Here is a 455,209-nt window from a genome sequence, read left to right on the forward strand (position 1 = left end):
GCTGAGCGACAAGCTCGGCCGCCGGGTTCCGCTCCTGTGCGTGACGGCGCTGCACGTGCTCTCGAGCACAGCCGCCGCGATCGCCCCCACGCTCGAGCTCCTGAGCGCCGCCCGGGTCTTCATGGGCATCGGCGCCGCCGCGGGCGGTGTCGTCGCGATGGCCATCGTCCGCGACCTGTTCGGCGGTCGCCGGCTCGTCGTCATGCTCAGCCGTCTCGCCCTCGTCTCAGGAGTCGCCCCCGTCGCCGCCCCGCTCGTCGGTTCGGGCCTGCTCACGGTCATGCCCTGGCGCGGGATCTTCGTCGTGCTCGCCGCCTACGGCGCGGTCATGCTCATCGCCTCGCTGTTCCTCGTGCCCGAGACGCTCCCCAAAGCGCGGCGTCGCGACAGCGGATCGGCGACCGTGTGGCAGCGCTACCGCAGCGTGCTGAGCGATCGCATCTTCATCGGCGTGCTGATCATCGGCGGGATGACCTTCAGCGGACTGTTCTCGTACCTGTCGTCGTCATCGTTCCTCTTCCAGCAGACCTACGGCTTCGATCCCCAGCAGTACGGCGTGCTCTTCGCCGTCAACTCGCTCGGTGTCGTGCTGGGTGTGCAGACGGCGTCGCGGCTCGCGGCCCGATACGGTCCGCAGTGGGTCATGGCCGTCTCGACCGCCGTGCTCGTCGTCGCCGGTGCCGCCATCATCGTCACCGACCAGCTGGGCCTCGGACTGTGGGGAACGGTCGTGCCGCTGTTCTTCTTCATCACCGCGTGCGGATTCACCTTCCCCTGCGTCCAGGTGCTCGCGCTCGATCGCCACGGACGGGCGGCCGGCACGGCGGCATCCCTCATCGGTGCCGTGAACTTCGGCGTCGCCGGGTTCATCTCGCCGCTCGCCGCGTGGATCTCGGGCGACTCGGGCATCACGGCCACGACCATGGCCTCGGTCATGGCGGGGTGCGCCGTGATCGCGGTGCTGTCGCTGTGGCTCGTGGTGCGGCCGCGGAGCGTTCCGCAGCTCTCTCCCTGATCCGGGCGCCCGGCGCAAGGGCTGGGGCGGGATCGGTCGGTATCGACAGAATGGACCGATGGATGCCGCCCCGCCGACCGATCCCCGCAGACTCTGGCCCCGCCGCGCCGTCATCGGCGTCGTCCTGATCGTCGTGGGGGCGCTGCTCGGCTGGTGGCTGTTCTCGCAGCTCGGCCAGCCCTTCGCGATCGACCGGTGGTGGAACGAGACCCTGGCGGCCGACCCCGGCCCGGTCGGGCTCGTGTTCGGGCTGGTGATGAACCGGATCGGCGGTACCTGGGTGGGCGTGTTCGCGATACCCGTCGCGATGGCGCTCGCGCTGGTCCTGCTGCGACGACCCTGGGCTGCCGGGTACTTCCTCGTCGCGTCCGCCCTCAGCGCCCTGATCGTCCAGCTGATCAAGAACCTCGTCGATCGGTCGAGACCCGAAGACATCCTCGTCACCACCGACGCCGGCTCCTACCCCTCCGGGCATACCGCCAATGCCGCCACGATCGCCGTGGTCGCCGTCATCCTCTTTCCGCGGCTGTGGGTCGTCCTCGTGGGTATCGCCTGGACTCTGCTCATGGCACTGAGCCGGACGGTCGTGCATGCGCACTGGCTGTCCGACACCGTGGGGGGCATGCTGCTCGGCGCGGGCGTCGCCCTCGTCGTGGCGGCCATGTTCACCGAGCAGCTCGAGCGCGAGCGGAAAGCCGTGCGGCAGCGACGCTAGGCTCGCCGGCATGAGCGCCTCGCCCGAGAATCAGGCCGTTCCTTCCGACGCAGCGGTGGCCGCAGCGGAGCTCGCGCGGCTGCGGGCCGAGGCGGATGCCGCGGAGGCGGCGCTCGTGGCCGCTCGAGCTCGCGCCGCGTTGGCCGCCGCGGAAGCGGCTGCTGCGCGCGCGTCATCCGGAGGGTCCGAGGACACCGCGCCCGTCTCGGCGTCGGGCCCTGCTGCGACCGCGCTGGCTGCGCCCACCCCCGATCCGGGCCTGCCTGCGGCGGGTCCCTTGGATGCCGCGGGGGTGGACGCCGTCGAACGGGGCTACGCGTTCGACGGACCGGTCCTCGAGCTCGGTGCGCTTCTGAACGGCGAGCCGGTGCCGTCCGTGCCGGTGCGGATCCCGCTGGCGATGACCAACCGTCACGGCCTGGTGGCGGGAGCGACCGGCACGGGCAAGACGCGCACCCTCCAGGTGCTCGTCGAGCAGCTCGCCGCCCACGGCGTGCCGGTGTTCGCCGCCGACATCAAGGGCGACCTGTCGGGCCTGGCGACGCCGGGGGAGGCGAGCGACAAGCTCCTCGAACGAACGAACGCCATCGGCCAGGACTGGAGGCCGCGGTCCTTCGCGACCGAGTTCCTCGCCCTCGGCGGACGCGGGGTCGGCACGCCGGTGCGGGCGACCGTCTCCGGCTTCGGGCCGCTGCTGCTCAGCCGGGTGCTCGGACTCAACGCGACGCAGGAATCGAGCCTCGGCCTCGTCTTCCACTATGCCGACAGCAACGGGCTCGCCCTCGTCGACCTCACCGACCTGCGGGCTGTGCTGACCTACCTCACGAGCGAGGACGGCAAAGCGGAGCTCGCGGAGCTCGGCGGGCTGTCGAAGGCGACGGTCGGCGTCATCCTCCGCGAGCTCATCACCTTCGCCGATGCCGGGGCCGACGTCTTCTTCGGCGAACCCGAGTTCGATGTCCGCGATCTGATGCGCACCTCCGCGTCGGGCGAAGGAGTCGTGAGCCTGCTCGAGGTGCCCGGCGTCGCAGACCGCCCGGTGCTCTACTCGACCTTCCTCATGTACCTGCTGGCGGAGCTGTTCGAGGTGCTGCCCGAAGTAGGCGATGCCGACAAGCCCGAGTTGGTCTTCTTCTTCGACGAGGCCCACCTGCTGTTCCGCGACGCGTCGAAGGATTTCCTCACGGCGGTCGTCCAGACCGTCCGGCTCATCCGGTCGAAGGGCGTCGGGGTCTTCTTCATCACGCAGACGCCGAAGGACGTACCGGCGGATGTCCTGGCCCAGCTCGGGTCGCGCGTGCAGCACGCCCTGCGCGCCTTCACCCCGGACGACGCCAAGGCGCTCCGCGCGAGCGTCGGCACCTACCCCCGGTCGGGGTACGACCTCGAGCGGGTGCTGCAGGAGATGGGGACCGGAGAGGCCGTCGTCACCGTCATGAACGAGAAGGGGGCTCCGACCCCCGTGGCGTGGACGCGCCTCCGGGCTCCGCAGGCCTCGATGGCCCCCGCCGCGACGGCCGACATCGATGCACGGCTGTCGGCATCCGAGATCCGCTCGCGCTACGCCGAGCCGATCGACCGCGAATCCGCTCGCGAGATCCTCACCGCCCGGATGAACGCCGCGCAGGCGGCGTTGGATGCCGCGGAGGCCGAAGACGCACGTCGGAAGGCCGAACAGGACGCCGCGAAGCTGCGGGCGAAGGCCGATGCCGCCTACGCGAAGCAGCTCGCCGCCATCCGCAAGCAGGCGGCGGCCGACGAAACGAAGGAACGGCGCGAGTACGACCGGATGCTGCGGAGCATGACTCCCAATACGCGCAGGCGGCGCACGACGCCGGCGGAGCAGATCCTCGGGTCGCGCGCGGCCCAAGAGGTGCTCACCGGCGTCATCCGGGGCATCTTCGGCACCGGCCGACGCTGATTCGTCGCGCTCGGGCGGGCGCCGGATCGCGCCTGTCAAGTCGTGTCGGTCGGGTCGTATCGACGCTTACCGTCTGAGCATGACCGAGTTGACCGCACCCACCGGAAACGAGCCCGAGCTGCGCGCCCAGCCCCGAGCGGACGGGGCAGCGCCGCGCGCACTCGTCCTCGGTGCCACGGGATACATCGGCGGGCGCCTCGTGCCGCGTCTGGTCACCGCCGGGTACCGCGTCCGCGTGCTGGCCCGCACGCCCGAGCGCGTCGCGAGCTTCCCATGGGGCGATGCGGTCGAGGTGGTGGGCGGCTCCGCCGACGACGCGGATGCCGTCGCCGAGGCCGTGCGCGATGTCGACGTCGTCTACTACCTCATCCACTCGATGGGCGCCGGTGCCGGGTTCGAGGAGGCCGACGAGCGAGCGGCCCGCACGGTGGCGACCGCGGCAGCGGCGGCATCCGTGACGCGCATCGTCTACCTCGGGGGCCTCCACCCCTCGGATGCGGACCTGTCGCCGCACCTGCGCTCGCGCGTGCAGGTCGGCGAGATCCTGCTCGAGTCGGGGGTGCCGACGCTCGTGCTCCAGGCCGGCGTCGTCATCGGGTCGGGGTCGGCATCGTTCGAGATGGTGCGCCACCTCACCGACGTCCTGCCGTACATGCCCGCGCCGAAGTGGGTGCGCAACCGCATCCAGCCGATCGCCGTCCGCGATGTGCTGCACTACCTGCTGGGCGCCGCGCGGGTCGACCCCGAGCTGAACCGGGCCGTCGACATCGGCGGACCGGACGTGCTGCGCTACGGGCAGATGATGAACGGGTACGCCCTCGAGGCGGGGCTGCGACAGCGGGCGATCGCCGCACTGCCGGTGCTGACGCCGGGGCTCGCCTCGCACTGGGTCAACCTCGTCACGCCGGTTCCGCGGGCGATCGCCCGCCCCCTCATCGCATCGCTCCAGAACGAATGCGTCATGGACGACCACGACATCGACGAGATCATCCCGCAGCCCGAGGGCGGACTGACGTCGTACCGCACGAGCGTGGGGCTCGCGCTCGGTCGGATGGATGCCGACGAGGTCGAGACCAGCTGGCAGGACGCCGACGTGCTCGGGGCTCCGAGCGACCCGCTGCCGAGCGATCCCGAGTGGGCCGGACGCACCGTGTTCACCGACGAACGATCGTCCGACACGAGCGCGTCGCCCGAGCGGCTGTGGGAGGTCATCGCCGGCATCGGCGGCACGAACGGCTGGTACTCGGCCCGTGCACTGTGGGAGATCCGCGGCTGGATGGACCGTCTCGTCGGCGGCATCGGTCTCGCGCGCGGGCGCCGCAGCCGAGGCAAGGTGCGCGTCGGCGACGCGATCGACTTCTGGCGCGTGGAGGCGGTCGAGGAGGGGCGTCTGCTCCGGCTCCGGGCGGAGATGCGGGTGCCCGGCGAGGCCTGGCTCGAGCTCAAGGTCGCGCCCCGCGAAGACGGCGCGCGCTACGAGCAGCGCGCGATCTTCTTCCCCCGCGGGCTGGCCGGGCGGCTGTACTGGCTCGGCGTGCTGCCGTTCCACGGTCTGATCTTCACGGCGATGGCGACGCGGATCACCGAGATGGCCGAGGGGAAGGTCGACGAGGGGCGGATCGCCGTCGAGAACACGCACGCCGACGACCCGGGCTCGACGGCGGCCGATGAGGCAGCCCCGACGGCGCCGGAGGATCCTAAGGTGGGGGCATGAGCAGCTCCGCCGCCGTCATCACCGTCTCCGACAGATCCGCGCGCGGCGAACGCCCGGACACGGCCGGTCCCCTCGCCGTCGAGGCCCTGCGCGCAGCGGACTGGGACTGCCCCGACGCCACGATCGTCGCCGACGGCGCATCCTCGGTGGCCGACGCCCTGCGCGCGGCGATCGCCGCCGGGGCACGGCTGATCGTCACGACGGGCGGCACCGGGGTGTCGCCCCGTGACGAGACTCCCGAGGGCACCGGCGAGGTCATCGAGCGCGAGCTGCCCGGGATCGCCGAAGAGCTGCGCCGTCGAGGAGTCGCCGAGACGCCGACGGCCGTCCTGTCACGGGGGCGCGCGGGTGTCGCGGGCCGGACCCTGATCGTGAACCTGCCGGGTTCGCCGCGCGCGGTGGCATCCGGCATCGAGGTCGTGACGGGAGTCGCCGGACACGTCGTCGCCCAGCTGGACGGGCACGACCACCGATGAGCGGCATCCGCATCGCGCGCATCACCGCCGAACCCCTCGACGTCGCGCACCACCTGGCGGCGGTCGAGTCGACGGCGGTGGGCGCGGTGACGAGCTTCGTCGGCACCGTCCGCGACCACGACCCGGATGCCGCCGCGGCCGTCACGGCACTGCACTACGAAGCCCACCCCGACGCCGAGGCGACGCTGCGGTCGATCGCCGAGGCGGCGCTGGCTGGACGGGATGGCCAGGTCGCGGTCAGTCACCGTATCGGCGACCTCGCCGTGGGTGACGCCGCCGTCGTCATCGCGGTCGGCACGGCGCATCGGGCGGACGCCTTCGAGGTCTGCCGCGAGCTGATCGAGGCGATCAAGCGCGAACTGCCCATCTGGAAGCAGCAGGTCGAGGTGGACGGTACGACCGCGTGGAAAGGCATCGGCGGCTGACCGGACCTGACCGGTCCGCCGATCGGGGCGGCGCGGGATCAGCCGCCGGCGAAGGGCGGGAGCACGTCGACGGTGATGTCGCCGTCGATCGCGGCGGTGTCGGGAGCCCGCGAGCCGTCGACGAGCACCGCGCATTGCGCGAGGATCGCCGCGAGCCCGGGACGCTCGCGCGCGAGCGCGTCGCGCAGCTCGCCGAGCGTGGTCTCGAACCGCTGCTCCTCGTCGGTGCCGGCGCGCTCGGCCGCGGCCGCGAAGTACCGGACGCGGGCCATCAGGCGTCCTCGGCGGGGCGTCGCCAGTCGCCGCTGCGACCGCCGGACTTCGCGGTGATGCGGACGTTCTCGATCGATGTCGACTTGTCGAGTCCCTTCACCATGTCGACGACGGCGAGGGCTGCGACGGCGACCGAGGTGAGCGCTTCCATCTCGACCCCGGTGCGATCGGCCGTGCGGGCGGTCGCCTCGATCTCGACACCGTCGTCGGTGATCTCGAGGTCGACGACGACCCCGTGCACGCCGATCACGTGGGCCAGGGGCAGAAGCTCCGGAGTGCGTTTGGCCGCTTGGATGCCGGCGATGCGGGCGACCGCGAGGACGTCGCCCTTCGGGACGGTGCCGTCGCGCAGGGCCGAGACGACCTCGGCCCCGCAGCGGACGAGTCCGCGTGCCGTCGCCGCGCGGACGGTGGGCTGCTTCGCGGTGACGTCGACCATGCGTGCGTGACCGGCATCGTCGAGATGGGTGAAGCTCATGCCTTCATCCTTCCAGCAGGAGGACCTCGACGAGGTCGCCGGGCCCGACGGTCGCGGTCTCGGCCGGCACGATGGCGTAGGCCTCCGCCCGGGCGAGGGTGCCCGCCAGGTGCGAGCCCGAGCCGCCGGCTGCGGCCGGACGCACCCGCCACTGCGCGGGGTCGCTGCGATCGATGGTCGCCGGCAGGTACTGTCGCCGGCCCGGCGGCGTCCGCCAGGCCTCGGCCGCCGGGAGCAGCAGAGCGGGGCGTCGCAGGTCGGCGCGGCCCTGCAGAGCGAGAAGGGCGGGGCGCACGAAGACCTCGAACGAGACGGCCGCGCTGACCGGATTCCCGGGCAGGCCGAACACGAGCGTCCCCGAGGGAAGCACGCCGAAGGCCTGTGGTTTGCCGGGCTGCATCTGCACGCGGGAGAACCGCAAGGCGTCGCCGAGTTCGGTCTTGACCACCTCGTACGCTCCGGCGCTGACGCCGCCCGAGGTGACGACGACATCCGCTCGCCCGTCTCCCGTCGTCGTCTCGTCGATGATCCGCCGGAAATCTGCGCCCCCGTCGTCCACTCGCACCCGGCGGACGACGACGGCTCCCGTCTCGCGGGCGAGCGACTCGAGCAGCAGGCCGTTGGACTCGGGGATCTGTCCGCGGGACCGGGGGAGTCCGGGCTCGACGAGCTCGCTCCCGGTCGAGATCACGACGACGCGGGGCTGCTCCGACACGGTGACCCGGGCGATGTCGGCCGCCGCGAGGGCCGCGAGCTGCCGCGGGCCCAGACGGACGCCGGCATCGAGCACGGTGTCGCCGGGGCGGATGTCGTCGTGCGCGCGCCGCACGTAGACGCCCGAGCGAGCCGGCGCGGCGACGACGCGCGCGGTCGTGAGAGAGTCGTCGAGGCCCCCGACGGTGTCCTCGAACGGCACGATGGTGTCGGCATCGGCCGGCACCGGCGCGCCCGTCATGATCCGTGCCGTCTCGCCAGGGCGGAGCCGGGGATCGTCGGGGCTGCCCGCCGGCAGATCCGCCACGACGGTGAGATCGATCGGATGCTGGGGTGAGGCGTCCGCGACGTCGCTGAACCTGACGGCGAAGCCGTCCATGGCCGAATTGTCGAAGTCGGGGATGCCGCCGCGCGCGACCGCCGCCTCGCGGAGCGTGAGGCCGGCGGCACCGGCCAGGTCGACCGTACGGGCCGGGAGCGGCCGCACGGCAGCGAGGACGTCGTCCAGCTGGTCCTCGACCGAGCGCAGCCCGCCGTCGGCGCTCACAGCTGCCACTCCGCCAGGCCGCCCGCCAGCACCGAGGCCTCGACGCCGCGTCCGCGGAGGACTTCGGCCGCACGACGGGCGCGGATGCCGTGGGCGCAGACGACCACGACCCGCTCGGCGTCGATGCGCCCGGGATCCGCGAGCACCTCTCCCAGCGGGAGCAGCACCGAGCCGGGCAGCGCGCCGGCCGCCGTCTCGTGGGGCTCGCGCACATCGAGAACGACGGCCCCCGCGCGCTGCGCCGCCCGCAGCGCGTCGATGTCGATCTCGGGCGCTGGTTCCCGGCGAGGGCCGGGGGAGGGGGACTGACCGCCTGCCGTGCCGGATGCACCGCGGAGCGGCACCTCGCGCTGCGTTCCGGTCAGGGCATCGATGACGATGACGCGGCCGAGCAGGGATTCGCCGACGCCCGTGATGAGCTTGATCGCCTCGGTCGCGAGCATCCCGCCCACCGTCATGCACAGCGAACCGAGCACGCCCACCTCGGCGCAGGTGGGCAGCTGACCGGCGCTTCCCGCGGGGTACAGGTCGTCCAGGCCGATCGCCGGCACGCCGTCCGGGGGCGAGGTCCAGAACACGGTGACCTGGGCGTGGAACTCCTGGACGACCCCCCAGACGAGCGGCACTCCGAGCTCGGCGCAGGCCGACGCGACGTCGGTACGGGTCTCGAAGGTGTCGGTGCCGTCGATGACGAGGTCGCACCCGGTCAGGACGCGCGACGCGTTGGCGGCATCCAGCCGCTCGCGGACCACGTGGACGCGCGTCTCGGGCGAGAGCGCGGCGGCCGCGCGAACGGCGGACGCGACCTTGGGCGCACCGATGTCGTCGACGCGGTGGATGATCTGACGCTGCAGGTTGGCGTGCTCCACGACGTCGTCGTCGATGACGGTGATCTCGCCGATGCCGGCCGCCGCGAGGGCGAGGACGACGGGTGAGCCGAGACCGCCCACGCCGACGACCGCGACGTGCGCTGCCGCCAGTCGCCGCTGGCCCTCGTCCCCGAGGCCGGCGAGGACGGCGTGTCTCGCGGTGCGCTCGCGCTCGCGATCCGACAGGGGGCCCGCGGGGGCCACGAGGGGTGGGAGCGTCATGGGATCAGGCTAGACGGACGGCGGGTGCCCGTGGGCGAGCCGGTCGATGATGCGGCCCGGATCCGTGGATGCGGCGCCTGCGGCCCATCGGCGCCGCAGATGCGGGTATCTTCGGCGCATGAGGACGTACCGCATCTCGGAGGCCGCCCGTCTGCTCGGCGTGAGCGACGACACGGTGCGCCGCTGGGTCGACCACGGAGTGCTCCCGGTCGCCGAGGGCAGCCCCGCCCGGGTTCCCGGCGACGCGCTCGCAGCCCACGCCGTCGAGCTGGCGAACGCCGCGGCGGACCCCTCGGACCAGCTGTCCAGCGCACGCAACCGGTTCGTCGGGCTCGTCACCCGCGTGCAGATCGACGGCGTGATGGCACAGGTCGACGTGCAGTCGGGTCCGCATCGCATCGTGTCGCTGATGTCGGCCGAGGCCGCCCGCGAGCTGGAGCTCGAGCCCGGGTCGCTCGCCGTCGCCGTCGTCAAGGCCACCACCGTCGTCGTCGAGACCCCGAAGGACTGAACCGTGCGCACACGACGAATCGGCATCGCCGCACTGGCCGGTGCCGCGCTCCTCCTGGCCGGATGCGCCGCGGGCGGCGGCCCGGGCATCGGGTCTGATGCGGCACCCCGCGTCGCGGAGTCCGGCCCCGGCACCGCAGCCCCCGACGTCTCGGGCGAGGTCACCGTGTTCGCCGCGGCGTCGTTGCAGGCGGGCTTCGACGAGCTCGCCTCGGAGTTCGAGCAGCGGCACCCGTCCGTGACGATCTCGCCCATCGGCTACGACGGGTCGTCGACGCTCGCGACGCAGCTCATCGAAGGAGCGCCCGCCGACGTCTTCGCCTCGGCCGACGAGACGAACATGCAGAAGGTCGTCGACGCGGGGCGCGCCGCGACGCCGGACCTCTTCGCGACCAACCGACTCACCCTCGTCGTGCCGGCGGGCAACCCCGGCTCGATCACCGGCCTCGACGACCTCGCCGACAAGGACCGCACCGTCGTGCTGTGCGCCGACGCCGTTCCCTGCGGCGCGGCCTCGGCGATGCTCCTCGGCGAGGCCGGCGTCACCCCGAGCGTCGACAGCTACGAGCAGAACGTCACGGCGGTGCTGACGAAGGTCGCGAGCGGGGAGGCCGACGCGGGGCTCGTCTACGTCACGGACGCCGCCCTCTCGGGCGCCGTCGAGACGGTGGACACCCCGGGCGCCGAGAGCGTCGTCAACCGCTACCCGATCGCGGTCCTCGCCGACGCGCGATCGCCCGAGGCCGCCGCGGCGTTCGTCGCCTACGTGCTCTCCGACGACGGTCAGGCGGTGCTGCGGCGCCTCGGCTTCGGGGCACCGTGAACGGCGGTGGAGACGGGCAGCGCCGCCACCGCCGCGTGAGCCGACGTGCCCATCACGGGTATCTGCCGGGGATCCTCGTCGTCCCGGCGATCCTGGGACTCGGGCTGCTCGTCATCCCGCTCGTCGCGCTCGTGGGCCGCGTCGATCCCGCGACGGTGTGGGCCGACGTCACCTCGCCCGAGGCCGGCGCGGCGCTCGCGCTGTCGCTGCAGACGGCGCTCGCGGCCACGGCAGCGTGCCTCGTGCTCGGTGTGCCCTTGGCCCTCACGATCGCCCGGGCGGGCAGCCGGAGCGCGGCGGTGCTGCGGGCCGTCGTGACGGTTCCGCTCGTGCTGCCGCCCATGGTGGGCGGTGTCGCCCTGCTGTTCCTGTTCGGCCGCAACGCGTGGCTGGGCGCGCTGCTCGGCGAGGCCGGCATCCGGATCCCGTTCACCACGACCGCCGTCGTGATCGCGCAGACCTTCGTCGCTCTGCCCTTCCTCGTGCTGGCGCTCGAGGGCGCGTTGCGGGCCACTGGCGTCGGCTACGAGCAGACCGCCGCGGCGCTGGGCGCGGGACGGTGGCGCATCCTGTGGCGGGTCACGCTGCCTCTCGCCGCTCCCGGGCTCATCGCGGGGACGGTGCTGTGCTTCGCTCGGGCTCTCGGGGAATTCGGGGCGACGGCGCTGTTCGCCGGCAACGCGCCCGGTGTCACGCAGACCATGCCGCTGGCGATCTACACGGCGTTCAACGGTGCCGGGGTGTCGCAGGGCACCGCCGTCGCGCTCTCGCTCCTCCTGCTGCTCACCGCGATCGCCGCCCTGCTCCTGGTGCGCGCCTGGCGACCGGGCGGTGCCCGATGAGCGCGCGGCTCACCGCACGGATCCGGGTGCGCCGACGCGACCTCGTCGTGGCGGCCGACCTCGTGGCCGAGCCGGGTGAGGTCGTCGCCGTCATGGGGCCGAGCGGGGCGGGCAAGTCCACGGTGCTGGAGGCGATCGCCGGGCTCGTGTCGCTGGATGAGGGGTCGATCCGCGTCGACGACGACGAGGTGGCGAACCCGATGCACCGGGTGGCGCCGCAGCGACGCGGCATCGTGCTGCTGCGGCAGGACCCGGGCCTCTTCCCGCACCTCTCGGCGCGTGAGAACGTGGCCTTCGGTCTGCGCTCGCGAGGTGAACCTGCTCGGCACGCCCGGGTCGTCGCCGACGAATGGCTCGAGCGGGTCGGCCTGGTCGGGGCCGGCGGCCGGCATCCTCGAGAGCTCTCGGGCGGTCAGCAGCAGCGGGTCGCCCTCGCCCGGGCCCTCGCGGCCGGCCCCCGCGTGGTGCTGCTCGACGAACCGTTCACCGCCCTCGACCCCGTGACGGCCGCGTCGCTGCGGACGATGCTCGGCGAGCAGCTGCGGGCTGCCGGAACGACTGCCGTGCTCGTCAGCCACGACGCGCTGGATGCCGCTGCGGTGGCCGATCGGCTGATCGTGCTCGAAGCGGGAACCGTGACGCAGAGCGGTTCGGTGCGAGACGTGCTGCGGGCTCCCGCGACGGCATTCGGGGCGACCATCGCGGGCGTGAACCGCGTCGTCGGGGAGGTGGAAGGTCATGGCGACGGCGTGGTGTGGCGCGCCGGCGCCCTGGCGGTCGCCCGTTTTCGAGACGAAGCCGGATCCGCGGCCCTGTTCCGCCCCGCAGACGTCGAGCTCGACGCGGTCGCCGCCGCCGACGGGCACGAGCCCTCCGATGCGGAGCCGCCCGGCGGCTCTCGTGTCGTCTGGCACGCGCGTGTGACGCGGCTCGAGCCGATCGTCGGAGCAGTCCGGGTGTTCGTCGCCGACCCGGCGCTCGCGGTCGACATCCCGGTGGGCCGGGCGGCGGACCTTCGACCCGGCGCCCGCGTCCGTCTGACGTTGCCGGCCGAGGCCATCACCTGGAGCTGAGCTCCGACCGCAGCGGCATCCGATCGGAACGGCGCGCGCGGGATGGCACGATGGGGGACATGCCCCACCTGCGTGCCGTCCGGCGCAGCGACGACGCTGCGCTGAGCGAGATCTGCTTGCGGACCGCCGACCACGGCGCCGATGCCACCGGCATCTTCGACGACGACGAGATCTGGGGTGCGGTGTTCGCGCTGCCCTACGCCGAGCGGCATCCGGACCTCGCGTTCGTCGTCGCGGACGAGGAAGACCGCGCGATCGGCTACGTCGTCGCGGCGCCCGACACCGACGCGTTCGAGGAGTGGTTCCGCAGCGAGTGGTGGCCGCGATTCGCCGCCCGCTGGCCCGAGCCGTCGCCCGGTGACGCGTCGCGGCAGGCGGAGACACTGCGCTACGCATACGGTCGAGGGCCCGGAAGAGAGCCGCTCGCCGAGCGGCATCCGGCGCACCTGCACATCGACCTGCTGCCCGCGGCCCAGGGGCAGGGGTGGGGGCGACGGCTGATCGACCGGGCGCTGGATCAGCTCCGTGCGTCGGGTGTCAGCGGTCTGCACCTGGTCGCGTCGGCGGCCAACGCCGGGGCGCTGGCCTTCTACGACCGACTGGGCTTCGAGCGCCTGCCCTCGTCGCCCGGCGCACAGGCGTTCGGCATCGATCTCGAGCGCTGAGCAGCGGCCGCCGGCGGACCGAGGTCGGTGCGAGGTCCCACTTGGGCCGGGTCTGCCGGCAGGTTTCCCGGCCGAACTGGGACCTCGCGGGGTGTGGGCGGGGTGTGGGCGGGGCTTCAGGCGGTGAGCAGGCGTCCGTCCGAGATGCGCACCGTGCGATCGACGAGCGAGCTCGGCACCCGGACGTGCGAGATCAGCACGACGGCCCGATCGCCGTCGACGGCCGACAGGAGGTCGCGCATCAGCGCGTCGGATGCCGCGGGGTCGACGCCCGCCGTCGGCTCGTCGAGGACGAGAACCGGGAAACCGTGGAGGAGCGCACGAGCGAGGGCGATGCGTTGCGCCTGCCCGCCCGAGACCAGGGCGCCGTGCTCGCCGACGCGGGCGTCGAGACCGCCGCGCTCGCGAAGCCACTCACCCAGGCCGACGCGCTCGAGCACCGCCTCCAGCTCCGGGTCGGTCGCGGTGTCGCGGGCGAACAGGAGGTTCTGACGGATGTCCTCGTCGAAGAGCATCGGATGCTGTTCGCACAGGCCCACCGTCAGGCGGACGTCGTCGGGCGAGAGGCTCCGGACATCGGCGTCGCCGATGCGGTAGCTGCCGTCGACCTCGAGGAACCTCACGAGGGCGTGTGCGAGCGTCGACTTGCCCGCGCCGCTCGACCCGACCACGAGCAGGCGCTCACCGGGACGGACATCGAGGTCGACGTCAATGAGCGCGGGGCGTTCGGCCCCGGGCCAGCGAACCGAGACGCCGCGCAGGTGCAGGCCGTCGCCGAGCGCGGGAGCCACCCCCGTCGGGGAAACAGCGCTCTCGACGAGACCGGCGGGGATGCCGCTCGGCACGGTCTCGGCGATGCGCTCGGCCGACGCGTGCACCTGCCGCCACGACGCCGCCGCGAGGGGAACCGTCTGGAACACCTCGAACACCGCCATCGGCACGAGGACGGCGACGGCCAGCCACGGACCGCCGAGGGCGGTGACATCCGGTGCGGTGACGATCACCGCGAGGATCGAAGCTGCGCCGGCGGCGAGCGAGACGATCGCGGTGCTGCCGGCCTGCGCACTCGCGCGCCGCACGACGGCGCGGCGGAGCGCCGCGTCGGCGGCCTCGATGCGTCGGCGGCTCTGCTCCTCGGCGCCGAAGGCGATCAGCACGTCGAGACTGCCGAGGTGATCGGCCACGGCGTCGGCGAGCCGGCCGCGCAGCGGCGCGATGGTCCGTTCGGCGCGGGCTCCCGCGACCCAGCCCCATCCGGTGGCCGCGAGGGCTGCGAGGGCGAGGCAGCCGAACAGCGTCAGGGCCGCCGGCCACGAGAAGGTCGCGACTAAGACGACCGATGCGAGCGCGACCGTCGCCGACGCGACGAGCGGCTCGACGACCCGCAGCGGCAGGTTCTGCAGATCGTCGACGTCGTCGACGAGGGCCGACAAGGCCGAGCCGCCACGGATGCGGCCGAGGCCGTCGGGAGCGAGGGGGATCAGACGCCGGACGAGGTCGGTGCGCGTCGACGCGAGCTGGCGCAGGGCCGCGTCGTGCGAGGTGAGGCGTTCGAGGTAGCGGAAGACGGCGCGCGCGATCGCGAACGCGCGCACCCCGACGACCGCTGCCATGACGTACATCACCGCGGGCTGCTCGCTGGCGCGCACGATGAGCCATGCACTGCACGCCAGGAGTGCCACTGCCGACGCCTCCGTGGCGAAACCGGTCACGAGCGCGCGCCAGAACCGCCGAGGCGGGGGCATCGCGCCGCGGAGGACCTCGGACGTCGTCGTCATGCCGTCACCTCCGATCGGGGCCTGACCTCGACGAGAGCGTCGGCGACCGCGCGGGCCGACTCGCGGTGCGAGATCAGCAGCACGGTCGCGCCGTCGTCGGCGAGGCGGCGGAGGCTCTGCCACAGCGCCGCCTCGGTCTCGGCATCCAGCGCGGCACTCGGCTCGTCGAGGGCGATGACCGGGGTCCCGCCGACGCGGTGACGGAAGAGGGCACGGGCCACGGCGACACGCTGCGCCTGACCGCCCGACAGCCCCGAGCCGCGCACGCCGAGCTCGAGAGCCGGGTCGATGCCCGGGGCTCCGGCGGCTGCGAGGGCCCGGATGACGGCGTGCTCGCCCTCGATGCTCCCGACCAGAGCGGCCGGTGCGCCGAGGGCGACGTTGTCCGCAACGGTGCCCGCGATCAGACCGGCATCCTGCCCCGCCCACGCGAGCCAGGATGCCGCCGGCGGCAGCGGCCCGTCGTCGAGGGTCAGCTCGCCGTCGAAGTCGGCGACGCCGCGCAGGGCGGCGAAGACGCTCGACTTGCCGGCGCCGCTCGGACCGGACAGGAGCGTGATCGTGCCGGGGGAGGCCGTGAACGAGACCGGTGCGAGCAGCCCGTCGCCCCGGCGCACCCGCAGCTCCCGGGCGCGCACGACGCCGCCGGTGCCCGGCCTGCCCGCCACGTCCGGCGCGCCCGCCACGTTCGGCGCGGACGAGCTCGTTGCGGCCGGCTCGGCGGCATTCTCCGGCGGAAGCGCACGCGCCGCGTCGAGCACCTCGAACACGTCGTCGGTGGCCGCGACGCCTTCGGCAGCGGCGTGGAACTGCACTCCCACCTGGCGCAGCGGCAGGTAGGCCTCGGGGGCGAGCAGCAGCACGAACAGTCCGACGGCCAGCCCGAGCGAGCCGTCGATGAGTCGGAAGCCGATCGACACAGCGACGATGGCGACCGAGATCGACGCGAGGAACTCGAGGGCGAAACCGGAGAGGAACGACACCCGCAGCACCCGCATCGTCTCGACGCGGTACGTCTCGGTCACCCGTTCGATCGACGTCGCCGCCCGGTGCTGCCGGCCGAAGACCGTGAGGGTCGACAGGCCGCGCACGGTGTCGGCGAACCGGGCGGCGAGCTGGCGGAGGGTCTGCCACTGCGCCCGCTGGACGGCGCGGGTCGCGAGACCGATGAGCACCATGAACACGGGGATCAGCGGCATCGTGAGAAGCACGGTGAGCCCCGAGATCCCGTCGTTCCACCAGATGACGGCGATGAGCACCGGGGTCGCGACGACCGTCAGGACGAGCTGGGGCAGGTACCGGCCGAAGTAGGCGTCGAGCGCGTCGAGGCCGCGTCCGGCGGTGACGGCGAGCTGAGCGGAGTTGCGGGCGGCCAGCCACCCCGGCCCGAGGCGTCCGATCGCGGTCGTCAGGCCCGTGCGCAGCTCGCTGCGGACGCGCGCGGCGGCGCGCGCCGAGATCGCCTCGCGCAGCCACAGCAGCCCGGCACGCGCCGCGACGACGGCGGCGAGGGCGGCCAGGACGCGCATGAGCTCCGCGCTCGGCATCCCGCCGATCGCGCCCACGATCGCCTGCGTGGTCAGCCACGCGAACGCCACGATGACGAGCGTCTGGGCGAGGCCGATCGCCCCGATCGCGACGAAGAAGACGCGCGAGGTGCGGGCGTACCGCAGCAGTCGCGGGTCGACGGGCCGGCCGCTCGAGCGCGCGGGCGCCGCGGGGTCGTCCATGCTCACCCTTCGATCCTGCCTTACCGCCGGGTGGGGATGCCGCGGCGCCGGGGCGATTGCGCGGCTCACAGGCATGCCGGCGTCGTGTTCAGTGCGCGACGAGCTCGGCCTCCTCGATGCGGGCGCGGGTGACGCGCTTGCGGAACACCCAGTACGTCCAGCCCTGGTACAGCAGCACGAGGGGCAGGAAGATGACGGCCGCCCAGGTCATGATCGTGAGCGTGTAGTCGGTCGACGAGGCGTTCTCGATCGTCAGGTTCCAGGCCGGATCGGTCGAGGACGGCATGACATTCGGGAACAGGGAGAGCCAGAGGGTCAGCACCGCGAACATGACGGTGCCCGCGCCGCCGGCGAAGGCCCACCCCTCACGGCCCACCGCGTTGGCGAGGATGGCGCCGATGAGCAGGAGCGCCGCCGCCGCCGCGGTGACGAAGACGAGCGGGAGCAGCGGCGCCTGCGCCTCCATCGCCGAGAGGACGGTCCAGGCCAGGAAGCACGCCGCGGCCACGAGCGCGAGCAGTCCCGATCTCGTGGCGAGCCGGCGGGCCTGCTCGCGGACCTGTCCGTCGGTCTTGAGCGCGATGAAGTAGACGCCGTGGGTGAAGAAGAGCAGCAGCGTGACGACGCCGCCCAGCAGTCCATAGGGGTTCAGCAGCGTGAGGAGGGTGCCCGTGAACTCCTTGTCGGCATCGATCGGCACGCCCTGGACGATGTTGGCCACAGCGACCCCCCAGAGGAAGGCGGGGAGCGCCGATCCCACCACGATCATGAGGTCGAAGCGCTTGCGCCAGGTGGCGTCGTCGCGCTGATGCCGGTACTCGAACGAGACGCCGCGCAGGATGAGGGCGATGAGGATGAGCAGCAGCGGCAAATAGAACCCGCTGAAGAGGGTCGCGTACCACTCGGGGAAGGCGGCGAACAGGCACGCGCCTGCAACGATCACCCACGTCTCGTTGAGGTCCCAGACCGGGCCGATCGTGTTGATGATCTGACGCCGCGAGACGTTGTCCTTGCCGAGGAAGGGCAGCGACATCCCGACGCCGAAGTCGAAACCGTCGAGGACGAAGTAGCCCACGAAGAGGACACCGACGATGAAGAACCAGACATATGCGAGATCCATGGCGTGCTCCTCAGTAGACGGTGGTGCGGCTGTGCGAAGCCGAGGGGTTTCCGGCTTCGGGTGAGCCCGGTTCGGGCAGCGGGTCGGGACCCTGCTGGGCCGCCTTGCGGATCAGGCCGAACTCGACGACCGCGAGCGAGGCGTAGATCGCGGTGAACGCGAGGAGCGAGATGAGCACCGTCCATCCGGGGACGTTGGGCGACACCCCGTCCTCGGTGAGCATGAGGCTGAAGACGATCCAGGGCTGGCGACCCATCTCGGTGAACACCCAGCCGACGAGGCTGCCGAGGAGGGGGAGGGGAGCCGACCAGATCGCGACCCTCCACATCCAACCGGCGACGGGGCGCCGCGCCTTCTTGCGAGTCAGCCAGAGGCCGCCGACCGAGACGAGGGTTGCGGCGCCGCCGAGACCGATCATCCACCGGAACGACCAGTAGGTGACCCAGACGATCGGCCGGTAGTCGACGCCGGCGCCGAACGTCTCGGTGTACTGGGCCTGCAGGTCGTTCAGGCCTTCGACACAGCCGTCGAACGTGTGCGTCGAGAGGAACGACAGCAGGTACGGAACGCGCAGCGACCAGATCTCCTCCGTTCCATCGGGGGTGCCGAGAGAGAAGATCGAGAAGGATGCGTCGGCGCCGCACGCGCTGTTCCACATCGCCTCTGCCGCGGCCATCTTCATCGGCTGGGTGGCCACCATGACCAGGCTCAGCTGGTCGCCCGAGATGGCGACGCCGACGAACGACGCGATCATGCCCCACATCCCGAAGCGCAGAGCGGGGCGCATCGTCTCGATGTGCTGGGCGCGCGAGAGGTGCCAGGCGGCGACGGCGATGACGACGGCGGCGGAGAACATCCACGCGGCGAAGATCGTGTGCGGGAAGGCGGCGAGCACCACGGGGTTCGTCAGGACCGCGCCGATGTCGATGAGCTCGGCACGACCGCCGTCGGCGGCCATCTGGTACCCGACGGGGTTCTGCATGAACGCGTTCGCCGCGAGGATGAAGTACGCCGACAGGGTCGAACCGAGCACGACCATCCAGATCGAGAGCAGGTGCAGCGCCTTCGGCAGCTTGTCCCAGCCGAAGATCCACAGGCCGATGAAGGTCGCCTCAAAGAAGAAGGCGAGGAGGCCTTCGAACGCCAGCGGTGCGCCGAAGACGTCGCCCACGAACCGGGAGTAGGCCGACCAGTTCATGCCGAACTGGAACTCCTGGACGATGCCGGTGACGACGCCCATGGCGAAGTTGATGAGGAAGATCTTCCCGAACAGGCGGGTCAGGTGCAGCCACTTCACGTCGCCGGTGCGGTGCCAGACCGTCTGGAAGATCGCCACCACCAGCGCCATCCCGAGGGTCAGTGGGACGAAGAGATAGTGGTACAGCGTGGTCAGCCCGAACTGCCAGCGGGCCAGCAGGAGCGGATCGAGGAAGTCCATCGGGGCGTGCCTTTCGGGCGGCGGGGTTTCGACAGGCTGAAGGTATCGAGGGTGGTTTTCCCCGGTCTCGGGGTCGGCCGGAAATAATGCTACGCGTGGTCTGACCACTCGGCAAGCTGATGTCAGACCACAGAAGGAAAAGTGTGGATCCGCCCCGCTCGACCCGCGTGCACCGCCGCGCCGCTTACGCTCGACCCATGGGGGAGCCACTCGTCGACAGATTCGCCCGGGTCCACCGCGACCTGCGCATCTCGCTGACCGACCGCTGCTCGTTGCGCTGTACCTACTGCATGCCCGAGCAGGGGAACGAATGGCTCGCGCGGCAGAGCATCCTCACCCTCGATGAGATCGTCGAGGTCGCCACGGTCGCTGCCGCCGCCGGGATCACGACGTTCCGCCTCACCGGCGGAGAGCCCTTGCTGCGCACCGACATCGTCGAGATCGTCCGTCGCCTGGCCGCGCTCGAGTCGCCGAGCGGCCCCATCGAGATCGCGATGACGACCAACGGCATCCGCCTGCCCGAGGTGCTGCCCGACCTCGTCGCGGCCGGACTTGCGCGCCTGAACATCTCGCTCGACACCCTCGACCGCGAACGCTTCCGCACCCTCACACGACGAGACCGCCTCGACGACGTGCTCGACGGCGTGCGTGCCGCCCAGGCCTCCGGGCTTCGGCCGCTGAAGATCAACGCCGTCGCGATGCGGGGCGTCAACGACGACGAGCTCGCCGACCTCGTGGCCTTCGCCATGGCCCACGACGCGCAGATGCGGTTCATCGAGCAGATGCCGCTGGATGCCGGGCACACCTGGGACCGGTCGACGATGGTCACCCGCGACGAGATCCTCGGCGCGCTCGCCGAGCGCTGGACGCTCGAGCCGGTGCCGGGGCGTGGCGGCGCTCCCGCCGAGCGGTGGCGTCTCGACGGCGGCCCGCACACGGTCGGGGTCATCGCGTCGGTGACCGCGCCCTTCTGTGGCGCGTGCGACCGGATGCGGCTGACGGCGGACGGCCAGCTGCGCAACTGCCTGTTCTCCATCGACGAGTACGATCTGCTGCCGGTGCTGCGCTCCGATGCGCCGCCCGTGGCCCGCGCCGCCCGGGTCGACCGCGTGCTGCGCAACTGCATCGCCGGCAAGAAGGCCGGCCACGCCATCGACGACCCCGGCTTCCTGCAGCCGGCGCGAGGCATGAACGCGATCGGCGGGTAGGTCGCACGCGCGGTCCGCTCCCGGGGCGCTACGACACGGGCTCGACCGCACCTCGAGCCCTCGACGGCGGCGTCAGGCTCGCGCCGGCGGCGAGGGAGACGACGGCCGCTGCGGCGAACCCGACCGCGGGGCCGCCGAGGGGGAGGAGGGCGCCGAGCGCTGCTGCGCCGGCCGCCTGGCCGACCATGAACGCGACGAACAGCAGGGCGGTTCCGGCCGCGGCGTACGACGGATCGATCTGCGTCGTCCAACCGATGAGGGCGCCCGAGGCTGCGACGTAGGCCCAGCCGAAGAGCGTGCAGGCGCCCGCCGCGATGACCGGGTGAGACGGGGCCGTGCCGAGTGCGAGCATCGAGACGGCGATGAGGCTCGCGCCGATCGCCCACAGCTGGCGGGGTTGGAGCCGTCGGAGAGGTCGCGATGTCGCGATCACGGCGGCGCCGCCGCATCCGAGCAGCACCCATGCCATCGCCGAGGCCGCGTCCGACGCTCCGGCGTCGACCATGGCGACCCGGCCGTAGTTCCAGATCGCGGCGGCCCCGACCCCCAGAAGAACGGATGCGACGACCCCGTGCCGGTGGGGCGCCCACCATTCTCGCGGAGGCAGGCGCGCCGCATCCGGCGTTGCTGCGCTGCGGTCGCCCGGCGCGGCGCGGCCGGCCCGGTCGGTGGCGAGAACGGCGATCCCGGCCGCGAGAGTCGCCCCGGCGGCGATCGCCCAGCACCACCTCCAGTCAGCCGCGAACGCGAGAGCGATGAGGCCGGCGATCGCGAGGCCCGGGCCCGTGCCCGCGTTGACGATGGCCTGCGGCGTGCTCGCGTCGCGCTCCGCGAATGTGCGCGCGATGATGCGCACGAGTGCCGGTGATGCCAGCCCGGCGCCGGCGGATGCGACCGCGGCGGCGAGTGCGAGGCTTGCGGCACCGGTCGCACAGGCGATCCCGATCGCCCCGCCGCCGGCCGTGACGGTCGCGACGACGACCAGCAGACGCGGGTGACGCTCCGCGGTGAGGAAGCCCGCGAGCGCCGACACGGCGTAGACGATCGACCCGGCCGCCGAGACGAGTCCGGCGGCGGCGGTGTCGACCCCGAGGTCCGCGCTCATCGCGGGCAGATGCAGGCCGAAGGCGAGCCGCACGAGCCCGTAGGTCGCCGCGATGAGCGCGACGCCCGAGGCCACCAGCGACCCGCGCCAAAACAAAAACGATCGTTTCACTTTCCTGAGCATAGAGTGCTCGCATGGGATTGCGAGCGACGACCGAGGAACGGATCCTCGACGCCGCCGAAGACCTCTTCTTCACTCGTGGCATCACAGCCACTCCGATCGACGCCGTGATCGCCCGCGCGGGCGTGTCGGCCGCCACGCTCTACCGCGGCTATGCCAGCAAAGAGGCGTTGCTGGCCGCCGCGCTCGATCGACGCCAGCGCACGTGGCGGGAGGTGTGGGATGCCGCCGTCGCGCGCGCGACCGGCGACGAGGCTCGGCTGCTCGCGATCTTCGACGCGCTCGAAGCCTTCCGCGACGAGCCGCGGGGGTCGCGCTGGTGCGCGTTCCTCGGCGCCGCCGCGGAGTACGCCGACCCGCCGCCCGAGGTCGCATCCGCCGTGCGCGCCGACACCGACGGAATGCGGTTCCGGTTGACGGAGCTCGCGCGCCCGGTCGCCGGGGCCGGGGCCGGCGAGCTCGCGGAACGGCTGCTGCTCGTCGTCACCGGCGATCTGGCGATGCGACTGCGTGAGCCGGGTCATCGCAGCGCCGATCTCGCGCGGACGACCGCGGCGCTGCTCGTCGCCGCCGCTCGGAGCTGAACCCGCGGGTCAGAGCCGCACGGTCAGTCGTGCGTCGTCGCTGCGTGCAGCAGCTGGATGATGCACACCGACGGGTCGCAGGAGGAGCGCATGCCGTCGACGGCGAGCGGCCCGCCCGCCTCGGTCAGCACGCCCTGGAGCAGGCCCAGGTGCACGCTGCACAGCACCTCGCGGTGGTCGGCCTGGGCGGTGGCGTGGGCGCACGGGGTGAGATCGACGGTGAGAGTACTCTCGTCGATCACCGGGTCGAAGCCCTCGTCCTCGAGCTCCTCGACCAGTGCGTCGATCTGATGCAGGGCACGGGTCTCGAGCACGTCGGGGACCTCGAGGGTGAGGACGCGACGCATGAGGTCGCCGCGCTGCGCGGCATCCCGCACCTTCCGGTGCTGGATGGCGCTGCGGGTCGCGTCGCCGTCGGCGGCGCTGTAGAGCACGCGCGGGCGGCCGCGGGTGGTGCGGTGCTCCCTCTCTCCCACGACGAAGCCGTCGGAGATCAGGCGTGCCAGGTGCTCGCGGATCGTGTTGGGGTGCAGGTCCGTCGCCTCCTGCAGCTCTGAGATCGTCCGGCGCGGCTGCTCCTGGATGAGGTGCAGGATCTCCACGCGGGAGTAGCTCGAGATGGCGCTGTATCCGACGGTCGCGGTGCTCATGACACCCATTAAACACGGAAAATCGTCTGTGGTCATACCACACAGAGAAGTTTGTGGGTTTGCTCGCATTCAGGGGCCGGCGGGCGTGCGAACCCCGGAGAAAACGACGAACCCCGGAGCCTGCTCGGGCAAGGCTCCGGAGTTCGTGCGATTCTCCGGCGGGGCGTCAGCGCACCGTCACCACGAGCGGTTTGCTCACCGTCACCCCGGCCGCATTGGCGAACTCGACGACGTACCGATACCGGCCGGGAGTCTTGCCGGTCACAGCCAGTGTCGCCGACTGGGATCGGGGGCTCGCGACCGCCAGATCTCCCGCGCCCACCTCGACGCCGTCCTCGAGGAAGCGGTACGACGACGCGTTCGTCCCCCACCACATGTCGGCGCGGACGGTGTACGTGCCGTCGCCGTCCCCGTTGTCGTGCGCGATGACCGGGGTACCGGGGGAGGCATCGGTCACGGTCACCGTCAGAGGCGCCGTCGCCGTCGTGCCGCGGGAGTTCACGAGCTCGCCGGTGAAGCGGTACGTCCCGTTCGGGAGCCCGGTGACATCGACGACCGCCTGCTGTGCGCTCGGGCCGCTCGCCAGCTGCAGCGGAACGGTTCCGACCAGTTCGCCGTCGCGGAACAGCTTGAACAGCGAGCCGTTCTGCCCCCACCAGAGGTTCATCGTCACCCGGAACGTGCCGTCCTTCAGGCCCGTGTCCCACCCCTCGTCCGAGCTCAGAACGGCGGTGCCCGGCGCTGTGCGGGCGTCGTCGGCGGGCACCTCGGGAAGGACGAGACGCACCGCGGCGCGCTCACTCTCGGCGTCGGCGTCGTACGCGACGACGGCGATGTCGTACGTGCCGCCCGCGGTCAGGCCGGTCACGTCGCATGTCGTGACCTCGGATGCCACGTCGCACGCCGGCTCGGTGGCGTCGCCGACGAACACACGGAAGCCGTCGTATCGGAGGCCGGCGCCCGCCGGAGCCTGCCACGACACCGTCGCTGTCGTCGTCGATGTCGCCTCTGCCGTAACGCCGGTCGGCGTGCTCGGCGCGGTGACGTCGGCGATGGCGATCCAGCTGAGCACAGGGTCGGCCGTCCCGTTGCCGCGCGCGGCCCGGAAGTCCACCACCGCCTCCTCATCGAGCGTGAACGCGATCGTCGAGGTGCCCTGGGGTGCAGACCCCGACAGGTTCACCGGGTCACCGGCGATCCGCTCGCCGGCGATGTCGACGCTCGGCGCGATCTGGCGCGTCGTGCTCCACCACTCCTGGTACCCGCTCGTCAGCTCGTACGAGCCGGCGGGCAGCGTGAACCCGTAGTCGATGGACCCGCCCGAGCTCGCCCACCAGCCGGTGGTGCGGCTCTTGTCGTAGACGCCGGTGCTGCGAGCGCGGAGGCCGACATAGTTCTCGCCGGAGCCGACCGGGTTGCGCAAGCCCCACCCTGTCGCGTCGCTGAAGACTGCGTCGGGCATCTCGCCGATCAGCGCATCTCCGCGGAGCTCGGCGACGGCGTCGAACACGGGAGACAGTCCCGCCGCCTCCGGATCCGCGGCGCCTTGCGTGGCCGCCGCATCGACGAAGGCGACGACGCCGTCGGGCACGACCTCGAGCTGAAGCGTCACCGGTGTCTGACCGGCGCGACCTGTGACCGGGACGACCGCGTAGGGCGTCTCGGTGGCCGGCGTCTCCTGCCACTGCACGGCTACCTCCTGCGTCGCACCGCTGCGGGTGGCGAGCTCGACGGTCTCGGGCAGCTCGAGGTCCTCGCCCGCCTCGACGGCGATGCGGTAGTCGGGCAGCGCCAGGTAGGCGACCTCGACGAGAGCGTCGATGGCCGCGCGCAGCGCCGCGGCGGCGGCATCCACCTGCTCCTGCGTCGCCCTCGGGTCGTCATGGACGGTCTTCGCCGCGAGGCCCTGGTCGCGGAGGGCCTGCCAGGTCTCGGGCGTATATGCCTGTCGCGGGGCGGTCGTCGCCTCGACGAGGGCGTCCGCGAGGTCGGTGCGGTCGGCGGTCTCAGCGTGATCAGCGATGCCGATCCAGCTGAGGGCCGGCGCCTCGGTGCCGCCGGTGCCCGAGATGCGGACCGTCACCTCGGCCGATGCATCGAGAGTGAACCCGCCCCGCAGCACCGCGCTCTGGCCGATGCTGCCGTTGACGAAGGTGTGCGTGCCGAAGGGCACCCGCACCGTCTCGCCGCCGGCAGCGTACTCCACGGTCCCCGCCACGACGCGGCTGCGCCCCGAGCCCGGGTTCCACCATTCGGTGTGACCGGTCGCGATGTCGTACTCGCCGGCATCCAGTGCGAAGCGGTAGACGAGGGGAGTCCCGGCGTTCGCGCTGTACCACCCGGTCTCACGGGTCTTGTCGTAGGGCGTCTGATTCAGACGGCCCTTCGCCGACGCCGATCCGACACGGCCCCACCCGGCGCTCGCCGAGTAGGCGGCGTCGGGTGCGGCGTTTCGGAGCGTATCGGTCGCGGCAGCCCGCACCGCAGGGTACGACGGGGCGTCGGTCGGGGCGTTGGCGTCGACGAAGTAGCGGATGCCCGCGGGCACCACTTCGATGTAGGCGCTGACAGCCAGCGACGGGTTGTCGGGGAACACGCCGTCGACCTTGACGAGGTCGTACGCGGTGCCGAACTGGCCGGGGGTCGTGCTCCATGTCACGGGGGCGTCGATCTCGCCGCCGGCCTCGCTCCGGGCGCGGACCGTCTCGGGGAGCGCCGGTATCACGGCGGGAGCCGTCGTCAGGCGCGGGAGCGCCGTGAGGACCTCGACCGGTCGCAGCTCGGGATCGGCCGTGCCGCCGCCCGACCCGCCGACGAGCAGGTCGATGCTGTCGAGGCTGAAGGTGCCCGAGACGACCTGGACCGTCACGCGGTGCGGACCGTCATCGAGGCCGCGTACCCACGCCGAGGTCTGGCGGTTGCCGACGCCCGAGACGGAGACCGTGCGCGCCGGGTCGGCGTCGACCGTGATCGAGAGCACCGCGGTTCCGGTGGCGCCGTTGAGGTTGAAGCCGGTGCCGTCGAGGTCGAAGGCGAACGAGCGCCCCGCCGCGACCACGTGCTGCGTGCGGTTGAAGTGCGCATAACCGGCCTGCGTGAACGAGAAGCCCTGCGGGTACGAGATGCGCGCCTGGGCGTCGGCGTCGTCGACCTTCACCGCGTGCCAGGACAGGTCTTCGATCGGGGTGACCGCGAGGTCGTCGAACTGCGTGTTGTAGTACCCGCTGACGATCGAGACACGTCCGGCCATCATCGGGTTCGGTGTCGTGTCGGCGTAGGTGCCGAGCTGCTCTCCATCCAGTCGCACGGAGATGACGTTCTCTCGCGCCTCGACCTCGAGCTCGTGCCACGCGTCGGCGTCGAACATGAACACCGTGCCGGTGGCGACGTTCTGGCCGAGTTTGCGCAGTTCCCACGTGCCGTCGGCGTGCACTCGGGCGGTGTAGGTCGCGAGGTCCGCCCCGGTGCCCTCGGTCGTCGTCTGGCGGACGCCGAGACCAGCGAAGTTCGCCAGCGAGGAGTCGCGCACGACACCGTCGAGACGGAAGTCGATCTTCGCGGTGTAGTTCGTCCACGTGTGATCGCCGAGCACCGTCGCGGGCGTCGTGGTCGACGGGTTCCGCTGCGAGCCGTCGCCCCAGACGTTCCAGGTGTACCCGCGGTTGTCGGCGTGGATTGCCTGGTGCACGACGTTGCCGTCGTCCGTTCCGATCACCTCGAAGGCGCCGTTCTGGTCGGCGGTGTAGCGCGGTGAGCCGCCGCGTCGCGTGACGTAGTCCATCGGGGTGCCGTGGACGTCCTCGACGGCGTAGCCGGCGTATTCGAAGTCGTCGGTGTACGGCAGCGGCAGGACGTCGTCGCTCGCGGTGGCGGCGTATTGACCGCTGGCATAGTCGGCCGCGGCGCCGTGGATGCCGTGCTGCTGCGTCGCGAGCGTCAGGATCGAGTACGGCTGAACCTGCACCCGGTAGACATCGTACTCGACGCCGTCCTTCGTCTCGGTGCGGACGGGCACGACCTTGCCGGTGTTCTGGAACCAGTCGGCGTCGAACGCGTCACCGGCATCCGGTCCGGTCGTCTCCCAGACGTACAGCGGGGTGTCGTCGTCGGTGTCGAGGTTGGCGACCTTGACTTCGAAGTTGCGCACCGTCTTGGTGTTGTTGGCGTGCACCTGGCTGAACTCGAGCTCGTCGCCGGCGGCGACATCCGCCTCGGGGGTGCGCAACGTCAGCGCGGTGCGCGTCGAGGTGTCGACGACGGTTCCGCCGTCGCCCTTCTGCCCGTCGCCGCCCGAGGCGCCCTCGATGTACTCCCAGCCTTCGTCGATGAACTGCGTGAAGTGGCGGACGAGCGTGATGCCCACCCCGCCCTCGTAGTAGCCCGACCACGGGTCGGAGGCCCGGATCAGGTGCTTCGGAGAGTACTGCGAGCCCTCGTACAGCGCGCTGACGGCGGGTTGGAAGAGGAAGGTCGTCATGTGACCCGGGTCGGCGTTCGATCCGCTCCACCGGTAGGCGTTGATGAAGCGATCGGCGATGTCGACCGCGCCCACCGTGCCGCCGATGCCGCCGCGCGCCGGGTCGGCCTGCACGCGGTACTCGGGATCGATCATCGGCGCGACGCCTTCGGAGTACAGCACCTCCATCCCGAACTCCTTGTTCAGGCGAGTCAGCGCCGGGTCGCCTGCGATGTCGTAGTGGTAGCCGACGGCATCGACCTGCTCGAGCGCCTCGGGGCTGGCGAGGATGGCTCGCGAGACCTGGCCGACGTTTCGGTAGGAGTCGAGTGCGACGATCTTGACCTTCGAGTAGTCGTAGCGTGCGCCCTCGGCCTGCGCATCGGCTTCGAGACGCTTCGCGAAGTCGACCGTCCAGGCGAGCTCGGCACCGATGTAGTTCGCGTGGACCTCGTTCTGCGACGGGCTCAGGTAGTCGAACTCGACGCCGTAGGTGTCGTAGGCGGCGTCGATCGTCTCCTTGTACCACTGGTAGCGCAGGTCCGGCTGCGCCTTCGTCCACGACGGCTCGCCCCAGCGCAGCGCCTCGACCTCGATGTCCGGGTTGATCGACTTGGCGTCGGCGATGAAGTGGAAGCCGGCGCCGCGCAGCACGTTGGCGGGCTCGTCGGCGGCTCGCTTGGTGGCGGGCTCGGTGCCGGACGAGGTGTTGTTGTCGGCGCCGAGCTCGACCTTGATGTGCTTCAGCCCCGCGCCCTCGACCGGGTCGAACAGCATCCGCAGGATGCGCCAGTAGACGTCGGGATGCTCTTCCTTGTAGTCCAGCAGCAGGTTGGAGGTGTTGTTGCACGAGACCGACCCGAAGCCGCCGAAGGTGTTGAAGGGTGAGCCGGCGGCGTCGCGCTCGACGTCCTCGCCGTTGACCAGCAGCTCGGCCCATTCGGCGACGTCGTCGTAGGTGAGGGTGGGCAGCTCGTCGGATGGGGATGCCGCGGCGGCGGGGAGTGGGGGTGCGGCGCTCGCCGCGGTTGCGGGAACGACCAAGCCGGTCGTCGCAATGAGAGCGGCGGCGACGGGCGCGAGCGCCCGAGCCCATGACATCTTTGCCATCGGTGGATTCCTCGTCGGTGAAGGTCCAGTGGGGGTGATCCGAGGGAACCACCGGCAATCCGATCACGCGAGCAAAGCGAACATGATCGAACACACTCGAATCTGAACGATCGATACAGTGGATGCCGTGGACGAGCCGGCGGCGGCAGGTTTCGCGGTCTCCCGCCGCGAGCGCATCCTCGACGAGCTCCGCTCCGCCGGCTCGGTCCGGGTGGCGGATCTCGCCGTTCGACTCGGTGTCGCCGAGCTCACCATCCGCCGAGACATCGGATACCTCGCCGACCGCGGGCTTCTCACCCGCGTGCACGGCGGCGCGACGTTGCGCAGTCGTCTCGACACCACCGTGCCGCTCGGCGTCGGCGGCATCCGCCCGCCCCTGTTCCGCGTCGGGATGGTGGTGCCCTCGCTGACCTACTACTGGCCGCAGGTCGTCATCGGCGCGCGGGCAGCCGCGACCGACGGCGGCGTGCAGCTCGTGCTGCGCGGCGCCAGCTACTCGGTCGACGACCAGCGCCGGCAGATCTCGTCGTTGCTGGAGTCGGGAACGCTGCACGGCCTGATCGTCGCCCCCGAGGTCGTGGGCGCCGACGGCGCGGCGCTCCTCCACTGGCTCGACGCGCTGCCGATCCCCGTCGTCCTCGCCGAACGTTCGGCGCCGTCGGATCTGACCCTCACGCGGCTGGAGTCGGTCACGACCGACCACGTCTTCGGGGGCTCGCTCGCGGCGGCGCACCTCTTGGCGCGCGGGCACGTCCGGGTCGGCTTCGTCGCCTCCGCGGGGTCACCCACCTCGCCGCGACTGCGACGCGGCTGGCGACAGGCGGTCGAGGACGACGGCCTCGTGCCGACGATCGACCGCGACATCTCGCTCGACGATCTGGATGCCACGGCCCGTGAGCGCGCGGTGTCGGACCTGCTCGTCGAATGCCGCGCCACCGGCACGACGGCGCTGCTGGTGCACTCCGACCCGCAGGCCGTGCTGCTGCAGCAGCAGGCGCGCGACGTCGGCTGGGTGATGCCCGACGACCTCGCGATCGTCGCGTACGACGACGAGGTCGCCGCCAGCGCGGAGCCGGCCATCACCGCGCTGCGTCCGCCCAAGCAGCACATCGGCCGCTTGGCGGTCGAGACGCTCATCGCCCGGCTGGTCGACGGACCGAAGCGCCCGGTTCAGCGCACGCACGTGCTGCCGACGCTGCACGCGCGGGAGTCCACCGCCCTCGACCGGCGGCGCTGAGGGACGGTGACCGACAAGCTTGGGGAGATCGCCGAGGACGAGGAGTGCCGATGGGTTCCGAGCCGATGACGCCCGACGAACTGCGCGCGCGCATGGCGCGGCTGGAGGAGGAGCGGCGAGAGCTCTACACGGGTGACACGGCCGGTCCGTCCTACGCGCACAACTGGTCGCACCGGCGGCGCCAGGAGATCGATGATGAGCTGGCACGCATCCGTGCCGAGCTGGGTCTCCCCGCCGCGGAGGGGCCATCGCGCGGGACGGCGGGCGGGTGGATCACGCTGATCGCCGCGATCGTCCTCATCATGGTCACCGTCGGCCTCTGGCGGCCCTGATCCGCGGCGAGCGACTAGGCCGCTGACGGGTGCGCGGGATCCGGCATCCGGAATCGGAGAATCGCGACCGTCACCGGTCCGGGCGGATGCCGCGGCTCAGGCCGTGGGCGTCCACTCCGACACACGCGTGAGCTCGGCTACCTCGTCGGCCGTCAGCTCGACGCGGCCGCCGTCGAGCAGCCCCTGCACCTGCTCGAGTCGCGAGGCGCTCGCGATCGGGGCGACGACGGTCGGCTGCAGGCGCAGCCAGGCGAGCGCCGCCGAGGCGATCGACACGTCGTGCGCGGCGCCGATGCGCTCGAGTGTGTCGATGATCTGCAACCCCTGGGGGGTGGCGTATACCGCGGCGCCCTCGGCGCGCGGAGAGTCGTGGCCCGCGACATCCGTCGAGCGGTACTTCCCGGTCAGGAACCCCTTCGCAAGGGCGAAGTACGGCACGAGGCCGAGGTTCTCGCGCTGGGCGATCGGGACGATCGTCTCTTCGACCTCGTTGCGGTGAACGAGGTTGTAATGCGGCTGGATGGCCACGGGGCGGGCGACGCCGGTCTCATCGGCGATGCGCAGCCACTCCTGGATCCGCTCGGCGGTGTAGTTCGACACGGCGATGTGACGCACGAGACCGTCCGCAACGAGCTGTCCGAATGCGCCGACCGTCTCCTCGAGCGGAGTCTCCTCGTCGTCGAAGTGCGCGTAGTAGAGGTCGATGGCCTCGACGCCGAGGCGCTTCAGTGAGGCCTCGGCCGCTGCGCGGACGTTCGATGCCGAAAGGCCGCGGAAGTCGGGATGCTGGCTGACCTTGGTCGCCACGACGACCTCGGGGCGGCTGCGGGCGGCGAGCCACTCTCCGATGATCGTCTCGCTCTCACCGCCGCTGTGGCCCGGAACCCACGCACTGTACGAGTCGGCGGTGTCGACGAAGTTGCCGCCGCCTTCGACGAAGGCGTCGAGGATCGCGAACGACGCGTCGCGGTCGGCTGTCCAGCCGAAGACGTTGCCGCCGAGGGCGAGGGGGAAGACGGATAGGTCGCTGTTTCCGATCGTGCTCATGATCGGTTCAAGGTGCGCCGTCGCCCGGGTATTCCGGTCCGGGGGCTGGGCGGGCTGACCGCACACGTCGGGCTGACCGCACGCGTCGGGCTGACTCCTCGTATCCGAAGCTGATCCGGGCCGTTCCGGCTTGCAGTACCCGGATGCGGCCCGAATCTGAGGGGTTGCGGCGACCGGCCGGTGACAAACCAGCGGCCCGCCATCGCCGAAAACACCGACGGCGGGGCCGGCAGCTGCCAGCCCCGCCGTCGCGGTGGGTGAGCGGTCGCTCAGCGCTTGCGAGCGGAACCCCGACGCGAGACGGCCACGTAGATGCCGAGCACGATGATCGCGCCGATGATCGAACCGATGATGCCGGAGGGCTGCAGGAAGCCGCCTTCCGGGCTGTGGTTGAAGATCAGGAACCCGAGGAAACCACCGACGAACGAGCCGATGATGCCGAGCACGATGGTCATCAGGATGCCGATGCTCTGCTTGCCGGGGATGACGGCACGAGCGATGAAGCCGGCGATCAGTCCGACGAGGATGAGACCGAGGATCGTCCACAGCATGGTGCTTCTCTTTTCTTTGCTGGAACAGGCGCCGTAGTGGCGCCCGGGGGCCCCGAAAGACTACGGGGAGACGAGCGAAAGCCCTGTCGGCCTTGAGCTCATGCCCGCACTGGCTGTACCCTCTGGCGTCGCCGCGCGCGGCGCGAGCACGCACCACACCCGCAAGACCGCACGCTGCACGGAGCCCGCCGCGACGATCGTGCGTGCTCGCGAGAGATACGTCAGGCGAGGGCCTCGCGCAGCGCGCAGACCCAGGCCGCGAACGCGTCGAGGTGGGCGTCGTGGCTGCCGTCGGGGAGGGGCAGGATGCGGGTGCCCGGGCGCCGGGCGGCGAGTTCGGCCTGCTGCTCGGCGGAGAACATGCCGCGGTCGGCGAAGACGGCGGTCGTCGGCACCGCCAGGCTTTCCCACTCCGCCCATCGCGATTCGTGAACCGCCGCGACCACGGCCTGCATGACGTCGGCGTCGAAGCGGGGCCGCAATCCCGACGGCGTCTCCTCGAGGTCGGCGACCCAAGCCTCGGTGAGCGGCGAGTCGCCCAGGAAGGCCCGCGCGGCTGCGGCGTCGGCGAACGGGGTCGGCCACGAGGCGAAGAAGGCGCCGAGATCGGCGGCTTCCTGTGGATCGGCGCTCCCCGCCGGGTGCCCCTCCAGCATCACGAGCCGACTGACCAGATCGGGGCGGCGGCTCGCGGCGAGGAACGCCGTGTGCGCGCCCATCGACTGACCCACCAGCGCCACTCGCTCGCCGGGTGCGAGCCGCTCGATCACGGCGACGGCATCCGCCACGAACGCGTCGCGCGAGAGGTCGTCGGGCCGCCGCGTGCTGAGACCATGGCCGCGCTGGTCGAGCAGCAGCACCCGGTGACGGTCGGTGAGCGCCGCAGCGGTCGGCATGAGCTCGCGCGCGCTGCCCGCCAGCCCGTGCAGCAACAGAACCGCCGGGCCCGACCCGCCCGCCTCGGTCACCGCGAGCGACACGCCGTCACGGTCGATCATCGTGCGCCGGTGCTGCATCATCCGTCCATTCTCGGATGCCGCGCCGGCCGGTCGACCGGCGAGTACGCACCGTCCCCGCGAGAACGCACCCCGGTTGGAGCGTTCTCGGCGCGAGGGTGCGTGCTCGAGCCGCAGCTACGACCAGCGCAACGGTGTGACCTCGCCAGTCTCCCAGTCGCGGCGGAGGATGCTGTACGCCACCGACCCCAGGGGCTCCGCCCCCTCGACGGGCCATCCCTCGCGGTAATAAGCCTCCTGCACCCAGCCGCAGGCCTCGAAGGTGCGTCGCATCGCACGGTTGTCTTCGCGGGTCTGCCCCTCGAAGCGGTCGACGTCGGGCATCGTCGTAAACACGTGCTCTGCCGCCGTCTTCAGGACATCCTTCGCGAGGCCGCGTCCCCGCCACACCGACGCGAGGCGCAGGTCGAACAACGGAGCGCCGTCGCTGATCTCCTCGAGGCGGAAGAATCCGATGCGGCGGTGCTCGACGTGGTCGATCCAGAACGAGTCGTTGTCCTCGTCGCGGTACCGCCCGGCGGCGATGCCGTCCTCGACCTGCTCGCGCGTGAGCCGCGTGCCGACGTGGAACGGGAACACCTCACCCGTCATGAACGCGATCAGTTCCTCGCGGTCGGCTCCCGCCGGATCGATGCGGACCAGCTCGATCGGCGATGCGGGCGCAGTGGCTGCCATGGGATCAGACGGCGGCGGGCGCCGACTTCCAACCGAGGGCGGGCGCGACGTACTTCGCGAACGACTCGACGATGCGCAGGTTGAACTCGACGCCGAGCTGCGAGGGGATCGTCAGCATGAGCGTGTCGGCGCTCATGACCGCGGCATCCTGCAGCAGCTGTTCGACGAGCACGTCGGGCGCGGCGGCGTAGGTCTTGCCGAAGGTCGACCGCATGCCGTCGATGTACCCGATGCCGTCCTGCTCGTTGCTGCCGCCGAAGTACAGCTCGTCTTCGGCGGTCGTGATCGGGAAGATCGACCGGCTGACCGACGTGCGGGGCTCACCGGGATGCCCGGCTTCGCGCCATGCGGCGCGGAACGCGTCGAGCTGCTGCGCCTGCAGGATGTCGAAAGGGGTGCCGTCGGCCTGGGTGAGGAGCGTCGACGACATGAGGTTGACGCCCCGGCGGCCGGCCCACTCGGCGGAATCGGTGTTGCCGGCGCCCCACCAGATGCGCGAGCGCAGTCCGGGGGAGTGCGGCTCGATGCGCTGCATCCCGCTGCCGCCGCCGAACGGGCTGTTCGGGTCGCGTTCGGCGAGGCCCTCGCCCTCGATGGCGCGGAGGAACGTGTCGAAGTGCTCGCGGGCGATGTCGGCGCCGCGGGGATCCTGCGATCCGGTGTAGCCGAACGCCTCGTAGCCGCGGACGACCGTCTCGGGTGAACCACGGCTCACGCCCAGTGCGAGTCGTCCCTCGGAGATGAGGTCGACGGCCGCTGCCTCCTCGGCGAGGTACAGCGGGTTCTCGTATCGCATGTCGATGACGCCCGTGCCGATCTCGATGTTCTTCGTCGTCGCGGCGATCGCGGCGAGCAGCGGCATCGGGGAGGCCTGCTGCCGTGCGAAGTGGTGCACGCGGAAGTAGGCGCCGACGGCGCCGAGGTCGTCCATGCCCTGTGCGAGGTCGATCGCCTGCCGCAGCGAGTCACCCGCGGTGAGCTCGCGCCCGCCGCCTAGCGGGCCGTAGTGACCGAACGAGAGAGTGCCGAAACGCTGCATGTCAAGCGGCAACGACGATGGCCCCTCTCGCATTCCCCCGTGCATAGGCTGGGCGAAACCGACCCCGGGAGGTGTCATGGTCCAGGTCCGCGTTCTCGGGGTGGCGCTCGATCCCGCCCAGCAGCACGTCATTCTGCTCAAGCCGGTCGACGCCCTGTCCGACCGGGTGCTGCCCGTGTGGATCGGCGCGCAGGAGGCCACGTCCATCCTGGTGGCCATCGAAGGCGTGTCGCCGCCGCGTCCGCTCGCACACGACCTCATGATCCGGCTGCTCGACGCGACCGACGCCAGTGTCGACCGTGTCGAGGTCACCCGGATCGATGACGGCACGTTCTACGCCGAGGTCACCGTGACCGCCCTCACGGGGTCGCGCGTGGTCGACGCCCGTCCCTCCGACGCGATCGCCCTCGCCTCCCGAGCCGGTGCGCCGATCTTCGTCGCCGACGACGTGCTCGCCGAGGCCGGCATCCCCGACACCGTGAGCGAAGCGCCCGAGGGCGCGGAGACCCCCGAGGCCGCCGAGCAGCGGGTCGCGGAGTTCCGCGAGTTCCTCGACGACATCGACCCCGACGACTTCCGCGGCTGACCGGCCGATCGCGCCGGCGCAGCCGCCTCCCGATCCACCACCCCCCGACGAAAGGAACACCCATGTCCCGCATCCTCATCATCGGAGGCCACGGCAAGGTCGCGCTGCGCCTGGAGCCTCAGCTCGCCGAGCGCGGCGACACCGTCACCGCCGTCATCCGCAATCGCGACCACGAGTCGGACATCGTCGCCACCGGCGCGACCCCGCTCGTCGCCGACGTCGAGTCGTTCGACGTCGACCAGCTGACCAACCTGCTCAGCGGCAACGACGCGGTCGTCTGGGCCGCGGGAGCCGGGGGAGGGGATGCCGCACGCACCTGGGCCGTCGATCGCGACGCGGCCATCCGTTCGATCGATGCCGCCGTCGCGGCAGGCGTCCGTCGCTACGTGATGGTGTCGTACTTCGGTGCCGGCCCCGACCACGGCGTGCCCGAGGACGACTCGTTCTACGCCTATGCGGAGGCCAAGGCCGAGGCCGACGCCCACCTGCGCGAGAGCGGGCTGGACTGGACGATCGTCGCGCCGAGCGCTCTGACGCTCGACGAACCGACCGGCAAGATCACCGTCGGCGGGTCGGGTGAGCAGTCCGTGTCGCGCGGCGATGTCGCGGCGGTCATCGCGGCCGTCCTCGCCGAGCCCGCGACCGCCGGTCGCACGATCGAGTTCACCGGCGGCGACACCCCGATCGCAGAGGCGATCACAGCCGGCTGAGGCTTTTGTTAGGGTTGCCTTGCCTCATCGCGGGAGTCCGCGAGATCGATCCGAGGGAAGGCCCCCTATGCTGTCTCGTCCTGTCCGGCGCGCCCTGAGCGCCCTCGCCGTCTCGGCCGCCGCGGCTATCGTCGTGGCAGGTTGCGCCGCGCAACCCTCGGCTGCGGATGCGGCTCCCGAGTCGAGCACCGCGCTCCGCTCCGTCGAGCACGCGCGCGGCGTCACCGAGGTTCCGGGACAGCCGCAGCGGGTCGTGACCCTCGAGCCCCTCGAGCTCGACACCGCGGTCTCCGTCGGCATCACGCCGGTGGGGGCCGCGGTCGCGAGCAACGTCGCCGGCATCCCGGCATACCTCGGCGTGGACGGCGTCGAACCGGTCGGAACCGTTCCCGAGCCCGATCTCGAGGCCATCGCCGCGCTCCAACCCGACCTCATCCTCGGAACCGAGGCGCGGCACTCGAAGCTCTACGACCAGCTGTCCGCGATCGCGCCGACCGTCTTCATCGCGACGCAGGCCGACCCCTGGCGCGACAACGCCGAGCTGATCGGCGAGGCGCTCGGACGCGAGGACGAGGTCGCCGCGCAGATCTCGGCCGTCGACGACCGGTGCGCCGAGATCGGCGAGGAGCACGACGTCGCCGGGCAGACCGCCCAGGTCATCCGTCCCCGCGACGAGACCACCCTCAGCCTCTACGGACCCGTGTCGTTCGCCGGCAGCCTGCTCGAGTGCGTCGGCTACACGACTCCGGAGCACGACTGGGCGGACGGTATCCAGGCCGACATCTCTCCCGAGAACGTCCTCGACGCGCGAGCCGATGCGGTGTTCGTCACGGCATCCGATGTGACCGACGCGTCGGCGGTGCCGGCCGCGATCACGCAGAACGCGGATGCCTTCCCCTCGGTGACGCTGGTCGACACGAGCACCTGGGTGGCCGGCGTCGGTCCGCGCGGAGCGCAGAGCGTGCTCGACGACATCGAGCGCCACCTCGACGGGCGGTGAGCTCGAAGGTCGCGCGTTCGAGAGCCGGCGCAACTGCCACCGGCAGCCTCGTCCTGGTCGGCGTCCTCGTCCTCGTGCTCGTGCTCGTCGCCGGGCTGTCCCTCGCGGTCGGGGCGAACTCGCTCTCACCCGGCACCGTCGTGGCCGTGCTCCAAGGGAAGGGCACGCCCGAAGCGACGTTCGTGGTCGCCGAGCTCCGCATCCCGCGAACCGTCGTGGGTCTGCTCGCCGGCGCCGCGTTGGGCGTCGCCGGGGCGCTCATGCAGGCGTTCACCCGGAACCCGCTCGCCGATCCCGGCATCCTCGGCGTCAATGCCGGCGCCGCCCTCGCGGTCGCGCTCGGCATGGCGGTCCTCGGCGTCCGCACGACCTCGGGAGCGGTGTGGTTCGCCTTCGCCGGCGCGCTCGCCGTCACGGTCGCCGTATACGTCATCGGCTCGGGCGGACGCGGGGCGGCGGGCCCGATCCGGCTCACGCTCGCGGGCGTCGCTCTCGGGGCTGTGCTTTCGGGCGTCACGACCGGCATCGCGCTGAGCAACCCGGATGCCTTCGAGGCCATGCGCAGCTGGAACGCCGGGTCGCTGCTGGGCCGCGGCTGGGACACGATCGGGCCGGTCGCACCGTTCATCGCCGCGGGGCTGGTGCTGGCGGCGGTGCTGGGCCCCGGGCTGAACGCGGTCGCGCTCGGCGACGACGTCGCCCAGGCTCAGGGCGCGAACGTGCGCGGCATCCGGATCGGCGTCATCGTCGCGGTCACGCTCCTGGCGGGAGCGGCGACCGCGCTGGCGGGACCGATCTCGTTCGTCGGACTGATGGTGCCGCACATCGCCCGGTGGGTCTTCGGGGCCGACCAGCGCGTCATCCTCGGCGTCAGCGCCCTGCTCGCCCCCGTGATCGTCCTCGCCGCGGATGTCGTCGGGCGCATCCTCATCGCACCCGCGGAGCTGCCGGTGGGCATCGTCACCGCGTTCGTCGGGGCTCCGATCCTCATCGCGCTCGCGCGGCGACGTCGGGCGAGCGCGCTGTGAGCGGGGCACCCCGGATGCTGCGCCTTCACGCCGGACCGCTGCACGTCTCGCTGCGCCGGCGCAGCCTCATCGTCGGGCTCGGTGCCCTCGTCGTCGCGGCGGTGCTGCTGGTGATCGCCCTCGGCGCCGGCACGTTCCCCGTCGCCCCGCGCGACGTCATCGCGGCGCTGGCGGGCGCGAGCGACGACGCGCTCGTGCAGACCGTCGTTCGCGAGTGGCGGCTGCCCCGCGCACTCGCGGCGCTCGGGGTGGGAGCGGTGCTCGGCATCGCCGGGGCGCTGTTCCAGACCGTCACCCGCAATCCGCTCGCGAGTCCCGACATCCTCGGGCTCTCGAGCGGCGCCTTCACGGGGATGCTCGCCGCGCTGGTCCTGGTGTCGTCGAGCTGGCCCGTCCTCGTCGGAGGCTCGCTCATCGGAGGGCTGGCGACGGCCGCCGCGATCTGGATGCTGGCCTGGCGCGGCGGACTGCAGGGGTTCCGCCTCATCATCGTGGGCATCGGCGTCTCGGCGATGCTCGCGTCGCTGAACACCTGGATGCTGCTGCAGATCGAGCTCGAGACCGCCATGTTCGCCTCGGCCTGGGGTGCCGGCACCCTCAACGGCGTCACCGCCCCGGCCGTCGCCGGCACGCTCGCCTGCGCGGCACCGTTCGTGGTGGGGGCTTTCGCGCTCGTACCGCGGCTGCGGCAGCTCGAGCTCGGCGACGACCTCGCCGCGGCGACCGGTGCGCGTCCGCACCTCGTCCGCAGCCTCGCGCTGCTCGTGGGCGTCGTGCTGGTGGCTGCGGCGACCACCGTCGGCGGGCCGATCGCGTTCATCGCACTGGCTGCCCCGCAGGTGGGTCGGCTGCTCGCGCGCGCACCTCACCTGTCGCTCGGCCTCTCCGCCCTCACCGGAGCGGTTCTGCTGATCTCCTCCGACCTCATCGCCCAGCACCTGCTGCCCGCTCCGCTTCCCGTCGGCGTCGTGACCGTCTCTCTCGGCGGCGCTTATCTCGTCCTCATGATCGTGCTGGAGGTTCGCCGCCGTGCCTGACCCGTCTTCATCCGCGACCCCGCTCGCCGCCGAATCGGTGACCCTCGCCTACGACGGCGCCGAGATCGTGCGCGATCTGTCGGTGCAGATCGAGCCGGGCTCGTTCACCGTCATCATCGGTCCGAATGCGTGCGGCAAATCGACGCTCCTGCGAGGCATGTCCCGCCTGCTCGCGCCGCGCGCGGGGCGCGTCGTCCTCGACGGTCGGGCCATCGCCGAGCTGCCCGCGAAGGAGGTCGCCCGCCGGCTCGGGCTGCTTCCGCAGACGGCGATCGCACCCGAGGGGATCACCGTCCGCGAGCTCGTGGGCCGAGGCCGCTACCCGCACCAGGGCCTGTTCCGCCAGTGGTCGAGCGCCGATGACGTCGCGGTCGACGAGGCGCTGGCGGCGACGGCGACGACGGAGCTCGCATCGCGCCCCGTCGATGCTCTCTCGGGAGGGCAGCGCCAGCGCGTCTGGGTGGCGATGGTCCTTGCTCAAGAGACCGGGCTGCTGCTGCTGGACGAACCGACGACCTTCCTGGACGTCGCCCACCAAGTGGAGCTCATGGAACTGTTCGCCGAGCTGAACGAGCGCGGCCGCACGATCGTCGCCGTGCTGCACGACCTCAATCACGCTGCGCGCTACGCCAGCCGGATCGTCGCTATGCGCGGCGGCCGTATCCTCGCCGAGGGGACCCCGGCCGAGGTCATCACGAGCGCTCGCGTGCACGAGGTCTTCGGGCTCGCGAACGTCGTCGTCGACGACCCGATCACCGGTGGTCCGCTCGTCGTCCCGCTGCGCGCGCGGCGGACCGTCACGAGCGCGGGGGAGGAGCCGAGATGACCCCGGATCGCCCGTGGGCCTACAGTGCCTTCGTCGTCGAGGTCGCCGCCGTCGCCCGCCTCAGCCCGGGCTTCGTCCGCGTCACCCTCCGCGGCGACGCGCTCGAGCACTTCGCGCCCTGGGGGCTCGATCAGCGCATCAAGGTCGTGCTGCCCCTGCCGGGTCGCCCCGGCCCGGGCCTCGCCGAGTTCGGCCTGCTCGATGAGCCGACCCCGCATCCCTCCGACTGGTATTCGCGGTGGCGGACACTCGATGAGCGGGAGCGGAACGTACTCCGGACGTACACGCCCTCGGCGATCCGGGTGGCCGAACGCGAGATCGATGTCGACTTCTTCCTGCACGAGCCCGCCGGGCCCGCCTCGGCGTGGGCGATCGCCGCACGCCCGGGCGACCCGCTCGTGATCACGGGTCCCGACGCGCGCATGGGCTGGACCGGGTACGGCATCCACTGGACGCCCGGCGACCCGAACCGGTTCCTCCTGGTCGGCGACGAGACGGCGTTCCCCGCGCTCCGCAACATCGTCGGGTCCCTGCCGGACGGTGCCCGCGCCCACGTGATCGTCGGTGCGGCGGATGCTGCAGACGACCTCGTCACGGCGGCGCTCGCCGAACGCGCCGACGTGACCCGCGTGCGCCACCGCGCGGGCGACGACGCGCTCGCGGGCGCCGTGCGAGCGTGGGCCGACGAGCACGGCGAGGCGGCGGCTGCGGACCCCGGGTTCGGGGCCTGGCTCGCGGGCGAGTCCGGCGTCGTCACCGGCATCCGCCGTCTACTCACGCGCGAGGTCGGCGTCGCTAAGGACCGCATCTCGTTTCTCGGCTACTGGCGGCACGGCGGCCCTCTCGTCGGCTGAGGCCGCGGGTCGCTCGCGCCGACTCCTCATGATCGCTCGGTGGGGCGGGTGCAGACGGCGTGGTTCCGGGGCACCCGCGGCGAGCCGCACCCGCCCTTGAGGAGTTGGTGCGGCACGGTCTCGATACGCTGACGGCATGACCCCGCGCGATCTTCCCGGCGGCGCCGTGCTCCGCGCCGCTCGTCCCGGAGACGAGACCGGCATCCTCGACTGCATCCGTGCCCTCGCCGTCTACGAGAAGGAGCCGGATGCCGTCGAGAACACCGCCGACGCGCTCCGCGACACCTTGTTCGGGGCCGAGCCCCGCGCGTTCTGCCACGTCGTCGAGCGAGAGGGCGTGATCGTCGGCATCGCGATCTGGTTCCTCACCTATTCGACCTGGACCGGGCGCCACGGCGTCTGGCTCGAAGACCTGTTCGTCGACGAGGCGCAGCGCGGTTCCGGGTACGGGAAAGCGCTCATCTCGTCGCTCGCCGAGGTCTGCTTCGACCGCGGCTACTCGCGACTCGAGTGGACCGTGCTCGACTGGAACGCCCCCTCGATCGCGTTCTACCGCTCGATCGGAGCCGCCCCGATGACGGAGTGGACGACGCAGCGCCTCACCGGCGACGCCCTGCTCGCGCTGGCGGGCTGAACGACCCCGTCGGTCCGCGTCTGCCCCGGGCGGCCGCCCGCGTCAAGCCCGCCGACGGTGGGGGAGGGCGCTCATAGGGTGGAGGCATGGCAGATCAGATCCACGTCCCCAACGTGACCCTCAACTCCGGCTTCGAGATCCCGCAGCTCGGCTACGGCGTCTTCAAGGTCGACCCGGCCGAGACCGAGCGTCTCGTCTCCGAGGCCTTCGAGGCGGGATACCGCCACATCGACACCGCCGCGATCTACGGCAACGAGGAGGGCGTCGGCCGCGCCATCGCCGCGAGCGGCATCCCGCGTGACGAGCTGTTCGTCACGACCAAGCTGTGGAACGACCGCCAGGGCGGCGACGAGCCCCGCGCGGCCCTCTCGGAGAGCCTCGACAAGCTCGGGCTCGACCACGTCGACCTGTACCTCGTGCACTGGCCCGCTCCCGCGAACGGCAACTACGTCAACGCCTGGCAGAAGCTCATCGAGCTCCGCGATGCAGGTCACACCCGCTCGATCGGCGTCTCGAACCACCTCGTCGAGCACCTCGAGAAGATCCACGCCGAGACCGGCGTGCTTCCCGCGGTGAACCAGATCGAGCTGCACCCCGCCTACCAGCAGAAGGATGTCGTCGACTGGGCGACCGACAAGGGTGTGCGCATCGAGTCGTGGGGTCCGCTCGGACAGGGCAAGTACGACCTCTTCGGCGCGGAGCCCGTGGCCGAGGCCGCGGCCGCCCATGGCAAGAGCCCCGCGCAGGTCGTACTCCGCTGGCACCTGCAGCGCGGTTTCATCGTCTTCCCCAAGACGGTCAACCGCGAGCGCATGGTCGAGAACGCGTCGCTGTTCGACTTCGAGCTCACCACCGCGCAGGTCGACGCCATCTCGGCCCTCGACCCGGGCGACGGCTCGGGCCGCGTGAGCGCCCACCCCTCCGAGGTGAACTGACTCCGGCCCGGGCTCGGTCCGGCTCGGGCACCGGCGGATCGGGCGCAGTTCGCGGCGTCGTGCGGAGGTGTTTCTGCGCCGGATGTCGCGAACCGCGCCCGATCCGCGTGCCGCCGCGGTTTCGTAGGCTGGAGGGGTGGCATCCGTCCTGAACGTCTCGGCGTACCTCTTCACGCACATCGCCGACCCGGCAGCGCTGCGCGCGGTGCTCGGCGAGCGGGCCGCGGCGGCGGATTTGAGGGGGACGATCCTCCTCGCGGAGGAGGGCATCAACCTCTTCCTCGCGGGAGCGGAGAGCAGCGTCCGCGGGTTCCTCGCCGAGCTCCGCACCGATGACCGCTTCGCCGCGCTGACGGCGAAGGAGAGCTGGTCCGACGAGCAGCCGTTCGGCCGGATGCTCGTGAAGGTCAAGCGCGAGATCATCCGCATGGATCGCCCCGCGATCCGTCCCGCTGCCGAACGGGCGCCGAGCGTGTCGCCCGGCGACCTGCGGCGCTGGCTCGACCAGGGCCACGACGACGCGGGGCGCGACATCGTGCTGCTCGACACCCGCAACGCGTTCGAGGTCGACTACGGCACGTTCGCGGGGGCCGTGGACTGGCGGATCGAGCGGTTCACGCAGTTCCCGGATGCCGCGAGCGCGCACCGCGACCAGCTCGCGGGCAAGACGGTGGTGAGCTTCTGCACCGGCGGCATCCGCTGCGAGAAGGCCGCGATCGTGCTGCGTGACGAGGGCGTCGACGCCTATCAGCTCGAGGGCGGCATCCTCGGCTATTTCGAGCACGAGGGCGGCGCGCATTGGAACGGCGAGTGCTTCGTCTTCGACGAACGCGAAGCGCTGTCGCCCGACCTGGCGGCGCGGCAACGACCGTGACCCGGATCGTCGTCCTCACCGGGGCGGGCATCTCGGCCGAGTCGGGCATCCGCACGTTCCGCGCCGCCGACGGGCTCTGGGAGGACCACCGCATCGAGGACGTCGCGACCCCCGAGGGGTATGCCGCCGACCCCGCCCTCGTGCACGCCTTCTACGACGAGCGCCGCCGCGTCGCGCGCGCCGCGCAGCCGAACGCCGCCCACCGGGCGCTCGCCGATCTCGAGGCCCGGCGCCCCGGCGACGTGCTCATCGTCACGCAGAACGTCGACGACCTGCACGAACGCGCCGGCTCGACGCGGGTGACCCACATCCACGGCGAGCTCGGGTCGGCCCTCTGCGAGGCGTGCGGGCAGCGCGTGCCGTGGAGCGGCGACCTCTCCGGGCGACCGCCCTGCCCGGCGTGCGGGGTCCGCGCGCTGCGCCCCGACGTGGTGGGTTCGGTGAGGCGGTGTACGGGCTCGACGACATCTTCGACGCGGTGGCGCTGTGCGAGGAGTTCTGGGTCATCGGGACGTCGGGTGCGGTCACCCCCGCCGCCTCGCTCGTCGCCGTGGCGGCCGAGGCCGGGGCTCGGACGGCCCTGCTGAACCTCGAGGCCCACGACGACGTGCGTGTGTTCGACGACGTCGTGCTGGGTCCCGCGACCGCGACGGTGCCCACCTGGGCCGCGCGTTTCTGACCCCGCCAACGCCGCGTCCCCCAGACCCGCGAGACCGCACTTCCGCGCCGAGACGGTGGGGCGGCCCCATCGTCTCGGCGCGAAAGTGACGTCTCGCGGATCCGGGAGGGGGCGCGTCGGGGGTCGGCGGTAGCGTCGTCGCATGGAACCGCACCGGCTCACCCGCGAGCAGGCCCGCCGCATCATCGTCCGGGCGCAGCTGCTCGAGGCCGACCGCCCCGGTGACGTCGTCGAGGTGGCCGAGCAGATCGGCGCGATCAAGATCGATCCGACGGCGGTCATCGCCCCCAGCGAGCAGGCGATCCCGTGGGCGCGGATCGGCTGGGGGTACGAGCCCGGTCAACTGACGAAAGCGGTCGAGGACGACCGGCAGCTGTTCGAGTACGCCGGGTCGTTCTACCCGACGAGCATGCTTCCCGCGATGCGCGCGCGGATGCGGGAGCGCCCGCTGCGCGAGAGCACTGCGGCCTGGCTCGAGGCCAACAGCGCCTTCCGCGCCGACGTGCTCGCACGCTTGCGCGCCGACGGGCCGCTGCTGGCGTCCGACATCCCCGACACCGCCGCCGTGCCGGCGGGCAACGAGGGCGGGTGGTACAGCGACAATCAGGTGCCGCGGATGCTCGATCTGCTCGAGCGCCTCGGCGAGGTGGCCGTCGTCGGCCGCACCGGTCGCCTGCGCCGGTGGGACGTCGCCGAGCGCGCGCGCGGTCCCGAGCCCGACGACCTGACGTTCGACGACGCCGGGGCCCTCCTCGACGAGCGACGCCTGCAGGGCGCGGGTCTGGCGCGGCAGAAGTCGTCGTGGTCGGGCGTCGGGATGGCGGGCGACCCGGCTGTGGTCGAGGGCAGCACGTGGAAGTGGCGGGTCGATCCGCGCGCGCTCGAGGCCATCGACGACGACCCGGGCGGGCGGGTCGCGATCCTGAACCCTTACGACGGGATGCTGTTCGACCGGCCGCGCCTCGTCGAGGCATTCGAGTTCGCGTACAAGCTCGAGCAGTTCCTGCCCAAGGCGCAGCGGGTGTACGGCTATTTCGCGCATCCGATCCTGTGCGGCGACCGCTTCATCGGCCTTCTGGATGCCGCCCTCGACAAGCCCAAGGAGAATCTCGTCGTCGCCGCGATGCACGAGCTCCTGCCGTGGGAGGCGGAGGAGCGCGAGATGGTCGAGGCGGAGATCAGGGATCTCGGCGACTGGCTCGGAGTGCCCGTTCGCGGACTCGACTGACGCAGCAGACTCCTACCAGCCGCCCGGCGCCGTCGCAAGGCGGTCGCTAGGTCGACGCTCCCGGCGAAGCATGGTCTCAGCCCCGAAAACCGAAACGAAAGGAGCCGCCCATGGCTCGCATCATCGAGACCATCGACGTCAACGTGCCCGTCTCCGTCGCGTACAACCAGTGGACGCAGTTCGAATCGTTCCCGCACTTCCTGAGCTTCGTCGAGTCGATCACCCAGCTCGACGACGGCACCACCCACTGGAAGGTGAAGATCGGCGGGGTGGAGCGCGAGTTCACCGCGAAGATCACCGAGCAGCACCCCGACGAGCGCGTCGCCTGGAACAGCGTCCAGGGCAAGGACGAGCACGCCGGTGTCGTGACGTTCCACAAGCTCGGCGACAACGAGACGCGGGTCACCGTGCAGCTCGACTGGAAGCCGGAAGGCTTCGTCGAGTCGGTCGGTGCGGCCATCGGCATCGACGACCACGCCGTCAAGAAGGACCTCACGCGCTTCAAGGAGTTCATCGAGTCGCGCGGCACCGAGACCGGTGCGTGGCGCGGCGACATCGAGAGCTGACCTCGACTCGCGTACGAACGCTGAGAGGCCCCTCCGTCCGCGGAGGGGCCTCTCGCCGTCGCTGCGGTTCAGCTGCTGAGCTTGCGGAGCGCGGACCGCTTGTGAGCGGCCTGGTCGCCGCTCTTCTCCGACTCGACGATGAAGGCGGGGTCGTCGGCGGATGCCGTGAACTTCTGACCCGCGAACTGGAAGTCCTTCTCCTTCTTCTCGACGATCTTCCCCTGCGTCCGCCCCTGGGAGGTGCCCCAGCTGACGCGGTCGCCCTTCGACAGTTCCTGAGCCATGCCGGCTCCTTCCGTTGTGCGTTCGTTGCGGCGATCCTGCCGCGCCGCACGGACGCCGGGGTAGTCGTTGACACAGTCCGCTCCGATGCGCCAGCGGTCGCCGCAGACGATGCGTCCTGCGAGACTGCGGGCATGCGCACGATCGTGATCACGGGAGCCAGCGACGGAATCGGAGCCGCCGCCGCGCGGCGTCTCACCCGCGAGGGGCACCGCGTGGTGCTCGTGGGTCGGTCGCCCGAGAAGACCCGCGCCCTCGCCGCGGAGCTGGGCGCTCCCTTCCACCTCGCCGACTACGCCGAGCTCGCCCAGGTACGCCGACTGGCGGGGGAGCTGCGCGAGGCGTATCCGCGCATCGACGTGCTCGCCAACAACGCCGGCGGCATCTTCGGCCCGCGCCACCTCACCGTCGACGGGTTCGAGCAGACGTTCCAGGTCAACCATCTCGCCGGCTTCCTGCTGACGAACCTGTTGCTCGACCGGCTCGCCGACAGCAGCGCTTCGGTCATCCAGACCGCCAGCGTCGCGGCTCGGATGTTCTCGCGCTTCGACGTCACCGACCTCAACGCCGCGGGGCGGTACTCGGGTCGCGTCGCATACGGCAACGCGAAGCTGGCGAATATCCTCTTCACGCGCGAGCTGCAGCACCGCGCCGGCGACCGCGGCATCTCGGCCGCCGCCTTTCACCCGGGCGTCGTCGCGACGCAGTTCGCCGCGAACGTGCCCGGACCGTTCCGCTGGATGTACCACAACCCCGTCGCCCGGCGCGTGATGACCACCACGGACGAAGGCGGAGCGCGGATGGTCTTCCTGGCGGACGGCGAGCCGGGGCGCGACTGGGTTCCGGGCGGGTACTACGAGAAGGACCGGCTCACGCGGTCGCACCGCGACGCGACGGATGCCGTCCTCGCCCGAGAGCTGTGGGAGCGCAGCGCCGAGATGGTGTCGCTCGCGCGCTGAGCCACGCAGCCGTAACCGGCAAAACCTGGACGACATCGTGTTCGACCAGGGCGTCGAGATGGATGGCGGCCATGTCCTGCACCGCGGTGCGGAGGCGATCGCTGACCGTCCGCGATCTCCGCGGGCGAACGTTGGGGGTCATCGCCGACGAGCGCGCTCAGCGCCCGCTCGCGCGGACTGCACGAGGTTGTCGCGATCGAGCGCGACGCCGTCCTCCACGGCACGCAGCCACTGGATCGTCGGTGCCACCGCGGCGAAATTCGAGTGGAGCAGGGTCATCAGCGTCGCATGGACGGTCTGAGCATCAGCGAAGCCGACAGCGTTGGCGAGGTGGATCGCGCCCGTGGCATCCGAAAGCACCTCAGCTGTGAGACCGTGCGTCTCCGCCTCAGCGGCGGACGCCAGGATGCAGTTGTTCGTCATGTAGCCGACGAGCGAGATCGTGTCGATCGCCTGGTCCCGGAGCCAGGCGAGGAGGTCGGTGCCGCCGAACACGGTGCCGTACTCCTTCGTGACCCGCTTCACATCGGCGTCCAGACGGCTCTCGACCTCGGGATGCAGATCGAAGCCGGCTGTCGCCGGGTCGAACACGGGCGAGCCGTCGCCACCACGGTGCTGGACGGCGACGATGGGGATTCCGCCCTTCCTGGCAGCGTCGATGACGGCCGTGATCCGCGGCAGTGACTGCGCGTGCGGCGGGAACTGCACCTCGAGCGGGCCGGCGAAGTAGTCCTGCTGCACGTCGACGACGATCAGTGCACGGCGGGGAGGGGTCATGTTCATCTGCTCTCTGGGAGGTCACGCAGCTCGATCGCTGCCTTCGTCAACGATCCTGCGGACGGCCTCCATCCGCCATTGGCACGAATGACGGAATACGATGGATTCGGGCCAGGAGGACACACGTGAAGATCGCCATCTACGCATTCGACGGCGCGACGATGTTCCATCTGTCGACGCCGCAGCTCGTCTTCGACGAGGTGCGTCGCCAGGGAGTGGACGACTGGACGTGCACGCTCTTCTCGGACCGCGCCGGCTCGATCCGCACCGCGGAGGGCTACACCATCGAGGGCGTCGAGGGGCTCTCGGCGATGGACGAGGCGGACATGGTGGTCCTGCCGTCCTGGGAGCGCCAGGGCAAGGAGGTCAGCCCCCAGCTCCGGCGGTCGCTGCAGGACGCTCATCTGCGGGGGGTGTTCATCGCCGGGCTCTGCCTCGGCGCGATCGCCCTGGCCGATGCGGGCATCCTGGCGGGGCGGACCGCGGTCACCCACTGGCAGGCCGCCGACGAACTCGCCGCCCGCCACCCAGACATCACCGTCGACGCGTCGGCGCTCTACGTCGATCTCGGAGATGTGCTGACCTCGGCGGGAACGGCATCCGGCCTCGACGCCTGCCTGCACATCGTGCGTACCCGCCTCGGAGCCGATACGGCGAACCACGTGGCGCGCTCGCTGGTCGTCGCTCCCCATCGCGACGGCGGCCAAGCCCAGTACATCGAACGGCCTGTGGCTCCGAACGTCGGCAGTCACCCCGTCGCGGACTCCCTCGAATGGGCGCTCACCCACCTCGCGATGGAGATCGACGTTGAGCAGTTGGCCTCGCGGGCTCAAATGAGCCGGCGATCCTACGTCCGGGCCTTTCGCGCCGCGACGGGCACGACGCCCGCCGCCTGGGTGCGATCACGTCGGCTCGACGAGACCCGGCGCCTGCTGGAGACCACGGACCTCAGCATCGATCAGATCGCTGATGCGAGCGGGTTCGGAAGCCCCGTCACCCTGAGGCAGAACTTCCTCGCGGCGTTCGGCTGCACTCCCTCGAGCTACCGCCGTCGATTCGACGCCCGTGCGCTCACCTCGCGCAGCACGTAGCCGCCGTGTTGTGGCATCCGGGGCCCGAGCGCAAGGGGCTCGGGCCCGATCGGGCGACGGCATACGGTGGGGATCCCACGAACGGAGGACCCCATGGTCGACAAGCGCACGGAGGCCCACGGACCCGGGCAGCTGCCCGACCGCCAGCCCCGCCCCGACCCCTCCGACCTGACGAACCAGGCGAGCTTCCGCCAGGGCTCGTCGTCGCGCTGGCTGGTCCCCGCCGGAGTCCTCGCGGTCGTCGCGATCGTCCTGTACGCGCTCGCGTTCCAGCTGCAGGTCGCGCTGCCCGCGATCGGCATCGTCTTCGTCGTCGTCGCGTGGGCGATGATGCTCGTCGCCGCCCGGTCGTCGGGCGACGCGCCCGTGCGCAACCGCCGCCTCGCGGTCGCGATGGGCATCCTCGCCGTGGGGGCGCTGGCCATCTTCGTCGGGATCTACCTCGTCGAGACCCTCGGAGCCGCAAGCTGATGGCGACCGCGGACGCCGGTCTCGCCGGTGCGGGTGCACGCCCCGCGGCTCACCACCGCGTCATCGTCGTCGGCGGCGGCAACGGCGGCGTCTCGGCTGCGGCGCGGCTGCTGCGCCGCGGGGTGGCGGATGTCGCGCTCATCGAGCCCCGCGACATCCACGAGTACAAGCCGCTGTTCTCCCATGTCGCCGGCGGCACCGCGCGCATCAGCGAGACCGTACGGCCACAGCGATCGGTCATGCCCGACGAGGTGACGTGGATCCGCGATGCCGTCGTGTTCGTCGACCCTGCCCGTTCGGTCGTCCGGCTGGCCGGGGGCGGCGAGATCGGGTATGACCAGCTGGTGCTCTCGCCCGGCATGCAGAAGGACTGGGCGAGCGTCCCGGGGCTCGCGGAGTCCATCGGCACCGGCGACGTCACGACGCATTACGAGGGCGATCTGGCCGCTCGCACGTCGCTGCGGCTGCGCGACCTGCGTCGCGGCACGGTGGTCTTCACCCAGCCGGCGGGGCCGGCGTCGTGCGCGGGAGCGGCCCAGAAACCCCTCTACCAGGCGTGCGACTACTGGCAGCGCACGGGCGTGCTCGGCGACATCCGTCCCGTCCTCGTCGTGCCGGAGAAGACGGTGTTCGGCATCGAGCCCTTCGACCGCGAGATCCAGCGCGCCATCGACCGCTACGGCATCGAACTGCGCACCGACAGCGCCCTCATCGAGGTGGATGCCGGCCGCTCCGAGGCCGTGATCGCCTCGCCCGCCGGAATCGAACGCGTGCGGTACGACCTGCTCAGCGTCACGCCGCCGCAGTCGGCTCCGGAATGGATCCGCGCATCTGGCCTGGCCGCCGCCGACGACCCCGACGGCTTCGTCGAGGTCGACCCCGAGACGTTGCAGCATCCGCGCTTCGCAAACATTTGGGGGCTGGGGGATGCCGCCGCCACGACGAACTCGAAGAGCGGGGGAGCGCTGCGCAAACAGACGATGGTGCTCGCGAAGAACCTCACCGCGGTGCTGGCGGGCAAGAAGCACTCGGCGCGCTACGACGGCTACGGGGTGTGCCCGATGACCGTGTCGCGTTCCAGCGTCGTGTGGGCCGAGTTCGGACCGTCGGGAGAACTGATGCCGACGATCCCGTTCCTGCGGCGGATGTACCGCGAGAGCCGGCTGTCGTGGTTCTTCGACCGTCGCGTTCTGCCGTGGGTCTACTGGAACCTGATCCTCACGGGGCGCGTCTGACCGGGTCGGCGTCGTGGCTGACGTGCGTCTCGGCCGTCAGGCGCATGCGGGCGACGAGGATGCCGGCGAGGATCGAGCCGGCACCTCCCACCGCCATGTCGCCGATCGTGTCGTCGTAGGCGACGAAGATCGTGTCGACGAAGGCGGCCCCGAGCCACTCGATCATCTCCCACACGGCGCTCAGCGCGAGTCCGAAAGCCGTCGTCACGACGACTCCCGTGCGTCGGCGGTAATCCGGCGCGCCGGGCAGCGGGACGACGCGCAGCCGGCCTGCGGCGAGATAGCCGAGAGCTGCGAGCACGCCGGTGCACACGAAGTGCATCGGGATGTCCCAGGCGGGGTAGGTGCGGTACAGGTCGGCGATGTTGCTCCAGGCGGCGACGAGCACGGTGACGCCGCAGAGGATATCGAAGGCGGGCCGGGCCCCCAGGAAGCGCGGGATGACGAGCGCCGGCAGCGTCAGGGCGAGCACGCCGGCGTCTGTCACCTCGAACCAGATCGCCGCGATCGCGACGCTGATCAGCCCGGCGAAGCGCACGGCGTCGGCGGTGACGGCGCTCGCCGAGCGCGGCGGGCGCAGGAAGTTCTCGATCATGACGGGGCGTTTCACGACGTCTCCTCGCCGAGTCCGAGGACGACGTGTACGCCGAAGTGGTCGGAAGGAGCCGCGCCGTCGACCGTCCGCGTGTCTATCGCCGCACGCCGCACGGTCGCCCCCCGGTTCACCGCGATCCAATCGATCGGCCCGCGCCGGACGCGCGGCTCGTGGTAGCCGCCGTAGGTGTCCCACAGCGGGGTCGTCCGCTGCGCCGCAGCCGCCCACGCATCGACGAGGTCGCCGCTGAGCAGCGCCGCGAGCGGAGCCGAGCCGGGACCGGCGTTCATGTCGCCCATCACGACGACCGTGCCCGTCACGTCCTCCGCAAGGTCGTGGAGCAACCAGGCCGAGCGCAGCCGCGACGTGGCGGAGAAGACGTCCAGGTGGGTGTTGAGCACCGTCAGCGTCGCGCCGGTGGCGCGATCGCGGAAGCTCGCGCGCACGACGACGCGAGGAACCGGGTTGCCCCACGAGACCGACCCGGCGATGCCGGGGGTCCGGGACAGCGCGAGCTGCGCGTGACCGGTCAGCTCGAGGCGTTCGGCGTCGAAGAAGATGGGGCATCCCTCGCCCCGGCCGTCGGCGTTGCGCCCATGACCGACGAAGCGATAGCCGGGCCCGAGCGACTCCTGGACGAGGTCGGCCTGATCGGGCATCGCCTCCTGCGTGCCGAGGATCGCCGGCGGGTCGGCCCGCAGGACAGCGGCCAGGCGGGGCGCTCGCACCTTCCATCGGTCGTTCGGCGGCCACGTGGGACCGTCGATGCGCCGGCGGATGTTCCAGCTCGCGATGTGCAGGTCACCCGGCGCCGTCGCGGCAGCCGCCGGGAACAGCGGGCGGATGGCGGCGTCGGCGACGACGGCGGCGGTCATGCGTGCCCTCTCGTTTCGGACGGACGGGATGTCGCGATGCGCAGCCATCGTCGCACGAGGCGGATCGGCGGCAGATCGACGGGCCAGTGGATGACGACGCTGCGGAAGCCGCGCACGACCCGCTCGCCGAAGGCGCGACGGTCGAAGAAGGGGCGCATCGACATCCCCATGGCCGCGTGCCGGGCGTAGCGGATGGGGAAGTACTCGCCGAGGTGGAAGGCGAGGTCGAAGTCGTCGTGGAGTCGGGGGTCTCGGTGCACCCGCGCGCTGACGCGGCGCCACGCCGTCCGCCGGAACGCGAGGTTCGAGCCGAACAGCGGAAGGTGGCCGAGGGCGGTGAAGCCGACGGCCGCGTACAGCCCGAGGTACACCGCCGCGAGCGGCGTCCGCAGGGGCCGTGGGCCGTCGATGAAGCGGGCGCCGCCGGTGACGACGGCAGTGGCCGGCCGCCGCTCGAACTCGCCCCGCAGGCGTTCGACCCACGAGGCGGCGGGCATGCAGTCGGCGTCGAGGCGGAGGATCACCTCGCCCGCGGCGTGGTCGTAGCCCGTCGCCGCGGCGGCGGGGATGCCGGGGTCGGCGCACGGCACGACGCGGGCGCCGCCGGCACGGGCGACATCGGCGGAGTCGTCGCTCGAGCCGTTGTCGACCACGACGATCTCGTCGGGTGGATCGGTCTGCAGCGCGAGGGCCCGCAGGCAGCGGCGGAGGGCGGGGGCGTCGTCCTTGACCGGGATGACCACCGACACCGTCGGTCTCTCGGATCGCGGGGCATCGTCGGGTGGCATCGGTCCTACGTTAAGCCGCCGGTGACCGGAAGGCCGATCGGGTTGACACCGCGGCATCCGGTCGGCAGTGACATGCTGGGGGTATGCCTCAGCAGAGCGACCTCCTCGCCGTCCTCGTCGATGCGGACAATGTCTCGCCGTCCCGGATCGGGGGCGTGCTCGCCGAGATCGCCACCTATGGCACCGCGTCGGTCAAGCGGATCTACGGCGACTGGACCAAGTCGCAGCTGCGCGGATGGAAGGACGCTGCCAGCGAGCACGTCATCCAGCCGATGCAGCAGTTCGACAACACCACCGGCAAGAACGCCACCGACAGTGCGCTCATCATCGACGCGATGGACCTGCTCTACACGCGGCGGTTCCAGGGGTTCTGCATCGTCTCGAGCGACAGCGACTTCACCCGCCTCGCCTCGCGCATCCGCGAAGAGGGCGTGACCGTCTACGGCTTCGGCGAGCGGAAGACCCCCGAGGCCTTCCGGAACGCCTGCGACCAGTTCACCTACCTCGAAGTGCTCGGTGTCGTCGACGAGCCGGATGCGGCGCGTTCGACCGCCTCTGGGCGATGGACGCCCGCCGCTCTGCGCGCCGACGCGCGGCTCGTGGCGCTCCTGCGCAGTGCGGTGGAGACGGCGTCGGCCGATGACGGCTGGTCGGATCTCGGCACCGTGGGCCAGCTCATGCGCAAGCAGCAGCCCGACTTCGACCCCCGCAACTGGGGGTACGCGAAGCTCTCGGATCTCCTCAAGGCAGTGGGGCTGTTCGCAATCGAGTCGAAGCCGGGCGGCATGTCGATCCGGCCGAAGGCGGCGAAGGGATCAAAGAGTCCCGACGAGGCGTCGAGGCTGCAGGTCGAGGGCGATTCCGCCGGTGGCAGCGGGCGGGCGCGGCGCAAGCCGGCGCGCACGCAGAGCGGATCGTCGGGGTCGTTCTCGGATGCCGAGCTCGCGGCTCCCGACCTCGCCGCGCCGCCGCAGGACGGGGCGTCGCAGGATGCGGCGTCGCAGGATGTGGCCGCGGGAGAGCCGACGTCGACCCCGCGAGCCGTGGACGCCGACGCCAGCGCCGGCCCGCGAGGCGTCGACACCCGATCGAGCGCCCCGGAGGGCCGTGGACGCCGACCGATGATCGAGCAGCTGACGCTGGGCGCCGCTCTCGACGCCGCCCTCGATGCGGTGTCGTCCGCGGCGCGCGGCGCGGCCGGGACGGCGGCATCCGTCGTGGCTCCCGCCGAGGACGAGACGCGGGGAGCGCCGGCCGCGGTCGAGCCCGCGGCCACCCGGGACGCGGATCCGCGTGAGGCTGCCGTCGAGGCGTCCGACTCGGGCCGCAGCACGAAGAAGCCCGCCGCTGCGAAGAAGACCAGCGGTGCGAAGAAGACCAGCGGTGCGAAGACGCGGGCGTCCCGCACCGCGAGCGCTGCCGATCGGGGCGCGCGCACGGAGGCGTCGGCTGACGCGGTCGAACCGGCCGCGGCTACTACTACATCCGAGGCTGCGGCATCCGAGGCTGCGGCATCCGAGGCTGCGGCAGCGCCGACAGATGCGCCGGAGCGCGCGGACGCGGGCCGCACTGCCGCGCGGACGCGGAAGAAGGCCGCTGCGGCGCCGACTGTCGAAGCCGGGGCCGAGACCGGGGCGGAGGTAGCGACGGAGTCCGGGGGCGAGACGGCGCCGAAGGCGGGCGAGCGGCCGAAGCGCGCTCCGCGCAGCCGGGCCGCGAAGTCCGCCGCGGTCGTCGAGCCCGAGCCCGCAGAAGCGTCCGAGGATGCGATGGGCGCAGCGGGGAAGGCCGAGCCCGCTCCTGCGTCTGCCGATCCCGGTGCTGCGACAGCCGAGGCGACGCCTCCCGAGCCCGCTCCGGCCGAGCGTCCCAAGCGTGCCCCGCGCCGGGCGTCCCGTCCCGCCTCCAACGCCGGCTGAGCGCGCCGCCTTTCCGGGTCAGCGGGCCGAGCTGCGCCGGAGCACGCGCCGCCGGCCCGAGGGGATGACGGGCACGGGCTGGGTGACGACGGCATCGACGACCATCGACCCGCTCGCGGGACCGACCACCGGCACGGGGGTCGTCGCCGTGGTGATGTGGTCGGTGCGGGCGACCGGCATACCGGCGAGCTCGCGGCGGGCGCGGAGGTAAGCGGGGATGAGGATGACCGTCGCGCCGAGCCAGGCGAGCGGGTTGCTCCACGCGACCCCGGCGAAGCCGATCACTGCGCCCAGGACGACCGCCGCCCCCATGCGCATGAACAGCTCGACGATTCCGGTCACCGTCGGCACGAGGGTGTGGCCGAGGCCCTGCAGGGCGCCGCGCAGCACGAAGAGCACGCCGAGCGCCGTGTAGGTGGCACCGTTGATCACGAGCATGAGCGCGGCCAGCGCGACGACGCCGTCCGAGCCGTCGCCGACGAACAACCGGACGAGCGGCGCACCGAAGGCGACGAGCACGACACCGAGACCGACCGCGCCGATGACGGCCATCCACGTCGCCTGAGCGACTCCCTGCCGGATGCGGTCGGGGCGTCCGCCGCCGTAGTTCTGCGCGACGAACATCGACACCGCGAGCCCGAGCGACTGCAGCAGGGCGACGGCAAGGCCGTCGACGCGCGAGGCGGTCGTGTACGCGGCGACCGCGTCGGCACCGAGCTCGTTCAGCCGCACCTGCACCGCGAGCGTCCCGATCGCGATGATGGATGCCTGGAAGCCCATGGGCAGGCCCAGCCGGAGATGCAGCGCGAGGTCGGCGCGTGTGACGTGCCAGTCGGCCCGGCGCATGCGCAGCACGGGGATGCGACGGCGGATGTAGTCGAGGCACAGCACCACCGAGAGCGCCTGCGAAACCACCGTCGCGAGGGCTGCGCCACCGACGCCCCAGCCGAGCGGTCCGACCATCAGCACGACGAGCGCGACGTTGAGCACGCACGCCACGGTGAGGAAGATCAGCGGGGTGCGGGAGTCGCCGATGGCGCGGATGATCGCGGCGAGGTAGTTGAAGAACATCGTCGCGCCGGCGCCGAGGAAGCTGACGACCGCGAAGGTCGTCGCCTCGTCGAGGAGCTCGGGAGGCGTCTGCAGCAGCTCCAGGAGCGGTCGCGAGAGGAAAGGCGCGACCACGGTGAGTACCACGCTCGTGATCGCCGTCAGCGTCGCGCCGGCCGCCACCGAACGGCGCACCGCGCCGTGATCGCCCGCCCCGAACGCCTGCGCCGTCGGGATGGCGAAACCCGAGGTGAGGCCCCAGGCGAAACCGATGAGGAGGAACAGCATCGAGCCCGTGGCGCCGACCGCCGCCAGCGACGCGACGCCGAGCCAGCGTCCGACCACGATCGCGTCGACGATGTGGTACATCTGCTGCACCACGTTGCCGATGAGCAGGGGCACCGAGAACGCCAGGATGACGCGCCACGGGCTGCCGGTAGTGAGGGTGCGGGACATCGATGACTTTCGGGGACCGGAGCGGACACGGCAACGGCGGCGCCGAAGCGCCGCCGTTGCCCAGTGTATCGAATCGATTCGAGATCTGCCACGTGCGGATGCCTGCGGCGCTCCACGCCTTCACGCCGGCGGGAGCGTGACCCGAACGAGCAGTCCGCCGCTGTCGCGCGGCGTGATCCGGAGCTCGCCGCGATGGCCGCGCACGATCGTCGAGACGATCGTCAGCCCGAGCCCGATCCCGCGATCGGAGGAGGCCCGGGTGCGGCCACCCGCGCGGACGAACGGCTCGGTGAGGGTTGCAGCGCCGGCTGCGTCGATGCGCGGCCCCGCATTGGCGATCTCGAACACCGCCGACCCGTCGGTCGCCCTCCGGGTGCGCACGGAGACCTCGCCGCCCTCGGGGAGATTGTGGGTCAGGGCATTGCCGACGAGGTTCGACACGAGCTGCCGGATGAGCGCCGGATTGCCGCGAGCCGTCGCAGCGTCGAGTTCGAGCCGGATCGCGGGCGGCGTCGCGGGTGCCGCGACGCCATCAGGGGTACGACGTTCCGGTGCGGCGTCGCGGAGGTCGGCGACGACTTGCCGTGTCACCGCTGCCAGGTCGACCGGTTCGAACGTCAGACCGGCCCGCCCGGCGCGGGCGAGGTCGAGCAACGCTTCGGTCGTCGCGATCGCACGCTCATTCGTCTCGGCGATGCGGCTGAGGACGACGTCCACGTCGCGGCCGGCGGTATCTGCTTGCGCGACCTCGACGATCGTGCGGATGACGGCGTGCGGGGTGCGCAGCTCGTGCGACGCGTTCGCGGCGAACCGCGACTCCTCCGCGACGGCGCGTTCGACGCGGTCGAGCATGTCGTCGAACGCGTCGGCGAGGTCGGTGAGCTCGGTGCGGCGGCCCCGCAGCGCGATGCGCCGGTGCAGCGTGCCGGCGTCGGCGTGGCCGACGACCTCGGTGATGCGCCCGAGGGGCGCGAGCATCCAGCCCGCGAGGAACCAGCCGCCGGCGAGTCCGATGACGGCGAGGGCGGCGAGCGCCCATCCGGCGTATTTGAGGAAGACGTCGACGAGGTCGCCGCGGCCCGGTGCCCAGCCGCCGGTGCTCTGGCTGAACAGGTCGCCGCTCGGCACGAAGCGCAGTGCCAGCAGCCCCGCGGCCAAGAGCACGGCGCCGGCGACGACGAGGAACCCCGCATAGCTGAGGGTGAGCGACACGCGCAGCGAGAGCCCCGGCCGGCGGGCAGTCACGGTGCCGGGTCCGACATGCGGTATCCGACGCCCGGCACCGTCTCGATGACCCACGGCTCTCCGAGGCGTTTTCGCAGCGACGAGATCGTGATGCGGACCGCGTTCGTGAACGGGTCGGCGTTCTCATCCCAGGCGCGCTCGAGCAGGGTCTCGGCGCTGATGACGCCCCCGGCGGCGCTCACGAGCACTTCGAGCACCGCGAACTGCTTGCGCGTCAGCGCGATGTAGCGTCCGCCCCGGTAGACCTCGCGCCGGAACGGGTCGAGTCGCACATCGCCGAACTCCCGAACCGGGGGAGCGGCCGCTGAGGAGCGTCGGGCGAGCGCGCGCAGGCGCAGCACGAGCTCGCGCATCGCGAAGGGTTTGGTGAGGTAGTCGTCGGCACCGGACTCGAAGCCCGACGCCTTGTCGTCCAGCCGATCGGCTGCTGTGAGCATGAGGATGCGCGGCGCCTCGGACTGCGACGAGAGGCGTCGGGCGATCTCATCCCCGCCGGGACCCGGGATGTCGCGGTCGAGCACGACGACGTCGTACGTGGTGATCGCGAGCTGCTCCAGGGCCGTGTCGCCGTCGCCGGCGATGTCGGCGGAGATGGCCTCGAGGCGCAGCCCGTCGCGAACCGCCTCGGCGAGGAACAGCTCGTCCTCGACGATCAGCACACGCATGGCCCCAGGATAGGCGGGCCCGCATATCGCGGGTGTATGCGGAATCCGTGACGCTGCAACAACATCCGCTCCCGTCCACTGGAGGCATGAGCATTCCTCCCACCTCGGTTCCGACCCGCCCGCTCGTGCTGCCGATGATCGAGTCCGGACGGCGGGCGACCTTCATGCCGCCGCGCCCGCGCGCGCGGACGACTCGCCGTGTCCGCCGTCGACGGCTCGCCCTCCTGGCCGTCGCCGCCGTCGGAGCAGTCGCGCTCGGCGCCACCGCGGCCGGCGCGCTGGCCGGTACGTCGGGTCTGCCGCTGCCGCCGGTTCCGCCGGCCTTCCCGGGCCTGGCCTTCTCGCCCTCGGTCGATGACGGGTTCATCGAGGAGGGCCGGCAGGTGAGCCTGCGTGACGACGACCTGCCGGCCATCTCGCGACTCGACCCGGCGCTGCTAGGTGCGATGCGTGCTGCTGAAGCGCGTGCGGCCGACGACGGCATCCGCTTCGAGGTCACGAGCGGCTGGCGCAGCGCCGCGTATCAGCAGTGGCTCCTCGACACCCGCATCGCTGCGGTGGGCGAGGAGACCGCCCGAGCATACGTCGCCACCCCCGAGCAGTCGCGCCACGTCAGCGGCGAGGCCATCGACATCGGGCCGGTCGATGCGCAGTACTGGCTGATCTCGGACGGCTCGGAGTTCGGCGTCTGCCAGACCTACGGCAACGAGCCGTGGCACTTCGAGCTGGCCACCGAACCGGGGACGGACTGCCCGGCGATGCGCACCGATGCCAACGGCTGAGCCGCGGTCGCAGCGGCGGGTGCGCCTACGATCGATGCAGGCCCCCAACGATCCAGGAGTCCCCGTGCCCGCCGTCACCGCCGCCGCCCGCTCCCACGCCGAAGACCTCGCAGACTTCGTCGCCTCGTCGCCGTCGAGCTACCACGCGGCCGCCGAGGTCGCCCGCCGTCTCGTCGCGGCGGGGTTCACGCCCCTATCCGAGGACGAGCGCTGGCCGGAGCAGCCGGGCGGCCGGTATCTCGTCGTCCGCGACGGCGCCGTGCTCGCCTGGGTCGTTCCGTCGTCGGCGACGGCGCTGACGCCGGTCCGCGTCTTCGGCGCGCACAGCGACTCGCCCGCGTTCAAGCTCAAGCCCCGCCCCACGACCGGGCGGCTCGGCTGGCTGCAGGCCGGTGTGGAGGTCTACGGCGGACCCCTTCTGAACTCCTGGCTCGACCGCGAGCTGCGGCTGGCGGGGCGTCTCGTGCTCGACGACGGGACGGCCGTGCTCACCGCGACCGGCCCGCTCCTTCGTCTGCCCCAACTCGCGATCCATCTCGACCGCGAGGCCAACGACCGCCTCGCCCTCGACAAGCAGACCCAGACCCAGCCGGTGTGGGGGCTCGGCCCGGCCGATTCCGCCGACCTGCTCGGCGAGCTCGCCCGTGAGGCGGGAGTGGATGCCGCGCGCATCCGCGGCTACGACGTCGTCACCGCCGACTCCGCACGAGGCGCGGTCTTCGGTGCGGGCGACGTCTTCTTCGCGTCGGGCCGTCTCGACGATCTCGCCTCGGTCCACGCCGGGGTCGTGGCGATCGAGCGCGCCGCCGATGGGTTCGACGCGGGACACATCGCGATGCTCGCCGTCTTCGACCACGAGGAGGTGGGGTCGGCGACGCGCTCCGGCGCCGCCGGTCCGTTCCTCGCCGACGTGATCGAGCGCATCCAGCTCGGGCTCGGGGCCGACCGCGAGGAACGGATGCGCGGACTCGCGGCGTCGTGGTGCGTCTCGAGCGACGTCGGGCACTCGGTGCACCCGAACTACGCGCACAAGCACGACCCCGTCGTGCAGCCCGTGCTGGGGTCGGGGCCGATCCTGAAGATCAACGCGAACCAGCGCTATGCGACCGACGGCGTGGGAGCGGCGGCATGGAACGGATGGTGCGACGCGGCCGGCGTGCACAGCCAGGAGTTCGTGTCGAACAACAGCGTGCCGTGCGGCTCGACGATCGGCCCCATCACCGCCACGGGGCTGGGCATCCGCACCGTCGACGTCGGCATCCCCATCCTCTCGATGCACTCCGCACGCGAGCTCGCCGGAGTCTCCGACCTGCATGATCTCGCCCTCGTGGCCGAGGAGTTGTTCCGCCGGTAGAATCGAGGGGTCCGCGGCGCCGGCCCGGACGAAGCGATGCAACTACCTGCTGACGGAGCAAGGCGGCACGTGATCACGAGCTGACTGCTCGGAGGCATGCATGACGTCGAATGAGCGTTCCCTGATCCATCACACCGGTTGGGGGTTCTTCCCGATCGCCTTCATCGCCCGCCTTCCCTTCGCGATGATGGTCGTCGGTGTCCTCACCCTCGTCGTCTCCGCGACCGGGTCGGTGGGGCTCGGCGGCCTCACCTCCGCCGCCGTCGGCGTCGGCGTCGTGATCGCCGGGCCCGTGATCGGCGACACCGTCGACCGGTTCGGACAGCGGCGCGTGCTCGTGCCGCTCGGCATCCTCAACGGCGTGCTGCTCGGCCTCTTTCCGCTGGTCGTGACGTCGGGTGCGGCCGATCCGCTCATCCTCGCCACGGCCGCAGCGATCGGCTTGAGCGCCCCGCAGGCTGCGGCGATGTCTCGCAGCCGGCTGATGGGCATCGTCCGCGCTCGCCTCCGTGCCGAGCATCGCCCGCGCACGCTGTCACGCGTGATGTCGTACGAGTCGGCGGCCGATGAGACGGCATTCGTCATCGGACCGTTCCTCGTCGGCATCCTCGCCGCCGTGATCGCGCCCTGGGCGCCGATCGCCATCGCCGCCGCGCTCAGTCTCGTGTTCGTCACCGCCTTCGCACTCCATCCGAGCGGTCTCGTGGCCGCGGCCGGCAGCGCGGCAGGCGCGGTCGAGGAGCGTGCTCCGATGGCGGAGATGCTCCGGCCGCGCATTCTCGTCCTGGTCGCGGGGACTTTCGGGGTGGGCCTGTTCTTCGGGGCCACGCTGACCTCGCTCACCGCTTTCGCTCAGACGGCGGGGGAGGGCGTCGAGGCGGGTCTGCTCTACGGCCTCATGGGCATCGGTTCCGCCGCTCTCGCCCTGGCGGTCGTGATGCTTCCGACGCGGTTCGCACTGCGACACCGCTGGCTGGTCTTCGCAGGCGTGCTCGCCGTGTCGGCGGGCGGCTACGCGGCCTCGGACTCGCTCGGCGCCGTCGTCGTGATGCTTCTGCTGATGGGGCTCGGCGTCGGTCCGACACTGGTCACGCTGTTCAGCATCGCGGGCCACCGCAGCCCGGTCGGCCGTTCGGCGACCACCATGACGCTCCTCGGATCGGCGCTGACCCTCGCCCAGGCACTGTCGTCGGCCGTCACCGGCGCCATCGCCGAGTCCGGAGACGTCCGCCTGGCGATGCTGCTGCCGACCGCCGCCGCCGTGGTCGTGCTGGTGCTCGGCATCGCCAACCTCGTTCTCGAGCGGCGCGAGCGACGCGAGGGGCAGGAGTGGGCCGACGCCCGCGCCTGGACCCCGGGGGATGCGTCATCCGAGCCGACGCTCGTCAGCCGCTGAACAGCGCTCCGGATGCCGCGCCCGCCAGGGCGCCCAGCACGACGATCACCCAGGCCGGGCAGCGCCAGAGAGTCAGCAGACCGAAGCAGACGAGGGCGAGCGCGAACTGATCGCCCCGGGTGATCGAGGTCGTGAACACCGGGTCGTAGAGAGCGGCGGCGAGGATGCCGACCACGGCGGCGCTCGCGCCGCCGACGACGCCCCGGGCCCGGGGGCGGCGACGTAGCGCGGCCCAGAGCGGGAGCGCACCCAGGAGCAGGAGGAAGCCGGGCAGGAAGATCGCGATCAACGCGACGGCCGCACCGGCGACGCCTCCCGGGCCGACGCTCGAGAGGGCTCCGAGGTAGGCGGCGAAGGCGAAGAGCGGGCCGGGGAGTGCCTGCGCTGCGCCGTACCCGGCGACGAAGGTCTCGGCATCCACCCACCCCGGGCCGACGACGGCGCTCTCGAGGAGCGGGAGCACGACGTGGCCACCGCCGAAGACGAGTGCCCCCGACCGGAAGAACGCGTCGAACAGGGCGATCGGGCCCGCGCCCGTGCCGCGCGCTGCGATCGGGGTCGCGAGCAGGAGCACCGCCAGCAGGACGAGCGCGGCGACCCCGACGCGGCGACCCGCGGAGGGGAGGGTCTCCTCGTCCGCGGCGGTGCGGGCATCGACCGGCTCGGACCCGCCGCTCCGCACGGCAGGATGAGCTTCGCCGAGCCACAGAGCGCCCGCGACGGCGCCCACCGCGATGGCGACCAGCGGTGCGAACGGACCGCCCACCAGCACGACGCCGACGGCGGCGGCGATCGCGATGGTGCCGCGTGGACGGTCGGGAGCGAGGGAGCGGGCCATTCCCCACACGGCGTGCGCGACGACCGCTACCGCGACCACTTCGAGCCCATCGATCACTCCCGCCCCGATCGGGCCCGAGACCGCCCCGACACCGCTCGCCGCCCACACCATCAGGGCCGCCGAGGGGAGGGTGAACGCCGCGAAGGCGGCCAGCGCCCCGCCGATGCCGGCATGGCGCAACCCGATCGCGAACCCCACCTGACTCGACGCGGGCCCGGGCAGGAACTGACACAGCGCAACGAGCTCGGCATAGGTTCGATCGCCGATCCACCGTCGCCGCGTGACGAACTCTTCGCGGAAGTAGCCGAGGTGTGCGATCGGGCCGCCGAAGGAGGTCAAGCCCAGGCGCAGGAACACCGCGAACACGGCGGCGAGGTTCGACACCGGCCCACAGCACCATCCGTGGGTGAACGCCGGGTGAACGCCGTGCGCGACCGTCACACGGAGATGACCGGTCGCGTCACCGGGTGGACACCCATCGGCGCCGCCTGCCACGCGGGCGGGATCCTCGCAACATGCGCGCCGCCCGTTGCATCCGCGGTTAACGTGAGCGGCATGACCACTCCCGCTGAGCGCGCCCAGACCCTGTCCGACCTTCACGCCGCCCCGGAGATCCTGCGGGTGGTGAACGTGTGGGACGTCGTCTCGGCCGAGGCGATCCTCGCGCTGCCCGAGACACGTGCGATCGCGACGGCCGGGCATTCCATCGCCGCGATGTTCGGCTACGAGGACGGCACCGACATCCCGCTCGAGCTCGTCCTCGACATGGTCGGGCGCATCGTCTCGGTCGCCGGCGACATCCCCGTGACGGCCGACCTCGACGCCGGCTTCGGCGACGCCGGTGAGACGACCCGCCGTGCCATCGGCGTCGGCATCGTCGGCGCCAACGTCGAGGACCGGCTGCAGCCGATCGCCGACTCCGTCCGCGCGGTCGAGGCGATCGTGCGAGCGGGCGAGGCTGAGGGCGTCCCCTTCGCCCTGAACGCCCGCACCGACGCGTTCGTCCGCGCCGGCGACCGCTCGACCGAGGAGTCGATCGCCGACGCGATCGAGCGCGGCCGCGCATACCTCGATGCCGGAGCCGATCTCGTCTTCGTGCCCGGCATCCTCGACGCCGACATCACCCGCCGCCTCGTCGACGGCCTGGGGGAGCGCAAGCTCAGTGTCATCGGACTGCCCGGCGCCCTTACCGCCGCCGAGTACGAAGACCTCGGAGTCGCCCGCATCTCGTACGGTCCGACGACGCAGCGCGTGGCGCTGACGGCCCTGCAGGATGTGGCGCAGCAGCTGTATGCGAACGGCGTCATCCCGCCGTCCACGCGTCCCCTGAACTGACGGCGGCGGAAGCCCGGACACGCGGATGCGCACCGCCCCCTCGGGGTGGTGCGCATCCGCGTGCGTCCGAGCTCAGGCGAGGGCGGCGCGGAGCCCCTCGACGAACGGGGTCGTCGGCCGTCCGATGAGGCGCGAGAGAGTGCGATCGTCGACGTCGAGGACACCCTCGCGGATGCCGGTGTCGATGCTCGCGACGAACTGGGCGGTGCCGGCGTCGAGTCCGACTCCCTGCAGCGCGGCCACGTGCTCGTCGGTCGAGAGCCGCACGTACGACACGTCGCGTCCCAGCACCTCGGATGCCGCCGCGGCCACGGCGTCGTAGTCGATGCGGGCGTCGCCGGCGAACTCGTAGACCTGGCCGATGTGCCCGTCCTCGACGAGGACGGCCGCAGCACCCTCCGCGAAGTCCACGCGGGACGCGGGAGCGATCAGCCCGTCGCCGGTCGAGGCCGCGATGACGCCGCTCTCTGCGGCACGCTGCACGTCGGTGACGTAGTTCTCGGTGTACCAGTTGTTGCGGACCACGACGGCCGGGACACCACTGGCCACGATGGCCTCTTCGGTCGCCTTGTGCTCCGCGCCGAGCGGCCACTCGAACGACGTCGCCTGGGACGCGCTGGTGTAGACGAGCTTCGCGACACCCGCGGCGGCGGCGGCATCAATGACGTTCTTGTGGCCGGCGAGTCGTTTGCCGGGTTCGGAAGCCGAGATCAGCAGCACGCTGTCGACCCCCGCCAGTGCGGTGGTGAGCGAGTCGGCGTCGTCGTAGTCGACGCGCGCGGTGCGGACGCCGCGGGCGGCGAGGTCGGCGACCTTCGTGAGGTCGCGCGCGCCGGCGACCACGGTCTCGGGTGCGACGCCGCGGGCGAGCAGGGCGTCGACGACGAGGTGGCCGAGCTGTCCGCTCGCGCCGGTGATGAGGATGGTCATCGGTGATCCTTTCGGTCGGGTGATGCTGAACCAAACCGGCCTGGCAACGTCCCGCATTCCACGCGGAGGGTACCCACTTTCCGGTAAGGTACCCACGTGTCCGTGAGTTTCGCGCAATTGCAGGCAGCGTCAGGTCAGGTGTTCACCGAGAACTGCCCGACCCGCGTGGTGCTCGACCACGTCATGAGCAAATGGGGGGTGCTGGTCCTGCTCGCCCTGACCGACGGAACCGCCCGGTGGGGCGAACTGCGACGGACGGTACAGGGCATCAGCGAGAAGATGCTCGCGTCGACGCTTCGGACCCTCGAGGCCGACGGCATCGTGAGCCGCACCGCCTACCCCGAGGTCCCGCCGCGCGTGGAGTACTCCTTGACCGAGCGCGGCGACGACCTCATGGAGCGCATGATGCCGCTCATGGAGTGGATCGCGAGCAACGCCGGCGATATCGTCGAGCGCCGAGTCCGAGGCTGAGTATGCGCCGGGAGGCCTGTCGCATCACGCCGTAACGATATATCGTCGAGTATCGCTAACGTATCGACGACCGGGAGGTCAGCATGAGCGGAACATTCCCCACCGGCGGTTTCGGCGGCCGTGACAGCATCTTCGGCGGGCGCGGCGGCTTCAACGTCTCCGACCTCGGAAACAACGTGTTCGAGGCCTTCGACCAGCTGAAGTCCACGTTCGAGCAGAAGGTCAACACGCGGGTCGGCCGCGGCGACGTGCGCGCCGCCGTTCTCGCCCTGCTCGCCGAGCAGCCGATGCACGGCTACCAGATCATCCACGAGATCGAGGAGCGCAGCGGCGGCTCCTGGAAGCCCAGTGCAGGGTCGGTCTACCCCACGCTCCAGCTGCTCGCCGACGAGGGTCTCGTCAGCGCGGCCGAGTCGAACGGCCGGAAGACCTACTCGTTGACGGAGGCCGGACGCGCCGCCGCCGGCGAGTCGGCCGAGAAGTCCGCGCCGTGGGAGAGCACGAGCCGTGACCACAGCCGCGTGACCGCGCTGCCCAAGGCGGGCGTCGAGCTCGCCCAGGCGGCCGCTCAGGTCGGCCGCAGCGGCTCGCCCGAGCAGGTTCAGCAGGCCGTCGAGATCCTCGACGAGGCACGCCGCAAGCTGTACGCCCTGCTCGCGCAGGCCTGATCCGGGTGGCTTCGGCCGACCCGCATCGTCTCGCATCACCCGGGAGCCGCGAGGCCCCGGGTGATGCGAGCACGCGTGCGCGCTATCGCCGCATCCTGCGTTTCGCCGCTCGGGCGCTCGTTCAGACCTGGTGGTTCGAGATCGTCCTGCCGCGCCTCGGCCTCGAGCGATGGGCCGAACGCGGCAGAACGGCGCGCCTGCGCCGCCTGGCGCGTCGTTTCCACGCGCTCGCCGTCGAGCTGGGCGGGCTGATGATCAAAGTCGGGCAGTTCATGTCGTCGCGGCTCGACGTCCTGCCGCCGGAGATCACGACCGAGCTCGCCGGGTTGCAGGACGAGGTGCCGCCCGTCCCGTTCGAGCAGATCCGGGCGGCCGCCGAGGAGGAGCTCGGCATGCCCCTCGCCCGCGCGTACGCGACCTTCGACCCGGTACCGGTGGCGGCGGCTTCGCTCGGGCAGGCTCATCGCGCGCGGCTCTCGGCCGAGCAGGCCGCGGATGCCGGCTTCGCCGACGTCATCGTCAAGGTCCAGCGCCCCGGCATCCAGACCATCGTCGACGTCGATCTGGCGGCCCTCCGTCGCATCGCGCGCTGGCTGCGGCGCATCCGCCTCGTCTCGCGCCGCGCCGACATGCCGGCCCTGGTCGAAGAGTTCGCGGTGACGAGCCTCGAGGAGATCGACTACCGGCACGAGGCGGCCAACGCCGAGCGTTTCCGTGCGAAGTTCGCCGATGATCCCCGCGTCGCCGTGCCCGAGATCGCCTGGGAGCGGTCGACGTCGCGCGTCCTGACACTGGCCGATGTGACCGCCATCAAGGTGACCGATGTCGAGGGTCTGCGCGCTGCCGGCATCGACCCGCACGAGGTCGCGGGCGCGTTCGCCTCGGTGATGTTCGACCAGTTCTTCGGGTTCGGATTCTTCCATGCCGATCCTCACCCCGGCAACGTCTTCGTCACCCCCGTTCCATCGGACCAGCGCGGCCAGGACGGGCAGCCGTGGGTGTTGACCTTCATCGACTTCGGGATGATGGGCGAGATCTCGCCGTCGACACGCGATGCGCTGCGCACCGTGCTCGTCGCCGCTGCCGCGCGCGACGGTCGCGGCCTGGTGGCGGGGATGTCGCAGGTGGGTGCTCTGCTTCCCTCGGCCGACCTCCGCGAGCTCGAGCGCGCCATGACGCAGCTCTTCGCCCGTTTCGGGGGGATGGGCTTCGCCGAGCTGAAGCAGGTCGACCCCCGGGAGTTCCGCGATTTCGCGGGCGATTTCGGCGAGCTCGCCCGTGCCCTGCCGTTCCAGCTGCCGGAGAACTTCCTCCTCGTCATCCGAGCGGCCTCGCTCACCTCGGGTGTCTGCACCTCGATCGATCCCGCGTTCAATCTGTGGGATGCCGTCGAGCCGTACGCGGCCCGGCTGCTGCGCGAGCAGCGCGGCGATCTCGTGCGCGACATGGCGCGACGTGCGATGGGGATGGCCGACGTGACCATGAGACTCCCGCAGCGTCTCGACGGTCTCATCACCCACCTGGAGAACGGCAACCTCGATTTCGACAGCGGCCGCCTGGAACGCCGGATGTCGCGCCTGGAGCGCCTGGCGCGACGGGCCGTCTCGGGCATCCTGTTCGCGGGATTGCTCGTCGCCGGCGTTCTCCTGCGACCCGATGACGAGGTCTTCGGCACGGTCCTCATGGGGCTGTCTGCGGTGCCGTTGCTGCACGTGCTGTTCGCGGGCGCGTTCGGCCGCCGCGACTGACGCCTGAGTAGCCTGAGGAGATGCCCCTCGACACCCCGGCCACGGCGGCGCGCGACCAGCTCGCCGCCCTCGCGGCGCGCTCCGGTGAGCCGGGCTTCCTGCCGGGCGTGCTCGGAGCCGATGCCGCGCCTCCCGCACCCGGAACCCGGGCGGCGGCGGTGCTCGTGCTGTTCGGGCTCCTCGACCGGCACGAGAGCGATCACGCGCCCGAGGCGGCGCTCTCGCGCGACCTCGACGTGCTGCTGCTCGCCCGCGCGGCGACGCTGCGCTCGCACCCGGGCCAGGTCGCCCTCCCGGGTGGACGGGTCGATCCCGGCGACGCCGACGTCGTGGCCGCCGCGCTCCGTGAGGCGCGTGAGGAGACCGGTCTCGACACCTCGGGAGTCGAGGTGCTCGGCGCGCTGCCGCCTCTCCCGCTCGAGTACTCGCGTCACCTCGTGACGCCCGTGCTGGCGTGGTGGCGCCGGCCGTCGCCGGTCCGCGTCGTCGACGTGGCGGAGTCGGCGGCCGTGTTCCGAGCGCCCGTCGCCGACCTTCTCGCGCCGGCCAATCGCGGGGTCACGGTGCTGCGGCGTGACGGTGCCGAGTGGCGCGGTCCAGGATTCGTCGTGCGTCAGGACGCGGGGGAGTTCCTCGTGTGGGGGTTCACGGCGATGCTCCTCGACGGTCTGTTCACCGAGCTCGGCTGGACCGAGGACTGGGACGCCGACCGGGAGCTGCCGCTGCCGTCACCGTAGCGGCGCGTCGCGACGATCAGAAGCGCCAGATGAGCGGGACGTACAGCACCGCCGCAGCCAGGAAGAGCGCGACCAGGGGCAGGCCGAGCCGCCAGTAGTCCCCGAATCGATAGCCTCCCGGCGCCATCACCATCAGGTTGACCGGCGTCGAGACCGGGGTCAGGAACGCCGATGCTCCGGCGACGGTGAGCGCCATCAGGAACGGCAGCGGGCTGACATCGAGCGTGGCGGCGATCGACGTCGCCACCGGCGCGACGATGAGGACGGTGGCGACGTTGGAGATGAACTGTCCGAGCACGATCACGACGACGCAGACCGCCAGGAGGGCGAGGTGTGGGTCGGCCTCCCCGACGACGGCGAGCAGGCCGTCCGCGACGACGTCGGCCGCGCCCGTGCCGAGAAACGCCACCGACAGCGGGATCATCCCGGCGATGAGCACGAGCGTCGTCCACGAGATCCCGTTGTAGAGGTCGGGAAGCTTCACGACGCGCATCAGGATGAGCGCGCCCGCGGCGAGGAGTCCGGCGACGGCCGGGGGAGCGGCGCCCGTGGCGAGCAGGACCACCATCACGGCGGTGACGACGAGCGTCCGGCGCGCTCCGCGGTGCAGGCCCGAGCGGCGGTGCGTGCGGATCGTTCCGGAGCGCACCGCTTCGGGAACGAGCGACAGCGTCTCCGTCTCGCGTTCGGTGCGAGCCTCGGGCACGGCGTCGGGGCCGCAGTGCGGCAGCAGCCGTGGACCGAGCACGACGACGATCGCGATCGTGGCCGCCGCAAGCGGCAGCCCGACGAGGGCGAACTCGAAGAAGCCGAACGGACGCCCGGCTTCGGTTTCCGCGAGCTCGGACACCACGACGTTCACCGGCGTGCCCGTCAGCGTGAGCAGCGACGCCGCCGATGCGACGAAGGCGAGGGGCATCATGAGCTGCGACGGCGGCAGACCCGATCGACGCGCGATGAGCGCCGCGACCGGGATGAGTGCCGCCACGGCGCCGTTGATGCTGATGAGGGCCGTCAAGACCGCGACGATGCCCCCGACCCAGATCAGGATGCGTCCGCGACGCGTCCCCGCGGGAGCGAGGATCAGTCCGCCGACCGAGCGCGTCACGCCGCTCGTCTCGAGGGCGGTGGCGACGACGAACAGGCTCGCGATGAACAGGACCGTCGGATCCCCGAACCCGGCCAGGGCTTCCGGCAGCGAGAGCACCCCGGTGGCCCAGAGGGCCAGGGGGACACCGACGGCGACGACCTCGAGCGGTACACGCGCCGACAGGAAGGCGAGGATGGCCGAGCCGAGGATGAAGAAGGTCGCGACGATCGGGTCCACTCGTCCCACGGTACCGTCCGGGTCTCGGCCGATCCGGGGCGCCGATTCATCCCTGCGGGGGAGGTGGCCGTCGTCGCGAACCGGCAGGGTGGAGGAGTGACCTCCCCGATCGATGTGCCCGCCCCCCGCTCCTCGACCGCGACCCGCGTCGCTCGGCTCGCTGCCGCCGCGGCCGTCGCCGCCCTCACCTCGGCGTCACTCGTCGCCTGCGCCGGCGAGCCGGATCCCGGGAGCAGCCCCGCGCCGACGACCTCCCCCGTCGAGATCCCGGCGACACCGGTGGGCGAGCAAACTCGCTGGGTGCTGGAGGAGATCAACGGCGATGAGCAGACGGCGACCGACGAGATCACGAGGCGCTTCGACGAGGCCGCGCTCGCGGAGCTGACGGCCGAAGGGCTGCAGCAGGTCTTCGACCAGATGCAGGCCGCAGCTCCCTGGTCGGCGGTGGCGTACGACGGTGCCGAGACCCAGGCGCGCGTGACGCTCGAGTCCGCGCAGGTCACGTACGACATGTCCATCTCGGTGACCGTCGACGATCGCATCGAGATGCTGTTCTTCGGCCAGCCGCAGCCCGAACGCACCCCCGCGGCATCCTGGGATGAGCTCACGCAGCAGGTCGAGGCAGCCGGGTTCACCGCCGGGGTGCAGGTGCGCGAGGTCGGCGGAGAGGTTCTGTACGAGGGCGGTGATCAGACCGCCGGACCGATCGGCTCGATCTTCAAGCTCTGGGTCCTCGGAGCGGTCGTCGACGCGGTGGCGGACGGGCGGATGACGTGGGACGACGAGCTCTTGGTCGACGCCGGCGTGCGCAGCCTGCCGAGCGGTGAGCTGCAGGACCTTCCCGACGGTACGACCGTCAGCGTGCGCGAGGCCGCCGACAAGATGATCGCCATCAGCGACAACACGGCGACCGACATGCTCATCCGCGCGGTCGGACGCGACGCCGTCGAGGCGGCGATGGTGACGATGGGGCACTCCGACCCGGAGCTCAACACGCCCTTCCCCGCAACGCGCGAGCTGTTCTGGCTGCTCTTCGGTGACGACGATCTGCGCGCGATGTGGAGTGGCGCGGCCGGTGATGCCGATGCCCGCCGCTCGGTCCTCGAGCGGCTGCCCGCGGGGGTGCCTGATCTCGCCGGGGCGGCCGCCGCGACGCCGGGGTGGCGCGACGGCGTCGACTGGTTCGCCACACCCGACGACCTCGTCGCGGCTCACGAGGCGTTGCAGCAGCGAGCGCAGACGGCGGCGGGCGCGCCGGTGCGCGACATCCTCTCGGCCAACCCTGGTGTCGAGTTCGGCGAGGAGTGGACGTACATCGGCTTCAAGGGCGGCAGCTCGATCGGCGTGCTCGCGGGGTCGTGGTACCTCGAGCGCGACGATGCTGCCCCGGTGGTCATCACGGTGCTCGCACGCGCCGACGACGCGGCGTCCGTCGCGAACCCGTCGGTGGCCTTCGGATGGGCGCAGGACGCTGCGGCGATCCTGACCGCCCCGTAGCCTGGGACGATGAAGCGCCCGAACGGTCACCGGATCCGGCCGCGCGCACCGCGGCCGGCAGTCGCGGCCGCCGCGCTGCTCGCCTCGGCGATGCTGCTGCCGGGCTGCGTCGCCACGGCGGAGCCTCGGCCCACCGGTCCCACGTCGTCACCGACCCCCACCTCCGCTCCGACGCCGTCGGGGGCTGCCGCCGCCCCGTGGTGGCGCGCGACCACCGAGCCGGTCGACGTCGCCACTCAGTTCGAGGTGCCGTGGTCGGTCGTCGTGCTCGCCGACGGGACGCAGCTCGTGAGCCAGCGCGACAACGGTGCCGTGCTCGAAGTCGACGAGAACGGCACGGCGCGGGTCGTGGGGGAGGTCGACCTCACGGCGGCGGCTGGCGAAGGAGGGCTTCTCGGCATCGCCGTTTGGGATGAGGGCGAGCAGACCTCGCTGTACGCGTACGTGACGACGGCCGACGACAACCGGGTCGTCCGCATGCCGCTCGAGGGCGAGCCGGGCGACCGCCGACTCGGAGAAGCGGATGTCGTGATCGACGGCATCCCGCGCGACCGTATCCACAACGGCGGGCGCATCGCGTTCGGACCCGACGGCCTGCTGTACGTGGCGACCGGCGATGCGGGCGAGCCCAGCAACGCCCAGGACCCGACCTCTCTGGCCGGCAAGATCCTGCGACTGACCCCCGACGGCGGCCCCGCGCCGGGGAACCCCTCCGGCTCGGAGGTGTACACGACCGGCCACCGCAACGTCCAAGGCCTCGCGTGGACCGAGGACGGAACGCTCTGGGCGAGCGAATTCGGGCAGGACCGCTTCGACGAGCTCAACCGCATCGAGCCGGGCGGCAATTACGGCTGGCCGGTCGTGGAGGGAGCATCCGATGACGAGCGCTTCGTCGCCCCCGTCATCACCTGGACCCCCGATGAGGCGAGCCCGAGCGGTGTCGCGGCCCGGGGGAGCACGCTGTTCGTCGCGGGCCTGCGGGGCGAGCGGGTGTGGCAGGTCGACGTCGACGGCGGGGCCCTCGTCGGCGAGCCGGTCGCGCTCTGGCAGGGTGAGCTCGGCCGCGTGCGCGACGCCGTGGTCGCCGGAGACGAGCTCTGGCTTCTGACGAACAACACCGATGGGCGCGGCAACGCCGCATCCGGCGACGATCGGCTGATGCGGGTCCCCCTGGCGCCGCGGAGCTGAGCCGGCTTGATAGCGTTCACGGAGGACATTCGCAGACAGGGGACCTCATGAGCGAACGCGTGACGTGGCTGCTCGTCGACGGCGAGAACATCGACGCGACCCTCGGCCAGTCGATCCTCGGTCGCCGCCCGCTGCCGGACGAACGGCCCCGGTGGGACCGACTGCTGCAGTTCGTCGGCGATCAGTGGCAGCAGCCCGCGCGCGGCCTGTTCTTCCTCAACGCCAGCAACCACCTGCCGATGTCGTTCGTGCAGGCCCTGCTGGCCCTCGGCTACAAGCCCGTGCCCTTGTCCGGCGACGCCGACGAGAAGGTCGTCGACATCGCGATCCAGCGCACGCTCGCGGCGCTGAAGGAACGCTCCGACGACGTCGTGCTCGTCAGTCACGACCGTGACTTCGTCGGCGAGGTCGCGGCACTCACCGGACCCGACCGTCGCGTCGGCGTGCTGGCGTTCGCGGAGTTCCGCAGCAGCGAGCTCACCGCGCTCCCGGGCGTGGAGTTCTTCGACCTCGAGTACGACGCGCACGCCTTCGACGCGCCGCTGCCGCGCGTGCGCGTCATCCCCATCGAGTCGTTCGACCCGTGGGAGTTCCTCGCCTGACCGGCGACGGCGGGCCGGGTCGGTTCGTCCAACGCTGCACCCACGCGCTTCCCGCTGCCGTCCGACCTCGTTTGGGCGATACACCCGTCGGACCAGAGGGGCCGGTGTCGCGTCGACCGGCCGCCGAGACGACACCGGCCCCACACGTCCGACGAATGTATCGCCGGGTGCGGGCCGGGCCCCGGCCCACCGCGGCTCAGAGGCTGCGGATGTGCTTGATGTTCGACTTCGCCGTCTCGAGCACCGCGCCGATGCCGCCCGAGTCCTTCGCGCCGAGCACCATCTTCGCCATCGACATCCCGAAGCCCGCGACCTGATCGGCCGTGATCGACGCCGGCATCGACAGGGCGTCGGGGTCGGTGACGATGTCGACGAGTGACGGCCCGCGGTGTGCGAGGGCCGCAGAAACGGCTACCTCGAGGTCGGCGGGATCGGTGACGCGCTGCGCGTGGTATCCCAGCGCCCGTGCGACGCCCGCGAAGTCGACCATCGGCACATCGACCCCGAAGTCGGGGAATCCGGCGACGAGCATCTCCGCCTTGACCATTCCGAGTGTGGAGTTGTTGAACACGAAGACGTTCAGCGGGAGGTCGTAGGCGGCGACCGTGATCAGTTCGCCGAGGAGCATTGAGAGTCCGCCGTCGCCCGCGATCGCGATCACCTGGCGTTCGGGATACGCCAGCTGCGCACCGAAGGCGTGGGGGAGGGCGTTGGCCATCGAGCCGTGTCGCCACGACGCCAACAGGCGCCGCTCGGGGCCGGGGGTGACGTACCGCGCTTGCCAGACGTTGCCCATGCCGGTGTCGGCGGTGAAGACGGCGTCGGATGCCGCGATGCGGTCGATCACCGACATGGCGCGCTCTGGGTGGATCGGCTGCGCATCCGAGTCGGTGTAGGCCGCGACCGAGTCCTCCATCGCCTTCCGGTAGCGCTTCAGCGTGTGCTCGAGGAAGGCGTCGTCGGTCTTCGCGGCGGTCTGGGCGCGCAACGCCGCGAGGGTGAGACCGACATCGCCGTGGATGGGATGCGTCACGCCCGCCCGACGCCCGAGGCGCCGCGCGTCGACGTCGATCTGCGCGATGACCGTCTTCGCGCCGTCGGGCAGGAATTGGTCGTAGGGGAAATCGGTGCCCACCATCAGCAGCAGGTCGACCTCGTGCATCGCATGGTCGATCGCGCCGTAGCCGAGGAGTCCCGACATGCCGACGTCGAACCGGTTGTCGTACTGGATCCACTGCTTGCCGCGCAGCGAGTGGCCCATGGGGGCCTGCAGGTGCTCGGCGAACGCGATGACCTCCTCCCGCGCATCGCGCACACCCTCGCCCGCGAAGATCGCGACCTTCTCCGCGCGATCTATGGCCTCCGCGAGCGCGGTGACGCTGCGCTCGTCGGGCGCGACGCGACCGGGGCGGGCGGCGACGAAGGGCGGGAACCGCCCCGTCGACCGGTGCTCGGCGAGATCGCCCGGGAGCACGATCACCGAAACCGATGACCCGGCCGTAGCGTGGCGGATGGCGGAATTCACCACGCGCGGCGACTGCTCGGACGTCAGGATCATCTCGCAGTAGTCGCTGCACTCCGTGAACAGCCGCTCGGGATGCGTCTCCTGGAAGTAGTCGGAGCCGATCTGCAGGCTCGGGATGTGGCTGGCGATCGCGAGCACCGGCACGCCCGAGCGCTGCGCGTCGAAGAGGCCGTTGATCAGGTGAAGGTTGCCCGGTCCACAGCTTCCCGCGCAGACGGCGAGCTCGCCGGTGAGCTCGGCGTCGGCGGCCGCTGCGAAGGCTGCCGCTTCCTCGTGGCGGACGTGGATCCAGTCGATTCCGCCCTCCGCGGCGCCTCCGGTTCGTCGCACCGCGTCGACGATGGGGTTGAGCGAGTCTCCGACGATGCCGTAGATCCGCTTCACCCCCGCATCGATCAACTGGGCGACGACCTGTTCGGCGACGTTCTGCGGCACGGCAGCTCCTTCGGCTGGGGAACGGGGATGGCCCCAGTCTTCTCCCGTGCCGGTGCGTGTGCCAGGGGTTGCGCGAGGTCGAGCGCGAGCCCGAGGGCTGACCGGTCAGCCCTTCAGGTCGGGGAAGTCCGACTCGCGCCATTCGGTCGTGATGCGCTCGGCGGCATCCGCGGCGGCCACTTCGCGTTCGCGCAACTCGACCCGGCGGATCTTCCCCGAGATCGTCTTCGGCAGCTCGGCGAACTCGATCCGCCGCACCCGCATGTAGGGCGGCATGTGCTCGCGGGCGTGGGCGAGGATGGCGCGAGCGGTCTCGGGCGTGGCCTCCCAGGCGGACGCCAACGACACGTACGCCTTCACGATGTTGAGGCGCACGGCATCCGGGGCTCCGACGACACCCGCCTCGACGACGGCGGGGTGGGTCAGCAGGATCGATTCCACCTCGAAGGGCGAGACTCTGTAGTCGCTGGCTTTGAAGACGTCGTCGGTGCGACCGACGAACGTCAGCTGGCCCTGGGCATCACGGACCGCCACATCGCTCGTGTGGTAGTAGCCGTCGTGGTCGACCTTCGCCGTGCGCTCGGGCTCGCCGAGGTATCCGGGCATGAGATTGAGCGGGCGCCGCGGCGAGGTGGGAAGGCAGATCTCGCCCTCGTCGCCGATCCGGCCGGTGAGCGGATCGATGAGCACGATGTCGTTGCCCGGAAGCGGGCGCCCCATGGCGCCGGGCTTCACCGCGACACCCGGGGTGTTGCCGACGACGGCTGTGAGCTCGGTCTGTCCGTAGCCGTCGCGGATCTGCAGTCCCCACCAGCGCTGGATCGTGTCGATCACCTCGGGGTTGAGGGGCTCGCCGGCCGAGAGCAGTTCGCGCAGCGCCCGCGGCCGCTTCTCGAGATCGGCCTGGATGAGCATGCGCCAGACGGTCGGAGGCGCGCAGAAGGAGTTCACCCCGTTGCGGTCGAGCTGCTCGACGAGCCGGGCAGCGTCGAAGCGTGCGTAGTTGTAGACGAAGATGGTGGCCTCGGCGATCCACGGCGCGAAGAAGAGGCTCCAGGCGTGCTTGCCCCAGCCGGGCGCGCTGATGGTCATGTGGACATCGCCCGGACGCACGCCGATCCAGTAGGTCGTCGAGAGGTGACCCACGGGGTAGCTCACGTGCGTGTGCACGACCATCTTCGGACGCGACGTCGTTCCGGAGGTGAAGTAGACGATCGCCGCGTCGTCCGAGGCCACGACCACGCCGGGGGCGGAGTCGTCGGCGTCGCCGGAGTGTGCGAACGAGTGCCAGCCGGACCGGTCGCCCCCGACGACGATGCGCTCGAAGGCGCCGCTGATCGCATCGAACTTGACGGCATCGGCGGGGTCGGCCAAGACGGCGCGGATGTCGGCGCGTTCGACTCGTTCGATGAGGTCGTCCGTACCCATCACGACCGACGTCGGCAGGATCACCGCTCCGATCTTGAGGATCGCCAGCATGGCCTCCCACAGCTCGACCCGGTTGCCGAGCATGAGCATGACGGCGTCGCCGCGCCCGATGCCGAGGCCCGTGAGCCAGTTGGCGACGCGGTTCGAACGACGGCGCATCTCGTCGTAGGTGACGCGGGTCTCGGTGCCGTCCTCGTCGACGACGTGCAGTGCGACGCGATCGTTGCCCTGGGCGATCGCGTCGAACCAGTCCACGGCCCAGTTGAAGGTCTCGCCGACGTCGGGCCAGGCGAAGCCGGCGTGCGCTCGCTCGGGGGCGTGGGCGTTCTCGAGCAGGAAGTCGCGTGCGGCGCGGAATGCAGCGGTCGGCGTGGTCGCATCGGGAGAAGACATGAGCCTCGGATCTGTTCTCTCATCCGGCGCGGGTGCGCGGGATGCCCTTCCGAGTCTAAGAACGAGCGGGCGCGGGCCGGCGCATGGTGACGACGCGGGGGAGGATGGATGCATGAACCGCTCGACGATCCTCGCGCTGCTGCTCGATGCCGTCCTCGTCGTGGCCTTCGCGGCGACGGGGCGCGCGAGTCACGATTCGCACGTGCTCACCGGTCTGTGGCAGACCTCGTGGCCGTTCCTCGCGGGCCTCGTCGTCGGCTGGGCGGTCGTGCGGGGATGGCGCGCTCCGACCGCCGCGCTGCCGACCGGATTGGTCGTGTGGGGAGCGACGGTCGTCGGGGGGATGCTGCTGCGCGCCGTGTCCGGTCAGGGCACGGCGCTGCCGTTCATCATCGTCGCGACCCTGACACTGCTCGCGCTGCTGGTCGGATGGCGCCTCGTGGCGCTCGGGGTCCGCGCGCTCCGGTCGCGCAGCGGCGAGCGTTCTCACAGCCGGGATGCCGCCCCGCGCGCGTAACCTGTCGGGCATGCGCCGCCCCACTCCCGACCCCGTCGGCCCTGGACAGGAATCCGTCTGGGACTATCCGCGCCCGCCGCGCATCGAACGCGTCGACGTGCGGGTGACGATCGACTTCGCGGCCGTCACCATCGTCGACACCGACGATGTCGTCCGCGTGCTCGAGACGAGCCATCCGCCCGTGTACTACCTGCCGGCGGCCGCGTTCGTGCCGGGCTCGCTGGTGCCCGCGTCGGGCACGTCGTTCTGCGAGTTCAAGGGCGCAGCCGAGTACTTCGACGTGGTCCGCGGCACCGCGGTCCGCGAGCGGGCGGCGTGGGGCTACCCGAACCCCTCAGCCGGGTCCGAGGAGCTCGTGGGCCGGGTCGCCGTATACGCGGGCGGGATGGACCGGTGCACCGTCGCGGGCGAGGTCGTCGTGCCGCAGCCGGGTGGCTTCTACGGCGGGTGGGTGACGTCGAACCTCGCGGGCCCGTTCAAAGGCATCCCCGGTTCGATGGGGTGGTGACCGTCGAGAACGGACCCGCGAGGGTGGTTCGGAACTCGCGTCAGCGCTCGGCGCGGGCGAGGTTGGCGCGCAGCTCGTCGGCGTTCTGCCGCACCCCGTAGGCGGGCCGGTCGCGCTCGACGCGCCAGCTCTCGGCGAGCGAGCCGATGTCGACCGTGTCGAAGCCGAACTCGTCGTAGAGCGCGGTGACGTGGGCGACGGCCTCGGGGTGGTCGCTCGCGGTCGCGAGCGCCCGGCGGTCGGGCGTGCCGGCAGGGGAGCCGTCGGTGTTGATGTCGGCGGCGGGGATGTGGTTGAACGCCTTGACGACCTTCGCGTCCGCGAGGTGGCGCTGCGCCATCTCGGCGGTCGTCGTGCGCTTCTCGTCGAGCTCGGCGATGCGACCGTCGCGCTCCCAGTAGTAGTTGTTCGTGTCGAGCACGATCTTCCCCGCGAGAGGTGCGGCGGGGACGTCTTCCAGCGCCTTGAGCGGCACCGTCACGATCGCCCAGTCCGCGGCCTCCGCCGCCTCCTGCGCGGTCGCCGCCCGCGCGCGCTCGCCGAGACGCGCGACGAGGTCGCCGAGCGTCTGCGGTCCGCGCGAGTTGGCGATCACGACGTCGTAGCCGCGCGCGACCAGCCCTTCCGCGAGGGCGCTTCCGATGTGTCCTGCTCCGATGATTCCCACTGTGGTCATGCGGGGATCAACCAACGGGGGCGTCCGCGGCATTCCCGACCGCGGCCACGCCGCGCCGGGGCGGGGCCGTCAGAGGATCTGACCGATGGGCTCGCGCTTCTCCGCCTGGAAGCGGTCTTCGTTGCGGCCGCGCGCCCAGTAGCCCGACAGCGAGACACGGCTGCGCTCGAGCTCGCGCTCGTCGAACAGCACGCGTCGCAGCGCCTTCATCGATTCGCGCTCGCCGTGGGCGAAGACCTGTACGTCGCCGGCGTGCCAGTCGAACTGGCGCACGACGGCGGCGAGGGCCTCGGCATCATGGGTCGGATCGACGATCCATTCGACCTCGACGCCGGCCGGGGCCTCGAGCGGCAGGATGGCGTCGTCGGATTCGACCTCGACGAAGACGTGACCGATCGCCTCGGCGGGAAGGGACTCGAGGCTCGCCGCGATCGCGGGAAAGGCGGCGAGGTCGCCCACGAGGAGGTGCCAGTCGGCTGCGGCATCCGGCAGGTAGCCACCGCCCGGACCCATCAGCTCGATGCGGTCGCCGACCTGAGCACGCGCCGCCCAGGGGCCGGCGAGGCCTTCGTCGCCGTGGACGACGAAGTCGATCGAGAGCGTGCCGGCGACGGCATCCACGCCGCGCACGGTGTACGTCCGCGTCACGGGAGCGGACTCGGGCGCAGGCGTCGTGAACTTCAGCTTGACGTACTTGTCGGTCTCGGGCCGGTTCTCGAACGCGGCGAACCCCTCACCCCCGAGCGTCACGCGAACGAGATGCGCCGACAGGCGTTCGGTCGCGACGACCTCGAGCTCGATGCTCGGACGGGGAGTTCGGGGAGCGGTGCGCGAGGAAAGGGCCACCTCACCACGGTACCTCGGCACGATCGGGCGGGCCCGACGCGCCTCCCGGGATCAGGCGAAACGCACCCAGTTCGCGGCGGCGCCGGTCTCGGTCTGCTCCAGCAGTGTCAGCTCGGCACCGTCGACGGCGTAGAGCGACACCGTGCGCGACTTCTCGCCCGCGGCGATCAGGCGGTCGCCGGCGGGCGAGATCGCGAAACCGCGCGGCTGCGGCTCCGTGGGGATGAACGAGGCGGGGTCCTGGACGGTGCCGTCCTCGGCCACGGGCGCCGCCGCGAGCGTACTGGTCGAGCGCTCCGACACCCAGACGAACCGCTCGTCGGCGCCGAGGTGGATGTCGGCGCCCCAGACGGCGTGATCGGCGACGGGGTCGCCTCCAATCCTGCCGGGCACGAGTCCGGCCGCCGGGTCGACGGCGGCGGCGCGCGAGCGCAGCTCGAGGGCCCCGGTGTCCCGATCCCGGGCGTAGTGGAGGATCTCGCCGGAGTACTCGGTCATCACGTACACGGCGTCCTCGGCGCGGTTGAGCACGAGGTGGCGGGGACCGCTGCCGGCGGGGGCAGCAGCCGTGCCCGACCCGATCGGAGTCAGCGACAGATCGTCGTCGAGCCTGTACTGGGCGACGAGGTCGTCGCCGAGCGAGACGAAGTAGACGAAGCGGCCGTCGGACGAGGGCAGCACCGAGTGGAGCTTGGCGAACTCCACGCGTCCCGTCGGCTCGCCTACGGTGCCGTCCGCGATCGGCGCGACGATCCCGTAGTCGCCGCCGTAGGAGGCGGCCAGCAGCGCCGTGCCGTCGCGGGTGAGGGCGATGTAGCTGACCGAACCGTCCGGCAGTTCGAAGCGCGATCGCGGGGTGAGCTCCCCGGAGGCGCGGTCGAGGGCGAGCGTGACGACCGCCGCGGGCTCGTCCTTCGCAGCGCCCTTGACGCCGGCGTACACGAGGTCGCGCTGCGCATCGATGGCGAACGTGCCGGTTCCGGTGAGGCCCTCCGCGACGAAGAGCCGTTCGAGCGCATCGCCCGCCAGACGGAAGACGCTGATGCTGCTGTCACCCGCGTTGGCGACCAGGACGAGAGAGGAATCAGTCACCCCCCGAGCCTAGCCGCGTCGCCCCGGACCCGGTCGGCGGGAGTGCGCGCCCGGGACTGATAAACTCGACGACGGAAGTGTGTCCGAGCGGCCTAAGGAGCATGGCTGGAATCCATGTAGGCGGGGTAACTCGCCTCGCAGGTTCAAATCCTGTCACTTCCGCCAGAACGAAGGGCGCCACTCCTGAGGGGTGGCGCCCTTCGTCATGCCAGGATGCCGCCCCACACGCGCCCGCCCTCGGCGATGCGCTGCGACGCGTCGAGCCGGGCTGCGGGACTCGTGGGCTTACGCCGCGCCTGGGCGTGGATGCATCCCGCGAACTCCGCCGTGAACTCCAGGCGAGGATGCCGCTCCGTCACGGCACGCAGCGTGCCGGTGTCCCACAGCTCGGGCGCGGCTCCCGACACATCAAGGCTGGTCGCGACCTCGAGCAGGTGCCCCTCGGCGTCGAGCAGCGGGTCGACGCTTCGCCACATGTGGCGCTCGATCACCTCCCGCACGCGCTCGCGCCGCTGCGGCGGCCAACCCGCGCCGGCAGCGAACAGCCAACCCGCAGCACCGCCCGCCGACTCGAACGCCATCTCGTGCGCGTCGAAGGCCGGCGTGACGCCGAGATCGTGCAGCATCGCCGAGACGAAGAGCAGCTCGGGATCGTGGTCGAGCCCGAGCGCGTCGGCACGCAACCGGGCCCAGGCCCACGACCGGATGCCGTGATTCACGAGTGCGGTCGACGACCACCGGCTCACCGCCTCGAGCGCGAGCGCGGCCACGGGAGTCGGCGGGGCGAGGAGGTCGTCGAGATCGAGCGTCATGGGGTCATTGTGCGGCGGCGATCGGGGCCCGGCCCGACGGGGCGAGGACTCCGGCAGGGATCAGCGCGCGGGTGTCGCGATTGCGACGGTGGACCGCGCCGATCGCCCGTCACGCAGGGTCATATGGCCCTCGCCCCCTCGAAACGGGTTTAGCGTCGGTGGGTGGCCATCGCGACGTCATCCCTCCCAGGAGCACCACCATGAGTTCTGCCACCTCGAAGAACGCCGCGCCGGCGAAGCGGAAGAAGCCCTTCTACCGGTCGTTCGGCTTCCAGATCACGATCGCGCTCGTCGCGGGCGTCCTCCTTGGCCTGCTGGCACGCCAGCTCGGCGACGACGCCGAAGGCAACCCCAACGGGCTCGCCGCGACGCTCTCGACGATCGGCAGCGGGTACGTCACGCTGCTGCGCACGGCCGTCGTGCCGCTGATCTTCCTCGCGATCGTCGCTTCCATCACGCAGCTGCGGAACGTCACGAACGCCGCCCGTCTCGCGGGCCAGACCCTGCTGTGGTTCGGCATCACGGCACTCCTCGCCGTGACCATCGGCATCGTGCTCGGTGTGACCATCCAGCCCGGTGCGCGCGTAGACGCGGGCGAGCTCGCCCCCGACGCCCCCTCGACCGTCGGATCGTGGTGGAGCTTCCTCACGGGGCTCATCCCGCAGAACTTCCTCGGGCTGTCGGTGTCGACCTCGATCGATCCCGACACGGGCGCCGCGAGCTCGAGCGTCGGCTACAACGTCCTGCAGATCATCGTGATCTCCGTCGCGATCGGCATCGCTGCCCTCAAGCTCGGCAAGCGTGCCGAGGCCTTCGTGTCGTTCACCGAGTCGGCGCTGAAGGTCGTGCAGCGCGTGCTCTGGTGGATCATCCGCATCGCCCCCGTCGGGACCCTCGGGCTCATCGGATCGGCGGTCGTGACCTACGGCTGGGAGAAGCTGACGACGCTGCTCTGGTTCGCCGTCGCGATCTACATCGGCCTCGCTCTCGTGCTGTTCGTCGTGTATCCCGTGCTGCTGAAGGTGCACGGCCTGTCGATCCGGCAGTACTTCTCGGGTGTGTGGCCCGCCGTGCAGCTCGCGTTCGTGTCGCGTTCGTCGATCGGGACCCTGCCGCTCACGCAGCGCGTCACCGAGCGCAATCTCGGCGTTCCGCGCGAGTACGCCTCGTTCGCCGTGCCCTTCGGAGCGACGACCAAGATGGATGGCTGCGCGGCGATCTACCCCGCGATCGCCGCGATCTTCGTCGCGCAGTTCTTCGGCCTCGAGCTGTCGTTCGTGCAGTACCTGCTCATCGTCGTGGTCTCGGTCGTGGGATCGGCCGCGACCGCGGGCACGACCGGCGCGACGGTCATGCTGACGCTGACCCTCTCGACGCTCGGGCTTCCCCTCGAGGGCGTCGGACTGCTGCTGGCGATCGACCCGATCCTCGACATGGGCCGCACCGCCGTGAACGTCGCCGGCCAGGCACTCGTGCCGACGATCGTCGCCAAGCGCGAAGGCATCCTCGACCGCGAGCTCTACGACGCCGAGCGCTCGGGCGACCCGTTCGCCGACGACAGCGCCGACGAGCTGGAGGCCCCCGCCCGGGCGTGACCCTGGCGCTCGCCTGAATGGGGCGCACTTCGCGGCATCCTGCGCAGCTTCTTCTGCGCTCGACGTCGGGAAGTGCGCCCCATTGCCGTGCGCGGCGTGCCCGGCGCGGGCGGGGCGGGTCAGGCGCGGACGAGGGCGCGGGGGAGCAGGACGGCCCCGATGCGGCGCGGCGTCGAGACCGACGCGAGCAGCCCGCGGCGGACGGCGAGGGCATCGGATGCCGCGTCGCCGCCCGCGGCCGTATCGCGCGCGCCGTCGGGCGCGGCGTAGCTCGTCCGCTCGACGGCGGCGACGAGAGCCTCGATCCGGCCGGTGGGGACGGTGGGCACGGCCGCGAGCCGGATGCCGAGGGCGCGGGGGCTATCGGCGTCGTCGACGCGGATGCCGATATCGCGCGCGCTCTCACGGACGATCCGCCAGGCCGAGAGGACATCGCCGCGTTCGGCCGCCGCCGTCTGCCAGCGGCGCCGCACCGCTCCGGCGAGAGCCGGCAGCAGCACGAGTGCCGCGAAGCCGAGAACGACACCGACGTAGGGCAGCGCGATCTCCGCGGGCGAGCCCCCGGCGGCCGCGCCGCCCGGGGCGGAGGTGCTCGGCGTCGGGGTCTGCCCGGCCTCGGGGGCAGCGGATGCGGTCTGCTCGGGCACCGGCGCGGGCGGGACGTCCTGGCCGCCGTCGTCGGGCAACGGCTGTGCCGAGCGCGCGAAGGTGGGGGGAGCCCCGAGGCTGTTCGTCGGCTCGAACGGAATCCAGCCGATGCCCGCGAAGTAGACCTCGGGCCACGCGTGCAACTGCGAGCTGAGCACGGTCGCGACGCTCTCGCCGTCGACGGCCCGGCCGGTCGGGGTGCCGGGCAGGTAGCCGACCACGATGCGGGAGGGCATGTCGAGGGTCCGCGCCATGACCGCGAACGCGGAGGCGAAGTGCACGCAGTAGCCGCTGCGGACCTCGAGGAAGTCGGCGATCGCGTCGACCCCCGACCCGTCGAACCCGTCGGACACCGGAGCGTCGAGCGAGTACGTGAATTCCGCGCTGCGGAACCACTGCTGCAACTCAGCGAGCCGGTCGTAGTCGGTGATGGCGCCCGCCGTCACCTCCCGCGCGGTCGCCTCGATCGAGGCGGGCATGTCCGCCGGCAGCTGGATGACCGTCTCGGGCAGGCCTTCAGCGGTGGTGCCGGCGGCCTGGATCTGCTCGAGGGTGGGGCGCACGACGTGGGTCGTCGTGACGTACTCCTGTCCTTGCGTGTCGGAGTCCGACGCGACGACCGTGCGGTTGCCGGGCATGGCGTCCCAGCCGCCGGAGAGATCGTCGACGCGGACCGCCGGGCCGGGGATCGGAAGCCACGCCGACGACAGCTGGGTGATGCTCACGGTGGTCTGATACTCGGTCACGCGCACGTCGGGGTCGGCGACGACCGGCCCGAGCGCCTCGGGGGTGAGCGGGATCGTCTCGTCGCGGTCGGGCTCCCACACCCGTCCGTCGAAGCTCGACAGGGTGGCCGCACGCAGATACGGCATGCTCGGCGCGTTCGTGCGTGTCGTCAGCACCTCGACCTCGGTGGGACGGCGCAGATCGTCGCCGAGCTCGAGGCTCGCGTTGATCGTCGTGGCCGGCCCCGTGCCGACCCCCACCCGCGGGGCGGGTCGCGGCAGCTCGGGCACCACGACGACGGTGATGACGATCGCCGCGACGGCCAGGCCCGCTGCCAGAGCCGCGCCCGATCGCGGCAGCCGCGCCGCGGTCGTGACGGGCGGGCGTCGTCCGGCCGCAGGCCCGGCGACGGCGCGTGCCAGCGCCCGCTCGCGGGATCGCGTCTCGGCCCGGATCAGGAGCAGCAGGACCGCGGCGAACACGACGAACGCGATGAGGTCGACGGCGGAGGGCACCGACAGGGCGGGAATGAGCCAGACCGCGACCAGTGCGATGCCGGCGAGCAGCGGCATCCGCGCGGTGATCACGGTGTGGTCGAGGAGCACCGTGAGGGCGGCGACCGCCGCGACCGCGATCACCGACAGCGGGCGCTCAGCGTCGAGCGGCGCGACCCCGGTGATGATCTGGTCGCTCGCGCCGGCGATGAGCGAGGGGATCTCGGCGAAGGTGCCGGGCGTGGGGATGACCAGAAGCAGCGCGGTGTCGCCGAAGTACACGGCCGTGATGATCGCGCAGCCGACGAGCGCTTCGGCGAGGGTGACCACGACGGCAGGAGCGCGCAGCCTGCGGAGCCCGGCGCCGACCGCCAGTACCACCACCGCCACGGCGACGGCGGTGACGAGCCAGGCTCCGGCGGCCACGACGCGCAGCAGCGGGAGGATCGCCGCCACGATCGAGAGGAGGAGCACGGCCGCGAGCCGCACGTCGCCGCTGCGGCTGAGCTCCGCGCGTGACGGCAAGCCCGTCGCGCGGGGACGCCACGGGCGCGGTGCATCACGACGCGGCACGAGCGGGCCCCCGTTCGGTCGCGGCCCGCCACGTCTCGGCGAGGTCGCCGTCGGCGGTGAGGGCGGCGGCGCGCCACCCGGCCGCCCCGGCACGGGCCAGGACGTCGTCGGCCGAGTCGGCCGCCAGCAGCACCGGCAGCGCGCTGTGGGCGACGAGGGGACCGAGCACGTCGGCATCCGCCGTGCTCAGCCGGGCGGTGATGACGACCAGCGGACCGGCGACGGTGCCGGCGAACAACCGGGGAAGGGCGGCCAGCCGGTCGTCCGCGCCGCTGACCACGGTTGCGAGATCGAGCGACAGCTGCTCGACCGCGGCGGTGTCGCCGGCCGCCACCGGCGAGCCGATGTCGTGTCCCTCGGCGTCGATGACCGTGACGTCGTAGCCCTCACGGGCGAGGCGTGCGGCGGCGGAGATCGCGGCGGTCACGGCTGCCTCGAACGTCGGGTCGTCGCCGGTGGCGGATGCAGCGGCCGACCAGCGCCGGGTCGCGCGGTCGAGCACGACGGTGGCTTCCGGGGTCGACTCCTGCTCCTCCTGGCGAACCATCAGCTCATCGTGGTGGGCGCTCGCCCGCCAGTTGATGCGGCGCATCGAGTCGCCCGGCGAGTACGCGCGCGGGATGAGGTTGTCGGCGCCTTCCCCGAGCTGGTGGGTCGCGGTGTGCAGGCTTCCGCCGGCTTCGCCCGGATACTCGGTCAACGGAGGAAGGGCCACCACCGCCGGTGTGACGGTCACCGCCTCGGTGGCGCCGACGCGCACACGCCGCCGGGTGAACCCGAACGGATCGGTGACGATGATCGAGAACGGGCCGACCTCGCGAACGCCCCGCCGGACCGCACGGATGCGGTACGTCAGCCGCACGCGATCGAGCGCCGCAACCCCGGGCATGACCCCGGCGGCATCTCCGTCGATGCCCTCCGGGAGGGCGTCCGACCATCGCGCGATCGATCCCGAGAGACCACCGCGGGCCGTCGCGTGAACAGTGACGACGCTCTCCTGTCCGACGGCGGCGACGTCGGGGGCGAACGAGCGCGAGACCTCCCCGTAGCGGTGCACGAACCACAGCGACACCCACGCGAGCGCGACGATCGCGAGCAGCAGCACCCCGATGTACATCAGCTCCACGACGCCGAACGCGTGAGCGCACACGATCCCGGCCATCCCGAGGATGACGGCGCCGGTGCCCCGCGCGGTGAACGGCCAGGCGGCGGCGAGCACGTCCCGCAGCTGCAGGCGCCGACGCGCGGCGGGGGCGGGGGAGGACGTCATGGGCCGGTCAGCGGACGGGGAGCGGAACCGGCACGGTCGCGGCGATGTCGGTCAGCGCCGCCTCGACCACCTCAGCACCGGTGCGGCCCCGGGCGGCTCCGCTCGTGCGAGCGGGGATCAGGCGGTGGGCCAGGACCGGCTGCAGGAGCGCGACGATGTCGTCGGGGATGACGAAGGGGCGTCCGTCGAGCGCGGCCCACACCTTCGCGGCGCGGACGAGCTGCAGCGTGGCGCGCGGGCTGGCGCCCAGGCGCAGATCGCGATGCTCGCGCGTGGCGCGGGCGATCGCCACCGCGTACTCCTCGACCGCCGGCGAGACGTGCAAACTCCGAGCCCACGTGATGAGGTGCTGCACGTCGCCGGCGGAGATGACCGGCGTGAGCGACGACAGGGGATTGACGCTGTCGCGCTCGCGGAGCATCCGCGCCTCCGAGGCGGCGTCGGGATAGCCCATCGAGATGCGCATCATGAAGCGATCGCGTTGGGCCTCGGGCAGGGCGTAGGTGCCCTCCATCTCGAGCGGGTTCTGCGTCGCTACCACCAGGAACGGAGCGGGCAGCGGGTGGGTGCGCCCGTCGACCGTGACCTGCCGCTCCTCCATCGCCTCCAGCAGCGCCGACTGCGTCTTGGGGGAGGAGCGGTTGATCTCGTCGGCGATGACGATGTGGGCGAAGATCGCCCCCTGCTTGAACTCGAACTCGCGGTCGGCCTGATTGAAGACGCTCACCCCGGTGACGTCTCCGGGCAGGAGGTCGGGAGTGAACTGGATGCGGCGGACGGTGGCGTGCACCGTCGCCGCGAGCGCCCGCGCGAGCATCGTCTTGCCCACACCCGGCACGTCTTCGATGAGCAGATGGCCCTCGGCGAGGAGACACACGAGGGCGGAGCGCACCGCCTCGGGTTTGCCGTCGATGACACGGGCGATGCTCGCGGAGATCGCATCGGTGGTGGCGGCGAACCGGTCCGGGTCGAGAGCCGCCTGGGTGCCGTCGTTGGTCATGCGATCCCCTCGTCGTCGGCGCCGCATACCTCACCGTGCGGCGCCCGTCTGGCGAGAGCCTAACCGCCCCCGATGACAGGGGGGCTCAGGTTCCGGGTTAGACTGATGGCAGCTCTCCGCGAGGCGGCATCCAGGCCAACTCCCCCAGGACGGAAACGTAGCAAGGGTAACCAGGCTCTGCCGGGTTCGCGGAGAGTCTTAATTTTCCCCACCGTCGTGGCCTGCGGCATCCGCCGCCGCGACGCCGTGGGATATTCACGGTTCGTGGTCAGGCCTCTCCCTCTTAGGCTGAACCCGTGGCTCAGAGCATCTACATCACGTCCGCAGAAGGCCATTCCGCGAAGTCGATCATCGCGCTGGGGGTGCTCGAGGCTTTCAGCCGTGTCGCACCCCGTGTGGGTGTCTTCCGGCCGATCGCCCGGTCGACCGACGAACGCGACTACGTCCTCGAGATGCTGCTCGACCACGACGGCGTGGACCTCGCGTACGACGAGTGCATCGGCGTCACCTACGACGACATGCGCCGCGACCCCGACGGAGCTCTCTCGCAGATCGTCGAGCGGTACAAAGCGGTCGAGGCCAAGTGCGACGCGGTCGTCATCATGGGCAGCGACTACACCGACGTCGGCTCTCCGGCCGAGCTCAGCTACAACGGCCGCATCGCGGTGAACCTCGGAGCGCCCGTCCTGCTCGTGCTCGGTGGACGCGCCGGCCAGGGCGGTGGCGAGAAGCTCGGGTCGTCCGCTCCCCGCACCCCCGACGAGATGGGGCAGATCGCGTCGCTCGCCGTGTCGGAGCTGCGCGACGACCGCGCCGAGCTGTTCGCGATCGTCGCGAACCGGGCCGACGGCGACCGCCTCGACGAGATCGTCGAGGCCGTCCGTCCCGCGGTGCCGCAGAACGTCCCCGTCTGGGCGGTGCCCGAAGACCGCTTCCTCGTCTCGCCGTCGGTGAGCACGGTGCTCGCGGCCGTCGAGGGCTCGCTCGTCAAGGGTGACGCCGATCTGCTCGGCCGTGAGGTGCTCGGGGTGGTCATCGGGGCGATGTCGATGGTCAACGTGCTGCCCCGCTTGAGCGAGCGCGCGGTCGTCGTCATCCCCTCCGACCGCGCGGAGGTGCTCCTCGCGACCCTTCTCGCACACGGCTCGGGGACGTTCCCCTCGCTGTCGGCCATCGTCATCAACGGCGGCTTCCCGCTGCCCGAGGCCGTCGACCGCCTGATCGACGGCGTCGGCGAGACGCTGCCGATCATCGCCACCGACCTCGACACGTACGAGACCGCGGCCCGCATCATGGGCACCCGGGGGCGCCTCGCGGCCGATTCGCGGCGTCACTACGAGGCCGCGGCGGCCCTCTTCGAGCGGCACATCGACACCAACGAGCTGACCGAGGCCCTCGGGCTCGCGCGGTCGACGGTCGTGACGCCGCTGATGTTCGCCTACGGGCTCGTCGAGCGGGCCCGCACGGACCGCCGGCGCATCGTGCTTCCCGAGGCCGACGACGACCGCGTGCTGCACGCCGCATCCATCGTCCTCGCGCGCGGCATCGCCGACATCACGCTCCTCGGTGAGGAGATCGAGGTGCGCTCGCGGGCGCTCGAGCTCGGCCTCGACCTCCGCGGCGCCGAGATCCTCTCGCCGTTCGACGCCGTGCACGTCGACAAGTTCGCCCGCGAGTACGAGCGTCTGCGCGCGCACAAGGGCATGACGTACGGGCAGGCCGCCGACGCCGTGACCGACGTGTCGTACTTCGGCACGCTCATGGTGCATCTGGGGCTCGCCGACGGCATGGTCTCGGGCGCTGCCCACACCACCGCTCACACCATCCGCCCGGCGTTCGAGATCATCAAGACCAAGCCGGGCGTCTCGGTCGTCTCGAGCGTCTTCCTGATGGCGCTCGCCGATCGCGTGCTCGTCTACGGCGACTGCGCCGTCATCCCCGACCCCACGAGCGAGCAGCTCGCCGACATCGCGGTCTCGTCCGCCGAGACGGCGCGCCAGTTCGGCATCGACCCGCGCGTGGCGATGCTGTCGTACTCGACCGGAGAGTCGGGCTCCGGTGCCGACGTCGACAAGGTCCGGGCCGCGACGGCACTCGTCCGCGAGCGTGCGCCGGAACTGCTCGTCGAGGGACCGATCCAGTACGACGCCGCCACCGACGCCGCCGTCGCGGCGAAGAAGATGCCCGGGTCCTCGGTGGCCGGCAAGGCGACGGTGTTCGTCTTCCCCGACCTGAACACCGGCAACAACACGTACAAGGCCGTTCAGCGTTCGGCCGGCGCCGTCGCGATCGGGCCTGTGCTGCAGGGACTGAACAAGCCCATCAACGACCTCTCCCGCGGGGCCCTCGTCGAAGACATCGTCAACACGATCGCCATCACGGCGATCCAGGCCCAGGGAAAGGCATCCGCATGAGCATCGTGCTCGTCATCAACAGCGGCTCGTCGTCGTTCAAGTACCAGCTGATCGACGCGGCCACCGGAGCCCCCCACGCCTCGGGTCTGGTCGAGCGCATCGGACAGGACCAGGGTCGGGTCAAGCACACCGTCTTCTTCCCGCGCGCAGCCGCCGGCGAGGCGGCCGTCACGGCGACGGATGCCACCTATGAACGCGAGCTCCCGATCGCCGACCACACGGCGGGGTTCCAGCTCATGCTCGACGCGTTCGCCGAGAACGGGCCCTCGCTCGATCAGCATCCGCCCGTGGCCGTCGGGCACCGCGTCGTCCACGGCGGCGCGCGCTTCTTCGAGCCCACGCCGATCACACCGCTCGTCGAGATCAACATCGACGAGCTGTCGGTGCTCGCGCCGCTGCACAACCCCGGTGCGCTCCAGGGGATCCGGGCGGCGAAGGCCGCTTTCGGCGACCTGCCGCACGTCGCCGTGTTCGACACGGCTTTCCACCAGACCATGCCGCCGGCCGCCTACACGTACGCGATCGACGCAGGGCTGGCGGAGGCTCACCGCGTCCGGCGCTACGGCTTTCACGGCACCTCGCACAAGTTCGTCTCCGAAGCCGCCGCCGCTCACCTCGGCCGTCCTCTCGCGGACCTGCGGCAGATCGTCTTCCACCTGGGCAACGGCGCGTCCGTCACGGCCATCGACGGCGGCCGGTCGGTCGACACCTCGATGGGGATGACGCCGCTCGAGGGCCTCGTCATGGGAACGCGCTCGGGCGACCTCGATCCGGCCGTGATCTTCCACCTGTCCCGCCGCGCCGAGCTGAGCATCCCCGAGCTCGACGACCTCCTCAACAAGCGCAGCGGCATGCTCGGCCTCGCCGGGGTGTCGGACATGCGCGACATCGAGGACGGCGTCGCCCGCGGCGACGCGGCGGCGACCCTGGCCTTCGAGGTCTACGCCCACCGCCTGCGCGCGTACGCGGGCGCCTACCTCGCGCAGCTCGGCGGCGTCGACGTGATCTCGTTCACCGCCGGCGTGGGGGAGAACTCCCCGCTCGTGCGTGCGGCCGCCCTCGAGACCCTCGGGTTCGCGGGGGTGGAGATCGATCCGGCGCGCAACGAGGAGCGGGGGCGCGGCATCCGCAGGATCTCGACGGATGCCTCCCGCGTCGAGGTCCTCGTCGTCCCCACGAACGAAGAACTCGAGATCGCGCGGCAGACGATCGCCGTGACCGCATGACGACCCGTGGCCCGCGGTGCACGTGCACGCCGCCCGACGTCATTACGCTGGGTCTGTGACCGCGGCTCAGCTTCCCGACCTGACCACCTACGACGGCGTTCTGTTCGACCTCGACGGCGTGCTGACGCCGACCGCGGACGTGCACATGCACGCGTGGCAGACGATGTTCACCGAGCTCTTCACGGCGTGGGACATCACGCCCGAGTACACGGCGGACGACTACTTCCGTCACCTCGACGGCAAGAAGCGGTACGACGGTGTCGCGAGCCTCCTGCGCTCGCGCGACATCGAGGTGCCGTGGGGTGATCCCGCCGACGACCCGTCCGCCGATACCGTCTGCGGGATCGGCAATCGCAAGAACGCGGTCTTCGAGCGGGTGCTCCGCGCCGAGGGGATCGCACCGTACCCGGGCTCCCTCGCCCTCGTCGACAAGCTGCAGGCGGCCGGCATCCCGATCGCGGTCGTGTCGAGCTCGAAGAACGCGCGCGAGGTGCTCACCGTCGCCGGTCTGCTCGATCGCTTCCCGGTCGTCATGGACGGCGTCATCGCGGAGGAGCGTCATCTGCCGTCCAAGCCGGCCCCCGACGTGTTCGCGGAGGGTGCCCGCATGCTCGGGGTGGACCCGGGCCGCGCGGTCGCCATCGAAGACGCGCACTCCGGTGTCGAGTCGGCCGTCGCGGCAGGCTACGCTCTCGTGGTCGGCGTCGATCGCGGTGCCGGTGCCGACGCGCTCCGCGCGCTCGGTGCCGATGTCGTCGTCGACGATCTCGACGCCTTCGTCTGACCTCTCGAACACCAACCCGTACCGCACCGCCCGCCCTCCAGCAGCGGGAGCCCGTCCTCCGGAAGGCCGTCATGATCGATCGCGATCGCTTCCCCGTCGACCCTTGGCGACTCGTCGAGAAGAAGTTCTCCCTCGATGACATCGGCGTGACCGAGACGCTCTTCGCGGTCGGCAACGGCTACCTCGGACTCCGCGGCAACCACCCCGAGGGCCGCAACGCGAACGAGCACGGCACCTTCATCAACGGGTTCCACGAGATCTTCCCGATCCGTCACGCCGAGCAGGCCTACGGCTTCGCCGAGGTCGGCCAGACCATCATCAACGCGCCCGACGCGAAGGTCATGCGGGTGTACGTCGACGACGAGCCGCTCGCCCTCGATGTGGCCGACATCCGCGACTACGAGCGCGTCCTCGACATGCGCACCGGGGTGCTCACGCGGAAGCTGCTCTGGGTCACCCCGAGCGGCAAAGAGGTGCAGGTCGACTTCGAGCGGCTGGTGTCGTTCGAGCAGAAGCACCTCGCGATCATGCGTCTGACCGTCACCGTGCTCAACTCCGACGCACCCGTCACGGTCAGCTGCCAGATCGTCAACCGGCAGGACGGCGAGGACGTCTACGGCGGCGCGGCGCCGGGTCGCACGGCTGCCGGCTTCGACCCCCGCAAGACGGAGAAGATCGAGGAGCGCGTCCTGCAGCCGCAGGAGTACTGGCAGAACGACGAGGGTCGCGCCGTCCTGTCGTACAAGGCATCGAACTCGGGCATGACGGTGTCCGTCGTCGCCGACCACCTCGTCGAGACCGAGAACGAGTACTCGGCCCGCCGCCTCGTCGAGCCCGACATCGCCAAGAACGTCTTCCGCGTGCACGCGAAGCGGGGCGTGCCCGTGACCGTCACCAAGCTCGTCAGCTACCACACGTCGCGGGGCGTCCCCGCGCGAGAGCTCGTGGATCGGGGTCGGCGGGTGCTCGACCGCGTCCGCGAGGAGGGCGTGGACGCGCAGTTCGAGCGGCAGGCGGCGTGGTGCGCCGACTTCTGGCGTCGCTCCGACGTGCGCATCGGCGGCCACGAGGACCTGCAGCAGGCGACTCGGTGGTGCCTGTTCCAGCTCGCTCAGGCGGCGGCGCGAGCCGACGGACAGGGCGTGCCCGCCAAGGGCGTCTCGGGGTCGGGCTACAGCGGTCACTACTTCTGGGACACCGAGGTCTACGTGCTGCCGTTCCTGGCGTACACGACGCCGCTGTGGGCGCGGAACGCCCTGCGGATGCGCTACCTCATGCTGCCCGCGGCGCGGCGCCGGGCCCGTCAGCTCAACGAGGCCGGCGCGCTGTTCCCGTGGCGGACGATCAACGGCGAGGAGGCCTCGGCCTATTACGCCGCCGGCACCGCGCAGTACCACATCAACGCCGACGTCAGCTTCGCGCTCGCGAAGTACGTGCGGGCCACCGGCGACGTCGACTTCCTCTATCGCGAAGCCGTCGACATCGCCGTCGAGACCGCCCGCCTGTGGTCGACACTCGGGTTCTGGCGGTTCGGCGAGAACGGCGACGCCGAGTCGTTCCACATCCACGGTGTCACCGGACCCGACGAATACACCACGGTCGTCAACGACAACCTCTTCACCAACGTCATGGCCCGCTTCAACCTGCGGTTCGCGGCGCGGACGGTGCGCGAGATGGCCGACGAGGCCCCCGATGCCTACCGCGCGCTGGTCGAACGCCTCGACCTCGACCCCGGCGAGGCCGACGCGTGGGAGCACGCGGCCGAGGCCATGCACATCCCGTTCAGCGACTCGCTGCGGATCCACCCGCAGGACGCGGTGTTCCTCGAGCGCGAGGTGTGGGACCTCGAGAACACCCCCGACAGCCAGCGCCCGCTGCTGCTGCACTTCCACCCGCTGGTCATCTACCGCTACCAGGTGCTCAAGCAGGCGGACGTCGTGCTCGCGCTGTTCCTGCAGGGGAACCATTTCACCGGCGAGGAGAAACTGGCCGACTTCGAGTACTACGACCCGCTCACGACGGGCGACTCGACCCTGTCGGGGGTCGTGCAGTCGATCCTCGCGGCCGAGGTCGGCTACCAGGACCTCGCCCTGGAGTACTTCCTCGAGTCGATCTACGTCGACCTCGGCGACCTCCACAGCAACGCCGCCGACGGCGTCCACGTCGCGTCGGCCGGTGGCGTATGGACCTCGCTGGTCTCCGGATTCGGCGGGATGCGCGACCACTACGGCGATCTCAGCTTCGACCCGCGCCTGCCGCGCGACTGGCCGTCGCTCGAGTACACCCTGCACTGGCAGGGCACTCGGCTCGACATCACGCTGACCGCCGACGCGATGACGGTGGTGGCTGGACCGGGGCAGGCGGTGGACTTCTCGGTGCGGGGCCGGGACGTGCGGGTCGCCGGTGGCGAGACCGTGCGGATCCCCCTCGCGGGGCAGGGGCCGCTGCTGTCCGGACGGCCGTCGCTGCGCCAGCTGGCCGAGTCGCGCCGCGAGGACGGGTCGCTGCTGTCGGCCTCCGTGCCGGACGCGACCGTGACGACCACGATTCCCACCGTGACCACCGAGATCCCGGTCATCACGGGCGAGATTCCCGTGGTCGAGGGTTACGACCGGACCTTCAGCGACCAGCAGGTGCGCACCGGCGCCGACTCCTGATCCGGCCGGGTCGGACCTTCGCGGGCTCCGCGAGGGGCGTCAGGCCGGGACCGCGTCGGCGGCGAGAGCCTCATCGGCCATGATCGCGCGCACCGCGTCGCGGCCGGCGCGGTTGGCCCCGACCGTCGACTGCGACGGGCCGTAGCCGATGAGGAAGAGCCGCGGCTCGTCGAGCGAGCGGCCCTTCGCGACCCGGATGCCGCCCGCCGCGGTCCGCAGGCCCAGTGGCGCGAGGTGCGGGATGTCGGCGCGGAAGCCGGTCGCCCAGAGGATCGCGTCGGCAGGCTCGAACCCGCCGTCGGGCATGCGGACGCCGGCCGGCTCGATCCGCTCGAACATCGGATGCCGCACGAGCACGCCCCGCGCCTGCGCCGACGCCGCCCAGCGGTTCCAGTGCAGGCCCGTCACCGAGATGACGCTGCCGGGTGGGAGACCGCGACGCACCCGTTCCTCGACACCCGCGATCGCCGCGATGCGGGCGGCGGTGTCGAAGCCGCCGGCATCCCACCGCAGCTCGTTGCGGGTGACCCAGTAGGTGTCGGCGACCTCCGAGATCTCGTCGAGGAGCTGTATCGCCGAGATCCCGGCGCCGACGATGATCACACGCTGGCCGGCGAACTCGTCGGCCGAGACGTAGTCGTGCACGTGCAGCTGGCGGCCGGCGAACGTCTCGGCTCCGGGGTAGCGCGGCCAGAACGGGCGCCGCCAGGTTCCGGTGGCGTTGATGACCGACCGGGCGGACCAGGATCCGGTCGCGGTGACGACCCGCAGCCTGCCGCGCGGATCGTCGTCCTCCCGCTCCACCCGGCGAACCTCGACGGGCCGGTGCACCCGCAGGTCGAACCGGCGCTCGTAGTCGCCGAAGTAGGCCGGCAGCACCGTGCGTGCGGCTGCGCGCGGATCGGCCGGCGGCACGGCGAAACCCGGCAGCTCATGGATGCCGTTGACGGTCTCCATCCGAAGCGATTCCCACCGGTGCTGCCACGCTCCGCCCGGAGCGCTCTCGGCGTCGAGGACGACGAACGAGCGTGCCGGACCGCTCGGCGGGAGGTCTCCGGGTGCGACGGGTACGAACCCGCGCCGGCGCAGGTGGTAGGCGGCCGAGAGGCCCGCCTGCCCCGCGCCGATCACGACGACGTCCACGCGCGCGCTTCCCATGCCCTCTGCAACCCCGTCGATGTGCGCGCTGTTCCCGCGGCGGGGATGAGGGCACGGCCCGTGTCGGCGGTACGCCGTAGTCTGTTCGGGTGACCACCGCCCTCTACCGCCGCTACCGTCCCGAAGCGTTCGGCGAGATGATCGGCCAGTCGCAGGTGACCGAACCCCTGATGACGGCGCTCCGCTCCGACCGCGTCGGTCACGCCTACCTGTTTTCCGGGCCGCGCGGATGCGGCAAGACCACGTCGGCCCGCATCCTCGCCCGCTGCCTCAACTGCGCGCAGGGGCCCACCGACACCCCGTGCGGCACATGCGACAGCTGTGTCGAGCTCAGCCGCGGTGGGGGCGGCTCGCTGGATGTCGTCGAGATCGACGCGGCATCCCACAACGGCGTCGACGACGCTCGCGACCTCCGTGAGCGCGCGGTCTTCGCACCCGCGCGCGACCGCTTCAAGATCTTCATCCTCGACGAGGCCCACATGGTCACGGCGCAGGGGTTCAACGCGCTGCTCAAGCTCGTCGAAGAGCCTCCCGCCCACGTGAAGTTCATCTTCGCCACGACCGAGCCCGAGAAGGTCATCGGCACGATCCGCTCGCGCACGCACCACTACCCGTTCCGACTCGTCGCGCCCGCGGCCATGCTTGAGTACGTCGAACAGCTCTGCGCGCAGGAGGGCGTCCAGGTCGAGGCCGGCGTGCTCCCGCTCGTCGTCCGCGCCGGGGGAGGGTCGCCCCGCGACACGCTCTCGCTGCTCGACCAGCTCATCGCCGGCTCCGACGACGGCGCCGTCGCCTACGAGCGCGCCGTCGCCCTGCTCGGCTACACCCACGCCGAGCTGCTCGACGAGGTCGTCGGCGCGTTCGGTGCCGTCGACGCCGGTGCGGCGTTCGCCGCCGTCGACCGTGTCATCCAGACCGGCCAGGACCCGCGTCGATTCGTCGACGACCTCCTCGAGCGGCTGCGCGACCTCATCATCGTCTCGGCGACCGGTCAGGGCGCTGCCGCGGTGCTGCGCGGGGTGTCCGCCGAAGAGCTCGAACGCATGGGCCGGCAGGCATCGCTGTTCGGAACCGACCGTCTCTCGCGCACCGCCGACCTCGTCGTCACCGCTCTCGACGAGATGTCGGGTGCGACCTCGCCGCGGCTGCAGCTCGAGCTGCTGGTCGCGCGCGTGCTCGCCGCCGCGCAGCACAGCGTCCCCGCCGCCGATCAGGCGCCGGTCGCCGCGGCCCCGGCATCGCATGCGTCCGCCGCGACGAGCGCGCCCGTGACGCCGCCGCGGATCGTGGCGCCCGCGTCAGCGCCGCCACCGGCGGCGGTACCCGCGCAAGCGCCGGCATCCGCTGCGACGTCCGCATCCGCCGAGCCGTCTGTACCCGCCGCGCCGTCTGCATCCGCCGCTTCGCCCGCGAGCACCGGTCCGAGCGATGGTGCTGCGCCTGCCGAGCCGCGCGATCCGTCGACGGTCACACTCGCCCAGATGCGCGACGCATGGCCCGAGGTGCTGCAGCGGCTCGAGAAGGTGAGCCGGACGTCGTGGATGATCGCGTCGGTCGCCACGCCCGTCGCCTTCTCCGAGACCGGCGTGCTGACCCTGTCGTTCCAGAGCCACTCCGACGTCCTGCAGTTCAAGAAGCTGAACGCCGGAAAAGGCCCGAGCGAAGACCTGCGCGGCGCGATCCTCGGCGTGCTCGGGGTTCGCGTGAAGTACGTCGCCCGCCACGACTCCGATCCCGGCGGCGGACCGGCGCCGGGTGATTCCGCACCCCCCTCCACCGGTGGCGAGCCGGGCGGTGCGGCCCGCGTGCCCCAGGGGGCAGGTCCGGCGGCAGCCCCTCCGGCCTCCAGCGGATCGAGCGCACCACGTTCGACGGGATCCGCGCCCGGCGCGTTCTCCGGCGGCGGGGCGTCACCCGGCGGATCCTCGTCGTCGGCATCGGCATCGGCATCGGCCACCGCCGGAGCCGCCCGCGGCGCCGGGGCATCGTCGTACGCGGCGCCCGTGACGGAATGGGCGGTCGCACCGATCCCGCAGGGCGATCCGGTTCCGCTGGCCGATGCCGTTCCGCAGTTCGCGGTCGACGACGAGCCCGAGGATGCCGTCGCGGCACCCGTGCGCACGCTGACGGCCCCGCACGACGGCGATGTCGATCCGTACCCGAAGCCCCTTCCGCCGATCGACGAGGAAGACCGCGACTATCCGCCGCCGCCCGTCGACGATGGCGGACCGCTCCCGCCGCGTGGCCCGGTCGCCGTCGAGCGGCCCGCGGCCGCCGCCGCACCTTCCGTGGATCGCCCGCGTCCCGACGGGTCGCCCGCGCCGGCGGCCGGGCCGGCGCGGTTCGCCGCCCCGGCGCCCACGAGCGAGCGAGCGAGCGCGCCCCCCCGAGGCGGCATCGAGCGCTATGGCGAGGCCGTCGTGCGGCAGATACTCGGCGCGACCTTCGTTCGCGAAGAGCCCTTCACCTCACCCACGAGATTCGGCTGAGTCATGTACGACGGCATCGTTCAGGACCTCATCGACGAGTTCGGTCGCCTGCCCGGCATCGGGCCGAAGTCGGCGCAGCGCATCGCGTTCCACATCCTGCAGACTCCGACGTTCGACGTCTCCAAGCTCTCGCACCTGCTGGGAGAGCTGCGCGAGCGTGTACGGTTCTGCGAGGTGTGCGGCAACGTCTCGGAGCAGGACCGTTGCGCCATCTGCCGTGATCCGCGACGGGACGCCACGTTCATCTGCGTCGTCGAAGACGCCAAGGATGTCGCCGCGATCGAGCGCACCCGCGAGTTCCGAGGTCTCTATCACGTGCTCGGCGGCGCGATCAGCCCGATCGGCGGCGTCGGTCCCGACGACCTGCGCATCACCCAGCTCATGCAGCGCCTCGCCGACGGCACGGTGCAGGAGGTCATCCTCGCGACCAACCCGAACCTCGAGGGCGAGGCGACCGCGACTTACCTCAGCCGGCTGCTCACGGCTCTCGAGATCCGCGTGACGAGGCTCGCCTCGGGGCTTCCCGTCGGCGGCGACCTCGAGTATGCCGACGAGGTCACCCTCGGCCGCGCCTTCGAGGGCCGCCGCCAGCTCTGACCCGCGGCCTCGCGCCGCCCCGCCGCGGCCTCGCGGCCCCCGCCGGCCTGCCCGGCCTCCGCTCGAGTGCACGGCATCCCTTCGAGTGCACGGCTTCTGCACGCTCCGATGCCGTGCACTCGGCACCATCCCGTGCGCCCGGCACGATCCCGCAGAGGGCCAGGGCATCCCGAGTGCCTCAGCCTCCAGCCTGGTTCCCGGCCTCCCGTCGGGGTGCACGGCCCACCCAATGGACGGCATCCGCCCGAGTGCACGGCTTTCGCGCGCTGGGATGCCGTGCGCTCGGCGTCATCCCGTGCACTCGGCACCACCCCGCCCCGCGCCATCCCGCAGAGGGCCGGGGCATCCCGAGTGCCTCAGCCTCCAGCCTGAGGCGCGGCCTCCCGTCGGAGTGCATGGCCCACCCAATGGACGGCATCCGCCCGAGTGCACGGCGTTCGCGCGTTGGGATGCCGTGCGCTCGGCGCCATCCCGTGCACTCGGCACCATCCCTCCCGGCGCCATCGCGCAGAGGGCCGGGACATCCCGATTGCCTCAGCCTCCAGCCTGGTTCCCGGCCTCCCGTCGGAGTGCACGGCCCACCCAATGGACGGCATCCGCCCGAGTGCACGGCTTTCGCGCGCTGGGATGCCGTGCGCTCGGCGCCATCCCGTGCGCTCGGCGCCATCCCGTACGCTCGACACCATCCCGTGCCGACCGGGCCGCGCGCCGACCGGGCCGCGCGCCGACCGGGCCGCGCGCCGACGGCGCCGGACGCGTCAGGCGGAGCGGTCGGCCAGGCCGACGACGTCGAGCAGCCAGGCGAGCTCGAACGCGCGCTCCCGCCACGAGTTGTATCGGCCGCTGACGCCGCCGTGCCCGGCCGACATCTCGCACTTCAGCAGGGCATCGGCGCCCACCTCGCGCAGCCGCGCGACCCACTTCGCGGGCTCGACGTACATCACGCGCGTGTCGTTGAGCGAGGTGACGGAGAGGATGCGGGGGTAGGGGACTCCCTCGCGCACGTTCTCGTAGGGCGAGTACGACTTCATGTACGCGTAGACCTCGGGGTCGTGCAGCGGGTCGCCCCACTCGTCCCATTCGATCACCGTCAGCGGAAGCGAGGGGTCGAGGATCGTCGTGAGCGCGTCGACGAACGGCACCGCGGCGAGCACGCCCGCGAACAGTTCGGGGGCGAGGTTCGTGACCGCCCCCATGAGCAGACCGCCGGCGGATCCGCCCTCGGCGGTCAGCCGGTCGGGTGCTGTGTAGCCGGTGTCGACGAGGTGGCGCGCGACGGCGACGAAGTCGGTGAAGGTGTTGCGCTTGTGCAGCAGCTTGCCCTCCTCGTACCACTGCCGGCCCATCTCACCGCCGCCGCGCACGTGGGCGACCGCGAAGACGACGCCGCGGTCGAGGAGAGACAGGCGAGCCACGGACATGGCCGGGTCGATGGAGTGCTCGTACGACCCGTAGCCGTAGAGGTGGAGAGCACGCGGCTGTCCGCCCGTCCCGGCGGCCTCGGGGTCGCCGAACGAGCGCTTCCACACCACCGAGACCGGGATGCGGGTGCCGTCGTCGGCGATCGCCCAGACCCGTCGCTGCTCGTAGTCCGCGGGGTCGTAGCCGCCGAGTACGGGCTGGCGCTTGCGCAGCAGCAGCTCGCCGGTGGCGACGACGTAGTCGTAGACGGTGCCGGGCGTGACGAACGAGCCGTAGCCCAGCCGGAGGACCGGGGGAGCCCACTCCGGGTTTCCCCCCGAACCCACCGTGTAGAGCGGCTCGTCGAACTCGAGCTCGGTGACCGATCCCGACGCGTAGTCGAAGATGCCGAGGCGCTGAAGCCCGTCACGCCGGTATCCCAGCAACGCCCAGTCGCGGAAGGTCGACAGTCCTTCCAGGCGGCGGCCCGGCTCGTGGGGCAGGACGACCTCGCGGGGTCCCGTCGGGTCGTCGGCCGAGACCCGCGCGAGTTCGAAATCCAACGCGCCGTCGTTGTGCAGGACGTACAGCACGTCCTCGCCGCCGATGACGGCGTGGGAGATCGAGTACTCGACGCCCTCGCGCCGCGGCCACACCGAGCGGGGCTCGGCGCGCAGGTCATCGGCCGGCACGAGGAACTCCTCGCTCGTGATGGAGGAGCCGACCTCGATCACGAGGTAGCGGTCGCTTCGGGTGAAGCCGGCGCCGACCCAGTACCGCTCGTCGGGCTCGTGGAACAGACGCTGGTCGGATGCCGTGTCGGTGCCGATCTCGTGCAGCCACACCGAATCGGGCCGCCATGCGTCATCGACGGTGGAGTACACCACGAACCGGCCGTCGGGCGACAGCGAGGCACCGGCGAAGGTCCCGGTGATCTCGTCGGCCAGGTTCTCGCCGCTGGCGATGTCGCGCAGGCGCAGCGTGTACCGCTCGTCGCCCTCGGTGTCGACGCCGAAAAGCAGCAGCGAGCCGTCGGTGGAGACCTCGAAGCTTCCGAGTGAGAAGAACTCCGAGCCCTCGGCCTCGGCGTTGCCGTCGAGCAGCACCTGCTCACCGGGCACCGCGACACCGGGCTCGAGCTGCGGGGGCGTCCAGTCGTCGGGGGAGGCGAGCGGGGCGCGGCAGTGGATGCCGTACTGGCTGCCCTCGACCGTGCGGCTGTAGTACCACCAGTCCCCGCGGCGGGTCGGCACCGACAGGTCGGTCTCGAGCGTGCGCCCCTTAATCTCCTCGAAGATGCGCTCGCGAAGCGCGCCCAGGTGCGCAGTCCGCGCGTCGGTGTAGGCGTTCTCGGCCTCGAGGTGCGCGATCACCTCGCCGTCCTCCTTGTCGCGCAGCCACTCGTAGCGGTCGACGACCTCGTCTCCGTGGTGCGTGCGGCGGTGCTCGCGCACGGCCGCCACGGGGGCCGCGGAAACCGCAGAAGCGTCGGGATCGGTCGGGGAGAGGCTGTCGCGGGTATCGGTCACCGTTCCACGCTAGCGCCGCGACCGGTGGTGCCGGCCGCTCGGATTCCCGGTGGCGGCGATGGTATGGCAGGATTCGATGGTCCGGTTGCCGGACCCTGAACAGACGGTGAACTCTTCGTTCGCGCCCGCCGCTGCCGCGGCATCCCGATCCGTACTCGCGGACCCGCGTTCGCGGGTGCGCACGTCACAGAGAGCGCACAGTGGAAACCGCTGTACTCATCCTTCTGCTGGTCATCGGACTGGCCCTCTTCTTCGACTTCACCAACGGCTTCCACGACACCGCGAACGCGATGGCGACGCCGATCGCGACGGGGGCACTCAAGCCCAAGGTCGCGGTCCTGCTGGCAGCCGGCCTCAACCTCGTCGGCGCGTTCCTGTCGACCGAGGTGGCCAAGACCGTCTCGCACGGCATCATCCATGAGGATCAGCTCGCGGCCAGCGCGCTGCTGCCCCTGATCTTCGCGGGTCTGATCGGCGCGATCACCTGGAACATGCTCACCTGGCTGCTCGGCCTCCCCTCGAGCTCGTCCCACGCGCTCTTCGGCGGGCTGATCGGAGCCACCCTCGTGGGCGTCGGGGCCATGGCGATCGACTTCGGCGTCGTGCTGAGCAAGATCATCCTCCCGGCGCTCATCGCGCCCGTGACCGCAGGCATCATCGCGTTCACCGTCACGAAGGTCGCGTACGCCGTCACGCGTCGCCACGACGGAAAGCCCGATGGGCGAGACGGATTCCGGTGGGGGCAGATCTTCACGTCGTCGCTCGTCGCACTCGCCCACGGAACCAACGACGCCCAGAAGACGATGGGTGTCATCACGCTGGCCCTCATCGCCGCGGGCTGGCAGAGCGCCGAGCACGCGGAGCCGCAGCTGTGGGTCATCGTCGCGTGCGCCGTGACGATCGCGCTCGGCACGTACATGGGCGGATGGCGCATCATCCGCACCCTCGGCAAGGGGCTCACCGACGTCAAGCCCGCGCAGGGCTTCTCCGCGGAGGCCTCGACAGCCTCGACGATCCTCGCCTCGAGTGCCCTCGGGTTCGCCCTGTCGACCACGCAGGTCGCGTCGGGCTCGGTGATCGGCTCCGGTCTCGGGCGTCGCGGTTCGACGGTGCGCTGGCGGACGGTCGGCCGCATCGCGGTCGGGTGGCTGCTCACGCTCCCGGCATCCGGAGCGGTCGGCGCGCTCGCGGCCCTCCTCGTGGTGTGGCTCGGACCGGTCGGCATCGTCATCGACGCCGTCTTCGCCGTCGCCATCGTGCTCGTGCTGTTCCTCCGGTCGCGTCGCGACGAGGTGCACGCGGGCAACGCCATGAGCGAGGTCGCGGACTCCGGCCTCGCGGTCGACGTCCCCGCCGATCCGCCGCCCACCCGTCGCCAGCGACGCGCCACGGCGGCGGCCGCCGCGAAGGCTCCGGCCTCGGAGCAGACGGAGGGCGAGCGATGAGCGTCTCGATCGATTGGTTCGCGTTCGTCCAGGTCTTCGCGGCGGCCATCTCGGCGGCCGTCCTCGTCGTGGGCTTCTACGCGCTGGGCGTGCGGATGCTGGTGCGCGCGGGCCGCGTGCCCGTGGTGACGCCCGCCGAGTTCACCGACGCGATCGCCGTCATCAGCGAGAAGCAGGCACGTCGGCACGCGAAGGCCGCGGCCAAGGCGGCGAAGAAGAACCCGCTGACGGCAGGACAGAAGCGCGTGGCCCTCGTCACCGCGTACGGCTCCTTCGGCCTGTGCGGCCTCGCGGTGCTCGGCGGCATCATCCTGATCGTGGTGGGACGGTAGGACCCCCCGCATAGGCTGAGGCCATGACCCCAGCGCAGTCGGACGGTTCCGCGAACTCCGTCGGCCCCGCAGCCACGGTGCAGTTCGGCCGGCATGCACCCGCCGGTCACGTCCTCGTCCACCTGAGCGATACGCACCTGCTCGCGGGAGGGGCGGCCCTCGGCGGGCGCTACGACGTCGAGGCGAACCTCGCTGTGACGCTCGCGGCCGTCGAGCGCACCGGCGTGCGTCCCGATGCGCTCGTGTTCACGGGAGATCTGACCGACCTCGGCGAGCCCGACGCCTACCTCCGGCTCCGCGAGGCGGTCGAGCCCGTCGCCGAGCGTCTCGGCGCGCCCGTGGTCTGGGTCGCCGGCAACCACGACGAGCGCGATGCGATGCGCGCCGGGCTCTTCGGCGGCGCACCGAGCCAGGAACCGGTGACCGGCGTCTGGGACCTGTCGGGACTGCGCCTCGTCGCGCTCGACTCGACCGTCCCGGGATGGCACCACGGCGAGGTCGACGCCGATCAGCGCGCGTGGCTGCGAGACGTCCTGGCCGAGCCGGCGCCGCACGGCACGATCCTCGCGCTGCACCACCCGCCGATCCCGAGCCACGTGCCGCTGTTCGACATCCTCGAGCTGCGCGAGCAGGACGCGCTGGCCGAGACGATCGCCGGCACCGACGTGCGCGCCATCCTCGCCGGCCACCTGCACTACTCGACCACCGGCACGTTCGCCGGCATCCCCGTCTCGGTCGCCTCGGCGACCTGTTACACGATGAACCTCCAGCGTCCCCCGCAAGCGGTCAACGGGATGGATGCCGGCCAGGCCTTCCAGCTCGTCCACGTCTACGACGACGTCGTCACCCACACCGTCGTCCCGGTCGTCGAGGCGCCCACCGGCGACTACTTCTCCGACGAATGGATCGCTTCGATGGCGCAGCTGTCGCCGCAGGAGCGTCTCGAGGCGTTTTCGCGCAAGCGCTGACTAGGCTGGGAGCGTCCCTCCCATCGCCGTGAGACCCACAAGGACCCGTGCATGACGTCGCCCACCCCCGCCACTCGAACCGAGACCGACTCGCTGGGATCCCTCGAGATCCCCGCCGACGCGTACTGGGGGGTGCATACCGCCCGTGCCCTGGAGAACTTCCCGATCTCGCAGCGTCCGATCTCGGTCTACCGCGACCTGGTGCGGGCGCTCGCGATGGTCAAGCAGGCGTCGGCACGAGCCAATCGCGACATCGGGGTGCTCGACGCCGAACGGGCCGACCTCATCGACCGCGCCGCACAGCTCGTCATCGACGGGGAGTACCACGACCAGTTCGTCGTGGGCGTCGTCCAGGGCGGGGCCGGCACCTCGACGAACATGAACGCGAACGAGGTCATCACCAACGTCGCTCTCGAGCTCGCGGGCCGCCCCAAGGGCGACTACGGCTTCCTGTCGCCGATCGACCACACGAACCGCAGCCAGTCGACCAACGACGTCTACCCGACGGCGATCAAGGTCGGCCTCGCGCTCGATCTCCAGGGCCTCCTCGACGAGCTGGCGCTGCTGCGCGAGTCGTTCCTGGCGAAGGCCGTCGAGTTCCACGATGTCCTCAAGGTCGGCCGCACGCAGTTGCAGGATGCCGTCCCGATGACCCTCGGTCAGGAGTTCCACGGCTTCGCCACGACGCTCGGCGAGGACCATTCCCGGCTCGGCGAGAACGCCTCCCTGCTGTACGAGATCAACATGGGCGCGACGGCCATCGGCACGGGCATCACAACCCACCCCGAGTACCGCCCCGCGGTCGTCAGGCACCTGCGCGAGATCACCGGCCTCGATCTGTCGAGCGCCGTCGACCTCGTCGAGTCCACGAGCGACACCGGCTCGTTCATGTCGTTCTCGTCGTCGCTCAAGCGGAACGCGATCAAGCTGTCGAAGATCAGCAACGACCTGCGACTGCTCTCGAGCGGGCCGCAGGCGGGTCTCGGCGAGATCAACCTTCCCGCACGCCAGGCCGGCTCGAGCATCATGCCGGGCAAGGTCAACCCCGTGATCCCCGAGGTCGTCAACCAGGTCGCGTTCGCCGTCGCTGGCGCCGACCTGACGGTGACGATGGCCGTCGAGGGCGGGCAGCTGCAGCTGAACGCGTTCGAGCCGATCATCGCCCACTCGATCTTCCAGTCGATCACGTGGATGCGGCGCGCGATGCGGACGCTGCGCATCAACTGCATCGACGGGATCACGGCGAACCGCGAGCGCCTCGGCGCGATGGTCGGGTCGTCGGTCGGGGTCGTCACGGCCCTCACCCCGTTCATCGGCTACGCCGCCGCCGCCGCCCTGGCCAAGACGGCTCTGCTGACCCACCGGAACGTCGGAGACCTCGTCGTCGAGGCCGGCCTGATGTCGCGTGCGGACGTCGACAAGCAGCTCTCCCCGGCACGGCTCTCGGGGTTGCAGGCCGTCACGGCCGCCATCCCGATCGTCCGCGCCGAGACGGAGGAGAGCGTCTCCGGCTGACAAGGCTTTGTGTCGTGGGGGGCGCTCTCGCTAACGTCGGAGCTGTTCATCACTACTCGACTCACCGGGGGACCCCATGACCGACCCGAACAACCCGTCCGTGCCGCAGCCTCCGGCCTACCAGCCGCCGGCGTACCCGACCTCTTCCTCCGACGCGTCGTACGGCAACCCGAACGCGCCCGTTCCCGGAAAGACCCTCGGCATCGTCGCGTTCGTCCTCGCGTTGGTCCCGGTCGGACTTCAGTTCGTCGGCCTGATCCTCGGCATCGTCGCGCTGGTGCAGAGCAAGAAGGCCGGGCACAAGAACGGCCTGGCCCTCGCCGCGATCATCATCAGCTCGATCCTGCTCGTGCTGACCATCGTCGGGATCATCGTGCTGTTCTCGATCTTCGGCAACGCCGCGAACGAGATCTACCAGGCCTGCGTGGTCGAGGGTGCGGACACCGTCACGGTGTGGGGCCAGACGCAGCCCTGTTCCTCTGTCTCGAGCTGAATCGGCAGCTCTCAGCGAAGCCCCCGCGGACCTGGTCCGCGGGGGCTTCGTCGTGCGCGACCCCGTTCCGCGCGGCTCACTTGCGGCGTTCCTGTCAAAGCGCTTAAACTCAGCGAGGCGCAGCGTCTAAGCGCTTTGATCGCTTCAGCGATCCCGCGATTCAAGGAGGAACACGTGAAGATCAAGACAGTGGCAGGCGGTATCGCCGCACTCGCTGCGGTGTCGCTCATCCTGACCGGTTGTGGTCGGGCGGACGAGACGGCGGCCGGCCCCACCGAGGTCACCTCGATCGACGACAGCCCGGCGACGGGAACCATCAGCGTCTGGGCGATGGGGGCCGAGGGCGAAGCTCTGCCCGGGTTCGTCGAGGAGTTCGAGAAGGCGAATCCCGACGTGAAGATCGACGTCACCGCCATCCCGTGGGATGCGGCGCACAACAAGTTCCAGACCGCCATCGCGGGTGGCAACACCCCCGACGTCGCGATGGTGGGCTCCACCTGGATGGCCGACTTCGGCGACGCCTTCGCCACCGTTCCCGACGAGATCGACACCACGGGCTTCTTCCCCGGCGCTCTCAGCACGACCGAGTTCGACGACCGTGCCGCCGGTGTGCCCTGGTACGTCGACACCCGCGTGCTCTACTACCGCACCGATCTTGCGCAGCAGGCGGGCTGGACCGAGGCGCCCACCGATTGGGACGAGCTGCAGCAGCTGGCCGCCGACATGAAGGACAAGGCCGGCGCCGATTTCGGCATCCGGATGCCGGGTGGCAACGACTCGTTCCAGGGCGCGATGTGGATGCCGTGGTCGGCCGGCGCCGAGCTCACCGAGGGCGACGCCTGGACGCTCGACACCCCCGAGATGACCACGGGACTGGAGTACTACAAGAGCTTCTTCGACAAGGGTCTCGCCGACGCGAATGCCGACGTCTCGGCGGGGGCGACCGAGTCGGAGTTCGTCGCCGGCACGACCCCGATGGTCGTCGAAGGTCCCTTCCTGCGCGGTCAGCTCGAGCTGCTGGGCGGCGCGGACTTCGCGTCGAAGTACGCGACGGCCGTCCTGCCCGCCGACACCGAGTCGGTCTCGTTCAGCGGTGGCGCGAACCTCGTCGTGTTCAACCAGAGCAAGAACGCCGAGTCGGCGTGGAAGCTCGTGCGGTGGCTCAGCGAGCCCGAGACTCAGGCCGCGTTCTACGAGCAGACCGGTGACCTGCCCGCCCTGCAGGCGGCATGGGACGCTCCGGCCCTCGCCGACGATGCGAGCCTCACGACCTTCGGCGAGCAGCTGCAGACCGCGAAGGCTCCGCCGGTGACGACCAGCTGGGTGCAGGTCGCCGCGAAGGGCGACCAGGCTCTCGAGCAGCTCCGCCGCGGCGGCGCCGACGTTCCCTCGGTGCTGCAGAAGCTGCAGGCCGACGCCGACGCGATCGGGCTCGAGTGACCGCGATGTCCGCCACCACTCACCCCGCGGCCGGACTCGACTCCGGCCGCGGGGCCTCCCGCCCCGGCGGGCTGCACGCGCGTCAGCGCAAGCGGCAGGCCCTCATCGCCTGGGCGTTCTGCCTGCCGTTCGTCGCGGTGTTCGCCGTGTTCATGCTGTTCCCGATCGTCGGCAGCTTCGCGATGTCGTTCACCGACTTCACCGCCCGCGACATCACGTCTCCGTTCGCGGTGAACTTCGTGTGGCTCGATCAGTTCGCGACGCTGTTCGCCGATCCCCGCTTCATCACCTCGCTCGGGGTGACCGCCGTCTTCGTCGTCGTCGGCATCCCCGTGACCATGGTTCTGGCCCTCGCCCTCGCGCTCGCCCTCAACAGCGGCGGCGGACGCATCGTGGCGTTCTTCCGCGTCGGGTTCTATGCGCCGGTGGTCACGAGCATCGTCGCGATCGCGGTCGTCTGGCGCTACATCCTCCAGCCCGACGGACTGCTCAACTCGGCCCTCGCGCTCATCGGCATCGACGGCCCGAACTGGCTCAACGATCCCGCCTTCGCCCTCCCGTCGCTCATCATGATGGCGGTGTGGCGCAACGTCGGCACCCTCATGGTCATCTTCCTGGCGGGACTGCAAGCCGTGCCGCAGGACGTCAACGAGGCCGCGACGATGGACGGTGCTTCTTCGTGGCGGCGGCTGATCTCGGTCACGCTGCCGCTCCTGCGCCCCACGATCCTCCTCGGTGCGGTGCTCATCTCCGTCGGTTACCTGCAGTTCTTCGAGGAGGCGTTCGTCATGACCAAGGGCGGGCCGCTCGACTCGACCCTGTCGGTCGCCTACTACACCTTCCAGCAGTTCGGCTTCGGCGAATACGGCCTGGCATCCGCCGCCAGCTACGTCCTCTTCCTCGCCATCGCGCTGCTGAGCCTGCTGCAGTTCCGGCTGCTCCGTTCGAAGGACTGACCCGATGACAACCATCCCCGCTCCCGTGGTGGACACCGTCACCCCGCCGGTCGCCCCACGCCGGCGCCGGCGCTGGTTCGGTCCGCGCGCCATCACCTACACGGTCCTGGCCGTCGGGCTCGCGCTCTGGCTCATCCCGTTCGTCTGGATGCTGCTGGGCTCGGTCAAGACGCAGGGAGAGATCCTCCAGCGGCCGCCGACCTGGTTCCCCGAGAACCCCACCGGCGAGAACTTCGCGCAATGGTTCGGGCCACTCGATTTCGGGCACTTCTTCTTCAACAGTCTCGTCGTGGCGGTCGTCACCGTCCTCGGCAACATCGTGTTCTGCTCGATGGTCGGCTACGCGCTGGCGAAGATGGAGTTCCCGGGCAAGAAGGTGCTGTTCCTGCTCGTCATGGTGACCCTGATGGTGCCGGGAGTCGTGACCTTCGTGCCGCTGTTCGTGATGGTGTCGTCTCTGGGCCTGGTCAACACGTATCCCGCGCTCATCCTGCCTTTCATCACGGCGCCCATCGGGGTGTTCCTCATGCGCCAGTTCATCCAGGGCATTCCCGATGCGCTGCTGGAGGCGGCGCGTCTGGACGGCGCAGGGGAGTGGCGCATCTTCTCGCGCATCGTGATGCCGCTGTGCGGGCCGCCGTTGGCGACCCTCGGCATCCTCACGTTCCTCGCGTCGTGGAACAACTTCCTCTGGCCGCTCGTCTCGGCCCAGACCGAGGAGATGTACACGCTCCCTGTGGCGCTCTCGCTCTACTCGACCGGGCAGAACGCGACGAACTACGGGCTGCTGCTGGCCGGGTCGGTGCTCGTCATCGCCCCCATCATCGTGCTGTTCGTGTTCCTGCAGCGCTGGTTCATCCGCGGTGTGGCCACCACCGGTCTGAAGTGATGTCCTCGTCACCGCATCCATCCCCCCACGATTGAAAGCGCCTCATGCGACCCGAATTCCGCACCGCCCCCGACGGCACCCCATTCCGCGACCTCAACGGCAACGGAGTCCTCGACCCCTATGAGGACGCCCGGCTGAGCCCGGAGGAGCGCACCGACGATCTGCTCAGCCGGATGTCGCCGGCCGAGAAGATCGGCCTCATGTTCCAGACGGTCATCGAGATCGGGCCGGACGGTGAGCTCCTCGAGACCCCCGGCGCGATCTCGAAGTCGCCGACGACCGACGTCGTGGTCGGCAAGAACATGACGCACTTCAACGTCCATGCGATCCGCACCGCCCGCGAGGGGGCGCGGTGGAACAACAACCTGCAGCGCCTCGCCGAGCGCACGCCGCACGGCGTGCCCGTCACGATCAGCACGGACCCCCGCCACGCCTTCGTCGAGAACACCGGCGTCGCCTTCTCGGCCGGGCCGTTCTCGCAGTGGCCCGAGCCGCTGGGCCTCGCCGCGCTCGACGACCTGGAGGTCATCGAGCAGTTCGCCGACGTGGCACGTCGCGAGTACTGCGCGGTCGGCATCCGGGCGGCGCTCCACCCGCAGATCGACCTGCCGACCGAGGCGCGCTGGGGCCGCCAGGCGCAGACGTTCGGTTTCGACGCCGAGCGCGTCTCGCAGATCACCGCCGCCTACCTGCGGGGGTTCCAGGGCGACGAGCTCGGCGCCCAGAGCGTCGCGTGCACGACGAAGCACTTCCCGGGCGGTGGGCCGCAGCTCGATGGCGAGGACGCGCACTTCCCCTACGGACGCGAACAGGTCTACCCGGGAGGCATGTTCGACTACCACCTCGAGCCCTTCCGCGAGGCGATCCGCCGCGGCACGGCCGGCATGATGCCGTACTACGGCATGCCCGTCGGGCTCGAGCGCGACGGAGTGCCGATCGCCGAGGTCGGGTTCGCCTACAACCGCCAGATCGTCACCGACCTGCTGCGCGACGAGCTCGGCTACGACGGCGTCGTCGTCACCGACTGGGAGCTCGTCAACGACAACCACGTGGGCGACCAGGTGCTCCCGGCCCGGGCGTGGGGCGTGGAAGAGCTCGACCCCACCGAGCGAATGCTGCGCCTGCTCGACGCCGGCGTCGACCAGTTCGGCGGTGAGGAATGCACCGAGCTGCTGGTCGACCTCGTGGAATCGGGCGCGGTACCGCTGGGCCGCATCGACGTGTCGGCGCGCCGCATCCTGCTGGTGAAGTTCCGTCTCGGCCTGTTCGACGACCCGTACGTCGACGAGGACGAGGCTGAGCGCATCGTCGGGAACGCCGACTTCCGGGCCCTCGGCACGCGCGCTCAGGCGGAATCCCTCACGGTGCTGCAGAACCGCGACGCCGTCTTGCCGCTGCCGACGGCATCGCGGCCGAAGGTGTACGCCGAGAACATCGCCGATGCGGCCCTCGCTCCCTACGCCGACCGCGTCGAGCGGCCCGAGGACGCCGACGTCGCGATCGTCCGCGTCGGGGCGCCGTTCGAACCCCGAGACGACCTCTTCCTCGAGAAGTGGTTCCACCAGGGCTCGCTCGAATTCGGCCCCGGCCTGGTCTCGCGTCTGGGCCGGGTCGCGGTGCACGCGCCCCTCGTCCTCGTCGTCGGCCTCGACCGCCCCGCCGTGCTCACTCCGTTCGTCCCGGTCGCGTCGGCCATCGTCGCCGATTACGGCAGCTCGGATGCCGCCGTGCTCGCTGCACTGACCGGCACCGTGCCGCCCCGCGGCAAGCTCCCCGTCGAGATCCCGCGGTCGATGGATGCCGTGCGTCGCTCGCGCACCGACGTGCCGGGCGACACCGACGAGCCGGTCTTCCCGCGGGGGAGCGGACTGTCGATCGTGTCGGCGTGAGCGCGCTGGATAGACTCCCCGGGGAATCGAGGTAGTCATGGTGGTCGCACGCCCGACGGTGTACGACGTCGCGGAGCGGGCCGGGGTGTCGATCGCGACGGTCTCGTTCGCGTTCCGCCGACCCGACAAGGTGCGTGCCGAGACCCGGGACGCCGTGCTGCGGGTCGCCCGCGAGCTCGGTTACGTGCCGAGCGGCTCGGCCCGGAACCTCGCACGCGGTCGCACCGGCGTGCTCGGTCTGCACCTGTTCGATCTGCTGGTCGAGTCGGCGACTCCCGTGGAGACCGGCCTCGCCGCGGCGCGGACGCCCGCGACAGGCGGCCCCGTGGACCTCGCGGAGCTCGACCTCGATGCCGACCTCATCGCGTGGGACGCCGACGAGGACGTCCGCCGCAGCGCGCCGCGCACCTTCCCGCTCTACGTCGACGAGATCCAGCGCGGCTTCGTGCTCGAGTGCAAACGTGCCGGCACGGCGGTGCTGCTCAGCACCGGGGGACTCGGGGCGTCCGAGATCGCCGATACGGCGGGACAGGTCGACGGCCTCGCCATCCTGCCCGGACAGACGGTCGATGCCTCGCTCGGGTCGGTCTCGTCGACGCATCCGGTCGTCGTCCTGAGCTCGCCGCTGGGCGATGCCCATCACGTGCTCGCCGACAACACCGGCGGTGAGCGCATGCTCGTGGAGCACTTCGTCGAGCGTCATGGCGTCTCGACCTTCGGGTGGATCGACGCTCCCGCCGGCTTCGACACGGATGAGCGCCGCACGGCCTTCTTCGATGCCGTGGCGAGACACCCCGGCGCCCGCGCCGAGCTCATCGACACCGTGGAGCTCGAGCGGGCCCCGGCGTTCCCGGGGCTCAGCGCGCGGGTGCGCGAGGGCACGTTGCCCGGGGCCGTGCTGTGCGCGACCGATCAGATCGCGCTCGCCGCGCTCGATGTTCTGCACGCCCGCGGCGTCGTCGTGCCCCGCGACGTGCGGCTGGCGGGCTTCGACGGCATCCAGGCGGCGCGGATGTCGTCGCCGACGCTGACGACGGTGCGCCAGCCGATGGAGCTCATGGGACGCATCGCCGCCCATCTGCTGCTCACCGACCCGGGGGATGGTGCGGCGCGGCGGAGTCTGCGCGTCGAGGTGGGTCTGCGGGTCGGCGGCAGCTGCGGCTGCGAGTCCGTCACTCCGTGATGCGGCAGTGGGTGCGCAGCTCGCCGATGCCGTCGATGCCGACCGTGACCACCGAGCGGTCGCGCAGGAAGATCTGCGGATCGCGCGAGTAGCCCGCTCCGCCGGGGCTTCCCGTTGAGATGAGCGTGCCGGGGAGCAGCGTCGCGGCCGTCGACAGGTGCGCGACGAGGGTCGCGACCGACCGGATCATCTGACCCGTGGACGCATCCTGAACCGTCTGACCGTCGACGACGGCCCAGATGTGCAGGTCCTGCGGGTCGGGGATCTCGTCGGCCGTCACGACGAACGGGCCGGTCGGGGTGAAGCCGTCGAACGACTTGCAGCGCGACCACTGCGCCTCGGAGAACTGGATGTCGCGTGCCGTGATGTCGTTGACGACGGTGTAGCCCCAGACGTGGTCGAGGGCGGTATCGGCGCCGACATCCTTCGCCGGCGCTCCGATGATGACCCCGAGCTCGGCCTCGTAGTCGACGGACTCGCTGAGGGTGCGCGGCCACGACGTGATCGCGTCGTGCGCCGTGAGCGAGTTCGGCCAGAGGGTGAAGACGGTGGGGGCGGTATCGGCCTTCAGTCCCAGCTCGCTCGAGTGCGCGGCGTAGTTCAGGCCGACAGCGAGGACGATGGGCGGGTCGATGACCGCCGAAGCGAACGACGACTCGGCGATCGCGTGCCAGGCGACCCCGTCGCCCGTCGATGACTCGGCCACGCGGGCCAGTCCTTCGTCGCCGAGCTCGATGAGCTGCTGCAATCGTCCGGGTGCGCCGGCGAACAGGTCGCCGACGAACGTGGCCCGGTCGTCGTCGACGAGCACGAGGCGGGGATCGTCGGCCCCCGCGGTCATCACGTGGGCAAAGCGCATGCATTCAGGCTACCCGGCCGACGCGCCCCTCGCCGCGCCCGCCCGCCCTCCCGGTGCTGCCCGCCCGCGCCCTAGGGTGAAGGCGTGTCGTTCCCGTCCCCGCTCTCGCAGCCGCAGCCCGGTCGCCCCGGCCCCGTCCCGGCGGCGCCGACATCGCCGCCCATCGTCCCCGTGCGCGCGCGACCCGGCGGGTGGGCGGCGCTGTGGGTGGGAGCCGTGCTGGTGCTCCTGCTGCTCGGGCTCGTCGCCTACCTCGTGTCGTTCCTCGGGTGGGTCGCCTCGATCGTGGGCGCGGTCCTCGCGCTCCTTCCGCTGCTGGGCGTGCTGTGGGTGGTCCGCCTCGTCGACCGATGGGAGCCCGAGCCGCCGCGGCTGCTCTGGCTCGCCCTCGGTTGGGGAGCGGTCGCGTCGGTGGTGATCGCCCTCGGCGTCGACCTGGTCGTGACGATCGCGACGGGTCCGGCGCGTGATCCGATCGCGTCGGCGATGGCGAGCGTCGTGCAGGCGCCCCTGGTCGAAGAGATCGCGAAGGGACTCGGCATCCTGCTCGTGCTGCGGCTGGGTCGCCGGTACTTCGACGGACCGGTCGACGGCGTGGTCTACGGCGCCATGATCGGGGCCGGCTTCGCGTTCACGGAGAACATCCTGTACTTCGCCGAGAGCCTGATCACGGGCGGCGTCGCCCAGGTGTCGGTGACCTTCGTGCTGCGCGGCATCCTCTCGCCCTTCGCGCACGTCATGTTCACCGCGGCGACCGGCTTCGCCGTCGGGCTCGCCGTGCGACGGGGAGCACAGGGCGGTGCTGTGTTCGGGCCCTGGGCGACGGGCCTGGCCGTGGCGATCCTGCTTCATGCACTGTGGAACGGATCGGCCGTCTTCGCCGACTTCTTCGCCCTCTACGTCACGCTGCAGGTGCCGCTGTTCGTCGGCTTCGTGCTGGGCGTCGTGCTGCTGCGCCGCGAGGAGGCGCGGCTCACCCGGGAGCGCCTGCACGAGTACGCGGCCGCCGGGTGGTTCACCCCCGTCGAGGTCGACCTGCTGGCCACCGGGGGAGGCCGGCGGCGGGCGCTGGCCTGGGCGCGCACGCTTCCCGGTGACCGCACCGAGACGATGCGCGCCTTCATCGCCGAGGCGACGCGTCTCGCTTCCGCGCGGCAACGGGCGCTCACCGGGCGCGATGATGCCGCACTCGCCGACGAGCACGATCACCTCACGCGGGCGACCCGGTTGCGTCAGACGCTGCTGCTTCCGTGACGCGAGATGACGCGGATGCCGCCACGCGGATGCTGCCGTGACGCGGCCTGGCCCGACGTGGCCCGGCGGGAAAGACTCAGCGCCCGGTGCTGCGGCGATGCCTGCATGTCTCCCGGGCGCTGAGTTGGCCTGAGGCCATGATCCTCCGACCCGTTCGCCGCGTCAAGGGTCGGGGCCGGGCGCTCCCCGCGTTGCACGCCGGTGCGCGCTCGGGTTGGATGGGGTCCATGACTGACGACCGCACCAAGCCCGAGATCGACGCCCCCGATGGGCCCGCGCCCGATGACCTCGTCGTTCGCGACCTGATCGTCGGCGACGGCGCCGAGGCGAAGCCCGGCGACACCGTCACCGTTCACTACGTCGGCGTCGAGTACACCTCCGGCGAGGAGTTCGACTCGTCGTGGAACCGCGGGGAGAGCATCCAGTTCCCGCTCCGCGGCCTCATCCAGGGCTGGCAGGACGGCATCCCCGGCATGAAGGTCGGCGGGCGCCGTGAGCTCGTGATCCCGCCGCACCTCGCCTACGGCCCTGCGGGCGGCCACTTCCTCGGCGGCAAGACCCTCATCTTCATCATCGATCTGCTCGCCGTCGGCTGACCTGACGAACGCTCGGACGGGCGGATGCTGCGCGATGCGGCATCCGCCCGTCGCCGTTCCGTCACCGGATATTTACATTCGCGGGAATAGGCTGTGCGAGGGGTGCGTTGCCGCCCTGTACGCCGGACCCCTCCCGGACACCTACGACGAAGGACGATCATGACCACGACCACCGACATCCCCGGTTACAAGGCTGGCACCTGGGCGCTCGACGCCTCGCACAGCGAGGTGGGCTTCAGCGTTCGCCACATGATGATCTCGAAGGTCCGCGGCACCTTCGCCGTCGCCGAGGCGACGATCATCGCCCCCGAGAACCCCTTCGAGCTGACCCTCGACGCCAAGGTCGACGTCGCGTCGATCAACACGAAGGACGAGGGCCGCGACAACCACCTGCGCAGCGCGGACTTCTTCGACGTCGAGAAGTACCCCACCATCACTTTCGTTTCGACCGGCGTGCGTCAGCAGGGCGGCGACTTCCTCGTCGACGGCGACCTCACCATCAAGGACGTCACCAAGCCCGTGACCTTCGAGGTCGAGTTCGGCGGCTTCGGCACCGACCCGTGGGGCAACTACAAGGCCGGCGCGACGGCCAAGACGGTCATCAACCGCGAAGAGTTCGGCCTCACCTGGAACGCTGCTCTGGAGACCGGCGGCGTCCTCGTCGGCAAGGACGTCACCATCGAGCTCGACCTGCAGGGCTCGATCCAGGCCTGATCGCCTGACACCCTCCGAGGGGCGGATGCTGCGGCATCCGCCCCTCGTCGTGTCCGGGCGGGGATCGATCTCAGCGGTGCATGCTGCGCGGGGATTCGGGCGCATCGTCCTGGATGCTCGCGGTGTCAGCGGTGCATGCTGCGTCTGCGGCGTCTGCGGCGTCTGCGGCGTCTGCGGTGTCTGCGGTGTCCGCGGTGTCCGCGGTGTCTGCGGTGATCCGCGCCCGCAGGTGCGCGGGCCCGGCGGCCGTCAACCACAGCAGCAGACCCCACGACGGCCGCTCCGCGGCAGGGATGCGCCGGGCCCACCGATACGCGCCGTGTCCGACGAAGCCGACGAGGCAGGACGCGGCATAGCTGAGCCCCGCGACCGCCGCGCCCGGTGCGGCTTGGTCTGCAGACCCGGTCACGGTCCACACCGCGCCGGCCGCGATCAGCCCCAGCGATGCGATGAGCGCCCCCGCTTCCGTTCGCGGCACGCGCGCCGTGGCCAGAGCCACGCCCGCAGCCAGCCCCACGATGACGACGAACAGCATGCGGGATTCCTCGGGTGGCGGTGGCGGTGGCGGTGGCGGTGGCGGTGGCGGTGGCGGTGGCGGTGCAGCTTCGGGCGTGCTGGCTACCTCGGCCGTCTTTCTCAGGCTTGCGGCGCGACGTCCCGTGGTCAATGACGGGGGTGGCACATCGTCCGCGAGTCGACGGCCGAGCCGGCGGGGGGCGGGCCCACCCGCCTGCGCGCGGGCGCTGGAGAGGCGGTCAGTGGCCGCGGGTCGACGACGTGCGCCCGCCGCGGGCGCGTCGGAGGAGCGGGATGGCTGGTAGAGTGGAGCGGTTGCCGTTCGATCGGCCGCGGATAAAGAGAGCTCGCACATCCTGTGTCGGGCGCCGCGCAATGAGAAGGAAGGGGATCCCATCTATGGCACTCGAAGCAGACGTCAAGAAGGCGATCATCGAAGAGTACGCGACGCACCCCGGTGACACCGGATCCCCCGAGGTGCAGGTCGCGCTCATGTCGCAGCGCATCAAGGACCTCACCGAGCACCTCAAGATCCACAAGCACGACCACCACTCGCGCCGTGGACTCTTCCTGCTCGTCGGTCAGCGCCGTCGACTGCTCGGCTACCTCCAGGAGCTCGACATCCAGCGTTACCGTACGCTGATCGAGCGCCTCGGTCTCCGCCGCTAAGGAGAGCGACCCAGCGCACTATCGCGCAAAACATTCTTGCGAAGGCCGTCCCAGGTGTGGGGCGGCCTTCGGCATTCCCCGCGGCTCGCGCGGACCCGCACTTGTCCACCGAGAACGTACCGCCGCGCCGAGAACGCACCCTCGACGGTGCGTGCTCGAGGCGAGGGTGCGTTCTCGGCGCGAGTCGGGCGTCAGGCGCGGGCTGCGAGCAGGTCGGCGTGCCAGCGCTCGGCGACGTCGGGGTGCGCGCGCAGGCGCGACTTGAGCGCGTTGTCACCGTGGACGCCGTGGATGGGGTTCGACGGATCCTTCGTGACGCCTCTCGCGTCTGCGGCGAGCTCGGCGGGCAGCTCGATGAGCGGGAACCGGGCATCGAGCGCCGGATTGAAGAAGAACGGCACCGAGATGCGGTCGTCGGGGTACCGCGGTGAGACGACCCGGTGGTTCGTCGCAATGAGATAGCCGTCGGTGGCGTACTCGAGCAGCTCGCCGATGTTGACGACGAAGGCTCCGGGCACCGGCGGGGCGTCGACCCATGCGCCGTCGCGCTCGACCTGCAGGCCGCCCTTGCCGGGCTCGACCCACAGCAGCGTCAGGGCACCGGAGTCCTTGTGCGCTCCGACGCCCTGCTGCGGTGTCGGATCGTCTTTGCCGGGATAGCGGACGATCTTCAGAAGCGTCTGCGGTTCGCCGAAGTGGTCCTCGAAGTACGTCGACGGTGCGCCGAGGGCCTCGGCCCAGGCCCGCAGCAGGCGCCGGGCCACGTCCGACAGGTGCGCGACCCACGCGTCGGTGACCTCTCGGAGCTCGGGCTGTGAAGCGGGCCAGAGGTTCGGTCCGATCAGGCGCGCATAGTCGGGAGCGTCCGGGTCGTCCACGGGTGGCCGCTCCGGGCCGATGTCGATCTGCTCCCGCCAATCCACCCGGCCCTGCGTGAGCTCGCCGCCCACGCGCGTATAGCCGCGGAAATGCGGGCTGTTGACGTTCTCGATCGCGAGCTTGTCGGCCTCGGGAAGCTCGAAGAACTCCCGCGCGACGCGGTGCAGACGCTCTTCGAGTCCGGTGGGGATGCCGGTGCCGGTGAGGTAGAAGAATCCGACGTCGTGCGTCGCCGTGCGCAGCTCGTCGCGGAACCGCGCCACCGCCGCCGCGTCGCCGTCGAGCTGTGAGAAGTCGAGGACGGGGAGGGAGAGGTCGCTCATGCAGCGAGGCTACGAGCCGTCTGCGGCATCCGCTCGTTTGTTGCGCGGGATGACCGCGCCCGCCTCCCGCGGACGGCGCGACCCGGTCGGGTCGTTGCGGCGCCCCTCGCGTCCGGCGAGCTGCGGATCGCGGAAGAGCCACGCCGGCCGCGGCTCGACGAGGGGGCGGAAGACGCGGCGCACCGGCCTCGTCGCGAGCCCCAGCGCGATCAGTACGGAGGCGACCACGACGAGCGGGAGCCAGAGCCACGTGGGCTCGGCGTCGCGCAGGACGCCGGACTCGCGGAAGGGGTAGAGCACGAAGGAGTGGAGCAGGTAGACGTACATCGTGTACTGCCCGAGCCGCGTCCAGCCGTGCGAAGCGCGGGGGATGAGTACGAGGAAGGATGCCGTGAGCAGCAGCGCCACCAGCAGCAGTGCGACGCGCACCGCGCCGGCCCACCACTCCGAGCTCCCCGCGTCGGAGTAGCTCGCGTCGTAGAACATCCACTTGCCGAGGTTGATCTCGCGCCAGGTCCCGATGAAGGCCCACGCCGCCCATCCGGCCAGTGCCAGCGTGGCGACGGCGGCCGTGATCGACGCGGCGTTCCGCCGCAGGAGGTCGAAGCGGTCGACCACATCGCGGTCGCGCAGCCACCATCCGAGCACGAAGAAGGGGAGGAAACCGAGCGTGCGCGAGAGCGAGAGCGTCGAGTCGATGTTCGGGAGGTATCCCGAGACGATCGATATGCCGAAGGCCCACAGGAGCGGCCAGCGCAAGAGGGCGAGGTAGGGCAGGACGAGCCGGAAGATCCCGAGCGCGAGCAGGAACCACAGCGTCCACGACGGTTGGGTGGGGTTGGGGTTGGCGTGCCCCTCGACCAGGAACTTCGTGAGGGTCCACAGGCCCTCGAAGACCACATAGGGCACGAGGATGTCGGTGATGACGCGAGCCATCTGCCGCCGCGAGGGCGGATCGGACTTCGAGAAGTACCCCGAGATGATCGCGAACGCCGGCATGTGGAAGGCGTAGATCACGAGGTACATCGCCATGGCGATGTCGGAGTCGTAGGTGAGGCGCTGCACCGCGTGGCCGAGGATCACCAGGACGATGCAGGCGAAGCGAGCGTTGTCCCAGAAGGGCACACGCCGCTTCGGGCGCGTTCCGGTCGTGCCGGTGGCGGGATGCGTCATCGTGGATGAAACACTATCCCGCGGGAATACTCCGGGCGTGCCGACGTTCCATGGTTTATATTCAAATGCATGAAACGGATGCCGAGGCGTCCGGGAAGGCGGATCGACGTGAACACGCACACGAGCGACGACATCAGCTGGCCGGGGATGCAGTTCGGCATCTTCACTGTGAGCGACATCACGGCCGACCCCACCACCGGGCACACTCCGAGCGAGGCCGAGAAGATCCGCGCCGCGGTCACCATCGCGAAGCACGCGGAGGAGGTCGGGCTCGACGTCTACGCGATCGGAGAGCACCACAACCCGCCGTTCTGGTCGTCGTCGCCCACGACGACGCTCGCCTACATCGCTGCGCAGACCGAGCGGCTCATCCTCTCGACGGCCACGACCCTCATCACCACGAACGACCCGGTGAAGATCGCCGAGGACTACGCGATGCTGCAGCACCTCTCGGGCGGCCGCGTCGACATCATCATGGGCCGAGGCAACACCGGCCCGGTGTACCCCTGGTTCGGCAAGGACATCCGCCAGGGGCTGCCGCTCGCCATCGAGAACTACGCCCTGCTGCACAAGCTGTGGCGTGAGGACGTCGTCGACTGGGAGGGAAAGTTCCGCACGCCGCTGCAGGGATTCACCTCGACGCCGCGCCCGCTCGACGGCGTCGCCCCCTTCGTCTGGCACGGCTCGATCCGCACTCCCGAGATCGCCGAGCAGGCCGCCTACTACGGCGACGGCTTCTTCGCGAACAACATCTTCTGGCCCAAGGAGCACTACCAGCGCCTCATCGACCTGTACCGCCAGCGTTTCGCGCACTACGGTCACGGCACCCCGGAGCAGGCGATCGTCGGGCTCGGCGGCCAGGTGTTCATGAGCGCGAACTCGCAGGATGCCGTCCGGCAGTTCCGCCCGTACTTCGACAACGCGCCCGTCTACGGTCACGGCCCCTCGCTCGAGGACTTCAGCGAGATGACGCCGCTGACGGTGGGCTCTCCGCAGCAGGTGATCGACCGCTACGCCGCCATGCGCGAGACGTTCGGCGACTACCAGCGTCAGCTGTTCCTCATCGACCACGCGGGGCTTCCGCTGAAGACGGTGCTCGAGCAGCTCGACATCCTCGGCGGCGAGGTCGTGCCCGTGCTGCGCAAGGAGCTCGCACAGGGCCGGGGCGCGGCGGTGCCCGACGCGCCGACGCACGCCGCGCGAGTGCGTGACGTGTACGGCGACGGACCGGCGCGCGAGGCCCGTCCCCGCGCGAACCGCGGCGACAACCTCAGCGGGCCCTCGCCCTACCAGGACGCCCCGGCGCCGGCCGGCGCTGCGTTCGGAGCGGCGGCGGCACGATGAGCGCGCGCCGTATCGCCGTCGTCTCGGCCGGACTCTCGAACCCGTCGTCGACGCGGATGCTGGCCGACCGGCTGGCCACCGCGACGATCGCCGAGCTCGCGGCATCCGACATCACCGCGACCGCCGACGTCATCGAGCTCCGTGATCTCGCGCACGACATCACGAACAACCTGCTGACCGGTTTCGCGCCCCCGGCGCTGGAGTCGGCGATTAATTCGGTCGTCTCGGCAGACGCCCTCATCGCCGTGACGCCCATCTTCTCGACGAGCTACTCGGGGCTGTTCAAGTCGTTCATCGACGTGCTCGACCCTGACTCGCTCACGGGGATGCCGGTGCTGATCGGGGCCAACGCGGGCACGGCGCGTCATTCGCTCGCGATCGACTACGCCATCCGTCCCCTCTTCGCCTACCTCCACGCGGCGCCGGTCTCCACCGGCGTGTTCGCCGCATCCAGCGACTGGGGGAGCAAGGCCGATGAGGTCGCTCCGCTGAGCGCGCGGGTCGAGCGCGGAGCACGGGAGCTCGCGGCTGCGGTCGCGGCACGCACTCCCGTCACCGATGCCGATCCCTTCGATCCCGCGTCGTACCTCGGCGAGGGGAAGTCGTTCGGTCACCTGCTCGGGGGTCTCGCGGGGGAGTGACCCGCAGCGGCCTCAGGCCAGGACGATCTGCGAGAGCGACGTGAGCGGCAGCCATTGCGGTGTCCGCAGCGTCGCTCTCGCCGCATCCGCAGCCACGAGCGGCCCGAGATCCACCTGGGCGAGATCCGCGATGTCGGCGATCGGCGTCTGGAACGTCCGAAAGCCCGGCAGCGGGGGGACTGCGGCGATGAGCAGGTCCGACTGGTCGAGCACGAAGCCGGCGGCGGCGAGACGAGGCGGCTCGGCCGGGTCCGCTGCGTTCCACGCGGCGACCTTCCAGAACCGTCGGGGGATGCGGATGCCGCGGTACTCGGGGTCGTCCGGCGCGAGCACCGGCGCGGTGAAGACGCTGACCCGCAGCGCCGTCGCCTCCGCGTAGGCGAGCACGTGGTCCTCCAGCCCGACCCACAGCTCGGGGGACTGGTTGAAGGCTGCAGCCTGGGGCGCGGCGTTCGGGTAGGCGAAGGTCGCCTCCGTCGCCGCGCGCGCCCGCTCCGGTGTACCCCAGCCCGGGTCACGACGACGGACGAGGTGGCCACGGTCGTAGTCGTTGTCGCGGTAGAGCTCGTTTCCGGCCTGTTCGTCCGCGGGGACGCGCGCGTCGAGATGCCAGTTGCCCGATCGGGGGACGTCGCGCAACGACGACCCGTCGATGTTGACCCCCGTCGAGACGGCCAGGCGCCGGACCGGATCGAGCACGACGCTGAAGTGCGGATAGGCGAGATCGCGCAGGTCCCGCTCGCGGGCCGGGCGGGGGAGCGGGACCGCGATCCCGAGGAAGTCCGGTCTGTAGCCCTCGTGAGGTGTCATCGATCCTCCGTTGCGGTCGGTCGGGCGCTGGGTGAGTCGGCACCACCCGAGGTACGAGCGGCGCGCCGCCTGGACAGCATCGCCGCCAGTGAGTCGATCATGACTCCGAGAGCGAGCGCCACCCCGACCGAGATCAGCACGGCCGCGATGGGCGCGTCCGGAAGCAGCGCGCCGACCGCCGCGCCCACGACCGCCTGGTAGGCCGCCCATGCCGTCGCCGCGACGGCCGCGATTGGCAGGAACCGCCGAGCCGGAACCCGCGTCGCACCGGCGGTGAGGTTCACCGCGAGGCGCGCGAAGGGGATGAACCGAGCGGTGAAGACCACGGTCGCGGTGCCCTCCGTCAGGCGCCGCCCGGCCCAGTCGAAGGCGCGCTGCATCCGCGCGCTCCGCATCCAGCGCCACCGCCGCAGGCCGACCCGCCGGCCGACGGCGAAGCACAGGGCGTCGCCGCAGAACGCCGCGAGAGCGGCGACCCCGATGACCGCCGCGAGGGGTGGGGCGCCTGTTGCGGCCGCGAGCGCACCCGCCGCTGCGACGGACAGCTCGCCGGGCACGATCACGACGACCGAGTCGGCGAGCACGAGCGCGAAGACCGCGACCAGGGTCCAGGACCCATCCGAGATCGCGGTCAGCAGGTCGGCGGGCACGGCGTATGCCTACCAGCCGGGGATGAACGGCACGGGAACGGCGACGGTCAGGCGTCCGCGAGGTGACGGGCCGCGGAGGATCGCGTGAACAGTGCGCGATCATGCCCTTTCCGGTGGGCGCGAGGGCGCCGGCGGCGACACCCTGGTCTCGTGAGAGTCGCGGTGGTCACCGAGTCCTTCCTGCCCCACATGAACGGGGTCACCGGGTCCGTCCTGCAGGTGCTGGCGCACCTGGAACGGCGCGGGCACGAGGCCTTCGTCGTCGCGCCGGGCGCCGGGCGGGGGCATCCGCTCGCGGTGCCCGGTCGATCGGTGCCCTCAGTACCCATGCCGCGGTATCCCGCCGTCCGTGTCGCGGCTCCGCCCGTCGCTTCCGTCACCCGCGCGCTGCGGGCGTTCCGGCCCGACGTCGTGCACCTCGCATCGCCGTTCGTCCTCGGCTGGCAGGGCCTGCTCGCTGCCGAGGGACTCGATCTGCCGTCGGTCGCGGTCTACCAGACCGACGTCATCGCGTACACCGAACGCTACGGTCTACCGCACGCGACGGCGCTCGCTGCAGGTCACGTGCGGCGCCTCCACCGCCGCGCCACCCTGACGCTCGCTCCGGCCGACGCGGCGCGACGGCAGCTCGAACACCTCGGCGTGGACCGCGTCGCGATCTGGGGTCGCGGCGTCGACGGCATCCGCTTCGCGCCGCACCGGCGCGACGAGGCGTGGCGGGCCCGAGTGGTGCCCGGCACCGCGCAGGGCGAGGTCGTCGTCGGCTATGTCGGGCGACTCGCGCCGGAGAAGCAGATCGAAGACCTCGCCGCGCTCAGCTCGCTGCCGGGCGTCCGCCTCGTGATCGTGGGCGAGGGCCCCTCCCGCGCCGGCCTCGAACTGCTGTTGCCGGATGCCGTCTTCCTCGGGCATCTGCACGGCGACGAACTCGCCACCGCGATGGCGAGTTTCGACGTGTTCGTGCATCCCGGTGAGAGCGAGACCTTCGGGCAGACGATCCAGGAGGCCCAGGCGAGCGGCGTCCCGGTCGTCGCGACCGGGCGCGGCGGCCCGCTCGACCTCGTCCGCAGCAGCGTCGACGGCTGGCTGTACCGGCCGGGCGACGCGGCGGACCTCCGCGGCCGCGTCGCCGACCTGGTGGGCGACGGGGCGAAACGCCGAGCGTTCGGCGATGCTGCCCGGGCGGCCGTCTCGGGGCGGACGTGGGAGAGTCTCGGCGACGCGCTGCTCGGCCACTACGAGCGGGCCGCGGAGCTGCACGCGATCGACCGCGGGCTGCGCGCGCGGGTATGGCCGCGCCCCTCCCTGCCCACGGCGAACGACGGGCCGCCGCTGTGGCGTCGGTACGTCGCGCTCGGCGACTCGATCACCGAGGGCCTGTGCGACGCGTCGCGCATGCCGGCGGGGATGTACCGGGGGTGGGCGGACCGCCTCGCGCAGCTCCTCGCCTCGGCGGCGCCGCGCACCGGCGGCGGGACGGCCGCATTCCAGTACGCGAACCTCGCGGTGCGCAGCCGGCGGGTGCGGCACCTGGTCGACGAGCAGGTGCCGGCATGCCTGGCGCTCCGGCCCGACCTCGTCTCGGTGCTGATCGGCGCGAACGATCTCGTGCAGGCACGTGTCGACGTCGCGGCCGTTGCCGACGAGGTCGAGATCGCCGTGCGGCGCCTGCGTGAATCGGGAGCCGACGTTTTGCTCGCGACGGTGTTCCTTCCGGCACGGGCCGCCGCCGGGATCTTCGCGCGACGCTTCGCCGCCTACAACGCGCGGCTGCGGACGATCGCCGCGGCCACGGGTGCGATCCTCGTCGACTTCGAGGGCGTGCCCGAGCTCACCCGCCTCGAACTGTGGGCTGATGACAAGGTGCATCTGCGCTCGCGTGGTCATCGTCTCGCGGCATATCGCGCCGCGGAGGCGCTCGGGGTGCCCCACGCCGAAGCGCTCGCCGGTCTCGACGAGGCCTTCCACCTCGACGACGAGCCGGTGGTGCCGGGCACCTGGCTGCGCCGGGACGCCCTGCCCTGGGTGTGGCGGCGGTTGCGCGGGCGCACGGCGGGCGACGGCGTCGCCCCGAAGCTCCCCGCCTACATCCGGATCGGGCCGGTCGACCGCCCTCGGTCGCCGCAGACCCAGTAGCCCGGTCCTGCGGTTCTGCGGTTCTGCGGTTCTGCGGTTCTGCGGTCCTGCGGCCAGCGGCCCTGCGTGCGTAGGGCGCGCAGGTCAGACCCGCCAGCGGTACTCCGCCTCGGGGCGACCCGGAGCGCCGTAGCGCTGCGCTCGCTCGGCTCGGCCGCCGTCGGCGAGGTGCTCGAGGTAGCGGCGTGCGGCGACCCGCGACATCCCGAGAGCCTCCGCGGCCTCGCGTGCCGACAGGGCCCCGGCCGAGCGGAGGTGCGCGGAGACGCGCTCGAGCGTGTCGGGGGCGAGTCCCTTCGGGACGGGCGCAGTCGCCGGGCGCAACGCGCCGAGCATGGCGTCGATCTCGGCCTGGGTCGCCGCTCCCGTGGTCTCGCTGGCGCGTTCCCGGTACCGCGCGTACTGCGTCATCCGTTCCTGGAAGTCGGCGAACGTGAAGGGCTTGACGAGGTACTGCACGGCGCCGAGCCCCACCGCCTGTCGCACCACGTCCGCGTCGCGCACGGACGTGATCGCGATGACATCGACATCCCGCGCCCGCGCGCGGAGGTGCCGCAGCACGTCGAGTCCCGAGCCGTCGGGCATCGTCATGTCGAGGAGGACGAGGTCGATCTCGCCGGCGGCCGGGCTCTCGAGCAGAGCGCGCAGCGCCGCGCGGGCACCGCTGCACTCGGCCGCGACCCGGAAACCTTCGAGGCGCTCGACGTACCGGCGGTGCAGGTCGAGGGTGAGCGCTTCGTCGTCGACGAGCAGCACACCGATCATGCGTCCCTCCTCGGCAGGATGACCCGGAAGGTCGTCGGATCGTCGTCGAGCCTGACGAGGCCGCCTGCGTCATCGACGATGGCCGCCACGAGCGCGAGGCCTACCCCGCGTCCCTCGGCGCCCGCCGGCTTGGTCGAGAATCCGTGCTCGAAGATGCGGCGTCGCAGCTCGCTCGGAACGCCAGCGCCGGAGTCGGCGACGGCGATCTCGAGCTCGTCCTCGTGGGTCCGCGTCATCCTGATCTCCACCCATCGGGGCTCCGGTCCGCCGGCCGCGGCGTCGAGGGCGTTGTCGATGAGATTACCCACGACCGACACGGCGTCGACCGGCGACAGCACCGACCGCGGCGCGTCGGGCTCGATCTTCGAGCGCCACCGGATGCCTCGCTCCTTCGCTTGCGACGCCTTGCCGAGCAGCAGGGCGCCCACGGTCGGGTCGCCGTCGCGGCGCGCGGCCACCTGATCGACCAATACCTGGCTCTGTCTCGAGGTCTCGGCGAGGATCTCGATCGCCTCGGGCGTTCGTCCCAGCTCGAGAAGCGCGATGGCGGTGTGCATGCGGTTGCCGTGCTCGTGCGTCTGAGCGCGCAGGGCCTCGCCGAGCGTCCGCAGCGACTCGAACGACGAGACGGCGTCGCGGACGGCGCCGGCGGGCAGGTCCCCGGTGACCTGACGGGTCGCGCGACGCGCGACCACGGCTCCGACGAGGCCCGCCGCGAGGAGGGCGATGGCGATACCGACCACCACGAGGATGCGAGGCGCCAGGGTCGCCGCGATGCTGCCGATCGTCACCCCCACCGAGACCCATCCGACGACATCGCCGCCCCGTTCGACGGGCACGATGGTCCGTACCGAAGGTCCGAGCGTGCCGGTGAACTCCTCGGTGAGGGCACGGGCCTCGGCGGGGATCGAGCCGAGGTAGCGCTCGCCGATCCGCTCGGGGTCACGGTGCGTGATCCGGATGCCGCTGGGGTCCATGATCGTCACGAAGTCGATCCGCGCGTCGACGATGACCTGCTCGATCTGGGGTTGCAGTTCGGCCGAGGCGCGGTCGAGGTCGCCCGTCGCCAAGACCTCGGCCACCTGAGCGGAGTCGGCCACGGTCTGCGCGACGGCCTGGGTGACGCGTTCCGCCTCGCCACGCGCGGAACGCTGCCCGTCGACGATCAGGATGCCGGCAATGGCCAGGGTGAGCACGGCCACGGCCACCGTCACGGCGACGAACACGAGCGAGGCGGCGCTGCGCGTGCGCTTTCTCATGCCGGATCCTCGCCCTCGTCGTCATCGTCGTGTGCGCTCGCGGTCGTGCGCCGCGACCAATACGACCACAAATCGGCACGCGAGCGGAACGGACCGACGCTGGGACCGCACCGACAGAGACGTCGGCATCGGACAACGACTGTTCAGCTGGAGGAGACCATGGCTCTCACATCATCTTTCCGCCTGCCGGGTTACAACGCCCGCAATGGCAAGCAGGCCTGGGACAAGCACACGTGGCTGTACGTGTCGGTCATTCTCGCGGTCGTGCTCGGCGCGATCGTGGGTCTGGTGTGGCCGACCTTCGCGGTCGGGCTCGAGCCCCTCGGTAAGGGATTCGTCAACCTCATCAAGATGATGATCGCGCCGATCATCTTCTGCACGATCGTGGTCGGCGTCGGGTCGATCGCGAAGGCTGCGACGGTCGGGCGTATCGGCGGTCTCGCGCTGCTGTACTTCATGGTCATGTCGACGTTCGCACTCGCGATCGGGCTCGTCGTGGGGAACATCATCCACCCCGGCGAGGGCCTGAACATGCAGAGCGCAACATACGACGCGGGTGCTGCGGCCGAGGCGAAATCGACGACGGACTTCCTGCTCGGCATCATCCCGACCACCTTCTTCTCGGCCTTCACCGGTGAGAGCGTGCTGCAGGTGCTGTTCATCGCGCTGCTGGTCGGGTTCGCGCTCCAGGGACTCGGCGAGAAGGGCGCGCCGATCATGAACGCGGTGAAGTACCTGCAGACGCTGGTCTTCCGCATCCTCGGCATGATCCTGTGGCTCGCCCCGGTGGGAGCGTTCGGCGCCATCGCCGCGGTGGTCGGCAAGACCGGAGTCTCCGCCATCGTGAGCCTCGGGGTGCTGATGATCGCGTTCTACATCACGTGCATCGTGTTCATCGTCGCGGTTCTGGGCACGCTGCTCTACGCCGTCGCGCGGATCAACATCTTCAGCCTCATGAAGTACCTCGCCCGCGAGTACCTGCTCATCGTGGGGACGTCGTCGAGCGAGTCGGCGCTGCCGCGCCTGATCGCGAAGATGGAGCATGTCGGCGTCTCGAAGCCGGTCGTCGGCATCACGGTTCCGACCGGGTACTCGTTCAACCTCGACGGCACGGCGATCTACCTGACGATGGCGTCGCTGTTCATCGCCGCGGGTATGGGCGCTCCGATGTCGATTCCCGAGCAGATCGGTCTGCTCGTCTTCATGATCATCGCTTCGAAGGGCGCCGCGGGTGTCACCGGTGCCGGTCTGGCGACGTTGGCCGGCGGTCTGCAGGCGTACCGTCCCGACCTCGTGAACGGCGTCGGCGTCATCGTGGGTATCGACCGATTCATGTCGGAGGGTCGCGCCCTCACGAACTTCACCGGCAACGCGGTGGCCACGATCCTTATCGGCACCTGGACGCGAGAGTTCGACCGCGAGCAGGCCCGCGCCGTGCTGAGCGGGGAGCGCCCCTTCGACGAGGCGATGCTCGCCGGTCACGGGCACGACGGGATGTCGGATGACACCGGCGCCGTCAACACCCAGGGCCTCGGTGACGCCGCCCTCGAGGAGGCCGCGGCGAAGGAGGAGCGCGCTCGCCTCCGCCGCGAGGCCGCGACGCGCTGACCGCCCGGATCGATGACGATCGTCGGCCGCGGCTCCGAGGCATCGGGAGCCGCGGCCAACGTCGTGCTGGCCTTCGCCGAAGGACGCCCGGTGTCGAGCATGTCGTGTGGGTCGACGGCGACAGTCTCGACCGCGCCTCCGGCTGCCGCTCGTGGTCATCGTCGCGCGGGTGCGCTGACGGTCGCTGCGTCTGCCTTCGATCAGAACGGGGGAGGATCCGGCGGTGCGTCCCTGTGGTCCGGCGCCGGCGACGATCCGGAGGCGAGCGGCGGCCCGGAGGCGAGCGGCGGCCCGGAGGCGAGCGGCGGCCCGGAGGCGAGCGGCGGCCCGGAGGCGAGTGGCGGCGATTCCGGTCTGCCTTCCTCTCCCGGCGGCGTGAAGGCGACGAGGGGTGGTGGTGCGTCTTCGCGGTAGACCCGCCCTGTCGGTGATGTCCAGACGAGGCGTCCGCCGGGGAGCTGTCGGACCTGCCACCGGGTGTGGTGTTTGACGTCGTGGTGGCGTTTGCACAGGTGCGCGAGGTTGCAGACGTGCGTCGCCCCACCGTCGGATGCTGCGATGGTGTGGTCGATCTCGCACCGGATCGCGGGCTGGCGGCATCCGGGGAACCGGCAGTGCCGGTCACGGGCCCGCAGCAGCCGGATCATCGCCGCGGTCGGCCGGTACGAGTCGCATTCCAGCACGGTGCCCGTGACGGGGTGGGTGAGCAGCCGGTCCCACGAGCTGGCGTCGCCGGCGAGCTCGCGTGCGGTGGCGGCGTCGATGGGGGAGCGCCCGGCCAGATCGGCCGGGCCGTCGTCTTGTCCGATGAGCGTGAGCGCGGACACGGCGACCTGCACATGCGCACGGATCGCGCCGAGGGTCCCGTCGCCGTCGCCGGTGGCGGTGGGGTCGAGGGCGGGTGTTCCGGCGAGGAGGAGGTCGGAGAACACGTCCGCACGGACCTGGTCGATGGTGCGTGTGTCGCCCACGAACGACGATGCGTCGCCGGCCGACGACGCATTGCCGAGCGATCCGTCCGCGTAGGCCGTCCCGAACAACCCCGCGTCGCCGAACGTCGATCCCTCGGCAGCCAGGCCCGCAGCATCCGCATCGACCGCGCCATCCGCCGCATCCGCAGCGCCCGCAGCGCCCGCAGCATCCGCAGCACCCGCAGCATCCGCGCCATCCTCCGCATCCGCACGCCCGGCCCCGTCCGTGTGGGGCCGCGCGTTGATGATCGCGCGCGCCTGCCGAGTCAACCGGTCGACGATCCCGTCCGCGATGACGGTGGGCAGTGTTGCGATCAGGTCCGACATCCCGTCCGGCCCCGCCTGAGCGCGAACGCAGCGCCCTGCGGCAGCTTCCTCATGGCGCTCCGTGAACGTTCGGGGGTGCAGCCGGTCGGCCAGGAACTGCAGCGCGTCCCGGACCCGGTTCGGCGTCTCGCCCTCGCACCTCTCGATCGCGACCCGCTCGAACTCCCCCCGGGCGTCGGCGGGGATGATGCATCCCACGTCCTGAATGACCCGCACGTGCCCGCGCACGATCCGGCCCGCCTCCCAGGCAGCGAGGGTCAGCGGGTAGTTCTCCACGAGATCCCTGGACTCGTCGATCCGCCGCTGCAGCGTCCGGTCGGTCGCTACGAACACTCCCGCGAGCTCCGCAGCGATCCCACGCATCGCCATCTCACGGGTCTTCACCTTCTCCGAAGCGCCCGCCGTCTGCTTCTCGGCAAGCCGACCGGCGGCGGCGAGCACCCGCACTTCACGGACCTGCCCTGCCCGGATGAAATCCGAGACCCCTTGGGCATCCGCGACGAGTCGGGCGAGGGCGTCCATGTCGCCGTCGCTCCCCATCCCGTTGTCCGGACGCCCGTTCGAATGCATGTTCGAATCTTGTCACGGACCTCCGACATCGCCCTGGACTTTCCACACCCGCCCGCCACGCGGCGGAGATGCCGAAAAAAAGGGGCCCGGACGCGTCAGCATCCGAGCCCCTTCTGCGCGAGTCGCGTCGTCCGAGGTCAGCCGCTCTTGCGGCGGAACTCCCGCTTCGTGACCGCCGCGTGCGACGCGTGCACGGCGGAATCGCCGTCGAGGTGCGCCTCGCCCTTCCGGTGCTGGGCGTTCTTCTTCTCGAGCGCCTCTCGGAACTTGCGCTTCACATCGTCGGATGCTGCGCCCGTGGGCTTATCTGCTTCGCTCATACCGTCACGATACGCAGGCGAGGGCGTCGCTGGTAGGCTGGGGCAGGTTGCCGTCCGGCACCCGCTCAATTCAACACTGAGCTCATGGAGCGGATCCGGCAGGAAGCTGGTCCCCTGTGGTGGGTTCCCATCCCGATCGAATCCCGGTCGTGGATATGGTGATCTTCGACTGGTGACCAGCGCAGGCGGTTCTCGCGGCTCTGACCGCGCGCCCATATCTGCCCCGCTCCTTTGCACGATCTCGTGCGCGAAACGCGCGTGCGAGTCTAAACAAAGAAGGAGAGACCTCTTGGAAGGTCCAGAAATCACCGCAGCCGAAGCCGTCCTCGACAACGGCCGCTTCGGCACCCGCACCGTCCGGTTCGAGACCGGACGTCTGGCACAGCAGGCGCAGGGCGCCGTTGCCGCCTACCTCGACGAGGAGACGATGCTCCTCTCGGCCACCAGCGCCGGCAAGCACCCGCGCGAAGGCTTCGACTTCTTCCCGCTGACCGTCGACGTCGAAGAGCGTTCGTACGCGGCAGGCAAGATCCCCGGCTCGTTCTTCCGTCGTGAGGGTCGTCCCTCGACCGAGGCGATCCTCGTGTGCCGTCTGATCGACCGGCCGCTGCGTCCGTCGTTCGTCGACGGCCTGCGCAACGAGGTCCAGATCGTCATCACGGTCCTCTCGATCGCCCCCGGCGAGTACTACGACGCTCTCGCGATCAACGCGGCTTCGGCCTCGACGCAGATCTCGGGACTGCCGTTCTCCGGCCCGATCGCCGGTGTGCGCCTCGCCCTCGTCCCGGGCCACGGCGAGCACGAGGACCAGTGGGTCGTGTTCCCGAACCAGAAGACCGTCGAGGAATCCGTCTTCGACCTCACCGTCGCCGGCCGTGTGCTGCTCGACGGTGAAGTGGCCATCATGATGGTCGAGGCCGAGGCCACCGAGGGCAGCTGGAACCTCATCAAGGGCGGTGCCGTCAAGCCGAGCGAGGAGATCGTCGCTCAGGGACTCGAGGCGTCGAAGCCCTTCATCAAGCAGCTCGTCGAGGCGCAGGCTTCGATGGCGGCGTCGGCATCGCGCGAGCCGGGCGTCTACCCCGTCTTCCCGCCCTACGCGCCCGAGGTCTACGACTTCGTCGCCGAGCGTGCCTACGGTGAACTGTCGGGCGTCTACCAGATCGCCGACAAGCAGGAGCGCCAGAACGCGGACGACGCGATCAAGGACCGCGTCAAGGGCGAGGTCGCCGCGGCCGTCGAGGCCGAGCAGCTGCCCGCATCCGCGCTCGCCGAGTTCTCCGCGGCCTACAAGTCGGTCACCAAGAAGATCGTGCGCGGCCGCATCCTCAGCGAGGGTGTCCGCATCGACGGTCGTGGGCTCGCCGACATCCGTCCGCTCGACGCCGAGGTGCAGGTCATCCCGCGCGTCCACGGCTCGGCGATCTTCCAGCGCGGCGAGACCCAGATCCTGGGTGTCACGACGCTGAACATGCTGAAGATGGAGCAGCAGATCGACTCGCTCTCGCCCACGACGAGCAAGCGCTACCTGCACCACTACAACTTCCCGCCCTACTCGACCGGTGAGACCGGCCGTGTCGGCAGCCCCAAGCGTCGCGAGATCGGGCACGGCTTCCTCGCCGAGCGCGCGCTCGTGCCGGTGCTGCCCAGCCGCGAGGAGTTCCCGTACGCGATCCGTCAGGTCTCCGAGGCCCTCGGGTCGAACGGCTCGACCTCGATGGGCTCCGTCTGCGCCTCGACCCTGTCGCTGCTGAACGCCGGTGTGCCGCTTCGGGCGCCCGTCGCCGGTATCGCCATGGGCCTGGTCACCGACCAGGTCGACGGCGAGACGCGTTACGCGGCTCTGACCGACATCCTCGGTGCCGAGGACGCGCTCGGCGACATGGACTTCAAGGTCGCCGGTACGAGCGAGTTCGTCACGGCGATCCAGCTCGACACGAAGCTCGACGGCATCCCGTCGTCGGTCCTCACGGCCGCGCTGACCCAGGCCAAGGAGGCGCGTCTGACGATCCTCGGTGTCCTGAACGCCGCGATCGACAGCCCCGACGAGATGGCCCCGACGGCCCCCCGCGTCATCAGCGTGCAGATCCCCGTCGACAAGATCGGCGAGCTGATCGGCCCCAAGGGCAAGACGATCAACTCGATCCAGGACGAGACCGGGGCGCAGATCTCGATCGAGGATGACGGCACCGTGTACATCGGTGCGGTCGACGGCCCCTCGGCCGAGGCTGCTCGCGCGCAGGTCAACGCGATCGCCAACCCGACCAACCCCGAGGTGGGCGAGCAGTTCCTGGGCACGGTCGTCAAGATCGCGACCTTCGGCGCGTTCGTCTCGCTGCTGCCCGGCAAGGACGGCCTGCTGCACGTCAGCGAGGTCCGCAAGCTCGCCGGCGGCAAGCGCGTCGAGAACGTCGAGGACGTCCTGGGCGTCGGTCAGAAGATCCTCGTGCGCATCACGAAGATCGACGACCGCGGCAAGCTGTCGCTCGAGCCGGTCGTCGAGGAGACGGCCGATCAGCAGGGTTCGGCTGCGGCCGGCGAGAGCCCGGAGGCTCCCGCCGAAAGCTGAGACGCCTGATCGTCCGGATGCCCGCCCCCGTCTTCGGGAGCGGGCATCCGTCGTCTCGGCCAGACCGTGATGAAACAGTTATGCGGAATTCACGGCCCGTTCGCGACAATGCGCGCTCACCCGCGTGCCGTGTCCTACTCTCGAAGTGCGCGCTGAGGAGCTGCGCCTCGTGAGTCCTCGGCGTCGACGCGGAGGTGTGTGATGTCGGGGGAACGGGTGGCCCAGGTCGCGACGGCTGCTGCGTCGGCCGTGCATCCTTCGAGCCCCATCCCCGTCCACGGCAAGCCGCTCGGTTCCGACATCCGGGTGGATCTCGGTGAGACCGGGATGCGCATCTTCCCGCTCATCCTCGGCGGGGCCGAATTCGGCTGGACGATCGACCTCGCGGCGAGCCACGCCGTGCTCGATGCCTACGTGCAGCGCGGAGGCAACGCTCTGCAGACGTCCGACGGCTACGCGTCGGGGCGCAGCGAGCACATCATCGGTCGATGGCTGGCGAGCCGCGGGAACCGCCACGACATGGTCGTCGCCGTCCGGGTCGGGGGTCACCCCGACCACCCCGGGCTCGGCTCGGTGAACCTGGTCCGCTCGGTCGAGGCGTCGCTCGGACGCCTCGGTATCGAGCGCATCGACGTGCTGTATCTGGATGCCGCGACCGACGGCGTCACCGCGATCGAAGACACTCTCGCCACCGCGGAATGGCTCGTCGACAGCGGCAAGGTCCGCGCACTCGGCGCCGCCGGGTACACGGCGATGCAGCTCGTCGAGGCCCGCATCCTCTCGTCCGCCGGGTACCCGCGTCTCGCGGCGCTCGATGTGCCCTACAACCTCCTGCATCGCACTGATTTCGACGGCGACCTTCGTCTGATCGCCGGCGCCCAGGGACTCGCCGTCACGCCGTCGCGAGCGCTCGAGCACGGCTACCTCACGGGGAGCCACCGAGACCGTGCCGGACTGTCGTCCTCGGTGCGCGGATCGCAGCTGGCGGCCTGGATGAACCGTCGAGGCACGCGGACGCTGAAGGCGTTGGACCGCATCTCGGAGGAGCTCTCCGTGCCGACCGCCGCGATCGCGGTCTCGTGGCTGCTGGCCCAGCGCGTCGTGGCCGCGCCGATCGTCAACGCTAGTCGGCCCGTGCACGTCGATCAGCTCGTGCAGGGCGTCGGGACCAGGCTCGGACGCTCGCACCTCGCCGACATCGCGCGCGCGGTCGAGTGAGCCGGATCGCGGACTGCTCGGAGCGGGTGTCCGAGGGGTGACGTAGGGTGGATCCCGCCCTGTTCATCGTTTCGAATCGAGCTTCTGTGACGCAGTATCTCTATCTCGTGCGCCACGGAGAGCACCAAGACGCCGAGCACGGCCTCGAAGATGGTCCGCTGTCTCCGCGCGGACGCCGTCAAGCCGAGCTGCTCGCGGATCGCATCTCCGGTGTGCCCCTCGACGCTGTCTGGCACTCGCCGCTCGAGCGTGCGCAAGAGACCGCCCGCGCCGTCGCCAAGCGCCTGCCCGCACTCGCGCCGCAGGCGTCGTCGCTGCTGTTCGACTGCGTCCCGACCGGCATGACGCCGGATACGCCCGCCGCCTACGAGCCGTTCTTCGGCTCGTACACCGAGGCCGAGACCGAGGCGGGCGCGGCGCAGATGGCGGATGCCGTGGGCGAGTTCCTCGCCCGCAAACCCGACACGCACGAGCTCCTCATCACCCACAACTTCGTCATCGCGTGGTTCGTCCGCGAGGTGCTGCAGGCGCCGGAATGGCGCTGGCTCACGATCAACCAGGCGCACTGCGGACTCACGGTGCTCGCGCAGCGCCCCGGCCGGCCGTGGACGATGGTGTCGCACAACGACCTCTCGCACCTGCCGGTTGAACTGCGTACCGGCCTCCCCGACATCCTGCCCGTCTGACGCATCGTCCGCCGCGCCGATTGGACGCGGCGCGAACCGAGCCGGAGAATCGATCGGTGCTCGATGGTCCTCTGCTCGCCGACTGGCTGCCGGTGTCGATATCCGCTCTGGTCTTCCTCATCGTCGCGGCGGGCGTGGCGGGATGGGTCGACGCGGTCGTCGGCGGGGGAGGCCTCATCCAGCTTCCCGCTCTGGTCATCGGTGTGCCGAAAGATGTCGCGACGCCGTTCATCCTCGGGACGAACAAGCTGTCGTCGTTCGCGGGGACGTTCTCGGCCAGCTGGGTCTACCTCCGCCGCATCCGGGTGCAGCTGGTCCTGCTGATCCCGCTCGTCGCCGGCGCGTTCGGCGGATCTGCAGTGGGTGCGGCTCTCTCCCGCTACGTTCCGCGCGAGCTCCTGACCCCGATCGTGCTCGTGGCCGTCGTAGCGGTCGCGGTCTACACCCTGCTCAAGCCGAAGATGGGACTGCATCACCAACCGCGACACGAGTCCCGACCGGCGATCATCTGGCGGTCGGCCATCATCGGATCGGGGGTCGGCTTCTACGACGGCATCCTCGGCCCCGGCACCGGCTCGTTCTTCGTCATCCTCCTCGTCGCCGTGCTGGGCTACGGCTTCCTGCAGGCGAGTGTGAACGCGAAGATCGCCAACCTCACCACCAACCTCGCGGCGCTCCTCGTCTACGGGGTGCACGGCGAGATCCTGCTGCTGCTCGCCCTGGTCATGGCCGTCGCGAACATGACCGGCGGATTCATCGGCGCGCGCATGGCGACCAAGAACGGCAGCGGGTTCGTGCGGATCGTGTTCCTCGTCGTCCTGTCGATCCTCGTCGTGAAGCTCGCCTGGGACACGTACGTGCAGTTCGCGCCCGCGTAGGCTGGGCGCATGACCACGCGCGTGGCCCTCGTGGGCGGCACCGGAAAGCTCGGCGGCATCATCCGAGAGGTGATCGAGGCATCCGACGGGTTCGAGGTGTCGGCCGTGCTGACCAGCCGCAGCAGCCTCGACGAGCTCGCCGGCGCCGACCTCGTCGTCGACGCGTCGACGCCGGCCGTTTCGACGGATGTCGTCCGCGCCGCGATCGCGCGCGGCCTCAACGTGCTCGTCGGGACGTCGGGTTGGTCGCAGGAGAGGATCGCTCAGATCCGTCCTGCCGTCGACGCCGCCGGTGTCGGTGTCGTGTTCATCCCCAATTTCTCACTCGGATCGGTCGTCGGCAGCGCTCTGGCTGCGGCAGCGGCCGCCCTGTTCCCGTCGATCGAGATCATCGAAGCCCATCGCGAGACCAAGGTGGATTCGCCGAGCGGCACCGCGGTGCGCACGGCCGAGCTCATCGCCGCCGCCCGCGCCGGGGTCGGGCCGGTCGAATCGCCGCACGCGGACCAGCGGGCGCGCGGTCAGAAGGTCGCGAGCGTGCCGATCCACTCGCTCCGCCGGCCGGGCGTCATCGCCCGCCAGGAGACGATCCTGTCGGGTCCGGGCGAGGCGCTGTCGATCGTTCACGACACGATCGACCCGGCGCGCGCATACGAGCCCGGCATCCGCATCGCCCTGGCTGCAGCGCGAGAAGCGCGCGGCATCACGGTCGGGCTCGACAGCTTCATCGACATCGGCATCCGGCCGCCTGCCGTGCGGAGTGCCGCTGCACCGGGCGACGAAGGTGACGTTCCGGGCCAGGTCGCTCGCGTCACCGGCGCATGAGCACCCGCATCCTGGCGCTGATCATGTCGGCGCTCCTCGCGCTCTACATCTTCTTCGTCGCGCAGCGTGCGGTCTTGCTGATGTCGTCCGGCGAGCCGGTGGGCGTCGCCATGGGAGTCGCGCTGGTCGTCCTCCCTGTGATCGCGGCCTGGGCGCTGTGGCGCGAGTTGAGCTTCGGCATGAGCGCTTCGCGGCTCGGCAAGCGGCTCGAGAGAGACGCCGGGCTTCCCGACGAGGCGATCGATCTCTCGCCCAGCGGCCGGCCGAACCGCGCCGAGGCCGACGCGCTGTTCCCGCGGTATCGCGAGGCCGTCGAGAAGTCGCCCGACGACTGGCACGCCTGGTTCCGTCTCGGCCTCGCCTACGACGGGGCCGGTGACCGTCGGCGTGCCCGCCAGGCGGTGCGCACCGCGATCGCACTCGAGCGCGCGGATCGACGCGCGTGAACAGCCCGGCCTGATCCGCCGGGAGCCATCCGCCGGGGAGCGGCCGGAGCCGCCCCCGGGCGGTTCGGCTCAGCGCGACGGGACGACGGCGCGGATGGCGTCCTCGACGCGCTCGTGCGTGAAGGTGAACCCCGACCGCTGCAGCACCGCCGGTGCGACATCCGTGTCGTTGGTCAGCAGCGCCTCGGTCGCGTCCCGCCCGAGCACGAGGCGCAGTCCCCACTCGGGAGCGCGTACCAGGTAAGGGCGGTTCATCCGCATCGCCAGCGCGAAGCCGACATCGTTCGCCGTGGCGCGGGTGGGTCCGGTGAGATTGACGGGCCCCGTCACGTCGGCATCGATGAGGTGGCGGATCGCCGCGACCTCGTCGACGAGCGAGATCCACGGCCACACCTGGGTGCCTCGGCCGATCGGCCCCGCGATGCCCGCCCGCGTCAGCAGGATGAGCGGCTTCAGCACCGCCTCGGGATGCACGACCGGCGCGGTGCGCAACAGCACGACGCGTGCCTTCTCGCGCGCCGTGAGCGCCGCGGCCTCCCACTCGCCGCACAGGTCGGCGAGGAAAGTGTCGCCGCGGGGTGCGGTCTCGGTCATGCGCACGCCGGGCCGCGTCGGGTAGTAGCCGACCGCCGACGACGACAGGAAGACGGGAGCATCCGATCCGAGGGCCCGCACGGCGGTCGCGAGCGTCTCCGTCGGGAGCAGTCGCGACCACACCAGCTCGTGCTTGTACGAACGCGTCCAGGGGAACCGTCCGATGCTCGCCCCGTTCAGACCGACGACGGCGCGGGCGCCGTCGAGGACGCCCGGGTCGAGGGGGCGTTCGCCGGGCCACCACTGCACTTCGTCGGCGGTGACCGGCGCACGACGGACGAGCCGGACCACTTCCACCCCGTCGCCGCGCAGAGCGTCGACGAGGGCGCGGCCGATCAGGCCGGACGCGCCCGCGACGACGACTCGGCCCGCCGAACCCTGATTAGCCAAGCGTCGCCTCGAGGGTGATCTCGATGCCGGCGAGGGCTGCCGAGACGGGGCATCCGCTCTTCGCCTCCTGGGCGAGCCGGTCGAAGTCCTCGGGCGACAGACCCGGGACGACCGCGTTGACGTTCAGGTGCGAGCCGGTGATGCCGGTGCCCGGGATGAAGGTGACGGAGGCGGTCGTCTCGACCGACTCGGGCGGGGTGCCGTTCTCGGCCAGCGCGTGCGAAAGAGCCATCGAGAAGCACGACGAGTGGGCCGCGGCGATCAGCTCCTCGGGAGTGGTGACGGCGCTCGACCCCTCGCTGCGGGCCTTCCAGTTGACCTCGAACGGGCCCTGGTTCGAGCTTTCGAGGGCGATCTGGCCCGTTCCCTCGGTCAGACTGCCCTTCCAGCTGGTGGTTGCTTCGCTCGTGACGCTCATGACTCTCCTTCTCGCAGCCGGCACTCGGAGTGCCGTGTCGAAACGGCGCGGTGTGCGCTCGCGACGAGCCTAGGTCGGGCGCCCTTCCGCCGGAACGTCTTGACACGTCCGACCAGCCGTCTCAGACCGAAGCGGAGGTCGCGCGCAGCCGCAGGATCTCGAGCTGCACGACATCGCGTCGAGGCGCCCCGCCGAAGCGCGTGCGGACCACGCCGCGCCCGTCGAGGACGAGGGTGGTGGGCGTCTGCGCGATCTGGAACCGGCGTGCGATGTCCGGCCGGTCGGTCACGTCGACATCGAGGTGCACCACGTCGTCGCTGCCGCGCGCGATCTCGGCGAGGGTGCGGTGCACAGCGGGACAACGCTGGCACGTCTCGCGGCTGAACTGCAGAAGCGTCGCGGTGCGGCCAAGGGCATCCGGTGCGGCGCCGAGACGGCACGGGTCGACGACGTCGAAGCGCGGGATCGGGTACGGGCGTGACGCGCGCCAGCGGATGATGACACCGACCGCACCTGTTACCGATAACAGCACGGCCAGGACGACGGCCCACGCCATGAGTTCCACAACAGCCCACAGTAGACCCCTCCGGCGTGGGGGAGCACCGGGGCGCCGGGGGTAATCTGAAGCGGTGAGCGACGCCGAGCAGACCCCGACCAGTCCCGAGATCGAGTTCCGCAGCGATGTGACGGTCGAGCTCGTGCGCTCGAGCGCCGCCGACTCCGATGTCCTCTTCGCCGCTCGCGTCTCGACGCAGGGGGAGCAGACCCTGGATGCCGCCGCGGCGGGCACCGAGGCCTCGGCCCGCGACCGTGGGCTGATCAACTACCTGATGCGCGACCGCCACGGGTCTCCCTTCGAGCACAACTCGATGACGTTCTACGTGCAGGCGCCGATCTTCGTCTTCCGCGAGTTCATGCGCCACCGCATGGCGTCCTACAACGAGGAGTCGGGCCGCTACCGCGAGCTGCGCCCGGTGTTCTACGTGCCCGGGCGCGAGCGCAATCTGAACCAGGTGGGCAAGCCGGGGGCGTACGAGTTCCTGCCCGGTACCGATGAGCAGTTCGCGATCGTCGACGAGAGCACGCGCCAGGCATCCGTGCAGGCGTACGAGGCCTACCGGCGGATGCTGGACGCGGGTGTGGCACGCGAGGTGGCGCGCATCGTGCTGCCGCTGAACATCTACTCGTCGATGTACGTGACGGTCAATGCGCGATCGCTGATGAACTTCCTGTCGCTTCGGACCAAGGTCGAGGGCACGCATTTCCCCTCGTTCCCGCAGCGCGAGATCGAGATGTGCGCCGAGAAGATGGAGACGTTCTGGCGCGAGCTCATGCCGATGACCCACGCCGCCTTCAACGCCAACGGACGCGTCGCCCCCTGACGCGTCGGCTGCGGGTCAGTCGAACCTGCCGAGCCTGATCCCCGCGTAGGCCAGAGCGGCGACGGTCTCCCCGTCGTCGATGCCGCCGTCGGCGACGAGCTGCAGCGCCTCGGCGAACGGGACCCACACGACGCGTTCGATCCCCTCCTCGAGCTGCGACGAGGCCGCGTCCTCCGCCGGGGCGAGCCCCCGCGCGAGGAAGACGTGCTCGGGGGCCACGGCGATGCCGTTGAGTGCGTTCATCCGGCCGATCGGCTCCCAGGACTCGGCGGTCAGCCCCGTCTCCTCGAGCAGTTCGCGCTTCGCGGCGACCAGGGCGTCCTCGCCGTCGCTGCCGCCGGCGGGCACCTCGATCGAACGCCCGGTCGTGTAGCGGTCGACCTCGACGAAGCAGACCCGGTCCGACTCGTCCACGGCCACGACGAACACCGCGGGATGCCGCATCTCGACGACTCCGTAGATCCCGTCGCCCGCCGGTCCGGTCACCTCGTCCTCGCGGACCGAGATCCAGCGGTTCTCGTACGTCGTGCGCGTGCTCCGGGTCGTCCAGGCCATTCCGCCACCCTAGAGCCCGCACCGGGGCAGGTGCGGTCCGTGCGGCGATACATCCGTCGGACCGGCGGGGCTGGTGTTGCATCGGCCTGTCGCCGAGGCGCATCGTGCACCGCGAATCCGACGGTTGCATCGGACCCGAGAAGGCTCGGCGCTCCTCCCCACGCCGCGAGGGGTCAGGTCCGTCCCCGGACGGCCGATGCCCTGCCCGATGAAACCGCATTCGCAGCGAAGGTCGGTGCATGTGCGGGAACGAACCGGCCACGAGGATTAGCGCGATGGGCGGGTGCGTGCGGTCGCGATGGTTGACCAAGCGAGGGTTCACGCGACTGCAGCTGGCGCGAGCGGTCGAGAAGGGCGCGCTCGTGAGAATCCGTCACGGCGTCTACGCGGTGCCGGATGCCGAGCCGGATGTCGTCGACGCCGCTGCCCACGGCGGCGAGGTGTGCTGCGCCTCCGCGTTGAGACGGCGCGGCGTGTGGGTGCTCGAACCGAGGGAACGCCTGCACGTGCGTGTCGGGCGTGCAGGTCGTGTGCACCCGCATAAGGATTGCCGCTGCGTCACGCATCATGACGGGGACGCCGCGGCGTTCGGCGCCGTCTCGCTCGTCCACGCGCTCGTGCAGACCGCGTCGTGCCTCGGGGCGGAGGCGTTCTTCGTCGCCTTCGAGTCGGCGTGGCGGCTCGGCCTGCTCACGGGGGCGGACCGTGCGGAGGTACGCATGACGCTTCCGGCCCGCTTCCGGTATCTCGTCGATCTCGCTCGTCCCGATGCCGACAGCGGGCTCGAGTCCCTCCTGCGACTGCGCCTCTCACGGCTGGGCATCACCGTCGAGAGTCAGGTGCTCATCCGGGGTGTGGGGCGGGTCGACTTCCTCGTCGCGGAGTGCCTCATCATCGAGGTGGACGGCCGTCTCAACCACGAGGGTGCATCACTGCGCCACAAGGATCTGGTGCGCGACGCGGAAGCGGCGGCGATCGGCTACGAGACCCTGCGCTTCGACTACTCCCTCGTCGTCTTCGACTGGCCCCGCGTCGAACGGGCCGTGCTGGCTCGTCTGGACGCGATCCGTCGGCACCGCTGAGCCCGTGGACCGGCGCCGGCGGCACGTGTCGCGATACATTCGTCGGACCGGCGGGGCTGGTGTCGTCTCACGGCGCCGCGGCAGCGTCATCAGTACCTCCGGTCCTGCGAACGTATCGGCGACCGCGAGTCAGCCCGTCGCTCATACGCGACGCAGAGGCGGAACCGATACCCTGAGACCATGACGCACTCGGGCAATCCCTTCGGACAGGTCCTCGTCGCGCTGGTCACCCCGATGACCGCCGACGGTGAGGTCGACTGGCCCGCCGTCGAGAAGCACATCGACGACGTCATCACCGCGGGCGCCGACGGCATCGTCGTCACGGGCACCACGGGCGAAACGAGCACCCTGACCGACCCCGAGAAGCTCCGCCTCGTCGAGGTGGGCAAGTCCGTCTCCGCCGGCCGGGCCAAGATCATCACCGGCGGCGGATCGAACGAGACCGCGCACGCGATCGAGCTGTACAAGGCCAGCGAGAAGGCCGGCGCCGACGGCATCATGATCGTCACGCCGTACTACAACAAGCCGACGCAGGCCGGCATCCTGACGCACTTCCGTCTCGTCGCGGACGCCACGGATCTGCCCGTCATCCTCTACGACATCCCGGGGCGCACCGGCGTCCCGATCAAGTACGAGACGATCCTCCGTCTCGCGAAGCACCCGAACATCCTCGCCGTGAAGGATGCGAAGGGCGACTTCAGCGAGGTCAGCCGCGTGCTGAACCAGACCGATCTCATGTACTTCTCGGGCGACGACGCGAACGTCCTGCCCCACCTGGCCATCGGAGCCAGCGGACTCATCGGGGTGACCGCCAACATCACCGCGACCCCGTACCGCACGATCGTCGACGCCGTGAACCGCGGTGACCTCGCCGCCGCCACCGCCGCCCACAAGAGCCTCGAGCCGCTCGTCCGGGCCGTCATGACGCACGTGCCCGGCACGGTGAGCGCGAAGTACATCCTGCACGGCCTGGGCCGCATCTCGAGCCCGCGCGTGCGTCTGCCCCTCGTCGGACCCGAAGAGTGGGAGGCCGCGATCATCGAGGACGAGCTCGCCCTCGTCTCGGGCGTGCCCGGGGCCGACTTCTCCAACTTCCGTCCCGACCGTAATGCCGCCGCCGGCGGTGCGCTGCCCAAGGTGCACGGGACGACCCGCTAGACGAAAACGAATGAGGATGCCGCCCATGCCGGCATCCCGAGGAAGCGTGCCAATGCCCACGAACGTCTTCAGCCCGCCCGCTCTCGAACCCGGAACGCTGCGGGTCTACCCGCTCGGCGGCCTCGGTGAAGTCGGGCGCAACATGACCGTGTTCGAGTACGAGGGCAAGCTGCTCGTCGTCGACTGCGGCGTCCTGTTCCCCGAGGAGCACCAGCCGGGCGTCGACCTGATCCTCCCCGACTTCGAGCCGATCCGGCACCGTCTGAACGACATCGTCGGGGTCGTCCTGACCCACGGTCACGAAGACCACATCGGCGCCGTCCCGTATCTGCTGAAGTTGAAGGGCGACATCCCCCTCATCGGCTCGGGACTCACGCTCGCGCTCATCGAGGCGAAGCTCAAGGAGCACCGCATCCGGCCCTACACGCTCACCGTCGCCGAGGGGCAGCAGGAGCAGGTCGGGCCGTTCGACCTCGAGTTCATCGCGGTCAACCACTCGATCCCCGACGCTCTCGCGGTCGCGGTCCGCACTCCCGCGGGGCTGGTCCTCGCCACCGGCGACTTCAAGATGGACCAGCTTCCTCTCGACGGGCGGATCACCGACCTCCGCGCCTTCGCGCGCTTGGGCGAAGAGGGAGTCGACCTCTTCCTCGTCGACTCGACGAACGCCGACGTGCCGGGCTTCACGCCCACCGAGCGCGGCATCGGACCGGTGCTCGACCAGGTCATCAGCAAGTCCCCGCGTCGCGTCATCGTCGCGAGCTTCTCCAGTCACGTCCACCGCGTGCAGCAGGTCGTGGATGCCGCCGCCGCGAACGGTCGCCGCGTCGCGTTCCTCGGGCGCAGCATGGTCCGCAACATGACGATCGCCGAGAACCTCGGCTACCTGAATGTGCCCGACGGGGTGCTGATCGACTACAAGAAGGCCAAGGACCTGCCCGACGACCGCATCGTCTACATGTCGACCGGTTCGCAGGGCGAGCCGATGGCGGTGCTCTCGCGCATGGCCAACCTCGAGCACGCGATCGAGCCCGGGCCGGGCGACACCGTCATCCTCGCCTCCAGTCAGATCCCCGGCAACGAGAACGCGATCTACCGCGTGATCGACGGCCTCACCAAGCTCGGCGCCAACGTCGTGCACAAGGGCAATGCCAAGGTGCACGTCTCGGGTCACGCGGCCGCCGGAGAGCTCCTCTACTGCTACAATATCCTCAAGCCGCGAAACGTGCTGCCCGTGCACGGCGAGTACCGTCACCTGATGGCCAACGCGAAGCTCGCGCAGGACACCGGGGTGCCGGCCGATCGCACCATCCTGGGCGAGAACGGCACGGTCGTCGACCTGAAGAACGGCGTGGCCGAGGTCGTCGGGCAGCTCGACATCGGGTTCGTCTACGTCGACGGCTCCACCGTCGGTGAGATCACCGACGCCGACCTCAAGGACCGGCGCATCCTCGGTGAGGAAGGCTTCATCTCGGTCATCGTCGTCGTCGACGGCAAGACGGGACGAGTCGTCAGCGGCCCCGACATCCACGCCCGCGGCGTCGCCGAGGACGACTCGGTCTTCGAGGGCGTCAAGCCCAAGATCGCCGCCGCCCTGGCGGAGGCCGTCCAGTCGGGCACGCGCGACAATCACGCCCTCTCGCAGGTCGTCCGCCGCACGATCGGGCGCTGGGTGAACCAGTCGCTGCGTCGCCGACCGATGATCGTCCCGGTCGTCATCGAGGCCTGACCCGCGTCGTTCCGCGGTAATGGGGGAACCCCCGCGTACCGTGGGGGAATGGCCAGGAGCACGAACGCGCCCTCCGGACGCCGCGCACCGGCGAAGACCTCGACCTCGCGCGCCCGCAAGAGCGAACCGACACCCAAGCGGTACGTCGACGAGGCCGAGCGGCCGCCGATCATCGCGCGCGCGTGGATGGGTCTCGCCCATGCCACCGGCGGGATGTTCCGCGCGTTCGGCCCCGAGACGCTCGAGAAGGATCAGCGCCGAGACGGCCTGCCGTTCCTCCTGGTGCTCCTCGCGATCGCCGGCGCCGCCGTCGAGTGGTTCCTCATCGGCACCGAGGCGGGCACTCTCGTCAGCGCGTACACGGTGGGCTTCCTCATCGGGCGCGAGGCGTTCATCATGCCGGTCCTGCTGCTCTTCCTCGCGGGGTGGCTCTTCCGGCATCCGGCATCGGTGAACGACAACGGGCGCATCGGCATCGGGTTCGGCCTCTTCATCCTCTCGGTCGCCGGGTTCTGCCACGTGCTCGGCGCCCGTCCCGAGCCCAAGGCCGGCGCGCTCGAGCTCAGCGCGTCCGGCGGCCTCTTCGGGTGGGCCGTCGGCGAGCCGCTGACGATCCTCACCCCTTACGGTGCCGCGGCGGTGCTGGGCCTGATCACGGTGCTGAGCATCCTGATCCTGACCAAGACGCCGCCGAACCGCATCGGCAGCCGCCTCGGCGACCTCTACGCGTGGATGTTCGGAGCCGAGCGCCCCAACGCCGACGCGGACGGCGAGGCGCCGACGGTCGCGTTCTCGCCGAAGAAGGGCAAGAAGCCGGCGCCCGCAGACGAGGACGACGCCGACGAGGACGAAGACGCGCTGCCGTGGTGGCGCCGGAACAAGAGCGGACGCGAAGAGGATCCCGACGGCACCAGCGCCTCGCAGGACCTCACGGAGCTGCTCGGTCCGTCCGCCGCCGGCGGATTCGAGCAGGCGGTCGCGCCTCCGCCGCCCCCGCTTCCCGAGGCACCCACCGAGGTCATCGACCCGTCCGTCATCGAGCGGGCCGCGACCGCGGCGCGGTCCGGACGCCCCGCCGACACCGCCGTGCGCGACGACCACGACACCGGCGAGATCGAGGAGCTGCCCGGCCTCACCGGCCTCGGCGGAGACTTCCACGGCCAGCCGCCGGCGACGCCCTATCGGCTTCCCGCCGTCGCCGCGCTCGGGGCTGGCACGCCTGCCAAGACGCGCTCCGAGGCGAACGACGCGATCGTGCGCGCCATCACCGGTGTCTTCGAGCAGTTCTCGATCGACGCCAGGGTGACCGGCTTCTCGCGCGGGCCGACGGTGACGCAGTACGAGATCGAGGTCGGACCCGGGACCAAGGTCGAGAAGATCACGGCGTTGACGAACAACATCGCCTACGCCGTGGCCTCGAACGAGGTCCGCATCCTCGCGCCCATTCCCGGCAAGAGCGCCATCGGCGTCGAGATCCCCAACACCGACCGCGAGATCGTCACCCTGGGCGACGTCCTGCGCTCCAACGCCGCGACGTCGTCGACCCACCCCATGACGATCGGTGTCGGCAAGGACGTCGGGGGCGGATTCGTCGTCGCCAATCTCGCGAAGATGCCCCACCTCCTGGTGGCGGGATCGACGGGTTCGGGTAAGTCGAGCTTCGTCAACTCGATGATCACGAGCCTGCTCATGCGAGCGAAGCCCACGGACGTGCGCATGGTGCTCATCGACCCCAAGCGCGTCGAGCTCACGAGCTACGCCGGGGTGCCGCACCTCATCACGCCCATCATCACGAACCCGAAGAAGGCGGCCGAAGCGCTGCAGTGGGTCGTGAAGGAGATGGACATGCGCTATGACGACCTCGCGTCGTTCGGCTTCCGTCACATCGACGACTTCAACAAGGCGGTCGTCGCCGGCGAGCTCCAGCTCCCCGCGGGCAGCGAGCGCGTGCTGAAGCCGTACCCCTACCTGCTGGTGGTCGTCGACGAGCTCGCCGACCTCATGATGGTCGCACCGCGTGACGTCGAAGACTCGATCGTCCGCATCACGCAGCTCGCCCGCGCGAGCGGCATCCACCTGGTCCTGGCGACGCAGCGACCCTCGGTCGACGTCGTCACGGGTCTGATCAAGGCCAACGTGCCCTCGCGCCTCGCCTTCGCCGTCACGAGCGTCACGGACTCGCGCGTCATCCTCGACCAGCCGGGCGCAGACCGGCTCATCGGGCAGGGCGACGCGCTCTTCCTGCCGATGGGTACGTCGAAGGCGATCCGCGTGCAGGGCGCCTGGGTCGCCGAGTCCGAGATCGAGAAGGTCGTCGCTCACGTCAAGGGACAGGCGCAGCCGGAGTACCGGTCGGATGTCGCGGCGGTCGCCGAGAAGAAGGAGATCGACGCCGACATCGGCGACGACCTCGAGCTGCTGCTCGCCGCCGCCGAGCAGATCGTCTCGACGCAGTTCGGATCGACCTCGATGCTGCAGCGCAAGCTCCGCGTCGGGTTCGCCAAGGCAGGACGCCTCATGGACCTGCTCGAGTCGCGCGAGATCGTCGGCCCGTCCGAGGGGTCGAAAGCCCGCGACGTCCTGGTCACGCCCGATCAGCTCCCCGCCGTCCTCGCACGGCTGCGGGGCGAGGATCCGCCCGCCGCGGCTGCCGCGGCGCCGGTAGGTGGCGGCGCCCTCGGCGATCCGGTCGAGGCGCAGTTCGAAGGGCTGGAGGTCGTGGACGGCGATGATTCCTCCGAGGACGCCTGGGGCCTCACCGGGCGCGACTGAGGGCTAGGCTCGCTCCGTGGCGATCCCCAGGCAACTGCCCAACGCGATCACGATCGTGCGCATCCTGTGCGCACCGGTCTTCCTGTGGCTGCTGCTGGTCGACGGTGGTGCCGACGGCCCGTTGCGCTGGTGGGCGGGTGCGCTCTTCATCGTCGCGATCGCGACGGACGGCATCGACGGCTACCTCGCCCGCAAGTACCGCATCGTCACCGACCTCGGCAAACTCCTCGACCCGATCGCCGACAAGGTCCTGACCGGTCTGGCCTTCGTGGGGCTCTCGCTGCTCGGCGAGCTCCCGTGGGCCGTCACCATCATCGTGCTGGTGCGCGAGCTGGGCATCACCGTGCACCGACTCGTCGTCGCCGGAGACCACGTCGTCGCAGCGGCGTGGATGGGCAAGCTCAAGACCGTCGCGCAGGCGGTGGCCCTGTCGCTCGCGCTGCTCCCGCTGTGGACGATCGTGGGCGAGTGGATCCACGTGGTCAACGCGGTCGCGATGTGGATCGCCGTCCTGCTGACGGTCGCCAGCGGGATCGACTACGTCCTCACGGCCGTCCGCGGCGCGCGTCGGGATCGAGCGGTCTCGTGACGGCGCGCGAGCACGTGCACGACCTGCCCGACGAGGTCGAGGCGACCCTCGTCTCGGCCGGACGCCGCACCGATGCGGAGCGCCTCATCGAGCGTCTCCGCGAGCTCGGGTGGACTGTCGCCGTCGCCGAGTCGCTCACCGGCGGACTCGTCGTCGCCGAGCTCGTCGCCGTATCCGGCGCGTCGTCGGTGCTGCGCGGGGGAGTCGTCGCATACGCGACGGAGCTCAAGCAGCGCCTGCTCCACGTCGACGGCGCGCTGCTCGAGGCCCACGGCGCCGTGCACCCCCGCGTAGCTCGTCAGATGGCGGAGGGCGCGCGCCTCGCCCTCGGTCCGGGTGCGGCGTCAGCGGATGTCGGTATCGCGACCACCGGAATCGCGGGCCCGGGATCGCCGGACGGGCAGCCCGTGGGGACGGTGCACATCGCAGTCGCGACGGCGCTCGGAGTGCGCACCGAGAGCCTGCAGCTCGAGGGTGACCGCACGCAGATCCGCGCCGAGGCCACGGCCCGCGCGATCCGCCTGGCGCTGGACGCACTGTGACGGAATACCGCCGGCGTGCTCGCGGTTATGGTCGTCGTGCGCGACGCATGTCAACTCCCATCCGACCCACAGCGGGAGCGGGCTAGGGTGGCGTGCTGATGAGATACCGTTGTCCACCCGGGACAAGCCAGCACCATGACGAAGGAGGGGGTCCGAGATGATCTTGGTTCGACAGGAGATCGGCGATGTCCTGCGTGACCTCCGCCTGCAGAAGGGGCGCACGCTCCGACAGGTCGCCAGCCGCGCCAGCGTCGCTCTGGGCTACTTGAGCGAGGTCGAGCGCGGTCAGAAGGAAGCTTCGAGCGAGATCCTGGCCGCCGTGGCCGAAGCGCTCGACGTCCCGATCTCGAGCATCATGCGCGAAGTGGGCGACCGGATCTCGGTTCTCGAGGGCCTGCCCGTCCTTTCGGATGTCGTCCCCGACGACATCGCCGGGCTCGACGGCGACCTCATCGCCCCCGAGCTCTCGCTGCGCTGAGGTCCACGCCCGTACATGCGTCGCAGTGAGTTCGATCGCGCCGTCGCCGCGGAGTTCGGCGGGCGCGGTCCCGCGCTGATTGACGATCTCGCGTTGCGCCCGTTGGGGGATCGCACGGCGCGGCAGGCGCTGGCCGACGGCGAGCCGCCGCGTTCGGTGTGGATCGCCCTCTGTCTCGAGGCCGACGTGCCCGAGACGCGCCGGTACGGCGTGGGTCGATTGGATCCGCGGGAGCGCTGACGCCTCCGCGCGATCTGTGCGTGTTCGACTCCGCAGGGGCGTTCTCGGCGTGTCGTCGAAGATCTGTTCGATGCCGGCGTAGTGTCCTGCACAGGTGATGTCTCCCTACGAGGATCCCCGGATGCTGCGGCTCGCCCGACCGATGTCGGAGGTCCGTCATACCGTGGACAGCGTCGAGAGACACACCATGCCTTGTCGCAGCATCCCGGCACCGAGTCGGGAGCGCGACAGCCTACAGGCGTCGGAAACGCGAGCATAAGGAGCACGCCATGCCATCACCCGCTGACCGCGAGAAGGCCCTCGAATCGGCCCTCGCCCAGATCGACCGGCAATTCGGAAAGGGCTCGGTCATGCGGCTCGGCTCCGACGAGCGCGCTCCCGTCGAGGTCATCCCCACCGGGTCCGTCGCCCTCGACGTCGCCCTCGGCATCGGTGGGCTCCCGCGCGGGCGCATCATCGAGATCTACGGCCCGGAGTCGTCCGGTAAGACGACGCTGACCCTCCACGCCATCGCCAACGCGCAGCGCGCCGGCGGCATCGCCGCGTTCATCGACGCCGAGCACGCTCTCGATCCCTCGTACGCCGAGAAGCTCGGTGTCGACATCGACGCCCTGCTGGTCTCGCAGCCCGACACCGGCGAGCAGGCGCTCGAGATCGCCGACATGCTCATCCGTTCGGGCGCCATCGATCTCGTCGTCATCGACTCGGTCGCCGCGCTCGTTCCCGAAGCGGAGATCAAGGGTGAGATGGGCGACTCGCACGTCGGCCTGCAGGCACGCCTCATGTCGCAGGCGCTCCGCAAGCTCACGGGTGGTCTGAACCAGACCAAGACGACGGCCATCTTCATCAACCAGCTGCGCGAGAAGATCGGCGTCTTCTTCGGGTCGCCCGAGACCACCGCCGGCGGTAAGGCGTTGAAGTTCTACGCCTCGGTGCGCCTCGATATCCGTCGCATCGAGACCCTCAAGGACGGCACTGATGCGGTCGGCAACCGCACGCGGGTCAAGGTCGTCAAGAACAAGATGGCACCGCCCTTCAAGCAGGCCGAGTTCGACATCCTCTACGGCGTCGGCATCTCCCGCGAGGGTAGTCTGATCGACTTCGGTGTCGAGCACGGCATCGTCAAGAAGTCGGGTGCCTGGTACACCTACGACGGTGAGCAGCTCGGCCAGGGCAAGGAGAACGCCCGCAACTTCCTGATCAAGAACGGCGACATCGCCGCCGACATCGAGAACAAGATCAAGCAGAAGCTCAGCATCGGTCAGCCCGCGGCTGCGGCGCCCGAGTCCGACGAACTCGCGGCCCGCCGCCCGGCGTGACCATGACGGATCGAAACGGGGGCGAGGACGAGCGCCTCGCCCCCGTCACCCCGCTCTTCGGTGGCGGAGGTGTCGCCGGTCGTACGGCTGAGCCGAGCCGCCGAGGAATGCCGGGTCGCGAGTCGCGATGGCACACGACGTGGACCGGCGAGCCGCGCGGCGCGGCCGACGCCGGCGAGCCGGCCGAGCCGGCGTCGGCGGCGCGTCGGGGTCCCGTCGCGGTCGACCGCTCCGATGACGTGAGCGACGCACGAGCGCGCGCCGAGCGCACGCTTCTCAAACGTCTGCGCGGCAGGTCGCTCTCGGTACGAGAGGCACGCGATGTGCTGCGGGATTTCGAACTCGACGAGTCCGAGGTCGAGAGCCTGATCTCCGCATTCACCGACAACGGCTACCTCGACGACAGTCGACTCGCCGAACAACTGCTCGACGGCGCACTCGGCCGCAAAGCGCAGGGCGCGACGGCGATCGCGCAGACCCTCGCCCGGCGCGGGCTCGACCGCGAGGTCATCGACATCGCGATGGCGTCACTACCCGACGACGAAGCCGAGCGCGCGCTCGAGTTCGCCCGGCAGCGAGCACGCGGCATGGACGATCTCGAGCCCGCGGTCGCGCTTCGGCGCCTGCACGGTCAGCTCGCGCGGCGAGGATTCGGCGGGTCCACGGCGATGACCGCGGCGCGTCAAGCGCTCGACGAGCTGCACTGACGCCCCGCTGAGCAGCGGGCACCGGAGCCGACAGACGCTCGGTCGCGATGCGCTCGACAGCGCGTGAGCGCGAGTCCCTCGTTGGAGTGCGCTTGCGGCGAACCCGGGGCGTCAGCCCCAGGCCAGCCTCGGTTCGGCGCGCTCCTCGTTCTCGGGGGCGACCAGGGTTCCCAGGTCCGTGCGGTTGCGGGCGCCGAGCTTCGCACGTGCCTGGTAGATGTGCGACTCCACGGTTCGCACCGACAGGAATAGGGTGTGCGCGATCTGCCGGTTCGAGAGCCCCTGCCGCACCAAGCCCGCGATCTCGAACTCCCGCGGCGTGAGCAGTGTCTGGAGGTCGTGGGAGGCACCCGCACGTTCGAGGTCCTCGGAGGCAGACAGCAGCTCCGGGGGGCACAGATCCAGACGCAGGTGAGCGAGCGCCGTGGTCACGCTCGGCTCGGGGGCGGTGGCCGCTTCCTCCGCGCTCGCGAGAATCACCCGTGCGGCGTCGGAGTGTGCGCCTTCGACGAGCTGTCGCAGACGTCCGAGGGCAGCGCCGGCCTCGGCATGGCCGAGGACGACCAGTCGGTGGAGGCTGCGGATCTGGAGCATCACCGCGTCGGTCTCGGCGCTGACGCACCACGCGTGCGCGGCGGCACGCCGGGCGTCCTCCCATCGCCCCTCCGCGGCTGCGATGGTTGCAGACGCGGCGTGCTGCATATGGACGAACATGGGAGTGGGCGTGTGAGGCGGCCCTACGGAATCCAGAAGTTCACGGGCTTCGGCCACGTGGCCGAAGATCGCCAGTCCCAGCACCGTCTCGAGGATGATGACGCCTTGGCCTTCGCCTCCCTTCAAAGGGCTGCGTCGCAGCGCGGCCGTCAGTTCGATCCTCGCTTCGAGGACTCGCCCCCGGCGCAGCAGGGCGAGCACGGACGCGAGACCGGCCAGCGCCACGCTGGTGCCCCCTGTGCGTACTGCGAGTCGGCGCTCGGCGCCCAGGTCGGCCAGCGTGCACGAATCGTCGAGGCCGGCTGCCGTTCGGGCGGCGAGGTCTCGGCACCGTGCGCTCAGCACCTCTGTCGCGGATACTCCGCCTCCTCTGCCACGGAGCAGCCATTCCACCGCACGCAGCTCGCGCCGCATGTCGGGCTCGCGTGCGAGGTAAGCAGACACCGTCGCTGCCAGCAGCTCCGTATCGATCCGGTCGGCATGCTCCAGGTCCGGCCGTGCGCGAAGACGCTGCACGGCGTCGCGCGCGCGTCCGATCTGCATCCGGTCGATGGCGAGCCGGGCCTCGGCGAGGTCGCTGCCAGGCGTGGCCACCCCGCTGTCACCGCGGTCGTCGGTGGCAGAGTGCGCGATGGCCAACGCGAGGGGGACGGCTACCCCGAGCGTTCGCCGCTGCGCGTCCGCGGGAAGCGCGTGCAGATCGAGGCCGGTCGCGCGTGGGGGCTCGAGCACGAACTGCGCGAGGCTCTTCTCGAGCGAAAGGACGGGCGTCGCGGCATCCGCTCCTGCCCACGCCGCATACGCCGCCGCCGACGAGGCATCGCCCTCGTCGTTCGCGAGCCGCGCCGCATCGGCCAGCGCCCGCTCGACGAGCTCGGCGGGGACGCCGGGCAGCTGAGACGGGCCGGGAGACTCGCGCAGCCATCGCTCGGCCAGGAGCCGCGCGAGCGACGCATTCCACCACAGGCCCCCGTCGTCGATCATCCGGTCGACCGCATCCCGTGCCAGGGCCTCGGCGCGCCCGGGCCCCCACGCACGCGCAGCGGCCCGCGCGATCGCTCGATTCGCGGTCAAGCGGTGGGCGGTCGTTCGGTCGTCATGGATGACACCCGCGCCGCGCAGTTCGGTCACGACCGCGGGAGGGACGAACCGGGCGGCGTCACCCAACGAGAGCCCCGGGGCGTGGCCGAGCAGCACCAGGGCCCGGAGCGAATCGTCGTCGAACTCACGGATATGCGCTTGCAGAGCAACCGCGAGCCGGCTGTGAGGGGGAACGTCGTCGATCGACCGGATCGGGTCCTGGCCGCGCGCGATCGCATCGACCGCATGGTCCGCCAGTGCCCGCAGCAGCATCCGCGAGCCGTCCGCCTGCCAGAGGATCGCCTCGCGCGTCATTCCGTCGAGGGGGACATCCGGCGTGAGTTCCGCGAGGAGGTGCGTTCCCTCGTCTGCGGTCAGACCCCCGACGTCCAGTCGGTCCGCGGCACCGCTCAGCCAGAGGTCATGGAGCGCGTGCGTCACCGCCGCTACCTCGTGCCCGCGGATGCGCGGCTCGGAGATCGCCATCACCACGGCGGCATGACCATGGTGGATCGCTCTGGTGACGGTTTCGGCCGACGCGGCGTCGAGATGGTGGGCGTCGTCGATCACGAGCACCACGCGTACCGGCAGCGTCCCCTCGCGCAGCTCGGCCGCTCGCGGGTCGGACGATGCACCTATGACGCCATGGTCGATATCGGTCAGTGCTGCGGCGCCCCGCAGAACCAGGGGCGCGATGGAACGGTCGGCGAGGAGTTCGATGACGCGCTGGAGGAAGAACGTCTTGCCCGACCCGCGCGGACCGGCGAGCACGGTGGACGTGCCGCGGATCAGTGCGTCGGTCAGCGCTCGAGCGTCCCTGTCCGCGCCGATCAGCGCCGGTCTCCGCGTCCTGGCAGACGCGGTTCTGCCGGTGCGCCCTGACGCGGGCCACCCGAATCGATCATCCATCATGGCCCTCTGCGCCCCCCGGTGACTCGGCCGTGCTGCCCAACCTAGCCAAGCGACGAGACGCGATGTCGGATTTCGTTCAACGAGGAAATACTGAGTCGCTGCTGAGTCGACTACCGAGACGGGCCGGCGCGGGGCGACGCGGGATGCCTCGCGCCGCAGAGGCCGAGCGAGCAGCGAAGCGGCCGAACGTAGAATGGGCGCATCATGTCGTCCCCTTCGAGCGCACCCACCCTGATCGCGCCGTCGCTCGCCGCGCGCACGGCCGACGGCCGCCAGCGAACGTACGAAGTGCGCACCTTCGGTTGTCAGATGAACGTCCACGACTCCGAGCGCCTGTCGGGTTCGCTCGAGAGTGCCGGCTACCTGCCTGCTGCCCCGGGCACCGAGGCCGACGTCGTCGTCATCAACACCTGCGCGGTCCGCGACAACGCCGCCGGGAAGCTCTACGGAACGCTCGGGCACTTGAAGTCGCGCAAGGACAAGCACGACGGCATGCAGATCGCCGTCGGGGGATGCCTCGCGCAGATGGACCAGACCGCGGTCCAGCAGAAGGCCCCGTGGGTCGACGTCGTCTTCGGGACGCACAACATGGGCGCGCTCCCCGGCCTCCTCGAGCGAGCACGCCACAACGGCGAGGCGGAGCTCGAGATCCTCGAGTCGCTCGAGACGTTCCCCTCGACCCTGCCCACCAAGCGCGACTCCGTCTACAGCGGCTGGGTGTCGATCTCAGTCGGCTGCAACAACACCTGCACCTTCTGCATCGTCCCGCACCTGCGCGGCAAGGAGAAGGATCGCCGTCCCGGCGACATCCTGAACGAGATCCGCCTGCTGGTCGACGACGGCGCGATCGAGGTCACTCTCCTCGGACAGAACGTCAACAGCTACGGCGTCGAGTTCGGCGACCGCCAGGCGTTCGGCAAGCTGTTGCGCGCCGCGGGCGAGATCCCCGGGCTCGAACGCATCCGCTTCACGAGCCCGCACCCGGCCGCGTTCACCGACGACGTCATCGACGCCATGGCCGAAACGCCGGCGGTCATGCCGCAGCTGCACATGCCGCTGCAGTCGGGGTCGGACAGCATCCTGAAGGCGATGCGACGGTCCTACCGCAGCTCGAAGTACCTCGGCATCCTCGATCGTGTGCGAGAGCGGATCCCGCACGCGGCGATCTCGACCGACATCATCGTGGGCTTTCCCGGTGAGACCGACGCGGACTTCGAGGACACCCTGCGCGTCGTCGAGCAGTCGCGCTTCGCGAGCGCCTTCACGTTCCAGTACTCGATCCGCGAGGGCACGCCGGCGGCGACGATGCCGGACCAGGTGCCGAAGGCCGTGGTGCAGGAGCGGTACGAGCGCCTCACCGCGCTGCAGGACCGCATCGCGCTCGAGGAGAACCAGAAGCAGGTCGGCCGCGAGGTGCACGTGCTCGTCTCGTCGGTCGAGGGCAAGAAGGCGGCCGAGACGCATCGTCTCACCGGCCGGGCGGAGGACAACCGTCTCGTGCACTTCGAGCTGCCTCGCGGGTCGGAGACCCCGCGCCCCGGCGACGTCGTCGCGGTCACGGTCACCCAGGCGGCGCCGTTCCATCTGCTCGCCGACAGCCGCGACGGTGCGCCGCTGCGCATCCGCCGCACGCGTGCCGGTGATGCTTGGGATCGCTCGCTGGCCGAGTCATGCGGCGTTCCGGCGCCGGTGTCGGCCGACGGCCCGCGGCCCGTCTCGCTCGGCCTCCCGTCCCTCCGCGTCGGGGTGTGACCGCGACCCCGCCGTCCCCAGCCGGGGCCGATCCCAGCGGGGCCGATCCGACCCTCTGGGCGGTCGTGGGCGCAACGGGCACCGGCAAGACCGGGCTCTCGCTCGACCTCGCGGCCGCCCTCCGGGCGCGGGGGCGAGCAGCAGAGATCGTGAACGTCGATGCGATGCAGCTGTATCGCGGCATGGATATCGGGACCGCCAAGCTTCCCGTCGGCGAACGGCGCGGCATCCCGCACCACCTGTTCGATGCGCTGGCGGTCACGGAGGAAGCGGCGGTGGCGTGGTACCAGGATGCCGCTCGGCGCACGATCGGCGACATCCACGGACGCGGCGCCGACGCGATCCTCGTCGGCGGATCCGGGCTGTACGCCTCGAGCGTCCTGTTCGACTTCCGTTTTCCGCCCCGCGACGAGCGGTTGCGCGCCGATCTCGAGAACGAGCTCGAGCGCCACGGCGCTGCTGTCCTGTACGCGCGGCTCCGCGCCGCCGACCCGGTGGCAGCCGAGCGCATCGACCCGCGCAACGGCCGCCGCGTCGTGCGGGCGCTCGAGGTGCTCGCTCAGGGCGGCGAGACGCACGGAGGAGCGCTGCCCGAATCGCCCGCGCTGTGGTGTCCGCAGACGCGGGTGATCGGCACTGCGATCCCGCGCGATGAGCTCGTGCCGCTCCTCGACTCCCGGGTCGAGCGGATGTGGGCCGACGGGCTGCTCGAGGAGGTCGCCGGCCTGCGACGGGACGGGCTCGAGCGCGGCGTCACAGCCAGCCGAGCCATCGGTTACGCGCAGGCGCTCGCTCAGCTGCGCGGCGCGGCGACCGAGGCGGAGGCGATCGCCGAGACCCAGGCGCTCACGCGGCGCTACGCGCGCCGGCAGGTGTCGTGGTTCAAACGCTACGAGGATGTGACGTGGGTCGACCCGCGCGAGGTGGACGCCGGTGTGCTCGTCGAATCCGCCGCCGCGTATGGCCCCGTCACCGGTGCCGGAGGAGGCAACCTATGAGTATCACCGTGCGCGCATTCGTCCCCGCCGATGAGGACGCGGTCGTCGAGCTCTGGCACGAGGTCGGTCTCACCCGGCCGTGGAACGACCCGCGTGCCGACATCAGACGGAAGCTGACGGTTCAGCCCGAACTGTTCCTCGTCGCCGTCGATCAGTCTGTCGAGGGGACCACGGGCCTCGTCGTCGGCACCGTCATGGCGGGGTACGACGGTCACCGCGGCTGGCTCTACTACCTCGCATCGGCCCCTTCGCACCGCGGGCAGGGCGTCGGCCGCGCGCTCGTGGCAGAAGCCGAACGTCTGCTCGAGGCGATGGGGTGCCCGAAGGTGCAGCTGATGGTGCGTCCCGAGAACGAGGAGGTGCGGGGCTTCTACGCCGAGCTCGGCTACGAGCCCTTCTCGGTATGGACGACGGGCAAGCGGCTCGTCGTCGATGGGCCGGGCGGCCCCGCCTAAGCTGGGCGCATGGCGACTCTCGCATTTACCAAGGGCCACGGCACCGGCAACGACTTCGTGATCCTGGCCGACCCGGAAGGCGAGCTCGACCTCAGCGACGCCCAGGTCGCCGCCCTGTGCGACCGCCATGTCGGCATCGGCGCCGACGGGCTGCTGCGGGTCGTGCGCTCCGCTGCGATCCCCGAGGGGGCGGATGCCGCCCGCACCGGCGCCGAGTGGTTCATGGACTACCGCAACGCCGACGGGTCGAAGGCCGAGATGTGCGGCAACGGCACGCGCGTGTTCGCCCGCTACCTCGCCGACGCCGGGCTCGCCTCGATCGACGCGGGACTGCGCATCGGCACGCGAGCGGGCGTGAAGACGATCACGCGCTCGGAGAACGGATTCGAGGTCGACCTCGGGCTGTGGCGAGCCGAGGACGGCGATGTGCTGGTTCGTGCGCGTGGACTGGGCGTCGCCCGCCCCGGTCAGGGCATCGACGTCGGCAACCCGCACGTGGTCGTCGCGCTCGCAGGCGAGGACGAGCTCGAAGCGCTGGATCTCTCGGCGCAGCCGTTGCTCGAGCCGCGGCCGGATGCCGGAGCGAACGTCGAGTTCGTCGTTCCCGCTGAGCCGCTCGTGCAGAACGGCGTGGGAGCGATCCGGATGCGGGTGTTCGAGCGCGGCGTGGGGGAGACCCTCTCGTGCGGCACCGGGGTCGCGGCATCCGCTCTGGCCGTGCGCTACTGGGCGGGCGCCGCAGCTCCCGACCGGTGGAGCGTCGAGGTTCCGGGTGGGACCCTCGGGGTGCGGGTCGTGGAGCAGGCCGACGGCGAGCACGTCCTGCTCTCGGGCCCGGCGACCCTCGTGTTCTCGGGGCAGGTCACGCTCGCCGACTGATCGGTTCGCGTCCGGGCGGGGCTCGTCAGGGCAGGTCGATCGCGCCGGTCGGCGACGACCCGTGGCGCCGGACCTTCAGCACGCGGAAGCCACGGCCGGTCGCGGCTCGCGAGACGCCGTACCCGTCGTCGAACGTGGCGGCGAGCCAGCGCTGCAGCGAGTCGGAACCGAGGTTGCGCTGCACGACGAGCCAGGCATCGCTCCGCTCGGCGAGCCGCGGGATCCACCGCTGCAGCATCCCGTGGAGCTCGTTCTTGCCGACGCGGATCGGCGGATTCGAACGGATCGTCCGGAATGTGACGTCGTCGGGAACATCGTCGGGCAGGACCGCGTTGATGTTGTCGAGTCCCAGATCAGCGGCGTTGCGTCGCACCAGGTCGAGAGCCCGTTCGTTCACATCGACGGCCCACACCGTGGCGCGGGGCGACTCCAGAGCCAGCGACAGCGAGATCGGCCCCCAGCCGCAGCCGAGGTCGAGGAAATCCCCACCGGGCGGTGCCGGAGGGGTGTTGGCCAGAAGCACCCCTGTACCCGAGTCGACGTGGTCAGGGCTGAACACCCCGCCCGCGGTGGTGACCTCGACGGCACGACCGGCCAGGGTCACGCGGATGCGGCGGAGGTTCTGCTCGCTGGACGGGGACGCGCTGAAGTAGTGATCGCTCCCCATGCATCCGAGCGTATCGGAGCCGGACGTACCGGCGGGAGACTAGAATTCACGGATGTCCGGGCACGGGCATCCCGGGAAGAGAGTTATGACGCAAATCACCACCCCCGACGGCGACGGCGACATCGCGGTGGATCCGGTCGATCGTGTTCTCGCGAGCGCGGAGTCGCGCTCCGGAATCCGTGTCTTCGGTGGCGCGCAGGCGCTGCAGGACGAGGCGACGGTCTCGTACGGAGACACCGACGGCGATCAGTGGGATCGCGAGGAACGTGCGGCCCTGCGGCGCGTCCCCGGTCTCTCGACCGAGCTCGAAGACGTCACCGAGGTCGAGTACCGCCAGCTGCGCCTCGAGAACGTGGTCCTCATCGGCGTGTACCCGCAGGGCTCGCAGGAGGATGCCGAGAACTCGCTGCGCGAGCTCGCAGCTCTGGCCGAGACCGCCGGCGCGGTCGTGCTCGACGGAGTGCTGCAGCGGCGACCGAATCCCGACCCCGCGACGTACATCGGTCGGGGCAAGGCCGCTGAGCTGCGTGATCTCGTGGCTGCGGTCGGCGCCGACACCGTCATCGCCGACACCGAGCTGGCGCCGAGCCAGCGCCGCGCGCTCGAGGATGTCGCGAAGGTGAAGGTCATCGACCGCACCACCGTGATCCTCGACATCTTCAGCCAGCACGCCAAGAGCCGCGAGGGCAAGGCCCAGGTCGAGCTCGCGCAGCTCGAATACCTGCTGCCGCGCCTGCGCGGCTGGGGCGAGTCGATGAGCCGTCAGGCCGGTGGCCAGGTGGGCGCCGGTGGTGCCGGTATGGGCTCGCGCGGACCCGGTGAGACGAAGATCGAGCTCGACCGCCGGCGCATCCGTACGCGCATGGCGCAGCTGCGCAAGCAGATCCGCGAGTTCGCACCCTCGCGTGAGGCCAAGCGCGCCGAGCGTCGGCGCAACACGATTCCCTCGGTGGCGATCGCCGGCTACACCAACGCCGGCAAGTCGAGCCTGCTCAACCGGCTGACGAGCGCGGGCGTCCTCGTCGAGAACGCGCTGTTCGCGACGCTTGATGCGACCGTGCGCCGCGCCGAGGCCGCCGACGGGCGTGTCTTCACCCTCACCGACACGGTCGGCTTCGTCCGCAACCTGCCGCACCAGCTGGTCGAGGCGTTCCGGTCGACGCTCGAAGAGGTGTCGGGGGCGGACGTCATCGTCCACGTCGTCGACGGTTCGCACCCCGACCCGGCGGCTCAGCTCGCGACTGTCCGTGACGTGATGGGCGACGTCGGGGCGCGTGCGACGCGCGAGTTGGTCGTCTTCAACAAGTCCGACCTCGTCGGCGACGATGACCGGCTGCTGCTGCGCGGCCTCGAGCCGTCGGCTCATTTCGTGTCGTCGCGAACGGGCGAGGGGATCGCGGAGCTCCGCGCCGCGATCGAGGACGCCCTCCCGCTTCCGGCAGTCGAAGTGCGCGCACTCGTGCCGTACGACCGCGGCGATCTCATCTCGGCGGTCCACGAGAGCGGCCTCATCGTCGCCACCTCGCACGAGGCGGACGGCACGGCCGTTCACGCGCACGTCTCGGAGCGGCTCGCCGCCGAACTGGCGCCCTACGCGGTCTGACGCCCCGCTGGCGAGACACGTGCAGGGCCGGCGGTGCTGGTGAGTGCGCCGCGGGCCCGCAGGGCCTCACCAGCACCGCCGACCCGACGGCTGTATCAGCGCGCGGCGGGCTCCGGCCTCAGTCGAGGTCGATGGGCGCGACGCCGGGGGTGTCGAAGCCGAAGACCTGGCCGAGGAACGCCAGCTCGCTCTCGAGCGCGTGCACGATCGTCTCCGTGCGCCGGAACCCGTGGCCCTCGCCCGCGTAGAGCACGTAGGCGTGCGGCACGCCCTGCGCGACCAGGGCGTCGCGGATCGCCTCGGCCTGAGCCGGCGGCACGACCGCGTCCTCGTCGCCCTGCAGGAGCAGCAGCGGCACCCGGAAACGCTCGGGTCGACTGAGCGGCGAGCGTTCGATGTAGATCTCCTCCGCCTCGGGCAGGGGGCCGATGAGGCCATCGAGATATCGCGCCTCGAAGTCGTGGGTCTCGGCCGCGAGGGCGCGCGCGTCACCCACCCCGTAGCGCGAGATGCCGGCGCCGAACACATCGGTGCCGACGAGCGCGGCCAGCACCGTCCACCCGCCGGCCGATCCGCCCTCGATCGCGAGTCGCGCTCGGTCGGCGAGACCGTCGGCCGCGAGTCCGCGTGCGGCAGCGGCGACGTCGTCGACGTCGACGACACCCCATTGACCCTTCAGACGCTCCCGATACGAACGGCCGTAGCCGGTCGATCCGCCGTAGTTGACGTCGAGGACGCCGATGCCGCGGCTGGTGAGGTACGCCACCTTGCTGTCGGCGGTGCCGCCGACGTGCGAGGTCGGGCCGCCGTGCACCCAGACGACGTAGGGCGGGAGCTCGTCGACCGGAGCAGTGACGTCCGGGTTCGTCGGCGGGTAGGCGAAGGCGTGAACGGGGCCGTGCGGACCGTCCGTGGTGATCTGCCGGGCGTGCGGGATCCACGCCGCCTCGACGTCGGGCGCCCCACCGCGCACCGCGGTCGACTCGCCGTCCCGAAGGTCGACGGACCACAGACCCGCCCCGCCGGGCATCGTGCCGCTCACCAGCGCGCGGTCTCCGCGCACGTCGTCGATCTGCAACCGTGCGGTGGCGGGGAGGGGAAGCGGGATGCCGTTGCCCTCCCTGTCGATGAGCACGAGCTGGTCCGACCCGTGGGTGCGTACCGCGAGCACGCGGCCGTCGTCGAGGGGGGCGTACCACCGGGTGCCGAGCACCCAGAGGCCGCCGCCGGTATCGGCATCGGCGGGTGACACCTCGGTGCGGTCGGCGTCCGTGCTCGGATCGACGCGGTAGAGGTTCCAGCGCCCGGTCGGCTCGTCGATGAACATGAGGTCGCCGTCGGGTGTCCACTCGGGCTGCAGGGCTGCCGTGTGCCCGTCGGTGACATCCCGCGTCAGGTGGGGTGCGGCGAGATCCGCCAGGCGCACGCGGGTGCGGTCCCACGGCATGTTGGGATGATCCCAGGCGACCCAGGCCAGGTGCGACCCATCGCGCGAGAGGGCGGGCTGAGCGACGAAATCGCTGCCGCCGGCCAGCTCGGTCACCGGCTCGGTCACCGGCCCGGTCACCCCGGCGCCGGACGCGTCCGCCGTTCCACCCCCGTTGATGCGCACGATGTGCCGTGCGGGAATGCCATCCGCCCGCTCGCGCTCCCGCACGGCCAGGAGCGAGCCGTGCTGCCAGCGCAGACCGCCGTAACGGGTTGCGTCGTCTTCGGGCGTCAGCGTCTCCGGTTCGCCGCCTGGGCGGAGCCGACGGACGCGCTGGTCGGATTTGTCGACGAAGAACAGCTCGCCCTCGTCGGAGACCGCCCATGCCCCGCCGCCGTACTCATGCACCCGTGACCGCGCGTTCCAGGGTGCGGGCAGCACGGATTCCACCGTCCCGTCAGACCGGCGCCGCATCACCGAGACGCGACCGGCCTCATCGGGAAGCGACTCGCCCCACCAGATCTCGTCGCCGACGAAGGCAGCGCCGTCCAGCCGCAGCGACGACGCGCTGGCCCACGATGCACTCAGCGGAGATGGCCAGGAACCGTACGGAAGCTGCGGAGACATACGGCCACGGTACGCGAGCGGGCCCCCGGGCGGCTCAGACGGCGCGGAGCACGGCGACGACCTTGCCGAGCACCGTGGCGTCATCGCCGAGGATGGGCTCGAACGCCGAGTTGCGGGGGAGGAGCCACGTGTGACCGTCGCGCTGACGGAGCGTCTTGACGGTCGCGTCGCCGTCGAGCATCGCCGCGACGATCTCGCCGTTGTCGGCGGTGGCCTGTGACCGCACGACGACCCAGTCGCCGTCGCAGATCGCGGCGTCGATCATCGAGTCGCCGACGACCTTCAGCATGAACAGCTCGCCCTTGCCCACGAGCTGACGCGGGAGGGGGAAGATCTCCTCGACCTGCTGGTCGGCGGTGATCGGGACGCCCGCCGCGATCCTGCCGACGAGGGGCACGAGCGCCGCGTCGCCGAGCGCGGGTGCGGCGTCGGCGGGATTCTCGGCGGCGGTGCCGGGCAGGTCGATCAGCACCTCCATCGCGCGAGTCTTGCCGGGATCGCGGCGGAGATAGCCGCTGAGCTCGAGCTGGTTGAGCTGGTGGGTGACGCTGGACAGCGACTTCAGGCCGACGGCGTCGCCGATCTCGCGCATGCTCGGCGGATACCCGTTGCGGGCGATCGCGTGCTGGATCACCTCGAGGATCGCGAGCTGCTTGTCGCTCAGATTCTTGCGTCGTCGCGTCTGCGGCTTCTCGCCCATACCGCCGGTCTCCTGTCGTCGCGCCCCGTCCCCGACCCGATGTCGGAGGTTCGTGATGGGCTCTCGCTGTCGAAAAGGTAGCCCGATACGGCCTCGACATCGCGGAACCCTCCGCGTGTCTCTTCGATCGGTATCCGATTTCGACGAGTGGTTGACACCACACAATATCGAAGATACGTTCGGAACCGAAGTTCGCACCCGCCTTTCCCGGCCGAAAGGCGGGGGCGAATCTTCCTACCGCTCCCGAGGAGAAGTCATGACCACGATCGATGCCCGACTCACGCCGGCCCCCCGTACCCGCCTGCGTCTGACGCTCCGCGGACGCCGCGTCGTCGCCACGATCGCCGCGATTCCTGCGGTGGTCGCCGTCACCGCGGCCGTGCTCTCCGGCGGCGGAGCCCTCGCCTCGAACGAGGCCGGCGCTCCTGAGGGGTCGTTCACGACCGTGACCGTCATGTCGGGCGAGTCGCTCTGGTCCATCGCCGAGGAGGTCGCGCCGAGCGCCGACCCCCGCGATGTCGTCGACGCGATCATCCGGCTCAACGCTCTGGGCTCGGGCCAGCTCGACGCCGGGCAGACCCTTGCCATCCCCGCCGAGTACGCCGCGAGCTGACTCCGGTCGCCGGCGGATCCCACGGCAAGCGACGAGCGACGACCGCGTCCCGGTCCGTCGAGCTCTAGCATGGGTGGGATGAGCCCGAGTCTGGATGATCTGCCCCTCAGAGACGATCTGCGAGGCCTCACCCCGTACGGTGCGCCGCAGGCGCCGCTGCCCGTAGCGCTGAACGTCAACGAGAACACGCATCCCGTCCCCGAAGAGGTCGCCGACGACATCCTCGATGCCATCGCGCGGGCCCTGCGCGACGTCAACCGCTACCCCGACCGCGAGTTCACCCAGCTGCGCGAGTCCTTCGCGGAGTACCTCGGGCACGGCCTCACCCCCGACCGCATCTGGGCTGCGAACGGATCGAACGAGGTGCTCCAGCACCTGCTCCAGGCCTTCGGCGGGCCCGGGCGCACCGCCATGGGATTCGGCCCGACCTACTCGATGTATCCGCTGCTCACGCGGGCGACCGGTGCGCAGTACGTCACCGGCACGCGCGGACCGGACTTCACGCTTGACCCCGCGTCAGCCGCGGCGCAGGTCGCCGAGCTGCGGCCGGACGTCGTCTTCCTCTGCGCTCCGAACAACCCCACGGGCACGCCGCTCGCGCTCGATGTCATCGAAGCGGTCTACGAGGCGACCGACGGCATCGTCATCGTCGACGAGGCCTATCAGGAGTTCGCCCCGCGCGAGAGTCCGTCCGCGCTGACGCTCCTGGGCGAGCGCGACCGGCTCGTGGTCTCGCGCACGATGAGCAAGGCGTTCGCCTTCGCCGGGGCGCGCGTGGGCTACCTCGCCGCCGACGCGACCCTGGTCGATGCGCTGCGGCTGGTCCGCCTGCCGTACCACCTGAGTGCCCTCACTCAGGCGGCGGCGACGGCGGCCCTGTCGCACTCCTCGACGATGCTCCGGATGGTTGACGAGATCGTCGCGCAGCGAGACCGGATGTCGGCGACGCTCGATGCCCTCGGGTACCGCCCCTTCGAGAGCTGGACCAACTTCGTCCTCTTCGACGGCGTCGACGATCCGCAGGCGACCTGGCAGGCCCTCTACGACCGCGGCATCCTGATCCGCGACGTCGGCATCCCGCACTCGCTGCGCGTCAGCGCCGGCACGGAGGACGAGACCACCGCGTTCCTCGAGGCACTGGCCTCGATAGACTCGGGGGCATGACCAGCCCCCGAACGGCCAGCATCCGTCGCGCCACGAGCGAGTCGAGCGTCGAGCTCGAGCTCGACCTCGACGGCACCGGGATCAGCACGATCGAGACGACCGTGCCGTTCTTCGATCACCTGCTGACGGCGTTCGCGAAGCACTCGCTCACCGACCTCACCGTGCGCGCCACGGGTGACACGCACATCGACGCCCACCACACGGTCGAAGACGTCGCGATCGTGCTCGGACAGGCGCTGCGCACAGCGCTCGGCGACAAGTCGGGCATCTCGCGATACGGCGATGCGCTCGTGCCGCTCGACGAGGCGCTCGCGCAGGCGGTGGTCGACATCTCGGGTCGCCCCTACCTCGTGCACACCGGCGAGCCGGAGGGATACGAGTACCACCTCATCGGCGGGCACTTCACGGGCTCGCTCGTCCGGCACACCTTCGAGGCGATCGCCTTCAACGCGGGGTTGACGATGCACGTCCGCGTGCTCGGCGGTCGCGATCCGCACCACATCGCCGAAGCGGAGTACAAGGCGTTCGCGCGCGCGTTCCGGCAGGCCAAGGCGCTCGATCCGCTCGTGGACGGCATCCCCAGCACGAAGGGCGCCCTGTGACCGACGCTGAGGAAACTGAGAAGTCGGCGCCGCTGGTCGCCGTTCTGGACTACGGGTCGGGCAACGTCCACTCCGCCGTCAAGGCGCTCTCCGCCGCCGGCGCTGACGCCCGGCTGACATCCGACCGGGGACTCATCCGCGACGCCGACGGCCTCCTGGTGCCGGGAGTGGGCGCGTTCAGCGCGGTCATGGCGGCGCTGCGCGAGAGCCGTGGTGACGAGGTCATCGAGCGGCGTCTCGCCGGCGGCCGGCCGGTACTCGGCATCTGCGTCGGGATGCAGATCATGTTCGGGAACGGCGTCGAGCGCGGCGCCGACACCGCGGGTCTCGCACAGTGGCCGGGCACGGTCAGCGAGCTGCAGGCGCCCGTGCTGCCGCACATGGGCTGGAACACCGTCCGTGCCGGCGCCGGCTCCACGCTGTTCGACGGGCTCGAGGACGAGCGGTTCTACTTCGTGCACTCCTACGGTGCGCAGGACTGGAGCCTCGAGGTCATGAAGCCCTTCGCCGAGCCCGTGCTGACGTGGTGCGACTACGGCGCGCCGTTCCTCGCCGCGGTCGAGAACGGCCCCCTCTCGGCCACGCAGTTCCACCCCGAGAAGTCGGGGCCCGCCGGCATCCGGCTGCTCGCCAATTGGATCGGCGCCCTGCCGCGCCACTAGTCTCCTCTGGTGCGCTCGCATGGACGGGCGCGCATCCCGACTCTCCCTGGAATGTCATGAACGACTTCGCGTCCACCCCCGAATTGATCCTTCTGCCCGCCGTCGACGTCGCCGGTGGCAAGGCCGTTCGCCTCACCCAGGGCGAGGCCGGCAGCGAGACGACCTACGGCGATCCCGTCGACGCCGCCCACGCCTGGGCGAAGCAGGGCGCGCAGTGGATCCACCTCGTCGACCTCGACGCGGCGTTCGGGCGGGGCAACAACACCGCCGTGCTGCGCAAGGTCATCAAGCAGATCAAGGGCGTGCAGATCGAGCTCTCGGGCGGCATCCGCGACGACGCGACCCTCGAGGCCGCCCTCGAGAGCGGCGCCTCGCGCATCAACCTCGGCACCGCGGCGCTCGAGAACCCCGAGTGGGCCGCCGATGTCATCGGCCGCTACGGCGACGCAATCGCCGTGGGGCTCGATGTCCGCGGCACGACGCTCGCCGCCCGCGGCTGGACGCGCGACGGCGGCGATCTGTGGGACGTCCTCGAGCGCCTCGAAGACGCCGGCTGCACCCGCTACGTCGTGACCGACGTGACGAAGGACGGCACCCTGCAGGGACCGAACCTCGAACTGCTCCGCGAGATCACCTCGCGCACGCCGAAGCCCGTGGTCGCATCCGGCGGCATCTCGAGCCTCGACGACATCGCCGCTCTCCGCGAGCTCGTGCCGCTCGGTGTCGAGGGCGCGATCGTCGGCAAGGCCCTCTACGCCGGCGCTTTCACGCTGGCCGAGGCGCTGGATGTCGCCGGAGACTGACGACGGCGGCGGTCACGCGGCCGACTCGGCGGGCGTCCCCTGGGAGGGGCGCCGCTTCGAGTCGAACCCGCACTCGGCCGACGACGGCTCGGCAGATCCGGCGCTGCTCGCCGCTCTCGAGGCGTTCCGCGCAGGCGGGGGAGACCCGGTCGCCGTCGTCGAGGCCTACCGTGCCGCCCGGCTGCTGATCCCGCTCGTGCCCGAGAAGGGCGACGAAGGCGTCGGCCCCACCGGGCTCCGCGTCGACAAGACGCAGGAGCTGTCGATCGTGACGGTGGCAGCGCCCGACGGCCGCCGTGTCCTGCCCGTGTTCACCTCGGTGGCGACCCTCGCGCGATGGGACGCCGTCGCCCGGCCGGTCCCTGCCGACGGCGTGCGGACCGCGATGGCCGCGGCATCCGACGACACCGACCTGATCGTGATCGACCCGGGCTCCGAGACAGAGTTCGTCCTGCGCCGGCCCGCGGTCTGGGCCATCGGGCAGGGCTTGCCGTGGGAGCCCGCGCCGACCTCGCCCGAGGTCTTCACCGCGTTGCAGGCGAGCATCGGGGGAGAGCTCGCGGTGCTCGATCTCTCGGTCGCGGCGGGGGATCCCGACGCGCGGATGCGCGGACCCGAGCTGATCGTGCGACTCCACCTCATCGACGGACTGGATGCCGCCGAGCTCGACGCCGTGCTCTCCCGGCTCGCTTCACGGTGGGCAGCGGACGACCGGATCGCCGTGCTCGTGGACTCGCTGACGGTCAAGCTCGTCCGCGGTTCCTGAGGAACGCGCCGGGCCCGGCTGCGGCCGGGCCCGGAACGACGTCAGTTGACAGGGCCGGTGAACTTCTCGCCGGGGCCCTTGCCGATCGGATCGGGAATGGTCGACGCCTCGCGGAAGGCGAGCTGCAACGAGCGCAGACCGTCGCGCAGCGACCGGGCGTGCATGTCGCTGATCTCGGGCGCACCCGCGGTGATGAGTCCGGCGAGGGCGTTGATGAGCTTGCGGGCCTCGTCGAGGTCGGTCTGGGTGGCAGGGTCGTCGGCGAGTCCGACCTTCACGGCGGCGGCGCTCATCAGGTGCACGGCGGCGGTGGTGATGACCTCGACCGCGGGCACGTCGGCGATGTCGCGCGTCGCGGCCGACGCGGCGCGCTCCTGCTCCTCCCACCGCTGGCGACGAGCCTCATCGTCGGTGAAAGTGCTGTTGTCGGCGGGGTTCGTGTCCACGTGTCGCTCTCTGCTAGACTGTGCGGGCACCGGAGTGTTCTACTCCGGATCGAAAGAGGATCACATCCCACCCGCGCTTGCCGTTCCAGGCTACCGGGTCATGCACTCCGCTCCGTCCGTCTCACCGCGGCCGGGGTAGCCAGGGTGCGGAACACGAATGCCGACGCGCGTGCGTCGTGCGGGGTGGATGCGATGCTCTTCCGCCCGGGTCGCGTCCTCGCGTCCCGGTGGCCACCACCGCACGAACAGGAGTTCCGCACATCAGCGATCCCCGCACCAACGACCGCATCCGCGTCCCCGAGGTTCGCCTCGTCGGCCCCGCTGGAGAGCAGGTCGGCGTCGTCCGTATCGAGGTCGCCCTGCGTCTGGCGCAGGAGGCCGAGCTCGACCTCGTCGAGGTCGCCCCGAACTCGAAGCCGCCCGTGGTCAAGATCATGGACTACGGCAAGTTCAAGTACGAAGCGGCTCAGAAGGCCAAGGAAGCGCGTCGCAATCAGGCGAACACGGTCCTCAAGGAGGTCCGTTTCCGTCTGAAGATCGAGGCGCACGACTACATCACCAAGCTCAAGCGCGCCGAGGGCTTCCTCCAGGCGGGCGACAAGGTCAAGGCGATGATCCTGTTCCGCGGTCGCGAGCAGTCGCGTCCCGAGCAGGGTGTGCGCCTGCTCCGCAAGTTCGCCGAGGATGTCGCCGAGCTCGGCACCGTCGAGTCCAACCCGACGATCGACGGTCGCAACATGGTGATGGTCATCGCCCCGCACAAGAACAAGTCCGAGGTCAAGACCGAGCAGAACGCTCAGCGCGCCGCCAACAAGGAAGCGGCCCGTCAGGCCCGCTCCGGTTCCGACGGCGACGTCGACGCGGACGCCGCAACCGAAGACGCCGCTCCCGCCTCGGCGGAGTAGCCCCCAGACTCCCGCCTCGCGGGATACACAACGAAGGAAGAGACATGCCGAAGCAGAAGACCCACTCGGGTGCCAAGAAGCGCTTCAAGGTCACCGGCAGCGGAAAGATCAAGAAGCAGCAGGCGAACCTCCGCCACAACTTCGAAGGCAAGCCCACCAAGCGCACGCGCCGCCTGTCGGCCGACAAGATCCTGGCTCCCGGCGACGCGAAGGTCGCCAAGAAGCTCCTCGGCATCTGAGCGCTGCTGCGCACGAATAGGAAACAAACGAAATGGCTAGAGTCAAGCGGGCAGTAAACGCCCACAAGAAGCGTCGCGTCATCCTCGAGCGCGCCTCCGGTTACCGCGGACAGCGTTCGCGCCTGTACCGCAAGGCGAAGGAGCAGGTCACCCACTCGCTCGTCTACGCGTACCGCGACCGTCGCAAGCGCAAGGGCGACTTCCGTCGTCTGTGGATCCAGCGCATCAACGCCGCTGCCCGTCAGAACGGCATCACGTACAACCGCTTCATCCAGGGCCTCGGCCTCGCGGGTGTGCAGGTCGACCGTCGCATGCTCGCCGAGCTCGCCGTCAACGAGCCCGCCGTGTTCGCGTCGCTCGTGGCGACGGCGAAGGGCGCACTGCCCGCCGACGTCAACGCTCCCAAGGCCTGATCGGGTCTTCGCGTTCCACGCACCGTACGAAGGGGCGTCCTCCCGAGGGAGGGCGCCCCTTCGCCGTATGCTGAAAACGTGCTCGAGAACCCCCGGTCGCCCCGCGTTCGCGCCGTCGCCAAGCTGACCAAGCGCAGCGCGCGTCAGGAGACCGGGCTCTTCCTGCTGGAGGGCCCGCAGGCGGCTCGCGAGGCACTGGCGTACCGCCCCGACACGCTGGTCGAGATCTTCGCGACGCCGAGCGCCCTCGAGCGGCATCCCGAGCTGCGTGCGAGTGCCGACGACGCCGGACTCGACATCCTCTTCGCGAGCGAGGCTGTGCTCGCGGCGATGGCCGACACGGTCACCCCGCAGGGGATCGTCGCCGTGGCGCGGCAGTCGCCGACATCCGTCCGCGACATCTTCGCTTCCGGTCCGCGGCTCGTGGCGATCTGCGAGGAAGTGCGCGACCCCGGCAATCTCGGCACGATCATCCGAGCAGCGGATGCCGCCGGTGCCGACGCGATCGTCCTCACCGGACGCACGGTCGACCCCTACAACCCGAAGGTCGTCCGGTCGACCACGGGCTCGCTCTTCCACCTGCCCGTCGCGGTCGGCGTCGAGCTCGAGACGGCGATCGAGCGCGCGCACGAGGCGGGGATGCGGGTCGTCGCCGCCGACGTGAAGGGTCAGGAGTTCCTGGACCACCGCGCGACCCTCGCGGAGCCGACCGCATGGCTGTTCGGCAACGAGGCGCGCGGACTCGACGACGAGGCGCTGGACCGCGCCGACCTCGCCCTGAGGCTGCCGATCTACGGCGCCGCCGAGTCGCTCAATCTCGCGACGGCGGCGAGCGTCTGCCTCTACGAGACCGCCTTCGCGCAGCGCGCCGGCTGAGCGGAGAGACGCACGGCGTCGGGCCGTGTATTCCGATTCTGTTACAGATCGGTGACTCGACGCGTTCCTGGCTGTGGGCGGTGGGGGAGCCGTCTTAGTGTGACTTCTTATGACGACTCCCGAAAACCCGGCGCCTCCGACGTCGAACATCTCGGTGCGCCGCGGCGACCCGCTCGTGGTGATCGAGGGCGTGCAGAAGCACTACGGCTCGTTCCAGGCCCTCAAGGACATCGACCTGACGGTCAACCGCGGCGAGGTGGTCGTGGTCATCGGGCCCTCCGGTTCGGGCAAGTCCACGCTGTGTCGCACCATCAACCGTCTCGAGACGATCACCGAGGGCTCGATCTCGATCGACGGCGAGAAGCTCCCGTCCGAGGGCAAGGCGCTCGCGGCGCTGCGCGCCGACGTCGGGATGGTCTTCCAGTCGTTCAACCTCTTCGCGCATCTCACGATCCTCGAGAACGTCACGCTCGGACCGATCAAGGTCAAGGGCATGAAGAAGGCCGAGGCCGAGAAGCTCGCCCGTGAGCTGCTCGACCGCGTCGGCGTGGGTCACCAGGCCGACAAGCTGCCCGCGCAGCTCTCGGGTGGCCAGCAGCAGCGCGTCGCGATCGCGCGAGCGCTCGCCATGAAGCCGAAGGTCATGCTCTTCGACGAGCCCACGAGCGCGCTCGACCCCGAGATGATCAACGAGGTGCTCGACGTCATGGTCGGCCTCGCCCAGGACGGCATGACGATGATCGTCGTCACCCACGAGATGGGATTCGCGCGCAAGGCCGCCGACCGCGTCGTCTTCATGGCCGACGGCCAGATCGTGGAAGAGGCCGTTCCCGAACAGTTCTTCACGGCGCCGCGAAGCGACCGTGCCAAGGACTTCCTCTCCAAGCTCATCACCCACTGAGAACCCCCTTCCGCGCCCTGCACCGGGCGCGGATGACCCCAACCAGGAGGACCACATGCGCAAGACACGAATCACCGGCGCCTTCGCCGGTGTCGCCATCGCTGCGATCGCTCTGACCGGCTGCAACAGCGGCTCGCCCACCTCGCCCGGCGCCAGCGCCGGCGGCGACGACGCCAGCGACGCAGCGCTGTGGGAGGTCGCTTCCGACGTCTCGCTCGAGGGCAGCCCGACGTTCGAGGCGATCGAAGGACGCGACAAGGTCATCGTCGGCGTGAAGGAGGACCAGCCCGGTCTCGGCTTCCTCGACGCCACGACGAACGAGCGCACCGGCTTCGACGTCGACATCGCCCGCTGGATCGCCGCATCGCTCGGCTACGACGAGGACAAGATCGAGTTCAAGGCGATCGCGTCGGCGAACCGCGAGCAGGCGATCGTCAACGGCGACGTCGACTACTACGTCGGCACCTACTCGATCAACGACGCGCGCAAGCAGCAGATCGACTTCGCCGGCCCGTACTTCATCACCGGTCAGGGCCTGCTCGTCGCCGCCGACAGCGAGATCGCCGGCGAGGAAGACCTCAACGCCGACACCCGCGTGTGCTCGGCGACGGGTTCGACCCCGATCCAGAACATCAAGGCGAACTACCCCGAGGTTCCGACCGAGGAGTTCGACCTCTACTCGGCTTGTGTCGACGCGCTCATCAATGGCACCGTCGACGCAGTCACCACCGACCAGGCGATCCTGATCGGCTACGCCGCGCAGTACCCGGACGACATCAAGGTCGTCGGCGAGCCCTTCAGCGAGGAGAAGTACGGCGTCGGCCTGCGGAAGGGCGACGACGCGCTCCGCGCTCACATCAACGAGCTGCTGACCGACGGCGGCGATGTCTGGCAGGGCATCTTCGACAAGAACCTCGGCGAGTCCGGGATCACGGTCGAGCAGCCCGCGGTCGACGCGTACTGAGTCGCACTGACACCATGACCACGGGGCGGGGGCGCACGCGCCCCCGCCCCGCACCAGCCAAGGAGACCATGTGGGCGTCATCACCGACAACCTCGACCTATGGGGCGAGGCGCTCGGCAACACCTTGTTGCTGTTCTTCGCCGGAGGGGCGATCGCCCTCGTCCTCGGCACCCTCGTCGGCGCGATGCGTGTGTCGCCGATCCCGGTGGCCCGGGCCTTCGGCACGCTCTACGTCAACACCATTCGCAACACCCCGCTGACGCTGGTCTTCTTCTTCTTCGCGTTCGGCTACCCCCAGCTCGACCTCCCGAACCCCGGCTTCACCGTCCTGGGGATCTGGGCGCTCGGCATCTACACCGCGACCTACGTCGCCGAGGTGATCCGCGCCGGCATCAACACCGTCCCGGTCGGCCAGGCCGAGGCTGCTCGTGCGATCGGGCTCACCTTCGGCCAGGTGATGACGCTGGTCATCATGCCGCAGGCCTTCCGTTCGGTCGTGCCGCCCATGATGAGCGTGTTCATCGCCCTGCTCAAGAACACGACGGTCGCCGCCGGCTTCTCCGTCGCCGAGCTCGGCGTCATCCGCTCCAACCTCAGCGAGCGCGGCGAGAACGCCCTCATCGTGCTTCTCTGGGTGGCCCTGGTCTTCGTCGTCCTGGTGCTGCTCCTCAGCGCGGTGCAGCGACGACTCGAGAACAAGTGGAGGATCGCTCGATGACTTCCGTCCTGTACGACGTCCCGGGTCCGCGCGCGATCACGCGCAACCGCATCCTCGGCGTCGTCACCGTTCTCCTCGTCGCCGCCGCGATCGGCTTCGTCGTCTACCGCTTCGCCGTCAGCGGCCAGTTCTCCGCCGAGAAGTGGTACGTCTTCAGCTTCGGCAACGTGTGGCTCGGCATCCTGAGGGCGCTCGGCAACACGCTCGCCGCCTTCGGTCTCGCCGCCGTCGGGTCGCTCGTCCTGGGCTTCGTCCTCGCGATCGGCCGCTTGTCGGACCACGCGTGGGTGCGCGTGCCGTTCGGCGTCGTGATCGAAGCGTTCCGCGCCGTGCCGGTGCTCGTCTTCATGATGCTCATGTACTACGGCCTGCCCACGCTCGGCATCCGCATGGAGCCGTACTGGGCGGTCGTCATCGCGCTCGTCGCCTACAACGGCTCCGTGCTCGCGGAGGCGCTGCGCGCCGGTATCGAGTCGCTGCCGCGGGGCCAGAAAGAGGCCGGCTACGCGATCGGTCTGCGCAAGAGCGGCGTCATGCGCCTCATCCTGCTGCCGCAGGCGGTGCGCGCCATGCTGCCCGTCATCGTCGCCCAGCTCGTCGTGACGCTCAAGGACACCGCGCTCGGCTTCATCATCACGTACCCCGAACTGCTCTACTACGCCAAGCAGCTCACCTCGCAGCCCGGGCGTCCGATCCTGCAGGCCGGCATCGTCATCGGTGCGATCTACATCGTGATGTGCCTGCTGCTGTCGTGGTTCGCGAACTTCCTCGAGAAGCGGCTGTCGCGGTCGCCGCGAACGACCGGCACCACCGGAGGCGGTGCGGCTGCGGTCGACCCGCTCCACCACCCGGTCCAGCCGACCACCGACACCGAGCTCATCGCCATGCAGAAGGGGATCGGGAAGTACGACTCCAACAGTTCAGGCGGCGCCTGACGCTCCGGCATCCACTCCGACGGGCCCCTCACGCGAAAGCGGAGGGGCCCGTCGCCGGTAGACTCGACTCCCGTGTCCGACGCACCCGAGATCACCCCTGACGCGGTCGCCGCGGCGGTGGATGCGGCCCTCGCCGCCATCGCCGACGCCGCCTCCACCGCCGAGCTCAAGTCCGCCCGCAACGCCCACACCGCCGAAGGGTCGCCGCTCGCGCGCTTGAACGCCCAGCTGCGGTCGGTCCCGAACGAGAAGAAGGCCGAGTTCGGCAAGCTCGTCGGGCAGGCCCGGGGTCGCGTCACGCAGGCTCTCGCCGCCCGCGAGGAGGAGCTCGCCGCCGCCGAGACCGCCGCGAAGCTCGAGGCGGAGGCGCTGGATGTCACCGCGATCGCGCCACGCGGACGCGTCGGTGCGCGGCATCCGATCTCGCTCCTGCAGGAAGAGGTCGCCGACCTCTTCGTCGGGATGGGCTGGGAGATCGCCGAAGGGCCCGAGCTCGAGCACGAGTGGTTCAACTTCGACGCGCTGAACTTCGACGTCGACCACCCCGCACGCCAGATGCAGGACACGTTCTTCGTCGATCCCGTCGCCCGCCACCTCGTCATGCGCACGCAGACGAGCCCGGTGCAGATGCGGTCGATGCTCGAGCGTGACATCCCGATCTACGTGCTGTCGCCCGGCCGGGTGTTCCGCACCGACGAGTACGACGCGACGCACCTGCCGGTGTTCACTCAGTTCGAAGGCCTCGTCGTCGACAAGGGCATCACGATGGCCCACCTCAAGGGCACGCTCGACCACGCGGCCCGCGAGCTGTTCGGACCCGAGGCGAAGACGCGGTTCCGCACCAACTACTTCCCGTTCACCGAGCCGAGCGCCGAGCTCGATCTGTGGCACCCGACGTTCGCCGGCGGCGCACGCTGGATCGAGTGGGGCGGCTGCGGCATGGTGAACCCCAACGTGCTCCGCGCCGCGGGCATCGACCCCGAGGTCTACTCCGGGTTCGCCTTCGGCATGGGGATCGAGCGGACGCTGATGTTCCGCTCCGACGTGAAAGACATGCGCGATATGGCCGAGGGCGATGTCCGTTTCAGCGAGCAGTTCGGGATGGTGGTCTGATGCGCGTTCCGCTCTCGTGGCTGCGTGAGTACGTCGATGTGCCGGCGGATGCCGCACCCGAAGACATCCTCGCGGCGCTGGTGACGGTCGGCTTCGAGGAAGAGGACGTCCACGGCTTTGACCTGACGGGTCCGATCGTCGTCGGCCGCGTGGTGTCGTTCGAGCCCGAGCCCCAGTCCAACGGCAAGACGATCCGCTGGTGCCAGGTTGACGTGGGCGAGGCCCACGGCGGCGTCCGCGGCATCGTGTGCGGAGCCGGCAACTTCTTCGAGGGCGACAAGGTCGTCGTGACGCTTCCGGGCGCCGTGCTGCCGGGGCCGTTCCCCATCGCGGCGCGAAAGACCTACGGTCACGTGTCCGACGGGATGATCGCCTCGGCGAAGGAGCTGGGCCTCGGCGACGAGCACTCGGGCATCCTGCGCCTGACCGAGCTGGGCCTCGACAGCGATGAGGACGCGCCGGTCGGCGCCGACGCCATCGCGCTGCTCGGGCTCGACGACGCAGCGATCGATGTCAACGTCACGCCCGACCGCGGTTACGCCCTGTCGGTGCGGGGGATCGCCCGCGAGTACTCGCACGCCACCGGTGCCGCCTTCCGTGACCCGGCACTGCGCGACTTCGACGAGCTCGAGCAGCCGGCGACCGGGTTCGACGTCGTCGTCGACGACCGGGCGCCCATTCGCGGACGCGTCGGCGCGACCGAGTTCGCCGTCCGCGTCGTGTCGGGGGTCGACCCCTCGCGTCCCACGCCGCCCTGGATGGTGGCGCGGCTGACGCTTGCCGGCATCCGTTCGCTCGGCATCCTGATCGACATCACCAACTACGTGATGCTCGAGCTCGGCAACCCGATCCACGGCTACGACCTCGACAAGCTCACCGGCGGCATCACGGTGCGTCGGGCGACCCCGGGCGAGAAGCTGACGACGCTCGACGGCAAGGAGCGCACGCTCGACGGCGAAGACCTGCTCATCACCGACGAGTCGGGTCCGATCGGGCTCGCCGGCGTCATGGGCGGCGGCACGACCGAGATGACCGACGCCACCCGCAACGTCCTCATCGAGGCGGCCGTCTTCGACACGGTGACCATCGCGCGCACCGCTCGCCGCCACAAGCTGCCCAGCGAGGCGTCGCGCCGGTTCGAGCGCGGCGTCGACCCGCTGCTGCCCTTCGTGGCCGCACGGCGGGTCGCTGACCTCATGGTCGAGCTCGCCGGAGGCGCACTCGAGCCGGTCGGCGGCGCGCTGTTCAGCGAGGTGTTCCTCGAGGCGATCGACCTGCCGCGCGGGTTCGTCGCGGGCCTGATCGGCATCGACTATTCGGCCGAGGAGGTCGTCGCGGCGCTCGAGACGATCGGTGCCGAGGTGTCGGAGACGGATGCCGGCTGGGAGGTCATCCCGCCGTCGTGGCGCCCCGACCTTACCGACAAGTGGACCCTCGCCGAGGAGGTCGCCCGCATCCACGGGCTCGACCGCGTGCCGTCGGTGCTGCCGACGGCCCCCTCCGGACGCGGCCTGACCGATGCGCAGAAGGGGCGACGCCGCGTGGCCAACGCCCTGGCGGCCGCCGGTTTCGTCGAGACGCCGTCGTTCCCCTTCACGACGCGTGAGCGCAATGAGCTGCACGGTTCGGCGTCGGGGGAGGAACTGCCCTCGGTGAAGATCGCGAACCCGCTCGACGGGCAGGCGCCGTACCTGCGCCGCTCGCTCGTGCCGGGACTGCTGCAGGTCGCGCACCGCAATGTCTCGCGCGGGCTGACCGACCTCGCGCTGTTCGAGGTGGGCGCTGTGTTCCTGCCCGAGCCGGGCGTGCAGTACGGCACCGCGACCGTGCCGCCTCTGGCCGCGCGTCCCGACGAGGCCGCCCTCGCCGGGCTCCACGCGTCGATCCCGCCCCAGCCGCGTCACGTCGCGGTGCTCGTCGCCGGGAACATCGCGCCGAAGACGCCGGGGCACGCTGCCGTCGCAGCCGATCTCAGCGACGTCTTCGCCGCCATCGCCGCGATCGGCTCGGCCGCGGGCGTCGAGATCGAGATCTCGCAGACGCGCCGCGCGGCGCTGCATCCCGGACGCGCCGCCGCTCTCACGGTCGGCGGCGTCGAAGTCGGTTACGCCGGGGAGCTGCATCCCGAGGTGTCGGCCGCGGCAGACCTGTCGGGGCGCGTGCTCGTCGCGGAACTCGATCTGGATGCGATCCTCTCGGATGCCGGGAACCGCGTCGTCGTCGCGTCGCTGTCGGGCTACCCCGCAGCCACGCAGGACGTCTCGTTGGTCGTGCCGGCGGAGGTCACGGCGGGCGTTCTCGCCTCGGCGCTGTCGGAGGGCGCGGGCGACCTGCTCGAGTCGCTCCGTCTCGTCGACGACTACCGTGGTGCCGGCGTGCCGGAGGGGGCGAAGAGCCTGACGTTCGCACTGCGCTTCCGCGCCGATGACCGCACCCTGACGGCGGCGGAGGCCAGCGAAGCGAAGCTCGCGGGCGTCGCCGTCGCCGCAGAGCGCTTCGGGGCCGTCATCCGCGACTGATCAGCGGGTCCCGCTTCTCGGGCGCAGTTCCGGATGTCGAGCGCAGAAACACCTGCGCTTCACGTCGGGAACTGCGCCCCACGCGCGCTCGGGGCACCTCGGCTCAGCGCGAGCCCCAGTTCCAGGCGGGCACGTCGAGGAACCCTTGCCCCCGGACCATCGTCTCGGCCTCCGACCGCTGCAGCTCGACGCGGGAGGGCTCGGGCAGCGCATCGACGAGAGCGTCGGCGTGCGACACGGTGATGACCTGGGTGCGCTCGGATGCTGCGCGCACGAGCGACGCCAACGGCGCGAGGAGCGAGGGATGCAGACTCGCCTCGGGCTCGTTGAGCACGAGCAGCGGCGCGGGGCGGGCGGGAAGCAGCGCCGCGCACAGCAGCAGGTAGCGCAGAGTGCCGTCGGACAGCTCGGCTGCGTCGAGGGGACGCAGGAGCCCCGGTTGCTCGATCGTCAGGCGGAAGAGCCCGTCGGTGGTGACGACCCGGACGCGGCTGCCCGGGAACGCCTCGTCGACCGCCCGGGCGAGGGCGGCGCCATGCCCCGCGTCGACGATCGTGGCCCACGTCGCGGCGAGGTTCGCTCCGTCGTGCGCCAGAGTGTGGCTGCGCGTGCCGACCTGCGGGAGCCGCGCCGGCGCGTCGAAGTCGACGCGGAAGTGATCGTAGAAGCGCCACGCGGTCATCGCTCGCCGCAGGGTGAGCAGTTCGGGGGCCGTGTCGCCGTCGGCGAGGTCGGTGACGATGCTCTCGTAGGGGGCGAGCTGCTGGTCGAGCATCGTCCACGAGTCATCGCGCACGCGGGTGAGCTGGCGCGTGCGGTCGATGATCAGCGTCGCGGGCTTGGCGACGTGCCCCGCGAAGACCTGCTCGCGTTTGATCTCGGGGTCGCGAGCGAACGGGCTCGTCTGGTCGCCCTGGGGGATGCCGAGGTCGATGAGGTAGCCCAGCTCGTCGGATGCGTATCCGAGCTGGACCGCGATCGGCCCGCGGCGGACGGTGCCCTGGCCGCCCCCGTTCTCCGGGCCCGCCCAGAGCACCGACGGCAGGCCGCCCTCGCGGGCCAGCGCTCCGACGATGTCGCCCTGCGCGGCCGCGGACAGCAGGCGCAGCGCGCGGTACAGATTCGACTTCCCCGAGCCATTTGGCCCGGTGACGACGGTGAGGTCGCCGAGCGGTACGACCAGGTCGCGCAGTGAGCGGTATCCCGAGACGGCCAGAGTGCGCAGCATCCCCCCACTCTGGCAGCCCCGTCCGACACCGCGGGGCACTTGCCGATAGGGTCGGGGCCGTGAGCGAGATCCCAGCCAGCGTGACCCCATCGTCCGCGGCGGCCACCACCGCCCCCGCCCTCGAGCTGACCGGACTGGTCAAGCGGTTCGGCCAGAAGACGGCCGTCGACGGCATCGACCTCGTCGTTCCCGCCGGCTCGTTCTACGGTCTCGTCGGTCCGAACGGCGCGGGCAAGACCACGACCCTGTCGATGGCCACGGGCCTGCTGCGCCCGGATGCGGGCACGGCCCGCGTGCACGGGATCGACGTGTGGCGCGACCCGGTCGCGGCCAAGCGCACCATCGGCAATCTCGCCGACGGTGTGCGCCTCTTCGACCGCCTGACGGGGGAGCAGCTCATCACCTACACGGCCATGATGTTCGGGCTGCCGCGCCCCGAGATCGCCCCGCGCGTCTCCGACCTGCTCGACCTCATGGACCTGCGCGGAGCGGCCGGCACGATCGTCGCCGACTACTCGGCCGGTATGACCAAGAAGGTCGCGCTCGCGTGCGCCCTCGTGCACGCGCCGCGCCTGCTCGTACTCGACGAGCCGTTCGAGTCGGTCGACCCGGTCTCGGCGGCCAACATCGAGGACGTCCTGCGCAGCTACACGACCTCGGGCGGCTCGGTCATCGTCTCGAGCCACTCGATGGACCTCGTCCAGCGCATGTGCGACCACGTCGCCGTCATCGCCGCGGGCCGCGTCCTCGCCGCCGGCACGATCGACGAGGTCCGGGCCGGCGAGAGCCTGCAGGATCGCTTCGTCTCGCTCGTCGGCGGACGCCACCAGTCGGAGGGGCCGCAGTGGTTGCGACAGTCCTGAAGCTGCGTTATCGCGTCCTCGGCAACACGCTGGCGCGGCGCCCCTGGCAGCTCGTCGGGTTCATCCTCGGGTCGCTGTGGGGTCTCGGCATCCTCGGCGGCCTCGTCGCCGGCTTCGTCGCCCTCTCGGTCTTCGCGAACATCGAGGCCGCCACCGTCGTGGCCGTCCTCGGCGGCTCGCTGCTGGTCCTCGGCTGGCTCGTCGGCCCGATCATCGTCGCGGGGCTCGACAGCACCGTCGACGCCGTGCGCCTCGCGCCGTTCCCCCTCACCCGCCGACAGGTCATGCTCGCGCTCGCCGGCGCCGGCATCACCGGCATCCCCGGGATCGTGACGACGGTCGCGGCACTGGCGACCCTCATCGTCTGGGTGCGGTGGCCGCTTGCTGCAGTCGTGGCCGTGCCGACCGTGCTGCTCGGAGTGCTCACCTGCGTGCTGGCCTCCCGGCTCATGGGTGAGCTCTCGGGAGGGATGGGCGGACGTCGTTCGCGCGAGATCATCGGCACCGTGGTGCTCGTCGTGCTGATCATGACCGGCCCGATCCTCACCGGTATCGCCGCGCTGCTCGACCAGGCGGGCGGCGACCTGTGGACGCGGCTGCAGCAGGCCGCCGGCATCCTCGCGTGGACTCCGCTGGGAGCGGCGTGGGCGGTGGCGCCGAGCGTCGCCGCGGGGGAGTGGATGCCGGCGCTCGCGAGCGCCGGAATCGCGGTCGCGACCCTCGTGGTGCTCTGGATCGTCTGGGACCGCGTCATCGAGACGGCGGTCTCGTCGCCGCGGCAGCGCGCCACCCGCACCGTCGCGGCCGGCAAGCTCGGGCTGTTCGGCGTCATGCCCACGGGCGGTGTCGGCGCGACCTGGGCGCGGTCGCTCTCGGGATGGCTGCGCGACCCGCGCTATCTGCGCCAGCTCATCGTCATCCCGCTGTTCCCCGTGCTCTTCGCTTTCACCGGTGGCACCGACGGGTTCATGTTCCTCGTCTCGCCCGTCCTCGCCGCACTCGTCATGGCGGCGGTGGGGTACGCCGACGTCTCGTTCGACGGCACGGCCTTCGGCACGACGCTCGCCACCGGGATCTCCGGACGCGCCGACCGACTCGGCCGGCTTCTCGGGGCCGCGTGCGTCGGCATCCCGCTCATCCTGCTGCTCACGATCGCGACGTCCGTGCTGTCGGGCGACACCGCCCACCTGCCCGCCGTCCTCGGCGCGGCGCTCGGCGTGCTGCTGGCCGGCTACGGCGTGTGCGCCGTGTCGTCGGCTCTCATCGTCACCCCGGTGCCCGCACCCGGCGACAGCCCGTTCAAGAGCACCCCGGGTCAGAACTCGATCGTCGGACTCCTGGTCTTCGTCGTCTGGGCGGCCGTCGTCGTGCTCTCGCTTCCGGCGATCGTGCCGGCGATCGTGAACGCGGTGACGGGTGAGCAGATGTGGGGCTGGGTCGCGCTCGCCGCCGGCATCCTCTTCGGCGGTGCCGTCATGGTCGCCGGCGTCTTCATCGGAGGCCGCACCCTCGAGCGCTCGGGGCCCGACCTGCTCGTGCGCATCAAGTCGTTCCCGACCTGATCGGGCGACGACCGGCCTGCCCACAGAGGGCAGCCGGACCGATCATCGGTAGCGGCGGCCCTCGTCGCGTCGGTACCGCCACACGACGAGGGCTCCCAGCACGACCGTCCACGCGATGACGCCGAGCACCGCCCACAGCGGCACCTCGGATCCCGTCGCGACGCCGACCACGATCTCTCGGGCCTGACGGATGGGCAGAGTCGACGATGCGGTGTCGAGCCACGCGGGGAACAGCTGCGGGGGCAGGAACAGACCGCCCCCGAAAGCCAGCAGGAACAGCGCGACCTGCGTGACGGCGATGGCGGCCTTCGGGCCCGTCGTGAGACCGATGATCGCGCCGATGAGCATCGGTGGCAGCGCCGTCGCGATCACGAGCACGATGGCCGCGAGCAGCCGGAGCGGTTCGGGGCGCGCGCTCGTGAAGATCCCGCCGACGACGAGCAGCGGCAGCATCGCGACGGTCGCGATCGCGAGGGTCGCGAGGATGAGGGCGCCGATGCGGGCGAGCGGGTTTCCGGGGAGCGTACGCAGGTACGGCGTCCACGGCTTCGAGCGTTGCTCGGCGAGCTCGAGGCCGACGGAGAACAGGCCCGACGACATGAAGGCGAACACCACCATCGAGCAGACGGCGGCCGTCGCGACGGTGCTGTCGGCCACGACCGCCCCCTGCGGCAGCACGAAGAGGCAGAACGCGAGAGTGGGGAAGACGACCGACCCGATGACGGCGATCGGAACCCGTGCGGTCTCGACGAGGTTGTACTTGGTCGTGGTGAGAGTGAGCGAGAGCGTGGACATCAGGCGGCCTTGTCGGTGTGTGCGGAGGTGGAGGTCAGGGCGAGGAACGCCTCTTCGAGGGTCGCCCCGCGCACCGTGAGGTCGGCGAAGGGGAGACCGGCGGCGACGAGCGAGCGGACGAGAGCGTCGGAGTCGCCGACGACGGCGGTGACGGTGGTGCCCGCGGCGGTGTCATCCGCGGCGGTGACGGATGCCTCGGGGTCGAGGCGCCGGATGTCGTCTGCCGAGACACCGCGCAGGGTGACGCGGCGACGCGAGACGTTCGATACGACGGCCGCGAGCGAGTCGTCGGTGCGCACGAGGCCGTCGTCGATGACGACGACGCGGTGGGCGAGCTGCTCGATCTCTTCGAGGTGGTGGCTCGTGACGACCACGGCGCATCCGGCGGCGTGCCGGGCGCGGACGGCATCCCAGAGGGCTCGTCGGGCGTCGACATCGAGACCGGTCGTCGGCTCGTCGAGCAGCACGAGGTCGGGATCGCCGACGAATGCCAGCGCAACGGCGACACGGCGTTGTTGGCCGCCCGACAGTGCGCCGCATTGCTGGCGCAGCAGTGGGCCGAGATCGAACTCGTCGACGATGCGGCTGCGGGGCGCGGGATGCGGGTAGTGCGCAGCGACGAGATCGAGGACCTCGCCCACGCGCAGGGCGTCGGGCAGCGCCGTCGCCTGGGGCATCGAGCCGAGCCGCACGCGGGAGGATGCGGCGCGCGGGTCGCCGCCGAACAGGCGCACCTCGCCGCTCGTCGGCGCTCGCAGGCCCTCGACGAGCGAGAGCAGGGTCGTCTTGCCGGCGCCGTTCGGGCCCAGCAGCCCGACGCATTCGCCGGCGTGGATGTCGAGGGTGACTCCGGCCAGCGCGGTCACGTCGCCGAAACGCTTCACGAGGTCGCGGGTGCTGATGAGGGCGGTCATGATCCTCCTCCGAGGAGATCGAGCAGGTGCGTGCGATAGGTGCGGAACGCGGCACGCCCGGCGGGCGTCAGCGCGACGTAGGTCACGGGCTTCCGGCCCGCGAAGGCCTTGGCGGTCTCGACGTATCCCGCCGCCTCGAGCTTCGCGAGGTGGGTGGTGAGGTTGCCCGCGGTCATCCCGAGCAGTTTCTGCAGCACGGGAAAGGTCACTTCGTCGCCGTCGGCGAGAGCCTCGTTCAATGCCGTCACGATGCGCAGGCGCGCGGGGGCGTGGATCACCGGGTCGAGCTCGGTCATCGGCTGCCTTCCGCCGGGATGACGCCGCGCAGCATCAGGGTCGCGACGACGAGCATGGCGAGCGGCCCGACGGTCGCGTAGACGAGGTAGTTGGTGGGGGAGCCCGCGTACGACGCGACGATCGCGGTGGCGATCATGACGACGCCGAGCGCGTACTGGACGGGCGAGCGCCAGAGCGCCCCGCCGGCGAGGTAGAGCACGCCGACCAACAGGACGAAGATCGCGGGGGAGAGCACCGCCATCAGGGCGGCATCCGCGCCCGTGCGCTGCACCGCGCCGACGAGGAGTCCGGCGCCGAACATCGACAGCGACCACGCCCAGCCGTACATGGCTCCGGCCAGGCGCGACGGTCCGCGGACCCCGGCACCGGAGCGGATGCCGGCGACAGCCGACGCCACGATCCCGGTGATGAGCACGACCCCGAAGACGATCCACGCGGGGGTCGTCGGGATGCGGAACCACGGATTCCCACCGCCGGCCGCTGCGCTCCAGATGGCTCCGAACCCCACGATCCACGCCGCCGCCCAGGTGATGAGCATCACCGCGTAGTTGCGGTTGAGCCAGTGCGCGGTGCGCCGGCGCTGGTCCTGCATGAGGGCGAGCATCGCCGCCGGGTCGGCCTGCTGCTCGTCATCCAGTGAATCGTGCTCCATGCAAACCACTTTGCACCGCAAACCAACAGCCGTCAACCCGGCATCCCCGCTGCCGTCGCCTCGCCGCATTGGGCGCACTTCGGCGGGATAGGCGCACTTCGAAGCGCGCTCGACAGGCGCAACTGCGCCCCACGCCGCGCGCCGCCCGGACGGGATTTGGCGGATGCCGCGAGCGAGCGCTACTGTCGGCGCATGTCCTCGGCCCCGCAGCGCACCGTCACGGTGTTCCGCGCGCGCCGACGTCTGGGCGACCGCCGACGTTAGGCGACTCCGCACGCTCCCGCATCCCGCGGTCGAGCGCGTGGTGTCGCCGCCGCCGGTCCCCGTCGCCGCAGAGGCGACGCCGTCCCAGACAATAAGGTGGAACCCATGCCCCTCTCCGTCGCCGTCTCCGGCGCTTCCGGCTACGCGGGAGGCGAGATCCTGCGCCTGCTCGCCGCCCACCCCGAGGTCGAGATCCGCACGGTCACCGCGCATTCCAATGCCGGTCAGCCGCTCATCGACCATCAGCCGCACCTGCGTTCGCTGCGGCACCTGACGCTGCAGCCCTCGACTCCCGAGGTGCTCGCCGGGCACGACATCGTGTTCCTGGCCCTCCCGCACGGGCAGTCGGGCCAGTACACCGACGCGCTCGCCGAGACCGCGCTCGTCGTCGACGCGGGGGCCGACCACCGGCTGACCTCGCCCGACGACTGGGATGCCTTCTACGGCGGCGACTTCCACGAGCCGTGGGCCTACGGCGTGCCCGAGCTGCTGATCGGCTCCGACGGCGGCAAGCAGCGCGACAACCTCGTCGGCGCTTCTCGCATCGCCGCCCCCGGGTGCAACGCCTCGACCGTCGCGCTGAGTCTCGCCCCCGGTGTCGCCGCGGGCGTCATCGATCCGGGCGACATCGTCAGCGTCCTCGCCGTCGGCCCCTCGGGCGCCGGCAAGAGCCTCAAGACCAACCTCCTGGCCGCTGAGATCCTCGGGTCGGCGAACCCCTACGCGATCGGGGGCACGCACCGCCATATCCCCGAGATCCGTCAGGCGCTCCGCGGCGCGGGTGCGGCCGGCGACATCCGCATCTCGTTCACCCCGGTTCTCGTGCCGATGTCGCGGGGCATCCTCGCCACCTCGACGGCGCCGATCGCCGCCGGTGCCACCGATGCGGAGATCCGCGAGGCGTGGGAGGCCGCGTACGCCGACGAGACGTTCGTGCAGCTGCTGCCCGAGGGTTCCTTCCCCCGCACGGCCGACGTCCTGGGCGCGAACACCGCACTCATGGGCCTTGCGATCGACCGTGCCGCGGGCCGGGTCGTCGTCGTCACCGCGGTCGACAACCTCGCCAAGGGCACCGCCGGTGCCGCCATCCAGTCGATGAACATCGCCCTCGGTTTCGCCGAGACCACGGGCCTGAGCGTGAACGGAGTCGCCCCGTGAGCGTCACCGCCCCCCAGGGTTTCGAGGCCGCTGGTGTCGCCGCGGGCCTGAAGTCGACCGGCAAGCCCGACGTCGCCGTCGTCGTCAACCGCGGCCCCCTCAAGGTCGGCGCTGCGGTCTTCACCTCGAACCGCGCGAAGGCGAACCCGATCCTCTGGTCGCAGCAGGCCATCGCCGACGGCGTCGTCGAGGCCGTCGTGCTCAACTCGGGCGGTGCGAACTGCTTCACCGGCAGCTTCGGCTTCCAGACGACGCACCAGACCGCCGAGAAGGCGGGCGAGCTGCTGGATGTCAGCTCCGGCGATGTGCTCGTCTGCTCCACCGGCCTCATCGGCACCGGAGACGAGGTCTTCCGCGCCAAGGTGCTCGACGGCACCGCGGCGGCGATCGGGGCGCTCAGCGCCGACGGCGGCGAGGACGCCTCGCTCGCGATCATGACTACCGACTCGCGCCCCAAGCGCGCCGCGGTCTCGCGGGGCGGCTGGACGATCGGCGGCATGGCGAAGGGCGCGGGCATGCTCGCGCCGGGCCTCGCGACGATGCTCGTCGTCATCACGACCGACGCCGTGCTCGACGCCGCACAGGCGGATGCCGCGCTGCGCGCCGCGACCCGCACCAGCTTCGACCGTCTCGACTCGGACGGTTGCATGTCGACCAACGACCAGGTGACCCTCATGGTCAGCGGCGCGTCCGGCGTGGCACCCGACCCCGACGACTTCGCCGCCGCGCTCGCCGAGGTCTGTCACGACCTGGCCGAGCAGCTCCAGGGTGACGCCGAAGGCGCCAGTCACGACATCACGATCGAGGTCGTCGGAGCGGCATCCGAAGAGGATGCGGTCGTCGTCGGCCGATCGGTCGCCCGCAACAACCTGTTCAAGGCCGCGATCTTCGGCAACGACCCCAACTGGGGCCGCGTGCTCGCCGCGATCGGCACGACCGACGCCGCCTTCGACCCCTACGACGTCGACGTCTCGTTCAACGGCGTGCGGGTCTGCACGGCCGGCGGTCCCGACCGTCCGCGCGAGGAGGTCGACCTGACACCCCGCGCGACCCGCATCCTCATCGACCTGAAGTCGGGTGAGGCTGCGGCGACGATCCTCACCAACGACCTCACGCACGACTACGTACACGAGAACAGCGCGTACTCCTCATGAACGACATCGACCTCCAGCAGACCACGCCCGAAGAGGCGGCGGTCAAAGCAGGTGTGCTCATCGAATCGCTGCCGTGGCTGCAACGCTTCCGCGATCAGATCATCGTGATCAAGTACGGCGGCAACGCGATGGTTTCCGAGGAGTTGCAGGAGTCCTTCGCCCAGGACATCGCCTACCTCCGCTTCGTCGGCGTCAAGCCCGTCGTCGTCCACGGCGGCGGCCCGCAGATCTCGCGGATGCTCGACCGGCTCTCGATCGAGAGCGAGTTCAAGGGCGGCTACCGCGTCACGAGCACCGAGGCGATCGATGTCGTCCGGATGGTGCTGACGGGGCAGATCAACCCGCAGCTCGTCGCACGCATCAACACCTACGGGCCGTTCGCGACGGGTCTGTCCGGCGAGGACGCGGGCCTGTTCGGAGGTCGTCGTCGCGGGGTCGTCATCGACGGCACGGAGCACGACCTCGGCCACGTGGGCGATGTCGTCGAGGTCGACCCGCAGCCGGTGCACGACCAGCTCGACGCGGGCCGCATCCCCGTCATCTCCTCGATCGCGCCCGACCTCGACAACCCGGGGCACTCCCTCAACGTCAATGCGGATGCCGCGGCGGCTGCTCTCGCGACGGCGCTCGGCGCGACGAAGCTCGTCGTCCTCACCGATGTGCCCGGCCTCTACGCCGACTGGCCGAACCGCAACTCGCTCGTGTCGCACCTGACCTCGACCGACCTCCGCGCGATGCTGCCGACGCTCGAATCGGGGATGATCCCGAAGATGCAGGCATGCCTCGACGCCGTCGACGGGGGAGTGGACACGGCGGCGATCATCGACGGACGACAGCCCCATTCGGTGCTCGTCGAGGTCTTCACAGCCCAGGGAATCGGCACGGAGGTGGTGGCGGGATGACGAACCCGACGATCCAGCAGACAGCGCCCACGTGGGCGGACGACGTCGATCGTGATCTGGTGCGCAGCGCCGGAGCGCGTCTCGCGCTGCTCGAGCGCGGCGAAGGCGCCTACGTGTGGGATGCCGACGGCAAGCGTTACCTCGACTTCCTCGCCGGCATCGCCGTCAACTCGCTCGGCCACGCCCACCCGGTGTTCGTCGAGGCGATCTCCCGTCAGGCCGCCACGCTCTCGCACGTGTCGAACTACTTCGCCACGCCTCCGCAGCTCGCGCTCGCCGCGCAGCTGAAGCGTCTGGCCGGAACGGGCGACGGCGGCCGGGTGTACTTCGGCAACTCGGGGGCCGAGGCCAACGAGGCGGCGTTCAAGCTCGCCCGGCTGCACGGCGGAACCGACCGCCCCCGCATCCTCGCGCTGAAGGACGCCTTCCACGGGCGCACGATGGGCACGCTCGCCCTGACCGGCAAGCCGCAGATGCAGCAGCCGTTCGAGCCGATGGTGCCCGGCGTCGAAAGCATCGACTCGACCGTCGAGGCGCTCGAGGCCGCCATGGACGACCGCGTCGCGGCGCTGTTCGTCGAGCCCATCAAGGGTGAGGCGGGCGTCGTGCCGCTGCCCGAGGGCTACCTCGAGGCAGCGCGCGAGATCACCGCCCGCCACGGCGCGCTGCTCATTATCGACGAGATCCAGACGGGTGCCGGGCGCACCGGTGCGTGGTTCGCGTTCCAGCACGCGGGCATCGAGCCCGACGCGATCACGGTGGCCAAGGGCATCGGCGGCGGGTTCCCCATCGGGGCGCTCATCACCTTCCCCGCCGCGAGCGACCTGTTCTACCCGGGCACGCACGGCTCGACCTTCGGCGGCAACCCGCTCGGCACCGCCGTGGCGGCGGCCGTGCTCGGCGAGATCGAGAACGGCGGCCTCGTCGAGGCTGCGGCCACCCACGGCGCGCGTATGCGTCACGTTCTCGAGACCATGGACTCCCCGCTCATCGAGGGAGTGCGGGGTCGCGGTCTGCTGCTGGGCGTCGCGCTGCGGCACCCCGTCGCGGGCGCCGTCGTGGCGGCGGCTCAGGAGCACGGCCTGATCGTCAACGCGGCGAACGACCGCACGGTGCGCATCGCGCCGCCCCTGACCATCGGCGACGTCGAGATCGACGAGTTCGCCGACCTGTTCCTCGCCGCACTGCGCACCGTCGAGTCGGCCCTGCTTCTCGAGAACACGACCACGGAGGAATCCGCATGACCCGCCACCTGCTCCGCGACGACGACCTCAGCCCGGCCGAGCAGGCCGAGGTGCTCGACCTCGCCATCGCGCTGAAGAAGGACCGCTGGAAGCTCAAGCCCCTCGAAGGGCCGCAGACGGTCGCTGTGATCTTCGACAAGTCGTCGACCCGGACGCGCGTCTCGTTCGCCGTCGGCATCGCCGACCTCGGGGGATCGCCGCTGATCATCTCGACGGCGAACAGTCAGCTCGGCGGCAAGGAGACCCCCTCCGACACAGCGCGCGTGCTCGAACGCCAGGTCGCCGCGATCGTCTGGCGCACGTACGCCCAGGCGGGCCTGGAGGAGATGGCGCGCGGAACGCGGGTTCCCGTCGTCAACGCCCTGAGCGACGACTTCCACCCGTGCCAGCTGCTCGCCGACCTGCTCACGATCCGCGAGCACAAGGGCGACCTCGCCGGGCTGACGCTGTCGTTCTTCGGTGACGGCCGCTCGAACATGGGCCACTCGTACGTGCTGGCCGGTGTCACGGCGGGCATGCACGTCCGGGTCGCCGCTCCGCAGGGCTACGAACCCCGAGAGGATGTCGTCGCCGACGCCCAGCGCATCGCCGCGCAGACCGGAGGCTCGGTGACGATCCTCGTCGACGCGCTCGAGGCGGCCGCCGGCGCCGACGTCATCGTGACCGACACGTGGGTTTCGATGGGCAAGGAGGAGGAGAAGCTCGCGCGCATCCGCGACCTCGGTGCGTACAAGGTGACGCAGCAGACGATGGATGCCGCCGCCGACGGTGCCATCTTCATCCACTGCCTGCCCGCGGACCGCGGCTACGAGGTCGACGCCGACGTGATCGACGGCCCGCAGAGCGTCGTGTGGGACGAGGCCGAGAACCGCTTGCACGCCCAGAAGGCGCTGCTGGTCTGGCTGCTGCGTCAGCAGTGACCGCCGAGCGGTGAGGGCCGGCCGGTGCCCGGGATGAGGGGGATGCTGCAGCGTCGCCCGCTGTTCGCGCCCTCGCGCATCGACGGCGTCGACCTCGCGCGCGGGCTGGCCGTGGTCGGCATGCTCGCCGCGCACCTGCTGGTGATCCCCGACCTCGACTGGACCGATCCGTCGACCTACGACGGCATCGTCCACGGGCGCTCATCGATCCTGTTCGCCACGCTGGCGGGCGTCTCGATCGGTCTGATCAGCGGCGGTCCCGTGCCGATGCGCGGCCCGCGGCTCGAGACGGCGCGGCTGCGGCTGCTCGTGCGGGCGGGGGCCATCTGGGTCATCGGGGTGCTGCTGCTGTTCCTCGCCGTTCCGGTGTACGTCATCCTGCCCGCGTACGCGCTGCTGTTCGTGCTCGCCGCGGCGGTCCTGCCGCTGCGGGCGCGCACCCTGCTCATCGCCGCGGCCGTGGTCGGGCTCGTGGCGCCGTTCCCACAGGCGGCGATCGACGGGCTGTCGTTCTGGTCGACGCCGGAGGGAGCCGATCTCGCGAACGCCGTCGGCTGGCACTACCCGTTCCTGACCTGGATGGCGTTCGTGCTCGCCGGTATGGGAGCTGCTCGCCTCGACCTGCGCGCCCGCGCCACTCCGTGGCTGCTCGCGCTCGCCGGGCTCGCGCTGGCGGTGGCCGGTGCCGTGCTCGACATCGGGTGGGGGCAGTCCGAGGACTTCGGCCAGACGCCCTGGACCGGCGAGGCTCACTCGTCGGGGGTGTTCGAGGTGATCGGGTCGGGCGGCTTCGCCCTCCTCGCCATCGGTGTCTGCGTGCTGATCTGCCGGACGCCGCTGACGTGGCTTGCGCTGCCGCTGCGCGCCGTGGGCTCCATGCCGCTCACGGCCTACTCCGCCCAGATCGTGGTGTGGGCGATGACGCGACCCGCTGCCGAGCCCGGCATGTTCGAGCTCGACGTGTACCGCGATCTCGATCCCTTCTGGCCCATGACCCTCGGCATCCTCATCGCCTGCACGGTATGGGCGCTGTTCGTCGGCCGCGGCCCCCTCGAAGCGGGCGTCGACGCCCTCGCCCGGCTGACGGTTCGTGGTCGCTCCGAGACGCCGGGCGCGGGGATGCCGCCCCGATAAGCTGGAGCGATGAGCGCAGACACGTCAGGCGGCACGAACTCCGGGGCTCTCTGGGGAGCCCGCTTCGCGTCGGGCCCCGCGCCCGAGCTGGCCCGACTGAGCCGATCGACGCACTTCGACTGGGCGCTCGCCGGCTATGACATCGCCGGCTCGCACGCCCACGCGAAGGCGCTCGCCGCCGCCGGCTACCTCACCGACGACGAGGAGAGCCGCATGCACGCGGGCCTCGACTCGGTGCTCGCCGCCGTGCGTGACGGCTCGCTGCAGCCGGCCGAGAGCGACGAAGACGTCCACGGTGCTCTCGAGGCCGCGCTCATCGCGACCGTCGGCCCCGAGCTCGGCGGCAAGCTCCGCGCCGGTCGCAGTCGGAACGATCAGATCGCGACGCTCGTGCGGCTGTACCTGCTCGATCACGCCGAGGTCATCGCCCGCGACATCCTGCGCGTCGTCGACGCGATCGTCGGACAGGCCGAAGCGCACTCGCGCGCGATCATGCCGGGTCGTACGCACCTGCAGCACGCTCAGCCGGTGCTTCTGGCCCACCACCTGCAAGCACACGCGTGGCCGCTCGTGCGCGATCTCGAACGCCTGCGCGACTGGTCGGTGCGCGCCCGCGTCTCGCCGTACGGCGGGGGAGCGCTCGCCGGCGCGACGCTCGGCCTCGACCCGCAGCTCGTCGCGACCGAGCTCGGTCTCGACCGCCCCGCCGAGAACTCGATCGACGGCACGTCGTCACGCGACGTCGTGGCCGAGTTCGCGTTCGTCGCCGCCATGATCGCGGTGGACGTCTCGCGGTTCGCGGAGGACATCATCATCTGGAACACCCGCGAGTTCGGGTTCGTCACGCTCGACGACGGCTACTCGACCGGGTCGAGCATCATGCCGCAGAAGAAGAACCCCGACATCGCCGAGCTCGCCCGTGGCAAGGCCGGCCGTGTGATCGGCAACCTCTCGGGCCTGCTCGCGACGCTCAAGGCGCTGCCGCTCGCGTACAACCGCGACCTGCAGGAAGACAAGGAGCCCGTCTTCGACTCGATCGAGACGCTCGAGGTCGTCCTCCCCGCGTTCGCTGGGATGATCGCGACGCTGCGGTTCGACCTCGACCGCATGGCGGAGCTCGCGCCGCAGGGCTTCTCCCTCGCGACCGACGTCGCCGAGTGGCTCGTCAAGCGGGGCGTGCCGTTCCGCGAGGCGCACGAGATCTCGGGCTCGCTCGTACGGCTCTGCGAGCAGCGGGGGATCGAACTGCACGAGGCATCCGATGACGATCTCGGCGCGGTGTCGGAGCACCTGGCGCCCGAGGTCCGCGAGGTGCTCTCGCCCGAGGGCTCGGTCGCGAGCCGCGACGGTGTCGGGGGAACGGCCCCGGTGCGCGTCGACGAGCAGCGAGCGGCGCTCATCGGTCGGGCTCAGCAGGCGGTTCGCGTCTGGCACGTGTGATATCAGTGCTCCGCTGATATTTCGTTTTCATGAGCCCAGGGCTTATATCCTCGATATATAAGTGATAGCCTGATCGTCATGTCGATCGCTGTCATCGCCGACATCGTCGGCTCCCGCCTCCTCGACGACCGCAGCCGCACGCAGGCGCGGATCGAGGCGGCGATGGCCGACGTCGATCGGGTGCTCCCCGTCGCGACGTCGCCGATGCGCGCCACGTTCGCCGACGAGTTCCAGGCGGTCTTCACCGATCTCGACGATGCGCTCGCGTGGCTGCTGCTGCTGCAACTCGCACTGCCCGACGAGGCCTCGCTGCGCTTCGGGCTCGGCGTCGGCGACGTCGGATCGGTGACGTCGGGAAGCTCCGACATCTCCGACGGCCCCGGCTGGTGGCGGGCGCGAGAGGCGATCGAGCAGGTGCACGGGATGCAGGACCGTTCGGTCCCGCGCGCCCGCACCCGCATTGTCGGAGGTGGCGACGAGGATGTCGCCATGGCCGACCGCATCCGCTTCGCCAACGTCTACGCGCTCGCCCGCGACGAGCTCGTCGGGGCGATGTCGGAGCGCGCCCGGCGCCTGACCTACGGCCGCTGCCTCGGACGCACGCAGGGGGCGCTCGCGAAGGAGGAGGGCATCACCCAATCGGCGGTGTCGCAGTTGCTGGCCTCATCCGGTGCCGCAGCGGTCGTCGCCGGGTATGTCGCCCTCACGGAGCGTTCCTCGTGATCGGCGCGGGGCTCATCCTTCTCGCCGTGGGTGCGCTCGATCTCGCGCGCAAGCGCCTGTCGGGCGTGCGGCTCGGGATCGTCCTGATCTTCGTCGGCGCAGCGCTCCTGCCGCTCGCCGCCTGGGCGGGAGCGGCAGTCTGGTGGTTCGCGGCTGTCGCGGTCGCTGCGGGCTGGGCGGCCGCGACGTCGACGCGCGAGCCGACGCGCTGGGGGCTCTGGCCCGCTGCGCTTCTCGCTGTCGTGGTCGCCGTCGCCGTCGCCCTTGTCGGGGTACGCGACGGTCAGGGCCCCCTCGAGCGCATCTGGCCGATCGACTCGCCCCTCGGGGTCGTGAGCCTCGACCTCGCCGTCGCGCTGGCGGGGACTCTGGTCTTCCTCGTCGAGTCGGGCAACGTCATCGTGCGCGCTTCGCTCCGCGGCGGCGTCGTCGCGGCCGAGGCGACGAACGCGCTCAAGGGCGGCCGAATCATCGGGCCGCTCGAACGCGTCCTCGTCTTCGCACTGACCCTCACCGGAGCCTTCACCCTGCTCGCCGCCGTGCTCGCCGCGAAGGGCATCGTGCGCTTCCCCGAGATCTCCCGAGACCACGAGGGGGGAGATCGGGCGGAGTACTTCCTCGTCGGCAGTCTCGTGAGCTGGGTCGTCGCTCTCGGTGCGGCCTTCCTCATCTGGTGGGGCAGCGCCGGCTGACCCTTGCCGTCCGGCGCCGGCTGCGTCATGCTCACCGCATGGCGAAGATGGAGCATTTCGAGATCCCGGCCGACGACATCCAGCGCGCGCAGACGTTCTACCGCTCGGTGCTCGGTTTCGAGTACGAGCCGTGGGCCGACGACATGGGGATGCTGCGGCAGCCCGACGGTGACGGCGTGGACGGCGACCTGCACGTGCGCGGCGAGGTGCCGCATCCGACCGTCGTCTTCACCGTCGAGAGCATCGAAGACACCGTCGCGGCGGCCGTCGCTGCCGGGGGTGAGCAGGTCGGCGAGATCCAGCCGCTCAGCGACACGTCGCGGTGGGTGTACCTGCGCGACTCCGAGGGCAACGTGATCGGTCTGTACGACGAAGGCGGCGCCGCTGCCTGACCGTCGGCGACGCCGGGCGCCGGGCAGCCCGCTGATAGCCTGGAGCGCGTGTCTGATGAAGCCCTGACAACCGCCCCCGTGGCGCTCGATCCCGCGTTCGAGAACGTGTGGGACGAGCTGGTGTGGCGCGGTCTCGTGCATGTGTCCACCGACCAGGAAGCGCTGCGAGAGGCGCTCGGCGGAGACCCGATCACGTATTACTGCGGCTTCGACCCGACGGCGGCATCCCTGCACCTCGGTCACCTCGTGCAGCTGCTGACGCTTCGCCGTCTGCAGCTGGCCGGACACAAGCCGCTCGGTCTCGTCGGCGGCTCGACCGGCCTCATCGGCGACCCGCGTCCGACCGCCGAGCGCACGCTCAACTCGCGCGAGACCGTCGCCGAGTGGGTCGACCGGCTGCGCGGTCAGATCGAGAAGTACCTCAGCTTCGAGGGTGAGAACGCCGCCCGCATGGTCAACAACCTCGACTGGACGGCGCCGCTGTCGGCGATCGACTTCCTGCGCGAGATCGGCAAGCACTACCGCGTCGGCACGATGCTGAAGAAGGATGCCGTCGCCGCACGCCTCAACTCGGACGCCGGCATCAGCTACACCGAGTTCAGCTACCAGATCCTGCAGGGTCTCGACTTCCTCGAGCTCTACCGCCAGTACGGCTGCACGCTGCAGACCGGCGGCTCCGACCAGTGGGGCAACCTCACCAGCGGCACCGACCTGATCCACCGTGTCGAGGGCACGTCGGTGCATGCCTTCGGCACGCCGCTGATCACCAACAGCGACGGCACGAAGTTCGGCAAGAGCGAGGGCAACGCGATCTGGATCGACGCCGAGCTCACGAGCCCCTACGCGTTCTACCAGTTCTGGCTCTCCACCGCGGATGCCGATGTCGCCGAGCGACTGAAGGTGTTCACGTTCCTCTCGAGTGCCGAGATCGCCGAGTACGAGCGCCTCGTCGCTGACGAGCCGTTCCGTCGCGCGGCGCAGAAGCGTCTTGCGTTCGAGGTCACCGCGACCGTGCACGGTGTCGACGCGACGGCCAAGGTCGTGGCCGCATCCGAGGCCCTGTTCGGTCAGGGCGACCTGACCGCCCTCGACGCCGCGACGCTGCGTTCCGCGCTCGTGGAGCTGCCCCACGCTTCGGCGCCGGCGGGGTCGTCGGTGGTGCAGCTGCTGGTCGACACCGGTCTTGTTGCGAGCCTCTCCGAGGCTCGGCGTGCAATCGCCCAGGGCGGCGTGTCGGTCGACGGAGTGAAGGTCGACGACGAGTCGGCGGTCGTCACCGGTGGACTGCCGGGCGGGGTATCGGTGCTGCGTCGCGGCAAGAAGACGCTCGCGGGCGTTCTCATCGAGGGCTGACCCAGACGGATGCCGTTCACCCCGAGCCACGCCGTCGTCGCGCTGGCGGTCGTTCGCACACCGCTCGTGCCGGCGGCTGTGGCGGTGGGGGCCATGGCGCCCGACCTGCCGCTGTTCGTCCGCGGGATCGGCATCAGCTATGCGCAGACGCACGCGTATCCGTGGCTGACCGTGGTGATCGCGGGTGTGCTGCTGCTCGCGTGGTGGCTGGTGCTGCGGCCCGCGGTGCGCGAGCTCGCACCGGGATGGGTAGCCGGCAGGTTGCCCTCGGAGTGGGATGCCACCGGCGGTGACGCGCTGCGGACGGTGCAGCAGATCTCCGGTCGGCGCCCGTCGGTGGCGTTGACGGTCGCGCTGGTCGTGGTGTCGCTGGCGATCGGGGTACTGACCCATATCGCGTGGGACGCGTTCACGCACGAGGGCCGGTGGGGTGTCGAGCTGATCCCGGCGCTGGCTGAGCGGTGGGGTCCGCTGCACGGCTACCGCTGGTTCCAGTGCGCGTCGAGCGTGCTCGGGCTCCTGGGTCTCGCGGTCGCCGGCGCGGTGTGGCTGCGCGGGCGTGCCCGGGGCCCGGTGCTCCGGGTGTTGCCTGCGCCTGTGCGGGTGGTGTGGTGGGCGTCGCTGCCGATCGTGCTCGTCGCCGCGACCGTGATCGGTTTGATCGCCTATGGCCCGCTGACTCCGGAGTGGACCGCGCAGCACCTGGCGTACCGGGTGCTGCCGCCGGCGTGCGCGATCTGGGGCGTGGCGACGCTGGTGCTGTGCATCGTGGCGCAGGTCGCGCGGCGCCGCGCCCACTCCGCCCGCTGACACTCCCCGGTCGTTGAGCGAGGCGCGCTAGCGCCGAGTCGAAACGCCCGACACCCGCCGCCTCCTTCCGCCGACCGATCTTCCGGTCGTTGAGCGAGGCGCGTTAGCGCCGAGTCGAAACGCCCGACACCTGCCGAGGTCTCACACCCCGCGAAGGCGGTCGATCTCGCGACGTTCGCGCTTCGTCGGCCTGCCCGCGCCGCGGTCGCGGACGGCAAGCATCGCTGTCGGCTCGCGCGGGGGAGTGCGGTCTTCGAGCGCGGTCGCGGCGACCGGTGCGCCGACGCGCTTCGTGAGCGTCTGTCGTACGACGAGGATGCGGTCGAAACCTGCGATCCGCACGCGCAGTTCGTCACCCGGCTTCACCGACTGCGACGCCTTGACTTTCTCGCCGTTGACCCGGACGTGCCCGGCGCGGCACGCCGTGGTCGCGGCCGAGCGCGTCTTGTAGATACGCACCGCCCAGAGCCACGAGTCCACGCGGACGGGGGCGTCGGATGCGGTCATGCGTCCATTCTCGCCGACGCGTCAGGTCTGGTCTCCGGCGGTGTGCTCGGTGGTGCCGCCGAGGTCGAGCGAGACGAGGGCGACGTGAGGCTTCGGGCGGGCGACCTCACGGAAGCCTGCGGTGAGGAACGTCGACAGGGCGCCGTGGTACAGCTCGTTGGAGGTGACCTTGCGTCCGGCGTGGGGATCGACGGGATACGCCTCGACCACGCGCGCGCCGTTATCGCGCGCGAAGGCGATCGCCGCGTCGAGGAGCGCGGCGTTGAGGCCCGAGCCGCGGTGCTCCTTGCGTACGGCGAAGCAGCTCACAGCCCAAACGTCCCCGTCGTCCCACGGTTCCTCGGTCGCACCCGCGTAGGCGCGCGTCTTGCTCAACCGAACCTGCCGGGTACGTGGGCCCACGCGCACCCAGCCGGCGGCGTCGCCGTCGACGTATGCGATGAGTCCGGGGGAGGGCGCGGCATCCACTTCGTCGCGGAAGGCGGCCGCGCGGCCGTCGATGTCGGTGCGTTGAAAGTCGGCATTTGTCATCGTCCACCACTGACACTGACACTCGTGCCCGTCGCCGCCGCCGCTCATCGCGTGCTGTGCATCGCTGAAGCTGCCGGGCGTCACCGGCACGATCGTCGTCTCGCTCATGGGCCGACCGTAGCGCCCGGCTCCGACACCGGCAACGCGCCCGGGTGCAGCGGTTCGCGAGCGGGCGCGAGACCGGTTAGGATAGGGGAGTTGTCCGCGTGCGGACAGCGGACCGGGATGTGGCGCAGCTTGGTAGCGCACTTGACTGGGGGTCAAGGGGTCGCAGGTTCAAATCCTGTCATCCCGACGGTCTGAAGCCCCGACGAGCGAAATGCTTGTCGGGGCTTCGCGGTCTCTGGCGTCGGCTTCTCATTCAGCCCGCATCTGCCTGGGGACGGGCGCGCCTACTGGATTCGCGATAGGCCCATGGCGTGTTACCGGTGAACTCCCGGAACGCCTCATTTGCGCGGCTTCGGCTGCGCCATCCCGCCCTCCTGCCGGCCTCAGCGACCGTCGTGTCGGTCTCGCGGAGGATCTTCGCCATCCTTTCGACCCGCAGCATTGTGAGGTACGCATGAGGCGTCTTTCCGAAGGTGGCGCTGAACACCCGCGTCAGCTGCCTCACGGACAGGTTCGCCGTCGCGGCCAGCTCCGGCAGCGTCCAGTCCCGGGCGGGGTCCTGGTGCAGCGCGTCGCGGACGGCGAGCAGCTCGCCTCTTATCGAGACGAAGCTGCGCCCGCGGGGAAGGGTCGGCCGGGCGAGTGCTGGTCCCGTTGCTTTCGCTAGGCCCGGCGTCACCCGCAGATGCGGGTTAAGGACATCGGCGATCAGCAGCCACAGCGCCTGCATGCGGAGGAAATGTCCTCCGGCATCCTTGCTGGCACTCAAAGCCGCCATCTCATCCAGCCACGGCATGAGCATCAACGGTCTTCGTCGAGGTCACGACGCCGCGCGTCATCTCGCACTCGGGACACCACGCGGTCGAGAAGCTCGGATGCTGATTGGTGTGGTGGACGCTCTGCTCCACGGTGTGCCCGCAGGTCAGGCTGCGCTCCCAGATGTCGAGCTCCTCCTCGCGGCGCGGGCTGCTCAGGAGGATTCGGCTGATGTTCTCGTACTGCTCCGGTGACATTGGGATCGGTGGGCAGCAGTAGCCGCAGTGGGTGGCGCGAGATCCGGACATGCTCCAGCGATGGGCTTCGCAGTTCGGATGCATCTCCTTGTACTCCGCCTGATCGGCGTCATACTCGATCTTCTGCTCGGGCGTGAGGTACATCGTGCCGGGCCAGTTGCCGAGGTTGTCGATGACCGGCAGTCCGCAGCCTCGGCATGGCTCGCCGGCCGCTGCCTGCTCGCGGGTCAGGTACATCCCCATCTCCCGCCACTCGCGGCGCTTGGCCTCGTCGCGGTGCGCCCTCGCCTCCTCCTTGAGTGAGTTCGTGAGCTGGCGTTTCGCCGCACGCTCTGCCTTCTGCTCGTCGGTCAGCTTGGCCACGTCCCGGCCCTCCCTTCGATGTCGGAGGCCGGCCCCACACTCATCTCATGGCGGACCTCTACACGAAGAATGGCCGACCGCTCCGACGCAGCGGTGACAAGTTGTTTGCGCGGTCGGGAACGTACGTGGGCAAGATCAAGGGCGACTACGTCTTCGATCCATCTGGCCGCTACGCCGGCACCATCGTGGGGGAGCGGGTCGTCTACCGTTCGACGCACTCTGCTCGGATCTCCAGTCCTTCTGTCTCGGCGAACCGTGGAGGGAGCGGTGCAGGCAACCGCGGCGCCTCCGGCATGTGGGGCGACGAGCCTCCGTTCCCGGACTGAGCGCGCCGACACGCCGCACCTGACTTGATGTGGCAGTTCTTTAAGTGGCTGCGCTATGCTCATCTTGTTCACGGCAGCGACGAGAGGAACCGCAGATGGCGATCCACACCCCGAAGACCCGCGAGGATCTCGCTCGCCTGCTCAACCCCATGCGTCTCGAGGCGACCCCGTTCGAGCGTGCGGTTGCGGTCGGTGCCGCCGAGAAGCGCACTGTCTCCCCGGCGGCCCCCAAGTCTGGCCCCGAGTACACGCGATGGATGCGGACGGTCGAGGCGCTGCACGAGGGGCTGATGCTGCTCCGCCGCGGATGGCGGCGGGACGACCCCGACAACTTGCCCTACTTCTCGCACCCGGAACTCCGGCTCGGACTCGTCGCCAGCAGCGGCGGCAAGTTCACCGGTGTGGCCTGGGGCAACCCCAGCACCAAGAACGACAAGGGAGTGGCGTTCGCGCGTCGGGTCGACCTGAACGGCCAGGTCGCTCTGTTCGACCAGCCCACGGGTGATGGTGGCTCCTTCGTCGTCGACGACCTGTGGATCCTGCTCTACAACGAGCGCGACGGCATGGTCTACCTCGAGCTGTCGCACCCGATGTCGATGACCGGCAAGAAGATCGACACCTGGTCGGAGCGGATCATCTTTCCGACGTTCGACCTGGCGCTCGGTGCGTTCTCCTTTGAGGAGATCGAGGACGAAGACGAGGGCGACATCGGCTTCACCGTGACGCGTCGCTGAGACGCGTCGGTTCCCGACCATGAGCACCACCACCTTCGTTCCCGCGCGCCTCAAGATGGCGCGCGCCATTCGGCAGATGACCGCGACCTCGCTCGCGGCTGAGGCCGGCACTACTCCGCCGTGGGTGTCGCAGTCCGAGCGCAGCAAAGAAACACCCAGCCCAGAGCTGATCCGTGAGTTCGCGCGCGCCCTCAACTTCCCGGTGGACTTCTTCTACCGGCCACTCGAGCAGCTGCCGCCCTCGGATGCCTTCCACTTCCGGGCGACGTCGCGACTCGCCAAGAAGGATGAGGACACCGCGCGGGCGCTGTCAGCGCTCGCAATGGAGCTCTCGGACTGGATCGAGGACACGTACCGAGCCCCCGACCCGGCGGTACCTGAGTTGCAAGACCTCATTGGCTCAGATGACGAGGTCGCGCCCGAGCAGGCGGCGGAGGCCCTTCGCGGTGCTTGGGGGCTCGGCGTGGCGCCGATCAAGAACCTGTTGCAGCTCCTCGAGTCCAAGGGCGCGAAGATCTACTCGGCCGGAGGGCCGCTGCAAGCCATCGATGCCTTCTCGTTCCGCCACGGGGCGACGCCGGTCATCTTCCTCAACGTCCACAAGTCCGCCGAGCGCCTCCGCTTCGACCTCGCCCACGAGCTTGGGCATCTCGTCATGCATGGTGGGTCACTGCACGTCGAGCCCGGCAAGGAGAAAGAGCTTGCGGCGAACGACTTCGCCAGCTCGTTTCTCATGCCCCGCGCAGACGTGCTGGGATCCATTCGCGGGAACCTGATGCTCGAGGACGTCCTCGTTCTCAAGCGGCGCTGGCGGGTCAGTGCGATGGCCCTCAATCTGCGCGCTCACCGCCTGGGCGTAATTTCAGAGTGGACCTACAGCACGCTTGCTAAGCAGCTCTCGATCGCGGGCTTCCGCCGCGGCGAGCCGGGATCCGACCTGCGGGTCGAGTCCTCGAGTTTGCTCACGCAGGTCATGAGCGACATGCGCGCACGCGGAGAAGGTTTCTCCGACATCGCGCGCGCCCTGAACGTGCGAGCGCAGGATGTGCAGGATCTAATGCTCGGTATTGTGACGTTCGCCATTCAGGGCGACGGCGTCGCGCGTTCGAGAAGCACTGCCGATCTCCGTGATGCTTCCCTGGCACCGGTGGCCGACCTGAATGCTCGACGCGGCTCGAGCTAGTTCTGATTCAGCCCGTGGCGTCGGCTGTCGAGTGCGTCCTTGAAGTGGCTCTCGGCCGCGTCGATGTCGCGGGTCGGCGTGGACGGATCGAAGACCCGGAGTAGCGAGAATCGAAAGCTTGTCGGGTCGGTACGGCGCAGCTCGACGTTTCCGCCGTGGCCGTTCGTGGCATAGGCGCTCCAGCGCTGCCGGATGTTCTCGGCGCCGTCCGCCTTGCCGACGTAGTGCCGGCCGTCGCTTGTGTCCGTGATTAGGTACACCCCGACGACGGACGAGAGCGCAGTGCGCCACGAGGCGTAGCGATGCTCGCGCATCACCGCCTGGAGCTGAACATGGCTTAGGACGAGGCGATCGAAGCCGGGGAACGGAATCGGCTCCGCGTCGGCGATGCCGACCACCGGATAGCTCGCCGCCGTGCTGGCGTTCATCCGCCAGGTACGGGGTGATTTCCAGCCGATTACGAGCCGCTTGCGAAGGTCAGCCATGTGGTCAGACTCGACGACGTCGAAGGTGCGTCGGATGTCGTCGTAAGCGATCTGGCCGCGGTTTTCCACCACGGACCAGAACCGCGCCTGGTCTCCGCCCTCCTTGATGAACACCACCCAGAATCGCGGCGGCACCGCAGGGAACCGTCTCGTGTCCGAGGATTGCGTCGCCGTATAAGAGAAAATCTCGGCATCGGTGGAGTCCGCGTGCAGCCCCTGCAGCCCGCTCTCCTCTGGCTCGGTCACGAAGGCGTGACGGATGACGAGCGCCTGCGCGGGGTCGATGCCGGCGTCGATGAGGAGCGGGCCGAGAGTCAGAGCCATGAGTCGATCGTGCCGCCTTTCGCGCGCACTCGTGGTCAGGCTCGTCTACTGTTTCGCGGCCAGCTGCCTGCGCATGATCTCGACGATGTTGTCGCGGTAGCGCGGCTTCAAGCGGTGGCGAGTGCCCGCCTTCATCTCCTTGACGAGTTTCTCGATCGACTCGGCGTGGTGGAAGCTGCCGCCAACCGCTAAGTAGGGGCGTAGCCAGACATCGGGATCGACGGGGTATCCCTCGCTGGCGAAGGCTCGAACGAGCTGGACGACGGCATCCTTGCCGCGTCCGGAGCTCAGGCCGTTGTAGTCCTCGTTTTGGAACATCTCGGCGGCAGCGAGCAGGAGCGGATCGCTCGGCGGGACTGACGTGCCGGTGTGGAGGTTGAGCGCGCCAAGGCCATCGAGCCAGGTGCGCACCATGTCATACCGCGACCAGATGAGTACGAAGAGCTTGCCGATCGAGTCGGCTTCGACCGCACGACGAATGGTCTCAAGCTCGCGTTGCTCGTATGGGTGCAACGCGACGACCGCGTGGTCGATGACCTTGTCCTCGCGCTTCAGGCTGCCGAGCTCGCGGATGTTGAAGACGATCCGATCGGTCTTTTCGGGTGCTATGAACTCCGCGGCTTCGACGTCTGCGCCGCGGTCGTCGTGGTTGAACTTCTTCACGTCCGTGACGGCGAAGAGATACGGCGAATCGCCGATCCAGTCTCGGATCAAGGCGCTCTGTGGAATCATCGCGGTGCCGTGCTGTCCCCAGTCTTCGCGCACCATGTAGGCAAGTTCGGTCACGCGGTCATGATTGCAGTGGGCTCCGACATCGCACCGAAATCGCTACGGGAGCGGCCAACCATCGGCTGCGACGCGCTCACGCCAATACGTCGCCGCGTCCTTCCCGGCTTGCATAGTAACGAACTCATCAGTTCGCTCCGCGAGGGCAACCTTCGGGTCGGTGACATCGACGAATGCCTCCAGCGCGATGTACAAAGCAGTGCCGCTGGCAAACTCGGCATACCCACGGGTGGACTCAATGACGGCAAACGTGACCGGATTGCCGTGCACGAGTGCGTTGCGAGCTCGGCGTCGACGGGCGTCGAGTACTGCACCCTCGGAGGTGAACTCCGCCATGAGCGCGGTGTAGATGGCGTGATCGCTGAGGCTCGCGAACATGCGCTCTATCCAGGTGCGCTCGTGTTCAAGGCGACAGAGAGATAGGAAGTCGTCGGCACGGTCGGCGAGGAACAGCAGCCAGGGCTGCTTCGGCCGATCCGACATCCACTCTCGGGTCAGCTCAGTGAGTAGCTCAGTGCGGCCACCCCCTCCAAGCAGGCACATGTGCGCCGCGGTCTGAAGGTCGCCCAGCCAACGGGCGTGCGCCCACCGCTCATTGAGAAGCGCGAAAAGGTCATCCGGCTTCATGGCGGCGTGAGCGGCGACGTGCTGCACGACGCGGTCGGAAAGCGGGATGACACTGCTGATGTCGGCTTCGGAGGGCTTCCGTAGCGCCATATCGCGGCTGAAGGGGTGATCGGCGGCAGTTTGCACGTCGATGGCGGCAGCGAGGAACTTTGGGAGCTCTTCGCGGGCTAGCGCTTCGGCGATCCGGGGTCCCTGCTCTGCGACCGCCTCAGAAGTAATTCCGGCGCCGTAGGTGTCGTCGGGAAAGCCGGTCTGCCTGTGCACGGCGTGATGGCCTCCGCCGGCATTTCGTCCAGAGCGCAGCACGTGGTACTCGGCTAGCCGCGGGCGGACACCACCGACGCGGTGGATCGAGACGCTCAGAATCGTGTCGACGATGGCGCGGGCCTTTTCGACGGCTCCGGCCGCTTTCGTGACGCCGAGGTCGACTCGGACGATCGTGTCCACGTCGGACTCCTCGTCGACCATCTTCGCGACTTGGAAGCTGTGCCCGTACTGGACGATCTCCCACAATTCTTCCTTGTGTGGAAACTCGAACCGGCCGGGCTCTGCGTTGGGCACCGCCCAGTGCGCGTCGCGGAACATGACGTTGCCTGCCTCGAAGTCGGCATGAATCCGGCCCTTGAATCCGATCCAGACGACGGTCGCCTCTTCCTCGGCCGGGGATCCCACAAAATCGCGAGCCTTCTCGAGTCGCTCCTCAAGTGGCGTGTCCTTCTCGCCCATTGGGATGTCATCGGGGTTGCGGCCGAACGCGATGATGCTGACAAGCCCACTGAAGATGCCTTCGGCATGGTGTCCTCGCCTCGTCAGCTGATCAAAAAGCAACTCCGCGATCGGACGATACTCACGACGAGCGAGCGTTTTGTCCTGCGCTGCGGCAACCAGATCGTCCCAGGCCGCGCGGGCGGCTTCGTCCGTTTCGAGCGCTGTCAGGAGCGCCGCTGCGGTCGTCGTGACGTCGACCCAGACTGCCGCAGTGCGCGTTCCGGGCTCCTCGATGAGCGTAGTGCGAGGGGCCCCGGTGAGCGCGGCACAGGCCGCTTCGAAGGTAGCCAGCGGTGTGGCGATCTGGGTCCGCAGCGCGGGTCCGAGAGCGATTACGGACTGCTCGAGGTCCAGCGTGAGCGAAATGCGGTTCGGCTTCGGGTTCCATGCTTCGGCGCCGCTCGCAAGGCGCACCCACTCGACGATCTCGCTCACGATGACCGTGAGCGGCAGGACGTCACTCGTGCCGTGGCGGCGGTCCAGCGAAGACACCAGTGATGGGAGCCATGCCGGAGTGGTCTCTGACCAGTGGTCACTGACGTTGTAGTCGATCATCATCGGCGGGCTCGGGTGTGGTGTTCGGAATGTAGGCGGGCGCTCATATCTGCTTATGACTATGACAAACGATGCCCCCAGCGAATAGTGATCGAACGTTGTGCTTTTTGCAGCGAGCGCGACCGGCGCATTGACGTAGGGATTCGGTTCGTCATACTCAGCAGTCCTCCTCGCCGGGCTGCGGCTTCACCGAGAGGAACCCATCCGGGGTTCGTCGGCCGCATCCGATGAGGAGGCTCGCGATGAGCGAGAACGAACTGCCTGAGGTGCCGGCCACGGCTCTCGGCCCAATCCGCTCGCTGAGCGTGCGCATCACCGACGGGCTGCGAGCGCAGCTCGAAGTGATCGCCCAGCTCAACGACCGGAGCGTCACCGAAGAGATCCGTCTGGCGTTGGAGGCCTGGGTTGAGACCAGCAAATCCGATCCCAAGGTGCTCCAGCGCGCCGAGACTGTGCGGGCTGAGATCGAGCGCGAGGCGAAGACCAAGCGGAGTGCGATCGAGGCCATCTTCGGGAGTGCGCCGCCCAAGGGCGGTCGCACCACAAAGCAGGCTCCGGCCTGACCCGCGCCGGGCGTCCGGGATCGAGCATCGTCATGCTCTCCCGGGCGTCTCGGCGCTTCAACTCACCCGCCCTCGTTGCTGCCCCGCGGCTTATCAGAGAACCAACCGAGTTCTCGGCCGCGACAACAGTAAGGAGGTGGGAGCGATGGTGAAAAGCATCGTCATCCCGTACGACGGGACTCGTCCGCCGCGACTCCAAGAGATGGCCGACATCGGCGCCTTCCAGGAGGCGGTAGACGGCTGGCTCGAGATCATCGAGGTGCCCGGCATGGGCGTCACGATGTACGTCAACGAGGCGGCTCATCGCGACTTCGCGCCGCTCAATACGCGGGCGATGGCGCTGCGGTGGCTCTACAGCGTCGAACCGATGCAGCATCCATTGCTCTTCGGAGATGTCGTGCTCTCCGGGCTTGGCGACGAGAACGAAGGTGACGTGCCTGAGGCGATCGTGCGCGAGCTGTTTGACGCTACGACGTACTTCATCGACGCGCGCAGCCACGCCGGCCGGATGTGGAGCGAGACCCGCGCGCAGTTCAGCAATGTGTTCGACGCCGCGGTCTGGTGCATGCTCATCAGCCGATTCACTCGGCCCGGCGTGCAGATCCGCGTGCGCTCGGTCGTACGGAGTCCCGCCTGACTACTACGTGCCGCCCAAGGTTGAGCCATCCGTGCTCCCTCGGGCGGCACGCTCACCTACCCCTCGTTGATGCCCTACGGCTTCCAGCGGAACCGCCCGGGTTCCCGGCCGCTCGCATCAAGGAGGAAGAGATGGCGAAAGCACTATTCGTTCCCGTGGATCCGACGGCACCCATCGATACTCGCGAACTCGCTCGTCTTGAGGACTACCAATCAGCAGTCGGCGGCTGGATCGAGCCAGTCGATGCGCCAGCACTCGGGGCGACGATCTATGTAACGAGGAGGGGCTTATCCGGCAGATGCCACTCAATCCCCGCGCCACGTTCCTGTGGTGGTTCTAGGTCCCGGCGGCGCGCCAGAAGGCGATGCTCGTCGGTGACGCCGTGCTGGTAGGCATGCCCGACCGGCTCGGCGAGAGCACCGATGTGCCTGATGCTGTGCTCGAGTTGACTAGCTTCGGGCAGCGGTGGCGAATCGAGTACCTGACCGAGTCCGACGCGCGTTGGCGACAAGGTGATGTCGGGCACGGCGACGTGTGGGAGGCAATGGTCTGGGGCATGGTTCTCTTGGAGCGAGCAGTCGACGTAAAGAACGACCGGCTCGCTCCGTTCGACCCGACTGCGACGCGTGCCAATTCCATCTTGCCGGACTAGACAGCGGCGGCCATTTGAGCAGCGAGCAGTCGCAGCTCGTGGCCGCCGCTCTTCACGTTCCGAGCTGTGGACGCCAGTACTTGCGAGAGGTGAGGTGCCAGCCACCGCAATCCGGACAGCGATACGCGCGTGCCTCGGTCTTCGTGCGCCGCGAGCCGTCCTTGTGTTGCGCTGAGGCCATGGCAAGCAATGCCGCGATGCGGTCTCGGTAGCGCACCTTCTGGCACTTGGGCATGTCGAGATCGTCTCAACGACCTCCGACATGAACGGGCGACGCGCTCGGGGCGTCCTGCGTTCTTGGGTTCTGCTCACCGTGTTCGACAGCTACTCGACGAGGCCGACTATTCGAGAAAAACCCTGGTCGTGGTATAAATAGGGTGATCGCATCCGCAGTTCATTCCGCCTTCTTGCGGGGCTGCAGGCGGCTCGGGCTCCGTCGCTACGTCGGCGTCCGCCGATATCGTTTAGGTGCCCGATCGCTTCACCATTTACCCGCGCACTGACGCGCGAAGGAGACCCTACCCGTATGGCCAAATCACTACTCGAGCAACTGCCCAGCATCGTCGCTGCCGGCAAGCGACAGGCTGCGCAGATCCTCGAGCAGCTGGAGGGTCAGAACCGGGTCTCGCTGCAGACTCGCGAGCTAGTGATCCCAGCGAAGGACAAGGCAGGGTTCAACCTCTGGGGTTCCCGTGCGGACGAAGAGACGCAGTCCTCGCCGAACCGGCTCATCTACGGTGACAACCTTCTGGCGATCGCGGCCTTGCTGGCTGGCGACGACGACACGCCGAGCATGCGCGGCAAGGTCGACCTGATCTACATCGATCCGCCATTCGACTCGAAGGCTGATTACCGGACAAAGATCACACTTCCGGGCGTCACAATCGACCAGAAGCCGACCGTGCTCGAGCAGTTCGCGTACTCGGACACCTGGTCTGACGGCACTGCTTCCTACCTCGCGATGATCTCTGCGCGGCTGGTGCTCATGCGCGAGCTGCTCTCCGATGTGGGGACGATCTACGTTCACCTCGATTACCACGTCGCTCACTACGTGAAGCTCGTGCTTGACGAGGTCTTCGGTCGAGCGAGTTTCCGTAACGAGATCGTCTGGAAGCGAAAGGGCGGCTCGGCTCTCGGCACGATGAATCGCATGTCCGTCAATACCGACAGCATCTTCGTGTACACGAAGACCGACGAGTTCATCTTTAATCCGGTGTACGTCCGCAACGAGGAGTACATCAACGAGATGTTCCGGTACTCCGATGATGACGGACGCCGCTTCATGCTCAACGTCATGCGCAGCCCTAGTCCGCGCCCGAACCTGCAGTACAACTACAAGGGATACAAGACGCCGCCGAATGGGTGGGCGGTTCCGCTCGCCACGATGGAGCGACTCGACGCAGAAGGCCGGCTCTACTTCCCGGAGAGCAAGACCAAGCAGATCTACAAGAAGGTCTTCCTCGACGAGTACCCGGGCCAGCTCGTGACCAATCTCTGGGACGACATTTCGCTCCTCAAGGGCAAGAATGCCGAGATCGTGGACTACGCCACGCAGAAGCCCGAGGCGCTCCTCAATCGCATCATCCAGCTGTCCAGCAACGAAGGATCAATCGTCGCTGACTTCTTCGTCGGCTCCGGCACGACTGCTGCCTCTGCCGAGAAGCTCGGGCGACGGTGGCTCGTAACTGACCTTGGCAAGCCGTCGACAATGATCACGCGCAAGCGCCTGATCGACCAGGAAGCCAAGCCGTTCCTCTACCAGGCCATCGGCGACTATCAGGTCGAGCAGGCTCGCTCGACTCTCGGTCGCAGCTTCCGCGTCGGCGACCTCTCGCGGGTCGTTCTCGATGTCTACGGAGCGCTACCGCTCCCTCCCGAAGAAAACGTCAACGGGAGCCTCGGTCGCCTGCCGGGAACGCGAACACTCGTCATGGTCGACAGTCCCGCGCGTCTCACGACCGCGTCGACCCTCCGCCGAGCGCAGGGCTTCCGCGAAGTAAAGATGGGCGGCTTCGACAAAGTCATCGTGCTCGGGTGGAACTTCGCCGCCGGCATCGGTCAGGACATCTCCGACCTCAACGATGACAAGCTCGAAGTCCTCGTGATCCCACCAGACCTTCTCGACCGTCTCAAGAAGAAGGGCGCCGACAAGCTTGCGTCCGAGGTGCGATTCTCGAGTCTCCAGTACCTGCAGGCAGATGTCGTGGCTCGCACTCAAGACGCCACGGGCGAATCGCTTGTGGTCACGCTGCAGAACTACGTTCTGCTTTCTCCTGATGCGATCAATCTCGACGAGAAGAACCGCGCGGCGCTGCAGAACGTGATGAACAACGAGCCGCTCGCGCTCATCGAGTACTGGGCCGTTGATCCCGACTACGACGGTGAGGTCTTCCGCTCGGTCTGGCAGGACTACCGCGGAAATACCGACAACGACGAGGACCCGCTGCGCGTTGTCACGACCGCCACGCTCGACCTCGGACGCAAGGAGGGCGCACGTACGATCTGCATCCGTGCCGTCGACGTCTTCGGTTTCGAGTCAGAGGTAGTCATCCGCGACGTCGAGGTGTCGGCATGAGTGGCTTCGCTGACTTTCCGCTCGCCAAGGGGCTGAGTACCCTTCTCGCTCCTCAGATCCCGGATCTGGTTGGAGGGCTCGGCGCACCGCTGCTCGAGGAGGTTACGCCGGTCACAGCTGAGCTCCTGCGCTTCTGGTTCGAGCAGGACTATTGCGACACCCGCTTCCTGAACTTTCACGAGGGCCAGCGCCAGGCGATCCTCAACATCATCTACGCGCACGAGGTACTGGAGACAACACGACTGCGCGATCTTTACGACGCCGTCGCTGGGGACTACCTGCTCCAGGGCGGTGTCCTCGGTGAGGTGACGCGCCAGCGCCACGACTATCCGAAGTACGCCGCCAAGATGGCGACCGGAACGGGCAAGACCTGGGTGCTGAACGCCCTCATGCTCTGGCAGCACCTGAACAACGCCGCCAACCCAAGTGACCCGCGCTTCTCGAGCAACTTCCTTCTCGTGGCGCCCGGCCTCATCGTCTACGAACGCCTGCTTGACTCGTTCATGGGCAAGGAGCACAACGGCGAGCGAGACTTCACGACCAGCGACATCTACTCGCAGCGTGACCTCTTCGTTCCGGAGAACTACCGCACGAAGGTCTTTGCCTTCCTTCAGTCGTCGGTCGTGACGAAGACAGAGATCGGGCGCAAGGTCACGGGCTCGGGGCTCATCGCCATCACCAACTGGCACCTGCTCGCCGGGCAGGAAGACCCGGACTTCCTCGACGACGAGGACGAGATCGACGCACCTGGCGCAGAGATCAGCCCGAAGGACGCGGTGCAGAGCATCTTCCCGCTCACGCCGGGCACCTCAGCCGGAAATGCGCTCGACACTCTTGATCGCCGCTTTGCGCGCGGCGGCCCGCTCGAGGCGCTGAAGGATCTGCCGAGTCTTGTGGTCTTCAACGATGAAGCGCATCACATTCACGAGGTCAAGAAGTCCGAAGAGGTCACCGACGTCGAGTGGCAGAAGAGCCTGACGGAGATTGCTTCCACCAAGGGCGCGCGCTTTATGCAGTTCGACTTCTCGGCGACGCCGTACAACGAAGTGGGTTCGGGCCGAAAAAAGAACAAGGCCTACTTCCCTCACATCGTCGTCGACTTCGATCTGACCTCGGCCATGAAGGCCGGACTCGTGAAGGCGCTCGCACTCGACAAGCGCAAGGAGGTCGCCGCCCTCCCGCTCGACTTCCGCGCCGAGCGTGATGAGCAGAACGCGGTCACAGGCCTGTCGAACGGTCAGCGCGTCATGCTGCGCGCCGGCCTCAAGAAGCTCCAGATCCTCGAGGACAAGTTCAAGGACGCCGACCCGGACAAGCACCCGAAGCTGCTCGTGATTTGTGAGGACACGACCGTGTCTCCGCACGTCGAGGAGTTCCTGAAGACGGCCGGCCTCTCCGAGGACGACATCCTCCGTGTGGACTCGGGCCGTAAGTCTGAGCTCGGCGCCAAAGACTGGGAGCCGGTCCGCGAGAAGCTTTTCGACGTCGACAAGCACGCGCAGCCGAAGGTCATCATTTCCGTCCTGATGCTCCGCGAGGGCTTCGACGTCAGCAACATTTGCGTCATCGTCCCGCTGCGGTCTTCGCAGGCTTCGATCTTGCTCGAGCAGACCATCGGTCGCGGCCTCCGTCTCATGTGGCGCGGCAATGATGCCATTGACGAGCTGAAGGCTGAAACGCGTGAGCGTATGGCCAAGCGCATGGAGCCGACCAACTACTTCGACGTGCTCTTCGTCGTCGAGCACCCGGCCTTCTCGGACTTCTACGAAGAGTTGCTCAACGGCGGACTGGCCGTCGAGGTCGGCGACGAGGACGAGAAGAACACCTCCGCCACGGGTGACCTCGAGTTCGTGGATCTTCGGCCGGGCTACCAGGCGTATGACTTCGAGATCCCGATCATCATCCGCGACGCCGACGAGGAGCTACGCGAGCCGAGCATCAACCCGCTTGAGCTGCCGGTCAGTCGATTCCCGCTCGACCTCATCCTGAAGCAGGTCGGCAAGGGCGACCGGTTCGTCTCCGAAGACCAGCAGACCGGCACCCAGTTCGGCGACTACCGCGTCGATGGAGGTGTGCTCACCGCGACCGGCTACAACGACTACCTTTCGCGGATGACGACGCGCGTCACTGAGGCGCTCGGTCGAAACATGACGACGTCGGCAAAGAAGTACCGCGAAATCAGTCAGTTCCCGATTCTCCAGTCGTACCGACCGCTCCTTCTCGGCTGGATTGATACCTACATCCGCAAGCGCATGTTCGGTGCTGCCTTCGACCCGCTCGAAGGCGAGAACTGGCGCGTTCTTATGCTGGACGATGTCGCCCACGAGCTGGCCGGCACCTTCGCCACCATGCTCGTCGAGCTGCAGGAGAACCAAGAGGTCGACTCTGCGATCGTGCAGTACCGGAAGCTCTCCGATGTCGCGACCATCCCGGTGCGGGCAAGCTCGGCCGCCGAAGTCAACAAGTGCATCTACGAGCGCCTGCCGATTCCGACGAAGGCCGGCGGCCTCGAGCGCACCTTCCTCCACTGGGCCGACGGCGACTCTGCCATCGAAGCGCTCGCCAAGGTGCATGAATACCGCCACGACTTCCTTCGTCGGCCGTACCTAAAGGCCGACGGCATGCCTGCCCAGTACTCGCCCGATTTCCTGGTGCGCACTGGAGACGACATCTATGTTGTTGAGACGAAGGCGCAGTCCGCGCTCAGCGACGAGAACGTCAAGCGCAAGCAGCGCGCGGCTCTCGCCTGGTGCGAGCAGATCAATGAGCTTCCGGAGGAGCAGCGCGATGGGCGGCTCTGGCACTACGTCCTGCTGGGCGAGACGATCGTGAAGGACTGGAAGAAGAAGAACGCACGAGCGAGCGAGCTGCTCGACTACGCGCGACTTCGTCGCTCAAGCACGGCTCGTCAGGAGAAGCTCCTGTGAGTGAACCGGTGCTCCCGCTTTCGCTGATGGATCGGGAGCGCTTCCTGGCGCTCTTCTACGAGCCCGAGCGGTTCGACATTCACGCCAAGACGTTGATGCACTTGCATGTGCTTCGTGTGGACGGCGGCGACTTCGCGATTAAGCCGCTGTTCCGCGAGCTCGTCAACAACAGCATCAGCTACGTACTGTCCCGGCAGAACCTAGAGAAGCTGACCAGTGACCTGAGCCGCATGGGCGAGTTCTTTCGAAAGACCCAGGTGCAGTTCAAGGCTCCCGATTCCAACGCTGGTGAGGGCGGCGAGCTGCTGCTGTATTCCTTCCTCGAGGGGCACCTTGGGGCGCCCAAGATCCTCTCGAAGATGGAACTCAAGACCTCATCGGAGCACTACGTTCACGGAACTGATGGAGTCCACCTGCTTGAGGTCGCCGAGGGCGAGTACCAGCTGATCTTCGGTGAATCGAAGATGTACGGCGATGTCACGGGTCGCGTCGGATCGAGCGCGAAGCGCGGCGTCCAAGCCGCCTTCGCGTCCATGGGCAAAGTCCAAGAAGACGACTTCGACTTCGACACGTGGCTCGTTGAGTCAGAGCTTCTCAAGGAGAGTCTCGACCCGGCGAAGGTTGAGCTCCTGGCAACCATCCTGCTCCCGCCGGCCTCGGGCGGTGCGGAAATAACCAAGTCCAATGCCTTCGGTGTCTTCATCGGCTTCGAGCTGGACGTGACGGAGTATGCGTTCGCCGACCACACCGCCGCAGAGATCGAGGAGCACCTACGAGGCATCGCTCTCTCGGCGATTACCGATCAGGTCGAGACGATCAAGACCGAAATTCAGAACCGCGGCCTCGGCGGCTACCAGTTCCACATCTACGCCGTGCCGTTCCTGAAGCGGAACGTCAACGGCACCGTGCGTGGCATCGAAGACATTCGCATTGACCTGGCGTCGGAGCTCAGCGGGAAAAACCTCCGTCCTCCGAAGGAGAAGACGACGAAGTGACCGAGCGAACTGCCGCTGACGTGCTCAGCGAGATGATCGTCGCTCGCCCCGACTTCCAAACGGCGTACGGCAACCTCGAGCGATCCGTCGCCGCCTCGTTCCTTTCGAGCGACGTGAGTGGTGCGCTCGACGCGACCGAGGCGAAGCACCTGCTCCGCTACGCCGACGTGCTGTCACATTCCAGCGACCCGCGTCACCGCGAGCTGGCGTACACGACCATCGCGCTCCTGCGCGAGTATGACGCCGCGGTCGGGCTCGGCGAGGAACTCGGCGATCGGGTGCTAGCCGTCGCCGAGGCGGTGCTGGTGCAGCTCGGCAACTTCCCGGGCATCAGCACGCTTCAGAAGCGCGTTGGCAGCCGGTATGCCCTGCCGCTGTCGCGCGGCACGCTGCGCATTGCCAAGGAAGTCCTGCAGCGCACTAACAAGGGCGATGCCATCCTGACGGACACGCAGTACGCGATCACCGAGAAGATGCGCGGTGAGGACTTCTTCAGCTTCTCCGGTCCCACCTCGCTCGGGAAGTCCTTCATCATCAAGGACGCGCTCTACGACATCGTGCGCCGCGACGAACTCAACGATCACTGCGTCGTCATTCTCGTTCCGACCAAAGCCCTCATCGGGCAGACGGCGGCTGATCTTCGAAACCTCCTCGCGGAGGTGCCCGAGGTCAACGTGGCGACCTATCCGTCGCTCCCCAAGCTGCTGCGCCAGAAGTACCGGCGCACGATCTTCGTGCTGACGCCGGAACGCCTGCTGCGCTATCTCGCCAACCCGGTTCGGGAGATTGACTACCTGGTCGTCGACGAAGCACAGAAGGTCATCGCGAAGAACGACGCGCGCAGCTCGCTGTACTACCACGCCATCGTCGAAGCGACGCGGCGCTTCGCGACCAAGCTCGTGTTCGCATCGCCGAGCATTGAGAACCCGGAACTGTTTCTCGAGCTGTTCGGCAAGGCGACCAACGGTGCCCTCACCGTACGGGAGCGCACCGTGGCGCAGCAGCGCTACTTCGTCGACCTTGTCGCCAAGCAGCAGTACTACTTCTCTGGGCTCGACACCACATCACAGGAAATGGAGCAGGCGCCGACCGAGACCAACGTGGTCGATCTGGTGCTGACTCGCAGCGGCGACCGCAAAGCCATCATCTACATCAACGGATCGCTGAAGTCTGCCGAGTTCGCGATGCGACTTGCTGCGAAACGGCCCGTCGTGACCAGCGACAAGGTGGACGAGCTGATCAAGCACGTTCGCGAGTACGTGCACAAGGACTACTTCCTCGGGAGCACCCTGAGCCGCGGCGTCGCCTTCCACCACGGCAAGATGCCGCAGGAAGTGCGCGAGCGTGTCGAGGAGGCGTTCTCCGACCCGGACTCGCCAATCCAGTTCGTGGTCTGCACATCGACGCTCCTCGAGGGCGTCAACCTGCCAGCGAAGAACATTTTCGTGCTGAGCGACAAGCACGGGAACAGCTCGTTCACCAAGATTGACTTCGAGAACCTCGCCGGACGTGCCGGCCGCCTCACCTACGACTTCTCCGGCAACGTGGTCTGCGTGCGCGAGGAGGCGAACCGGTGGGCCGACACGACCCGCGCTCTCATCCCTCGCGCCGAGCCGGCGAAGGCAGAGAGCTTTCTCGTGAGCCCGCCGAACAATCGGAAGAAGGAGTACACCGACATTGCGCGGATCCTTCGCGGCGAAGCGCTCCCCGGAACGCCGTCCGCCGACCAGCAGCGAAGCGTTGAGCAGTACGCATCGATTCTGACGCTGCATCAGATCGACAACCAGCAGACGCCGCTGCGCAGCTACTTCCTCGACAAGGTGCAGGGCGGTCGGGACCTCTTGAAGAAAGCCGCCGCGTCGGTGGTCGTGCCGACTGACGTGCTGCGGCGATCGCCGAACATCCTGCCGGAATATCAGGACAGGGTCTGGACGGAGCTCACCGAAGGCTCGGCGGAGCCGCTCGTAGCGGATGACGCCGATCTGAACGACGTGCAGACGTTCCTCAACGTCCTCCGTCGCCTCAGCGAGCTGTACGGCTGGCGTACCACCGAAGTTTCGGGAACCGATCCGCTCATGCCGAAGAACGCGGACGCCGAGGGCTGGGACCGGCGCCTGTACTACTGGGCGCTGCTCATGCGGGGCTGGGTACGCGGCGATCCGATCAGCCGGGTCATCTCGAGCTCGATCGCCTACTACTCGCGGACCGGGTGGATCACCTACCGGGACTACTCGCGCGAGGAGAGTCTCGTTCGCGAACCCTTCGACCGGAAGTCCGCCAAGCACATCAACCTCATCATCGAGTGGACGCTTCGCGACATCGAGGGCGGCCTACGGTTCCGCATCATCGGCTATCTCCAGAACTTCTTCGACGTGAGCGTAGAGGCGCTCGGGTGGGACGCGTCTGGCATCAACGTCGCGACGCTCGTTGAGTACGGCACGACCGATCAGCGGGCCATCCAGCTGCAGGAGGTTGGCTTCGGCCGAACCGTGGCGACGGAATTGCTGACAGACCATTCGGACGCGCTGTCCTTCTCGGCTACCGGCGAGCTGGAGGGCTTCGACTATGAGACGATCCTGGCCAACGCCGATCTGTCCGACGAAGCACGGGCTGAGGTGGAGAACATCATGGTGAAGGTGGCGGTGCCAGTGGACGTCACCGAATCGACCGCCGACTAGCGCCCCGCGATCCTGAGTGCTCGCGTCGCCGAGGCGTTTTTCCATAGATACGAGCCCGACCTATCTACGCTCGCTTGCGCCGCCTCCGCTGCGCTTGACTGTTGCTCATGGCCGAACCGCAAGAAGCACCCGCCCAGCCGGAAGGCGTTGACGTCTACGTCATCAACTACGACGAAGAGGGCAACGAGGTGCGTCTGCTGCCGGCGGAGGTCGAGGACGCCGACTTTCGAATCCGGTCCCGGGACTACGGAATCAACAAAGGTATCTGGCGGATCGAGCGCCTGAAGCACGGACCCCTGATCGCTACCGACGCCCAAGTGCGCGGCGTGAACATCGGAAGCCTGGGGCGGGCTATCAGCGGCAATCTGCATGGGACCGAGCTGTACGTCGATCACAGCACGCCGCCGATCGACGAAGACCTTCTGATGCTCGACGAGCGGTATGTCATCAACGTCGAGGACGACCACACGGTGACGGCGATCGTCACGGAACGGTTCCCGACCCAGCCAGTCCAGAGCGCGGTCGAGATGAAAGCCGCGCTCTCGCGGATCACTGGCGCATACGGCTGTCGCATTCGCGAGGTGCGCTTCCTCCTTCCCGGCGGCACGCCGCCGGAGGAGCTGATCGATACTTGGCCCGCCGACCAAGAGTGGGCGGCGCAGTTCCGCGCCGATACCGCGGCGAGCATCGCCGAAGGGGCTCACGATGTGCAGGTCACGGTCGTCACGGACGACACGAAGATGCTCGGGGCCCTCCTCGACGGGGCAACCGCGGTCGCGGACTTCCTTAGGGCAACACAGGGTGGCCCGCTGGATGCCTCGGGCGTGCTGAATCTCCTGCGCGGTCTGCACTTCGGAGCGCTCATCGGGGAAAAGGAGTCTGAGTACCTCGAGGTCAAGACGGCGATGCACACCATCTGGCTCGCGGGGACGCCGGGGGAGAAGGCAAAAATCGAGCTGGCGCAGGACGTCGCGCGGTTCGCCAACAGTGACGTCGACGCCATCCTTATTGTCGGCTACCGCGAGGTGGCTGGTGCCGGAGGAGAGATCGGCAGTCTCACTCCTGTCGCCGACTCCCTGCTCAATATCGCGCAGATCCGGGAGGTGCTCGACGCTCGGATCGTTCCTCCCGTGGATGGCCTGCTCATCGAGACCTTTCCCGCCGCGACCGGCCAGAGCATGCTTGCGATCTTCGTCCCGAAGCAGCCGTTCGAGATGCAGCCCTACCTCGTGCACGGCGCTATCGCAGGAGACAAGGTGGAGGGCGCGTTCTTCAGCATCGTGCGGCGCCGCGGGGAAGGCTCGATCACAACATCAGCGCAGCAGATCCATACATACATCGTGGCTGGGAGGCGATACCTGCGTGGCTCAGGCGCCGCTATTGAGGCGGGGGGAGAGTAGCCTGATGCGAGCCAATAAAGGTGCTCGAGCAGATGTCCGGCGATTCAATGCCGTCACTTGAACAAGCCGCCCAGGAGCCCGCAAAGTCGCGCTTCGAACAGCGCAACGAGTCAAACGGCGCATCAGCGACTGTCACAGGATTTGCGACTTCCTTCGGTTACGACCACCTGTCGGCGGGCGTAGCTCGACACCAGCCGCGATGATTGCGACACGCATCGTCTCCTGATTCACGAACATCTGGTCCGCCACCTCCGAAAGCGACAGGCCTGACTCGTAGAGACGCTTGGCCATGCTCACCTGCTTGCCCGTCAGAGGCTGGCGTCTCACCACGACGCTGTTCTCGCGCAAAATCCGGAGGATGGTCGACTTCGCCACTTTGAATTCTTCCGCCAGGACTGTCGACGTCTCGCCGCCGGAGTAGCGGCGGACAACCTCCGATTGGGCGTCCGGCGATAGGCGGTCCACGGGCGAGTTCGACTGGTCTGCACTACGGGAGGCGCCTCTTCAGCCTCGGCGGCGACCAGGATCTGCCGAGCTTTGTCCGCGGTAACGGGGGACGCTGAATTGTTTGACAAGAGGTACTCAAGGTCGACGGTTCGAAGCCCTCCGCGGAGACGCGGGGGGCTTCTTTTTCGCCCGTGACCGGCGTCGGCTACCGTCTAACTCTGTCGGGACGGTGAAAGCGGGGAACTCGGTGAGCACAGAATGAAGCTGGACATTCACCCGTCGGCACCGCTCGCGATCGCCTCAGGGGCAGTCGTGCTCGCTGGGCTCGACGTGTTCACCAGGGTCCTCGCGGTCGGCGACGACGAGGCATACCTGGCGACCGTCGTATCCCTCGGACTGCGGCTCTTCGCCGGACTCTGCCTCGTCTGTGCTCTCGTCGCAGCCCTGCTCGCTCCACGGCGGCGCGGGCTGCAGGTGACGGGAGTCCTCGGGATTCGATCGCTGTCGGGCTCGTCGGCTACCTCGCCGTAAAAGACGCTGGCGCCTTCGTACCCTGAATTGCGACGATCGATGAACGCGGGCGGTTGTACCGCCGCAACCGGAGAGCAACGACATGACGATCATCGAGCGCACGACGCACTTCGAGAAGCAGTTCACCGTCAGCGGCTACGTCGTGAACGGGGTCGGAGACAGGGTGCTGCTCGTTCACCATCGGAAGCTCCTGAAGTGGCTTCCTCCCGGCGGCCATGTCGATCCGGACGAGACGCCTCACGTGGCAGTCGTTCGAGAGGTGCGTGCGGAGACGGGGATCCGCGCCGCGCTCAGGCCGCACCCGGGCATCGATCCCGAGGTGGACGGCACGAAAGAAGCTCAGCTCGACCTGCCCCTCAGTATGAGCTATCAGCTGATCCCGGAGCGGCCGGGTGAGCCGGCGCACATCCACATGGACATGGCTTTCGCGCTCGACGTCATGGGTGACGAGACCGTCGACGCCGCCGAGGCCGAGGTCCACGCGGCCGGGTGGTTCTTCCTCGACGAGCTGCACGGACTCGACACCTTCCCCTCGGTGCGGGCGATCGCCCGTTCTCTGATCGGTGATCGTGCCCCGATCCGCGGGTAGCGTCCGACTCCGATCCAGCTCGCACCGCTCATCGCCTGGATCGAAGGTGCGAGCTTCGCGTCAGGGAATCAGGCGCTCCGCGCGGTAGCGGTCGAAGAGGTCGGCGAAGGCCTGTTCCGTCCGTCGGTAGGCGAGGAATCCGGCATCCCGGCTCTTGCCCATGTCGGTGACGACCTCCATGTCGCGACCGAGGTCCGCGTCGGTGTGCCACCACGAGGCGATGCGGCTCAGGTCGGACTCGGCGAGCCCGTACGTGCGGGCGATGTCGGGCCAGGCCGCCTCGTGAGCGGCCATCTGCTGCTCGAGCGGTCGCGGCGCGCCCTCGTACCCCTTGACGCGATCCGGGTCGACGCCGAGATGTTCGGCCAGACGCGGCCACATCCAGCGCCACCGGAAGACGTCTCCGTTGACGATGTTGAACGCTTCGTCGGCGCCTGCCGGATTCGTCGCGGCCCACACCATCTGCTCGGCGAGGACACCGGCGTCCGTCATGTCGGTCAATCCGTTCCACTGCGTCTCGCTGCCGGGGAAGACGAAGTCGAGGTCGAGCTCCTTCGCGATCGTCGCCTGCGCGGCGATCGTCAGCCCCATGTTCATCGCGTTGCCGACGGCGTACCCGATGACGGTGTGCGAACGGTGCACCGACCAGGTGAAGCCCTGCGCCGCTGCCGCGGCGAACAGCTCGTCCTCCTGCGCGTAGTAGAAGTTCGGGGTGTCGAGCCGCTCCTCCTCCTCGTGGAACGGGGTGTCGGGCATCTCACCCGCGGCGTACGCCTCGAACGGACCGAGGTAGTGCTTCAGCCCGGTCACCAGAGCGACGTGCTCGAGGGGCGCGTGGGTGAGCGCCGCGAGGAGATCGCGCACCATCGCGCCGTTGACCGCGATGTTCTCCGCCTCGGTCGCCTGTCGCTGCCAGGCCGTGAAGAACACGTGAGTGGGATGCTCGTCGGCGAGGGCGGCCGTGAGGCTGCTCGGGTCACGCAGATCGGCCGCGATGCCTCGCACCGCTCCGTCGGTCGACGCGCGCCGCGAGAGGGCGAGCACCTCCCAGCCGTCCTTCACCAGCTGGTCGACGAGCGCCGATCCGGTGATGCCCGAGGCGCCGACGACGAGAGCGCGGCGGAGGGGAGAGTCGGGGGCCTGAGTCGAAGTGGTCATCCTGATGACAACAGCTCACACCCAGCGGCATTCCTCAGGTCGCCGAGGTGGTCAGGCGCCGCGCGAGGTACGGCGCCGTCCGGCTTTCCGCTACCTGCACCACGTCCTCCGGCGTCCCGGTCGCCACCACCCGCCCGCCGGCGTTGCCTCCGGACGGGCCGAGGTCGATGACCCAGTCGGCCGACGCGACGACATCCATGTCGTGTTCGACGACGACCACGGTGTTGCCGGCGTCGACGAGCGCGTGCAGCTGGGTGAGGAGCAGGCGCACGTCGGCGGGATGCAGTCCGGTGGTGGGCTCGTCGAGCAGGTACAGGGTGTGGCCGCGCCGGGCCCGCTGCAGCTCGGTCGCGAGCTTGATGCGCTGCGCTTCGCCGCCCGAGAGCTCCGTCGCGGGCTGTCCCAGTCGTAGGTAGCCCAGGCCGACCTCGCGCAGCGTGCGCAGGCTGCGGGATGCCGCGGGCACCGGCTCGAGGAAGTCTGCGGCCTCTTCGACGGTGAGGGCGAGCACGTCGGCGATGTTCTTGCCGCGGTAGGTCACCTCGAGCGTCTCGTCGTTGTAGCGCGCGCCGTGGCACGCTGGGCACTTCCCGTAGCTGCCGGGCAGGAAGAGCAGCTCGACCGAGACGTAGCCCTCGCCCAGGCACGTCTCGCAGCGACCGCCGGCGACGTTGAACGAGAAGCGTCCGGCGGTGTAGCCGCGCTCGCGAGCGAGGTCGGTGCCGGCGAACACCGAGCGCACAGCATCGAACAGGCCGGTGTAGGTCGCGAGATTCGAGCGCGGGGTGCGCCCGATCGGCTTCTGGTCGACGCGCACGAGCCGGTCGATGTGCTCGAGGCCCGCGACCGTCCGCACGGTGAGGGCGCCGGCTCGCGCGTCGGGGATCGTCGCTTCGGCCAGCCCCGCGGCATCCGCCGTCTCGTCGGCCGGCTCGTCCGCGGCGTCGTCTCCGCGCAGGTGGCCGTGCACGACGTCGCGCAGTGCGCCGCCGACGAGCGACGACTTGCCCGACCCCGATACTCCCGTCACCGCGACGAACGTCCCGAGTGGGAACGCCGCGTCGACGTCCGCGAGGTTGTGCAGTGATGCACCTTCGAGCGTCAGCCACTCCGTCGGGGCCCGCACAGCGCGCGGGGCCGCTGCGTCGGCGTCGGCGTCGGGGAACAGGAACGGTCGCGTCACCGACTCTGCGACCTCGGCGAGCCCGTCGACGGCTCCGCTGTACAGCACCGCGCCGCCGCCCTCGCCCGCTCCCGGACCGACGTCGACGATCCAGTCCGCACCGCGCACGACGTCCATGTTGTGCTCGACGACGAACACCGAGTTGCCCGCGACGGTCAGCTGCTCGAGCACATCGAGCAGCGGTTCGGCATCGGCGGGATGGAGGCCTGCCGACGGCTCGTCGAGCACGTAGACGACTCCGAACAGTCCCGAGCGCAGCTGCGTCGCCAGGCGCAGACGCTGCATCTCGCCGGGGGAGAGGGTCGTCGTCACCCGGCCGAGACCGAGATAGCCGAGGCCGAGGTCGACGAGGACTCCGATGCGCGCGACCAGGTCGGTCGCGATCGCGACGGCGACGTCGGTGCGCTCGCCGGATGCCGACGTGGGCAACGCCGGCGCAGCATCCGTCAGCATCGTCGTCGGGCGCAGGATGTCGGCGAGCTCGGTCATCGGCAGTGCGTTGAGCTCGGCGATCGTCCGGCCGGCGAAGGTGACGGCGAGCGCCTCGCGGCGCAGCCCCGACCCGCCGCACAGCGGGCACGTTCCTGTGCGGACGAACTGCAGCACGCGCTCGCGCATCTTCGCGCTCGCCGAGTCGGCGAGGGTGTGGAAGACGTACTTCTTCGCGCTCCAGAACATGCCTTTGTAGGGCTTGGCGACGCGGTCGCGCTGCGGCGTGATCTCGACGACGGGCTGTTCGTCGGTGAAGAGGATCCATTCGCGGTCGGCGGGGTCGAGGTCGCGCCAGGGGCGGTCGACGTCGTATCCGAGGGCGATGGTGATGTCGCGCAGGTTCTTCGCCTGCCAGGCCCCGGGCCACGCGGCGATCGCGCCGTCGCGGATGCTGAGCGACGGGTCGGGGACGAGCGTCTCCTCCGTGACGGTGTGCGCGACGCCGATGCCGTGGCACTCGGGGCACGCACCGGCGGCGGTGTTGGGGGAGAAGGCGTCGGAGTCGAGCCGCGTCGTGAACCCGTCGGGGAAGGTGCCGGCCCGCGAGAACAGCATCCGGAGCGAGTTCGACAGCGTCGTCACGGTGCCGACGCTCGAGCGCGAACTCGGCGCACCGCGGCGCTGCTGCAGCGCGACAGCCGGCGGCAGCCCCGTGATCGACTCGACGTGGGGGTTGTGGCCCTGCTGAATGAGGCGCCTCGCGTAGGGAGCGACCGACTCGAGGTAGCGGCGCTGCGCCTCGGTGAAGATCGTGCCGAATGCGAGCGACGACTTACCCGACCCCGACACCCCGGTGAACGCGACGATGACGTCGCGCGGCACGTCGACATCGACGTTCCGGAGGTTGTTCTCGTTCGCTCCGCGCACGCGGACGAAGGCGTCGGGGGTCGTGCGGCGGTGTCCAGACATCGTGCCAGCCTAGGTGCCGGTGAGTGACGCCGGACGCGAGCCCTACCACGTGCGAGGGGTGTACTGAGAGTGACTGCCTGGCCATACCAAGTCGGCTTAGCGTGGATGCTGCCCCGTCGGGCACACCCCCGCCTCACGTAACACCCGGCTCACCTGCGCCGGGGGAAGGAGCGCCATGCTCACCGTCAACGCCTACGCCGCGACTGCCGCCGACGAGCCCCTCGTCAAGACGACGATCGAGCGCCGCGACCTCGGTCCGCACGACGTGCTGATCGACATCGCCTACGCAGGCATCTGCCATTCCGACATCCACACCGTGCGCGGCGAGTGGGGACCGATCGCCTACCCGCAGGTCGTCGGCCACGAGATCGTCGGCCACGTCACCGAGGTCGGCTCGGACGTCACCAAGCACCGCGTCGGCGACCGCGTCGGCGTCGGCTGCATGGTCAACTCCTGCGGCGAGTGCGTGCAGTGCGTCGCCGGCAAGGAGCAGTACTGCCTGAAGGGCAACATCCAGACCTACGGCGGCGTCGACCCCGCCGACCGGACCATCACCCAGGGCGGGTACTCGGAGGCCGTCGTCGTGAACGAGGACTTCGTGCTGCAGGTCGCCGAGAACCTCGACATCGAGAAGGTCGCGCCGCTGCTGTGCGCGGGCATCACGACCTACTCGCCGCTGCACCGCTTCAACGCGGGCCCCGGCACCCAGGTCGCCGTCGTCGGGATGGGTGGCCTCGGCCACATGGCCGTCAAGATCGCCGTGGCGATGGGTGCCGAGGTCACCGTGCTCTCGCAGACGACCTCGAAGCAGGACGACTCGCTGCGCTTCGGCGCGAAGGCGCACTACGCGACGAAGGATGCCGACACCTTCACCAAGCTCGCCGGCTCGTTCGACCTCATCATCAACACCGTGTCGGCCAAGATCGATGTCGGCGACTACCTGGGCCTGCTGCAGGCCGAGGGTGCGATGGTCAACGTCGGCGCACCGTCCGAGCCGCTCGAGGTTCCCGCGTTCGCGTTCATCGGCGGCGGCCGTACGTGGGCCGGATCGATGATCGGCGGCATCGCCGAGACGCAGGAGATGCTCGACTTCTGCGCCGAGCACGGCATCCTGCCCGAGACCGAGCTGATCTCGGCCGAGCAGATCAACGAGGCCTACGAGCGTGTGCTCGCCTCCGATGTCCGCTACCGCTTCGTGATCGACGCGAAGACGTTCGCCTGACGCCACGCGGCGGGTGGGAACGGCCGTGCCACAGGTCGTTCCCACCCCGCCGGCGGTGGCGCGCGGGGCTTGTCGGCGGTGCGCCCTAGGCTCGTGCGGTGGGTATCGCAGAATGGGTCGCGCCGCGCCGGTTGGGGCGTGACTTCCGGTGGCTGTTCGCGTCGTCGCTGACGAGCAACATCGGCGACGGCATCGCGCTCGCCGCCGCGCCGCTTCTGATCGCCTCGATGACCGACTCGCCGGTGCTCGTCGCCTCCGGCGCGATCATGCAGTACCTGCCGTGGCTGCTGTTCGGACTGCACGCGGGCGCCATCGCCGACCGCATCGACCGCCGCCTGCTGATCATGGTGGCCAATGGCATCCGGGCGCTCGTGCTGATCGGACTCTGCGTCTTCCTCGTGACGGGCATGGCCAGCATCTGGATGGTGCTGATCGTCGCGTTCCTCTACGGCACCGCTGAGGTGTTCGTCGACACGACCAGCAGCACCCTGCTGCCGATGATGGTGCGCAAGGCCGACCTCGGCATCGGCAACGCCCGCCTGCAGGCGGGGTTCCTCCTGGCGAACCAGCTCGGCGGACCGCCGCTCGGAGCCTTCCTCTTCGCGATCGGGTCGTTCTGGCCCTTCGCGGTGCAGGGCGTGTGCGTCGCCCTGGCGATCGTGCTCATCTCGCGCATCGCGGCCATCCGGCGGGCCGAGCCGGCGGATGCCCCGCGAGAGCGCACGCCGGTGCACACCGACATCCTGAGCGGCATCCGCTGGCTCTGGCAGAACCCGCCCGTGCGGACGCTCGTCATCATCATCCTCACCTTCAACGTGACCTGGGCCGCCCCCTGGGGTGTGCTCGTGCTCTACGCGACCGACTACCTGCAGATGGGGCCGGTCGGCTACGGCGCCCTGACGACGGCGTCCGCGATCGGGGGATTGGCGGCCACGCTGCTGTTCGGACGCCTCGAGCGAGGCTTCTCGTTCGCGTCGCTCATGCGCGTGTGCCTCTCGGCCGAAGTGCTCATGCACCTCGCCTTCGCGCTCACGACGTCGGGCACCGTCGCGTTCGTCATCATGATCGCGTTCGGCGCCTACGCCTTCGTGTGGGCGACGATCTCGACGACCGTCCGCCAGCGCCTCGTCCCGCATCACCTGCAGGGGCGCATCGCCTCGGTCAACATGGTCGGCGTCTTCGGCGGCCTCGTCGTCGGTCAGGCGCTCGGCGGCGTGATCGCGCAGGTGTGGGGACCGACGGGGCCGTGGTGGTTCGCCTTCGTCGGGGCGGCGATCACGCTGCTGCTCGTCTGGCGTCCGATCTCGTACATCGCCGCGGCGAAGCCCGTCGAAGACGACGAGCAGCCCGCTGTCGCCTGATCGCGGATGACCGCCTGCAACTTTGGGTGGAGATCGCGAAGTGCCCTCGTTCGGACGTCGAGCCGGATGCCGCCACCTTCTTACAGTCGACGACGACCCCGTTCCCCGGGGCGTGACGACGACGGAAGGAATCACGCATGTCCGCCACTCTCCACGGCAACAGCTCGACCCCCGGAATCGCCGGGGCCATCCGCCGCAGACCGCTCGTATCGTTCTTCGTGCTGGCGCTCGGCCTCAGCTGGGTGGCCTGGACACCGTGGATCCTCTCCCGCGATGGCCTCGGCATCTGGGACTACGCGTTCCCGCAGATCTTCGGCACCTCGCAGTTCACCGGCATGCTCTTCGGCGCCTACCTCGGGCCGCTCGGAGCGGCGTTCATCGTCACGGCCGTGACGGGCGGCCGCGCGGGCCTGCGCGTCTGGGTGGGCCGGCTGCTGCGCTGGCGGGTCGCACCCCGGTGGTACGCGGTGGCGCTGCTCGCGGTGCCGATCGCGGTGCTGCTGCTCGGTACGCTTGCATCCGGCGGGCAGGTGCAGGCGCCGAGCCTCGTCGCCCTCGCGCTGTACGTCCCCGCACTTCTGCTGCAGATGCTGACCACCGGTCTTGCGGAAGAGCCCGGGTGGCGCGACTTCGCGCTGCCGCCGCTGCAGGAACGCTTCGGGCCGCTCGGCGCCGCCGCGATCCTCGGCCCGCTGTGGGGTATCTGGCACCTGCCGCTCTTCCTCACCGAATGGGGTTCGTGGCCCGACGTGACGTGGCTGAACGTCGTCGAGTTCGTCGCCTTCAGCGCCCTCTTCAACATCGTCATCATGCGGCTGTTCAACCGGTCGGGGCAGAGCCTGCCGATCGTGATGCTGTTCCACGTCAGCCTCAACAACACCGTCACCGTCTTCTGGGCCGAGATGTTCCCCGCGGTCGGGGCGGACCAGTTGCAGCACGTGCTGCTGATCGGTGCGACGGTGGCCGCCGCGATCACGATCGCACTCACCCGCGGACGTCTGGGCCTGGCGCGCACGACGCCGCCCGTCGGGCGGCCGGTCGCGGAAGCCGCGAAGATAGCGGCATGAGTTCTTCCGGGCGGATGCCGAGCGTCACGGATGTCGTCGTGGCGCTCGGCACCGGCGCGGCGACCCTCCTGGCGCTGCTGGCGGCGCCGCAGCTGTTCGCCGGAGATGCGACGGTCCGAGTCGACGTCGCGGCCTGGTGGACATCGGGTGCGGTGCTGGCGGCCCAAGCGATCGCTCTGTGCTTCGCCCGGCTCGCGCCGGTCTCGGTCCTGCTCGGCACATCCATCGGCGCGCTGCTGGTCGGGGTCCTCGCGCCGACGGGACTCGGAAGTCTCGCGGACGCGGCGGTGCTGATCGCCGTGCTCCGCACCACCCTGCTCGTGCCGCCGCGCCGGCTGCGGGTGCTGCTGCCGCTCGCCGGGGTGCTCGTCGCCGGCGGCCAGACGGCCGACATCCTCGGATCGAGCACCGTGGCCGTCCCGGGCGCGCTCGGGGCGGCGCTGCTCCAGGCGGTGGCGATCGTCGCCCTGCCCGCGGCCGGGGTGCTGGCCGTGACGGCCAGGCGCGACGCGCATCGGGCGCGAGCGGGCGAGACCGAGGCGATGCGCCGGGAACGGGCAGCCGTCGTCGAAGCTGCTGTCGCACGTGAGCGCACCGCCATGGCGCGTGAGCTGCACGACATCGCGGCCCACCACGTGTCGAGCATCGCCCTCATGGCCGGTGCCATCGAGCGCCAGATCGCAACCGACCCGGATGCTGCACGGGTCGCCGTCCGGCAGGTGCGCGAGCAGAGCCGGGTGCTGCTCGACGACCTCCGCCAGCTCGTGGGGCTGCTGCGCCGCGACGGCGATGAGCGGGACGCCGTCGAGACGCTCGAGACCGTCACCGCCCTCGTCGAGTCCGCTCGCGCCACGGGCCGCGTGGTCGACCTGACGAGGGCATCCGGCGGCGGCCAGGTCGGACCGCTCGGGCAGCTCGTGGTCTACCGCATGGTGCAGGAAGCGCTGGCGAACGCGGCCCGCCACGCCCCCGGATCCACCTGCGAGGTCCGCCTCGACGGAACGCGCCCCGACGTCTTCGTCGCGGCCGTGCGCAACGCACCCGCCGCACCCGGCATCCGCTCGTCAGACGCCGATCCGGCGCGTGGGGGCTTCGGCCTGCTCGGGATGCGCGAGCGCGCCGGCCTCGTCGGTGGCACGCTGGAGGCGGGACCGGATGCCGCCGGCGGCTGGGTCGTTCGCCTCACCGTGCCGGCCGAACCGGCGAACACTCCGGGAGGGCCGACATGATCCGCGTGCTCGTCGCCGATGATCAGCCGCTCGCGCGTGCCGGCCTCGCGGCCCTGCTCTCGGCCGAACCCGACATCGAGGTGGTAGCCACCGCACCCGACGGCGTTCAGGCCCTCGAGCTGGCGGCCTCCCTGCGCCCGGACGTCGCCTGCCTCGACATCCGGATGCCGGGCCTCACCGGCATCGAGGTGACCCGGGCCCTCGGTGAGCACGATGACGAGGGTCCGAGCGTGCCGGTGCTGATCCTCACGACCTTCGACCTCGACGAGTATGTCTTCGAGGCGCTCGAGGCAGGGGCGTCCGGCTTCCTGCTGAAGGACGCCGAGCCCGACGACATCGTGCGCGCGGTCCGCAATGTCGCCGCCGGCAACGGCACACTCGATCAGGCCGTCACGCGCCGTGTCCTGCGCGAGTTCTCTCGCCGGCGCGCACTGCAGCGGGTGTCGGCCTCGGCCGAGGCGGCGGGGCACCTCACGCCCCGGGAGCGCGAGATCCTCGAGCTTCTGTCGCAGGGGATGTCCAATGACGAGATCGCAGCCACGCTGACGGTCGAGGTCAGCACCATCAAATCGCACCTCGTCCGCATCCTGCCCAAACTCGGCGTGCGTTCGCGGTTGCAAGCGGTCGTGTGGGCCTATCAGAACAAGGTCGTCACCCCGCTGGACTGACGCGCAGCGCCTTCCGCCGCCGATTCCTCCCCAGGGAGAACTCCCTCCGTGCCGCGATCGTGCCACTACCGTCATGGACTCACCGTCCCCGCGCCAGTTGACTGGGACCGGTCACAGTCACCGCAACGAGGGAGTTCGCATGACCATCCGAAACACAGCAGCCATCGTCCGCACGACGGCGGGATCGGCCGCAATCCTCGCGATCGTGATGGTCTCGGGATGCTCGAGCGCGCCCCCCGCCCAGGAATCGACATTGACGTGGGATGCGGCGGCCGGCGCCTACGAGATCGAGCCGGAGATTGCGAGCGGAGAGGTGCCGCTTCAGGTCTGGGTCGAGTACCCGGAGTACGGCGAGGCGCTCGTCGAGGCGTTCACCGCAGAACATCCCGGCATCCGCGTCGAGCTGACGACGGTGTCGAAGGTCGATGCGGTGGCGAAGATGGAGCTCGATGGCGAGGCGGGCACGGGCGCGGACGTGTACTTCACGAACTTCACCGACCTCTCGGGGGCGATCGACTCCGGGGTCGCGGCTCCGTTGGGGGAGTACGAGGGCGAGATCGCCTCGCGCGTCGGTGACGCGTTCGCGGGGGTCGTGAGTCGCGACGGTGAACTCTATGGTGTGCCTGTCTCGACCGAGTCGATCGCGCTCTTCTACAACAAGACCCTGCTGCAGCAGCTGACGGGTTCGAGCGAACCTGCCCAGACCTGGGAGCAGATCCGTGAACTCGCCGCGTCGTACAACGATCCCCGCACGAACCGCTGGACCATCCGCTGGCTGAGTGGTGAGCTCTACTACGCGTACCCCGTGCTCAGCTCGCTCGGATGGCAGCTCGGGGCAGACCCGAAGAGCCCAGGCCTCGACGATCCCACCCTCACCGCAGGCCTGGAGTACTACGGCGCTCTCCGTGATCTCTGGCAGGTGAATTCCGCCGACGCCACGTGGGACTCCATCGAGATGGAGTTCGCCAAAGGGCAGACCCCCTACGTCATCACGGGTCCCTGGTCGATCGCTGACTTCACCGCCGCCGGTGAGGCGAACGGGTTCGAGTTCGGCGTGACGACACTGCCCGCCGTGGCGGGAGGCGGGGAAGCCGCAACCCTCGCCGGGCTGGGTGTGGGAGTCGTGTCGGGCTACTCGGCCTACCCCGGGGCGGCACGTGTGTTCGCGGCGTTCCTGGCTTCGGACGAGGCGGCAGCCGCGCTCTACCAGACGACCGGGGGCATCCCGGCGCTCACGGGCGAGAACGCGCAAGCCGTCGTCGGGCTCGCCGCCGACGAGCATGCGAACGGCGTGCTGGCGCAGGCCGAGCGGTCCGACCTCATCGCGGAGGTGGGGGACGAGCTCTGGACAGTCGGCAACACCCTCGTGGCGAGCGTGTGGGATGGTGTCGCCGACCCGGCCACAGCGCAGCAGCAGGCGATCACGGGCTACGCCGACCTGACCGGGCTGGGGGAGTGACCCCGCATCGACGCGGAACGAGGCCGGCGGCGCCCTGGTCGCCGGGCCTCGCCTCCGCGCTGGTGCCGGGGCTCGGGCAACTGCTCAATCGGGAGTGGGTCAAGGGCATAGCGCTCGCTGCCGTCGGCGGTCTCGCCATCGCGACAGAGGTGACGACGGGCCACTACGCGGACCTCTCGGGCTACACGCCTCGCACACACGGAGGGTTCTTCGTCCGCGGCGTCTGGGGGCTCGTCACCCTCGGCACGCAGCCCCGCACGATGACCGTCGCGGGCTTGTCGCCGGGAGATCACTCGATCGTCCTCATGGTCAACGGCATCATCGCCGTGCTCGTCCTCGCTCTGCTGGCGGCGATCACCGCGTGGTCTGTCCGCGACGCCATGCGCACCCGCCGCCGCGTCCTGGCCACGGGGCAGCGTCTCGCCGCCGGTGAGTGGGCGAGGTCGGTCCGGCACACGGCGTTCCCGTACCTCGTGCTCGCGCCGACGCTCGTTCTGCTGCTGTTCGTCACCGCGCTGCCCGTCATCTTCGGCGTCCTCATCGCGTTCACCGACTACAGCAGCGACAACCTGCCGCCGATGCAACTCGTCGAATGGGTCGGTCTCGCGAACTTCCGTCAGCTGCTCGGCGCCGGTGCCTGGGGTGGGACATTCTTCGGCGTGCTGGGATGGACGGTCCTGTGGGCGGTGCTCGCGACGGCCACGACGTACGCGTTGGGCTTCCTCCAGGCGGTCCTCGTCTCCAGTCGTCGGGTGCGGTTCCCCCGGCTGTGGCGAAGCATCTTCTTCCTGCCGTGGGCCGTGCCCGCCATGATCTCGGCGCTGGTCTTCCGCTCCATGTTCAACGGTCAGTTCGGGCCGATCAGCCAAGCGCTCGTCGACTGGGGCGTGACCCCCGAGCGCGTCATGTGGCTGACCGATCCGTCCAGCCCGTGGCTCGCACGCATCGTCGCGCTCCTGGTGAACCTCTGGCTCGGCTTCCCGTACTTCATGGCCCTGATCAGCGGCGCGCTGACCAACATCTCGGCGAGCTACTACGAAGCGGCCCGCATCGACGGCGCGTCGGCGATCCAGCAGGTGCGCCACCTCACGCTGCCCATCGTTCTCCGCGCGACGGCGCCGCTGATCGTGCTGTCGTTCGTGGCGAACTTCAACAACTTCGGAGTCATCTACTTCCTCACCCAGGGCGGCCCCGCCAACCCCGACTACCGGTACGCCGGCAACACCGACATCCTCATCACCTGGCTGTACAAGCTCACGCTCGACAACGGGCTGTACGACATCGCCTCGGTCATGTCGATCCTCATCTTCCTCATCGTGGGGACCTTCTCGGTGTGGAGCCTGCGTCGTTCGAAAGCGTTCTCCGATGCATAGAACCAAAAGCCGTCTCGTCACCGCACTGATCCACATCGAGCTCGTCGTCGTCGCGGCCATCGTGCTCTACCCGCTCGCCTGGATCGTGGGCTCATCGCTCGGATCCGGTCGGTCCCTCGCGCAAGCCTCAGCCATCCCCGCAGACCCGACGATCGCGAACTACGTCCGGCTGTTCACCGATACCCCGTTCGCCACGTGGTACGGCAATTCGCTCATCGTCGCGGTGTCGAACATGGTGCTGAGCGTGCTGTTGTCGGCGATCGCCGCGTATGTGTTCGCTCGATTGCGCTTCACCGGGCGCCGCATAGGGCTGATCGTCATGCTCGTCATCCAGATCTTCCCGACTTTCATGACCGCGATCGCGATCTACATCCTCTACCTGAACTTCGGGCTGCTCGACAGCTTGGCCGGCCTCGTCATCGCCAGCGTCGCGGCCGCGGTGCCCTACAACATCTGGCTGCTCAAGGGATACCTCGACGGGATCTCGACCAGCCTCGACGAAGCCGCCGTGCTCGACGGTGCGTCACACCTGCAGATCTTCGCGCGCATCCTGCTGCCCCTGATGACGCCCATGCTGACCTTCGTCGCGGTGACGCAGTTCGCGGTGCCTTGGATGGACTTCATCCTGCCGCGCCTGTTGATAAGCAGCCCGGAGAACTACACCGTCGCTATAGGACTGTTCCAGATGATCTCCGACCAGACGCGCAACGACTTCACGACCTTCGCGGCCGGCGCCATCCTCGTGGCGGTCCCGATCACCGGGCTCTACATGGTGCTCCAGCGCTATCTCGTCGCGGGACTGGCTCAGGGAGGAGAGAAGGAATGACGACGACACTGTTGCCGATCCGCGGCGCCGACGTCTCGATGACCGCTGAAGTCGCGGCTCTCGGGGGATCGTTCGCGGACGCCGCCGGCGAGAGGGATCTGTTCCGGATCCTCGCCGACCACGGGGTGAACCTCGCCCGTCTTCGCGTCTGGGTCGACCCGACGGATGCCGACGGTCGCCCGTTCCAGGGCGGCACGAACGATCTCGCCACGACCCTGCGGTTGGCTGAACGCGCGCGCGCCGCGGGTCTCGAGCTCATGATCGACCTGCACTACAGCGACTTCTGGGCTGACCCGAAGAAGCAGGCGCTGCCCCGGTCGTGGCGCGGCTTCGATCTCGACGGCGTGTGCGATGCGGTCGCAGCGCACACGGCCGAGGTGGTCCGTGCTGTGGCGTTGCGCGCTGGCAGCCCCGAGTGGGTGCAGGTCGGCAACGAGACGACCAACGGGATGCTGTGGCCGTTCGGTCGCACGCCGCGGTACGACCTCGAGAGCCGCAGCTTCGAAGCGATCGCCGCCGACGACGCCCGTGAGCAGTACGACCGCCTGGCGCGTCTGCTGCGGGCGGGAACGGGCGCTGTGCGTTCCACCGACCCGCACGCGCGTATCGTGCTGCACCTCGACGCGGGCGGCGCCGTCGATCTCTATCGGCGGTGGTTCGACGAGATCACCGGGCGTGCCGTCGACTTCGACGCCGTCGGGCTGTCGTACTACCCGCTCTGGCACGGCTCGCTCCACGATCTGCGCGACAACCTGCACCAGATTGCCGAACGCTACGCGAAGGACGTCATCGTCGTCGAGACGGCGTATGCGCATCGCCCCGACAACCCGGCGGGCACCTCGATGTTCGACGCTGGCGCCCCCGGGGCCTCCTACCCAGCGACCGTGGACGGGCAAGCACGCTATCTCACTGACCTCGCCCGCGTGATCGCGGACGTCCCGCACGGGCGCGGACGAGGCGTCGTGTACTGGGAGCCCGCGTGGCTGCCGGTACCGGGGACGTCGTGGGCGTCACCCGCCGGTATGGCGTACGGCGACGACATGGCCGAGCCCGGCAACGGATGGGCCAACCAGACACTGTTCGACGAGCACGGACGCGCACTCGCTTCGCTGAGCGCACTCGGGTCGGCCGCCGGTGGTCCTGCGGAATAGGAAAGGAAGACATACGACACGCCGATTCCGACGGCGAGCGACGATGCTCGCCGTGACGGTCACGGCCGTCCTCGTAGCAGCAGGGCTTCCGGCCACGACGGCGACCGCCGCCTTCGACCCCGACGACTTCGTGATGGGCGGTGACCTCGGCATGATCCACGAGGTCGAGTCGCTCGGAGGACAGTTCTCCCGCGGTGGCGTCGTCGACGATCCGATCGACATCATGGGGGACGCCGGGATGAACCTCGCTCGGCTCCGACTGTGGGTCGACCCGTACACGGTGACGGGTGAACCGTACGGAGGCGGTACCAACGACTTCGCTACGACGATCGCGACGGCGCAACGCGCGAAGGCCGCGGGCATGGAGGTCCTGCTCGACTTCCACCTGAGCGACTGGTGGGCCGATCCCGGAACACAGACGCTGCCGAAGGCGTGGCGGGGGCTGTCGTACCCGCAACTGCTGTCGACGGTGCGCCAGTACACCCATGACGTGGTCGACGCGATGCGTGGCGCCGGCGTGCTGCCCGAGATGGTGCAGATGGGCAACGAGATCCCGGGTGGGATCCTCTGGGACCACGGGCGTGTGGGTAACGGCGTCTCGGACTTCACACAGCTGGCCGAGCTACTCGAGGCGGGGATCTCGGGCGTAGACGCGGCTCTGCGTCCGGGAGAGGACGTCGAGATCGTCCTGCATCTGGATCACGGTGGCGACAACGCTCTCTATCGGTGGTGGTTCGACGCGATCACCGCTGCGGGCGTGCCTTTCGACATCATCGGATTGTCGTATTACCCGTTCTGGCACGGCACGATGGGCGAACTCGCCGCGAACCTGAACGACATCAGCGCCCGCTACGGCAAGGACGTCCTCATCGTCGAGACCGCCTACGGTTGGACGCTCGGTGACGGAGACGGACTGGGCAACTCGTTCTATACGGGGGAGGAGGCGACCGGCGGTTACCCCGCCACCGTCGCCGGGCAGACCGCGTTCCTTCGCGATCTCCGCGACATCGTGCGGTCCGTGCCGAACGGGCGCGGCCGCGGACTCATCTGGTGGGAACCGGGTTGGCTTCCCGTACCGGGCGCCAACTGGGGCTCCGAGGCGGGCAAGATCGACAATGACGACTCCGGCGTGCTGTCGAACCCGTGGGACAACCAGACACTGTTCGATTGGAACGGTTCGGCACTCCCGACACTCGACGTCTTCGGCGAGACCCCTCCGCCGAACCTCGCCGTCAACGGCGGCTTCGAGCAGGACGGGTATACGAACGCTCCATCGGGATGGGGCGTGTGGTCACCGGGCGGCGCCCATGCTGACGCGATCTTCACGCAGGACCCGCGGTCGTCGGGTCGCTCAAGCTGACGTTCTGGAAGTCGACGCCCTACGCGGCCTCGATCTATCAGACCTTCGGCAGCCTCCCCTCGGGCGTCTATCGGGTCTCGGCTTGGATCCTCAACAGCGGCGGGCAGACCTCCGCCTACCTGTACGCGAAGAACGCCGACGTACCCGAGCTGCGGTCATCGCTCCCGGCGAGCGCGAATGACTGGAAGCGGGTCTCCCTCGACGTCCCGGTCACGAGTGGCACGCTCGAGATCGGCTTCTACACCGAGGCCCAGAGCGGCAACTGGTTGAATGTCGATGACGTCCGCGTCGACGTGTCGGTTGACGCCCTCGGACCGTCGCAGCGAACGCCGCCCGTGCGAACCGTGACTGCACCGGCGGCGTTCGCTGATCGTCCCCGACGGACGGCGGCGCGAAACGCCGTCATTCTTCGGTCGGGACGACGATCACCTTCCCGTGGACCCGGCCTTCGTCGGCCTCGCGGTGCAGCTCGGCGAGCCGGCTCAGCGGTACGCGACGTGCGATGTCCACCGTCAGCTCACCGCGATCGACCAAGTCGACGAGGGCGGTGAGGGTGGCGGCATCCGGCTGTACGAAGATCGTTTCGGCGCGGACTCCCCGAGTCTCGTCGCCCGGGGTCGCAACCGTCGGAGTGGTGGACACGACGATGCCGCCGTCGCGCACCAGCGGCAGGAGCGCCGCGAAGGCCGCAGCGGTGATCGGTGCGAGATTGAGCAGTACGTCGACGGGCTCGGTGACCGCATCGAGCAGGTTGGTCGTGGTGTGATCGATGACCTCGTCCGCTCCGCGGGCCGCGACGGCGGCCGCGCTCCGGGGGCTCGCCGTCGCGATCACGTACGCGCCGGCTCGTGCGGCCAGCTGCACGGCATAGCCGCCGACGGGTCCGCCCGCGCCGTTGATCACGATGCGCTGTCCGGAAGCCAGGCCGGCGGCGTCGAAGAGCGCCTGCGACGCGGTGAGAGCGACCGACGGGATGCCCGCAGCCTCGGCCAGCGGGATGCTCGTGGGAGCGCTGACAACGGATGCTGCAGGAGCGACGACGAACTCGGCAGCGCCTCCGTCGCCGGTCATGGGAAGGAATCCGACGACCGCGTCGCCGTTCGCGACGCCCGCTACCCCCTCGCCCGTCGCGACGACCGTGCCCGACACGTCGTAGCCGGGGACGTGCGGGAGGGAGATCGGGATGGGGAGGAACCCGCCCCGCATCCCGCCGTCGGCGGGGTTGTACGCCGCACCGGCCACCCGGATCAACACGTCGCCCGCACCCGGAACAGGTTGCTCGACATCCTCGTACCGCAGGACGTCGGCGGCGCCGGTCTCGTGGAAGCGCACTGCCTTCATGGTCTTTCCCTTCATTGTGCTTCGAAGTTGAAGCTCTTGGGGTCGACCATAGCAATGCTTCGAACTAGAAGCAAGTGCTACGAATTGGAAGTTCGGTACACTCGCCGTCATGGCCTCACCTCGACTCTCGCTCGACGCGACCGAACTCGGCGCGTACTTCTCTCTCATCGAGACGAGCAGCTTGCTGCGGCACGCTGTCGATCGGCAGTTGAAGGAGGCCGGCGATCTCAGCTACGTGCAGTTCCAGCTCCTCGCGACGCTCGGTGATGCCGCCGGGGGGCGCCTGCGCATGACCGATCTCGCCGACGGCGTGGTGTACAGCCGCAGCGGGCTCACCTACCAGGCGCAGACCCTCGAGAAGCGCGGGCTGATCGCCCGGAACGCCTCTGCCGATGACGAACGCAGCGTCGAGGTCACCATCACCGATGCCGGACGGGATGTCCTAGCGCAGGTCTTCCCCGGCCACATCGCCGTCCTCGACGAGCTGCTGTTCGAACCCCTCACGCTCGACGACGTTCGCGCCCTGGGCGACATCCTCGGCAGAGTGCGCGATCACATGCGCCGCACGCCGCCGCGATCCGCGGCGACCCGCGCGCGCTCGCGCAAGAGCGGGTGAGACGGCCGGGAGCGGTGCGTCGCCGTACCGATGCCGGTGAGAGGAACACTCCTCACACTGTCCGGTCGACGCGGGCCGGATAGCGTCGAGGCATGGCGCCCGCTGCGGAACTCCGGCTCGATGGCTCGCAGATCTACGACCTCCCCTCGCTCTATGCGGAACTCGGTCGCGTCCTCATGCCGGGTGAAGACTGGACGCTCGGCGAAAGTCTCGACGCCCTCGACGACCTGCTGTACGGCGGGTTCGGCGTCCTCGCCGGCGTCACGTCTGCCCGGATCGTCTGGGACGACTCCGAGCTCTCGCGGCAGGCCCTCGGCGTTCCGCTCACCCGTTCCTACTACGCCGCGAAGCTCACGCGCCCCGACGTGTTCGCCGCAGGGCCGGCTCGCTCCGCACTGGAGGAGGTGGAACGCGGAACGGGCAAGACGTACTTCGAGCTGGTCCTGCAGGTGTTCGCCGGTCACCCCGAGGTCGAGCTCGTCCTCGCCTGAATCGTCACCGGCCCGCGCGGCCGGGGAAATGCGGAAGGGGCCGGTCCGAATGGACCGACCCCTTCAGTGCGTCGAACGCTCAGAGAGCGCGGATGTTCGTCGCCTGCAGGCCCTTCTGGCCCTGCTCCACGTCGAACTCGACTTTCTGGTTCTCGAACAGGTTGCGGTGTCCAGTGCCGGAGATGGCGCTGAAGTGCGCGAACACGTCCGCGGTGCCGTCGTCCGGAGCGATGAAGCCGAACCCCTTCTCCGAGTTGAACCATTTGACGGTGCCAGTGGCCATGTCGTCATTTTCCTTCTGTGTTCTGGGACCACCGCTGTGATGATCCGGGGTACCGCTGCGGCGTGGCCGCTGCGGAGTGTGTGGGGCGAGCAGACACTCGCCGGAGTGGGTGACCGGACACGAGAGGTGCGGTCGCGGGGCCGAGAGCACGGCCCGAATGCATGAGATCGACGGCGGAATGACAGGAAATGCACGTCGGCGTGAGCCGACGGAGAGGCGCGCCGTGACGCACCGACTCTCGAATGCTACGCGATTTCGTGGGCCGATGGGGCGATAGATCGCGCAAAGTCGGCGAATGACGCGATTCGGCTCATGTGTCGCGCTCGTTCGGGTCGCGGTGGAAGCGCTCGTCGAACGCGGCGAGGATCCGCGCGCATTCCGCTACGTCTTCCGGTGTGCCGGCCAGCTCGAACTCGAAGACCACGGGCCGGCCCGACGTGCGAGCGAGCTCGCGGGCCGCCGCCTGGTAGTGCGTCCCGAAGTTGCGGTTGCCCGAGCCGATGATCCCGATGAGCCGACGACGATTCGTGGGGGAGCGCAGGAACGCGCGGACCCCGGCGGGCAATGTCGCGTGCGCATCGTTGCCCGCCTTGTACGAAGGCGTGAGCAGCATCCACGGGCCGGGCGCCTCGCTCGCGCGCACCGTGCGCTCGGCGAGGTCGAACAGGGGCCTGCCGTCCGTCGCCTGCAGGCGGTGAGCGAAGCGGCGGATCAGGTTCGACGTCGACGAGAAGAAGTAGACCGGAAGCTGCGACACGCGCTCAGTGTCCGCCATCCGTGGAGCACGCGGATGGCGAACCGAACGGGAAAAGTCCGGCCGGACCGAGGTGTCGGGCCCTGCACCTACGCTGTACCCATGCAGCAGCGCAGCCTCGCCTCGACGTCCCGCTCCGTCTCGGCCATCGGCCTCGGCACCTGGCAGCTCGGCGCCGACTGGGGCGACGTCGACGAAGACCAGGCGCTTGCCGTCCTCGGCGCGTCCGCCGACGCCGGCGTGACGCTCTTCGACACCGCCGACGTGTACGGCGACGGGCGCAGCGAAAGCATCATCGGGCGGTTCCTCGCCGATCGCCCCGGCCATGACATCACCGTCGCGACGAAGATGGGTCGCCGGGAGGCGCAGGTCCCCGAGAATTACACCCCCGCGAACTTCCGCGCGTGGACCGATCGATCACGGCGCAACCTCGGAGTCGAGACTCTCGACCTTGTTCAGCTGCACTGCCCGCCCTCCGCCGTCATCGAGTCCGACGACACCTACGACGCGCTCGACGAGCTGGTCGCAGACGGCGCGATCGCGGCGTACGGGGTGTCCGTCGAGACCACCGCGCAGGCGCTCGCGGCGATCGCGCGGCCGCACGTGACGAATGTCCAGATCATCTTCAACCCGTTCCGGCTGAAGCCGCTTGACGAGGTGCTCCCGGCCGCCGCGGCGGCGGGCGTGGCCATCTTCGCGCGCGTCCCGCTGGCGTCGGGGCTCTTGAGCGGGCGATACACGGCGCAGACCACCTTCGCCGCCGACGACCATCGCTCGTACAACCGCAACGGCGAGGCGTTCGACCGCGGCGAGACGTTCTCGGGGGTCGACTTCGAGACGGGGTTGACGGCCGCTCGACGACTGGCCGCCGCAGTTCCGGAGGGCCTCACCCTGCCGGCTGCCACGCTCGGGTGGATCGCCAGTCGACCCGGCGTCACGAGCGTCATCCCCGGCGCGCGCACGACCGAGCAGGCCCGCGCGAATGCGGCGGCTGCCGCGCTGCTCGAAGGCGGTACCGACCTGACGGGCTTCGCCGACGAGATCGTCGCGGTCTACGACGAGTTCCTGCGGGCGGACATCCACCCCCACTGGTGATTCTCGGCGACCTGTGGAACGGGCGCACGCACTGACCGGCCGGGTTCTACGCTGAGCGCGTGAAGCTGGTATTCGACGCCTGGCAGACCTCGCTCTTTCCCGACGCGACGCGCGGCCTGTACGTGCTGCCGCTGAATCAGGCGGTCCGTCGCGCCGAGTCCATCGGATCGGAAGGCGTCGTCCGGGTGCTGCTCGAGGTCATCGACGCGTGACCGTGGTCGGGGCCGCGGCTCTGGTGCTGAGCGTCGTGTGCGCCGCGCTCAGCCTCGGGCTCTCGCTCATCGACATCGCCACCCATCGACTGCCGAATCGTCTGGTTCTCGCGCTGGCGGTCGCAGCGTCGGGGTCCGCCGCGCTGACCGCCATCGACCGGGCCTCGACACGCCCCCTCATCGGCGCCGTCGTCGCAGGGGCCGCGCTGTTCGCCTTGTACCTTCTGCTGCACGCCGGTCGAGGCGGCATGGGCGGGGGAGACGTCAAGCTCGCCGGCGCGATCGGGCTGCTCACCGGCCCGCACGGCTGGGAGGTCCCGCTCGTCGCGACCGGGCTCGCGTTCGTCCTGGGTGGCCTCCTCGCCGTCGTGCTCATGACCCTCCGGCGAGCCGATCGTCGCACGCGGCTGCCGTTCGGACCGTTCATGCTCGTCGGCGCATGGGTCGCGCTGGCGGGAAGCTTCGTCGCGGGGTGAGCCGTGTCAAGCGCACGAAGGCGCCGAGGGGCACCGCGCTATCGTGGCGGCATGGCCGAGTCGACCTTCCTCTCCCGCTCGATCGCGTGGGCGCTGCAGCGCAAGCCCGTCCGCGCGTTCTTGCTCTACAGCGAGCACCGCGGCGCCGTGCTGGCAGACAGCGTCACCTACCGCACCCTGTTCAGCGTGTTCGCCGGTGTCCTCCTCGGCTTCTCGGTGGCCGCGCTCTGGCTCGCCGGTGACCCTGTCGCCTGGCAGGCCCTCATCGACGCGGTCAACCGGGTCATCCCGGGTCTCGTCGGAGAGGACGGACTGATCAAGCTCGACGACATCCAGGCGCCAGCCGGCCTGACCATCGCGGGCGTCATCGCGACCGTCGGCCTCCTCGGCGCCGCGATCGGCGCGATCGGCTCGCTCCGCACGGCCATGCGCGCGATCGCCGACCAGCTGACCGACGACGTTCTCTTCGTGTGGGTCCTGCTGCGGAACCTCGTCCTCGCGATCGGCATCGGCGGCGCGCTGGTCGCCGCGGCGGGCGTGACGTTCCTCGGGACGGCGGGGGTCGGCCTCCTCGCCGATCTGCTGGGATTCTCCGAGACGAACCCGCTCGTGCAGTTCGCCGGCTGGGCCGTGTCGCTCGTCGTGGTCTTCGCTCTCGACACGGTCGCGGTCGCGGTGCTCTTCCGCGCGCTGTCGGGTGTGAAGGTGCACAAGCGTGCACTCTGGAGCGGCGCACTGCTCGGCGGAGCGGGCCTCACGATTCTCCAGCAGCTGTCGGGACTGTTCGTCGGCGGAGCGACCTCGAACCCGCTTCTGGCGTCGTTCGCGTCGCTCATCGCGCTGCTGCTGTGGCTGAACCTCTCATCGCAGGTCATCCTCATCGCGACGGCGTACATCGTGACCGGAGTGCGCGAAGAGGAGGACCGCGTCCGGTCGCGGTTCGGTGCGTCCACATTCCTGCAGCGCCGCGTCCAGCGCGCCGAGGATGCCGTGTCGGCCGCGGCCCGCGAGCTCGACAAAGCCCGTGAGCTCGAGGCCGAGGAGCGCGCGAAGGCGCAGGGCTGAGGCTCAGCGGGCGTAGCGCTCCACGAACGCCCGCAGGATCGAGCCGGTGTGGGTCACCGGGCTACGGCGCACCGCCGACAGCGTCAGATCGAGTTCGTCGGGCGCGAAGTAGCCGTAATCGGCGTAGGCGTGGATGCGCGTCGTGATGCCATCGAGATCGAGCTCCGGGTGGAACTGCGTCGCATACACGTTGCGGCCGACCCGGAACATCTGCACCGGGCATCCCGTCGACGATGCGAGGAGCGTCGCCGTGGGAGGGAGGACCGAGATGGCCTCCTTGTGACCGACGAAAGCCGGGAACGTGTGGGGGAGCCCCGCCAGGAGCGGGTAGCCCCGGCCCGCGTCGGTGAGCTCGACGTCGACGACGCTGATCGGCTCGCCGTATCGCCGGTCGATGGTGGCGCCCACGTGAGCCCCGAGCGTGCCGATGCCGTAGCAGGCGCCGAGGAACGGTGCGTCCTGCGTGACGACCCGCTCCAGCAGCGTGGCGAACTCCGCCTCGACGCGTCGCTGCACGGCTGACTTGTCATCGCTCGGATCGGAGGCGTTGAACGGGCCGCCACCGACGAAGATGCCCGAGACCTCGTCGAGGTCGATCTCCGGCATGGGACCGGCCTCGAGTCGCACGCGTCGCAACGAGCCGGGTCGAGCCCGGAGTGGCGCAGGAAGAGCTCATACTCCTCGTCGGCCGGGAGGTTCTCGGCCCGCGTCGCGAGCAGCACGAACGGCTTCACTCCCGAAGCCGGATCCGTAGTCGTCGAGCACGCATGGCGCAAGCGTATCGGGCCGCTCGAGTGGCCCGGGTATGGTCGGGGACAGGAGGTCAGAACATGGCTATTGCACGACTGCACGGTGGTCCGCTCGACGGGCAGACCCTTCCGCTGGACGACGACGCGTCGGACCGGCTCATCCTTCCGTACAGCGAGACACAGGTGGTGTACGAGCGGGCGGGCGAGCCTGAGAACACCGGCGATGACGACGGCCCGACGTCGTCGGAGTTCCATTTCGTCGAGGCCGAGGGAGACATCGACCCCTCGACCGACGAACGAGACGACCGCGTGACCAGTGACGACTGAGCCCCGCAGCTCGCTCGAGGTCGAGCGGAAGTACGACGTCGGTCCGGATACGCCGCTGCCCGACTGGTCGACGCTGCCCGGCGTCGTCACGGTCGGTGACGCCGAGCCGCGTGAGCTCGACGCGCGTTACCTCGACACGGCCGACGGTCGGCTGGCGACGGCACTGACCGCGCTTCGACGCCGGACCGGGGGTCCCGACGAGGGGTGGCACGTGAAGCGGTCCACCCCGGAGGGCAAGCTCGAGACGCATTGGCCACTCGACGACATCGACGACGAGGCGCCGTTGGAGGTTCCCGACGCCGTCCTGCGAGAGGTGGCGGAGGTCGCGGAGCCGCCGTTCGAGGTCATCGCGCGCATCCGCAACTCGCGCACCGCGCACGCGCTGTGCGACGAGCGCGGTGCGATGATCGCGGAGTTCGTCGACGACCGGGTGACCGCGACCGACGAGCGAACCGGTCGTTCCAGCTCGTGGCGTGAATGGGAACTCGAGCTCGGACCAGCGGCACCCGCGAGTGCCGAAGGGATCGCGGCGCTCTTCGCCGCGGCCGACGACCTGGTGGCATCCGTCGGGGGAGCCCCCGCGGCATCCGGGTCGAAGCTCGCGCGCGTACTCGGACGCTGAACCGCCTCGACGTCTCGCCGACACGGGACATCGATGCACGAACACGAACACGAACGCACCGCCGGCCGTAGCCGAGCGGTGCGTTCGTGTTCCTGACGGCGAGCGTCAGAGGTTGATCATGTGTCCCGCGAGTCCGTGGAACGCCTCCTGCAGGCCCTCCGACAGCGTCGGGTGGGTGTGCACGTTGCGGGCGGCCTCGAGCGCGGTGAGGTCCCACTTCTGCGCGAGGGTCAGCTCAGGCAGGAGCTCCGACACGTCCGGGCCGATGAGGTGGCCGCCGAGGAGCTCGAGGTGCTCCGCGTCGGCGATCAGCTTCACGAAACCGACGGGCTCGCCGAGGCCGTTCGCCTTGCCGTTGGCCGAGAACGGGAACTTCGCGACCTTGACGTCGTAGCCGGCGTCGCGGGCCTGCTGCTCGGTGAGGCCGAACGATGCGACCTGCGGCGAGCAGAAGGTGGCGCGCGGCATGTTGCGGTAGTCGCCGAGGGTCTGCGTCTCGGCGCCGCCGATGGTCTCGGCCGCCACGACGCCCTGTGCCTCGGCGACATGCGCCAGCTGCAGCTTGGCGGTCACGTCGCCGATGGCGTAGATGCCCTCGACGTTCGTGCGCATGTGGTCGTCGATGTCGATCGCGCCGCGCTCGGTCAGCTTCACACCGGTGTTCTCCAGACCGAAGCCCTCGACGCGCGGAGCGAAGCCGATCGACATGAGCACCTTGTCGGCCTCGATCTGACCCTTCGCGCCGTCGGCATTCGCCGAGTACGACACGGTGACCTTGTCGCCGGAGTCGTCGATCTGCTCGACCTTGGTCGAGGTGAGGATGTCGATGCCGTACTTCTTGTACTGACGCTGGATCTCCTTCGAGACCTCGACGTCCTCGTTCGGGAGGGCGCGGTCGAGGAACTCGATGATCGTGACCTTCACGCCGTAGTTCGACATCACGAAGGCGAACTCCATGCCGATGGCGCCTGCGCCGACGATGACGATCGAGTTCGGCAGATCGCGCGTGAGGATCTGCTCCTCGTAGGTCACGACGTTGTCGCTCAGCTGAACGCCGGGGAGGAGGCGGACGAACGAGCCGGTCGCGATGATGACGTTGTCGAACGTCACCGTCTCCTGCGAGCCGTCGGCCTTGGTCACCTGGATCGACTTGGCGTCGACGAACGATCCGCGACCTTCGTACTCGGTGACCTTGTTCTTCTTCATCAGGAAGTGGATGCCCTTGACGTGCGTCTCGGCCACCTTCCGGCTGCGGTCGAAGGCGGTGCCGAAGTCGAAGTGCACATCGCCGCTGATGCCGAACATGTCGGCCTTGTGCTTGAAGGTGTGCGCCAGGTCGGCGTTCTTCAGCAGCGCCTTCGAGGGGATGCAGCCGACGTTGAGGCAGACGCCTCCCCAGTACTTCTCTTCGATGATCGCGACGGACTGTCCGAGCTGCGCAGCGCGGACAGCTGCGACATACCCGCCGGGGCCCGCGCCGAGGATGACGACGTTGTAGTGAGGCATGCTCCCAGCCTAGTCCTCGGTGCGTCGCCGAGACGCCGCGATCAACGCCACGACGAGGGCGATGACGCCGGCGACCGCGATCACCGTCACCACGATCCAGAACGCCGCCGGGAGCCCCTCGTCCGCCGCACTCTCGGCCGTCGCGTCCCCGGGGGCCGTGGGGGCTGCGGCCGCGTCACCCGCCGTGAAGGAGTACTCGCCCGAGATCGGGTGGCCGTCGCTCGAGACCACGCGCCAGCGCACGGTGATCGGCCCCTGGCTCCCGCCGCTGAGAGCCTGGGTGACGGTCGTGCCGTCGAGCACGGGCACTCCGTCGGCGAGCTCGGTGCCCGCGGCGTCGGTGACGGAGATCGCGTTGGCCCCGGCCTCGTCGATCAGCACGCCGCTGTAGGTGAGTGTCACCTCGTCCGGGAGCGCGGCGACGGTCGAGTCGGCGGCCGGATCCGAGGCCAGCAGCTCGTCATGGGCGAGCGCGGGCGACGCCGAAGAGGCGGCTGCCAGACCGAGGACGAGGCCAGCGGCCACGAGCAGACGCGTACGGAGAGGTGAGGTGCGTGCAGACATCGCACCGACCCTATCCGCGGGGAGGTATGAACGCGGTGAGAGGGTCTCGCAATCGCGTTCGCGAGCGGTCGCCGATCCGTTAGGCTGGCCCGGAAGAGGAGGACACTGTGGACGAAAAGGATCGAGACGTCGACGACATCCGACGCGAACCCGACCGTACGCCGCACAGCGGTTCCTCGGACACGACGCAGACGTTCGGGCACGACCTGGATCTGTCGTTCGTGCCGTTCGGGGCCGACCTCACGGCGGTGGAGCGCGATGCCATCCAGGCGTTGCCCGAGCGCGCGGCGCTGCTTCTGGTGCGTTCCGGCCCCACGGCCGGCGCACGGTATCTGCTCGACACCGACGTCACGACCGTCGGCCGCCACCCCGAGGCGGACATCTTCTTCGACGACGTCACCGTCTCGCGTCGGCACGCCGAGATCACGCGCACGGGATCGACGTTCGAGATCGTCGATCAGCGGTCACTCAATGGCACCTACGTCAACGGCGAGCGCGTCGATCGCGCCGTCCTCTCCGACGGCGCAGAGTTGCGCGTCGGCAAGTTCCGCCTGAACTTCTTCGTCTCGCCCCTCGATCGCGCCGCGGCGAACGGCGCGTGAGCGCCGCCCCCGCAGCCCGCAGTCGGTCCGCGACGGCGGGTCATCTCAGCATCGGCCAGGTGCTCGCTCGGCTGAGCCCGGAGTTCCCGGCGCTCAGTTCCAGCAAGCTGCGATACCTCGAGGACCAGGGGATCGTCACGCCTACGCGCACCGGATCGGGATACCGCAAGTTCTCACCCGCCGATGTGGAACGCCTGCGCACGGCTCTGACGTTGCAGCGCGATCACTACATGCCACTGGCCCGCATCCGGGAGTATCTCGACACCCCCGGAGCGGAAGGCACTCCGCCCGCTCTGCCGGCGTCGATCGTCCAGCATCGTCGCTACCGCCGCGACGAGCTGATCGATCAGGCCGAAGCGAGCGCGACCCTGCTCGGCGACGCCGTCTCGGCGGGCCTGCTGCCCGCAGCCGACACCTACGACGAGCGTGCCCTGGTTCTCATGCGCACCCTCGTCGCCCTCGACCGCCACGGGATCGGCCCGCGGCACCTGCGCACGGTGCGCCAGGCGGCTGAGCGCGACGTGGCGCTCGTCGAGACGGCGCTCGCGCCTCTGCTCCGCCGCACCGATTCGACCTCACGCGGGCGAGCTCACGAGCTCGCTCCCGAGCTGGTGCGCCGGCTCGACGACGTCCGTTCCGCCTTCGTCCAGACCGCCATCGACCGACTCGTCAGGTGAGCCGGCGCGACACGCCGCATACTCGGAACGGATGTCGTTGCCGCAGCGGCATCCCTCATCTAGCGTTGAACCAACCCGACCGTCCGGCAGGAGGACCAGATGACCGCGCATGATTCGCTCGGCGAGACGCGGTTCACGACCGACCTCCTCTTCACCGACGGTCTTCCCGAGATGGACGACGAAGCCGGCTACCGCGGAGCGCAGGCCGCCCGTGCTGCAGGGATCACCTACCGCCAGCTCGACTACTGGGCGCGGACCGAACTCGTCGTCCCGACCGTGCGCGGTGCCAGCGGCTCGGGTTCGCAGCGGCTCTACGGCTTCCGCGACATCCTGGTCCTCAAACTCGTCAAGCGCCTGCTCGACACCGGCATCTCGCTGCAGCAGATCCGGATCGCCGTCGATCAGCTCCGCGCTGCCGGAATCCGCGACCTCGCGGGCACGACGCTCATGAGCGACGGCGCCTCGGTGTACCTCTGCACGTCGAACGACGAGGTGATCGACCTCGTCAGCCGTGGCCAGGGCGTGTTCGGGATCGCCGTCGGCAAGGTGCTGCGCGAGGTCGAGTCCACCCTGGTGGAGTTCGATCCGCAGGCTCCCGACCCCGTCGACGAGCTCGCCGCACGTCGCTCGGTCCGTAGCGCCTGAGCCGCTTCCGATACTCAGAACCCCGGCGCACCTGAGGTGCGGCCGGGGTTTCGTCTGTGGGGCGCGAGCCGGTCGTTCAGCTCGACGCAGCGGTGGGTGCCTCGCCGGCGACGGGGATGCGGCCGGTGCGCAGCACGCGGTCGAGGAGAGCGTCGAAGTCGGACGCGAGCTCCTGCGCGGAATCTCCCGGCCAGATGTGGAGCGGCTTGGCGGCGCCCTGAGCCTGCTGCAACGACGTGCGCTCGGGCAGCTGTGGTGAGAGCACGAGGGGCCCGAACATGTCGCGGAGCTCCTTGATGCGGAACTGGTGCTCGATCGACTGCGGGCGCACGCGATTGACGACGATGCCGAGCGGCTGCAGGCGGGGGGAGAGGCCACGACGGATCTCCTCGATCGCGCGCAAGGCGCGGTCGGCGGCCGCGACCGAGAACAGCCCCGGCTCGGTCACGACGATGACCCGGTCGCTCGCCGCCCACGCGGTGCGCGTGAGGGCGTTGAGCGACGGGGCGCAGTCGATCAGGACGAGGTCGTAGTCGGCTTCGATCGTCGCGAGCGCCTCTTCGAGCTTCCAGACGTCGCGCACGCTGGGGTGCGGTCCGTCGAAGTTGATGGCCGACGGGCTGCCGATCAGGACATCGATCGTGCCGGGATGCACCTTCGCCCACCCGCTGGAGGTGATGGCCTGGCGGACCACCTTCTCCTTCGGATTGGCGAGGACATCGGCGACGTTGAGACGACCGGCGACCTGGATGTCCATCCCCGTCGACACGTCGGATTGCGGATCGAGGTCGACGACCAACGTCCGGACTCCGCGGGCGAACGCGGCGGATGCGAGCCCCAGGGTGACCGTCGTCTTGCCGACCCCGCCCTTGAGCGAGCTGACGGAGAGTACGTGCACGAGGCTCTACGTTACCGTCCCCTAGGCTGTGAGGGTATTCGAGCCCTCGCGCGGTGCCGTTGCCGTGCGACTCACTCCTGCGAGGTGAGCATGTTCCGGAAGATCCTTGTCGCGAACCGCGGAGAGATCGCCATCCGCGCCTTCCGAGCCGCATTCGAGCTGGGGGCGCGAACCGTCGCGGTCTACCCGCACGAGGATCGGTTCTCGCTGCACCGGCTCAAAGCCGACGAGGCGTACGAGATCGGCGTGAAGGGCCATCCGGTTCGGGCCTATCTGGACGTCGACGAGATCATCCGCGTCGCGCGTGAAAGCGGGGCGGACGCGATCTACCCCGGCTACGGATTCCTCTCCGAGAACCCCGAGCTCGCCGCCCGCGCCGCCGCTGCCGGTATCGCCTTCATCGGTCCCTCGGCGCGAGTGCTCGAGATGGCGGGGAACAAAGTCACCGCGAAGGCCCACGCCGTCGCCGCCGGTGTCCCGGTGCTGCGCTCGACCGAGGCCTCCGACGACATCGACGTCCTCGTCTCCCAAGCCGGCGACATCGGCTTCCCGATCTTCGTCAAGGCCGTCGCCGGCGGCGGCGGACGGGGGATGCGGCGCGTGGCGACCCCCGACGAGCTGGCTCCCGCGTTGTCCGAGGCGATGCGCGAGGCCGGCAGTGCGTTCGGCGACGCGCGCGTCTTCCTCGAGCAGGCCGTGCAGCGTCCGCGCCACGTCGAGGTGCAGGTCCTCGCCGACGCAGCCGGTGAGACGGTGCATCTGTTCGAGCGGGACTGCTCCGTCCAGCGACGCCACCAGAAAGTGATCGAGATCGCTCCCGCGCCGAACCTCGACGACACCACGCGGACCGACCTGCACCGTCACGCGATCGCCTTCGCGACCTCGATCGGTTACGAGAACGCCGGCACCGTCGAGTTCCTCCTCGAGACCGCCGGTCCGCGCACGGGCGAGATCGTCTTCATCGAGATGAACCCGCGCATCCAGGTCGAGCACACGGTGACGGAGGAAGTCACCGACGTCGACCTCGTGCAGGCGCAGATGCGGATCGCGGCGGGGGAGACGCTCGCCGAGCTGGGACTGACGCAGGACAGCATCCAGCTGCGCGGCGCGGCGCTCCAGTGCCGCATCACGACCGAGGATCCGGCGCAGGGGTTCCGTCCCGACACCGGCAAGATCACCACCTACCGGTCGCCCGGTGGCGCCGGCATCCGTCTCGACGGCGGCACGACCGCCGCCGGTTCGCAGATCAGTCCGCACTTCGACTCGATGCTCACCAAACTCACCTGTCGCGGGCGTGACTTCGGTGCGGCCGTCGTGCGCTCGCGCCGCGCTCTCGCGGAGTTCCGCATCCGCGGCGTCTCCACCAACATCCCCTTCCTGCAGCAGGTGCTCGACGACCCGTCCTTCGCCCGGGGCGACCTCAGCACGGCGTTCATCGATGAGCGGCCCGAGCTGCTCGCGGGGCGGACCTCGAAGGATCGCGGCTCGAAGATCCTCGGTTGGCTGGCCGACACCACCGTCAACCGACCGTACGGCTCCGCGCCGACGACGGTCGAGCCGCGTACCAAGCTGCCGCGGCTCGACTTGACGACACCGCCGCCTGCCGGATCACGCCAGCGACTGCTCGAGCTCGGGCCGGTGCGGTTCGCGGAGGCCCTGCGTGCGCAGACGTCGCTGGCGGTCACCGAGACGACCTTCCGCGACGCCCACCAGTCGCTCCTCGCGACCCGCGTGCGCACGAAGGACCTGGTGGCGGTGGCACCGGCCGTCGCCCGGCTCACGCCGCAGCTGCTCTCGGTCGAGGCGTGGGGTGGCGCCACCTACGACGTCGCCCTGCGCTTCCTCGGCGAGGACCCCTGGGAGCGGCTCGACAAGCTCCGCTCCGCCCTGCCGAACGTCGCGGTGCAGATGCTGCTGCGCGGGCGCAACACCGTCGGCTACACGCCGTATCCGACGGCGGTCACCGAGGCGTTCGTCCGCGAAGCGGCGGATGCCGGTGTCGACATCTTCCGCATCTTCGACGCGCTCAACGACGTCGCACAGATGCGACCCGCCATCGACGCGGTCCTCGCGACCGGGTCGACCGTCGCCGAGGTGGCGCTGTGCTACACCGGCGACCTCAACGATCCGGCGGAAGACCTCTACACACTCGACTACTACCTCCGCCTGGCCGAACAGATCGTCGACGCGGGAGCCCACGTCCTCGCGATCAAGGACATGGCGGGGTTGCTGCGGCCGGCCGCAGCGTCGCGACTGGTCTCGGCCCTGCGCGAACGGTTCGACGTACCCGTGCACGTGCACACCCATGACACCGCCGGTGGGCAGCTCGCGACGCTTCTGGCCGCGAGTGCCGCGGGCGCGGATGCGGTCGACGCGGCGTCGGCCCCGATGGCCGGCACGACCAGCCAGCCGTCGCTGTCGGCCCTCGTCGCAGCCCTGGCCCACACCGACCGCGACACCGGGCTCGACCTCGACGCGGTGTCGGACCTCGAGCCCTACTGGGAGGCGGTGCGGCACATCTACCGGCCGTTCGAATCGGGCCTGCCCGGACCCACCGGACGCGTCTACCGCCATGAGATCCCCGGCGGGCAGCTCTCGAACCTGCGCCAGCAGGCGATCGCGCTGGGGCTCGCCGGTGACTTCGAGCTCATCGAGGACATGTACGCGGCGGCGAACCAGATCCTCGGCCGTGTGCCCAAGGTCACCCCGTCGTCGAAGGTCGTGGGTGATCTCGCGCTGCACCTCGCGGCCGTCAAGGCCGACCCGGCGGCCTTCGCCGCAGACCCGGGCGCCTACGACATCCCCGAGTCGGTCGTCGGTTTCATGGCGGGTGAACTCGGTGACCTGCCGGGCGGGTGGCCCGAGCCGTTCCGGTCGAAGGTGCTGGCCGGGCGAACGGTGCGGTCCGGAGTCGCCGAGCTCTCGTCGGCGCAGGCGTCCGCCCTGGCGTCCGACTCGACGACGCGGCGGCGCACCCTCAACTCCCTGCTCTTCCCGGGGCCGACGCAGGAGTTCGACCGGGTGCGCGACGTGTACGGCGACCTGAGCGTGCTCGACACGGCGGACTACCTGTACGGGCTCGTCCCCGGCGCCGAGCACGTGGTCGAGATCGAGAAGGGCGTGCAGCTGTACGTCGGACTCGAGGCGATCGGCGAGGCGGACGACAAGGGCATGCGCACGGTCATGGCGACCCTCAACGGGCAGCTGCGGCCCGTGTTCGTGCGCGACCGTTCCATCAGCGTCGAGGCGCGGCCGGCGCAGAAGGCCGACACATCGATCCCCGGTCAGGTCGCCGCACCGTTCTCCGGGGTCGTGACCCTCAAAGTCGCCGTGGGCGACATCGTCGCAGCCGGAGAGCCGGTCGCTTCCATCGAGGCGATGAAGATGGAGGCGGGCATCACGGCACCGGTGGCGGGTGTCGTGGAGCGCCTCGTGGTGAGTGCTACAGCACAGGTCGAGGCGGGGGATCTTTTGGTCGTCGTCCGGCCCGGCGAGTAGCCTAAGGGGTCGGGCGTGAGCTCGAGACCCTGGAGTGGACGCAGCAACCATGCCTGAGCACAACGAGAATCAGCCCGACGAGACCGATCCCGCGGTCCTCGCCGACAGCGAGAGCATTCACACGACGGCCATCGGAATCATCGGCGGCACGGCGCAGGTCGACGTCGCACTGCCGGTCGGCGACGACGACCTGGATGACGACGACGTCATCGACGGCGAGGTCGTCGACGATCAGCTGGCGACCGGCGACATCCCGCTGGGCATCGAGACCGACGAGTCGTCCGCCGAGCCGCAGGACGACGACATCCAGTCGGCCGACGACGAGGCCGAGGCGCGTGTCGGCGAGGTCGACGAGACGCATGCGGCGCATGATGCCGGCGAGCTCGACGGATCGCTGGCGGATCGCGACGTCGCGGCGGACGACGACCGCTCCGAGCCCCGTGGCGCATCCGACTCGCTCGACGATGACGAGGCCGACACCGCAGACGAGTCGGCCGAGTCCGCCGGTGCCGCGGATGCACCTGACGACGTCGTCACCGCGACGGTCGACGACGACGCGGACTCCGCCGACCGTGACGGACCCGCGGAAGCCGGCACGGCGGCCGCACGCGCAGCGGAATCGGTTGACCCGGTCGAGCGCGAGGCCCCGGGTGCGGCGCACTCCGAGGCCGTCGCCAGCGGCGTCATCGTGGCGACGGTCGTGCCGACGTCGACCCCGATCACCGGCACCGTGCCCTCGACCCGGCGTCAGGCCCATCAAGCGGCCGAGCAGGTGCGCCACGCCAACGAGCGCGTTCAGGTCGCGCGCCCGGCGGAGCCCCTGCTCCAGTCGCGTCGCATCGGCGATCTCGAGCCCGGGCGCGAGTCCGCCGACCTCTTGACGGCCGAGCGCCTGCTCGACCCTTCGCAGGTCGTCCGAGCCGAGCCGGAGGGGCGCTGGCAGCGTTTCGTCTACACCGTCTCGGGCCACCGCATCAATCTGGGTGACGGCAAGCGCGCTCGATCGCGCAAGGAACTCGACCGAAGGATCTCCGCGCCGCTGGCGGGTGGGGCGAAGTTCGTGCCGGTGCTCTCGCGCAAGGGCGGTGTCGGGAAGACGACGGTGACCACTCTGCTCGGGATGGCCCTCGCCGACGCCCGGGACGACCGGGTCATCGCGATCGACGCGAACCCCGACCGCGGGACGCTCGCGGACCGCGTGGGTCGCTCGAGCGGCAAGACGGTGCGCGACCTCGCCCGCACGCGCGGCGACGTCGTCGGCTTCAACGATCTGTCGGCGATCGTGGGGCGAGACGAGACGCGTCTCGACGTCCTCGCGTCGGACACCGATCCGCACGTCTCCGAGGCCTTCAGCGACCACGACTACGAAGACGTCGCCTCCATCGCAGCGCACTACTACTCGATCGTCCTCACCGACACGGGCACCGGCATCGTCCATTCGGTGATGGGGGCCACCCTCGGGCTCTCCGACCAGATCGTCGTGGTGGCGGGACTCTCGGTCGACGAGGCACGTCTCGCGTCCGAGACCCTGACGTGGCTCGAGTCCAACGGCTTCGCCGAGGCGGTGAAGAACGCTGTCGTGGTGCTCAACACGTCGCGGCCCGGCACCCCGATGGTGCGTGCCGACGAGCTCGAGAGCCACTTCGCCACCCGCGTGCGGTCGGTGCTGCGCATCCCGTACGACGCCCATCTCGCCGCCGGAAGCGCCGTGTCCTTCCGCGACCTCGACCCGGCGACCCGCGAGGCGGCGCGCAAGCTCGCCGCGAGCGTGGTCGAAGGACTGCGAGCGGGCGCGGGGGCCTGAGATGGCGGTCCGCGCGATCCGGTTCTTCGGCGACCCCGTTCTGAAGTCGCAGGCCGCCCCGATCGAGACGATCGACGAGGGCACGCGCTCGCTCGTGCAAGACCTCCTCGACACCGTCGAACTTCCCGGCCGCGCCGGAGTGGCGGCGCCGCAGATCGGCGTCGGGCTGCGCGCGTTCAGCTACAACGTCGACGGCGTGATCGGCTACATCCTCAATCCGCGCCTCGTCGAGGTGTCGGGCGAGCCGTCGTTGATCGGTGAGGGGTGCCTGTCGGTTCCGAACCTGTGGCACGACACCCTCCGTCACCCCTACGCCCGTGCGGTCGGCATGGACCTCGACGGCGACGAGGTCGTCCTCGAGGGCGAGGGCCTGATGGCGCAGGCGCTGCAGCACGAGTGCGATCACCTCGACGGCATCCTCTACCTCGATCGGCTCTCGCCCGCCGAGCGCCGTATCGCGATGCGCGAGGTGCGCGAGTCGTCCTGGTTCTGAATCACGCAGAAGCGGGGCCCGGCAGGTGTTCGACCGGCCGGGCCCCGCTTCGATCCGCGACGGTTCAGCCGAGCGAGACGTTGCTCGTCTTCACCGGCTCGTCGTAGATGTCGGAGATCGCACCCGAGAAGTCGGTGAGGATGACGTTGCGCTTGATGCTCATCTTCGGCGTCAGGTGCCCGCTCGCCTCGGTCCACTCGGTGTCGAGGATGGTGAACTTACGGATGGACTCGGCGCGCGAGACGTTGCGGTTGGCGTCGTCGATCGCACGCTGCACCTCGGCACGCACCTGAGGGTCCTTCGCCGCCTCGGCCAGCGTCATCTCGCCGGCGAGTCCGTTGTTGGCGAGCCAGGTCGGCAGCATCTCCGGGTCGAGGGTCACGAGAGCGGAGATGAACGGCTTCTGGTCGCCGACGACCACGACCTGCCCGACGATCGGGTTGGCGCGGATGGGGTCCTCCAGCACCGCGGGGGCGACGTTCTTGCCGCCCGCGGTGACGATGATCTCCTTCTTGCGCCCCGTGATCGTCAGGAAGCCCTCGTCGTCGAACGAGCCGATGTCGCCCGTCTTGAACCATCCGTCGTCGAAGGCCGCTTCGGTGGCCTCGGGGTTGCGCCAGTACTCCGCGAACACGTTGATGCCGCGAACCTCGACCTCGCCGTCGTCGCCGAGGCGCACGCCGACGCCGGGCAGGACTGGTCCGACGGTGCCGATCTTCGACTTGGTCGCAAGGTTCACCGTCGCGGGAGCCGTCGTCTCCGTCAGCCCGTAGCCCTCGAGGATCGTCACACCGAGGCTGTGGAAGAAGTGGCCGAGTCGCGGACCGAGCGGAGCCGACCCGGAGACGGCGTAGACGACCCGGCCGCCCATCGCGGTGCGGAGCTTGCTGTAGACGAGCTTGTCGAAGAGGCGGAACTTCAGCTTGGTCAGCAGCGGGACGCTCTTGCCCTCCTGCTGCAGCCGTGAGTGGTCGATGGCCACCTGTGCGGCCGCGCGGAAGATCTTGCCCTTGCCGCCGGCTTCGGCCTTCTGCTCCGCGGAGTTGTAGACCTTCTCGAACACGCGGGGCACCGCGAGCAGGAACGTGGGCTGGAACGTGCCCAGCGCCGGCAGTAGCTGCTTGGTGTCGGGCTGGTGTCCCGTCTTCACGCCGGCGTGGACGTTGAGGATCGAGATGAAGCGTGCGAAGACGTGTGCCGTCGTGATGAACAGCAGCGTGGATGCGCCACCGGGATGGTTGACGACCTCTTTGAGCGCCTCGCCGGAGTTGCGAGCCAGCTCGACGAAGTTGCTGTGGGTGAGCACGCATCCCTTCGGGCGTCCCGTCGAGCCGGACGTGTAGATGAGGGTTGCGATGTCCGAGCCGACGGCGAGATTGCGGCGCCGCTCGATCTCGTCGTCGGTCACACCGTCGCCGGCGGTCCGCAGCCGGTCGAGGTCGCCCGACCCCATCACCCACACCTCGCGCACGAGCGGCACCGTCGAGCGGATCTCGTCGATGCGCTGGGCGTGCTCCGCGGCTTCGGCGATCGCGAAGGTGGCACCCGAGTCGCTCAGGATCCAGCCGATCTGGGATGCCGAGCTCGTCTCGTACACCGGCACCATCACGGCGCCCGCGAAGAAGAGGGCGAAGTCGACCAGCGTCCAGTCGTAGGTGGTCCGCGCCACGAACGCGACCTTATCGCCGGGCTCGACGCCAGCGGCGACGAAGCCCTTGGCCAGTGCGACGACCTCGCGCTGGAACTCGGCGGCGGAGATGTCCCGCCACCCTCCGTCGTGCGGCACGGCGAACAGCGCGCGCGACGGGGTCGCGGTGACCCGGTCGACCAGGAGGTCGGTGATGTTGGCCTCGGGATCGGCGGGAACGATCGCGGGGACTTCGAACTGGACGGCGCTCATGGGCGGCAACTCCTTCGGTACCGGAAGCGTCTGGCAGGGTACGGCCACTCTATCGGGCGCCCGCCCGCTGAGCCCGCGCGTCGACACGGCGCCCCACTAGACTTTCCGGGTCGCCGCCGGACGGCCGACGGAAAGGACCGCGCGTGCTCAACATCGGCATCGACATCGGGGGCACCAAGATCGCCGGAGGCGTGGTGTCGGCCGACGGCACGATCGTCGACCGCATCCGTGTCGACACCCCGGCCGACACCGACGCGCTGGCCGACGCCGTCGCCGACATGGCGCGGCACTTCCGCGCCTCGCACGACGTGACCGCGGTCGGTGTCGCCGCAGCCGGGTTCCTCGACCGCACCCGCTCGATCATGCGCCACGCGCCGAACATCGACTGGGTCGAGCACCCGCTCCGGGCCGAGCTCGAGGCGCGCGTGGGTGTCGCGGTGGTGCTGGAGAACGACGCGAACGCCGCCGGATGGGCCGAGTACCGCTTCGGCGCCGGGCGCGGCAGCTCGAACATGGTCATGCTGACCCTCGGCACCGGTGTCGGGGGAGCGGTGATCATCGACGGAGCGCTCCTGATCGGGGGACGCGGCGCTGCGGGCGAGCTCGGTCACGTCCGGTTCGAACGCGGCGGTCGCCTGTGCGGCTGCGGCCTGCACGGATGCCTCGAGCAGTACGCCTCGGGACGCGCCCTGCAGCGCGAGGCCATCGCGATCGCCGACGATCCCCAGCTCGGGGCCGGTCTCGCGCAGGTCCGCGACGAGCACGGCTCGATCCCGGGCGATGCCATCTCCCGCCTCATCCTCGCCGACGATCCGGGTGCCCTCGAAGCGCTGCAACGGGTCGCGACGGCGCTCGGCGAATCGGCCGGCGGATTCCAGGCCACCCTCGACCCCGAGATCTTCGTCATCGGCGGCGGCGTCGCACAGCTGGGCGAGACGCTCCTCGCGCCCGTGCGAGCGTCGTATCGGGCTGCGCTTCCGGGCGGCGAGAACGCGGCGCCGGCGGACTTCGCGATCGCCACCCTCGGCAACGACGCCGGCTTGATCGGCGTCGCCGATCTGGCCGGGGGGCGGTGAGCGGTGTTCTACTGGCTGATGAAGTACATCTTCATCGGACCCGTCGTGAAGGCGATCTTCCGCCCGTGGATCGTGGGGCGGCGCAACGTCCCGGCGTCGGGTGCGGCGATCTTCGCCAGCAACCACCTGTCGGTGAGCGACTCGATCTTCCTGCCGCTGATGATCGACCGGCCGATGTCGTTCCTCGCCAAGAGCGACTACTTCACCGGCACCGGCATCAAGGGCTGGGCGACCCGCGTCTTCATGAAGGCGACCGGTCAGATCGCGATCGACCGCACCGGCGGCAAGGCCTCGGAGGCCTCGCTCAACACCGGTCTCCAGGTGCTCGGGCGCGGTGACCTCCTCGGCATCTATCCCGAAGGCACGCGGAGTCCCGACGGCAAGCTCTACCGGGGCCGCACGGGTCTGGCGCGCATGGCCCTCGAAGCCCGCGTGCCCGTCATCCCCGTGGTCATGGTCGACACCGACGCCGTCATGCCCATCGGGCGCAGCATCCCGCGGGTCGGGCGCGTCGGGATGGTCATCGGCGAGCCGCTCGACTTCTCGCGCTTCCAGGGCATGGAGGGCGACCGGTACGTGCTGCGGTCGGTGACGGACGAGATCATGGTCGCGCTGCAGCGCCTCGGCGAGCAGGAATACGAAGACGTCTACGCGTCCTCGGTCAAGGAGCGTGCAGCCGCTCGGCAGGCCTGACCGTCACACGGCCGGTGGGCTGCCGCCCGCGCACTAGACTTGGGCCGTGCCTACGCTGGATTCACTCGACACGTGGCGCGATCTTCCCATCAAGCAGCAGCCGGCGTGGAACGACCCCGACGCCGTCGCTGCGGTGTCCGCAGAGATCGCGACGCTTCCGCCCCTCGTCTTCGCCGGTGAGGTGGACAACCTCCGTGAGCGCCTCGCGCGCGCCGCATCCGGGCAGGCCTTCCTCCTGCAGGGCGGTGACTGCGCCGAGACCTTCGCGGGCGCGACGGCGGAGAAGATCCGCAACCGCATCAAGACCGTGCTGCAGATGGCGGTCGTGCTGACCTATGGCGCGTCGATGCCCGTCGTGAAGATGGGCCGCATGGCCGGTCAGTTCGCCAAGCCCCGCTCGAGCGACACCGAGACGCGCGGCGACGTGACGCTTCCGGCCTACCGTGGCGACATCGTCAACGGCTACGACTTCACCGCCGCGTCGCGGCAGCCCGATCCCGCGCGCCTGCTCAAGGGCTACCACACGGCGGCATCCACGCTGAACCTCATCCGTGCGTTCACGCAGGGTGGCTTCGCCGACTTGCGCGAGGTGCACTCGTGGAACAAGGGCTTCGCCTCGAACCCGGCCAACGCCCGGTACGAGGGCCTCGCCGGCGAGATCGACCGCGCCATCAAGTTCATGGAGGCGGCGGGAGCCAACTTCGACGAGCTGCGCGGCGTCGAGTTCTACACGGGCCACGAAGGTCTGCTCATGGACTACGAGCGCCCGATGACCCGCATCGACTCGCGGACGAACACCCCGTACAACACCTCGTCGCACTTCCTGTGGATCGGCGAGCGCACCCGCGAGCTCGACGGCGCGCACGTCGACTACTTCTCGAAGATCCGCAACCCGATCGGCGTGAAGCTCGGCCCCACGACGTCGACCGACACCGCCCTCGCGCTGATCGACAAGCTCGACCCCGAGCGCGAGCCGGGTCGCCTGACGTTCATCACCCGCATGGGCGCAGGAAAGATCCGCGATGCGCTGCCGCCGCTGCTCGAGGCCGTCAAGGACTCGGGCGCGACGCCGCTGTGGGTCACCGACCCGATGCACGGCAACGGCATCACGACGCCGACCGGCTACAAGACGCGTCGCTTCGACGACGTCGTGGACGAGGTGCGTGGCTTCTTCGAGGCTCACCGCGCGGTCGGCACGTTCCCCGGCGGCATCCACGTCGAGCTGACCGGCGATGACGTCACCGAGTGCCTGGGCGGCTCGGAGATGATCGACGAGGCGACCCTCGCGACCCGCTACGAGAGTCTCTGCGACCCGCGTCTGAACCACATGCAGAGCCTCGAGCTCGCCTTCCTCGTGGCTGAGGAGCTCGAGAAGCGCTGAGCTTCCGCCTTCTGCTGCGCGAGAGCGCACGTCTGCACAGTTATGGGGTCTCCCCACCGTGCAGATGTGCGCTCTCGGCATTTCGTGCTGGGGAGAACGCGGGATCAGCGGGGTCGGTGGGGGATCGTGGGCGGGTGAACCGCCGAGCGCCGCTGCCACGAGACATCGCCCGACAGCCGTTCGCCACGGACGAGGCTCGCGTGCTCGGCGTGAGCCGCGGCAGGTTGCGGGCCGCCGACCTGCGGCATCCGCATCACGGGATCTACGCCGCGCTCGAAGCCGGGGACGATGACGACACGCTCGGGCGCTGCCGACTGCTCCTGCCCGCGCTCGGCCCGGAGCAGCTGTTCTCCGGGCGCACGGCGGCGGCTCTGTGGGGGATGCCGTTGCCCCGGGCCTCGACGCCGCCGATGCTCGACGTGGTCACGACGGGCGGCGGAGCAGCGATGCGGCGACCCGGCGTGATCGGCTCGCGGACGGGACTCGTCCTCCAACGCGGGGACGTCGACGGCGTACCCGTCCTGTCGCCGACCGAAACCTGGTGCCGGCTCGCGGTCGGTCCGCAGGCCCTGGACGGGCGATGGCTCGTCGCGACGGCCGACTTCCTGCTCAGCGGGCGGCGCGGCGAGCGAGGCCGCACGCGTCCGCTCGCGACGCGTGCCGAACTGGTGGCGGCCGTCGTCGCCCGGGGTAGCGCGCGCGGAGCCCGGTCGCTGCGAGCTGCGCTCGACCGGGCACGCTCGCCGGTGGACTCGCCTCAGGAGTCGCTCCTGCGCGTCGCGCTCGTCGACGCGGGGATTCCCGAACCGCAGGTGCAGGTCGCGGTTGACACGGCTGCAGGCGTGCGGCATGCCGACCTGGGCTGGCCCGAGCATCGGCTGCTGCTCGAGTACCAGGGGGATGAGCATCGCTCGTCGCGGCGACGATGGCTCGAGGACCTCACGCGCGTGCAGCTTCTCGAGGATGCCGGGTACCGCGTCATCCTCGTCGGAGCCGGGGACCTCGACGACGACGCCCGGGCGCTGGCCGCGCGCATCCGTCGTGCTCTCGCCTGACCGTTCGCAAGGCGGCGAGGACGCGCATCCGCACGGTGCCGGAGATGCCGAACCGTGCATTCCTGAGCTCTCGAGCGAGCCGTGCGCCGGTGGGGCGGGTCAGCCCGTGGCGGTGATCTGCAGGGTGACGGTGGTGCCGCGGACGTGCTTGCTGCCGCTGGCCGGATCCTGCGCCGTGACCTCGGTCAGCCCGTCGGGCCAGATGTTCCACAGGGCGGAGTAGCTGACCTCGAAACCGGCGTCGCGGAGCGTCTGCGCGGCGGTGTCGCGCGTCTGGCCGACGACGCCCGGGACCTCGAAGAGCGGAGGACCGCTCGAGACGATGAGCGTGACGACATCGCCGGGCCGCCAGTTGCCCTCGCCGCCGCGCTCGGCTATCCCGATGACGTCGCCCTTGGCGATGCGCTCGCTCGATTCGGAGAGAGTGTCGCCCGAGACCTCGAGACCGACGTCGGTGAGCGTGCCGGTGGCGCGGTCGACGCTCTGGCCGGTGACGTCGGGTACGGCGCCCCGTGACACCAGCAGTGCGGCGGAATCGCCCTGGCGAAGGGTGCAGCCGTTCGAGCAGTCGATCGGATCCCCGCCCGCCGCCGGCGTTCCGGAAGCCCGGATGACGGTGCCCTCGGCGACGTTCGGATCGAACTCGGCATCCGAGTCGTCCGCCACCGCGACGACGTTCTGCCGCAGCAGCTCGCGGGCGGCCTGCTCGGTCTGACCCGACAGCGCGGGGATCGACACCTCGGCCGGACCGCGCGAGACGATCACGGTGACGACCGCATCGCGGTCGAGACGCGCGCCCGGGTCGGGGGAGGTGCGGATCGCGAGCCCCTCAGCGACGTCGAGGCTGTTCTCTCCGGCTTGCTCGGCTCGCAGTCCCTGTGCCGCGATCGCAGCCTCCGCCTCGGCGAAGGTCGTGCCGCGCACGTCGGGCACGGCGACGAGCGAGCCGGGGCCCGAGCCGAACCACCAGCCGGTGCCGCCCGCGAGGGCGGCCAGCAGGAGGACGATCGTGAGAAGCCAGGCGCCCTTCGCGCGATTACGGCGCGTGTGCTGCCGTAGCCGCGTGGCGTTGTCGACGTCCGTGGTCACGGGTGGTGCCGTGAACGTTCCGGGCATGACCTTGGTGAGTTCGCCCGATCCCTGACCGTCGTCATCGATGACGACCGCTGACGCGCCGGACGGAGCCGTGCGGACGACCTGCGGGAAGACGCCGAGCTCGCGCTCGATCTCGCGCAGGCGTTCGAGCATGACCTTCGCATCGAGCGGACGCTCGTCGGGCTCGCGTTCGGTCGCCCACAGGACGAGCTCGTCGAGCTGCTCGGGTACGCCGGGGTTCTTCGCGCTCGGGCGGGGAACCGAGTCGGTCGCGTGCTGATAGGCGATCTGCATCGGCTGCTCGCCCTTGTAGGGCTGCTCACCCGTGAGCATCTCGTAGAGCATGATGCCGAGGGCGTAGATGTCGCTGCGGGCGTCGGCGGTGCCCCGTGTGACGAGCTCGGGTGCGAGGTAGGCGATGGTGCCGAGGAGCATCTGGCCGGTCGCGGTGTTCGCCGTCGTGGCGCGAGCGAGGCCGAAGTCGCCGATCTTGATGCGTCCGTCCTCGGCGAGCAGGACGTTCTCGGGTTTGACATCGCGGTGCACGATGCCGGCGCGGTGGGCGGCGGCCAGGCCCGACAGGATCGCGTCCATGATGGTGATCGTCTGCGGGATCGTCAGGCGCTTCTGCTCGCGCAGCAGCTCGCGCAGCGTGATCCCCGGGAGGTACTCCATGACCAGGTAGGCCATCTCGCCGTCCTGGCCCTGGTCGAAGACATTGACCACGTGCGGGTCGGCCAGGCGGGCGGCGGAGCGAGCCTCCTGGATGAAGCGGCTCTGGAACACCGAGTCGTCCGAGAGATGCCCGTGCATCACTTTGAGTGCGACGCGACGTTCGAGGCGCAGGTCGGTGGCGACGTACACCGTCGCCATGCCGCCGCGGGCGATGCGAGCGCGGACGCGATACCGCTGGTCGACCAGTCGGCCGATCAGCGGGTCGGTCTGCTGGCTCATGCTCACGCAGCGATTCTACGGAGCGGATGCTGCGAGCCCGGGCAACGGCTCACCCCCGGGCCCCTGTGACCCCGGTTCCGGTTGGAGTCGACGTCAACCGAGCGCGGCCAACCACCGGTAGGCCTGCTGCTCCCACTCGCCGTAACGATCGGGGTAGGCGGAGATCTGGACGGCCTGCGCGGCGTCGGTGAACGACAGGTCCTCCCAGCCCGGGATGTCGAGCAGTCCGCGGGTCGCGGGACCGTTGGGGTCGGCGGCTCCGCCGTAGAAGGTCGCGATCGATCGAGCCGGGTCGCGCACCTGCTCGGGTGTTCCCCATCCGGTGCTCGGACGCTGCTGGAAGAGGCCGAGCGAGTCCCGGTCGCCCCAGTCGAGGTTGCGGATCCACGATTCGACCATCGCCGTCGCCAGCGCGATGGCGATCCCGCGGTCGGGCACGCCGCGCTCGCGTCCCACCTGGATGATGAGCTTCGCGTTCGCGATCTGCTCCGCGTCGAGGCCGAGGTCGGGGAGAGCGGCGGTCTGAACGGCCGGTGCCGCGGCCGCGCCCGGGATGACGAGGGCCTGTCCCGGGTAGATGATCGAGGATCGATTCATCCCGTTCGCGGCCAGCACCGCGTCGAGGCCGAGCCCGTGCGCCGCGGCGATCGCCGACAGGGTGTCGCCGGCAACGACGGTGTGGGTCGCCGCGGCGATGGGGGTCGCCTGCGCCGCGGGGATCGCCACGGGTGCGGCAGGAGCACTGCCCGATGCCGGCCCCGGGATGTCGAGGGTCTGGCCGGGGAAGATCACCGCGTCGCCGCCGAGCCCGTTGGCCTCCAGGAGCGCCCCGACGCCGACGCCGTACGTCCGCGCGATCGACCAGGGGGTGTCGCCGGTCGAGACGGCGTGGGTCAGAGCAGCGACGGTCGGCCGGGCGGCGGGGGATGCCGGCGGTGCGGCGGTCGCCGCGCTCAGGCGGATGCGGTCGCCCGGACGGATGACGGACGACCAGTCGAGGCCGTTCCACGCCAGGAGGTCGACCGTACGGAGCCCGTAAGCCGCGGCGATCCGGCTGATGGTGTCGCCCAGGGCCACGGTGTGCTCCGCGGGGCGATCGGCGAGCGGCCGGACAGCGGCTGCAGTCGCGCGCGCCGGGCCGAACGACGAACCCAGCGCTCCGTCGCGGTGACCGGTCTCGATGGTCGGTGCGGCGACAGCCGGCTGCGCGGTGAGGCTCAGGGCGATGGAGCCGACGACGGCGGGTGCTGCCGCTCCCCACAGTCGGGTTCGTGAGCGGTGCAGGGGAGGGGTCGGCTCGCGGCGCACGGGGTGTCCCTTCTCGGAGGTCTCCGAAACGCTGACACGGCGCTGTGAGAGGTGTCAACCGAAGTGACGCGTGTGACTGGTGTGAAACACAGCCGCGAGGCGGGTCCGGTGGCCGTTCGAAGATGACATAGTGAGAGGGTGAGCACTGCCGATTACCCCGCCGTTCCCCTGTCCTGGCTGGCATTGCCGGAGGTGGTCGACCTCACCGGCGAGACGCTCAGCCGGGTTCGCCGGCTTCTCGATGAGAATCACCTCATCGGTTCGCGACGGGACGGCACCTTCCGGATTCCGGAGGCGTTCTTCCTCGACGGCGCGCCGCTGTCCTCGCTTCGCGGCACGATCACGGTGCTGCGCGATGTCGGCTTCTCCGACGACGAAGCCATCGACTGGCTGTTCGCCGTCGAGGAATCGATCGGAGCGGCACCCATCGCCGCCCTGCGCGCAGGCCGGAAGACCGAGGTCCGTCGGATCGCTCAAACCCTCGCCTGAGGGACGAAGCCCGACTCAGAAGGAACGGCGGATGGCCGCGCGTCCGATCTCCCGCAGCGTCGCGATCTGGGCTTCTCCGATCGGAGCGCCATCGAGAGCGGCATCGGCTGAAGCAGCGAGGCGGTCGATCTCGCGTTCTAGCCGTTCGACGGCACCGCTCTTATCGATGACGTCCTGCAAGTGCCTGATGGTGGCGTCGTCCAGGGTGCGGTCGCCGAGCGCCGCATCCATGTCTGCGCGTCCGGTGTCGTCGAGCGCCTCCCGGGCGTAGGCGATCAGGACCGTCCGCTTCCCCTCACGCAGATCGTCGCCCGAGGGCTTGCCGGTGATCGCGGAGTCGCCGAAGACGCCCAGCACGTCGTCGCGGAGCTGGAAGGCGAGGCCGACGGCGTGGCCGAACTCCCCGAGCGCTTCGCGCTGAGCGGGGCTGGCGCCGCCGAGTGCGGCGCCGATCAGGAGCGGCTGCTGGACGCTGTATCGCGCGGACTTGTACGAGGCCACGCGCAGAGCGCGCGCAGCGTGCTCGTCGTCGGGGGCGGTGGCCCACGCCGCCTCTTCGGCGACATCGAGGTACTGTCCGATCGTCACGTCGCGGCGCATCATGGCGTACTGCCGCCGGACGTCCGAGGCGTGCGGGTGCCCGTCGATCGCGTCTTCGAGGATGTCGTCGCTCCAGGCGATCAGCAGATCGCCGAGCAGGATCGCCGCAGCGCGTCCGAAGGCGTCGGCGTCGCCCAGCCATCCGGATCGCCGATGGTCGGCCTCGAGCGCGCGATGCGAGGACGGGCGTCCGCGTCGCGTGTCGGAGTTGTCGACGAGGTCGTCGTGGACGAGGGCGGCGGCGTGGAACAGCTCGAGGGAGGCCGCGACGCCGGCGATGTCGACGCCGATCGGCGACTCCGCCCCGACCGGCGCGTCGGCGGCGGCCGCATGACCGGCCGCGAGGAATCGCGCGCGGAGGCGTTTGCCACCGGCGACAGCCGCGACCGCGCGATCGACGAAATCCGCGGCTTCGGCTCCGAGATCGGCCACCTCGGCCCGTCGATCCGACGCGAAGCTTTCCAGTCGCTGGGAAACGGTCGAGATCGGGTCGGCGGAGCTCGTCACGGGCCTAGCCTAGTTCTCATCAGCGCGCGTAGAATCGGGCGCACCGATACCCGAACAGAGGGGGATGCATGCCACTGTCAGAGCAGGAGCAGCGGCTGCTCGACGAGATGGAACGCCATCTCATGCGCAACGAAGCAGACGTCGTCAGCGCGCCGCGCGAAGGCCAGTCCCTCAGCTACCGGAACATCGTCTACGGCGCCGTCCTCGTCCTCCTGGGTCTCGGAGGCCTGATCGCCGGCGTGTCGAGCAGCATCATCGCGATCGGTGTCGTCGCCTTCCTCGTCATGGTGGGCGGCGTCGTCCTGGCGCTCACCCCGACCCGCAACGGAACGGCGGGCCGTCCGCCCGCGACGACGGGCACGCGCAAGCCGACGGCGCGGTCCTCGAGCTTCATGGATCGCATGAACGATCGATGGGATCGTCGCAACGGCGAACGCTGACGCCCTCCGCTTCACTCCAGAGCACCGACCTTCGGGTCGGTGCTCTTTTTTTGTGCCCAGGGGAGGAACGGCCACCGGATGCATAGTGAAGTGGAGCAAAGTGGAGTAAAGTGGTGCGCACCGACGGGCCGGGAGGGGGTGGTGGAGCACCATGCTTCTTGGCACGCACACCCCGAAGCTCGACGAGAAGGGCCGCGTCATCCTCCCCGCCAAATTCCGCGATGATCTCGGCCCCGGTGTCGTCGTCACGCGTGGCCAGGAACGCTGCCTGTACGTCTTCAGCACCGTGGAGTTCGAGCGCGTCTACGAGCGCATCCGCGAGGCGCCCCTCACGAACAAGCAGTCCCGCGACTTCCAGCGCATGTTCCTCTCCGGCGCGAGCGCCGAGAAGCCCGACAGTCAGAACCGCATCACGGTGCCGCCGCACCTGCGCACCTACGCGGGCCTCGGGCGCGAGCTGATCATGACCGGTGTCGGTGCGCACGCCGAGATCTGGGATGCGGATGCGTGGAACGCCTACGCCGCCGGCAACGAAGACGCCTACTCCGACATGGAGCAGGAGGTGATTCCGGGACTCTTCTGACCCGTGGCTCTGATCCTCAGCCGCTGGCCCTGACGCACTTCCCCGGTGTCAGGTCGCGGCGGAGGGGGATCAGGACTCCGGGGCAGCCCCGCCGAAGCCATGACGAACAACGACATCCACACCCCCGTGCTCCTCGACCGCTGCGTCGAACTGCTCGCCCCCGCGCTCGAACGCGACGGCGCGATCGTCGTCGACGCCACCGAGGGCATGGGCGGGCATTCCGAGGCGCTCCTCGAGCGGTTCCCCGGGGTGCGACTGGTGGGCCTCGACCGTGACACCGACGCGCTGCGCATCGCGGGGGAGCGGCTCGCCCGCTTCGGCGATCGGGTCGACCTCGTGCACACCGTCTACGACGGCATCGGCACGGCGCTGGCCTCCCTCGGCATCCGACGCGTGGACGGCATCCTCTTCGACCTCGGAGTGTCGTCTCTGCAGCTCGACGAGGCCGACCGTGGTTTCGCGTACGCCCAGGACGCTCCGCTGGACATGCGCATGGATCAGACGGCAGGCACGACAGCCGCGGAGATCCTCGCCACCTACAGCGAAGGCAATCTGCGCAGGATCTTCGAGCGCTACGGCGAGGAGAAGCTCGCCGGTCGCTACGCGCGAGCGATCATCGAAGCCCGGGGCCGCGCTCCGCTCACCCGTTCCGGCGAGCTCGTCGACGTGCTCATCGCCGCGACCCCGGTCGCCGTCCAGCGCGACCGCTCGGGTCATCCCGCCAAACGCGTCTTCCAGGCGCTGCGCATCGAGGTGAACGCCGAGCTGGCCGTCCTCGAGCGTGCGCTGCCCGCCGCGCTCGACGCGCTCGCGGTCGGCGGTCGGATCGTCGTGATGTCGTACCAGTCGCTCGAGGATCGCGCCGTCAAGCGGGTGTTGGCCGAGGCCTCGTCGTCGACCGCGCCCAGCGGTCTGCCGGTCGAGCTGCCCGAGCACGCGCCGCGATTCCGGCTGCTGGTGCGCGGGGCCGAGACGGCGTCCGAGGAAGAACGTGAACGCAACCCCCGCGCGAAGCCGGTCCGGCTGCGCGCGGCGGAACGGATGAGGGAGGCCTCGTGACTGCCGACAACACCGCCCGCATCCCCTCGCAGCTCGGTGACGACTTCTTCGCGAGCGTTCCCGGCCGGCTGCCTCGCGAGGGGCAGGGCGAGCGTCAGCGCGAGCTGCGGCTCGTCGCCGACCCCGCGCGAGGTCGGAAGCCGCGCCTGCTCTACGGCGTCATCGCGGTGTCGGGGGCGGTGCTCATCGGCGTCGTGCAGATGGGTCTGTCGATCCTGACGACGCAGACCTCGTACGAGATCTCGTCCCTCTCACAGCAGGAACGGCAGCTGACCTGGCAGAAGCAGATCCTCCAGGACGACCTCGCCGGGCTCGCATCGCCGCAGTACCTCGCCGCGAACGCCTCCGCCCTGGGCATGGTCATCGCCGAATCCCCGAACTACCTCCGCCTGAGCGACGGCGCCGTGCTCGGCTCCGCGAGCGCCGCGGGTGCCGACTCCAACGTCGACGCACTGGGTCGGGCCGCCGTGGCGAACTCGCTGGTCGCGGGCGTTCCCTTGGTGACCGACCCCGCCGCGAGCCTCGAGACGGGCGTGAGCGCCGACGAGCTGGTCGGCGCCGATCACGCGACACCCCCGCCCATCGCCGATGGACTGCCCGCCCCGACCACACACTGAGACCTATGACGACCCGAGCCACTCGCAGTCCGCGCCGCCGTACGGTCGTCGCGCTCCTCGTCGTCCTCATCGTTCTCGTCGCCTTCATCGTCCGGCTCGTCGACATCCAGGTCGTCAATGCCGACGAGCACGAGACGGACGCGCGCAACCTCGCGATGGAGGCCGGCAGCGACGTGTTCGGCACGCGCGGCAATATCACCGACACCAACGGGGCGACCCTCGCGACGACGACCTCCGTCTACGACGCGAAGATCGACCCGAAGCTGGCCGCGCAGGGGATCAAGCGCAAGAACGACGCGGGCGAGACGATCACGATCACCTGGCCGGAACTGGCCGCCGAGATCGCCGCGGTCACCGGGCAGGATGCCGCCGAGGTCGAGGGCATCGTCACGACCGCCGTCGCCGCCGATCCCGAGTCGCGATTCGCCTACCTCGACCGCGGCATCTCGACCGCCCAGTACCGGGCCCTCGCCGACCTCAAACTGCCGTTCGTCGGCTTCGACGCGAATCCGCACCGCACGTACCCCGACGGCGCCGTCGCCGGGAACGTCATCGGGTTCGTCGGGTCGGACGAGGCGCCGCTCGAGGGCATGGAGTCGTTGCAGAACTCATGCCTGCAGAGCAGCGACGGCAAGATCCGCTACATGCGCGGCCTCGACGGCGTCGTCATCCCCGGCACCGAGGTGCAGGACCCGGCGCCCGTCGACGGCGGCACGCTACGGCTCACGATCGACCGCGACCTGCAGTGGTACATGCAGCAGCTGATCGCGGAGCAGTCGCAGAACCTCGGCGCCGAGAGTGGATCCATCCTCGTGGTCGAGGTGGCCACCGGCAAGATCCGCGCCGCCGCCGAATACCCCAGCGTCGACCTCAACGACATCCAGGCATCCGACCCGGCGGACCGGGGCAGCCGGCTCTTCCGCGACTCGTACGAGCCGGGCTCGACGTTCAAGCCGGTCACGGCGGCGACCGCCATCGAGGCGGCAGGACTGACGCCGTTGTCGACGGCATGGTCGCCTGACCGCATGGAGTTCCCGAACGGCGCCGTGGTCAACGATTCCGAGCACCACGAGGCGCAGAACCTCACTCTCACCGGCGGTCTCGTCACGTCGTCGAACGTCGCGCTGTCGCAGTTCGGCTCGCAGGTCGATCCCGAGACGCGTCTGGAGTACCTGAAGAAGTTCGGCGTCGGCGAGGGCACGGCGCTGAACTGGTCGGGCGAGCCCAAGGGCACATACATTCCGACCGACCAGTGGGACAACCAGACCTACTACACGACGACGTTCGGACAGGCCTTCACGGTGACCGCTCCCCAGGTCGCGAGCGTCTACCAGACGATCGCCAACGGCGGCGTCCGCGAGCCGCTGAGCCTCGTCGAATCCTGCACGGCGGCTGACGGCACGGTGACCGAACCGGAGCTTCCGGATCCGGTACGCGTCATCCAGGAGAGCACCGCGAGCCAGGTGAGCACGATGCTCGAGAACGTCTTCGCGCAGGGAACGCTCGCCGAGGACATCGCCATCCCGGGCTACCGCATGGCGGGCAAGACGGGAACCGCGCAGAAGGTCGACCCGAACACCGGCGCGTACAAGGACAACCTGTATTACACGTCGCTGGTCGGGTACGCGCCGGCCGACGATCCGAAGTATGTTGTCCTGACCGCATTCGACGAGCCGAAGACCCTGCGTCTGTCGGCGGCCAATCGTCCGGCCTTCCAGAAGGCGATGACCCAGGTGCTCAAGCACTACCGGATCATGCCCTCCGACTCGCAGACGCCGCTGCTGCCCGTAACCCAGTGACGCGCGTGAGCGCGTCCGAGGATTGAACATGATCTCCCTCCCGCTGTCCGACATCGCCCGAGTGCTCTCGGGCACCCTCCACCTCGCCGCTGGCGACACCCCCGAGACCCCCGTCAGCGGGACGGTCGACACGGACTCGCGGAACATCGGCCCGGGCGATGTGTTCGTGGCGAAGCCCGGCGAAGCCACCGACGGGCACCTGTTCGTGCCGGCCGCCGCCGAAACCGGCGCAGCTCTGGCGATCGTCGAGCGCCGTGTCGACGCAGGCATCACCCAGATCGTCGTCGCCGATGCGGTGACGGCTCTGGCCGATCTGGCCCGGGAGGTCGTCGGCCGCGTGCGCGAGTCCGGTGACCTCCGCGTCGTCGGAATCACCGGATCGAACGGCAAGACCACCACTAAGAACCTCCTCGCCCGGATCCTTGAGGGCGAGGGCCTCACGGTCGCGCCGCGCGCGTCGTTCAACAACTCCGTCGGCGCGCCGCTCACGATGCTCCGCGTGGCCCAGGACACCCGCTATCTCGTCAGCGAGTTCGGGGCCGACGGCTCGGGTCAGATCGCGCGTCTGGCGGGCCTGGTCACCCCCGACGTCGGTGTCGTGCTGATGGTCGGCATGGCGCACGCCGGCGGCTTCGGCGGGGTGGAGGCCACGCTGAAGGCGAAGACCGAGCTGGTCGAGGCCGTTCGAGAAGGCGGCGTGGCGGTGCTCAACGCCGACGATGCCCGCGTGGTGACCATGGCCGCCGTCGCCGAGGCGCGCGGCGTCCGTGTGCGCTGGTTCGGGCGCGGGCCGACCGCCGAGGTGCGAGCGGAGGACGTCGAGGTCGACGCGTCCGGCACCTCGTGCGTCATCGTGGTCGGAGAACAGCGCCTGCCGCTGCGGCTGCGCGTGCTCGGCGAACACCACGTGATGAACGCCCTGGCCGCGATCACCGCCGCACTCGAGCTGGGCGTCGCGCTGGATGCTGCCATCGAGCGGCTCGAGACCGTCGAGATTGCCGAGCGCTGGCGCATGCAGCCCCTCGGGTCGGAATCGGTCCGCATCATCAACGACGCGTACAACGCCAGCCCCGACTCGATGGCGGCCGCACTGCGCACCCTTGCTCAGATCACCCAGCCCGGTGAGCGCAAGGTCGCCGTGCTGGGGGCCATGAGCGAGCTGGGCGAGTTCGCGGGCGATGAACACGACCGCGTCGGACTGCAGGCCGTTCGGTTGCGCATCGAGCGCATCGTCGTCGTCGGGGCCGAGGCTCGCCGGCTCTATCTCGCCGCGATCGGCGAGGGCTCATGGGACGGCGAGGCGGTGTTCTTCGCCGATGCCGACGCCGCCTACGACTACCTCGTGGATGAACTGCGTCCGGGCGATCGCGTGCTCGTGAAGTCGTCGAACTCGGCGGGACTGCGGCACCTCGGCGATCGTCTGGGAGAATTCTTCTCGTGAGATCCCTGCTGACGGCCGCGACGATCTCCCTCGCGTTCACACTCTTCCTGACACCCCTGTTCATCCGGCTCTTCGAGAAGCTGGGCTGGGGGCAGGTCATCCGCACCCCCGACGACGCGAGCAACCCCAGCCACCACGCCAAGCGGGGCACGCCCACCATGGGTGGCATCATCTTCATCATCGGCACGATCGTCGGCTACCTGGTCGGCACCTTCACCGGTGGAGCACCCCCCTCCATGTCGGGTCTCCTGGTGATCTGGATGATGGTGGGCCTGGGCATCGTCGGATTCATCGACGACTACATGAAGGTGCGGTCGCAGCGCAGCCTCGGGCTGTCGGGATGGCGCAAGGTCGCCGGCCAGGTCATCGTGGCGGTCTCCTTCGGCGTCCTCGCGATGCTCGTGCCGAACAACGGCGGCCAGCCGGTCGGGCGTCCCTTCGTGTCGCTGTTCCGGGACATCGACTGGCTGTCGTTCATGGCGCTCGGCGGCGTCGCCGGATGGCTCCTGTACCTCGCGTGGATCTCCTTCCAGGCGGTGGCGTGGTCGAATGCGACCAACCTGACCGACGGCCTCGACGGCCTCGCGACGGGTGCGGGAATCTTCACCGTCTCGGCCTACAGCCTCGTGACGTTCTGGCAGTTCCAGCAGCGCTGCGCGAGCGGAGCGCTCGTGCCGGCCTACGAGTCGGCGTGCTACACCACCAACGACCCGATGGATCTCACGATCATCTCGGCATCGTTCGTGGGTGCGCTCGTCGGATTCCTGTGGTGGAACGCCCCCAAGGCGAAGATCTTCATGGGCGACGTCGGGTCGATGGCCATCGGTGGCGTCATCGTCGCCATGGCCGTGCTCTCGCGCACCGAGCTGCTCGCCGTGATCATCGCCGGCGTGTTCATCATCGCCCCCGGCTCGGTGATCCTGCAGCGCTACTACTTCAAGGCGACGGGCGGCAAACGTCTGTTCCTGATGAGCCCGTTCCACCATCACCTCGAGATGCGCGGGTGGCCCGAAGTCACGATCGTCGTCCGCATGTGGATCATCGCGGGGATGCTCGCCGTCTGCGGTGTCGGCCTGTTCTACGTCGCCTGGCTGGCCGCCGTATGACCGCTCGCCTGCACGACCTCACGAGCTGGCACGCCGACTGGCGCGGTCTCCGCGCCGTCGTGCTCGGGCTCTCGGTCACGGGGTTCTCCGTTGCCGATACCCTCGCCGAGCTCGGCGCCGACGTGCTCGTCGCGACCGACGGCGCGGATGCCGAGTACGCCCGGCTCCTACCCGTCATCGGGGTCTCGCTTCACGACGGCTCGCTGCAGCGCGTTCCCGACGCGGTCGTCGCCCACGCGCCTGACGTGGTGATCGCCTCGCCGGGTTTCCCGCCCCATCACCCGGTCATCCGATGGGCGCGTGAGAGCGGAATCGCCGTCTGGGGCGACATCGAACTCGCCTGGCGCGTCCGCGACAAGGTCGTGCGTCCCGACGGGCAGCCGGCCGACTGGCTTCTCATCACGGGCACGAACGGCAAGACGACCACCACGCAGCTCACCGCGGCGATGCTCGCCGCCGGCGGCCTGCGGGCTGCGCCCTGCGGGAATATCGGCGTGCCCGTGCTCGACGCCGTCCGTGACCCGGGTGGTTTCGACGTGCTCGTCGTGGAGATCTCCAGCCACCAGCTCTGGTACCTCGGCCTGGCCGATGGTCCCGAGCGGGTGTCGCCGCACGCGAGCGTGTGCCTGAACCTCGCCGACGACCACCTCGAGTGGCACGGATCGTTCGAGGCCTACCGCGATGCGAAGGCGCAGGTCTACGAGAACACGCGCGTCGCCTGCGTGTACAACAAAGCCGATGCCGCCACGCGCGAGATGGTCGAGCAGGCCGACGTCGTCGAAGGTTGCCGCGCCATCGGATTCGACCTGGGCGTGCCCGGTCCCAGCGATGTCGGTCTCGTCGACGGCATCCTGGTCGATCGTGCCTTCCACGAGGAGCGGCACACGTCCGCCGTCGAACTGACGACGGTCGCGGAGCTCGCCGCGCGCGACCTCGCCGCACCGCATGTCGTGGCGAACATCCTTGCCGCAGCCGCCCTCGTGCGCTCGCTCGGCGTCGCACCCGCGGCGATCCGTTCGGCGCTGTCGGCGTTCCGACTCGACCCGCACCGCATCGAGATCGTCGCCCGCGTCGCGGGGGTCACGTGGGTCGATGACTCCAAGGCCACGAATCCCCACGCGGCGTCCTCGTCGCTCGCAGCGTTCCCGGGAGCGATCTGGGTGGTGGGAGGCCTCCTCAAGGGCGTCGACATCTCGGCGCTCGTCGCCGGCCGCGGCGCCGCCTCGAAAGCGGCGATCGTGATCGGGGAGGACCGGACGGCCGTCGTCGCGGCGTTCGAACGACACGCCCCGGCGGTTCCGGTGATCGAGGTCGAGGCGACTCAGACTGAGGATGTCATGGCACGGGTCGTCGAACTGGCGGCCGAGGTCGCCGGTGACGGGGACGTCGTGCTTCTCGCCCCCGCCGCGGCCTCGTTCGATCAGTTCGCCTCCTATGCAGACCGCGGCAACCGCTTCGCGGACGCCGTGCGTGAACGGATCGGAAGGGGAGACGGTGACCACGACGCCGAGCCGCCCGACGCCGCCACCGACGAATCCCGCTGACGACGCGGGCCCGGCCCGAGGCGGGTTCACCGCCCGGGTGTCGCTCGGACGCGTCTTCGCCCCGGTGCCGAGCGAGTTCCTGCTGCTCGCGTCGACCGCCCTCATCCTCACCGGCTTCGGCCTCGTCATGGTGCTGTCGGCGACCATGGCCACCGCGGACGCGAGCCCCTTCGAGACGGTGCTGAAGCAGGCGGTGTTCGCCCTGCTCGGCATCCCGCTGATGTTCATCGCGAGCCGGATGCCGGTGCGGTTCTGGAAGCGCATCGCGTGGCCGGCCCTCATCGCCGGCATCCTGCTGCAGCTGCTCGTCTTCGTGCCTGGTCTCGGCGTCCGCAACGACGGCAACACCAACTGGATCTCCGTGTTCGGCTTCCAGGCCCAGCCGTCCGAGTTCCTGAAGCTCGCCCTCGCGATCTGGCTCGGATTCGTTCTGTACCGCAAGCAGACGCTGCTGTCGAAGTGGCAGCACGTGTTCATCCCGGTGGTTCCCGTCGGCGCCCTCGTGATCGGCACCGTCATGGGCGGGCACGACCTCGGCACCGCCATGATCCTCATGGCGATCCTGCTCGGGTGCCTGTTCTTCTCCGGCGTCAAGCTGCGCCTGTTCGTCATCCCGCTGATCCTCGTGGTGGGCGCGGCCGCGGTGTTCGCCGTCACGAGCCCCAACCGGATGGCTCGCATCATGAGCTTCCTGAACGTGGACTCGACCGACTGCTACTTCGCGGACGCGGGTTCGTGCTACCAGCCGCTCCACGGCATCTGGGCCCTCGCGAGCGGCGGCGTCTTCGGCCTGGGTCTCGGGAACTCGCGGGAGAAGTACCAGTGGCTCCCCGCGGCGGCCAACGACTACATCTTCGCGATCGTGGGGGAGGAGCTCGGTCTCATCGGGTGCGCTGTCGTCCTCGCCCTCTTCGCGCTCTACGCCATCGGCGCCTTCCACATCGTGCGCAAGACGCACGACCCGTTCGTCCGCATCGTCGCCGGTGGCATCACGATCTGGATCGTCGGTCAGGCCCTCGTGAACATCGGCGTCGTGCTGCGGATCTTCCCCGTTCTCGGGGTGCCGCTGCCGTTCATGTCGCAGGGCGGCACGTCGCTGGTGTCGGGGCTGTTGGCCACCGGCGTCCTGTTGTCGTTCGCACGCACCCTCCCGGTGCGGAGCCCCGCGATGGACATCGCGGCCGGCGCCCGCACGGCCCGCCCCGCCCCCGCGCGGGCTGCATCCGCCCGCCGGTAGGCTCGATCCGGTGACCACCTACCTTCTGGCGGGCGGCGGTACGGCCGGCCATGTGAATCCGCTGCTGGCCGTGGCCGACGCGCTGCGAGACCGACGCCCCGACGACAGCGTGCTCGTGCTGGGCACTCGCGAGGGCCTGGAAGCCCGCCTGGTGCCCGAACGCCGATACGAGCTGCTGATCGTCGACAAGGTGCCCTTCCCGCGGCGCCCCAACGGCGCCGCTGTCCGGTTCCCCGCGCGATGGCTGCGCGCGGTCGCCCAGGTGCGCACCTACATCCGCGAGCGCGGAGTCGATGTCGTCGCGGGGTTCGGCGGGTACGCGGCCGCCCCGGCCTACGTGGCCGCGCGCCGCGAGGGCGTGCCCTACGTGGTGCACGAGGCGAACGCTCGCCCGGGCCTGGCGAACGTGCTCGGTGCGCGCGCCGCCGCCGCGACGGGCATCGTGTTCGAGGGCACCCCGCTCCGGGGCGCACGAGTGGTCGGGATGCCGCTGCGCAGAGAGATCGTCGATCTCGACCGCTCCGCCCGCCGCGCCGAGGCGGCCGCAGCCTTCGGCCTCGACCCGGCGCGCCCGGTCGTCCTCGTGTTCGGCGGATCGCTCGGCGCCCGGCGGCTGAACGAAGCCCTGGCCGGCTCGTGGCGCGACCTCGTCGCCGCCGGCTGGCAGGTGCTGCATGCCGCCGGCGAGCGCAACGAGGTCGCCGGCGGAGGGTCGCCGGACTACCGGGTCGTGCCCTATGTCGACCGGATGGATCTGGCGTTCGCCCTTGCCGACGTCGTCGTCTCGCGATCGGGCGCGGCGACGGTGAGCGAGGTCAGCGCGCTCGGCATTCCCGCGGTGTACGTGCCCTACGCCGTGGGCAACGGCGAGCAGGCGCTCAACGCCGCGGGAGCCGTCCGAGCCGGTGCTGCGCGCATCATCGACGACGCCGACTTCACCCCCGAGCGGGTGCGGAGCGAGATCGTGCCGTTGCTGTCCGACGCCGACGAGCTGGAACGGATGCGACGCGCTGCCGACGCCGTCGGCACGCGCGAAGGGGCCGCCAACGTGGTCGCTCTGCTCGACGCTGCGCAGCGCCGCTGAGTGGCGTGGCGGGCGGGCCGCACAGCCGGGCGACCTAGACTTGTCAGGTCATGATCAGACCCGACTTGAGCCTCCCGATCCCCGCCGACATCACCGCCGCGCACTTCATCGGCATCGGTGGATCCGGCATGTCCGGCCTGGCCGGGATGTTCCTCGACCGCGGCATCCGCGTCTCGGGCTCCGACCGAGCCGACAGTCCGGCCATGCGCGCTCTCGCGGCGCGGGGCGCCGATGTGCACGTCGGCCATGACGCGGCGCACCTTCCCGACGACGCCGACACCGTCGTCCACACGGGGGCGATCTGGCCCGAGAACCCCGAGTTCCTGCTCGCGAAGGAGCGCGGCCTGCACGTCATCCACCGCTCGCAGGCGCTGCACTGGCTCATCGGAGGCCGCCGCCTGGTGTCGGTGGCCGGAGCACACGGCAAGACGACCTCGACCGGCATGATCGTGACGGCGCTTCGCGGACTCGGCACGCGTCCGACGTTCGTCAACGGCGGGGTCATCGCCGACCTCGGCGTCTCGAGCGCCACCGGCGACGACGACATCTTCGTGATCGAAGCCGACGAGTCGGACGGGACCTTCCTGCTCTACGACACCTCGATCGCCCTCATCACGAACGTCGATCCCGACCACCTCGACCACTGGCAGACGCGGGACGCGTTCTACGACGGGTTCGTGAGGTTCGCCGACGGCGCGCGCGAAGCGGTCGTGATCTCTGCGGATGACCCCGGTGCCGCACGGGTCGCCGCAGCGCTCGCGCACCGCCGCGTGGTCACCTTCGGCGAGGCCGCCGAGGCGGACATCCGGGTCTCCGACATCGTGACCGAGGGGCCGGTGTCGTTCTCCCTCACCTCGGGCTCGGAGACCGTGCACGGCAGGCTCGCGGTGCCCGGCGCGCACAACGCCGTCAACGCGGCGGGCGCAGTGGCGGTCCTCGTGGCCCTCGGGTACGAGCTCGAGCGCGCCGTCCGCGCCGTCGAGGGATTCGGCGGCACGGCTCGACGCTTCGAGCTCCACGGCGTCACGCGCGGGGTCAGCGTCTACGACGACTACGCCCATCACCCGACCGAGGTCGCCGCCGCGCTGTCGGCAGCGCGGACGGTCGTGGGCGACGGGCGCATCATCGCCCTGCACCAGCCGCACACCTACTCGCGCACGCAGGAGATGTTCCGCGAATTCGCCGACGTGCTCGAGACGCATGCCGACCACACCGTCGTCCTCGACGTCTACGGGGCCCGCGAAGACCCGGTGCCGGGCGTGACCGGGGAGCTCGTCAGCGGCGCCTTCGGCGATCCGGGCCGCGTTCACTTCGTCGCCGACTGGCAAGAGGCTGCCGACTACACCGCGGGGGTGGCGCGCGAGGGCGACTTCATCGTGACCCTCGGATGCGGCAACGTGAACCTCATCATCCCGCAGGTCCTCGACTCGCTCGCTCGGGCGGAGGGCTAGCCGGTGCGCCGCCCGAGTCCGCTGCCGCCCTCGTCGCAGTCGACCGGAAGGCAGGACGGCGCCCGCGGCGGCGGGGGAGACCGCGCCACCGTGGCGCCGCGGCGGGTCGACCCCCCGCGCCGCGACCCGGAGATCGGTGACGGCGGTCGCGGGGCGGCGCCATCTCCCGACGCGACCGAGACCCAGCCGGTCGAGGAGCTCTGGCACCAGCGCGGCCGCGACGTCGGCATCGCGCCGATCATCCCGTTCGAGCAGTCGGCTCGCGCAGAACCCGGGGGCTCCGCGACAGCTGACCCGGGCGACGACGCCCGTGCGGACCGTCCGGTGACCGCCCGCGACCTGTGGGGGGCGGCGCGAGCGCGACGTCGCGCACTCCGGCGCGAGGTGCGGCGCTTCACAGCCCGGCAACGGAGACGCCGGCGGATCTGGATGGTGTCGGCGGGCGTGCTCGTCGCTCTCGTCCTGGGCTCCGTCGGAGCCGCCTACAGTCCGCTCTTCTCCGTCGAGCGGATCACGATCGTGGGGGCCTTGCAGCTCGACGCGGGGGCCGTTCAGACCGCGTTGGCCGACCAGCTCGGCACCCCGATGCCGCTCGTCGACGAGAGCGCGGTCAAGGCCGCGCTCGTCTCGTTCCCGCTCGTGGAGTCGTACAGCCTCGAGGCGCGGCCCCCGCATGAGCTCATCGTCCGCATCGTCGAGCGGACGCCGGTCGGAGCCGTACAGGGGGAGGCCGGCTACACCCTGGTCGACGCTGCGGGCGTGGCGCTCGCGACGACCCCCGACCCCCCGGCCGGGCAGCCGCTGCTCGAGGTCGAGGGCGGTCTGTCCTCCAGCACGTTCGCGGCCGCCGGACAGGTGTTCCGCTCGCTGCCCGAATCGTTGCGCAGCCAGGTCACCGTGCTGTCCGCGACCACGCCCAACGATGTCACCCTGACGCTCGCCGACGGGCGATCCGTCGTCTGGGGCGGGCCCGCGGACTCGGGCAAGAAGCTGCAGGCGCTCGAGGCATTGATGGCGGCGCGAGCGGATGCCTCCGGCTACGACGTGTCGTCCCCCCAGGCCGCTGTCGTCCGCTGACCCTCTCGTTCGCCGCCCTTCGAGCGCACCGCGTACGTGCGCGGGAAACCGGATCGATCCGGGATGTCGCGACACGCCGCGCACATCCCCTCGTCGTGCCCGTCAGTGCTTAACGTCAACTCAGGAATTGCATACCCGGCAATTCTTTAAACCTCTACGTGAGGTTGAAGGTTTACGAGCAGGGTTCGGGACGAGATGGAGGCCGGCATGAGCCAGAACCAGAACTACCTCGCGGTGATCAAGGTCGTCGGTGTGGGCGGTGGCGGCGTCAATGCCGTCAACCGCATGATCGAGTTGGGGCTGCGGGGTGTCGAGTTCATCGCGGTGAACACCGACGCGCAGGCCCTGCTGATGAGCGACGCCGACGTCAAGCTCGACGTCGGACGTGAGCTGACGCGCGGCCTCGGCGCCGGCGCCGACCCCGAGGTCGGTCGCCGTGCTGCGGAGGATCACGCCGAGGAGATCGAGGAGGCGCTCGCGGGCGCCGACATGGTCTTCGTCACCGCCGGCGAGGGCGGTGGAACGGGAACCGGCGGCGCGCCGGTCGTGGCCCGCATCGCGAAGTCGATCGGCGCCCTGACCATCGGTGTTGTCACCAAGCCGTTCTCCTTCGAAGGCCGTCGCCGTCAGAGCCAGGCCGAGGCGGGCGTGTCGAAGCTGAAGGAAGAAGTCGACACCCTCATCGTCGTCCCGAACGACCGCCTGCTCGAGATCAGCGACCGCGGCATCTCGATGGTCGAGGCCTTCGCGACCGCCGACCAGGTGCTCCTCGCCGGTGTCCAGGGCATCACCGACCTCATCACCACCCCGGGTCTGATCAACCTCGACTTCGCCGATGTGAAGTCGGTCATGCAGGGTGCCGGCTCTGCCCTCATGGGCATCGGTTCCGCGCGCGGCGCCGACCGTGCCATCAAGGCCGCGGAGCTCGCTGTCGAGTCCCCCCTCCTCGAGGCATCGATCGAAGGCGCACACGGCGTCCTGCTGTCGATCCAGGGCGGGTCGAACCTCGGAATCTTCGAGATTAACGACGCAGCCCAGCTGGTCAAGGAGGCCGCGCACCCCGAGGCCAACATCATCTTCGGAACCGTCATCGACGACACCCTCGGCGACGAGGTCCGTGTCACCGTGATCGCGGCCGGTTTCGACGGGGGCGAGCCGCAGACCCGCATCGAGCCGATCGCGGCCGCACGCCCCTCGGCGCCGCCGGTGCTGCCGGAGGTCCCCGCCCAGGAGGCCGCCGCAGCCGAGCCCGCCGAGCGTCGCGAGGTCAAGGAGACGGTGCCGGTCACGGCGAAGAGCGAGTCCTACGACTCGGTCTTCGGTGACGATGACCTCGACATCCCCGACTTCCTGAAGTAGGCCGATCGCCCCATGCCGGACCTGGCCGAACGGCTTGCCGACGTCGACGCCCGCATCGCTGCCGCGGTGCGGGCGTCGGGTCGCGCGCCGGACGAGGTGACGAGGATCGTCGTGACCAAGTTCCACCCGCCCGCACTCATCGCGCAGCTGCACGCGTTGGGCGTGCGCGATGTGGGGGAGAACCGGCAGCAGGAACTCACCGCGAAGCGCGCCGAGCTCGCCGACCTCGACGGGGTGCGTTGGCACTTCATCGGGCAGGCGCAGACGAACAAGGCGCGTGCGGTGCGGGCTGCCGCCGACGTCGTGCACTCCGTCGACCGGGCCCGCATCGCCGACGCCCTCGACGCCGCCGATCCCGAGGGCAGACCGCTCGAGGTTCTCCTACAGGTGAACCTCACCGACGATCCGGGCAGAGGGGGCGTCCGGGCGACCGAGCTCGAGCCGCTCGCCGCACACCTGGTCGAGCGGTGCTCAGGGCTCCACGTGCGCGGAGTCATGGCCGTCGCCCCACTCGGCGAGGAGCCCGCCGTGGCCTTCGCTCGCCTCGCGCAGGCGTCAGACGTCCTGCGCTCGGTCGCGCCGGACGCGACCTGGATCTCCGCCGGGATGACCGGCGATTTCGTCGAAGCGATCGCTGCCGGTGCGACACACCTGCGGATCGGCTCGGCAATAACGGGACCGCGACCGGACCGCGGATAGCCTCGGAACAGACGAGCAAACGGAGGATGCGATGTCGAACCCGCTGAAGAAGACCATGGTTTACCTGGGCCTCGCAGATGAGGAAGAAATGTACGAAGAGCCGCAGGCCGAGCAGCAGCCGGTCCGTCGTGACAAGCCCGTCGAGAAGCCGGCCGCGCCGGTGACGCCGCTGCATCGTCCGGCGGTCGTGCGTCAGCCCACCACCGGTACCGTCAGCGAGATCCTGACCGTCCACCCCAAGCAGTACCGCGACGCGCAGGTCATCGCCGAGAACTTCCGCGAGGGAGTTCCGGTGATCATCAACCTGTCGCAGATGAGCGATGCCGATGCGCGCCGCCTGATCGACTTCGCGAGCGGTCTGTCCCTCGGCCTCTACGGCCGCATCGAACGCGTGACGAGCAAGGTCTTCCTGCTGTCGCCCGAGAACATCGCCGTCTCCGGCGACGGCGCCGTGGCTCAGGCTGAGCCCGAGGCGGCGCCGTTCGCGCAGTGATCTGACGTGGATGTCGTCCGGCTCGTCGCCGCACTCGTCTACTTCGCCCTGCTGCTGTACATCCTCGTTCTGTTCGTCCGACTGATCCTGGATTACATCCCGCTGTTCAACCGTGAGTGGCGGCCCCGGGGGTTCATGCTCGTGCTCGCCGAGGCCGTGTACACGGTCACGGACCCTCCGATCAAGACCCTGCGCCGGGTCATCCCTCCGATCAGGCTCGGCGTCATCGCAATCGATCTGGCATTCCCGCTCACCATGCTGGCGTGCTTCATCCTGCTCTCGATCACGCGTGTGATCACCTTCGCCTGACGCGGTCGCGACGCGATCGTCGCGACCGCGAAGGCGTCGGTCTATGCTGGTTGGGTACGGCCCGCTGCGGCGGGTGCCGGCTGACCGGCCCGCGTCGTGAGCCCTGAAAGAGGACAACACCATGGCTTTGACCCCTGAAGACGTCGTCACCAAGCAGTTCCAGCACGTGCGTTTCAAGGAAGGATTCGACCCCGACGAGGTCGACGACTTCCTCGACGAGATCGTGGTGGAATGGCGCAAGGCGATCGCCGAGAACGAAGAGCTCAAGGCGAAGCTCGCGGCCTACGAGTCGGGAGAGACCCCCGCTGCTGCCCCCGCTGAAGAGCCCGTCGTCGAGGACGTGCCGGCACCGGTCGCCGCTGTGGAGCAGCCGGCAGCGCCGGCTGGCGACCTGGCCCCGGCCGCCGCATCCGCCGGCATCATCGAGCTGGCGCAGCGCCTGCACGACGAGCACGTCGCCGAGGGCAAGGCGCAGCGCGACAAGCTCATCTCCGACGCGCAGGCTCAGGCCGCCTCGATCATCTCCGAGGCCGAGGCCCGTGGCCGCGACGAGGTCGCTCGTCTCGAGGCCGAGCGCATCTCGCTCGAGGGTCGTATCTCCGACCTGCAGCAGTTCGAGAAGGACTACCGCGGTCAGCTCCGCGGCTTCATCGAGAGCAAGCTCCGCGACCTCGACACGACCGGCGTCTCGGCCGGCGCGTAATCCTTGGCGTCGCGCAAGCGTCTGAACGGTCCGGCGGCCGGTGCCCTCGTCGCGATTCTCGCGGCAGTGGTACTGGCCGCCGACCAGTTCACGAAGTACCTCGCTCTCGAGAATCTGCCGTACCAGCGTGAGGTTCCGGTCCTCGGCGAGTTCTTCCAGCTCTATCTGACGAAGAACCCCGGCGCGGCGTTCTCACTCGGAACCGGCGTCACCTGGCTGTTCACCCTCGCACTCGCGGCCGTCGCCATCGTGGTGGTCGTCCTCACGGTCCGCAGTGTCCGCACGCGGTCGTGGGCGATCGTGCTGGGTCTCCTGCTGGGCGGCGTTCTCGGCAACCTCACCGATCGCCTGTTCCGCGAACCCGGATTCCTCGTCGGTCACGTCATCGACTTCATCCACACTCCCTGGATGTGGCTGGGGTTCCCGTCCGCGATCTACAACATCGCCGACATGTTCATCGTGACGATGATGATCTCCGTGGCCGTGCTGGTGGTCATCGGCATCCGATTCGACGGCACGCGCGAGCGTCGCACCTCGGATGAGGTCGCCGAAGCGGCCCCGGCCGTGGATGCGGACCGCTGAGATGCCGCAACGTGCACTGCCGGTACCCGACGGGCTCGACGGCGTTCGCGTCGACGCCGCACTGGCTAAGCTGCTCGGGTTCTCGCGCACCTTCGCCGCGGACGTGGCTGCTGCAGAGGGTGTGACTCTCGACGGCCGCACGCTCGCCAAATCCGACAAGCTCGTGGCGGGCGGCTGGCTCGACGTGTTCTGGGAGGAGCGGGCCGAGGCGCAGATCGTGCCGGTCGCCGTGCCCGATCTCGGCATCGTGCACGACGACGACGACATCGTCGTGGTCGACAAGCCCGCTGGTGTCGCCGCCCACCCCTCGCTCGGATGGGACGGACCGACCGTCCTGGGCGCGCTGGCCGCGGCGGGATACCGGATCGCCACGACCGGTGCAGCCGAACGCCAGGGCGTCGTGCACCGGCTCGACGTCGGGACGAGCGGTCTCATGGTCGTCGCCAAGAGCGAGCGGGCCTACGTGGCGCTCAAGCGCGCGTTCAAAGAGCGCGAGGTCGAGAAGGTCTACCACGCCGTCGTGCAGGGGCATCCCGATCCGCTCGCCGGCACGATCGACGCCCCGATCGGACGTCACCCGTCGCACTCCTGGAAGTTCGCCGTCACACCGACGGGCAAGGACTCGGTGACGCACTACGAGACTCTCGAGGCGTTCCCCGGGGCCTCGCTGCTCGAGATCCACCTCGAGACCGGCCGGACGCATCAGATCCGCGTCCACATGGCCGCGCACCGGCATCCGTGCGTCGGAGATCCGCTCTACGGTGCGGACCCGACGCTCTCGGCGCGTCTGGGCCTGACCAGACAGTGGCTGCACGCGCACCGCCTCGCGTTCGAGCACCCGGTGACCGGGGAGTGGTCCTCCTTCGCGTCACCGTACGCGCCCGACCTCGCGCGCGCTCTCGAGGTGCTCCGCGGCGACTGACGCCTCAGCGCGCCGTCGCGGCCCCAGGGCGCCGTCACGGCCTCAGCGCAGCGTCACGGCTCGGCGCAGCGTCACGGCTCACCGAGCCGGTCGGCGAGAGAGCGGGCTTCACGCCGGGCCTCGATGAGCCGATCCACGAGCTTCCGATGCGCGTCCTCGACGGGACGCGCATCGCCGTGGGCGCGCACGAGTTCGAGCCCACCGCGGAGATTGGTCGCTGCACCGCCGAGTCCCGCGGCCACGGCATCCGCCGCCACCGCGATATCCGACATCAGGTGCCGGTTGCCGACGTCGGAGAGGAGTCGCACCTCGCGCCAGACGCCGAGCGCGATCTCGCCTATCGACGCGGATGTCGAGGCAGCGCGGGTGGCCGCCTCGACGATGCGCCGGTCTCGCTCATCGCGCTCATCCGAATCGACGGGACGCAGAGCCGCGCCGAGGGCGCCCGATGCCCGTCCGTCCTCGTCCGCCGCGGTGATCGCCTCGTCGCGCAGAACGGCGAGGCGGTCGTCGATGTCTGCGGCGGCCGGCTCTGCGGCGCTGTAACGACTGACCATCTGCGCGAGCGCCGCAGCGACGGCGGTGACGACTCCGCTGGCGGCGCCGCCCCCCGGGTCCCCGTGGTCGCGGGCGAGGGCGTCGAGCAGATCGCCGAGCGCGACGCGGGCGCTCACCGGCCGCCTCGGAACGTCGCCGGATCGTCCTCCGCGACGGCGAGGGCGATCTTGCGCACGTGTTCGGGCGCGACGTCGACCATCGCGCCCAGATCGTAGAACCCCACCTCCGTCAGCTCGCCGTCCGCGGGGTGCGGTTCACCGGACACCCAGGTGCAGCGGAAGACGAGATCGAGATAGTCGACCTGATCTCCGTTGGCGTAGACGATGCGAGGAATCTGGTGCACGAGGGCGAGACGTTCGGCGCGCACGACGACACCCGCCTCCTCTGCGCATTCGCGCACGGCCGCGTCCGCGGGCTCCTCACCGGGGTCGACGATGCCCGAGACCGGCTGCCAGCTGCCGTTGTCGGCCCGCTTGCCGAGGAGCACCTTCTCGTCTCGGAAGACGACGGCGGTCACCCCGACGAGGGGCAGCGGTGCCGTGCCGATCTTCTCGCGCAGGTCGAGGACGAAGTCAGGAGTGGCCATGCGCTCAGCCTAGGACCGGTGTCCGGGGCCGAACGTAGACTCGTCTGGTGGCATCCGACTCCTTCGTTCATCTGCACGTGCACAGCGAGTACTCGATGCTCGACGGTGCAGCCAAGATCGCGGCCATGACCCAGGCGGCGGCCGACTACGGCATGCCCGCGATCGCCGTCACCGACCACGGCAACACCTTCGCCGCGTTCGAGTTCTATCGGGCGGCTCAGGCCGCCGGGGTGAAGCCGATCATCGGACTCGAGGCGTACGTGACGCCGGGCACCCACCGCAGCGACAAGTCCCGCGTCGCCTGGGGCTCGCCCGAGCAGAAGAGCGATGACGTCTCGGGCTCGGGCGCCTACACGCACATGACGATGTGGAGCCAGAGCACCGAGGGCATGCACAACCTCTTCCGCCTGAGCTCCCTGTCGAGCATGGAGGGCTACTACTTCAAGCCGCGTATGGACCGCGAGCTGCTGCAGACCTACGGCAAGGGACTCATCGCGACCACGGGCTGCCCGTCCGGCGAGGTCCAGACGCGCCTCCGTCTCGGGCAGTACGACGCAGCGCGTGCGGCCGCGGCGGAGTTCCAGGACATCTTCGGCAAGGAGAACTACTTCGCCGAGATCATGGACCACGGACTCTCCATCGAGCGGCGCGTGATGACCGACCTGCTGCGTCTGGCGAAAGACCTCGACATCCCGCTCGTCGCGACGAACGACTCCCACTACACGCACCAGCACGAGGCCGACGCCCACGCGGCCCTGCTGTGCGTCCAGTCCGGCTCGACGCTCGACGACCCGAACCGCTTCAAGTTCGACGGCGACGGGTACTACATCAAGACGGCCCAGGAGATGCGTCAGCTCTTCCGGGATCACCCCGAGGCGTGCGACAACACGCTGCTGATCGCCGAGCGGTGCGAGGTCGAGTTCAACACCTCGGCCAACTACATGCCGCGGTTCCCCGTGCCCGACGGCGAGACCGAAGACAGCTGGCTCGTGAAAGAGGTCGAGGCGGGTCTGCACTACCGGTACCCCGGCGGCATCCCCGACAAGGTGCGGAAGCAGGCCGAGTACGAGACCGGCATCATCCTGCAGATGGGCTTCCCGGGCTACTTCCTCGTCGTCGCCGACTTCATCAACTGGGCCAAGGACAACGGCATCCGGGTGGGTCCCGGTCGCGGCTCGGGCGCCGGCTCGATGGTCGCCTACGCCATGCGCATCACCGACCTCGATCCGCTCGAGCACGGGCTCATCTTCGAACGATTCCTCAACCCCGACCGCGTCAGCATGCCCGACTTCGACGTCGACTTCGACGATCGTCGCCGCGGCGAGGTCATCGATTACGTGACGGAGAAGTACGGCTCCGAACGCGTCGCGCAGATCGTCACCTACGGCACGATCAAGTCGAAGCAGGCGCTGAAGGATGCCGGGCGCGTGCTCGGCTTCCCGTTCAGCATGGGGGAGAAGCTGACGAAGGCGATGCCGCCGCCGGTGATGGGAAAGGACATGCCCCTCGACGGCATGTTCAACAAAGACCACCCGCGGTTCAAGGAGGCCAGCGAGTTCCGCGCCCTCATCGACACCGATCCCGAGGCCAAGACGGTGTTCGACCGGGCGCTCGGGCTCGAGGGGCTGAAGCGCCAGTGGGGCGTGCACGCGGCCGGCGTCATCATGTCGTCCGAGCCGCTCGTCGACATCATCCCGATCATGCGCCGTGAGCAGGACGGTCAGATCGTCACGCAGTTCGACTACCCGTCGTGCGAGACGCTCGGCCTGATCAAGATGGACTTCCTGGGGCTTCGCAACCTCACGATCATCTCCGACGCGCTCGACAACATCCGGCTGAACCGCGGCGAGGAGCTCGACCTCGAGCACCTCGAGCTCGACGACCGACCGGCCTACGACCTGTTGACGCGCGGCGACACGCTCGGGGTGTTCCAGCTCGACGGCGGACCCATGCGGTCGCTGCTCCGGCTGATGAAGCCCGACAACTTCGAAGACATCTCCGCCGTCATCGCGCTGTACCGACCGGGTCCCATGGGAGCGAACTCCCACACGAACTACGCGCTGCGCAAGAACGGCCTGCAGCCGATCACACCGATCCATCCCGAGCTCGAAGAGCCCCTGCGCGACATCCTCGACACCACCTACGGCCTGATCATCTATCAGGAGCAGGTCATGGCGATCGCGCAGAAGGTGGCCGGCTTCTCGCTCGGACAGGCCGACATCCTGCGTCGCGCGATGGGCAAGAAGAAGAAGTCCGAGCTCGACAAGCAGTACGAGGGCTTCTCGGGCGGCATGAAGGAGCGCGGCTTCGGCGAGGCGGCGATCCAGGCGCTCTGGGACATCCTCCTGCCCTTCTCCGACTACGCCTTCAACAAGGCGCACTCCGCCGCGTACGGACTCGTGTCGTACTGGACGGCGTACCTGAAGGCCCACTATCCCGCCGAGTACATGGCCGCCCTCCTGACGAGCGTCGGCGACTCGAAGGACAAGATGGCCGTGTACCTCAACGAATGCCGCCGAATGGGCATCCGGGTGCTGCCGCCCGACGTCGGCGAATCGATCCGGTACTTCGCCGCCGTCGGCGAAGACATCCGCTTCGGCCTGGGGGCCGTCCGCAACGTCGGAGCGAACGTCGTCGACGGCATCATCGCCTCCCGCGCCGACGACAACTACGTGAGCTTCCACGACTTCCTCACGAAGGTGCCGCTCCACGTCGCGAACAAGCGCACCGTGGAATCGCTCATCAAGGCCGGCGCCTTCGACTCGCTGGGTTCGACGCGCCGCGCGCTGATGGAGATCCACGAGGATGCCGTCGAGGCCGCTGTCGATGCCAAGCGCAAGGCGGCCACCGGCGCCATCGGATTCGACTTCGACAGCCTGTACGACGAGGCCGAGGAGGTCATGCCGGCCAAGGTGCCCGAGCGTCCCGAGTGGACCAAGAAGGACAAGCTCGCCTTCGAGCGCGAGATGCTCGGGCTCTATGTGTCCGATCACCCGCTGGCCGGGCTCGAGATCCCGCTCGCGAAGCACGCGTCGACCTCCATCCACGATCTGCTCGCGTCCGAGGATGTGCAGGACGGCGACCAGGTCACGGTCGCGGGGCTCGTCACGAGCGTCCAGCATCGCGTGGCGAAACAGAGCGGCAATCCCTACGGAATGATCACCGTCGAGGACTTCGACGGTGAAGTGACCGTCATGTTCATGGGCAAGACGTATACCGAGTTCCAGAGCATGCTCCAGGCCGACTCGATCCTCGTGGTCCGCGGCCGGGTGTCGCGTCGCGACGACGGGCTCAACCTGCACGGCCAGTCGGCGTTCTCTCCCGACCTCGGTTCGTTCGACGCGTCCGGACCGCTCGTGCTGCTGCTGCCCGAGCAGCGCGCGACCGAGTCGACGATCGGCGAGCTGGCGGCGGTTCTCCGCCGGCACAGCGGCGACACCGAGGTCTCTCTCAAGCTCCACAGAGCCGGAACCGCGAAGGTGTTCGAGGTGCCGCATCCGGTGCGTGTCACGCCCGACCTCTACGGAGAGCTGAAGGGCCTCCTCGGACCTCAGTGTCTGGGGTGAGCCGGGTAGGATCGCACCGCAGCGCAACCGCCGCGACGAAGGGAACATCGTGACCGACGAGAAGAACATCCGCTCCGACGACGACCGCCCCGAAAGCGCGGCGCCCGGCATCGCCGACCCGGCGGCTGAAGCCGCTCCCGCGGGCGGAGTCGAGAGCTCGTCGCCCAGTGCGGCTGCGGACGCGTTCGCACCGGCTCCGGATGCTGCCGTCGTGATCGACGGTTCCACCGTTCAGCCCGTCGAGCACGGCGACCCGATCGAGCCGATCGAGCCGGCTGATGGCGAGGCTCACGACGAGGCCGATGCCACCGCCGCGGATCACGCCTCGAGCGGCTACGCAGACGAGACGGAGTGGTCGCACCCGGCCGCCGAGCAGACGCCCGCCCCGTCGGGCGGATCGGATGCCGCTGCAGTCGCCGTCGCCGGTGGCGCGGCCTCCGGGGGCGCCGAGCCCCCGCAGTACGGCGTCGGTCCGCTCTCGATCCGCGAGGTATCGCTCGTCGGGGTGTGGGCGTTGGCGTTCATCTGCTCGTTCTTCCCGGTCTACGGGCGTTTCGGTGCGGGCGTTTCGGTGTGGGGCGCGGGGATCGACTGGGTGCTGACCATCGGCGTGCCGACCGTCGCGGTCTTCCTCGTCGTGCTCCGCCGCTTCTCCCCCCAGGGGATCCGGCGAGTCGGCTCGCTCGGCATCGACCAGTTCGCGTCGGTGGCGTTCTCGGTGTCGGCCGTCGTGTGGCTCGGCATCATCTGGAGCTCCTTCGCGGGGCTCGCGCAGTCGGGCGTGTTCCTGGCGAGCTGGGTCGTCTGGGTCGAGGCGATCCTGGCCCTCGGGGGAGTCGTGCTGACGGTCGTCGCCCCGCACCTGCCCGTCCTCGGCGAGGACTTCCGGCACCGCCCCGAGTCGCCGGCGCACCGGGTCGCGCGGGCCACGCGGCCGGTGGTGGCCCGACCGGTGTCGGCTCGGCCGGCCGCGGCCGAGAACGCCCACGTCGGCACTGCCGGCGGGTACGCCGACTACACGGGCTATGCGGCACCGACCGCAGGTGCCGCGTCGTCCGGCGTCGCCGAGTCCGCCCCGGCGGACGCCGCCGAACCCTTCGACAGCGGAGCAACGACCGTCATCGAGCCGGTCTCAGCGCCGCAGGCGTTCTGGGCGCTCGCTCCCGAGGAGCGCGATGTCGTCGACGCGACGGGCGCGCCGCTGTTCCGCATCGGACCGACCGCCTGGGCGCTCGTCATCGAGGATCGGGGAGAGGTCTTCGTCGTGCGTCACGAGGACGGCCGTGTCGGCTACCTCCACGACGTGCACGACGTCACGCGCGGCTGAGGGCGACGCGGTTGCGCGCTAGCCTGGAACGATGCGCACCATCGATCTTCGCGGACGTCGTCTGACGCCCGCCGAGTTGCTCGCCGCCGTTCCCCGGGCCGAGGCTGCCCGCGGACTCGCTCTGGCTACCGCGGCCGAGATCGTGCATGATGTCGCGTCGCGCGGCGAGACGTCGCTCCGTGAGCAGGCGGCCCGTTTCGACGGGGTCGAGGGACACGCCGTCCGTGTCCCTCGCGAGCACCTCGACGAGGCGCTCGAGGCGATCGAACCGGCTGTCCGCGAGGCCATCGAAGAGTCGATCCGGCGGGTGCGGCTGGCCTCCGCAGCGCAGGTGCCGCCCGACCGGGTCACCGAGCTCGGGCCTGGTGCCCGCGTCGAACAGCGCTGGCGACCCGTGCGGCGGGTCGGCGTCTACGTTCCCGGCGGCAAGGCGGTGTACCCGTCCAGCGTCGTGATGAACGTCGTGCCGGCGCAGGTCGCCGGCGTCGAGACAGTCGCGCTCGCATCGCCTCCGCAGCGAGACCACGGCGGGCGGGTCCACCCGGTGATCCTTGCGGCGGCACGGCTTCTCGGCGTCTCGGAGGTGTACGCCATGGGCGGCGCGGGCGCGATCGGGGCGTTCGCCTACGGTGTGGCTTCCCTCGAGCTCGACCCGGTGGACGTGATCTCCGGGCCCGGCAACAATTTCGTCGCGCTCGCCAAGCGCGTCGTCGCCGGCGTTGTCGGCACCGACTCCGAGGCCGGCGCCACCGAGATTCTCATCGTTGCCGACGGTGAGGCCGACGCCGATCTGGTCGCTGCCGACCTCGTCAGCCAGGCCGAGCACGACGAGCAGGCGGCCGCCGTGCTGGTCACCGATTCCGCCACCCTGGCCGCGAGCGTGGCGGAGCGGGTCGCTGCCCGAGCAGCGGCGACCAGGCACGCGGAGCGGGTCGCCGTCGCTCTGGACGGACCGCAGTCGGCCATCGTCCTCGTCGACGACATCCCCGCTGCGACGGCTTTCTCGAACGCCTACGCGCCCGAGCACCTCGAGCTGCACCTGGTCGAGCCCCGCACCGACGACTACGTCAACGCGGGTGCGGTGTTCGTCGGCTCGCACACGCCCGTGAGCCTGGGGGACTACCTCGCGGGCAGCAACCACGTGCTTCCGACCGGGGGACAGGCCCGCTATGCCGCCGGTCTCGGGGCCGCGACGTTCCTCCGCTCGCAGCAGGTGATCTCCTACGACCGCGAAGCGCTGCGCGCCGTGCACCACGGCATCCTCGCCCTGTCCGACTCGGAACAGCTCCCGGCGCACGGCGAAGCGGTCTCCGCGCGATTCGACGCGTAATCTGGGCTCGTCATGCATTGCCCTTTCTGCCGGAATCCCGATTCGCGCGTCATCGACTCCCGGACGAGCGATGACGGCCTGAGCATCCGCCGCCGCCGCCAGTGCCCCAAGTGCGGCGGGCGCTTCTCGACCATCGAGACGGCGAGCCTCAACGTCATCAAGCGGTCGGGCGTCATCGAGCCGTTCAGTCGCGAAAAGGTGATGTCGGGCGTACGGAAGGCCTGCCAGGGCAGGCCCGTCACCGAAGCAGATCTGGCCGTGCTCGCGCAGGCCGTCGAAGAGGCGGTCCGGCAGACCGGCTCGTCGCAGATCGACACGAACGAGATCGGGCTGGCCATCCTCGGTCCGCTGCGGAACCTCGACGAGATCGCCTACCTCCGCTTCGCGAGCGTCTATCAGGCCTTCGACACGCTCGAGGACTTCGAGGCGGCGATCGGGCAGCTCCGTGCCGACCACCACACCGGCCGGGCGTCAGAGGGTTCGGGCGCGCTCTAGGCTGGACGGCGATGTATCCGTTCATCTTCCGCACCGTCTTCTCCCGCATGGCGCCGGAGACGGCCCACCACCTCGTGATCCCGGTCATCCGCCTGCTCGGCGTGCCCCCGTTCTCGATCGCCGCTCGGGCGCTCACCCGCCCGGACCCGTCGCTTCGCACCGAGGCGCTCGGTCTCGTGTTCGATTCGCCGTTCGGCGTCGCGGCCGGCTTCGACAAAGACGCCGTCATGGTCCGTGGCCTCGGCGCGCTGGGCTTCGGGCACGTCGAGATCGGCACGGTGACGGCGGTGCCGCAGGACGGCAATCCGCGACCTCGGCTGTTCCGGCTGATCGAGGATCGGGCCCTCATCAACCGGATGGGATTCAACAATCGAGGCGCCGCTGCCGCGGCATCCCGCTTGCGGCGGCTGCGGCGCGGCGCGCGTCACGCGGTCGTCGGTGCCAACATCGGCAAGAGCCGGGTCGTCGATGTGGATGCGGCGACGGCGGACTACGTCGAGAGCACGCGTCTGGTCGCACCCGAGGCCGACTACCTCGTCGTCAACGTGTCATCGCCGAACACGCCGGGTCTTCGGGGACTCCAAGCCGTCGAGACGCTTCGTCCGCTGCTCGAGGCGGTGCGTGATGCCGCCGGCGCGACGCCGCTGCTCGTGAAGATCGCCCCCGACCTCGCGGACGACGAGGTGACGGCGATCGCGGCGATGGCGGTGGATGCCGGGCTGTCGGGACTCATCACCACGAACACGACGATCTCTCGCGCAGATCTCCTCGCCGACGACGCGAGGCTCGAGAGCATCGGCCCCGGCGGTCTGTCCGGCGCGCCGCTGCGACGGCGGGCGCTCGAGGTCCTGCGACTGGCGCGCTCCGCCGTGCCCGACGACTTCTGCGTCGTCGCCGCCGGCGGCGTGGAGACCGCCGCTGATGTGCAGGAGCGGCTCGAAGCCGGTGCCGACCTCGTGCAGGGCTACACCGCGTTCGTCTACCGCGGCCCGTTCTGGGCGCGGCAGATCAATCGCGGGCTCGTGCAGCTCAGGCGGGCCGCTGCCCGCGCTTGACCTGCGGCTTGGGCAGACGCATGAAGCGCATCTGGATCGACCGCATCGCGCCGTACCAGCCGAGGCCCTTCTCCATCCGCTCCGCGCCGAACTTCGCGCGGGCGGCCTTCTTGACACGCATGCTGGTGATGACCATGTCGGCGATGACGAGCAGGATGAACGCCCACAGCGCGATGAACGCGTAGAAGGTCACCGCGTTCGAGCCCAGGAAGGTGACGATGATGACGAGCACCATCGCGCCCATCACCAGCTCGCCCAGGTGCCAGCCGGCGTCGATGTAGTCGCGCACGAAGCGACGCTGCGGCCCCTTGTCGCGGATCGGCAGGTAGCGCTCGTCGCCGTTCGCCATGCCGATGCGTGCCTTGTCGCGGCGCTCGGCGAGCTCGGCGCGGGCGCGTGCCTTCGCCTCCTTGGTGTCGGGCACCAGCGGTCGCTTGCGAGCGGCCTCCTGGGCGGCGCGACTGGGGGTGGGACGGTTCTTGCCGGCGCCCGTAGACGCCTGGTCGGCGTCGTCTGGAGCGGGGGCAGCGGGAGTTTTGGCCACGGGGATCCTCGGGTTCTGCGACGAACGTGCCTTCTAAGATTACCCGCATGACCTCCGAATCTCCTCGGTCCGTCGCTGTGCGCGACGCCGCTCTCTCCGCCGTGCCCGCCGCTCTCGCCGATCTCGGTGCTCTCGTGCGGATCCCCTCGGTCGCGTTCCCGGGATTCGACCGGGCGGAGGTCGAGCGCAGCGCCGAAGCCGTCGCCGAGTTGGCGCGGGGCCTGAACGTCTTCGACCGCGTCGAGGTGGCGACCGCGACCGTCCCCGAGACGGGGGAGCAGGGGATGCCGGCAGTCCTGGCCACCCGGGCCGCGCGCAACGGTCGGCCCACGATCCTCCTTTACGCGCACCACGACGTGCAGCCGGTCGGCGACGAGGCGCTGTGGGAGTCGGCGCCCTTCGAGCCCACCGTCCGAGACGGCCGGCTCTACGGTCGGGGCGCCGCTGACGACAAGGCAGGGGTGATGGCTCACATCGGAGCCCTCCGCGCACTCGTCGAGGCCGCGGGCACGGACTTCGACCTGGGGGTCAACCTGTTCATCGAGGGTGAGGAGGAAGCCGGCTCGGCATCCTTCGCGGCGTTCCTTACCGACAACGCAGACGCGCTGCGGGCAGACGTCATCGTCGTCGCCGATTCCGGGAACTGGGATGCCACCACGCCGGCCCTGACCGTCTCGCTCCGGGGCAACGCGCGCTTCACCATGTCGGTGCGTACCCTCGACCACGCCTCGCACTCCGGCATGTTCGGGGGAGCGGTACCCGATGCGATGCTCGCGACGGTCAAGCTCCTCGCGACTCTTTGGGACGACGAGGGAAGCGTCGCGGTCGACGGCCTGACCGAGCGCCAGGCCGAGACGCCGGAGTACTCGGAGGAGACCCTCCGGTCGGAGGCAGGTCTTCCGGACGGAGTCTCGCCGATCGGTACGGGCTCGATCCTCTCGCGCATCTGGAACAAGCCGTCCATCACCGTCACCGGGATCGACGCGCCGAGCGTCCGGAACGCGTCGAACACGCTGAGCCCCGAGGTGTCGGTGGTCATCTCCGCTCGCGTGGCTCCCGGCCAGTCGGCCGAGGAGGCGTACCGGGCGATCGAAGCTCACCTTCGCGCCCACGCGCCCTTCGGCGCGGAGGTGAGCTTCCGCGACATCGAGACGGGGAATCCGTTCCTGGTCGACACGAGCGGCGACGCGGTCGCACACGCCCGCGCGGCGCTGGCCGAGGGGTACGGCGTCGAGCCCGTCGACATCGGCGTGGGCGGCTCCATCCCGTTCATCGCGGATCTCGTGCGCGAGTTCCCGGCGGCCCAGATCCTCGTGACCGGCGTCGAGGATCCGCACGCCCGAGCACACAGCCCGAACGAATCGCTGCACCTCGACACCTTCCGCCACGCGCTGGTCTCGGAGGCGCTCCTGCTCGAGCGCCTCGACGCCACATCGAGCTGACGGTCACGAGGTCATCTCGGTCGGACCCGTGGTCGGTGCTCGCGCGTAGAATCGTGGCACCGGCCGCATGCCCTGCGGCCCGAGACCTCGGGAGAATCATGACCGACATCGCCACGACCGACACCGTCCGTGCCCACGGCGTCTCGCTGACCGATGAGGCGGCGCTCAAGGTGAAGAGCCTCCTCTCGCAGGAGAACCGCGACGACCTGCGCCTGCGCGTCGCGGTGCAGCCCGGCGGCTGCAGCGGACTGATTTACCAGCTCTACTTCGACGAGCGCTTCCTCGACGGCGACCAGGCCGTCGACTTCGACGGCGTCGAGGTCATCGTCGACGACATGTCGGTGCCCTATCTCGACGGCGCCACGATCGACTTCAAGGACACGATCTCGGAGCAGGGCTTCACGATCGACAACCCCAACGCGGCCGGCTCGTGCGCCTGCGGCGACAGCTTCCACTGACGCCTTCCCGCGACTTCCCTCGTCTCCGACATCCTGAACGGTTGGACTGAATAGGGTGAAAGCTTGCCCTAGACTGAAGGTCGAACCATTCGTCCCGGAAAGGTGCACTGTGCGCTTCAAACGCCGCCTCCGCTGGGCCGTGATCCCGCTCGGGATCGTCACGGCAGTCTCCCTCGCAGCTTGTACACCGACGGAGCTGAACGGCTACCTCCCGGGTTTCACCGATGACGGTACGCAGGCGACGAACCGCACCGAGATGGTGTCGGGCCTCTGGGTCAACTCCTGGATCGTGCTCCTCGCCGTCGGTGTCCTGACGTGGGGCCTCATGGCCTTCGCAGCGATCGCCTATCGCCGTCGCCGCGGCCAGACGGGGTTGCCGGTGCAGCTCCGCTACAACATGCCGATCGAGATCTTCTACACGATCGTGCCCCTGATCCTCGTGATCGGCTTCTTCGCGTTCACCGCCCGCGACCAGTCGATCATCGAGACGCAGTACGAAGACCCCGAGGTGTCCATCACCGCCATCGGCAAGCAGTGGGCGTGGGACTTCCAGTACAACGGCGAAGAGTCCGACAACTCCGACGCTGTCTGGAGCATGGGCGTTCAGGCGCAGCCCGCTGCGAACGGCGACCGCGACGAGGCCGAGCTCCCGACTCTCGTGCTGCCGGTCGACAAAGAGGTGAAGATCAACCTCCAGTCGCGCGACGTCATCCACTCGTTCTGGGTCATCGACTTCCTCTACAAGAAGGACATGTATCCGGGCCGCGACACCAACTCGTGGTCGTTCATCCCGACGCGCGAGGGCACGTACGCCGGCAAGTGCGCCGAGCTCTGCGGCGAGTACCACTCGATGATGTTGTTCAACGTCGAGGTCGTCTCCGAGCAGGAGTACGAGGAGTACCTCGACTCGCTGCGCGAGAGCGGCCAGACCGGCGACATCAACCAGGCCTACGACCGCCTCCAGAATGCTCCGGGAACGGGCGCGGTCACCGACGACTCCGGCGAGGGAAGCCACTGATGGCTACGACACTTCCGCTCCAGGGCGAAAAGCCCGCGGGCCGACCCACGACCCTTCCGCCGCGCCAAGCGGCACTGCTCAGCGCTTCGCGCGTCGAGCAGAAGGGCAACATCATCGTCAAGTGGATCACCTCCACCGACCACAAGACGATCGGGTACATGTACCTCATCGCCTCGGTGCTGTTCTTCCTGCTCGGTGGCGTGATGGCGCTCATCATCCGTGCCGAGCTCTTCGAGCCCGGCATGCAGATCGTGCCGACGAAGGAGCAGTACAACCAGCTCTTCACGATGCACGGCACGATCATGCTGCTGATGTTCGCGACGCCGCTGTTCGCCGGCTTCGCCAACGCGATCCTGCCGCTTCAGCTGGGTGCGCCCGACGTGGCCTTCCCGCGTCTGAACGCTTTCGCCTTCTGGCTCTTCCTGTTCGGCTCGATCATCGCGATCTCGGGCTTCCTCACCCCGCAGGGTGCGGCGTCGTTCGGATGGTTCGCCTACCAGCCGCTCGCGAACGCGACCTTCTCACCGGGCGCCGGCGGAAATCTCTGGATGCTCGGCCTCGGAATGAGCGGTTTCGGCACGATCCTCGGCGCGGTGAACTTCATCACCACGATCATCACGATGCGCGCGCCGGGCCTCACGATGTGGCGCATGTCGATCTTCTCGTGGAACACCCTCGTCACGAGCATCCTGATCCTCATGGCCTTCCCGGTGCTCGCGGCTGCCATCTTCGCCGCAGCATCCGACCGCGTCCTGGGCTCGCACATCTACGACCCGGCCAACGGCGGCGTCCTGCTGTGGCAGCACCTCTTCTGGTTCTTCGGTCACCCCGAGGTGTACATCATCGCGCTGCCGTTCTTCGGCATCGTGTCCGAGATCCTGCCCGTGTTCAGCCGCAAGCCGATCTTCGGTTACAAGACGCTGATCTACGCGACCATCGCGATCGCCGCCCTGTCGGTGGCGGTGTGGGCGCACCACATGTACGTCACGGGAGCTGTGCTCCTGCCGTTCTTCGCGCTCATGACGATGCTCATCGCGGTGCCGACGGGCGTGAAGATCTTCAACTGGATCGGCACCATGTGGCGCGGATCGGTCACGTTCGAGACGCCGATGGTGTTCACGCTGGGCTTCCTCGTCTCGTTCGTGTTCGGCGGGCTCACGGGCGTCATCCTGGCGTCGCCGCCGCTCGACTTCCACCTGTCAGACTCGTACTTCGTCGTGGCGCACTTCCACTACGTCGTCTTCGGGACGGTCGTGTTCGCGATGTTCGCCGGCTTCTACTTCTGGTGGCCGAAGTGGACCGGGCGGATGCTCAACGAGCGCCTCGGCATGGTGCACTTCTGGATGCTGTTCATCGGTTTCCACATGACGTTCCTCATTCAGCACTGGCTGGGCGTCGATGGCATGGTCCGCCGCTACGCCGACTACTCGGCCGCTGACGGTTGGACCTGGCAGAACCAGGTCTCGACGATCGGCGCCATCGTCCTCGGCGCGTCGATGATCCCGTTCTTCCTGAACGTCTGGATCACCTCGCGCACGGCACCCAAGGTGACGGTCAACGACCCGTGGGGCTACGGCGCTTCGCTCGAGTGGGCGACCAGCTGCCCGCCGCCGCGGCACAACTTCACGTCGATCCCGCGGATCCGCAGCGAGCGTCCGGCCTTCGACCTCAACCACCCCGAAGCCGCCATCCCGGTCGGTGTGGGCCCTGCGAAGGACGCACCCGATGCGCCCGTTGTGGATGTCGCCGACGGAGAGGTGAAGTAAGCCGTGAAGACCAACATCAACCTCTGGTGGGTGCTGACGTGGTTCTTCTTCGCGGTGTTCATCACGTACACCGTCTGGAACCTGGTCGCACACACCGATCAGGGCGTGTGGTGGCACCGCATCGAGTGGGTCGGCTCGACCGCGCTCCTCTTCACCGGCTTCATGGGCGCGATGATCGCGTTCTACGTCTCGCGCGTGCACAAGGCGCAGGGTGGCGAGCTGCCCGAGGACTCCCTCACGGCAGACATCGATGACGGTGACCCCGAGATCGGCGAGTTCAGCCCGTGGTCCTGGTGGCCGCTCGTCCTGGCCTTCGCAGCGTCGGTGTTCATCATCGGCCTCGCGGTGGGGCAGTTCCTCCTTCCCGTCGGCTTCGCCCTCTTCGTCGTCGCGATCGTCGGCTGGGTGTACGAGTACTACCGCGGATACTTCGCGCGCTGACCCAAGCGCCTCCTCGACGGCCATCGCACTTCGGTGCGGTGGCCGTCGCCGTTTTCCGGCCGCCCCGGTTCCCCGAGGGCGGCGCGTGCCGCAATGCAAGTCATCGGCGAGGACACGCCGCCCGTGCGGCCGGTCCCGGCGTGTGTCGCCCCGGATCACTTGCATCTCGGCCTCGCCCTGTGCGGCCCGGCGTTCCGGTTCCGGTTCCAGCTCCGGTTCCGCGATGCAAGCAATCGAGAGGGGCACGCGGCACGCAGCTGGTCAGCGCCAGGGATGTCGCACTCGATGACTTGCAGCCCGGCCCCGCGCTCGCTTGGGGATCCACCGACGGCGACGCCGGCGATAGCGTTCAGACGTGCCGCCGGACGTCGGCACCGGCACCGTCGCAGTTGCTGCATCCGTCGATCGCGGCTGGCGTGCGCTGAGGCGGAACAGAGCTCCTGGTGGCCTCAACTGCCCGCCCGACTGATGTGCCACTGGCCTGCTCCGACCGCGCGACCACGGATCTACCTCATCGAGTCCGATCTCGTGGGGCAGCGACGCCTGCCAGGCGGCTCGAGCAGTACGCGAGCGGCGGCGGCGCCACCCGGGCGCGTATGCAGCGCGTGAGCGACGGGCTGCTGCTCGACGGCTGACGCTGCGGAAGGCGCTGGACCCGGCGTGTACGTTGAGTGCCGTGTCGCCGTGCGCCGCGATGCAATGGATGCCCGCGACTCGCCGCGCTGGGAGAGGCTTCGGCGGGTGTGTCCTTTCTGATCCCTTGCAACAGGGTCCACGACGCCGTCGCGTCGTCGCACGCAGCGAGGTGAGCCTCGACGGCTGCCGCATCGTGGGACCCGCGACGCAAGGGACGCTCGCGGCTTGCCGCGCTCAGAGAGACTTCGGCGGGCGTGTCGTTCTTCATCCCTTGCAAGCGGTCACTGCGCCATCGGGGACATCAGGTGGCCTAGGGCGCGCGCGGATGCGGGCGAAGGTCGAGCGTCTGGCGGATCGCGGTGCGCCGCGATGCAAGGGATGCCTGCGGCTCGCCGTGTGAGAAGAGGCGGGGGTGCGCGTGTCGCCTCGCATCGCTTGCATAGCGGTCACCGGCGCCGCCGTCGCCCCTTGGGCGCGGTATGCGAGACCCGAGGGGCCGCTGCAGCTCCGAGAGGCGCCTGAAGGCCGCGGCAGCGGCAATAGCGTCGCCCGGAGCAGCGGCGCCCGAGCGGCGACCCCAGACCCAGCAGCGGCCCCCGCAGGCAGTGGCCCCCGCAGCGCCCCCGCAGGCAACGGCCCCGCAGGCAGCAGGCGCCAAGCCAATCGGAGGGCCGGGCCACGGCGTCACAGCGCGCGGCCGCGCCAGGATGGAGCGGAGACCACCGACACGCAGGTCGACGTCCCTCGGTGCCTCAGGAGCGCACGAGCGCGACGAGGGGATCCGAGATGCGGGGGAGGGGACCGTTCGAGTCGGCGACGGGGTAGCCCTCCCGGGCCCAGTACTCGAACCCGCCGATCATCTCGCGAACGCGGTAGCCGAGCCGGGCGAACTCGATCGCAGCGCGCGTGCCACCGTTGCATCCGGGGCTCCAGCAGTAGACGACCACGTCGCGGTCGCGGTCGATCTCCGAGGCCGCCCGCTGTGCGATCTCCCGATGCGGCAGGTGCACTGCGCCGACGACGTGCCCCTGATCCCAGGCATCCCCGCTGCGGACGTCGACGAGCGTGAACGGCTCGCCGGCACGCTGGGCGTCGAAGACGTCCGAGGCATCCGTCTCGTGGTCGAGCTTGGCGGTGAAGTAGGCGAGTGCATCTGTCATGGTCGCTACGCTACGCAGACGAAACGACGGCGGGGTGTGACCGATCGGTCACACCCCGCCGTAATCCGGACAAGGCCCAGGATCAGCGCTTCTTGTCGCCCTTGCCGCTGTCAGCATCGTCGTCGGGGACGATGATGTTCGAGGGCCGGTTGGCGGTCTCGACACCCTTGCCCTCGTCGATGGGCTGGTGCGGCGCGTCGGGCACGCCGGCGCGCTCGTGAGCGCCCTGGAGCTCCGCGTGCTCTTCCTCAGCGATGTGCTCGAGGTCGTGCTGAGCGTGAGCCCGTGCGGCGGCCAGTTCGCCCTGGGTGAGCGGTGCGAGCCGGTCCTCGTAGAACCAGCGCGAGAGCCCGGCACGCAGGTTCTCGTGCCACGGGATCTGCCCCTTGTCGTTGGGGCGCACCACGAGGGGAGCGTTCGTCGTGTAGTCGACGAGCTTGACGAGCTCGTACTCGTCGACGGGCTGGTGCACCTCGATGTACTCGCCGCCGGGCAGGCGGACGATGCGTCCCGATTCGAAGCCGTGCAGAGCGATCTCACGATCCTTCTTCTGAAGTGCGATGCAGATGCGCTTCGTGACGAAGTAGGCGACGACCGGACCGAGGATCAGCATCGCCTGCAGCGTGTGGATCACGCCCTCCATCGTGAGATGGAAGTGCGTCGCGATGATGTCGGAGGATGCGGCGGCCCAGAGGACGGCGTAGAACGTCACACCGGCGGCGCCGATGGCGGTGCGGGTCGCCGCGTTACGCGGACGCTCGGCGATGTGGTGCTCGCGCTTGTCGCCCGTGACCCACGCCTCGATGAAGGGGTAGAGCATGACGACGACGATGAACAGGCCGAGCCCGACGAGCGGAACGAGGATGTTGAACGACCAGGTGCGGTCGAACAGCACGAACTCCCAGTGCGGCGGCACGAGGCGCAGGGCGCCGTCGGCGAAGCCGATGTACCAGTCGGGCTGGGTTCCAGCCGAGACGGGGGAGGGGTCGTACGGTCCGTAGTTCCAGATCGGGTTGATCGTGAACAGCGCCGCGATCAGGACGAGCACGCCGAAGGTCAGGAAGAAGAAGCCGCCCATCTTCGACATGTAGACCGGCATCATCGGGTAGCCCACGACGTTGTTGTTCGTGCGCGCCGGGCCCGCGAACTGCGTGTGCTTGTTCACGATCATCAGCATGAGGTGCAGCGCGAGGAGCGCGACCAGGATGGCCGGGAGCAGCAGGATGTGCAGCGCGTACAGGCGCCCCACGATCTCGGTGCCCGGGAACTCGCCGCCGAAGAGCAGGAACGACGTCCAGGTTCCGATCAGCGGGATGCCCTTGATCATTCCGTCGATGATGCGCAGACCGTTGCCCGAGAGGACATCGTCGGGAAGCGAGTAGCCGGTGAAGCCCTCAGCCATCGCGAGGATGAACAGGATGAAGCCGATCACCCAGTTCAGCTCGCGCGGCTTGCGGAACGCTCCGGTGAAGAAGACGCGCAGCATGTGCACGCCGATACCGGCAACGAACACGAGCGCTGCCCAGTGGTGCAGCTGCCGGACGAGCAGGCCACCGCGGACGTCGAACGAGATCTCGAGGGTCGAGGCCATCGCCGCCGACATCTCGAGGCCGCGCATCGGGGCGAACGCACCGTAGTAGTGCGTCTCCGCCATCGAAGCCTCGAAGAAGAACGTCAGGAACGTTCCCGAGAGCAGGACGACGACGAACGACCACAGCGCGATCTCGCCGAGCATGAACGACCAGTGGTCGGGGAAGATCTTGCGACCGAGCTCCTTGACGAGGCCCGAGATGCTCGTGCGCTCGTCGAGGTAGTTCGCGACGCCGCCGACGAACTTGCCGCCGAGCGGCTTGTCCGCGGGACGCGTCGGACCGTCAGCGTGGACCGCGGGCGCGGTCGTGACGTTCTCCGTGGGGTGGGTGGAGGTGCTCAATGACGCTCCCAGAAGCTCGGGCCGACGGGTTCGGTGAAGTCGCTGCGTGCGATCAGGTAGCCCTCGTCGTCGACGGTGATCGGGAGCTGGGGCAGCGGACGTGCAGCGGGGCCGAAGATGACGGCTGCCGCGTTGGTGACGTCGAACTGCGACTGGTGGCATGGGCACAGCAAGTGGTGGGTCTGCTGCTCGTAGAGCGCGACGGGGCAGCCGACGTGCGTGCACACCTTGGAGTAGGCGACGATGCCGTCGTACGACCAGTCCTTGCGCTCTTCGGCCTCGTTCAGCTGCTCGGGAAGCAGACGCATGAGGAGGACGATCGCCTTCGCCTTCTCCTCGAGGTAGCCGTCGTGGTGCGACAGCGTGGCGAGCGACTCGGGGATGACGTGCACGGCGGAGCCGAGCGTCAGGTCGGCGGCGCGGATCGGCTTGCCGGTCGGGTCGTGGGCGAGGCGCATGCCCTCTTCCCACATCGTGTGCTTGAGCAGGTGCACCGGGTCACCCGCGTGCGGGTGCTCGGGGGAGCTGTGCGGCGCGAGACCGCGGAACAGCGTCACGCCGGGGAGGATCGACGCTGCCAGCGCGACGAAGAGCGAGTTGCGCACCATCGTGCGGCGGCCGAAGCCCGACTCGTTGTTCGCGTCGGCGAACACCTGCACCGCGGCGGCACGGGTGTTGTCGCTGCCGCGCGTGGAGTGGCGCTCCTCGATGAACTCGGTGTCGTTCATGACGGCCTTGGACCAGTGGATCGCTCCGATGCCGATCGCGAGGAGAGCCGTGGCGATGCCGAGACCGATGAACAGGTTGTTGCGACGGATGTCGCTGATCAGACCGCTCTCGATCGGGAAGATCAGGTAGGCCGCGATCGCCCAGATGCTCGCCGCTGCCGACAGGTAGAAGAGTGTGTACACCGTCCGGACGGCCCGGGCCATGGCGGCCGGGTCCTTGTCGGTCATGCGCTTGCGGTGTGGTGCGAGTCCGGGGTTGTGCACCGGGTCGGACACCGCCACGGCGAGCCCCGATGAGGGCACCAGGGAAGCAGGAACCTGCTCGGGCGCCTTCTCGTCAGCCATTTTGCTCCTTGTGCGTTGCTTCGATCGTCACGGTTCTCAGTTCGACTTCGCGGTGATCCACACCGAGATGGCGACGAGTGAGCCGATGCCGAAGATCCAGATGAACAGACCCTCCGAGACGGGGCCGAGGGCGCCGAGCGAGAAGCCGCCGGGCGAGTTCTCGGTCGGGCGGATCATCAGGTAGCTGATGATGTCGCGCTTCTCCTCGGTCGTGAGGGTCATGTCGTTGAAGACGGGCATGTTCTGCGGGCCGGTGACCATCGCGGCGTACATGTGCAGCGGCGAGGTGGTCGTCAGCGGCGGGGCGTACTTGCCCTCGGTGAGGGCACCGCCGGCGCCCGCGACGTTGTGGCACATCGCGCAGTTGATCCGGAAGAGCTCGGCACCGTGCGACACGTCGCCCTCGCCGTCGAGGACCTCGGAACCGGGGTAGGTCGGGCCGGGGGCCTCGGACTGCACCCAGGCGGCCATGGCCTCGATCTGCTCCTGCGTGAACTGCACGGGCTTCTGCGGAGCCTGCGGGCCCTGCATCTGCAGCGGCATCCGGCCCGTGGCGACCTGGAACTCGACCGACAGCTCGCCGACGCCGTAGAGCGAGGGGCCGTCGTTGGTGCCTTCGAGGTTGAGGCCGTGGCAGGTGGCGCAGTTGGCCTGGAACAGCTTCTTGCCGTCCTCGACCGTCAGGGTCGACGCGGTCTGCGTCGAGTCGCCCGCCGCCATCGCGGCGGTGGCGCCGGCGTAGCCTCCGCCGGTGACGAGCAGGCCGATGCCGATCAGCGCGGCGGCAGCCCACTTGCTGCGACGTCCGCCGTTGCGGCGCGGGTTCTTGGATGCCATGGGTGAATCAGCTCCGGTTACTTCAGGAAGTAGATGACGGCGAACAGGACGAGCCACACCACGTCGACGAAGTGCCAGTAGTACGACACGACGATGGCGGACGTCATCTCTTTCCGGCCGAAGTTCTTGACCGCGAAGGCGCGCCCGATGACGAGGAGGAACGCCACGAGACCACCGGTGACGTGGAGGGCGTGGAAGCCGGTGGTGATGTAGAAGGCCGAAGCGTACGAGTCGGCCTGGATGGGCATGCCCTCGGCGACGAGCGTGGCGTACTCCCACACCTGGCCGGAGACGAAGATCGCGCCCATGACGAAGGTCAGGAAGAACCACTCGACCATGCCCCACTTGCGCAGGTTCCAGAGGGTGCCCGATCGGTAGGGGCGGAAGTGCTCGGCGTTGTGGACACCGATCTGCGCCGTCACCGAGGAGAGCACGAGGATGAGGGTGTTGACCGCGGCGAACGGGATGTTCAGCAGCTCGGTGCGGTCGGCCCACAGCTCGGGGGAGGTGTTGCGCAGCGTGAAGTAGATCGCGAAGAGGCCCGCGAAGAACATCACCTCGCTGCCGAGCCACACGATGGTGCCCACGGCGACCGGGTCCGGCCGCTTGACCGAGCGCAGGGCCTGGGAATACGTCGCTGGAGTGGTCGTCACGGCATCCATTATGGCCGATCTGGAGGGAGGTTTCTGCATCGCTGAAGGTCTGATCCGGCCGCGGTCGGGTTAGGGCAACCTAAGAATCAGCCGAAAGGTGCCCGTCAACCGGCCGATAGGATCGTTTGTCATGGCTCAGCACGCGTGGCGCGACCTCCTGACCGATCTTCTCGAGAAGCGCGATCTCAGCGTGTCGGCGGCGACCTGGGCCATGCGCGAGGTCATGGCCGGACGCGCGACCGACGCTCAGCTCGGCGGCTTCCTGGTCGCCCTCCGCGCCAAGGGGGAGACCGTCGACGAGATCGTCGGCTTCCGCGACGCGATCCTCGAAGCGGCGCTGCCCCTCGCCGTTCCCACTGACGCGCTCGACATCGTCGGCACCGGCGGTGACCGGTTCGGCACGGTGAACGTGTCGACGATGGCCTCGATCGTCGCGGCGGCGACCGGAGTGCCCGTGGTCAAGCACGGAAACAAGGCGGCGAGCTCGAAGTCGGGCTCGTCGGACGTGCTGGGGGCGCTGGGCATCGACCTGTCGCTCGATCCGGCCGACGTCGCGCGTGTCCTCGACGAGGCGGGGATCACCTTCGCCTTCGCGTCGGCGTTCCACCCCGGCTTCCGTCACGCCGGAGCCGCGCGCGCCGAGTTGGGCATCCCGACGGTCTTCAACTTCCTCGGCCCGCTCTGCAACCCGGCGCGCGCCGAGGCGAACGCGGTCGGCGTTGCCCACCTCGACCGGGTGCCGCTCATCACGGGCGTCTTCCGCACGCGCGGCGCGACCGCACTCGTCTTCCGCGGTGACGACGGGCTCGACGAGCTGACGACGACGGGCCACAGCCGGATCTGGGAGGTCAGCCTCGGCGACATCCACGAGCACGACCTCGACCCGCGCGATCTCGGGATGCCGTTGGCGCGCATCGAGGACCTGCTGGGCGGCGACCCCCAGCACAATGCCGACGTGGTGCGTCGGGTCCTGGCGGGCGAGACCGGACCGGTGCGCGACATCGTGGTCCTGAACGCGGCAGCGGGAATCGTGGCCTACCGGCTGTGGCGGGATGCCGCGCAGGTGCAGCGACCCATCCTGGAACGCCTCGCCGAGGCATCCGCGTCGGCCGCTCAGGCGATCGACTCCGGCGCGGCGGCGCAGACTCTGGAGCGGTGGATCTCGGCGACTGCCCGCTGAGGTCAGACCACATCGGTTTTGCACGGCGCCACGGGCAGGGCGTCGCGGGAGGCGGTGCATAGCGTTGTGAGCACCGCACCCGAGGAGGAACCGATGTCTCACACCACCCCGACCGCCGACACGGTGGAGGCGCCCGTCCGCCGCGCCGGTCTTGTGAAGATCCTGGGCGTCCTCGGGATTCTCGGCGGAGTCGTCCTGATCGTCGGCGGAATCGTCGTCTGGTCGATCGTGTCGTCGCAGCTCCGCGCCGAGAACATCACCGTGCCCGACGACGCCGCCGCGTTCCAGGGGCAGACCGTGGCGGGCCCGTTGACGGCGTACGTGCAGGCCGACATCATCCAGCACCACGCTCTGGATGCCTCCGGCGGCAAGACCTACGCGGAGCTCGAGAAGGACGACCCGGTGCGGGCGACGATGATGAACGCGTCGTTCCTGCGTGCATCCCTGTTCACCTCGGTGGTGTCGTTCGGAGTCGCCGCCTTCGCCATGGGCGTGGGTATCCTGTCGATCATCTTCGGCTTCGCGGTGCACCGCCTGGCCTCGGCCCCGGTGGTCGTCCGCCGTACCGCGGTGACCTCCGGCTGAACTGGGAGGACCGGAGGCCCGTGCTGCGGCACGGGCCTCCGCACACGCGCATGGACCCCGTCGACGCCCTGACCGAGATCGCCGAGCTGCTCGAGCGCGAACGATCGTCGAAGTACAAATCGAAGGCGTTCCGCGCGGCCGCCGATGCGATCCGCGAGCTGTCGGCGGCCGAACTCGACGACACGGCGTCGCTGCGACGCCGGCCCGGTATCGGCGAGCGCACGCTGTCGGTGATCGTCGAAGCGCGCGAGGGCGGGGTTCCCGCCTACCTGGCAGATCTCCGGGAGCGCCGCGGTGTCGTGAGCCCCGGGGACCTGCGCCGGCGGCTGCGGGGCGACCTGCACTGCCATTCCGACTGGTCGGACGGCACCACGCCGATCCCAGACATGGTCGCGGCCGCCCGTGCGCTCGGACACGAGTATCTCGCGCTGACCGACCACTCGCCCCGCCTCCGCGTTGCGCGGGGGCTCTCACCGGAACGGCTGCGCGACCAGCTCGACGTCGTCGCCGGGATGAGCGGCGACGGCTTCACTCTGCTCAGCGGAATCGAGGTCGACATCCTCGACGACGGGTCCCTCGATCAGGAGGACGGCCTGCTGCAGCGACTCGACGTCGTCGTGGCGTCGGCCCATTCGAAGCTGAGGATGCCGCGCGCCGCGATGACGCGCCGGCTTGTCGCTGCGGCATCCCACCCGCGCGTCGACGTGCTCGGGCACGTGACGGGGCGACTCGTCGAGGGCGCGAGAGGCACTCGGCCGCCGTCCGACTTCGATCCCGAGCCGGTGTTCGCCGCCTGCGCCGCCCACGGTGTCGCGGTGGAGATCAACTCGCGCCCCGAGCGGCAGGACCCGCCCGACGAGCTCATCGCACAGGCGATGGCGGCGGGCTGCCTGTTCTCGATCGATTCGGATGCTCACGCACCGGGGCAGCTGTCACTGCTCGACTACGGCGCCGAGCGGGCGGAACGGCTGGGGGTCCCCGCGGAGCGCATCGTGACGACCTGGCCGCTCGAACGCCTGCGGGAGTGGACCGAGAGGGAGCGGGCGTGACCGCCGCGCCCGGCCCTCGTGCCGTGCGTCCGAGGGCTCAGGCGCGGGCTCGAAGCGCCGCGGCCGCGCGTCCGAGCGAGCTTCCGAGTCCGCGGCTTTCGGCGAGACGCTCGACGGCGTCGGCATCCGCGGCCCGGATGCGTCCGTCGACGTCGCCGAGGTCGAGGTCGCGCACCACGCGCACGACTCGCGGAGCCACCTCGAGGTAATCGGTGGCCGCGGCGAGTTTCCCGCGCACGCCCGCAGACATGCCCTCGCCTCGGACGGCCGCCGCCAGGATGCCGTCGAGGTCGCCGTGGGCGGCGAGGAGCGTCGCCGCCGTCTTGTCGCCCACGCCCGCGACGCCGGGGAGTCCGTCGGAGGCGTCACCGCGCATCGTCGCGAAGTCGGCGTACTGATCCGGGCGCACGGCGTACTTCGCGATGACCGCGTCGTTCGTCAGTACGTCGAGGTTGCTCATCCCGCGACCGGTGTAGACGACCCGGATGCCACGCGCGTCGTCGACGAGCTGGATGAGGTCGCGGTCGCCGGTGACGACGTCGACGGGCATGGTCGCGCGGGTCGCGAGCGTGCCGATGACGTCGTCGGCCTCATGGTGGGCGGCGCCGACGATCGGGATGCCGAGGATTCCGAGGCTCTCGCGGATCGCGGGGATCTGTAGTTCCAGCGGATCGGGAACAACTTCGACATCGGGGCCGGTCTCGACCGTCTCGGCGACGCGGTGGGTCTTGTAGGTCGGGATGAGGTCGACGCGCCACTGCGGACGCCAGTCGTCGTCCCAGCACGCCACGAGGTGCGTCGGTTCATAGGTCGTCACGAGCTTCGCGATCATGTCGAGGAAGCCGCGGACCGCGTTGACCGGGCGGCCGTCTCGATCCTTCACCGTGTCGGGGACGCCGTAGAAGGCTCGGAAATACAGGGATGCGCTGTCGAGCAGCATGAGGCGGTCGCTCATCGCATCATCCTGGCACGGGATGCCGGGCCGGCATCACCGATGAGTCAGCACCCGGGGCCGAGCGGGGGCTCGGTGCAGGTGCGCTGGACGAGCGTTCCCCGGGCCTCGAGCACCTGAACGGCATACCCCGCCGTCGGGATGTCGAGAGTTCCCGGCACCGGCCGCCAGCCGCGTCCGAAATCGACCTCGGCACGGTATCGCACCGTCGCGGATGCGACGTAGGTGCCGCGGTCGCGATAGACGTGGCTCGTCGCGGTCGCGGTCGGGGCGGTCAGCGCGGAACCGTCGCCGGGGGTGAGGACGATCTCCTCGGGCGTGAAGCGCACCGTGACCGGAAGGTCGAAGAGCGTGCCGCTCGCGCTGTGCGCGGAGGCGGTGACCGCGAAATCCACCGGCAGACCCACGACGGCGTAGCCCGCCGGGTCGCTCGTGAGAGCGGCGGGCTGCGGCGCGAACGACGCCACGTCGGCGATCGTCGCTTGGGGTAGCAACGACACCGTGAAGTCGTCGCATCTATTCAGGGCACCGCAGTCCTGAGGCGATGGGGAAGCGCTCTCGTCACGTCGCTCTGATCGGCGCAACGCCTCCTCACTGGTCCACGAGCCGTCGACGACGACCTGGTGACCATCGACTCTCGACGAGGCGCATAGGCCCGCGGCGAGTCGATCGAAATCACATGCAGCGCTCTTTGTCAGAGCGTCGAACGCGAGCGCCAGCGCGACGACCTCCATCAGCACTGGGCGCCCTCGACGACCGAGTCGGTTATCAGGGCTCGCTCGATGTCAACCGTGATCGCGAGTACCTGGCGGTCCGGCCGGGACGCCGGCGTCACGTCGTTGCCCTGAGGATCGAGCACCCGTGCGCGTGACGAGTCAACGCATGTCCCTAGGACAACGGAGGAGACATCTGTTGAGCGGGGTTCGACCCACAAAATGTTCGTCGGTCCAGATATGACCAACCCGCTTGATTCCAGCTCCGTCGCAGTCGCCACAGCCGCTTGACGAGCCTCATCCGCGAGAAGTGCAACCGGGTCGGCCGAGGAGTGTCCGTTCGATCGTCGAGCGTTCACAGCATCCACGTAGGCGCGGTAGGTGGCCTCGGCGGCGGCGAAAGCGGCGGCGTCGTCGTCGACCGGGGAAGACGATGAAGCCGTGGGATCGGGCGTGGGAGGGGTGGGGGGGCTGCCGCATCCGCTCGTCAGGAGCGCGACGACGACGAGAGCGGCGGTGCCCTGGCGACGTCGGACGATCATGCCTCGAAGGTAGCCAGAGGGGTCGGGCCGCGCCGCGATTGTCCACAGGCTCCTCTCGTACTCTGGATGTATGGGAATCCGGGGTGCACGTGTCGTTCGGTGAAGGCGCTCGCCGGCGGCGTCCGGACGGGAGCGCGCCCTGCCCGTGCGGCGGGGCGACATTCGGCACCTGCTGCGGACCGATCCTCGCGGGCGAGCAGGCGGAGACCGCCGAGAAGCTCATGCGTTCGCGTTACACCGCCTTCGCCGTGAACGACGTGGCCCATCTGGCGCGCACGTGGCATCCGGCGACCCGCCCCGACGACTTGGATCCCGACGGCGTCGACGAATGGACGGGCTTGACGATCGTGCGATCCGCCGGCGGGCCCGAAGATTCGGCGGGCACCGTCGAATTCCGAGCGCGGTGGCGATCCGCCGACGACGCGGGGGAGATGCACGAGGTCAGCCGCTTCACCCGGATCCGCGGGCGGTGGGTCTACGTCGGTGGCGTGGTGGAACCGCGCTCCTGACCGCTCGGCCGAGGTCTCGAGCCCCGCTCGGATCATACGGAATCAGACCGCCGGAAGACTGGAATCGCGGGCGTTCGCTCTGATACCCTGGATCGTCACTCGTGTGGCTTCGTCGCCATGCGTTCGAGACGCTTCATCCACAACCATCCGCCTCGGCTGAGGCCGTCATCTCCAGATGGCGTGCTCCAGGTCCGCGGCCCGACACCCTGACCCAACAAGGACAACCCACTACATGACTAACGCAACGACCGCCCCGGCCACCAAGCAGGTCGCCATCAACGACATCGGATCTGCTGAGGACTTCCTGGCCGCGGTCGAGAAGACTCTGAAGTTCTTCAACGACGGCGACCTCATCGAAGGCACCGTGGTGAAGATCGACCGCGACGAGGTCCTCCTCGACGTCGGCTACAAGACCGAGGGTGTCATCCCCTCGCGCGAGCTTTCCATCAAGCACGACGTCGACCCCAACGAGGTCGTCAAGGTCGGCGACGAGGTCGAAGCCCTCGTTCTCCAGAAGGAGGACAAGGAAGGCCGCCTCATCCTGTCCAAGAAGCGCGCGCAGTACGAGCGTGCGTGGGGCGACGTCGAGAAGATCAAGGAGAACGACGGTGTCGTCACCGGCTCCGTGATCGAGGTCGTCAAGGGTGGTCTGATCGTCGACATCGGCCTGCGCGGCTTCCTGCCCGCGTCGCTCATCGAGCTGCGCCGCGTCCGCGACCTCACGCCGTACCTCGGCCAGGAGATCGAGGCCAAGATCCTCGAACTCGACAAGAACCGCAACAACGTCGTGCTCTCTCGCCGCGCCCTGCTCGAGCAGACGCAGTCCGAGTCGCGCACCACGTTCCTCAACAACCTGCACAAGGGTCAGGTCCGCAAGGGCGTCGTCTCGTCGATCGTCAACTTCGGTGCGTTCGTCGACCTGGGCGGCGTGGACGGTCTCGTTCACGTCTCCGAGCTCTCGTGGAAGCACATCGAGCACGCCTCGGAGGTCGTCGAGGTGGGCCAGGAGGTGACCGTCGAGATCCTCGAGGTCGACCTCGACCGTGAGCGCGTCTCGCTCTCGCTCAAGGCGACGCAGGAAGACCCCTGGCAGGTCTTCGCCCGTACCCACGCGATCGGTCAGGTCGCACCGGGCAAGGTCACCAAGCTCGTTCCGTTCGGCGCGTTCGTCCGTGTCGCGGACGGCATCGAGGGCCTCGTGCACATCTCGGAGCTGTCGGGCAAGCACGTCGAGCTCGCCGAGCAGGTCGTGTCGGTCGGCGAAGAGGTCTTCGTCAAGATCATCGACATCGACCTCGAGCGTCGCCGCATCTCGCTCTCGCTGAAGCAGGCGAACGAGTCGGTCGACCCCTACGGCACCGAGTTCGACCCGGCCCTCTACGGCATGGTCACCGAGTACGACGAGAACGGGGAGTACAAGTACCCCGAGGGCTTCGACCCGGAGACCAACCAGTGGAAGGAAGGCTTCGACGAGCAGCGTCTGGCCTGGGAGGCCGAGTACGCCGCCGCCCAGGGTCGCTGGGAGGCTCACAAGGCCGCCGTCGTCAAGGCCCTCGAGGCCGAGGCTGCGGCTCCGGCCGACAACAGCTCGTCCTTCTCGTCGGACGTCCAGTCCGCGAGCGCCGGCGGCGGCACGCTGGCCGACGACGAGGCTCTCGCTGCCCTGCGCGAGAAGCTCTCGGGACGCTGATCTCACACTGATACGACCGAAGGGTCGGAGCCTCGTGCTCCGGCCCTTCGGTCGTTCCATGCCGGGGTACGGCGATTCGCCCCGCTCGTGCGCCTGTCGGCCCAGGACGCGATAGTTTCGAATCATGGAGACAGAGGCGCCGCAGCGCACGCGAGCGACGTACGTTCTCCCGGCACCGCCGCGATGGGTCGATGCGGTCCTCGGCGATGGGGATCGCTCGCGATCGGCCATGCTCAATCAGATCGTCACCACATCGGTCGTGCTGGTCGTCGCCATCGCGGGTCTGGTCGTCGGTTTCCGCGGGGATCTCGGGCTGTTCTTCCTCGCCGTCACCGGCGTGTTCGTCCTCACCGGTGCGGCGATCATCGTCCCGTGGGGTCAGCTGTCCCCGGTGTGGCTCGCGTTGATCCCCCTGGGCGACATCGCCGCGATCGCCGTGATGCGGGTCGCCGAGCCCGCGGGCGGATTCGGGCTGCTGTGGGTCTTCCCGGTCATCTGGCTCGCTGCCGGATTCGGGACGGTGGGATGGGTCGGCGGAATCGTCCTGGCCCTCGCCGCGTACGGGGTCACGGAGACCGTCATCCGGTCCGCGCCGTCGTCGTTCGGCTTCCTGCTTCTTCCTCTTCTTCTCATCGCCGCGAGCACGTCGACCTATCTGAGCAGCCGCCGCGCCAGTGCTCAGCGGCTCCTCCTCGACCGCCAGGCGACGGTACTGACCCAGTCCCTCGAACGGGCCCGCCGGCACGAGCAGGTGCTGACAGAGGCGCTCGATCGTGTCGACTTCGGCGTCGCCCGCATCGAGACGGACGGCTCGGCCTCCATCATCAACGATGCCCACGCGCGTCTGCAGCGGGGTTCGCGCACCAGCGGGTATCCCGATGTCTACACGGCCGACGGCTCCACGCTCATGACCCGCGACGAGCATCCGCTGGCTCGCGTGCGACGCGGCGAAGCGTTCACCGACGCTCGCATCCAGGTCGGCGGCGCCGACGACCGACGCGTCCTGAGCGTTTCGGCTCGGCGCATCATCGAGCCGGACGGACGCGACTCCGGGGCCGTCGTCGTCACGCGCGACGTCACCGCGGAAACGGATGCGTCGAGGGAGCGGGATGCGCTGGTGTCGTCGGTCTCACATGAGCTTCGTACTCCGCTCACGTCGATCCTCGGCTACCTCGAGCTCGCGATCGACACCCCGGGCGTCCCCGAGGCGGCGCTCGAGAACCTGCGGGTCGCCGATCGGAACGCCGATCAGCTGCTGCGCCTGGTCGGGGACGTGCTCGCCGCGTCGAGCCAGAGCAAGTCCGCCGCTCAGGTCAAAGTCGCCCCCGAAGACATCGACCTGGTCGAGATCGTCAACGCCGCGGTGGAGTCCATCCTCGTCAGCGCCGGCGAGCGTGGGATCGCGATCGACGTCTCCCGGGTCGAGCCGGCGCGCGCTTACGCCGACCCCGTCCGCATCCGGCAGGTGTTGGACAACCTGCTGTCCAACGCCGTGAAGTACAACCGACCGCGCGGTCGGATCTCCGTCGCCACGTCGGTCGGCGACCAGTGGGCGCTGATCGCGGTCCAGGACTCCGGGGTGGGGCTGAACGAGGAGGACCTCGGGTCGGTGTTCCAGCGCTATTACCGCGGCGCCGCGGTGCGCGACTCGGCCGTCGCCGGTACCGGACTCGGGCTGGCGATCAGCCGCGACATCGTCCGCCGGCACGGTGGCGACATCACCGTGAGCAGCGTCCTCGGAGTCGGATCGACGTTCTCGGTGACCCTTCCGGCCCGCCGCCCGGGAACCCCGCTCTCATGATCGACCAGTTCACCGTGTCGCTCGTCACGGCCGTCGTGGTGCTGGTGTGCGCCGTGCTGTTCATCTTCGACACGTTGCTTCGTCGACCCGAGCAGAGTGGGCGATTCTGGGCCGTCGGCTTCCTGTTGGCCGTCCTGACGACGCTGTTCTACGTCATCTGGGCGAGTGCTCCGGAAACCGCGTGGGCGGTGGTCCTCGGAAACACCGCCTCGGTCGTGGGGACGGGGCTCATGTGGCTCGGCTTCCGCGCCTACAACCGCCGGTCGTTGCGCCTCGCGGGCGGCGTCGTCGCTCTCGGCGGCGTTGCGGCGGCCGCCGCGGCGGCGATCGACTTCTCGCAGGGCGGGGATGACTGGTCCGGATCGTTCGTAATGTTCGTCGCGCTGTGCGTCCTCGCGGCCGCCGCGTCGGTGGAGTGCTTCCGCGGAGCCCTCGGGGCGTCACGCACGGCGCTGCCGCTCGGGCTCGTCTTCGGCGTTCAAGCACTGTTCTATGCGGCCCGGGTGGTCGTCGTGGCGACGCTCGGGTACGGCGAGATCTTCCACCTGTGGGTGGGAACGATCGCGACCAGCATCCTCACGATCGTCCTGTCGATCACCGCCGTCGTCAGCGCCTCCGTGCTCCGCGCCGGCCGCGTGGGTGTGCGAGGCTCCGATTCGTCCGCGGGTCGCGACACGGCGCATGCCGAGATCGCAACAGCCGCCGGGTTCCGTCGAGCGGTGAGCATGAACGCGCAGCGCGCCGAGGCGCGCCGCGAACTGATGGCCGTGTTGGTGATCGAGCTCGACGGGCTCGAGTACATCGCCACGGCTTTTGGTCTCGACGTCGGCGACGAGGTCGTGCGGACCTGGCGCAGCACGATGACCGCCAACGCGCCCACCCTCGCCGTTCTCGGCGAGGTGGGGTCCGAACGGATCGGCGTCATCACGGTCGTCGGGTCGGCCGCCGATGCGCGCCGGCAGGCGATGGCGCTCTACCGGTCGCTGTTCGAGTCCCTCGCGTCCGTCGAGGGCGGCGTCCTGCCGGCGATCGGCATCGGCGTCGCGCTCAGCGACGTCGTCGGCTACGACGCGGATGCGCTCATCGAGGCGGCGGCGACGACCGCGACACGCGCGTCTTCGGGCGTGGCATCCGCCGTGCTGCTCGCCGAACCCGCCTGACCCGCCTCGCGACCGCGCGAGCCTGTCGACCCGATCTCAGCGTCGGTCGAGTCGGTAACCGGTGCCCTGCTCCGAGACGATGAGGGTCGAGGCGTCCGCGGCTGCGAGCGCTTCACGGAGCGACTCGACGCTGCGCTCGACCGCCCGTACCTCCTCGGCGTCGGGGGCCTCGCCGCGCGAGCGGGGACGGCGGGCGAGGGCGAGCTCGATCTTCGTCAGCGTGCGCCCGTGCGCGACCACGAGCTCGTGCAGGACGGCGGCGTCGGCAGGTGCCAGGTCGACCGCGGTGCCGGCCACACGGAAGAGTCCACCGGACTCCGACAGATCGCCGTAGGCGGCGTCGCGAGGAGCGGGATCCGCGGGCGCGGCGATGGCGTCGATGAGGGGCGCCTCGGCTCGCCGTCGCCGTGACGGGATGGCGGCCAGACGAGCTTTGAGGTCACGGGGCCGAAACGGTTTGCCGAGGTACTCGTCGCCCCCGGCCGCGCGGCCGCGCTCGGCATCGCCTGCCTCGACGAACGCCGAGATGAAGATGATGTACGTGTCACTGAACTCGCGGACGCGTCGGGCGACCTCGAAGCCGTCGATTCCCGGGATGTTGACGTCGAGGGTCGTGACATCGGGCGACACCGCCCGGATCAGCTCCACCGCATCGAGCCCGTTCTCGGTCGCATGCACCGTGAATCCGCTCGACTCCAGGATCGCTGAGAGCAGGCTGCGGATGTCGGCCTGGTCTTCGACGATGACGGCCGTGCGTTCCACGGTGATCCCACCTTCTGCCGGTTGCGAGGAATCCATCGTATCGATGGGGCGGCGTCGCGCCGGGCCCGGCGCGCGTGGCATCCTCGGGGTATGCCTTTGATCGCATTGACGGGTGGGATCGCGTCGGGCAAGTCCACGATCGCCCGTCGGCTCGCCGAGCTCGGCGCCATCGTCGTCGACGCGGATGCGATCGTCCGTGACGTCCAACGTGCCGGTTCACCCGTTCTGGACGCCATCCGATCGGAGTTCGGCTCCGGGGTGATCAGTGCCGACGGAGAGCTCGACCGTCCCGCGCTCGCGACGATCGTCTTCACCGACCCTGCGGCCCGAGACCGCCTGAACGCGATCGTTCACCCCGCCGTCCGAGCCGAGTCGCAGCGGCGCTTCGACGAGGCGCTGGCGCTTCGTCCCGGATCGGTCGTGGTCTACGACGTGCCGTTGCTCGTCGAGGCCCGCGTCGACGATCCCTGGGACCTGGTGGTCGTGGCGCATGCGCCGGCGGACGTCCGTCGTGACCGGTTGCAGCGTCTGCGCGGGATGTCGGCGGACGAGGCCGATCGGCGGATGTCGGCGCAGGTCGCCGACGACCGGCGCCTGGCGATCGCGGATGTCGTCATCGACACCACGGGCGACCTCGAGCACACGCGGGAACAGGTCGACCGGCTGTGGAGCAGGCTCACGTCCGGAACGGTCGCCTAGCACGCGCGCACGCTCTGAGCGAAGACCGGGCCCGGTGTCGGTGGCCCCGCCTACGCTGGAAACATGCAGACCACGCGCTCCGTTCGGCCGTTCGAGGTCATCAGCGAATACGTTCCGAGCGGCGATCAGCCTCAGGCCATCGCCGAGCTCGCGGCCAGGATCAATGCGGGCGAGACCGACGTCGTGCTGCTGGGTGCCACCGGTACCGGAAAGTCCGCCACGACGGCGTGGCTCATCGAGCAGGTACAGCGCCCGACGCTCGTCATGGCGCACAACAAGACGCTCGCGGCGCAGTTGGCGAACGAGTTCCGAGACCTCATGCCGAACAATGCGGTGGAGTATTTCGTCAGCTATTACGACTACTACCAGCCCGAGGCATACGTCCCGCAGACCGACACCTTCATCGAGAAGGACTCGTCGATCAACGCCGAGGTCGAGCGGCTGCGTCACTCCACGACCAACTCTCTGCTGAGCCGCCGTGACGTCGTCGTGGTCAGCACGGTGTCATGCATCTACGGCCTCGGTGCGCCGGAGGAGTATCTGCGCGCGATGGTCGCTCTCCAGGTGGGGGAGCGGTACGACCGCGACGCGCTCATCCGCAAGTTCATCGCGATGCAGTACAACCGCAATGACGTCGACTTCTCCCGGGGCAACTTCCGGGTGCGGGGCGACACGATCGAGATCATCCCGGTGTACGAGGAGTACGCGATCCGCATCGAGCTCTTCGGTGACGAGATCGAGGCGCTCTACATGCTGCACCCCCTCACGGGCGACATCGTGCAGAAGATGGACAGTGTGCCGGTGTTCCCCGCATCGCACTACGTCGCAGGCACCGAGACCGTGCAGCGCGCGATCGGCACGATCGAGCACGAGCTCGAGCAGCGGCTGAAGGAGTTCGAGAGCCAGGGCAAGCTGCTCGAGGCCCAGCGTCTGCGCATGCGCACCACTTTCGACCTCGAGATGCTGCAGCAGCTGGGGTTCTGCTCCGGTATCGAGAACTACTCGCGGCATCTCGACGGGCGCATGCCCGGCGACCCGCCGCACACGCTGCTCGACTTCTTCCCCGACGACTTCCTTCTCGTCATCGACGAGTCGCACGTCACCGTGCCGCAGATCGGCGCCATGTACGAAGGCGATGCCTCGCGCAAGCGGACGCTCGTCGACCACGGCTTCCGCCTTCCGAGCGCGATGGACAACCGGCCGCTGCGCTTCGACGAGTTCAAGGAGCGCGTCGGCCAGGCGGTCTACCTCTCGGCTACGCCGGGGCGCTACGAGATGGGCATCGCCGACGGAGTGGTCGAACAGATCATCCGCCCGACCGGTCTGGTCGACCCCGAGATCATCATCAAGCCGTCCAAGGGGCAGATCGACGACCTGCTCGAGGAGATCCGTGTGCGCGTCGAGCGCGACGAGCGCGTGCTCGTGACGACGCTGACGAAGAAGATGGCCGAGGAGCTCACCGACTTCCTCGGCGAGCACGGTGTCCGGGTCCGTTACCTGCACTCGGACGTCGACACGCTGCGCCGCGTCGAACTGCTGACCGAGCTCCGCCAGGGGGTGTACGACGTCCTCGTCGGCATCAACCTGCTGCGAGAGGGACTCGACCTGCCCGAGGTGTCGCTCGTCGCCATCCTCGACGCCGACAAGGAGGGATTCCTCCGCTCCGGAACCTCGCTGATCCAGACGATCGGTCGTGCCGCACGAAACGTCTCGGGCCAGGTCCACATGTACGCCGACAAGATCACCGACTCGATGGCGGCGGCGATCGACGAGACCGAGCGGCGGCGGGAGAAGCAGATCGCCTACAACCTCGAGCACGGCATCGATCCGCAGCCCCTGCGCAAGAAGATCGCCGACATCACCGACGCTCTCGCACGCGAGGCGTCCGACACGCGCGATCTGCTGAGCGGCAAGGCGACGGCCCGCAACAAGTCGGGCAAGGGCAAGAGCCCGACGCCCCAGCTCCGCCGTGAGGGCATCGCGGCCGAGGGGGCGCAGCAGCTCGAAGACACGATCCAGGACCTGTCGCAGCAGATGCTCGCGGCCGCGGCCGAGCTCAAGTTCGAGTTGGCGGGGCGGTTGCGCGACGAGGTCCAGGACCTCAAGAAGGAGCTGCGCGCGATGGAGCGTGCCGGACACGCCTGACCGGCACGCGTTCGGGCACGAACGTCGCGCCGTCCCTCGCGCCCGCCCGCGTTCAGCGCGGGCAGTGGAGCAACGGCTTGGGTCCTGATCTGTCGACGTCGTGCTCGGTCATGGGATGACCGCACAGCGGGCAGGCACGGCCCGTCCGCTCGGGTTCGGGCTCGGTGTCGTACGGTCCGACCGACGCGGGACCGGCCGCTCGGATGAGCCGGGCGTTGAGGTACGCGTACCAGCCGCCCGCCTCCCGGACGCGTGCGTGGAACGAGGGTCGGCGGTCGGGCTCGGTCATGTTCCTCAGTGTACTAACGATTAGGGCGTATAGGATTCGACTGTGCCATCCTCCGATGACTTGTTGCGGCTCGACAACCAGCTCTGTTTCGCCCTGGTGACAGCTGCCCGGAACGTCGTGGCGATCTATCGCCCGATACTCGAGCCTCTCGGCCTGACGCATCCGCAGTACCTGGTGATGCTCGCCCTGTGGGAGGACTCACCGCGAGCGCTCGGCGAGCTCGCGGCCGACCTGGCGATGGAGCCCGCGACGCTGTCGCCGCTCGTGAAGCGCCTCGAGTCTCAGGATCTCGTCACCCGCGCCCGTCGCGCGGGCGACGAGCGGGTGCTCGAGATCGGTCTGACCGACAGCGGCCGGGCCCTGCGAGCGGATGCGCTGCACGTCCCCGAGAAGGTGATGGCCGCCGTGGGCATGACCGTGGGCGACGTCGTATCGCTCCGCGACGGCCTCGCTCCGTTCGCGGGCCGCCGGCCGACAGCCCGCTGACGGCCTCGGCCCTAGCGGATGGGTGAGCCGAGGGCGAACCGCGGCGCCCGTGTCGGAGGCCCGACCTAGACTTGTGCGGTGCCCATCGTCCCCGTCGCATCCTCCTCGAAACTCAGCGTCCGCGGTGCCCGCGTCCACAACCTGAAGGATGTGGATCTCGACATCCCGCGCGACAGTCTCGTCGTCTTCACCGGCCTCTCCGGGTCGGGCAAGTCGAGCCTCGCCTTCGACACGATCTTCGCCGAGGGCCAGCGCCGCTACGTCGAATCGCTGAGCGCCTATGCGCGGCAGTTCCTCGGTCAGGTCGACCGTCCCGACGTCGACTTCATCGAAGGCCTCAGCCCCGCCGTCTCGATTGACCAGAAGTCGACGAACCGCAACCCGCGCTCGACCGTCGGCACGATCACGGAGATCCACGACTACATGCGTCTGCTGTGGGCGCGCATCGGCGTGCCGCACTGCCCCGAATGCGGCGAGCGGATCCAGCGCCAGACGGTGCAGCAGATCGCCGACCAGCTCATGGAGCTGCCCGACCGCACCCGCTACCAGGTCGTCGCTCCCGTGGTGACGCAGAAGAAGGGCGAGTTCGTCGACCTCTTCAAGGAGCTGAGCGCGAAGGGATACGCGCGCGCCGTCGTCGACGGAGACGTCATCTCGCTGGCCGAGCCGCCGACGCTCAAGAAGAGCTACAAGCACGACATCGCCGTGGTCGTCGACCGCCTGGTGGCAGGTCCCGATCTGCTCGGCCGCGTGACGGACTCCGTCGAGACCGCGCTGGCCCTGGCCGGCGGTGTCATCAAGATCAACTTCGTCGACGAAGAGGGCGACGACGCATGGCAGAGCTTCAGCGAGAAGCTCGCCTGCCCCAACGGTCATGCCCTGCAGCTGACCGAGATCGAGCCGCGTACCTTCTCGTTCAATGCGCCGTTCGGCGCATGCCCCACGTGCTCGGGCCTCGGTACGCGCATGTCCGTCGACGCTGAGCTCATGCTGGGCGACGAGGACCTTTCCATCGCCGAGGGCGTCCTGCTGCCCTGGACGACGCAGGGCAAGGGGCTGTTCCAGTACTACGAGCGTCTCCTCGAGGGGCTCGCGTCCGACCTGAAGTTCTCGCTCAAGACCCCGTGGCGCAAGCTCCCCGCAGACGTGCAGGATGCCGTGCTGCGCGGCGAGAACTACAAGGTGACGGTCAAGTGGAAGAACCGCTACGGGCGCGAGATGCGTTACGCGTCCGGCTTCGAGGGCGTCATCCCCTACATCGAGCGCCAGTACCTGCAGGCGGAGACCGACACGCAGCGCCAGCGCTGGGCCGAGTACCTGCGCGAGGTGCCGTGCCCCGCGTGCAACGGCGACCGCCTCAAGCCCGAGGTGCTCGCCGTTCTCGTCCACGAGAACTCCATCGCGGACGTCGCCCGGCTGAGCCTCGCCGAGGCGCAGACCTACTTCAACCAGCTCCAGCTCACCGATCGCGAGGCGAAGATCGCCGCGGCGGTGCTGCGGGAGATCCGGGCGCGGCTCGACTTCCTCATCGAGGTCGGCTTGAACTACCTCAGCCTGGGCCGCGCGGCCGGCTCGCTGTCGGGCGGTGAGGCGCAGCGCATCCGTCTCGCGACGCAGATCGGCTCGGGCCTCACCGGCGTGCTCTACGTCCTCGACGAGCCGTCGATCGGTCTCCACCAGCGCGACAACCGTCGTCTCATCGACACGCTGGTCAAGCTGAAGAACCTCGGCAACACGCTGATCGTCGTGGAGCACGACGAAGAGACGATCGCCGCCGCCGACTGGGTCGTCGACATCGGCCCCCGCGCCGGTGTCGAGGGCGGCAACGTCGTGCACTCCGGCCCGTACGACGCCCTCCTCGCCGACGACAACTCGATGACCGGCGACTACCTGTCCGGACGGCGTTCGCTCGAGACCCCCGCCAAGCGTCGCAAGATCGACAAGAAGCGGATGCTGACCGTCGTCGGCGCCCGCGCCAACAACCTGCAGAACGTCACGGCCGAGTTCCCGCTCGGCGTGCTCACCTCGGTCACCGGCGTGAGCGGCTCGGGCAAGTCGACGCTCGTCAACGGCATCCTGTACGAGGTCCTGGCGACGCGTCTCAACGGCGCGCGCCGCGTGGCGGGCAAGCACACCCGGGTGACCGGGCTCGACAACCTCGACAAGGTCGTGCACGTCGACCAGGCACCGATCGGCCGCACCCCGCGCTCGAACCCTGCGACCTACACCGGCGTGTTCGACCGCATCCGTACGCTGTTCAGCGAGACTCCCGAGGCCAAGGTCCGCGGCTACCTGCCGGGTCGCTTCTCGTTCAACGTCAAGGGCGGGCGGTGCGAGGCCTGCTCGGGCGACGGCACGCTGAAGATCGAGATGAACTTCCTGCCCGACGTCTACGTCGACTGCGAGGTGTGCCACGGCAAGCGGTACAACCGCGACACGCTCGCCGTCCACTACAAGGGCAAGAACATCGCCGAGGTCCTCGAGATGCCCATCTCGGAGGCGGCGGAGTTCTTCGAGCCGATCCAGGCGATCCACCGCTACCTCAAGACCCTCGTCGACGTCGGTCTCGGCTATGTCCGCCTCGGTCAGTCCGCCACGACCCTCTCCGGCGGTGAGGCTCAGCGCGTCAAGCTCGCGACCGAGCTGCAGCGCCGATCGAACGGCCGCAGCATCTATGTGCTCGACGAACCGACGACGGGCCTGCACTTCGAAGACGTCCGCAAGCTGCTCGAGGTGCTGAACAGTCTCGTCGACAAGGGCAACACGGTCATCACGATCGAGCACAACCTCGACGTCATCAAGGCATCCGACTGGATCATCGACCTCGGTCCCGAGGGCGGAGCCGGGGGCGGCACGATCGTCGCCACCGGCACGCCCGAACAGGTGGCCGGCGTCGCAGAGAGCCACACGGGCCAGTTCCTCGCCGAGATCCTGGGAGCCCCGGCGGCGCGCAAGGCAGGCTGACGTGGCGAACGTCCTGCCCTACCGGCCGAAGGCGGGGGAGATCCCCACCGACCCCGGCGTCTACCGCTTCCGCGACGAGCAGGGACGGGTGCTCTACGTCGGCAAGGCGAAGAACCTGCGGGCTCGGCTGTCGAACTACTTCGCGCCGCTGCACACCCTGCACGAGCGCACCCGGCGCATGGTCACGACGGCGGCATCGGTCGAATGGACCGTCGTGGCGACCGACGTCGACTCGCTGCAGCTCGAGTACATGTGGATCAAGGAGTTCGATCCGCCGTTCAACGTGCGCTACCGCGACGACAAGTCGTACCCGTTCATGGCGATCACCCTCGCTGACGAGGCCCCGCGCGTCATCGTCACGCGCAACCGGCGCATCCCGGGGGCGAAGTACTTCGGTCCCTACCCGAAGGTCTGGGCCGTGCACGAGACGATCGACCTGATGATCAAGGTGTTCCCGATCCGCACCTGCAGCGACTCGTCGTACAAGAAGGCCATGGCGTCGGGCCGGCCGTGCTTCCCCGGGCAGATCGGCCGCTGCGGCGGCCCGTGCTCGATGAAGGTGACGATCGAAGAGCATCGCGCGATGGTCGACGACTTCGTCGCGTTCATGTCCGGCGGTGACCAGCGGTTCGCCCGCGACCTCACGGCCCGCATGCGCGAGGCCGCCGCCGCGATGGACTACGAGTCCGCTGCGGTCTACCGTGACCGGCTGCAGGCGATCGACGCGGTGCTGAAGAAGAGCGCGCTGGTGCTCGAGGACGACATGGATGCCGACCTCTTCGGCATCGCGGAGGACGAGCTGGCCGCTGCGGTCCAGCACTTCGTCGTGCGCGGCGGACGCATCCGCGGTGTGCGCGCGACGACGATCGAGAAGGAGATCGACATCTCGGGCGCTGACCTGGTCGACCAGGTCCTCCAGCGCACCTACGGGGATGCCGCCGCCGCCGACATCCCGCGCCACATCTTCGTCCCCGAGCTCCCGGGAGATGCCGGAGAACTCGAGCAGTGGCTGCAGGACCGTCGCGGCAAGCGCGTGACGGTGCAGGTCGCTCAGCGCGGGCGCAAGGCCGACCTCATGAAGACCGCGAGCATCAACGCGCAGCAGGCGCTGATGCTGCACAAGACGCGTCGAACGAGCGACTACGTCGCCCGCAGCCAGGCGTTGACCGACCTGCAGGACGCGCTGGGCCTCGAGGAGGCTCCGCTGCGCATCGAGTGCTACGACGTGTCGCACCTGTCGGGCACGAACGTCGTCGCCTCGCTGGTCGTGTTCGAAGACGGGCTTCCGCGCAAGGACCAGTACCGCATCTTCGGCGTCAGTGAGACGACGGACGACACCGACTCGATGTACCAGGTGCTCACCCGGCGCCTCGCGTACCTCGATCGCCCGGACGAGGAGGACGAGCCGGTGCCCGACGCGACCGCCGACGGCGAGGTCGTCGTCACGGCGCGCAAGCGCCCCCGGTTCGCGTACCGGCCGCAGCTGCTCGTCGTCGACGGCGGCAAGCCGCAGGTCGAGGCCGCGGCCCGGGCGCTGGCCGACGCCGGGCACAGCGAGATCGCGCTCTGCGGCATCGCCAAGCGACTCGAGGAGATCTGGCTGCCGGGGGAGGAGTACCCCGTCATCCTGCCGCGCACGTCGGAATCGCTCTACCTGCTGCAGCGTCTGCGAGACGAGGCGCACCGCTTCGCGATCGTGCATCAGCGCAAGCGGCGCAAGCGCGACATCACCTCGGTGCTCTCGGAGGTGCCCGGTCTCGGAGCGGCGCGGATCAAGGCGCTGCTGCGGCACTTCGGATCGGTGTCGAAGCTCAAGCAGGCCACCCCCGAGGAGATCCAGGAGCTGCCGGGCATCGGGCCGCGCCTGGCCGAGGCGATCCACCGCCACCTCGCGGACGGATAGGGTGGAGTCCGGCGGACGACAGGGGTGGTGAGGGTGACCGACGAGGTACCGGCGGGCGAGATTCTCATCGTCACGGGCATGTCCGGTGCCGGGCGGACCACGGCGGCCAACGCGCTCGAAGACCTCGGCTGGTACGTCGTCGACAACCTCCCGCCGCAGATGCTGCGACCGCTTCTCGAGCTCAGCGAGCTCGCGGGCAACGCCCTGCCGCGCGTCGCCGCGGTCGTCGACGTCCGCGGGGGTGATCTCTTCGCCGCTCTGCCTGAGATCACCCGAGCCCTGCGTCACGGCCGCACGTTGCGGATCCTCTTCCTCGATGCTGCGGACGAGGTGCTGGTGCGCAGGTTCGAGGCCGTGCGTCGTCCGCATCCCCTCCAGGGCGACGGCACCCTGGTCGACGGGATACGCCGCGAGCGGGAACGCCTCGCGCCGATCCGCGAGAGCGCGGACGTCATCGTCGACACCTCGCGCGACAACATCCACCAGCTCGCCACGTACATCGCCGACCTGTTCGCCGACGTCGGGGCGGCACGGCACACCGTCACCGTGATGAGCTTCGGCTTCAAGTACGGTCTGCCGCCCGATGCCGATCTCGTCGCCGACATGCGCTTCCTTCCGAACCCGTTCTGGAATCCCGATCTCAAGGCCCTGACGGGCGAGGATGACGCCGTGCGTGACGAAGTCCTCTCGCATGAGAACGCGCGCGAGTTCATCGACGCGTACGCCGCTGCTCTCGTCCCGGTGCTCCGCGGATATCAGGACGAGAACAAGCGTCACTCCGTCGTCGCGGTCGGGTGCACGGGCGGCAAGCATCGCTCCGTCGTGACCGCTCGCGAACTGACCCGCCGGCTGTCGGGGCTCCCGGGCGTGGCGGTGCGACTCAAGCACCGCGACCTCGGGCGCGAGTAGGCTGTTCCTTCGTCCCCCGAACCCCCTCCCGAAGGAGCGCCGTGCCGCTGACCGCTGACGTCAAGACCGAGTTGGCTGCGATGCGCGACCCTCGACCCGCCGCACGGGTGGCCGAGGTGACCGCGATCCTGCGCTTCGCGGGCGGTCTGCACTCGATCGCGGGCCGCGTGGCCGTCGAGGCCGAGGTCGATTCCGAGATCCTGGCGCGCCGCGTCGCGCGGGAACTCGTCGAGATCTACGGCGTGCGCCCCGAGCTCGCCCGCATCCAGGCCTCCGGAGGCCGCGACGGCGCGACGTTCGCCGTCCGCGTCCGCGACGGCGGTGAGACCCTCGCCCGCCAGACCGGGCTCCTCGACCAGCGCCGCCGCCCGGTGCGAGGCCTGCCGAACAAGTTGACGACCGGATCGCGTCCCGACCTCGCGGCGCTGTGGCGCGGGGCGTTCCTGGCTGCAGGCTCGCTGTCCGACCCCGGGCGCTCTGCGGCACTGGAGATCTCGTGCCCGTCGCCGGAGGCGGCCATGGCGCTCGTGGGGGCCGCGCATCGACTGGGTATCGCCGCCAAGGCGCGAGAGGTGCGCGGCATCCCGCGCGTCGTGGTGCGCGACGGCGAAGCCATCCGGCAGACCCTCGCCGAGATGGGCGCCACCCGCACGGCCGACACCTGGGACCAGATGCGTCAGCGCCGGGAGGTGCGAGCCGGCGTGAACCGTCTCGTCAACTTCGACGACGCCAACCTCCGCCGCTCCGCGCAGGCCGCCGTCGCCGCCTGCGCTCGTGTCGAGCGCGCACTCGAGATCCTGGGCGACGAGGTGCCCGATCACCTCAAACAGGCGGGCGATCTGCGCCTGGCCCACCGCGACGCGAGCCTGGACGAGCTCGGTCACCACGCCGATCCGCCGCTGACGAAGGATGCCGTCGCCGGCCGTATCCGCCGGCTGCTCGCCATGGCGGACAAGAAGGCGGCCGCCGAAGGGCTGCCCGACACCGAGTCGGCTGTTCCGGCAGGCCTGGCCGACTGAGTCGCCGCGTTACACCGCGTTCCGAACGGGAAGCAACGGGGTGTGCGACGCGTTCGCCCTCAATAGGATGAAAATCGTCCACGAGGTGCGCGGTCGCGCGCCTTCGACAGCACGAGCCGCGCGCAGCGCGGTGCTGACAGGAGATACAGAATGCCGAAGTACACCCTTCCCGAGCTCCCTTACGACTACGCGGCCCTCGAACCGCACATCAGCGGCAAGATCATGGAGCTGCATCACTCCAAGCATCACCAGACCTATGTGACCGGCGCCAACACCGCCCTCGAGCAGCTCGCCGAAGCCCGCGAGAGCGGCAACCTCGCGAACGTCAACAAGCTCGAGAAGGACCTCGCGTTCAACCTCGGCGGTCACGTCAACCACTCGATCTTCTGGACGAACCTCTCGCCCGAGGGCGGCGGCGAGCCCGAGGGCGAGCTCCGCGCGGCGATCGACGAGTTCTTCGGCGGCTTCGACAAGTTCCAGGCGCACTTCACCGCCGCCGCCACCGGTATCCAGGGCTCGGGCTGGGCCGTGCTCAGCTGGGACCCGATCGGCGCGCAGCTCATCATCCAGCAGCTGTTCGACCAGCAGTCGAACACCGCACAGGGAACCGTCCCGATCTTCCAGCTCGACATGTGGGAGCACGCCTTCTACCTCGACTACCTGAACGTGAAGGCCGACTACGTCAAGGCCGCGTGGAACATCGCCAACTGGCAGAACGTCGCCGAGCGCTTTGTGACGGCTCGGGAGAAGACGGCCGGCCTGCTCGCGTAGTAGGGTCGTAAACAGGTGAGGATGCCGGGCTCCTCCCGGCAACGGGAGCAGATCCCGGCATCCTCTTCTTTTTCAACAGATCGCGTTTCGGTCACCCAGCACGGGCTTCGCCGGCGCGACGAGAAACGGGAGACATCGTGTCTGTCAAGATCGGCATCAACGGCTTCGGCCGCATCGGACGCAACTACCTCCGCGCCGCCCTCGCTCAGGGCGCGGACCTCGAGATCGTGGCGGTGAACGACCTCACCGACAACAAGACCCTCGCGCACCTGCTGAAGTACGACTCCATCCTCGGGCGTCTCGACGCCGAGGTCACGTACTCGGAGGACTCGATCACGGTCGGCGGCAAGACCATCAAGGTCTTCGAAGAGCGCGACCCCGCCAACCTGCCCTGGGGCGAGCTGGGCGTCGACATCGTCATCGAGTCGACCGGCCGCTTCACCAACGCCGAGGACGCCAAGAAGCACATCGCCGGCGGCGCCAAGAAGGTCCTGATCTCGGCTCCCGCGAAGGGCGAGGACGGCACGTTCGTCATCGGTGCCAACGAGGACCTCTACGACCCCGAGAACCACAACGTCATCTCGAACGCGTCGTGCACCACCAACTGCCTCGCGCCGCTGGCCAAGGTCCTCAACGACAACTTCGGCATCGTCAAGGGCCTCATGACCACGGTCCACGCCTACACGGCCGACCAGAACCTGCAGGACGGCCCGCACAGCGACCTCCGCCGTGCCCGCGCCGCCGCCCTCAACATCGTCCCGACCTCGACCGGCGCGGCCAAGGCCATCGGCCTCGTGCTCCCCGAGCTCAAGGGCAAGCTCGACGGCTTCGCGCTGCGCGTTCCGGTTCCCACCGGTTCGGCGACCGACCTCACGGTCGAGCTCGAGCGCGAGGTCACCGTCGACGAGATCAAGGCCGCCTACAAGGCTGCCGCCGAGGGTCCGCTCAAGGGCATCCTGAAGTACACCGAAGACGAGATCGTCTCGAGCGACATCGTCACCGACGACCACTCCTGCATCTTCGACGCCGGCCTGACCCGTGTCATCGGCAACCAGGTCAAGGTCGTCGGCTGGTACGACAACGAGTGGGGCTACTCGAACCGCCTCGTCGACCTCACCGAGCTCGTCGCCAGCAAGCTCTGACGACCATGGCTCTGCGAACCATCGATTCGCTGGGCCAGCTCGCAGGCAAGCGCGTCATCGTCCGTGTTGACTTCAACGTCCCCCTGAAGGACGGAGTCATCACGGACGATGGCCGTGTGCGTGCGGCGCTGCCCACCATCGACCACCTCATCGGCCAGGGCGCACGCGTCATCGCCTGCTCGCACCTGGGCCGCCCTGACGGTTCCCCCGACCCGAAGTACTCGCTCGAGCCGGTCGCGCAGCGGCTGTCCGAGCTTCTCGGCAAGCCGGTCGCCTTCGCGGGCGACACGGTGGGGGAGTCGGCGCAGCAGGTCGTCTCGGCCCTGGGCGACGGCGACGTCGCGGTGATCGAGAACCTCCGCTTCAACGCCGGCGAGACCGCGAAGGACGAGGCCGAGCGGCGCGCGTTCGCGGAGCAGCTCGCCGCCCTCGGCGACGTGCTGGTTTCCGACGGGTTCGGCGTCGTGCACCGCAAGCAGGCGTCGGTCTACGACCTCGCCGAGATCCTGCCCTCTGCGGCGGGCTTCCTCATCGAGAAGGAGGTCGATGTCCTCGACCGCCTGACGGAGAACCCCGAGCGCCCCTACGCGGTGGTCCTCGGCGGCTCCAAGGTGAGCGACAAGCTCGGTGTCATCGAGCACCTGCTTCCTCGCGCCGACAAGATCCTCGTCGGCGGCGGCATGCTGTTCACGTTCCTCGCCGCTCTCGGCCACAAGGTCGGCAAGAGCCTGCTCGAGCAGGACCAGCTCGAGCGGGTCAAGGGCTACATCGCCACGGCTCAGGAGCGCGGCGTCGAGCTCGTGCTCCCGGTCGACGCGGTCATGGCCTCCGGCTTCGCCGCCGACGCCGATCACGTCGTCGCTGCCGCGGACAGCCTGGAGGACACCGCCTTCGGTGCCGACGGGATGGGCCTCGACATCGGCCCGAAGACCGCGGAGCTGTTCGCCGAAGCCGTCCGCTCCTCGCGCACGGTGTTCTGGAACGGCCCGATGGGAGTGTTCGAGATGCCGGCGTTCGCGGCGGGCACGCGCGCGGTCGCTCAGGCGCTCACCGAGGTCGACGGATTGTCCGTCGTCGGCGGCGGCGACTCCGCTGCTGCTGTTCGTCAGCTCGGTTTCGCCGACACGGCGTTCGGTCACATCTCGACCGGCGGCGGCGCGTCGCTGGAGTTCCTGGAGGGCAAGAAGCTGCCCGGTCTGGAGGTGCTCGGATGGGCATGAACCGTATGCCTCTCATCGCGGGCAACTGGAAGATGAACCTCGACCACCTGCAGGCGGTCGCGTTCGTCCAGAAGCTGCACTGGACGCTGAAGGATGCCAAGCACGACGACGATTCGGTCGAGGTGGCGGTCTTCCCGCCGTTCACCGACCTGCGTACCGTGCAGACGCTCCTCGATGCCGACAAGATCGCGTTCGCGCTCGGCGCTCAGGACCTCTCGACGAACGATTCCGGTGCGTACACCGGCGAGATCTCGGGTGCGTTCCTGAAGCAGCTCGACTGCCGTTACGTGATCATCGGGCACTCCGAGCGTCGCGAGTACCACTCGGAGACCGACGAGGTCGTCGCGGCCAAGGTTCAGGCTGCCCTTCGCCACGGTCTTGCTCCCGTCATCTGCGTGGGCGAGACGGCCGAGGACCTCGAGAAGCACGGCGCCTCGGCTGTTCCGGTGGCTCAGCTGGAAGCGGCGCTCGCGGGCGTGGCGGCGGATGCCGACATCGTCGTGGCCTACGAGCCGGTGTGGGCCATCGGGTCCGGCCAGGCGGCCACGCCGCAGCAGGCGCAGGACGTGTGCGCGAAGCTCCGCGAGGTCATCGGGTCCGTGCTCGGCGCTGAGGCGGCGGCACGCACGCGCATCCTCTACGGCGGGTCGGTGAAGTCGTCCAACATCGCCGGCTTCATGCGCGAGCCCGATGTCGACGGAGCGCTCGTCGGCGGGGCGAGCCTCGTCGCGGACGAGTTCGCCGCGATCATCCGCTACCAGAAGCACGTCGGCGTGTGACGTCGTGCGGCCCGGCGGCCTGTGGGTCGCCGGGCCGTACGCGTATCCGCGCAGCTCCTGGATATACTTGACCCTCGTGCGATCGGAACGATCGCCGGAAAGGTGACGACCACCGTGCAGATCCTCGAGTTCGCGCTGCAGGTGCTTCTGGGCATCACCAGCCTGCTCCTGACGTTGCTGATCCTGCTTCACAAGGGGCGCGGCGGCGGCCTGTCCGACATGTTCGGCGGCGGGATGAGTTCTGCGATGGGCTCGTCGGGACTCGCGGAGCGCAACCTCAACCGCTTCACGATCGTGCTCGCGCTCGCGTGGTTCCTCGCCATCGTCTCGCTCGGCCTCATCACGAAGTTCACGGTGATCTGATGGCCACCGGAGGCAACGCGATCCGCGGCACCCGTGTCGGCGCCGGCCCGATGGGGGAGCAGGACCACGGTCACCACGCCGACCGGGTCGCCATCTCCTACTGGGACGCCCTCGGAAACGAGACCGTCCGCTACTTCGCCGCCGGCATCGCCGACGACGAGATCCCCGAGACCATCGACTCGCCCCACTCGGGACTGCCCGCCGGTCGCGACAAGGCGAACCCGCCGGCCGTCGCCAAGTCCGAGCCCTACAAGACGCACCTCGCCTACGTGAAGGAGCGGCGTACCGACGAAGAAGCAGAGCAGCTTCTCGACGAGGCGCTGCAGCAGCTCCGCGAGCGGCGCGGCCTCAACTGACGCGATCGGTCGCCAACGACGAAGAGAGCGGATGCCCCGGGGGCATCCGCTCTCTTCGTCTGTGTACCCGGCGGCCTCAGTACTGATCGTCGATGAGCTCCGGCGGCACCTGCGACGCCGTCGCCTCATCCGTGAACAGGATCGTCCGGCGCGTGCCCTTCGCTCCGGCAGCCGGAACGCTGTGGTAGCTCGCACCGGCGAGGGCGAGCCCGAGGGCCGAGGACTTGTCGGGACCGGCCAGCACCATCCACACGCGCTTGGACCCGTTGATCACCGGGCGGGTCAGGGTGACACGCTCGGCGGGCGGCTTGGGCGAGTCGTGCACCGCCGAGACCGCGCTGTCGGTGATGCGGATCTCACCGCGGTCGGGGAACAGCGACGCGATGTGACCATCGGGCCCGACTCCCAGGAAGCAGATGTCGAACACGGGCCACGCGGCGCCGTCGGTCGCGGCAGCGGCGAGCTCCGACGCGTACCGGCTGGCGGCGGCCTCGGCATCGGGTGCCTCGTCGGATGCCGCGATCGGGTGCACGTTCACCGCGGGAACGTCGATCGCGTCGAGGAAGGCGCGCCGCGCCACGGCCTCGTTGCGGTCATCGCTGTCGCGTGGCACGAAGCGCTCGTCGACCCACCAGAAGTGAACCCGCGACCAGTCGACGCTGTCGCGCTGCGGGTGCGAGCCGAGCCGCTCGAGAACGTCGCCGATGATGCCGCCACCCGCCAGTCCGACGTTGACGGTGCGCCCGTCCGCGCCCCACTTCGCGACGCGGTCGAGGAAACGCGAGGCGACCGAGCCGGTCAGGGTGTCGGCGTCGGGGCTGATCACGACGCGTTTCTCGGCGGTGGGCATGTCAGGCGTCTCCCGCCGGTGATCGGTGGAGGTGCGCCCAGCCGTCGGTGATGACGCGCCCGTAGAGCACATCGGGGCCGAGGCGTCGCAGCTCCTCGGCGAGGCACTCGCGGAGCGTTCGGCGGGGAAGGACGAGATCGTGCGAGGGCTGACCGGGCTGGGTCAGCGTCGCGTCGATGGTCGTCGTGCGCTCGAGCAGCACGTCGCCGCTCGGGCGCACGAGCCGCACACTGCGGATGCCGTGCTCCCACTCGTCCTTCGGGGCGTAACGCCAGTGCACGGGAACGTCGAGCATGAGGCAGAGCCACGCCGCGAGCAGTCCCGTCGAGGGCGAGCTGCCGCTGCCGATGACCTCGACCTCGGTGACCGGCTCGTACGGAGGCTGGTCGAGCACCGCGGCCAGCTGTTCGCGCCAGTGGGTGAGGCGCGTCCAGGCGAGGTCGGTGTCGCCGGGGGCGTAGCCGGGGCCGAGGGCCGCCAGACGGCCGCTGTCATAGGGCAGCGTGGCTGCATCCGTGATCCGTCGCTGCGCGATGCGGCCGATCGGCGACTGCGACGGGTCTGCCGGCGGGTGGTCGGGCCACCAGGCCACGACGGGGGCATCGGGCAGCAGCAGGCCGGTGATGAGGGCCTCGTCGTTGCTGGCCGCACCGCCGCTGGCGCGGAGCACGACGACCTCGCTCGCACCGGCGTCGCCGCCCACGCGGATCTGCGCATCGAGCTTCGACTCGCCCTCGGGGCGGGTGATGAGCACGATCACGCGCATCGGGTGCTCGCGCGAGGCGTCGTTGGCGGCCTCGATCGCATCTTCCTCGAGGCCCTGCGACGTGGCGATGACGAGCGTCAGCACCCGGCCGAGGGCGACGGCGCCACCCTCCTCTCGGACGTTCACGAGCTCACGGGCGATCTTCGACACGGTGGTGTCGGGCAGGTCGACGATCATGGACGCCTCCAGACGCGGCCGTCACGGGCCAGCAGTTCATCTGCGGAAGTGGGACCCCACGAGCCGGGGGCGTACTGTTCGAGCGGTCCGCCCTGCTCGGCCCAGAACTTCTCGACGGGGTCGAGGATGCGCCACGAGAGCTCGACCTCCTCGTGACGGGGGAACAGGGGCGGGTCGCCGAGCAGGACGTCGAGGATCAGCCGCTCGTAGGCTTCGGGGCTCGACTCGGTGAAGGCGTGCCCGTAACCGAAGTCCATCGTGACGTCGCGCACCTCGGTGGCCGCACCCGGCACCTTCGACCCGAACCGGATCGTGACGCCCTCGTCGGGCTGCACACGGATCACCAGAGCGTTCTGACCGAGCTCCGTGGTCTGGTTGCGCAGGAAGAGGTGCTGCGGCGCGCGCTTGAACACCACCGCGATCTCGGTGACACGGCGGCCGAGACGCTTGCCCGTCCGCAGGTAGAACGGGACGCCGGCCCAGCGGCGCGTCGCGATGTCGACCTTGATGGCGGCGTAGGTCTCGGTCGTGGACTCCGGGTTCATCCCGTCTTCGGCGAGGAACCCGGTGACCTCTTCACCGCCCTGCCACCCACCGGCGTACTGTCCGCGCGCCGTTGCCGTCGAGAGGTCGTCGGGCAGCTGCACGGCAGCCAGCACCTTCTCCTTCTCGGCCCGCAGGTGGTTGGCCTCCATCGAGATCGGCTCTTCCATCGCCGTCAGCGCCAGCAGCTGCAGCAGGTGGTTCTGGATGACGTCGCGCGCGGCGCCGATACCGTCGTAGTAGCCCGCCCGGCCGCCGACGCCGATGTCCTCGGCCATCGTGATCTGGACGTGGTCGACGTAGTTGGCGTTCCAGATCGGCTCGAACAGCTCGTTCGCGAAGCGCAGCGCGAGGATGTTCTGCACCGTCTCCTTGCCGAGGTAGTGGTCGATGCGGAAGATCGAGTCGGCGGGGAAGGCGACCTCGAGCGCCTCGTTCAGCTCGCGTGCCGTCTTCAGGTCGCTACCGAACGGCTTCTCGATGACGACGCGCCGCCAGGTGTCGGCATCCGCATGCTCGTCGACCAGCCCGGAGTCCTTCAGCTGCTTGGCGACGATCGGGAAGTCCTTCGGCGGGATCGACAGGTAGAACGCGTGGTTGCCCATCGTCCCGCGGTCGACGTCGAGCTTCTCGACCGTCTCGCGAAGCCGGCTGAACGCGTCGGCGTCGCCGAACTCTCCCGAGACGAAGCGGATGCCCTGCAGCAGCTGCTTCCAGGTCTCCTCGCGGAAGGGCGTCCGCGCGTACTGCTTCACAGCGGCGTGGACGACCTCCGCGAAGTCCTGGTCCTCCCAGTCACGCCGGGCGAAGCCGACCAGGGCGAATCCCGGCGGCAGCAACCCGCGGTTGGCGAGGTCGTAGACGGCGGGCATGAGCTTCTTCCGCGACAGGTCGCCGGTGACACCGAAGATCACGAGGGCACTCGGCCCGGCGATGCGGTTCAGGCGGCGGTCGTCGGGGTCGCGCAGAGGATTGTGGGCGCGCGAGATCTCCACGGTCATGGGAGGGGTCTTCCTACTGGGCTGCTTCGAAAAGGGTGAGGACCTCGGTAGCGGGGTCCGTCAGGGTGAGCGTCACGACCGGACGCCCGCGCTCGGCGAGCACTGCCGCGTCGCCGGATGCCTGTGCCTCGATCAGCCGTCCGAACGTGAAGGGCCGCCCCGGGATCTCGAGGTCGACGTCCGTTCGTTCGGTGATCTGGAGGAACACGCCGTTCGCGGGGCCGCCCTTGTGGTACTGCCCGGTCGAGTGCAGGAACCGCGGACCCCACCCGAACGTCGTGGGGCGGCCGGAGTCGGCCGCGATCAGCTCGCGCACCCCCGCCAGCTGCGGCACGGACGTGCGGTCGACGTAGGCCTGGACCGCGACGTATCCGTCGGCCGGAACGCTTCGCCAGAGGTTGTCGAGCACGCCCGCGAGTGTGCCGTCCGCGGCGAGGGCCGGGTCGGACACCCGAACCTCGACACCGTTCTCGACGAACACCGGTGCAGTGGGCTCGGGCTGCGCGTCGAGAAGACCGCGCGCGGCCGTCTTCGCGGCCTCGACGTCCGGCTGATCGAACGGGTTGATCCCGAGTAGGCGACCGGCGATCGCCGTGGCGTACTCCCACACGAGGAACTGTGCGCCGAGCGATCCGCTGACGAGCACCTCGCCCGGGTGCTGCTCGAGGATCTGGAAGTGCACCGCGTCGCCGACGAGTCGCACGACCTGCAGGTCGTCCGGCAGCAGATCGAGCTCGGGCGAGAGCGGCGTGGCGACGACGGGCAGGATGCCGGTGCCGGATTTTCCGGTCGACTCGGCGACCAGCTGCTCGATCCAGTCGGGGAGGCCCACGATGTGCGTGCCGTCGCTGATGAGCGCGAGCTTGTCGCGACGCGGCGAGCCGCCCGCGATCGCAGCCGCCAGCACGAGCGCGGGGTTCCGCGGGTCGTCGACCGCCACCTCCAGCAGCGTCGCGTCGGCCTCATCGAGCAGCTGCCCGATGTCGGCACCCGCGAGTCCGGCCGGCACGAGCCCGAACGCGGTGAGCGCGGAGTAGCGGCCGCCGACGTTCGGATCAGCGGTGAACACGTGGTATCCCGCCTCGCGAGCCTCGGCCTCGAGCGGCGAGCCCGGGTCGGTGACGACGACGATGCGGTCGGCCGGCTCGATGCCCAGGTCGCTCCACGCGGCGGCGAATGCCCGCCGCGCCGAGTCGGTCTCGACCGTCGAACCCGACTTCGACGACACGACCAGCACGGTCTCGGCGAGGCCGCCGGTCTCGGGGTCGCCGTCGATGGCGGCGAGGACCTGGCCGGGTGCCGTGGAGTCGAGGATCGTGAGGGGCACGCCGTGCGTCCGGGCGATCACCTCGGGGGCGAGGGAGGAGCCGCCCATGCCGGCGAGGACCACCCGGGTGATGCCCCGGCCGGCGAGGTCGCTGCGGAGCGCCTCGATCTCGGCCACGAGCGGCCGCGCTACCGTGACCGCCTGCACCCAGCCGAGACGACGTGACGCCTCGTCGGCGGCATCCGGTCCCCACAGGTCGGCATCACCGGCGGTGATGCCGCTGGCGACCAGGTCGGCCACCAGTCGGGGCACCGTCTGCTCGACGACGTCGGAGACGTGCCCCGAGACGTGGATCTCGAAGCTCAACGGGCGCTCTCCAGAGCCGCCGTCACCGTGCCCTGCAGGTCGTGCCACGACGCGATGAACTTGTCGACGCCCTCGTCCTCCAGCAGCTGGGTGACATCCTCGAGGTCGATGCCTACGGCCGCGAGGTCGTCGAAGACCTTGTGCGCAGCGGCGTAGGCGCCGGTGACGGTGTCACCGGAGACGACACCGTGGTCGAAGGTCGCCTCGAGGGTCTTCTCCGGCATCGTGTTGACGGTGCCGGGAGCCACGAGCTCGGTGACGTAGAGGGTGTCGGGGAGCGCCGGGTCCTTGACACCCGTCGACGCCCACAGCGGGCGCTGAAGGTTCGCGCCCGCGGCCACGAGGTCTTGAGCGCGCTGCTCGGCGAACTTCTTCTCGAACAGCTCGTAGGCGAGGCGCGCGTTCGCGACTCCCGCAAGCGACTTCAGCTCGTTCGCGGCATCCGATCCGACTGCCGCGAGGCGCTTGTCGACCTCGGTGTCCACGCGCGAGACGAAGAAGGAGGCCACGGAGTGGATGCCGCCCAGATCGACGCCGGCCTCGCGAGCCCGCTCGAGGCCGGTCAGATACGCGTCGATGACGTCGCTGTAGCGCTCGAGCGAGAAGATCAGCGTGACGTTGACGCTGATGCCGGCGGCGATGACCTCGGTGATCGCCGGAAGGCCGGCCTTCGTCGCGGGGATCTTGATGAGCACGTTCGGACGATCGACGGCGGCGGCGAGCTTCTTCGCCTCGGCGATCGTCGCTTCGGTGTCGTGGGCGAGGTCGGGGGAGACCTCGATCGACACGCGGCCGTCGACACCGCCCGTCTTGTCGAAGATCGGGCGGAAGATGTCGGATGCGTTGCGCACATCCGTCGTCGTCAGCTCGAAGATCGTGTCATCCGTGGACGCGCCCGCCTTGGCCTGCGCCTCGATCGCTTCCTCGTATCCCACGCCGGCGCTGATGGCGGCCTGGAAGATCGACGGATTCGTCGTCACACCGACGACGTTGCGCGTGTCGATGAGCTCCTGGAGGTTGCCGGTCGTGATGCGCTGGCGCGACAGGTCGTCGAGCCAGATGCTGACGCCGGCGTCGGAGAGGTCCTGGGTGGGGGTGCTCATGCGTTGTTCTCCTCAACTGTTGCGCGGGCGGCCGCGACGACGGCCTCGGTGGTGATGCCGAACTTCTCGAACAGGGTCTGGTAGTCGGCGGACGCGCCGAAGTGGTCGATGCCGACCGAGCGGCCGGTGTCTCCCACGATCGAACGCCACAGCGGGGTCGCGCCGGCCTCGACCGAGACGCGGGCGCGGACGGCGGAGGGCAGCACCGACTCGCGGTAGGCCTCGTCCTGCTCGGCGAACCACTCGAGCGAGGGGGCCGAGACGACGCGGGCCTGGATGCCGTCCGCGGCGAGTGCCTCGCGGGCCTCGACCGCGAGCTGCACCTCGGACCCGGTGGCGACGATGATGACGTCCGGCTGGCCGCCTTCGGCGTCAACGAGCACGTAAGCGCCCTTCGCGACGCCGTCGGTCGTGGCGAAGCCGTCCTCACCGCGGGGGAAGACCGGCACGTTCTGCCGCGTCAGCGCGATGCCCGCGGGTCCCGCCTGCCGGCGGAGCAGCTCGTGCCAAGCGGCAGCCGTCTCGTTCGCGTCGGCCGGACGGACCACCGCGAAGTTCGGGATGAGGCGCAGCGACGAGACCTGCTCGATCGGCTGGTGGGTGGGCCCGTCCTCGCCGAGCGCGATGGAGTCGTGCGTCCACACGTAGATCGAGGGGATGTTCATCAGCGCGGCCAGACGCACCGCCGGGCGCATGTAGTCGCTGAAGATGAGGAAGGTGCCGCCGAATGCACGCGTCTTGCCGTGCAGGACGATGCCGTTGACGATCGCACCCATCGCGTGCTCGCGGATGCCGAAGTGGAGCACGCGCCCGTACGGGTCGCCCGACCACTCGTGCGTCGACCACTCGGTGGGGATGAAGCTCTTGCCCGACTTGATCGTCGTGAGGTTCGACTCGGCGAGGTCGGCGGAGCCGCCCCACAGCTCCGGCAGCTGGTCGGCGAGGGCGTTGATGACCTGTCCGCTGGCCGCACGGGTGGACACCGCCTTGCCGGCCTCGAACGCGGGGACGGTGAGGTCGGCCGGCAGCTCACCGGACTCGAGGCGATCGAGGAGCGCCTTGCGCTCGGGGTTCGCGTCGGCCCACGCGTCGAAGGCCTTCTGCCATTCGGCGCGATCGGCGGCGGACCGGTCGGCGAGCGAGCGGGTGTGCTCGATGACGTCGTCGGCGACCTCGAACGTCTTCTCGGGGTCGAACCCGAGGACCTCCTTGGTTGCCGCGAGCTCGTCGGCGCCGAGCGCGGAGCCGTGGATCTTGCCGGTGTTCTGCTTGCCGGGTGCGGGCCAGCCGATGATCGTCTTGAGGACGATGAGGGAAGGCTTGTCGGTCTCGCCCTTCGCCGCCTCGATCGCGTCGTAGAGCGCGGGGACATCCTCGACGTACTCGCCGGTGCTCTTCCAGTCGACGGTCTGAACGTGCCAGCCGTAGGCCTCGTAGCGCGCGGCGACGTCCTCGGTGAAGGCGACGTTCGTGTCGTCCTCGATCGAGATCTGGTTCGCGTCGTAGATCGCGATCAGGTTGCCCAGCTGCTGGTGCCCGGCGAGCGAACCGGCCTCGGCCGTGATGCCCTCCTGGAGGTCGCCGTCGCTGGCGATGACGTAGACGAAGTGGTCGAACGGCGAGGTGCCCGCGGGGGCTTCGGGGTCGAACAGTCCGCGCTCATAGCGGGCGGCGTAGGCGAAGCCCACCGAGGTGGCGAGACCCTGGCCGAGCGGGCCGGTCGTGATCTCGACGCCCTTGGTGTGGCCGTACTCGGGGTGACCCGGAGTCAGCGAGCCCCACGTGCGCAGCGCCTTGAGGTCGTCGAGCTCGAGTCCGAAGCCGCCGAGGTAGAGCTGCACGTACTGCGTCAGCGACGAGTGACCGGCCGACAGGATGAAACGGTCGCGTCCGAGCCAGTCGGTGTCCGCCGGGTCGTGCCGCAGGACCCTCTGATAGAGGAGGTACGCGGCGGGGGCGAGGCTCATGGCCGTGCCCGGGTGGCCGTTGCCCACCTTCTCCACCGCATCCGCGGCCAGGACGCGGGCGGTGTCCACCGCGCGCCGATCGATCTCGTCCCAACGAAGTTCCGACACTCGGTCGCCTTTCTCGAGAGGCAGCGCCTGCGCATGCCGCTCCGCTATCAGGAAGGGAGGGTGTCGGCGCTGGCGCGCGTATGACCTCAGCATAGCGATGGCGCCCGTCGGCCGGGGCCGCTCGAGTCGCCGTGTGACGGACGTGGTAGACGGGCGCCGGGGCGGAGGTCCGACGCGGCGCATGCCCTAGACTGGACAGGTTCACAGCGGTGAGATGCGGGGAGCGATGGACATCACGACGACGGCGGGATCGGCCTCTGTCGACACCTCTCGCGGCACGTCGTTCGGTGCCACGGTGCGCGCGTACGTCGCGCTGACGAAGCCCCGGGTGCTCGAGCTCCTGCTGGTGACGACCGTGCCCGTCATGATCCTTGCGGCCGGCGGCTTGCCGAACCTGTGGCTCGTGCTGGCGACGGTGGTCGGGGGAGCGATGAGCGCCGGGTCGGCCGCCGCGTTCAACATGTACCTCGACCGCGACATCGACGCGCACATGAAGCGCACCGAGAACCGTCCGATCGTGACCGGCGAGGTCTCGGCTCGCGGAGCACTCGTCTTCGCATGGACGCTCGCCGTGGCATCCACACTCTGGCTCGCCGTGACGACCAATTGGGTCGCGGCATCCCTCAGCGTCTTCGCCATCTTCTTCTACGTCGTCATCTACACGATGATCCTCAAGCGCCGCACCGAGCAGAACATCGTGTGGGGCGGCATCGCGGGGTGCTTCCCGGTCGTGATCGGCTGGTCCGCCGTGACCGGCACGCTCTCGTGGGCGGCGCTCATCCTGTTCGTGCTCGTCTTCCTCTGGACGCCGCCGCACTACTGGCCGCTGTCGATGAAGTACAAGAACGACTACGACGAGGTCGACGTGCCCATGCTGGGCGCCACTCGCAACAGCTCGCAGGTCGGACTGCAGGTGATCCTGTACGCCTGGGCCACCGTGGTGTGCTCGCTCCTGCTGATCCCGGTGGCCCCCATGGGCCTCGTGTACAGCGTCTCCGCCGTCGTTTTCGGCGGCTGGTTCCTGTACGAGTCGCACCGCCTGTACAACCGCGCGGTCCGTGGCGAGCAGGCTCGCCCGATGCGCGTCTTCCACGCGTCGATCACCTACCTGACGCTGGTCTTCGTGGCCATCGCGGTCGACCCGCTGCTGCCCTTCTGACCTCGCGCGGCAGCGCGGCGCGACGCTGAATCCGTTCCCGGGGAAGCGTCGCCGGGGCTGCGCATTCGGCAGAGGCTGGCCCAAGTCGAACGGAGATGCGGCAGTTCCCGCCGAGTGGACCAGGCGGGGCGCATACGCCGATCGGCCGTCCTCCCCAGCACCGGGAGGCCCGGGTGGGGAGAACGGCCGATCTGTGCGATACGCCGGCGGTCCCGACGGTGCCGGCGTCGTCGGTGTGGCGCGGGTCAGCGCTGCGGGGCGTCCGTGGGGATGTCGTTCGCGGGCGACTCCAGGGTGGACGTCGTCGACGCGTCGACCGCAGGGGCGTCGATGACGGACGTCCCGGTCGTCTCGGCCGGCACAACCGTCGCCTGGTCGGCTGCGCCGGGTGCGTCCTGCTCGGCGACACCGCGGGGCGGGGTGGCGACGAGCGAGCGCAGCGCGGCGACGGCCAGCGCGAGGGCCAGCCCGACGATGCCGGCACCGACGAGGATGCCGCCGAACACGCCCCAGATCTGGCCGACGTACACGTCGACGCCGGTGGCGGTGTTGTCGAGGATGGTCGTCTGCATGTTGCCGAGCTTGTCGACCAGGATGTAGGCGCCACCGCCGATCGCGGCAACCGATCCGGCGATGAGGATCCAGAACGGGATGCTGCGGACGAGGCGGGGGTGAACGGTCATGGTGCTCCTTCGTGTCGCGGCCACCGATGGCGGCCTCGAACACTCTGCGGGGCCGACCTCGGCGACTCCCTTGCGGAGCCTATGAGGATTCTGTGCGCGCGAACTCGCGTTCGACGGCGGGCGCCACACTCGACAGCGGAGCTTTCAGCGACATCACGACGGCGACCATCGCAGCGACCAGCGCCACGGCGAGGACCATGTGGATGTTCACGAGGACGATCGGAAGACCCGTTCGGGCCTGCCAGATGCCCACGGCGATCTGCAGCAGTTCGACGCCGAGCAGGAGCCCCGTCCAGCGCTGCAGACGCGTCGTGCGGGGGAGCCGGACCGCGCCCGAGACCAGCACGAGCGTCAGGACGAGGGTGACGTAGGCCGGCCAGCTGTGCACGTGCTGCCAGAAGATGGGGTCGAGCCCGTTGCGGGCGGCGGCGTCGTCACCGGCGTGCGGGCCGGCTCCGGTGAGGAGGATGCCGACGACGACGGTGACCGTCACAGCGAGCGTCGTCAGGTGCGTGAGGATCGCATAACCGCGCGGAACCACCCGCACGCGGGGGCCGGGCGCCGCGTACAAGCGGACCAGGAACGTCGTCGCGACCGCCACGAGGGCGGCCGAGATCAGGTAGTGGAGCCCGACGATGCTCGGGTGCAGGTGGAGCCAGACGGTGACGCCGCCGACGACGGCCTGCACGATGATCCCGAGGCCCACGAGGGAGCTCAGCACGGGCAGCTCACGGCGCGTCGCGCGCAGCCGGATGACGGAAAGGAAGGCCAGCAGGGCCACGATCACGAGCACACCGGTCAGCGTGCGGTTGCCGAACTCGATGATGCCGTGGATGCCCATCTCCGGCGTCGGCGTGAGCGACCCCGCCGTGCAGTACGGCCACGTCTCGCATCCCATGCCCGACCCCGTCAGGCGCACCAGGCCGCCCGTGCCGACGATCCCGATGTTCGTGATCACGAGGAGCCAGCCCATGACCCGGGTCCACCGGGTGATGGCGGTCGGCATGATCGTCGTGACGAGTCCGGGACGGCTTCGGACCTGGGACATCGCACTCCTCCGGGGGCGCTCGATCCGCGCCTCGTACGTTCCGGGCTAGGCCCGCGGGTGGGGGCGTTGCCTGTAGAATCGGGTGTATTCGGGATGGCGGCGCGTGTGCACGTCGTCCCTCATAGTCTAGGCGCGGCACCCGCGTCCATCAGGCCCGCGAATCGGCATTCCCGTCCACGTGACTCCCAGGGGAGTCGGGAATGCCGGGACGGATGACACCGTTGCGGTGCGAGGAGGAGGAAGTCATGTCGGATGTGCTGATCGACCGACCGGAACTCGAAGGCCTGGGGGTGTACGAGTTCGGCTGGCACGACACGGATGCCGCAGGCGCTGTCGCGCAACGCGGCATCAACGAGGACGTCGTCCGGGGGATCTCGGCCCTCAAGAACGAGCCGGAGTGGATGCTGAAGACCCGTCTCAAGGGCTACCAGCTGTTCGGCCGCAAGCCGATGCCGACGTGGGGCGCCGACCTCAGCGACATCGACTTCGACAACATCAAGTACTTCGTGCGCTCCACCGAGAAGCAGGCGCAGTCGTGGGAGGACCTCCCGGCTGAGATCCGCGAGACGTACGAGAAGCTCGGCATCCCCGAGGCCGAGCGCCAGCGCCTCGTCGCCGGCGTCGCCGCGCAGTACGAGTCCGAGGTGGTGTACCACCAGATCCGCGAGGACCTCGAGCAGCAGGGTGTCATCTTCATGGACACCGACACCGCGCTGCGCGAGCACCCCGAGTTCTTCGAGGAGTACTTCGGCACCGTCATCCCGGCTGGCGACAACAAGTTCGCCGCTCTGAACACCGCCGTCTGGTCGGGCGGCTCGTTCGTCTACGTCCCCAAGGGCGTGCACGTCGAGATCCCGCTGCAGGCGTACTTCCGCATCAACACCGAGAACATGGGCCAGTTCGAGCGGACGCTGATCATCGCGGACGAGGACAGCTACGTCCACTACATCGAGGGCTGCACGGCTCCGATCTACAAGAGCGACTCGCTGCACTCCGCCGTCGTCGAGATCATCGTGAAGAAGAACGCCCGCGTGCGCTACACGACCATCCAGAACTGGTCGAACAACGTCTACAACCTCGTCACCAAGCGCGCCGTCGCCCACGAGGGCGCGACGATGGAGTGGGTCGACGGCAACATCGGCTCGAAGGTCACGATGAAGTACCCGTCGATCTACCTCATGGGCGAGCACGCCAAGGGCGAGACCCTGTCGGTCGCGTTCGCCGGTCCCGGCCAGCACCAGGACGCCGGCGCGAAGATGATCCACATGGCGCCGTACACGCAGTCGTCGATCGTGTCGAAGTCGATCGCCCGTGGCGGCGGTCGCGCCGGCTACCGCGGCGAAGTACGAGTCGATGCCAACGCGCACCACTCGGCGAACACCGTGCGCTGCGACGCCCTCCTGGTCGACACGATCTCGCGTTCCGACACGTACCCCGCGATCGACATCCGCGTCGACGACGTGCAGCTCGGTCACGAGGCCACCGTGTCGAAGGTGTCCGAGGAGCAGCTGTTCTACCTCATGAGCCGCGGCATGCCCGAGGACGAGGCGATGGCGATGATCGTGCGCGGCTTCATCGAGCCGATCGCTCGCGAGCTCCCCATGGAGTACGCCCTCGAACTCAACAAGCTCATCGAGATGGGCATGGAAGGCAGCGTCGGCTGATATGACGAGCGTCACCCAGGCCCCCGCCGTCGGCGAGAAGGGTCACATCGACCCTGCGGCGGCATTCGTACCGGTTCAGACGCGATCCGAGCGTCCGGCGTCGTTCGACCCGGCCGACTTCGGCATGCCGACGGGCCGCGAGGTCAACTGGAAGCACACGCCGATCGATCGGCTGCGCGCCCTGCTGGTCGACGAGCCCGGTCCGTCGGGCGTCGTGTCGGTCGAGGTCACCGCCCCCGCCGAGCTCGAGCAGGCGCGGCTCCGCGTCGGTGAGGCACCGCGCGGCGAGGTCTTCCGTCCCGAAGACCTCCCGAGCGCCATCGCCTGGTCGCAGGAGGCCGAGGCGCCGCTGCTGCGTATCCCCGCCGGGGTCGAGCTCAGCGAGCCGGTCGTCGTGCGGCTGCACGGCAACGGCGGTCTCGCTCACGCGCACGTCGTGATCGAGGCCATGCCGAACGCTCGCGGCACCGTCATCCTCCGCCACGAGGGAACCGCCGCGCACGCGCAGAACGTCGAGATCATCGCCCGCGACGGCTCGGCGCTCACGGTCGTGTCGCTGCAGCGCTGGGACGACGACGCCGTGCACGCCGCTGCGCATCAGGCGCGCGTCGATCGCGATGCGTCGCTCACCCACGTCATCGTGAGCCTCGGCGGTGCCGTCGTCCGCGTGAACCCGTCGCTCGAGCTCGCCGGTTCCGGTGCCGAGGGGCGGATGTACGGCCTTTCGTTCGCCGACTCCGGTCAGCACCTCGAAAGCCAGGTCTACCTGCACCACAAGGGGCCTCACACGGTCGGTGACGTCCTCTACAAGGGCGCCCTGCAGGGCGAAAGCGCGCACAGCGTCTGGATCGGCGACGTGCTGATCGGCCCGGATGCCGTCGGCACCGACTCGTACGAAGCGAACCGCAACCTCGTGCTGACCGATGGAGCCCGGGCCGACTCGATCCCGAACCTCGAGATCGAGACCGGTGACATCCAGGGCGCCGGACACGCGAGCGCCACCGGCCGTTTCGACGACCAGCAGCTGTTCTACCTGCAGGCGCGCGGCATCCCGGAGGCCGAGGCGCGTCGCCTCGTCGTCCTGGGGTTCCTCGCCGAGATCGTCCAGAAGATGGGCGTCGACGAGCTCGCGGGGGAGCTGCTCGAGGCCATCGAGGCCGAGCTCGCCACCGGAGCCGAGGCATGACCGCGCAGAAGGTCCTCAAGCTCAGCTCGCTGGAGCAGGACACGGCAGTCCGAGTCGTGATCGACAAGGTCCCCATGGCCGTCGTGCTCGACGGCAACGGCGAGGTCCACGCGATCGGCGACGTCTGCACCCACGGCGACATCTCGCTCGCCGAGGGCTTCGTCGAAGGCGACACGCTGGAGTGCTGGGCGCACGGCTCGGCCTTCTCGCTGCGCACGGGGCAGCCCCTCAACCTCCCGGCCTACGAGCCGGTCCCTGTTTACGAGGTCACGATCGACGGGGACGACATCCTCATCGATCCCACGGTCATCCGTGACACGACCAGCGATGTGAAGTGAAGTAAGGAACCCGACATGTCTGTTCTCGAGATCCGCGACCTGCACGTGACGGTCGAGACCGAGGCGGGGGCCACCCCCATCCTCAACGGCCTGACCCTGACGGTGCGCACGGGCGAGACCCACGCCATCATGGGCCCCAACGGCTCGGGCAAGTCGACGCTCGCCTATGCGATCGCCGGACACCCCAAGTACACCGTCACCGGCGGCTCGATCACGCTCGACGGCGACGACGTCCTCGCGATGTCCGTCGACGAGCGTGCCCGCGCGGGCCTCTTCCTGGCGATGCAGTATCCCGTGGAGGTCCCCGGGATCACGGTCACCAACTTCCTGCGCACGGCGAAGACCGCTGTCGCGGGCGAGGCTCCGGCCATCCGTTCGTGGACGAAGGACGTCAAGCAGGCGATGGCCAACCTGCGCATGGACCCGAAGTTCGCGCAGCGCAACGTCAACGAGGGCTTCTCGGGCGGCGAGAAGAAGCGTCACGAGATCCTTCAGCTCGAACTGCTGAAGCCCAAGATCGCCGTGCTCGACGAGACCGACTCGGGTCTCGACGTCGACGCGTTGAAGATCGTCTCGGAGGGTGTCAACCGCGCGAAGTCGGAGACCGACCTCGGTGTGCTCCTCATCACGCACTACACCCGCATCCTCCGCTACATCCAGCCGCAGTTCGTGCACGTGATGGTCAAGGGCCGCATCGTCGAAGAGGGTGGGCCGGAGCTCGCCGACCGCCTCGAGGAAGAGGGCTACGACCGCTTCCTCGACGCCGACACGCCCATCGACGCCTGACGGACGCGTAGGATCGTTACATGACCGCAACACTCGCGCCCGACAAGTACGACGAGGTCACCGAGGCTCTCAAGGACGTCATGGACCCGGAGCTCGGGATCAACGTCGTCGACCTGGGACTCATCTACGACCTCGCGTGGGACGACGAGAACGACGCACTCATCATCCACATGACCCTGACGTCCGCCGGCTGCCCGCTGACCGATGTGCTCGAAGAGCAGACGGCGCAGGCCCTCGACAACGTCGTGGACCGTTTCCGCATCAACTGGGTGTGGATGCCGCCGTGGGGTCCCGAGCGCATCACCGACGACGGGCGCGACATGATGCGCGCGCTCGGCTTCGCGATCTGACGGGTTCAGCGACCTGACGGGTCTCACCCGGGAAGCCCCCGTGGCCGCCGCACCGGCGGGCACGGGGGCTTCGTCGTCCGGTGTCGTCATGCGGCGACACCTTCGGGCGTCAGCGGGACGCCGCGATTAGGCTCGCCGGATGAGCATCCAGCCCCTCGACGCCCTCCCGCTCGAGACGCTGCGGCGACGGTCGAGCACGAAATGGCGATCGTTCCCGCACGACGTCATCCCGATGTTCGTCGCCGAGACGGACTTCGCCCTCGCCGAGCCGATCACGCGTGCCCTGCGCGAAGCGGTCGAGATCGGCGACACGGGCTACACCCCGCCGCAGCCCGGCATCGCGGAGGCGTTCGTCGGCTTCGCCGAGCGTCGCTGGGGGTGGACAGTCGATCCCCAACGCGTCCGATGGACGGGCGATGTCATGATGGGGGTCGTCGAACTCCTCCGTGCGACTGTCGAGCCCGGCGATCGAGTGGTCGTCAACCCGCCGGTGTACCCGCCGTTCTTCGACACCGTGGCCGAGGCGGGCGCGATCGTCGAGGAGGTCCCGCTGACCGACACCGGGTCGGGGTGGGAGCTCGACCTGGACGGCATCGAGCGCGCTCTGACCGGGGGAGCCCGTGCGGTGCTGCTCTGCAACCCGCACAACCCGACCGGAACAGTGCACTCGGCCGCGTCGCTGCGGCGACTGGCTGCTCTCGCGCACCGACACGGCGCCGTCGTCATCAGCGATGAGATCCACGGCCCGCTGGCCGGCCCCGACGTTCCGTTCTCGCCGTTCCTCACCGTGTCGCCGGAAGCTGCCGAAGTCGGCTACGCGGTGACGAGCGCGTCGAAGGCCTACAACCTCGCGGGGCTCAAGTGTGCGCTGATGGTGACCGCGTCGGACGCGAACGCCGACGTCGTGCGCGGTCTTCCGTGGGAGGTCGAGTGGCGCACGGGACTGTTCGGGGCACTGTCGACGATCGCCGCCTTCTCGCCCGAGGCCGATGCATGGCTCGACTCGCTGCTCCTGCGGCTGGATGTCAACCGGCGTCTCCTCGGCGACCTGCTGGCGGAGCATCTTCCGCGGGCCCGCTACCGGATCCCTGAGGCGGGGTTCCTCGCATGGATCGACGTGTCGGAGTACGGGTGGGGCGACGACCCGGCGGATCCGATCCGGGAGGGGTCGCGAGTTGCGCTGCATCACGGCCCGTTCTTCGGAGCCGAGGGAGCGGGCCACGTGCGTTTGAACTTCGGGTGCGGGCCGGAGGTGCTTCGCGAAGCCGTGGCCCGCGTCGGTGCGTTCGCTCGAGCAGGCTCGCTCAGCCCGGCCTGACGAGGAGTCCGGGGCTCAGTTCTCCGAACGCCCGAGCCGCCAATATCCCATGAACGCCACGGCGCGGCGGTCGACGCCGACGACGCCGACCAGGTGCCGGCGCAGCGTCTTGATGGCCGAGGCCTCGCCCGCGAGCCAGGCGTACAGCGGCGCGCGCTTGAGAGCAGCACCGCCCTTCGCCGTGCGCGGCACCTCCCACAGGATGTCGGCGTCGACGTCGATCTCCTCGACCTCGGCGCCGATCCCCGCCGGGGCGAGACGGACGGCGACGTCCTCGACCGCTGCGACCAGGTGGCGGTGACGATCGCCCTCGCCGCTGCGCGCAGCGATGCGGCGTTCGAAGCCGGGGTGGTGGGGGAGATAGGCGAGGTCCGCGGTCGTCGGCACCTCGAGCACGACCGTGCCTCGGGCCTCGGGCGGCAGCTGCTCGAGGATCACGGCGATGGCCGGGGCCGCGGTCTCGTCACCGGCGAGCAGGATGGCATCGGTGTCGGCGGGCGGGACGAAGTCGATCCCGTAGCTCACGCCGACGTGCGAGGTGGTGGGCGCGAGGATCAGGACCTCGTCGCCCACGCGCGCGTTCGCGATCCACGCCGACGCGGGCCCGAGGACGTCGTGGGCGACCATGTCGATGTCGACCTCGCGACGGTCGGGCCGCACCGCGCGCGTCGTATAGGTGCGCATCACGGGACGGGCTTCGGGTGCGAGCGCGCGCCAGCCCTCGTACCAGTCGGCTCCGGTGGGCATGGCGTCGATCGAGGCGGTGTCAGTGGGGAAGAGGAGCTTGACGCGCTGGTCGAACCCGGGATCGCCGTAGTCGCCGAGATCGTCGCCGCGGAAGGTGAACCGGCGGAAACTCGGGGTGAGGTCGGTGATGGCCGCGACGGAGACGCGGAAGAAGTCGAGGGGAAGTCGGGACATGGTGTTCCAATCAGCCGGCGTGCGCGCCGCCGGCGTCGGCCGTCGTCATCGCGGCGGGCACGTGGTGGCGGCCGATGGGCAGTACGAGCGGACGTCCGGTGAGCGGGTCGGGGATGATGCGGCTGTCGAGGCCGAACACGGCGCGCACCGTCTCGGCGGTGAGCACCTCGCTCGGGTCGCCGGCACCGTAGAGGTGCCCGCCGGCCATGGCCACGAGGTGATCCGCGTAGCGGGCGGCGAGGTTGAGGTCGTGCAGGACCATGACGATCGTCGTGCCGCGGTCGCGGTTGAGATCGGTGAGCAGGTCGAGGACATCGATCTGGTGGCTGACATCGAGGAAGGTCGTCGGCTCGTCGAGCAGCAGGAGATCGGTCTGCTGCGCCAGTGCCATCGCGATCCAGACGCGCTGCCGCTGGCCGCCCGACAGCTCGTCGACGGAGCGGTCGGCGATCGCCGCGGTGTCGGTGGCCTCGAGCGCCGCCGCGATCGCCTCGTCGTCGGCCCGTGTCCAACGCGCGAGCGGGCCGTGGTGGGGCGTGCGTCCCCGGCTCACCAGGTCGGACACGGCGATGCCTTCCGGCGCGATCGGCGATTGCGGAAGCAGACCGAGGTCGCGTGCCACCTGCTTGGTGGGCAGGCGATGGATGTCCTTCCCGTCCAGGAGGACCGATCCCGCCCGAGGGGTGAGCAGGCGCGCCATCGACTTCAGCAGCGTCGACTTGCCGCAGGCGTTGGCGCCCACGATCGCCGTGATGCGGCCACCGGGGACGAGGAGGTCGAGATCATCGACGATGATCCGGTCGCCGTAACCCAGGCGGACGCCACGGGCTTCGAGGGTGCGGTCGGCGGTCATAGGGAGCCTCCCGAGCGGCTGCTGCGGATGAGAAGGAAGATGAGGTAGGGGGCGCCGAGGACGCCCGTGACGACTCCGACGGGGAGACGCAGGCCGAGCAGGTACTGCGCGGTCAGGTCGGCGACCAGCACGAGCAGCGAGCCGAACAGCCCGGCCGCGAGGACCGGTGACCCCACGGGTCCCAGCATCCGGGCGGCGATCGGTCCGGACAGGAAGGCCACGAACGAGATCGGTCCTGCTGCTGCGGTCGCGAAGGCCAGGAGCGCGACGGCGGCGATGATCAAGAGGATGCGGCGACGCTCGACGGGCACGCCGAGTGCCGCTGCCGCCTCGTCGCCGAGGCGCATGAGCTCCAGGTCCCGCGTCAACCACAGCAGCGCCGGAACGACGAGCACCATCGTGAGGGCGAGGGGGAGCGCCTGATCCCACGACGCGCCGTTGAGGTTGCCGGTGATCCACCGCATCGCGGCCTGCAGGTCCCATTCGGCCGCGCGCGAGAGCACGTACGACACGATGCTGTTGAAGATGGCGGCCACGCCGATCCCGATGAGGATGAAGCGCGCTCCGGCCCCACCGTCCTTGAAGGCGAGCAGGTAGATCATCAGCGCTGTGACGAGGGCGGCGACGGTGGCGATCAGCGAGACCCCGGTCTCGCCGAGCGAGAGGAAGACGATGCCCACGACCGCCGCGGCGCTGGCGCCCGCGTTCACGCCGATGATGTCGGGGCTGGCGAGCGGGTTGCGCAGCATCGTCTGGAACACGGCGCCGCCCATGCCGAAGCACAGGCCCGTGAGCAGTGCGACGGTCGCCCGTGGCAGCCGCAGCTCCCCGACGGTGAAGGACGCACCGGGCACGGTCTCCCCGGTGATCACCCCCCATACCTCGGCCGGGGAGTAGAACGTCTGGCCGACCATGAGCGACAGCGCGTACATGGCGATCACGGCAGTCAGGAGCACGCCGATCACGATGCGCCGCCGTCGGGCGCGTCGGGCGCGGCCGCCGACGACGATATCGATCGTCGAGCGGGTCGCGGCGCTTGTCGCGGTCACAGGGCACGCATCCGCTGTCGGCGCACGATGGCGATGAAGAAGGGGGCGCCGATCAGCGCGGTCACGATCCCGACCTCGACTTCCTGCGGCCGGGCGATGACCCGGCCCACGATGTCGGCGACGATCAGGAGTCCACCGCCGACGAGAGCTGAGACGGGCAGCAGCCAACGATGGTCGGGGCCTACGAGCAGCCGGCAGATGTGCGGGACGATGAGCCCGACGAACCCGATGGGACCGGCGACCGCCGTCGCGGCGCCGCAGAGGACGACTGCTCCGAGGGCCGCCACGAGACGTGCCGTGCGCACGCGCTCGCCGAGGCCGGCCGCCAGCTCGTCGCCGAGAGCGAGGGAGTTGAGCGCGCCGCTGGCGGCGAGGCAGACGATCATGCCGACCGCGAGGAAGGGCAGGACGAGCAGGATCTTCTCCGTCGTCGCGCCTCCGACGCCGCCGACCTGCCAGAACCGGAACACGCTCATGACGTCGATGCGGGGGAGGAGGATCGCGCTGATGAGCGAGGTGAACGCCACGGCGGTGGCTGCTCCTGCGAGGGCGAGCTTGAGCGGGCTCGCGCCGCCCCGCCCGAGCGACCCGATCGTGTAGACGAAGACGGCGGCGACGGCGGCTCCGATCATCGCGAGCCAGATGTAGCCGAAGGCGCTCGTCACTCCGAAGAACGCGAGCCCGATGACGACCGCGAGCGACGCGCCGCCGTTGATCCCGAGGATCTGCGGGTCGGCGAGGGGGTTGCGCGTGACGCCCTGCATGACCGCGCCCGAGACGGCGAGGGCGGCGCCCACGATGAGGGCCAGCAGCGTGCGGGGGATGCGCTTGGACACGGCCGCCGCCGAGGTCGTGTCGACACTGCCGGTCAGTCCGGACACGATGTCGTCGAATGAGGCCGTCCGTGCCCCGAAGGTCACCGAGACGACGGTTGCGACGAGGACGAATGCCGCCAGGACGATGAGCCAGACGACCCGCCGCCGCCGCGAGCCGCGCCGCGGGGGCGCGCTCACGGCGGCGGGGGCCGTCGTCGTGGTCGGAACGCTCACGGCATCCGACGCCGTGAACGTGAGATCACGAGGTGGCCTTCGCTGCCGCTGCCCCGATCAGGTCGACGTACTCCGACGTCAGGGGATCGGTGATCGACAGCGGGCTCGGGTTCGCCGCCGCGGCGAGGGGGGCGTTGGCCGAGGGCAGGACGACGACGGCGCCGGATGCGACCGCCGGGATGCGTGAGAGAAGCGGATCGGCCTGCATCGCGGCGAGCGTCGTGTCGTCGCCGTAGGTGACGAGCACCTGCAGGTCGGCGAACCGCTCGATCTCCTCGGTGCTGTTGGTGATCCAGAACTGATCGGTGCCCTTCGACTGCTCAGCGACGGTCGCAGCGGGGGTGAGTCCGAGGTCTTCGAGGAAGAGCGGGCGGGGGTCGGCGGTCGAGTAGAACCCGATCTGGCTCAGATCGGTGGCGTCGAACGAGCTGAAGAGAGCGGTCTTGCCCGCGATGTCGGGGTAGGCGCCGGTGAGTTCTCCCAGGTGGGTCGTGAGGTCATCGACGAGCTTCTCGGCCTCGTCCTTCAGCCCGAGGGCCGTGCCGTTGATGACGGTCAGCTCCTGCCAGCTGGTTCCCCACGCGACATCCGGGTACGCGACGACCGGGGCGATCTTGCTCAGGGTTTCGTAGTCGTCCTGGCTCATCCCCGAGTAGGCGGCGAGGATCACGTCGGGCTGCGTGTCGGCGACGGCTTCGAAGTCGATGCCTTCGGCCTCGTCGAACAGCACGGGCGTCTCGGCGCCGAGGGCGTCGAGCTTGTCCTTGACCCAGGGGAGGATGCCGTCACCGTCGTCATCGCCCCAGGTCACGGCGGGCATGCCGACGGGAACGACGCCGAGCGCCAGCGCGGCCTCCTGGTTGCCCCACGAGACGGTGGCGACGCGCGTCGGCTTGCTCTCGATCGTCGTCTCACCGAATGCGTGGTCGATGGTCACGGGGAAGGCGTCGGACGACGCATCTCCGGACGAGGCGGGAGCGGCGTCGGGCGCGGCTGTCGAACCGCAGCCGGCGAGGAGCAGGGTGGCGGCGATGACGGCTGCGGCGGCTGTGCGGATGCGGGGCACAGGGTCCTCCAGGGAAGAGGCGGGTAAGGGCAGGCTTACTTTACCCGGCACGCGTCGTTCCCGCTAATCGGATGCCGCGAGCCGGTGATGCGGTGGGGGCGCGAGAGCGGGGAGAAGGGCCGGAGCCAGCGAGTAGGATGAGAGGCTGGCCGCTCGGCCGCTTCTCCCTGTTCCCGACGATTGGACGTCTGCTGTGCTCGCCGTGCACGACCTCGAAATCCGCGTGGGTGCGCGCACGCTGATGGCGGACGTGTCGTTCCGCGTCTCCGACGGTGACAAGATCGGACTGGTCGGACGCAACGGCGCGGGCAAGACCACGCTGACGAAGGTGCTCGCGGGCGATCTGCTGCCCAGCGACGGAAAGGTCGAGCGCTCGGGAGAGCTGGGCTACCTTCCCCAGGACCCGCGGTCGGGCGATCCGGAGATGCTCGCGCGCACCCGCATCCTCGACGCCCGCGGTCTCGGCACGATCGCCGTCGACATGCAGACGGCCTCGCTCGAGATGGCTTCCGAGGATGAGGCGGCGGCAGCCAAGGCCATGCGCCGCTACGGCAACCTCATGGAGCGCTTCGAGGCGCTCGGAGGCTACGCCGCCGAGGCCGAGGCGGCATCCATCGCCCACAACCTCTCTCTGCCCGACCGCATCCTCGATCAGCCGCTGAAGACCCTGTCCGGCGGTCAGCGACGCCGTATCGAACTCGCCCGCATCCTGTTCTCGGATGCGCAGACGATGATCCTCGACGAACCCACGAACCACCTCGACGCCGACAGCGTCGTCTGGCTGCGCGAGTTCCTCAAGGGGTACAAGGGCGGGCTGATCGTCATCAGCCACGACGTCGAACTCGTCGGCGAGACGGTCAACCGGGTCTTCTACCTCGACGCCATGCGCCAGGTCATCGACGTCTACAACATGAACTGGAAGAACTACCTGCGTCAGCGCGTCGCGGACGAGGAGCGCCGCAAGAAGGAGCGCGCGAACGCCGAGAAGAAGGCGACCGCCCTGCAGCAGCAGGCCGCACGCTTCGGCGCGAAGGCGAGCAAGGCCGCCGCCGCGCATCAGATGGTCGCGCGGGCGGAGAAGCTGCTGTCGGGCCTCGACGAGGTGCGTCAGGAGGACCGGGTCGCGAAGCTGCGGTTCCCCAAACCGGCTCCCTGCGGCAAGACGCCCCTCATGGCCTCGGGGCTGTCGAAGTCGTACGGTTCGCTCGAGATCTTCACGGATGTCGACCTCGCGATCGATCGTGGTTCGAAGGTCGTCGTTCTGGGCCTCAACGGCGCGGGCAAGACGACCCTGCTGCGCATCCTCGCCGGGGTCGACCGACCCGACACCGGCGTTCTCGAGCCGGGTCACGGCCTTCGGATCGGCTACTACGCCCAGGAGCACGAGAACCTCGACGTCTCGCGCTCGGTCCTGCAGAACATGATGTCCTCCGCCCCCGACATCACCGAGACGGAGGCGCGCAAGGTCCTCGGCTCGTTCCTGTTCACCGGCGACGACGTGCTGAAGCCTGCGGGCGTGCTCTCGGGCGGTGAGAAGACCCGTCTGTCGCTCGCGACCCTCGTGGTGTCCTCGGCGAACATGCTGCTTCTCGACGAGCCGACCAACAATCTCGACCCCGCCTCGCGCGATGAGATCCTCGGGGCGCTCGCGCACTACGAAGGCGCCGTCGTCCTCGTCTCGCACGACGAGGGCGCAGTCGAGGCGCTCAACCCCGAGCGCGTGCTGATCCTCCCCGACGGGGTCGAGGACATCTGGGGCCGCGACTACCTGGACCTCATCACCCTGGCGTGAGCGCGCTCCACCCGGTGTGACCGGCAGCCCGGATGCGGCGGGGTCGGTGCGCGCCGCCTCAGCTGCGCGACGAGTCGAGGATCGCGTCCTCGTCCTGCATGTCGCGATCCCGCTTGGCGTCACGTCGTCGGCGGAGGGTCGGCGGGACCACCGAGGCCGTCTCGGCGGAAGGCGGGACGGAGCCAACGGGCGAGTCCGCGGACGCCGCGGCGGCAGCGGCATCCTCCTCGTCTTCACGCCGGTGGCGACGCTCCGTGCGGATCATGTACCAGATGAAGACGAAGCCCATGATGGCGAACAGGATCCACTGGATCGCGTACGACAGATGCGGGCCCGGATCCTCCGAGGGACTCGGCATCGCCCCGAGGGTCTCGGCGGGAGCGGGATCCTCGGAGACGAGCAGGCCGTAGGCCGACGTCACGACGTCGCCGGTGAGGCCCGCTTCGGCGGCCACGAGATCGAGGTTGATCGTCGGCACCTGTCCATCCGGAGCCGAACGGCCCGAGGTGGGGGCGGCTTCGGCGGGCTTGAGCCGGGCCACCACCGTCACGATCCCCGACGGCGGGGCCGCGATCCGGTCGGGTTCGGGTCCGTCCGACGCGGGCGGCACCCACCCGCGGTCGACGACGAACACCCGTCCGTCCGTGGTGCGGAAGGGCACGAGGACCTCGAACGCCGAGGTGCCGCCGTGCGGTCGATTGCGCACGAGCACCTGGTCGTCGGCGAGGTACTCTCCTCGCAGTTCCACGGGATGCCACTCGTCGGCCGGATCCAGCTCGCCGCTGCTCGGAATGATCCCATCGAGTGGCGCGGGCTCGGCGTCGTAGTTGCGCTCGACGAGCTCGAGCTGAGCGTTGCGATCCTCGTTGCGGCTGAACTGCCAGTTCGACAGGTAGGCGCATGCGATCGCGAAGGCGACGGCGATCGCGACGTACCCCGACCAGCGCAGGGCGGTCTGGCGCGTCACGACTCGTCCGTCCCGCCGGCAGCCGAGACCAGGCGTTCGACGGTCACGGGGAAATCGCGCGCGGCGACGAACTCCCGTAGGTAGGCGACGTGGTCATCGCAGGCCACCCAGACCTTCTGCCGGTCGGCGGCATGGATCCGAGGGTTGCGCCAGATGACCCGCCACTGTGCCGACGCGCGGCATCCGGCGCGAGAGCACTCGATGTCGTTCACTCCGGCCGGGACTCCCGGATCTCGATCACGGTCGGCTTGGCGACCGGCTGCGGCGCCTGCGCCGGGTGTTCGGGCCGCTCCGGCAGAGCCGCGAGGGGTGAGACGGCGGGCGGCTCGCGCACGTCGTCGCCCACGTTCGCCACGACCACGGCGAAGTAGGGGAGGAACACCGCCCCGACCGCGAGCGCAGCCGTATGCCAGCCGTAGGGCGCGATGACGACCATGAGGATGAAGCACACGACGCGCACCCCCATCATGATGAAGTACTTCGTCATGCGACGGGTCGAGTCGTCGTGCGGTGCTCGCGGCAGCGAGGTCGCCGACGGGGTGGCGGGATGATGCTTCACGGTGCATCAAGGATACGCCCGCCGGGAAGGGCACGGCCGGGCTCAGAACGACGACGAGTACGTGCTGTAGCTGTCCTGCTCGACGGCCCAGCCGATGAACGAGGCGACCACGATGATGCCCACGATCGCGAGGACGAGACCGGCGTAGCCGACGATGAGCCCGGCGAGCGCCATCCCGCGCCCCTTCTCGTTCGTCCGCTTGATCTGCGAGAGCGAGATGTGGCCCATCACGACGCCGGCGATCGACCCGATTACCGGCAGGATCCAGATGAACCCGACGATCGACGCGATCATCGACACGACCGCGAGGGTGTTCGTTCTCTGCTGCGGGTACCCGCCGTAGCCGTAGGCCGGCGGCGGGTAGCCGGAGGGCTGGTACGCCTGCTGCTGCTGGGGCGGCGTCGCGTACGGCGGCGCCGGCGGGGGAACGGGCGCACCCGAAGCGGGCTGCCCGGGCGCGGGGTACGGCTGCTGCGGCTGGGGCTGGTCGCTCACATCTGCTCCTCGTCGACGTCGGGCCGCCAGCTTATCGGTCACGAGCGTCGCGGATGCTGCGGCTAGGCTTGCGGGGTTCGCGCCGCAGACACAGGAGAGCCGCATGCCCACGTCCCGAGTCGTTCTGATCACCGGAGGAAACCGCGGCATCGGCCGTGCGATCGCGGAGCGCTTCATCGCCGACGGACACCGCGTCGCCGTGACGGCCCGCTCGGGAGAGGGTCCCGAGGGAGCCCTGACCGTCCGTGCCGACGTGACCGACGCCGCATCCCTCGACGCCGCCTTCACGCAGGTGGAGAGCGAGCTCGGTCCGGTCGAGGTCGTCGTCGCGAACGCCGGCATCACGAAGGACACGCTGCTGCTGCGCATGACGGAGGACGACTTCGACTCCGTCGTCGCGACCAACCTCGGCGGAGCCTTCCGGGTCGTCAAGCGCGCCTCGAAGGGAATGCTGCGCGCGAAGTGGGGGCGTGTCATCCTCATCTCGAGCGTGGTCGGACTCTTCGGGTCGGCGGGACAGATCAACTACTCGTCGTCGAAGGCGGCCCTCGTGGGCTTCGCCCGTTCGCTGACCCGGGAGCTCGGGTCGCGGGGGATCACGGCGAACGTCGTCGCACCCGGTTTCATCGAGACCGACATGACGGCGGCCCTGCCCGACGAGACGCAGGCCGAGTACAAGCGCAGCATCCCTGCCGGCCGCTACGGCTCGTCAGCCGAGGTCGCGGGTGCCGTGGCCTGGCTCGCGTCGGATGACGCCGCCTACATCTCGGGCGCCGTCATCCCCGTCGACGGCGGCCTCGGGATGGGCCACTGAACCTGACGCCGAGCTGGACCCTGACGCCGAGCTGGACGGGCGGCGGCATCACCCCAGCGCGGTGACGATCTCGCGCGCCAGCCGGTCGGGTCGGGAGAACTGCGGCCAGTGACCTGTACCGAGCGCGACCACGGTCACGTCGGTGAGCGCGTCGAACTCCGCCAGGAACGGCGGCCAGCCGGTCAGCATCCTGCGCAGCGTGGCCTCATCGGCCGAGCCGGACAGCACCGTGACGGGGACGTGTCGTCGCCGCTCATCGGTGAGGGGGACGGGATCCGTGGGCACGGCCCCGGGAACGGGATGCGTGTGCTTCGCCCATCGCTCGCGCGTCGCCTCGTCGAGGTCGGCGACATCCGGCGCGTCGAAGAAGTCCCACCCGGGGAAGGGCACGGCTCCGTCCACCACGGGGAACTCGGAGATCCCCGCGCCGGGAGGCGGGGGAAGCGTGTCGACGAAGACGACACGGCCGACGCGGTCGGGGCGCGCGTCGGCGGCTCCCCAGGCGACGTTCCCGCCGCCACTGTGTCCGACGAGCGCGAGCGGGCCGGGCAGAGCGTCGATGCGGGTCACGACCTCGGCGATCCAGTCGCGAAGGGTGGCTCCCGAGGTGCCGGCCGCGTCGCCGACTCCCGGCAGCGTCAGCGGATGCGCGCGGTGACCGGCGGCTTCGAGCGCGGGAACCACGTCGCGCCACGACGAGGCGTCGAGCCACAGGCCCGGGATGAGGATGACGTCCATGACCCGACGCTATCGCTCGGGTCGGACACGTGACAGCGCCCGATGCGAGCAGCAGTGGCGGATCAGGGGAGCAGGGGGATGAGCTCGCGCAGATCGACGGGGCCGACCACGAGATCGGCCTGGCGCCGGACGGCGGGCTTCGCGTTGAACGCGACGCCGAGACCGGCAGCGGCCATCATGCGCAGGTCGTTGGCGCCGTCGCCGACGGCGATCGTCCGGATGAGGGGGACGGCGCGTTCGGCCGCCCATTCGCGCAGCGACGTGGCCTTCGTCTCGGCGTCGACGATGGCGCCCGCGACGGTGCCGTCGAGTGCGTCGCCGTCGGTGCCGAGGCGGTTCGCGCGCCACACGTCGACCCCGAGTCCGGGGGCGATGTGATCGAGGACCTCGTGGAACCCGCCTGAAACGACCGCGGCCGCACCACCGTGCTGGTGGATCGCAGCGATGAGCTCGCGTGCGCCGGGGGTCGGCTCGACGCGGGCACGCACCCGCTCGAACGCGGTGAGCGGGACGCCGGTCAGCTGCGAGACGCGGGAGCGCAGGCTCGACGCGAAGTCGACCTCGCCGCGCATCGCCGCCTCGGTCGCCGCCGCCACCTCGGCGCCGCGGCCGGCCTCATCGGCGATGAGCTCGATGACCTCGTTGCGCAGCAGGGTCGAGTCGGCATCGAAGACGACGAGGAAACGCGCGTGGGCCATGCCCCAACGCTAGCGGGATCGGCTCTCAGCGTTCGACGCGGGCGTTCTTGCCCACGACCGTGATGCCCGTGTCGGTCACCGTGAACCCGCGAGCCAGGTCGCGCTCACGGTCGACGCCGACCGTGGCCCCGTCTTCGAGCACCACGTTCTTGTCGAGGATCGCGCGGTGCACGCGCGCTCCCGCGCCGACGCTGACGTAGTCGAACAGCACCGAGTCGGTGATGGTCGCCCCGCCCCCGGAGAGGGTCCACGGCCCCACGACGCTGCGCTCGAGGTGCGTGCCCGAAAGCACCGAGCCGAGCGAGACGATCGAGTCGATCGCGTTGCCCATGCGCCCGACGCTGTCGCGGACGAACTTCGCCGGGGGCGAGTTGACGGCCTGCGAGTGGATCTGCCAGTCGGTGTTGTACAGGTTGAAGATCGGCAGCGTCGAGATCAGGTCCATGTGCGCGTCGAAGAACGACTCGATCGTCCCCACGTCGCGCCAGTAGTCGCGATCGCGCGGCGTGGACCCCGGCACGTCGTTGCGCTTGAAGTCGTAGACGGCCGCCTCGCCGCGATCGACGAAGTAGGGGATGATGTCCCCGCCCATGTCGTGGTTCGACGTCGGCAGCTCGCCGTCGGTCTCGACCGCCTCGATCAGCGCATCGGTGTCGAAGATGTAGTTGCCCATCGACGCGAGCACCTCGTGAGGCGAGTCGGGAAGGCCGGCGGGATCCTGCGGCTTCTCGAGGAACGCGCGGATGCGGGTGTCGTCGGCGGGGTCGACATCGATGACGCCGAACTGGTTGGCCAGGCTGATGGGTTGACGGATGCCGGCCACGGTCGCGCGTGCGCCCGAGGCGATGTGCGCGTCGAGCATCTGGCGGAAGTCCATGCGGTAGACGTGATCGGCACCGATCACGACGACGATGTCGGGCTTTTCGTCGTTGATGAGGTTCAGCGACTGCAGGATCGCGTCGGCGGAGCCCGAGAACCAGCGCTTGCCCAGCCGCTGCTGGGCGGGGACGGAGGCGACGTACGAGTCGAGCAGCGCCGACATGCGCCACGTCTGCGAGACGTGGCGGTCGAGGCTGTGCGACTTGTACTGCGTGAGCACGACCACCTGGCGCAGGCCCGAGTTGATGAGGTTCGAGATCGCGAAGTCGATGAGGCGGTACTGGCCGCCGAACGGGACGGCGGGCTTGGCACGGTCAGCCGTCAGCGGCATGAGGCGCTTTCCCTCGCCGCCGGCGAGAACGATTCCGAAGACCTTGGGCGCTGCTGGCATGGCACCACACTAGGCCCGGGGAACGCTCCTGTACTAGCGTTCGACCCATGCGTGTAGACATCGTCTCGAAGGAGTATCCTCCCGCGATCTATGGGGGAGCGGGGGTGCACGTCACCGAGCTCGTCCGGGCCCTGCGCGAGACGATCGAGGTGCAGGTGCGCGCCTTCGGGGCCGATCGTGACGAGCCGGACACGACCTCCTACGCCACCCCGGTCGGGCTCGCCGACGCCAACGCCGCGCTGCAGACGCTCGGCACCGACCTCGAGATCGTCGGTGACGTCGCCGGTGCCGACGTCGTCCACAGCCACACCTGGTACGCGAACTTCGCCGGCCACCTCGCCTCGCTTCTGCACGGCATCCCGCACGTCATCACCGCCCACTCGCTCGAGCCGCTCCGCCCCTGGAAGGCCGAGCAGCTCGGCGGCGGATACGCGGTGTCGAGCTACATCGAGAAAACCGCCTACGAGAACGCCGCGGCGATCGTCGCCGTCAGCGACGGGATGCGGCGCGACATCCTGCGCAGCTACCCGAACCTCGATCCCGAGAAGGTCTCGGTCATCTACAACGGCATCGACGTCGAGTCGTGGCGGCCGGTCCACGACCCCGCCGTCCTCGACCGCCACGGCATCGACCCGGATCGCCCCTCCGTCGTGTTCGTCGGGCGCATCACGCGGCAGAAGGGTCTGCCGTACTTCCTGCGAGCGGCTCGCCTTCTTCCCGCCGAGGTGCAGGTCGTGCTCTGCGCCGGCGCCCCGGACACTCCCGAGATCATGGCCGAGGTGCAGGGGCTGGTCCGCGAGCTGCAGGCCGAGCGGTCGGGCGTCGTCTGGATCGAGGAGTTCCTGCAGCGCGACGAGCTCTGCGCGATCCTGACCTCGGCGACCACCTTCGTCTGCCCTTCCGTGTACGAGCCGCTCGGCATCGTCAACCTGGAGGCCATGGCATGCGGCGCAGCCGTCGTGGGAACCGCGACGGGCGGCATCCCGGAGGTCGTCGTCGATGGCGTGACCGGACGGCTCGTGCCCATCGAGCAGTCCGACGACGGCACCGGCACGCCGCTCGACCCCGAGAAGTTCGTCGCGGATCTGGCGGCGACGCTCACGGAAGTCGTGGCCGATCCCGACGCCGCGCGCGCCTTCGGTGCGGCGGGCCGGGAGCGCGCGGCGAGCGATTTCAGCTGGCGCGCCATCGCCGACGAGACCGCCGCGTTGTACGCGAAGGTGGCGGGGCGCGGCCGCTAGGCTGAAGCCATGCCGCAGGTCCTGGAGTTCTCCGACGTCGTCGTCCGCCGAAACGCCCGGAACATCGTCGACCGGGTCGACTGGTCGGTGACCGACGACCAGCGCTGGGTGGTGCTCGGCCCCAACGGCGCCGGCAAGACGACGGTCCTGCAGCTCGCCGCGAGCCTGCTCCACCCCACCTCGGGGACCGTCGAGATCCTCGAGGAGCGTCTCGGACGCACCGACGTGTTCGAACTCCGCCCGCGCATCGGGTTCGCGTCGTCGGCGATGGCGCGTCGCATCCCCGCCGAGGAGACCGTCCTCGATGTGGTCCTCACCGCGGCCTACGCCGTCACGGGGCGCTGGCGCGAGGACTATGAGGACATCGATGAGCGACGCGCCATGCGCGTGCTCGCCGAATGGAAGCTCGACGGACTTGCGGAGCGCACGTTCGGCACGCTGTCGGACGGCGAGCAGAAGCGCGTGCAGATCGCGCGCGCCGTCATGACCGACCCCGAGCTGCTGCTGCTCGACGAGCCGACCGCGAGCCTCGATCTCGGCGCTCGCGAAGAGCTGCTGGCTCTGCTCGGCGGCTACGCGCAGGCACCGACCACGCCCGCGATGATCATGGTGACCCACCACGTCGAGGAGATCCCGGTCGGCTTCACCCACGTCCTGCTCCTGCGCGAGGGCCGTCTCGTCGCCGCCGGTCCGCTGGCCGACGCCCTCACCGCTGAGAGCCTCACCGAGACCTTCGGACTGCCCATCAGCCTCACCGAAGAGGATGGGCGCTACGCGGCTCGGGCGGCATCCTGAACCTGGTAAGATCGCTCTTTGGTGCAGACGCATCGCAGACTTCCCTCGCCCTGGCAAAATCCAGGGCACCGAGTAAGGAATCCCATGAAGACTGACATCCACCCCGAGTACCGTGCCGTCGTTTTCCGCGACCTGGGCTCCGGCGAGACCTTCCTGACCCGTTCGACGGTCTCGAGTGACAAGACGATCGAGCTGGACGGCGAGACCTACCCGGTCATCGACGTCGAGATCTCGTCCGCGTCGCACCCGTTCTACACGGGCAAGCAGCGCATCATGGACTCGGCCGGTCGTGTCGAGAAGTTCAACCAGCGCTTCAAGAACTTCGGCTCCAAGTAAGTCGATCTTCGATCAAGGCCCCGCTTCGGCGGGGCCTTCGTCGTTGCGCGGGCGCTCGTCGGGTCAGGACTTGACGATCGGGATGGCGGCGGTCTCGACGGCGACCTTGCGCCGGTGCAGGGCACGCTGTTCGGGCAACGAGATGTCGAAGACGACGGCGAGCAGCCGGATGACGGTGGTGACGGTGATACCGATGATCGCGGCCACCAGGATCGGGGCGCCCAGGGCCGCGGAACCGGCGAGCACGGCGCATCCCGCCGCCGCGGCGACCGCATAGAGCGAGCCGACGTGCATGATCGCGACCGGGAGTCCGAGGATGACGTCGCGCAGCATGCTGCCTCCCACGGCGGCGCACGACCCGATGAAGATCGCCGGGACGACGGGGAGCCCCACGAGGAGCGCCTTGCTGGTGCCGAACGCGCCGAACATGCCGATCACGACGGCGTCGAGGCCGATGATGACGCCGTTCAGCCGCTGGAAGATGTTCGACAGCAGCATCCCGACGAGCGCGGCCGAGGTCGCCGTGATCAGGTACCAGTTGCTCTGCAGGGTCACGGGCGGCAGGCCGAGCAGCAGGTCGCGAATGAGACCGCCACCCATGCCGATGAGGATGCCGATGATGACCACCCCGAGGAGATCGAGGCGCCGCTTGCCCACGAATCCGGAGGCGAACAGGGCGCCCTGCACCCCACCGAGGCCGACGGCGGTCAGGTCCGCCCACAGCGGGATCACGAACTGAGACTGCGTCACGGATCCATTGTCGCCGGTCGGCGGGATAATCGATGCGTGCCCACTTACCGCGACGAGGTCGTGATCCTGCGCACCCACAAGCTGGGTGAGGCGGATCGCATCGTCACGATGCTCAGTCGCCGGCACGGCAAGCTTCGCGGGGTCGCCAAGGGGGTACGGCGGACGTCGTCGCGCTTCGGCGCCCGCCTCGAGCCGTTCATGGTGGCGGACGTCCAGATGTACAAGGGACGCTCGCTCGACATCGTGCAACAGGCGGAGTCGCTCGGCTCCTACGGCGCCGATATCGCGACCGACTACGACCGCTACACCTCGGCGTCGGCGATGGTCGAGGCGGCGGACCGGTTGAACGAGGCGGAGACGACGCCGCAGCAGTACCTGCTCCTTGTCGGGGGTCTGCGCGCGCTGGCCCGCGGCGATCACGACAGCCGTGCCGTGCTCGACTCGTACCTCCTCCGTGCCATGGCGCTCTCGGGCTGGGCGCCGTCGCTCGACGCGTGCGCCCGGTGCGGTCGCCCGGGGCCGCACGACGGCTTCGCCGCCCCGCTGGGCGGTTCGGTCTGCGATGCCTGCGCGCCGGCGGGGTCCGCGCGTATCGCGCCCGAGACCGGGGTCCGGCTGCGCGCGCTCATCGCCGGTGAGTGGGAGACCGTCGACGCCGGGACCGCTCGCGCGGCGAACGCGGCGTCGGGCCTCATCGCCGCCTACGCGCAGTGGCACCTCGAACGCGGTATCCGCTCGCTGGGGCACATCGGCGCGGCGCGGTGACCGCTCAGCGGGCACGCGGCGCCAACATCTAGGCTCGAAGCGATGAGTCCCAAGCCGTACACGCACCGCGACGCGGTGCCCTATCGTCCCCTCGACTGGACCGGGGTCCACCCGCCGGCCTTCCCCCGGGGCGGGGTGCCGAACCACGTCGCCATCGTCATGGACGGCAACGGCCGCTGGGCCAACCGGCGCGGACTCACGCGCATCGAGGGGCATCGCGCGGGTGAAGAGGTGCTGCTCGACGTGGTCGCCGGCGCCATCCAGGCGGGGGTCAAGCACCTGAGCGTGTACGCGTTCTCGACGGAGAACTGGTCGCGTTCGCCCAACGAGGTGCGCTTCCTCATGGGGTACAACCGCGACGTGCTGCACCGGCGGCGGGATCAGCTCAACGAGTGGGGGGTGCGGGTCCGGTGGGCGGGTCGCAAGCCGCGGCTGTGGGGATCGGTCATCTCCGAGCTGCAGTACGCCGAGCAGCTCACGCGCGACAACGACGTGCTGACCCTCACGATGTGCGTCAACTACGGCGGTCGCCACGAGATCATCGACGCGATGCGGGCGATGGGCGAGCAGATCGCGGCGGGACGGATGAAGCCTTCGGCCATCACCGAGAAGGCGCTCCGTCGCCACCTCTACGTCCCCGACATGCCCGACGTCGACCTGTTCATCCGGTCGAGCGGTGAGCAGCGGACCTCGAACTTCCTGCTGTGGGAGGCCGCCTACGCCGAGATGGTGTTCCTCGACACCTTGTGGCCGGACTTCTCGAGGTCCGACCTGTGGGGTGCCATCCAGCTGTACCTCTCGCGTGACCGCCGATTCGGCGGAGCCGTGGACGCGCCCACCGCATGAGCTGCGTCCGGGCGCGGCGGCGGGAATAGCCCGTGTCGACTGCGACGTTGCACCGGATGTGACGGACGCAATCAAGATCGACGTATGGAGCGACATCGCCTGCCCGTGGTGCTACATCGGCAAGCGCAATCTGGAGTCGGGCCTCGCGGCGACGGCTGACGACGAGGACGCCCCGCGCGTCGAGGTGACCTTCCACTCGTTCGAGCTCTCTCCCGACACCCCCGTCGACTTCGAGGGCGACGAGCTGGACTTCCTCTCGAGCCACAAGGGCATGCCGCGCGAGCAGGTGCAGCAGATGCTCGACAACGTCACGGGCGTGGCGAGGGATGCCGGGCTGGAGTACCGCTTCGACATGCTCCAGCACACCAACACGGTCAAGGCCCACGAGCTGCTGCACGCCGCCAAGGCGCAGGGCCGCCAGCACGAGATGGCCGAGCGCCTCATGGCGGCGTACTTCACCGAGGGCCGGCACGTGGGCCGCATCGACGACCTCGTCGAGCTGGCAGCCGAGGTCGGCCTCGACCGCGACGACATCCGCGTCGCACTGGAATCGGGGGAGTACCTCCCGGCCGTCCGCGCCGATCAAGACCAGGCACGCGACTACGGCATCAACGGAGTTCCGTTCTTCGTGATCGACGGCAAGTACGGCGTGTCCGGGGCTCAGCCTCCCGAGGCCTTCGCGCAGATCGCCCGCCAGGTCTGGGGCGAGCGCAGCGCGGTGGCAGCGGCGGGCTGACCTGCCGCCTCGGGCTGGTCAGCGCGGCAGATTCGCCTCGATCACCGAGACGATCTCGGGGGCGTCGGGCTTCGTCTGGGGCCGGAACCGGTGCACATCGCCGTTCGGCGTCACGACGAACTTCTCGAAGTTCCACATGACCGGCCCGCGGGCGCCCTCGGCGTTGCGGATCTTCTTGAGCGCCTTGTAAAGGGGAGCCGCGTGCGAGCCGTTGACCCGGATCTTGTCCATGACGGGGAAGCTCACGCCCCACGTCATCGCGCAGTAGTCGAGGATCTCGTCCATCGAGCCGGGCTCCTGACCCATGAACTGGTTGCAGGGGAAGCCCACGACCTGCAGCCCGCGCTCGCCGTAGGTGCGCTGCAGCTGCTCGAGCTGTTCGTACTGCGGCGTCAGTCCGCACTTGGAGGCGACGTTGACCACGAGCAGCACCCCGTCGCCGAGGTCGCCGAGAGTGGTCGCGCTTCCGTCCGCTGCGGAGAAGGGGATCGAACGGATGTCGGTGGTCGCTTCGCTCACATCCCCAGGCTACGCCCGGCCCGCCGCCCGGCATCCGTCCTTCTGGGAGAATGATCCGGTGAGTACCGTCCTGTCCGCCTCCCCGCGCCTGCGGATCGGCCCGATCGCCCTGGACGCACCCGTCGTCCTCGCCCCGATGGCCGGAATCACGAACACCGCGTTCCGACGGCTCTGCCGCGAGTACGGTGCCGGGCTCTACGTCAGCGAGATGATCACGACGCGCGCTCTCGTCGAACGGAACGCGACGACCATGCGGCTGATCACCCACCACGAGTCGGAGAAGCCGCGCTCCATCCAGCTATACGGCGTGGATCCCGCGACGACCGAGGCCGCCGTGCGGCTGCTGGTCGAGGAGGATCGCGCCGACCACATCGACCTCAACTTCGGTTGTCCCGTCCCGAAGGTGACCCGGAAGGGCGGGGGAGCAGCTCTGCCGTGGAAGCTCGACCTCTTCCGCGACATCGTCACCCGGGCCGCGCGCGCCGCCGGCGACGTGCCGTTGACGGTCAAGATGCGCAAGGGCATCGACTCCGACCACCTCACCTACCTCGACGCGGGTCGCATCGCCGAAGATGCGGGCGTGTCGGCTGTCGCCCTCCACGCTCGCACGGCGGCGGAGTTCTATTCGGGTCACGCCGACTGGTCGGCCATCGCCGCGTTGAAGGAAGCGGTGACGAGCGTTCCCGTGCTCGGCAACGGCGACATCTGGTCGGCCGAGGACGCCGTGCGGATGATGGCGGAGACAGGCTGCGACGGCGTCGTGGTCGGGCGCGGATGCCTCGGACGCCCGTGGCTGTTCGGTGACCTCGCCCGCGCGCTCGGCGAGCCCGGCTCGGCGGGGCCCGAGGTGGATGCGAGCCTGGGATTCGTGGCGACGGCGTTCCGCCGCCACGCCGAGCTGCTCGTGGAGTTCTTCGAGGACGAAGGGCGCGGGTGCCGCGACATCCGCAAGCACGTCGCCTGGTACTTCAAGGGCTACCCCGTGGGCGGAGACACGCGCGCACGCCTGGCGACGGCTTCGAGCCTCGCCGAGATCGACGAGATCCTGGCGACCCTCGACTGGTCGGCGCCCTACCCGGGCGCGGCCGCCGAGGGCCAGCGCGGGCGCGCCGGCACGCCGAAGCGTCCCGCGCTTCCCGACCGGTGGCTCGATTCCCGCGAAGTCGACGCGGCGGAGTCCTCGGCCATCGCGGCAGCGGAGATCGAGAACAGTGGTGGCTGAGGTCACGGGCGGAGTCGGCGTCTCGGCCGGGCGCCCCGCCGGCTACGACGATCACGACGCCGCTCGTTTCCACCGCGAGGAGCACCGCTCGCGCCGCGACAGCTTCGCCCGCGATCGTGCACGCGTGCTGCATTCGGGAGCGCTGCGCCGCCTCGCCGCGAAGACCCAGGTGCTGAGCCCGGCGAGCCCCGCCGACTTCGCGCGCAACCGACTGACGCACTCCCTCGAGGTGGCGCAGGTCGGTCGCGAACTCGCGATCGCCCTCGAGCTCTCTCCCGACGTCGTCGACACCGCCTGCCTGTGCCACGACCTCGGGCATCCCCCCTTCGGGCACAACGGCGAGCGAGCGCTCAACGACTGGGCGGAAGACATCGGCGGCTTCGAGGGCAACGCGCAGTCGCTGCGCATCGTGTCGCGGCTCGAGCCGAAGGTCGTCGACGCGTTCGGCCAGAGCGCGGGCCTGAACCTCACGCGCGCCAGCCTCGACGCGACGTGCAAGTACCCGTGGACGGTGGAGCACGCCATCCCCGACCCCGGCGGGCGGCAGAAGTTCGGCGTGTACCCCGAGGACGAAGCGGTCTTCCGGTGGATGCGGGAGGGCGCACCGGGACGCCTGCGGTGCATCGAAGCCGAGGTCATGGACCTCTCCGACGACATCGCCTACTCGGTGCACGACTTCGAGGACGCCGTGCTGAACGGCTACCTCGACCCCGCGCGGCTCGCCGACCCCCGTGAGCGCGAGGCCCTGCTCACGGCGATCCAGAGCTGGGTGGGCTACGGCTTCACGAAGGACGAGCTGGGTGACGCGCTGTACCGCCTCACCCGGCTGCCGGAGTGGCTCACGTCGTACGACGGCTCGCGCGCGGCGATGGCGAGGCTCAAGAACCTCACCTCCGACCTCATCGGACGCTTCGCCCGCGCCGCGACGGCGGCAACGCGCGAGCACTACGACGTCCCCGTCCTGACGCGCTTCGGCGGCAGGGTCATCGTGCCCCGCGTGATCGAGGTCGAGATGGCCGTGCTCAAGGGCGTCATCGGAGCCTTCGTCGTCTCCATCGAGGGGCGCAAGGGGCTCTATAAGGAGCAGCGGCGGGTGCTGCGGCGGCTCGCCGATGCGCTGTGGGAGCGTCCCGAGCATCTCGACGCCCTGCACGCCGAGGACTTCGCCGCGGCCGTGACGGATGCCGCCCAGCGCCGGGTGATCGTCGATCAGGTCGCGACGTTGACCGACCGATTCGCGATCGAGTGGCACGGGCGGCTCGTCGGCCCAGTCGACCTGCGCGAGCTGGGCCTGTGGTCATCCGATCCGCGGGCGACGGCGCCGAGCCACTTCGCCCTGCCCGAGCCCATCGAAGGGCTCTGATGGCACGGATCCGACAGACCGACATCGAGGAGGTCAAGGCTCGCACGAACATCGGCGACATCGTCGGCGAGCGCGTCGCGCTGAAGACCGCCGGGGTGGGGTCGCTGAAGGGGCTCTGCCCGTTCCACGACGAGCGGAGTCCGAGCTTCCACGTGCGGCCCCAGGTCGGCTACTACCACTGCTTCGGGTGCGGGGAATCGGGCGACGTCTATTCGTTCCTGCGGGCGATGGACCACTTGTCCTTCACGGAGGCCGTCGAGCGCCTGGCGGCGCGCATCGGCTACCAGCTGCACTACGAGGACGGCGCCGCCGCGCCCGAGACGAGCGGCCGATCACGTTTGTATGCCGCGCACACCGCCGCCGCGGAGTTCTACCGTTCGCAGCTGTCATCCCCCGAGGCGCAGGCGGCACGGCAGTTCCTCGGCGAGCGCGGCTTCGACGCCGGGGCCGCCGCGCACTTCGGGGTGGGCTACGCGCCGCAGGGGTGGTCGGCGCTGCGCGACGCACTGCGATCGCAGGGCTTCACCGACGAGGAGCTGCTCACCGGGGGACTGGTCTCGAAGGGGCAGCGCGGGGTGTACGACCGGTTCCGCGGACGGGTCGTGTGGCCGATCCGCGACGTCGCCGGTCAGACGATCGGCTTCGGCGCCCGCCGCCTGTACGACGACGATCAGGGGCCGAAGTATCTCAACACCCCCGAGTCGCCGATCTACAAGAAGGCGCAGGTTCTGTACGGCCTCGACCTGGCGAAGAAGTCGATCTCCCGCGACCACCGCGTGGTCGTGGTCGAGGGGTACACCGACGTCATGGCGTGTCACCTCGCGGGCGTGACGGGGGCGATCGCCTCGTGCGGCACCGCTTTCGGCACCGACCACATCACCGTGCTGCGCCGCGTGATGGGCGACAGCGAGGGCAGCTCGGGCGAGGTGGTCTTCACCTTCGACCCCGACGCCGCGGGCCAGAAGGCGGCGCTTCGGGCTTTCGGCGAAGAGAAGCGCTTCGCGGCGCAGACCTATGTCGCGGTGGCGCCCGAGGGGCTGGACCCATGCGATCTGCGGCTCAACCGGGGCGACGCGGCCGTCCGAGCTCTCGTCGAGGCGAAGGCGCCGATGTTCGAGTTCGTCATGGATCAGCGTCTGTCGACCTTCGACCTCGCGACCGTCGAGGGCCGCATCGGCGCGCTGCGCGCAGCGGCGCCCATCGTCGCCGACATCCGCGACACGGCGCTCCGGCCGGGGTACACCCGGGTGCTGGCCGGCAAGCTCGGGCTCGACCTCTCGGAGGTGCAGCCCGAGGTCGAGCGCGCCGCACGGCGGAGCGCCGCGCCTGCCGGTCCCGCAGAGCGCGCGCGCGGCGAGGCGCCCGTCGCCGGCCGCAGCGACGGCGGCGGGGAGCAGGCTCCCGTGTCGGTGCGCGTGACCCTCGCATCCTTGCCGCCCGCCCTCGAGCTCGAGAAGCGCGCGCTCATGGGCGTGCTGCAGTACGGTCACCTGCTCGACAAACAGGCGGTCGACATCGCACTCGGGCTGCCCATGCCGCACCCGGCGCTCGAAGCCGTGCGTCAGGCCGTGTCGATGCAGCCCGACCTGACCCGCCCGGGCTGGACTTCTGCAGCCGTCGACGCGACGCGGGAGCCCTACCGCACCCTCGCGATCGAGCTGCTCACGGCGGACTTCCCGGCGGGAACCGAGCGCATCGCGCAGACGACCGCGATGGAATCGCTCCGCAAACTGCGCCAGCGGGCACTGGATCGGGAGAAGGCCGAGCTGCGGAGCGCGCAGCAGCGTCTCGAGCCGGGGTCGCCCGAGTTCCGGTCGATCGGCGTCGCCATCCGCGACCTCGACCTGCGGCTGCGTCAGCTCATGGAAGCCGAATAGCCGCTCCGGCGCCGAGTAGCGGTCGGGCGGCGAAACGGGCAGGATGAACCGCATGTCCCGACGACCCGACGCGGAAATCGCGGTGCGCTGCGACGATCTCTCGATCGCTCGGACGGGCGATGCGGACCGTGTCGTCGAAGGGGTGAGCGCGACGGTGCACGCGGGCGAGGCGCTCGCCGTGATGGGGGCGACCGGGTCGGGGAAGTCGACCCTGCTCGCCGTGCTCGCCGGCGCTGCGCCTCCCGACGTCGGGGTGGTCGGAGGCTCGGGCGAGGTGGCGGGTCTCTCCGTGCGCAAGGGCGGGCGCACTCGGCGCATGCTGACCTACTACGCGGGTTACATGCCGCAAGCGGCCGGGGCGTCGCTCCCGGCTCGTCTCACCGTGGCCGAGGTCATCGCCGAGCCCATCTCGTCGCGAGATCGTCGTGTCAGTCAGCGTGCGCTGTCGTTGCGCGTCGCGTCGCTCCTCGACGAGCTCCACCTCCCGCTCGGGGCGGCATCGCAGTACCCCTACGAGCTCAGCGCCGGGATGCGGCAGCGCGTGGCGCTCGCGCGGGCGCTGGTGCTCGACCCGAAGGTCTTCGTCGGCGACGACCCGTACGCCAACCTCGACATCGAGGTGCGCATCGCGGCCCGCGAGGCGCTGCTCTCGCGTCGTGACGACACCGGCATGGCGATCGTCATCGCGACCAACGACGTCGAGACCGCCGAGGAACTGGATGCCGCGGCTCTCGTCCTCCACGGCGGGCGGCCGGTGGGGTACGGTGCGACGGCATCCGACGTCGCCTGGACTCCGGATGGGCGCTCGAGGGCGTCGTGAGCATCCGACCCGCCCGGCGGTCGGCCGGTGTCGTGAGCACCCCTCGAGCTTTGCTAATATAGACGGGTTGCCCAGCGCGAGCGGGTGACTGATCCTCGGTAGCTCAATTGGCAGAGCAATCGGCTGTTAACCGATAGGTTCTTGGTTCGAGTCCAAGCCGGGGAGCGAGAGACCCGCGTCATCTACCGCGGCTCTCACCGAAGGCCCGGGCTTCCACCCCGGGCCTTTACTCATTCCCGGTGCGCTCGGCCCCGCGAGGACTTCGCGGTGCGGCGAGGAGTTCGCGGCCCTGCCATGCTGTCCGGCGCTTCGCCCAGCGGGGAGACGCGTCAGCTCAGCCGAAGACGTGCAGTCCGAGGTCTGCGCTCAGCACCTCCGCGGCGATCCGGCCGCGGACGCTCGTGCCCTGCTCGTCGAGGGGCGGGCTGATGACGACCGCGCCCAGGGCTCCCGGCGCCGACATGACGATGGCCCCCGAGACGCTCGACTTCGCGGGGATGCCGACGGCGCGCATCCACCGGCCCGACCCGTCGTACACTCCGCAGGTCGCCATCACGGCCACCGTGTCGCGTGCTATCTCGGCTGAGACGACGCGCTCACCCGTGATCGGGTTCACACCGCCGAGGGCGAGCGTCGCCCCCATGACGGCGAGGACCTCCGCGTCGACGAGAACGGCGCACGCCCGGGCGTATACGGCCACGGCGTCGTCGGCGGAGCACGTGAGCGTTCCCTCGGCGCGCATGAGGTGCGCCAGGGCGTGATTGCGGTCGCCCAGCAGGTGCTCGCTGCGCGCGACGTCCTCGTCGATCTCGAGCGGACGCCCGGCGAACCGCGACAGGCCCGCGAGGATCCGTTCGGATCGCGCGTCGGGGCTGTCGCCGTCGACGAGCGCGCAGGTCAGGATGGCGCCGGCGTTCACCATCGGGTTCGGCGGTCGCCCCGTGTCGCTTTCGAGCTTGATCGCATCGAACGCCTCGCCCGTCGGCTCGATGCCGACCCGGTCGAGGGCGGCACCGTCGGTGTCGGCCAGAGCGAGGGCGAACAGGAACGGCTTGACCGCCGACTGGATACTGAAGGGCACCGTGCCGTCCGCAGACGAATGGACCGTCCCATCGGGCAGAGCCAGCGCGATGGCGCACAAGTCGGGGTCGGCTTCGGCGAGCTGAGGGATGCTCGACGACCGTTCGCCGCCGCGCTCAAGGAGCACGCGCTGACGCAGCGCGTCGAGATCGTACTCGCGCGGTTCGGCGGCCGAGTCCACGGGTCAGGCGTCCAGGTCGTCGACGCCCGGCAGCCAGGCGTTGCCCGGCCGGCCCCACCCGCGCTTGCGAGCGATCTTCTGCGTGGTCTTCCAGTCCGAGTCGTCGAGGCGGTCGATGTACAGGATGCCGTCGAGGTGATCGAACTCGTGCTGCACGATGCGAGCCCGCCAGCCGTCGACGCGGATCTCGACGGGGGCGCCGGTGAGGTCGAGTCCTGTCACGAGCACCTCGTCGGAACGTCGCAGCGGGAACCGCTCGCCGGGGAAGGAGAGGCAGCCCTCGGACTCCTCGTCGGGGTCGGCGCTGCCGGGCTCGAGCGGGCGCACCCACAGCTCCGGGTTGATGATCTCGCCGCGCCACGGAAGCCCGTCGTCGTCCTGGTAGTTGTAGACGAAGATCCGCAGGCCGACGCCGACCTGCGGGGCGGCCAGGCCGACTCCGGGAGCGGCGTCCATGGTCTCGTACATGTCGGCGATGAGCTGGCGGACCTCGTCGTTGATCTCGGTGACGGGCTCGGCGGGGGCGTGCAGCACGGGGTCGCCCATGATGCGAATCGGAAGAACGGGCACGTTGCGAGCCTAATCGAGCCTGCTTCGCCGTTATGGTCGAGAGGTGATTCCGTTTGTCGCGAGCCTCGATGACGTCACCGATCAGCTGATCGGGGTGTTCCGCGAACCGAGAATCCTCATCGGCATCCCCCTCGCGCTGCTCGGCGCCGTCTTCATGTCGTTCGGTGCTCTGTACCAGCACCGCGGCGTGCAGAAGGTCGAACGCCTGACGAACTCGTCGGGAAGCGCCGGTCTCAACGGTGCGCAGCTGATGAGTCTGCTCAAGCGCCCGTCCTGGGTCGCGGGCACCGTCATGCTGGGTCTCGCCATCGTCTGCCAGCTGGCGGCGCTGACCTTCGCCCCGCTCATCCTCGTGCAGCCGCTCGGTGCGATCTCCCTCGTCATCACGACGCTCCTGAACGCCCGCATCACCGGCGTCAAGCCGACGGGGCGCTCGGTGCGGTCGATCATCCTGTGCGTCGGCGGCATCCTCGCCTTCGTGACGGTAGCCGCCCTCGTGGCGACGGAAGAGCCGATCGACCAGGCCCAGCTCATCACCATCCTGGCGCTGCTCGCGGGAGTCCTCGTCATCTCGGGAGCCGTCTGGATGCTGGTGCGCAAGCGCGCCAAGCCGCTGTTCTACATCGCCGCCTCCGGCATCGTCTACGGCTTCGTGGCGACGCTCGCGAAGGTCGTCATCTCACGCATCCAGAATGGCGACTTCGAGTGGTTGACGCTGCTCTGCCTCGTCGGCCTCATCACCGCAACCGCGGTCGGCGCCTACTTCGTGCAGACGGCGTACTCCGTCGGTCCGCCCGACCTCGTCATCGCCGGCCTCACCGTGATCGATCCGATCGTCGCGGTCATCATCGGCATCGTGATCCTCCGCGAGGCGGCGACGGCACCCTGGCCCGCTTTCGTGGGATTCGCCATCGCCGGAGCGGTCGCCGTCTACGGCGTGACCTCGCTTGCTCGCAACCACCCGCAGGTCGTGCTCGACAGTCAGCAGCTCCCGATTCCGCGAGGAAGCAAGGGACGCACGATCGACGACTGACCCGCGCGCGGGCGCAGGGACCCGCGCGATAGGCTCGTCATCGCAGGGGGCGGTGGCCAAGCTGGTCAAGGCAGCGGGCTCATAACCCGACGATCGTGGGTTCAAGTCCCACCCGCCCTACACACGAATGGCCGCCCGTAGGCGGCCATTCGCTTCGCTGAGGTGTTGCCCGTCAGGGGTGCGTGATCGCGGGATCCTGCGGGAAGTCGGTGTTGTCGTCGCCCTTTTCGAGGTCGGCTCCGGCGCGCGCCGCGTCGGCCTTGACCTCGTCGCTGGCGGCATCCGTCGGTGCGCCGCCGTCGGCGCGCGCGTCGTCGGCGTGGCGGTCGTGGGGAGTGCTGTCGGTCATCCTGCATCCTTTCGTCGGGTTCCACGATGCGCGTCCAGCCCGCTGCGGGAAAGGCGCTTGACAGCGGCCCGTCGACGAAATCGTGACACGCTTGTGATTCTCCAGCTTCGTAGGCGATAATCGACGCGACAACCGAACACACCGCCGGCATCCGGTCACAGGTCGTAGGGGAAGACGTACCTGATGAAACGGAGAAGTCATGGCGACACCACAGGCGCGTGGAGTGATCTTCATCCACTCCGCGCCACGCGCGTTGTGCCCGCACCTCGAGTGGGCGGCGGGACGCGCGCTCGGCCGCGCGGTCAACTTCGACTGGGATGACCAGCCGGTGCTCGACGGCAGCCGCCGCGCCGAGTTCTATTGGGAAGGGCCCGCCGGCACCGGCGCAGCTCTCGCGACCGCGATCCGCGGCTGGGAGCACCTGCGCTTCGAGGTCTCGGAGGATCCCACCCCGCGCAGTGACGGTGGCCGGTGGATGCACACTCCGAGCCTCGGCATCCACTACGCCCAGACGGATGCCTCCGGCAACGTCGTGATCGGGGAGGATCGCATCCGCTACGCCGTCGAGATCGCGGCCGGAGACGTGCGCGAACTGCAGCGCGAGCTGGATGTCGCCCTGGGCGCGGCGTGGGACGAAGAGCTCGAGCCCTTCCGCCACGCGAGCGACGACGCCGCCGTCGTGTGGCTGCACAAGGTGGGCTGACCCGCTCCAACACAGACCTCAGTCGGCCCGTGCGTCCGTACCGAGCCCCGGTGCTGAAGTCCCGGGGAACGGGAGCACGTACGGGCCGGCTGACCCGAAGGAAGAGCAGAGCCCCCGGGAGTTCGTTCCCGGGGGCTCTGCGCGTTCGAGCGGTCGGCGGTCAGGCCGTGCGGAACGCGACGACCGCGTTGTGTCCGCCGAAGCCGAACGAGTTGCTGATCGCGAGCAGGTCGCCGCTGCCGAGGCTCTGGGTCTCGCCCGATACCCGGAACGGGACGGCGGGGTCCTGCTCGGAGATGTTGATCGTCGGCGGCGCGATGCGCTCGCGCAACGCGAGGATCGTGAAGATCGCCTCGAGCGCGCCGGTCCCGCCCAGCAGGTGACCGGTGGATGCCTTCGTCGCCGACACCGGGATCTCATCGACCCGGTCGCCGAACACGCTGCGCAGCGCCTGGTACTCGTTGGGGTCGCCGACCGGCGTCGACGTCGCATGGGCGTTGATGTGGGCGACGTCGTCGGGCGAGGCGTCCGCCTGCTCGAGCGCTGCCCGGACGGCGCGCGACGCGCCCGCGCCCTCGGGGTCGTTGGCCGTGATGTGGTACGAGTCGGCCGTGACGCCGCCTCCGACCGCGTAGGCGTAGATCTTCGCGCCCCGTGCCTTCGCGTGCTCCTCCGTCTCGAGGATGAGCACACCGGCGCCTTCACCCATGACGAACCCGTCGCGGTCGACGCTCGTCGGGCGCGAGGCCGTGGCGGGATCGTCGTTGCGACGCGACAGGGCCTGCATCGAAGCGAACGACGCCATCGTGATGGGGTGGATGGCCGATTCGGTGCCGCCCGCGATCACGATGTCGGCGAGGCCGTCCTGCAGGTGCTCGATCGCGTTGACGATCGACTCCGTGCTCGAGGCGCACGCGCTCGCCACGGTGCGGGCGAAAGCGCGGGCACGGAAGTGGAGCGAGAGGTTGCCCGCCGCCGCGTTGGGCATCAGCATCGGGACGGTCATCGGGAGGACCCGACGTGGCCCCTTCTCGCGGAGGGTGTCCCATGCGTCGAGCAGGGTCCACACGCCGCCGATGCCGGTGGCGAAGTCGACGCCCAAGCGCTCGGGGTCGACGTCCGGACTGCCGGCATCCGCCCACGCCTCCATCGCCGCGACCATCGCGAACTGCGATGCGGGGTCGAGACGCTTGGCGACGGGGCGCTCGAGCACGGTGTCGGGCCGCACGATCGCCTCGGCGGCGAAGTGAACCGGGATCTGGTACTTCTCGATCCACTCGTGCTCGAGGGTGCGCGAGCCGGAACGGCCGGCCAGCAGGCCCTCCCAGCTCTCGGGCGCGGTGCCGCCCAGGGGCGATGACGCTCCGATTCCGGTGACGACGATACGCGGGGTGCTCATGGATCTCCTCGGTGGAACCCCGGCGGGGGCGTGCGCCCCCGCCGGTGCGGGTTACGCCTGGTTGGACGTGATGTAGGTGACGGCGTCGCCGACGGTCTTGAGGTTCTTGACCTCTTCGTCGGGAATGGTGACGCCGAACTTCTCCTCGGCGTTGACGACGATCGTCATCATCGAGATGGAGTCGATGTCGAGATCGTCGGTGAACGACTTCTCCGCAGCGACCTCGTCGGCCGAGATGCCGGTCTCGTCGGTGATGAGCTCGGCGAGTCCTGCGAGGACCTCGTCGTTGCTGAATGCCATGGGGTTTCTCCTTGTTATCTCTGGACCGACCCGGACGCGGGCCGCTGTTCAGTCTAGGTGCGGGGGCCCGCGCGATCAGGGAAGAACGACGACCTGCGCGCCGAAGACGAGCCCCGCGCCGAAGCCGATCTGAAGCGCCAGGCCGCCGCTCAGCTCGGGCTGCTCCTCGAGCAGGCGGTGGGTGGCGAGCGGGATCGATGCGGCCGACGTGTTGCCGGTGGTCTCGATGTCGCGACCGATCGCGACGGTCTCGGGCAGACCGAGCTGCTTGGCGAACTCGTCGATGATGCGCATGTTGGCCTGGTGGGGGATGAACGCGGCGAGGTCGGTCGCCTGGATGCCGGCCTCCTCGATCGCGCGTCGCGCGACCTTCACCATCTCCCACACCGCCCAGCGGAACACCGTCGGGCCCTCCTGGCGCAGGGTCGGCCACGGCGCGGTGCCGTCGCGGAACTCCGCGAGAGTGTGGTTCATGCCGACCGCGTCGGCCTTCGACCCGTCCGAGCCCCAGACCGTCGGACCGATGCCGGGGGTGTCGCTCGGGCCGATGATGGCGGCGCCGGCGCCGTCTCCGAGCAGGAACGAGATCGTCCGGTCGGTCGGATCGACGATGTCGCTGAGCTTCTCCGCACCGACGACCGCGACATAGCGCGCCGAGCCCGCGCGCACGAGCGCATCGGCCTGGGTCACGGCGTACGAGAAGCCGGCGCACGCGGCGTTGACGTCGTAGGCCGCGGCCGGGTTGGCCCCGACGCGGTGTGCGACGATCGCGGAGACGGACGGCGTCTGCTTCGGGTTCGAGATCGTCGAGACGATCACTGCGTCGACCTGGTCGGCCGGCACCCCGCTGCGCTGGATGGCTTCGGCGACGGCGTCCGCGGCCAGGTCGATGACCGTGGTGTCCTTGTCGGCGCGCACGCGCGTGACGATGCCCGTGCGCTGGCGGATCCACTCGTCGCTCGAGTTGATCGGACCCACGAGATCGTCGTTGGGCACGGCGTTCTCGCCGCGCGCGGCGCCGTACGCGTAGATGCGGGTGTGCGCGGGGCCGGTGGCCTGGCGAATGGCGGCGGTCATGCGACACCTCCGGAGATGAGAGCGGATGCGGCGACGAGGTCGTCGGGGGTCTTGACGGCGACAGAGGGGACGCCGCGCAGTGCGCGTTTGGCGAGGCCGACGAGGGTGCCGGCGGGAGCGAACTCGATGATGCCGGTGACGCCCTGTTCTGCGAAGGAGGCCATGCACAGGTCCCACCGCACCGGCGAGGCGACCTGGGCGACCAGCCGGTCGAGCGCGTCGCGCCCGTCGGCGACGACGGCGCCGTCGCGGTTGGACCACAGCGTCAGCGCCGGGTCGCCCACCGAGGTGGCGGAAGCCGCCGCGGCGAGCGTCTCGACGGCGGGTGCCATGTAACGCGTGTGGAAGGCGCCGGCGACCTTCAGCGGGATGACGCGCGTCGCAGGAACCGGCTCGGCCGCCAGCGCGGCGAGGGCCTCGAGCGCGCCCGCCGCGACGATCTGACCGCCGCCGTTGTAGTTGGCGGGGGTGAGGTCGAGTTCGGCGAGTCGGGCGACCACGGCATCCTGGTCTCCGCCGATAACGGCGCTCATGCCGGTCGGCTCGCGCGTCGCGGCATCCGCCATGGCACGGCCGCGGAGTCCGACCAGACGCATCGCATCGGTGTCGTCGAGCACTCCCGCGGCCGACAGCGCAGCGATTTCGCCCACGGAGTGACCGGCGACGCCCGAAGGACGAGCGCCTTCGCGCGTCAGCGCATCGTAGGAGAGCAGACTCGCCGCGACGATGAGCGGCTGCGCCACGGCGGTGTCGCGGATGCGGTCGGCATCCCACTCCGTGCCCGCGGCGACCAGGTCGACCTCAGCGAGCTCCGAGAACTGCTCGAGGCGCTCGCGGGCTCCGTCCAGTTCGAGCCACGGGGTGAGGAACCCGGGGGACTGCGACCCCTGCCCGGGGAAGACGGCGATGATCACTGTTACATCCTTCCAAGTTCAGTAGTCCGCCCGCTGGCGGCAACATCTCAACAATCCGGCGAACCTTTGTGTCGACCGTACAGCTGCAGGGTCGAATGGCGGCGGCGGGAGCTCGAAGCGCCGTCAGCCCCGCCGCGACTGGGGGGTGCGGCGACGCGTCAGATCGTTCCCGATCGACCCGAGGATCAGGGCCGTCTGCAGGATGAGCGCTTCGCGCGGGCCCGTCGCGTCCCACCCGATGACATCCGACACGCGCTTCAACCGGTAGCGCACGGTGTTCGGGTGCACGAAGAGCTCCCGCGCGGTCGCCTCGAGCGACCGGCCGTTGTCGAGATAGCTCCACAGGGTCGCGACGAGGTCGGCCGAGTGCGCGAGGAGCGGCCGGTAGATGCGCTCGACCAGGGTGGCCTTGGCGACGGGATCTCCGGCGAGAGCGCGCTCGGGAAGCAGATCGTCGGCCTCGACGGGGCGCGGCGCGTGGCGCCACGCACCCGCGACCGCGAAACCGGCGAGGGCGGCGCGCGCGCTCTGACTCGCGTCGACGAGAGCGGGCACCGTCGGTCCCAGCACGAGGTATCCGGAGCCGAAGCCCGGTTCGAGACGCGCTGCGATCTCGAGGAACGTGAGCTCCGGAGCAGGCTCGACCCGGCCCGGCAGATCGGCGCGGCCGATCACGAGCACGAGTCGCAGCCCCTGCACGCCGATGAGGACGTCCACGCCCATCTTGCGCGCCGCGCGACGCAGCTGATCGACGTCGAGCTGGGGGGGAGCGGTGCCCACCAGGACGGCGACGGCCCCGTGGCCGTGCCAGCCGAGGGCCGCGATGCGGCTCGGCAGCTCCTCATCCGTCTCGCCCGTGAGGATCGAGTCGACCACGAGCGCCTCGAGGCGCGCATCCCACAACCCTCGTGCTTCCGCGGCCCGCGCGTACACGTCGGCGGCGGCGAACGCCACATCCCGCGAGTACTTCAGGATCGCCTCGCGGACGTCGTCGCCCCGGTGCGCGACCCGCTCCTCGGTGACCTCGACGGTCACCCGCACCAGCTGCAGCGTCTGCGTCAGGCTGACGCTTCGCAGCAGCTCGCGCGGAGCGGCGGCGAAGATGTCGGCCGCGATGCGCGGCGTCGAGCTCGGATCCTCGTACCACTGGATGAACGAGGTGATGCCCGCCTGCGCGACCAGTCCCACGGAGGACCGGCGCGCAGGCGGCATCTCGGCGTACCAGGGCAGCGTCTCCTCGAGCCGATTGATCGTGGCCGTGGCCAGATCACCCGAGATCCGGCGGAGCCACGCGAGTGTCTCCGCCTTCGAACTGTCGTCGGTCACCGAGGGGTCAGCTCTCGCCGCCCGCGTTCCCGCTCGTGCCCGCCGTCACGTCGTGAAGGCGGTAGCGCTCGATCGCCTGGGCCGACAGACCGCGGTCGACGACGCCGTCGTCGGCGAGCGCCTGCAGCGTCCGCACGACGATCGACGGACCGTCGATCTTGAAGAACCGACGTGCGGCGGGGCGGGTGTCGGAGAAGCCGAAGCCCTCGGCGCCCAGCGTTGCGAAGCGGCGCGGAACCCACGGCCGGATCTGGTCCTGCACGGCGTGCATGAAGTCGCTCACCGCGACGACCGGACCCTCGGAGTCGTTGAGCTTCTGCGTCACGAACGCCGTGCGCGGCTCATCGGTCGGGTGCAGGAAGTTGTGCTCGTCGACGGCGAGGCCGTCGCGTCGCAGCTCCGTCCAGCTCGTGACCGACCAGACATCGGCGATCACGCCCCAGTCGTCCTTTAGCAGCTTCTGCGCCTCGTAGGCCCACGGCACACCGACGCCCGAGGCGAGCAGCTGGGCGCGGGGACCGTCGCCCTCGCCGACGCTCACGCGGTGGATGCCGCGGACGATGCCGTCGACATCGACGTCCTCCGGCTCCTTCGGCTGCACGAGCGGCTCGTTGTAGAGCGTGATGTAGTACATCACGTTGGGATCGGGGTGCTCGCCGCCGTACATGCGCTCGAGGCCCGAGCGGACGATGTGCGCGATCTCGTACCCGTATGCCGGGTCGTACGACACGGTGGCGGGGTTCGTCGAGGCGAGCAGGTGCGAGTGGCCGTCGGCGTGCTGGAGGCCCTCGCCGGTCAGCGTGGTGCGACCGGCGGTGGCGCCCATGATGAACCCGCGCGCCATCTGGTCGCCCGCTGCCCACTGCGCGTCGCCGGTGCGCTGGAACCCGAACATCGAGTAGAAGACGTACACCGGGATGAGCGGCTCGCCGTGCGTGGCGTACGAGGTGCCGACGGCGGTGAACGCCGCGACGGCACCGGCCTCGTTGATGCCGACGTGCAGGATCTGGCCCTGGGGGCTCTCCTTGTAGGCCAGCAGCAGCTCGCGGTCGACCGAGGTGTAGTTCTGGCCGTGCGGGTTGTAGATCTTGGCCGTCGGGAAGTACGCGTCCATGCCGAACGTGCGCGCCTCGTCGGGGATGATCGGCACGATGCGGTGACCGAAGTCCTTCGAGCGCAGCAGGTCCTTGAGCAGCCGGACGAAGGCCATCGTGGTGGCGATCTCCTGCGTGCCGGAGCCCTTCTTCGGCAGGGCGTACGACTCGTCGCCGGGCAGCGTGACCGGTGCGTGGGTCGTCCGGCGCTGGGGCAGGAAGCCGCCCAGCTCGCGGCGACGGTCCAGCATGTAGCGGATCGTCTCGTCTTCGGCGCCCGGGTGGTAGTACGGCGGCAGGTAGGGGTTCTCTTCCAGCTGCGCGTCGGTGATCGGGATGCGCATCGAGTCGCGGAATTGCTTGAGGTTCTCGAGCGTCATCTTCTTCATCTGGTGGGTCGCGTTGCGGCCCTCGAAGTGGTGACCGAGACCGTAGCCCTTGATCGTCTTCGCGAGGATGACGGTCGGCTGGCCCTTGTGCTCCATCGCCTGCTTGTACGCGGCGTAGACCTTCTGGTAGTCGAGCCCGCCGCGGCGGAGCTTGCCCCAGATCTCATCGTCGGACCAGTCCTTCACGAGCGACGCGGTGCGCTCGTCGCGCCCGAAGAAGTGCTCGCGGATGAAGGCGCCGTCCTCGGCGCGGTAGGTCTGGAAGTCGCCGTCGGGAGTGGTGTTCATGAGGCGGACGAGGGCTCCCTCGTCGTCCTGCGAGAGCAGTTCGTCCCAGCCACGGCCCCAGACGACCTTGATGACGTTCCAGCCGGCACCGCGGAAGTAGGCCTCGAGCTCCTGGACGATCTTGCCGTTTCCGCGCACCGGGCCGTCGAGACGCTGCAGGTTGCAGTTGATCACGAACGTCAGGTTGTCGAGGCCCTCGTTCGCCGCCACCTGAAGCTGACCGCGGCTCTCGACCTCGTCCATCTCGCCGTCGCCGAGGAACGCCCAGACGTGCGAGTCGGAGACGTCCTTGATGCCGCGGTTCGTCAGGTACTTGTTGTTCATCGCCTGGTAGATGGCGTTGATCGGGCCGAGGCCCATCGACACCGTCGGGAACTGCCAGTAGTCCGGCATGAGGCGCGGGTGCGGGTACGACGGGATGCCGTTGGGTGCCTTCGACGCCTCCTGGCGGAAGCCGTCGAGCTGGTCCTCGGTGAGGCGGCCCTCGAGGTACGAGCGCGCGTAGATACCGGGGGAGGCGTGGCCCTGGATGAAGATCTGGTCGCCGCCCGAGGGGTGCTCGGGGCCGCGGAAGAAGTGGTTGAACCCGACTTCGTAGAGAGAGGCCGAGGAGGCGTAGGTGGAGATGTGGCCGCCGACGCCGATGCCGGGGCGCTGCGCGCGGTGCACCGTGACCGCGGCGTTCCAGCGGATCCAGCGGCGGTAGCGGCGCTCGAGCTCTTCGTCGCCGGGGAACTCCGGCTCGTTCTCGGGAGCGATGGTGTTGATGTAGTCCGTCACCGGGACCTGGGGGACGTTCAGCTGCAGCTCGTGCGAGGCCTGCAACAGGCTCAGCATGATCTCGCGACCGCGACCCGAGCCCTTCGCGTCGACCAGCTGGCGCAGCGACTCCTGCCATTCACCGGTCTCTTCCGGGTCGCTGTCCAGGGCGTCCTGGGAGTAGGGGTCTTGATCGTTGACAGTCACGGGCGACCTTTCTCGTATGGCAGATCGTGCCAGGTAATCACCACGGGCAGGGCGCGGGCGTTGTCGGGCGCGCACAAGCACCGCACGACAGCCTACTCACGCTCGGAGGGGTCGGCGCTCTCGTAGACTGAGACCAGGGGCCTATAGCTCAGTTGGTTAGAGCACCTCGTTTACACCGAGGGAGTCGGGAGTTCGAGTCTCTCTGGGCCCACATGAAAGCCACCCCCGCCGATCAGCTGCTGCTGCTGGACATCGCTCGCCTCGACGCGCAGGCTCGCGCAGCGGAGGCCGCGAAGCGCAATCCGGCTCAGGCGGCACGTGTGAACGAGCTGCTGGCGCGCCGCCAGGAGCTGTCGGTCGAGCTCACGGGTCTCCTGGGCAAGCGCGACGACATCGAGGCCGAGCTGGGGCGCATCGCGTCCGACGTCGCCGTCGTCGATGCGCGAGCGGCTCGTGACGCTGACCGGCTCGCGGCCACTTCGAACCCGAAGGACGCTCAGGGCCTCGAGCACGAGATCGCGTCGCTCGCGCGCCGCAAGAGCGAACTCGAAGACGGGCAGCTCGCGGCGATGGAGCGCCTCGAGGCCGCCGACGCCGCCGTCGCCGCTCAGCAGAGCCTGATCGCCGAGATCAACGACGAGGGCGGCCGGCTCAGCGCGGAAGGCAAGGCGGCGGTCGCCGAGGCGCAGGCGCGTCTCGATGCGGCGACGCGCGACCGTGCCGCCGTCGCTGCGCGCGTGCCGGCCGATCTGCTCGCCCGCTACGAGACGCTCGCCCAGCGCACGCCGGGTGCGGGTCTTCTGCAGCGGCGAACCTGCGGTGGATGCCACATGGAGCTCTCGGGCACCGATCTGCAGGCGATCGGCCAGGCGGCGGCCGACGACGTCGTCACGTGCCCCGAGTGCGGCTGCGTCCTGGTCCGCACCGACGAATCCGGCCTGTGAACCGTCGATGACGACGCCGCGCGCCCGTTGGCGCGCGGTCGGGCGTCGCGGTGACGGAGCCGTCGATGTGGCGGTCGTGGATGCTGCGGGGTCGATGACCGATCGACGCGTCATCTCATCCGCTGATCTGCCGGCGGAAATGGCCGCGGATGCGGAGGCCCGCTGGATCTGGTCGGACACGACATCCTGGTACCACGGCATCCTGGCGGCCGGTGTCCGAGTGGCGCGCTGCCACGATGTGCGGCTGTGCCACGCGATCCTGCGCGACAGTTCTCTCGTGGCCGATGCCGCCGACCTGCGCGCGGCGACCGCCTGGGACGCAGCGTCGGCAGATCCCTCCGCCGAGCGAGACGTCCTGTTCGCGCTGGAGCCCGCGCCCGACGCCATTCCGCACGACCTCGACGCGACCGTGGCGGAGTTCGCTCGTCAGTCCCATGCCCTCGCCGGCGCGGCCGACCCCGGTCGCCTCAGGCTGCTGACGGCCGCGGAGTCGGCCGGTGCGCTCGTCGCGGTCGAGCTCCACGCCGCAGGCGTGCCGTGGAGCCGTGATGCTCACGACGCGATCCTGGCTGACGCCCTCGGCCCGCGCCCGCGCCCCGGGGAGCTTCCGAGCCGGGTACGTGAACTCGCGGAACAGGTGCGCGCCGAGCTCGGCGACCCGACGGCGAGCCTCGACTCGCAGCCGCGTCTGCTGCGCTCGCTGCACCGGGTCGGCGTGCTCGTGGAGTCGACGGGCAAGTGGGAGCTCCGGCGCCACGAGCATCCGGTCATCGAGCCGCTGTTGGCGTACAAGCGGGCCATGCGGCTGCTCAGCGCCAACGGGTGGGCCTGGATGGACGAGTGGATACCCGCCGACCGCTTCCGTCCGGTCTACGTGCCGGGCGGCGTGGTCACGGGCCGCTGGGCGTCGTCGGGCGGGGGAGCGCTGCAGCTGCCGCGGATGCTCCGCCCCGCCGTCCGCGCGGACGAGGGCTGGCGGCTCGTCGTCGCCGACGTCGCGCAGCTCGAGCCGCGCATCCTGGCGGCGATGGCCGGCGACCTCGCGCTCGCGGATGCCGCGCGCGGGCGCGACCTGTACGAGGGCATCGTCGCGCGGGGCACCGTCCCCTCGCGGCAGGAGGCGAAGATGGCGCTCCTCGGCGCCATGTACGGGGCCACCACGGGCGACAGCGGGCGCCTCGTGCCATCGCTGCGTCGCGCGTATCCGCGGGCCATGGCACTGGTCGACGACGCCGCCCGCGTGGGCGAGGAGGGCGGTTCGGTCCGGACGCTGCTGGGCCGCACCAGCCCGGAGCCCTCGCCCACGTGGCGCGAGCTGCAGGCGGACGCCTCCGAACCCGAGGCATCCGACGCCGTCCGATCACTCGCACGGTCTCGGGCTCGCGAACGGGGTCGCTTCACGCGCAACTTCGTCGTCCAGGGTACGGCGGCCGAGTGGGCGCTCTCGTGGCTGGCCGACCTTCGGCAGCGCCTTGCAGACTTCCCCGCCGTCGGCGACCACCCGGTGACGGGGCGGGCGCACCTGGCGTTCTTCCTGCACGACGAGATCATCGTCCACGCTCCGGACGAGCACGCCGAGCGGGCGGCCGAGGCCGTGCGCGCGGCAGCGGATGCGGCCGGCCGCCTGCTGTTCGGCTCGTTCCCGCTCGACTTCCTGCTGGACGTGCGCATCGCGGCATCCGCTGAGAAAGGGTGACGACTGCGGCCGACCTGCTCGCCGGTAGACTCGTCGGGCGAATGGGTCGGCTGGACGGTCGCGTGGCGGGCAACCGCACCGAGGAACGTCCGGGCTCCACAGGACAGGACGGTGGGTAACACCCACCCGGAGTGATCCGCGAGACAGTGCCACAGAAAGCAGACCGCCGGCGTTCGCGCCGGTAAGGGTGAAAGGGTGGTGTAAGAGACCACCGGGGTCGTGGTGACACGACTCGCACGGTAAACCTCGTCCGGAGCAAGGTCAGACAGGGGATGTTGACGCGGTCCGCCGAGTCCCCGGGTAGACCGCTGGAGCGGCACGGCAACGTGTCGCCGAGAGAGATGGCCGTCCACGGGGCTCACGCCCCCGGACAGAACCCGGCGTACAGGCCGGCCCATTCGCCCCCGCCCCCTCGCGTGAGGCGCACATACGCCCATCACGCGCGGGTTGAAGCGCGCACGATCCGCGAAAGTGCGCCCGAAGCCAGAGCCCCGTCGCCCCCGGCCGCGCGGTGTCAGTTCGCGGTGGTGCCGGCGAGGTCTTCCGTGGTCGCGTCCAGGACGCCGGGGCGTTCGCCGGCGAGTGCGAGGGCCGCAGCGCCGATGATCCCCGCGTTGTTGCGGTGCACGGCGGGCACGATGGGCGTCTTCAGGTCGAGCAGCGGCAGGAACTTGTCCGCGTGCTTGGAGACGCCGCCGCCCACGACGAACAGGTCGGGGGAGAAGAGGAACTCGATGTGGCTGTAGTACCACTGCAGGCGCTCCGCCCACTCCGGCCAGTCGAGCTCGTCACGCTCCATCGCGGAGTACGCGGCCCAAGCCTCGGCATCCTTCCCGTGCTTCGCGCGGTGGACGTGGCCGAGTTCGGAGTTGGGGATCAGGACCCCGTTGTAGATCATGGCCGACCCGATGCCGGTGCCGAGGGTCGTGAGGATGACGAGTCCGTCGTGCTCGCGCGCGGCGCCGTAGCGCAGCTCGGCGACGCCGGCGACGTCGGCGTCGTTCGCGAAGTGGATCTGGCGACCGAGGCCCTTCTCGAAGAAGCTCTCGGCCTCGAAGTCGATCCAGGTGTCCGCGACGTTCGCCGCCGACAGGGTGCGCCCGTTCTTCACGATCGCCGGGAAGGCGACACCGAGCGGCACATCGTCGGCGTCGGCCACCTCGAGGCGGTCGAGGACGACCTTCACCGCGTCGAGGACGTCCGCGGGCTCAGCGCCCTTGGGCGTCGCCACCTTGATGCGGTCGGTCAGGAGTTCGCCGGTCGAGAGGTCGACGACGGCCCCCTTGATGCCGGTTCCCCCGATGTCCACCCCGACGGCCCGCGTCGCACTCGCACTCATGCCGTCCAGCCTATCGACCGCGGGCCCCGCGGATTAGGCTCGGGCTGAGCGCCGGTGCCGGCGCAGTCTGGAGCGACCATGCCCGAGAGCGTCGGCGAGTACTGGTACAACCTCACGACTCACGAGGTCGAGCGCGGCAAGCAGTCGCCGGGTGCAGACCGCGCGGGCCCCTTCGTCTCCGCCGAGGAGGCCGCACGAGCGCCGCAGATCATGGCTCAGCGTGCGCAGGCGTGGCGCGAGGACGAAGCGCGCGAAGCCGACTGGGGCACGCCGCCGTCGGAGGGCGGCCGCCGCCAGTAGTCTGGGATCCGACCCTGTCTCGGAGAGGACGCGATGGACAAGCAGCGGGACTTCGTACTGCGAACGATCGAGGAGCGCGGCGTCAAGTTCGTCCGCCTCTGGTTCACCGACGTGATCGGCACCCTGAAGTCGGTGGCCATCGCTCCGGCGGAGGTCGAGGGGGCGTTCGCCGAGGGCCTTGGCTTCGACGGGTCGGCCATCGAGGGCCTGACCCGCAGCTACGAATCGGATCTGCTCGCACATCCTGATCCGACGACCTTCCAGCTCCTGCCCTGGCGCGGCGAGATCGACCCGACCGCTCGGATGTTCTGCGACATCACGACGCCCGACGGTCAGCCGGCGGTCGCCGACCCGCGCAACGTCCTCAAGCGCACGCTCGCGAAGGCCGCCGACGCCGGGTTCACGTTCTACACGCACCCCGAGATCGAGTTCTACCTGCTGAAGTCGTCGTCGTACGGCCCGGAGGGCCCTGAGCCGGTCGACTCCGCGGGCTACTTCGACAACGTGCCCGGTGGCACGGCCCACGACTTCCGTCGTCGGTCGGTCCGGATGCTCGAAGACCTCGGCATCTCGGTCGAGTACAGCCACCACGAGGGCGGCCCCGGCCAGAACGAGATCGACCTGCGGTACGCCGACGCGCTCGCGACGGCCGACAACATCATGACCTTCCGGACCGTCATCAAAGAGGTCGCGATCGAGCAGGGGGTCTACGCGACCTTCATGCCCAAGCCCCTCAGCGGCCGCCCGGGCAGCGGGATGCACACCCACATGTCGCTCTTCGAGGGCGACGTGAACGCGTTCTACGAGGAGGGCGCGCAGTACCAGCTCTCGCAGACGGGACGCCAGTTCATCGCGGGCCTGCTCCGGCATGCCAACGAGATCTCGGCGGTGACGAACCAGTTCGTCAACTCCTACAAGCGCCTCTGGGGCGGGGACGAGGCGCCGAGCTTCATCACCTGGGGCCACAACAACCGTTCCGCGCTCGTGCGCGTGCCGATGTACAAGCCGAACAAGAGCCAGTCCTCGCGGGTCGAGTACCGCGCGCTCGACTCGGCGGCGAACCCCTACCTCGCCTACGCGCTGCTGCTCGCGGCCGGCCTCAAGGGCATCGAAGAGGGCTACGAGCTGCCCTCCGAGGCCGAAGACAACGTCTGGTCGCTGACGGACGCCGAGCGGCGCGCGCTGGGTTACGCCCCGCTGCCGGCGAGCCTCGACCATGCGCTGGAGTACATGGAGGAGTCCGAGCTCGTCGCCGAGACGCTCGGGGAGCAGGTGTTCAACTACGTGCTGCTCAACAAGCGTCGCGAGTGGCAGAACTACCGCGCCCAGGTGACGCCGTTCGAGCTCAAGAGCAACCTGGAGATGCTCTGAGGCCATGACCCGGTCACCTCGTTCGATCGGGCTGACGGGGTTGGCCCGGGCGGGCTTCGACGATCTCGGACGAGCCGATGCCGACCTCGGCGAGCTCGCCGAGCTGACCGGCATCGATCGCGACGAGCTCGTCGCCTCGGCGGAGCTCGCCGCCGATCCCGACGGGGCGGTCGCGGCGCTGCTGCAGATCGCCCGCCGCGACGCGGGCGTCGTCTCCGACGTCCTCGGGCGTCGACCGGATGCGGTGTGGTCGGTGCTCGGCGCGTCGCGGGGCTTCGCTGAGTTCTATCTCCGCCACCCCGACGAGCTCATCGATCTCGCCTCCGAGGGCGAAGGTCTCCCGACACGGGACGAGTTGAGCGCCGCCCTGCTCGAGTCCGTCGGCGCGCGAGACGGCTTCGCCGCCGACTCGGGCGACGAAGCATGGGTCGCGCTGCGGGTGCGCTACCGGCGGATGCTGGCACGCATCGCGCGCTTCGACCTCACGGCATCCGACCCGGCTCTCATCCTGCACGCGGTCGCCGCCTCCCTCGCCGACGCCGCGGGCGCTGCTCTGGAAGCCTCGCTCGCCGTCGCCCGCGCGAGGCTCGTCGCCGGAGTGCCCGGAGCGGGACGCTTCGAGCGCGACGCCGTCGCCGCGACGCGGCTGTCGGTCATCGGTATGGGAAAGGCCGGAGCGCGGGAGCTCAACTACGTGAGCGATGTCGACGTGATCTTCGTCGGCGGGTCCGCAGACGAGGATGTCGTGACCGAGGCGCAGGCGGTCGAGATCGCGACGCGACTCGCGATCCAAACGATGCGCGGGATCTCCGAGGTCGAGATCGAGCCGCCCCTGTGGGAGGTCGATCCGAACCTGCGGCCCGAGGGCAAGCAGGGAGCGCTGGTCCGGACGCTCGACTCGCACATCGCCTACTACGACCGGTGGGCGAAGAGCTGGGAGTTCCAGGCGCTGCTGAAGGCGCGCCCCCTCGCCGGCGACATCGAGCTGGGCGAGCAGTATGTCGACGCGGTGCAGCCGAAGGTCTGGGCGAGCGCCGCGCGCGACAACTTCGTCGAGAGCGTGCAGAAGATGCGCGAGCGGGTGACCGAACACATCCCGCCCGCAGAGGTCGCCCGCCAGCTCAAGCTCGGCCCCGGAGGCATCCGCGACATCGAGTTCACGGTGCAGCTGCTGCAGCTCGTCCACGGGGCTGCCGATGAGCGGATCCGCGAACGCTCCACCCTCGATGCCCTCGACGCGCTGGTCTCCGAGGGTTACATCGGGCGCGAGGATGCCGCGCGCTTCGCCCTCGACTACCGGCGGCTGCGTGTCATGGAGCACCGTTTGCAGCTGCGCGAGCTCCGGCGCACCCACCTGATGCCCGAGGACGGGGCGGCGCTCCGCACCCTCGCTCGCGCGTCCCGCATCGGTGACGGCGGTGACCGCGTCGTCGCGGTCTGGGACGAGATCAAGCGCGAGGTGCGCGAGATCCACGTGCGGCTGTTCTACCGGCCGCTGCTCTCGGCCGTCGCCGCGCTCCCGGCTGACGAGCACACCCTGTCGCCCGAGCAGGCGAAGGCGCGTCTCGCCGCGATCGGGTTCCGCGACCCCGCCGGCGCCCTGCGTCACATGGCCGCCCTGACGAGCGGTCTCAGCCGCAAGGCGGTCATCCAGCGTCACCTCATGCCCGTGATGATCCGCTGGTTCGCCGACGGCGTCGATCCCGACTACGGGCTGCTGGCGTTCCGTCGCATCAGCGAGCGGCTCGGGGACACACCGTGGTTCCTGCGCATGCTTCGGGACTCGTCGGGCGCCGCCGAGAGTCTCACCCGCCTTCTCTCCGGCTCGCGCTACGTCGGCGAGCTCATGGAATGGATCCCCGAGTCGATCGCCTGGCTCGACTCGCCCGGCCAGCTGCGTCCGCGTCCGGGCATCGTGCTGCAGGAGGAGGCGCGCGCCATCCAGACGCGGCACGCCTCCATCGACGACGCCATGTCGGCCGTCCGGGCGCTGCGTCGGCGCGAGCTGCTCCGCCTCGCGATGGCAGCGGTGGTCGGTGATCTCTCGATCGAGGAGCTCGCCGACGGGTTGACCACGATCACCGAGGTGACGATCCAGGCGACGCTGCGCGCGGTCCGGCGCGAGGTCGTTCCGCCCGAGGACGACCGCCTGGACTTCTCCGTCATCGCGATGGGCCGCTTCGGTGGCGCTGAACTCGGGTTCGGCTCCGATGCCGACATCATCTACGTCTACGAGTCCGGCGGTGTGCCCGCCCAGCGCGCCCAGGAGCTCGCGCTGCAGCTGGTACAGGGGGTGCGCCGATACTCCGAGGACCACCGCCTGCCGATCGAGCTCGACGCGGGACTGCGCCCGGAGGGGCGCAACGGCCCGCTCGTGCGCTCGCTCGAGTCGTACGCCGAGTACTACCGGCGCTGGTCGCTGTCGTGGGAGGCGCAGGCGCTCCTGCGCGCCCGCGGCGTGGCGGGAAGCGTGACGCTCATCACCCGGTTCCTCGCCCTCGCCGACGATCTGCGGTACCCCGACGCGCCGGACCCGCAGGGGCTGCGTGAGATCCGGCGCATCAAGGCTCGGGTCGAGAGCGAGCGGCTGCCGCAGGGCCAGGATCGGTCGAGGCACCTCAAGCTCGGCCCGGGCGGACTCAGCGACGTCGAATGGCTCGTGCAGTTGATCCAGCTCGAGCACGGCCACCGCGTCGGCGGATTGCGGACGACCTCGACGATCGGCGCCCTGCAGGCCGCGGTCGAGGCTCAGCTGATCCCCGGGGAGGCTGCCGACAAGCTCGCCGCCGCGTGGCGGTTGGCCAGTCGTCTCCGCTCGGCGAACACGCTTCTGTCGGGGCAGACCAGCGATGTCCTGCCCACCGATCGCACGCGCCTCGACGGAATCGGCCGTCTGCTGGGGTACCCGGCACGATCGGCGACCATCGTGGAGGAGGATTGGATGCGCGCGGCGCGTCAAGCCCGCCGCGTCTTCGAGAAGCTCTTCTACGGCTAAGGGGAAACATGTCGGTTGGTCTGCTGGCTGTCGTCGACGACATCCTGAGCGCGGCTCTGCGCGCCTCGGCGAAGTCCGCGGGTGTCGTCATCGACGATGCGGCCGTCACGCCGCAGTACGTGCAGGGCATCACTCCCGCCCGCGAACTGCCGGTCGTGGGCAAGATCGCGCTGGGATCGATCGCGAACAAGTTCCTGATCATCATCCCGGTCGCCCTGCTGCTGACCGCGTTCGCTCCCGCCGTGCTGCCCTACCTCCTCATCCTCGGTGGCATGTTCCTCTGCTACGAGGGCGCGGAGAAGGTGCTGGAGTGGTTCGGGGTGCATCACGACGCCGGCGACGACGGCCCGCGCGACGAGAAGAAGCTCGTGCTCGGGGCTGTGCGCACCGACCTCATCCTGTCGGCCGAGATCATGCTCATCTCGCTGTCGAACCTCGACGCGGACATGGGCATCTGGCAGACGCTCGCCGTTCTCGCGGTCATCGCCCTGCTGATGACGGGGATCGTCTACGGTGCCGTCGCGCTCCTCGTCAAGATCGACGACGTCGGACTGCGGATGGCCAAGAATCCGTCGTCGCGTGTGCGGCACACCGGCATGCGCATCGTGCGGTCGATGCCGGCAGTCTTCCGCGTCATCAGCGTCGTGGGGACCGTCGCGATGCTGTGGGTGGGCGGCCACCTCGTGCTCGCCAACCTCGGCGAGGTGGGCGTGACCTTCACCCTCGATCTGCTGCACGGTGTGGAGCACGCGCTCGAAGCGGCGGGCGGGGTCATCGTCTGGATCGGCGAGACCGCCGTCTCCGCCGTGGCCGGTCTGATCGTGGGGCTCGTGATCGTGGGCGTGATCACGCTGATCCGGCGCCTCCGTCACCGCGAGCCGCAGCACGCCGGAGGCGCCGGAGCGCACTGAGGTCAGTGCCGGCCCGACTCCGCGTCGGGGATCCGGTCCTGCTCGGCTTCGACGGGATCGCTGTCGAGATCGGGCACGATCGACGTGTCGTCGCGCCCGGTCTTCTGAGCGGCCGGGTCGGCGATGGGCTGCTGGTCACGGGATGCATCAGTCATGAGAGCAGTCCATCGCGACGCTCGCCGGCGGTCACGGTGGTTGACACGAAGTCAAGCCGCCTCCTCTTGCCGGCGGACTCGCCTAGCCTGGCCCCGTGATGACGACCTCGATGCTGCACGGATCCGGCCGCACCGAGTGGACCGCTCGACGACTCACCAGCGCTGCGGACCTGTCGTTCCGCGTCTGGAGCTCCGTCGCCGAACCGTCCGCTCCGACCGTGGTGCTCGTGCACGGGGTGGGGATGTCGCATCGCTCCTACCTCCGGCTGCACCCGGCTCTCGCGCGGTCTGCGACCGTCCACAGCATCGACCTGCCGGGCTTCGCCGGCCTGCCCGCGCCCAAACGCGACGTGCCGATCGCGGTGATGGCGGATGCGCTCGCCGACGTGCTCCGCCAGGTGGGAGTGGGTTCTGCCGTCCTCGTCGGACATTCGATGGGGGCTCAGTGGGTGGTCGAGACGGCAGTGCGGCATCCCGGCCTGGCAAGCGGCGTCGGCCTGGTCGGCCCGGTCGCGGACGATCGCCACCGAAGTGCCGCGGCCCAGGCCCTCGCCCTGGCGCGTGACGGGCTGCGCGAGCCGCCTCGCGTCAACGTCCGTGTCGCCGCCGACTACTTCCGCACCGGTCCGCGATGGTTCTTCGCCCAAGTGCGGCACATGCTTACCTACCCCATCGAGGAGCGCATCGCCCGCCTCGCGGTACCGGTGCTCCTCGTGCGCGGCGGGCGTGATCCGATCGCCAGCGACGAGTGGCTCGGCCGTCTGGCCGCCCGTGCGCCGGGCAGCGGCATCCTCGTCGTGCCGGGCGCGGGCCACCATGTCGAGCGCACGGCGGCGGAGGCGGTCGGGCGCGGCGTTCTGGAGCTGACGGCCGCGGCGATGGGACGGAGCGAAACGTGATCCGCGACGGTCTCCGGAACGCGACATGGTGGGTCGCCGACTACACGTATGCGGTGGTCTGGCAGGTCAGGGCGTTCTTCTCGCGCACCGATCCGGGCGACTTCGCGTCGGGGGCGGGCACCCCCATCGTCGTGCTTCCCGGCATCTACGAGACGTGGCGGTTCATGCAGCCGCTCATCACCGAACTCCACGGCCGAGGCCACCCGGTCCATGTGATCGCAGCTCTCGGACGAAACCGCTGGCCGGTGCCTCGCGCCGCACGGCACGTGACCGAGTACCTGCAGGTGCACGACCTCGACGACGTCGTCATCGTGGCGCACAGCAAGGGGGGTCTCGTCGGCAAGCAGGTGATGACGGATGCCGTCGTCGGCAGCCGCATCCGGGGGATGGTCGCTGTGGCGAGCCCGTTCGCCGGTTCCCTGTACGGGCGACTCATGCTCGTTCCGGCGCTCCGGGCCTTCTCGCCCGACGCGCCGGGCATTCAGGCGCTGGCCCGGGAGCTCGCGCCGAACGAGCGGATCGTCTCGGTCTACGGCGAGTTCGACCCGCACATCCCGGGCGGCAGTGAGCTCGACGGTGGGCGGAGCGTCCGCCTCGAGACCGGTGGGCACTTCCGCATCCTCGCGCACCCGCGGGTCATCGCGGAGGTCGTCCGCCTCGCGGAGTGACGGGTCAGTTGATGATCTCCGCGCGCTCGCGGGCCATCCGCGCGATCCGTTCGCGCCAGGTCTGCAGGGCCTCGGGTGAGAGCCGCGTCCAGTCGGTGACCTCGGCGATGACGCGCAGCGGGGAAGCGGACCGATAGGACCGCGTCGGGTTCCCGGGGAACTTCTTGTCGGTGACATTGGGGTCGTCCTCGAACTCACCGGTGGGCTCGACGACGTAGACCCGCGGTTCGCCCGCCACGGGGGCGATGTCCGCAGCGAGCCCGGCCCCGTCCTTCAGCGCCGTGAAGTACACGTGGTTCATGGTGATCTCGGGCCGGTAGTTCGACGGGAATCCCGGAGTCAGGAGATCGCCCACCCGGAGTGCGGCCTTCGTCCCGTGGAAGAACGGTCCGGGCACGTCGGAGAGATTCACCCGACCAGGATGCGCCGCGTTCGCGGGCGAAAGCAAGACGGCGGGATGGACGAAGCCCCGCCGCCCGGCTCACGAGGAGCGGGCGACGGGGCTTCGTCGAGGTTCTGCGGTCAGACGCCGAAGTACAGCTCGTACTCGTAGGGGTGAGGTCGGGCGTTGATCGGCTGGATCTCGTTCTCGATCTTGTATTCGATCCAGGTCTCGATCAGCTCGGGCGTGAAGACGCCGCCGGCCAGCAGGAACTCGTGGTCGTTGCGCAGCGCCTCGAGGGAGTCGAGCAGCGAGTTGGGAACCTGCGGGATGTTCTTGGCCTCCTCGGGGGGAAGCTCGTAGAGGTCCTTGTCGACGGGCTCGTGCGGCTCGATGCGGTTCTTGATGCCGTCCAGGCCAGCCATCATCTGAGCGGCGAACGCCAGGTACGGGTTGCCCGAGGCGTCCGGCGCGCGGAACTCGATGCGCTTGGCCTTGGGGTTGGTGCCCGTGATGGGGATCCGGATGGCAGCCGAGCGGTTTCCGGCCGAGTAGACCAGGTTGACCGGAGCCTCGTAGCCCTTGACGAGACGCTTGTACGAGTTCAGCGTCGGGTTGGTGAAGGCCAGCACCGCGGGAGCGTGCTTGAGCAGGCCGCCGATGTACCAACGGGCGATGTCGGACAGCCCGCCGTAGCCCTTCTCGTCGTAGAACAGCGGCTCGCCGTTCAGCCACAGCGACTGGTGCGTGTGCATGCCGGAGCCGTTGTCACCGAACAGGGGCTTGGGCATGAAGGTCGCGACCTTGCCCCACTCCTCGGCAGTGTTCTTGACGATGTACTTGAACTTCAGGATGTCGTCCGCCGAGTGCACCATGGTGTCGAAGCGGTAGTTGATCTCCTGCTGACCACCGGTGCCGACCTCGTGGTGCGCGCGCTCGAGGATGAGGCCCGACTCGATGAGCTTGAGGGAGATGTCGTCGCGCAGGTCGGCGGTCTTGTCGACGGGCGAGACGGGGAAGTAGCCGCCCTTGTAGGGGGTCTTGTTGCCGAGGTTGCCGCCCTCTTCGACGCGACCGGTGTTCCACGCGCCCTCCTCGGAGTCGACCGCGAAGAAGCTCGAGTTCTGCTTCACCTCGTAGCGGACGTCGTCGAAGATGTAGAACTCCGCCTCGGGGGCGAAGAACGCGGTGTCGGCGATGCCGGTCGAGGCGAGGTACTTCTCGGCCTTCTTGGCCACCTGACGCGGGTCCTTCGCGTAGATCTCGCCGTTTCGCGGGTTGTAGATGTCGAAGATCATGATCAGCGTCTTCGCCTCGCGGAACGGGTCGACGTAAGCCGTCGAGACGTCCGGGATCAGCTGCATGTCCGACTCGTGGATGTTCGCGAAGCCGCGGATCGACGAGCCGTCGAACAGCTGGCCGACCGTGAAGAACTCCTCGTCGACGGTCGAGGCCGGGATGTTGAAGTGCTGCTGCACACCGGGAAGATCCGTGAAACGGATGTCGAGGAACTTGACGTCCTCGTCCTGGATGAACTTGAGCACCTCGGAAGAATCTTTGAACATGGAGTCTCCAAGATCGGGTGAGGAACAGCCTGGAGTCATCCAGACCTCTTCGAACCTATCGGCATCCAGTTGCCCGGCAGTATCCCGGATGTTTCCGGGATGTTACGCGGCGCGGCCCGTTTAGGCTGGAGAGGTGCCCGAACCCCTCCGCGAGAACACCTATCCCGGCGAGCGGCTGGGGCGTCCCGAACAGGGGCCCGGCAGCGTCGGCCGGCTCGGGCGGCGGCTCGCGGCCCTGCTGATCGACTACGCCGCGGCGACGTTGATCGCGACGGCGTTCCTCGGCTTCGACCAGTTCGCCCTCCCCGGTGAGGCGGGATTGACCCAGTTCGCCCCCATCACGGTGTTCGCGGCGCTGCAGGTGATCTTCATCCCGCTCATCGCCGGGAGCCCGGGGCACCGCATCGTGGGTCTGCGTCTCGAGCTGTTGCACGGCGGCTGGACCGGGCTGTGGCGCCCGATCGTGCGCACGCTGCTGCTCGTGTTGGTGCTGCCCGCCGTCGTCTTCGACCCGGACCAGCGGGGACTGCACGACAAGGCGGCCGGGACGATCCTCGTCCGCGCCTGACGGGCGCCCGCCTTCGGCCTCGAGCGGGGCAGCTCAGCGAGGACGCTGCGCGCGGGCCTTCATGGGGTCGACGCCCTTGGGGATCGGAAGCGACGTCACCGACTGCGAGACCGACTCGATGCGCTTGATGACGGCCGCCATCGTGGTGCGGTCGATCGCCTTGGGCAGTCCCTTGATGGTGGGGGCGAGCTTCGCGATGGGGACCTCGTCCTCGCCGTGCCCGACGTAGAGCACGTGGATCGGCACGCCGGACGCCACGCGCTTGACCTTGCCGCGCTCGTCGTTGATCAGTCGCGTCAGCCGTCCGCGGGCGCCCTCGCCGATGATCACGACACCGCCGCGACCGACCGCGCGGTAGACGGCCTCCTGCGTCTTCGGGTTGACGCCGACCGGCATCTCCGACGCCTGCCACTTGCGGCCGAGGTTGGTCGAGATGATGTGACCCGTCGCCCCGGGCATGCCGTCGATGCGCTTGTACATCGCCCGCGTCGCCAGTCGCGTCATCGTGATCATGGCGCCGAGGATGCCGAAGAGCAGGCCGGTGAGGCCCCAGAGGATGACGCTCCAGATCGCTCCGGGCGGAATGAGGAACCCGACCAGGACGCCGAGGCCGACCCCGACGACGACGATCGCGATGAGCAGCCACGGGAGCCAGCTGTAGTACTCCTTCGTGAAGGTGAAGAGGGAGCGGAGCTGGGAGAAGAATCCGGGGCGCTTCTCGGGTGCGGTGCTGCGGGACGACATGCTCACAGCCTACCTTTTCGGACGCGCCGTTCCGCCTGCACAGCGTGCCTCCGACGAGCGCAGTACACACATCGGCGAGCACGGGGCCACGCCCCGCAGACACGTCGCGAGACTGGCGCGATGACCCGATCCGACACCGGCGACGTGACAGCTCCGCTTCGGCGCGTACAGCCGCCCGAGGCACCTTATCCCGGTGAACTACTCGGGGCAGTCGGTGGTGCCGCGTACCGCGTCGACGCTCACCTGGTGCCGCGCCGGGTGTGGGCGGCGGAGCCGGGCGGACACTTTCTCGCGGCCGTCGACGTCGATCGGGCCGCGGGTGCCACCGTCGTCGTGCTGCCCAGGCTCGCGGGTCGCCTGTGCGGCGGCGAGGCGGAGTTCGACCTCGCACCGGGTCAGGCGGTGACACTCGCGGTGAGCGTGCTTCGCGGGGCCGCCGCGGCCGCCGATGCCGAATGGGACGAGGGGGAGTGGTGGTCGACCGATGACGGGCGACCGGTGCTCGTTCCCACCGGTGATCGCTCCTGGCGCGAGTCGTCTGCGGTGGTGATGAATCGGCTGCCGCGCGCCGCGCTCCCCGGACCGCTTCGTGAGCGCGCACTCGAGGCGCTGAACGACCCCGTCACGCTGCCGTTCACGGTTCCCCGTCTCGAAGACGACCTTTTCGCTGTCGCGACACCGCAGCCGATCGATGTCGCGCCGCACCCGGTGCCGTCCCAGCGGCCGCCACGCGATATCGACCACGGGGAGAGCGAGGATGGCACGCGGACCGTGCGTGCGGTGGCCGCGGGGCTGATCGACGGGGAGATCATCGCGCGAGCGACGAGCGCGATGATCGGAGCGCGGGACGCGTGTCGCCGAGCGGCATTCGGCGTCGCGCGCCGGTTCCGTCGCGGCGGCGGCGCGACCGGAGCGCGCAGCAGGGCACGGGGACTGGCTGCGGCGGCTGCTGCCGCGGTGGTCGCGACACTGTGCATCGGCTTCTTGTGGCCGGAGACGACCACTCCGGAGGCGGCGGGCGTGGCCGGTGCGGGCGCTCCACCGGCGGAGCAGGCGTCGAGTGCCGCCCCCGATGCCGCTCGCGACGAGACACCGACGCCGGCGTCGAGCGGCGCCGGGCCGGCGACGCCGGCCGAGCCGGCTGCGGCCGAGCCGTCGAACGTCGCTGCGGGAGCGGAGCCGATGGCGAGAGCGGTCGACGAGCTCGCGCGCTGCGGGCGGGCTGCCGGATCCGGCTGTCGCGCGGACGTCCTCGAACGACCGGATGCCGAGCTGCCGGAGGGCATCGCCACCTCCGGGGACGCGCGCGACGTGACCGTCCTCGACGACCTGGGCGGAGTGGAGGTCGTGCGTGTGGACGATCCCTCTGGACGACTGCCTGCGCAAGTCGTCGTCCTCGTCTCGCACGGAGACAAACGGCTGGTCCGCGACGTCTACGACGTCGCGGACCAGCCGTGAGGAGGTGATTCAGCCGATCAGTAGCCGAGCTGCCCCTCGAACTGTGCACCCTCGAGGCGGGCCTTCATGGCGCTCAGGAAGCGCGCCGCGTCGGCGCCGTCGATCGTGCGGTGGTCGTACGACAGGGCGAGGTAAACGTACGAACGGACCGAGATCGCATCCTTGCCGTCCACCGTCACGACGCCGGGGCGCTTGTAGACGATGCCCGTGCCGAGGATGGCCGACTGCGGCAGGAACACGACCGGCGTGTCGAACAGCGCGCCGCGGGATCCGGTGTTCGTGATGGTGAACGTCCCGCCCGCGAGCTCGTCCGGCTTCAGCTTGTTGTCGCGCGTGCGCGCGGCGAGGTCGGCGATGTCCTGCGCGATCTGCGCGAGGTTCTTCGAGCCGGCGTCGCGCAGGACGGGCGTGAGCAGTCCGCGCTCGGTGTCGACAGCGATCGAGATGTTCTCGGTGGCCGGGTACACGATCTCTTCGCCGTCGACCGTCGAGTTCACGATCGGGAAGGTCTGCAGCGCTTCGGCGGCGGCGAGGGCGAAGAAGGGCAGGAACGACAGCTTCGCTCCGGTCTTCTCGTTGAACTCGACCTTCACCTTGTCGCGGAACGCCGACAGCTTGGTGACGTCCACCTCGACGATGGTCGTCAGCTGTGCGGTCTGCTGCATCGACTCGACGGCACGCTTGGCCAGGACCTTGCGCAGACGCGACATCGGCGCGCGCGTGCCGCGCAGCTCCGACACCTCGACCGGAGCGGGCGCGGCTGCGGCCTGCGCCGGAGCGGCGGCGGCCGGCTGGGCCGATGCGGCCTCGGCGGCCTTGAGGACATCCTCCTTGCGGATGCGACCACCGACGCCGGTGCCCTTCACCGACGCCAGGTCGATGCCCTGCTGCTGTGCGAGGCGACGGACGAGCGGGGTCACGTACGTGACTCCGTCGTTGTCCGAGGCGGGAGTCGCCTCCGCAGCGGGAGCCGACTGCTGAGCGGGGGCGGGAGCCGACTGCGGGGCCGGGGCCGGGGCGGGAGCCGACGGCTGAGCCGGGGCGGGCGCCGGAGCCGACTGCTGCGCGGGTGCCTCGGCCGGTGCGGCGGGCGCCTCGGGAGCGGCGGCGGGCTCGGGCTCGGCCGGTGCCTCGGCGGCGGGGGCCGGAGCACCCGAACCGATGCGGGCGAGCGCGGAGCCCACCTCGACCGTCTCGTCCTCCTGGACGAGGATCTCCACGAGCGTTCCGGCGAAGGGCGCGGGGATCTCGGTGTCGACCTTGTCGGTGGAGATCTCCAGGAGCGGCTCGTCGACCGCGACATCGTCGCCGACCTGCTTGAGCCAGCGGGTCACGGTGCCTTCGGTCACGCTCTCGCCGAGTTCGGGGAGGACGACATCCTTCGCGTCGCCCGAAGCCGCCGGGGCGGGAGCCGACTGCTGCTGCGCGGGCTCTGCCGGCGCCTCTGCTGCCGGGGCCTCCTGCGCGGGGGCGGGGGTCTCCTCGGCCGGAGCCTGGTCGGACGGAGCGTCGCTCGAGGGTGCACCCGAGCCATCGCCGATCTTCGCGAGGATGGCGCCGACCTCGACGGTCTCGTCTTCCTGCACGAGGATCTCCTCGATGACGCCGCTCACGGGCGACGGGATCTCCGTGTCCACCTTGTCGGTGGAGATCTCCAGAAGACCTTCGTCTTCCTGGATGGTGTCACCGACCTTCTTGAGCCAGCGGGTCACCGTTCCCTCGGTGACGCTCTCTCCGAGCGCGGGGAGGACCACGGAAGTGCTCATGAATCTGTCTCCTTCAAGAAATGCCGATGTCCGTCTAGCTTACTGATCTGCATCGGTCGACCGGTCAGAGCGCGTGCAGCGGTTTGCCCGCCAGCGCCAGGAATGCTTCTCCGAGAGCTTCGCTCTGGGTCGGATGAGCGTGGATGAATGGTGCGATGTCCTCGGGGTGGGCTTCCCAGCCCACCGCCAGCTGCCCCTCGGTGATGAGCTCGCCGACGCGATCGCCCGCGAGGTGGACGCCGATGATCGGGCCGTCGAGACGGCGCACGACCTTAACCATGCCCGCGGTGCCCAGGATCTCGCTCTTGCCGTTGCCGGCGAGGTTGTACTCGCGCACGACGACGGCGTCCCCGTGCTCGGCGCGCGCCTGTGCCTCCGTCAGTCCGACGGAGGCGACCTCGGGGCTGCTGTAGGTGACACGGGGGACCAGGCTGTCCGGCACGACGGTGGGGCGCAGACCGGCGATCTCCTCGGCGACGAAGATGCCCTGCTGGAAGCTGCGGTGCGCGAGCTGGAGGCCGGGCACGATGTCGCCGACGGCCCATACGCGATCCCGCGTGGTGCGCAGGCGCTCGTCGACACGGACGAACCCGCGGTCGAGGTCGACCCCGGCATCCTCGAAACCGAGATCGGTCGTCGCGGGGCCCCGGCCGACCGCGACGAGGAGCACATCGGCGTCGAGAACGGTTCCATCCTCGAGCGAGACCCGAACGCCATCGGCTGCGCTCTCGGCACCGGCGAAGCGGACACCCGTCCGGGCGGCGATGCCGCGCTTGCGGAACGCGCGCTCGATCACCTTGCTCATCGCGACATCCTCCGCGGGGAGCAGCCGGTCGAGCGCTTCGATGATCGTCACCTCGGCGCCGAAAGAGCGCCAGATGCTCGCGAACTCGACACCGATGACCCCGCCGCCGAGGATGACGGCGTGGCGCGGCACGGCGGGCAGGGCCAGTGCCTGCTCGCTCGTGATGATCCGGTCGTCGAGCTCGAGGCCGGGCAGGGAGCGGCTGTACGACCCCGTGGCGAGCACGACGTCAGCGCCGCTGTAACGGTCGTCGCCGACGCCCACGCTCCCGTCGGGGAGGAGCCGGCCCGAGCCGCGGACCACAGTGATCTTCCGGGCTGCGATGAGGCCCTCGAGACCCTTGTGCTTCTTGGCGACGATGCCCTCTCGGTACGCGTGCACAGCACCGACGTCGATCCCCTCGAAGGCGGCTTTCACGCCCACGTGCTCGGAGCTGCGGACGCTGTCGGCGACCTCGGCGGAGTGCAGGAGGGCCTTCGTGGGGATGCAGCCACGGTGCAGGCACGTGCCCCCGAGCTTGTCCTTCTCGATGAGAATGACCGACGATCCGAGTTCGGCGGCGCGCAGCGCGGCCGCGTATCCGCCGCTGCCGCCGCCCAGGACGATCAGGTCGGCACTGTGATCGGTCATCGCTGCGATCCTCGCAAGTACTCCACGAGCGAGCGGACGGTCGCCGCCGTCGGGCCCTTGTCGGTGCCGCCGAACGGGGTCTTGGTGGTGCCCGAGCCGGCGATGTCGAGGTGGATCCAGGGGATGCGCGGTGCATCCTCGCCCTCACCCGAACGGCCGACGAAACGCCGGAGGAACAGGCCGGCGAAGAGCGAGCCGCCTGCGGGGTCGCCGATCTTCGCGTTCTGCATGTCGGCGATGGGGGAGTCGAGCTCATCCTCCATGTGCGCGGGGAGCGGGAGCTGCCATGCCGACTCGCCGGCGCGGCCGGCCGCGGCGAGGTACTCGGCGACCGCCGTGTCGTCTCCCATGACGCCGGTGTGGCGGTTGCCGAGGGCGACGATGATGGCCCCGGTCAGCGTCGCGACGTCGATGATGGCATCCGGACGCGTGCGGCTCGCGGCGACGAGGCCGTCCGCCAGGACGAGCCGGCCCTCGGCGTCGGTGTTGAGCACCTCGACGGTGGTGCCGTCCAGCATCCGCAGGACATCCCCCGGGCGCGTCGCACGCCCCGAGGGCATGTTGTCGGCGACGCAGAGCCACGCCGACACGCGCACCGGCAGAGCGAGGGCGGCGGCGGCCTGGACGACGGCCAGCACCGTGGCCGCGCCGGCCATGTCGTACTTCATGCCGACCATGCCGGCCGGCGGCTTGAGGGAGAGGCCGCCCGTGTCGAAGGTGATGCCCTTGCCGACGAGAGCGACGTGCCGCTCCGCGCCCGCGGGGGCGTAATCGACCCGGATCACGCGCGGCGGCCGCTCTGATCCCTGCCCGACACCGAGGACGCCGCCGAAGCCCTGGCGCTCCAGCTCGGCCTCGTCGAGCACCTCGACGTCGACGGGCAGGCCGGCCACCGCCTCGACCGCGCGCTCGGCGAGATCGGCCGGAGACAGCCACTCGGCGGGAGTGCTGACGAGATCCTTGACCAGGGCGAGCGAGCGGCCGACGGCGTTCACGCCGGCGACCTCGTCCGTCGACGGCGTGGCCGCGGTGTGGATCGTGACCCGCTCCGCGCGTTGCTTCGGGGTTCCGCCCTTGTAGCCGGCGAAGTGGTAGCCGCCGATGACCGCACCCTCCGCGAGCGCGCTCCACGACTCGGCGGCCGCGAGCGGCGCCGCGACGGCGAGCGATCGGAAGCCGGTGGTGACGCGGACGGCGGCGCCGACCGCGTCACGGAGCGCGCTGTCATCGGGCTCGGCCCCGGTGCCGACGACCACGAGGGGCGTGGACGCGACCGCGGGGAGGAAGACGCGATGGACGGATCCGCGCGCGCCGGTGAACCCGACGGCGGGCAGCATCTCCGCGATGCCGGGCCAATCGCCGAGCTCGGCCTGCTCGTCGAGCGGCGGCAGGGCGAGGACCAGGGCGTCGGCGTCGGAATCGGTGACGGGCGCGCTGCTGTGCGCGATCTCGGGGAACGGCATCCCCCCATCCTAGGTTCGCGAGCCGACGGCGTTCGCTGTCAGCGAGGGGCGAGCCGCCTCGGGCCCCGGATGGGACTCGTAGAGTTGACACATGCCGCTGTCCGGACCGCTCTACGCACGTGCCGCCGGGTCTCCGCCCGTCCCCGCGGGGCTGCCGCTCGTCATCGCACTGACCGGGTTCACCGACGCCGGTGGCGCCGTCTCCCGCATCGTGGAGTACTTCCGCGGCGAACTCGACCCCACGACCGTCGTCGCCTTCGACAACGACGTGCTGTTCGACTACCGGGCGCGCCGCCCGATCGTCACCTTCGACGAGGACCACCTCACCGATTACCGTGCTCCGCGCCTGGAGCTGTCGCTGGCGCACGACTCGCTCGGTCAGCCCTTCGTCCTGCTCGCGGGCTACGAGCCCGACTTCGCTTGGGAGGCATTCGCCGAGACGGTCGTCGGTCTGGCCGAGGGCATGCAGGTGGCCTCCATCACGTGGGTGCACGCCATTCCGATGCCGGTGCCGCACACCCGCCCCATCGGAGCGACCGTCAGCGGCACGCGTTCGGAGCTGACCGCAGCCCACTCGGTGTGGCAGCCCCGCACCCAGATCCCCGCCACCGCGGGACACCTCCTCGAGCTCCGCCTCGCCGAGGCCGATGCCAGCGTCGCGGGCTTCGCTCTTCTGGTCCCGCACTACCTCGGCGACACCGAGTATCCGGCGGCGGCGATCGCCGGCCTCGACAGCCTCAGCGTCGCCACCGGTCTGGTCTTCGACAGCGACACCCTCCGCAACGAGAATCGCGATTATCTCGAGAAGGTCGAGGGGCAGGTCTCGGGCAGCGACGAGCTGACCACGATGCTCCACACCCTCGAAGAGCGCTACGACTCCTACATGGCCGGCTCGGCCCTCGGTCAGCCCATCATCCATACGGGCGATCTTCCGAGTGCCGATGAACTGGCGGCGGAGCTCGAGCGCTTCCTCGCGTCGCGCCCGCCCGGAGACGACGACAAGCGCGGACGCGCCTGAGTCGCGCATCCCGTTCCCCTCGTGCCGGGGGAGGGAATGCGCAATGCCTGGTCGGCGTTCTCATAGGAATGAATGCTTGCGCGGGAACAGCGCACAAGATATGAGACAATGAAGGACCTGACCCGTTGTCGATCCTGTGCTCCTCGTTCGCTCGAGTGGCGGGGAACTTGACAAGGGTCTTACTAGTGTCCGAGAACCCGGTGCCTTCGCACCGGTGAGAGGCTAACCGTGACGTCAGGCACGAAGACCACCCGCACCCGCGCAAGCGAGGACACCGAACTCGTCGAGGACGCGCCCGCCACCGGCGCCAAGGCTGCGCCCAAGAGCGCCGCGAAGAAGGCACCCGCGAAGAAGCCCGCTGCCAAGAAGGCCGCTCCCGCGAAGGCGTCGAAGGCGAAGGCCAAGGCCGACGACGAGGAGATGGACGAGGAGGACGTCGACGTCGAGGTCGAGGTCGACACGGACGACGTCGCCGATGACGCAGTGCCCGCGGGCGACGCGGCGAAGGCGGACGACGACGAGGATGAGGCCGAGGCGAAGAAGCCGGAGTTCACCGAGGCTCTCCCCACCGGCGCGATCGTCATCTCGTCGAGCGACGAGGAGGACGTGCCCGTCTACTCGACGCAGATCACGGGTGCCACGGCCGACCCGGTCAAGGACTACCTGAAGCAAATCGGCAAGGTCCCCCTGCTGAACGCTGCCGAAGAGGTCGAGCTCGCGATGCGCATCGAGGCCGGCCTGTTCGCCGAGGAGAAGCTGTCGCACATGTCGGCAGCCGAGAAGTCGAACCAGCTCGGCCTCGACTTGCAGTGGGTCGCCCGCGACGGTCAGCGGGCCAAGAGCCACCTGCTCGGAGCCAACCTGCGACTGGTCGTCTCGCTCGCCAAGCGGTACACGGGCCGCGGCATGCAGTTCCTGGATCTGATCCAGGAGGGCAACCTGGGCCTCATCCGTGCGGTCGAGAAGTTCGACTACACCAAGGGCTTCAAGTTCTCGACGTACGCGACCTGGTGGATCCGTCAGGCCATCACCCGCGCAATGGCCGACCAGGCGCGGACGATCCGCATCCCGGTCCACATGGTCGAGGTCATCAACAAGCTCGCCCGCGTGCAGCGGCAGATGCTGCAGGACCTCGGTCGCGAGCCCACTCCCGAGGAGCTGAGCCGCGAACTCGACATGACCCCCGAGAAGGTCATCGAGGTGCAGAAGTACGGCCGCGAGCCGATCTCGCTGCACACCCCGCTCGGCGAGGACGGCGACAGCGAGTTCGGTGACCTCATCGAGGACACCGAGGCCGTCGTCCCGGCGGACGCGGTCGGTTTCACGATGCTGCAGCGCCAGCTGGAGTCGCTCCTCGACTCGCTCAGCGAGCGCGAGGCCGGCGTGATCCGGATGCGCTTCGGTCTGGGCGACGGTCAGCCGAAGACGCTCGACCAGATCGGCGACACGTTCGGGGTGACGCGTGAGCGCATCCGTCAGATCGAGTCGAAGACGATGGCGAAGCTCCGCCACCCGTCGCGTTCGCAGTCGCTCCGGGACTACCTCGAGTGACCGGCGCCGCCAACGAGGGCAAGGCTCTCGAGGTCGTCGTCGACGGAACGTCCTACGCGCGGATACCGATCCGCACGCGCGTGGTGATGCCCGGCGACGACCTCGAAGCCGTGATCTCGGAGTACGCCGCCCCCGTCGTCGAGCGGGGCGACCTGCTCTTCGTCACCGAGAAGATCGTCGCGATCACCCAGGGACGCTCCTACACGCTCGACGAGATCGAGGTGCGCCCGCTCGCGCGGTTCCTGTCGAAGTACGTCACCCGAACCCCGTACGGCATCGGCCTCGGCATGCCCGAGACGATGGAGATGGCGCTCCGGGAGTGCGGCACGCCGCGCATCCTGTTCGCCGCCGCCGTCAGCGCGGTCACGAAGCTCTTCGGCCGCCGCGGCGACTTCTATCGCGTCGCCGGCGACAAGGCCCGCGCGATCGACGGTCCGACGTCGGGAACGATTCCGCCCTACAACAGGGCTGTCGTCCTCGGGCCGACCGACCCGAAGGGTGTCGCCGCCCGGATCAAGTCGCAGCTCGGCGGCACCGCCGAGGTCGCGGTCGTCGACATCAACGACATCGGCGGCAACATCCTCGGTTCGACGCTCGACCGGGCAGGCGAGCAGCGGCTCGTGCGCATCCTGCGCGACAATCCGCTGGGTCAGGGTCACCAGTCGACGCCGCTCGGCGTCATCCGCGAGGCCTGACGTGGGAGCGGTGAACCGGCTCTACCGGCGCGCGCGCTTCTTCGTGCGGCGCGTCGTCTCGTTCGACCGCGAGCGCGTGCTGCAGTTCGCGCGCCAGTCGGCCGCGCTGTCGAAGGCGCCGGTCTGGTGGGTCGCAGCCGACATGGCCTGGTGCGCCGTCCGCTACGAGACGACGTTCGAGAACTACTCCGAGTGGGACTTCCGCATCCTGAAGGCCCGCGAGCGTCGCACCTACATGACCGACCCGAAGTCGTTCCACCTGTCGCGCCGGCTCAACGACGACTCCGTGCGCGGTGTCTTCGACGACAAGCTGCAGTTCGCCCGTCGCTTCGGCGACGAGCTCGGACGCGCGTGGCTGGACGTCTCGGCATCCGACACCGCCGCCCTCGCGTCGTTCCTGGAAGGTCGCGAGCGCGTCATCACGAAGAACCCGGGCGGTGTCGGCGGCAACGGCATCACGATGCGCGAGGTCGCGTCGGTCGGCGACATCGCGGCGTTGCGGGAAGAGCTGCTGGCGTCGGGGGAGACGCTCGTCGAAGAGGTGCTCGTGCAGCATCCCGAGATGGCCCGCCTGTATCCGGGCAGCGTCAACTCGCTACGGGTGGTGACCTACCGCGACCCCGACGACGTCGTGCACGTTCTGGCCGCGGTGCTGAAGGTCGGCAACGGCGGCGTCATCGACAACTTCTCCAACGGCGGCATGTACACCATGCTGAGCGACGACGGCCGTGCACTCCACGCCGCGAGCGATGAAGAGGGTCACCCCTTCGAGACCCACCCGATCACGGGGGTGCCGATCACCGGCTACCAGGTGCCGCTGTACCCGGAGGTGCTCGACCTCGTCGATCGCCTCGCCCGGCGCGTGCCCGAGATGCCCTACATCGGCTGGGACATCGCGATCACCCCCGAGCGTCCCGTCGTCATCGAGGGCAACCACAACACCGGTGTGTTCCAGTCGAAGCCGTCGGTGTCGGGCATCCGCCGCGGGCTGCTTCCGCGCTACCGCGCCGCCATGCGCTTCTGAGCGCGAGCCGCCTCGCAACGGCAACACCGAGAACACGGAGAGAACGAGCAATGGGTCGATCACGCGTCCGGCTGGGCTACCTCCTCGACCGCGCCCGCAACGTCCGGGTCGGCAACCTCGTGGAGTTCGGGCGCCAGGTGCAGAAGGTGTCGAAGGCGCCGCTTCCGTTCATCATCGCCGACATGCTGTGGTGCTCGGTCAAGTACGACATGGGTTTCCGCGACTACGCGGTGTGGGACATCCGTCTGCTCAACGCCCGTGAACGTGCGACCTGGATGACGCACCCGAAGTCGTTCCGCATCACCCGCATGCACAACACGCCGGAGGGGCGCGCGAAGCTCGAGGACAAGCGCCGGTTCGCGCGCGAGTACGCCGACCTGCTCGGCCGGGAGACGCTCGACCTGCGGGACGTCGACGACGCCGAGCTGAGCGCCTTCCTGGCACGTCACCCCAAGGTCCTCGCCAAGCCGCTCGACGGGCACGGGGGCGGGGGCATCACCCTGCACGAGAACGTGACGGATGCCGCCGCGTTCCGCGCCGAGGCGACAGCGGCCGGGCAGTCGATCGTCGACGAGTTCATCGTCCAGCATCCCGAGATGGCCTCGCTCTATCCCGACAGCGTCAACACCGTCCGGATGATCACGTTCCTCACACCCGAGGGCGACGTGCGCCTGCTCGCGTGCGTGCTGCGCATCGGCAACGGCGACGTCATCGACAACTTCGCCTCCGGCGGGATGTTCACGATGCTCGACGAGCACGGCGTCGCGCTCTACCCCGGCGTGGACAAGAACTCCAACGTCTACCGCGAGCACCCGGTCACGGGCACCGAGATCGTCGGTTTCACGGTGCCGCTGTTCGATCAGGTGCTTGCGCTGACCGAGTCCCTGGCCCGCCGCACGCCCGAGGCCCCCTACGTCGGCTGGGACCTGGCGATCACGCCGAACGGGCCCGTCGTCATCGAGGGAAACCACAACTCGAGCGTCTTCCAGCCCAAGCCCTCGGCCTCGGGCGTCCGCACCGGGCTGCTGCCCGTGTACCAGGCCGCCGTCGGCTTCTGACCGGCATCAGCCCGCGCCCAACCGGCATCCGCCGCGGCCGGGTGCGCACTTCCGACAACGCGAAAGCCCCGAGCACGATGCTCGGGGCTTTCGTCGTGGAGCCGGGGACTCAGCCGGCGGCGACGAGGCGCGAGGTCTCGTCGTGCCAGCTGGTCGCGACGGCGCGGAGCTTCTCCTCGTACTTGCGTCCGTGGTGCGCGCAGAAGAGCAGCTCGCTGCCGTTGACCTCGGCCGCGATGTAGGCCTGGGCGCCGCACGAATCGCAGCGATCGGCCGCGGTCAGGCGGTGTTCGAGGACGGCGGTGCTCTCGGTGGTCGTCGACATGGTCATAATGGGTGCCTCCTCGGTCGATCGGGACGTGCAACTGAGTGCCTTCGATACAACCATGCCCAGCCGGGGGTATGCCCCATTTGACGAGCATTTCGCTCAGCGCGTACGCTCACCGCGCACCGGCGGCGCGGGCCGCGCCCGGCTGTGTGTGTCCTCCGGCTCCTGTCGGCGGCCACGGATACGCTTGGAGATCGTGACCGCTGAGTATTCCGCCCATCACCTCCAGGTGCTCGAAGGGCTCGAGGCCGTCCGCAAGCGCCCGGGCATGTACATCGGCTCGACCGATTCCCGCGGCCTCATGCACTGCCTGTGGGAGATCATCGACAACTCCGTCGACGAGGCGCTCGGCGGTTTCGGGTCGCGCATCGACATCGTCCTCCATGCCGACGGCAGCGTCGAGGTGCGCGACCGCGCGCGCGGCATCCCCGTCGACGTCGAACCCCGCACCGGTCTGACGGGCGTCGAGGTCGTCTTCACGAAGCTCCACGCCGGCGGCAAGTTCGGCGGCGGCTCCTACGCGGCGTCGGGTGGACTGCACGGCGTCGGTGCATCCGTCGTGAACGCCCTGTCCGAGCGGCTCGACGTCGAGGTCGACCGCGGTGGCAAGACCTACGCCATGTCGTTCCACCGCGGCGAGCCCGGGCTCTTCGCGGGCGATGCCCCCGACTCGGAGTTCACGCCGTTCGAGCGTTCGTCCGAACTCCGCGTGGTCGGGAAGGCGCCGCGAGGCACCAGCGGAACCCGCATCCGCTATTGGGCCGATCGGCAGATCTTCACGAAGGATGCCGCGTTCCACCTCGAAGAGCTCGTACAGCGCGCCCGTCAAACGGCGTTCCTCGTGCCCGGTCTCGAGATCGTCATCGCCGACGAGCGAGCCGAGGAGCGCGTCGAGACGAGCTACCGCTTCGACGGCGGCATCTCCGAGTTCGCCGAGTTCCTCGCGCCCGACGCGCCCATCACCGACACGTGGCGGCTGACGGGCACGGGCAGCTTCACCGAGACGGTGCCGGTGCTGCAGGCGAACGGCGCCATGGTGCCGACCGAGGTCGAGCGCGCCTGCGAGGTCGACATCGCGCTGCGGTGGGGGACGAGCTACGAGACGGTGACGCGCTCGTTCGTGAACATCATCGCCACGCCCAAGGGCGGCACCCACCAGCAGGGGTTCGAGCAGGGCCTCATGAAGGTCATCCGCAGCCAGGTCGAGCAGAACGCGCGGCGGCTGAAGGTCGGTAACGACAAGCTCGAGAAGGACGACATCCTCGCCGGGCTCACCGCCGTGCTCACGGTCCGCGTTCCCGAGCCGCAGTTCGAGGGCCAGACCAAGGAGATCCTCGGTACGCCCGCCGTGCGCCAGATCGTCGCGAGCGTGGTCAACGCCGAGCTGGGCGCTCTGTTCAGCTCGACCAGGCGCGACGACAAGGCGCAGACCGGTCAGCTGCTCGAGAAGGTCGTCTCCGAGATGAAGGCGCGCATCTCCGCGCGCACTCACAAAGAGACCCAGCGCCGCAAGACGGCCCTCGAGTCGTCGTCGCTGCCGGCCAAGCTCGCGGACTGCCGCAGCAACGACGTCGCCGAGTCCGAGCTGTTCATCGTCGAGGGCGACTCCGCGCTCGGCACCGCGAAGCATGCGCGCAACAGCGAGTACCAGGCGCTTCTGCCGATCCGGGGCAAGATCCTCAACGTCCAGAAGGCCTCGGTCAGCGACATGCTCTCGAACGCGGAGTGCGCCGCCATCATCCAGGTGATCGGCGCGGGCTCCGGACGATCGTTCGATCTGAGCGCGGCACGCTACGGCAAGGTGATTCTGATGAGCGATGCCGACGTCGACGGCGCGCACATCCGCACGCTCCTGCTCACCCTGTTCTTCCGCTACATGCGTCCCCTCATCGAAGAAGGACGCGTGTTCGCGGCCGTCCCGCCGCTGCACCGCGTCATCGTCGTGAACCCCGGCTCGAAGCCGAACGAGACGATCTACACCTACTCCGAGGCCGAGCTGCACGCTCTGCTGGCCAAGCTGCGCAAGTCCGGCCGCAAGTGGCAGGAGCCGATCCAGCGGTACAAGGGCCTCGGCGAGATGGATGCCGATCAGCTCGCGACCACCACGATGGACCGCGCCGGTCGCACGCTGCGTCGCGTTCGGGTGGAGGACGCCGATTCGGCGAACGCCGTGTTCGAGCTGCTCATGGGCAACGAGGTCGCCCCGCGTCGCGACTTCATCGTGACGTCGAGCGACCGTCTGTCGCGCGAGGCCATCGACGCCTGACGCCCGCCGCGCGGCGGCGGACACGCGCGAACGTCGGAGAATGTCGCGGACGTCGGAGCTGGATCGGCTCTCGGTCCGACATCCGTGAGGTACTCCGACGTTCAGGCCGGGCGCCGGGGCCGGCTCAGGCGACGACGGTTCCGATCGCGCCGACCACGCCCTCGAGCGGCTGTCCCGACGCGTCGCGCTTCGCACCCGCTGCGGGCAGCGTGCGGGTCGCGCCGTCGGGTCCGACGGCACGGGGGTTGTCGCCGACCCAGGCCAGGGTGAGCGTATCCTCGCCGCGCAGGAACCGCTGAGCGCGGACGCCTCCCGTGGCGCGGCCCTTCGCGGGGAACTCGGAGAACGCCGATACCTTGCCGCTGCCCGCGTCGGCACCGGCGAGCGACTGCGTCGAACCGGCGATCGTCACCACGACGGTCTCATCGGATGCCGTGACCGCCGTGAACGCGATAACGCGCTCTCCGGCGGCGACGCGCACTCCCGCCATGCCACCGGCGGACCGGCCCTGCGGGCGCACGGTTGCGGCGTCGAAGCGCAGCAGCTGAGCGTCGGAGGTGACGAAGACCAGCTCGGTGCCGTCGGCGGCGGGGACGGCGCCCACGACGCGGTCGCCGGGCTTGAGGGAGATGATCTCCGCGTCGGGCTTGCCGGGCGCCAACTCGGTCGCAGCGACGCGCTTGACCACGCCCTGCGCGGTGCCGACGGCGATGGGCGGTTCACCGGTCAGCGGAACGATCGCGACGACGTGTTCGCCCGACCCGAGACCGAGGTACTGGTCCGCCTTCGAACCGGCGGCGAGCTGCACGCTGTTGCCGGGCACCGAGGGCAGGTCGACGGGGGAGAAGCGCACGAGGCGTCCCGCGCTGGTGACAGCGCCGAGGTCGCCGCGGACCGTCGCGTCGACGGCCGAGCGGATGGCGTCGTGCTTGCTGCGCCGCGCGGGCGGAACGATCCCGCTGCTCAGCAGGTCGTCACCGAGCTCGGCACGCACCATGCGGCCCGTCGCCGAGAGGAACACACGGCAGGGCGCGTCGGCGATCTGCAGATCACCGCCGGCCTTCTTGCCCGAGCGGGCCGTGACGGGTCCGCCGTTGAGCAGGAGGGTGCGACGCGGGGTCCCGTAGGTGTCGGCTGCCGCCTCGAGTTCGCGCGCGACCTGGGCGCGCAGCAGGATGTCGCTCGCGAGGAGCTCCTCGAGGTGTGCGATCTCCGCCTTCAACTGGTCGCGCTCGGTCTCGAGCTCGATGCGTGAGAACTTGGTTAGGCGCCGCAGTCGCAGCTCGAGGATGTACTCGGCCTGCGGCTGCGAGAGGTCGAACACATCCATCAGGCGTCCGCGCGCCTGCTCCCCGTCCTCGGAGGCGCGGATGACCTGGATGACCTCGTCGATGTCGAGGATCGCGATGAGCAGGCCCTCGACGAGGTGCAGGCGCTCCTGCTTGCGGGCGAGCCGGTAGCGGCTGCGCCGCGTGACGACCTCGATCCGGTGGTCGAGGTAGACCCGCAGGAGGTCCTTCAGGCCGAGCGTCTGAGGCTGGCCCTCGACGAGGGCCACGTTGTTGATTCCGAACGAGTCCTCGAGCGGGGTCAACCGGTACAGCTGCTCGAGCACTGCGTTGGGGTCGAACCCGGTCTTGATCGTGACGACCAGGCGGAGACCGTGGTTGCGGTCGGTGAAGTCCTGGACGTCGGAGATGCCGGTGAGCTTCTTGGCGTTGACCGCGTCCTTGATCTTCTCGATGATCCGCTCGGGACCGACCATGTACGGCAGCTCGGTGATGACGAGCCCCGTGCGGCGCGGACCGAGCGATTCGACCGACACCTTCGCACGCGTGCGGAAGCTGCCACGGCCGTTCGTATAGGCGTCCTTGATGCCGTCGAGACCGACGATGATGCCGCCGCCGGGAAGGTCGGGCCCGGGGATGAACTCCATGAGCTCATCGAGGGTGGCGTCGGGGTTCTCGAGCAGGTGCACAGCGGCTGCCACGACCTCGATGAGGTTGTGGGGGGCCATGTTCGTCGCCATCCCGACGGCGATGCCGGTCGTGCCGTTGACGAGCAGGTTGGGGTAGGCGGCCGGGAGCACCGCGGGCTGCTGGAACTGACCGTCGTAGTTCGGGATGAAGTCGACGACGTCCTCGTCGAGGTTCTCCGTCAGAGCGAGTGCCGACGGTGCGAGCCGCGCCTCCGTGTAACGCGCGGCGGCGGGACCGTCGTCGAGGGAGCCGAAGTTGCCGTGCCCGTCGACGAGGGGGACCCGCAGCGCGAAGTCCTGCGCGAGGCGCACGAGCGCGTCGTAGATCGCCGAATCACCGTGGGGGTGCAGCTTTCCCATCACCTCGCCGACGACGCGGGCGCTCTTGACGTGGCCCCGGTCGGGCCGCAGGCCCATGTCGGCCATCTGGAACAGGATGCGCCGCTGCACGGGCTTGAGGCCGTCGCGCGCGTCCGGCAGGGCACGCGAGTAGATGACCGAGTAGGCGTACTCGAGGAACGACCCCTGCATCTCCGCCGATACGTCGACGTCCTCGATGCGCTCCGGCTGGTCGGGGACGGGTGAAGCGGTGCGGGATGCGGCCATGGAGCTGTTCGGACCTCGATTGGGGATGGGGGTGCGGATGCCGGGTATGCGAGACTGTCCGCGATGCCCTCCAGCCTACCGATCGACCCGCCCGCGGCCCGGAGCCTCACCGGTGTGCTGCCGCAGCTGATCGCCTCCGTCTCGGGCCGAGCCGACTGGTTCGCGCCGGCGCGGTCGGCCATCGTGATCGTCGCGGACGGTCTCGGACGGGGCAACCTGACCCAGCGCGCGGCCTACGCGCGGTTCCTCACGGAGCGGATGACGAAGCGGGATGCCGCTCGCACGGTGTTCCCCGCCACGACCGCGGCCGCCCTGAGCAGCCTGTTCACCGGGGTGCGCCCGGGCGAGCACGGCATCGTCGGGTACCGGGTGCGGGTGCCCGGAACGACATCGGCCCCCAACCAGCTCACGGGCTGGGAGCACGACGGACTCGACCCGAGGTCGTGGCAGCGCGCTCAGCCGATCTTCGAGCGCGAGAGCGCGGCGGGCAGACGATGCTTCGTCGTGAGTCGCGCGCAGTACGCCGGCACCGGGTTCACGACGGCGACGGTGCGCGGCGCCGAGTTCGTCGCGGCCTCCGGGATCGCCGAGCGTCTGGCGCTGGCCGAGGCGCTCGCCGACGCCCACGAGGGAGCGCTCGTGTACGCGTACATCCCCGAGCTCGACGTCATCGGTCACGCCCACGGGTGGGAGAGCGATCGGTGGTCGGCCGAGCTGGAGGCGCTCGACGCCGAGCTGCGCCGGTGGGATCGTCAGCTCGCGCCCGGTATCGGGGCGGTTCTCACCGCCGATCACGGCATGGTCGACGTGCCCGCGCACCGCCACATCCTCCTGGGGGAGTCCGACGATCTCCTGGGTGACGTGGAGACCATCGGGGGCGAGCCCCGCATGCTGCATCTGTACGCGGCCGACGGCGCGGCCGACTGCGTCGCATCACGATGGCGGGCGTCGGAGTCGGACCGTTCCTGGGTGATGACCCGCACGGAGGCGATCGACGCCGGGCTCTTCGGGCTGGTGCACCCCGATGTCGCACCGCGGATCGGAGACGTGCTCGTCGCCGCACGCTCGGGCGTCGCCTACTACGACGACCGTTCCGCCGACAAGAAGCCGCAGCGCATGATCGGCCAGCACGGCTCGCTCACCGACCAGGAGCGGATCGTCCCGCTCGTCCGCCTCGGCGCCTTCGCCTGAGGCCCCGAACGACTTCCGCCTGAGGCCCCGGGCCCAGCGTCAGCGTCGGGTGTCAGGCGTCTTCGCTGCGTGCGCCGAAGACGATCTCGTCCCACGACGGCATCGATGTGCGTCCGCCGCGTCGACGGGTCTCGGGCGCCGAGTCGTCGTTCGCCGGTTCGTCCTTGGGCGCCTCGGCTGCCGGCTCGGCAGGCTCCGGACGGCTCGTCTCGAGCGCGTCGAACAGGGCGACCGGGGTGCGCTCGCGCGTGTCCTCGTCGCGGCCGTCTCCCGGCATCGGTTCGCGTTGCCCCCGCCGGCGGCGGAGCGCCTCGAGCAGGTCAGCCGTCTCGGACGACGTGACGACGGGTTCGGGCGCACGCTTCGTGGCGGCGTCCTTCGCGTTCGTGCCTCGGAGCGCCGTGGATGCCGCCGGCGCCTCGGTGTCGGCGACGGGATGGCGCGGCCCGAAAGCGCCGCTGTCGAAGCGCGACTCGTCCTTGGCCTGATGCGAGTCGAGCGCGCGAAGCCGCGGGATCAGTCCCTCGGGAAGCGACCCCTGCCGCGACAGCTGCGTCGCATCGGAGTTGAGGGGGGCAAGCGACGAACGCCGCGGATCGAACGACCACCGGGCATCGTGCTCGACCTCGCCGACGGTGAAGTCGAGCTTCACGACCCAGCCGTCCGGCTCGCGCCAGCTGCTCCAGCGCTCTCCGGTTGCGCCGGCCTCGGTCAGCTTCGTCCGCACCGCGGTTCCGAAGGTGGGCTGGGCGTCGGGCTCGAGCTCGCCGGCGATGAGGACCGGCACCGCGAGGGCCTGTCCGACGACGTGCTCGCGCTCGGCGATGATCGGCCGCTCGTAACGCACGACGTCCTCGACGCGGACGCCGAGCAGCGTCGCGACGTCGGCGGCGGTCATCCCGGCACGGATGTGCGATTGGATCTCGCGGGGGCTGGGGCGCGGGGTGCGAGGCTCGTCCGCCGGCTTGGCGCGGCGCAGCTGGGCGCGCAGCGTCTCGTTCACCGGCAACGCGAAGCGCTCCCCGGACTCGGTGGCGAGGACGAGGATGCCCTCCTCGGTCCCGATGACCTTGAGCTGTTCCATGCGCAGAACCCTCCCAGCGATACGTGTGCCGTCATGGTGTCACAGGCATCCGGTGACCGCGGGAATATCCGGGGCGCGCCGTGGGTTTCGGGGGTCGAACCGGCAGTCCGCATCGAATCCCGGAAGGATCTTCCGCGACGTTTTGCGAAAAGCGCGCCGGTCATGCAAACTATCGCCGCCCCACTCGGCGCGGCAACCGGCGACACCTGGAAGTAGAGGCCTTTCGACATGGCTACGGATTACGACGCACCCCGCAAGACCGAGGACGACAGCGAGTCGATCGAGGCCCTGAAGGAGCGCGTGCCCGACAAGTCGTCGGGCTCGATCGACAACGAGGACGCCGACAACCCGTCGGGCTTCGAGCTGCCCGGTGCCGACCTGTCGGACCTCGAGCTCGACGTCGTCGTCCTGCCCCCGCAGGAGGACGAGTTCACGTGCATGGAGTGCTTCCTCGTGAAGCACCGCACCCAGATCGACCACGAGACCAAGGTCGGCGCGATCTGCACCGAGTGCGCCGCCTGACGACCGCGGTCCTCCCCGACCCTCGACGCTTCGGCGTCGGGGGTCTTTCTTCATGCCGGGCGGTTCAGGCGTCGTGCGCGGGCGAACCCGCCGCCGCGCGCGCCGCGTCGATCACAGCTGCGACGCGGGCGGGCGTGCGCGAGGAGAAGACCCAGTGGCTGACGGGGTCGTCGTCGTCCTCGACGGCGATGCGGACGACGCCGTCGATGCCGCCCCGCAGAAGGTGCCAGGAGCTCGACGACAGTCCGGGGCCCCGTGCTTGGCGGGCAGCGTCACCCGTGAACGTCTCGATGTCGCCGAGGTAGCCCAGTTCGATGCTCGCGCGCCCCACGCGCAGCCGTCCGTCGGCGACCTCCACGACGGGGGAGAGGGCGATGAGCCCGGCGACGACGAGGGCGCCGACGGCGATGCCGGCGACCAGGCCGATCACCGAGTCCAGCGGGGCGAGCACGAGAGCGACCATCGGGCCGCAGACGGCGGCGCTCACCAGCACCCACAGCGAGGGGCTGAGGCGCTCTCGGTAGCTCGCTGCGTGCGGGGTGGTGGGGGCGGAACTGTGCATTAGCCTCGTGGGGTGAGCGAATCCGTGGACGTCCCCATTATCGCCGCCGACGTCCCCGCGTATGCCCACCCGGGGGATGCCGGAGCCGATCTGGTCTCCGCGGAGGCCGTGCGGCTCGAGCCCGGGCAGCGCGCGCTCGTGGGCACCGGGGTGCGCATCGCGCTGCCCGACGGCTTCGCCGCCTTCGTCGTGCCGCGCAGCGGTCTCGCGGCGAAGCACGGGATCACCGTGGTCAACTCACCCGGCACGGTCGATGCGGGCTACCGGGGCGAGATCAAGGTCACGCTCCTGAACACCGACACGTCCGAGCCCTACGTGATCGAACCCGGCGATCGCATCGCCCAGTTGATCGTCATGCCGGTGACCCGGGCCCGCTTCATCCCCGTCGAGACCCTGCCCGAGAGCGTCCGCGGCGAAGGCGGGTTCGGCTCTACCGGCTACCAGCAGACAGGAGCAACCGCATGAGCGACGACGCGAAGTCCGCCCCCACCGATCGCGCCACAGCCGGACCGTTCGACGAGTCCGAGGCCAACCCGGTTCGGCCCTACATCGACCTGGGCGGCATCAAGGTGCTGCCGCGCGAGGGCCTGAACCTGCGCCTCGAGGTGGAGGAGCAGACCAAGCGCATCGTGGCCGTCGGTCTCGACTACGCCGGATCGACGCTGCAGGTGCAGCCCTTCGCCGCACCCCGCTCCACGGGCCTGTGGGAGGAGACGCGCGAGCAGATCCGCCAGCAGGTGCGCCAGCAGGGCGGCCGGGTCGAGGAGCGCGAGGGACCGCTCGGTCCGGAGCTCCTCGCCGAGGTCCCGGTGATCGCGGGAGCCGAGGGGAGCGGCAAGCGGCTCGCGCGCTTCGTCGGCGTCGACGGGCCCCGCTGGTTCCTGCGGGGAGTCATCGGGGGCGCGGCGACCAACGACGTCGATGCGGCGGCGCAGGTCGAGGACCTGTTCCGGTCGCTCGTCGTGGTGCGCGGCGGATCGCCGATGCCGCCGCGCGACCTCATCCCGCTGAAGATGCCGGCGACTCCCGGCGCGGCGTGAGCGGCGACGAACGGCCCGAGACCCCGGGCGAGCGCTCGGCCGATCTGACGCCGCCGGAAGCGGCGTCGGCGTCCGGCGTGCTCGGTGCGGCGCTCGGCGAGGCCGCGCGCAAGGCGGGCTTCGACCCGGCGACGCAGTCGTCGACCGGGGGAGTCGTGTGGCGTGCGATGGGCGGTTTCCGCGGCATCGTCGAAGCGGTCCTCCCGGGGCTCGTGTTCATCGTCGTGTTCACCGCGACGACGGATCCCGAGACGGGCCAAGCGAATCTCTGGCTCTCCCTCGGGCTCTCGGTCGGCGTTGCGGCGGTGTTCACGCTGCTGCGCCTCCTCCAGCGCGGGCCGGCCGGAGCCGCTTTCGGCGGGCTCATCGCGACGGCCGTGGCCGCGGGTCTGGCACTGTGGACCGGACGCGGCCAGGACAACTTCATCCCCGGCCTCATCACGAACGCCGCGTACGGCACGGCGTTCCTCGTGTCCGCCCTCATCGGGTGGTCGCTCATCGGTCTGGCCGCCGGATTCCTCATGAACGAGGGCGTCGCCTGGCGTCGCGACAAGCGCAAGCGCCGGGTCTTCTTCTGGCTCGCCATCGCCTGGGCCGGGCTGTTCTACCTCAGGCTCGCGGTGCAGCTCCCGCTGTACTTCGCCGACGAGGTCGCCGCCCTCGGCACGCTGAAGCTCGTCATGGGTCTTCCTTTGTTCGCCCCTCTCGCAGCGGTCACCTGGCTCGCCGTGCGCGCGCTCTACAAGCAGCCCGCGCAGTGATACATTTATCTTGACGTCAAGATAAATTTCCCCGATCCGACTAAGGGTCGCCTCACTAGATCGACGGGTGTGGCGAGGGGGATGATGGGACAGTGCGCGCGAGCGCGCGGCCCGCCGATGAAGGAGAGCAGACGTGTCCACTGTTGACAGCTTCGGAGCCAAGAGCACCCTGACGGTCGGCAGCACCGACTACGAGATCTTCCGTATCGCCACGGTCGACGGATACGACCGCCTTCCGTTCAGCCTCAAGGTCCTCCTCGAGAACCTCCTGCGCACCGAGGACGGCGCGAACGTCACGCAGGAGCAGATCCGCGCGCTCGGGTCGTGGGATGCCGCCGCGGAGCCCGACACCGAGATCCAGTTCACGCCGGCACGCGTCGTGATGCAGGACTTCACCGGGGTGCCCTGCATCGTCGACCTCGCGACCATGCGCGAGGCCGTGACCGCTCTCGGCGGCGACCCGAAGCGGATCAACCCGCTCTCGCCGGCCGAGATGGTCATCGACCACTCCGTCATCGCCGACCTCTTCGGCAGCGAGAACGCCCTCGAGCGCAACGTCGAGATCGAGTACGAGCGCAACGGTGAGCGCTATCAGTTCCTGCGTTGGGGTCAGGGCGCCTTCGACGACTTCAAGGTCGTCCCCCCGGGCACCGGCATCGTCCACCAGGTCAACATCGAGCACCTCGCCAAGGTCATCTACGACCGCAACGTCGACGGCGTCCTCCGCGCCTACCCCGACACGTGCGTCGGCACCGACTCGCACACCACGATGGTCAACGGCCTGGGCGTGCTCGGCTGGGGCGTCGGCGGCATCGAGGCGGAGGCCGCGATGCTCGGCCAGCCCGTGTCGATGCTCATCCCTCGCGTCGTCGGCTTCAAGCTCACGGGCGAGATCCCCGCCGGTGTGACCGCCACCGACGTCGTGCTGACCATCACCGACATGCTGCGCAAGCACGGCGTGGTCGGCAAGTTCGTCGAGTTCTACGGCGCCGGCGTCGGCTCCGTCCCCCTCGCGAACCGCGCCACCATCGGCAACATGAGCCCCGAGTTCGGGTCGACGGCAGCGATGTTCCCCATCGACGAGGTGACCCTCGACTACCTGCGCCTGACCGGACGCGACGAGCAGACCGTCGCCCTCGTCGAGGCGTACGCCAAGGAGCAGTCGCTCTGGCACGACCCCGCGAACGAGGCGAGCTACAGCGAGTACATGGAGCTCGACCTCTCGACCGTCGTGCCCTCCATCGCGGGCCCCAAGCGCCCGCAGGACCGCATCCTGCTGTCGGAGTCGAAGGAGCAGTTCGCCAAGGACATCCTCAACTACGCCACGCCCGCCGACGAGGCGGTCGAGGTGGAGGGCACCTTCCCCGCCTCCGACCCCGGCAACTCCCCGGGCGTCGAGCACGAGACGCTCTCCGACGACACGATCTCCCACCAGCACGAGCACGCCCACGCGGGACTGCTCTCGAGCGGCGCGCGTCACGCGGCTTCGAAGCCGGTCAAGGTCACGCAGCCCTCGGGTGACAGCTACCTCCTCGACCACGGCGCCGTGACCCTCGCCGCGATCACGTCGTGCACCAACACCTCGAACCCGTCGGTCATGATCGCCGCCGGTCTTCTGGCGCGCAAGGCCGGGGAGCGCGGACTCAAGCGCAAGCCGTGGGTCAAGACCACGCTCGGCCCCGGGTCGAAGGTCGTCACCGATTACTACGAGAAGTCCGGTCTCGACAAGGACCTCGAGAACCTCGGCTTCTACACGGTCGGCTACGGCTGCACGATCTGCATCGGAAACTCCGGACCCCTCATCGAGGAGGTCTCGGAGGCGATCAACGAGAACGATCTCGCCGTGACGGCCGTCCTCTCGGGCAACCGCAACTTCGAGGGTCGCATCAGCCCGGACGTCAAGATGAATTACCTCGCGTCGCCGCCTCTCGTGGTGGCCTATGCGCTGGCCGGATCGATGAACTTCGACTTCGAGACCGACCCGCTCGGCACCGACGCCGAGGGCAACGACGTGTTCCTCAAGGACATCTGGCCCGGCACCGACGAGGTGCAGGAGATCATCGACTCGTCGATCTCGCGCGAGCAGTTCATCAAGCAGTACGCGACCGTCTTCGACGGCGACGAGCGCTGGAAGAACCTGCCCACTCCCACCGGCCCGGTCTTCGAGTGGGATCAGGACTCGACGTACGTCCGCAAGGCCCCGTACTTCGACGGCATGCAGATGGAGCTGACCCCGGTCAGCGACATCACGGGCGCGCGCGTCATGGCAGCACTCGGCGACTCGGTCACGACCGACCACATCAGCCCCGCCGGCAACATCAAGGCCGGAACTCCGGCCGCGCAGTACCTGACCGAGCACGGCGTCGCGCAGAAGGACTTCAACTCCTACGGGTCGCGTCGCGGCAACCACGAGGTGATGATCCGCGGCACCTTCGCGAACATCCGCCTGAAGAACGAGCTCACGGCAGCCGTGAACGACGGCAAGGTCGTCGAGGGCGGCTACACGCGCGACTTCACCCAGGAAGGCGGCCCGCAGTCGTACATCTACGACGCGAGCCAGAACTACCAGGCGCAGGGCACCCCGCTGGTCATCTTCGGCGGCAAGGAGTACGGCTCGGGTTCGTCGCGCGACTGGGCGGCCAAGGGCACCAACCTCCTCGGCGTCAAGGCCGTCATCACCGAGAGCTTCGAGCGCATCCACCGCTCGAACCTCATCGGCATGGGTGTCGTCCCGCTGCAGTTCCCGGCCGGCGAGAGCTGGAAGTCGCTGGGGCTGGACGGTACGGAGGTCATCTCGATCACCGGTCTCGAGCAGCTGAACGAGGGCGTGACCCCCAAGACGGTCAAGGTCGTCGCCGAGCCGAGCGAGTTCTCGCCCGAGGGCAAGCAGACCGTCGAGTTCGACGCGATCGTGCGTATCGACACCCCCGGTGAAGCCGACTACTACCGCAACGGCGGCATCCTGCAGTACGTGCTGCGCTCGCTCGTCTGAGCCCACCCGAGCCGCGATAGCGCACGAGAGGCCGGAGCGTCGAGCTCCGGCCTCTCGCGCATCCGGCTGATTAGACTTGCCGCCACCCGACGGAAGGAGGAGCGGGATGTCGTTGCTCTCCTCGATCTCGCACCCGCGCGATCTGGACGCCCTCTCGATCCCCGAGCTCGAGGCGCTCGCGAGTGAGATCCGGGCCTTCCTCGTCGAGAACGTCGCGCGCAGCGGCGGTCACCTCGGCCCGAACCTCGGGGTCGTGGAGCTGACACTGGCGATCCACCGCGTGTTCGACTCCCCGCACGATCCGATCGTGTTCGACACGGGCCATCAGTCCTACGTGCACAAGCTGCTCACCGGTCGACAGGACTTCTCGCGTCTTCGCTCGCGCGGTGGCCTGGCGGGCTACCCGCAGCGCAGCGAGAGCGAGCACGACGTCGTGGAATCGTCGCATGCGTCGAGTTCGCTGAGCTGGGCCGACGGCATCTCCCGTGCCTTCGCCCGCACCGGTCGCACCGATCGCCACGTCGTCGCCGTCGTGGGCGACGGTTCGCTGACGGGCGGGATGACGTGGGAGGCCCTGAACAACATCTCCGATGACAACGACCGGAACCTCGTGATCGTGGTCAACGACAACGGGCGCTCCTACGCCCCGACGATCGGTGGGATGGCCCGCTTCTTGAACAAGGTCCGGACCACCGAGGGCTACCGGTCCCTCCACGAAGGCTCCGCCTCGCTGTTCGGACGGCTCGGGCCCGCCGCGCGGGCCGTGTACCGGGGCATGCGCGGCGGCACTCACGGATTCCTCTCGCGCTTCGTGAACAACGAGGCGCTCTACTCCAATCTCGACATCAAGTACCTCGGCCCCGTCGACGGGCACGACCTCGAGGCGATGATCGAGACGCTCGACATGGCGAAGGCCTACGGGGCTCCGGTCATCGTGCACGCCATCACGGAGAAGGGGCGCGGCTACGAACCGGCGCGCCTCGACGAGGCCGACCAGTTCCACGCGGTCGGCAAGATCGACCCGGTGACGGGACGCCCGATGAGCGCGAGCGGTGCGACGAGCTGGACCGATGTCTTCGCCGAGGAGCTCGTCTCGGCAGGGGAGCACCGGGGCGACGTCGTCGCGATCACCGCGGCGATGCTGCGGCCCACGGGTCTCCTCCCATTCGCCCAGCGCTTCCCCGATCGGGTGCTCGACGTCGGGATCGCCGAGCAGCACGCGGTCGCAGCATCCGCCGGTCTCGCCTTCGGCGGCTTGCATCCCGTCGTGGCGATCTACGCGACGTTCATGAACCGCGCGTTCGACCAGCTGATGATGGACGTCGCCCTGCATCGCGCCGGCGTGACGTTCGTGCTCGACCGCGCCGGGGTCACCGGCCCCGACGGGCCGAGCCACCATGGCATCTGGGACCTCGCGATGCTGCAGTTGGTGCCCGGCATCCGGATCGCCGCGCCCCGAGACGCCGAACGCCTGCGTGAGACGTTCCGCGAGGCCGTCGCGGTCGAGGACGCGCCCACGGTCGTGCGTTACCCGAAGGGCTCCGTCGGCGCGGATCTGCCTGCGCTCGAGCGTTTGCCCGATGGCACCGACGTGCTCGTCCGCGGCGAGTCGGACGACGTCCTCATCGTCGGCATCGGTCCGATGGCGCGACTCGGCATGGACGTCGCCGAGCGACTGCGCGCGCAGGGGATCGGAGCGACGGTCATCGACCCGCGCTGGGTCGTCCCCGTCGCGGATTCGGTCGTCGAACTGGCCGCGGGCCACCGTCTGGTCATCACGATCGAGGACGGCATCCGGGTCGGTGGCATCGGCACGCGCATCCGCCAGGTGCTGCGCGAGGCGGGGGTCGACACGGCCGTCGACGAGCTCGGACTGCCCGACGAGTTCATCGACCACGCCGAGCGCGACGAGATCTTCGAGGATGCCGGACTCACCGCGGCCAGGATCGCTCACGACGTCGTCGCGCAGGTCCTCGGAACCCGCATCCCCGTCGCCCGTCCGAGTGCAGACGGTGGTCAGGACTGGCCCGACGCGCCGCGCGCCGGGGCCGACGCGACCGACGGCGAGCCTCAGCCCCGGGGGCGCTGACGGGGGTCGATCACCCGGTAGCGCTCATCGAGGGCGTCCTCGGCGGCGGCATCCGGGTCGGCTGTCGGCAAGCTGTCGTCGCGCGCCGCCGCGGCGTCGGCTCGCAGCGCCCGCCGCATGGTGACGAACCAGGCGCTCGCGACGCCGATCGCGCTGAGCGGCACGTTGACGAGGGAGAAGAGGGGGACGATCGAGAGTCCCTCGGAGGTGCCGGTGACCACGGGGACGACGAGCATCGTCGTGAGAGCACCGACAACGGCGCCGTACACGACGAAGAGGACGAGATGCGTCGCCACGCGAGGCGAGCGTCGCAGGCGGCGACCGAGCACATACGCTCCGAGAGCTCCGACAACGAGCGCCGGGATCGAAGCCAGGAGAATCATCACGCTGCCGACGATCAGGCTCCATCCGCCGGTCAGCACCGCCCAGGCGGCGATGAGCAGCAGCGTCGTCCAGAGCCAGGCGCGCCCGGCACCCGCGAGGAACTCGGTGCGGGTGAAAGCGAGCGGCTCGAGATCCGTCCGTGGCGATGCCGACGGTGACGACGGTTGCCGGGTCGACTCGCGTGCCGTCACGACCGTGCCTCGGCGATCAGATCGAGGAGCTCGCGCAACGGGCGCCGCAGCATCGGCAGACGTGCGAGCGGCAGCGCCATTCCGAGCAGCCCCAGGCCGCGATCGAGCAGGCGCCGGGTCTTCGCCTGGTCGGTGGTGTCGTCGTAGACCCAGTACATCGCGAGCAGCAGGTGCGTCAGCACGAGAGCACCCGGGAGGGCCGCCGCGATGTCGGCGGGCAATCTGTGATCGGAACCCTCGACCGCGGCGCGGAAGAGGCCTTCGACGATCGCGAGACTCGCATCCGACTCCGGAGACAACGGGTTGATGGATGAGCGTGGCGACACCGCAGCCGTGAGGAACTCCGGCGCGTGCTCGTGCGTCGGCGCCAGCTGATCGAGGCCGGTGTGGAAGACGATCGCGAGGCGCTCCCTCAGGTCTCGGGTCTGCTCGAGCCGGGGGAGAGCCGCCGCCTCATGGTCCTGCTGCACCCGCAGATAGAACTCCTGGACGAGCTCGTTCTTCGAGGCGAAGTGGTAGTTGGTGGTTCCGACCGAGACTCCCGCCTCTGCGGCGATGTGACGGATCGTCGTCGCGTCGTAACCGCGCTCGCGGAACGAGCGGAGGGCTGTCTCCACGATGAGGGCACGTGTGCGGTCCCGTTTCGATCCGGCGGGCTCCGGTTGACTGAACATGTTCAGATGGTAGCGCGTCGGATCGTCGCGAGGCCAGCGGCGCGGGCGCGCGTGACAGCATGGAGGGATGACCGGCGAGAATCTCACCCGTTCCGACGCGCAGCGGCGCGCAGCCGACATCCGCGTCCATGTCATCGAGGTCGACCTCGACCTGCGGCATGCAGCCCGGCTCGACGAGACCACCTTCGCCACCCGCGCGACGCTGTCGTTCGATGCTGCGCCCGGCGGCGAGACGTGGGTGGACTTCCTCGGGCACTCCGTCGACAGCGTGACGGTCAATGGCGAGAGCCGCGAGGTGTCGTGGGACGGCGCACGGATCCGGCTCGATGCGCTGGCGGCGACCAATACCGTGTCGATCGAGGCCCGCGGGGTGTACAGCCGGTCGGGCGAGGGGCTCCACCGTTTCGTCGATCCCGTCGACCAGGCGGTCTACCTGTACACCCAGTACGAGCCGGCCGATGCGCGGCGCGTCTACCCGTGCTTCGAGCAGCCCGATCTGAAGGCGCGCTGGCGGGTGCGGGTGAGCGCTCCGACGGGCTGGCAGGTGCTGTCCAACGGCGCTGAGGCGACGCGGCACGATATCGAGGACGGCGTCGAGGTCTCCTTCGTCGAGACATCGCCGATCTCGAGCTACATCACCGCCGTCGCGGCCGGACCGTACCATCGCGTCGACGCGGTGTGGGACGGCCCCGAGGGCGCCGTCGACCTGGGCGTGCTGTGCCGGGCGTCGCTGGCCCCGTCTCTCGATGCCGAGGAGATCATCGACATCACCCGCCGCGGGCTGGCGTTCTTCGGGGACGCGTTCGGTCTCGCCTACCCGTGGGGCAAGTACGACCAGATCTTCGTACCGGAGTACAACCTCGGCGCCATGGAGAACCCGGGGCTCGTGACCTTCACCGAGGCCTACGTCTTCCGCGGGGCATCGACGGCCGCCCAGCACGAGGCGCGGGCCAACACGATCCTGCACGAGATGGCGCACATGTGGTTCGGCGATCTCGTGACGATGCGCTGGTGGGACGACCTGTGGCTCAAGGAGTCCTTCGCGGACTTCATGGGCTCCCATGCATCGGTCGCGACCGGACTCCACCCGGACGCCTGGGTGAGTTTCGCCAGCAGGCGCAAGGGCTGGGCTTACGAGCAGGACCAGCTCCCGACGACGCATCCGATCGTCGCCGACATCCCCGATCTGCAGGCCGCGAAACTGAACTTCGACGGGATCACCTACGCCAAGGGCGCTTCGGTGCTCAAGCAGCTCGTGGCCTACGTGGGCGAGGAGTCGTTCTTCGCCGGCGCGCGTCGCTACTTCGCCGACAACGCCTACGGCAACACCACCCTCGACGACCTCCTGTCGGCGTTGGAGCACACGTCGGGTCGCGACCTGCGCTCGTGGAGCCGCGCGTGGCTGGAGACGACGGGCATGTCCGACCTGTCCGTCGAGCGCGTCGAGGACGGGCGCCCCGCCGTGGTGCAGACGGACCCCCGGCCGCATCGCCTGACGATCGGGCGTTACGTCGAGTCGGACGGCGTGCTGCGACGGAGCGAGGGGATCGAGCTCGACCTCGTCGACGCGCGCACCCCGCTGCCGGGGAGTGCTGCCGGCATCATCATCCCGAACGACGACGACCGCACGTACGCGAAGGTCCGGCTCGACGACGACGCGACCGCGGCCCTCGAGCGCTCGTTGTCGACGATCGCCGACCCGCTCGCTCGGTCGGTCGCGTGGGCATCGCTCTGGAATGCCGTTCGCGACGCCCGTCTCGGGGTCGGGCGCTACCTCCGTATCGTGAAGCGGCACGCCGTCGCCGAGGCCCACATCGGCCTGCTCGCCGATGCGCTCGCCCACGCCGACTACGCCATCGCCCGCTATGCGGCACCGGCCGAGCGACCGTCGTTGGCCGCGGGCTGGCTCGACACCACATGGGACGCGCTGCACGCGGCGGCCCCGGGAAGCGACGCGCAGCTGGTCTGGGCTCGCGCACTCGGCTCGGCAGCCGCAGCCGACGCGGGACGCGCGTCATCGCTGCGGGAACTGCTCGACGGCCACGAAGCGGCGCCGGCCGGTCTCGCGCTCGACGCGGATCTGCGGTGGAGCTGGCTGTTCGCGCTCGCGGCGACGGGAGAGGCCGAGGCGACGGACATCGACGCCGAGCTGACCCGCGACGACACCTCGAAGGGCCGGCGAGCCCACCGTGCCGCCCGGGCCGCGCGGCCGGATCCCGCCGTCCGGGAAGCCGCGTGGCGCGCGGCCTGGACCGATGAGACGCTGTCGAACGACGAGCTGGATGCCACGATCGCAGGCGTCCGTGCGGGCGGTCGTCGTGATCTCATCGAGGCCTTCGACGTCGACTATTTCGCCCGCATCGAGCAGGTGTGGGCGACGCGCAGCATCGAGATCGCTCGGCGCCTCGTCCGCGGGCTGTTCCCGGCCGCCGACGACCTCGCGATGGCATCCGCGTGGCTCGATGCTCACGCGGACGCGCCGGCCGCACTCCGGCGTATCGTGATCGAACAGCGGGACATGCGAGAGCGCGATCTGCGGGTGCAGCGCGCGCAGGTCGCCGGCTCATGACAGGAGAGCCCCGCGGCGCTCGTGCCGCGGGGCTCTCCTGTCGAGCGGGTGCTTCGCGTCAGCGGTGCGCGATCCCGCGGATCGGCGGGTGGTGGAACGTGTCGCCGAACGTGCGCTCGGAGGCGCCCTCGCGGTCGAGGTAGGGCGACGCGCCGCCGTCGATGAACGGCCAGCCCGCGCCGAGGATGAGGCACAGGTCGATGTCCTGGACCTCGGGAACGACGCCCTCGTCGAGCATGAGCCTGATCTCCTGCGCGAGGCCGTCCTGCACGCGCCGGAGGATCGTGTCGGCTGACACCGGCGACGAGCCCGTCGCCTTCTTCGCGATCTTCTCCGCGGCCTTGGTGAAGCCCGTGACCCGTCCGCCCTTGTCCTTCTCGACGACCTCGGCGAGCTCGGCGAGGCGGTGGAAGTTCTCGTTGGCATAGAACCGATCGGGGAACGCCGAGGTCATCGTGTCCTGGACGTGCGCGGCTACCTTCCAACCGACGAGGTCGATGAGCTGGAACGGGCCCATCGGGAGGCCGAGCGGTGCGAACGCCTTCTCGACGTCGGCCACGGGCGTGCCCTCGTAGACCGCCCGAGCCGCCTCACCCATGACCTTCGCCAGCAGGCGGTTCACGACGAACCCCGGCGCATCGGCCGTCAGGACGGCGTTCTTGCCGAGGCCCCTCGCGACCACGAAGGCGGTCGAGAGAGCGGCATCCGTCGTCTGCGGGGTGCGCACGATCTCGATGAGCGGCATGACGGCGACGGGGTTGAAGAAATGGAACCCGACGAGACGCTCAGGGTGCGCGAGCTTCGCGCCGATCTCCTCGACCGAGAGCGACGAGGTGTTCGTCGCGAGGATCGCGTCATCGGCGACGATCTTCTCGATGTCGCCGAACACCTGCTGCTTGACGCCGACCTCCTCGAACACCGCCTCGATGACGAAGTCGCAGTCGGCGTACTCGCTCTTGTCGACCGTGCCGTGCACGAGCGAGCGGAGCTTGCCGGCCGTGTCGGCGTCGATCCGGCCCTTAGCCTCGAGCTTGCCGATCTCTTCGCGGATGTAGGCGAGACCCTTGTCCACTCGCGCCTGGTCGAGGTCGGTGATGAGCACCGGCACCTGGAGCTTGCGCACGAAGAGCAGGGCGAACTGGCTGGCCATGAGGCCCGCGCCGATCACGCCCACCTTCGTGACCTTCTTCGCGAGCGCCTTGTCGGGCGCGCCGACCGGGCGCTTCGCGCGCTTCTGCACGAGATCGAAGGCGTACATCGACGCCGCGAACTGGTCGCCCGAGATCAGTTCGGCCAGAGCGTCGTCCTCGCGGGCGAAGCCTTCGTCGCGCGAACCGCTGCGGGCCTTCTCGAGCAGCTCGAGCGCCAGGTACGGTGCCTTGGGCACGGTGCCGATCCTCGATTCGAGCATGCCGCGCGCGACCTTGACGGCGATCGGCCACTTGGTGAGGCGCTCGATCTTGCCCGGCTCGTTCTTGCGGCTGACGGAGACCGAGCCGGCGAGCACGCCGTCGGCCCACGCGAGCGAGTCCTCGAGATAGCTCACCGCGGGGAAGATGGCGTCCATGATGCCCAGGTCGAACGCCTGCTGCGGCTTGAGCACGCGATTCTGCTTGAGCGGGTTGCTGATCACCACTTCGAGGGCGTTCTCGATGCCGATGAGGTTCGGCAGCAGATATGCGCCGCCCCACCCGGGTATGAGGCCGAGGAAGACCTCGGGCAGAGCGATCGCGGCGGCGGAGGCATCCACCGTCCGGTAGGTGCTGTTCAAGGCGATCTCGAGGCCGCCGCCGAGGGCGAGGCCGTTGACGAAGGCGAAGGAGGGGACGCCGAGCCGCGAGAGGCGCCCGAGCACCTGGTGGCCGCGCTGTGCGACGAGCTTGGCGATCTCGGTCGAGGGAAGACGCGACACGTCGGACAGGTCGGCGCCCGCCGCGAGGATGTACTGCTTGCCGGTGATCCCCACGGCGTCGATCTCGCCGGCGGCGGCGCGGGAGGCGAGGGTGTCGAGCACCCCGCCCAGCTCGGCCAGCGTCGCCGGGCCGAGCGTGTTCGGGCGGGTGTGATCGCGACCGTTGTCGAGGGTGATGAGGGCGAGCGTGCGGCCCGAGGACAGACGGACATCGCGCACGAGCGAGTGCGTGACGACCTCGTCTCCGGTGAGCGCGTCGAGGGGGGAGAAGTCGATGTCGTCGTAGGTCATGTCGGCGCGCCTCACTTCTTGGGAGCCTTCTTCTTGCCGGTGTAGTGCGGGTTCTCCCAGATCACGGAGCCGCCCTGCCCGAGGCCCACGCACATGGCGGTGAGTCCGTAGCGAACGTCGGGACGCTCGGCGAACTGCGCTGCGAGCTGGATCATCAGGCGCACACCGGATGCTGCGAGCGGATGCCCCACCGCGATCGCACCGCCCCAGGGGTTCACGCGCGGGTCGTCGTCGTCGATCCCGAAGTGATCGAGCAGCGACAGCACCTGCACCGCGAAGGCCTCGTTGAGCTCGAACAGGCCGATGTCGTCGATCGTCAGCCCGGCTTTGGCCAGCGCCTTCTCGGTCGAGGGGATCGGCCCGATCCCCATCACCTCGGGCTGCACGCCGGCGAAGCCGAACGACACCATGCGCATCTTGGGGGTGAGCCCGAGTTCCTTCACGGCACGCGAGCCCGCGAGAAGGCTGATGGTCGCGCCGTCGGTGAGCGGGGACGACGTGCCCGCGGTCACTCGTCCGTGCGGGCGGAACGGGGTCTTCAGCTGCGCGAGCCCTTCCATCGTGGTCTCCGGCCGACGACCCTCGTCCTCCGAGGCGAGGCCCCAGGCGCCGTCGGCCGACTTCACCGCGATGGAGACGAGATCGGGCTGCAGCTTGCCGGCGTCATAGGCTGCCTGGGCCTTGTGCTGGCTGCGCATGCCGTAGCGGTCGGCGCGCTCCTTGGTCAGGGCGGGGAAGCGGTCGTGCAGCCGCTCGGCGGTGATGCCCATGTTCAGCGCATCCGCGCTGACGAGCTTCTCGGTGAGGAAGCGCGGGTTGGGATCGGTGTCGCCCCCGCCGAGGGGGTGACGGCCCATGTGCTCGACGCCGCCCGCGAGAGCGAGGTCGTACATGCCGATGCCGATGGAGCCGGCCATCGTCGTGACGCTCGTCATCGCACCGGCGCACATGCGGTCGATCGCGAAGCCCGGCACGCTCTGGGGTAGACCGGCGAGGATCGCCGCGGTGCGGCCGAGCGTCAGGCCCTGGTCTCCCTGCTGCGTCGTCGCGGCTATGGCGACGTCGTCGATCCGGTCGAGCGGCAGGTCGGGGTTGCGTTCGATCACGCCCCGCATCGCTTTGACGACGAGGTCGTCCGCCCGGGTGTTCCAGTACATGCCCTTCTCGCCGGCGCGCCCGAAGGGGGTGCGCATGCCGTCGATGAAGTAGACGTCCGAGATCTCGGCCACTTTGCCTCCAGAAGATGGGATCGACACCAGCCTAGAGAGCGGTGATAGGCCGGAAAATCGGTTGGGTCGAACCTACGAAGCGGTCGAGGACGGTTCGGCATCCCCGTTCACGGAATCCACAAAGGCTTGAGCGATCACCTGTGCGGTCTGCTCAATCTGCCAGCGGCGCGCGCCGAGCTCGGCGAGCGCTGCCGCGACCGACTCCGCGGAGACCTCGGCCGGTGGCGCCCAGGCGACGCGACGCAGGAGCTCGGGGGTGAGCAGGTTCTCGGTCGGCATCGACAGCTCCTCGGCGCGCTGCTCGACGAGCGGCTTCGCAGCCTTCAAACGGGCGTCCGCGGGCGGATTGCGGTCGACCCAGGCACGGGGCGGCGGCAGGCCGTCGCCGGGGATGCGGTCGGGCGGAAGTGACTGCTCGGCGCGGCCCGCCTCGATCGCCGCCCACCACCGGTCCAGCTGCGAGCGGCTCGCGCGGCCGGTGAAGTCCTTCAGCTTCGCGAGATCCTGTTTCGTCTTGGGGTCGGCCGCGAGGGCCGCGACCAGGGCGCGGTCGGGGACGAGGCGTCCGGGGGCGACGTCCTGTTCACGGGCGTAGTCCTCACGTGCGGTCCATAGGGCTCGCGCGACGGCGAGCGCGCGGCGACCCCGGACGGTGTGCAGACCGCTGAGGCGGCGCCAGGGATCCTCACGCGGAGGCTTGACGGGACGATCGAGCACGGCTTGGAACTCCTGAGCCGCGAACTCGGTCTTGTCCTGCGTCTCGAGCTCGAGTGCCAGCGCATCGCGGACGTCGATGAGGTGCTCGACGTCGAGCGCCGCGTACTCGAGCCACGACTGCGGCAGCGGCCGGGTCGACCAGTCGGCGGCGGAGTGCGCCTTGGCCAGCACGATGCCCAGGGTGTCCTCGACGACTGCGCCCAGCCCGACGCGCGCGTGCCCGAGGAGGCGGGCGGCGAGTTCGGTGTCGAAGATCGCCTTCGGGTCGAGCCCCGCCTCTCGGAGCGAGGGCAGGTCCTGGCTCGCAGCGTGCAGCACCCATTCGACGTCGCCGATCGCCGCCTGCAGGGGCGCGAAGGTCGTGATCGCCGGCGGATCGAAGAGGTGGACGCCTGCGCCGCGGCGGAAGACCTGGATCAGATAGGCGCGCTGCGAGTAGCGGAAGCCCGATGCGCGCTCCACATCGACGGCGACCGGCCCGACGCCCGCCGCCAGCAGCGCGGCGGCGCGTTCGAGTCCGGCGTCATCGGCGATGACGGTGTAGTCAGCCACGGTCCCCCCGGCGTGCTCCGAGAACGGCGACGCCCTCCGACCCCGGAGGCAGGCCGGCCAGCATGCAGGTCAGTTCCGCCCAGGCGTCGATATGGGCGGTGATGTCTCCGACGGGGGACCACGACGCACGCAGTTCGATCTGCGCGCCGTCGCCCTCCTCGGCAAGAGTGCCGAAACCGCGCGACAGCGTCTTGGTCGCGGTCCCGGAGACGGAATGGAACGACGCCGCGCGGTGGTCGAGCGCGTCGATCAGCCAGGACCAGGCGACTTCCGCGAGCAGGGGATCGACACCGATCTCGGGCTCGAGCGGCGCCTGAGCGAACGCGACGATGCGCCAGGGGCCGCCCCAGGCGTCGGGCTCGTCCGCGTCGTGGAGGATGACGATCCGGCCGGTGCCGTAGGGGGAGTCGACGGCGTGGGCTTCCGGTCTGACGTCGCCGGCGAGCGCCAGGGCCTCCGGGGCGAGTCCCGTCGGGGCGCTGATCTCGCGGACGACCAGGTCGTCGCGGAACGTCATCGCCAGCACCGCATCGCGGGCGACGACGAATGCCGTCGCGTCGGCGGGAGGACGGGAATCGGCCACGTCGACAGACTAGAGTGAGGCCTCGATGATGGGTTCCAGGCGCGCCGGGGCTGCGGGCGCATCTCCCGCCGCAGCCACCGCCGCGAAGACGACGATCGCGGCTCTCGCCGGAGCCCTCGGGATATCACTCGCCGCGCTGGGAACGGTGTCGATGCGGGTTGCGCGCAAGGTCGTGACGCCCGCCGGTCGTGTCCCGGACACCGAGCTGCTCGCCGTCGATGTCGCCGCGCAGACGCTCACTCTCTCGCGCACCGCCGACACCGAGTTGCCCGGCCGCTACGGCCTGTTCACGACCGGGACCGCCTCGTACATCAAGGTCGGTGCCGTCCTCGGGCTCGACGAGGCATCGGTGAAGCGCAAGCTCCTCACGGAGATCGGTGTGGACGACAGACTGTCGGCCGAGGCGGCGTTCAGCGGTTGGTACTACTCCGACCCGTCCGAGCTTCACCTGCCCTTCCGTTCCGAGCTGATCGGCTCGCCCCTCGGGCCCTGCCCGGCGTGGTTCTTCCCGGCCGCCGACGAAGCGGGCGAGCCGAGCGACACCTGGGTCATCCAGGTGCACGGCCGGGGGACGACGCGGACCGAGACGCTTCGCGCCGTGCCGGTGTTCCATGCCGCCGGCATCTCGTCCTTGCTGGTCTCGTATCGCAACGACGGCGAGGCGCCGCGCAGCCGATCGGGCACGTACATGCTGGGGGCCACGGAATGGCGCGACGTGGACGCGGCCATCGGCGCCGCTCGGCGCCGCGGCGCTCGCCGCATCTTCCTCATGGGGTGGTCGATGGGCGGGGCGATCGCCCTCCAGGCGGCACTGAACTCGGCGCACCGCGACGTCATCGCCGGTGTGGTGCTCGAGTCGCCGGCGATCGACTGGCGCATCGTCCTCGATCACCAGGCGCAGCTGCTGCGCATCCCGGGTCCCGTCGCGAGCACCGCGGTTCGGGCACTCGACAGCCGCTGGGGTTCGCGGGTGGTCGGGCTCAATGCGCCCATCCCGTTCGACCGGCTCGATGTCGTCGCCCGAGCCGCCGAGCTGCAGCATCCGATCCTGATCCTCCACAGCGACGACGACGGCTTCGTCCCTCCGGACGCGTCGTATCACCTGGCGGAGGCGCGCCCCGACCTGGTGGAGCTCGAGGTCTTCCGCACCGCGCGCCACACGAAGCTGTGGAACTACGACCCCGAGAGGTGGAGCGCGGTCATACGCGAGTGGATCGAGCGTCGACGCGCAGTCGGAGATAGCTGAAGCCCGCGGCATCCATCAGCGCGCCCACGACGGTGGTCGTCACCTCGTCTGCGACGGGCAGGACAGGATGCCGCACGGGTCCGACCCGCGGCGCGACGGTGAGGCAGATCTCGTCGACGACGCCCGCCGACACGAACTGGGCCGCGAGGTTCGGGCCGCCCTCGCAGACGATGCGGTCCCATCCTCGAGCCGAGAGCGCGGCGACCACGTCAGCGGGGGAGAGGTCGGGTCCGGCGCCCGCGGTGACCACGGCGACGCCGGCCGGTGCGTCCGGGCGAACCCCCTCCGGCACCACGAGGACGACACGATCGGCGTCGGCGCGCGTGAGGCGGTGACCGTCGAGGCGGCCGGACCGCGACACGATCGCGAGGGCGGCCGTGCGGGGGACGACGTAACCCTCGGCGCGTACGCTCTCGGCGCCCACGACCACGACGTCGGCATCCCGCCGGATGATGCCGAGGACGGTGCGGTCGGTGGGGCTGGTGATCGTGTCGCTCGTGCCGTCGCCGCCCGACGCCGACCCGGTCAGGGTCGTCACCATGTTCAGGCGCACGTACGCGCCCGGCGCTCGCCGGTATCGTTCGACGAGCCAGGCCCGTCCGGCATCCGTCGTGGAATCCGCGCTCTCGCCCGTTTGAGGCAGCATCTCGCTCACACGCACGGCGTCATCCTTTCACGCCGTTAGGGTTGACCCGTGACGAGCACATCCGCCGGAATCCTGCGCCTCAGCGACCGTCGTCCCGAGGTGAGCGGCACGGAGATGCTCACCGCGCTGGTGCCGCCCCCGCAGTTCGACGAGGCGACGTTCGACTCCTACCGCGCCGATCCGCAGTACCCCTCGCAGCAGGAGGCGAAGGACCGGCTCGAGGTCTTCGCCGGAGGAGGCGCGCCGGCAGCGCGAAGCGGACTGTTCCGCCGCGCGAAGAAGGTGCCCGAGACGAAGCCCGGCGTCTACCTCGACGGCGGGTTCGGCGTCGGCAAGACCCACCTCCTGGCGGCGATCTATCACGCCATGCCCGCCCGCCGGAAGTACTTCGGGTCGTTCATCGAGTACACCGCCCTCGTGGGGGCCGTGGGGTACCAGAACACGGTGCAGCTGCTCCGCGGCTCCGACCTTCTCTGCATCGACGAGTTCGAGCTCGACGACCCCGGCGACACCATGGTCATGACCCGGCTGCTCGGCGAGCTCGTCGCCTCGGGGACGCGACTGGCGGCCACCTCGAACACCCCGCCGAACGCCCTCGGCGAGGGGCGGTTCGCAGCGCAAGACTTCCTGCGCGAGATCCACGCCATGTCGGCGAGCTTCGAGACGATCCGGATCGACGGCACCGACTACCGCCAGCGCGCCGTCGACGGTCACGCCGTGGCTCTCACCCCCGAACAGTACGAGTCGGCGATCACGGATGCCGCGGCCTCCGGGTTCGTCTCGGACGATGCCTTCGCCGACGTCATCGCCCACCTCGCGACCGTGCACCCGTCGCGCTACATCCGCCTCGTCGACTCGATCGCGACGGTCGGACTGCGCGATGTCTCGCAGCTGACGGACCAGTCCGCGGCGCTGCGCTTCGTCGCCTTCGTCGACCGTGCCTACGACGCGCAGATCCCCATCCGTGCGACGGGTCGTCCGCTCGACGAGGTGTTCGGCGACGAGATGCTCGGCGGCGGCTACCGCAAGAAGTACCTGCGCGCCATCTCCCGCCTGGTCGCTCTCACCCATTCCTGAGCGCCTGTCCAGGACTCGCGCGGCGCGAGGAAACCTGATGTTTACCGGGGGAGCGATCGCGTAACCGTTCGGAAACACGAGTGCGCCGTCGGGGGAAACTGGGCACCTCGACACTGAAGGGACCCGACGCTACACCTGCGTCCCTGCAGAGAGGTTCCCTTCGAGATGGATCAAGGCAACACCGCATTCATACTCATCGCGGCCGCGTTCGTCCTGCTGATGACGCCCGGACTGGCGTTCTTCTACGGCGGACTGGTCAAGGCCAAGAGCGTCATCAGCATGATGATGATGAGCTTCGGCGCGCTCGGACTGATCGGCGTCCTCTGGGTGCTCTTCGGGTACGCCATCGCCTTCCCCGGCGCTGAGGGCACCGTCGCACCCTGGTCGATCGACTGGAGCGCCATCGGTCTGAGCAGCCTGCTCGAGACGCCCGAGGACGCTGCGTACCCGCCCATGGCCTTCGTCTGCTTCCAGGCGACGTTCGCCATCCTCACCGTCGCACTCGTGTCGGGTGCCATCGCCGACCGGGCCAAGTTCGGCTCGTGGATGCTGTTCGCCGGCATCTGGGCGACGGTCGTCTACTTCCCGGTCGCCAGCTGGGTGTTCAACTTCGGCCTCGCTGAGGACGGCTCGTTCGCGTACGGCGGTTGGATCACGCACGGTCTCCAGGAGACGTTCGGCGTCGGAGCCATCGACTTCGCCGGTGGTACCGCCGTCCACATCAACGCCGGTGCTGCCGCGCTGGCGCTGGCCCTCGTCCTCGGCAAGCGCGTGGGCTTCCAGAAGGGCGTCCACGTCCCGCACAACCCGCCGTTCGTGCTCCTCGGCGCCGGCCTGCTGTGGTTCGGCTGGTTCGGCTTCAACGCCGGCTCCGAGCTCGCCGCCGACGGCACCGCTGCTCTCGCGTTCATCAACACGATCGCCGCTCCCGCCGCGGCTCTGCTCGCCTGGCTCCTCGTCGAGAAGATCAAGGACGGCAAGCCCACCTCGGTCGGCGCCGCCTCGGGTGCCGTCGCCGGTCTCGTCGCCATCACCCCGGCGTGCGCCTCGGTCGACCCGATCTGGGCCATCGTGCTCGGCCTCATCGCCGGCGCGGCCTGCGCCCTGGCGATCGAGCTGAAGTACAAGCTCGGCTTCGACGACTCGCTCGACGTCGTGGGCATCCACCTCGTGGGTGGCCTCATCGGAACGCTGTACCTCGGCTTCTTCGCCAACGGCACCGGCCTGTTCATGGGCGGCGACGCCACCCAGCTGCTCGTGCAGGCGATCGCGGCCTTCGCCGTCCTGGCGTACTCGTTCGCCCTCTCCTTCGTGATCGGCCTGGCGATCGAGAAGACGATCGGGTTCCGCGTCAAGAACGAGGACGAGATCGCCGGCATCGACACCGTCGTGCACGGCGAGGTCGGCTACACCCTGTCGGACACGAAGGTCTGATCGGGCACACCTCGCACCGGGCGGGGCATCGCGGAGTGATCCGCGGTGCCCCGCCTTCGTGCGTCTCCGGGTGCGGTGTTCTGCGCGCCGGTCGGTGGGCAGTACGTGGCGCCTCACGGGGGAGGAGGGACACGAACTGCCGGATGAGGCCGAGGGACGCGGCGGCTTGGGTAGGTTTGGGCCCCATGGGAGTGCTTTCGCGTGTGTGGGATCTGCTGCGTCCGCGACGGGAGGCCGGCCGACCGCCTCGGGACACGCGCCCGGCGCCGGCGGGAGGGCCCGCGCACACGGCATCCGTGGTCGAGGTCGACCTGCCCGACGCGCGCAGCCTGCGGCTCGCCTATGAGCCCCGGCCCGATGCGCAGCCCGATCCCGGCGAGATCGTCTGGGCGTGGGTGCCCTACGAAGAGGATGCCGCACGCGGCAAGGACCGCCCGCTGCTCGTGCTGGCCCGTGCCGACGGCACCCGCAGCTGGGCGATGAAGCTCACGAGCAAGGCCCACGAGGGTGAGCGAGATCATGTACCGCTGGGAACGGGGGACTGGGACCGCGAGCGCCGGCCGTCGTGGCTGGACGTCGACCAGATCTACCTCGTGCCCGCCGCCGGCATCCGCCGCACCGCCGGCGCGCTCGACCGGTCGACCTACCTGCGGGTCGCGCAAGCCCTCTCGCAGCGCTACGGCTGGCGCGTCGCGGGCTGAGCGGTGGTTTCATGGCGTCATGAACGAAGCGTTTCCCGAGGCGCCGGGAGGTCACCCGGCCGAACCCCACGCCTCGACGATGTCGGGCCGGCTGAACTGGCTCCGCGCGGGCGTGCTCGGTGCGAACGACGGCATCGTCTCGACGGCCGCCCTCGTCGTGGGTGTCGCCGGAGCGACGGCGCAGACCGCGCCGATCTTCGCTGCCGGAATCGCCGGCCTCGTCGGAGGAGCGGTGTCGATGGCACTCGGCGAATACGTGTCGGTCAGCAGCCAGCGCGACAGTCAACGCGCGATGATCTCGAAGGAACGGCGCGAACTCGCCGACGACCCCGAGGCGGAGCTCGCTGAGCTCGCGGGCTTGTACCGGCAGCGAGGGCTCTCGCCCGAGACCGCGCGGCGGGTGGCCGAGGAACTGACCGAGCACGATGTGGTCGCCGCGCACCTGGAGGCGGAGCTCGGGCTGCGCGAGGACGAGGTCGTGAGCCCCTGGGCTGCCGCCGGTGCCAGTGCCCTCGCGTTTACGATCGGCGCGCTGCTGCCGCTGCTCGCGATACTCCTGCCGCCGGCGGAGGCGCGCGTGTCGGTGACGTTCGCGGTGGTGCTCGCGGCCCTCGCGCTCACCGGCTATTCGAGCGCGCGCCTCGGCGGCAGTGCCCCCGGGAGGCCAGTCCTGCGGGTGGTCCTCGGCGGAGCACTCGCACTGCTGACGACCTTCACCGTGGGCTCCCTGCTCGACGTGTCGGGAATCGTCTGAGCTTCCGACGGAGCAGAACAACGTAAAACGCCCCGGTCGAGTTGATCGACGCGGGGCGGGAGGGTGGGCGATGCGGGACTCGAACCCACGACCTCTTCCGTGTGAAGGAAGCGCGCTAACCAACTGCGCCAATCGCCCGTGCCGGCCCCGGAGGGCCGAGACACGAGCATACCGGATGCCGCGACGGTTCCCGAACCCGCAGGTGAGACACGCGCGGGGCGCCGCCGGTTTTGCGCTCCCGCGATCGTCGGCTAATGTTTAACAAGTGCCGGAGCGATCCGGAACGAAATGCGGATGTAGCGCAGTGGTAGCGCATCACCTTGCCAAGGTGAGGGTCGCGAGTTCGAATCTCGTCATCCGCTCGAGTGCGAGGATCTCCCGTCAGGGTGATCCGGCACGTGGGTCAGAACCACACACGGTGGCGTGGCCGAGCGGCTAGGCACCGGCCTGCAAAGCCGTTTACACGGGTTCGAATCCCGTCGCCACCTCGCCTCACAACTGAACAGCCTGTATAGGCGCGATTGGCGCAGCGGTAGCGCGCTTCCCTGACACGGAAGAGGTCACTGGTTCGATCCCAGTATCGCGCACCGAGAAACCCCCGGCTCGCCGGGGGTTTTGTCGTTTCCGGGGTGTCCCGCGTGGCTTCGACGGTGCAGTCGACGGCGCCCCCGGTTAGGCTCGGCGCCATGACTCAGCTGGTGCTCACCGTCGTCGGGGACGACCGGGTAGGACTCGTCCGCACACTCGCCGACACCGTCGCAGCCCATGGCGGCAACTGGGAGCGAAGCGAGCTGGCCGAGCTCGCCGGCGCTTTCGCGGGCATCGTGCTGGTGGAGGTGCCGGCCGATCGCGAAGCCGGCCTCGTCGAGGCCCTCGAGCGGCTCGACGGGCTCCTGCGCATCACGACCCACCAGCCTCTCGCTCCCGTCGCCGCGAGCGGTCAGGTGCTGCGCTTCACGGTGCTGGGCAACGACCGTCCCGGCATCGTCCGCGAGGTGAGCGACGCCATCGGCGCGCATGCCCTGAGCATCGACGCGCTCACCAGCCGCACCCTCGACGCTCCGATGGCCGGTGGCACGCTTTTCGAGGCGACGCTCGTCGTCCGGCTGCCCGCCGACTTCGACGCCGCCGAGATGGTGGCCGATCTCGAGCGCCTCGCGGGAGAGATCCAGGTCGACCTGACCCTGACGTGACACTCGTCGACGACATCCGGGGCGCCTTGCGCGGCGCCGCGGAAGCTGAGCACGCGCCCGCGCGAGCGCCTCTGACCGGCGCCGCGGGACAGAGGAGGCTCAGCTCAGGGCGAGCGGCACCACGGCCAGGCCCACGATGAGCGGCGCCGCGACGAGCCCCCAGAGGACGAACCGCCGCCAGGGCACCTCGACGCCGACGGCGTGCAGCCGTTCGTGCCAGAGCAGGGTCGCCAGCGACGCCCACGGCGTGATGAGCGGTCCCGCGTTGACGCCGATCAGCAGCGCGCCCAGACGCTCCGGCGTCTCCGCGGCGGATTCGAGCAGCAGATAGGCGGGCAGGTTGTCGACGGTGTTGGCCGCGACCAGCGCGGTCCCCGCCATGCGCCACAGTTCGAACGGCCCGCCGGCCTCGCCCGCGACAGCGCTCATGACCGCCGCGGACCCGAGTGACTCGAGCGCGGCCATGACGGTGAACAGTCCCGAAGCGAACACGAGCAGCTGCCAGGGGACGAGACGCACCGACAGCCCGCGAGGCGAGCGCCACGCGAAGAGACCCACGAGCAGGGCCGCCGCGATCGTGGCGGGGATCCACGGCTCGAGGCCGCTGACCAGCGCCGGCATGAGGAGGACGACGATGCCCGAGGTCACGCCCAACTGCATCCGGTCGGTGACGTGCGGCGCCGGTGCCGGCTCGAAACGCCCGACGAGAGAGCGTCGATGCGCGAGGAACAACAGGCCCACCGTCACGATGATCGCGACGGCTGCCGACGGCCCCATGAGGACGAGGAACCCCAGCGGTCCGCCCTCGGGCAGCCGGCCGAGCGCGAGCAGGTTCGTCAGGTTCGACACCGGCAGCACGAGCGAGGCGGTGTTCGCCAGCCACACCGTCGTGAAGGCGAAGGGCAGCGGCGGCAGCCCGTTGGCGCGTGCGACCGCGACGACGACGGGCGTGAGCAGCACGGCGGTCGTGTCGAGCGACAGGAAGGCGGTCGCGACGACGGCGAGCGCCACCACGAGGAGCCACAGCACGGTGGTCCGTCCTCTCGAGGCGCGGGCGAGCCACGCGGCGGCGACGTCGAACACGCCCGCCTTCGCGGCCAGCTCCGCCACGATCGTGACGGCGACGACGAAGGCGAGGATCGGTGCGACCCGTTCGGCGATCTCGACGAGGTCGTCCGGCGGGAGGATGCCGGAGACCACCGCGCCCGCCGCCACGAGCAGCAGTGCGGCTCCGGCGATGGCGAGCTTCACGGCATCCATCATGACCCCTGCGCGACGCCCCGATGGCCGTCGCGCGCCCGAGTAGGATCGACGCATGGAACGACGCCGGATCGGAGCTCTCGCGCCCCTGCGCTTCGTCGCCGGCTGCCGAACGCTGTCCGCCTGAGCGGGCAGGACGCGGCGAGCGTCCGAAGCTGAGTAGCCTTGATCTGAGCCACCCATCTGGAGATGTTCCCTTGACTGACGTCGTTTCCCCGTCGGACGTGTCGTACCCCGCCGACGGCTTCGCCCTCTTCCCCGACCGCTCCGTGATCGCCCTGCGCGTGAACGGCGAGCTGAAGGACCTCGCCACGGTCGTCAGCGAGACGGATGCCGTCGAGCCGGTGACCGTCTCGAGCCCCGACGGCCTCGCGATTCTCCGCCACTCGACGGCCCACGTGCTCGCGCAGGCCGTGCAGCGCATCCGGCCGCAGTCGAACCTCGGCATCGGCCCGCCCATCGAGGACGGCTTCTACTACGACTTCGGCGTCGACGAGCCCTTCACCCCGGAGGACCTGAAGTCGATCAAGAAGGAGATGGAACGGATCGTCCGCGAGAACCAGCGGTTCGTGCGCCGGGTCGTCACCGAGGATGAGGCCCGCGCCGAGCTGGCGGATGAGCCGTTCAAGCTCGAGCTGGTCGCCCTCGCCGGCGGACCCGGTTCGGGTGCGGACGCGGCCGAGGGCGCTTCCGCCGAGATCGGCGCCGGTGAGCTGACGATCTACGACAACGTCACCCGCGACGGCGAGACCGCGTGGAAGGACCTGTGCCGCGGGCCTCACGTTCCCGGCACCCGTCTGGTCGGCAACGGCTGGGACCTCACCCGTGTCGCTGCGGCCTACTGGCGCGGCAGCGAGAAGAACCCGCAGCTGCAGCGCATCTACGGCACCGCCTGGCCGTCGAAGGACGAACTGCGCGCCTATCAGGAGCGCCTGGCCGAGGCCGCTCGCCGCGACCACCGCAAGCTCGGCGTCGAGCTCGACCTGTTCTCGTTCCCCGACGAGATCGGACCCGGCCTGTCGGTGTTCCACCCCAAGGGCGGCATCATCCGCTACGAGATCGAGCGGTACATGCGCGAGCAGCTGCTCGCGAACGACTACGACGTCGTCAACACCCCGCACATCACCAAGGGCGACCTGTTCATGACGAGCGGCCACCTGCAGTGGTACGCCGACGGGATGTACCCGCCGATGAAGCTCGACGAGACCATCGACACCGAAGGCAACGTCACCCGGCAGGGCCAGGAGTACTACCTGAAGCCGATGAACTGCCCGTTCCACAACCTGATCTTCCGTTCGCGCGGACGCAGCTACCGCGAGCTGCCGCTGCGACTGAGCGAGTTCGGGTCGGTCTACCGCTACGAGAAGAGCGGCACGCTCTCCGGTCTCACCCGCGTGCGGGGGATGACCCAGGACGACACCCACATCTACGTCACGCCCGATCAGGTCGAGGACGAGCTCGTGCGGAGCCTCGAGTTCGTGCTGCAGACGCTGCGCGACTACGGCCTCAACGACTTCTACCTCGAGCTGTCGACGAAGGAGGACGGCAACCCGAAGTTCATCGGCGACGATGCCCTCTGGCAGCAGGCGACCGAGACGCTCCGCCGTGTCGCGGAGGGCTCGGGACTCGAGCTCGTCCCCGATCCGGGCGGCGCGGCGTTCTACGGCCCGAAGATCTCGGTGCAGGCGCGCGATGCGATCGGACGCACCTGGCAGATGTCGACGATCCAGCTCGACTTCAACCAGCCGGAGCGTTTCGAGCTCGAGTACACCGGTCCCGACGGTGAGAAGCACCGTCCCGTCATGATCCACCGCGCCCTCTTCGGGTCGATCGAGCGGTTCTTCGCGATCCTGCTCGAGCACTACGCAGGAGCCTTCCCGGTGTGGCTGGCGCCCGTGCAGGTGGTCGGCATCCCCGTCGCCGACGACTACGCGCCCTACCTGCAGGAGATCGTCTCGCGCCTGCGCAAGGCGGGCGTCCGCGCTGAGCTCGACCGTTCCGACGATCGGATGCAGAAGAAGATCCGCACCCACACGACGCAGAAGGTCCCGCTGCAGCTCATCGCCGGCGAACAGGATCGTGCCGGCGGCACGGTCTCGTTCCGTTTCCGCGACGGCTCGCAGACCAACGGCGTCCCCGTCGACGAGGCGGTCGAACGCATCCTCGCTGCGATCAGGAACCGCACCCTCGTCGACACGGCGGAGCACCTGACGGGCACGGCGGAGCAGCTCGCGTGAGCGGCACGTCGGACACCCCGCGCCCGGTCGAGGACGCCGCGCACCTGGCCGGGGTGCCCGACGAGTTCCAGCGGCTGTGGACGCCGCACCGGATGGCGTACATCCAGGCCGGCCCTGAGCCGCTGCGTGACGAGTGCCCGTTCTGCGCCGCGCCCGGGAAGTCCGATGCCGACGGGCTCATCGTCGCGCGCGGGCGCACCGCGTACGTGCTCCTGAACCTGTTCCCCTACAACTCGGGCCACCTGCTCGTCTGCCCGTACCGGCACATCGCGACCTACGACCTCGCGACGCCCGAGGAGGTCGCCGAGATCGGCGCGCTCACGCAGACGGCCATGCGCGTCCTGCGTGAGGTGTCGCGGTGCGACGGCTTCAACCTCGGGATGAACCAGGGAGCCGTCGCGGGGGCCGGGGTCGACGGGCACCTGCACCAGCACGTCGTTCCCCGCTGGGCGACCGACGCCAACTTCTTCCCGATCATCGCGAAGACCAAGGCGCTGCCGCAGCTGCTCGGCGAGGTCCGGCAGGCCGTCGCGGACGCCTGGCCCGTCGCCTGACCGCGCGTCTGCCTCGCTCTCGCACGTGAGCACAAGCCCCGGTGCCGGGCGCCGTGAGGGCGATAGCCTAACCGCTCACCGAGGAGGCACCATGTCCATCACCGCCCGCATCCGTACCCCGGCCGTCGCCGCCCTGGCCGTCGCCGGCGTTTTCTTCCTGTCGTCCTGCACCTCAGCCGACGCGCCCGCGACCCCCGGTGGCGAGACGGCGCCGACATCGCCGGCGCCCGCGGAGACCGGATCCGCCACTCCCGGGACCGGCGATGCGGGTGGGATGAGCGCCGACGCGCTCGCGGAGCGCGACGCCTTCATCGCCGAGCAGCAGCAGCCCGTGGGCCAGGCGACGCTCACGGCCAAAACCCCGGCCCAGCAGGAGCTCGTCGCGCAGCAGCGCGCTCATCTCGAGGCCAACGGCGGTCAGTGGTCGGAGCAGGCCGAGACGGTGACGCTCGCGCTCGGGCTCGACGCGTGCGAGACGTCCATCCTGAACAGCCACGAGATCGACGTGACCTCGTTCCGCACGCACGTCGTGACGTCGCCGCTCATCGACAGCCTCGCGGTCGATGACGCCTCGCGGGAGGGCGCGGTGAGCATCATGGTCTTCGGCACGCGCTTCCTCTGCCCCGACGACGCCCCGCAGTGGGAGCAGGCCTGGACCGAGGCCGCCGGGGAGTACTGACGCGGGTCAGCGCACCTGCTCGACCGCGAACTGCATGCGCGGGTGGGCGTAGGCCTCCTGGCTCTCGACGAGCTGGAGCTCGCGCTCACCCGACTCGTGCGTACGCGTCAGCAGATCGAACACGCTCGAGGTCGTCCGGGCCAGCGCCTCGGAGGCGGAGCCGGTGCTCCGGTAGTGGGCGGTGAAGAGCGCCGCCGTCACGTCGCCGGAGCCGTTGGCCTTCATCGGGATGTGCGGCGTGCGCACGATCCACGCGCCGGCGTCGTCGACGGCGAGCATCTCGATCGTTCCCTCCGGCCGATCGGGCCGCTCGACGCTGGTGACGAGCACAGTGCGCGGGCCCATCGCGCGCGCGGCATCCACCGAGGCGAGGGTGGAGTCGAGATCCGTCGGATCGGTCTCGGTGAGGAAGCCGAGCTCGAACTGGTTCGGCGTGATGATGTCCGCCGCCGGAACGACGCGCTCGCGCAGCAGGATGGGGATCGCCGGTGCGACGAAGCATCCTGACTTGGCGTTGCCCATGACGGGGTCGCAGGCGTAGACGGCATCCGGGTTGGCGGCCTTCACCCGCGCCACGGCGTCGAGGATGACATCGGCGATCCCCTCGCCGCCCTGGTACCCCGAGAGCACGACGTCGATCTGCGGGAAGGCCCCGCGGTCCTCGATTCCCGAGATGACGGCCCGCACGTCGTCGGGGCTGATCATCGGACCGCCCCACGCGCCGTAGCCGGTGTGGTTGGAGAAGTTGACCGTGTAGACCGGCATCACCTCGACGCCGATGCGCTGCAGGGGGAAGACCGCGGCGGAATTGCCGACGTGGCCGTACGCGACGGCCGACTGGATCGAGAGCACCTTCATGGGGGTCATGCCTTTCGGGAGGGGAGGGCGGCGGCGACGAGGTCGCGGACGAGGAGGCCCGCGTCGTCGTCGCCCAGGTCGTGGACGGTCAGGCGCAGGTGGCGGGACGGGGAGTCTTCGGTCAGGCGGAACTCGTCGCCGGTGCGGGCGAGCCAGCCGCGACGCATCAGGGCGTCGGCGACGGCCCGCGCGGTGCCGGGCACCTCGACCCACAGGCTCAGTCCGTCGCCGGGGGAGCAGGGCAGTCCGGCGCGGGTGAGCGCTGCGGCGAACGCGGCGTTGCGACCGGCGTAGTGCTCGCGCGCGGCGTCGATCGTCGCGGCGGCGGTGTCGTCGGTGACGAGAGCGTGCGTCAGCCGCTGCAGCAGGTGGCTGACCCAGGTGGTGCCCGAACCGAGCCGCAGGGCGAGTCGTTCGGCGGTGGTCCGATCGGATGCCGTGACAGCCAGGCACATGTCTGGACCGAGGAACTTCGACACCGAGCGCACGCGAGCCCAACGCTCGTGGTGCTCGCCGATGACGGAGCGATAGGGCTGCGTCGACAGCAGCGAGAAGTGGTCGTCCTCGATCACAAGCACGTAGGGGTGGTCGGCGAGCACCTCGCGAAGCTCAGCGGCGCGCCGCTCCGACAGGCTCGACCCCGTGGGGTTCTGCGCTCGCGGCGTGATGACGACGGCGCGAGCGCCGGCATCCAGAGCCGTCCGCAGGCCCGCGACCGTCATGCCCTCGCCGTCGACCGGCACCGGGATCGCGCGGTAGCCCGCGAGCCGGACCGTGTGGATGCTCGCGAGGAAGCACGGATCTTCGAGCGCCACGGCGTCGTCGCGGGTGAGTGCCTGGGCGAGGAGTCGTTCGACGGCGTCGACCGCGCCGCCGGTGACATTCAGGTGGATCTCCTCGTCGCCCGACGAATCGGCCCGGAACCACTGCGTCGCCCATCCGGCCAGGCCGCCGTCGATGACCGGCTCGCCGTACAGCACGGGGCGGCCGGCGACGCGGGAGAGCACGGCGCTCGGGTCGGGGATGAGAGTCGGATCGGGATTGCCCGACCCGACGTCGCGCAGCACGGTGTCGGTTGCCACGCCCTCGGCGGCGATGGGCGACACCTCGGCGATCCGCGTGCCGCCCCGGCCGCGTGCCACGACGACGCCGGCCTGAGCGAGCAGGCGGTAGGCGGCGACGACCGTGTTGCGGTTGACGCCGAGCTGCTCGGCGAGGGCGCGTACCGGGGGCAGCGCGTCGTCGGCGCGGAGGGCGCCTCGCTCGAGCAGCATCCGGACGCTGTCGGCGATCTCGCCTGCCGTGTGCCCGGTGATCGTGTCACGGGAAGTCATCGGAACGATCTTATGACGGATGCCATGCTAACTTTTGGCCTAGGTCGTATCTAGCCGAGGCGCGGCCGAGAACGGAGCCGTCGTGTCCAATGACCTGACCACCACCGGTACGTCGCGCGTCAAGCGCGGCCTCGCCGAGATGCTGAAGGGCGGCGTCATCATGGACGTCGTCACCGCCGATCAGGCGCGCGTCGCCGAGGATGCCGGCGCCGTCGCCGTCATGGCGCTGGAGCGCGTCCCCGCCGACATCCGCGCCCAGGGCGGGGTGGCCCGCATGAGCGACCCCGACCTCATCGACGAGATCATCGCGTCGGTGTCGATCCCCGTGATGGCGAAGGCCCGCATCGGCCATTTCGTCGAAGCCCGCGTGCTGCAGGAGCTCGGCGTCGACTACATCGACGAGTCGGAGGTGCTCTCGCCGGCGGACTACACCCACCACATCGACAAGTGGGGCTTCACCGTTCCGTTCGTCTGCGGTGCGACCAACCTCGGCGAGGCGCTGCGCCGCATCACGGAGGGCGCCGCGATGATCCGCTCGAAGGGGGAAGCCGGCACCGGCGACGTCTCGGAGGCGACGCGGCACATCCGTACGATCACGGCCGAGATCCGAGCGCTGCAGGCGAAGAGTCCCGATGAGCTCTACGTCGCCGCGAAGGAGCTGCAGGCGCCGTACGACCTCGTCGCCGAGGTCGCGACGACCGGGGCACTGCCGGTCGTGCTGTTCACCGCGGGTGGCGTTGCGACGCCGGCGGATGCGGCCATGATGATGCAGCTCGGTGCCGACGGCGTGTTCGTCGGTTCGGGAATCTTCAAGTCGGGCGATCCGGCCCGCCGCGCGGCGGCCATCGTCAAGGCGACCACCTTCCACGACGACGCCGCCATCGTCGCCGAGGCGTCACGCGGTCTGGGCGAGGCGATGGTCGGGATCAACGTCTCCGACCTGCCGGCCCCGCACCGGCTCGCCGACCGCGGCTGGTGAGCCGGTGAGCGCCGACGCCCCGCGCATCGGAGTGCTCGCGCTGCAGGGCGACGTCCATGAGCACGTTCGGATGCTCACGGGGCTCGGCGCGACGACATCCCTCGTCCGCCGGCCCGCCGACCTCGCGCAGGTCGAAGGACTCGTCCTCCCGGGCGGCGAATCGAGCGTCATCGACAAGCTCGCCCGAGCCTTCGGGATGCAGCGGCCCATCCGAGACGCGATCGCGGCCGGTATGCCCGTCTACGGCACCTGCGCCGGACTCATCCTGCTCGCAGACCGCGTCGACGGAGCGATCGCCGGGCAGGAGACCTTCGGCGGGCTCGACGTGACGGTGCGGCGCAACGCGTTCGGCGGGCAGAGCGAGTCGTTCGAGACGTCGCTCGCCGTCGCGGGGTGGGACGTTCCCGTCCACGCCGCGTTCATCCGTGCGCCGCTCGTCACGGGGCTCGGGCCGGGCGCCACGGCGCTCGCGACCCTGCCCGACGGCGGCGTCGTCGCGGTCGAGCAGGGGCGACTGCTCGCCACGGCTTTCCATCCGGAGGTCTCGGGCGAGCACCGCTTCCACGAACGCCTCCTCGCGCACGTCCGCGAGGCGCGGGTATCGGCCCGGTAAGATCGAGCGCATGTCCGGTCACTCCAAATGGGCCACGACCAAGCACAAGAAGGCCGTCGTCGACGCGCGTCGTGCCAAGTCGTGGGCCAAGCTCATCAAGAACATCGAGGTCGCGGCGAAGCTCGGCGGTGCTGACCTGCAGGGCAACCCGACCCTCTTCGACGCCGTCCTCAAGGCGAAGAAGACTTCGGTCCCCAAGGACAACATCGACCGCGCGATCAAGCGCGGCGCCGGTATCGGCGGCGAGGCCGTCGAGTACTCCTCGATCATGTACGAGGGCTATGGGCCGAACGGCGTGGCGTTCCTCATCGAGTGTTTGACCGACAACAAGAACCGGGCCGCGGCCGAGGTGCGCACCGCCCTCAGCCGCAACGGCGGCACCCTCGCAGACCCGGGCAGCGTCGCCTACAACTTCAGCCGCAAGGGCGTCATCGTGGTCCCATCCGAGGGCACCACCGAAGACGACGTCATGCTCGCGGTGCTCGAGGCGGGGGCCGAGGAGGTCGAGCCGCACGGCGACGGCTTCGGCGTCATCACCGAGGCCTCCGACCTCGTGTCGGTGCGCAGCGCGCTCCAGGAGGCGGGGATCGAGTACGACTCCGCCGACGTCGAGTTCGTCCCGTCCCTCAAGGTCGAGGTCGATGCCGACACCGCACGCAAGGTCTTCCGCCTCATCGACGCCCTCGAAGACAGCGACGACGTCCAGAACGTCTTCACCAACTTCGACCTCACCCCCGAGGTGCAGGCCGAGCTCGAGAACGACGAGGAGTAACGGCTCCGACTTCCGGCACAGTTCCCGGCATCCAGCGCACGTCCTGCGGCGCCGGATGCCGGGAACTGTGCGTTTCGCGGGCTGTCGTCGTGTCTGTCGAGCATGGCGGACGTAGCGTGGGGGAGTGACCTCCCCTCTGCGCGTGCTCGGTGTCGACCCAGGGCTCACCCGGTGCGGCGTGGGAGTCGTCGACGTCGCCCGCGATCGCTCCGCCAGGCTTGTACACGTGGGGGTCGTCCGGTCCGCGACAGACCTGCCGATCGAGCAGCGCCTGGCGACGATCGCCGCAGGGCTGCGGGCCGTGATCGCCGAGCACCGGCCGCACGTGGTCGCCGTGGAGCGCGTCTTCGCCCAGCACAACCGCAGCACCGTCATGGGCACGGCGCAAGCCAGCGGCATCGCGCTCCTCGTCGCCGCCGAGAACGGCCTGGATGCGGCGACGCACACACCCTCCGAGGTCAAGGCGGCCATCACCGGTTACGGCTCGGCCGAGAAGCTGCAGGTGCAGACGATGGTGGCCCGGGTGCTGCGGCTCGACGCGCTTCCCCAGCCCGCGGATGCCGCCGATGCCCTCGCCCTCGCCATCTGTCACGCGTGGCGACGGGGCGTCGGTGGGGCGGCGACGGCGACGGGCGGCGCGGCCGGTCTGACGCCCGCACAGCGCGCCTGGGCCGACGCCGAACGCCTCTCCCGGCGATGAGGAGTCGCCGCGGTGCCGGGCTGGCGCCGGCGGCGCTCCGGTGCGTGTCGGTCGAACATACCTGCGAAGCGCGGCTTAGGCTCGGAGCATGATCTCCTCCCTGCGCGGCAGCGTGCTGCACCTCGACTCCGACAGCGTCGTCATCGACGTGAACGGGGTGGGGTTCGCGGTCGCGGTGACGCCCGACATCCCGCGCTCCTTCCACGTCGGCGACGAGATCGTCCTGCACACCAACCTGGTCGTGCGCGAAGACGCGCTCTCGCTCTTCGGATTCGAGACCCGGGAGCAGCTCCAGGTCTTCCTGCTGCTCATCGGAGTCACCGGCGTCGGTCCGAAGTCCGCGCTCGGTGTGCTTGCCGCCCTGAGCGTCGGCCAGATCGCCGACGCCGTGATCGCCGAGGACGACGCACCGTTCCGGCGCGTGTCGGGTATCGGCCCCAAGACCGCGAAGCTCATCGTCGTGCAGCTCGCCGGCAAGCTGCAGGCGATGCCCTCGGCTCAGCCCGCATCTCCCTCCGCGGGGGCGGGCACGCTGGCCGCGCAGGTCATCGCGGCGCTCGTGGCCCTGGGGTGGAGCGAGCGCGTGGCCACCGATGCCGTCGCGCAGGTCACGGCGGATCCCGCGGCGCCGGGCACCGTGCCGGCGCTGTTGAAGCTCGCTCTCGCTCAGCTCGGCCCGGCGCGACCGGAGCAGTCCGGTGTCTGACGCGCACGGTCTGGCCGCCGACGAGACCGAGCTCGCGGTCGAGGGGGCGCTGCGGCCGACCTCGCTGGCCGAGTTCGTCGGGCAGCAGAAGGTCCGCGGTCAGCTCGAGCTGCTGCTGCAGGCGGCGCGCATGCAGGACCGCCCCGCCGATCACATCCTGCTCTCGGGTCCTCCCGGACTCGGCAAGACGACGCTCGCGATGATCGTCGCCCACGAGATCGGTCGCCCGCTGCGGATGTCGAGCGGACCGGCGATCCAGCACGCCGGCGACCTGGCGGCGCTGCTGTCGAGCCTCGTGCCGGGCGAAGTGCTGTTCATCGACGAGATCCACCGCATGGCGCGCTCGGCCGAAGAGATGCTGTACCTCGCGATGGAGGACTTCCGCATCGACATCATGGTCGGCAAGGGCGCCGGCGCCACCAGCATCCCGCTCGAGCTCGCACCGTTCACCCTCGTGGGTGCGACCACCCGGTCGGGACTGCTGCCCAACCCGCTGCGCGACCGGTTCGGCTTCACCGCGCACATGGAGTACTACGAGCCCGAGGAGCTCGAGCGTGTGATCCAGCGATCGGCCAGCGTCTTGGCCGTCGACATGCCGCCGGTGGCCCGCTCGGAGATCGCGCGTCGCTCGCGCGGCACCCCGCGCATCGCCAACCGTCTGCTGCGGCGCGTCCGAGACTTCGTCGTCGTGCACGGCGACACCGCCGTGGGGGCGACCGAAGCGGATGTCGCCGCCGCGCTGGAACTGTACGACGTGGACGCGATCGGACTGGACCGGCTCGACCGCGCCGTGCTCGATGCCCTCGTGAAGCGCTTCGGCGGCGGCCCGGTCGGTCTGAACACGCTCGCGGTGACCGTGGGGGAGGAGGGCGAGACGATCGAGTCGGTCGTGGAGCCCTACCTCGTCCGCATCGGCTTCGTGGGACGCTCGCCCCGCGGCAGGGTGGCCATGCCCGCGGCGTACCGTCACCTCGGTGTCCCTCGCGCCGACGGGGCGCTGGAGATCGATGACCTATAATCGCTGAAGGCTTCTCGCCGACGAATCCCGAGGCTGCGCATTCTTCGCGTGCCGACCCGTGAAAGGTGCTCCCACCTCCATGCTCTTCTCAGCCACCACCCCGGCCGACGCTCCTCCCACCAACCCGGCGCTGCAGTTCTTCGCCGAGTACGGCCTGCTGATCATCCTCGCGCTGCTCATCGTCTTCATGTTCTGGAGCCAGCGTCGGCGCGCTCAGCGGATGAAGGCGGAGCAGGCGGAGAAGTCGCGTCAGCTGCTGCCCGGGGCGAAGGTGCTGCTGCAGGGCGGCTTCTACGGCACCATCGTCGAGTACGACGGCGAAGACCTCTCGAAGTCGGCTCGCGTCGAGCTCGCGCCGGGTGTCGACGTTGAGGTGCACAGCCAGGCGATCCTGCGGGTCGTCGACCCCGCCGAGGGCGCGCTGACCGAAGACGAGTACATCGAGGCCGAAGAGCACCACGACGAGTACGTCGCTGACGTCGAGCAGGGGCTCATCACCTCGGTCAGCGATGACGCCGCGCGCACCCGTGCCGCCGACGCCGCGCCCGAGGGCACCGTCGATCGCGACGACAAGCCCCGCGCCTGAACCGCCGGTAACCCGGCGCTCGCTCGACGAAAGCTGACCTCCCCGTGGCGACTTCCACACCCGTGCGCCGTGCCTGGCGCGCGCTGACCGGCCTGCTGGTCCTGACCGCGCTCCTGTTCGGCGTCAACGCCCTCGGCGTCTACGTCTTCAAGGCGAGCTCGTGGGCCCCCGAGCTCGCGCTCGACCTGCAGGGCGGAACGCAGATCATCCTCGAGGCCCAGTCCGACGGCGCGGCTCCCTCGAGCGAGCAGATGCAGCAGGCGGCATCGATCATCCGCCAGCGCGTCGACGCCTCCGGTCTCGTCGAGGCCGACATCGCGACCCAGGCGGGGAACCAGATCGTCGTGCAGCTGCCCGGCGAGGTCGACGACGAGACGCGCGAGCGGATCGACGCCTCGGCGCAGCTGCAGCTGCGTGCCGTGCTGTACACCGGATCGCCCGCGACGACCTTCGTCGGCGAGGACGGCAACGAGACGCCGTACCCCGCACCCGATCCGAACCTCCCCGCGACGCCGTCGGTCGCGCCGTCCAACGGCAGCGACCCGGCGTGGATCACCGAGGCGCTGCAGGCGCAGTTCCTCGCCTACGACTGCGCGGACCCGGCGAACGATCCGGCCGACGCTCCGGCGGATCAGCCCCTGATCACCTGCGACCGGACCGGAACCGCGAAGTACATCCTGGGCCCGGTCGAGCTCGACGGCTCGTCGATCGACGACGCGACGAACGGGCTCGAGCAGCAGACCGGACGCTGGGCGGTGAACATCACGTTCGACCAGCAGGGCACCGAGACGTTCGGCAAGATCAGCCAGCGCCTGTACGGCCAGCAGGCGCCGCTCAACCAGTTCGCCTTCGTCCTGGACGGCGACGTGCTCTCGGCCCCGTCGATGGACGCGGTGATCCTCACGGGCAAGCCGTCGATCACGGGCTCCTTCGATCAGGACAGCTCCAAGGTCCTCGCCGATCAGCTGAAGTTCGGCGCTCTGCCGCTCAGCTTCGAAGTGCAGAGCACCAACACCATCTCGGCGACCCTCGGATCGCAGCAGCTGCAGATCGGCCTCATCGCCGGCCTCATCGGCCTCGCCCTCGTCGCGGTGTACTCGCTCGTGGTCTACAGAGCGCTCGGCACGGTGATCATCGCGTCGCTGGTGGTGATGGCGGTGCTGACCTACGTCGCACTCGCGATCCTCGCCTGGCGCATGGGCTTCCGGCTGTCGCTCGCCGGCGTCGCCGGCCTCATCGTCACGATCGGGTTCACCGCCGACTCGTTCATCGTGTACTTCGAACGCATCCGAGACGAGCTGCGCGACGGCAAGTCGATCACGAGCGCTGTCGAGGACGGCTGGTCGCGCGCCAAGCGCACGATCTTCATCTCGAAGTCGATCAACATCCTCGCCGCCGTCGTGCTCTACATCCTCGCCGACTCGACGGTGAAGGGCTTCGCCTTCACCCTGGGCCTGACCACAGCGATCGACATCCTGATCTTCATCCTCTTCACCCACCCGGTGCTGCAGCTGCTCGTGCGCACGCGGTTCTTCGGATCGGGCCACAAGCTCTCGGGCCTCGACCCCGAGGCGCTGGGCGCCGTGTACCGCGGACGTGCGCAGTTCCGCGCGCCGGTTGCGGCGGGTGCCAAGACCGGGCCCGGACGCCGCGCGGCCAAGTCGCGTGGTGAGGCCGAACGGCGACAGACGATCGCGGAACGCAAGCGCGCCGAACAGTCCGCGGGCGAGTCCCGCGGTGCGACGGGGGACAAGGACTGATGCGATTCTTCAACCGGTTCGGCAACGACCTCTACACGGGGAAGCTCTCGTTCCCCTTCGTCGCCCGCCGCACGCTCTGGTTCATCATCGCCGGGGCCCTCGTGCTCGGGTCCGTCCTCGTGCTCGTCGTGAAGCCGCCGCAGTTCTCGATCGAGTTCACGGGCGGATCGCAGTTCACGGTCACGAACGTGACGAACACCGACCAGCTGCTCGCCACCGACGCCGTGCAGTCGGTCGTCCCCGGGGCGGGCACGAAGGTGACGACCATCGGCGAGGACGCCGTGCGCGTCCAGACCGATCAGATGTCGGATGCCGAAACGCGCGAGGTCACCGCGGCGCTCGCGGAGATCTACGAGGTGCCCACCGCCGAGGTGAGCTCGTCGTTCATCGGCCCGAGCTGGGGGCAGGACGTCACGCGCCAGTCGCTGTGGGGCCTCGCGATCTTCCTCGCGCTGACCTTCCTCATCCTCGCGCTGTACTTCCGCACGTGGAAGATGTCGGTCGCAGCGATCGTGGGCCTCGTCGATGTGCTCGTCGTCACGGTGGGCGTCTACTCGCTGTTCGGGTTCGAGATCTCGCCGGCCGCCGTCATCGGCTTCCTGACGATCCTGTCGTACTCCCTGTACGACACCACGGTCGTGTTCGACAAGGTGCGCGAGAACACGTTCGAAGACGGCGAGAAGTCGGGGCGGACCTTCGGTGAGTCGGTCAACCTCGCTGCGAACCAGACACTCGTCCGCTCGATCAACACCACGATCGTCGCGGCGCTCCCGACGGGTGCGATCCTGTTCATCGGCGCCCTGTGGCTCGGCGCGCAGACCCTCACCGACATCTCGCTCTCGATCTTCGTCGGCACTCTCGTGGCCGCGTACTCGACGCTGTTCGTCGCCGTGCCGCTGTTCGCTCTCCTGCGCGAGAACGAACCGGCCATCAAGGCGAACGACACGCGGGTGCTCGAGTCTCGCGAGCGTGCCGCGGTCGCGGCCTGAGCATCGCCGGCACGCGTAGAATCGTGGTCTGGATGGCGGAGGTGAAGGCATGACCGAGATCACCCCGCCCCCTGCCCAGAGTTCGCTCCGGCGCCTCGTCCCGCGGATCTTCTCGCGGGCTGCCCCCCGCGAGGGGCTCGAGCAGCTCGTGCGGACCGTGCGCGCGCACCACCCCAAGGGCGACATCGCGATCATCGATCGCGCCTACCAGACCGCGTCCCGCGCCCACGCGCAGCAGAAGCGTCAGAGCGGCGAGCCGTACATCACGCATCCGCTCGCCGTTGCACAGATCCTCGCCGAGCTGGGGCTGGGTCCCCGTGCCATCGCGGCGGCGCTGCTTCACGACACCGTCGAGGACACCTCGTACGGCCTCGATCAGCTGACGGCGGAGTTCGGCGACGAGGTCGCGATGCTCGTCGACGGGGTCACGAAGCTCGACAAGGTCAAGTACGGCGACGCCGCGCAGGCCGAGACGGTGCGCAAGATGATCGTCGCGATGTCGCGAGACATCCGCGTGCTGCTGATCAAGCTCGCCGACCGCCTCCACAACGCCCGCACGTGGGGTTTCGTGCCGCCCGAGAAGGCGGCGAAGAAGGCCACCGAGACCCTCGAGATCTACGCTCCGCTCGCGCACCGCCTGGGCATCCAGGCCATCAAGAGCGAGCTCGAAGACCTCTCGTTCGCGGTGCTGCATCCCAAGCTGTACGCCGAGATCGACAGTCTGGTGAAGCAGCGCACCCCGCAGCGCGAGCAGTATCTCCAGACGGTCATCGACGCGGTCGAGAGCGATCTGCGTGAGCTCCGCATCCGTGGACGGGTGATGGGGCGTCCGAAGCAGCTGTACTCCGTCTACCAGAAGATGGTCGTTCGCGGCCGCGAGTTCGACGACATCTACGACCTCATCGGCATCCGCGTGCTCGTGACCACGGTGCGCGACTGCTACGCCGTGCTCGGTTCGATCCACGCGCGGTGGACGCCGCTCCCGGGTCGGTTCAAGGACTACATCGCCACCCCGAAGTTCAACCTCTACCAGTCGCTGCACACGACGGTGATCGGCCCCGGCGGTCGCACGGTCGAGATCCAGATCCGTACGCACGAGATGCATCAGCAGGCCGAGTTCGGCGTCGCGGCGCACTGGAAGTACAAGGAGCGGATGGCGGGCGGCAAGGCCGACGCCAAGGCGGTCGACAACGACATGGCGTGGCTCGCGCACATCTCCGACTGGCAGGCCGAGACGGCCGACCCGGGGGAGTTCC

General features: G+C 69.9%; 426 protein-coding genes, 9 tRNA genes, 2 other RNA genes and 2 pseudogenes (2 of these 439 cut by a window edge). 289 read left to right on the forward strand and 150 right to left on the reverse strand.

Annotation, left to right across the window (positions count from 1 at the left end; genetic code table 11):
* The 6 genes from ACPYN5_RS04230 to ACPYN5_RS04255 form a co-directional block, all read left to right on the forward strand.
* Positions 1-1,015: the 3' portion of a multidrug effflux MFS transporter gene (locus ACPYN5_RS04230; RefSeq protein WP_424448238.1), read on the forward strand. 215 nt of this gene lie to the left of the window's left edge; 1,015 of the gene's 1,230 nt are visible here — the last part of the coding sequence; its start codon lies off the left edge, out of view; it ends in the stop codon at positions 1,013-1,015.
* 58 nt (positions 1,016-1,073) lie between these two features.
* On the forward strand, positions 1,074-1,730 hold the full coding sequence (locus tag ACPYN5_RS04235) for a phosphatase PAP2 family protein (protein WP_424447740.1): 657 nt from the start codon (positions 1,074-1,076) through the stop codon (positions 1,728-1,730).
* A gap of 10 nt (positions 1,731-1,740) precedes the next feature.
* Positions 1,741-3,651 carry a helicase HerA-like domain-containing protein gene (locus ACPYN5_RS04240; RefSeq protein ID WP_424447741.1) on the forward strand — a complete coding sequence of 637 codons (1,911 nt, stop codon included), beginning with the start codon at positions 1,741-1,743 and terminating at the stop codon, positions 3,649-3,651.
* Between the two features lie 79 nt (positions 3,652-3,730).
* Positions 3,731-5,365: an SDR family oxidoreductase gene (locus ACPYN5_RS04245; protein WP_424447742.1), complete on the forward strand. Its 1,635-nt coding sequence runs from the start codon at positions 3,731-3,733 to the stop codon at positions 5,363-5,365.
* On the forward strand, positions 5,362-5,841 hold the full coding sequence (locus ACPYN5_RS04250; RefSeq protein ID WP_424447743.1) for a MogA/MoaB family molybdenum cofactor biosynthesis protein: 480 nt from the start codon (positions 5,362-5,364) through the stop codon (positions 5,839-5,841). Before ACPYN5_RS04245 ends, ACPYN5_RS04250 begins: the two co-directional genes overlap by 4 nt.
* Positions 5,838-6,266: a molybdenum cofactor biosynthesis protein MoaE gene (locus ACPYN5_RS04255; protein WP_424447744.1), complete on the forward strand. Its 429-nt coding sequence runs from the start codon at positions 5,838-5,840 to the stop codon at positions 6,264-6,266. Before ACPYN5_RS04250 ends, ACPYN5_RS04255 begins: the two co-directional genes overlap by 4 nt.
* 38 nt (positions 6,267-6,304) lie before the next feature.
* Here ACPYN5_RS04255 and ACPYN5_RS04260 read toward each other — a convergent pair whose 3' ends face one another.
* From ACPYN5_RS04260 to ACPYN5_RS04275, 4 genes are read right to left on the reverse strand one after another with little or no spacing between them, the layout of a single operon-like run.
* On the reverse strand, positions 6,305-6,538 hold the full coding sequence (locus tag ACPYN5_RS04260; RefSeq protein WP_424447745.1) for a MoaD/ThiS family protein: 234 nt from the start codon (positions 6,536-6,538) through the stop codon (positions 6,305-6,307).
* Entirely contained in the window at positions 6,538-7,017 is a 480-nt protein-coding gene (gene moaC, locus ACPYN5_RS04265; protein WP_424447746.1) for a cyclic pyranopterin monophosphate synthase MoaC, read from the reverse strand. Before moaC ends, ACPYN5_RS04260 begins: the two co-directional genes overlap by 1 nt.
* A gap of 4 nt (positions 7,018-7,021) precedes the next feature.
* Entirely contained in the window at positions 7,022-8,278 is a 1,257-nt protein-coding gene (locus ACPYN5_RS04270) for a molybdopterin molybdotransferase MoeA (protein ID WP_424448239.1), read from the reverse strand.
* Positions 8,275-9,369: a ThiF family adenylyltransferase gene (locus ACPYN5_RS04275; protein ID WP_424447747.1), complete on the reverse strand. Its 1,095-nt coding sequence runs from the start codon at positions 9,367-9,369 to the stop codon at positions 8,275-8,277. Before ACPYN5_RS04275 ends, ACPYN5_RS04270 begins: the two co-directional genes overlap by 4 nt.
* Before the next feature lie 118 nt (positions 9,370-9,487).
* On the opposite strand from ACPYN5_RS04275, the gene ACPYN5_RS04280 reads away from it, so the two are divergent.
* From ACPYN5_RS04280 to ACPYN5_RS04300, 5 genes are read left to right on the forward strand one after another with little or no spacing between them, the layout of a single operon-like run.
* Positions 9,488-9,880, forward strand: coding sequence for a TOBE domain-containing protein (locus ACPYN5_RS04280; RefSeq protein ID WP_424447748.1), 393 nt, complete (start codon positions 9,488-9,490; stop codon positions 9,878-9,880).
* A gap of 3 nt (positions 9,881-9,883) precedes the next feature.
* Positions 9,884-10,702 (forward strand): molybdate ABC transporter substrate-binding protein, encoded by an 819-nt coding sequence (modA, locus tag ACPYN5_RS04285; RefSeq protein WP_424447749.1) that lies wholly within the window; start codon positions 9,884-9,886, stop codon positions 10,700-10,702.
* Between the two features lie 35 nt (positions 10,703-10,737).
* Positions 10,738-11,544 (forward strand): ABC transporter permease, encoded by an 807-nt coding sequence (locus tag ACPYN5_RS04290; protein WP_424447750.1) that lies wholly within the window; start codon positions 10,738-10,740, stop codon positions 11,542-11,544.
* 26 nt (positions 11,545-11,570) lie between these two features.
* The gene (locus tag ACPYN5_RS04295; protein WP_424447751.1) at positions 11,571-12,617 is read left to right on the forward strand and encodes an ABC transporter ATP-binding protein; all 1,047 of its coding nucleotides are present in this window, start codon (positions 11,571-11,573) and stop codon (positions 12,615-12,617) included.
* Positions 12,618-12,676: 59 nt separating this feature from the next.
* The gene (locus tag ACPYN5_RS04300; RefSeq protein WP_424447752.1) at positions 12,677-13,282 is read left to right on the forward strand and encodes a GNAT family N-acetyltransferase; all 606 of its coding nucleotides are present in this window, start codon (positions 12,677-12,679) and stop codon (positions 13,280-13,282) included.
* Positions 13,283-13,398: 116 nt separating this feature from the next.
* Here ACPYN5_RS04300 and cydC read toward each other — a convergent pair whose 3' ends face one another.
* The 4 genes from cydC to ACPYN5_RS04320 form a co-directional block, all read right to left on the reverse strand.
* The gene (cydC, locus tag ACPYN5_RS04305) at positions 13,399-15,060 is read right to left on the reverse strand and encodes a thiol reductant ABC exporter subunit CydC (RefSeq protein ID WP_424447753.1); all 1,662 of its coding nucleotides are present in this window, start codon (positions 15,058-15,060) and stop codon (positions 13,399-13,401) included.
* The gene (gene cydD, locus ACPYN5_RS04310; RefSeq protein WP_424448240.1) at positions 15,057-16,790 is read right to left on the reverse strand and encodes a thiol reductant ABC exporter subunit CydD; all 1,734 of its coding nucleotides are present in this window, start codon (positions 16,788-16,790) and stop codon (positions 15,057-15,059) included. Before cydD ends, cydC begins: the two co-directional genes overlap by 4 nt.
* Before the next feature lie 88 nt (positions 16,791-16,878).
* Positions 16,879-17,910: a cytochrome d ubiquinol oxidase subunit II gene (gene cydB / locus ACPYN5_RS04315; RefSeq protein WP_424447754.1), complete on the reverse strand. Its 1,032-nt coding sequence runs from the start codon at positions 17,908-17,910 to the stop codon at positions 16,879-16,881.
* Positions 17,911-17,920: 10 nt separating this feature from the next.
* Positions 17,921-19,348, reverse strand: a complete 1,428-nt coding sequence (locus ACPYN5_RS04320; RefSeq protein ID WP_424447755.1) for a cytochrome ubiquinol oxidase subunit I — start codon at positions 19,346-19,348, stop codon at positions 17,921-17,923.
* A gap of 197 nt (positions 19,349-19,545) precedes the next feature.
* On the opposite strand from ACPYN5_RS04320, the gene moaA reads away from it, so the two are divergent.
* Entirely contained in the window at positions 19,546-20,556 is a 1,011-nt protein-coding gene (gene moaA, locus ACPYN5_RS04325; protein ID WP_424447756.1) for a GTP 3',8-cyclase MoaA, read from the forward strand.
* 28 nt (positions 20,557-20,584) lie between these two features.
* Here the strand turns inward: moaA and ACPYN5_RS04330 are convergent, their stop codons facing one another.
* Complete coding sequence (locus tag ACPYN5_RS04330; protein ID WP_424447757.1) at positions 20,585-21,736, reverse strand: MFS transporter; 1,152 nt, start codon at positions 21,734-21,736, stop codon at positions 20,585-20,587.
* A 59-nt stretch (positions 21,737-21,795) separates the two neighbouring features.
* Here ACPYN5_RS04330 and ACPYN5_RS04335 point away from each other — a divergent pair, with 59 nt between their 5' ends.
* Positions 21,796-22,365, forward strand: coding sequence for a TetR/AcrR family transcriptional regulator (locus ACPYN5_RS04335; RefSeq protein ID WP_424447758.1), 570 nt, complete (start codon positions 21,796-21,798; stop codon positions 22,363-22,365).
* A gap of 23 nt (positions 22,366-22,388) precedes the next feature.
* Here ACPYN5_RS04335 and ACPYN5_RS04340 read toward each other — a convergent pair whose 3' ends face one another.
* Positions 22,389-23,015 carry a helix-turn-helix transcriptional regulator gene (locus tag ACPYN5_RS04340; protein ID WP_424447759.1) on the reverse strand — a complete coding sequence of 209 codons (627 nt, stop codon included), beginning with the start codon at positions 23,013-23,015 and terminating at the stop codon, positions 22,389-22,391.
* A 166-nt stretch (positions 23,016-23,181) separates the two neighbouring features.
* The gene (locus ACPYN5_RS04345; RefSeq protein WP_424447760.1) at positions 23,182-28,581 is read right to left on the reverse strand and encodes a fibronectin type III domain-containing protein; all 5,400 of its coding nucleotides are present in this window, start codon (positions 28,579-28,581) and stop codon (positions 23,182-23,184) included.
* Positions 28,582-28,708: 127 nt separating this feature from the next.
* Between ACPYN5_RS04345 and ACPYN5_RS04350 the strand changes: the two genes are divergently transcribed.
* Positions 28,709-29,818, forward strand: coding sequence for a LacI family DNA-binding transcriptional regulator (locus tag ACPYN5_RS04350; protein ID WP_424447761.1), 1,110 nt, complete (start codon positions 28,709-28,711; stop codon positions 29,816-29,818).
* Between the two features lie 50 nt (positions 29,819-29,868).
* Complete coding sequence (locus ACPYN5_RS04355) at positions 29,869-30,150, forward strand: hypothetical protein (RefSeq protein WP_424447762.1); 282 nt, start codon at positions 29,869-29,871, stop codon at positions 30,148-30,150.
* Positions 30,151-30,246: 96 nt separating this feature from the next.
* On the opposite strand, the gene ACPYN5_RS04360 is transcribed toward ACPYN5_RS04355, so the two are convergent.
* The 5 genes from ACPYN5_RS04360 to ACPYN5_RS04380 all read right to left on the reverse strand — a co-directional run bounded on the left by ACPYN5_RS04360 (position 30,247) and on the right by ACPYN5_RS04380 (position 34,478).
* Positions 30,247-31,197 (reverse strand): aldo/keto reductase, encoded by a 951-nt coding sequence (locus ACPYN5_RS04360; RefSeq protein WP_424447763.1) that lies wholly within the window; start codon positions 31,195-31,197, stop codon positions 30,247-30,249.
* A 269-nt stretch (positions 31,198-31,466) separates the two neighbouring features.
* Positions 31,467-31,748: a GlsB/YeaQ/YmgE family stress response membrane protein gene (locus tag ACPYN5_RS04365; RefSeq protein ID WP_424447764.1), complete on the reverse strand. Its 282-nt coding sequence runs from the start codon at positions 31,746-31,748 to the stop codon at positions 31,467-31,469.
* 221 nt (positions 31,749-31,969) lie between these two features.
* A complete protein-coding gene (locus ACPYN5_RS04370; protein WP_424447765.1) occupies positions 31,970-32,767 on the reverse strand; it encodes an alpha/beta fold hydrolase in 798 nt (265 codons plus the stop codon).
* A 114-nt stretch (positions 32,768-32,881) separates the two neighbouring features.
* The gene (locus ACPYN5_RS04375) at positions 32,882-33,439 is read right to left on the reverse strand and encodes a GNAT family N-acetyltransferase (RefSeq protein WP_424447766.1); all 558 of its coding nucleotides are present in this window, start codon (positions 33,437-33,439) and stop codon (positions 32,882-32,884) included.
* Positions 33,440-33,443: 4 nt separating this feature from the next.
* Complete coding sequence (locus tag ACPYN5_RS04380; protein ID WP_424447767.1) at positions 33,444-34,478, reverse strand: LLM class flavin-dependent oxidoreductase; 1,035 nt, start codon at positions 34,476-34,478, stop codon at positions 33,444-33,446.
* 76 nt (positions 34,479-34,554) lie between these two features.
* On the opposite strand from ACPYN5_RS04380, the gene ACPYN5_RS04385 reads away from it, so the two are divergent.
* The 14 genes and pseudogenes from ACPYN5_RS04385 (at position 34,555) to ACPYN5_RS04450 (ending at position 45,435) form a co-directional block, all read left to right on the forward strand.
* On the forward strand, positions 34,555-35,064 hold the full coding sequence (locus ACPYN5_RS04385) for a bifunctional nuclease family protein (protein ID WP_424447768.1): 510 nt from the start codon (positions 34,555-34,557) through the stop codon (positions 35,062-35,064).
* A gap of 62 nt (positions 35,065-35,126) precedes the next feature.
* The gene (locus ACPYN5_RS04390) at positions 35,127-35,774 is read left to right on the forward strand and encodes an NAD(P)H-binding protein (RefSeq protein ID WP_424447769.1); all 648 of its coding nucleotides are present in this window, start codon (positions 35,127-35,129) and stop codon (positions 35,772-35,774) included.
* Positions 35,775-35,841: 67 nt separating this feature from the next.
* Entirely contained in the window at positions 35,842-36,774 is a 933-nt protein-coding gene (locus tag ACPYN5_RS04395; protein ID WP_424447770.1) for an ABC transporter substrate-binding protein, read from the forward strand.
* Positions 36,771-37,802 carry a FecCD family ABC transporter permease gene (locus tag ACPYN5_RS04400; protein ID WP_424447771.1) on the forward strand — a complete coding sequence of 344 codons (1,032 nt, stop codon included), beginning with the start codon at positions 36,771-36,773 and terminating at the stop codon, positions 37,800-37,802. The genes ACPYN5_RS04395 and ACPYN5_RS04400 overlap by 4 nt, the downstream gene beginning before the upstream one ends.
* A gap of 14 nt (positions 37,803-37,816) precedes the next feature.
* Positions 37,817-38,839: a FecCD family ABC transporter permease gene (locus ACPYN5_RS04405; RefSeq protein WP_424447772.1), complete on the forward strand. Its 1,023-nt coding sequence runs from the start codon at positions 37,817-37,819 to the stop codon at positions 38,837-38,839.
* Positions 38,832-39,665, forward strand: coding sequence for an ABC transporter ATP-binding protein (locus ACPYN5_RS04410; protein ID WP_424447773.1), 834 nt, complete (start codon positions 38,832-38,834; stop codon positions 39,663-39,665). The genes ACPYN5_RS04405 and ACPYN5_RS04410 overlap by 8 nt, the downstream gene beginning before the upstream one ends.
* Positions 39,662-40,519, forward strand: a complete 858-nt coding sequence (locus ACPYN5_RS04415) for a siderophore-interacting protein (protein ID WP_424447774.1) — start codon at positions 39,662-39,664, stop codon at positions 40,517-40,519. Before ACPYN5_RS04410 ends, ACPYN5_RS04415 begins: the two co-directional genes overlap by 4 nt.
* Positions 40,520-40,655: 136 nt before the next feature.
* Positions 40,656-41,153, forward strand: coding sequence for a GNAT family N-acetyltransferase (locus ACPYN5_RS04420; protein ID WP_424447775.1), 498 nt, complete (start codon positions 40,656-40,658; stop codon positions 41,151-41,153).
* An 86-nt stretch (positions 41,154-41,239) separates the two neighbouring features.
* On the forward strand, positions 41,240-42,088 hold the full coding sequence (locus tag ACPYN5_RS04425) for an aldo/keto reductase (protein WP_424447776.1): 849 nt from the start codon (positions 41,240-41,242) through the stop codon (positions 42,086-42,088).
* A 136-nt stretch (positions 42,089-42,224) separates the two neighbouring features.
* Entirely contained in the window at positions 42,225-42,962 is a 738-nt protein-coding gene (locus tag ACPYN5_RS04430; RefSeq protein ID WP_424447777.1) for a sulfurtransferase, read from the forward strand.
* A pseudogene (locus tag ACPYN5_RS04435) lies at positions 42,959-43,336 on the forward strand (Sir2 family NAD-dependent protein deacetylase); the annotation flags it as partial. The gene ACPYN5_RS04430 and the pseudogene ACPYN5_RS04435, both read left to right, overlap by 4 nt.
* Before the next feature lie 74 nt (positions 43,337-43,410).
* The gene (locus tag ACPYN5_RS04440; RefSeq protein WP_424448253.1) at positions 43,411-43,641 is read left to right on the forward strand and encodes an SIR2 family NAD-dependent protein deacylase; all 231 of its coding nucleotides are present in this window, start codon (positions 43,411-43,413) and stop codon (positions 43,639-43,641) included.
* Between the two features lie 142 nt (positions 43,642-43,783).
* Positions 43,784-44,869, forward strand: a complete 1,086-nt coding sequence (locus tag ACPYN5_RS04445) for a winged helix DNA-binding domain-containing protein (RefSeq protein ID WP_424447778.1) — start codon at positions 43,784-43,786, stop codon at positions 44,867-44,869.
* Positions 44,870-44,979: 110 nt separating this feature from the next.
* Positions 44,980-45,435 (forward strand): SRPBCC family protein, encoded by a 456-nt coding sequence (locus ACPYN5_RS04450; protein WP_424447779.1) that lies wholly within the window; start codon positions 44,980-44,982, stop codon positions 45,433-45,435.
* Between the two features lie 68 nt (positions 45,436-45,503).
* Here the strand turns inward: ACPYN5_RS04450 and ACPYN5_RS04455 are convergent, their stop codons facing one another.
* Positions 45,504-45,719 carry a hypervirulence associated TUDOR domain-containing protein gene (locus ACPYN5_RS04455; RefSeq protein ID WP_424447780.1) on the reverse strand — a complete coding sequence of 72 codons (216 nt, stop codon included), beginning with the start codon at positions 45,717-45,719 and terminating at the stop codon, positions 45,504-45,506.
* Positions 45,720-45,851: 132 nt separating this feature from the next.
* On the opposite strand from ACPYN5_RS04455, the gene ACPYN5_RS04460 reads away from it, so the two are divergent.
* Positions 45,852-46,676 (forward strand): SDR family NAD(P)-dependent oxidoreductase, encoded by an 825-nt coding sequence (locus ACPYN5_RS04460; RefSeq protein WP_424447781.1) that lies wholly within the window; start codon positions 45,852-45,854, stop codon positions 46,674-46,676.
* 138 nt (positions 46,677-46,814) lie between these two features.
* Here ACPYN5_RS04460 and ACPYN5_RS04465 read toward each other — a convergent pair whose 3' ends face one another.
* Positions 46,815-47,453: an isochorismatase family protein gene (locus ACPYN5_RS04465; RefSeq protein WP_424447782.1), complete on the reverse strand. Its 639-nt coding sequence runs from the start codon at positions 47,451-47,453 to the stop codon at positions 46,815-46,817.
* A 125-nt stretch (positions 47,454-47,578) separates the two neighbouring features.
* Here ACPYN5_RS04465 and ACPYN5_RS04470 point away from each other — a divergent pair, with 125 nt between their 5' ends.
* The 3 genes from ACPYN5_RS04470 (at position 47,579) to ACPYN5_RS04480 (ending at position 50,250) form a co-directional block, all read left to right on the forward strand.
* Positions 47,579-48,544 (forward strand): GlxA family transcriptional regulator, encoded by a 966-nt coding sequence (locus tag ACPYN5_RS04470; RefSeq protein ID WP_424447783.1) that lies wholly within the window; start codon positions 47,579-47,581, stop codon positions 48,542-48,544.
* A gap of 93 nt (positions 48,545-48,637) precedes the next feature.
* Positions 48,638-49,015, forward strand: a complete 378-nt coding sequence (locus ACPYN5_RS04475; protein WP_424447784.1) for an amastin family protein — start codon at positions 48,638-48,640, stop codon at positions 49,013-49,015.
* Complete coding sequence (locus tag ACPYN5_RS04480; protein WP_424447785.1) at positions 49,015-50,250, forward strand: NAD(P)/FAD-dependent oxidoreductase; 1,236 nt, start codon at positions 49,015-49,017, stop codon at positions 50,248-50,250. Before ACPYN5_RS04475 ends, ACPYN5_RS04480 begins: the two co-directional genes overlap by 1 nt.
* On the opposite strand, the gene ACPYN5_RS04485 is transcribed toward ACPYN5_RS04480, so the two are convergent.
* The 3 genes from ACPYN5_RS04485 to ACPYN5_RS04495 are packed head-to-tail and all read right to left on the reverse strand — an operon-like array spanning position 50,234 to position 52,508.
* A complete protein-coding gene (locus tag ACPYN5_RS04485; RefSeq protein WP_424447786.1) occupies positions 50,234-50,860 on the reverse strand; it encodes a DUF2238 domain-containing protein in 627 nt (208 codons plus the stop codon). The genes ACPYN5_RS04480 and ACPYN5_RS04485 overlap by 17 nt on opposite strands.
* Positions 50,857-51,720: an endonuclease/exonuclease/phosphatase family protein gene (locus ACPYN5_RS04490; protein ID WP_424447787.1), complete on the reverse strand. Its 864-nt coding sequence runs from the start codon at positions 51,718-51,720 to the stop codon at positions 50,857-50,859. Before ACPYN5_RS04490 ends, ACPYN5_RS04485 begins: the two co-directional genes overlap by 4 nt.
* Complete coding sequence (locus ACPYN5_RS04495; protein WP_424447788.1) at positions 51,717-52,508, reverse strand: glycosyltransferase family 2 protein; 792 nt, start codon at positions 52,506-52,508, stop codon at positions 51,717-51,719. The genes ACPYN5_RS04490 and ACPYN5_RS04495 overlap by 4 nt, the downstream gene beginning before the upstream one ends.
* A gap of 83 nt (positions 52,509-52,591) precedes the next feature.
* On the opposite strand from ACPYN5_RS04495, the gene ACPYN5_RS04500 reads away from it, so the two are divergent.
* The gene (locus ACPYN5_RS04500) at positions 52,592-54,427 is read left to right on the forward strand and encodes an NYN domain-containing protein (RefSeq protein ID WP_424447789.1); all 1,836 of its coding nucleotides are present in this window, start codon (positions 52,592-52,594) and stop codon (positions 54,425-54,427) included.
* Positions 54,428-54,445: 18 nt separating this feature from the next.
* On the opposite strand, the gene ACPYN5_RS04505 is transcribed toward ACPYN5_RS04500, so the two are convergent.
* The 3 genes from ACPYN5_RS04505 to ACPYN5_RS04515 all read right to left on the reverse strand — a co-directional run bounded on the left by ACPYN5_RS04505 (position 54,446) and on the right by ACPYN5_RS04515 (position 57,843).
* Positions 54,446-55,933 carry an MATE family efflux transporter gene (locus tag ACPYN5_RS04505; protein ID WP_424447790.1) on the reverse strand — a complete coding sequence of 496 codons (1,488 nt, stop codon included), beginning with the start codon at positions 55,931-55,933 and terminating at the stop codon, positions 54,446-54,448.
* 120 nt (positions 55,934-56,053) lie between these two features.
* Positions 56,054-57,178 (reverse strand): sensor histidine kinase, encoded by a 1,125-nt coding sequence (locus ACPYN5_RS04510; RefSeq protein WP_424447791.1) that lies wholly within the window; start codon positions 57,176-57,178, stop codon positions 56,054-56,056.
* Complete coding sequence (locus tag ACPYN5_RS04515) at positions 57,175-57,843, reverse strand: response regulator transcription factor (RefSeq protein ID WP_424447792.1); 669 nt, start codon at positions 57,841-57,843, stop codon at positions 57,175-57,177. The genes ACPYN5_RS04510 and ACPYN5_RS04515 overlap by 4 nt, the downstream gene beginning before the upstream one ends.
* 86 nt (positions 57,844-57,929) lie before the next feature.
* On the opposite strand from ACPYN5_RS04515, the gene ACPYN5_RS04520 reads away from it, so the two are divergent.
* From ACPYN5_RS04520 to ACPYN5_RS04530, 3 genes are all read left to right on the forward strand, one after another.
* The gene (locus ACPYN5_RS04520) at positions 57,930-58,625 is read left to right on the forward strand and encodes a D-alanyl-D-alanine carboxypeptidase family protein (RefSeq protein ID WP_424447793.1); all 696 of its coding nucleotides are present in this window, start codon (positions 57,930-57,932) and stop codon (positions 58,623-58,625) included.
* A gap of 34 nt (positions 58,626-58,659) precedes the next feature.
* The gene (locus tag ACPYN5_RS04525) at positions 58,660-59,979 is read left to right on the forward strand and encodes a M18 family aminopeptidase (RefSeq protein ID WP_424447794.1); all 1,320 of its coding nucleotides are present in this window, start codon (positions 58,660-58,662) and stop codon (positions 59,977-59,979) included.
* Positions 59,980-60,079: 100 nt separating this feature from the next.
* Complete coding sequence (locus ACPYN5_RS04530; protein WP_424447795.1) at positions 60,080-61,375, forward strand: MFS transporter; 1,296 nt, start codon at positions 60,080-60,082, stop codon at positions 61,373-61,375.
* Here the strand turns inward: ACPYN5_RS04530 and chrA are convergent.
* The gene (chrA, locus tag ACPYN5_RS04535; protein WP_424447796.1) at positions 61,365-62,597 is read right to left on the reverse strand and encodes a chromate efflux transporter; all 1,233 of its coding nucleotides are present in this window, start codon (positions 62,595-62,597) and stop codon (positions 61,365-61,367) included. The two genes, ACPYN5_RS04530 and chrA, sit on opposite strands and share 11 nt — an antisense overlap.
* Positions 62,598-62,768: 171 nt before the next feature.
* Between chrA and ACPYN5_RS04540 the strand changes: the two genes are divergently transcribed.
* A complete protein-coding gene (locus ACPYN5_RS04540; protein ID WP_424447797.1) occupies positions 62,769-63,548 on the forward strand; it encodes an isocitrate lyase/PEP mutase family protein in 780 nt (259 codons plus the stop codon).
* 72 nt (positions 63,549-63,620) lie between these two features.
* Here ACPYN5_RS04540 and ACPYN5_RS04545 read toward each other — a convergent pair whose 3' ends face one another.
* Positions 63,621-64,478, reverse strand: coding sequence for an SDR family oxidoreductase (locus ACPYN5_RS04545; RefSeq protein ID WP_424447798.1), 858 nt, complete (start codon positions 64,476-64,478; stop codon positions 63,621-63,623).
* 96 nt (positions 64,479-64,574) lie between these two features.
* On the opposite strand from ACPYN5_RS04545, the gene ACPYN5_RS04550 reads away from it, so the two are divergent.
* From ACPYN5_RS04550 to ACPYN5_RS04565, 4 genes are all read left to right on the forward strand, one after another.
* Positions 64,575-64,949: a winged helix-turn-helix transcriptional regulator gene (locus tag ACPYN5_RS04550; RefSeq protein WP_424447799.1), complete on the forward strand. Its 375-nt coding sequence runs from the start codon at positions 64,575-64,577 to the stop codon at positions 64,947-64,949.
* An 83-nt stretch (positions 64,950-65,032) separates the two neighbouring features.
* Complete coding sequence (locus tag ACPYN5_RS04555) at positions 65,033-65,617, forward strand: PadR family transcriptional regulator (protein WP_424447800.1); 585 nt, start codon at positions 65,033-65,035, stop codon at positions 65,615-65,617.
* 5 nt (positions 65,618-65,622) lie between these two features.
* Positions 65,623-67,365, forward strand: a complete 1,743-nt coding sequence (locus ACPYN5_RS04560) for an ABC1 kinase family protein (RefSeq protein ID WP_424447801.1) — start codon at positions 65,623-65,625, stop codon at positions 67,363-67,365.
* Positions 67,366-67,385: 20 nt separating this feature from the next.
* Entirely contained in the window at positions 67,386-68,102 is a 717-nt protein-coding gene (locus tag ACPYN5_RS04565) for an NUDIX hydrolase (protein WP_424447802.1), read from the forward strand.
* A gap of 16 nt (positions 68,103-68,118) precedes the next feature.
* Here the strand turns inward: ACPYN5_RS04565 and ACPYN5_RS04570 are convergent, their stop codons facing one another.
* Positions 68,119-69,429 (reverse strand): SLC13 family permease, encoded by a 1,311-nt coding sequence (locus ACPYN5_RS04570; protein ID WP_424447803.1) that lies wholly within the window; start codon positions 69,427-69,429, stop codon positions 68,119-68,121.
* Positions 69,430-69,525: 96 nt separating this feature from the next.
* Here ACPYN5_RS04570 and ACPYN5_RS04575 point away from each other — a divergent pair, with 96 nt between their 5' ends.
* The 3 genes from ACPYN5_RS04575 to ACPYN5_RS04585 are packed head-to-tail and all read left to right on the forward strand — an operon-like array spanning position 69,526 to position 72,716.
* The gene (locus ACPYN5_RS04575; RefSeq protein WP_424447804.1) at positions 69,526-70,926 is read left to right on the forward strand and encodes a serine hydrolase; all 1,401 of its coding nucleotides are present in this window, start codon (positions 69,526-69,528) and stop codon (positions 70,924-70,926) included.
* A 9-nt stretch (positions 70,927-70,935) separates the two neighbouring features.
* A complete protein-coding gene (locus ACPYN5_RS04580; protein ID WP_424447805.1) occupies positions 70,936-72,114 on the forward strand; it encodes a PQQ-dependent sugar dehydrogenase in 1,179 nt (392 codons plus the stop codon).
* 47 nt (positions 72,115-72,161) lie between these two features.
* Positions 72,162-72,716 (forward strand): NYN domain-containing protein, encoded by a 555-nt coding sequence (locus ACPYN5_RS04585; protein WP_424447806.1) that lies wholly within the window; start codon positions 72,162-72,164, stop codon positions 72,714-72,716.
* 196 nt (positions 72,717-72,912) lie between these two features.
* Here ACPYN5_RS04585 and ACPYN5_RS04590 read toward each other — a convergent pair whose 3' ends face one another.
* Together ACPYN5_RS04590 and ACPYN5_RS04595 are read right to left on the reverse strand one after the other, a co-directional pair.
* Complete coding sequence (locus ACPYN5_RS04590) at positions 72,913-74,676, reverse strand: pyruvate dehydrogenase (protein WP_424447807.1); 1,764 nt, start codon at positions 74,674-74,676, stop codon at positions 72,913-72,915.
* A gap of 105 nt (positions 74,677-74,781) precedes the next feature.
* Positions 74,782-76,497, reverse strand: a complete 1,716-nt coding sequence (locus ACPYN5_RS04595; RefSeq protein WP_424447808.1) for an AMP-binding protein — start codon at positions 76,495-76,497, stop codon at positions 74,782-74,784.
* A 112-nt stretch (positions 76,498-76,609) separates the two neighbouring features.
* Between ACPYN5_RS04595 and ACPYN5_RS04600 the strand changes: the two genes are divergently transcribed.
* Both ACPYN5_RS04600 and ACPYN5_RS04605 read left to right on the forward strand, forming a co-directional pair.
* Positions 76,610-77,014, forward strand: a complete 405-nt coding sequence (locus ACPYN5_RS04600) for a DUF3054 domain-containing protein (protein WP_424447809.1) — start codon at positions 76,610-76,612, stop codon at positions 77,012-77,014.
* A gap of 10 nt (positions 77,015-77,024) precedes the next feature.
* Positions 77,025-77,522: a DUF427 domain-containing protein gene (locus ACPYN5_RS04605; RefSeq protein ID WP_424447810.1), complete on the forward strand. Its 498-nt coding sequence runs from the start codon at positions 77,025-77,027 to the stop codon at positions 77,520-77,522.
* A gap of 40 nt (positions 77,523-77,562) precedes the next feature.
* Here ACPYN5_RS04605 and ACPYN5_RS04610 read toward each other — a convergent pair whose 3' ends face one another.
* Genes ACPYN5_RS04610 through ACPYN5_RS04620 form a run of 3 tightly spaced genes read right to left on the reverse strand, consistent with a single transcriptional unit; the run spans position 77,563 to position 80,136 of the window.
* Positions 77,563-78,231 carry an NADPH-dependent F420 reductase gene (locus ACPYN5_RS04610; protein WP_424447811.1) on the reverse strand — a complete coding sequence of 223 codons (669 nt, stop codon included), beginning with the start codon at positions 78,229-78,231 and terminating at the stop codon, positions 77,563-77,565.
* A 36-nt stretch (positions 78,232-78,267) separates the two neighbouring features.
* Positions 78,268-79,044 (reverse strand): siderophore-interacting protein, encoded by a 777-nt coding sequence (locus tag ACPYN5_RS04615; RefSeq protein ID WP_424447812.1) that lies wholly within the window; start codon positions 79,042-79,044, stop codon positions 78,268-78,270.
* A gap of 51 nt (positions 79,045-79,095) precedes the next feature.
* Complete coding sequence (locus tag ACPYN5_RS04620; RefSeq protein ID WP_424447813.1) at positions 79,096-80,136, reverse strand: lactonase family protein; 1,041 nt, start codon at positions 80,134-80,136, stop codon at positions 79,096-79,098.
* Between the two features lie 73 nt (positions 80,137-80,209).
* Here ACPYN5_RS04620 and ACPYN5_RS04625 point away from each other — a divergent pair.
* Positions 80,210-80,301, forward strand: a tRNA-Ser gene (locus tag ACPYN5_RS04625).
* 38 nt (positions 80,302-80,339) lie between these two features.
* Here ACPYN5_RS04625 and ACPYN5_RS04630 read toward each other — a convergent pair.
* On the reverse strand, positions 80,340-80,948 hold the full coding sequence (locus tag ACPYN5_RS04630; RefSeq protein WP_424447814.1) for an HD domain-containing protein: 609 nt from the start codon (positions 80,946-80,948) through the stop codon (positions 80,340-80,342).
* A gap of 200 nt (positions 80,949-81,148) precedes the next feature.
* On the opposite strand from ACPYN5_RS04630, the gene ACPYN5_RS04635 reads away from it, so the two are divergent.
* The gene (locus ACPYN5_RS04635) at positions 81,149-82,543 is read left to right on the forward strand and encodes a dicarboxylate/amino acid:cation symporter (protein WP_424447815.1); all 1,395 of its coding nucleotides are present in this window, start codon (positions 81,149-81,151) and stop codon (positions 82,541-82,543) included.
* Between the two features lie 119 nt (positions 82,544-82,662).
* Here ACPYN5_RS04635 and ACPYN5_RS04640 read toward each other — a convergent pair whose 3' ends face one another.
* From ACPYN5_RS04640 to ACPYN5_RS04650, 3 genes are read right to left on the reverse strand one after another with little or no spacing between them, the layout of a single operon-like run.
* Positions 82,663-84,936 (reverse strand): transglutaminase TgpA family protein, encoded by a 2,274-nt coding sequence (locus tag ACPYN5_RS04640; RefSeq protein ID WP_424447816.1) that lies wholly within the window; start codon positions 84,934-84,936, stop codon positions 82,663-82,665.
* A 34-nt stretch (positions 84,937-84,970) separates the two neighbouring features.
* A complete protein-coding gene (locus ACPYN5_RS04645) occupies positions 84,971-86,254 on the reverse strand; it encodes a DUF58 domain-containing protein (RefSeq protein ID WP_424447817.1) in 1,284 nt (427 codons plus the stop codon).
* A gap of 7 nt (positions 86,255-86,261) precedes the next feature.
* Positions 86,262-87,254, reverse strand: coding sequence for an AAA family ATPase (locus ACPYN5_RS04650; RefSeq protein ID WP_424447818.1), 993 nt, complete (start codon positions 87,252-87,254; stop codon positions 86,262-86,264).
* 107 nt (positions 87,255-87,361) lie between these two features.
* Between ACPYN5_RS04650 and ffs the strand changes: the two genes are divergently transcribed.
* The 5 genes from ffs to ACPYN5_RS04675 all read left to right on the forward strand — a co-directional run bounded on the left by ffs (position 87,362) and on the right by ACPYN5_RS04675 (position 94,335).
* Positions 87,362-87,458, forward strand: an RNA gene (ffs, locus tag ACPYN5_RS04655) — signal recognition particle sRNA small type.
* Positions 87,459-87,550: 92 nt separating this feature from the next.
* Positions 87,551-89,668 carry a phosphate acetyltransferase gene (pta, locus tag ACPYN5_RS04660; protein WP_424447819.1) on the forward strand — a complete coding sequence of 706 codons (2,118 nt, stop codon included), beginning with the start codon at positions 87,551-87,553 and terminating at the stop codon, positions 89,666-89,668.
* A complete protein-coding gene (locus tag ACPYN5_RS04665) occupies positions 89,665-90,894 on the forward strand; it encodes an acetate/propionate family kinase (protein ID WP_424447820.1) in 1,230 nt (409 codons plus the stop codon). Before pta ends, ACPYN5_RS04665 begins: the two co-directional genes overlap by 4 nt.
* A 55-nt stretch (positions 90,895-90,949) precedes the next feature.
* Positions 90,950-91,678: an HAD family hydrolase gene (locus ACPYN5_RS04670; protein WP_424447821.1), complete on the forward strand. Its 729-nt coding sequence runs from the start codon at positions 90,950-90,952 to the stop codon at positions 91,676-91,678.
* Positions 91,679-91,749: 71 nt separating this feature from the next.
* Positions 91,750-94,335, forward strand: a complete 2,586-nt coding sequence (locus tag ACPYN5_RS04675; protein WP_424447822.1) for a glycoside hydrolase family 65 protein — start codon at positions 91,750-91,752, stop codon at positions 94,333-94,335.
* A gap of 39 nt (positions 94,336-94,374) precedes the next feature.
* Here the strand turns inward: ACPYN5_RS04675 and ACPYN5_RS04680 are convergent, their stop codons facing one another.
* On the reverse strand, positions 94,375-95,493 hold the full coding sequence (locus ACPYN5_RS04680) for an NAD(P)-binding domain-containing protein (protein ID WP_424447823.1): 1,119 nt from the start codon (positions 95,491-95,493) through the stop codon (positions 94,375-94,377).
* Positions 95,494-95,582: 89 nt separating this feature from the next.
* Between ACPYN5_RS04680 and ACPYN5_RS04685 the strand changes: the two genes are divergently transcribed.
* Both ACPYN5_RS04685 and recR read left to right on the forward strand, forming a co-directional pair.
* Complete coding sequence (locus ACPYN5_RS04685; protein WP_424447824.1) at positions 95,583-97,982, forward strand: DNA polymerase III subunit gamma and tau; 2,400 nt, start codon at positions 95,583-95,585, stop codon at positions 97,980-97,982.
* A 3-nt stretch (positions 97,983-97,985) separates the two neighbouring features.
* On the forward strand, positions 97,986-98,579 hold the full coding sequence (recR, locus tag ACPYN5_RS04690; protein ID WP_424447825.1) for a recombination mediator RecR: 594 nt from the start codon (positions 97,986-97,988) through the stop codon (positions 98,577-98,579).
* Positions 98,580-99,337: 758 nt separating this feature from the next.
* On the opposite strand, the gene ACPYN5_RS04695 is transcribed toward recR, so the two are convergent.
* Positions 99,338-101,509, reverse strand: coding sequence for a S9 family peptidase (locus tag ACPYN5_RS04695; RefSeq protein ID WP_424447826.1), 2,172 nt, complete (start codon positions 101,507-101,509; stop codon positions 99,338-99,340).
* Positions 101,510-101,709: 200 nt separating this feature from the next.
* On the opposite strand from ACPYN5_RS04695, the gene ACPYN5_RS04700 reads away from it, so the two are divergent.
* The 10 genes from ACPYN5_RS04700 (at position 101,710) to ACPYN5_RS04745 (ending at position 112,619) form a co-directional block, all read left to right on the forward strand.
* Positions 101,710-102,954 carry an inorganic phosphate transporter gene (locus ACPYN5_RS04700; RefSeq protein ID WP_424447827.1) on the forward strand — a complete coding sequence of 415 codons (1,245 nt, stop codon included), beginning with the start codon at positions 101,710-101,712 and terminating at the stop codon, positions 102,952-102,954.
* Positions 102,951-103,286, forward strand: a complete 336-nt coding sequence (locus ACPYN5_RS04705; RefSeq protein ID WP_424447828.1) for a peptidase — start codon at positions 102,951-102,953, stop codon at positions 103,284-103,286. The genes ACPYN5_RS04700 and ACPYN5_RS04705 overlap by 4 nt, the downstream gene beginning before the upstream one ends.
* 23 nt (positions 103,287-103,309) lie before the next feature.
* Positions 103,310-104,254 (forward strand): phosphodiesterase, encoded by a 945-nt coding sequence (locus tag ACPYN5_RS04710; protein ID WP_424447829.1) that lies wholly within the window; start codon positions 103,310-103,312, stop codon positions 104,252-104,254.
* Between the two features lie 51 nt (positions 104,255-104,305).
* The gene (locus tag ACPYN5_RS04715) at positions 104,306-105,769 is read left to right on the forward strand and encodes an aspartate ammonia-lyase (protein WP_424447830.1); all 1,464 of its coding nucleotides are present in this window, start codon (positions 104,306-104,308) and stop codon (positions 105,767-105,769) included.
* Between the two features lie 76 nt (positions 105,770-105,845).
* Positions 105,846-106,262 (forward strand): DUF4190 domain-containing protein, encoded by a 417-nt coding sequence (locus ACPYN5_RS04720; RefSeq protein ID WP_424447831.1) that lies wholly within the window; start codon positions 105,846-105,848, stop codon positions 106,260-106,262.
* A 174-nt stretch (positions 106,263-106,436) separates the two neighbouring features.
* The gene (locus ACPYN5_RS04725; RefSeq protein WP_424447832.1) at positions 106,437-107,702 is read left to right on the forward strand and encodes an extracellular solute-binding protein; all 1,266 of its coding nucleotides are present in this window, start codon (positions 106,437-106,439) and stop codon (positions 107,700-107,702) included.
* Positions 107,703-107,707: 5 nt separating this feature from the next.
* The gene (locus tag ACPYN5_RS04730) at positions 107,708-108,658 is read left to right on the forward strand and encodes a carbohydrate ABC transporter permease (RefSeq protein WP_424447833.1); all 951 of its coding nucleotides are present in this window, start codon (positions 107,708-107,710) and stop codon (positions 108,656-108,658) included.
* Positions 108,659-108,662: 4 nt separating this feature from the next.
* Entirely contained in the window at positions 108,663-109,547 is an 885-nt protein-coding gene (locus ACPYN5_RS04735; protein ID WP_424447834.1) for a carbohydrate ABC transporter permease, read from the forward strand.
* A 44-nt stretch (positions 109,548-109,591) separates the two neighbouring features.
* A complete protein-coding gene (locus ACPYN5_RS04740) occupies positions 109,592-111,436 on the forward strand; it encodes a glycoside hydrolase family 3 protein (RefSeq protein ID WP_424447835.1) in 1,845 nt (614 codons plus the stop codon).
* 37 nt (positions 111,437-111,473) lie between these two features.
* On the forward strand, positions 111,474-112,619 hold the full coding sequence (locus tag ACPYN5_RS04745) for a LacI family DNA-binding transcriptional regulator (protein WP_424447836.1): 1,146 nt from the start codon (positions 111,474-111,476) through the stop codon (positions 112,617-112,619).
* Here ACPYN5_RS04745 and ACPYN5_RS04750 read toward each other — a convergent pair.
* Positions 112,609-113,478 (reverse strand): fumarylacetoacetate hydrolase family protein, encoded by an 870-nt coding sequence (locus tag ACPYN5_RS04750; protein WP_424447837.1) that lies wholly within the window; start codon positions 113,476-113,478, stop codon positions 112,609-112,611. The genes ACPYN5_RS04745 and ACPYN5_RS04750 overlap by 11 nt on opposite strands.
* An 84-nt stretch (positions 113,479-113,562) precedes the next feature.
* Here ACPYN5_RS04750 and ACPYN5_RS04755 point away from each other — a divergent pair, with 84 nt between their 5' ends.
* From ACPYN5_RS04755 to ACPYN5_RS04765, 3 genes are all read left to right on the forward strand, one after another.
* Positions 113,563-114,732: a PrsW family intramembrane metalloprotease gene (locus tag ACPYN5_RS04755; protein ID WP_424447838.1), complete on the forward strand. Its 1,170-nt coding sequence runs from the start codon at positions 113,563-113,565 to the stop codon at positions 114,730-114,732.
* Positions 114,733-114,959: 227 nt separating this feature from the next.
* The gene (locus tag ACPYN5_RS04760) at positions 114,960-115,328 is read left to right on the forward strand and encodes an FKBP-type peptidyl-prolyl cis-trans isomerase (protein ID WP_424447839.1); all 369 of its coding nucleotides are present in this window, start codon (positions 114,960-114,962) and stop codon (positions 115,326-115,328) included.
* Between the two features lie 159 nt (positions 115,329-115,487).
* Positions 115,488-116,042 carry a YceI family protein gene (locus ACPYN5_RS04765; RefSeq protein WP_424447840.1) on the forward strand — a complete coding sequence of 185 codons (555 nt, stop codon included), beginning with the start codon at positions 115,488-115,490 and terminating at the stop codon, positions 116,040-116,042.
* A gap of 70 nt (positions 116,043-116,112) precedes the next feature.
* Here the strand turns inward: ACPYN5_RS04765 and ACPYN5_RS04770 are convergent, their stop codons facing one another.
* Positions 116,113-116,577: a hypothetical protein gene (locus ACPYN5_RS04770; RefSeq protein WP_424447841.1), complete on the reverse strand. Its 465-nt coding sequence runs from the start codon at positions 116,575-116,577 to the stop codon at positions 116,113-116,115.
* Between the two features lie 380 nt (positions 116,578-116,957).
* On the opposite strand from ACPYN5_RS04770, the gene rpsO reads away from it, so the two are divergent.
* Positions 116,958-117,227, forward strand: a complete 270-nt coding sequence (gene rpsO / locus ACPYN5_RS04775; protein ID WP_150419498.1) for a 30S ribosomal protein S15 — start codon at positions 116,958-116,960, stop codon at positions 117,225-117,227.
* Between the two features lie 191 nt (positions 117,228-117,418).
* On the opposite strand, the gene ACPYN5_RS04780 is transcribed toward rpsO, so the two are convergent.
* Positions 117,419-118,429, reverse strand: a complete 1,011-nt coding sequence (locus ACPYN5_RS04780; RefSeq protein WP_424447842.1) for an isopenicillin N synthase family dioxygenase — start codon at positions 118,427-118,429, stop codon at positions 117,419-117,421.
* A 9-nt stretch (positions 118,430-118,438) separates the two neighbouring features.
* Entirely contained in the window at positions 118,439-119,602 is a 1,164-nt protein-coding gene (locus tag ACPYN5_RS04785) for an acyltransferase family protein (protein ID WP_424447843.1), read from the reverse strand.
* A 147-nt stretch (positions 119,603-119,749) separates the two neighbouring features.
* Here ACPYN5_RS04785 and ACPYN5_RS04790 point away from each other — a divergent pair, with 147 nt between their 5' ends.
* Together ACPYN5_RS04790 and ACPYN5_RS04795 are read left to right on the forward strand one after the other, a co-directional pair.
* A complete protein-coding gene (locus tag ACPYN5_RS04790) occupies positions 119,750-120,946 on the forward strand; it encodes an LLM class flavin-dependent oxidoreductase (protein WP_424448241.1) in 1,197 nt (398 codons plus the stop codon).
* Complete coding sequence (locus ACPYN5_RS04795; protein WP_424447844.1) at positions 120,943-121,587, forward strand: CE1759 family FMN reductase; 645 nt, start codon at positions 120,943-120,945, stop codon at positions 121,585-121,587. Before ACPYN5_RS04790 ends, ACPYN5_RS04795 begins: the two co-directional genes overlap by 4 nt.
* 12 nt (positions 121,588-121,599) lie before the next feature.
* On the opposite strand, the gene ACPYN5_RS04800 is transcribed toward ACPYN5_RS04795, so the two are convergent.
* Positions 121,600-122,397 carry a DNA/RNA non-specific endonuclease gene (locus tag ACPYN5_RS04800; protein ID WP_424447845.1) on the reverse strand — a complete coding sequence of 266 codons (798 nt, stop codon included), beginning with the start codon at positions 122,395-122,397 and terminating at the stop codon, positions 121,600-121,602.
* Positions 122,394-123,047, reverse strand: coding sequence for a DedA family protein (locus ACPYN5_RS04805; protein ID WP_424447846.1), 654 nt, complete (start codon positions 123,045-123,047; stop codon positions 122,394-122,396). Before ACPYN5_RS04805 ends, ACPYN5_RS04800 begins: the two co-directional genes overlap by 4 nt.
* A gap of 150 nt (positions 123,048-123,197) precedes the next feature.
* Between ACPYN5_RS04805 and ACPYN5_RS04810 the strand changes: the two genes are divergently transcribed.
* Positions 123,198-125,183 carry a GDSL-type esterase/lipase family protein gene (locus tag ACPYN5_RS04810; RefSeq protein WP_424447847.1) on the forward strand — a complete coding sequence of 662 codons (1,986 nt, stop codon included), beginning with the start codon at positions 123,198-123,200 and terminating at the stop codon, positions 125,181-125,183.
* 84 nt (positions 125,184-125,267) lie between these two features.
* On the opposite strand, the gene ACPYN5_RS04815 is transcribed toward ACPYN5_RS04810, so the two are convergent.
* Positions 125,268-125,948, reverse strand: coding sequence for a response regulator (locus ACPYN5_RS04815; RefSeq protein ID WP_424447848.1), 681 nt, complete (start codon positions 125,946-125,948; stop codon positions 125,268-125,270).
* Positions 125,945-127,207, reverse strand: coding sequence for a sensor histidine kinase (locus ACPYN5_RS04820; protein WP_424447849.1), 1,263 nt, complete (start codon positions 127,205-127,207; stop codon positions 125,945-125,947). Before ACPYN5_RS04820 ends, ACPYN5_RS04815 begins: the two co-directional genes overlap by 4 nt.
* 159 nt (positions 127,208-127,366) lie before the next feature.
* On the opposite strand from ACPYN5_RS04820, the gene ACPYN5_RS04825 reads away from it, so the two are divergent.
* Positions 127,367-128,815 (forward strand): cation:dicarboxylate symporter family transporter, encoded by a 1,449-nt coding sequence (locus ACPYN5_RS04825; RefSeq protein ID WP_424447850.1) that lies wholly within the window; start codon positions 127,367-127,369, stop codon positions 128,813-128,815.
* A 200-nt stretch (positions 128,816-129,015) separates the two neighbouring features.
* On the opposite strand, the gene ACPYN5_RS04830 is transcribed toward ACPYN5_RS04825, so the two are convergent.
* The gene (locus tag ACPYN5_RS04830) at positions 129,016-130,683 is read right to left on the reverse strand and encodes an HNH endonuclease signature motif containing protein (RefSeq protein WP_424447851.1); all 1,668 of its coding nucleotides are present in this window, start codon (positions 130,681-130,683) and stop codon (positions 129,016-129,018) included.
* A 137-nt stretch (positions 130,684-130,820) separates the two neighbouring features.
* Positions 130,821-131,003, reverse strand: coding sequence for a DUF5302 domain-containing protein (locus tag ACPYN5_RS04835; protein ID WP_424447852.1), 183 nt, complete (start codon positions 131,001-131,003; stop codon positions 130,821-130,823).
* 289 nt (positions 131,004-131,292) lie between these two features.
* Here ACPYN5_RS04835 and ACPYN5_RS04840 point away from each other — a divergent pair, with 289 nt between their 5' ends.
* The 6 genes from ACPYN5_RS04840 (at position 131,293) to ACPYN5_RS04865 (ending at position 137,625) form a co-directional block, all read left to right on the forward strand.
* Entirely contained in the window at positions 131,293-133,572 is a 2,280-nt protein-coding gene (locus ACPYN5_RS04840; RefSeq protein WP_424447853.1) for a polyribonucleotide nucleotidyltransferase, read from the forward strand.
* A gap of 201 nt (positions 133,573-133,773) precedes the next feature.
* On the forward strand, positions 133,774-134,790 hold the full coding sequence (locus ACPYN5_RS04845) for an aldo/keto reductase (protein ID WP_424447854.1): 1,017 nt from the start codon (positions 133,774-133,776) through the stop codon (positions 134,788-134,790).
* 86 nt (positions 134,791-134,876) lie between these two features.
* The gene (locus ACPYN5_RS04850) at positions 134,877-135,476 is read left to right on the forward strand and encodes a histidine phosphatase family protein (protein WP_424447855.1); all 600 of its coding nucleotides are present in this window, start codon (positions 134,877-134,879) and stop codon (positions 135,474-135,476) included.
* Positions 135,477-135,532: 56 nt separating this feature from the next.
* Entirely contained in the window at positions 135,533-136,354 is an 822-nt protein-coding gene (locus ACPYN5_RS04855) for a sulfite exporter TauE/SafE family protein (protein WP_424447856.1), read from the forward strand.
* Positions 136,355-136,363: 9 nt separating this feature from the next.
* Positions 136,364-137,179, forward strand: a complete 816-nt coding sequence (locus ACPYN5_RS04860) for a 4-hydroxy-tetrahydrodipicolinate reductase (RefSeq protein WP_424447857.1) — start codon at positions 136,364-136,366, stop codon at positions 137,177-137,179.
* On the forward strand, positions 137,176-137,625 hold the full coding sequence (locus ACPYN5_RS04865; protein WP_424447858.1) for a hypothetical protein: 450 nt from the start codon (positions 137,176-137,178) through the stop codon (positions 137,623-137,625). The genes ACPYN5_RS04860 and ACPYN5_RS04865 overlap by 4 nt, the downstream gene beginning before the upstream one ends.
* Positions 137,626-137,694: 69 nt before the next feature.
* On the opposite strand, the gene ACPYN5_RS04870 is transcribed toward ACPYN5_RS04865, so the two are convergent.
* From ACPYN5_RS04870 to ACPYN5_RS04880, 3 genes are all read right to left on the reverse strand, one after another.
* Positions 137,695-138,609, reverse strand: a complete 915-nt coding sequence (locus ACPYN5_RS04870) for a TIGR01777 family oxidoreductase (RefSeq protein ID WP_424447859.1) — start codon at positions 138,607-138,609, stop codon at positions 137,695-137,697.
* Positions 138,602-139,027: an OsmC family peroxiredoxin gene (locus ACPYN5_RS04875; protein ID WP_424447860.1), complete on the reverse strand. Its 426-nt coding sequence runs from the start codon at positions 139,025-139,027 to the stop codon at positions 138,602-138,604. The genes ACPYN5_RS04870 and ACPYN5_RS04875 overlap by 8 nt, the downstream gene beginning before the upstream one ends.
* 121 nt (positions 139,028-139,148) lie before the next feature.
* On the reverse strand, positions 139,149-139,583 hold the full coding sequence (locus tag ACPYN5_RS04880; RefSeq protein ID WP_424448242.1) for a TlpA family protein disulfide reductase: 435 nt from the start codon (positions 139,581-139,583) through the stop codon (positions 139,149-139,151).
* Between the two features lie 73 nt (positions 139,584-139,656).
* On the opposite strand from ACPYN5_RS04880, the gene thyX reads away from it, so the two are divergent.
* The gene (thyX, locus tag ACPYN5_RS04885; protein WP_424447861.1) at positions 139,657-140,409 is read left to right on the forward strand and encodes an FAD-dependent thymidylate synthase; all 753 of its coding nucleotides are present in this window, start codon (positions 139,657-139,659) and stop codon (positions 140,407-140,409) included.
* A gap of 15 nt (positions 140,410-140,424) precedes the next feature.
* On the opposite strand, the gene ACPYN5_RS04890 is transcribed toward thyX, so the two are convergent.
* A complete protein-coding gene (locus ACPYN5_RS04890) occupies positions 140,425-140,964 on the reverse strand; it encodes an NUDIX domain-containing protein (RefSeq protein ID WP_424447862.1) in 540 nt (179 codons plus the stop codon).
* 275 nt (positions 140,965-141,239) lie between these two features.
* Between ACPYN5_RS04890 and ACPYN5_RS04895 the strand changes: the two genes are divergently transcribed.
* The 10 genes from ACPYN5_RS04895 (at position 141,240) to ACPYN5_RS04940 (ending at position 151,580) form a co-directional block, all read left to right on the forward strand.
* Positions 141,240-142,046: a type IV toxin-antitoxin system AbiEi family antitoxin domain-containing protein gene (locus tag ACPYN5_RS04895; RefSeq protein ID WP_424447863.1), complete on the forward strand. Its 807-nt coding sequence runs from the start codon at positions 141,240-141,242 to the stop codon at positions 142,044-142,046.
* Positions 142,047-142,226: 180 nt separating this feature from the next.
* Positions 142,227-143,204, forward strand: a complete 978-nt coding sequence (gene dapA / locus ACPYN5_RS04900; RefSeq protein ID WP_424447864.1) for a 4-hydroxy-tetrahydrodipicolinate synthase — start codon at positions 142,227-142,229, stop codon at positions 143,202-143,204.
* 52 nt (positions 143,205-143,256) lie between these two features.
* Positions 143,257-144,933 carry a ribonuclease J gene (locus ACPYN5_RS04905; protein WP_424447865.1) on the forward strand — a complete coding sequence of 559 codons (1,677 nt, stop codon included), beginning with the start codon at positions 143,257-143,259 and terminating at the stop codon, positions 144,931-144,933.
* Between the two features lie 48 nt (positions 144,934-144,981).
* Complete coding sequence (locus ACPYN5_RS04910; RefSeq protein ID WP_424447866.1) at positions 144,982-147,705, forward strand: FtsK/SpoIIIE family DNA translocase; 2,724 nt, start codon at positions 144,982-144,984, stop codon at positions 147,703-147,705.
* A gap of 16 nt (positions 147,706-147,721) precedes the next feature.
* Positions 147,722-148,294, forward strand: coding sequence for a CDP-diacylglycerol--glycerol-3-phosphate 3-phosphatidyltransferase (gene pgsA, locus ACPYN5_RS04915; protein ID WP_424447867.1), 573 nt, complete (start codon positions 147,722-147,724; stop codon positions 148,292-148,294).
* Positions 148,291-148,836 (forward strand): CinA family protein, encoded by a 546-nt coding sequence (locus tag ACPYN5_RS04920; RefSeq protein WP_424447868.1) that lies wholly within the window; start codon positions 148,291-148,293, stop codon positions 148,834-148,836. Before pgsA ends, ACPYN5_RS04920 begins: the two co-directional genes overlap by 4 nt.
* Before the next feature lie 157 nt (positions 148,837-148,993).
* Positions 148,994-149,314, forward strand: a complete 321-nt coding sequence (locus ACPYN5_RS04925; protein ID WP_424447869.1) for a helix-turn-helix domain-containing protein — start codon at positions 148,994-148,996, stop codon at positions 149,312-149,314.
* Between the two features lie 15 nt (positions 149,315-149,329).
* Entirely contained in the window at positions 149,330-149,554 is a 225-nt protein-coding gene (locus ACPYN5_RS04930; protein WP_424447870.1) for a DUF3046 domain-containing protein, read from the forward strand.
* Between the two features lie 269 nt (positions 149,555-149,823).
* The gene (gene recA, locus ACPYN5_RS04935) at positions 149,824-150,873 is read left to right on the forward strand and encodes a recombinase RecA (RefSeq protein WP_424447871.1); all 1,050 of its coding nucleotides are present in this window, start codon (positions 149,824-149,826) and stop codon (positions 150,871-150,873) included.
* A 2-nt stretch (positions 150,874-150,875) separates the two neighbouring features.
* Complete coding sequence (locus tag ACPYN5_RS04940; protein WP_424447872.1) at positions 150,876-151,580, forward strand: regulatory protein RecX; 705 nt, start codon at positions 150,876-150,878, stop codon at positions 151,578-151,580.
* A 111-nt stretch (positions 151,581-151,691) separates the two neighbouring features.
* Here the strand turns inward: ACPYN5_RS04940 and ACPYN5_RS04945 are convergent, their stop codons facing one another.
* Positions 151,692-154,145, reverse strand: coding sequence for a LuxR C-terminal-related transcriptional regulator (locus tag ACPYN5_RS04945; RefSeq protein WP_424447873.1), 2,454 nt, complete (start codon positions 154,143-154,145; stop codon positions 151,692-151,694).
* 345 nt (positions 154,146-154,490) lie between these two features.
* On the opposite strand from ACPYN5_RS04945, the gene miaB reads away from it, so the two are divergent.
* The 4 genes from miaB to dapF are packed head-to-tail and all read left to right on the forward strand — an operon-like array spanning position 154,491 to position 158,370.
* On the forward strand, positions 154,491-156,038 hold the full coding sequence (gene miaB, locus ACPYN5_RS04950) for a tRNA (N6-isopentenyl adenosine(37)-C2)-methylthiotransferase MiaB (protein ID WP_424447874.1): 1,548 nt from the start codon (positions 154,491-154,493) through the stop codon (positions 156,036-156,038).
* Complete coding sequence (gene miaA, locus ACPYN5_RS04955; RefSeq protein WP_424447875.1) at positions 156,035-157,036, forward strand: tRNA (adenosine(37)-N6)-dimethylallyltransferase MiaA; 1,002 nt, start codon at positions 156,035-156,037, stop codon at positions 157,034-157,036. Before miaB ends, miaA begins: the two co-directional genes overlap by 4 nt.
* Positions 157,033-157,491: a GNAT family acetyltransferase gene (locus tag ACPYN5_RS04960; protein ID WP_424447876.1), complete on the forward strand. Its 459-nt coding sequence runs from the start codon at positions 157,033-157,035 to the stop codon at positions 157,489-157,491. Before miaA ends, ACPYN5_RS04960 begins: the two co-directional genes overlap by 4 nt.
* A gap of 9 nt (positions 157,492-157,500) precedes the next feature.
* Positions 157,501-158,370, forward strand: coding sequence for a diaminopimelate epimerase (gene dapF / locus ACPYN5_RS04965; protein WP_424447877.1), 870 nt, complete (start codon positions 157,501-157,503; stop codon positions 158,368-158,370).
* 25 nt (positions 158,371-158,395) lie between these two features.
* Here the strand turns inward: dapF and ACPYN5_RS04970 are convergent, their stop codons facing one another.
* Positions 158,396-159,037: a class I SAM-dependent methyltransferase gene (locus ACPYN5_RS04970; protein ID WP_424447878.1), complete on the reverse strand. Its 642-nt coding sequence runs from the start codon at positions 159,035-159,037 to the stop codon at positions 158,396-158,398.
* Between the two features lie 85 nt (positions 159,038-159,122).
* Here ACPYN5_RS04970 and hflX point away from each other — a divergent pair, with 85 nt between their 5' ends.
* Positions 159,123-160,640, forward strand: coding sequence for a GTPase HflX (gene hflX / locus ACPYN5_RS04975; protein ID WP_424447879.1), 1,518 nt, complete (start codon positions 159,123-159,125; stop codon positions 160,638-160,640).
* 118 nt (positions 160,641-160,758) lie between these two features.
* Here hflX and ACPYN5_RS04980 read toward each other — a convergent pair whose 3' ends face one another.
* On the reverse strand, positions 160,759-162,696 hold the full coding sequence (locus ACPYN5_RS04980) for a prolyl oligopeptidase family serine peptidase (protein WP_424447880.1): 1,938 nt from the start codon (positions 162,694-162,696) through the stop codon (positions 160,759-160,761).
* Positions 162,697-162,730: 34 nt separating this feature from the next.
* Positions 162,731-163,396, reverse strand: coding sequence for a transcriptional repressor LexA (gene lexA / locus ACPYN5_RS04985; RefSeq protein ID WP_424447881.1), 666 nt, complete (start codon positions 163,394-163,396; stop codon positions 162,731-162,733).
* A gap of 256 nt (positions 163,397-163,652) precedes the next feature.
* Here lexA and ACPYN5_RS04990 point away from each other — a divergent pair, with 256 nt between their 5' ends.
* The 6 genes from ACPYN5_RS04990 to ACPYN5_RS05015 all read left to right on the forward strand — a co-directional run bounded on the left by ACPYN5_RS04990 (position 163,653) and on the right by ACPYN5_RS05015 (position 168,006).
* Entirely contained in the window at positions 163,653-164,009 is a 357-nt protein-coding gene (locus ACPYN5_RS04990) for a LysM peptidoglycan-binding domain-containing protein (RefSeq protein ID WP_424447882.1), read from the forward strand.
* A 69-nt stretch (positions 164,010-164,078) separates the two neighbouring features.
* Positions 164,079-165,173, forward strand: coding sequence for a histidinol-phosphate transaminase (locus ACPYN5_RS04995; protein WP_424447883.1), 1,095 nt, complete (start codon positions 164,079-164,081; stop codon positions 165,171-165,173).
* On the forward strand, positions 165,170-165,775 hold the full coding sequence (hisB, locus tag ACPYN5_RS05000) for an imidazoleglycerol-phosphate dehydratase HisB (protein WP_424447884.1): 606 nt from the start codon (positions 165,170-165,172) through the stop codon (positions 165,773-165,775). The genes ACPYN5_RS04995 and hisB overlap by 4 nt, the downstream gene beginning before the upstream one ends.
* Entirely contained in the window at positions 165,772-166,437 is a 666-nt protein-coding gene (gene hisH / locus ACPYN5_RS05005; RefSeq protein ID WP_424447885.1) for an imidazole glycerol phosphate synthase subunit HisH, read from the forward strand. Before hisB ends, hisH begins: the two co-directional genes overlap by 4 nt.
* A 56-nt stretch (positions 166,438-166,493) precedes the next feature.
* Positions 166,494-167,240: a bifunctional 1-(5-phosphoribosyl)-5-((5-phosphoribosylamino)methylideneamino)imidazole-4-carboxamide isomerase/phosphoribosylanthranilate isomerase PriA gene (priA, locus tag ACPYN5_RS05010; protein WP_424447886.1), complete on the forward strand. Its 747-nt coding sequence runs from the start codon at positions 166,494-166,496 to the stop codon at positions 167,238-167,240.
* Positions 167,224-168,006, forward strand: a complete 783-nt coding sequence (locus ACPYN5_RS05015; RefSeq protein WP_424447887.1) for an SseB family protein — start codon at positions 167,224-167,226, stop codon at positions 168,004-168,006. Before priA ends, ACPYN5_RS05015 begins: the two co-directional genes overlap by 17 nt.
* A gap of 41 nt (positions 168,007-168,047) precedes the next feature.
* Here the strand turns inward: ACPYN5_RS05015 and ACPYN5_RS05020 are convergent, their stop codons facing one another.
* Positions 168,048-168,452, reverse strand: coding sequence for a DUF1844 domain-containing protein (locus ACPYN5_RS05020; RefSeq protein ID WP_424447888.1), 405 nt, complete (start codon positions 168,450-168,452; stop codon positions 168,048-168,050).
* A 227-nt stretch (positions 168,453-168,679) separates the two neighbouring features.
* On the opposite strand from ACPYN5_RS05020, the gene infC reads away from it, so the two are divergent.
* From infC to pheT, 10 genes are all read left to right on the forward strand, one after another.
* Positions 168,680-169,357, forward strand: coding sequence for a translation initiation factor IF-3 (gene infC / locus ACPYN5_RS05025; RefSeq protein WP_424447889.1), 678 nt, complete (start codon positions 168,680-168,682; stop codon positions 169,355-169,357).
* Positions 169,358-169,401: 44 nt separating this feature from the next.
* Positions 169,402-169,596, forward strand: coding sequence for a 50S ribosomal protein L35 (gene rpmI / locus ACPYN5_RS05030; protein WP_005048908.1), 195 nt, complete (start codon positions 169,402-169,404; stop codon positions 169,594-169,596).
* A gap of 32 nt (positions 169,597-169,628) precedes the next feature.
* Positions 169,629-170,009, forward strand: a complete 381-nt coding sequence (gene rplT / locus ACPYN5_RS05035; protein WP_023951735.1) for a 50S ribosomal protein L20 — start codon at positions 169,629-169,631, stop codon at positions 170,007-170,009.
* A 78-nt stretch (positions 170,010-170,087) separates the two neighbouring features.
* Complete coding sequence (locus ACPYN5_RS05040; RefSeq protein WP_424447890.1) at positions 170,088-170,885, forward strand: TrmH family RNA methyltransferase; 798 nt, start codon at positions 170,088-170,090, stop codon at positions 170,883-170,885.
* A gap of 109 nt (positions 170,886-170,994) precedes the next feature.
* Complete coding sequence (locus tag ACPYN5_RS05045; protein ID WP_424447891.1) at positions 170,995-171,786, forward strand: amino acid ABC transporter ATP-binding protein; 792 nt, start codon at positions 170,995-170,997, stop codon at positions 171,784-171,786.
* A 55-nt stretch (positions 171,787-171,841) separates the two neighbouring features.
* Positions 171,842-172,750, forward strand: coding sequence for a glutamate ABC transporter substrate-binding protein (locus tag ACPYN5_RS05050; RefSeq protein WP_424447892.1), 909 nt, complete (start codon positions 171,842-171,844; stop codon positions 172,748-172,750).
* 70 nt (positions 172,751-172,820) lie between these two features.
* Positions 172,821-173,468 (forward strand): amino acid ABC transporter permease, encoded by a 648-nt coding sequence (locus tag ACPYN5_RS05055; protein WP_424447893.1) that lies wholly within the window; start codon positions 172,821-172,823, stop codon positions 173,466-173,468.
* Positions 173,465-174,403, forward strand: coding sequence for an amino acid ABC transporter permease (locus ACPYN5_RS05060; RefSeq protein ID WP_424447894.1), 939 nt, complete (start codon positions 173,465-173,467; stop codon positions 174,401-174,403). Before ACPYN5_RS05055 ends, ACPYN5_RS05060 begins: the two co-directional genes overlap by 4 nt.
* Positions 174,404-174,475: 72 nt before the next feature.
* Positions 174,476-175,516 (forward strand): phenylalanine--tRNA ligase subunit alpha, encoded by a 1,041-nt coding sequence (gene pheS, locus ACPYN5_RS05065; protein ID WP_424447895.1) that lies wholly within the window; start codon positions 174,476-174,478, stop codon positions 175,514-175,516.
* Complete coding sequence (pheT, locus tag ACPYN5_RS05070; RefSeq protein ID WP_424447896.1) at positions 175,516-178,035, forward strand: phenylalanine--tRNA ligase subunit beta; 2,520 nt, start codon at positions 175,516-175,518, stop codon at positions 178,033-178,035. The genes pheS and pheT overlap by 1 nt, the downstream gene beginning before the upstream one ends.
* Positions 178,036-178,138: 103 nt before the next feature.
* On the opposite strand, the gene ACPYN5_RS05075 is transcribed toward pheT, so the two are convergent.
* Positions 178,139-179,263 (reverse strand): AAA family ATPase, encoded by a 1,125-nt coding sequence (locus ACPYN5_RS05075; RefSeq protein ID WP_424447897.1) that lies wholly within the window; start codon positions 179,261-179,263, stop codon positions 178,139-178,141.
* Between the two features lie 59 nt (positions 179,264-179,322).
* Here ACPYN5_RS05075 and ACPYN5_RS05080 point away from each other — a divergent pair, with 59 nt between their 5' ends.
* Positions 179,323-180,126, forward strand: a complete 804-nt coding sequence (locus ACPYN5_RS05080) for an ABC transporter ATP-binding protein (RefSeq protein WP_424447898.1) — start codon at positions 179,323-179,325, stop codon at positions 180,124-180,126.
* Positions 180,108-181,688: a hypothetical protein gene (locus ACPYN5_RS05085; protein WP_424447899.1), complete on the forward strand. Its 1,581-nt coding sequence runs from the start codon at positions 180,108-180,110 to the stop codon at positions 181,686-181,688. Before ACPYN5_RS05080 ends, ACPYN5_RS05085 begins: the two co-directional genes overlap by 19 nt.
* Before the next feature lie 42 nt (positions 181,689-181,730).
* On the opposite strand, the gene ACPYN5_RS05090 is transcribed toward ACPYN5_RS05085, so the two are convergent.
* Genes ACPYN5_RS05090 through ACPYN5_RS05105 form a run of 4 tightly spaced genes read right to left on the reverse strand, consistent with a single transcriptional unit; the run spans position 181,731 to position 184,346 of the window.
* The gene (locus ACPYN5_RS05090) at positions 181,731-182,483 is read right to left on the reverse strand and encodes an ABC transporter permease (protein WP_424447900.1); all 753 of its coding nucleotides are present in this window, start codon (positions 182,481-182,483) and stop codon (positions 181,731-181,733) included.
* Positions 182,483-183,397 carry an ABC transporter ATP-binding protein gene (locus ACPYN5_RS05095; protein ID WP_424447901.1) on the reverse strand — a complete coding sequence of 305 codons (915 nt, stop codon included), beginning with the start codon at positions 183,395-183,397 and terminating at the stop codon, positions 182,483-182,485. Before ACPYN5_RS05095 ends, ACPYN5_RS05090 begins: the two co-directional genes overlap by 1 nt.
* Positions 183,394-183,693 carry a transcriptional regulator gene (locus ACPYN5_RS05100; protein WP_071918345.1) on the reverse strand — a complete coding sequence of 100 codons (300 nt, stop codon included), beginning with the start codon at positions 183,691-183,693 and terminating at the stop codon, positions 183,394-183,396. The genes ACPYN5_RS05095 and ACPYN5_RS05100 overlap by 4 nt, the downstream gene beginning before the upstream one ends.
* A complete protein-coding gene (locus ACPYN5_RS05105) occupies positions 183,690-184,346 on the reverse strand; it encodes a hypothetical protein (RefSeq protein WP_424447902.1) in 657 nt (218 codons plus the stop codon). Before ACPYN5_RS05105 ends, ACPYN5_RS05100 begins: the two co-directional genes overlap by 4 nt.
* 369 nt (positions 184,347-184,715) lie before the next feature.
* On the opposite strand from ACPYN5_RS05105, the gene argC reads away from it, so the two are divergent.
* The 12 genes from argC to ACPYN5_RS05165 all read left to right on the forward strand — a co-directional run bounded on the left by argC (position 184,716) and on the right by ACPYN5_RS05165 (position 196,532).
* Positions 184,716-185,768, forward strand: coding sequence for an N-acetyl-gamma-glutamyl-phosphate reductase (argC, locus tag ACPYN5_RS05110; protein WP_424447903.1), 1,053 nt, complete (start codon positions 184,716-184,718; stop codon positions 185,766-185,768).
* The gene (gene argJ / locus ACPYN5_RS05115; protein ID WP_424447904.1) at positions 185,765-186,922 is read left to right on the forward strand and encodes a bifunctional glutamate N-acetyltransferase/amino-acid acetyltransferase ArgJ; all 1,158 of its coding nucleotides are present in this window, start codon (positions 185,765-185,767) and stop codon (positions 186,920-186,922) included. Before argC ends, argJ begins: the two co-directional genes overlap by 4 nt.
* The gene (gene argB, locus ACPYN5_RS05120; protein ID WP_424447905.1) at positions 186,919-187,824 is read left to right on the forward strand and encodes an acetylglutamate kinase; all 906 of its coding nucleotides are present in this window, start codon (positions 186,919-186,921) and stop codon (positions 187,822-187,824) included. The genes argJ and argB overlap by 4 nt, the downstream gene beginning before the upstream one ends.
* Positions 187,821-189,068, forward strand: a complete 1,248-nt coding sequence (locus tag ACPYN5_RS05125; RefSeq protein ID WP_424447906.1) for an acetylornithine transaminase — start codon at positions 187,821-187,823, stop codon at positions 189,066-189,068. Before argB ends, ACPYN5_RS05125 begins: the two co-directional genes overlap by 4 nt.
* The gene (gene argF, locus ACPYN5_RS05130) at positions 189,065-189,988 is read left to right on the forward strand and encodes an ornithine carbamoyltransferase (RefSeq protein WP_424447907.1); all 924 of its coding nucleotides are present in this window, start codon (positions 189,065-189,067) and stop codon (positions 189,986-189,988) included. Before ACPYN5_RS05125 ends, argF begins: the two co-directional genes overlap by 4 nt.
* A gap of 42 nt (positions 189,989-190,030) precedes the next feature.
* Positions 190,031-191,122 (forward strand): heparan-alpha-glucosaminide N-acetyltransferase domain-containing protein, encoded by a 1,092-nt coding sequence (locus ACPYN5_RS05135; RefSeq protein ID WP_424447908.1) that lies wholly within the window; start codon positions 190,031-190,033, stop codon positions 191,120-191,122.
* 9 nt (positions 191,123-191,131) lie between these two features.
* The gene (gene argH, locus ACPYN5_RS05140; protein WP_424447909.1) at positions 191,132-192,562 is read left to right on the forward strand and encodes an argininosuccinate lyase; all 1,431 of its coding nucleotides are present in this window, start codon (positions 191,132-191,134) and stop codon (positions 192,560-192,562) included.
* Positions 192,563-192,640: 78 nt separating this feature from the next.
* Complete coding sequence (locus tag ACPYN5_RS05145) at positions 192,641-193,285, forward strand: SatD family protein (protein ID WP_424447910.1); 645 nt, start codon at positions 192,641-192,643, stop codon at positions 193,283-193,285.
* A complete protein-coding gene (locus tag ACPYN5_RS05150) occupies positions 193,282-193,977 on the forward strand; it encodes a hypothetical protein (protein ID WP_424447911.1) in 696 nt (231 codons plus the stop codon). The genes ACPYN5_RS05145 and ACPYN5_RS05150 overlap by 4 nt, the downstream gene beginning before the upstream one ends.
* Before the next feature lie 38 nt (positions 193,978-194,015).
* On the forward strand, positions 194,016-194,369 hold the full coding sequence (locus ACPYN5_RS05155; RefSeq protein ID WP_424447912.1) for a VOC family protein: 354 nt from the start codon (positions 194,016-194,018) through the stop codon (positions 194,367-194,369).
* 48 nt (positions 194,370-194,417) lie between these two features.
* Positions 194,418-195,722: a tyrosine--tRNA ligase gene (gene tyrS / locus ACPYN5_RS05160; RefSeq protein WP_424447913.1), complete on the forward strand. Its 1,305-nt coding sequence runs from the start codon at positions 194,418-194,420 to the stop codon at positions 195,720-195,722.
* Positions 195,723-195,731: 9 nt separating this feature from the next.
* Positions 195,732-196,532 carry a DUF4184 family protein gene (locus ACPYN5_RS05165; protein ID WP_424447914.1) on the forward strand — a complete coding sequence of 267 codons (801 nt, stop codon included), beginning with the start codon at positions 195,732-195,734 and terminating at the stop codon, positions 196,530-196,532.
* Positions 196,533-196,673: 141 nt separating this feature from the next.
* On the opposite strand, the gene ACPYN5_RS05170 is transcribed toward ACPYN5_RS05165, so the two are convergent.
* Positions 196,674-197,039, reverse strand: coding sequence for an RNA-binding S4 domain-containing protein (locus ACPYN5_RS05170; RefSeq protein WP_274264422.1), 366 nt, complete (start codon positions 197,037-197,039; stop codon positions 196,674-196,676).
* Positions 197,040-197,060: 21 nt separating this feature from the next.
* Entirely contained in the window at positions 197,061-197,678 is a 618-nt protein-coding gene (locus ACPYN5_RS05175) for a GNAT family N-acetyltransferase (RefSeq protein ID WP_424447915.1), read from the reverse strand.
* Positions 197,679-197,791: 113 nt separating this feature from the next.
* On the opposite strand from ACPYN5_RS05175, the gene ACPYN5_RS05180 reads away from it, so the two are divergent.
* Positions 197,792-197,865 (forward strand) — tRNA-Pro (locus ACPYN5_RS05180).
* A gap of 66 nt (positions 197,866-197,931) precedes the next feature.
* Here the strand turns inward: ACPYN5_RS05180 and ACPYN5_RS05185 are convergent.
* Positions 197,932-198,474 (reverse strand): helix-turn-helix domain-containing protein, encoded by a 543-nt coding sequence (locus ACPYN5_RS05185; RefSeq protein ID WP_424447916.1) that lies wholly within the window; start codon positions 198,472-198,474, stop codon positions 197,932-197,934.
* A complete protein-coding gene (locus ACPYN5_RS05190; RefSeq protein WP_424447917.1) occupies positions 198,458-199,054 on the reverse strand; it encodes a hypothetical protein in 597 nt (198 codons plus the stop codon). Before ACPYN5_RS05190 ends, ACPYN5_RS05185 begins: the two co-directional genes overlap by 17 nt.
* A gap of 47 nt (positions 199,055-199,101) precedes the next feature.
* Here ACPYN5_RS05190 and ACPYN5_RS05195 point away from each other — a divergent pair, with 47 nt between their 5' ends.
* The 3 genes from ACPYN5_RS05195 to ACPYN5_RS05205 all read left to right on the forward strand — a co-directional run bounded on the left by ACPYN5_RS05195 (position 199,102) and on the right by ACPYN5_RS05205 (position 201,297).
* Positions 199,102-199,380, forward strand: coding sequence for a hypothetical protein (locus tag ACPYN5_RS05195; protein ID WP_424447918.1), 279 nt, complete (start codon positions 199,102-199,104; stop codon positions 199,378-199,380).
* A 95-nt stretch (positions 199,381-199,475) separates the two neighbouring features.
* A complete protein-coding gene (locus tag ACPYN5_RS05200; RefSeq protein ID WP_424447919.1) occupies positions 199,476-200,114 on the forward strand; it encodes a hypothetical protein in 639 nt (212 codons plus the stop codon).
* Positions 200,115-200,133: 19 nt separating this feature from the next.
* Positions 200,134-201,297, forward strand: a complete 1,164-nt coding sequence (locus tag ACPYN5_RS05205) for a helix-turn-helix domain-containing protein (protein ID WP_424447920.1) — start codon at positions 200,134-200,136, stop codon at positions 201,295-201,297.
* Here ACPYN5_RS05205 and ACPYN5_RS05210 read toward each other — a convergent pair.
* The 3 genes from ACPYN5_RS05210 to ACPYN5_RS05220 are packed head-to-tail and all read right to left on the reverse strand — an operon-like array spanning position 201,294 to position 204,842.
* Positions 201,294-202,106, reverse strand: coding sequence for a GIY-YIG nuclease family protein (locus ACPYN5_RS05210; protein WP_424447921.1), 813 nt, complete (start codon positions 202,104-202,106; stop codon positions 201,294-201,296). The two genes, ACPYN5_RS05205 and ACPYN5_RS05210, sit on opposite strands and share 4 nt — an antisense overlap.
* A gap of 45 nt (positions 202,107-202,151) precedes the next feature.
* On the reverse strand, positions 202,152-202,892 hold the full coding sequence (locus ACPYN5_RS05215; protein ID WP_424447922.1) for a hypothetical protein: 741 nt from the start codon (positions 202,890-202,892) through the stop codon (positions 202,152-202,154).
* A 42-nt stretch (positions 202,893-202,934) separates the two neighbouring features.
* On the reverse strand, positions 202,935-204,842 hold the full coding sequence (locus ACPYN5_RS05220) for a hypothetical protein (protein WP_424447923.1): 1,908 nt from the start codon (positions 204,840-204,842) through the stop codon (positions 202,935-202,937).
* 242 nt (positions 204,843-205,084) lie between these two features.
* Here ACPYN5_RS05220 and ACPYN5_RS05225 point away from each other — a divergent pair, with 242 nt between their 5' ends.
* From ACPYN5_RS05225 to ACPYN5_RS05260, 8 genes are all read left to right on the forward strand, one after another.
* Entirely contained in the window at positions 205,085-205,405 is a 321-nt protein-coding gene (locus tag ACPYN5_RS05225) for a ribbon-helix-helix domain-containing protein (protein WP_424447924.1), read from the forward strand.
* A 145-nt stretch (positions 205,406-205,550) separates the two neighbouring features.
* Positions 205,551-206,042, forward strand: coding sequence for a DUF3846 domain-containing protein (locus ACPYN5_RS05230; protein ID WP_424447925.1), 492 nt, complete (start codon positions 205,551-205,553; stop codon positions 206,040-206,042).
* A 364-nt stretch (positions 206,043-206,406) separates the two neighbouring features.
* On the forward strand, positions 206,407-206,694 hold the full coding sequence (locus ACPYN5_RS05235) for a hypothetical protein (protein WP_424447926.1): 288 nt from the start codon (positions 206,407-206,409) through the stop codon (positions 206,692-206,694).
* A gap of 526 nt (positions 206,695-207,220) precedes the next feature.
* Positions 207,221-209,269, forward strand: coding sequence for a site-specific DNA-methyltransferase (locus tag ACPYN5_RS05240; protein WP_424447927.1), 2,049 nt, complete (start codon positions 207,221-207,223; stop codon positions 209,267-209,269).
* Complete coding sequence (locus ACPYN5_RS05245; protein WP_424447928.1) at positions 209,266-212,196, forward strand: DEAD/DEAH box helicase family protein; 2,931 nt, start codon at positions 209,266-209,268, stop codon at positions 212,194-212,196. The genes ACPYN5_RS05240 and ACPYN5_RS05245 overlap by 4 nt, the downstream gene beginning before the upstream one ends.
* Positions 212,193-213,191 (forward strand): HamA C-terminal domain-containing protein, encoded by a 999-nt coding sequence (locus tag ACPYN5_RS05250; RefSeq protein ID WP_424447929.1) that lies wholly within the window; start codon positions 212,193-212,195, stop codon positions 213,189-213,191. Before ACPYN5_RS05245 ends, ACPYN5_RS05250 begins: the two co-directional genes overlap by 4 nt.
* Before the next feature lie 113 nt (positions 213,192-213,304).
* Positions 213,305-215,869 carry a DEAD/DEAH box helicase gene (locus ACPYN5_RS05255; RefSeq protein WP_424447930.1) on the forward strand — a complete coding sequence of 855 codons (2,565 nt, stop codon included), beginning with the start codon at positions 213,305-213,307 and terminating at the stop codon, positions 215,867-215,869.
* Between the two features lie 107 nt (positions 215,870-215,976).
* Positions 215,977-217,269, forward strand: coding sequence for a hypothetical protein (locus ACPYN5_RS05260; RefSeq protein ID WP_424447931.1), 1,293 nt, complete (start codon positions 215,977-215,979; stop codon positions 217,267-217,269).
* 132 nt (positions 217,270-217,401) lie between these two features.
* On the opposite strand, the gene ACPYN5_RS05265 is transcribed toward ACPYN5_RS05260, so the two are convergent.
* A complete protein-coding gene (locus ACPYN5_RS05265; RefSeq protein WP_424447932.1) occupies positions 217,402-217,734 on the reverse strand; it encodes a helix-turn-helix domain-containing protein in 333 nt (110 codons plus the stop codon).
* A 240-nt stretch (positions 217,735-217,974) separates the two neighbouring features.
* On the opposite strand from ACPYN5_RS05265, the gene ACPYN5_RS05270 reads away from it, so the two are divergent.
* Together ACPYN5_RS05270 and ACPYN5_RS05275 are read left to right on the forward strand one after the other, a co-directional pair.
* Positions 217,975-218,247: a hypothetical protein gene (locus ACPYN5_RS05270; RefSeq protein WP_424447933.1), complete on the forward strand. Its 273-nt coding sequence runs from the start codon at positions 217,975-217,977 to the stop codon at positions 218,245-218,247.
* An 82-nt stretch (positions 218,248-218,329) separates the two neighbouring features.
* A complete protein-coding gene (locus ACPYN5_RS05275; RefSeq protein ID WP_424447934.1) occupies positions 218,330-218,836 on the forward strand; it encodes an NUDIX hydrolase in 507 nt (168 codons plus the stop codon).
* A 60-nt stretch (positions 218,837-218,896) separates the two neighbouring features.
* On the opposite strand, the gene ACPYN5_RS05280 is transcribed toward ACPYN5_RS05275, so the two are convergent.
* Positions 218,897-219,994: an SDR family oxidoreductase gene (locus tag ACPYN5_RS05280; RefSeq protein ID WP_424447935.1), complete on the reverse strand. Its 1,098-nt coding sequence runs from the start codon at positions 219,992-219,994 to the stop codon at positions 218,897-218,899.
* Positions 219,995-220,028: 34 nt separating this feature from the next.
* A complete protein-coding gene (gene uvrA / locus ACPYN5_RS05285; protein ID WP_424447936.1) occupies positions 220,029-222,578 on the reverse strand; it encodes an excinuclease ABC subunit UvrA in 2,550 nt (849 codons plus the stop codon).
* A gap of 175 nt (positions 222,579-222,753) precedes the next feature.
* On the opposite strand from uvrA (ACPYN5_RS05285), the gene ACPYN5_RS05290 reads away from it, so the two are divergent.
* From ACPYN5_RS05290 to ACPYN5_RS05335, 10 genes are all read left to right on the forward strand, one after another.
* The gene (locus ACPYN5_RS05290; RefSeq protein ID WP_424447937.1) at positions 222,754-223,800 is read left to right on the forward strand and encodes an NAD(P)-dependent alcohol dehydrogenase; all 1,047 of its coding nucleotides are present in this window, start codon (positions 222,754-222,756) and stop codon (positions 223,798-223,800) included.
* A 98-nt stretch (positions 223,801-223,898) separates the two neighbouring features.
* Positions 223,899-225,161 carry an MFS transporter gene (locus ACPYN5_RS05295; RefSeq protein WP_424447938.1) on the forward strand — a complete coding sequence of 421 codons (1,263 nt, stop codon included), beginning with the start codon at positions 223,899-223,901 and terminating at the stop codon, positions 225,159-225,161.
* 137 nt (positions 225,162-225,298) lie between these two features.
* A complete protein-coding gene (locus tag ACPYN5_RS05300; protein ID WP_424447939.1) occupies positions 225,299-226,228 on the forward strand; it encodes a CPBP family intramembrane glutamic endopeptidase in 930 nt (309 codons plus the stop codon).
* Positions 226,225-227,457 (forward strand): sensor histidine kinase, encoded by a 1,233-nt coding sequence (locus ACPYN5_RS05305; protein ID WP_424447940.1) that lies wholly within the window; start codon positions 226,225-226,227, stop codon positions 227,455-227,457. Before ACPYN5_RS05300 ends, ACPYN5_RS05305 begins: the two co-directional genes overlap by 4 nt.
* Positions 227,454-228,125: a response regulator gene (locus tag ACPYN5_RS05310; RefSeq protein WP_424447941.1), complete on the forward strand. Its 672-nt coding sequence runs from the start codon at positions 227,454-227,456 to the stop codon at positions 228,123-228,125. The genes ACPYN5_RS05305 and ACPYN5_RS05310 overlap by 4 nt, the downstream gene beginning before the upstream one ends.
* A 139-nt stretch (positions 228,126-228,264) precedes the next feature.
* Entirely contained in the window at positions 228,265-229,584 is a 1,320-nt protein-coding gene (locus ACPYN5_RS05315; protein ID WP_424447942.1) for an extracellular solute-binding protein, read from the forward strand.
* On the forward strand, positions 229,581-230,957 hold the full coding sequence (locus ACPYN5_RS05320) for a carbohydrate ABC transporter permease (protein WP_424447943.1): 1,377 nt from the start codon (positions 229,581-229,583) through the stop codon (positions 230,955-230,957). The genes ACPYN5_RS05315 and ACPYN5_RS05320 overlap by 4 nt, the downstream gene beginning before the upstream one ends.
* Positions 230,950-231,783 carry a sugar ABC transporter permease gene (locus tag ACPYN5_RS05325; protein ID WP_424447944.1) on the forward strand — a complete coding sequence of 278 codons (834 nt, stop codon included), beginning with the start codon at positions 230,950-230,952 and terminating at the stop codon, positions 231,781-231,783. The genes ACPYN5_RS05320 and ACPYN5_RS05325 overlap by 8 nt, the downstream gene beginning before the upstream one ends.
* Positions 231,780-232,934: a glycoside hydrolase family 53 protein gene (locus tag ACPYN5_RS05330; RefSeq protein ID WP_424447945.1), complete on the forward strand. Its 1,155-nt coding sequence runs from the start codon at positions 231,780-231,782 to the stop codon at positions 232,932-232,934. The genes ACPYN5_RS05325 and ACPYN5_RS05330 overlap by 4 nt, the downstream gene beginning before the upstream one ends.
* A gap of 52 nt (positions 232,935-232,986) precedes the next feature.
* Positions 232,987-234,294: a glycoside hydrolase family 53 protein gene (locus tag ACPYN5_RS05335; protein WP_424447946.1), complete on the forward strand. Its 1,308-nt coding sequence runs from the start codon at positions 232,987-232,989 to the stop codon at positions 234,292-234,294.
* Between the two features lie 402 nt (positions 234,295-234,696).
* On the opposite strand, the gene ACPYN5_RS05340 is transcribed toward ACPYN5_RS05335, so the two are convergent.
* Entirely contained in the window at positions 234,697-235,635 is a 939-nt protein-coding gene (locus ACPYN5_RS05340; RefSeq protein ID WP_424447947.1) for an NADP-dependent oxidoreductase, read from the reverse strand.
* 109 nt (positions 235,636-235,744) lie between these two features.
* Here ACPYN5_RS05340 and ACPYN5_RS05345 point away from each other — a divergent pair, with 109 nt between their 5' ends.
* Positions 235,745-236,251: a MarR family winged helix-turn-helix transcriptional regulator gene (locus tag ACPYN5_RS05345; RefSeq protein WP_424447948.1), complete on the forward strand. Its 507-nt coding sequence runs from the start codon at positions 235,745-235,747 to the stop codon at positions 236,249-236,251.
* Positions 236,252-236,343: 92 nt separating this feature from the next.
* Positions 236,344-236,742, forward strand: a complete 399-nt coding sequence (locus tag ACPYN5_RS05350; protein ID WP_424447949.1) for a barstar family protein — start codon at positions 236,344-236,346, stop codon at positions 236,740-236,742.
* 79 nt (positions 236,743-236,821) lie between these two features.
* On the opposite strand, the gene ACPYN5_RS05355 is transcribed toward ACPYN5_RS05350, so the two are convergent.
* Together ACPYN5_RS05355 and nrdI are read right to left on the reverse strand one after the other, a co-directional pair.
* Positions 236,822-237,025, reverse strand: a complete 204-nt coding sequence (locus ACPYN5_RS05355; protein WP_091499607.1) for a cold-shock protein — start codon at positions 237,023-237,025, stop codon at positions 236,822-236,824.
* A gap of 310 nt (positions 237,026-237,335) precedes the next feature.
* Positions 237,336-237,782 (reverse strand): class Ib ribonucleoside-diphosphate reductase assembly flavoprotein NrdI, encoded by a 447-nt coding sequence (gene nrdI, locus ACPYN5_RS05360; protein ID WP_424447950.1) that lies wholly within the window; start codon positions 237,780-237,782, stop codon positions 237,336-237,338.
* A 99-nt stretch (positions 237,783-237,881) separates the two neighbouring features.
* Here nrdI and ACPYN5_RS05365 point away from each other — a divergent pair, with 99 nt between their 5' ends.
* From ACPYN5_RS05365 to ACPYN5_RS05380, 4 genes are read left to right on the forward strand one after another with little or no spacing between them, the layout of a single operon-like run.
* Positions 237,882-238,874, forward strand: coding sequence for an aldo/keto reductase (locus ACPYN5_RS05365; RefSeq protein WP_424447951.1), 993 nt, complete (start codon positions 237,882-237,884; stop codon positions 238,872-238,874).
* Positions 238,875-238,933: 59 nt separating this feature from the next.
* Positions 238,934-239,086: a DUF1905 domain-containing protein gene (locus tag ACPYN5_RS05370; RefSeq protein WP_424447952.1), complete on the forward strand. Its 153-nt coding sequence runs from the start codon at positions 238,934-238,936 to the stop codon at positions 239,084-239,086.
* Positions 239,083-239,562 (forward strand): prepilin peptidase, encoded by a 480-nt coding sequence (locus ACPYN5_RS05375; RefSeq protein ID WP_424447953.1) that lies wholly within the window; start codon positions 239,083-239,085, stop codon positions 239,560-239,562. Before ACPYN5_RS05370 ends, ACPYN5_RS05375 begins: the two co-directional genes overlap by 4 nt.
* Positions 239,563-239,613: 51 nt before the next feature.
* On the forward strand, positions 239,614-240,627 hold the full coding sequence (locus ACPYN5_RS05380; protein WP_424447954.1) for a YihY/virulence factor BrkB family protein: 1,014 nt from the start codon (positions 239,614-239,616) through the stop codon (positions 240,625-240,627).
* A 3-nt stretch (positions 240,628-240,630) separates the two neighbouring features.
* On the opposite strand, the pseudogene ACPYN5_RS05385 reads toward ACPYN5_RS05380, so the two are convergent.
* Positions 240,631-241,361 (reverse strand): annotated as a pseudogene (locus tag ACPYN5_RS05385) (glutamine amidotransferase).
* A gap of 96 nt (positions 241,362-241,457) precedes the next feature.
* On the opposite strand from ACPYN5_RS05385, the gene ACPYN5_RS05390 reads away from it, so the two are divergent.
* Both ACPYN5_RS05390 and ACPYN5_RS05395 read left to right on the forward strand, forming a co-directional pair.
* Positions 241,458-241,703, forward strand: coding sequence for a response regulator (locus ACPYN5_RS05390; protein WP_424447955.1), 246 nt, complete (start codon positions 241,458-241,460; stop codon positions 241,701-241,703).
* Entirely contained in the window at positions 241,693-242,325 is a 633-nt protein-coding gene (locus tag ACPYN5_RS05395) for a CYTH domain-containing protein (RefSeq protein WP_424447956.1), read from the forward strand. Before ACPYN5_RS05390 ends, ACPYN5_RS05395 begins: the two co-directional genes overlap by 11 nt.
* A 105-nt stretch (positions 242,326-242,430) precedes the next feature.
* On the opposite strand, the gene lpdA (ACPYN5_RS05400) is transcribed toward ACPYN5_RS05395, so the two are convergent.
* Entirely contained in the window at positions 242,431-243,831 is a 1,401-nt protein-coding gene (lpdA, locus tag ACPYN5_RS05400; protein WP_424447957.1) for a dihydrolipoyl dehydrogenase, read from the reverse strand.
* A 9-nt stretch (positions 243,832-243,840) separates the two neighbouring features.
* The gene (locus tag ACPYN5_RS05405) at positions 243,841-244,395 is read right to left on the reverse strand and encodes a copper resistance CopC family protein (protein WP_424447958.1); all 555 of its coding nucleotides are present in this window, start codon (positions 244,393-244,395) and stop codon (positions 243,841-243,843) included.
* A 107-nt stretch (positions 244,396-244,502) separates the two neighbouring features.
* On the opposite strand from ACPYN5_RS05405, the gene ACPYN5_RS05410 reads away from it, so the two are divergent.
* The 3 genes from ACPYN5_RS05410 (at position 244,503) to ACPYN5_RS05420 (ending at position 246,319) form a co-directional block, all read left to right on the forward strand.
* On the forward strand, positions 244,503-244,997 hold the full coding sequence (locus ACPYN5_RS05410) for an FHA domain-containing protein (RefSeq protein ID WP_424447959.1): 495 nt from the start codon (positions 244,503-244,505) through the stop codon (positions 244,995-244,997).
* A complete protein-coding gene (gene ftsR / locus ACPYN5_RS05415; protein WP_424447960.1) occupies positions 244,994-245,674 on the forward strand; it encodes a transcriptional regulator FtsR in 681 nt (226 codons plus the stop codon). Before ACPYN5_RS05410 ends, ftsR begins: the two co-directional genes overlap by 4 nt.
* Positions 245,675-245,773: 99 nt before the next feature.
* Positions 245,774-246,319: a MerR family transcriptional regulator gene (locus tag ACPYN5_RS05420; protein WP_424447961.1), complete on the forward strand. Its 546-nt coding sequence runs from the start codon at positions 245,774-245,776 to the stop codon at positions 246,317-246,319.
* A gap of 76 nt (positions 246,320-246,395) precedes the next feature.
* On the opposite strand, the gene ACPYN5_RS05425 is transcribed toward ACPYN5_RS05420, so the two are convergent.
* Positions 246,396-247,217, reverse strand: coding sequence for a ParA family protein (locus ACPYN5_RS05425; RefSeq protein WP_424447962.1), 822 nt, complete (start codon positions 247,215-247,217; stop codon positions 246,396-246,398).
* A 90-nt stretch (positions 247,218-247,307) separates the two neighbouring features.
* On the opposite strand from ACPYN5_RS05425, the gene ACPYN5_RS05430 reads away from it, so the two are divergent.
* The 3 genes from ACPYN5_RS05430 to def (ACPYN5_RS05440) are packed head-to-tail and all read left to right on the forward strand — an operon-like array spanning position 247,308 to position 253,012.
* The gene (locus tag ACPYN5_RS05430; RefSeq protein WP_424447963.1) at positions 247,308-250,715 is read left to right on the forward strand and encodes a pyruvate carboxylase; all 3,408 of its coding nucleotides are present in this window, start codon (positions 247,308-247,310) and stop codon (positions 250,713-250,715) included.
* 49 nt (positions 250,716-250,764) lie between these two features.
* The gene (locus tag ACPYN5_RS05435) at positions 250,765-252,519 is read left to right on the forward strand and encodes a MinD/ParA family ATP-binding protein (protein WP_424447964.1); all 1,755 of its coding nucleotides are present in this window, start codon (positions 250,765-250,767) and stop codon (positions 252,517-252,519) included.
* Position 252,520: 1 nt separating this feature from the next.
* Positions 252,521-253,012, forward strand: a complete 492-nt coding sequence (gene def, locus ACPYN5_RS05440) for a peptide deformylase (RefSeq protein WP_424447965.1) — start codon at positions 252,521-252,523, stop codon at positions 253,010-253,012.
* A gap of 64 nt (positions 253,013-253,076) precedes the next feature.
* Here def (ACPYN5_RS05440) and ACPYN5_RS05445 read toward each other — a convergent pair whose 3' ends face one another.
* Entirely contained in the window at positions 253,077-254,912 is a 1,836-nt protein-coding gene (locus tag ACPYN5_RS05445) for an AMP-dependent synthetase/ligase (RefSeq protein WP_424447966.1), read from the reverse strand.
* A gap of 143 nt (positions 254,913-255,055) precedes the next feature.
* On the opposite strand from ACPYN5_RS05445, the gene ACPYN5_RS05450 reads away from it, so the two are divergent.
* The 4 genes from ACPYN5_RS05450 (at position 255,056) to ACPYN5_RS05465 (ending at position 259,117) form a co-directional block, all read left to right on the forward strand.
* On the forward strand, positions 255,056-255,988 hold the full coding sequence (locus ACPYN5_RS05450; RefSeq protein WP_424447967.1) for an ROK family protein: 933 nt from the start codon (positions 255,056-255,058) through the stop codon (positions 255,986-255,988).
* A gap of 3 nt (positions 255,989-255,991) precedes the next feature.
* Positions 255,992-256,681, forward strand: coding sequence for a lysophospholipid acyltransferase family protein (locus ACPYN5_RS05455; protein ID WP_424447968.1), 690 nt, complete (start codon positions 255,992-255,994; stop codon positions 256,679-256,681).
* Positions 256,682-256,727: 46 nt separating this feature from the next.
* Complete coding sequence (locus ACPYN5_RS05460) at positions 256,728-258,062, forward strand: class II 3-deoxy-7-phosphoheptulonate synthase (protein ID WP_424447969.1); 1,335 nt, start codon at positions 256,728-256,730, stop codon at positions 258,060-258,062.
* A 134-nt stretch (positions 258,063-258,196) separates the two neighbouring features.
* A complete protein-coding gene (locus ACPYN5_RS05465; protein ID WP_424447970.1) occupies positions 258,197-259,117 on the forward strand; it encodes a hypothetical protein in 921 nt (306 codons plus the stop codon).
* A 99-nt stretch (positions 259,118-259,216) separates the two neighbouring features.
* On the opposite strand, the gene pknB is transcribed toward ACPYN5_RS05465, so the two are convergent.
* Both pknB and ACPYN5_RS05475 read right to left on the reverse strand, forming a co-directional pair.
* Complete coding sequence (gene pknB, locus ACPYN5_RS05470; RefSeq protein ID WP_424447971.1) at positions 259,217-261,172, reverse strand: Stk1 family PASTA domain-containing Ser/Thr kinase; 1,956 nt, start codon at positions 261,170-261,172, stop codon at positions 259,217-259,219.
* A gap of 87 nt (positions 261,173-261,259) precedes the next feature.
* The gene (locus tag ACPYN5_RS05475) at positions 261,260-262,180 is read right to left on the reverse strand and encodes a LysM peptidoglycan-binding domain-containing protein (RefSeq protein WP_424448243.1); all 921 of its coding nucleotides are present in this window, start codon (positions 262,178-262,180) and stop codon (positions 261,260-261,262) included.
* A gap of 432 nt (positions 262,181-262,612) precedes the next feature.
* Between ACPYN5_RS05475 and ACPYN5_RS05480 the strand changes: the two genes are divergently transcribed.
* Positions 262,613-262,963 carry an Rv2175c family DNA-binding protein gene (locus ACPYN5_RS05480; protein ID WP_424447972.1) on the forward strand — a complete coding sequence of 117 codons (351 nt, stop codon included), beginning with the start codon at positions 262,613-262,615 and terminating at the stop codon, positions 262,961-262,963.
* Between the two features lie 15 nt (positions 262,964-262,978).
* On the opposite strand, the gene ACPYN5_RS05485 is transcribed toward ACPYN5_RS05480, so the two are convergent.
* Complete coding sequence (locus ACPYN5_RS05485) at positions 262,979-264,070, reverse strand: polyprenyl synthetase family protein (RefSeq protein ID WP_424447973.1); 1,092 nt, start codon at positions 264,068-264,070, stop codon at positions 262,979-262,981.
* A 68-nt stretch (positions 264,071-264,138) separates the two neighbouring features.
* On the opposite strand from ACPYN5_RS05485, the gene ACPYN5_RS05490 reads away from it, so the two are divergent.
* The 19 genes from ACPYN5_RS05490 to ACPYN5_RS05580 all read left to right on the forward strand — a co-directional run bounded on the left by ACPYN5_RS05490 (position 264,139) and on the right by ACPYN5_RS05580 (position 282,575).
* Complete coding sequence (locus ACPYN5_RS05490) at positions 264,139-264,510, forward strand: DUF3040 domain-containing protein (RefSeq protein WP_424447974.1); 372 nt, start codon at positions 264,139-264,141, stop codon at positions 264,508-264,510.
* Positions 264,511-264,661: 151 nt separating this feature from the next.
* Complete coding sequence (gene mraZ, locus ACPYN5_RS05495) at positions 264,662-265,093, forward strand: division/cell wall cluster transcriptional repressor MraZ (protein ID WP_424447975.1); 432 nt, start codon at positions 264,662-264,664, stop codon at positions 265,091-265,093.
* Positions 265,094-265,192: 99 nt separating this feature from the next.
* Positions 265,193-266,152, forward strand: a complete 960-nt coding sequence (rsmH, locus tag ACPYN5_RS05500) for a 16S rRNA (cytosine(1402)-N(4))-methyltransferase RsmH (RefSeq protein WP_424447976.1) — start codon at positions 265,193-265,195, stop codon at positions 266,150-266,152.
* Entirely contained in the window at positions 266,149-266,769 is a 621-nt protein-coding gene (gene ftsL / locus ACPYN5_RS05505) for a cell division protein FtsL (RefSeq protein WP_424447977.1), read from the forward strand. The genes rsmH and ftsL overlap by 4 nt, the downstream gene beginning before the upstream one ends.
* Positions 266,770-266,774: 5 nt before the next feature.
* Complete coding sequence (locus ACPYN5_RS05510; protein WP_424447978.1) at positions 266,775-268,568, forward strand: peptidoglycan D,D-transpeptidase FtsI family protein; 1,794 nt, start codon at positions 266,775-266,777, stop codon at positions 268,566-268,568.
* 28 nt (positions 268,569-268,596) lie between these two features.
* A complete protein-coding gene (locus ACPYN5_RS05515) occupies positions 268,597-270,009 on the forward strand; it encodes a UDP-N-acetylmuramoyl-tripeptide--D-alanyl-D-alanine ligase (RefSeq protein WP_424447979.1) in 1,413 nt (470 codons plus the stop codon).
* Positions 270,006-271,115 (forward strand): phospho-N-acetylmuramoyl-pentapeptide-transferase, encoded by a 1,110-nt coding sequence (gene mraY / locus ACPYN5_RS05520; RefSeq protein WP_424447980.1) that lies wholly within the window; start codon positions 270,006-270,008, stop codon positions 271,113-271,115. The genes ACPYN5_RS05515 and mraY overlap by 4 nt, the downstream gene beginning before the upstream one ends.
* Entirely contained in the window at positions 271,112-272,659 is a 1,548-nt protein-coding gene (gene murD, locus ACPYN5_RS05525) for a UDP-N-acetylmuramoyl-L-alanine--D-glutamate ligase (RefSeq protein WP_424447981.1), read from the forward strand. The genes mraY and murD overlap by 4 nt, the downstream gene beginning before the upstream one ends.
* The gene (gene ftsW, locus ACPYN5_RS05530; RefSeq protein WP_424447982.1) at positions 272,610-273,896 is read left to right on the forward strand and encodes a putative lipid II flippase FtsW; all 1,287 of its coding nucleotides are present in this window, start codon (positions 272,610-272,612) and stop codon (positions 273,894-273,896) included. Before murD ends, ftsW begins: the two co-directional genes overlap by 50 nt.
* A 10-nt stretch (positions 273,897-273,906) precedes the next feature.
* Positions 273,907-274,980 carry a UDP-N-acetylglucosamine--N-acetylmuramyl-(pentapeptide) pyrophosphoryl-undecaprenol N-acetylglucosamine transferase gene (locus tag ACPYN5_RS05535; protein WP_424447983.1) on the forward strand — a complete coding sequence of 358 codons (1,074 nt, stop codon included), beginning with the start codon at positions 273,907-273,909 and terminating at the stop codon, positions 274,978-274,980.
* A 50-nt stretch (positions 274,981-275,030) separates the two neighbouring features.
* Positions 275,031-276,431, forward strand: a complete 1,401-nt coding sequence (gene murC / locus ACPYN5_RS05540) for a UDP-N-acetylmuramate--L-alanine ligase (protein ID WP_424447984.1) — start codon at positions 275,031-275,033, stop codon at positions 276,429-276,431.
* Positions 276,432-276,434: 3 nt separating this feature from the next.
* On the forward strand, positions 276,435-277,508 hold the full coding sequence (locus ACPYN5_RS05545; RefSeq protein ID WP_424447985.1) for a cell division protein FtsQ/DivIB: 1,074 nt from the start codon (positions 276,435-276,437) through the stop codon (positions 277,506-277,508).
* 207 nt (positions 277,509-277,715) lie between these two features.
* A complete protein-coding gene (gene ftsZ / locus ACPYN5_RS05550) occupies positions 277,716-278,867 on the forward strand; it encodes a cell division protein FtsZ (protein ID WP_424447986.1) in 1,152 nt (383 codons plus the stop codon).
* Positions 278,868-278,879: 12 nt separating this feature from the next.
* The gene (locus tag ACPYN5_RS05555; protein ID WP_424447987.1) at positions 278,880-279,566 is read left to right on the forward strand and encodes a YggS family pyridoxal phosphate-dependent enzyme; all 687 of its coding nucleotides are present in this window, start codon (positions 278,880-278,882) and stop codon (positions 279,564-279,566) included.
* 31 nt (positions 279,567-279,597) lie between these two features.
* Positions 279,598-280,059 carry a cell division protein SepF gene (locus ACPYN5_RS05560; protein ID WP_424447988.1) on the forward strand — a complete coding sequence of 154 codons (462 nt, stop codon included), beginning with the start codon at positions 279,598-279,600 and terminating at the stop codon, positions 280,057-280,059.
* Positions 280,060-280,065: 6 nt separating this feature from the next.
* Complete coding sequence (locus tag ACPYN5_RS05565) at positions 280,066-280,368, forward strand: YggT family protein (protein ID WP_424447989.1); 303 nt, start codon at positions 280,066-280,068, stop codon at positions 280,366-280,368.
* 121 nt (positions 280,369-280,489) lie between these two features.
* The gene (locus tag ACPYN5_RS05570; RefSeq protein ID WP_424447990.1) at positions 280,490-281,071 is read left to right on the forward strand and encodes a DivIVA domain-containing protein; all 582 of its coding nucleotides are present in this window, start codon (positions 280,490-280,492) and stop codon (positions 281,069-281,071) included.
* Positions 281,072-281,074: 3 nt separating this feature from the next.
* Positions 281,075-281,653, forward strand: a complete 579-nt coding sequence (gene lspA, locus ACPYN5_RS05575) for a signal peptidase II (RefSeq protein WP_424447991.1) — start codon at positions 281,075-281,077, stop codon at positions 281,651-281,653.
* Position 281,654: 1 nt separating this feature from the next.
* Positions 281,655-282,575, forward strand: coding sequence for an RluA family pseudouridine synthase (locus tag ACPYN5_RS05580; RefSeq protein WP_424447992.1), 921 nt, complete (start codon positions 281,655-281,657; stop codon positions 282,573-282,575).
* Between the two features lie 71 nt (positions 282,576-282,646).
* Here the strand turns inward: ACPYN5_RS05580 and ACPYN5_RS05585 are convergent, their stop codons facing one another.
* Positions 282,647-283,249, reverse strand: a complete 603-nt coding sequence (locus tag ACPYN5_RS05585; RefSeq protein WP_424447993.1) for a cyclodeaminase/cyclohydrolase family protein — start codon at positions 283,247-283,249, stop codon at positions 282,647-282,649.
* Positions 283,246-283,719: an NUDIX hydrolase gene (locus ACPYN5_RS05590; protein WP_424447994.1), complete on the reverse strand. Its 474-nt coding sequence runs from the start codon at positions 283,717-283,719 to the stop codon at positions 283,246-283,248. The genes ACPYN5_RS05585 and ACPYN5_RS05590 overlap by 4 nt, the downstream gene beginning before the upstream one ends.
* 47 nt (positions 283,720-283,766) lie before the next feature.
* Between ACPYN5_RS05590 and dnaE the strand changes: the two genes are divergently transcribed.
* From dnaE to ACPYN5_RS05615, 5 genes are read left to right on the forward strand one after another with little or no spacing between them, the layout of a single operon-like run.
* Positions 283,767-287,285, forward strand: a complete 3,519-nt coding sequence (gene dnaE / locus ACPYN5_RS05595; RefSeq protein WP_424447995.1) for a DNA polymerase III subunit alpha — start codon at positions 283,767-283,769, stop codon at positions 287,283-287,285.
* 49 nt (positions 287,286-287,334) lie between these two features.
* Positions 287,335-288,612, forward strand: coding sequence for a hypothetical protein (locus tag ACPYN5_RS05600; RefSeq protein WP_424447996.1), 1,278 nt, complete (start codon positions 287,335-287,337; stop codon positions 288,610-288,612).
* 31 nt (positions 288,613-288,643) lie between these two features.
* Complete coding sequence (gene hisD / locus ACPYN5_RS05605) at positions 288,644-289,942, forward strand: histidinol dehydrogenase (protein ID WP_424447997.1); 1,299 nt, start codon at positions 288,644-288,646, stop codon at positions 289,940-289,942.
* Between the two features lie 12 nt (positions 289,943-289,954).
* Positions 289,955-290,437, forward strand: coding sequence for a transcriptional regulator NrdR (gene nrdR / locus ACPYN5_RS05610; RefSeq protein WP_424447998.1), 483 nt, complete (start codon positions 289,955-289,957; stop codon positions 290,435-290,437).
* A gap of 11 nt (positions 290,438-290,448) precedes the next feature.
* The gene (locus ACPYN5_RS05615; protein ID WP_424447999.1) at positions 290,449-291,492 is read left to right on the forward strand and encodes a quinone-dependent dihydroorotate dehydrogenase; all 1,044 of its coding nucleotides are present in this window, start codon (positions 290,449-290,451) and stop codon (positions 291,490-291,492) included.
* Here ACPYN5_RS05615 and ACPYN5_RS05620 read toward each other — a convergent pair.
* Positions 291,467-292,036 (reverse strand): DUF3043 domain-containing protein, encoded by a 570-nt coding sequence (locus ACPYN5_RS05620; protein ID WP_424448000.1) that lies wholly within the window; start codon positions 292,034-292,036, stop codon positions 291,467-291,469. The two genes, ACPYN5_RS05615 and ACPYN5_RS05620, sit on opposite strands and share 26 nt — an antisense overlap.
* 47 nt (positions 292,037-292,083) lie before the next feature.
* Between ACPYN5_RS05620 and ACPYN5_RS05625 the strand changes: the two genes are divergently transcribed.
* The 5 genes from ACPYN5_RS05625 to ACPYN5_RS05645 all read left to right on the forward strand — a co-directional run bounded on the left by ACPYN5_RS05625 (position 292,084) and on the right by ACPYN5_RS05645 (position 297,161).
* Positions 292,084-293,478, forward strand: a complete 1,395-nt coding sequence (locus tag ACPYN5_RS05625; RefSeq protein ID WP_424448001.1) for a dipeptidase — start codon at positions 292,084-292,086, stop codon at positions 293,476-293,478.
* A 98-nt stretch (positions 293,479-293,576) separates the two neighbouring features.
* Entirely contained in the window at positions 293,577-293,936 is a 360-nt protein-coding gene (gene erpA / locus ACPYN5_RS05630) for an iron-sulfur cluster insertion protein ErpA (protein ID WP_424448002.1), read from the forward strand.
* A 109-nt stretch (positions 293,937-294,045) separates the two neighbouring features.
* On the forward strand, positions 294,046-294,954 hold the full coding sequence (ctaC, locus tag ACPYN5_RS05635; RefSeq protein WP_424448003.1) for an aa3-type cytochrome oxidase subunit II: 909 nt from the start codon (positions 294,046-294,048) through the stop codon (positions 294,952-294,954).
* Positions 294,954-296,720, forward strand: coding sequence for an aa3-type cytochrome oxidase subunit I (ctaD, locus tag ACPYN5_RS05640; protein ID WP_424448004.1), 1,767 nt, complete (start codon positions 294,954-294,956; stop codon positions 296,718-296,720). The genes ctaC and ctaD overlap by 1 nt, the downstream gene beginning before the upstream one ends.
* 3 nt (positions 296,721-296,723) lie before the next feature.
* Positions 296,724-297,161, forward strand: a complete 438-nt coding sequence (locus ACPYN5_RS05645; RefSeq protein WP_424448005.1) for a cytochrome c oxidase subunit 4 — start codon at positions 296,724-296,726, stop codon at positions 297,159-297,161.
* A gap of 1,388 nt (positions 297,162-298,549) precedes the next feature.
* Here ACPYN5_RS05645 and ACPYN5_RS05650 read toward each other — a convergent pair.
* The 5 genes from ACPYN5_RS05650 to ctaE all read right to left on the reverse strand — a co-directional run bounded on the left by ACPYN5_RS05650 (position 298,550) and on the right by ctaE (position 303,462).
* Positions 298,550-298,957 carry a rhodanese-like domain-containing protein gene (locus ACPYN5_RS05650; protein ID WP_424448006.1) on the reverse strand — a complete coding sequence of 136 codons (408 nt, stop codon included), beginning with the start codon at positions 298,955-298,957 and terminating at the stop codon, positions 298,550-298,552.
* Positions 298,958-299,039: 82 nt separating this feature from the next.
* Positions 299,040-300,890 carry a cytochrome bc1 complex cytochrome b subunit gene (gene qcrB, locus ACPYN5_RS05655; protein WP_424448007.1) on the reverse strand — a complete coding sequence of 617 codons (1,851 nt, stop codon included), beginning with the start codon at positions 300,888-300,890 and terminating at the stop codon, positions 299,040-299,042.
* Positions 300,887-301,963: a cytochrome bc1 complex Rieske iron-sulfur subunit gene (gene qcrA / locus ACPYN5_RS05660; protein ID WP_424448008.1), complete on the reverse strand. Its 1,077-nt coding sequence runs from the start codon at positions 301,961-301,963 to the stop codon at positions 300,887-300,889. Before qcrA ends, qcrB begins: the two co-directional genes overlap by 4 nt.
* Before the next feature lie 36 nt (positions 301,964-301,999).
* Positions 302,000-302,800 (reverse strand): cytochrome bc1 complex diheme cytochrome c subunit, encoded by an 801-nt coding sequence (qcrC, locus tag ACPYN5_RS05665; RefSeq protein WP_424448009.1) that lies wholly within the window; start codon positions 302,798-302,800, stop codon positions 302,000-302,002.
* A 17-nt stretch (positions 302,801-302,817) separates the two neighbouring features.
* Positions 302,818-303,462, reverse strand: coding sequence for an aa3-type cytochrome oxidase subunit III (gene ctaE, locus ACPYN5_RS05670; protein ID WP_424448244.1), 645 nt, complete (start codon positions 303,460-303,462; stop codon positions 302,818-302,820).
* Between the two features lie 121 nt (positions 303,463-303,583).
* Between ctaE and trpD the strand changes: the two genes are divergently transcribed.
* From trpD to ACPYN5_RS05685, 3 genes are all read left to right on the forward strand, one after another.
* Positions 303,584-304,633 (forward strand): anthranilate phosphoribosyltransferase, encoded by a 1,050-nt coding sequence (gene trpD / locus ACPYN5_RS05675; RefSeq protein WP_424448010.1) that lies wholly within the window; start codon positions 303,584-303,586, stop codon positions 304,631-304,633.
* A gap of 93 nt (positions 304,634-304,726) precedes the next feature.
* Complete coding sequence (locus ACPYN5_RS05680; RefSeq protein ID WP_424448011.1) at positions 304,727-305,218, forward strand: aromatic ring-opening dioxygenase LigA; 492 nt, start codon at positions 304,727-304,729, stop codon at positions 305,216-305,218.
* Positions 305,219-305,268: 50 nt separating this feature from the next.
* Positions 305,269-306,267 carry a PHP domain-containing protein gene (locus tag ACPYN5_RS05685; protein ID WP_424448012.1) on the forward strand — a complete coding sequence of 333 codons (999 nt, stop codon included), beginning with the start codon at positions 305,269-305,271 and terminating at the stop codon, positions 306,265-306,267.
* Between the two features lie 37 nt (positions 306,268-306,304).
* On the opposite strand, the gene ACPYN5_RS05690 is transcribed toward ACPYN5_RS05685, so the two are convergent.
* The 3 genes from ACPYN5_RS05690 to ACPYN5_RS05700 all read right to left on the reverse strand — a co-directional run bounded on the left by ACPYN5_RS05690 (position 306,305) and on the right by ACPYN5_RS05700 (position 308,474).
* Entirely contained in the window at positions 306,305-307,222 is a 918-nt protein-coding gene (locus ACPYN5_RS05690; protein ID WP_424448013.1) for a 5'-3' exonuclease, read from the reverse strand.
* 44 nt (positions 307,223-307,266) lie between these two features.
* Positions 307,267-307,719, reverse strand: a complete 453-nt coding sequence (locus tag ACPYN5_RS05695) for a hypothetical protein (RefSeq protein ID WP_424448014.1) — start codon at positions 307,717-307,719, stop codon at positions 307,267-307,269.
* Positions 307,720-307,952: 233 nt separating this feature from the next.
* Complete coding sequence (locus tag ACPYN5_RS05700; protein WP_424448254.1) at positions 307,953-308,474, reverse strand: hypothetical protein; 522 nt, start codon at positions 308,472-308,474, stop codon at positions 307,953-307,955.
* Between ACPYN5_RS05700 and ACPYN5_RS05705 the strand changes: the two genes are divergently transcribed.
* The 4 genes from ACPYN5_RS05705 to ACPYN5_RS05720 all read left to right on the forward strand — a co-directional run bounded on the left by ACPYN5_RS05705 (position 308,366) and on the right by ACPYN5_RS05720 (position 313,634).
* Positions 308,366-308,983: a YchJ family protein gene (locus tag ACPYN5_RS05705; RefSeq protein WP_424448015.1), complete on the forward strand. Its 618-nt coding sequence runs from the start codon at positions 308,366-308,368 to the stop codon at positions 308,981-308,983. The genes ACPYN5_RS05700 and ACPYN5_RS05705 overlap by 109 nt on opposite strands.
* Before the next feature lie 232 nt (positions 308,984-309,215).
* Positions 309,216-310,673 (forward strand): 30S ribosomal protein S1, encoded by a 1,458-nt coding sequence (rpsA, locus tag ACPYN5_RS05710; RefSeq protein ID WP_424448016.1) that lies wholly within the window; start codon positions 309,216-309,218, stop codon positions 310,671-310,673.
* Between the two features lie 229 nt (positions 310,674-310,902).
* Positions 310,903-312,474, forward strand: a complete 1,572-nt coding sequence (locus tag ACPYN5_RS05715; RefSeq protein WP_424448017.1) for a sensor histidine kinase — start codon at positions 310,903-310,905, stop codon at positions 312,472-312,474.
* Positions 312,471-313,634 (forward strand): diguanylate cyclase domain-containing protein, encoded by a 1,164-nt coding sequence (locus ACPYN5_RS05720; RefSeq protein ID WP_424448018.1) that lies wholly within the window; start codon positions 312,471-312,473, stop codon positions 313,632-313,634. Before ACPYN5_RS05715 ends, ACPYN5_RS05720 begins: the two co-directional genes overlap by 4 nt.
* A 36-nt stretch (positions 313,635-313,670) precedes the next feature.
* Here the strand turns inward: ACPYN5_RS05720 and ACPYN5_RS05725 are convergent, their stop codons facing one another.
* A complete protein-coding gene (locus ACPYN5_RS05725; protein ID WP_424448019.1) occupies positions 313,671-314,396 on the reverse strand; it encodes a response regulator transcription factor in 726 nt (241 codons plus the stop codon).
* Between the two features lie 90 nt (positions 314,397-314,486).
* On the opposite strand from ACPYN5_RS05725, the gene coaE reads away from it, so the two are divergent.
* Both coaE and uvrB read left to right on the forward strand, forming a co-directional pair.
* Positions 314,487-315,095, forward strand: coding sequence for a dephospho-CoA kinase (gene coaE, locus ACPYN5_RS05730; protein WP_424448020.1), 609 nt, complete (start codon positions 314,487-314,489; stop codon positions 315,093-315,095).
* Positions 315,096-315,158: 63 nt separating this feature from the next.
* A complete protein-coding gene (gene uvrB / locus ACPYN5_RS05735; protein WP_424448021.1) occupies positions 315,159-317,240 on the forward strand; it encodes an excinuclease ABC subunit UvrB in 2,082 nt (693 codons plus the stop codon).
* 52 nt (positions 317,241-317,292) lie between these two features.
* Here the strand turns inward: uvrB and ACPYN5_RS05740 are convergent, their stop codons facing one another.
* Complete coding sequence (locus tag ACPYN5_RS05740) at positions 317,293-317,529, reverse strand: hypothetical protein (protein ID WP_424448022.1); 237 nt, start codon at positions 317,527-317,529, stop codon at positions 317,293-317,295.
* Positions 317,530-317,571: 42 nt separating this feature from the next.
* On the opposite strand from ACPYN5_RS05740, the gene ACPYN5_RS05745 reads away from it, so the two are divergent.
* The 11 genes from ACPYN5_RS05745 to ACPYN5_RS05795 all read left to right on the forward strand — a co-directional run bounded on the left by ACPYN5_RS05745 (position 317,572) and on the right by ACPYN5_RS05795 (position 329,441).
* Positions 317,572-318,015, forward strand: coding sequence for a MarR family winged helix-turn-helix transcriptional regulator (locus ACPYN5_RS05745; RefSeq protein WP_424448023.1), 444 nt, complete (start codon positions 317,572-317,574; stop codon positions 318,013-318,015).
* A 78-nt stretch (positions 318,016-318,093) separates the two neighbouring features.
* Positions 318,094-320,979 carry an excinuclease ABC subunit UvrA gene (gene uvrA / locus ACPYN5_RS05750; RefSeq protein WP_424448024.1) on the forward strand — a complete coding sequence of 962 codons (2,886 nt, stop codon included), beginning with the start codon at positions 318,094-318,096 and terminating at the stop codon, positions 320,977-320,979.
* Between the two features lies 1 nt (position 320,980).
* Positions 320,981-322,882 (forward strand): excinuclease ABC subunit UvrC, encoded by a 1,902-nt coding sequence (uvrC, locus tag ACPYN5_RS05755; protein WP_424448025.1) that lies wholly within the window; start codon positions 320,981-320,983, stop codon positions 322,880-322,882.
* Between the two features lie 33 nt (positions 322,883-322,915).
* Entirely contained in the window at positions 322,916-323,791 is an 876-nt protein-coding gene (rapZ, locus tag ACPYN5_RS05760) for an RNase adapter RapZ (protein ID WP_424448026.1), read from the forward strand.
* A 41-nt stretch (positions 323,792-323,832) separates the two neighbouring features.
* On the forward strand, positions 323,833-324,810 hold the full coding sequence (gene whiA / locus ACPYN5_RS05765) for a DNA-binding protein WhiA (RefSeq protein WP_424448027.1): 978 nt from the start codon (positions 323,833-323,835) through the stop codon (positions 324,808-324,810).
* Positions 324,811-324,960: 150 nt separating this feature from the next.
* Positions 324,961-325,581 carry a superoxide dismutase gene (locus ACPYN5_RS05770; protein ID WP_424448028.1) on the forward strand — a complete coding sequence of 207 codons (621 nt, stop codon included), beginning with the start codon at positions 324,961-324,963 and terminating at the stop codon, positions 325,579-325,581.
* A gap of 137 nt (positions 325,582-325,718) precedes the next feature.
* Positions 325,719-326,723 (forward strand): type I glyceraldehyde-3-phosphate dehydrogenase, encoded by a 1,005-nt coding sequence (gene gap / locus ACPYN5_RS05775; RefSeq protein WP_424448029.1) that lies wholly within the window; start codon positions 325,719-325,721, stop codon positions 326,721-326,723.
* Between the two features lie 5 nt (positions 326,724-326,728).
* Positions 326,729-327,943: a phosphoglycerate kinase gene (locus tag ACPYN5_RS05780; RefSeq protein ID WP_424448030.1), complete on the forward strand. Its 1,215-nt coding sequence runs from the start codon at positions 326,729-326,731 to the stop codon at positions 327,941-327,943.
* On the forward strand, positions 327,934-328,722 hold the full coding sequence (gene tpiA / locus ACPYN5_RS05785; protein ID WP_424448031.1) for a triose-phosphate isomerase: 789 nt from the start codon (positions 327,934-327,936) through the stop codon (positions 328,720-328,722). Before ACPYN5_RS05780 ends, tpiA begins: the two co-directional genes overlap by 10 nt.
* 114 nt (positions 328,723-328,836) lie before the next feature.
* The gene (gene secG / locus ACPYN5_RS05790) at positions 328,837-329,085 is read left to right on the forward strand and encodes a preprotein translocase subunit SecG (protein WP_424448245.1); all 249 of its coding nucleotides are present in this window, start codon (positions 328,837-328,839) and stop codon (positions 329,083-329,085) included.
* Positions 329,085-329,441: an RNA polymerase-binding protein RbpA gene (locus ACPYN5_RS05795; protein ID WP_424448032.1), complete on the forward strand. Its 357-nt coding sequence runs from the start codon at positions 329,085-329,087 to the stop codon at positions 329,439-329,441. The genes secG and ACPYN5_RS05795 overlap by 1 nt, the downstream gene beginning before the upstream one ends.
* Positions 329,442-329,517: 76 nt before the next feature.
* On the opposite strand, the gene pgl is transcribed toward ACPYN5_RS05795, so the two are convergent.
* From pgl to tkt, 6 genes are read right to left on the reverse strand one after another with little or no spacing between them, the layout of a single operon-like run.
* Entirely contained in the window at positions 329,518-330,291 is a 774-nt protein-coding gene (gene pgl / locus ACPYN5_RS05800) for a 6-phosphogluconolactonase (protein WP_424448033.1), read from the reverse strand.
* A gap of 1 nt (position 330,292) precedes the next feature.
* Positions 330,293-331,234, reverse strand: a complete 942-nt coding sequence (locus ACPYN5_RS05805) for a glucose-6-phosphate dehydrogenase assembly protein OpcA (RefSeq protein ID WP_424448034.1) — start codon at positions 331,232-331,234, stop codon at positions 330,293-330,295.
* Positions 331,231-332,778, reverse strand: a complete 1,548-nt coding sequence (zwf, locus tag ACPYN5_RS05810) for a glucose-6-phosphate dehydrogenase (protein WP_424448035.1) — start codon at positions 332,776-332,778, stop codon at positions 331,231-331,233. Before zwf ends, ACPYN5_RS05805 begins: the two co-directional genes overlap by 4 nt.
* A gap of 13 nt (positions 332,779-332,791) precedes the next feature.
* Positions 332,792-334,411 (reverse strand): glucose-6-phosphate isomerase, encoded by a 1,620-nt coding sequence (locus tag ACPYN5_RS05815; protein WP_424448246.1) that lies wholly within the window; start codon positions 334,409-334,411, stop codon positions 332,792-332,794.
* On the reverse strand, positions 334,408-335,514 hold the full coding sequence (gene tal, locus ACPYN5_RS05820; RefSeq protein ID WP_424448036.1) for a transaldolase: 1,107 nt from the start codon (positions 335,512-335,514) through the stop codon (positions 334,408-334,410). The genes ACPYN5_RS05815 and tal overlap by 4 nt, the downstream gene beginning before the upstream one ends.
* Complete coding sequence (gene tkt / locus ACPYN5_RS05825; RefSeq protein ID WP_424448037.1) at positions 335,511-337,589, reverse strand: transketolase; 2,079 nt, start codon at positions 337,587-337,589, stop codon at positions 335,511-335,513. Before tkt ends, tal begins: the two co-directional genes overlap by 4 nt.
* 226 nt (positions 337,590-337,815) lie before the next feature.
* On the opposite strand from tkt, the gene ACPYN5_RS05830 reads away from it, so the two are divergent.
* Positions 337,816-338,748 (forward strand): heme o synthase, encoded by a 933-nt coding sequence (locus ACPYN5_RS05830; protein ID WP_424448038.1) that lies wholly within the window; start codon positions 337,816-337,818, stop codon positions 338,746-338,748.
* A gap of 245 nt (positions 338,749-338,993) precedes the next feature.
* On the opposite strand, the gene ACPYN5_RS05835 is transcribed toward ACPYN5_RS05830, so the two are convergent.
* Both ACPYN5_RS05835 and ACPYN5_RS05840 read right to left on the reverse strand, forming a co-directional pair.
* Complete coding sequence (locus ACPYN5_RS05835) at positions 338,994-339,431, reverse strand: dinucleotide-utilizing enzyme (protein ID WP_424448039.1); 438 nt, start codon at positions 339,429-339,431, stop codon at positions 338,994-338,996.
* Positions 339,432-339,510: 79 nt separating this feature from the next.
* Positions 339,511-340,479, reverse strand: a complete 969-nt coding sequence (locus tag ACPYN5_RS05840; RefSeq protein ID WP_424448040.1) for a COX15/CtaA family protein — start codon at positions 340,477-340,479, stop codon at positions 339,511-339,513.
* Positions 340,480-340,724: 245 nt separating this feature from the next.
* Between ACPYN5_RS05840 and sufB the strand changes: the two genes are divergently transcribed.
* From sufB to ACPYN5_RS05870, 6 genes are all read left to right on the forward strand, one after another.
* Positions 340,725-342,143, forward strand: coding sequence for a Fe-S cluster assembly protein SufB (gene sufB / locus ACPYN5_RS05845; protein WP_424448041.1), 1,419 nt, complete (start codon positions 340,725-340,727; stop codon positions 342,141-342,143).
* A gap of 1 nt (position 342,144) precedes the next feature.
* Positions 342,145-343,329, forward strand: a complete 1,185-nt coding sequence (sufD, locus tag ACPYN5_RS05850) for a Fe-S cluster assembly protein SufD (RefSeq protein WP_424448042.1) — start codon at positions 342,145-342,147, stop codon at positions 343,327-343,329.
* A complete protein-coding gene (locus tag ACPYN5_RS05855) occupies positions 343,326-343,667 on the forward strand; it encodes a non-heme iron oxygenase ferredoxin subunit (RefSeq protein ID WP_424448043.1) in 342 nt (113 codons plus the stop codon). Before sufD ends, ACPYN5_RS05855 begins: the two co-directional genes overlap by 4 nt.
* 15 nt (positions 343,668-343,682) lie before the next feature.
* Positions 343,683-344,453, forward strand: a complete 771-nt coding sequence (gene sufC / locus ACPYN5_RS05860; RefSeq protein ID WP_424448044.1) for a Fe-S cluster assembly ATPase SufC — start codon at positions 343,683-343,685, stop codon at positions 344,451-344,453.
* A 20-nt stretch (positions 344,454-344,473) separates the two neighbouring features.
* Positions 344,474-344,803, forward strand: a complete 330-nt coding sequence (locus ACPYN5_RS05865) for a metal-sulfur cluster assembly factor (RefSeq protein ID WP_424448045.1) — start codon at positions 344,474-344,476, stop codon at positions 344,801-344,803.
* A 139-nt stretch (positions 344,804-344,942) separates the two neighbouring features.
* Positions 344,943-346,121 (forward strand): MalY/PatB family protein, encoded by a 1,179-nt coding sequence (locus ACPYN5_RS05870; protein WP_424448046.1) that lies wholly within the window; start codon positions 344,943-344,945, stop codon positions 346,119-346,121.
* 15 nt (positions 346,122-346,136) lie between these two features.
* On the opposite strand, the gene ACPYN5_RS05875 is transcribed toward ACPYN5_RS05870, so the two are convergent.
* From ACPYN5_RS05875 to ACPYN5_RS05895, 5 genes are read right to left on the reverse strand one after another with little or no spacing between them, the layout of a single operon-like run.
* Complete coding sequence (locus ACPYN5_RS05875; RefSeq protein ID WP_424448047.1) at positions 346,137-347,042, reverse strand: siderophore-interacting protein; 906 nt, start codon at positions 347,040-347,042, stop codon at positions 346,137-346,139.
* A gap of 10 nt (positions 347,043-347,052) precedes the next feature.
* Positions 347,053-347,895: an ABC transporter ATP-binding protein gene (locus ACPYN5_RS05880; protein WP_424448048.1), complete on the reverse strand. Its 843-nt coding sequence runs from the start codon at positions 347,893-347,895 to the stop codon at positions 347,053-347,055.
* Positions 347,892-348,944 carry a FecCD family ABC transporter permease gene (locus tag ACPYN5_RS05885; protein WP_424448049.1) on the reverse strand — a complete coding sequence of 351 codons (1,053 nt, stop codon included), beginning with the start codon at positions 348,942-348,944 and terminating at the stop codon, positions 347,892-347,894. The genes ACPYN5_RS05880 and ACPYN5_RS05885 overlap by 4 nt, the downstream gene beginning before the upstream one ends.
* Entirely contained in the window at positions 348,941-349,993 is a 1,053-nt protein-coding gene (locus tag ACPYN5_RS05890; protein ID WP_424448050.1) for a FecCD family ABC transporter permease, read from the reverse strand. The genes ACPYN5_RS05885 and ACPYN5_RS05890 overlap by 4 nt, the downstream gene beginning before the upstream one ends.
* Before the next feature lie 25 nt (positions 349,994-350,018).
* Positions 350,019-351,059: an iron-siderophore ABC transporter substrate-binding protein gene (locus ACPYN5_RS05895; RefSeq protein ID WP_424448051.1), complete on the reverse strand. Its 1,041-nt coding sequence runs from the start codon at positions 351,057-351,059 to the stop codon at positions 350,019-350,021.
* Between the two features lie 193 nt (positions 351,060-351,252).
* Between ACPYN5_RS05895 and ACPYN5_RS05900 the strand changes: the two genes are divergently transcribed.
* Entirely contained in the window at positions 351,253-352,851 is a 1,599-nt protein-coding gene (locus ACPYN5_RS05900) for an ABC-F family ATP-binding cassette domain-containing protein (protein ID WP_424448052.1), read from the forward strand.
* Positions 352,852-352,909: 58 nt separating this feature from the next.
* Here ACPYN5_RS05900 and ACPYN5_RS05905 read toward each other — a convergent pair whose 3' ends face one another.
* From ACPYN5_RS05905 to ACPYN5_RS05920, 4 genes are read right to left on the reverse strand one after another with little or no spacing between them, the layout of a single operon-like run.
* Positions 352,910-353,818: an SURF1 family cytochrome oxidase biogenesis protein gene (locus ACPYN5_RS05905; protein WP_424448053.1), complete on the reverse strand. Its 909-nt coding sequence runs from the start codon at positions 353,816-353,818 to the stop codon at positions 352,910-352,912.
* Positions 353,815-354,030 carry a hypothetical protein gene (locus ACPYN5_RS05910; RefSeq protein WP_424448054.1) on the reverse strand — a complete coding sequence of 72 codons (216 nt, stop codon included), beginning with the start codon at positions 354,028-354,030 and terminating at the stop codon, positions 353,815-353,817. The genes ACPYN5_RS05905 and ACPYN5_RS05910 overlap by 4 nt, the downstream gene beginning before the upstream one ends.
* Positions 354,027-354,377 (reverse strand): DUF3099 domain-containing protein, encoded by a 351-nt coding sequence (locus tag ACPYN5_RS05915; RefSeq protein WP_424448055.1) that lies wholly within the window; start codon positions 354,375-354,377, stop codon positions 354,027-354,029. Before ACPYN5_RS05915 ends, ACPYN5_RS05910 begins: the two co-directional genes overlap by 4 nt.
* A 42-nt stretch (positions 354,378-354,419) precedes the next feature.
* Positions 354,420-354,872, reverse strand: a complete 453-nt coding sequence (locus ACPYN5_RS05920; protein WP_424448056.1) for a DUF4190 domain-containing protein — start codon at positions 354,870-354,872, stop codon at positions 354,420-354,422.
* A gap of 103 nt (positions 354,873-354,975) precedes the next feature.
* On the opposite strand from ACPYN5_RS05920, the gene ACPYN5_RS05925 reads away from it, so the two are divergent.
* On the forward strand, positions 354,976-355,686 hold the full coding sequence (locus ACPYN5_RS05925; RefSeq protein ID WP_424448057.1) for a beta-ketoacyl-ACP reductase: 711 nt from the start codon (positions 354,976-354,978) through the stop codon (positions 355,684-355,686).
* A gap of 48 nt (positions 355,687-355,734) precedes the next feature.
* Here ACPYN5_RS05925 and ACPYN5_RS05930 read toward each other — a convergent pair whose 3' ends face one another.
* The 3 genes from ACPYN5_RS05930 to glgC all read right to left on the reverse strand — a co-directional run bounded on the left by ACPYN5_RS05930 (position 355,735) and on the right by glgC (position 358,392).
* Positions 355,735-356,424 (reverse strand): alpha/beta fold hydrolase, encoded by a 690-nt coding sequence (locus ACPYN5_RS05930; protein ID WP_424448058.1) that lies wholly within the window; start codon positions 356,422-356,424, stop codon positions 355,735-355,737.
* Positions 356,425-356,486: 62 nt separating this feature from the next.
* Entirely contained in the window at positions 356,487-357,122 is a 636-nt protein-coding gene (gene serB, locus ACPYN5_RS05935) for a phosphoserine phosphatase SerB (protein ID WP_424448059.1), read from the reverse strand.
* A 25-nt stretch (positions 357,123-357,147) separates the two neighbouring features.
* A complete protein-coding gene (gene glgC / locus ACPYN5_RS05940) occupies positions 357,148-358,392 on the reverse strand; it encodes a glucose-1-phosphate adenylyltransferase (protein WP_424448060.1) in 1,245 nt (414 codons plus the stop codon).
* A 47-nt stretch (positions 358,393-358,439) separates the two neighbouring features.
* Between glgC and glgA the strand changes: the two genes are divergently transcribed.
* The 3 genes from glgA to ACPYN5_RS05955 all read left to right on the forward strand — a co-directional run bounded on the left by glgA (position 358,440) and on the right by ACPYN5_RS05955 (position 360,764).
* Positions 358,440-359,633: a glycogen synthase gene (glgA, locus tag ACPYN5_RS05945; protein ID WP_424448061.1), complete on the forward strand. Its 1,194-nt coding sequence runs from the start codon at positions 358,440-358,442 to the stop codon at positions 359,631-359,633.
* Between the two features lie 9 nt (positions 359,634-359,642).
* A complete protein-coding gene (locus tag ACPYN5_RS05950) occupies positions 359,643-360,428 on the forward strand; it encodes an ABC transporter ATP-binding protein (RefSeq protein ID WP_424448062.1) in 786 nt (261 codons plus the stop codon).
* An 84-nt stretch (positions 360,429-360,512) separates the two neighbouring features.
* Positions 360,513-360,764, forward strand: a complete 252-nt coding sequence (locus ACPYN5_RS05955; protein WP_018186539.1) for a type B 50S ribosomal protein L31 — start codon at positions 360,513-360,515, stop codon at positions 360,762-360,764.
* 63 nt (positions 360,765-360,827) lie between these two features.
* Here the strand turns inward: ACPYN5_RS05955 and ACPYN5_RS05960 are convergent, their stop codons facing one another.
* Complete coding sequence (locus ACPYN5_RS05960) at positions 360,828-361,514, reverse strand: trimeric intracellular cation channel family protein (protein ID WP_424448063.1); 687 nt, start codon at positions 361,512-361,514, stop codon at positions 360,828-360,830.
* A gap of 36 nt (positions 361,515-361,550) precedes the next feature.
* Here ACPYN5_RS05960 and recO point away from each other — a divergent pair, with 36 nt between their 5' ends.
* Genes recO through ACPYN5_RS05975 form a run of 3 tightly spaced genes read left to right on the forward strand, consistent with a single transcriptional unit; the run spans position 361,551 to position 363,861 of the window.
* Entirely contained in the window at positions 361,551-362,279 is a 729-nt protein-coding gene (gene recO / locus ACPYN5_RS05965) for a DNA repair protein RecO (RefSeq protein ID WP_424448064.1), read from the forward strand.
* Positions 362,280-362,321: 42 nt separating this feature from the next.
* Entirely contained in the window at positions 362,322-363,125 is an 804-nt protein-coding gene (locus ACPYN5_RS05970) for an isoprenyl transferase (protein ID WP_424448065.1), read from the forward strand.
* 58 nt (positions 363,126-363,183) lie between these two features.
* Positions 363,184-363,861: a DsbA family oxidoreductase gene (locus tag ACPYN5_RS05975; RefSeq protein WP_424448066.1), complete on the forward strand. Its 678-nt coding sequence runs from the start codon at positions 363,184-363,186 to the stop codon at positions 363,859-363,861.
* A gap of 18 nt (positions 363,862-363,879) precedes the next feature.
* Here ACPYN5_RS05975 and ACPYN5_RS05980 read toward each other — a convergent pair whose 3' ends face one another.
* Complete coding sequence (locus ACPYN5_RS05980; protein ID WP_424448067.1) at positions 363,880-364,380, reverse strand: glutathione peroxidase; 501 nt, start codon at positions 364,378-364,380, stop codon at positions 363,880-363,882.
* A 58-nt stretch (positions 364,381-364,438) separates the two neighbouring features.
* On the opposite strand from ACPYN5_RS05980, the gene dusB reads away from it, so the two are divergent.
* The 5 genes from dusB (at position 364,439) to ACPYN5_RS06005 (ending at position 369,827) form a co-directional block, all read left to right on the forward strand.
* On the forward strand, positions 364,439-365,602 hold the full coding sequence (gene dusB, locus ACPYN5_RS05985; RefSeq protein WP_424448068.1) for a tRNA dihydrouridine synthase DusB: 1,164 nt from the start codon (positions 364,439-364,441) through the stop codon (positions 365,600-365,602).
* Positions 365,592-366,965 carry a deoxyguanosinetriphosphate triphosphohydrolase gene (locus tag ACPYN5_RS05990; protein WP_424448069.1) on the forward strand — a complete coding sequence of 458 codons (1,374 nt, stop codon included), beginning with the start codon at positions 365,592-365,594 and terminating at the stop codon, positions 366,963-366,965. The genes dusB and ACPYN5_RS05990 overlap by 11 nt, the downstream gene beginning before the upstream one ends.
* Positions 366,965-368,842, forward strand: a complete 1,878-nt coding sequence (dnaG, locus tag ACPYN5_RS05995) for a DNA primase (protein ID WP_424448070.1) — start codon at positions 366,965-366,967, stop codon at positions 368,840-368,842. Before ACPYN5_RS05990 ends, dnaG begins: the two co-directional genes overlap by 1 nt.
* Before the next feature lie 52 nt (positions 368,843-368,894).
* A complete protein-coding gene (locus tag ACPYN5_RS06000; RefSeq protein ID WP_424448071.1) occupies positions 368,895-369,662 on the forward strand; it encodes an ATP-binding cassette domain-containing protein in 768 nt (255 codons plus the stop codon).
* 92 nt (positions 369,663-369,754) lie between these two features.
* Positions 369,755-369,827: transfer RNA gene (locus ACPYN5_RS06005), tRNA-Asn, on the forward strand.
* Between the two features lie 169 nt (positions 369,828-369,996).
* On the opposite strand, the gene glsA is transcribed toward ACPYN5_RS06005, so the two are convergent.
* Positions 369,997-370,923 carry a glutaminase A gene (glsA, locus tag ACPYN5_RS06010; protein WP_424448072.1) on the reverse strand — a complete coding sequence of 309 codons (927 nt, stop codon included), beginning with the start codon at positions 370,921-370,923 and terminating at the stop codon, positions 369,997-369,999.
* A 3-nt stretch (positions 370,924-370,926) separates the two neighbouring features.
* Positions 370,927-371,493 carry a peptide deformylase gene (def, locus tag ACPYN5_RS06015; RefSeq protein WP_424448073.1) on the reverse strand — a complete coding sequence of 189 codons (567 nt, stop codon included), beginning with the start codon at positions 371,491-371,493 and terminating at the stop codon, positions 370,927-370,929.
* A gap of 43 nt (positions 371,494-371,536) precedes the next feature.
* On the opposite strand from def (ACPYN5_RS06015), the gene ACPYN5_RS06020 reads away from it, so the two are divergent.
* Complete coding sequence (locus tag ACPYN5_RS06020) at positions 371,537-372,526, forward strand: DMT family transporter (RefSeq protein WP_424448074.1); 990 nt, start codon at positions 371,537-371,539, stop codon at positions 372,524-372,526.
* Positions 372,527-372,572: 46 nt separating this feature from the next.
* Positions 372,573-372,646 (forward strand) — tRNA-Ile (locus ACPYN5_RS06025).
* 52 nt (positions 372,647-372,698) lie between these two features.
* On the opposite strand, the gene ACPYN5_RS06030 is transcribed toward ACPYN5_RS06025, so the two are convergent.
* Positions 372,699-372,875: a hypothetical protein gene (locus tag ACPYN5_RS06030; RefSeq protein WP_424448075.1), complete on the reverse strand. Its 177-nt coding sequence runs from the start codon at positions 372,873-372,875 to the stop codon at positions 372,699-372,701.
* 199 nt (positions 372,876-373,074) lie between these two features.
* Here ACPYN5_RS06030 and ACPYN5_RS06035 point away from each other — a divergent pair, with 199 nt between their 5' ends.
* The gene (locus ACPYN5_RS06035) at positions 373,075-373,578 is read left to right on the forward strand and encodes a DUF3145 domain-containing protein (protein ID WP_424448076.1); all 504 of its coding nucleotides are present in this window, start codon (positions 373,075-373,077) and stop codon (positions 373,576-373,578) included.
* 160 nt (positions 373,579-373,738) lie between these two features.
* Here ACPYN5_RS06035 and ACPYN5_RS06040 read toward each other — a convergent pair whose 3' ends face one another.
* The 6 genes from ACPYN5_RS06040 to aceE all read right to left on the reverse strand — a co-directional run bounded on the left by ACPYN5_RS06040 (position 373,739) and on the right by aceE (position 381,331).
* The gene (locus tag ACPYN5_RS06040; RefSeq protein WP_424448077.1) at positions 373,739-374,977 is read right to left on the reverse strand and encodes a beta-ketoacyl-[acyl-carrier-protein] synthase family protein; all 1,239 of its coding nucleotides are present in this window, start codon (positions 374,975-374,977) and stop codon (positions 373,739-373,741) included.
* A gap of 51 nt (positions 374,978-375,028) precedes the next feature.
* The gene (locus ACPYN5_RS06045) at positions 375,029-375,277 is read right to left on the reverse strand and encodes an acyl carrier protein (RefSeq protein ID WP_424448078.1); all 249 of its coding nucleotides are present in this window, start codon (positions 375,275-375,277) and stop codon (positions 375,029-375,031) included.
* Between the two features lie 75 nt (positions 375,278-375,352).
* Positions 375,353-376,354, reverse strand: a complete 1,002-nt coding sequence (locus ACPYN5_RS06050; RefSeq protein ID WP_424448079.1) for a beta-ketoacyl-ACP synthase III — start codon at positions 376,352-376,354, stop codon at positions 375,353-375,355.
* Positions 376,351-377,268 (reverse strand): ACP S-malonyltransferase, encoded by a 918-nt coding sequence (locus tag ACPYN5_RS06055; RefSeq protein ID WP_424448080.1) that lies wholly within the window; start codon positions 377,266-377,268, stop codon positions 376,351-376,353. The genes ACPYN5_RS06050 and ACPYN5_RS06055 overlap by 4 nt, the downstream gene beginning before the upstream one ends.
* Before the next feature lie 123 nt (positions 377,269-377,391).
* A complete protein-coding gene (locus ACPYN5_RS06060; protein ID WP_424448081.1) occupies positions 377,392-378,594 on the reverse strand; it encodes a PucR family transcriptional regulator in 1,203 nt (400 codons plus the stop codon).
* A 7-nt stretch (positions 378,595-378,601) separates the two neighbouring features.
* Positions 378,602-381,331, reverse strand: a complete 2,730-nt coding sequence (gene aceE / locus ACPYN5_RS06065) for a pyruvate dehydrogenase (acetyl-transferring), homodimeric type (protein WP_424448082.1) — start codon at positions 381,329-381,331, stop codon at positions 378,602-378,604.
* 137 nt (positions 381,332-381,468) lie between these two features.
* Between aceE and ACPYN5_RS06070 the strand changes: the two genes are divergently transcribed.
* The 4 genes from ACPYN5_RS06070 (at position 381,469) to rnpB (ending at position 384,372) form a co-directional block, all read left to right on the forward strand.
* Positions 381,469-381,542 (forward strand) — tRNA-Val (locus ACPYN5_RS06070).
* Between the two features lies 1 nt (position 381,543).
* A complete protein-coding gene (locus ACPYN5_RS06075) occupies positions 381,544-382,275 on the forward strand; it encodes a zinc ribbon domain-containing protein (protein ID WP_424448083.1) in 732 nt (243 codons plus the stop codon).
* 7 nt (positions 382,276-382,282) lie between these two features.
* Entirely contained in the window at positions 382,283-383,971 is a 1,689-nt protein-coding gene (locus ACPYN5_RS06080) for a bifunctional 3'-5' exonuclease/DNA polymerase (protein ID WP_424448084.1), read from the forward strand.
* Positions 383,972-384,013: 42 nt separating this feature from the next.
* Positions 384,014-384,372: RNase P RNA component class A (gene rnpB, locus ACPYN5_RS06085), an RNA gene on the forward strand.
* Between the two features lie 113 nt (positions 384,373-384,485).
* Here the strand turns inward: rnpB and ppgK are convergent.
* Complete coding sequence (gene ppgK / locus ACPYN5_RS06090) at positions 384,486-385,310, reverse strand: polyphosphate--glucose phosphotransferase (RefSeq protein WP_424448085.1); 825 nt, start codon at positions 385,308-385,310, stop codon at positions 384,486-384,488.
* A 78-nt stretch (positions 385,311-385,388) separates the two neighbouring features.
* Here ppgK and ACPYN5_RS06095 point away from each other — a divergent pair, with 78 nt between their 5' ends.
* From ACPYN5_RS06095 to ACPYN5_RS06110, 4 genes are read left to right on the forward strand one after another with little or no spacing between them, the layout of a single operon-like run.
* On the forward strand, positions 385,389-385,610 hold the full coding sequence (locus ACPYN5_RS06095; RefSeq protein WP_424448086.1) for an SPOR domain-containing protein: 222 nt from the start codon (positions 385,389-385,391) through the stop codon (positions 385,608-385,610).
* Positions 385,611-385,643: 33 nt separating this feature from the next.
* A complete protein-coding gene (gene glnA, locus ACPYN5_RS06100; protein WP_424448087.1) occupies positions 385,644-386,981 on the forward strand; it encodes a type I glutamate--ammonia ligase in 1,338 nt (445 codons plus the stop codon).
* A 4-nt stretch (positions 386,982-386,985) separates the two neighbouring features.
* Positions 386,986-389,976, forward strand: coding sequence for a bifunctional [glutamine synthetase] adenylyltransferase/[glutamine synthetase]-adenylyl-L-tyrosine phosphorylase (locus ACPYN5_RS06105; protein WP_424448088.1), 2,991 nt, complete (start codon positions 386,986-386,988; stop codon positions 389,974-389,976).
* A gap of 8 nt (positions 389,977-389,984) precedes the next feature.
* Positions 389,985-390,887, forward strand: a complete 903-nt coding sequence (locus ACPYN5_RS06110; protein ID WP_424448089.1) for a DUF808 domain-containing protein — start codon at positions 389,985-389,987, stop codon at positions 390,885-390,887.
* A 2-nt stretch (positions 390,888-390,889) separates the two neighbouring features.
* Here the strand turns inward: ACPYN5_RS06110 and ACPYN5_RS06115 are convergent, their stop codons facing one another.
* Complete coding sequence (locus tag ACPYN5_RS06115) at positions 390,890-391,042, reverse strand: hypothetical protein (protein WP_424448090.1); 153 nt, start codon at positions 391,040-391,042, stop codon at positions 390,890-390,892.
* A gap of 98 nt (positions 391,043-391,140) precedes the next feature.
* Between ACPYN5_RS06115 and ACPYN5_RS06120 the strand changes: the two genes are divergently transcribed.
* Positions 391,141-391,941, forward strand: coding sequence for an alpha/beta fold hydrolase (locus ACPYN5_RS06120; RefSeq protein WP_424448247.1), 801 nt, complete (start codon positions 391,141-391,143; stop codon positions 391,939-391,941).
* Positions 391,938-392,609: an esterase/lipase family protein gene (locus tag ACPYN5_RS06125; protein ID WP_424448091.1), complete on the forward strand. Its 672-nt coding sequence runs from the start codon at positions 391,938-391,940 to the stop codon at positions 392,607-392,609. Before ACPYN5_RS06120 ends, ACPYN5_RS06125 begins: the two co-directional genes overlap by 4 nt.
* Positions 392,610-392,613: 4 nt before the next feature.
* On the opposite strand, the gene arr is transcribed toward ACPYN5_RS06125, so the two are convergent.
* Positions 392,614-393,021 carry an NAD(+)--rifampin ADP-ribosyltransferase gene (gene arr / locus ACPYN5_RS06130; RefSeq protein WP_424448092.1) on the reverse strand — a complete coding sequence of 136 codons (408 nt, stop codon included), beginning with the start codon at positions 393,019-393,021 and terminating at the stop codon, positions 392,614-392,616.
* A gap of 110 nt (positions 393,022-393,131) precedes the next feature.
* Complete coding sequence (gene glnA, locus ACPYN5_RS06135; RefSeq protein ID WP_424448093.1) at positions 393,132-394,556, reverse strand: type I glutamate--ammonia ligase; 1,425 nt, start codon at positions 394,554-394,556, stop codon at positions 393,132-393,134.
* 133 nt (positions 394,557-394,689) lie between these two features.
* On the opposite strand from glnA (ACPYN5_RS06135), the gene ACPYN5_RS06140 reads away from it, so the two are divergent.
* On the forward strand, positions 394,690-395,124 hold the full coding sequence (locus tag ACPYN5_RS06140; RefSeq protein WP_424448094.1) for an RDD family protein: 435 nt from the start codon (positions 394,690-394,692) through the stop codon (positions 395,122-395,124).
* A 33-nt stretch (positions 395,125-395,157) separates the two neighbouring features.
* Here ACPYN5_RS06140 and ACPYN5_RS06145 read toward each other — a convergent pair whose 3' ends face one another.
* The gene (locus tag ACPYN5_RS06145; RefSeq protein WP_424448095.1) at positions 395,158-395,868 is read right to left on the reverse strand and encodes a DUF4191 domain-containing protein; all 711 of its coding nucleotides are present in this window, start codon (positions 395,866-395,868) and stop codon (positions 395,158-395,160) included.
* A 120-nt stretch (positions 395,869-395,988) separates the two neighbouring features.
* Between ACPYN5_RS06145 and ACPYN5_RS06150 the strand changes: the two genes are divergently transcribed.
* Positions 395,989-397,326 carry a hypothetical protein gene (locus ACPYN5_RS06150; protein ID WP_424448096.1) on the forward strand — a complete coding sequence of 446 codons (1,338 nt, stop codon included), beginning with the start codon at positions 395,989-395,991 and terminating at the stop codon, positions 397,324-397,326.
* A 17-nt stretch (positions 397,327-397,343) separates the two neighbouring features.
* Here the strand turns inward: ACPYN5_RS06150 and sucB are convergent, their stop codons facing one another.
* From sucB to ACPYN5_RS06165, 3 genes are all read right to left on the reverse strand, one after another.
* Positions 397,344-399,092 carry a 2-oxoglutarate dehydrogenase, E2 component, dihydrolipoamide succinyltransferase gene (gene sucB / locus ACPYN5_RS06155; protein ID WP_424448097.1) on the reverse strand — a complete coding sequence of 583 codons (1,749 nt, stop codon included), beginning with the start codon at positions 399,090-399,092 and terminating at the stop codon, positions 397,344-397,346.
* Between the two features lie 64 nt (positions 399,093-399,156).
* Entirely contained in the window at positions 399,157-400,527 is a 1,371-nt protein-coding gene (gene lpdA / locus ACPYN5_RS06160) for a dihydrolipoyl dehydrogenase (RefSeq protein ID WP_424448098.1), read from the reverse strand.
* On the reverse strand, positions 400,524-401,990 hold the full coding sequence (locus ACPYN5_RS06165; RefSeq protein WP_424448099.1) for a leucyl aminopeptidase: 1,467 nt from the start codon (positions 401,988-401,990) through the stop codon (positions 400,524-400,526). The genes lpdA (ACPYN5_RS06160) and ACPYN5_RS06165 overlap by 4 nt, the downstream gene beginning before the upstream one ends.
* Before the next feature lie 91 nt (positions 401,991-402,081).
* On the opposite strand from ACPYN5_RS06165, the gene ACPYN5_RS06170 reads away from it, so the two are divergent.
* The 5 genes from ACPYN5_RS06170 to ACPYN5_RS06190 all read left to right on the forward strand — a co-directional run bounded on the left by ACPYN5_RS06170 (position 402,082) and on the right by ACPYN5_RS06190 (position 407,336).
* Entirely contained in the window at positions 402,082-403,008 is a 927-nt protein-coding gene (locus ACPYN5_RS06170) for a proteasome assembly chaperone family protein (RefSeq protein ID WP_424448100.1), read from the forward strand.
* A gap of 228 nt (positions 403,009-403,236) precedes the next feature.
* Positions 403,237-404,559 (forward strand): RNA polymerase sigma factor, encoded by a 1,323-nt coding sequence (locus tag ACPYN5_RS06175; RefSeq protein ID WP_424448101.1) that lies wholly within the window; start codon positions 403,237-403,239, stop codon positions 404,557-404,559.
* Complete coding sequence (locus ACPYN5_RS06180) at positions 404,556-405,254, forward strand: coenzyme F420-0:L-glutamate ligase (protein ID WP_424448102.1); 699 nt, start codon at positions 404,556-404,558, stop codon at positions 405,252-405,254. Before ACPYN5_RS06175 ends, ACPYN5_RS06180 begins: the two co-directional genes overlap by 4 nt.
* Positions 405,255-405,264: 10 nt before the next feature.
* Positions 405,265-406,278: a sugar-transfer associated ATP-grasp domain-containing protein gene (locus ACPYN5_RS06185; RefSeq protein WP_424448103.1), complete on the forward strand. Its 1,014-nt coding sequence runs from the start codon at positions 405,265-405,267 to the stop codon at positions 406,276-406,278.
* A 50-nt stretch (positions 406,279-406,328) separates the two neighbouring features.
* On the forward strand, positions 406,329-407,336 hold the full coding sequence (locus ACPYN5_RS06190) for a sugar-transfer associated ATP-grasp domain-containing protein (RefSeq protein WP_424448104.1): 1,008 nt from the start codon (positions 406,329-406,331) through the stop codon (positions 407,334-407,336).
* A 109-nt stretch (positions 407,337-407,445) separates the two neighbouring features.
* On the opposite strand, the gene ACPYN5_RS06195 is transcribed toward ACPYN5_RS06190, so the two are convergent.
* Positions 407,446-407,661 (reverse strand): DUF7455 domain-containing protein, encoded by a 216-nt coding sequence (locus ACPYN5_RS06195; RefSeq protein ID WP_424448248.1) that lies wholly within the window; start codon positions 407,659-407,661, stop codon positions 407,446-407,448.
* Positions 407,662-407,860: 199 nt separating this feature from the next.
* Between ACPYN5_RS06195 and ACPYN5_RS06200 the strand changes: the two genes are divergently transcribed.
* Entirely contained in the window at positions 407,861-409,930 is a 2,070-nt protein-coding gene (locus ACPYN5_RS06200; RefSeq protein WP_424448105.1) for a DNA gyrase/topoisomerase IV subunit B, read from the forward strand.
* A gap of 124 nt (positions 409,931-410,054) precedes the next feature.
* On the opposite strand, the gene ACPYN5_RS06205 is transcribed toward ACPYN5_RS06200, so the two are convergent.
* On the reverse strand, positions 410,055-412,514 hold the full coding sequence (locus ACPYN5_RS06205; RefSeq protein ID WP_424448106.1) for a DNA gyrase/topoisomerase IV subunit A: 2,460 nt from the start codon (positions 412,512-412,514) through the stop codon (positions 410,055-410,057).
* A gap of 63 nt (positions 412,515-412,577) precedes the next feature.
* Here ACPYN5_RS06205 and ACPYN5_RS06210 point away from each other — a divergent pair, with 63 nt between their 5' ends.
* The gene (locus ACPYN5_RS06210) at positions 412,578-413,705 is read left to right on the forward strand and encodes an alkaline phosphatase family protein (protein ID WP_424448107.1); all 1,128 of its coding nucleotides are present in this window, start codon (positions 412,578-412,580) and stop codon (positions 413,703-413,705) included.
* Between the two features lie 52 nt (positions 413,706-413,757).
* Here the strand turns inward: ACPYN5_RS06210 and sepH are convergent, their stop codons facing one another.
* Positions 413,758-414,789 (reverse strand): septation protein SepH, encoded by a 1,032-nt coding sequence (sepH, locus tag ACPYN5_RS06215; RefSeq protein ID WP_424448108.1) that lies wholly within the window; start codon positions 414,787-414,789, stop codon positions 413,758-413,760.
* Positions 414,790-415,017: 228 nt separating this feature from the next.
* On the opposite strand from sepH, the gene ACPYN5_RS06220 reads away from it, so the two are divergent.
* Positions 415,018-415,311: a DUF4193 domain-containing protein gene (locus tag ACPYN5_RS06220; RefSeq protein ID WP_023951316.1), complete on the forward strand. Its 294-nt coding sequence runs from the start codon at positions 415,018-415,020 to the stop codon at positions 415,309-415,311.
* A gap of 64 nt (positions 415,312-415,375) precedes the next feature.
* Here ACPYN5_RS06220 and ACPYN5_RS06225 read toward each other — a convergent pair whose 3' ends face one another.
* A complete protein-coding gene (locus tag ACPYN5_RS06225; RefSeq protein WP_424448109.1) occupies positions 415,376-415,873 on the reverse strand; it encodes a DUF3093 domain-containing protein in 498 nt (165 codons plus the stop codon).
* Between the two features lie 12 nt (positions 415,874-415,885).
* On the opposite strand from ACPYN5_RS06225, the gene dut reads away from it, so the two are divergent.
* The 5 genes from dut (at position 415,886) to dxs (ending at position 422,755) form a co-directional block, all read left to right on the forward strand.
* On the forward strand, positions 415,886-416,338 hold the full coding sequence (gene dut / locus ACPYN5_RS06230; protein ID WP_424448110.1) for a dUTP diphosphatase: 453 nt from the start codon (positions 415,886-415,888) through the stop codon (positions 416,336-416,338).
* Positions 416,335-416,913 (forward strand): DUF3710 domain-containing protein, encoded by a 579-nt coding sequence (locus ACPYN5_RS06235; protein ID WP_424448111.1) that lies wholly within the window; start codon positions 416,335-416,337, stop codon positions 416,911-416,913. The genes dut and ACPYN5_RS06235 overlap by 4 nt, the downstream gene beginning before the upstream one ends.
* Positions 416,910-417,674: a DUF3159 domain-containing protein gene (locus ACPYN5_RS06240; protein WP_424448112.1), complete on the forward strand. Its 765-nt coding sequence runs from the start codon at positions 416,910-416,912 to the stop codon at positions 417,672-417,674. The genes ACPYN5_RS06235 and ACPYN5_RS06240 overlap by 4 nt, the downstream gene beginning before the upstream one ends.
* Before the next feature lie 133 nt (positions 417,675-417,807).
* Positions 417,808-420,666 carry an aconitate hydratase gene (locus tag ACPYN5_RS06245; protein ID WP_424448113.1) on the forward strand — a complete coding sequence of 953 codons (2,859 nt, stop codon included), beginning with the start codon at positions 417,808-417,810 and terminating at the stop codon, positions 420,664-420,666.
* 106 nt (positions 420,667-420,772) lie between these two features.
* Positions 420,773-422,755, forward strand: coding sequence for a 1-deoxy-D-xylulose-5-phosphate synthase (gene dxs / locus ACPYN5_RS06250; RefSeq protein WP_424448114.1), 1,983 nt, complete (start codon positions 420,773-420,775; stop codon positions 422,753-422,755).
* Here dxs and ACPYN5_RS06255 read toward each other — a convergent pair.
* Together ACPYN5_RS06255 and ACPYN5_RS06260 are read right to left on the reverse strand one after the other, a co-directional pair.
* The gene (locus tag ACPYN5_RS06255; protein ID WP_424448115.1) at positions 422,737-423,330 is read right to left on the reverse strand and encodes a hypothetical protein; all 594 of its coding nucleotides are present in this window, start codon (positions 423,328-423,330) and stop codon (positions 422,737-422,739) included. The two genes, dxs and ACPYN5_RS06255, sit on opposite strands and share 19 nt — an antisense overlap.
* Positions 423,327-424,004 carry a TetR/AcrR family transcriptional regulator gene (locus ACPYN5_RS06260; RefSeq protein ID WP_424448116.1) on the reverse strand — a complete coding sequence of 226 codons (678 nt, stop codon included), beginning with the start codon at positions 424,002-424,004 and terminating at the stop codon, positions 423,327-423,329. Before ACPYN5_RS06260 ends, ACPYN5_RS06255 begins: the two co-directional genes overlap by 4 nt.
* Positions 424,005-424,071: 67 nt before the next feature.
* Here ACPYN5_RS06260 and pepN point away from each other — a divergent pair, with 67 nt between their 5' ends.
* Positions 424,072-426,573 carry an aminopeptidase N gene (pepN, locus tag ACPYN5_RS06265; RefSeq protein WP_424448117.1) on the forward strand — a complete coding sequence of 834 codons (2,502 nt, stop codon included), beginning with the start codon at positions 424,072-424,074 and terminating at the stop codon, positions 426,571-426,573.
* 58 nt (positions 426,574-426,631) lie between these two features.
* Here pepN and ACPYN5_RS06270 read toward each other — a convergent pair whose 3' ends face one another.
* The 4 genes from ACPYN5_RS06270 to ACPYN5_RS06285 form a co-directional block, all read right to left on the reverse strand.
* On the reverse strand, positions 426,632-428,776 hold the full coding sequence (locus tag ACPYN5_RS06270; RefSeq protein WP_424448118.1) for a 3-hydroxyacyl-CoA dehydrogenase NAD-binding domain-containing protein: 2,145 nt from the start codon (positions 428,774-428,776) through the stop codon (positions 426,632-426,634).
* 11 nt (positions 428,777-428,787) lie between these two features.
* Positions 428,788-430,005 carry a thiolase family protein gene (locus tag ACPYN5_RS06275; RefSeq protein ID WP_424448119.1) on the reverse strand — a complete coding sequence of 406 codons (1,218 nt, stop codon included), beginning with the start codon at positions 430,003-430,005 and terminating at the stop codon, positions 428,788-428,790.
* A gap of 72 nt (positions 430,006-430,077) precedes the next feature.
* Positions 430,078-431,274 (reverse strand): HRDC domain-containing protein, encoded by a 1,197-nt coding sequence (locus ACPYN5_RS06280; protein WP_424448120.1) that lies wholly within the window; start codon positions 431,272-431,274, stop codon positions 430,078-430,080.
* Positions 431,267-431,857: a DUF3000 family protein gene (locus ACPYN5_RS06285; RefSeq protein ID WP_424448121.1), complete on the reverse strand. Its 591-nt coding sequence runs from the start codon at positions 431,855-431,857 to the stop codon at positions 431,267-431,269. The genes ACPYN5_RS06280 and ACPYN5_RS06285 overlap by 8 nt, the downstream gene beginning before the upstream one ends.
* Before the next feature lie 25 nt (positions 431,858-431,882).
* Between ACPYN5_RS06285 and ACPYN5_RS06290 the strand changes: the two genes are divergently transcribed.
* Positions 431,883-433,103: an alpha/beta hydrolase family protein gene (locus tag ACPYN5_RS06290; RefSeq protein WP_424448122.1), complete on the forward strand. Its 1,221-nt coding sequence runs from the start codon at positions 431,883-431,885 to the stop codon at positions 433,101-433,103.
* Here the strand turns inward: ACPYN5_RS06290 and ACPYN5_RS06295 are convergent.
* The gene (locus tag ACPYN5_RS06295; protein WP_424448123.1) at positions 433,057-433,764 is read right to left on the reverse strand and encodes a dihydrofolate reductase family protein; all 708 of its coding nucleotides are present in this window, start codon (positions 433,762-433,764) and stop codon (positions 433,057-433,059) included. The two genes, ACPYN5_RS06290 and ACPYN5_RS06295, sit on opposite strands and share 47 nt — an antisense overlap.
* Positions 433,765-433,797: 33 nt before the next feature.
* Between ACPYN5_RS06295 and zapE the strand changes: the two genes are divergently transcribed.
* The 4 genes from zapE (at position 433,798) to ACPYN5_RS06315 (ending at position 437,715) form a co-directional block, all read left to right on the forward strand.
* Positions 433,798-434,826, forward strand: a complete 1,029-nt coding sequence (gene zapE, locus ACPYN5_RS06300) for a cell division protein ZapE (RefSeq protein WP_424448124.1) — start codon at positions 433,798-433,800, stop codon at positions 434,824-434,826.
* A 165-nt stretch (positions 434,827-434,991) separates the two neighbouring features.
* Positions 434,992-436,260, forward strand: coding sequence for an ammonium transporter (locus ACPYN5_RS06305; RefSeq protein ID WP_424448125.1), 1,269 nt, complete (start codon positions 434,992-434,994; stop codon positions 436,258-436,260).
* 296 nt (positions 436,261-436,556) lie between these two features.
* Entirely contained in the window at positions 436,557-436,961 is a 405-nt protein-coding gene (locus tag ACPYN5_RS06310; RefSeq protein WP_424448126.1) for a type II toxin-antitoxin system PemK/MazF family toxin, read from the forward strand.
* Positions 436,962-436,980: 19 nt separating this feature from the next.
* Entirely contained in the window at positions 436,981-437,715 is a 735-nt protein-coding gene (locus ACPYN5_RS06315) for a VIT1/CCC1 transporter family protein (protein ID WP_424448127.1), read from the forward strand.
* Between the two features lie 64 nt (positions 437,716-437,779).
* On the opposite strand, the gene ACPYN5_RS06320 is transcribed toward ACPYN5_RS06315, so the two are convergent.
* Positions 437,780-437,853, reverse strand: a tRNA-Val gene (locus ACPYN5_RS06320).
* Between the two features lie 152 nt (positions 437,854-438,005).
* Between ACPYN5_RS06320 and ACPYN5_RS06325 the strand changes: the two genes are divergently transcribed.
* The 4 genes from ACPYN5_RS06325 to ACPYN5_RS06340 all read left to right on the forward strand — a co-directional run bounded on the left by ACPYN5_RS06325 (position 438,006) and on the right by ACPYN5_RS06340 (position 438,908).
* Positions 438,006-438,077: transfer RNA gene (locus ACPYN5_RS06325), tRNA-Gly, on the forward strand.
* A gap of 55 nt (positions 438,078-438,132) precedes the next feature.
* Positions 438,133-438,203: transfer RNA gene (locus ACPYN5_RS06330), tRNA-Cys, on the forward strand.
* Between the two features lie 27 nt (positions 438,204-438,230).
* Positions 438,231-438,302 (forward strand) — tRNA-Val (locus ACPYN5_RS06335).
* Positions 438,303-438,401: 99 nt separating this feature from the next.
* On the forward strand, positions 438,402-438,908 hold the full coding sequence (locus ACPYN5_RS06340; RefSeq protein ID WP_424448128.1) for a glycine cleavage system transcriptional repressor: 507 nt from the start codon (positions 438,402-438,404) through the stop codon (positions 438,906-438,908).
* A 99-nt stretch (positions 438,909-439,007) separates the two neighbouring features.
* Here ACPYN5_RS06340 and ACPYN5_RS06345 read toward each other — a convergent pair whose 3' ends face one another.
* On the reverse strand, positions 439,008-440,168 hold the full coding sequence (locus ACPYN5_RS06345) for an SLC13 family permease (protein ID WP_424448129.1): 1,161 nt from the start codon (positions 440,166-440,168) through the stop codon (positions 439,008-439,010).
* Between the two features lie 197 nt (positions 440,169-440,365).
* On the opposite strand from ACPYN5_RS06345, the gene thrS reads away from it, so the two are divergent.
* The 3 genes from thrS (at position 440,366) to ACPYN5_RS06360 (ending at position 443,638) form a co-directional block, all read left to right on the forward strand.
* A complete protein-coding gene (gene thrS, locus ACPYN5_RS06350; RefSeq protein WP_424448130.1) occupies positions 440,366-442,405 on the forward strand; it encodes a threonine--tRNA ligase in 2,040 nt (679 codons plus the stop codon).
* On the forward strand, positions 442,402-442,959 hold the full coding sequence (locus ACPYN5_RS06355; protein WP_424448131.1) for an HIT family protein: 558 nt from the start codon (positions 442,402-442,404) through the stop codon (positions 442,957-442,959). Before thrS ends, ACPYN5_RS06355 begins: the two co-directional genes overlap by 4 nt.
* A 91-nt stretch (positions 442,960-443,050) precedes the next feature.
* The gene (locus ACPYN5_RS06360) at positions 443,051-443,638 is read left to right on the forward strand and encodes a hypothetical protein (protein ID WP_424448132.1); all 588 of its coding nucleotides are present in this window, start codon (positions 443,051-443,053) and stop codon (positions 443,636-443,638) included.
* A gap of 6 nt (positions 443,639-443,644) precedes the next feature.
* Here the strand turns inward: ACPYN5_RS06360 and pdxY are convergent, their stop codons facing one another.
* Positions 443,645-444,496, reverse strand: a complete 852-nt coding sequence (gene pdxY, locus ACPYN5_RS06365; RefSeq protein ID WP_424448249.1) for a pyridoxal kinase PdxY — start codon at positions 444,494-444,496, stop codon at positions 443,645-443,647.
* A gap of 5 nt (positions 444,497-444,501) precedes the next feature.
* Complete coding sequence (locus ACPYN5_RS06370; protein ID WP_424448133.1) at positions 444,502-445,830, reverse strand: aminotransferase class I/II-fold pyridoxal phosphate-dependent enzyme; 1,329 nt, start codon at positions 445,828-445,830, stop codon at positions 444,502-444,504.
* Between the two features lie 94 nt (positions 445,831-445,924).
* Here ACPYN5_RS06370 and pdxS point away from each other — a divergent pair, with 94 nt between their 5' ends.
* From pdxS to ACPYN5_RS06420, 10 genes are all read left to right on the forward strand, one after another.
* On the forward strand, positions 445,925-446,809 hold the full coding sequence (gene pdxS, locus ACPYN5_RS06375; protein ID WP_424448250.1) for a pyridoxal 5'-phosphate synthase lyase subunit PdxS: 885 nt from the start codon (positions 445,925-445,927) through the stop codon (positions 446,807-446,809).
* A 4-nt stretch (positions 446,810-446,813) separates the two neighbouring features.
* Positions 446,814-447,422: a pyridoxal 5'-phosphate synthase glutaminase subunit PdxT gene (gene pdxT, locus ACPYN5_RS06380; RefSeq protein WP_424448134.1), complete on the forward strand. Its 609-nt coding sequence runs from the start codon at positions 446,814-446,816 to the stop codon at positions 447,420-447,422.
* A gap of 10 nt (positions 447,423-447,432) precedes the next feature.
* Complete coding sequence (locus tag ACPYN5_RS06385; RefSeq protein WP_424448135.1) at positions 447,433-448,194, forward strand: YebC/PmpR family DNA-binding transcriptional regulator; 762 nt, start codon at positions 447,433-447,435, stop codon at positions 448,192-448,194.
* Between the two features lie 124 nt (positions 448,195-448,318).
* Entirely contained in the window at positions 448,319-448,894 is a 576-nt protein-coding gene (ruvC, locus tag ACPYN5_RS06390; protein WP_424448136.1) for a crossover junction endodeoxyribonuclease RuvC, read from the forward strand.
* Between the two features lie 88 nt (positions 448,895-448,982).
* Entirely contained in the window at positions 448,983-449,600 is a 618-nt protein-coding gene (ruvA, locus tag ACPYN5_RS06395; protein WP_424448137.1) for a Holliday junction branch migration protein RuvA, read from the forward strand.
* A complete protein-coding gene (gene ruvB / locus ACPYN5_RS06400) occupies positions 449,593-450,618 on the forward strand; it encodes a Holliday junction branch migration DNA helicase RuvB (protein ID WP_424448138.1) in 1,026 nt (341 codons plus the stop codon). Before ruvA ends, ruvB begins: the two co-directional genes overlap by 8 nt.
* A gap of 79 nt (positions 450,619-450,697) precedes the next feature.
* The gene (locus tag ACPYN5_RS06405) at positions 450,698-451,204 is read left to right on the forward strand and encodes a preprotein translocase subunit YajC (RefSeq protein ID WP_424448139.1); all 507 of its coding nucleotides are present in this window, start codon (positions 450,698-450,700) and stop codon (positions 451,202-451,204) included.
* A gap of 44 nt (positions 451,205-451,248) precedes the next feature.
* Complete coding sequence (secD, locus tag ACPYN5_RS06410) at positions 451,249-452,964, forward strand: protein translocase subunit SecD (protein WP_424448140.1); 1,716 nt, start codon at positions 451,249-451,251, stop codon at positions 452,962-452,964.
* Entirely contained in the window at positions 452,964-453,953 is a 990-nt protein-coding gene (gene secF, locus ACPYN5_RS06415) for a protein translocase subunit SecF (RefSeq protein ID WP_424448141.1), read from the forward strand. Before secD ends, secF begins: the two co-directional genes overlap by 1 nt.
* Before the next feature lie 49 nt (positions 453,954-454,002).
* A protein-coding gene (locus tag ACPYN5_RS06420; protein ID WP_424448142.1) for a RelA/SpoT family protein crosses the window boundary here: on the forward strand, positions 454,003-455,209 show its 5' portion. The gene runs 1,046 nt beyond the window's last position; 1,207 of the gene's 2,253 nt are visible here — the first part of the coding sequence; the start codon lies at positions 454,003-454,005; its stop codon lies off the right edge, out of view.

The sequence above is a fragment of the Microbacterium arborescens genome (genome assembly GCF_049707515.1).
GTDB classification, from domain to species: domain Bacteria; phylum Actinomycetota; class Actinomycetes; order Actinomycetales; family Microbacteriaceae; genus Microbacterium; species Microbacterium arborescens_B.

Bases quoted from the DNA above. Each gene is read 5' to 3' on its own strand.
- ACPYN5_RS04235 (WP_424447740.1), top strand. From the start codon at position 1,074: ATGGATGCCGCCCCGCCGACCGATCCCCGCAGACTCTGGCCCCGCCGC.
- ACPYN5_RS04240 (WP_424447741.1), top strand. From the start codon at position 1,741: ATGAGCGCCTCGCCCGAGAATCAGGCCGTTCCTTCCGACGCAGCGGTG.
- ACPYN5_RS04245 (WP_424447742.1), top strand. From the start codon at position 3,731: ATGACCGAGTTGACCGCACCCACCGGAAACGAGCCCGAGCTGCGCGCC.
- ACPYN5_RS04250 (WP_424447743.1), top strand. From the start codon at position 5,362: ATGAGCAGCTCCGCCGCCGTCATCACCGTCTCCGACAGATCCGCGCGC.
- ACPYN5_RS04255 (WP_424447744.1), top strand. From the start codon at position 5,838: ATGAGCGGCATCCGCATCGCGCGCATCACCGCCGAACCCCTCGACGTC.
- ACPYN5_RS04260 (WP_424447745.1), bottom strand. From the start codon at position 6,538: ATGGCCCGCGTCCGGTACTTCGCGGCCGCGGCCGAGCGCGCCGGCACC.
- moaC (WP_424447746.1), bottom strand. From the start codon at position 7,017: ATGAGCTTCACCCATCTCGACGATGCCGGTCACGCACGCATGGTCGAC.
- ACPYN5_RS04275 (WP_424447747.1), bottom strand. From the start codon at position 9,369: ATGACGCTCCCACCCCTCGTGGCCCCCGCGGGCCCCCTGTCGGATCGC.
- ACPYN5_RS04280 (WP_424447748.1), top strand. From the start codon at position 9,488: ATGAGGACGTACCGCATCTCGGAGGCCGCCCGTCTGCTCGGCGTGAGC.
- ACPYN5_RS04300 (WP_424447752.1), top strand. From the start codon at position 12,677: ATGCCCCACCTGCGTGCCGTCCGGCGCAGCGACGACGCTGCGCTGAGC.
- cydC (WP_424447753.1), bottom strand. From the start codon at position 15,060: ATGACGACGACGTCCGAGGTCCTCCGCGGCGCGATGCCCCCGCCTCGG.
- cydD (WP_424448240.1), bottom strand. From the start codon at position 16,790: ATGGACGACCCCGCGGCGCCCGCGCGCTCGAGCGGCCGGCCCGTCGAC.
- cydB (WP_424447754.1), bottom strand. From the start codon at position 17,910: ATGGATCTCGCATATGTCTGGTTCTTCATCGTCGGTGTCCTCTTCGTG.
- ACPYN5_RS04320 (WP_424447755.1), bottom strand. From the start codon at position 19,348: ATGGACTTCCTCGATCCGCTCCTGCTGGCCCGCTGGCAGTTCGGGCTG.
- moaA (WP_424447756.1), top strand. From the start codon at position 19,546: ATGGGGGAGCCACTCGTCGACAGATTCGCCCGGGTCCACCGCGACCTG.
- ACPYN5_RS04335 (WP_424447758.1), top strand. From the start codon at position 21,796: ATGGGATTGCGAGCGACGACCGAGGAACGGATCCTCGACGCCGCCGAA.
- ACPYN5_RS04340 (WP_424447759.1), bottom strand. From the start codon at position 23,015: ATGAGCACCGCGACCGTCGGATACAGCGCCATCTCGAGCTACTCCCGC.
- ACPYN5_RS04345 (WP_424447760.1), bottom strand. From the start codon at position 28,581: ATGGCAAAGATGTCATGGGCTCGGGCGCTCGCGCCCGTCGCCGCCGCT.
- ACPYN5_RS04355 (WP_424447762.1), top strand. From the start codon at position 29,869: ATGGGTTCCGAGCCGATGACGCCCGACGAACTGCGCGCGCGCATGGCG.
- ACPYN5_RS04360 (WP_424447763.1), bottom strand. From the start codon at position 31,197: ATGAGCACGATCGGAAACAGCGACCTATCCGTCTTCCCCCTCGCCCTC.
- ACPYN5_RS04365 (WP_424447764.1), bottom strand. From the start codon at position 31,748: ATGCTGTGGACGATCCTCGGTCTCATCCTCGTCGGACTGATCGCCGGC.
- ACPYN5_RS04370 (WP_424447765.1), bottom strand. From the start codon at position 32,767: ATGATGCAGCACCGGCGCACGATGATCGACCGTGACGGCGTGTCGCTC.
- ACPYN5_RS04375 (WP_424447766.1), bottom strand. From the start codon at position 33,439: ATGGCAGCCACTGCGCCCGCATCGCCGATCGAGCTGGTCCGCATCGAT.
- ACPYN5_RS04380 (WP_424447767.1), bottom strand. From the start codon at position 34,478: ATGCAGCGTTTCGGCACTCTCTCGTTCGGTCACTACGGCCCGCTAGGC.
- ACPYN5_RS04385 (WP_424447768.1), top strand. From the start codon at position 34,555: ATGGTCCAGGTCCGCGTTCTCGGGGTGGCGCTCGATCCCGCCCAGCAG.
- ACPYN5_RS04390 (WP_424447769.1), top strand. From the start codon at position 35,127: ATGTCCCGCATCCTCATCATCGGAGGCCACGGCAAGGTCGCGCTGCGC.
- ACPYN5_RS04395 (WP_424447770.1), top strand. From the start codon at position 35,842: ATGCTGTCTCGTCCTGTCCGGCGCGCCCTGAGCGCCCTCGCCGTCTCG.
- ACPYN5_RS04405 (WP_424447772.1), top strand. From the start codon at position 37,817: ATGCTGCGCCTTCACGCCGGACCGCTGCACGTCTCGCTGCGCCGGCGC.
- ACPYN5_RS04415 (WP_424447774.1), top strand. From the start codon at position 39,662: ATGACCCCGGATCGCCCGTGGGCCTACAGTGCCTTCGTCGTCGAGGTC.
- ACPYN5_RS04420 (WP_424447775.1), top strand. From the start codon at position 40,656: ATGACCCCGCGCGATCTTCCCGGCGGCGCCGTGCTCCGCGCCGCTCGT.
- ACPYN5_RS04425 (WP_424447776.1), top strand. From the start codon at position 41,240: ATGGCAGATCAGATCCACGTCCCCAACGTGACCCTCAACTCCGGCTTC.
- ACPYN5_RS04445 (WP_424447778.1), top strand. From the start codon at position 43,784: ATGGAACCGCACCGGCTCACCCGCGAGCAGGCCCGCCGCATCATCGTC.
- ACPYN5_RS04450 (WP_424447779.1), top strand. From the start codon at position 44,980: ATGGCTCGCATCATCGAGACCATCGACGTCAACGTGCCCGTCTCCGTC.
- ACPYN5_RS04455 (WP_424447780.1), bottom strand. From the start codon at position 45,719: ATGGCTCAGGAACTGTCGAAGGGCGACCGCGTCAGCTGGGGCACCTCC.
- ACPYN5_RS04460 (WP_424447781.1), top strand. From the start codon at position 45,852: ATGCGCACGATCGTGATCACGGGAGCCAGCGACGGAATCGGAGCCGCC.
- ACPYN5_RS04465 (WP_424447782.1), bottom strand. From the start codon at position 47,453: ATGACCCCTCCCCGCCGTGCACTGATCGTCGTCGACGTGCAGCAGGAC.
- ACPYN5_RS04475 (WP_424447784.1), top strand. From the start codon at position 48,638: ATGGTCGACAAGCGCACGGAGGCCCACGGACCCGGGCAGCTGCCCGAC.
- ACPYN5_RS04480 (WP_424447785.1), top strand. From the start codon at position 49,015: ATGGCGACCGCGGACGCCGGTCTCGCCGGTGCGGGTGCACGCCCCGCG.
- ACPYN5_RS04490 (WP_424447787.1), bottom strand. From the start codon at position 51,720: ATGACCGCCGCCGTCGTCGCCGACGCCGCCATCCGCCCGCTGTTCCCG.
- ACPYN5_RS04495 (WP_424447788.1), bottom strand. From the start codon at position 52,508: ATGCCACCCGACGATGCCCCGCGATCCGAGAGACCGACGGTGTCGGTG.
- ACPYN5_RS04500 (WP_424447789.1), top strand. From the start codon at position 52,592: ATGCCTCAGCAGAGCGACCTCCTCGCCGTCCTCGTCGATGCGGACAAT.
- ACPYN5_RS04505 (WP_424447790.1), bottom strand. From the start codon at position 55,933: ATGTCCCGCACCCTCACTACCGGCAGCCCGTGGCGCGTCATCCTGGCG.
- ACPYN5_RS04515 (WP_424447792.1), bottom strand. From the start codon at position 57,843: ATGCGTGTGCTGATCGTCGAGGACGAGCTGTTCCTCGCCGAGGCGGTT.
- ACPYN5_RS04520 (WP_424447793.1), top strand. From the start codon at position 57,930: ATGAGCATTCCTCCCACCTCGGTTCCGACCCGCCCGCTCGTGCTGCCG.
- ACPYN5_RS04525 (WP_424447794.1), top strand. From the start codon at position 58,660: ATGCAGGCCCCCAACGATCCAGGAGTCCCCGTGCCCGCCGTCACCGCC.
- ACPYN5_RS04530 (WP_424447795.1), top strand. From the start codon at position 60,080: ATGACGTCGAATGAGCGTTCCCTGATCCATCACACCGGTTGGGGGTTC.
- ACPYN5_RS04540 (WP_424447797.1), top strand. From the start codon at position 62,769: ATGACCACTCCCGCTGAGCGCGCCCAGACCCTGTCCGACCTTCACGCC.
- ACPYN5_RS04545 (WP_424447798.1), bottom strand. From the start codon at position 64,478: ATGACCATCCTCATCACCGGCGCGAGCGGACAGCTCGGCCACCTCGTC.
- ACPYN5_RS04555 (WP_424447800.1), top strand. From the start codon at position 65,033: ATGAGCGGAACATTCCCCACCGGCGGTTTCGGCGGCCGTGACAGCATC.
- ACPYN5_RS04565 (WP_424447802.1), top strand. From the start codon at position 67,386: ATGCCCCTCGACACCCCGGCCACGGCGGCGCGCGACCAGCTCGCCGCC.
- ACPYN5_RS04580 (WP_424447805.1), top strand. From the start codon at position 70,936: ATGAAGCGCCCGAACGGTCACCGGATCCGGCCGCGCGCACCGCGGCCG.
- ACPYN5_RS04585 (WP_424447806.1), top strand. From the start codon at position 72,162: ATGAGCGAACGCGTGACGTGGCTGCTCGTCGACGGCGAGAACATCGAC.
- ACPYN5_RS04595 (WP_424447808.1), bottom strand. From the start codon at position 76,497: ATGTCTTCTCCCGATGCGACCACGCCGACCGCTGCATTCCGCGCCGCA.
- ACPYN5_RS04600 (WP_424447809.1), top strand. From the start codon at position 76,610: ATGAACCGCTCGACGATCCTCGCGCTGCTGCTCGATGCCGTCCTCGTC.
- ACPYN5_RS04605 (WP_424447810.1), top strand. From the start codon at position 77,025: ATGCGCCGCCCCACTCCCGACCCCGTCGGCCCTGGACAGGAATCCGTC.
- ACPYN5_RS04610 (WP_424447811.1), bottom strand. From the start codon at position 78,231: ATGCCGCGGACGCCCCCGTTGGTTGATCCCCGCATGACCACAGTGGGA.
- ACPYN5_RS04630 (WP_424447814.1), bottom strand. From the start codon at position 80,948: ATGACGCTCGATCTCGACGACCTCCTCGCCCCGCCGACTCCCGTGGCC.
- ACPYN5_RS04635 (WP_424447815.1), top strand. From the start codon at position 81,149: ATGAGTTCTGCCACCTCGAAGAACGCCGCGCCGGCGAAGCGGAAGAAG.
- ACPYN5_RS04645 (WP_424447817.1), bottom strand. From the start codon at position 86,254: ATGACGTCCTCCCCCGCCCCCGCCGCGCGTCGGCGCCTGCAGCTGCGG.
- ACPYN5_RS04650 (WP_424447818.1), bottom strand. From the start codon at position 87,254: ATGACCAACGACGGCACCCAGGCGGCTCTCGACCCGGACCGGTTCGCC.
- ACPYN5_RS04665 (WP_424447820.1), top strand. From the start codon at position 89,665: ATGAGCATCGTGCTCGTCATCAACAGCGGCTCGTCGTCGTTCAAGTAC.
- ACPYN5_RS04675 (WP_424447822.1), top strand. From the start codon at position 91,750: ATGATCGATCGCGATCGCTTCCCCGTCGACCCTTGGCGACTCGTCGAG.
- ACPYN5_RS04680 (WP_424447823.1), bottom strand. From the start codon at position 95,493: ATGGGAAGCGCGCGCGTGGACGTCGTCGTGATCGGCGCGGGGCAGGCG.
- recR (WP_424447825.1), top strand. From the start codon at position 97,986: ATGTACGACGGCATCGTTCAGGACCTCATCGACGAGTTCGGTCGCCTG.
- ACPYN5_RS04705 (WP_424447828.1), top strand. From the start codon at position 102,951: ATGAGCGTCTCGATCGATTGGTTCGCGTTCGTCCAGGTCTTCGCGGCG.
- ACPYN5_RS04710 (WP_424447829.1), top strand. From the start codon at position 103,310: ATGACCCCAGCGCAGTCGGACGGTTCCGCGAACTCCGTCGGCCCCGCA.
- ACPYN5_RS04715 (WP_424447830.1), top strand. From the start codon at position 104,306: ATGACGTCGCCCACCCCCGCCACTCGAACCGAGACCGACTCGCTGGGA.
- ACPYN5_RS04720 (WP_424447831.1), top strand. From the start codon at position 105,846: ATGACCGACCCGAACAACCCGTCCGTGCCGCAGCCTCCGGCCTACCAG.
- ACPYN5_RS04730 (WP_424447833.1), top strand. From the start codon at position 107,708: ATGTCCGCCACCACTCACCCCGCGGCCGGACTCGACTCCGGCCGCGGG.
- ACPYN5_RS04735 (WP_424447834.1), top strand. From the start codon at position 108,663: ATGACAACCATCCCCGCTCCCGTGGTGGACACCGTCACCCCGCCGGTC.
- ACPYN5_RS04740 (WP_424447835.1), top strand. From the start codon at position 109,592: ATGCGACCCGAATTCCGCACCGCCCCCGACGGCACCCCATTCCGCGAC.
- ACPYN5_RS04745 (WP_424447836.1), top strand. From the start codon at position 111,474: ATGGTGGTCGCACGCCCGACGGTGTACGACGTCGCGGAGCGGGCCGGG.
- ACPYN5_RS04750 (WP_424447837.1), bottom strand. From the start codon at position 113,478: ATGCGCTTTGCCCACGTGATGACCGCGGGGGCCGACGATCCCCGCCTC.
- ACPYN5_RS04760 (WP_424447839.1), top strand. From the start codon at position 114,960: ATGACTGACGACCGCACCAAGCCCGAGATCGACGCCCCCGATGGGCCC.
- ACPYN5_RS04765 (WP_424447840.1), top strand. From the start codon at position 115,488: ATGACCACGACCACCGACATCCCCGGTTACAAGGCTGGCACCTGGGCG.
- ACPYN5_RS04770 (WP_424447841.1), bottom strand. From the start codon at position 116,577: ATGCTGTTCGTCGTCATCGTGGGGCTGGCTGCGGGCGTGGCTCTGGCC.
- rpsO (WP_150419498.1), top strand. From the start codon at position 116,958: ATGGCACTCGAAGCAGACGTCAAGAAGGCGATCATCGAAGAGTACGCG.
- ACPYN5_RS04780 (WP_424447842.1), bottom strand. From the start codon at position 118,429: ATGAGCGACCTCTCCCTCCCCGTCCTCGACTTCTCACAGCTCGACGGC.
- ACPYN5_RS04785 (WP_424447843.1), bottom strand. From the start codon at position 119,602: ATGACGCATCCCGCCACCGGCACGACCGGAACGCGCCCGAAGCGGCGT.
- ACPYN5_RS04790 (WP_424448241.1), top strand. From the start codon at position 119,750: ATGCAGTTCGGCATCTTCACTGTGAGCGACATCACGGCCGACCCCACC.
- ACPYN5_RS04795 (WP_424447844.1), top strand. From the start codon at position 120,943: ATGAGCGCGCGCCGTATCGCCGTCGTCTCGGCCGGACTCTCGAACCCG.
- ACPYN5_RS04800 (WP_424447845.1), bottom strand. From the start codon at position 122,397: ATGACACCTCACGAGGGCTACAGACCGGACTTCCTCGGGATCGCGGTC.
- ACPYN5_RS04815 (WP_424447848.1), bottom strand. From the start codon at position 125,948: ATGATCGGTGTGCTGCTCGTCGACGACGAAGCGCTCACCCTCGACCTG.
- ACPYN5_RS04820 (WP_424447849.1), bottom strand. From the start codon at position 127,207: ATGAGAAAGCGCACGCGCAGCGCCGCCTCGCTCGTGTTCGTCGCCGTG.
- ACPYN5_RS04825 (WP_424447850.1), top strand. From the start codon at position 127,367: ATGGCTCTCACATCATCTTTCCGCCTGCCGGGTTACAACGCCCGCAAT.
- ACPYN5_RS04830 (WP_424447851.1), bottom strand. From the start codon at position 130,683: ATGCATTCGAACGGGCGTCCGGACAACGGGATGGGGAGCGACGGCGAC.
- ACPYN5_RS04835 (WP_424447852.1), bottom strand. From the start codon at position 131,003: ATGAGCGAAGCAGATAAGCCCACGGGCGCAGCATCCGACGATGTGAAG.
- ACPYN5_RS04845 (WP_424447854.1), top strand. From the start codon at position 133,774: ATGTCGGGGGAACGGGTGGCCCAGGTCGCGACGGCTGCTGCGTCGGCC.
- ACPYN5_RS04860 (WP_424447857.1), top strand. From the start codon at position 136,364: ATGACCACGCGCGTGGCCCTCGTGGGCGGCACCGGAAAGCTCGGCGGC.
- ACPYN5_RS04865 (WP_424447858.1), top strand. From the start codon at position 137,176: ATGAGCACCCGCATCCTGGCGCTGATCATGTCGGCGCTCCTCGCGCTC.
- ACPYN5_RS04875 (WP_424447860.1), bottom strand. From the start codon at position 139,027: ATGAGCGTCACGAGCGAAGCAACCACCAGCTGGAAGGGCAGTCTGACC.
- ACPYN5_RS04880 (WP_424448242.1), bottom strand. From the start codon at position 139,583: ATGGCGTGGGCCGTCGTCCTGGCCGTGCTGTTATCGGTAACAGGTGCG.
- ACPYN5_RS04890 (WP_424447862.1), bottom strand. From the start codon at position 140,964: ATGGCCTGGACGACCCGGAGCACGCGCACGACGTACGAGAACCGCTGG.
- ACPYN5_RS04895 (WP_424447863.1), top strand. From the start codon at position 141,240: ATGGGCGGGTGCGTGCGGTCGCGATGGTTGACCAAGCGAGGGTTCACG.
- dapA (WP_424447864.1), top strand. From the start codon at position 142,227: ATGACGCACTCGGGCAATCCCTTCGGACAGGTCCTCGTCGCGCTGGTC.
- ACPYN5_RS04905 (WP_424447865.1), top strand. From the start codon at position 143,257: ATGCCCACGAACGTCTTCAGCCCGCCCGCTCTCGAACCCGGAACGCTG.
- ACPYN5_RS04910 (WP_424447866.1), top strand. From the start codon at position 144,982: ATGGCCAGGAGCACGAACGCGCCCTCCGGACGCCGCGCACCGGCGAAG.
- ACPYN5_RS04925 (WP_424447869.1), top strand. From the start codon at position 148,994: ATGATCTTGGTTCGACAGGAGATCGGCGATGTCCTGCGTGACCTCCGC.
- ACPYN5_RS04930 (WP_424447870.1), top strand. From the start codon at position 149,330: ATGCGTCGCAGTGAGTTCGATCGCGCCGTCGCCGCGGAGTTCGGCGGG.
- recA (WP_424447871.1), top strand. From the start codon at position 149,824: ATGCCATCACCCGCTGACCGCGAGAAGGCCCTCGAATCGGCCCTCGCC.
- ACPYN5_RS04940 (WP_424447872.1), top strand. From the start codon at position 150,876: ATGACGGATCGAAACGGGGGCGAGGACGAGCGCCTCGCCCCCGTCACC.
- miaB (WP_424447874.1), top strand. From the start codon at position 154,491: ATGTCGTCCCCTTCGAGCGCACCCACCCTGATCGCGCCGTCGCTCGCC.
- ACPYN5_RS04960 (WP_424447876.1), top strand. From the start codon at position 157,033: ATGAGTATCACCGTGCGCGCATTCGTCCCCGCCGATGAGGACGCGGTC.
- dapF (WP_424447877.1), top strand. From the start codon at position 157,501: ATGGCGACTCTCGCATTTACCAAGGGCCACGGCACCGGCAACGACTTC.
- ACPYN5_RS04970 (WP_424447878.1), bottom strand. From the start codon at position 159,037: ATGGGGAGCGATCACTACTTCAGCGCGTCCCCGTCCAGCGAGCAGAAC.
- hflX (WP_424447879.1), top strand. From the start codon at position 159,123: ATGACGCAAATCACCACCCCCGACGGCGACGGCGACATCGCGGTGGAT.
- ACPYN5_RS04980 (WP_424447880.1), bottom strand. From the start codon at position 162,696: ATGTCTCCGCAGCTTCCGTACGGTTCCTGGCCATCTCCGCTGAGTGCA.
- lexA (WP_424447881.1), bottom strand. From the start codon at position 163,396: ATGGGCGAGAAGCCGCAGACGCGACGACGCAAGAATCTGAGCGACAAG.
- ACPYN5_RS04990 (WP_424447882.1), top strand. From the start codon at position 163,653: ATGACCACGATCGATGCCCGACTCACGCCGGCCCCCCGTACCCGCCTG.
- ACPYN5_RS04995 (WP_424447883.1), top strand. From the start codon at position 164,079: ATGGGTGGGATGAGCCCGAGTCTGGATGATCTGCCCCTCAGAGACGAT.
- hisB (WP_424447884.1), top strand. From the start codon at position 165,170: ATGACCAGCCCCCGAACGGCCAGCATCCGTCGCGCCACGAGCGAGTCG.
- priA (WP_424447886.1), top strand. From the start codon at position 166,494: ATGAACGACTTCGCGTCCACCCCCGAATTGATCCTTCTGCCCGCCGTC.
- ACPYN5_RS05015 (WP_424447887.1), top strand. From the start codon at position 167,224: ATGTCGCCGGAGACTGACGACGGCGGCGGTCACGCGGCCGACTCGGCG.
- rpmI (WP_005048908.1), top strand. From the start codon at position 169,402: ATGCCGAAGCAGAAGACCCACTCGGGTGCCAAGAAGCGCTTCAAGGTC.
- rplT (WP_023951735.1), top strand. From the start codon at position 169,629: ATGGCTAGAGTCAAGCGGGCAGTAAACGCCCACAAGAAGCGTCGCGTC.
- ACPYN5_RS05045 (WP_424447891.1), top strand. From the start codon at position 170,995: ATGACGACTCCCGAAAACCCGGCGCCTCCGACGTCGAACATCTCGGTG.
- ACPYN5_RS05050 (WP_424447892.1), top strand. From the start codon at position 171,842: ATGCGCAAGACACGAATCACCGGCGCCTTCGCCGGTGTCGCCATCGCT.
- ACPYN5_RS05060 (WP_424447894.1), top strand. From the start codon at position 173,465: ATGACTTCCGTCCTGTACGACGTCCCGGGTCCGCGCGCGATCACGCGC.
- pheT (WP_424447896.1), top strand. From the start codon at position 175,516: ATGCGCGTTCCGCTCTCGTGGCTGCGTGAGTACGTCGATGTGCCGGCG.
- ACPYN5_RS05075 (WP_424447897.1), bottom strand. From the start codon at position 179,263: ATGCTGCGCACTCTGGCCGTCTCGGGATACCGCTCACTGCGCGACCTG.
- ACPYN5_RS05090 (WP_424447900.1), bottom strand. From the start codon at position 182,483: ATGTCCACGCTCTCGCTCACTCTCACCACGACCAAGTACAACCTCGTC.
- ACPYN5_RS05095 (WP_424447901.1), bottom strand. From the start codon at position 183,397: ATGACCGCCCTCATCAGCACCCGCGACCTCGTGAAGCGTTTCGGCGAC.
- ACPYN5_RS05100 (WP_071918345.1), bottom strand. From the start codon at position 183,693: ATGACCGAGCTCGACCCGGTGATCCACGCCCCCGCGCGCCTGCGCATC.
- ACPYN5_RS05105 (WP_424447902.1), bottom strand. From the start codon at position 184,346: ATGGAGCACGATTCACTGGATGACGAGCAGCAGGCCGACCCGGCGGCG.
- argC (WP_424447903.1), top strand. From the start codon at position 184,716: ATGCCCCTCTCCGTCGCCGTCTCCGGCGCTTCCGGCTACGCGGGAGGC.
- argB (WP_424447905.1), top strand. From the start codon at position 186,919: ATGAACGACATCGACCTCCAGCAGACCACGCCCGAAGAGGCGGCGGTC.
- ACPYN5_RS05125 (WP_424447906.1), top strand. From the start codon at position 187,821: ATGACGAACCCGACGATCCAGCAGACAGCGCCCACGTGGGCGGACGAC.
- argF (WP_424447907.1), top strand. From the start codon at position 189,065: ATGACCCGCCACCTGCTCCGCGACGACGACCTCAGCCCGGCCGAGCAG.
- ACPYN5_RS05135 (WP_424447908.1), top strand. From the start codon at position 190,031: ATGCTGCAGCGTCGCCCGCTGTTCGCGCCCTCGCGCATCGACGGCGTC.
- argH (WP_424447909.1), top strand. From the start codon at position 191,132: ATGAGCGCAGACACGTCAGGCGGCACGAACTCCGGGGCTCTCTGGGGA.
- ACPYN5_RS05145 (WP_424447910.1), top strand. From the start codon at position 192,641: ATGTCGATCGCTGTCATCGCCGACATCGTCGGCTCCCGCCTCCTCGAC.
- ACPYN5_RS05155 (WP_424447912.1), top strand. From the start codon at position 194,016: ATGGCGAAGATGGAGCATTTCGAGATCCCGGCCGACGACATCCAGCGC.
- ACPYN5_RS05165 (WP_424447914.1), top strand. From the start codon at position 195,732: ATGCCGTTCACCCCGAGCCACGCCGTCGTCGCGCTGGCGGTCGTTCGC.
- ACPYN5_RS05170 (WP_274264422.1), bottom strand. From the start codon at position 197,039: ATGACCGCATCCGACGCCCCCGTCCGCGTGGACTCGTGGCTCTGGGCG.
- ACPYN5_RS05175 (WP_424447915.1), bottom strand. From the start codon at position 197,678: ATGAGCGAGACGACGATCGTGCCGGTGACGCCCGGCAGCTTCAGCGAT.
- ACPYN5_RS05185 (WP_424447916.1), bottom strand. From the start codon at position 198,474: ATGCCGTGGCTGGATGAGATGGCGGCTTTGAGTGCCAGCAAGGATGCC.
- ACPYN5_RS05195 (WP_424447918.1), top strand. From the start codon at position 199,102: ATGGCGGACCTCTACACGAAGAATGGCCGACCGCTCCGACGCAGCGGT.
- ACPYN5_RS05200 (WP_424447919.1), top strand. From the start codon at position 199,476: ATGGCGATCCACACCCCGAAGACCCGCGAGGATCTCGCTCGCCTGCTC.
- ACPYN5_RS05205 (WP_424447920.1), top strand. From the start codon at position 200,134: ATGAGCACCACCACCTTCGTTCCCGCGCGCCTCAAGATGGCGCGCGCC.
- ACPYN5_RS05210 (WP_424447921.1), bottom strand. From the start codon at position 202,106: ATGGCTCTGACTCTCGGCCCGCTCCTCATCGACGCCGGCATCGACCCC.
- ACPYN5_RS05220 (WP_424447923.1), bottom strand. From the start codon at position 204,842: ATGATCGACTACAACGTCAGTGACCACTGGTCAGAGACCACTCCGGCA.
- ACPYN5_RS05225 (WP_424447924.1), top strand. From the start codon at position 205,085: ATGAGCGAGAACGAACTGCCTGAGGTGCCGGCCACGGCTCTCGGCCCA.
- ACPYN5_RS05230 (WP_424447925.1), top strand. From the start codon at position 205,551: ATGGTGAAAAGCATCGTCATCCCGTACGACGGGACTCGTCCGCCGCGA.
- ACPYN5_RS05235 (WP_424447926.1), top strand. From the start codon at position 206,407: ATGCTCGTCGGTGACGCCGTGCTGGTAGGCATGCCCGACCGGCTCGGC.
- ACPYN5_RS05240 (WP_424447927.1), top strand. From the start codon at position 207,221: ATGGCCAAATCACTACTCGAGCAACTGCCCAGCATCGTCGCTGCCGGC.
- ACPYN5_RS05245 (WP_424447928.1), top strand. From the start codon at position 209,266: ATGAGTGGCTTCGCTGACTTTCCGCTCGCCAAGGGGCTGAGTACCCTT.
- ACPYN5_RS05260 (WP_424447931.1), top strand. From the start codon at position 215,977: ATGGCCGAACCGCAAGAAGCACCCGCCCAGCCGGAAGGCGTTGACGTC.
- ACPYN5_RS05270 (WP_424447933.1), top strand. From the start codon at position 217,975: ATGAAGCTGGACATTCACCCGTCGGCACCGCTCGCGATCGCCTCAGGG.
- ACPYN5_RS05275 (WP_424447934.1), top strand. From the start codon at position 218,330: ATGACGATCATCGAGCGCACGACGCACTTCGAGAAGCAGTTCACCGTC.
- ACPYN5_RS05280 (WP_424447935.1), bottom strand. From the start codon at position 219,994: ATGACCACTTCGACTCAGGCCCCCGACTCTCCCCTCCGCCGCGCTCTC.
- uvrA (WP_424447936.1), bottom strand. From the start codon at position 222,578: ATGTCTGGACACCGCCGCACGACCCCCGACGCCTTCGTCCGCGTGCGC.
- ACPYN5_RS05290 (WP_424447937.1), top strand. From the start codon at position 222,754: ATGCTCACCGTCAACGCCTACGCCGCGACTGCCGCCGACGAGCCCCTC.
- ACPYN5_RS05300 (WP_424447939.1), top strand. From the start codon at position 225,299: ATGTCCGCCACTCTCCACGGCAACAGCTCGACCCCCGGAATCGCCGGG.
- ACPYN5_RS05305 (WP_424447940.1), top strand. From the start codon at position 226,225: ATGAGTTCTTCCGGGCGGATGCCGAGCGTCACGGATGTCGTCGTGGCG.
- ACPYN5_RS05310 (WP_424447941.1), top strand. From the start codon at position 227,454: ATGATCCGCGTGCTCGTCGCCGATGATCAGCCGCTCGCGCGTGCCGGC.
- ACPYN5_RS05315 (WP_424447942.1), top strand. From the start codon at position 228,265: ATGACCATCCGAAACACAGCAGCCATCGTCCGCACGACGGCGGGATCG.
- ACPYN5_RS05325 (WP_424447944.1), top strand. From the start codon at position 230,950: ATGCATAGAACCAAAAGCCGTCTCGTCACCGCACTGATCCACATCGAG.
- ACPYN5_RS05330 (WP_424447945.1), top strand. From the start codon at position 231,780: ATGACGACGACACTGTTGCCGATCCGCGGCGCCGACGTCTCGATGACC.
- ACPYN5_RS05340 (WP_424447947.1), bottom strand. From the start codon at position 235,635: ATGAAGGCAGTGCGCTTCCACGAGACCGGCGCCGCCGACGTCCTGCGG.
- ACPYN5_RS05345 (WP_424447948.1), top strand. From the start codon at position 235,745: ATGGCCTCACCTCGACTCTCGCTCGACGCGACCGAACTCGGCGCGTAC.
- ACPYN5_RS05350 (WP_424447949.1), top strand. From the start codon at position 236,344: ATGGCGCCCGCTGCGGAACTCCGGCTCGATGGCTCGCAGATCTACGAC.
- ACPYN5_RS05355 (WP_091499607.1), bottom strand. From the start codon at position 237,025: ATGGCCACTGGCACCGTCAAATGGTTCAACTCGGAGAAGGGGTTCGGC.
- ACPYN5_RS05365 (WP_424447951.1), top strand. From the start codon at position 237,882: ATGCAGCAGCGCAGCCTCGCCTCGACGTCCCGCTCCGTCTCGGCCATC.
- ACPYN5_RS05380 (WP_424447954.1), top strand. From the start codon at position 239,614: ATGGCCGAGTCGACCTTCCTCTCCCGCTCGATCGCGTGGGCGCTGCAG.
- ACPYN5_RS05390 (WP_424447955.1), top strand. From the start codon at position 241,458: ATGGCTATTGCACGACTGCACGGTGGTCCGCTCGACGGGCAGACCCTT.
- lpdA (WP_424447957.1), bottom strand. From the start codon at position 243,831: ATGCCTCACTACAACGTCGTCATCCTCGGCGCGGGCCCCGGCGGGTAT.
- ACPYN5_RS05405 (WP_424447958.1), bottom strand. From the start codon at position 244,395: ATGTCTGCACGCACCTCACCTCTCCGTACGCGTCTGCTCGTGGCCGCT.
- ACPYN5_RS05420 (WP_424447961.1), top strand. From the start codon at position 245,774: ATGACCGCGCATGATTCGCTCGGCGAGACGCGGTTCACGACCGACCTC.
- ACPYN5_RS05430 (WP_424447963.1), top strand. From the start codon at position 247,308: ATGTTCCGGAAGATCCTTGTCGCGAACCGCGGAGAGATCGCCATCCGC.
- ACPYN5_RS05435 (WP_424447964.1), top strand. From the start codon at position 250,765: ATGCCTGAGCACAACGAGAATCAGCCCGACGAGACCGATCCCGCGGTC.
- def (WP_424447965.1), top strand. From the start codon at position 252,521: ATGGCGGTCCGCGCGATCCGGTTCTTCGGCGACCCCGTTCTGAAGTCG.
- ACPYN5_RS05445 (WP_424447966.1), bottom strand. From the start codon at position 254,912: ATGAGCGCCGTCCAGTTCGAAGTCCCCGCGATCGTTCCCGCCGATCCC.
- ACPYN5_RS05490 (WP_424447974.1), top strand. From the start codon at position 264,139: ATGCCACTGTCAGAGCAGGAGCAGCGGCTGCTCGACGAGATGGAACGC.
- mraZ (WP_424447975.1), top strand. From the start codon at position 264,662: ATGCTTCTTGGCACGCACACCCCGAAGCTCGACGAGAAGGGCCGCGTC.
- rsmH (WP_424447976.1), top strand. From the start codon at position 265,193: ATGACGAACAACGACATCCACACCCCCGTGCTCCTCGACCGCTGCGTC.
- ACPYN5_RS05510 (WP_424447978.1), top strand. From the start codon at position 266,775: ATGACGACCCGAGCCACTCGCAGTCCGCGCCGCCGTACGGTCGTCGCG.
- ACPYN5_RS05515 (WP_424447979.1), top strand. From the start codon at position 268,597: ATGATCTCCCTCCCGCTGTCCGACATCGCCCGAGTGCTCTCGGGCACC.
- murD (WP_424447981.1), top strand. From the start codon at position 271,112: ATGACCGCTCGCCTGCACGACCTCACGAGCTGGCACGCCGACTGGCGC.
- murC (WP_424447984.1), top strand. From the start codon at position 275,031: ATGATCAGACCCGACTTGAGCCTCCCGATCCCCGCCGACATCACCGCC.
- ftsZ (WP_424447986.1), top strand. From the start codon at position 277,716: ATGAGCCAGAACCAGAACTACCTCGCGGTGATCAAGGTCGTCGGTGTG.
- ACPYN5_RS05555 (WP_424447987.1), top strand. From the start codon at position 278,880: ATGCCGGACCTGGCCGAACGGCTTGCCGACGTCGACGCCCGCATCGCT.
- ACPYN5_RS05560 (WP_424447988.1), top strand. From the start codon at position 279,598: ATGTCGAACCCGCTGAAGAAGACCATGGTTTACCTGGGCCTCGCAGAT.
- ACPYN5_RS05570 (WP_424447990.1), top strand. From the start codon at position 280,490: ATGGCTTTGACCCCTGAAGACGTCGTCACCAAGCAGTTCCAGCACGTG.
- ACPYN5_RS05580 (WP_424447992.1), top strand. From the start codon at position 281,655: ATGCCGCAACGTGCACTGCCGGTACCCGACGGGCTCGACGGCGTTCGC.
- ACPYN5_RS05590 (WP_424447994.1), bottom strand. From the start codon at position 283,719: ATGGCCACTCCTGACTTCGTCCTCGACCTGCGCGAGAAGATCGGCACG.
- hisD (WP_424447997.1), top strand. From the start codon at position 288,644: ATGCGCACCATCGATCTTCGCGGACGTCGTCTGACGCCCGCCGAGTTG.
- nrdR (WP_424447998.1), top strand. From the start codon at position 289,955: ATGCATTGCCCTTTCTGCCGGAATCCCGATTCGCGCGTCATCGACTCC.
- ACPYN5_RS05615 (WP_424447999.1), top strand. From the start codon at position 290,449: ATGTATCCGTTCATCTTCCGCACCGTCTTCTCCCGCATGGCGCCGGAG.
- ACPYN5_RS05625 (WP_424448001.1), top strand. From the start codon at position 292,084: ATGACCTCCGAATCTCCTCGGTCCGTCGCTGTGCGCGACGCCGCTCTC.
- erpA (WP_424448002.1), top strand. From the start codon at position 293,577: ATGACCGACATCGCCACGACCGACACCGTCCGTGCCCACGGCGTCTCG.
- ctaD (WP_424448004.1), top strand. From the start codon at position 294,954: ATGGCTACGACACTTCCGCTCCAGGGCGAAAAGCCCGCGGGCCGACCC.
- ACPYN5_RS05650 (WP_424448006.1), bottom strand. From the start codon at position 298,957: ATGACAGATGCACTCGCCTACTTCACCGCCAAGCTCGACCACGAGACG.
- qcrA (WP_424448008.1), bottom strand. From the start codon at position 301,963: ATGGCTGACGAGAAGGCGCCCGAGCAGGTTCCTGCTTCCCTGGTGCCC.
- qcrC (WP_424448009.1), bottom strand. From the start codon at position 302,800: ATGGCATCCAAGAACCCGCGCCGCAACGGCGGACGTCGCAGCAAGTGG.
- ctaE (WP_424448244.1), bottom strand. From the start codon at position 303,462: ATGGATGCCGTGACGACCACTCCAGCGACGTATTCCCAGGCCCTGCGC.
- trpD (WP_424448010.1), top strand. From the start codon at position 303,584: ATGGCTCAGCACGCGTGGCGCGACCTCCTGACCGATCTTCTCGAGAAG.
- ACPYN5_RS05680 (WP_424448011.1), top strand. From the start codon at position 304,727: ATGTCTCACACCACCCCGACCGCCGACACGGTGGAGGCGCCCGTCCGC.
- ACPYN5_RS05685 (WP_424448012.1), top strand. From the start codon at position 305,269: ATGGACCCCGTCGACGCCCTGACCGAGATCGCCGAGCTGCTCGAGCGC.
- ACPYN5_RS05690 (WP_424448013.1), bottom strand. From the start codon at position 307,222: ATGAGCGACCGCCTCATGCTGCTCGACAGCGCATCCCTGTATTTCCGA.
- ACPYN5_RS05705 (WP_424448015.1), top strand. From the start codon at position 308,366: ATGAAGCCGTGGGATCGGGCGTGGGAGGGGTGGGGGGGCTGCCGCATC.
- ACPYN5_RS05700 (WP_424448254.1), bottom strand. From the start codon at position 308,474: ATGATCGTCCGACGTCGCCAGGGCACCGCCGCTCTCGTCGTCGTCGCG.
- rpsA (WP_424448016.1), top strand. From the start codon at position 309,216: ATGACTAACGCAACGACCGCCCCGGCCACCAAGCAGGTCGCCATCAAC.
- ACPYN5_RS05715 (WP_424448017.1), top strand. From the start codon at position 310,903: ATGCTCAATCAGATCGTCACCACATCGGTCGTGCTGGTCGTCGCCATC.
- ACPYN5_RS05720 (WP_424448018.1), top strand. From the start codon at position 312,471: ATGATCGACCAGTTCACCGTGTCGCTCGTCACGGCCGTCGTGGTGCTG.
- coaE (WP_424448020.1), top strand. From the start codon at position 314,487: ATGCCTTTGATCGCATTGACGGGTGGGATCGCGTCGGGCAAGTCCACG.
- uvrB (WP_424448021.1), top strand. From the start codon at position 315,159: ATGCAGACCACGCGCTCCGTTCGGCCGTTCGAGGTCATCAGCGAATAC.
- ACPYN5_RS05740 (WP_424448022.1), bottom strand. From the start codon at position 317,529: ATGACCGAGCCCGACCGCCGACCCTCGTTCCACGCACGCGTCCGGGAG.
- ACPYN5_RS05770 (WP_424448028.1), top strand. From the start codon at position 324,961: ATGCCGAAGTACACCCTTCCCGAGCTCCCTTACGACTACGCGGCCCTC.
- ACPYN5_RS05780 (WP_424448030.1), top strand. From the start codon at position 326,729: ATGGCTCTGCGAACCATCGATTCGCTGGGCCAGCTCGCAGGCAAGCGC.
- tpiA (WP_424448031.1), top strand. From the start codon at position 327,934: ATGGGCATGAACCGTATGCCTCTCATCGCGGGCAACTGGAAGATGAAC.
- ACPYN5_RS05795 (WP_424448032.1), top strand. From the start codon at position 329,085: ATGGCCACCGGAGGCAACGCGATCCGCGGCACCCGTGTCGGCGCCGGC.
- pgl (WP_424448033.1), bottom strand. From the start codon at position 330,291: ATGCCCACCGCCGAGAAACGCGTCGTGATCAGCCCCGACGCCGACACC.
- ACPYN5_RS05805 (WP_424448034.1), bottom strand. From the start codon at position 331,234: ATGATCGTCGACCTGCCCGACACCACCGTGTCGAAGATCGCCCGTGAG.
- zwf (WP_424448035.1), bottom strand. From the start codon at position 332,778: ATGACCGTGGAGATCTCGCGCGCCCACAATCCTCTGCGCGACCCCGAC.
- tal (WP_424448036.1), bottom strand. From the start codon at position 335,514: ATGAGCACCCCCACCCAGGACCTCTCCGACGCCGGCGTCAGCATCTGG.
- ACPYN5_RS05830 (WP_424448038.1), top strand. From the start codon at position 337,816: ATGGACATCACGACGACGGCGGGATCGGCCTCTGTCGACACCTCTCGC.
- ACPYN5_RS05835 (WP_424448039.1), bottom strand. From the start codon at position 339,431: ATGACCGTTCACCCCCGCCTCGTCCGCAGCATCCCGTTCTGGATCCTC.
- ACPYN5_RS05840 (WP_424448040.1), bottom strand. From the start codon at position 340,479: ATGTCCCAGGTCCGAAGCCGTCCCGGACTCGTCACGACGATCATGCCG.
- sufB (WP_424448041.1), top strand. From the start codon at position 340,725: ATGTCGGATGTGCTGATCGACCGACCGGAACTCGAAGGCCTGGGGGTG.
- sufD (WP_424448042.1), top strand. From the start codon at position 342,145: ATGACGAGCGTCACCCAGGCCCCCGCCGTCGGCGAGAAGGGTCACATC.
- ACPYN5_RS05855 (WP_424448043.1), top strand. From the start codon at position 343,326: ATGACCGCGCAGAAGGTCCTCAAGCTCAGCTCGCTGGAGCAGGACACG.
- sufC (WP_424448044.1), top strand. From the start codon at position 343,683: ATGTCTGTTCTCGAGATCCGCGACCTGCACGTGACGGTCGAGACCGAG.
- ACPYN5_RS05865 (WP_424448045.1), top strand. From the start codon at position 344,474: ATGACCGCAACACTCGCGCCCGACAAGTACGACGAGGTCACCGAGGCT.
- ACPYN5_RS05870 (WP_424448046.1), top strand. From the start codon at position 344,943: ATGAGCATCCAGCCCCTCGACGCCCTCCCGCTCGAGACGCTGCGGCGA.
- ACPYN5_RS05875 (WP_424448047.1), bottom strand. From the start codon at position 347,042: ATGTCCCGACTTCCCCTCGACTTCTTCCGCGTCTCCGTCGCGGCCATC.
- ACPYN5_RS05880 (WP_424448048.1), bottom strand. From the start codon at position 347,895: ATGACCGCCGACCGCACCCTCGAAGCCCGTGGCGTCCGCCTGGGTTAC.
- ACPYN5_RS05925 (WP_424448057.1), top strand. From the start codon at position 354,976: ATGCCCACGTCCCGAGTCGTTCTGATCACCGGAGGAAACCGCGGCATC.
- ACPYN5_RS05930 (WP_424448058.1), bottom strand. From the start codon at position 356,424: ATGGACGTCATCCTCATCCCGGGCCTGTGGCTCGACGCCTCGTCGTGG.
- serB (WP_424448059.1), bottom strand. From the start codon at position 357,122: ATGGCCCACGCGCGTTTCCTCGTCGTCTTCGATGCCGACTCGACCCTG.
- glgC (WP_424448060.1), bottom strand. From the start codon at position 358,392: ATGCCAGCAGCGCCCAAGGTCTTCGGAATCGTTCTCGCCGGCGGCGAG.
- glgA (WP_424448061.1), top strand. From the start codon at position 358,440: ATGCGTGTAGACATCGTCTCGAAGGAGTATCCTCCCGCGATCTATGGG.
- ACPYN5_RS05950 (WP_424448062.1), top strand. From the start codon at position 359,643: ATGCCGCAGGTCCTGGAGTTCTCCGACGTCGTCGTCCGCCGAAACGCC.
- ACPYN5_RS05955 (WP_018186539.1), top strand. From the start codon at position 360,513: ATGAAGACTGACATCCACCCCGAGTACCGTGCCGTCGTTTTCCGCGAC.
- ACPYN5_RS05970 (WP_424448065.1), top strand. From the start codon at position 362,322: ATGAGTCCCAAGCCGTACACGCACCGCGACGCGGTGCCCTATCGTCCC.
- dnaG (WP_424448070.1), top strand. From the start codon at position 366,965: ATGGCACGGATCCGACAGACCGACATCGAGGAGGTCAAGGCTCGCACG.
- ACPYN5_RS06000 (WP_424448071.1), top strand. From the start codon at position 368,895: ATGTCCCGACGACCCGACGCGGAAATCGCGGTGCGCTGCGACGATCTC.
- ACPYN5_RS06030 (WP_424448075.1), bottom strand. From the start codon at position 372,875: ATGACCGACAGCACTCCCCACGACCGCCACGCCGACGACGCGCGCGCC.
- ACPYN5_RS06035 (WP_424448076.1), top strand. From the start codon at position 373,075: ATGGCGACACCACAGGCGCGTGGAGTGATCTTCATCCACTCCGCGCCA.
- ACPYN5_RS06040 (WP_424448077.1), bottom strand. From the start codon at position 374,977: ATGAGCACCCCGCGTATCGTCGTCACCGGAATCGGAGCGTCATCGCCC.
- ACPYN5_RS06045 (WP_424448078.1), bottom strand. From the start codon at position 375,277: ATGGCATTCAGCAACGACGAGGTCCTCGCAGGACTCGCCGAGCTCATC.
- ACPYN5_RS06050 (WP_424448079.1), bottom strand. From the start codon at position 376,354: ATGACCGCCGCCATTCGCCAGGCCACCGGCCCCGCGCACACCCGCATC.
- ACPYN5_RS06075 (WP_424448083.1), top strand. From the start codon at position 381,544: ATGAAAGCCACCCCCGCCGATCAGCTGCTGCTGCTGGACATCGCTCGC.
- ACPYN5_RS06080 (WP_424448084.1), top strand. From the start codon at position 382,283: ATGACGACGCCGCGCGCCCGTTGGCGCGCGGTCGGGCGTCGCGGTGAC.
- ppgK (WP_424448085.1), bottom strand. From the start codon at position 385,310: ATGAGTGCGAGTGCGACGCGGGCCGTCGGGGTGGACATCGGGGGAACC.
- ACPYN5_RS06095 (WP_424448086.1), top strand. From the start codon at position 385,389: ATGCCCGAGAGCGTCGGCGAGTACTGGTACAACCTCACGACTCACGAG.
- glnA (WP_424448087.1), top strand. From the start codon at position 385,644: ATGGACAAGCAGCGGGACTTCGTACTGCGAACGATCGAGGAGCGCGGC.
- ACPYN5_RS06105 (WP_424448088.1), top strand. From the start codon at position 386,986: ATGACCCGGTCACCTCGTTCGATCGGGCTGACGGGGTTGGCCCGGGCG.
- ACPYN5_RS06110 (WP_424448089.1), top strand. From the start codon at position 389,985: ATGTCGGTTGGTCTGCTGGCTGTCGTCGACGACATCCTGAGCGCGGCT.
- ACPYN5_RS06115 (WP_424448090.1), bottom strand. From the start codon at position 391,042: ATGACTGATGCATCCCGTGACCAGCAGCCCATCGCCGACCCGGCCGCT.
- ACPYN5_RS06120 (WP_424448247.1), top strand. From the start codon at position 391,141: ATGACGACCTCGATGCTGCACGGATCCGGCCGCACCGAGTGGACCGCT.
- glnA (WP_424448093.1), bottom strand. From the start codon at position 394,556: ATGTTCAAAGATTCTTCCGAGGTGCTCAAGTTCATCCAGGACGAGGAC.
- ACPYN5_RS06145 (WP_424448095.1), bottom strand. From the start codon at position 395,868: ATGTCGTCCCGCAGCACCGCACCCGAGAAGCGCCCCGGATTCTTCTCC.
- ACPYN5_RS06150 (WP_424448096.1), top strand. From the start codon at position 395,989: ATGACCCGATCCGACACCGGCGACGTGACAGCTCCGCTTCGGCGCGTA.
- sucB (WP_424448097.1), bottom strand. From the start codon at position 399,092: ATGAGCACTTCCGTGGTCCTCCCCGCGCTCGGAGAGAGCGTCACCGAG.
- lpdA (WP_424448098.1), bottom strand. From the start codon at position 400,527: ATGACCGATCACAGTGCCGACCTGATCGTCCTGGGCGGCGGCAGCGGC.
- ACPYN5_RS06165 (WP_424448099.1), bottom strand. From the start codon at position 401,990: ATGCCGTTCCCCGAGATCGCGCACAGCAGCGCGCCCGTCACCGATTCC.
- ACPYN5_RS06170 (WP_424448100.1), top strand. From the start codon at position 402,082: ATGCCGCTGTCCGGACCGCTCTACGCACGTGCCGCCGGGTCTCCGCCC.
- ACPYN5_RS06190 (WP_424448104.1), top strand. From the start codon at position 406,329: ATGGGTCGATCACGCGTCCGGCTGGGCTACCTCCTCGACCGCGCCCGC.
- ACPYN5_RS06195 (WP_424448248.1), bottom strand. From the start codon at position 407,661: ATGTCGACGACCACCGAGAGCACCGCCGTCCTCGAACACCGCCTGACC.
- ACPYN5_RS06205 (WP_424448106.1), bottom strand. From the start codon at position 412,514: ATGGCCGCATCCCGCACCGCTTCACCCGTCCCCGACCAGCCGGAGCGC.
- ACPYN5_RS06210 (WP_424448107.1), top strand. From the start codon at position 412,578: ATGCCCTCCAGCCTACCGATCGACCCGCCCGCGGCCCGGAGCCTCACC.
- sepH (WP_424448108.1), bottom strand. From the start codon at position 414,789: ATGGAACAGCTCAAGGTCATCGGGACCGAGGAGGGCATCCTCGTCCTC.
- ACPYN5_RS06220 (WP_023951316.1), top strand. From the start codon at position 415,018: ATGGCTACGGATTACGACGCACCCCGCAAGACCGAGGACGACAGCGAG.
- ACPYN5_RS06225 (WP_424448109.1), bottom strand. From the start codon at position 415,873: ATGCACAGTTCCGCCCCCACCACCCCGCACGCAGCGAGCTACCGAGAG.
- ACPYN5_RS06235 (WP_424448111.1), top strand. From the start codon at position 416,335: ATGAGCGACGACGCGAAGTCCGCCCCCACCGATCGCGCCACAGCCGGA.
- dxs (WP_424448114.1), top strand. From the start codon at position 420,773: ATGTCGTTGCTCTCCTCGATCTCGCACCCGCGCGATCTGGACGCCCTC.
- ACPYN5_RS06260 (WP_424448116.1), bottom strand. From the start codon at position 424,004: ATGTTCAGTCAACCGGAGCCCGCCGGATCGAAACGGGACCGCACACGT.
- pepN (WP_424448117.1), top strand. From the start codon at position 424,072: ATGACCGGCGAGAATCTCACCCGTTCCGACGCGCAGCGGCGCGCAGCC.
- ACPYN5_RS06270 (WP_424448118.1), bottom strand. From the start codon at position 428,776: ATGACCTACGACGACATCGACTTCTCCCCCCTCGACGCGCTCACCGGA.
- ACPYN5_RS06290 (WP_424448122.1), top strand. From the start codon at position 431,883: ATGATGGGTTCCAGGCGCGCCGGGGCTGCGGGCGCATCTCCCGCCGCA.
- ACPYN5_RS06305 (WP_424448125.1), top strand. From the start codon at position 434,992: ATGGATCAAGGCAACACCGCATTCATACTCATCGCGGCCGCGTTCGTC.
- ACPYN5_RS06315 (WP_424448127.1), top strand. From the start codon at position 436,981: ATGAACGAAGCGTTTCCCGAGGCGCCGGGAGGTCACCCGGCCGAACCC.
- ACPYN5_RS06340 (WP_424448128.1), top strand. From the start codon at position 438,402: ATGACTCAGCTGGTGCTCACCGTCGTCGGGGACGACCGGGTAGGACTC.
- ACPYN5_RS06345 (WP_424448129.1), bottom strand. From the start codon at position 440,168: ATGGATGCCGTGAAGCTCGCCATCGCCGGAGCCGCACTGCTGCTCGTG.
- ACPYN5_RS06360 (WP_424448132.1), top strand. From the start codon at position 443,051: ATGTCCATCACCGCCCGCATCCGTACCCCGGCCGTCGCCGCCCTGGCC.
- pdxY (WP_424448249.1), bottom strand. From the start codon at position 444,496: ATGAAGGTGCTCTCGATCCAGTCGGCCGTCGCGTACGGCCACGTCGGC.
- ACPYN5_RS06370 (WP_424448133.1), bottom strand. From the start codon at position 445,830: ATGACTTCCCGTGACACGATCACCGGGCACACGGCAGGCGAGATCGCC.
- ACPYN5_RS06385 (WP_424448135.1), top strand. From the start codon at position 447,433: ATGTCCGGTCACTCCAAATGGGCCACGACCAAGCACAAGAAGGCCGTC.
- ruvA (WP_424448137.1), top strand. From the start codon at position 448,983: ATGATCTCCTCCCTGCGCGGCAGCGTGCTGCACCTCGACTCCGACAGC.
- ACPYN5_RS06405 (WP_424448139.1), top strand. From the start codon at position 450,698: ATGCTCTTCTCAGCCACCACCCCGGCCGACGCTCCTCCCACCAACCCG.
- secF (WP_424448141.1), top strand. From the start codon at position 452,964: ATGCGATTCTTCAACCGGTTCGGCAACGACCTCTACACGGGGAAGCTC.